Origin of the sequence: Foliimonas ilicis (assembly GCF_039939195.1) — a bacterium.
In the GTDB taxonomy this organism is placed as follows: domain Bacteria; phylum Pseudomonadota; class Alphaproteobacteria; order Rhizobiales; family Rhizobiaceae; genus Foliimonas; species Foliimonas ilicis.
The window spans coordinates 1-461,373 of the sequence record NZ_JBDUUH010000003.1; the positions used below are offsets into that span (position 1 = coordinate 1).

414 protein-coding genes, 1 pseudogene and 2 riboswitches (1 of these 417 only partly in view) are annotated in these 461,373 nt (G+C 58.4%); of the genes and pseudogenes, 204 read left to right on the plus strand and 211 right to left on the minus strand.

The window, feature by feature from the left end; genetic code table 11:
• A partial coding sequence (locus tag ABFT80_RS08180) for a TRAP transporter substrate-binding protein (RefSeq protein WP_347971400.1) occupies positions 1-533 on the minus strand: 533 nt, incomplete at its 3' end.
• Between the two features lie 305 nt (positions 534-838).
• On the opposite strand from ABFT80_RS08180, the gene ABFT80_RS08185 reads away from it, so the two are divergent.
• From ABFT80_RS08185 to ABFT80_RS08245, 13 genes are all read left to right on the plus strand, one after another.
• Positions 839-1,693 carry a transketolase gene (locus ABFT80_RS08185; RefSeq protein WP_347971401.1) on the plus strand — a complete coding sequence of 285 codons (855 nt, stop codon included), beginning with the start codon at positions 839-841 and terminating at the stop codon, positions 1,691-1,693.
• Positions 1,694-1,706: 13 nt separating this feature from the next.
• Positions 1,707-2,753: a transketolase family protein gene (locus ABFT80_RS08190; RefSeq protein ID WP_347971402.1), complete on the plus strand. Its 1,047-nt coding sequence runs from the start codon at positions 1,707-1,709 to the stop codon at positions 2,751-2,753.
• Positions 2,754-2,820: 67 nt separating this feature from the next.
• Positions 2,821-3,579 (plus strand): SDR family NAD(P)-dependent oxidoreductase, encoded by a 759-nt coding sequence (locus tag ABFT80_RS08195; protein ID WP_347971403.1) that lies wholly within the window; start codon positions 2,821-2,823, stop codon positions 3,577-3,579.
• 53 nt (positions 3,580-3,632) lie between these two features.
• Positions 3,633-4,454: a sugar phosphate isomerase/epimerase family protein gene (locus ABFT80_RS08200; protein WP_347971404.1), complete on the plus strand. Its 822-nt coding sequence runs from the start codon at positions 3,633-3,635 to the stop codon at positions 4,452-4,454.
• A gap of 75 nt (positions 4,455-4,529) precedes the next feature.
• On the plus strand, positions 4,530-6,299 hold the full coding sequence (gene dhaL / locus ABFT80_RS08205) for a dihydroxyacetone kinase subunit DhaL (RefSeq protein WP_347971405.1): 1,770 nt from the start codon (positions 4,530-4,532) through the stop codon (positions 6,297-6,299).
• A 199-nt stretch (positions 6,300-6,498) separates the two neighbouring features.
• Positions 6,499-7,206: a FadR/GntR family transcriptional regulator gene (locus ABFT80_RS08210; RefSeq protein WP_455189914.1), complete on the plus strand. Its 708-nt coding sequence runs from the start codon at positions 6,499-6,501 to the stop codon at positions 7,204-7,206.
• Between the two features lie 62 nt (positions 7,207-7,268).
• Positions 7,269-8,171: a 5-dehydro-4-deoxyglucarate dehydratase gene (gene kdgD / locus ABFT80_RS08215; RefSeq protein WP_347971407.1), complete on the plus strand. Its 903-nt coding sequence runs from the start codon at positions 7,269-7,271 to the stop codon at positions 8,169-8,171.
• Between the two features lie 93 nt (positions 8,172-8,264).
• Positions 8,265-9,773 (plus strand): ABC transporter substrate-binding protein, encoded by a 1,509-nt coding sequence (locus ABFT80_RS08220; protein WP_347971408.1) that lies wholly within the window; start codon positions 8,265-8,267, stop codon positions 9,771-9,773.
• Positions 9,774-9,849: 76 nt separating this feature from the next.
• Positions 9,850-10,764, plus strand: a complete 915-nt coding sequence (locus tag ABFT80_RS08225; protein WP_347971409.1) for an ABC transporter permease — start codon at positions 9,850-9,852, stop codon at positions 10,762-10,764.
• Between the two features lie 4 nt (positions 10,765-10,768).
• Positions 10,769-11,692, plus strand: a complete 924-nt coding sequence (locus tag ABFT80_RS08230) for an ABC transporter permease (protein WP_455189903.1) — start codon at positions 10,769-10,771, stop codon at positions 11,690-11,692.
• On the plus strand, positions 11,689-13,353 hold the full coding sequence (locus tag ABFT80_RS08235) for an ABC transporter ATP-binding protein (protein ID WP_347971411.1): 1,665 nt from the start codon (positions 11,689-11,691) through the stop codon (positions 13,351-13,353). Before ABFT80_RS08230 ends, ABFT80_RS08235 begins: the two co-directional genes overlap by 4 nt.
• A 3-nt stretch (positions 13,354-13,356) precedes the next feature.
• A complete protein-coding gene (locus ABFT80_RS08240) occupies positions 13,357-14,436 on the plus strand; it encodes an Ldh family oxidoreductase (RefSeq protein ID WP_347971412.1) in 1,080 nt (359 codons plus the stop codon).
• Positions 14,433-15,446, plus strand: coding sequence for a 2-hydroxyacid dehydrogenase (locus tag ABFT80_RS08245; RefSeq protein WP_347971413.1), 1,014 nt, complete (start codon positions 14,433-14,435; stop codon positions 15,444-15,446). The genes ABFT80_RS08240 and ABFT80_RS08245 overlap by 4 nt, the downstream gene beginning before the upstream one ends.
• A 13-nt stretch (positions 15,447-15,459) precedes the next feature.
• On the opposite strand, the gene ABFT80_RS08250 is transcribed toward ABFT80_RS08245, so the two are convergent.
• The 13 genes from ABFT80_RS08250 to chvE form a co-directional block, all read right to left on the minus strand.
• On the minus strand, positions 15,460-16,143 hold the full coding sequence (locus ABFT80_RS08250) for a hypothetical protein (protein ID WP_347971414.1): 684 nt from the start codon (positions 16,141-16,143) through the stop codon (positions 15,460-15,462).
• 270 nt (positions 16,144-16,413) lie between these two features.
• Positions 16,414-18,813, minus strand: coding sequence for an aldehyde dehydrogenase family protein (locus tag ABFT80_RS08255; protein WP_347971415.1), 2,400 nt, complete (start codon positions 18,811-18,813; stop codon positions 16,414-16,416).
• A 14-nt stretch (positions 18,814-18,827) separates the two neighbouring features.
• Complete coding sequence (gene deoC, locus ABFT80_RS08260) at positions 18,828-19,784, minus strand: deoxyribose-phosphate aldolase (protein WP_347971416.1); 957 nt, start codon at positions 19,782-19,784, stop codon at positions 18,828-18,830.
• A 41-nt stretch (positions 19,785-19,825) separates the two neighbouring features.
• Positions 19,826-20,833 carry an ABC transporter permease gene (locus ABFT80_RS08265; RefSeq protein WP_347971417.1) on the minus strand — a complete coding sequence of 336 codons (1,008 nt, stop codon included), beginning with the start codon at positions 20,831-20,833 and terminating at the stop codon, positions 19,826-19,828.
• Positions 20,820-22,346 (minus strand): sugar ABC transporter ATP-binding protein, encoded by a 1,527-nt coding sequence (locus ABFT80_RS08270; RefSeq protein ID WP_347971418.1) that lies wholly within the window; start codon positions 22,344-22,346, stop codon positions 20,820-20,822. Before ABFT80_RS08270 ends, ABFT80_RS08265 begins: the two co-directional genes overlap by 14 nt.
• Positions 22,336-23,343 (minus strand): sugar-binding transcriptional regulator, encoded by a 1,008-nt coding sequence (locus tag ABFT80_RS08275; RefSeq protein WP_347971419.1) that lies wholly within the window; start codon positions 23,341-23,343, stop codon positions 22,336-22,338. The genes ABFT80_RS08270 and ABFT80_RS08275 overlap by 11 nt, the downstream gene beginning before the upstream one ends.
• A complete protein-coding gene (locus ABFT80_RS08280; RefSeq protein WP_347971420.1) occupies positions 23,340-24,854 on the minus strand; it encodes an FGGY-family carbohydrate kinase in 1,515 nt (504 codons plus the stop codon). The genes ABFT80_RS08275 and ABFT80_RS08280 overlap by 4 nt, the downstream gene beginning before the upstream one ends.
• Before the next feature lie 53 nt (positions 24,855-24,907).
• Positions 24,908-25,930, minus strand: coding sequence for a galactitol-1-phosphate 5-dehydrogenase (locus tag ABFT80_RS08285; protein ID WP_347971421.1), 1,023 nt, complete (start codon positions 25,928-25,930; stop codon positions 24,908-24,910).
• 114 nt (positions 25,931-26,044) lie between these two features.
• Complete coding sequence (locus ABFT80_RS08290) at positions 26,045-27,040, minus strand: substrate-binding domain-containing protein (RefSeq protein ID WP_347971422.1); 996 nt, start codon at positions 27,038-27,040, stop codon at positions 26,045-26,047.
• Positions 27,041-27,424: 384 nt separating this feature from the next.
• Positions 27,425-28,429: an AraD1 family protein gene (gene araD1, locus ABFT80_RS08295; protein ID WP_347971423.1), complete on the minus strand. Its 1,005-nt coding sequence runs from the start codon at positions 28,427-28,429 to the stop codon at positions 27,425-27,427.
• 13 nt (positions 28,430-28,442) lie between these two features.
• Positions 28,443-29,648: a multiple monosaccharide ABC transporter permease gene (gene mmsB / locus ABFT80_RS08300; protein WP_347971424.1), complete on the minus strand. Its 1,206-nt coding sequence runs from the start codon at positions 29,646-29,648 to the stop codon at positions 28,443-28,445.
• A gap of 4 nt (positions 29,649-29,652) precedes the next feature.
• On the minus strand, positions 29,653-31,179 hold the full coding sequence (gene mmsA, locus ABFT80_RS08305; protein ID WP_347971821.1) for a multiple monosaccharide ABC transporter ATP-binding protein: 1,527 nt from the start codon (positions 31,177-31,179) through the stop codon (positions 29,653-29,655).
• Positions 31,180-31,286: 107 nt separating this feature from the next.
• Entirely contained in the window at positions 31,287-32,354 is a 1,068-nt protein-coding gene (gene chvE, locus ABFT80_RS08310) for a multiple monosaccharide ABC transporter substrate-binding protein (RefSeq protein ID WP_455189904.1), read from the minus strand.
• Positions 32,355-32,537: 183 nt separating this feature from the next.
• Between chvE and ABFT80_RS08315 the strand changes: the two genes are divergently transcribed.
• Positions 32,538-33,515 (plus strand): LysR family transcriptional regulator, encoded by a 978-nt coding sequence (locus ABFT80_RS08315; RefSeq protein WP_347971425.1) that lies wholly within the window; start codon positions 32,538-32,540, stop codon positions 33,513-33,515.
• Here ABFT80_RS08315 and ABFT80_RS08320 read toward each other — a convergent pair.
• A complete protein-coding gene (locus ABFT80_RS08320; protein ID WP_347971426.1) occupies positions 33,504-34,538 on the minus strand; it encodes a LacI family transcriptional regulator in 1,035 nt (344 codons plus the stop codon). The genes ABFT80_RS08315 and ABFT80_RS08320 overlap by 12 nt on opposite strands.
• A gap of 160 nt (positions 34,539-34,698) precedes the next feature.
• Between ABFT80_RS08320 and ABFT80_RS08325 the strand changes: the two genes are divergently transcribed.
• From ABFT80_RS08325 to ABFT80_RS08350, 6 genes are all read left to right on the plus strand, one after another.
• The gene (locus ABFT80_RS08325) at positions 34,699-35,940 is read left to right on the plus strand and encodes an ABC transporter substrate-binding protein (RefSeq protein WP_347971427.1); all 1,242 of its coding nucleotides are present in this window, start codon (positions 34,699-34,701) and stop codon (positions 35,938-35,940) included.
• A gap of 76 nt (positions 35,941-36,016) precedes the next feature.
• Positions 36,017-36,904: a carbohydrate ABC transporter permease gene (locus tag ABFT80_RS08330; RefSeq protein WP_347971428.1), complete on the plus strand. Its 888-nt coding sequence runs from the start codon at positions 36,017-36,019 to the stop codon at positions 36,902-36,904.
• 5 nt (positions 36,905-36,909) lie between these two features.
• Positions 36,910-37,797, plus strand: coding sequence for a carbohydrate ABC transporter permease (locus tag ABFT80_RS08335; RefSeq protein WP_455189915.1), 888 nt, complete (start codon positions 36,910-36,912; stop codon positions 37,795-37,797).
• A 2-nt stretch (positions 37,798-37,799) separates the two neighbouring features.
• On the plus strand, positions 37,800-38,915 hold the full coding sequence (locus tag ABFT80_RS08340; protein WP_347971430.1) for an ABC transporter ATP-binding protein: 1,116 nt from the start codon (positions 37,800-37,802) through the stop codon (positions 38,913-38,915).
• Positions 38,916-38,946: 31 nt separating this feature from the next.
• The gene (locus tag ABFT80_RS08345) at positions 38,947-39,705 is read left to right on the plus strand and encodes a sugar phosphate isomerase/epimerase family protein (protein WP_347971431.1); all 759 of its coding nucleotides are present in this window, start codon (positions 38,947-38,949) and stop codon (positions 39,703-39,705) included.
• A complete protein-coding gene (locus tag ABFT80_RS08350) occupies positions 39,705-40,871 on the plus strand; it encodes a Gfo/Idh/MocA family protein (RefSeq protein ID WP_347971432.1) in 1,167 nt (388 codons plus the stop codon). Before ABFT80_RS08345 ends, ABFT80_RS08350 begins: the two co-directional genes overlap by 1 nt.
• 10 nt (positions 40,872-40,881) lie before the next feature.
• Here ABFT80_RS08350 and ABFT80_RS08355 read toward each other — a convergent pair whose 3' ends face one another.
• The 7 genes from ABFT80_RS08355 to ABFT80_RS08385 all read right to left on the minus strand — a co-directional run bounded on the left by ABFT80_RS08355 (position 40,882) and on the right by ABFT80_RS08385 (position 48,627).
• Positions 40,882-42,576, minus strand: coding sequence for a GMC family oxidoreductase (locus tag ABFT80_RS08355; protein WP_347971433.1), 1,695 nt, complete (start codon positions 42,574-42,576; stop codon positions 40,882-40,884).
• Positions 42,573-43,370, minus strand: a complete 798-nt coding sequence (locus ABFT80_RS08360) for an ABC transporter permease (RefSeq protein WP_347971434.1) — start codon at positions 43,368-43,370, stop codon at positions 42,573-42,575. The genes ABFT80_RS08355 and ABFT80_RS08360 overlap by 4 nt, the downstream gene beginning before the upstream one ends.
• Positions 43,371-43,373: 3 nt before the next feature.
• A complete protein-coding gene (locus tag ABFT80_RS08365; protein WP_347971435.1) occupies positions 43,374-44,246 on the minus strand; it encodes an ABC transporter permease in 873 nt (290 codons plus the stop codon).
• Positions 44,247-44,357: 111 nt separating this feature from the next.
• Positions 44,358-45,398, minus strand: coding sequence for an ABC transporter substrate-binding protein (locus ABFT80_RS08370; protein ID WP_347971436.1), 1,041 nt, complete (start codon positions 45,396-45,398; stop codon positions 44,358-44,360).
• 59 nt (positions 45,399-45,457) lie between these two features.
• Positions 45,458-46,753, minus strand: coding sequence for an NAD(P)/FAD-dependent oxidoreductase (locus ABFT80_RS08375; protein ID WP_347971437.1), 1,296 nt, complete (start codon positions 46,751-46,753; stop codon positions 45,458-45,460).
• A gap of 12 nt (positions 46,754-46,765) precedes the next feature.
• The gene (locus ABFT80_RS08380) at positions 46,766-47,497 is read right to left on the minus strand and encodes an HAD-IA family hydrolase (protein WP_347971438.1); all 732 of its coding nucleotides are present in this window, start codon (positions 47,495-47,497) and stop codon (positions 46,766-46,768) included.
• 38 nt (positions 47,498-47,535) lie between these two features.
• Positions 47,536-48,627 (minus strand): ABC transporter ATP-binding protein, encoded by a 1,092-nt coding sequence (locus ABFT80_RS08385; RefSeq protein ID WP_347971439.1) that lies wholly within the window; start codon positions 48,625-48,627, stop codon positions 47,536-47,538.
• 224 nt (positions 48,628-48,851) lie between these two features.
• Here ABFT80_RS08385 and ABFT80_RS08390 point away from each other — a divergent pair, with 224 nt between their 5' ends.
• Positions 48,852-49,811, plus strand: a complete 960-nt coding sequence (locus ABFT80_RS08390) for a LysR family transcriptional regulator (RefSeq protein WP_347971440.1) — start codon at positions 48,852-48,854, stop codon at positions 49,809-49,811.
• 577 nt (positions 49,812-50,388) lie between these two features.
• Here the strand turns inward: ABFT80_RS08390 and ABFT80_RS08395 are convergent.
• The 3 genes from ABFT80_RS08395 to ABFT80_RS08405 all read right to left on the minus strand — a co-directional run bounded on the left by ABFT80_RS08395 (position 50,389) and on the right by ABFT80_RS08405 (position 53,524).
• Positions 50,389-51,213 carry a phosphogluconate dehydrogenase C-terminal domain-containing protein gene (locus ABFT80_RS08395; RefSeq protein WP_455189905.1) on the minus strand — a complete coding sequence of 275 codons (825 nt, stop codon included), beginning with the start codon at positions 51,211-51,213 and terminating at the stop codon, positions 50,389-50,391.
• A gap of 99 nt (positions 51,214-51,312) precedes the next feature.
• Entirely contained in the window at positions 51,313-52,773 is a 1,461-nt protein-coding gene (locus ABFT80_RS08400) for an aldehyde dehydrogenase family protein (protein ID WP_347971442.1), read from the minus strand.
• Positions 52,774-52,840: 67 nt separating this feature from the next.
• Complete coding sequence (locus ABFT80_RS08405) at positions 52,841-53,524, minus strand: GntR family transcriptional regulator (RefSeq protein ID WP_347971443.1); 684 nt, start codon at positions 53,522-53,524, stop codon at positions 52,841-52,843.
• 200 nt (positions 53,525-53,724) lie between these two features.
• Here ABFT80_RS08405 and ABFT80_RS08410 point away from each other — a divergent pair, with 200 nt between their 5' ends.
• From ABFT80_RS08410 to ABFT80_RS08450, 9 genes are all read left to right on the plus strand, one after another.
• Complete coding sequence (locus ABFT80_RS08410; RefSeq protein ID WP_347971444.1) at positions 53,725-54,705, plus strand: TRAP transporter substrate-binding protein; 981 nt, start codon at positions 53,725-53,727, stop codon at positions 54,703-54,705.
• Positions 54,706-54,774: 69 nt separating this feature from the next.
• On the plus strand, positions 54,775-55,266 hold the full coding sequence (locus tag ABFT80_RS08415; RefSeq protein WP_347971445.1) for a TRAP transporter small permease: 492 nt from the start codon (positions 54,775-54,777) through the stop codon (positions 55,264-55,266).
• On the plus strand, positions 55,263-56,543 hold the full coding sequence (locus tag ABFT80_RS08420) for a TRAP transporter large permease (RefSeq protein ID WP_347971446.1): 1,281 nt from the start codon (positions 55,263-55,265) through the stop codon (positions 56,541-56,543). Before ABFT80_RS08415 ends, ABFT80_RS08420 begins: the two co-directional genes overlap by 4 nt.
• A gap of 72 nt (positions 56,544-56,615) precedes the next feature.
• Positions 56,616-57,650 (plus strand): Ldh family oxidoreductase, encoded by a 1,035-nt coding sequence (locus tag ABFT80_RS08425; protein ID WP_455189906.1) that lies wholly within the window; start codon positions 56,616-56,618, stop codon positions 57,648-57,650.
• Complete coding sequence (locus ABFT80_RS08430) at positions 57,640-58,851, plus strand: iron-containing alcohol dehydrogenase (RefSeq protein ID WP_347971448.1); 1,212 nt, start codon at positions 57,640-57,642, stop codon at positions 58,849-58,851. Before ABFT80_RS08425 ends, ABFT80_RS08430 begins: the two co-directional genes overlap by 11 nt.
• A gap of 29 nt (positions 58,852-58,880) precedes the next feature.
• Entirely contained in the window at positions 58,881-60,323 is a 1,443-nt protein-coding gene (locus ABFT80_RS08435; protein WP_347971449.1) for an NAD-dependent succinate-semialdehyde dehydrogenase, read from the plus strand.
• A 35-nt stretch (positions 60,324-60,358) separates the two neighbouring features.
• Positions 60,359-61,444: an isocitrate/isopropylmalate dehydrogenase family protein gene (locus ABFT80_RS08440; RefSeq protein WP_347971450.1), complete on the plus strand. Its 1,086-nt coding sequence runs from the start codon at positions 60,359-60,361 to the stop codon at positions 61,442-61,444.
• A gap of 13 nt (positions 61,445-61,457) precedes the next feature.
• Entirely contained in the window at positions 61,458-62,333 is an 876-nt protein-coding gene (locus ABFT80_RS08445) for an NAD(P)-dependent oxidoreductase (protein ID WP_347971451.1), read from the plus strand.
• Between the two features lie 88 nt (positions 62,334-62,421).
• A complete protein-coding gene (locus ABFT80_RS08450) occupies positions 62,422-63,069 on the plus strand; it encodes a hypothetical protein (protein WP_347971452.1) in 648 nt (215 codons plus the stop codon).
• 25 nt (positions 63,070-63,094) lie between these two features.
• Here the strand turns inward: ABFT80_RS08450 and ABFT80_RS08455 are convergent, their stop codons facing one another.
• From ABFT80_RS08455 to ABFT80_RS08465, 3 genes are all read right to left on the minus strand, one after another.
• Positions 63,095-63,526 (minus strand): GFA family protein, encoded by a 432-nt coding sequence (locus ABFT80_RS08455; protein WP_347971453.1) that lies wholly within the window; start codon positions 63,524-63,526, stop codon positions 63,095-63,097.
• Positions 63,527-63,620: 94 nt separating this feature from the next.
• Entirely contained in the window at positions 63,621-64,238 is a 618-nt protein-coding gene (locus ABFT80_RS08460) for a glutathione S-transferase (protein ID WP_347971454.1), read from the minus strand.
• Positions 64,235-65,002, minus strand: a complete 768-nt coding sequence (locus ABFT80_RS08465) for a GntR family transcriptional regulator (RefSeq protein WP_347971455.1) — start codon at positions 65,000-65,002, stop codon at positions 64,235-64,237. Before ABFT80_RS08465 ends, ABFT80_RS08460 begins: the two co-directional genes overlap by 4 nt.
• A 158-nt stretch (positions 65,003-65,160) precedes the next feature.
• Here ABFT80_RS08465 and ABFT80_RS08470 point away from each other — a divergent pair, with 158 nt between their 5' ends.
• The 7 genes from ABFT80_RS08470 to ABFT80_RS08500 all read left to right on the plus strand — a co-directional run bounded on the left by ABFT80_RS08470 (position 65,161) and on the right by ABFT80_RS08500 (position 72,295).
• The gene (locus ABFT80_RS08470; RefSeq protein WP_347971456.1) at positions 65,161-65,913 is read left to right on the plus strand and encodes an SDR family NAD(P)-dependent oxidoreductase; all 753 of its coding nucleotides are present in this window, start codon (positions 65,161-65,163) and stop codon (positions 65,911-65,913) included.
• A 28-nt stretch (positions 65,914-65,941) separates the two neighbouring features.
• Entirely contained in the window at positions 65,942-66,451 is a 510-nt protein-coding gene (locus tag ABFT80_RS08475; RefSeq protein WP_347971457.1) for a TRAP transporter small permease, read from the plus strand.
• A gap of 9 nt (positions 66,452-66,460) precedes the next feature.
• Positions 66,461-67,765, plus strand: a complete 1,305-nt coding sequence (locus tag ABFT80_RS08480; RefSeq protein ID WP_347971458.1) for a TRAP transporter large permease — start codon at positions 66,461-66,463, stop codon at positions 67,763-67,765.
• A gap of 80 nt (positions 67,766-67,845) precedes the next feature.
• Positions 67,846-68,967: a C4-dicarboxylate TRAP transporter substrate-binding protein gene (locus tag ABFT80_RS08485; RefSeq protein ID WP_347971459.1), complete on the plus strand. Its 1,122-nt coding sequence runs from the start codon at positions 67,846-67,848 to the stop codon at positions 68,965-68,967.
• Positions 68,968-69,053: 86 nt separating this feature from the next.
• Complete coding sequence (locus ABFT80_RS08490) at positions 69,054-69,788, plus strand: SDR family NAD(P)-dependent oxidoreductase (protein ID WP_347971460.1); 735 nt, start codon at positions 69,054-69,056, stop codon at positions 69,786-69,788.
• Positions 69,789-69,797: 9 nt separating this feature from the next.
• Positions 69,798-70,580, plus strand: coding sequence for an SDR family NAD(P)-dependent oxidoreductase (locus ABFT80_RS08495; protein WP_347971461.1), 783 nt, complete (start codon positions 69,798-69,800; stop codon positions 70,578-70,580).
• The gene (locus ABFT80_RS08500) at positions 70,577-72,295 is read left to right on the plus strand and encodes an FAD-dependent oxidoreductase (RefSeq protein ID WP_347971462.1); all 1,719 of its coding nucleotides are present in this window, start codon (positions 70,577-70,579) and stop codon (positions 72,293-72,295) included. Before ABFT80_RS08495 ends, ABFT80_RS08500 begins: the two co-directional genes overlap by 4 nt.
• 13 nt (positions 72,296-72,308) lie before the next feature.
• On the opposite strand, the gene ABFT80_RS08505 is transcribed toward ABFT80_RS08500, so the two are convergent.
• Positions 72,309-72,908, minus strand: coding sequence for an undecaprenyl-diphosphatase (locus ABFT80_RS08505; protein WP_347971463.1), 600 nt, complete (start codon positions 72,906-72,908; stop codon positions 72,309-72,311).
• Between the two features lie 178 nt (positions 72,909-73,086).
• Between ABFT80_RS08505 and ABFT80_RS08510 the strand changes: the two genes are divergently transcribed.
• A complete protein-coding gene (locus ABFT80_RS08510; protein WP_347971464.1) occupies positions 73,087-73,536 on the plus strand; it encodes a hypothetical protein in 450 nt (149 codons plus the stop codon).
• Positions 73,537-73,538: 2 nt separating this feature from the next.
• Here the strand turns inward: ABFT80_RS08510 and ABFT80_RS08515 are convergent, their stop codons facing one another.
• The 7 genes from ABFT80_RS08515 to ABFT80_RS08545 all read right to left on the minus strand — a co-directional run bounded on the left by ABFT80_RS08515 (position 73,539) and on the right by ABFT80_RS08545 (position 80,031).
• The gene (locus ABFT80_RS08515) at positions 73,539-74,255 is read right to left on the minus strand and encodes an NAD(P)H-dependent oxidoreductase (RefSeq protein WP_347971465.1); all 717 of its coding nucleotides are present in this window, start codon (positions 74,253-74,255) and stop codon (positions 73,539-73,541) included.
• Positions 74,256-74,285: 30 nt separating this feature from the next.
• On the minus strand, positions 74,286-75,215 hold the full coding sequence (locus tag ABFT80_RS08520; protein WP_347971466.1) for a BKACE family enzyme: 930 nt from the start codon (positions 75,213-75,215) through the stop codon (positions 74,286-74,288).
• Positions 75,216-75,238: 23 nt separating this feature from the next.
• The gene (locus ABFT80_RS08525; protein WP_347971467.1) at positions 75,239-76,180 is read right to left on the minus strand and encodes a DUF6282 family protein; all 942 of its coding nucleotides are present in this window, start codon (positions 76,178-76,180) and stop codon (positions 75,239-75,241) included.
• A 35-nt stretch (positions 76,181-76,215) separates the two neighbouring features.
• Entirely contained in the window at positions 76,216-77,001 is a 786-nt protein-coding gene (locus tag ABFT80_RS08530; RefSeq protein ID WP_347971468.1) for an HpcH/HpaI aldolase family protein, read from the minus strand.
• Between the two features lie 35 nt (positions 77,002-77,036).
• Positions 77,037-78,317 carry a TRAP transporter large permease gene (locus ABFT80_RS08535; protein ID WP_347971469.1) on the minus strand — a complete coding sequence of 427 codons (1,281 nt, stop codon included), beginning with the start codon at positions 78,315-78,317 and terminating at the stop codon, positions 77,037-77,039.
• A 4-nt stretch (positions 78,318-78,321) separates the two neighbouring features.
• On the minus strand, positions 78,322-78,891 hold the full coding sequence (locus ABFT80_RS08540) for a TRAP transporter small permease (RefSeq protein WP_347971470.1): 570 nt from the start codon (positions 78,889-78,891) through the stop codon (positions 78,322-78,324).
• A 147-nt stretch (positions 78,892-79,038) separates the two neighbouring features.
• Positions 79,039-80,031, minus strand: a complete 993-nt coding sequence (locus tag ABFT80_RS08545; RefSeq protein ID WP_347971471.1) for a TRAP transporter substrate-binding protein — start codon at positions 80,029-80,031, stop codon at positions 79,039-79,041.
• Positions 80,032-80,216: 185 nt separating this feature from the next.
• On the opposite strand from ABFT80_RS08545, the gene ABFT80_RS08550 reads away from it, so the two are divergent.
• Together ABFT80_RS08550 and ABFT80_RS08555 are read left to right on the plus strand one after the other, a co-directional pair.
• On the plus strand, positions 80,217-81,122 hold the full coding sequence (locus ABFT80_RS08550; RefSeq protein ID WP_347971472.1) for a cupin domain-containing protein: 906 nt from the start codon (positions 80,217-80,219) through the stop codon (positions 81,120-81,122).
• A 67-nt stretch (positions 81,123-81,189) separates the two neighbouring features.
• Entirely contained in the window at positions 81,190-81,978 is a 789-nt protein-coding gene (locus ABFT80_RS08555) for an IclR family transcriptional regulator (protein ID WP_347971473.1), read from the plus strand.
• 8 nt (positions 81,979-81,986) lie between these two features.
• Here the strand turns inward: ABFT80_RS08555 and ABFT80_RS08560 are convergent, their stop codons facing one another.
• The 4 genes from ABFT80_RS08560 to ABFT80_RS08575 are packed head-to-tail and all read right to left on the minus strand — an operon-like array spanning position 81,987 to position 85,685.
• A complete protein-coding gene (locus ABFT80_RS08560; RefSeq protein ID WP_347971474.1) occupies positions 81,987-82,679 on the minus strand; it encodes a GntR family transcriptional regulator in 693 nt (230 codons plus the stop codon).
• A complete protein-coding gene (locus ABFT80_RS08565; protein ID WP_347971475.1) occupies positions 82,676-84,178 on the minus strand; it encodes a tripartite tricarboxylate transporter permease in 1,503 nt (500 codons plus the stop codon). Before ABFT80_RS08565 ends, ABFT80_RS08560 begins: the two co-directional genes overlap by 4 nt.
• Before the next feature lie 13 nt (positions 84,179-84,191).
• Positions 84,192-84,650 carry a tripartite tricarboxylate transporter TctB family protein gene (locus ABFT80_RS08570; RefSeq protein ID WP_347971476.1) on the minus strand — a complete coding sequence of 153 codons (459 nt, stop codon included), beginning with the start codon at positions 84,648-84,650 and terminating at the stop codon, positions 84,192-84,194.
• A 51-nt stretch (positions 84,651-84,701) separates the two neighbouring features.
• Positions 84,702-85,685 carry a Bug family tripartite tricarboxylate transporter substrate binding protein gene (locus ABFT80_RS08575; RefSeq protein WP_347971477.1) on the minus strand — a complete coding sequence of 328 codons (984 nt, stop codon included), beginning with the start codon at positions 85,683-85,685 and terminating at the stop codon, positions 84,702-84,704.
• A gap of 410 nt (positions 85,686-86,095) precedes the next feature.
• On the opposite strand from ABFT80_RS08575, the gene ABFT80_RS08580 reads away from it, so the two are divergent.
• The 4 genes from ABFT80_RS08580 to ABFT80_RS08595 all read left to right on the plus strand — a co-directional run bounded on the left by ABFT80_RS08580 (position 86,096) and on the right by ABFT80_RS08595 (position 91,533).
• The gene (locus tag ABFT80_RS08580) at positions 86,096-87,190 is read left to right on the plus strand and encodes a Bug family tripartite tricarboxylate transporter substrate binding protein (RefSeq protein WP_347971478.1); all 1,095 of its coding nucleotides are present in this window, start codon (positions 86,096-86,098) and stop codon (positions 87,188-87,190) included.
• A gap of 136 nt (positions 87,191-87,326) precedes the next feature.
• Positions 87,327-89,324: a tripartite tricarboxylate transporter permease gene (locus ABFT80_RS08585; RefSeq protein WP_347971479.1), complete on the plus strand. Its 1,998-nt coding sequence runs from the start codon at positions 87,327-87,329 to the stop codon at positions 89,322-89,324.
• 49 nt (positions 89,325-89,373) lie between these two features.
• Positions 89,374-90,465, plus strand: a complete 1,092-nt coding sequence (locus tag ABFT80_RS08590; RefSeq protein ID WP_347971480.1) for a 4-oxalomesaconate tautomerase — start codon at positions 89,374-89,376, stop codon at positions 90,463-90,465.
• Between the two features lie 9 nt (positions 90,466-90,474).
• A complete protein-coding gene (locus ABFT80_RS08595) occupies positions 90,475-91,533 on the plus strand; it encodes an isocitrate/isopropylmalate dehydrogenase family protein (protein ID WP_347971481.1) in 1,059 nt (352 codons plus the stop codon).
• A gap of 36 nt (positions 91,534-91,569) precedes the next feature.
• On the opposite strand, the gene rraA is transcribed toward ABFT80_RS08595, so the two are convergent.
• From rraA to ABFT80_RS08620, 5 genes are all read right to left on the minus strand, one after another.
• Positions 91,570-92,055 carry a ribonuclease E activity regulator RraA gene (gene rraA / locus ABFT80_RS08600; protein WP_347971482.1) on the minus strand — a complete coding sequence of 162 codons (486 nt, stop codon included), beginning with the start codon at positions 92,053-92,055 and terminating at the stop codon, positions 91,570-91,572.
• A gap of 21 nt (positions 92,056-92,076) precedes the next feature.
• On the minus strand, positions 92,077-93,027 hold the full coding sequence (locus ABFT80_RS08605) for a D-2-hydroxyacid dehydrogenase family protein (protein WP_347971483.1): 951 nt from the start codon (positions 93,025-93,027) through the stop codon (positions 92,077-92,079).
• Between the two features lie 2 nt (positions 93,028-93,029).
• The gene (locus ABFT80_RS08610) at positions 93,030-94,097 is read right to left on the minus strand and encodes an Ldh family oxidoreductase (protein WP_347971484.1); all 1,068 of its coding nucleotides are present in this window, start codon (positions 94,095-94,097) and stop codon (positions 93,030-93,032) included.
• Positions 94,098-94,188: 91 nt separating this feature from the next.
• Positions 94,189-95,100: a LysR family transcriptional regulator gene (locus ABFT80_RS08615; RefSeq protein ID WP_347971485.1), complete on the minus strand. Its 912-nt coding sequence runs from the start codon at positions 95,098-95,100 to the stop codon at positions 94,189-94,191.
• A gap of 71 nt (positions 95,101-95,171) precedes the next feature.
• The gene (locus tag ABFT80_RS08620; RefSeq protein ID WP_347971486.1) at positions 95,172-96,236 is read right to left on the minus strand and encodes an AbrB family transcriptional regulator; all 1,065 of its coding nucleotides are present in this window, start codon (positions 96,234-96,236) and stop codon (positions 95,172-95,174) included.
• 190 nt (positions 96,237-96,426) lie between these two features.
• Between ABFT80_RS08620 and ABFT80_RS08625 the strand changes: the two genes are divergently transcribed.
• From ABFT80_RS08625 to ABFT80_RS08640, 4 genes are all read left to right on the plus strand, one after another.
• A complete protein-coding gene (locus ABFT80_RS08625; protein WP_347971487.1) occupies positions 96,427-97,080 on the plus strand; it encodes a GntR family transcriptional regulator in 654 nt (217 codons plus the stop codon).
• Positions 97,081-97,206: 126 nt separating this feature from the next.
• Positions 97,207-98,706 (plus strand): FAD-dependent tricarballylate dehydrogenase TcuA, encoded by a 1,500-nt coding sequence (gene tcuA / locus ABFT80_RS08630; RefSeq protein ID WP_347971488.1) that lies wholly within the window; start codon positions 97,207-97,209, stop codon positions 98,704-98,706.
• Positions 98,707-98,737: 31 nt separating this feature from the next.
• The gene (locus tag ABFT80_RS08635) at positions 98,738-99,880 is read left to right on the plus strand and encodes a 2-methylaconitate cis-trans isomerase PrpF family protein (protein WP_347971489.1); all 1,143 of its coding nucleotides are present in this window, start codon (positions 98,738-98,740) and stop codon (positions 99,878-99,880) included.
• Positions 99,880-101,253 (plus strand): CoA transferase, encoded by a 1,374-nt coding sequence (locus tag ABFT80_RS08640; RefSeq protein ID WP_347971490.1) that lies wholly within the window; start codon positions 99,880-99,882, stop codon positions 101,251-101,253. The genes ABFT80_RS08635 and ABFT80_RS08640 overlap by 1 nt, the downstream gene beginning before the upstream one ends.
• Here ABFT80_RS08640 and ABFT80_RS08645 read toward each other — a convergent pair whose 3' ends face one another.
• From ABFT80_RS08645 to ABFT80_RS08655, 3 genes are read right to left on the minus strand one after another with little or no spacing between them, the layout of a single operon-like run.
• The gene (locus tag ABFT80_RS08645) at positions 101,254-101,661 is read right to left on the minus strand and encodes a cupin domain-containing protein (RefSeq protein WP_347971491.1); all 408 of its coding nucleotides are present in this window, start codon (positions 101,659-101,661) and stop codon (positions 101,254-101,256) included.
• A 32-nt stretch (positions 101,662-101,693) separates the two neighbouring features.
• Complete coding sequence (locus tag ABFT80_RS08650) at positions 101,694-102,503, minus strand: hydroxypyruvate isomerase family protein (protein WP_347971492.1); 810 nt, start codon at positions 102,501-102,503, stop codon at positions 101,694-101,696.
• Positions 102,503-103,588: an Ldh family oxidoreductase gene (locus ABFT80_RS08655; RefSeq protein ID WP_347971493.1), complete on the minus strand. Its 1,086-nt coding sequence runs from the start codon at positions 103,586-103,588 to the stop codon at positions 102,503-102,505. Before ABFT80_RS08655 ends, ABFT80_RS08650 begins: the two co-directional genes overlap by 1 nt.
• A gap of 122 nt (positions 103,589-103,710) precedes the next feature.
• On the opposite strand from ABFT80_RS08655, the gene ABFT80_RS08660 reads away from it, so the two are divergent.
• A complete protein-coding gene (locus ABFT80_RS08660) occupies positions 103,711-104,592 on the plus strand; it encodes a GntR family transcriptional regulator (RefSeq protein ID WP_347971494.1) in 882 nt (293 codons plus the stop codon).
• Here ABFT80_RS08660 and ABFT80_RS08665 read toward each other — a convergent pair.
• Entirely contained in the window at positions 104,589-105,521 is a 933-nt protein-coding gene (locus tag ABFT80_RS08665) for a LysR family transcriptional regulator (RefSeq protein ID WP_347971823.1), read from the minus strand. The genes ABFT80_RS08660 and ABFT80_RS08665 overlap by 4 nt on opposite strands.
• Positions 105,522-105,783: 262 nt before the next feature.
• Between ABFT80_RS08665 and dctA the strand changes: the two genes are divergently transcribed.
• The 6 genes from dctA (at position 105,784) to bhcD (ending at position 112,580) form a co-directional block, all read left to right on the plus strand.
• On the plus strand, positions 105,784-107,106 hold the full coding sequence (gene dctA / locus ABFT80_RS08670; RefSeq protein ID WP_347971495.1) for a C4-dicarboxylate transporter DctA: 1,323 nt from the start codon (positions 105,784-105,786) through the stop codon (positions 107,104-107,106).
• Between the two features lie 99 nt (positions 107,107-107,205).
• Positions 107,206-108,060, plus strand: a complete 855-nt coding sequence (locus ABFT80_RS08675; protein WP_347971496.1) for a bifunctional allantoicase/(S)-ureidoglycine aminohydrolase — start codon at positions 107,206-107,208, stop codon at positions 108,058-108,060.
• Between the two features lie 207 nt (positions 108,061-108,267).
• A complete protein-coding gene (gene bhcA, locus ABFT80_RS08680) occupies positions 108,268-109,458 on the plus strand; it encodes an L-aspartate--glyoxylate aminotransferase BhcA (RefSeq protein ID WP_347971497.1) in 1,191 nt (396 codons plus the stop codon).
• 14 nt (positions 109,459-109,472) lie between these two features.
• Complete coding sequence (gene bhcB / locus ABFT80_RS08685) at positions 109,473-110,438, plus strand: beta-hydroxyaspartate dehydratase BhcB (protein WP_347971498.1); 966 nt, start codon at positions 109,473-109,475, stop codon at positions 110,436-110,438.
• 13 nt (positions 110,439-110,451) lie between these two features.
• The gene (gene bhcC, locus ABFT80_RS08690) at positions 110,452-111,615 is read left to right on the plus strand and encodes a 3-hydroxy-D-aspartate aldolase BhcC (protein ID WP_347971499.1); all 1,164 of its coding nucleotides are present in this window, start codon (positions 110,452-110,454) and stop codon (positions 111,613-111,615) included.
• Positions 111,615-112,580: an iminosuccinate reductase BhcD gene (bhcD, locus tag ABFT80_RS08695; protein ID WP_347971500.1), complete on the plus strand. Its 966-nt coding sequence runs from the start codon at positions 111,615-111,617 to the stop codon at positions 112,578-112,580. Before bhcC ends, bhcD begins: the two co-directional genes overlap by 1 nt.
• Positions 112,581-112,582: 2 nt before the next feature.
• Here bhcD and ABFT80_RS08700 read toward each other — a convergent pair whose 3' ends face one another.
• From ABFT80_RS08700 to ABFT80_RS08745, 10 genes are all read right to left on the minus strand, one after another.
• Complete coding sequence (locus ABFT80_RS08700) at positions 112,583-113,200, minus strand: glutathione S-transferase family protein (RefSeq protein ID WP_347971501.1); 618 nt, start codon at positions 113,198-113,200, stop codon at positions 112,583-112,585.
• A 1-nt stretch (position 113,201) separates the two neighbouring features.
• Positions 113,202-114,185 (minus strand): NAD(P)H-quinone oxidoreductase, encoded by a 984-nt coding sequence (locus ABFT80_RS08705; RefSeq protein ID WP_347971502.1) that lies wholly within the window; start codon positions 114,183-114,185, stop codon positions 113,202-113,204.
• Entirely contained in the window at positions 114,185-114,607 is a 423-nt protein-coding gene (locus tag ABFT80_RS08710; RefSeq protein WP_347971503.1) for a GlcG/HbpS family heme-binding protein, read from the minus strand. The genes ABFT80_RS08705 and ABFT80_RS08710 overlap by 1 nt, the downstream gene beginning before the upstream one ends.
• Positions 114,608-114,631: 24 nt before the next feature.
• Entirely contained in the window at positions 114,632-115,780 is a 1,149-nt protein-coding gene (locus tag ABFT80_RS08715; RefSeq protein ID WP_347971504.1) for an ABC transporter ATP-binding protein, read from the minus strand.
• Positions 115,764-116,579: an ABC transporter permease gene (locus ABFT80_RS08720; RefSeq protein WP_347971505.1), complete on the minus strand. Its 816-nt coding sequence runs from the start codon at positions 116,577-116,579 to the stop codon at positions 115,764-115,766. Before ABFT80_RS08720 ends, ABFT80_RS08715 begins: the two co-directional genes overlap by 17 nt.
• A gap of 1 nt (position 116,580) precedes the next feature.
• The gene (locus tag ABFT80_RS08725; protein WP_347971506.1) at positions 116,581-117,432 is read right to left on the minus strand and encodes an ABC transporter permease; all 852 of its coding nucleotides are present in this window, start codon (positions 117,430-117,432) and stop codon (positions 116,581-116,583) included.
• 66 nt (positions 117,433-117,498) lie between these two features.
• Positions 117,499-118,539 carry an ABC transporter substrate-binding protein gene (locus ABFT80_RS08730; protein WP_347971507.1) on the minus strand — a complete coding sequence of 347 codons (1,041 nt, stop codon included), beginning with the start codon at positions 118,537-118,539 and terminating at the stop codon, positions 117,499-117,501.
• Positions 118,540-118,704: 165 nt separating this feature from the next.
• Positions 118,705-119,121, minus strand: a complete 417-nt coding sequence (locus ABFT80_RS08735; RefSeq protein WP_347971508.1) for a RidA family protein — start codon at positions 119,119-119,121, stop codon at positions 118,705-118,707.
• Between the two features lie 9 nt (positions 119,122-119,130).
• Complete coding sequence (locus ABFT80_RS08740; RefSeq protein WP_347971509.1) at positions 119,131-119,640, minus strand: flavin reductase family protein; 510 nt, start codon at positions 119,638-119,640, stop codon at positions 119,131-119,133.
• Positions 119,637-121,091 carry a 4-hydroxyphenylacetate 3-hydroxylase family protein gene (locus ABFT80_RS08745; protein WP_347971510.1) on the minus strand — a complete coding sequence of 485 codons (1,455 nt, stop codon included), beginning with the start codon at positions 121,089-121,091 and terminating at the stop codon, positions 119,637-119,639. The genes ABFT80_RS08740 and ABFT80_RS08745 overlap by 4 nt, the downstream gene beginning before the upstream one ends.
• Before the next feature lie 92 nt (positions 121,092-121,183).
• Between ABFT80_RS08745 and ABFT80_RS08750 the strand changes: the two genes are divergently transcribed.
• The gene (locus ABFT80_RS08750) at positions 121,184-122,095 is read left to right on the plus strand and encodes a LysR substrate-binding domain-containing protein (protein WP_347971511.1); all 912 of its coding nucleotides are present in this window, start codon (positions 121,184-121,186) and stop codon (positions 122,093-122,095) included.
• A gap of 233 nt (positions 122,096-122,328) precedes the next feature.
• Here the strand turns inward: ABFT80_RS08750 and ABFT80_RS08755 are convergent, their stop codons facing one another.
• Entirely contained in the window at positions 122,329-123,258 is a 930-nt protein-coding gene (locus ABFT80_RS08755; protein WP_347971512.1) for a 2-hydroxyacid dehydrogenase, read from the minus strand.
• Entirely contained in the window at positions 123,255-123,713 is a 459-nt protein-coding gene (locus tag ABFT80_RS08760; protein WP_347971513.1) for a type II 3-dehydroquinate dehydratase, read from the minus strand. Before ABFT80_RS08760 ends, ABFT80_RS08755 begins: the two co-directional genes overlap by 4 nt.
• Positions 123,714-123,998: 285 nt before the next feature.
• On the opposite strand from ABFT80_RS08760, the gene ABFT80_RS08765 reads away from it, so the two are divergent.
• The 4 genes from ABFT80_RS08765 to ABFT80_RS08780 are packed head-to-tail and all read left to right on the plus strand — an operon-like array spanning position 123,999 to position 127,580.
• On the plus strand, positions 123,999-124,982 hold the full coding sequence (locus tag ABFT80_RS08765; protein ID WP_347971514.1) for a TRAP transporter substrate-binding protein: 984 nt from the start codon (positions 123,999-124,001) through the stop codon (positions 124,980-124,982).
• The gene (locus ABFT80_RS08770; RefSeq protein WP_347971515.1) at positions 124,979-125,785 is read left to right on the plus strand and encodes a maleate cis-trans isomerase family protein; all 807 of its coding nucleotides are present in this window, start codon (positions 124,979-124,981) and stop codon (positions 125,783-125,785) included. The genes ABFT80_RS08765 and ABFT80_RS08770 overlap by 4 nt, the downstream gene beginning before the upstream one ends.
• Positions 125,782-126,297 carry a TRAP transporter small permease gene (locus ABFT80_RS08775; protein ID WP_347971516.1) on the plus strand — a complete coding sequence of 172 codons (516 nt, stop codon included), beginning with the start codon at positions 125,782-125,784 and terminating at the stop codon, positions 126,295-126,297. The genes ABFT80_RS08770 and ABFT80_RS08775 overlap by 4 nt, the downstream gene beginning before the upstream one ends.
• 2 nt (positions 126,298-126,299) lie before the next feature.
• A complete protein-coding gene (locus ABFT80_RS08780) occupies positions 126,300-127,580 on the plus strand; it encodes a TRAP transporter large permease (protein WP_347971517.1) in 1,281 nt (426 codons plus the stop codon).
• Between the two features lie 42 nt (positions 127,581-127,622).
• Here the strand turns inward: ABFT80_RS08780 and ABFT80_RS08785 are convergent, their stop codons facing one another.
• Positions 127,623-128,333, minus strand: a complete 711-nt coding sequence (locus tag ABFT80_RS08785; RefSeq protein ID WP_347971518.1) for a FadR/GntR family transcriptional regulator — start codon at positions 128,331-128,333, stop codon at positions 127,623-127,625.
• Positions 128,334-128,537: 204 nt separating this feature from the next.
• Here ABFT80_RS08785 and ABFT80_RS08790 point away from each other — a divergent pair, with 204 nt between their 5' ends.
• Together ABFT80_RS08790 and ABFT80_RS08795 are read left to right on the plus strand one after the other, a co-directional pair.
• The gene (locus tag ABFT80_RS08790) at positions 128,538-129,557 is read left to right on the plus strand and encodes a Gfo/Idh/MocA family protein (protein WP_347971519.1); all 1,020 of its coding nucleotides are present in this window, start codon (positions 128,538-128,540) and stop codon (positions 129,555-129,557) included.
• A gap of 67 nt (positions 129,558-129,624) precedes the next feature.
• Complete coding sequence (locus ABFT80_RS08795; protein WP_347971520.1) at positions 129,625-131,166, plus strand: aldehyde dehydrogenase (NADP(+)); 1,542 nt, start codon at positions 129,625-129,627, stop codon at positions 131,164-131,166.
• On the opposite strand, the gene ABFT80_RS08800 is transcribed toward ABFT80_RS08795, so the two are convergent.
• Positions 131,136-133,826: a DUF2339 domain-containing protein gene (locus tag ABFT80_RS08800; protein ID WP_347971521.1), complete on the minus strand. Its 2,691-nt coding sequence runs from the start codon at positions 133,824-133,826 to the stop codon at positions 131,136-131,138. The two genes, ABFT80_RS08795 and ABFT80_RS08800, sit on opposite strands and share 31 nt — an antisense overlap.
• A gap of 185 nt (positions 133,827-134,011) precedes the next feature.
• A complete protein-coding gene (locus tag ABFT80_RS08805) occupies positions 134,012-134,902 on the minus strand; it encodes a GntR family transcriptional regulator (protein ID WP_347971522.1) in 891 nt (296 codons plus the stop codon).
• 298 nt (positions 134,903-135,200) lie between these two features.
• On the opposite strand from ABFT80_RS08805, the gene ABFT80_RS08810 reads away from it, so the two are divergent.
• The 7 genes from ABFT80_RS08810 to ABFT80_RS08840 are packed head-to-tail and all read left to right on the plus strand — an operon-like array spanning position 135,201 to position 141,905.
• Positions 135,201-136,010, plus strand: coding sequence for an ABC transporter substrate-binding protein (locus ABFT80_RS08810; RefSeq protein WP_347971523.1), 810 nt, complete (start codon positions 135,201-135,203; stop codon positions 136,008-136,010).
• 31 nt (positions 136,011-136,041) lie between these two features.
• The gene (locus ABFT80_RS08815; protein WP_347971524.1) at positions 136,042-136,770 is read left to right on the plus strand and encodes an amino acid ABC transporter permease; all 729 of its coding nucleotides are present in this window, start codon (positions 136,042-136,044) and stop codon (positions 136,768-136,770) included.
• A gap of 11 nt (positions 136,771-136,781) precedes the next feature.
• On the plus strand, positions 136,782-137,531 hold the full coding sequence (locus tag ABFT80_RS08820; protein ID WP_347971525.1) for an amino acid ABC transporter ATP-binding protein: 750 nt from the start codon (positions 136,782-136,784) through the stop codon (positions 137,529-137,531).
• A gap of 14 nt (positions 137,532-137,545) precedes the next feature.
• The gene (locus tag ABFT80_RS08825; protein WP_347971526.1) at positions 137,546-138,703 is read left to right on the plus strand and encodes a M20 family metallopeptidase; all 1,158 of its coding nucleotides are present in this window, start codon (positions 137,546-137,548) and stop codon (positions 138,701-138,703) included.
• A 2-nt stretch (positions 138,704-138,705) separates the two neighbouring features.
• On the plus strand, positions 138,706-139,794 hold the full coding sequence (locus ABFT80_RS08830) for a mandelate racemase/muconate lactonizing enzyme family protein (protein ID WP_347971527.1): 1,089 nt from the start codon (positions 138,706-138,708) through the stop codon (positions 139,792-139,794).
• Positions 139,791-140,957 carry a M24 family metallopeptidase gene (locus ABFT80_RS08835; protein ID WP_347971528.1) on the plus strand — a complete coding sequence of 389 codons (1,167 nt, stop codon included), beginning with the start codon at positions 139,791-139,793 and terminating at the stop codon, positions 140,955-140,957. The genes ABFT80_RS08830 and ABFT80_RS08835 overlap by 4 nt, the downstream gene beginning before the upstream one ends.
• Before the next feature lie 24 nt (positions 140,958-140,981).
• Positions 140,982-141,905 carry a dihydrodipicolinate synthase family protein gene (locus ABFT80_RS08840; protein WP_347971529.1) on the plus strand — a complete coding sequence of 308 codons (924 nt, stop codon included), beginning with the start codon at positions 140,982-140,984 and terminating at the stop codon, positions 141,903-141,905.
• Positions 141,906-141,970: 65 nt separating this feature from the next.
• On the opposite strand, the gene ABFT80_RS08845 is transcribed toward ABFT80_RS08840, so the two are convergent.
• Complete coding sequence (locus ABFT80_RS08845; RefSeq protein ID WP_455189916.1) at positions 141,971-143,164, minus strand: pyridoxal phosphate-dependent aminotransferase; 1,194 nt, start codon at positions 143,162-143,164, stop codon at positions 141,971-141,973.
• Positions 143,165-143,365: 201 nt separating this feature from the next.
• Here ABFT80_RS08845 and ABFT80_RS08850 point away from each other — a divergent pair, with 201 nt between their 5' ends.
• From ABFT80_RS08850 to ABFT80_RS08865, 4 genes are all read left to right on the plus strand, one after another.
• Positions 143,366-144,580, plus strand: coding sequence for a glutamine amidotransferase-related protein (locus tag ABFT80_RS08850; RefSeq protein ID WP_347971531.1), 1,215 nt, complete (start codon positions 143,366-143,368; stop codon positions 144,578-144,580).
• Positions 144,581-144,597: 17 nt separating this feature from the next.
• The gene (locus ABFT80_RS08855; RefSeq protein ID WP_347971532.1) at positions 144,598-145,383 is read left to right on the plus strand and encodes an SDR family oxidoreductase; all 786 of its coding nucleotides are present in this window, start codon (positions 144,598-144,600) and stop codon (positions 145,381-145,383) included.
• A 262-nt stretch (positions 145,384-145,645) separates the two neighbouring features.
• Positions 145,646-146,842 carry an efflux RND transporter periplasmic adaptor subunit gene (locus ABFT80_RS08860; protein WP_347971533.1) on the plus strand — a complete coding sequence of 399 codons (1,197 nt, stop codon included), beginning with the start codon at positions 145,646-145,648 and terminating at the stop codon, positions 146,840-146,842.
• Complete coding sequence (locus ABFT80_RS08865) at positions 146,839-149,934, plus strand: efflux RND transporter permease subunit (protein ID WP_347971534.1); 3,096 nt, start codon at positions 146,839-146,841, stop codon at positions 149,932-149,934. The genes ABFT80_RS08860 and ABFT80_RS08865 overlap by 4 nt, the downstream gene beginning before the upstream one ends.
• A 9-nt stretch (positions 149,935-149,943) precedes the next feature.
• Here ABFT80_RS08865 and ABFT80_RS08870 read toward each other — a convergent pair whose 3' ends face one another.
• The 11 genes from ABFT80_RS08870 to ABFT80_RS08920 form a co-directional block, all read right to left on the minus strand.
• Positions 149,944-150,339, minus strand: coding sequence for a RidA family protein (locus ABFT80_RS08870; RefSeq protein WP_347971535.1), 396 nt, complete (start codon positions 150,337-150,339; stop codon positions 149,944-149,946).
• Positions 150,340-150,358: 19 nt separating this feature from the next.
• Complete coding sequence (locus tag ABFT80_RS08875; RefSeq protein WP_347971536.1) at positions 150,359-151,342, minus strand: ABC transporter ATP-binding protein; 984 nt, start codon at positions 151,340-151,342, stop codon at positions 150,359-150,361.
• Complete coding sequence (locus ABFT80_RS08880; RefSeq protein ID WP_347971537.1) at positions 151,339-152,313, minus strand: ABC transporter ATP-binding protein; 975 nt, start codon at positions 152,311-152,313, stop codon at positions 151,339-151,341. Before ABFT80_RS08880 ends, ABFT80_RS08875 begins: the two co-directional genes overlap by 4 nt.
• Positions 152,310-153,851: a gamma-glutamyltransferase family protein gene (locus ABFT80_RS08885; RefSeq protein ID WP_347971538.1), complete on the minus strand. Its 1,542-nt coding sequence runs from the start codon at positions 153,849-153,851 to the stop codon at positions 152,310-152,312. The genes ABFT80_RS08880 and ABFT80_RS08885 overlap by 4 nt, the downstream gene beginning before the upstream one ends.
• Positions 153,844-154,752 (minus strand): polysaccharide deacetylase family protein, encoded by a 909-nt coding sequence (locus tag ABFT80_RS08890; protein WP_347971539.1) that lies wholly within the window; start codon positions 154,750-154,752, stop codon positions 153,844-153,846. Before ABFT80_RS08890 ends, ABFT80_RS08885 begins: the two co-directional genes overlap by 8 nt.
• A complete protein-coding gene (locus ABFT80_RS08895) occupies positions 154,752-155,540 on the minus strand; it encodes an SDR family NAD(P)-dependent oxidoreductase (RefSeq protein WP_347971540.1) in 789 nt (262 codons plus the stop codon). The genes ABFT80_RS08890 and ABFT80_RS08895 overlap by 1 nt, the downstream gene beginning before the upstream one ends.
• Before the next feature lie 9 nt (positions 155,541-155,549).
• Positions 155,550-156,416: an ABC transporter permease gene (locus tag ABFT80_RS08900; protein WP_347971541.1), complete on the minus strand. Its 867-nt coding sequence runs from the start codon at positions 156,414-156,416 to the stop codon at positions 155,550-155,552.
• Positions 156,413-157,339, minus strand: a complete 927-nt coding sequence (locus ABFT80_RS08905; RefSeq protein ID WP_347971542.1) for an ABC transporter permease — start codon at positions 157,337-157,339, stop codon at positions 156,413-156,415. Before ABFT80_RS08905 ends, ABFT80_RS08900 begins: the two co-directional genes overlap by 4 nt.
• Positions 157,340-157,418: 79 nt before the next feature.
• Entirely contained in the window at positions 157,419-158,927 is a 1,509-nt protein-coding gene (locus ABFT80_RS08910) for an ABC transporter substrate-binding protein (RefSeq protein WP_347971543.1), read from the minus strand.
• Positions 158,928-158,929: 2 nt separating this feature from the next.
• Positions 158,930-159,709, minus strand: a complete 780-nt coding sequence (locus ABFT80_RS08915; protein ID WP_347971544.1) for a GntR family transcriptional regulator — start codon at positions 159,707-159,709, stop codon at positions 158,930-158,932.
• Positions 159,710-159,848: 139 nt separating this feature from the next.
• Positions 159,849-160,658 (minus strand): nitroreductase family protein, encoded by an 810-nt coding sequence (locus tag ABFT80_RS08920; RefSeq protein ID WP_347971545.1) that lies wholly within the window; start codon positions 160,656-160,658, stop codon positions 159,849-159,851.
• A gap of 296 nt (positions 160,659-160,954) precedes the next feature.
• Between ABFT80_RS08920 and ABFT80_RS08925 the strand changes: the two genes are divergently transcribed.
• The 3 genes from ABFT80_RS08925 to ABFT80_RS08935 all read left to right on the plus strand — a co-directional run bounded on the left by ABFT80_RS08925 (position 160,955) and on the right by ABFT80_RS08935 (position 165,762).
• Positions 160,955-162,454: an ABC transporter substrate-binding protein gene (locus ABFT80_RS08925; RefSeq protein ID WP_347971546.1), complete on the plus strand. Its 1,500-nt coding sequence runs from the start codon at positions 160,955-160,957 to the stop codon at positions 162,452-162,454.
• Between the two features lie 512 nt (positions 162,455-162,966).
• Complete coding sequence (locus ABFT80_RS08930) at positions 162,967-164,472, plus strand: ABC transporter substrate-binding protein (protein WP_347971547.1); 1,506 nt, start codon at positions 162,967-162,969, stop codon at positions 164,470-164,472.
• 75 nt (positions 164,473-164,547) lie between these two features.
• Positions 164,548-165,762 (plus strand): metal-dependent hydrolase family protein, encoded by a 1,215-nt coding sequence (locus ABFT80_RS08935; protein WP_347971548.1) that lies wholly within the window; start codon positions 164,548-164,550, stop codon positions 165,760-165,762.
• 220 nt (positions 165,763-165,982) lie between these two features.
• On the opposite strand, the gene ABFT80_RS08940 is transcribed toward ABFT80_RS08935, so the two are convergent.
• Together ABFT80_RS08940 and ABFT80_RS08945 are read right to left on the minus strand one after the other, a co-directional pair.
• Complete coding sequence (locus ABFT80_RS08940; RefSeq protein WP_347971549.1) at positions 165,983-167,512, minus strand: M81 family metallopeptidase; 1,530 nt, start codon at positions 167,510-167,512, stop codon at positions 165,983-165,985.
• Positions 167,513-167,671: 159 nt separating this feature from the next.
• Entirely contained in the window at positions 167,672-168,133 is a 462-nt protein-coding gene (locus ABFT80_RS08945; protein ID WP_347971550.1) for an Lrp/AsnC family transcriptional regulator, read from the minus strand.
• Between the two features lie 105 nt (positions 168,134-168,238).
• On the opposite strand from ABFT80_RS08945, the gene ABFT80_RS08950 reads away from it, so the two are divergent.
• A complete protein-coding gene (locus tag ABFT80_RS08950) occupies positions 168,239-169,693 on the plus strand; it encodes an aminotransferase class V-fold PLP-dependent enzyme (RefSeq protein ID WP_347971551.1) in 1,455 nt (484 codons plus the stop codon).
• Position 169,694: 1 nt separating this feature from the next.
• Here ABFT80_RS08950 and ABFT80_RS08955 read toward each other — a convergent pair whose 3' ends face one another.
• From ABFT80_RS08955 to ABFT80_RS08970, 4 genes are read right to left on the minus strand one after another with little or no spacing between them, the layout of a single operon-like run.
• On the minus strand, positions 169,695-170,972 hold the full coding sequence (locus ABFT80_RS08955) for an NAD(P)/FAD-dependent oxidoreductase (protein ID WP_347971552.1): 1,278 nt from the start codon (positions 170,970-170,972) through the stop codon (positions 169,695-169,697).
• On the minus strand, positions 170,969-171,637 hold the full coding sequence (locus ABFT80_RS08960) for a VOC family protein (RefSeq protein ID WP_347971553.1): 669 nt from the start codon (positions 171,635-171,637) through the stop codon (positions 170,969-170,971). The genes ABFT80_RS08955 and ABFT80_RS08960 overlap by 4 nt, the downstream gene beginning before the upstream one ends.
• A complete protein-coding gene (locus ABFT80_RS08965; protein WP_347971554.1) occupies positions 171,634-173,619 on the minus strand; it encodes a hydantoinase B/oxoprolinase family protein in 1,986 nt (661 codons plus the stop codon). The genes ABFT80_RS08960 and ABFT80_RS08965 overlap by 4 nt, the downstream gene beginning before the upstream one ends.
• The gene (locus ABFT80_RS08970) at positions 173,616-175,685 is read right to left on the minus strand and encodes a hydantoinase/oxoprolinase family protein (protein WP_347971555.1); all 2,070 of its coding nucleotides are present in this window, start codon (positions 175,683-175,685) and stop codon (positions 173,616-173,618) included. Before ABFT80_RS08970 ends, ABFT80_RS08965 begins: the two co-directional genes overlap by 4 nt.
• Positions 175,686-175,887: 202 nt before the next feature.
• Between ABFT80_RS08970 and ABFT80_RS08975 the strand changes: the two genes are divergently transcribed.
• A complete protein-coding gene (locus ABFT80_RS08975) occupies positions 175,888-176,907 on the plus strand; it encodes a LacI family DNA-binding transcriptional regulator (protein WP_347971556.1) in 1,020 nt (339 codons plus the stop codon).
• A gap of 3 nt (positions 176,908-176,910) precedes the next feature.
• Here ABFT80_RS08975 and cysG read toward each other — a convergent pair whose 3' ends face one another.
• The 7 genes from cysG to ABFT80_RS09010 form a co-directional block, all read right to left on the minus strand.
• Positions 176,911-178,356 (minus strand): siroheme synthase CysG, encoded by a 1,446-nt coding sequence (gene cysG / locus ABFT80_RS08980; protein WP_347971557.1) that lies wholly within the window; start codon positions 178,354-178,356, stop codon positions 176,911-176,913.
• Positions 178,328-181,015, minus strand: a complete 2,688-nt coding sequence (locus tag ABFT80_RS08985) for a nitrate reductase (RefSeq protein ID WP_347971558.1) — start codon at positions 181,013-181,015, stop codon at positions 178,328-178,330. Before ABFT80_RS08985 ends, cysG begins: the two co-directional genes overlap by 29 nt.
• Entirely contained in the window at positions 181,012-181,341 is a 330-nt protein-coding gene (gene nirD, locus ABFT80_RS08990) for a nitrite reductase small subunit NirD (protein WP_347971559.1), read from the minus strand. The genes ABFT80_RS08985 and nirD overlap by 4 nt, the downstream gene beginning before the upstream one ends.
• Positions 181,342-181,345: 4 nt before the next feature.
• Complete coding sequence (gene nirB, locus ABFT80_RS08995) at positions 181,346-183,796, minus strand: nitrite reductase large subunit NirB (RefSeq protein WP_347971560.1); 2,451 nt, start codon at positions 183,794-183,796, stop codon at positions 181,346-181,348.
• Positions 183,797-183,810: 14 nt separating this feature from the next.
• Complete coding sequence (locus ABFT80_RS09000) at positions 183,811-185,109, minus strand: MFS transporter (protein WP_347971561.1); 1,299 nt, start codon at positions 185,107-185,109, stop codon at positions 183,811-183,813.
• 335 nt (positions 185,110-185,444) lie between these two features.
• Entirely contained in the window at positions 185,445-186,677 is a 1,233-nt protein-coding gene (locus ABFT80_RS09005) for a CmpA/NrtA family ABC transporter substrate-binding protein (protein WP_347971562.1), read from the minus strand.
• Between the two features lie 2 nt (positions 186,678-186,679).
• Positions 186,680-187,279 (minus strand): ANTAR domain-containing response regulator, encoded by a 600-nt coding sequence (locus ABFT80_RS09010; RefSeq protein ID WP_347971563.1) that lies wholly within the window; start codon positions 187,277-187,279, stop codon positions 186,680-186,682.
• Positions 187,280-188,083: 804 nt separating this feature from the next.
• On the opposite strand from ABFT80_RS09010, the gene ABFT80_RS09015 reads away from it, so the two are divergent.
• Positions 188,084-188,839, plus strand: a complete 756-nt coding sequence (locus ABFT80_RS09015) for a HugZ family pyridoxamine 5'-phosphate oxidase (protein WP_347971564.1) — start codon at positions 188,084-188,086, stop codon at positions 188,837-188,839.
• 17 nt (positions 188,840-188,856) lie between these two features.
• Here ABFT80_RS09015 and ABFT80_RS09020 read toward each other — a convergent pair whose 3' ends face one another.
• The 10 genes from ABFT80_RS09020 to ABFT80_RS09065 all read right to left on the minus strand — a co-directional run bounded on the left by ABFT80_RS09020 (position 188,857) and on the right by ABFT80_RS09065 (position 201,033).
• On the minus strand, positions 188,857-189,708 hold the full coding sequence (locus ABFT80_RS09020; protein WP_347971565.1) for a PCC domain-containing protein: 852 nt from the start codon (positions 189,706-189,708) through the stop codon (positions 188,857-188,859).
• A 2-nt stretch (positions 189,709-189,710) separates the two neighbouring features.
• A complete protein-coding gene (locus tag ABFT80_RS09025) occupies positions 189,711-190,469 on the minus strand; it encodes an SDR family NAD(P)-dependent oxidoreductase (RefSeq protein WP_347971566.1) in 759 nt (252 codons plus the stop codon).
• Positions 190,470-190,482: 13 nt separating this feature from the next.
• A complete protein-coding gene (locus ABFT80_RS09030; RefSeq protein ID WP_347971567.1) occupies positions 190,483-192,114 on the minus strand; it encodes an acyl-CoA synthetase in 1,632 nt (543 codons plus the stop codon).
• Positions 192,111-193,280 carry an acetyl-CoA acetyltransferase gene (locus tag ABFT80_RS09035; RefSeq protein WP_347971568.1) on the minus strand — a complete coding sequence of 390 codons (1,170 nt, stop codon included), beginning with the start codon at positions 193,278-193,280 and terminating at the stop codon, positions 192,111-192,113. The genes ABFT80_RS09030 and ABFT80_RS09035 overlap by 4 nt, the downstream gene beginning before the upstream one ends.
• On the minus strand, positions 193,277-194,134 hold the full coding sequence (locus ABFT80_RS09040) for an IclR family transcriptional regulator (RefSeq protein ID WP_347971569.1): 858 nt from the start codon (positions 194,132-194,134) through the stop codon (positions 193,277-193,279). Before ABFT80_RS09040 ends, ABFT80_RS09035 begins: the two co-directional genes overlap by 4 nt.
• A complete protein-coding gene (locus ABFT80_RS09045; protein ID WP_347971824.1) occupies positions 194,134-194,937 on the minus strand; it encodes an SDR family NAD(P)-dependent oxidoreductase in 804 nt (267 codons plus the stop codon). Before ABFT80_RS09045 ends, ABFT80_RS09040 begins: the two co-directional genes overlap by 1 nt.
• A gap of 69 nt (positions 194,938-195,006) precedes the next feature.
• Entirely contained in the window at positions 195,007-196,017 is a 1,011-nt protein-coding gene (locus ABFT80_RS09050) for a TRAP transporter substrate-binding protein (RefSeq protein WP_347971570.1), read from the minus strand.
• Between the two features lie 46 nt (positions 196,018-196,063).
• Positions 196,064-197,932, minus strand: coding sequence for a TRAP transporter large permease subunit (locus tag ABFT80_RS09055; protein WP_347971571.1), 1,869 nt, complete (start codon positions 197,930-197,932; stop codon positions 196,064-196,066).
• Between the two features lie 333 nt (positions 197,933-198,265).
• Positions 198,266-198,910 (minus strand): dihydroxyacetone kinase subunit DhaL, encoded by a 645-nt coding sequence (gene dhaL / locus ABFT80_RS09060; RefSeq protein ID WP_347971572.1) that lies wholly within the window; start codon positions 198,908-198,910, stop codon positions 198,266-198,268.
• 38 nt (positions 198,911-198,948) lie between these two features.
• Positions 198,949-201,033 (minus strand): bifunctional sugar-binding transcriptional regulator/dihydroxyacetone kinase subunit DhaK, encoded by a 2,085-nt coding sequence (locus ABFT80_RS09065; protein ID WP_347971573.1) that lies wholly within the window; start codon positions 201,031-201,033, stop codon positions 198,949-198,951.
• A 162-nt stretch (positions 201,034-201,195) separates the two neighbouring features.
• On the opposite strand from ABFT80_RS09065, the gene ABFT80_RS09070 reads away from it, so the two are divergent.
• From ABFT80_RS09070 to ABFT80_RS09100, 7 genes are all read left to right on the plus strand, one after another.
• Positions 201,196-202,686, plus strand: a complete 1,491-nt coding sequence (locus ABFT80_RS09070; protein ID WP_347971574.1) for an ABC transporter substrate-binding protein — start codon at positions 201,196-201,198, stop codon at positions 202,684-202,686.
• A 95-nt stretch (positions 202,687-202,781) separates the two neighbouring features.
• Positions 202,782-203,714, plus strand: a complete 933-nt coding sequence (locus tag ABFT80_RS09075) for a carbohydrate ABC transporter permease (RefSeq protein WP_347971575.1) — start codon at positions 202,782-202,784, stop codon at positions 203,712-203,714.
• Positions 203,711-204,538 (plus strand): carbohydrate ABC transporter permease, encoded by an 828-nt coding sequence (locus ABFT80_RS09080; protein WP_347971576.1) that lies wholly within the window; start codon positions 203,711-203,713, stop codon positions 204,536-204,538. Before ABFT80_RS09075 ends, ABFT80_RS09080 begins: the two co-directional genes overlap by 4 nt.
• A gap of 2 nt (positions 204,539-204,540) precedes the next feature.
• Positions 204,541-204,825, plus strand: a complete 285-nt coding sequence (locus ABFT80_RS09085) for a hypothetical protein (protein WP_347971577.1) — start codon at positions 204,541-204,543, stop codon at positions 204,823-204,825.
• Between the two features lie 8 nt (positions 204,826-204,833).
• A complete protein-coding gene (locus tag ABFT80_RS09090) occupies positions 204,834-205,925 on the plus strand; it encodes an ABC transporter ATP-binding protein (RefSeq protein WP_347971578.1) in 1,092 nt (363 codons plus the stop codon).
• The gene (locus tag ABFT80_RS09095; protein ID WP_347971579.1) at positions 205,925-206,989 is read left to right on the plus strand and encodes an ABC transporter ATP-binding protein; all 1,065 of its coding nucleotides are present in this window, start codon (positions 205,925-205,927) and stop codon (positions 206,987-206,989) included. Before ABFT80_RS09090 ends, ABFT80_RS09095 begins: the two co-directional genes overlap by 1 nt.
• A 24-nt stretch (positions 206,990-207,013) precedes the next feature.
• Positions 207,014-207,952, plus strand: coding sequence for a carbohydrate kinase family protein (locus ABFT80_RS09100; RefSeq protein WP_347971580.1), 939 nt, complete (start codon positions 207,014-207,016; stop codon positions 207,950-207,952).
• 42 nt (positions 207,953-207,994) lie between these two features.
• On the opposite strand, the gene ABFT80_RS09105 is transcribed toward ABFT80_RS09100, so the two are convergent.
• Entirely contained in the window at positions 207,995-209,863 is a 1,869-nt protein-coding gene (locus tag ABFT80_RS09105) for a TRAP transporter large permease subunit (protein ID WP_455189907.1), read from the minus strand.
• Between the two features lie 66 nt (positions 209,864-209,929).
• Entirely contained in the window at positions 209,930-210,982 is a 1,053-nt protein-coding gene (locus ABFT80_RS09110; protein ID WP_347971581.1) for a LacI family DNA-binding transcriptional regulator, read from the minus strand.
• Positions 210,983-211,086: 104 nt separating this feature from the next.
• On the opposite strand from ABFT80_RS09110, the gene ABFT80_RS09115 reads away from it, so the two are divergent.
• The 4 genes from ABFT80_RS09115 (at position 211,087) to ABFT80_RS09130 (ending at position 215,264) form a co-directional block, all read left to right on the plus strand.
• Positions 211,087-212,103, plus strand: a complete 1,017-nt coding sequence (locus tag ABFT80_RS09115; RefSeq protein WP_347971582.1) for a TRAP transporter substrate-binding protein — start codon at positions 211,087-211,089, stop codon at positions 212,101-212,103.
• A gap of 76 nt (positions 212,104-212,179) precedes the next feature.
• Positions 212,180-212,719 carry a VOC family protein gene (locus ABFT80_RS09120; protein ID WP_347971583.1) on the plus strand — a complete coding sequence of 180 codons (540 nt, stop codon included), beginning with the start codon at positions 212,180-212,182 and terminating at the stop codon, positions 212,717-212,719.
• 2 nt (positions 212,720-212,721) lie between these two features.
• Positions 212,722-213,993, plus strand: a complete 1,272-nt coding sequence (locus tag ABFT80_RS09125; RefSeq protein WP_347971584.1) for a ribulose-bisphosphate carboxylase large subunit family protein — start codon at positions 212,722-212,724, stop codon at positions 213,991-213,993.
• Complete coding sequence (locus tag ABFT80_RS09130; protein WP_347971585.1) at positions 213,990-215,264, plus strand: four-carbon acid sugar kinase family protein; 1,275 nt, start codon at positions 213,990-213,992, stop codon at positions 215,262-215,264. The genes ABFT80_RS09125 and ABFT80_RS09130 overlap by 4 nt, the downstream gene beginning before the upstream one ends.
• Here ABFT80_RS09130 and ABFT80_RS09135 read toward each other — a convergent pair.
• Complete coding sequence (locus tag ABFT80_RS09135) at positions 215,248-215,895, minus strand: glutathione S-transferase N-terminal domain-containing protein (RefSeq protein ID WP_347971826.1); 648 nt, start codon at positions 215,893-215,895, stop codon at positions 215,248-215,250. The genes ABFT80_RS09130 and ABFT80_RS09135 overlap by 17 nt on opposite strands.
• On the minus strand, positions 215,895-216,263 hold the full coding sequence (locus ABFT80_RS09140) for an ArsR/SmtB family transcription factor (protein WP_347971586.1): 369 nt from the start codon (positions 216,261-216,263) through the stop codon (positions 215,895-215,897). Before ABFT80_RS09140 ends, ABFT80_RS09135 begins: the two co-directional genes overlap by 1 nt.
• A gap of 219 nt (positions 216,264-216,482) precedes the next feature.
• Here ABFT80_RS09140 and ABFT80_RS09145 point away from each other — a divergent pair, with 219 nt between their 5' ends.
• The 10 genes from ABFT80_RS09145 to ABFT80_RS09190 all read left to right on the plus strand — a co-directional run bounded on the left by ABFT80_RS09145 (position 216,483) and on the right by ABFT80_RS09190 (position 226,335).
• Complete coding sequence (locus ABFT80_RS09145) at positions 216,483-217,325, plus strand: ABC transporter substrate-binding protein (protein ID WP_347971587.1); 843 nt, start codon at positions 216,483-216,485, stop codon at positions 217,323-217,325.
• Between the two features lie 11 nt (positions 217,326-217,336).
• The gene (locus ABFT80_RS09150; RefSeq protein ID WP_347971588.1) at positions 217,337-218,482 is read left to right on the plus strand and encodes an LLM class flavin-dependent oxidoreductase; all 1,146 of its coding nucleotides are present in this window, start codon (positions 217,337-217,339) and stop codon (positions 218,480-218,482) included.
• Between the two features lie 19 nt (positions 218,483-218,501).
• Positions 218,502-220,325, plus strand: coding sequence for a TRAP transporter large permease (locus ABFT80_RS09155; protein ID WP_347971589.1), 1,824 nt, complete (start codon positions 218,502-218,504; stop codon positions 220,323-220,325).
• 26 nt (positions 220,326-220,351) lie between these two features.
• Positions 220,352-221,353: a TRAP transporter substrate-binding protein gene (locus tag ABFT80_RS09160; RefSeq protein WP_347971590.1), complete on the plus strand. Its 1,002-nt coding sequence runs from the start codon at positions 220,352-220,354 to the stop codon at positions 221,351-221,353.
• 72 nt (positions 221,354-221,425) lie between these two features.
• Positions 221,426-221,528, plus strand: a riboswitch (TPP riboswitch).
• A gap of 129 nt (positions 221,529-221,657) precedes the next feature.
• On the plus strand, positions 221,658-222,401 hold the full coding sequence (locus tag ABFT80_RS09165; RefSeq protein ID WP_347971591.1) for an ABC transporter permease: 744 nt from the start codon (positions 221,658-221,660) through the stop codon (positions 222,399-222,401).
• Between the two features lie 30 nt (positions 222,402-222,431).
• Entirely contained in the window at positions 222,432-223,385 is a 954-nt protein-coding gene (locus ABFT80_RS09170) for an ABC transporter substrate-binding protein (protein WP_455189908.1), read from the plus strand.
• A complete protein-coding gene (locus ABFT80_RS09175) occupies positions 223,382-224,119 on the plus strand; it encodes a hydroxyethylthiazole kinase (protein ID WP_347971592.1) in 738 nt (245 codons plus the stop codon). Before ABFT80_RS09170 ends, ABFT80_RS09175 begins: the two co-directional genes overlap by 4 nt.
• Positions 224,106-224,768 (plus strand): thiamine phosphate synthase, encoded by a 663-nt coding sequence (thiE, locus tag ABFT80_RS09180; protein WP_347971593.1) that lies wholly within the window; start codon positions 224,106-224,108, stop codon positions 224,766-224,768. The genes ABFT80_RS09175 and thiE overlap by 14 nt, the downstream gene beginning before the upstream one ends.
• The gene (gene thiD, locus ABFT80_RS09185; RefSeq protein ID WP_347971594.1) at positions 224,765-225,568 is read left to right on the plus strand and encodes a bifunctional hydroxymethylpyrimidine kinase/phosphomethylpyrimidine kinase; all 804 of its coding nucleotides are present in this window, start codon (positions 224,765-224,767) and stop codon (positions 225,566-225,568) included. The genes thiE and thiD overlap by 4 nt, the downstream gene beginning before the upstream one ends.
• Positions 225,569-225,669: 101 nt before the next feature.
• The gene (locus ABFT80_RS09190; protein WP_347971595.1) at positions 225,670-226,335 is read left to right on the plus strand and encodes a GntR family transcriptional regulator; all 666 of its coding nucleotides are present in this window, start codon (positions 225,670-225,672) and stop codon (positions 226,333-226,335) included.
• A 20-nt stretch (positions 226,336-226,355) separates the two neighbouring features.
• On the opposite strand, the gene ABFT80_RS09195 is transcribed toward ABFT80_RS09190, so the two are convergent.
• Positions 226,356-227,738: an aspartate aminotransferase family protein gene (locus ABFT80_RS09195; RefSeq protein WP_347971596.1), complete on the minus strand. Its 1,383-nt coding sequence runs from the start codon at positions 227,736-227,738 to the stop codon at positions 226,356-226,358.
• A 130-nt stretch (positions 227,739-227,868) separates the two neighbouring features.
• On the opposite strand from ABFT80_RS09195, the gene ABFT80_RS09200 reads away from it, so the two are divergent.
• Positions 227,869-228,408, plus strand: a complete 540-nt coding sequence (locus tag ABFT80_RS09200) for a gluconokinase (protein ID WP_347971597.1) — start codon at positions 227,869-227,871, stop codon at positions 228,406-228,408.
• On the opposite strand, the gene ABFT80_RS09205 is transcribed toward ABFT80_RS09200, so the two are convergent.
• The 15 genes from ABFT80_RS09205 to ABFT80_RS09275 form a co-directional block, all read right to left on the minus strand.
• A complete protein-coding gene (locus ABFT80_RS09205) occupies positions 228,393-229,280 on the minus strand; it encodes an amidohydrolase family protein (RefSeq protein ID WP_347971598.1) in 888 nt (295 codons plus the stop codon). The two genes, ABFT80_RS09200 and ABFT80_RS09205, sit on opposite strands and share 16 nt — an antisense overlap.
• Positions 229,280-230,422, minus strand: a complete 1,143-nt coding sequence (locus ABFT80_RS09210) for a vWA domain-containing protein (protein WP_347971599.1) — start codon at positions 230,420-230,422, stop codon at positions 229,280-229,282. Before ABFT80_RS09210 ends, ABFT80_RS09205 begins: the two co-directional genes overlap by 1 nt.
• Positions 230,419-231,300: an AAA family ATPase gene (locus tag ABFT80_RS09215; RefSeq protein WP_347971600.1), complete on the minus strand. Its 882-nt coding sequence runs from the start codon at positions 231,298-231,300 to the stop codon at positions 230,419-230,421. The genes ABFT80_RS09210 and ABFT80_RS09215 overlap by 4 nt, the downstream gene beginning before the upstream one ends.
• 9 nt (positions 231,301-231,309) lie before the next feature.
• Positions 231,310-232,320 (minus strand): xanthine dehydrogenase family protein molybdopterin-binding subunit, encoded by a 1,011-nt coding sequence (locus tag ABFT80_RS09220; RefSeq protein WP_347971601.1) that lies wholly within the window; start codon positions 232,318-232,320, stop codon positions 231,310-231,312.
• A gap of 1 nt (position 232,321) precedes the next feature.
• A complete protein-coding gene (locus ABFT80_RS09225) occupies positions 232,322-233,689 on the minus strand; it encodes a xanthine dehydrogenase family protein molybdopterin-binding subunit (RefSeq protein ID WP_347971602.1) in 1,368 nt (455 codons plus the stop codon).
• A gap of 12 nt (positions 233,690-233,701) precedes the next feature.
• Complete coding sequence (locus ABFT80_RS09230) at positions 233,702-234,184, minus strand: (2Fe-2S)-binding protein (protein WP_347971603.1); 483 nt, start codon at positions 234,182-234,184, stop codon at positions 233,702-233,704.
• 40 nt (positions 234,185-234,224) lie between these two features.
• Positions 234,225-235,019: an FAD binding domain-containing protein gene (locus tag ABFT80_RS09235; protein ID WP_347971604.1), complete on the minus strand. Its 795-nt coding sequence runs from the start codon at positions 235,017-235,019 to the stop codon at positions 234,225-234,227.
• 22 nt (positions 235,020-235,041) lie between these two features.
• Positions 235,042-235,485, minus strand: a complete 444-nt coding sequence (locus ABFT80_RS09240) for an SRPBCC family protein (RefSeq protein ID WP_347971605.1) — start codon at positions 235,483-235,485, stop codon at positions 235,042-235,044.
• Between the two features lie 101 nt (positions 235,486-235,586).
• A complete protein-coding gene (locus tag ABFT80_RS09245; RefSeq protein WP_347971606.1) occupies positions 235,587-236,414 on the minus strand; it encodes a helix-turn-helix domain-containing protein in 828 nt (275 codons plus the stop codon).
• 125 nt (positions 236,415-236,539) lie between these two features.
• Complete coding sequence (locus ABFT80_RS09250; RefSeq protein WP_347971607.1) at positions 236,540-238,147, minus strand: GMC family oxidoreductase; 1,608 nt, start codon at positions 238,145-238,147, stop codon at positions 236,540-236,542.
• Positions 238,148-238,208: 61 nt separating this feature from the next.
• Positions 238,209-239,246 (minus strand): extracellular solute-binding protein, encoded by a 1,038-nt coding sequence (locus ABFT80_RS09255; protein ID WP_347971608.1) that lies wholly within the window; start codon positions 239,244-239,246, stop codon positions 238,209-238,211.
• A 107-nt stretch (positions 239,247-239,353) separates the two neighbouring features.
• On the minus strand, positions 239,354-240,142 hold the full coding sequence (locus ABFT80_RS09260) for an ABC transporter permease (protein ID WP_347971609.1): 789 nt from the start codon (positions 240,140-240,142) through the stop codon (positions 239,354-239,356).
• Complete coding sequence (locus ABFT80_RS09265) at positions 240,139-241,038, minus strand: ABC transporter permease (protein ID WP_347971610.1); 900 nt, start codon at positions 241,036-241,038, stop codon at positions 240,139-240,141. The genes ABFT80_RS09260 and ABFT80_RS09265 overlap by 4 nt, the downstream gene beginning before the upstream one ends.
• On the minus strand, positions 241,035-242,123 hold the full coding sequence (locus ABFT80_RS09270; protein ID WP_347971611.1) for an ABC transporter ATP-binding protein: 1,089 nt from the start codon (positions 242,121-242,123) through the stop codon (positions 241,035-241,037). Before ABFT80_RS09270 ends, ABFT80_RS09265 begins: the two co-directional genes overlap by 4 nt.
• A 90-nt stretch (positions 242,124-242,213) precedes the next feature.
• Positions 242,214-243,344 (minus strand): branched-chain amino acid ABC transporter substrate-binding protein, encoded by a 1,131-nt coding sequence (locus ABFT80_RS09275; protein ID WP_347971612.1) that lies wholly within the window; start codon positions 243,342-243,344, stop codon positions 242,214-242,216.
• Between the two features lie 195 nt (positions 243,345-243,539).
• On the opposite strand from ABFT80_RS09275, the gene ABFT80_RS09280 reads away from it, so the two are divergent.
• The 9 genes from ABFT80_RS09280 to ABFT80_RS09320 all read left to right on the plus strand — a co-directional run bounded on the left by ABFT80_RS09280 (position 243,540) and on the right by ABFT80_RS09320 (position 252,487).
• Positions 243,540-244,457: a branched-chain amino acid ABC transporter permease gene (locus tag ABFT80_RS09280; protein ID WP_347971613.1), complete on the plus strand. Its 918-nt coding sequence runs from the start codon at positions 243,540-243,542 to the stop codon at positions 244,455-244,457.
• Position 244,458: 1 nt separating this feature from the next.
• Positions 244,459-245,634, plus strand: coding sequence for a branched-chain amino acid ABC transporter permease (locus tag ABFT80_RS09285; RefSeq protein ID WP_347971614.1), 1,176 nt, complete (start codon positions 244,459-244,461; stop codon positions 245,632-245,634).
• The gene (locus ABFT80_RS09290) at positions 245,634-246,419 is read left to right on the plus strand and encodes an ABC transporter ATP-binding protein (RefSeq protein WP_347971615.1); all 786 of its coding nucleotides are present in this window, start codon (positions 245,634-245,636) and stop codon (positions 246,417-246,419) included. The genes ABFT80_RS09285 and ABFT80_RS09290 overlap by 1 nt, the downstream gene beginning before the upstream one ends.
• On the plus strand, positions 246,412-247,113 hold the full coding sequence (locus ABFT80_RS09295; RefSeq protein ID WP_347971616.1) for an ABC transporter ATP-binding protein: 702 nt from the start codon (positions 246,412-246,414) through the stop codon (positions 247,111-247,113). The genes ABFT80_RS09290 and ABFT80_RS09295 overlap by 8 nt, the downstream gene beginning before the upstream one ends.
• A 322-nt stretch (positions 247,114-247,435) precedes the next feature.
• A complete protein-coding gene (locus ABFT80_RS09300) occupies positions 247,436-248,710 on the plus strand; it encodes a flavin-containing monooxygenase (RefSeq protein ID WP_347971617.1) in 1,275 nt (424 codons plus the stop codon).
• A gap of 192 nt (positions 248,711-248,902) precedes the next feature.
• Complete coding sequence (locus tag ABFT80_RS09305) at positions 248,903-249,319, plus strand: RidA family protein (protein ID WP_347971618.1); 417 nt, start codon at positions 248,903-248,905, stop codon at positions 249,317-249,319.
• Between the two features lie 5 nt (positions 249,320-249,324).
• Positions 249,325-249,996: a DUF1028 domain-containing protein gene (locus tag ABFT80_RS09310; protein ID WP_347971619.1), complete on the plus strand. Its 672-nt coding sequence runs from the start codon at positions 249,325-249,327 to the stop codon at positions 249,994-249,996.
• 14 nt (positions 249,997-250,010) lie between these two features.
• A complete protein-coding gene (locus tag ABFT80_RS09315) occupies positions 250,011-251,501 on the plus strand; it encodes an aldehyde dehydrogenase (RefSeq protein WP_347971620.1) in 1,491 nt (496 codons plus the stop codon).
• A gap of 50 nt (positions 251,502-251,551) precedes the next feature.
• A complete protein-coding gene (locus ABFT80_RS09320; RefSeq protein ID WP_347971621.1) occupies positions 251,552-252,487 on the plus strand; it encodes a LysR family transcriptional regulator in 936 nt (311 codons plus the stop codon).
• 6 nt (positions 252,488-252,493) lie between these two features.
• Here the strand turns inward: ABFT80_RS09320 and argE are convergent, their stop codons facing one another.
• Positions 252,494-253,651 (minus strand): acetylornithine deacetylase, encoded by a 1,158-nt coding sequence (gene argE, locus ABFT80_RS09325; RefSeq protein ID WP_347971622.1) that lies wholly within the window; start codon positions 253,649-253,651, stop codon positions 252,494-252,496.
• Positions 253,652-253,889: 238 nt separating this feature from the next.
• Between argE and ABFT80_RS09330 the strand changes: the two genes are divergently transcribed.
• From ABFT80_RS09330 to ABFT80_RS09340, 3 genes are all read left to right on the plus strand, one after another.
• Positions 253,890-255,959 (plus strand): oxidoreductase, encoded by a 2,070-nt coding sequence (locus ABFT80_RS09330; RefSeq protein ID WP_347971623.1) that lies wholly within the window; start codon positions 253,890-253,892, stop codon positions 255,957-255,959.
• A 100-nt stretch (positions 255,960-256,059) separates the two neighbouring features.
• Positions 256,060-256,962 carry a DMT family transporter gene (locus ABFT80_RS09335; RefSeq protein ID WP_347971624.1) on the plus strand — a complete coding sequence of 301 codons (903 nt, stop codon included), beginning with the start codon at positions 256,060-256,062 and terminating at the stop codon, positions 256,960-256,962.
• A 77-nt stretch (positions 256,963-257,039) separates the two neighbouring features.
• Positions 257,040-257,636, plus strand: a complete 597-nt coding sequence (locus tag ABFT80_RS09340) for a DUF922 domain-containing Zn-dependent protease (RefSeq protein ID WP_347971625.1) — start codon at positions 257,040-257,042, stop codon at positions 257,634-257,636.
• Position 257,637: 1 nt separating this feature from the next.
• On the opposite strand, the gene ABFT80_RS09345 is transcribed toward ABFT80_RS09340, so the two are convergent.
• The 5 genes from ABFT80_RS09345 to ABFT80_RS09365 are packed head-to-tail and all read right to left on the minus strand — an operon-like array spanning position 257,638 to position 262,883.
• The gene (locus ABFT80_RS09345; protein WP_347971626.1) at positions 257,638-258,891 is read right to left on the minus strand and encodes an MFS transporter; all 1,254 of its coding nucleotides are present in this window, start codon (positions 258,889-258,891) and stop codon (positions 257,638-257,640) included.
• 1 nt (position 258,892) lies between these two features.
• Positions 258,893-259,345: a MaoC family dehydratase gene (locus ABFT80_RS09350; protein WP_347971627.1), complete on the minus strand. Its 453-nt coding sequence runs from the start codon at positions 259,343-259,345 to the stop codon at positions 258,893-258,895.
• A 15-nt stretch (positions 259,346-259,360) separates the two neighbouring features.
• Positions 259,361-259,777, minus strand: a complete 417-nt coding sequence (locus ABFT80_RS09355; RefSeq protein WP_347971628.1) for a Zn-ribbon domain-containing OB-fold protein — start codon at positions 259,775-259,777, stop codon at positions 259,361-259,363.
• Positions 259,777-260,934 (minus strand): thiolase family protein, encoded by a 1,158-nt coding sequence (locus ABFT80_RS09360; protein WP_347971629.1) that lies wholly within the window; start codon positions 260,932-260,934, stop codon positions 259,777-259,779. The genes ABFT80_RS09355 and ABFT80_RS09360 overlap by 1 nt, the downstream gene beginning before the upstream one ends.
• Complete coding sequence (locus ABFT80_RS09365) at positions 260,931-262,883, minus strand: acetoacetate--CoA ligase (RefSeq protein WP_347971630.1); 1,953 nt, start codon at positions 262,881-262,883, stop codon at positions 260,931-260,933. Before ABFT80_RS09365 ends, ABFT80_RS09360 begins: the two co-directional genes overlap by 4 nt.
• A gap of 162 nt (positions 262,884-263,045) precedes the next feature.
• On the opposite strand from ABFT80_RS09365, the gene ABFT80_RS09370 reads away from it, so the two are divergent.
• From ABFT80_RS09370 to ABFT80_RS09445, 16 genes are all read left to right on the plus strand, one after another.
• Positions 263,046-263,651, plus strand: a complete 606-nt coding sequence (locus ABFT80_RS09370) for a TetR/AcrR family transcriptional regulator (protein WP_347971631.1) — start codon at positions 263,046-263,048, stop codon at positions 263,649-263,651.
• Between the two features lie 23 nt (positions 263,652-263,674).
• A complete protein-coding gene (locus ABFT80_RS09375; RefSeq protein ID WP_347971632.1) occupies positions 263,675-264,853 on the plus strand; it encodes an acetyl-CoA C-acetyltransferase in 1,179 nt (392 codons plus the stop codon).
• Positions 264,854-265,045: 192 nt separating this feature from the next.
• Positions 265,046-266,368 carry an MFS transporter gene (locus ABFT80_RS09380; RefSeq protein ID WP_347971633.1) on the plus strand — a complete coding sequence of 441 codons (1,323 nt, stop codon included), beginning with the start codon at positions 265,046-265,048 and terminating at the stop codon, positions 266,366-266,368.
• 118 nt (positions 266,369-266,486) lie between these two features.
• Entirely contained in the window at positions 266,487-267,311 is an 825-nt protein-coding gene (locus ABFT80_RS09385) for a GntR family transcriptional regulator (protein WP_347971634.1), read from the plus strand.
• Positions 267,312-267,507: 196 nt separating this feature from the next.
• On the plus strand, positions 267,508-268,281 hold the full coding sequence (locus ABFT80_RS09390) for an SDR family NAD(P)-dependent oxidoreductase (protein ID WP_347971635.1): 774 nt from the start codon (positions 267,508-267,510) through the stop codon (positions 268,279-268,281).
• 7 nt (positions 268,282-268,288) lie between these two features.
• Entirely contained in the window at positions 268,289-268,948 is a 660-nt protein-coding gene (locus tag ABFT80_RS09395; RefSeq protein WP_347971636.1) for a class II aldolase/adducin family protein, read from the plus strand.
• Positions 268,949-269,014: 66 nt separating this feature from the next.
• Positions 269,015-270,028 carry a sugar ABC transporter substrate-binding protein gene (locus ABFT80_RS09400; RefSeq protein WP_347971637.1) on the plus strand — a complete coding sequence of 338 codons (1,014 nt, stop codon included), beginning with the start codon at positions 269,015-269,017 and terminating at the stop codon, positions 270,026-270,028.
• A 68-nt stretch (positions 270,029-270,096) separates the two neighbouring features.
• Positions 270,097-271,620, plus strand: a complete 1,524-nt coding sequence (locus tag ABFT80_RS09405) for a sugar ABC transporter ATP-binding protein (RefSeq protein WP_347971638.1) — start codon at positions 270,097-270,099, stop codon at positions 271,618-271,620.
• 2 nt (positions 271,621-271,622) lie between these two features.
• Complete coding sequence (locus tag ABFT80_RS09410; RefSeq protein ID WP_347971639.1) at positions 271,623-272,648, plus strand: ABC transporter permease; 1,026 nt, start codon at positions 271,623-271,625, stop codon at positions 272,646-272,648.
• A 2-nt stretch (positions 272,649-272,650) separates the two neighbouring features.
• A complete protein-coding gene (locus ABFT80_RS09415) occupies positions 272,651-273,637 on the plus strand; it encodes an ABC transporter permease (RefSeq protein ID WP_347971640.1) in 987 nt (328 codons plus the stop codon).
• Between the two features lie 18 nt (positions 273,638-273,655).
• Positions 273,656-274,615, plus strand: a complete 960-nt coding sequence (locus ABFT80_RS09420; protein WP_347971641.1) for a carbohydrate kinase family protein — start codon at positions 273,656-273,658, stop codon at positions 274,613-274,615.
• Between the two features lie 27 nt (positions 274,616-274,642).
• Entirely contained in the window at positions 274,643-275,404 is a 762-nt protein-coding gene (locus ABFT80_RS09425; protein WP_347971642.1) for an SDR family NAD(P)-dependent oxidoreductase, read from the plus strand.
• 64 nt (positions 275,405-275,468) lie between these two features.
• The gene (locus tag ABFT80_RS09430; protein ID WP_347971643.1) at positions 275,469-276,902 is read left to right on the plus strand and encodes an aldehyde dehydrogenase family protein; all 1,434 of its coding nucleotides are present in this window, start codon (positions 275,469-275,471) and stop codon (positions 276,900-276,902) included.
• 123 nt (positions 276,903-277,025) lie between these two features.
• Positions 277,026-277,790, plus strand: coding sequence for a LamB/YcsF family protein (locus ABFT80_RS09435; protein WP_347971644.1), 765 nt, complete (start codon positions 277,026-277,028; stop codon positions 277,788-277,790).
• 19 nt (positions 277,791-277,809) lie between these two features.
• Entirely contained in the window at positions 277,810-278,514 is a 705-nt protein-coding gene (locus tag ABFT80_RS09440) for a 5-oxoprolinase subunit B family protein (protein WP_347971828.1), read from the plus strand.
• Positions 278,507-279,463 (plus strand): 5-oxoprolinase subunit C family protein, encoded by a 957-nt coding sequence (locus ABFT80_RS09445; protein ID WP_347971645.1) that lies wholly within the window; start codon positions 278,507-278,509, stop codon positions 279,461-279,463. Before ABFT80_RS09440 ends, ABFT80_RS09445 begins: the two co-directional genes overlap by 8 nt.
• Here ABFT80_RS09445 and ABFT80_RS09450 read toward each other — a convergent pair.
• Genes ABFT80_RS09450 through ABFT80_RS09470 form a run of 5 tightly spaced genes read right to left on the minus strand, consistent with a single transcriptional unit; the run spans position 279,456 to position 285,538 of the window.
• Complete coding sequence (locus tag ABFT80_RS09450) at positions 279,456-280,316, minus strand: sulfite exporter TauE/SafE family protein (RefSeq protein ID WP_347971646.1); 861 nt, start codon at positions 280,314-280,316, stop codon at positions 279,456-279,458. The genes ABFT80_RS09445 and ABFT80_RS09450 overlap by 8 nt on opposite strands.
• Before the next feature lie 10 nt (positions 280,317-280,326).
• The gene (locus tag ABFT80_RS09455) at positions 280,327-281,934 is read right to left on the minus strand and encodes an ABC transporter ATP-binding protein (RefSeq protein ID WP_347971647.1); all 1,608 of its coding nucleotides are present in this window, start codon (positions 281,932-281,934) and stop codon (positions 280,327-280,329) included.
• A 22-nt stretch (positions 281,935-281,956) separates the two neighbouring features.
• Complete coding sequence (ggt, locus tag ABFT80_RS09460) at positions 281,957-283,546, minus strand: gamma-glutamyltransferase (protein ID WP_347971648.1); 1,590 nt, start codon at positions 283,544-283,546, stop codon at positions 281,957-281,959.
• A gap of 13 nt (positions 283,547-283,559) precedes the next feature.
• A complete protein-coding gene (nagB, locus tag ABFT80_RS09465) occupies positions 283,560-284,333 on the minus strand; it encodes a glucosamine-6-phosphate deaminase (RefSeq protein WP_347971649.1) in 774 nt (257 codons plus the stop codon).
• Entirely contained in the window at positions 284,330-285,538 is a 1,209-nt protein-coding gene (locus ABFT80_RS09470) for an ROK family transcriptional regulator (RefSeq protein WP_347971650.1), read from the minus strand. Before ABFT80_RS09470 ends, nagB begins: the two co-directional genes overlap by 4 nt.
• A gap of 209 nt (positions 285,539-285,747) precedes the next feature.
• Here ABFT80_RS09470 and ABFT80_RS09475 point away from each other — a divergent pair, with 209 nt between their 5' ends.
• The 3 genes from ABFT80_RS09475 (at position 285,748) to ABFT80_RS09485 (ending at position 289,138) form a co-directional block, all read left to right on the plus strand.
• Positions 285,748-287,250 (plus strand): ABC transporter substrate-binding protein, encoded by a 1,503-nt coding sequence (locus ABFT80_RS09475; protein ID WP_347971651.1) that lies wholly within the window; start codon positions 285,748-285,750, stop codon positions 287,248-287,250.
• A 74-nt stretch (positions 287,251-287,324) separates the two neighbouring features.
• Positions 287,325-288,266: an ABC transporter permease gene (locus tag ABFT80_RS09480; RefSeq protein WP_347971652.1), complete on the plus strand. Its 942-nt coding sequence runs from the start codon at positions 287,325-287,327 to the stop codon at positions 288,264-288,266.
• On the plus strand, positions 288,263-289,138 hold the full coding sequence (locus tag ABFT80_RS09485; RefSeq protein WP_347971653.1) for an ABC transporter permease: 876 nt from the start codon (positions 288,263-288,265) through the stop codon (positions 289,136-289,138). Before ABFT80_RS09480 ends, ABFT80_RS09485 begins: the two co-directional genes overlap by 4 nt.
• Before the next feature lie 159 nt (positions 289,139-289,297).
• Here ABFT80_RS09485 and ABFT80_RS09490 read toward each other — a convergent pair whose 3' ends face one another.
• The 7 genes from ABFT80_RS09490 to ABFT80_RS09520 all read right to left on the minus strand — a co-directional run bounded on the left by ABFT80_RS09490 (position 289,298) and on the right by ABFT80_RS09520 (position 296,511).
• Positions 289,298-289,435 carry a hypothetical protein gene (locus ABFT80_RS09490; RefSeq protein WP_347971654.1) on the minus strand — a complete coding sequence of 46 codons (138 nt, stop codon included), beginning with the start codon at positions 289,433-289,435 and terminating at the stop codon, positions 289,298-289,300.
• Positions 289,436-289,502: 67 nt separating this feature from the next.
• Entirely contained in the window at positions 289,503-290,291 is a 789-nt protein-coding gene (locus ABFT80_RS09495) for an inositol monophosphatase family protein (protein ID WP_347971655.1), read from the minus strand.
• Positions 290,292-290,323: 32 nt separating this feature from the next.
• Positions 290,324-291,217, minus strand: coding sequence for an ROK family protein (locus ABFT80_RS09500; RefSeq protein ID WP_347971656.1), 894 nt, complete (start codon positions 291,215-291,217; stop codon positions 290,324-290,326).
• Between the two features lie 47 nt (positions 291,218-291,264).
• On the minus strand, positions 291,265-293,274 hold the full coding sequence (locus ABFT80_RS09505) for a CocE/NonD family hydrolase (protein WP_347971657.1): 2,010 nt from the start codon (positions 293,272-293,274) through the stop codon (positions 291,265-291,267).
• Between the two features lie 65 nt (positions 293,275-293,339).
• A complete protein-coding gene (locus ABFT80_RS09510; protein ID WP_347971658.1) occupies positions 293,340-294,170 on the minus strand; it encodes a TIGR01459 family HAD-type hydrolase in 831 nt (276 codons plus the stop codon).
• Positions 294,167-295,426 (minus strand): FGGY-family carbohydrate kinase, encoded by a 1,260-nt coding sequence (locus ABFT80_RS09515; RefSeq protein WP_347971659.1) that lies wholly within the window; start codon positions 295,424-295,426, stop codon positions 294,167-294,169. Before ABFT80_RS09515 ends, ABFT80_RS09510 begins: the two co-directional genes overlap by 4 nt.
• A gap of 2 nt (positions 295,427-295,428) precedes the next feature.
• Positions 295,429-296,511, minus strand: a complete 1,083-nt coding sequence (locus tag ABFT80_RS09520) for a class II aldolase/adducin family protein (protein WP_347971660.1) — start codon at positions 296,509-296,511, stop codon at positions 295,429-295,431.
• Between the two features lie 164 nt (positions 296,512-296,675).
• Between ABFT80_RS09520 and ABFT80_RS09525 the strand changes: the two genes are divergently transcribed.
• The 6 genes from ABFT80_RS09525 (at position 296,676) to ABFT80_RS09550 (ending at position 303,423) form a co-directional block, all read left to right on the plus strand.
• Positions 296,676-297,455 (plus strand): DeoR/GlpR family DNA-binding transcription regulator, encoded by a 780-nt coding sequence (locus ABFT80_RS09525; protein ID WP_347971661.1) that lies wholly within the window; start codon positions 296,676-296,678, stop codon positions 297,453-297,455.
• A 62-nt stretch (positions 297,456-297,517) separates the two neighbouring features.
• The gene (locus ABFT80_RS09530; RefSeq protein ID WP_347971829.1) at positions 297,518-298,876 is read left to right on the plus strand and encodes an FGGY-family carbohydrate kinase; all 1,359 of its coding nucleotides are present in this window, start codon (positions 297,518-297,520) and stop codon (positions 298,874-298,876) included.
• Positions 298,873-300,423, plus strand: a complete 1,551-nt coding sequence (locus tag ABFT80_RS09535) for a sugar ABC transporter ATP-binding protein (RefSeq protein ID WP_347971662.1) — start codon at positions 298,873-298,875, stop codon at positions 300,421-300,423. The genes ABFT80_RS09530 and ABFT80_RS09535 overlap by 4 nt, the downstream gene beginning before the upstream one ends.
• 34 nt (positions 300,424-300,457) lie before the next feature.
• Positions 300,458-301,441: an ABC transporter permease subunit gene (locus ABFT80_RS09540; RefSeq protein ID WP_347971663.1), complete on the plus strand. Its 984-nt coding sequence runs from the start codon at positions 300,458-300,460 to the stop codon at positions 301,439-301,441.
• 72 nt (positions 301,442-301,513) lie between these two features.
• The gene (locus ABFT80_RS09545) at positions 301,514-302,452 is read left to right on the plus strand and encodes an ABC transporter substrate-binding protein (protein ID WP_347971664.1); all 939 of its coding nucleotides are present in this window, start codon (positions 301,514-301,516) and stop codon (positions 302,450-302,452) included.
• Positions 302,453-302,526: 74 nt separating this feature from the next.
• A complete protein-coding gene (locus ABFT80_RS09550; protein ID WP_347971665.1) occupies positions 302,527-303,423 on the plus strand; it encodes a sugar phosphate isomerase/epimerase family protein in 897 nt (298 codons plus the stop codon).
• A 1-nt stretch (position 303,424) separates the two neighbouring features.
• Here the strand turns inward: ABFT80_RS09550 and ABFT80_RS09555 are convergent, their stop codons facing one another.
• The 9 genes from ABFT80_RS09555 to ABFT80_RS09595 form a co-directional block, all read right to left on the minus strand.
• Positions 303,425-305,293 carry a bifunctional sugar phosphate isomerase/epimerase/4-hydroxyphenylpyruvate dioxygenase family protein gene (locus ABFT80_RS09555; protein ID WP_347971666.1) on the minus strand — a complete coding sequence of 623 codons (1,869 nt, stop codon included), beginning with the start codon at positions 305,291-305,293 and terminating at the stop codon, positions 303,425-303,427.
• 37 nt (positions 305,294-305,330) lie between these two features.
• Positions 305,331-306,152 carry an HpcH/HpaI aldolase family protein gene (locus ABFT80_RS09560; RefSeq protein ID WP_347971667.1) on the minus strand — a complete coding sequence of 274 codons (822 nt, stop codon included), beginning with the start codon at positions 306,150-306,152 and terminating at the stop codon, positions 305,331-305,333.
• Positions 306,149-307,579, minus strand: coding sequence for an FAD-binding oxidoreductase (locus ABFT80_RS09565; protein ID WP_347971668.1), 1,431 nt, complete (start codon positions 307,577-307,579; stop codon positions 306,149-306,151). Before ABFT80_RS09565 ends, ABFT80_RS09560 begins: the two co-directional genes overlap by 4 nt.
• Before the next feature lie 64 nt (positions 307,580-307,643).
• A complete protein-coding gene (locus ABFT80_RS09570; protein WP_347971669.1) occupies positions 307,644-308,648 on the minus strand; it encodes a DctP family TRAP transporter solute-binding subunit in 1,005 nt (334 codons plus the stop codon).
• A 55-nt stretch (positions 308,649-308,703) separates the two neighbouring features.
• Positions 308,704-309,981: a TRAP transporter large permease gene (locus ABFT80_RS09575; RefSeq protein ID WP_347971670.1), complete on the minus strand. Its 1,278-nt coding sequence runs from the start codon at positions 309,979-309,981 to the stop codon at positions 308,704-308,706.
• Entirely contained in the window at positions 309,978-310,493 is a 516-nt protein-coding gene (locus tag ABFT80_RS09580) for a TRAP transporter small permease (protein WP_347971671.1), read from the minus strand. Before ABFT80_RS09580 ends, ABFT80_RS09575 begins: the two co-directional genes overlap by 4 nt.
• Positions 310,490-311,218, minus strand: a complete 729-nt coding sequence (locus ABFT80_RS09585; protein ID WP_347971672.1) for an SDR family NAD(P)-dependent oxidoreductase — start codon at positions 311,216-311,218, stop codon at positions 310,490-310,492. The genes ABFT80_RS09580 and ABFT80_RS09585 overlap by 4 nt, the downstream gene beginning before the upstream one ends.
• Complete coding sequence (locus ABFT80_RS09590; RefSeq protein WP_347971673.1) at positions 311,215-312,075, minus strand: isocitrate lyase/PEP mutase family protein; 861 nt, start codon at positions 312,073-312,075, stop codon at positions 311,215-311,217. The genes ABFT80_RS09585 and ABFT80_RS09590 overlap by 4 nt, the downstream gene beginning before the upstream one ends.
• 3 nt (positions 312,076-312,078) lie before the next feature.
• Positions 312,079-312,762, minus strand: coding sequence for a GntR family transcriptional regulator (locus ABFT80_RS09595; protein ID WP_347971830.1), 684 nt, complete (start codon positions 312,760-312,762; stop codon positions 312,079-312,081).
• Positions 312,763-313,185: 423 nt separating this feature from the next.
• Between ABFT80_RS09595 and ABFT80_RS09600 the strand changes: the two genes are divergently transcribed.
• Entirely contained in the window at positions 313,186-314,361 is a 1,176-nt protein-coding gene (locus ABFT80_RS09600) for an MFS transporter (RefSeq protein WP_347971674.1), read from the plus strand.
• 119 nt (positions 314,362-314,480) lie between these two features.
• On the opposite strand, the gene ABFT80_RS09605 is transcribed toward ABFT80_RS09600, so the two are convergent.
• From ABFT80_RS09605 to ABFT80_RS09640, 8 genes are all read right to left on the minus strand, one after another.
• A complete protein-coding gene (locus ABFT80_RS09605) occupies positions 314,481-315,587 on the minus strand; it encodes a siderophore-interacting protein (protein WP_347971675.1) in 1,107 nt (368 codons plus the stop codon).
• Positions 315,588-315,600: 13 nt separating this feature from the next.
• The gene (gene fhuB / locus ABFT80_RS09610) at positions 315,601-317,580 is read right to left on the minus strand and encodes a Fe(3+)-hydroxamate ABC transporter permease FhuB (RefSeq protein WP_347971676.1); all 1,980 of its coding nucleotides are present in this window, start codon (positions 317,578-317,580) and stop codon (positions 315,601-315,603) included.
• On the minus strand, positions 317,573-318,451 hold the full coding sequence (locus tag ABFT80_RS09615) for an iron-siderophore ABC transporter substrate-binding protein (protein WP_347971677.1): 879 nt from the start codon (positions 318,449-318,451) through the stop codon (positions 317,573-317,575). The genes fhuB and ABFT80_RS09615 overlap by 8 nt, the downstream gene beginning before the upstream one ends.
• 5 nt (positions 318,452-318,456) lie before the next feature.
• Positions 318,457-319,263 carry an ATP-binding cassette domain-containing protein gene (locus tag ABFT80_RS09620; RefSeq protein ID WP_347971678.1) on the minus strand — a complete coding sequence of 269 codons (807 nt, stop codon included), beginning with the start codon at positions 319,261-319,263 and terminating at the stop codon, positions 318,457-318,459.
• A gap of 70 nt (positions 319,264-319,333) precedes the next feature.
• A complete protein-coding gene (locus tag ABFT80_RS09625) occupies positions 319,334-321,508 on the minus strand; it encodes a TonB-dependent siderophore receptor (protein ID WP_347971679.1) in 2,175 nt (724 codons plus the stop codon).
• Positions 321,509-321,641: 133 nt separating this feature from the next.
• The gene (locus tag ABFT80_RS09630) at positions 321,642-322,526 is read right to left on the minus strand and encodes a helix-turn-helix domain-containing protein (RefSeq protein ID WP_347971680.1); all 885 of its coding nucleotides are present in this window, start codon (positions 322,524-322,526) and stop codon (positions 321,642-321,644) included.
• Positions 322,527-322,627: 101 nt separating this feature from the next.
• Positions 322,628-323,290, minus strand: a complete 663-nt coding sequence (locus tag ABFT80_RS09635) for a response regulator transcription factor (RefSeq protein WP_347971681.1) — start codon at positions 323,288-323,290, stop codon at positions 322,628-322,630.
• Positions 323,283-324,713, minus strand: a complete 1,431-nt coding sequence (locus ABFT80_RS09640) for a sensor histidine kinase (RefSeq protein WP_347971682.1) — start codon at positions 324,711-324,713, stop codon at positions 323,283-323,285. The genes ABFT80_RS09635 and ABFT80_RS09640 overlap by 8 nt, the downstream gene beginning before the upstream one ends.
• Positions 324,714-325,191: 478 nt before the next feature.
• Between ABFT80_RS09640 and ABFT80_RS09645 the strand changes: the two genes are divergently transcribed.
• From ABFT80_RS09645 to ABFT80_RS09665, 5 genes are all read left to right on the plus strand, one after another.
• Complete coding sequence (locus ABFT80_RS09645; RefSeq protein WP_347971683.1) at positions 325,192-332,883, plus strand: peroxidase family protein; 7,692 nt, start codon at positions 325,192-325,194, stop codon at positions 332,881-332,883.
• Positions 332,884-332,957: 74 nt separating this feature from the next.
• Positions 332,958-334,718: a type I secretion system permease/ATPase gene (locus tag ABFT80_RS09650; protein WP_455189909.1), complete on the plus strand. Its 1,761-nt coding sequence runs from the start codon at positions 332,958-332,960 to the stop codon at positions 334,716-334,718.
• Positions 334,715-337,075: a calcium-binding protein gene (locus ABFT80_RS09655; protein WP_347971685.1), complete on the plus strand. Its 2,361-nt coding sequence runs from the start codon at positions 334,715-334,717 to the stop codon at positions 337,073-337,075. The genes ABFT80_RS09650 and ABFT80_RS09655 overlap by 4 nt, the downstream gene beginning before the upstream one ends.
• A gap of 23 nt (positions 337,076-337,098) precedes the next feature.
• Positions 337,099-338,388, plus strand: coding sequence for an HlyD family type I secretion periplasmic adaptor subunit (locus ABFT80_RS09660; RefSeq protein ID WP_347971686.1), 1,290 nt, complete (start codon positions 337,099-337,101; stop codon positions 338,386-338,388).
• Between the two features lie 220 nt (positions 338,389-338,608).
• Positions 338,609-339,274 (plus strand): response regulator transcription factor, encoded by a 666-nt coding sequence (locus ABFT80_RS09665; RefSeq protein ID WP_347971687.1) that lies wholly within the window; start codon positions 338,609-338,611, stop codon positions 339,272-339,274.
• A 7-nt stretch (positions 339,275-339,281) separates the two neighbouring features.
• On the opposite strand, the gene ABFT80_RS09670 is transcribed toward ABFT80_RS09665, so the two are convergent.
• The 9 genes from ABFT80_RS09670 to ABFT80_RS09710 all read right to left on the minus strand — a co-directional run bounded on the left by ABFT80_RS09670 (position 339,282) and on the right by ABFT80_RS09710 (position 349,794).
• On the minus strand, positions 339,282-340,082 hold the full coding sequence (locus ABFT80_RS09670) for an ATP-binding cassette domain-containing protein (protein WP_347971688.1): 801 nt from the start codon (positions 340,080-340,082) through the stop codon (positions 339,282-339,284).
• Complete coding sequence (locus ABFT80_RS09675; protein WP_347971689.1) at positions 340,082-341,872, minus strand: dipeptide/oligopeptide/nickel ABC transporter permease/ATP-binding protein; 1,791 nt, start codon at positions 341,870-341,872, stop codon at positions 340,082-340,084. The genes ABFT80_RS09670 and ABFT80_RS09675 overlap by 1 nt, the downstream gene beginning before the upstream one ends.
• Positions 341,869-342,816, minus strand: a complete 948-nt coding sequence (locus tag ABFT80_RS09680) for an ABC transporter permease (protein WP_347971690.1) — start codon at positions 342,814-342,816, stop codon at positions 341,869-341,871. Before ABFT80_RS09680 ends, ABFT80_RS09675 begins: the two co-directional genes overlap by 4 nt.
• 18 nt (positions 342,817-342,834) lie before the next feature.
• Positions 342,835-344,394: an ABC transporter substrate-binding protein gene (locus ABFT80_RS09685; protein WP_347971691.1), complete on the minus strand. Its 1,560-nt coding sequence runs from the start codon at positions 344,392-344,394 to the stop codon at positions 342,835-342,837.
• Positions 344,395-344,545: 151 nt separating this feature from the next.
• The gene (locus tag ABFT80_RS09690) at positions 344,546-345,442 is read right to left on the minus strand and encodes a carbohydrate ABC transporter permease (protein ID WP_455189910.1); all 897 of its coding nucleotides are present in this window, start codon (positions 345,440-345,442) and stop codon (positions 344,546-344,548) included.
• 10 nt (positions 345,443-345,452) lie between these two features.
• Positions 345,453-346,352: a carbohydrate ABC transporter permease gene (locus ABFT80_RS09695; protein WP_347971832.1), complete on the minus strand. Its 900-nt coding sequence runs from the start codon at positions 346,350-346,352 to the stop codon at positions 345,453-345,455.
• Positions 346,353-346,486: 134 nt separating this feature from the next.
• A complete protein-coding gene (locus ABFT80_RS09700; protein WP_347971692.1) occupies positions 346,487-347,806 on the minus strand; it encodes an ABC transporter substrate-binding protein in 1,320 nt (439 codons plus the stop codon).
• Between the two features lie 85 nt (positions 347,807-347,891).
• Complete coding sequence (locus tag ABFT80_RS09705) at positions 347,892-348,956, minus strand: ABC transporter ATP-binding protein (protein WP_347971693.1); 1,065 nt, start codon at positions 348,954-348,956, stop codon at positions 347,892-347,894.
• Between the two features lie 67 nt (positions 348,957-349,023).
• Positions 349,024-349,794 carry an SDR family oxidoreductase gene (locus ABFT80_RS09710; RefSeq protein ID WP_347971694.1) on the minus strand — a complete coding sequence of 257 codons (771 nt, stop codon included), beginning with the start codon at positions 349,792-349,794 and terminating at the stop codon, positions 349,024-349,026.
• A 215-nt stretch (positions 349,795-350,009) separates the two neighbouring features.
• Between ABFT80_RS09710 and ABFT80_RS09715 the strand changes: the two genes are divergently transcribed.
• Positions 350,010-351,023: a LacI family DNA-binding transcriptional regulator gene (locus tag ABFT80_RS09715; protein WP_347971695.1), complete on the plus strand. Its 1,014-nt coding sequence runs from the start codon at positions 350,010-350,012 to the stop codon at positions 351,021-351,023.
• Positions 351,024-351,028: 5 nt separating this feature from the next.
• On the opposite strand, the gene ABFT80_RS09720 is transcribed toward ABFT80_RS09715, so the two are convergent.
• The 4 genes from ABFT80_RS09720 to ABFT80_RS09735 all read right to left on the minus strand — a co-directional run bounded on the left by ABFT80_RS09720 (position 351,029) and on the right by ABFT80_RS09735 (position 355,520).
• Positions 351,029-351,772 carry an SDR family oxidoreductase gene (locus ABFT80_RS09720; RefSeq protein ID WP_347971696.1) on the minus strand — a complete coding sequence of 248 codons (744 nt, stop codon included), beginning with the start codon at positions 351,770-351,772 and terminating at the stop codon, positions 351,029-351,031.
• Positions 351,769-352,674, minus strand: a complete 906-nt coding sequence (locus tag ABFT80_RS09725) for an NAD(P)-dependent oxidoreductase (RefSeq protein ID WP_347971697.1) — start codon at positions 352,672-352,674, stop codon at positions 351,769-351,771. The genes ABFT80_RS09720 and ABFT80_RS09725 overlap by 4 nt, the downstream gene beginning before the upstream one ends.
• Positions 352,671-353,636: a D-erythronate dehydrogenase gene (gene denD / locus ABFT80_RS09730; RefSeq protein ID WP_347971698.1), complete on the minus strand. Its 966-nt coding sequence runs from the start codon at positions 353,634-353,636 to the stop codon at positions 352,671-352,673. The genes ABFT80_RS09725 and denD overlap by 4 nt, the downstream gene beginning before the upstream one ends.
• 66 nt (positions 353,637-353,702) lie before the next feature.
• The gene (locus ABFT80_RS09735) at positions 353,703-355,520 is read right to left on the minus strand and encodes an IlvD/Edd family dehydratase (RefSeq protein ID WP_347971699.1); all 1,818 of its coding nucleotides are present in this window, start codon (positions 355,518-355,520) and stop codon (positions 353,703-353,705) included.
• 207 nt (positions 355,521-355,727) lie between these two features.
• Between ABFT80_RS09735 and maiA the strand changes: the two genes are divergently transcribed.
• The 6 genes from maiA to ABFT80_RS09765 all read left to right on the plus strand — a co-directional run bounded on the left by maiA (position 355,728) and on the right by ABFT80_RS09765 (position 362,866).
• On the plus strand, positions 355,728-356,369 hold the full coding sequence (maiA, locus tag ABFT80_RS09740) for a maleylacetoacetate isomerase (protein WP_347971700.1): 642 nt from the start codon (positions 355,728-355,730) through the stop codon (positions 356,367-356,369).
• Positions 356,370-356,407: 38 nt separating this feature from the next.
• A riboswitch (cobalamin riboswitch) is annotated at positions 356,408-356,611 on the plus strand.
• Positions 356,612-356,713: 102 nt separating this feature from the next.
• Positions 356,714-357,826, plus strand: a complete 1,113-nt coding sequence (locus tag ABFT80_RS09745) for an ABC transporter substrate-binding protein (RefSeq protein WP_347971701.1) — start codon at positions 356,714-356,716, stop codon at positions 357,824-357,826.
• Positions 357,827-357,833: 7 nt separating this feature from the next.
• Positions 357,834-358,874: a FecCD family ABC transporter permease gene (locus ABFT80_RS09750; RefSeq protein WP_347971702.1), complete on the plus strand. Its 1,041-nt coding sequence runs from the start codon at positions 357,834-357,836 to the stop codon at positions 358,872-358,874.
• A gap of 1 nt (position 358,875) precedes the next feature.
• Positions 358,876-359,661 (plus strand): ABC transporter ATP-binding protein, encoded by a 786-nt coding sequence (locus tag ABFT80_RS09755; RefSeq protein WP_347971703.1) that lies wholly within the window; start codon positions 358,876-358,878, stop codon positions 359,659-359,661.
• Positions 359,651-360,307 carry a class I SAM-dependent methyltransferase gene (locus tag ABFT80_RS09760; RefSeq protein ID WP_347971704.1) on the plus strand — a complete coding sequence of 219 codons (657 nt, stop codon included), beginning with the start codon at positions 359,651-359,653 and terminating at the stop codon, positions 360,305-360,307. The genes ABFT80_RS09755 and ABFT80_RS09760 overlap by 11 nt, the downstream gene beginning before the upstream one ends.
• Positions 360,308-360,565: 258 nt before the next feature.
• Positions 360,566-362,866: a TonB-dependent receptor gene (locus ABFT80_RS09765; protein ID WP_347971705.1), complete on the plus strand. Its 2,301-nt coding sequence runs from the start codon at positions 360,566-360,568 to the stop codon at positions 362,864-362,866.
• Between the two features lie 91 nt (positions 362,867-362,957).
• Here ABFT80_RS09765 and ABFT80_RS09770 read toward each other — a convergent pair whose 3' ends face one another.
• From ABFT80_RS09770 to ABFT80_RS09785, 4 genes are read right to left on the minus strand one after another with little or no spacing between them, the layout of a single operon-like run.
• On the minus strand, positions 362,958-363,716 hold the full coding sequence (locus tag ABFT80_RS09770) for an iron ABC transporter ATP-binding protein (RefSeq protein WP_347971706.1): 759 nt from the start codon (positions 363,714-363,716) through the stop codon (positions 362,958-362,960).
• The gene (locus ABFT80_RS09775) at positions 363,713-364,654 is read right to left on the minus strand and encodes an iron chelate uptake ABC transporter family permease subunit (RefSeq protein WP_347971707.1); all 942 of its coding nucleotides are present in this window, start codon (positions 364,652-364,654) and stop codon (positions 363,713-363,715) included. The genes ABFT80_RS09770 and ABFT80_RS09775 overlap by 4 nt, the downstream gene beginning before the upstream one ends.
• Complete coding sequence (locus tag ABFT80_RS09780) at positions 364,647-365,624, minus strand: ABC transporter permease (protein ID WP_347971708.1); 978 nt, start codon at positions 365,622-365,624, stop codon at positions 364,647-364,649. The genes ABFT80_RS09775 and ABFT80_RS09780 overlap by 8 nt, the downstream gene beginning before the upstream one ends.
• Entirely contained in the window at positions 365,621-366,523 is a 903-nt protein-coding gene (locus tag ABFT80_RS09785) for a siderophore ABC transporter substrate-binding protein (protein WP_347971709.1), read from the minus strand. The genes ABFT80_RS09780 and ABFT80_RS09785 overlap by 4 nt, the downstream gene beginning before the upstream one ends.
• Positions 366,524-366,728: 205 nt before the next feature.
• Between ABFT80_RS09785 and ABFT80_RS09790 the strand changes: the two genes are divergently transcribed.
• Together ABFT80_RS09790 and ABFT80_RS09795 are read left to right on the plus strand one after the other, a co-directional pair.
• A complete protein-coding gene (locus tag ABFT80_RS09790) occupies positions 366,729-366,962 on the plus strand; it encodes a DUF6894 family protein (protein WP_347971710.1) in 234 nt (77 codons plus the stop codon).
• A gap of 52 nt (positions 366,963-367,014) precedes the next feature.
• A complete protein-coding gene (locus tag ABFT80_RS09795) occupies positions 367,015-367,746 on the plus strand; it encodes a Crp/Fnr family transcriptional regulator (protein ID WP_347971711.1) in 732 nt (243 codons plus the stop codon).
• Here the strand turns inward: ABFT80_RS09795 and pcaQ are convergent.
• On the minus strand, positions 367,727-368,665 hold the full coding sequence (pcaQ, locus tag ABFT80_RS09800; protein ID WP_455189911.1) for a pca operon transcription factor PcaQ: 939 nt from the start codon (positions 368,663-368,665) through the stop codon (positions 367,727-367,729). The two genes, ABFT80_RS09795 and pcaQ, sit on opposite strands and share 20 nt — an antisense overlap.
• A 158-nt stretch (positions 368,666-368,823) precedes the next feature.
• On the opposite strand from pcaQ, the gene pcaD reads away from it, so the two are divergent.
• The 11 genes from pcaD (at position 368,824) to ABFT80_RS09855 (ending at position 378,117) form a co-directional block, all read left to right on the plus strand.
• Complete coding sequence (pcaD, locus tag ABFT80_RS09805) at positions 368,824-369,618, plus strand: 3-oxoadipate enol-lactonase (protein WP_347971712.1); 795 nt, start codon at positions 368,824-368,826, stop codon at positions 369,616-369,618.
• Complete coding sequence (gene pcaC, locus ABFT80_RS09810; RefSeq protein ID WP_347971713.1) at positions 369,611-370,009, plus strand: 4-carboxymuconolactone decarboxylase; 399 nt, start codon at positions 369,611-369,613, stop codon at positions 370,007-370,009. The genes pcaD and pcaC overlap by 8 nt, the downstream gene beginning before the upstream one ends.
• Complete coding sequence (gene pcaH / locus ABFT80_RS09815; protein WP_347971714.1) at positions 370,009-370,746, plus strand: protocatechuate 3,4-dioxygenase subunit beta; 738 nt, start codon at positions 370,009-370,011, stop codon at positions 370,744-370,746. The genes pcaC and pcaH overlap by 1 nt, the downstream gene beginning before the upstream one ends.
• Positions 370,746-371,363, plus strand: coding sequence for a protocatechuate 3,4-dioxygenase subunit alpha (pcaG, locus tag ABFT80_RS09820; protein WP_347971715.1), 618 nt, complete (start codon positions 370,746-370,748; stop codon positions 371,361-371,363). Before pcaH ends, pcaG begins: the two co-directional genes overlap by 1 nt.
• A gap of 8 nt (positions 371,364-371,371) precedes the next feature.
• Positions 371,372-372,217, plus strand: coding sequence for a CoA transferase subunit A (locus ABFT80_RS09825; protein WP_347971716.1), 846 nt, complete (start codon positions 371,372-371,374; stop codon positions 372,215-372,217).
• A 1-nt stretch (position 372,218) separates the two neighbouring features.
• Positions 372,219-373,001 (plus strand): CoA-transferase subunit beta, encoded by a 783-nt coding sequence (locus ABFT80_RS09830; protein WP_347971717.1) that lies wholly within the window; start codon positions 372,219-372,221, stop codon positions 372,999-373,001.
• Positions 373,002-373,003: 2 nt separating this feature from the next.
• Complete coding sequence (pcaF, locus tag ABFT80_RS09835; RefSeq protein ID WP_347971718.1) at positions 373,004-374,212, plus strand: 3-oxoadipyl-CoA thiolase; 1,209 nt, start codon at positions 373,004-373,006, stop codon at positions 374,210-374,212.
• Position 374,213: 1 nt separating this feature from the next.
• A complete protein-coding gene (locus ABFT80_RS09840; protein ID WP_347971719.1) occupies positions 374,214-375,266 on the plus strand; it encodes a 3-carboxy-cis,cis-muconate cycloisomerase in 1,053 nt (350 codons plus the stop codon).
• Positions 375,267-375,348: 82 nt separating this feature from the next.
• Positions 375,349-376,152 (plus strand): DUF1295 domain-containing protein, encoded by an 804-nt coding sequence (locus ABFT80_RS09845; protein WP_347971720.1) that lies wholly within the window; start codon positions 375,349-375,351, stop codon positions 376,150-376,152.
• Positions 376,149-376,706 carry a hypothetical protein gene (locus ABFT80_RS09850; RefSeq protein WP_347971721.1) on the plus strand — a complete coding sequence of 186 codons (558 nt, stop codon included), beginning with the start codon at positions 376,149-376,151 and terminating at the stop codon, positions 376,704-376,706. The genes ABFT80_RS09845 and ABFT80_RS09850 overlap by 4 nt, the downstream gene beginning before the upstream one ends.
• On the plus strand, positions 376,696-378,117 hold the full coding sequence (locus ABFT80_RS09855; protein WP_347971722.1) for a cryptochrome/photolyase family protein: 1,422 nt from the start codon (positions 376,696-376,698) through the stop codon (positions 378,115-378,117). Before ABFT80_RS09850 ends, ABFT80_RS09855 begins: the two co-directional genes overlap by 11 nt.
• Here the strand turns inward: ABFT80_RS09855 and ABFT80_RS09860 are convergent, their stop codons facing one another.
• Positions 378,118-378,408 (minus strand): hypothetical protein, encoded by a 291-nt coding sequence (locus tag ABFT80_RS09860; protein ID WP_347971723.1) that lies wholly within the window; start codon positions 378,406-378,408, stop codon positions 378,118-378,120. It lies immediately after the preceding gene.
• A 361-nt stretch (positions 378,409-378,769) separates the two neighbouring features.
• Here ABFT80_RS09860 and scpB point away from each other — a divergent pair, with 361 nt between their 5' ends.
• Both scpB and ABFT80_RS09870 read left to right on the plus strand, forming a co-directional pair.
• Positions 378,770-379,468: an SMC-Scp complex subunit ScpB gene (gene scpB, locus ABFT80_RS09865; protein ID WP_455189912.1), complete on the plus strand. Its 699-nt coding sequence runs from the start codon at positions 378,770-378,772 to the stop codon at positions 379,466-379,468.
• Position 379,469: 1 nt separating this feature from the next.
• The gene (locus ABFT80_RS09870; RefSeq protein WP_347971724.1) at positions 379,470-380,738 is read left to right on the plus strand and encodes a glucoamylase family protein; all 1,269 of its coding nucleotides are present in this window, start codon (positions 379,470-379,472) and stop codon (positions 380,736-380,738) included.
• Here the strand turns inward: ABFT80_RS09870 and ABFT80_RS09875 are convergent.
• Together ABFT80_RS09875 and ABFT80_RS09880 are read right to left on the minus strand one after the other, a co-directional pair.
• Positions 380,704-381,450, minus strand: a complete 747-nt coding sequence (locus ABFT80_RS09875) for an anti-sigma factor (protein WP_347971725.1) — start codon at positions 381,448-381,450, stop codon at positions 380,704-380,706. The genes ABFT80_RS09870 and ABFT80_RS09875 overlap by 35 nt on opposite strands.
• The gene (locus ABFT80_RS09880; protein WP_347971726.1) at positions 381,447-382,184 is read right to left on the minus strand and encodes a sigma-70 family RNA polymerase sigma factor; all 738 of its coding nucleotides are present in this window, start codon (positions 382,182-382,184) and stop codon (positions 381,447-381,449) included. Before ABFT80_RS09880 ends, ABFT80_RS09875 begins: the two co-directional genes overlap by 4 nt.
• A 15-nt stretch (positions 382,185-382,199) precedes the next feature.
• On the opposite strand from ABFT80_RS09880, the gene ABFT80_RS09885 reads away from it, so the two are divergent.
• Positions 382,200-382,994, plus strand: a complete 795-nt coding sequence (locus ABFT80_RS09885; RefSeq protein WP_347971727.1) for a DUF4394 domain-containing protein — start codon at positions 382,200-382,202, stop codon at positions 382,992-382,994.
• A 63-nt stretch (positions 382,995-383,057) separates the two neighbouring features.
• Here ABFT80_RS09885 and ABFT80_RS09890 read toward each other — a convergent pair whose 3' ends face one another.
• Both ABFT80_RS09890 and ABFT80_RS09895 read right to left on the minus strand, forming a co-directional pair.
• Entirely contained in the window at positions 383,058-384,065 is a 1,008-nt protein-coding gene (locus tag ABFT80_RS09890; RefSeq protein WP_347971728.1) for a sensor domain-containing diguanylate cyclase, read from the minus strand.
• Between the two features lie 99 nt (positions 384,066-384,164).
• Entirely contained in the window at positions 384,165-386,891 is a 2,727-nt protein-coding gene (locus tag ABFT80_RS09895; RefSeq protein ID WP_347971729.1) for an autotransporter family protein, read from the minus strand.
• Positions 386,892-387,289: 398 nt separating this feature from the next.
• Between ABFT80_RS09895 and ABFT80_RS09900 the strand changes: the two genes are divergently transcribed.
• The 7 genes from ABFT80_RS09900 (at position 387,290) to ABFT80_RS09930 (ending at position 393,351) form a co-directional block, all read left to right on the plus strand.
• Positions 387,290-388,231: a sugar ABC transporter substrate-binding protein gene (locus ABFT80_RS09900; RefSeq protein ID WP_347971730.1), complete on the plus strand. Its 942-nt coding sequence runs from the start codon at positions 387,290-387,292 to the stop codon at positions 388,229-388,231.
• 79 nt (positions 388,232-388,310) lie between these two features.
• Entirely contained in the window at positions 388,311-389,849 is a 1,539-nt protein-coding gene (locus ABFT80_RS09905; RefSeq protein ID WP_347971731.1) for a sugar ABC transporter ATP-binding protein, read from the plus strand.
• An 18-nt stretch (positions 389,850-389,867) separates the two neighbouring features.
• Positions 389,868-390,896 carry an ABC transporter permease gene (locus tag ABFT80_RS09910; protein ID WP_347971732.1) on the plus strand — a complete coding sequence of 343 codons (1,029 nt, stop codon included), beginning with the start codon at positions 389,868-389,870 and terminating at the stop codon, positions 390,894-390,896.
• Between the two features lie 58 nt (positions 390,897-390,954).
• Positions 390,955-391,956, plus strand: a complete 1,002-nt coding sequence (iolG, locus tag ABFT80_RS09915) for an inositol 2-dehydrogenase (protein WP_347971733.1) — start codon at positions 390,955-390,957, stop codon at positions 391,954-391,956.
• Positions 391,953-392,747, plus strand: a complete 795-nt coding sequence (locus ABFT80_RS09920; protein ID WP_347971734.1) for an SDR family oxidoreductase — start codon at positions 391,953-391,955, stop codon at positions 392,745-392,747. The genes iolG and ABFT80_RS09920 overlap by 4 nt, the downstream gene beginning before the upstream one ends.
• A gap of 62 nt (positions 392,748-392,809) precedes the next feature.
• Positions 392,810-393,031 (plus strand): antitoxin MazE family protein, encoded by a 222-nt coding sequence (locus ABFT80_RS09925; RefSeq protein WP_347971735.1) that lies wholly within the window; start codon positions 392,810-392,812, stop codon positions 393,029-393,031.
• Positions 393,028-393,351: a type II toxin-antitoxin system PemK/MazF family toxin gene (locus ABFT80_RS09930; protein WP_347971736.1), complete on the plus strand. Its 324-nt coding sequence runs from the start codon at positions 393,028-393,030 to the stop codon at positions 393,349-393,351. The genes ABFT80_RS09925 and ABFT80_RS09930 overlap by 4 nt, the downstream gene beginning before the upstream one ends.
• Here ABFT80_RS09930 and ABFT80_RS09935 read toward each other — a convergent pair whose 3' ends face one another.
• Complete coding sequence (locus tag ABFT80_RS09935; protein ID WP_347971737.1) at positions 393,352-394,461, minus strand: Gfo/Idh/MocA family protein; 1,110 nt, start codon at positions 394,459-394,461, stop codon at positions 393,352-393,354.
• 139 nt (positions 394,462-394,600) lie between these two features.
• On the opposite strand from ABFT80_RS09935, the gene ABFT80_RS09940 reads away from it, so the two are divergent.
• The 16 genes from ABFT80_RS09940 (at position 394,601) to ABFT80_RS10015 (ending at position 413,062) form a co-directional block, all read left to right on the plus strand.
• Positions 394,601-395,428, plus strand: a complete 828-nt coding sequence (locus ABFT80_RS09940; protein WP_347971738.1) for a MurR/RpiR family transcriptional regulator — start codon at positions 394,601-394,603, stop codon at positions 395,426-395,428.
• Between the two features lie 98 nt (positions 395,429-395,526).
• Positions 395,527-397,473: a bifunctional 5-dehydro-2-deoxygluconokinase/5-dehydro-2-deoxyphosphogluconate aldolase gene (locus tag ABFT80_RS09945; RefSeq protein WP_347971739.1), complete on the plus strand. Its 1,947-nt coding sequence runs from the start codon at positions 395,527-395,529 to the stop codon at positions 397,471-397,473.
• 27 nt (positions 397,474-397,500) lie between these two features.
• The gene (gene iolD, locus ABFT80_RS09950; protein ID WP_347971740.1) at positions 397,501-399,348 is read left to right on the plus strand and encodes a 3D-(3,5/4)-trihydroxycyclohexane-1,2-dione acylhydrolase (decyclizing); all 1,848 of its coding nucleotides are present in this window, start codon (positions 397,501-397,503) and stop codon (positions 399,346-399,348) included.
• Position 399,349: 1 nt separating this feature from the next.
• Positions 399,350-400,267 carry a myo-inosose-2 dehydratase gene (gene iolE / locus ABFT80_RS09955; RefSeq protein WP_347971741.1) on the plus strand — a complete coding sequence of 306 codons (918 nt, stop codon included), beginning with the start codon at positions 399,350-399,352 and terminating at the stop codon, positions 400,265-400,267.
• A gap of 18 nt (positions 400,268-400,285) precedes the next feature.
• On the plus strand, positions 400,286-401,083 hold the full coding sequence (gene iolB, locus ABFT80_RS09960) for a 5-deoxy-glucuronate isomerase (protein ID WP_347971742.1): 798 nt from the start codon (positions 400,286-400,288) through the stop codon (positions 401,081-401,083).
• A 504-nt stretch (positions 401,084-401,587) separates the two neighbouring features.
• Entirely contained in the window at positions 401,588-402,115 is a 528-nt protein-coding gene (locus ABFT80_RS09965; RefSeq protein ID WP_347971743.1) for a sigma-70 family RNA polymerase sigma factor, read from the plus strand.
• The gene (locus ABFT80_RS09970; RefSeq protein ID WP_347971744.1) at positions 402,112-402,885 is read left to right on the plus strand and encodes an anti-sigma factor family protein; all 774 of its coding nucleotides are present in this window, start codon (positions 402,112-402,114) and stop codon (positions 402,883-402,885) included. The genes ABFT80_RS09965 and ABFT80_RS09970 overlap by 4 nt, the downstream gene beginning before the upstream one ends.
• A 23-nt stretch (positions 402,886-402,908) precedes the next feature.
• A complete protein-coding gene (locus ABFT80_RS09975; RefSeq protein ID WP_347971745.1) occupies positions 402,909-403,628 on the plus strand; it encodes a Bax inhibitor-1/YccA family protein in 720 nt (239 codons plus the stop codon).
• 20 nt (positions 403,629-403,648) lie between these two features.
• On the plus strand, positions 403,649-404,194 hold the full coding sequence (locus ABFT80_RS09980; protein WP_347971746.1) for a DUF2076 domain-containing protein: 546 nt from the start codon (positions 403,649-403,651) through the stop codon (positions 404,192-404,194).
• A 311-nt stretch (positions 404,195-404,505) separates the two neighbouring features.
• Complete coding sequence (locus ABFT80_RS09985) at positions 404,506-406,074, plus strand: TerC family protein (protein WP_347971747.1); 1,569 nt, start codon at positions 404,506-404,508, stop codon at positions 406,072-406,074.
• Positions 406,075-406,202: 128 nt separating this feature from the next.
• Positions 406,203-407,225: a substrate-binding domain-containing protein gene (locus ABFT80_RS09990; RefSeq protein ID WP_455189913.1), complete on the plus strand. Its 1,023-nt coding sequence runs from the start codon at positions 406,203-406,205 to the stop codon at positions 407,223-407,225.
• Positions 407,226-407,296: 71 nt separating this feature from the next.
• Positions 407,297-408,805 carry a sugar ABC transporter ATP-binding protein gene (locus ABFT80_RS09995; protein ID WP_347971748.1) on the plus strand — a complete coding sequence of 503 codons (1,509 nt, stop codon included), beginning with the start codon at positions 407,297-407,299 and terminating at the stop codon, positions 408,803-408,805.
• Complete coding sequence (locus ABFT80_RS10000) at positions 408,805-409,794, plus strand: ABC transporter permease (RefSeq protein ID WP_347971749.1); 990 nt, start codon at positions 408,805-408,807, stop codon at positions 409,792-409,794. Before ABFT80_RS09995 ends, ABFT80_RS10000 begins: the two co-directional genes overlap by 1 nt.
• Positions 409,795-409,823: 29 nt before the next feature.
• Positions 409,824-410,780, plus strand: coding sequence for an ABC transporter permease (locus ABFT80_RS10005; RefSeq protein WP_347971836.1), 957 nt, complete (start codon positions 409,824-409,826; stop codon positions 410,778-410,780).
• Complete coding sequence (locus ABFT80_RS10010) at positions 410,777-411,796, plus strand: LacI family DNA-binding transcriptional regulator (RefSeq protein WP_347971750.1); 1,020 nt, start codon at positions 410,777-410,779, stop codon at positions 411,794-411,796. The genes ABFT80_RS10005 and ABFT80_RS10010 overlap by 4 nt, the downstream gene beginning before the upstream one ends.
• 21 nt (positions 411,797-411,817) lie before the next feature.
• Entirely contained in the window at positions 411,818-413,062 is a 1,245-nt protein-coding gene (locus ABFT80_RS10015; protein WP_347971751.1) for a Gfo/Idh/MocA family protein, read from the plus strand.
• Between the two features lie 44 nt (positions 413,063-413,106).
• Here the strand turns inward: ABFT80_RS10015 and ABFT80_RS10020 are convergent, their stop codons facing one another.
• Positions 413,107-414,030 (minus strand): 2-hydroxyacid dehydrogenase, encoded by a 924-nt coding sequence (locus ABFT80_RS10020; RefSeq protein ID WP_347971752.1) that lies wholly within the window; start codon positions 414,028-414,030, stop codon positions 413,107-413,109.
• A gap of 120 nt (positions 414,031-414,150) precedes the next feature.
• On the opposite strand from ABFT80_RS10020, the gene mgrA reads away from it, so the two are divergent.
• A complete protein-coding gene (gene mgrA, locus ABFT80_RS10025) occupies positions 414,151-415,194 on the plus strand; it encodes an L-glyceraldehyde 3-phosphate reductase (protein WP_347971753.1) in 1,044 nt (347 codons plus the stop codon).
• 45 nt (positions 415,195-415,239) lie between these two features.
• Here mgrA and ABFT80_RS10030 read toward each other — a convergent pair whose 3' ends face one another.
• From ABFT80_RS10030 to ABFT80_RS10045, 4 genes are all read right to left on the minus strand, one after another.
• Positions 415,240-415,605, minus strand: a complete 366-nt coding sequence (locus ABFT80_RS10030; RefSeq protein ID WP_347971754.1) for a c-type cytochrome — start codon at positions 415,603-415,605, stop codon at positions 415,240-415,242.
• Positions 415,606-415,685: 80 nt separating this feature from the next.
• On the minus strand, positions 415,686-417,257 hold the full coding sequence (locus ABFT80_RS10035) for a GMC family oxidoreductase (protein WP_347971755.1): 1,572 nt from the start codon (positions 417,255-417,257) through the stop codon (positions 415,686-415,688).
• A gap of 72 nt (positions 417,258-417,329) precedes the next feature.
• Entirely contained in the window at positions 417,330-417,860 is a 531-nt protein-coding gene (locus ABFT80_RS10040; RefSeq protein WP_347971756.1) for a gluconate 2-dehydrogenase subunit 3 family protein, read from the minus strand.
• Positions 417,861-417,935: 75 nt separating this feature from the next.
• A complete protein-coding gene (locus tag ABFT80_RS10045) occupies positions 417,936-418,331 on the minus strand; it encodes a VOC family protein (protein WP_347971757.1) in 396 nt (131 codons plus the stop codon).
• 194 nt (positions 418,332-418,525) lie between these two features.
• On the opposite strand from ABFT80_RS10045, the gene ABFT80_RS10050 reads away from it, so the two are divergent.
• Together ABFT80_RS10050 and ABFT80_RS10055 are read left to right on the plus strand one after the other, a co-directional pair.
• Positions 418,526-418,828, plus strand: coding sequence for a ribbon-helix-helix domain-containing protein (locus ABFT80_RS10050; protein WP_347971758.1), 303 nt, complete (start codon positions 418,526-418,528; stop codon positions 418,826-418,828).
• Positions 418,829-418,830: 2 nt separating this feature from the next.
• Entirely contained in the window at positions 418,831-419,223 is a 393-nt protein-coding gene (locus ABFT80_RS10055) for a GFA family protein (RefSeq protein WP_347971759.1), read from the plus strand.
• A 59-nt stretch (positions 419,224-419,282) separates the two neighbouring features.
• On the opposite strand, the pseudogene ABFT80_RS10060 reads toward ABFT80_RS10055, so the two are convergent.
• From ABFT80_RS10060 to ABFT80_RS10090, 7 genes and pseudogenes are all read right to left on the minus strand, one after another.
• A pseudogene (locus tag ABFT80_RS10060) lies at positions 419,283-419,903 on the minus strand (IS30 family transposase); the annotation flags it as partial.
• A gap of 276 nt (positions 419,904-420,179) precedes the next feature.
• On the minus strand, positions 420,180-421,775 hold the full coding sequence (locus tag ABFT80_RS10065; RefSeq protein WP_347971761.1) for a GMC family oxidoreductase: 1,596 nt from the start codon (positions 421,773-421,775) through the stop codon (positions 420,180-420,182).
• Positions 421,776-421,782: 7 nt separating this feature from the next.
• The gene (locus tag ABFT80_RS10070) at positions 421,783-422,766 is read right to left on the minus strand and encodes a branched-chain amino acid ABC transporter permease (protein ID WP_347971762.1); all 984 of its coding nucleotides are present in this window, start codon (positions 422,764-422,766) and stop codon (positions 421,783-421,785) included.
• A 1-nt stretch (position 422,767) separates the two neighbouring features.
• Complete coding sequence (locus ABFT80_RS10075; protein ID WP_347971763.1) at positions 422,768-423,655, minus strand: branched-chain amino acid ABC transporter permease; 888 nt, start codon at positions 423,653-423,655, stop codon at positions 422,768-422,770.
• Positions 423,656-423,658: 3 nt separating this feature from the next.
• Positions 423,659-424,369: an ABC transporter ATP-binding protein gene (locus ABFT80_RS10080; RefSeq protein WP_347971764.1), complete on the minus strand. Its 711-nt coding sequence runs from the start codon at positions 424,367-424,369 to the stop codon at positions 423,659-423,661.
• Positions 424,362-425,138, minus strand: coding sequence for an ABC transporter ATP-binding protein (locus ABFT80_RS10085; RefSeq protein ID WP_347971837.1), 777 nt, complete (start codon positions 425,136-425,138; stop codon positions 424,362-424,364). Before ABFT80_RS10085 ends, ABFT80_RS10080 begins: the two co-directional genes overlap by 8 nt.
• A gap of 29 nt (positions 425,139-425,167) precedes the next feature.
• On the minus strand, positions 425,168-426,376 hold the full coding sequence (locus ABFT80_RS10090) for an ABC transporter substrate-binding protein (RefSeq protein ID WP_347971765.1): 1,209 nt from the start codon (positions 426,374-426,376) through the stop codon (positions 425,168-425,170).
• Between the two features lie 274 nt (positions 426,377-426,650).
• Between ABFT80_RS10090 and ABFT80_RS10095 the strand changes: the two genes are divergently transcribed.
• Together ABFT80_RS10095 and ABFT80_RS10100 are read left to right on the plus strand one after the other, a co-directional pair.
• Positions 426,651-427,559 carry a LysR family transcriptional regulator gene (locus tag ABFT80_RS10095; protein WP_347971766.1) on the plus strand — a complete coding sequence of 303 codons (909 nt, stop codon included), beginning with the start codon at positions 426,651-426,653 and terminating at the stop codon, positions 427,557-427,559.
• Positions 427,560-427,616: 57 nt separating this feature from the next.
• Entirely contained in the window at positions 427,617-428,378 is a 762-nt protein-coding gene (locus ABFT80_RS10100; protein WP_347971767.1) for an SDR family NAD(P)-dependent oxidoreductase, read from the plus strand.
• A 2-nt stretch (positions 428,379-428,380) separates the two neighbouring features.
• On the opposite strand, the gene ABFT80_RS10105 is transcribed toward ABFT80_RS10100, so the two are convergent.
• The 3 genes from ABFT80_RS10105 to coxB are packed head-to-tail and all read right to left on the minus strand — an operon-like array spanning position 428,381 to position 431,920.
• Positions 428,381-428,746 (minus strand): hypothetical protein, encoded by a 366-nt coding sequence (locus tag ABFT80_RS10105; RefSeq protein ID WP_347971768.1) that lies wholly within the window; start codon positions 428,744-428,746, stop codon positions 428,381-428,383.
• Positions 428,743-431,271: a cytochrome c oxidase subunit I gene (gene ctaD, locus ABFT80_RS10110; protein WP_347971769.1), complete on the minus strand. Its 2,529-nt coding sequence runs from the start codon at positions 431,269-431,271 to the stop codon at positions 428,743-428,745. The genes ABFT80_RS10105 and ctaD overlap by 4 nt, the downstream gene beginning before the upstream one ends.
• A complete protein-coding gene (coxB, locus tag ABFT80_RS10115) occupies positions 431,264-431,920 on the minus strand; it encodes a cytochrome c oxidase subunit II (protein ID WP_347971770.1) in 657 nt (218 codons plus the stop codon). The genes ctaD and coxB overlap by 8 nt, the downstream gene beginning before the upstream one ends.
• A 129-nt stretch (positions 431,921-432,049) precedes the next feature.
• Between coxB and ABFT80_RS10120 the strand changes: the two genes are divergently transcribed.
• Positions 432,050-432,550 (plus strand): DUF2231 domain-containing protein, encoded by a 501-nt coding sequence (locus ABFT80_RS10120; protein WP_347971771.1) that lies wholly within the window; start codon positions 432,050-432,052, stop codon positions 432,548-432,550.
• Here ABFT80_RS10120 and ABFT80_RS10125 read toward each other — a convergent pair.
• The 9 genes from ABFT80_RS10125 to ABFT80_RS10165 all read right to left on the minus strand — a co-directional run bounded on the left by ABFT80_RS10125 (position 432,531) and on the right by ABFT80_RS10165 (position 440,439).
• Complete coding sequence (locus ABFT80_RS10125; RefSeq protein WP_347971772.1) at positions 432,531-433,025, minus strand: CopD family protein; 495 nt, start codon at positions 433,023-433,025, stop codon at positions 432,531-432,533. The two genes, ABFT80_RS10120 and ABFT80_RS10125, sit on opposite strands and share 20 nt — an antisense overlap.
• On the minus strand, positions 433,025-433,774 hold the full coding sequence (locus ABFT80_RS10130) for a cytochrome c oxidase assembly protein (RefSeq protein WP_347971773.1): 750 nt from the start codon (positions 433,772-433,774) through the stop codon (positions 433,025-433,027). Before ABFT80_RS10130 ends, ABFT80_RS10125 begins: the two co-directional genes overlap by 1 nt.
• Before the next feature lie 85 nt (positions 433,775-433,859).
• A complete protein-coding gene (locus ABFT80_RS10135; protein WP_347971774.1) occupies positions 433,860-434,804 on the minus strand; it encodes a phosphatidate cytidylyltransferase in 945 nt (314 codons plus the stop codon).
• Position 434,805: 1 nt separating this feature from the next.
• Complete coding sequence (locus tag ABFT80_RS10140; RefSeq protein ID WP_347971775.1) at positions 434,806-435,402, minus strand: lysophospholipid acyltransferase family protein; 597 nt, start codon at positions 435,400-435,402, stop codon at positions 434,806-434,808.
• Positions 435,399-436,046, minus strand: coding sequence for a CDP-alcohol phosphatidyltransferase family protein (locus ABFT80_RS10145; RefSeq protein ID WP_347971776.1), 648 nt, complete (start codon positions 436,044-436,046; stop codon positions 435,399-435,401). The genes ABFT80_RS10140 and ABFT80_RS10145 overlap by 4 nt, the downstream gene beginning before the upstream one ends.
• A 205-nt stretch (positions 436,047-436,251) precedes the next feature.
• Positions 436,252-436,983, minus strand: a complete 732-nt coding sequence (locus ABFT80_RS10150; RefSeq protein WP_347971777.1) for an EAL domain-containing protein — start codon at positions 436,981-436,983, stop codon at positions 436,252-436,254.
• A 188-nt stretch (positions 436,984-437,171) separates the two neighbouring features.
• Positions 437,172-438,254, minus strand: a complete 1,083-nt coding sequence (locus ABFT80_RS10155) for a response regulator (RefSeq protein WP_347971778.1) — start codon at positions 438,252-438,254, stop codon at positions 437,172-437,174.
• Positions 438,251-440,029 carry a sensor histidine kinase gene (locus ABFT80_RS10160; RefSeq protein ID WP_347971779.1) on the minus strand — a complete coding sequence of 593 codons (1,779 nt, stop codon included), beginning with the start codon at positions 440,027-440,029 and terminating at the stop codon, positions 438,251-438,253. Before ABFT80_RS10160 ends, ABFT80_RS10155 begins: the two co-directional genes overlap by 4 nt.
• Positions 440,026-440,439 (minus strand): molybdopterin-dependent oxidoreductase, encoded by a 414-nt coding sequence (locus ABFT80_RS10165; protein ID WP_347971780.1) that lies wholly within the window; start codon positions 440,437-440,439, stop codon positions 440,026-440,028. The genes ABFT80_RS10160 and ABFT80_RS10165 overlap by 4 nt, the downstream gene beginning before the upstream one ends.
• A 297-nt stretch (positions 440,440-440,736) precedes the next feature.
• Here ABFT80_RS10165 and ABFT80_RS10170 point away from each other — a divergent pair, with 297 nt between their 5' ends.
• From ABFT80_RS10170 to ABFT80_RS10185, 4 genes are all read left to right on the plus strand, one after another.
• A complete protein-coding gene (locus ABFT80_RS10170; protein ID WP_347971781.1) occupies positions 440,737-441,078 on the plus strand; it encodes a hypothetical protein in 342 nt (113 codons plus the stop codon).
• Positions 441,069-441,626 (plus strand): hypothetical protein, encoded by a 558-nt coding sequence (locus ABFT80_RS10175; protein WP_347971782.1) that lies wholly within the window; start codon positions 441,069-441,071, stop codon positions 441,624-441,626. The genes ABFT80_RS10170 and ABFT80_RS10175 overlap by 10 nt, the downstream gene beginning before the upstream one ends.
• Before the next feature lie 288 nt (positions 441,627-441,914).
• On the plus strand, positions 441,915-446,318 hold the full coding sequence (locus ABFT80_RS10180; RefSeq protein ID WP_347971783.1) for an autotransporter family protein: 4,404 nt from the start codon (positions 441,915-441,917) through the stop codon (positions 446,316-446,318).
• A gap of 131 nt (positions 446,319-446,449) precedes the next feature.
• Positions 446,450-447,091, plus strand: a complete 642-nt coding sequence (locus tag ABFT80_RS10185; protein ID WP_347971784.1) for an invasion associated locus B family protein — start codon at positions 446,450-446,452, stop codon at positions 447,089-447,091.
• A gap of 61 nt (positions 447,092-447,152) precedes the next feature.
• On the opposite strand, the gene ABFT80_RS10190 is transcribed toward ABFT80_RS10185, so the two are convergent.
• The 8 genes from ABFT80_RS10190 to ABFT80_RS10225 all read right to left on the minus strand — a co-directional run bounded on the left by ABFT80_RS10190 (position 447,153) and on the right by ABFT80_RS10225 (position 454,978).
• Positions 447,153-447,572 carry a carboxymuconolactone decarboxylase family protein gene (locus ABFT80_RS10190; protein ID WP_347971785.1) on the minus strand — a complete coding sequence of 140 codons (420 nt, stop codon included), beginning with the start codon at positions 447,570-447,572 and terminating at the stop codon, positions 447,153-447,155.
• Positions 447,508-447,936 carry a MerR family transcriptional regulator gene (locus ABFT80_RS10195; protein WP_347971786.1) on the minus strand — a complete coding sequence of 143 codons (429 nt, stop codon included), beginning with the start codon at positions 447,934-447,936 and terminating at the stop codon, positions 447,508-447,510. The genes ABFT80_RS10190 and ABFT80_RS10195 overlap by 65 nt, the downstream gene beginning before the upstream one ends.
• A 107-nt stretch (positions 447,937-448,043) precedes the next feature.
• Positions 448,044-449,609 carry a rhodanese-like domain-containing protein gene (locus ABFT80_RS10200; RefSeq protein WP_347971787.1) on the minus strand — a complete coding sequence of 522 codons (1,566 nt, stop codon included), beginning with the start codon at positions 449,607-449,609 and terminating at the stop codon, positions 448,044-448,046.
• Positions 449,610-449,636: 27 nt separating this feature from the next.
• Positions 449,637-450,887, minus strand: coding sequence for an acyl-CoA dehydrogenase family protein (locus ABFT80_RS10205; protein WP_347971788.1), 1,251 nt, complete (start codon positions 450,885-450,887; stop codon positions 449,637-449,639).
• Positions 450,888-450,898: 11 nt separating this feature from the next.
• On the minus strand, positions 450,899-452,263 hold the full coding sequence (locus ABFT80_RS10210) for an NtaA/DmoA family FMN-dependent monooxygenase (RefSeq protein ID WP_347971789.1): 1,365 nt from the start codon (positions 452,261-452,263) through the stop codon (positions 450,899-450,901).
• 65 nt (positions 452,264-452,328) lie between these two features.
• Positions 452,329-453,336, minus strand: a complete 1,008-nt coding sequence (locus tag ABFT80_RS10215) for an NrtA/SsuA/CpmA family ABC transporter substrate-binding protein (protein WP_347971790.1) — start codon at positions 453,334-453,336, stop codon at positions 452,329-452,331.
• An 80-nt stretch (positions 453,337-453,416) separates the two neighbouring features.
• Positions 453,417-454,124: an ABC transporter ATP-binding protein gene (locus ABFT80_RS10220; protein WP_347971791.1), complete on the minus strand. Its 708-nt coding sequence runs from the start codon at positions 454,122-454,124 to the stop codon at positions 453,417-453,419.
• Entirely contained in the window at positions 454,121-454,978 is an 858-nt protein-coding gene (locus ABFT80_RS10225; RefSeq protein ID WP_347971792.1) for an ABC transporter permease subunit, read from the minus strand. The genes ABFT80_RS10220 and ABFT80_RS10225 overlap by 4 nt, the downstream gene beginning before the upstream one ends.
• Positions 454,979-455,305: 327 nt before the next feature.
• Here ABFT80_RS10225 and ABFT80_RS10230 point away from each other — a divergent pair, with 327 nt between their 5' ends.
• Both ABFT80_RS10230 and ABFT80_RS10235 read left to right on the plus strand, forming a co-directional pair.
• A complete protein-coding gene (locus ABFT80_RS10230; protein WP_347971793.1) occupies positions 455,306-456,217 on the plus strand; it encodes a DUF930 domain-containing protein in 912 nt (303 codons plus the stop codon).
• A 155-nt stretch (positions 456,218-456,372) separates the two neighbouring features.
• On the plus strand, positions 456,373-457,266 hold the full coding sequence (locus tag ABFT80_RS10235; protein ID WP_347971838.1) for a helix-turn-helix domain-containing protein: 894 nt from the start codon (positions 456,373-456,375) through the stop codon (positions 457,264-457,266).
• Between the two features lie 40 nt (positions 457,267-457,306).
• Here ABFT80_RS10235 and ABFT80_RS10240 read toward each other — a convergent pair whose 3' ends face one another.
• The gene (locus ABFT80_RS10240; protein WP_347971794.1) at positions 457,307-459,448 is read right to left on the minus strand and encodes a TonB-dependent siderophore receptor; all 2,142 of its coding nucleotides are present in this window, start codon (positions 459,446-459,448) and stop codon (positions 457,307-457,309) included.
• Between the two features lie 261 nt (positions 459,449-459,709).
• Here ABFT80_RS10240 and ABFT80_RS10245 point away from each other — a divergent pair, with 261 nt between their 5' ends.
• The gene (locus ABFT80_RS10245; RefSeq protein WP_347971795.1) at positions 459,710-460,708 is read left to right on the plus strand and encodes an iron-siderophore ABC transporter substrate-binding protein; all 999 of its coding nucleotides are present in this window, start codon (positions 459,710-459,712) and stop codon (positions 460,706-460,708) included.
• Positions 460,705-461,373: the 5' portion of a FecCD family ABC transporter permease gene (locus ABFT80_RS10250; RefSeq protein WP_347971796.1), read on the plus strand. It continues 372 nt past the right edge of the window; the window shows 669 of its 1,041 coding nt (coding positions 1-669); the start codon lies at positions 460,705-460,707; its stop codon lies beyond the right edge, outside the window. The genes ABFT80_RS10245 and ABFT80_RS10250 overlap by 4 nt, the downstream gene beginning before the upstream one ends.

Here is a 461,373-nt window from a genome sequence, read left to right on the forward strand (position 1 = left end):
TCGAAGATGTCGATGGTCATCGGGTCCGGCGGTGTGCGGATCTTCATGCCAGCAAGATCGCCAGGAACCACAATCGGCTTCTTCGAGTTCGACGTCTCGCGAATGCCGTTGTTCCACCAGGAAAGGACGATGAGGCCCTGTGCTTCCGCTGCGACGGCGATCTTGTCGCCAGCCGGACCGTCCATAACGGCTTCAGCCTGCTTTAGATCCTGAAAGAGGAACGGAAGCCCGAGCAGACTGATTTCCGGGACCACCGAAGATGTGGTGCCCTGCGAATTCGCAGAGAAAGCGATGGTGCCGAGCCGCATGTTGGTGATGGTTTCGGCATCGTCGCCAAACTGCGCGCTGCCGCCGACATCGACCTTGAGGCGGCCATCGGATTTCTGTGCGACAAGCTCCGCGAATTTCAGCGATGCCACGTCTTTGGGGTTTCCGGTAGCCGCATTATGCGAAAGCTGAAAGGTCTGTGCACTGACCGGACTGGCGCAAAGCGACAACAGCGCGGCAGCGGCCAGCAAATGACGAAATTTCATTGGGTTCCTCCCTGAGAGCGTAAATTCAATTCCGGTTTACGGGAAATCGTCTGCTGCTGTGCCAAACCGGATCGATTGTCCGGTGTTTTTCGAGATGGCGATAAATGGCCGATCCCAAAGCGATGCACTGCATGCAGGTGAGCGTCCTCCCCGACCTCCTCGATTTGACCCTCGCTGATCTGGGTCGGGGCGTCATCTAAGTTTTACTTAACAACTCGTTCGATTTTCTTAATTGCCGTCAGCCTACGACCAAGTCCAGTAGTTGCGGTGTTGGCATTTTGTGTCGATACCGGAAGGGAGGAGCCATGACCATTCAGAGTCAGGCAGTTCATCTGTCAAACACGAGTCTTTTACGCCGAGCCTGGGAAATCCGGCGCAAGGCGGTACGAATGGGCGAGGTGCAGGGGCAGGGCTATGTGGGCCAGGCGCTCGGCATCGCCGATGTCCTTGCCGTGTCTTATTTCCATGCGCTTGGATATCGACCGGAAGAACCGGAATGGGAAGGTCGCGACCGCTTCCTGCTGTCGATCGGCCATTACGCCATCGCGCTCTACTCCGCTTTGATCGAGGCGGGCATCCTGCCGGAACAGGAGCTCGAAACCTATGGTACGGACGATAGCCGTCTGCCGATGTCCGGCATGGCAGCTTATACGCCGGGCATGGAGATCACCGGCGGCTCGCTCGGTCAGGGTCTCGGCATCGGCGTCGGCATGGCGCTCGGCCTCAAAGCCAAGCAGAACCCGGCATTCGTCTACAATCTGATGTCTGACGGCGAACTTGGCGAGGGGTCGACGTGGGAAGCGGCGATGTCGGCGGCCCACCACAAGCTCGACAATCTGATCTGTATCGTTGATTTCAACGACCAGCAGGCGGACGGAAAATCGACCGAAATGCTTTGCTCCGAGCCGCTCGGCGACAAGTGGGCGTCCTTCGGATGGCACACCCAGCGCGTCGATGGCAACGACATTTCCGCGCTCGTCGCCGCGTTCGATGCGGCCCGCAATCTCGCCGAACCCAAGCCGCGCGTCATTATCTGCGACACAGTCATGTGCAAGGGCGTGCCCTTCCTTGAAGAGCGCGAGATCACGCATTTCGTGCGGGTTGAGGCCGATGAATGGCAGAAGGCACTCGCCGTGCTCGACGCAAACCGGCCAGAATGAGGGAGGAACAGAGATGAGCGTCAAGCGCAATTACGATCCGCACCGCAAGTGGGAACCGCGCACGCCGCCAAAACCGGGCGAAGGCGGACGCACCTCGGCGATGATCGCCTCGCTGGCCGCGGAAGGCTATGAGACAGTTTCCGCGCCGTTCGGTCATGCGTTGGTGGCGGAGGCCAAGAAGAACGACCGCATCGTCGGCCTCACTGCCGACCTCGCGAAATACACGGATTTGCATATTTTCGCAGAAGCGTTTCCGGAGCGCTTCTACCAGATGGGCATGGCGGAGCAGGTCATGATCTCTGCGGCTGCCGGCATGGCGCGTGAAGGCTTCATTCCCTTTGCGACCACCTATGCCGTCTTCGCCTCGCGCCGCGCCTATGACTTTATCGCCATGGCGATCGCGGAAGAGTATCTGCCGGTCAAAATCGTCTGCGCGCTTCCCGGCCTGAGCACCGGTTATGGCCCGAGCCATCAGGCGACGGAGGATCTTGCGATCTTCCGCGGCCTGCCGAACATGACAATCGTCGATCCGTGCGACGCGATCGACGTGATGGAGGCCGTGCCTGCCATTACGGCTCATGACGGTCCGGTTTACATGCGCCTGCCGCGCGGCAAAGTGGCGTCCGTCATCCGTAAGCATTGCCCGGACTACAAGTTCGAGCTTGGCAAAGCCAAGCTGGTGCGCGAAGGCACGGATGCGCTCGTCATTGCCTCGGGTTTCATGACCATGCGTGCGCTCGACGCCGCGGTCGAGCTGGAAGCGCAGGGCATTTCGGTCGCAGTGCTTCATTGCCCGACGATCAAGCCGCTCGATACGGAAACGATTCTCGCAGAAGCGGGCAAGGGCGGACGCCTCGTCGTTACCGCCGAAAACCACACCAAGGTTGGTGGCCTCGGCGAAGCCGTCGCGTCCACCTTGCTGACAAATGGTGTGACGCCTTCCTTCCGGATGATAGGTCTTCCGGATCAGTTCCTCGACGCCGGTGCTCTGCCGTCGCTGCATGACCGCTACGGCATTTCGACGACCGCCATCATAAATCAGGTTCGCGGCTGGCTCTGAAAGCCGGTTCCAGCAGACAAACGACCCGCGACACGCTTCCGGGTTTGAAAATCAAGGGAGAATATTTATGGCTACAGCTCTTCTTCAGGGCAAGTTCGCAGTCGTCACTGGCGCCGCTTCCAAGCGCGGTCTCGGCAAGGCAACGGCGAAGCTTTTTGCCGAGCACGGTGCAACCGTGGCGATTCTCGATCTCGACGAGTCAGCCGCCAAGGAGGCAGCCGCAGATCTCGGTGCGCAGCATATCGGTCTTGCCTGCAACGTCACCGACCTCGAAGGTGTGCAGAAGGCGGTGGATGCCTTGATCGCGCAATGGGGTCAGATCGACATCCTGGTCAACAATGCGGGGATCACACAGCCGCTGAAGATCATGGACATCGCTCCGAAGAACTACGAAGCGGTGCTCGACGTGAACCTGCGCGGCACGCTTTATTGCAGTCAGGCCGTCATTCCGCATATGCGCTCGCGCAAGCAGGGCAAAATCGTCAACCTCTCGTCGGTTTCGGCTCAAAGAGGCGGCGGCATTTTTGGCGGACCGCATTATTCCGCGGCCAAGGCTGGCGTGCTCGGACTGACCAAGGCGATGGCGCGCGAATTGGCACCGGACAATGTGCGCGTCAATGCGATCTGCCCCGGCTTCATCGCGACCGACATCACGGCCGGGCTGCTGACGCCTGAAAAACTCGCGGAAATCAATGCGGGAATCCCGATGGGCCGTCCCGGTACTGCCGATGATGTGGCCGGGTGCGCGCTGTTTCTTGCCTCCGACCTGTCGGCCTATGTGACCGGTTCCGAAGTGGATGTGAATGGCGGTTCTCTGATCCACTAATGCGAAATGGCTCCATCCCCCTGTGGGGTGGAGCCTGAACTGGGGAGGAGCACATGAAAATCGGATTGGGAAGCTATGCCTTCCGCTGGTCGATCGGCATCAAGGATTTGCAGCCTGCACAGCCGATGACGGCTATGGAGGTTCTGGAGGCAGCTCATGCTCATGGCTTGAAGCTTGTCCAATATGCCGACAATCTTCCGCTAGACCGATTGAGCCCGGACGAGCATATCGCGCTGAAGCAGCGTGCCGACAGCTACGGCATGGCGCTTGAACTCGGCACGCAGTCTTTCGATGCGGATGAGCTTGCGCGCTACATCCCGATTGGAGAGCGGATTGGCGCCAAAATCCTGCGTGTCGCGCTCGATGCGGAGGATGCGGTGATCCCGGTATCCGAACTTGCTGCGCAAATTCGCGAGCTTCTGCCTGATGGAAAAAGGGCTGGGCTGCGCTTCGCTATCGAGAACCATTTCAACTACCCATCGCCTCGCATGGTGGAGTTGCTCGACGCAGTGGACGATGAGGCGCTTGGGGTCTGTCTCGATGTGGCAAATTCCATATGCGCCGGTGAATGGCCGATGACTACGGTGCGCATGCTGGCTCCTTATACGATCAATTTGCACCTCAAGGATTACCAGATCACGCCCGATCCTTATGGTGTCGGGTTCCGAATTCACGGCACGCCGTTGGGCGAGGGAAGAGCAGAGATCGAAGAAATCCTCGCCTGCCTCTCGCATTGCCCCGACGATATGAGCGTCATTCTGGAGCATTGGTTACCTCAGTCGGATGACATCGAGGCAAGCTGCCGGATGGAACACGAATGGTTGAGCCGCACCGTCGCGGCAGCGAAACGGCTGGTTCCCAACGCCGCTGTGTGAGGCGTTTCCGCCGCAACCTTCTTCCACAACAAAAGTCGTTCGCAGCAATGCTGCCCATGAAGATTGGACGAGGCCATGACCGCCAGAACCAAGAAACTCATCAACGCGCCCGAAAATATCATTCCCGAGTTCATCGAAGGGTTCGTTGCGGCCTATTCTGACATTCTGACCGTTGAAGGACCGACCGGCCGCGCCGTGGTTGCGCGTCACGGGCCGCGTGACGGAAAGGTCGGTGTCGTCATAGGCGGCGGTTCAGGTCATGAGCCAGCTTTTGCCGGTTATGTCGGACGCGGGCTTGCCGATGCGGCTGCGGTCGGAAACATATTCGCGTCTCCTTCTCCTGAGCAGATCCTTGATGCGGGACGTGCCGCCGATGGCGGTGCCGGCGTCGTTTTCCTATATGGGAACTACACGGGCGATGTCCTGAACTTCACCATGGCTGCCGAGGAGCTTGAGGCAGAGGGCACGTCTGTTCTGAGTGTTGCTGTGACTGATGATATCGCGTCGGCGCCGTTCGAGCGCTGCGGGGAGCGCCGTGGCGTTGCCGGTGATTTTTTCGTCTTCAAATGCGCCGGGGCCGCGGCCGATCTTGGCGAGCCGCTGGAACGCGTCGAGGCGTTGGCGCGCCTGGCAAACGACAATTGCCGTTCGATGGGTGTCGCACTGGGCGCATGTTCGCTGCCGCAGACGGGTACACCGAATTTCGAAATCGGCGCCGAAGACATGGAAATCGGCATGGGTCTTCACGGTGAGCCCGGTATGCGCCGCGAGAAGCTGGCGAAAGCTGACACCGTTACCGATATGCTTATGGATCCGATCCTGAATGAATTGGCATTAGTCCGCGGCGATCGTGTTGCGGTGCTGGTCAACGGTCTTGGTGCGACAACGCAGCTCGAACTGTTCCTGGTGTTTCGAAGAGTTCAGCAAATCCTCGACGAGCGCGGCATCCCCATTCACGCAAACTGGGTCGGTGAATATGCAACGTCTCTAGAGATGGCTGGCGCGTCGGTGACGGTGCTGAAGCTGGACGATACTTTGACGGCGTTGCTCGATCATCCCTGCAGCACACCGGCGCTGACCGTTGGTGCGCCGTCCGCGCCGCTCGCGGATGCGCGCCGCAGTCCCCGGCAGGTTCGCGCGGTCAAGGAATCTGTGACGGTGGATAGGGCGTCACTGGACTCGACGGGCCGGGTCACGCCGGACATCTTCGTTTCGATGATGAGGGCGACCGCCTTTGCAATCCACACCGAAAAGGATTGGCTTTCGCAGCTCGACGGTGTGATCGGTGACGGCGACCATGGCGTCACCATGGACATCGGCTGGACGGCGGTGGGACCTGTTCTGAACGCACGTCCGGACGATGAATTGATCGCGCAGACCTGTGAGAATATCGCACAGGCTTTCCTCACTGCCGTTGGCGCTTCGTCTGGTCCGCTCTACGCCGGAGCTTTCCGCGGTGCGGCAGCTTTTGTCGCAGACCGCCTCAATCTTGACGGTGCTGCACTGGCGGCATGGGTAAAAGGCATAAACGACGGCATTGTTGCGCGCGGTGGTGCGCAGCCGGGCGACAAGACGATGATAGATGCCTGGATGCCTGCCGCAGAGGCAGCGGTCAAAGCTGCGGAAGATGGCGGCGATGAACTTGCGGTACTTAATGCGGCGCGCGATGCGGCGAAGGCCGGGATGGAACACACCGCCCGGATAGAGAGCAGGCGAGGGCGCTCGGCCAAACTCGGTCTGCGTTCGATAGGGCACATCGATCCCGGAGCCGCATCGGCCTATGTGACACTTCGCGCGATGGCTGCGAGTCTGCACGATGAACTTGAGAGACCTGAAACGCACTAGGTCAGTGCTTCATCCCGGTTCTTGTGTGAGGACGGCATCTTTCCACCGTTCGCCTATTCGTGTCGTGCAATCGAACACATAATATGAATTTTGACGAATATTCGGTTTCAACATATCAATTCGATGATTAGGGTATCTCCGGTGAGTTGGAGGTATCAACGATATGAGCGAGCCCGTCGCGATACGAAAAACGTTTTCCATGCGTGTCGCAGATGAATTGCGCACGCGCATAGAGGCAGGCGAATACGCTCCCGGCGATAAGATACCCACGGAGCCTTTACTCGTTGAAAAATTCGGGTTCAGCCGGACCGTGATCCGCGAGGCCATCGCGGCTTTGCGTGCCGACGGGCTTCTGGAATCGCGACAGGGTGCGGGGGTCTTCGTGCGCGCGCCCAGTCAGGTATCGCAAAGCTTTCAGCTCTTCACGCATGCGACTGACAAAATCTCCGACATCATTGAAGAGCTGGAGTTGCGCATCGGCGTCGAAGTCGAAGCAGCAGGCTTGGCCGCGGCGCGCAGCTCGCCGGCACAAGAGGCCGAAATTCAGGCTGAAATCGAGAATTTCGCGGCACTCATGAAGGAAGGCAAGCCAACTGACGATGCCGACTTCCGGTTTCACATGGCGATCGCCGCTGCCACCAACAACATACGCTTCAGGACATTCCTCGAGCATATGGGACGCCGCATCATTCCGCGGGTGAAGTTCCGCACTGCCATGGGCGGTGTTGATCCTCTTCCGAACCGGGACAACATCATTTTGCTTGAACACACCGCCATCGGCGAAGCGATTTTTGCGCGCGACCCGGAATTGGCGCGCAACGCCATGCGCCATCACCTTCTCACCGGCATCAAGCGCTACCGGTCGCTGCCGACGAAACAATCGACGGGCGGGACGAAAGAGCGTTGACTCTCTTCACAAAGTCATATTATGAATTTTACACAATACATAATATGACTTAGGGAGTGAGAATGTCACCGGAGGAAATCAAGGCGCAACTGTCCAGCGGGCTTCTGTCGTTCCCAGTTACGCATTTCAATGATGATTTGAGCCTCAATCTCGATAGCTATAAATCGCATGTCGAGTGGTTGTCCGGCTTCGATGCCGCCGCTTTGTTCGCCGCAGGCGGCACAGGGGAGTTCTTCTCGCTGGCGCCGGACGAGGTTGCCGAAGTCACCCGCGCCGCGAAAGACGTCTCAGGTGATGTTCCGATTATCGCTGGATGCGGCTACGGCGGCGCTTTGGCAAAGGACATTGCGCGCAAGGCCGAAAAGGCGGGCGCGGATGGGTTGCTGCTGCTGCCTCATTATCTGATGCATGTGCCGCAGGAAGGGCTTTACCAGCATATCAAGGCCGTATGCGACGCGACCGGGCTTGGCGTCATCGTCTACAATCGTGACAATGCGGTTTCGAGCGTCGATACAATGGCGCGGCTGGCGGATGCGTGTCCGAACCTGATCGGCTTCAAGGACGGAACGGGGCAGATGGGTCTTGTCCGGCATATCACCGCAAAGCTTGGTGATCGTCTCTGCTACATCGGCGGCATGCCAACCCATGAGCTCTTTGCCGAAGGCTACAACGCCCTTGGCGTCACGACTTACTCGTCGGCTGTGTTCAATTTCATACCGGCTCTTGCGCAGCGCTTTTACAAGGCGATGCGCGGCGATGATCGCGCAACCATGACCGCAATCCTTGAGGAGTTCTTCTTTCCGTTCGCCGCTATCCGTGACCGGGAGGCCGGTTATCCGGTGTCGATCATCAAGGCTGGTGTTGAACTCATCGGCCGGACGCCCGGCGCTGTCCGTCCGCCGCTGACGAACCTCAAGCCGGAGGAGAAGACGATGCTGGCTGCGCTTATCGAGCGCGCTGCCTGATATTCGCGTCCCTCGGGAGGAGGTGCGCGCGATACGGTGAAGGGTTCTGTAAATCCGCTCGCCGCAAATTCGTACATCAATGGGAGGAACAGTATGAAACGCATCAGCCTATTTGCATTGTCGACGATTTTTCTGGCGTCGGTTGCGCCTGCAGCGTTCGCGCAGGCCAGCGGACATGAAATCAAGATCGTGCTGCCTGAGCAGCCAGCCAATCTGGAACCCTGTGGCACGATCATCACAACGGTCGGCCAGATTCTCAACCAGAACGTCACTGAGCCGCTGACCGTAATCGACGCAAAGACCGGGCAACCGATGCCCAAGCTGGCTACCGAATGGACGCAGACCGACGACAAGACATGGCGGATCAAGCTGCGTCCCGGCGTCAAATTTCACGATGGAAAGGATATGAACGCGGAAGCGGTCGCATTCTCCATCGAACGGATGACCGGCGGCGCGATCACATGCAACAACATCGCCAAGTTCGGCGATGCCAAGCTGACAGTGACCCCCGTAGACGATTTGACCGTAGACATCGCGTCGGACAAGCCGGAGCCGATCCTGCCGACATTGCTGAGTGTCGTGATGATTGTCTCGCCAGACACGCCGGCCGACAAGCCGGTCAACGATCCGATCGGCACTGGACCTTTCAAGCTCACCACCTTCGATCCGCAGGCAGTGGTTCTGGATCAATTCGACGGCTATTGGGGCGATGATCCGGAAATTTCGAAAGCGACCTATGTCTGGCGTTCGGAGTCCTCCATCCGGGCAGCGATGGTCGAGACGGGCGAGGCGGACCTGACGCCGTCGATCGCCCTCCAGGATGTAACCAACGAGGAGACCGACTTCGCGTATCTCAACTCCGAAACGACGGCAGTTCGCATCGATACGACAAAGGCGCCGCTTGACGATGTGCGTATACGCAAAGCGCTGAATCTCGCGATCGACTGGGACGGAATGAAAACTCTATTCGGTGACGACGTTGAGCGCGCCGCCCAAATGGTCGTCAGTGGCGTCAACGGCCACGATGATGCCTTGGAACCATGGGCCTACGACCCGGAACAGGCCGCGGCATTGGTTGCCGAGGCAAAGAGCGCAGGGGTTCCAGTCGATACAGAGGTCAGGCTGATTGGCCGCAATGGCATCTATCCGAACGGCACCGAAGCTATGGAAGCCATGATGACGATGTGGCAGGCGGCTGGCCTCAACGTAAAGCTGACCATGCTCGATGTCGCAGACTGGGTGCGCTATCTGCAAAAGCCGTTCCCGGAGGAACGCGGCCCTAACATGGTGCAGATGATGCACGACAACAACAAGGGTGATGCCGCATTCACCGTGCCGATATTCTACCGCTCGTCCGGCCAGTATTCGACCATGGCGGATGCGAAGATCGACGGTGAAATCGATGCCGCTCTTGCTGCCGTGGGTGAAGAGCGGACGAAGGAGTTCAAGGCGATCTTCAATCAGATGCACAATGATGTCGTTGCCGACATCCCGATGTTCCACATGATCGGCTACACCCGCGTCGGCAAGCGTCTGGACTGGCAGCCCGACATCACAACCAACAGCGAAATACCGCTGGCGAATATCCGCCTGAAGAAATGAACGACTTGGCGCGCGGGCGAATGCCGCCCGCGCGTTTCCATCTGTCGCCGTCGATCGAGATCGAAGGGTCATCTTCATGCTGAGTTATATCGGGCGACGTGCGTCGCACAGTATTATCGCCGTCATCGGACTGCTGGCTCTGGTGTTTTTCCTCACCAGGCTGACAGGCGATCCGTCCTATCTGTTCCTGCCGCCCGACTCGACGCAGGAGGCCCGCGCTGCTTTCTCCAAGCTGCATGGTTTCGATCAGCCTATCTATTGGCAGTTCCTCGACTATCTGCGCAATCTTCTCAGCCTCGATTTCGGCCAGTCCATCCGCCAGAACCGCTCGGCTATGGCTGTTGCGCTGGAGGCTTTCCCGCAAACGCTCAAGCTCGCCTTCGTGGCAATGAGCCTGTCGTTCGTCCTTGCTCTGGTAATCGGCTGCGTCGCTGCCGCACGGCCCGGCGGTCTGTTCGACCGGATCGCCAGTCAGGTCTCGCTTGCCGGTGCCAGCGCGCCTGATTTCTGGATCGCGATCGTCTGCATCCTGATTTTCGCCGTTGGCCTCGACCTGCTGCCGACATCCGGGACCGGAGGCATCCTTTACTGGATCATGCCGGTCTTCGTCTTGATGCTGCGCCCGTTCGGGCTGCTGGTGCAGGTGGTGCGCGGAACGATGCTCAGCGCCTTGTCTTCGCCCTACATAAAAACCGCACGCGCCAAGGGGCTGAAGCGGCACAAAATCGTCTTCAGCCATGCGCTTCGCAATTCGCTGCTTCCGGTCGTCACCGTTGCCGGAGACCTGGCAACGGGGCTGGTGAATGGTGCTGTCGTGGTCGAAACCATCTTCGGCTGGCCGGGCATCGGCAAGTTGATGATCGACGCCATCGTTCAGCGCGACTTTGCCGTCGTTCAATCGACCATTCTGGTCACGGCCATCGCGATTTTCATCATGAATATCGTAATCGACCTCCTCTACGCGGTTCTCGATCCGCGCATCAGGTACTGACCCTATGACGGCAATTCCCACAGAAACCGGCATGGACGCACCGCGCGGCCGGCTGCGCACGCTGTTCGCCTATCTCACCCGTGACAAGCTCGCATTCGCCGCTACGATCTATCTTGTCATACTGCTGTTCGCCGTGATCTTCGGGCCGTTGCTGATCGGCGACGCCGCACTGCGCCTTGGATTGCGGCAGCGCAATCTGGCACCCTTTCAGTTCCAGCACGACTGGATCTATTTCCTTGGCGCGGACACGCTTGGACGTTCAATCCTGGCGCGGCTGATCGTCGGCGCGCAGAACACACTCGGCATCGCCGCCGCCGCTGTCTTCTGCTCGATGCTTGTTGGCGGCGTGCTTGGTTTGATCGCCGGTTATTCGGAGCGCTGGTACAGCCAGGTGATCCTTCGCATGGCCGATATCATCATGAGCTTCCCGTCGCTGCTGCTGGCGTTGATCGTGCTCTACACGCTGGGTCCGAGTGTCACCAACGTAATCATCGTACTGGCAATAACCCGCATTCCGATCTACCTGCGCACGACGCGGGCCGAAGTGTTGGAACTGCGAGAGCGCATGTTCGTCAGCGCGGCGATATCGATGGGCGCCAAGCCTCTGCGGATCGTGTTGCGCCACATCGCTCCGCTGGTTTTGCCGACACTGATCACCATTGGCGCCATTGATTTTGCAACCGTCATTCTGGCAGAATCGTCGCTGAGTTTCCTCGGGCTCGGAATTCAACCGCCAGCCTTCACCTGGGGTGCTATGGTTGCCAATGGTCGCGGCTATCTCGCCAGTGCATGGTGGATCGCCTTTTGGCCCGGCCTTGCGATCATGCTTACCACGCTCTCCCTCAATATCCTTTCCAGTTGGGCGCGCACGATTGCCGATCCGCAGCAACGCTGGCGTCTTCAGAAACTGAGAAAGGCGCCGCGATGAAACAGGCTCCTATCCTGAATGTCGAAGACCTGACGATCGACTTCCTTTCCGATGACGCCCCTCTGCGTGCTGTCGATCGTGTCTCCTTCCGGGTGGATCGCGGTGAAACGCTGGTTATTCTTGGCGAAAGCGGTTCGGGCAAAAGCGTGAGCACGAGCGCGGTCATGAATCTCATCGACCGGCCACCAGCCGACCTCGTGGCAGGCCGGATCGTCTTCGAGGGCACGGAGATAGAGAGTCTGGACGCCGAAAGCCGTCGTGACATCAACGGCCGCAGGATGGCGATGATCTTTCAGGATCCGCTTGCGTCGCTCAACCCTGTGTTCACGGTCGGCCGCCAGATTTGCGAAGTGTTCGAAAGTCACGATGTAGTGTCGGGCAAGGCAGCGCGCGAACGTACGATCGAACTGCTGCACCGGGTCGGCATCCCCGAGCCGGAAACCCGGATCGACCAGTATCCGCATCAATTCTCCGGCGGCCAGCGGCAACGCGTGATGATCGCGATGGCGATCGCGTTGAAGCCGGACCTGCTGATTGCGGATGAACCGACCACGGCGCTCGATGTCAGCGTGCAGGCGCAGATTTTGGACCTGCTCCGCGATCTTCAGCGCGAAACCGGCATGGCATTGATCCTGATCACCCATGATCTGGAGGTGGCGGCATCTATGGCCGACCGCGTGATGGTGATGAATGGAGGCAGGGTCGTCGAGGAAGGCATTGCGCGTGATGTTTTCACCCGGCCCCAGCACGCCTACACGCGCAAGCTTCTGGCCGCTCTCCCGCATGCCGACGCCGCCGAAAGCTCAAATCGCAGATCTACCGGGACCAGTGATGAGGTGCTGATGCGAGTCGCGGGATTGACCAAGGAATACCGGCTTTCCCGCGGGATTTTCGGCTCCGGCAAAGCATTTCGTGCTGTCGATGATGTCAGCTTCGAAGTAATGCGGGGCGAGACTTTGGGGATCGTCGGAGAGTCCGGTTCAGGCAAATCCAGTGTCGCTCGGATGCTGATGCGTCTCAACGAGCCGACCGCAGGCAACGCGCTGTACCGCGGCGCCGACATATTCACCATGGATGAGCGTGCATTGCTCGGTTATCGCCGCAGGGTGCAGATGGTGTTTCAGGACCCTTATGGCTCGATGAACCCGCGAATGGATATCCGGTCGATCATTTCCGAACCGTGGGCGATTCATGGCGATATTCTGCCGAAACCGCGCTGGCGCGAGCGGGTAGGCGAGTTGCTCGATCTTGTCGGGCTGAAGCCTGAGCACTCCGAACGCTATCCGCATCAATTTTCCGGCGGCCAACGCCAGCGGATCGCCATTGCGCGCGCTCTGGCCAGCGATCCGGAGCTGATCGTCTGTGACGAGGCGGTATCCGCCCTCGACGTCTCGATACAGGCCCAGATTATCGATCTTCTGGCAGAGCTTAGATCACGTCTTGGACTTTCCTACATTTTCATCACCCACGACCTACCTATCGTGCGGCATTTTGCAGATCGCATACTGGTCATGAAACAGGGGGCAGTGGTGGAAGCAGGCCCGACTTCTGCGATCTTCAATGAACCACGCCACGACTATACACGCAGCCTTCTCAGCGCTACGCCGAAGCCGAAATGGCTCAAAATGGATGTGAGCCTTGGCGAACGAGTGGAAAACTAGAGAATGCGCAATCATCAACTTTATCTTCACGCCGATCTCATTGATTTTGCTTTCAAATGCCTGACGGCGGCGGGGCTGAAATCCGAAATGGCGTCCGTGGTGGCGCGTCGCATCTTGGATGCCGATCTTTCGGGCCATGATACGCATGGACTGGCTCTGCTGCCGCGCTATCTGACGGAACTCGAAGAAGGCAAGACTGCAAAGGATGGCACCATCGAAACCGTCTCGTCACGCGGCGCGTGCCTGACCTGGGACGCTGGTATGCTTCCGGGGCATTGGGTTCTCGAACGGGCGTTTGAAACGGCAATCGGACTTGTGCCGGAGCATGGTCTGGTCAGCATCGCGGTTCGACGCAGCCAGCATGTGGGCGCCTTGCAGGTCTATCTCAACATGGCGACCGACCGGGGTTACATGTGCCTGTTGTGGGTTACGGATTCGAAAGTTCGTTCGGTGGCGCCTCCCGGCGGTCTGGATGCCGTACTGACCAGTGAACCAATTGCCGCCGGCATACCGACGCGCGGCGTCCCGATCCTTGTCGATACGACCACGTCCCTCACCAGTAACAATTATGTCAAACAGGTGCAGATGCGCGGCGAGCGTCTGCCATGGCCGGCGCTCCTGTCTGCCGAAGGCAAGGCGAGCGACGATCCTGCCGTCCTTTCCGGCGAGCACCCCGGAACGATTCTGCCGCTTGGCGGCATCACGCACGGCCACAAGGGATATGCCATTGCGATGATCGTAAGCGCCCTGTCGCTTGGCCTTCCCGGACTTGGCCGTGTTTCCGGTGAAAAAGCGCAAGGTTTTTTCCTGCAAATCATAGATCCTGATGCTTTTGGCGGCCGGGATGTTTTTCTGGACGAAGCGGACTGGATGGCGAATGCGACCCGCGCCGCACGGCCGATCGATCCCGCCCGGCCGGTCAGGGTGCCGGGCGATGGAGCGAGGGCGCGAACTGCCAGCCAGATGGCACAAGGGGTTGCAGTCAGCGACGAGATACGCAAGGCGACGAAACCGTGGGCGGCGCGCTACGGCATCACTTTCCCCAACGAAATCGAGCGGGAAGTAGAGGCCGCACAGGAATGATCAATATCGTGTTCCACGGACAGAATGCGGCGACATATCACGATGATTTTCGCGCTGTTTTGATGTCGCCAGCCAATATTTCCATACTGCCCGCCGAGCTTTCCGATGCCGCCGATATTTCCGCCTTCCAGAAGGCTGACGTCATTATCGGCAATCGCTTCGCCGCTACAATGCCTCATCCAGCCAATGTCAAACTCTATCATGTGGCAGCGGCGGGTTATGACGGTGTCGATTTCTCGGCCTTGCCGGATAGTATCATCGCCTGCAATTGCTTTGGCCATGAGCAGGCAATCGCGGAATACGTCATGGCTGCAATACTCGCCAGCCGAGTACCGCTGGCGCAAGCGGATACGGCATTGCGAAAAGGCGAATGGCCATTCCGTTCCGGCTCAGCTTCGGCGGCCCATCGCGAGATCGGCGGCTCGACGCTTGGCTTGCTCGGATACGGCCATATCGGCAAGGCGATTGCCCATCGCGCAAAGGCGTTCGGAATGCGGATCCACGCTGCAAACCGCAGCCCGGTAGCCCCATCGCACCAGGTCGATGCCTATTTCGGTTTCGAGAATCTCGATGCTTTTTACCGATCCGCAGATTTCATCGTCGTGTCTCTGCCTTTACTTGCGGAAACTAAAGGTTTCGTCGGTGCAGATGCTTTTGCCGCCATGCGCCCGGATGCGACGATCCTCAATGTCGGGCGCGGCCCGGTTATCGATGAAAAAGCCCTGTACGACGCGCTTGCTTCGCGCCGGATAGGCGGCGCCGTTATAGACACCTGGTATCAATATCCGGCAAAGGAGGGCGATACAGCGGCCCCCTCGTCATTGCCGTTTCACAAGCTCGACAATATCGTCATGACGCCGCACATGTCCGGCTGGACGGACGGCACTATCCGCAGGCGCGGTACGGAAATCGCCGCGAATGTGGATGCCTTCTTCGGCGGCGGGCGCTGCACCAATGTCATCCGCGGGTCGCAAGACGCGCCAAAACAAGCGGCAGCCGGGCTGGGCTGAGAGTGTCCCGCGGCTATTGCCTTGGCGAGCGCCTGTTGGAAGAATAGGAGAAAGCCGCGATTGCGAGAAACACCGGGATGCCCAGCTCAAGGACCTCTTCCGGGACAGTTGTGAGCAGATCGAGACTGGAGGAACCAGCATAGCCAAACGCCGCGAGCTTGTTCACCGCTCCGTCGAGGGTTTTCGATAGAACGACGCTCATTGCCGCTGCAAAAATGGCGACCGCTGTCGCATCGAGGCTACGCAGGCCGCGGATAAACGCTTTGCCGTGACGATGGATCATCAAGACGAAGGCCACGCCAAGCACAACGAATACAGAGACGCCGAACAGCTTCTCGATGAGCGGTACGTCGCCCGATAGATAGAATTTTATCTTGGTTATGCTCATCGTTGTGAAATGAGCGTGAAAATCCATCTCACGAAAGCACATCGCAATCGGTATCAGAACGAAATACCAGCGTTCCCGCAATTGCTCGTAAGTGAATTCGTGAATGAGTGTCGCGGCAACGACCAGATAGCCAGCGGCAGAGAAAACCTGAATAGGGCCGCCTTCGCTGAGATAGAATGCCCGCATCCCGTTGCTGAGAAAAAAGGGCAGGATCACCAGAAGAATGAGCACCAGCAGCGCAATGCCAATTCGCGGGAACGGATTGATGCGACTATCCTCTCGTGAGGCAGATACACAAACTTGCGACATGCGCGCTCTTTCCGCATCAAAGTGTCGGCTACCGTATAGGACGCGACTGTGGTTGGTATTATCTACTTCAAAAGGCCTAGCATTACTACGCCAAGAAGCTTGTGATGCAAACCAAACGGATGACCAAATCCACAGCTAGGGCCAAGAGCTGCTAATGTGGTCAAATCCCTTTATGACGAGCTGTCGTCGGCCCGCTTCGTAGCCGCTGCAGACGACAGACCCCTTTCACACAAACCGCGGCACCGCCCTGAAAACCGGCGGCAAGCGCGTTTATTCGCCGTAAGGCACCCAGATATTCTTCACCTGCGTTGCGCGGCGAAGGTAGTCGCGGCCCTGACCCTGAGCGGCGTTCAGCCAGTCTCGCTGGCGGCCATTATTGACCCATGTGGTCTTCAGATTGCCGCATGAGGCATTCTCGACCATGGTGCTGCCATCTTTCGATCCCGAATACCAGATCGCCGCCACCTCGTCGTGTTCTGCAAGCGTCTTCGCCAGCAGATCACGCTCTCCGGTGACGATGTTGATGACGCCGCCGGGCACGTCCGACGTATCCAGCACCTGATAGAGGTTGGTGGCGATAAGCGGATGGCGCTGTGAGGGGATCGCGATGACGCGGTTGCCCATGGCGATGGCCGGAAGGACCAGTGAAATCAGCGACAGGAGCGGCATCTCGTTGGGGCAGACAATGCCCATGACGCCGAATGGCTCGTTCATCGCCAGCGTGACATGCCGCGATTTCGTGCCATGCACCGCGCCGTCATATTTGTCGGCTTGAGCGGCATAGTAGAAGATACGGCGAATGCTCGCCGCGAACTCTTCCGCCGCAGCCTTTGCCGAAACGCCTGTACTTTCGACCAGAAGCGCCTCGAATTCGGCGCGGCGGGCCTCCAGGTTTTCGCCGAAATAGTAGAGCACCTGCGCCCGGTTATGGGCAGTAACGCCGCTCCATGAACCGGCTTTGGCGGCAGCCTCTACGGCGTTGCGAATGTCTTTGCGGCTGCCAATACCGGCTTCCCCGATGATTGCGCCACCCTTGCCGGTGACTGAATAGCTATATCCGCCGTCAGGCCGTGCCTGCTTGCCGCCGACATAGTTCTTCGCCGTGCGGTCGATGCCGCCGATATGTGCGATCTTGCCCGAAATTTCCGGCGTGGCAGCAGGTTTGAACGGCGCTTCCGCCTTGGCGACTGGCAGGCGCTTTTCCCAGTCTGCCGACAGATATTCGTAGAGGCCCTCGCGGCCGCCTTCACGGCCAAAACCGCTTTCGCGATAACCGCCGAAGCCCGCTGCCGCGTCGAACATGTTGGTGGAGTTGATCCAGACGACGCCTGCCTTGACGCGGGCGGCCATATCGAGAGCCAGATTGATGTTTTCCGACCAGACCGAAGCAGCCAGCCCATAGCGCGTATTGTTGGCAAGCGCGATTGCCTCGTCGGGTGTGCGGAAGGTGGTCGCGACCGCGACTGGGCCGAAAATCTCGACCTCGCAGACCGTCGATGCAGGCTCGACATCGGTGAAAAAGCCCGGCGCGAAGAAGCTGCCCTTGGCTGGCAGTTTCACCGGCGCCTGCCAAAGCGTGCCGCCTTCGGCCTTGCCCTGTTCGACAAGGCCGGTAACCCGTTTCAACTGCTTGGCGGATACGATTGCGCCGATATCCATAGTCTTGTCGAGCGGATCGCCGATGCGCAGCGTTTCCATGCGCTTCTTCAGCTTGCCGAAGAATGTCTCGGCAACGCCTTCCTGCACGAGAATGCGGGAGCCTGCGCAGCAAACTTCGCCCTGATTGAACCAGATCGCATCGACGACGCCTTCGACGGCACCATCCAGATCGGCATCCTCGAAGACGATGAAGGGCGACTTGCCGCCAAGCTCCAGCGACAGCTTCTTCTCGGATCCGGCAATCTGCTCGCGAATGACCCGTCCAACCTCTGTCGAGCCGGTGAAGGCCACCTTGTCGATATCGGCATGGCCGCAGATGGCTGCGCCCGTCGCTCCATCGCCATGGACGATGTTGAGCACGCCTGCTGGCAAGCCGATTTCCACGCACACTTCCGCAAAAGCGATTGCCGTCAGCGGCGTCAAATCGGCAGGCTTCAGGACGACAGTGTTGCCTGCGGCCAGCGCGGGCGCGACCTTCCAGGCAAGCATCAGCAGCGGGAAATTCCACGGAATGACCTGACCGCAAACGCCGACCGGCGAAAAACCTTCGAATTCGCTGTCGATCATCTCGGCCCAGCCCGCATGATGATAGAAGTGGCGGGCGACGAGCGGAATGTCGATGTCGCGCGTTTCGCGGATCGTCTTGCCGTTGTCCATGGTCTCGAGAATCGAGAAGAAGCGCTCGCGCTTCTGGATATGGCGGGCAATCGCGTAGAGATATTTCGCGCGCTCATGGCCCGAAAGCTTCGACCATTTTCCGAAGGCGGCGCGGGCGGCCTTGACGGCGGCGTCCACGTCAGCAGCCGTTCCCTGAGGGATTTTGGCCAGTGTTTCTTCGGTGGCGGGGTTTATGACGGGGAGCATATCGCGGCCGTCCGTGCCGGTGAACTTGCCGTTGATGAAGTGGCCGAAGCCGCTTTTATTGGCTGTCAGCCACTGCTGCACGTCCGAGTTCGATTCCGGTGCGGGACCATATTCCATGGTGCGAAGGATATCCTTGATCTTGGCCATTGTTCTCTCAGTCCTCACGCAAGCGGGTGACGGTTCGATGCCGCATAGCGGCCCGTCACATAATGTTCGAGCTGGCGCTCTATGTCGGCGAGCATGGAACTGGCGCCGAGGCGGAAAAGGTCGGGCTGTAGCCAGGGCAGGCCAAGTTCCTCCTTCATCAGGATCAGCCAGAGCATGGCATCCTTGGCGGTTTTCATGCCACCGGCAGGCTTGAACCCTACGATTTGCCCGGAAAACTCGCGGAAATCGCGAAGCGCTCGCACCATTGTCAGGCTGACCGGGATAGTCGCGTTGACATCTTCCTTGCCCGTCGAAGTCTTGATGAAATCGGAACCCGCCTGCATTGCCACCATCGATGCGCGGTAGACATTTCGCAGCGTGTTCAAATCGCCCGTGGCAAGGATCGCCTTCATATGCGCGTCGCCGCAGGCCTCGCGCATCGCGGAAATCTCGTCGAACAACGCCTGCCAGTTCTGTGTCAGTACGTGCTCGCGGGTGATGACGATGTCGATTTCCTTGGCACCCTGGTCGACCGCATAGCGGATTTCCGCAAGCTTTTGCGGCAGCGGCGTCAGGCCTGCCGGAAAGCCGGTGGCGACGGAGGCGACCGGAATATTCGACCCCCGAAGCGCCTTAACCGCGTACGGCACCATTGTCGGATAGACGCAGACTGCGCCCGTCGTGATGCCTTCGTCAGCGAGACCCAGCGCTTCGAGAATGTCGTCGCGGATCGGGCGCTTGGCTTTGGCGCAAAGACGCTTCACGCGGCCTTCCGTGTCGTCGCCAGCCAGCGTTGTCAGGTCGATGCAGGTGATAGCCTTCACCAGCCAGGCTGCCTGGTATTCCTTCTTCACCGTTCTGCGGGTGCCGAGTGAGGCGGCACGGCGCTCGGAGGCGCTGCGGTTGACGGCAATGTCCTCGAACCACTCGGTCCTCAGCCCGGTTCCGGTGTTGCGTGGATGTGCACTCATGGTTGTATCCGCTATCTGCGTTGGAATGGGCTTGTTCATGGTTATCCGCGCCCCTTTCTATGGTCGATGAAGCGGTTTAGCAAAATGGCGGCGACAATGATGATGCCGGTAACCGTCATCTGATAGAACGAGCCAAGGCCGAGAAGGTTGAAGATGTTGCGCAAAACCTGCAGCAGCATCACTGCGAAGAATGTGCCAAGCACGCCGCCGCGCCCGCCAAACAGGCTGGTGCCGCCGAGAACGACCGCTGCGATGGCGTCGAGTTCCAGCCCTTGTGCGGCTGTCGGCTGGCCGATACGCAACCGCGAGGTGAGCAATATGCCGCCAAGTGCCGCCATAAGCCCCGAAACCGCAAACACGGAAGTCACGATCAGGCGTGTCGGCAGGCCGGAGAGGCGGGCAGCTTCCGGGTTGCCGCCGGTCGCATAGACATACTCGCCGAACACGGTGAACCGCAGCACCAACCCGGCGACGATGCAAAGCACGATGAAGATCAGGCCCATCGACGACAGCGAGAAGCCGGGCAATAGCGGGATCATCGTCGAGCTGATGCTGGCAAAGCCTGTCGGCAAGCCGCTGACCGGCACGCCGTCCGTCATCAGATAGGTGAGGCCGCGAAAGGAGACGAGCCCGGCCAGTGTAACGATGAAGCTCGGCACTTGCGCAAGCGCTGCCGTCGCCCCCATCACCGCGCCGCAACCGGCCCCGACGAAAGCGGTGATCAGAACTGCCGTGGCCGGACTATAGCCATTGGCCAGAAGCACTGCCACGATCATTCCCGAAAGCGCCACGATGCTGCCAACGGACAGATCGATATTGCCTGTCAGGATGACGAAGGTCATGCCGATTGCCACGACGCCGACAACCGCTGCCTGCTGAAACAGATTGGCAATGTTGGTCGGTGTCAGGAAATTGTCGGACAGCGTTGCGGCAATGCCAACGACCACCAGAAAGATGACGATGAAATTGTATTCGATGGCGAGATCGATAATGCGCCTCGATGGTGAGGCTGCGGGTGCCGGGGCACGCATTGTATCAATGTTGGACATGATGATCCTTCGCGGTATGGGCGCCGACATCGGCGTCGCCGAGAATGGTGGCTTTGAGGATTGTGTCGCGATCCGTCACTGACGGATTGTAGCGCGCGATGTTGCGGCCTTCGTGGAAAACCCAGATCGTATCGCAGGCGGCATAGAGCTCTTCGAGCTCGCTGCTGGCGACGATCACGGCGGCACCTTCAAGGGCAAGGCGATCTACCAGATTGTAGAGGTCGGCCTTGGCGCCGATATCGAGGCCACGGCTCGGTTCATCGAGCAGCAGGATACGCGCGCCGTTGATGATCCATTTGGCCAGCACTACTTTTTGCTGATTGCCGCCCGAAAGCTGCACGACTGCCTGTTCGGGTCGTCCGTATTTGGTCGACAAGCTTTTCAGAACTGGCAGCGTGCGTTCTTTCTGCCGATTGTGCCGGGTCAGCCAGCTTTCGCGCATCGAAGGCAGCGTGGCGTTCTTGTAGATCGGCGCATGCAGGATCAGGCCCTCGGTCTTGCGGCTTTCCGGCACAAGTCCGAGGCCGTTTTTGATCGCATGGGCGGGATGGCGCGGATGAAAGCGCTTGTTTTCGATGCGAACATCACCCTCGAAGGGCAGCGCACCGAATAGCGATTTCAGGAAGCTTGTGCGCCCGGAGCCGTTCAGGCCCGTCAACCCGCAAACCTCGCCCCAGCGCACTTCGAAATCACTTATGTCGAGGCCTTGCGATCCCTTGAGTTGCTGCACATGCATTGCGACAGCGCCGGTTACAGGCTTTCGCTCCTGCCGTTCGATAAGCGATCGCTCCTTGCCGATGATCGCCTCGACCAGTACCTCATCGCCTGTTTCGTTGACATTGAAAGTGTCTATCGTGCAGCCACCGCGCAGCACCGTCACCCGGTCGCCGATTTCGCGCAATTCACCAAGCCTGTGGCTCACATAAAGAATAGCGACGCCTTGGCTGACGAGGTCGCGGATCACTTCGAAAACGCTTTTCAGCTCGGTCTCGTTGAGAGACGCCGAGGGCTCATCCATGATGATGATCTTGGCGTCCATGGTTAGCGATCGGGCGATTGCCGTTAGCTGCTGGTTGGCCACAGAAAGTGTTTCGACGCGGGTTTGAGGGTCGAAATTCGCCCCGACGCGGCGCAGGGCTTCGATCGACCTGTTGCGCCGTTCGCGTTTGTGAATAAAGCCGAAAGTGCGCGGTACATGGCCGAGAAAAAGGTTTTCCTCGACCGTCAATTGCGGGACGAGGTCGAGTTCCTGATAGATCATCGAGATGCCGAGCCTTGCAGCCTCTGCCGGAGACGAGACATCGACAGGTTTTCCGTCGAGCATCAACTCGCCGGTACTTGGACGCAGCGCACCCGCAATGATCTTCAGCAGCGTGGATTTGCCAGCGCCATTGGCACCCAGCAGGCAATGCACTTCGCCCTTGCGTACGTTCAGCGATGCCTTTTCCAGCGCGATGATATTCGGCGGGAATTTCTTGGAGACGTTGCTTACCGTCAGGACATCATATGTCATGCTTCACCTTCAGCGCATGGCGTGCGGTTGCCTCGTCGGTGATGAGCACGGAAACGTAGCCTGCCTTGAGGGCAGCCACCGCAACATCGAGTTTTTCTTCGCCCGAAACGACACCGATCGAGCGCTGCTTGCGCTTTAGACTTTCAAGCCGCAGGCCGACCGTGCGGTCGTCGATCGTCTGATCGACGATATTGCCATCCCGGTCGATGAAGCGGCCGAGTATATCGCCCACCGCCCCGGCGTCGCGCATACGGTCTATGTCATCTTCGCTGAGATAGCCGGAGCTCAGCAAAACCGACTGGTGCGAAACACCACCCATGCCGAAGCAGACGACGTCGGCCTGCTCAGCAAGCGTCAGCACGCGATCGATGATCGGATCTTCTTCGAGCGCATCGCGGGTGGTCTTTTTGCCGACGATTGCCGGTACTGGCAAAAGCGTCGCCGTGCCCCCTCCGGCTTGCGCGAATTCTTCCGCCACAGCGCTCGTATGCGTCGAAGTCGAGCGGATATTGGTCGATCCGTTGAGGAGAACCACATGGACGCCGGGGTTCCAATTGCTCGGAAGGAACTTTGCGACAGCCGACATGGTGCGGCCCCATGAAACGCCGATAAGGTCGGTTTTCGGATTCAGGCCAGCCAGATATTTTGCCGCTGCCTGTGCGACGCTCTCCATCAACAAAGCTGAATCCTGCGTGCCGCCGGAAGGCACGACGACTGCGTCGCGCAGGCCGTATTCCTGCTGCAACTGCACTTCGAGTTCAGTCTTGCGGTGGGCGCGCGGCGTGATTTCGATGCGCACTACGCCGAGTTCCTTGGCTTCGGTCAGCAACCGTCCAACCTGCCAGCGGGTAAGGCCGAGTTCGGTGGCGATTTCGCTCTGGGTCCGCTCCAGATCGTAATAAAGCTTGGCGACCCGCACCATCAGATGTTCGCGCTGCTCATTCGAAGGCAGGCGTACCGATGATGTCAGGCGATTGTCGATTGGCTCGCTGCTCATCGCCGTCCTCCCTGTCTTTCCGACAATGTGTGGAAGGCTGGTGTCAGCACCTCCGTCGTGTCGCGGTAGAGTTCGAGCGCCTCGTCATAGCGGCGGCTTCGAGCGGCATCGGGCAGAACTTCCTTGGTGGGCGCGGCGCAGGCATTCGACGCCGTGATCAGATCGGGGAACAGGCCGAGTGCATGCGCAGAGCAGATGGCAGCGCCGATCAGGGAAAGATTGTCCTCGCGGGCGACTTCGACAGGCCTGCCGATGGCATCTACCGTCGCCTGCAGCCAGAGGGGGTTCTTGCAGATGCCGCCTGCCATGACGATCTTGCCGACCTCGACGCCGCGTTCCTGAAGGACGGCCAGCACATTGGCAGAGCCGAGCGCGATGGCATCGACCGCCGAGGCATAAATATCCGCGCGGCCATGCCCAAGCGACAGACCGATAATTGCGCCGCGCAGATCGGCGTCGCGATAGGGCGTGCGATTGCCCATCCAATAATCGAGCGTCAGCAGGCCGGAGCTTCTGTCCGTGACAGTCATGGCCTCGCGAATGAGGGCCTGATGACCGGCCTCATCGAGACCGAAGATGCGGTCGCTCAACCAGTTGAGGATCGATCCTGCCGAAACCTGTCCTGCCTCCACCAGCCAATGATCATCGACCAGCGCATGTGGGTAGGGACCCCAGAAACCGGTGACATCGCCTTGCCCGGCGAGATGGGTCAGGTGAACGACTGACGTACCACCGATAATCAGCATGCCGCCTACCGCGACGGTTCCCGCGCCGAGCACGCCGATATGGGCATCGATGCCGCCCTGCGCCACCAGAACCTCGGATGTTATGCCGAGCGCCTGTGCCACGTCGCGCTTCAGCGGTGCGACCGGATCGCCGACCGGAATGATCCGTTGCGGCAGCTTTTCGATCAGGTCGGGAATGCCGAGTTGCTCGTAAATTTCCGGTACGAATTCGGCCTTGGCGGAATCGTAATTCCACTTGCAGGCGGCGTTCATGCGCGAGCCGACCCACTCCCCTGTCAGCCGATGATTTATGAAATCGAGCGCCTCGCAGATGATGTCGGCTTGCGCGTAGACTTCAGGCTTGTTCCGGGCGAGCCACATGGCTTTCGGCACCAGCCATTCGACGGCATCGCTGCCGCCGCTATAGGCCATCACCGGATGCTTGACGGCTTGCGTGGCATTGGCTTCCTCGGTCGCGCGGCAATCCATCCAGAGAATTGCCGGGTGGATCGGTTCGCCGTCCTTCTTGCATATGGCAACCGTGGATGCAGTCGTCGCGACGCAAATCGCGGCAATCTCGGATGAGTTCGATTGAGAAACTGCGCGCGCACCTGCCGACAGCAATGCCGCCCACCATTGGTCCGGTTGCTGTTCGGCCCATCCGGCGCGCGGAAAATCCGTTGCATAGGCTGCTTCCGCCGATGCAACCATGGCTTTTCTCTCAACGTCATAGACGCCGGCCCGGACACCGCCTGTGCCGAAATCGAAACTGAGGACGCGTGTCATCCTGTCGAACTCCTCCCTGAGCCGATCCTCCGCGGCTCCACCGATTGGACCGCCTAGGGGCGGAACATGACCTTCGAAAAGAACATGCTTCTATCGGTGCGGAACTTTTCGAACATAGCGGGCAGTTCCGCAAGATCGAGATCATGAGTGATCATGAATTCCCACTTCAGTTCACCGGAGCCGAGCTTGTCCAAAGTGACGGTCCATTGCGGGCCGGGGTAGGGTGCGCCGAAAGAATTCCATGATCCGTGCAGCGAGACTTCCTGACGGAGAAAGTGCTGGAAGGTCTTGTTGTCAAAGGAAACATCGCCGACCGGAATGCCGATGAAAACCACATGTCCGCCAGGGGCTGCCATCCTGGTCGCCATGTTGATGGAAGACGGGTGTCCGGCGGCCTCCACGATGGTATCGCAGAGAAGCGTCGCGGGCACATCAGCGCCCGATAGTAGCGTATGGGTGGCTCCGGCTTCGCGGGCCATTGCAAGCTTTTCTTCGGAAACATCGACGGCAACGACTTCCGTCGCGCCCATCAGCTTCATCCACTGGATGGCGAACAGCCCGATCGGGCCGCAGCCGATGACGCCGCCGCGCTGGCCCATTCCGATGCTGCCTGCCTTCCAGATCGCATGAAGGGCAATCGAGGCAGGATCGGTCATGGCGACGGCGCGAGGGTCGATGCCCTTGGGTGTCTTCAGGAGGTTTGAGACGGGGATGGCGACGAATTCGGCATAGGCACCATCGCGGCGCGACCCGAAATAATCATAATCGCGGCAGCGCGAAAACTGGCCGCGCTGGCACTGATCGCACTTATAGCAAGGCAGCATCGGCGGAACGGCAACCAACTCGCCAACTTCGAAGCCTTCGACATCGGAAGCGATCTCGGTGATATGCCCGGAAAATTCATGGCCGCAAATCAGCGGCATCTTGTGCGCACCCTTGATCAGCATGCGCGGCAGGTCGGATCCGCAAACACCGACCGAGGCAACGCGGACGATGACGTGTCCTGCCTTGAGTGTCGGACAAGGAACCTCTTCCAGACGAATGTCGCCGGGAGAATAGAGAACGGCTGCGCGCATTACGAAATCCTGTGATGCTGGGATGGAAAAGAAGCGGGCAGGGCAAAGCCTTGACTGCCCGCTGAGTTTTAGCTGCAGGGCGCATGGGTGCCCCGCAGTCTTGGGAGAAGAGTTTTACTCGCCCAGAACCTTGGGGCGATATTCGGCAAACAGACCCTCGCGCGGGAAGTCCTTGACGTTATCCTTGGTCACCAGCGCTGTACCGGCGTCAACGAACTTGGAGACTTCTTTCTTGGCGGCAGCTTCGCGCGCGACCTGAATGGTCACATCGCCGAGATACTTCGGATCGTTGAGGGCGGTAGCTATATAGTTTCCGCCATCGGCCATCACGCCGAGTGCTTCCGACAGGCCATCGACACCGGCAACCAGCACGTCGTCGCGGTTGTTTTCCTGCAGAACCTGCATCGCTCCGAGCGCCATATCGTCGTTGTGGGCGTATATGACCTTCACGTCTGCATTAGCCTGCAGCAGATCCTGCATGGCGGTCACTGCGTTCGAGCGAATATATTCCGCATAAGGCCCTGCAACGATCGTATGGCCGGAGCCTTCGACAGCGCTGTGGAAGCCGTCGCGGCGATCCATCATGACTGCGCCACCGGCATCGCCCTGGATCTCGATGATCTTGGCTTTCTCGATGCCGTCAGTCTTCAGACGTGCAACAACCGCTTCACCAACCAGCTTGCCCATCGCCTTGTTGTCACGGCCGATATGGGCGGTGACGCCTTCGCCGTTGATGCTGCGGTCGACGGTGATCACCGGAATACCGGCAGCGACAGCCGCTTCGAGCGAAGGCACGACGGCATCGGGATTGACCGGATTGATGATGATCGCGCTTACACCCTGCGTGATCAGATCCTGAATATCATTGTTCTGCTTGGAAACGTCGCCATTGGCGTCGAGAAACACCAGCGTATCGCCGCCTGCTTTTGCAGCAGCTTCGGCGCCATCCTTCAACTGAACGTAAAAGGGCGACTGCAACGTCACCTGGCTGAAGCCGATCTTGAGACCTTCGGCATTGGCTGTGGTTGCATAAAAGCCGAGACCGGCAGCCAGCGAGATCGCCGAAATGGCAATCGAAAATTTGGACATGAATGTACGGCGGCTGAGCATTGTTTTCCTCCCAATGAACTCGATTTCCTCACCAAAACAACAAATGTGCAAATAATGCTCATCTGCTGATCAAAGGTAACCAGACATTCGTCGAACTGTCAACGCGACCACCGGGCGAGGGTAAGGAAAAAGGCCGGAGGTTAAAATAATCATTCAGAATCAAACGGATAACATTCATCCGCAATGTTTTCTGGGTTTGAAAGTCGTGCAATGTCCATTTCACACCGGGCGACTCGATTTGGGCGCAGGCTGCAAATGAGCAAAGGAAAGCCGGAGAAAAATGTGACGGACGCCCTACGGGGACTTCAGGATCCCTTGAGTGAGATCAGTTATTGAGCGACGTGAAATTCTTTGAAATCGATGAAGGGTTGGCGTTCTCGCGTCTTAAAGCGCGCGAACTTGAAGCAGTTTTTCATTGCCGCCGGTCGTCTCTACCGAGAGATGATTGCGCAGCGGCAGGCCGAAACCGGCAGCTTCGATCTCGAATTCGTCGCCGGGCTGCGTGTGCACGCCTTCGGCGAAAGACAGCGTGGCCGTGCCAAACATATGAACATGCACGTCGCCCGGCTGGCGGAAGATACCGTATTTGAAATGGTGATGTTCGAGATTGGCGATCGAGTGAGACATGTTCGCTTCGCCGGAGAGGAACGGCTTTTCGAAGATCACCTTGCCACCGCGTCTGATGCGCGACGTTCCGCGAATATCGTCGGGCAGCGCTCCGATGAGAATTTCGGGGCCGAAGGATGCCGGGCGCAATTTGGAATGCGCGAGATAGAGATAGTTCACGCGCTCCATGACATGATCGGAGAACTCGTTCGAAAGCGCAAAACCGATCCGAAATGGCGTTCCGTCGCGCCCGATCACGTAGATACCGGCGATTTCGGGTTCTTCACCCGCATCATCGGCGAAGGCGGGGGAGGAAAGTGCTGCCCCCGGCGCGACGACCGCAGCGCCCGTGCCCTTGTAAAACCATTCCGGCTGAACGCCCGCCGTTCCGTTTGCAGGTTTTCCCTTTTCCAGCCCCATGCGGAACATCTTCATGGAATCGGTTAGCTGATCGGCATCCTGCACTGCCTTCTGGTGCATCTGGTCACGCGTGGCGGCTGACCCGAGATGGGTCAGCCCGGTTCCCGTCAGATGCAGATGTGCAGGATCGGGATGGTGGATCGGCGAGAGCAGCCGCCCCTGGTCGTAGGCCTGATCGAGATCGACCGCCGCTCCGAAGCCCAGCCTGCCCACGTGGGAGGCAAGCCCCACGCCGTTTTCTTCCGCGCAGGCCATCGCCATATCGTAGATGCTTTTTGCGCCGCGCACCTCATAGGCTTCCGTCCCTTCACGCGCGACGACCGCGACCGTGCCATCCGGCTTCCTGATTTGCGACAACAACATCACGTCGCTCCACTCAAACCTTGTTTTTGTTGTAGACGTCGAAGATCACGGCAGCGAGCAGCACCAGCCCTTTAATGACCTGCTGATAGTCGATGCCGATGCCAAGGATCGACATGCCGTTGTTCATCACACCCATGATGAAGGCGCCGACCACGGCGCCGACGATCGTGCCGACGCCGCCCGACATCGACGCACCGCCGATGAAGACGGCTGCGATGACGTCAAGCTCGAAACCCAAACCGGCCTTGGGTGTTGCCGTGTTGAGGCGTGCGGCGAACACCAGCCCGGCAAGGGCTGCCAGCATGCCCATGTTGGCGAAGGTCAGGAAAACGAGACGCTCGGTACGGATGCCGGAAAGCTTTGCTGCCTTCTCATTGCCTCCGACCGCATAGATGCGCCGCCCGATTGTCGTGCGCCCGGTGATGAAGCTGTAAACCGCGATCAGCAGCGCCATAAGGATGAAGACATTCGGCAGGCCGCGGAATGTCGCCATCAAATAGCTCATATAGACGAGCGCCAGGAAGATAAGCGCATTCTTGGCTGCGAAGAAGGCGAAAGGCTCTTCTACCATGCCGCTCTTCTGCTGGTTGCGGCGGGCGCGGACGCTGAGCCAGATCAACAGGCAGGCCACTCCTATGCCGACGGCCATCGAGAAGAGATTGATGCCGTCGCCGCCGAAAAAGTCCGGCACGAAGCCCGAAGACATCAACTGGAATTGCGGCGGGAAGGGCCCGACGGATTGTCCTGCGAGAAGCCAAAGCGTCAGCCCCTTGAACACGAGCATGCCCGCCAACGTCACGATGAAGGAGGGTATTCGGTAATAGGCGATCCAGAATCCTTGCGCGGCCCCGATGGCCGCCCCCACCGCCAGGCAGATGACGCCTGTCAGCACGAAATTCATGTCGTATTTGACGATCATCACGGCGGCCAGCGCGCCCACGAAACCAAGCACGGAGCCTACCGAAAGATCGATATGGCCGCTGACGATCACCAGCAGCATGCCGACAGCCATGATGACGATGTAGCTGTTCTGCAGGATGATGTTGGTCAGGTTCACCGGCCGCAGAAGAATGCCGCCTGTCGCGAACTGGAAGAAGAGTATGATCGCCACAAGCGCAAACAGAATACCGTATTCGCGCATATGGTTTCGGATGAAGCTGAAAGCGGAATCGCGCTCGGCCTGCCGTGTCCCCGCATGTCCCGTTGTCTGGTCCACCATATCGCTATCCCCCCGACTTGATGATCATGGACATGATCTTTTCCTGTGTGGCCGTGGCTGACGGCAACTCGCCTACAAGCCTGCCCTTGTTCATGACGTAGAGCCGATCGGTTATGCCGAGTAGCTCGGGCATTTCGGACGAGATCACGATGATCGACTTTCCTGCCGCCGCGAGATCCCGGATGATCGTATAGATTTCGAATTTCGCGCCGACATCGATGCCGCGCGTCGGTTCGTCCAGAATGAGAATGTCCGGATTGGCGAACAGCCACTTCGACAGAACCACCTTCTGCTGGTTGCCGCCTGAAAGGTTCACGGTCTGCTGTTCGATCGAGGAACTTCTGATGTTGACGCGCTTGCGATATTCCTCGGCGACGGCACCTTCGCGCCGCTTGTCGATAACCATGTTCTTGGCGACCGCTTCGAGGTCCGCGAGGGGTATGTTGCGGCGGATCGTCTGGTCGAGAACCAGCCCGTAGGTCTTGCGGTCCTCGGTTACATAGGCGATCCCTGCATCGATCGCTTGGGGAATGGTCGATACGTTCACCTGGCGTCCGTCGATCCACACCTCGCCGGAAATGTTGCGCCCGTAGGCACGGCCGAACAGGCTCATCGCGAGTTCGGTGCGGCCTGCGCCCATCAGTCCGGCGATGCCCAGAACCTCACCCTTGCGCAGCGTGAAACTGGCATCGTCGACGACCTTGCGCGCCGTATCGATGGGATGGTGCACGGTCCAGTTGCGCACCTCCATGACCGTGTCGCCGATTTTCGGATCACGCGGGGGATAGCGGTCGGAGAGGGGACGCCCGACCATGCCGCGAATGATCTCGTCTTCGCTTACGTCTCCAGTCGAGCAATCCAGTGTTCCCACCGTCGCACCATCACGCAGGACCGTTATCGAATCCGCGACCTTGGAAACTTCGTTCAGCTTGTGGGAGATAAGGATTGAGGAAATGCCGCGCTCGCGGAACTCGACCAGAAGTTCGAGCAGGGCATCGCTGTCCCTCTCGTTGAGCGAGGAGGTAGGCTCGTCGAGAATGAGCAGCTTTACTTCCTTCGAGAGCGCCTTTGCTATTTCGACGAGTTGCTGCTTGCCGAGGCCGAGATGAACAACCTTTGTTTCCGGCTTTTCCGAAAGACCGACGCGTGCAAGCAGCGTCGCCGTTCGCCGGCTGGTCTCGCGCCAGTCGATGATGCCGTGCTTAGCGCATTCATTGCCGAGAAAGATATTCTCGGCGATCGAGAGCAGCGGCACCAGCGCCAGTTCCTGATGGATGATGATGATCCCGTCGCGCTCGCTGTCATTGATGCCGGAAAAGGATTTGACCTCGTCATTGTAGACGATCTCTCCGTCATAGTGCCCGTGAGGATAGACACCGGAAAGCACTTTCATCAGCGTCGATTTGCCGGCCCCGTTCTCGCCCACCAGAGCGTGAATCTCGCCGCGTTTGACCTTGAAGCTGACATTGTCCAGCGCCCGCACACCAGGAAATTCCTTGGTGATGCCGCGCATTTCGAGAATCGTGTCCATATGGATCGCCGTCTTCTTCGCCGGAGTGACGCATATCGCGTCATCGCCGTTCGAAACCGGATTGGTGCAACCCGGACGCATGCAATGCGCCCGGGTTGCGGCAATTTTTACTCGACCTCGTTGGCTTTGTAGTAGCCGCTATCGACCAGAACCTCGCGCCAGTTGGCCTTGGTCACCGGTACGGGTTCGAGAAGGTAGGACGGCACAACCTTGACGCCGTTATTGTAGGTTTCGGTGTCGTTGATCTCAGGCTTGGAGTCGGTCAGAACGGCATTGACCATGCCGACCGTGACGCGGGCGAGTTCGCGCGTGTCCTTGAAGATCGTGGAATACTGATCGCCGCGCAGGATAGCCTTTACCGACGGGACCTCGGCATCCTGACCGGATACGATCGGCATTTTCATGTCGCCCGTGCCGTAGCTCACGCCCTTGAGCGAAGAGATGATGCCGATCGAGAGACCGTCATAGGGCGAAAGTACGCCATGCACCCGCTCGCTGGTGTAGTTTGCCGAAAGAAGGTTATCCATACGCGCCTGGGCAACGGAACCGTCCCAGCGCAGCGTGCCGACCTTGTCCATGCCTGTCTGGCCGGACACGATCTTGATGTCTCCCGCATCGATCAGAGGCTGCAGAACCGACATGCCGCCGTTGTAGAAGAAGAAGGCATTGTTGTCGTCCGGCGAACCGCCGAAAAGCTCCACATTCCAGGGCTTCTCGTCGCCGAAGCGTTCTTTCAGGCCTTCAACCAGCGTATTGGCCTGCTGCACGCCAACCTTGAAATTGTCGAAAGTCGCGTAGTAGTCGACATTGGGGGTGTCGCGGATCAGGCGGTCATAGGCGATTACCGAAATGCCCGCGGCTTCCGCATTGGCGAGCGCGTTGGAGAGCGTGGTGCCGTCGATCGCAGCGATGACCAGCACGTTGACGCCCTTCGTAATCATGTTCTCGATCTGCGAAAGCTGATTGGGAATGTCGTCCTCGGCATATTGCAGATCGGTCTGGTAACCGGCTTTCTTGAACTGCTCGACCATGTTGTTGCCGTCCGAAATCCAGCGGGCGGAAGACTGCGTCGGCATTGCAATGCCCACGAATCCTTTTTCCTGCGCATAGGCCGGAGCGGACAGAAGCATGGCCGTCAGGGCGGTCGCCGCGAGGGCGTATTTCATAAGGGTCATTATTTCCTCCCAGAAACTTTACGCACGGCCGACGACCGCACGCTCGGGCACACAGCGCCCACAACCGATCTCCTCCATCGGCACGCTATCGGTAGGACCCGAATGATATGCGCGTCAAATTTATATTGCGCAGCCCGATATACCAGTATTGATATATCGGATTTATGATTGCGAAGGTGTCCGATGAATGATCGTTCCGAGTCCCGCATGGTTCCAAGCCGCGACAGGCTGCTGCGGCGCGGTCTGAAGCTTACGCATCTTCGGCTGCTGGCGACCTTGGCCGAAACGGGGAAGATCAGCGCGTCGGCTGCGCATCTTGCTATGTCACAGCCTGCCGCGTCACGTCTTCTGGCGGAACTGGATACGATTGTCGGGGCCGGGCTTTATCAGCGTCATCCGCGCGGGGTGGTGTTGACCGAGTTCGGCGAACGTTTCGCGTCCTGGGCACAGAAGGTGCTGCGGGATCTCGATGCCGCCGACCGCGAAATCATCGAAATGGGCGCGGGCGATCGCGGTCTCGTCACGATCGGATCGGTGACTGGTCCGGCATTGGAGCTGGTGCTGCCGGTGTTGAGGCAAATCCGCGTCACGCATCCCGGCATCTCGGCAGACATCGTTGTCGATACGAGCGACCGCCTGGCCGAAATGCTGCTGATAGAACGTGCTGACTTCTACATCGGCCGCATACCGCAGGATGTCGACCCGCGCGCTTTCCATGCCAACCTCATAGGTGAGGAACCGGTCAGCCTGATCGTGCGCGAAAATCACCCGCTGATCCGCTCAGGCAGCACCGCGCTGGTCGATTGCGTAATCTATGACTGGGTGCTTCAGGCGCCGAGCGGTTTGCTGCGGCATACGGTGGAAACCTATCTGCTGGAGCGCGGTTTCAATCTGCCGAACAGGGTGATCTCGACATCTTCGATGCTGATGACTCTGGCGCTGATTTCTCAGTCCAATGCGATCGCGCCGATCTCGCGCGCCGTGGCGGAGTTCTTCGGCGGCAGTGAAGGCATAGGCGGACGCATCGCGACCTTGCCGGTAGCCGCCGATCTCGTCGTCTCGCCATACTCTATCCTGCGTCCGGCCGGGCGCCCGCTTTCACCCGCATCGCAGATCGTCCACGATCTGATCCACGACCGGGCGATGGCGTCAGCCGGATAATGCGGCTTCGGCGGGGCCGACAATGTGCTGCAGGCTTGCCGGGTCGCCGCCTGCCACCACGCCCATCACCGCGCGGGCCAGTTCGCGGCCTGCCAGCCGGAAATCTTCCTGCACGAGATAGAGCTCCGGCCTGAACCAGCGCAGGAGCTTGGACGATTGCTTGGTGATCACATCGGCGTCGTCGCCCAGCCGCTGCCCGGCTGCTTCGAGCCCGGCGACAAGTGCGAAGGCGGCGGTGCCGCTGGCGCAGACATATCCGTCCGGCCTGTCCGGACGACCCGCGATAGAGGCAATGCGTTCGCGGATCAGCTCGATCGGTTCATCGATCGTAAGATCGCCGAGAGGAAATTCGGCGAGACCGGCTTCCCCAAGCGCCTCGATGAACCCATTTCGCATATGTGTGTGGTAGGTCAGCATGCGCGGTGGCGGCAGCAACGCGATCTTGCGCCGCCCCTTCTGCAACAATTCGCGAACCGCCATGCGGCCATAGGCTTCATTGTCGAAATCGTGAAATGCATAGGACAGCCCGGCTGCGGTTCGCCCATGGGTGGCGAAGGGGAAGCCATGATCGACCAGATAGCGCACGCGGGGATCGTTGGGTTCTATGCGAGAGATGATGATGCCGTCCGCCGAACCTGTTTCCACGACATAGCGCACCGGGTCCATCGGGTCGTTGCGGCTTGAATAGGGCGTCACCACGAGATGGAAAGGCGTGTCGGCAATCTCGTCCGAAATGCCATAGATCATATCCGACACGAAGCCGGCCATATCGTCTTCCGTGTTGAGAATGAGGCTGATGACGTTGGTCCTGCCCGTTCGCAGTCGTATCCCGGCACGGTTTGGCCTGTAGCCCACCTGGCGCGCGACGAGCTGGACACGCTTGCACGTTTCCTTGCTGATTTCTGGCGCGTCTTTCAATGCTCGCGAAACCGTCGTCACGCCCAAGCCTGTCATAAAGGCAATGGTTTTGAGGGTGGGGCGGTCGCCTCGTGTGTCGGGGCCGTCTGAAAGCGCGTCGCGCATTTTCGAATCCGTTCAAACTGAAACGATGCGATATATAGCTCCAAGCCGGTTTGAGAGCAAATAAGTCATTGTTCAAAAAGCGATAAATTTTATCCTTGCGTATCGTTGCAAAGCTATGCAACTCTGTAATCTGTAACGTTACAGATTTGGGAGGATATGCATGCGTTACCCCCTTACTGCCGCTTTGGCGGCTTCAATAGCCTTCTCTGGCATAGGCGCAGCAGCGGCTGCGGATATCGAAGTGATCCACTGGTGGACAGCCGGCGGTGAACAAGCCGCGGTAAAAGTCTTTGCCGAGGAATTCGACAAGCTTGGCGACGACAAATGGGTCGATACCGCCATCGCGCTTGGTGAAAATGCACGGGCTGCGACCATGCAGCGTATCCTCGGCAATGATGCGCCGGAGGCCGCCCAGTTCAATACGTCACGGCAGTTCGAGGAGCTTATCGAGGCCGGTCTCTTGCTGGATCTGACGGATTTGGCCGAGAAGGAGGGCTGGAAGGATTTTATCCGTCCCTCGGAAATTCTGGATCCCTGCACCAAGGACGGGCGCATCTACTGCGTGCCGGTCAATATCCATTCGAACCAGTGGATCTGGACCAACAAGAAGGTCTACGAGAAAGCTGGCGTCTCTGAACCAGCCACCTGGCAGGACATCGTCGATTCCGGGCCGAAACTGCGCGAAAGCGGTGCCATTCCGCTCGCTTTTGGCGGGCAGGGCTGGCAGGAATCGTTGGTTTTCGATGCGGTGCTAATCGGCACGCAAGGTAAGGATCTTTGGATGAAGGTCTTTTCCGATAAGGATGTCGGTGCGGCCAGCAGTCCTGAAATGCTTCAAGTTTTCGAAACTTTCGGCAAACTGCGCGATCTGACCGATGACGGCGCTGCAAACCGCAACTGGAACGACACGACCAATCTCGTCATCACGGGCAAGGCTGGAGCGCAAGTCATGGGCGATTGGGCGCGCGGTGAATTTGCTCTGGCCGGAATGAAGGCCGATGTCGATTATGGTTGTATTCCCGGTCCGTCCAGTCAGCCATATCTGACACTTGGCGGCGACATTTTTCTGTTCCCCAAGCAATCCGATCCTGAAGTCGAGGCCGCACAGCTCAAAATGGCGTCGATGATGGTCAATCCGAGCGTCCAGGCAAAGTTCAACAATGCCAAGGGTTCGCTGCCGGTGCGTGACGATGTGGACATGGCGCTTGCCGATGACTGCATGAAGAAGGGTCTCGAGCTTCTCAAAAACCCGGAAGCGCCGATCAAGCCGCGCAACGCACTGTTGTCGGCGGATGGCGACGGGCAGGTCCAGGATGTGATCAGCCAGTTCTGGAACAATGCCGGCATGTCGGCTGCCGATGCACAGGCGCAGTTCGTCAAGATCATCGAGAACGCCGACTGATCCTCCCCCGGCTGCGGTCGGCTGCGGACCATCGGCAGTCGACCGCCTCTTTTTCTTCATGAGGGATGATTTTTCGATGAAACGAAGGCGCGCCTTTACCAATAATCTATCGGCCAAGATTGCCAGCCTGCCCATGGCCGCAACTGCAATCGGTGTGTTCGTCGTCTGCGTGCTTTATTCCTTCGTCTTGTCGCTGACGCGGTCGCGTACATTCCCGAATTTCAACATTGTCGGCTTCGAACAATATGTGCGCCTTTGGTCGACCGATCGCTGGAACGTTTCGGTCTACAACCTCGTCATATTCGGTGTTTTGTTCATCGTCTCATGCCTGCTGATCGGTTATCTGCTGGCGGTGCTGATCGACCAGAATATCCGCGCTGAAGATACGTTCAGAACGATCTTCCTCTATCCCTTTGCGCTTTCCTTCGTCGTTACCGGCCTTGTCTGGCAGTGGATGATGGACCCGTCGCTCGGCATCCAGAACGAGGTCCGAAAACTAGGCTGGGAAAGTTTTACCTTCGCGCCGCTGATCGACCAGACCTGGGCCATATACGGGGTCGTCATTGCCGCCGTCTGGCAAAGCGCGGGACTTATCGTCGTCCTGATGCTGGCCGGACTTCGCGGGATTGACGACGAGATATGGAAGGCCACGCGCGTCGATGGCATTCCGACCTGGCGCACATACATCTTCATCGTCCTGCCGATGATCAGGCCGGTAATCGTGACGGCGGTGGTCCTGCTCGGTGTGTCGGTCGTGCGTGTCTATGATCTCGTCGTTGCCCAGACCGGCGGCGGGCCGGGAAATGCGACGGAAGTGCCCGGCAAATTCGTCGTCGATCATTTCACAACGCGCATGAACGTCTCGATCGCCATGGCAGCGGCGACCATGATGGTTCTGCCCGTGCTGCTCTTCGTCGGTCCGTGGGTCTGGAACGAATATGTCCGGCGCGGGGGAAGTCGCTGATGACGATGGCTGCACAAGCCCAGCCGCGAGGCCGCAGGCCGAAGTCCGTTTCCCTGGCGCGGGTCGGCATTTACGCCTTTCTCATCATCGCGGCACTTTTCTTTCTGATGCCGCTCTACGTCATGATCGTCACGTCCCTGAAGGATATGGACGAGATCAGGCAGGGGAACTTGTTCGCACTGCCGCAGAGCGTCACATTCGAGCCTTGGATCAAGGCATGGACGTCAGCCTGCACCGGCGTTGCGTGCGAAGGCATCCGTCCCGGATTCTGGAATTCGGTCAAGATCACCGTGATTTCGACGGCCATCTCCGTCACCATCGGAGCGATCAATGGCTACGCGCTTTCCTTCTGGCAATATCGCGGCGCGAATGTGCTGTTCGGCATTCTGGTCTTCGGAGCCTTCGTGCCGTTCCAGGGCGTCATCTACCCTCTGATCGTCTTTCAGCGCGACCTCGGCATTTTCGGATCGCTTTCCGGCATCGTGATGGTCCACACCATTTTCGGAATGCCGATCATAACGCTGCTCTTCCGCAATTATTTTTCGTCACTGCCGCAGGAATTGTTCAAGGCGGCGCGTGTCGATGGTGCGGGGTTCTGGCAGATATTTTTCCGCATCATGCTGCCTATGGCGGTGCCGATCACCGTCGTCGCAATCATCCTTCAGATAACGGGAATCTGGAATGATTTTCTGCTCGGGCTCATTTTCGGCGGGCGTGCGAACCTGCCCATGACCGTCCAGCTCAACAATGTCGTCACGACCACGACCGGCGTGCGCGAATACAATGTCAACATGGCCGCGACCATCCTGACGGCGGCGGTTCCCCTGGCGGTCTATTTCCTCTCGGGCCGCTTCTTCGTGCGCGGCATCGCTGCCGGCGCGGTGAAAGGCTAGGCATGCACAAAAGCGTAAATCTGAAAACCGAAAGCCCCAGCGTCTCGATCCGCGAGCTCGCGCTGTCCTTCGGCAGTGTCGAGGTCCTGCATTCGCTCAATCTCGACATCGAGGATGGCGAGTTCCTCGTTTTGCTCGGCCCTTCCGGTTGCGGCAAGTCCACACTTCTCAACTGCATCGCCGGATTGCTCGAAATTTCCGATGGCGAAATCTGGATAGGCGGTCGCAATGTCACCTGGGAGGAGCCGAAGGATAGGGGCATCGGCATGGTGTTCCAGTCCTACGCGCTCTACCCGCGCATGACAGTGGAGAAGAACCTCTCCTTCGGCTTGCGCGTCGCAGGCATGCCGAAACCCGAAGTGCAGAAACGCGTCGCGCGCGCTGCCGATATTCTGCAAATCGAGCCATTGCTCGCGCGCAGGCCGTCCGAACTTTCCGGCGGGCAACGTCAGCGCGTGGCTATCGGGCGCGCGCTGGTGCGCGACGTGGATGTCTTCCTGTTCGACGAACCGCTCTCCAATCTTGATGCCAAGCTGCGCGCCGAGCTGCGCGTCGAGATCAAGCGGCTGCATCAGCAGCTTGCCAATACGATGATCTATGTCACCCACGACCAGATCGAGGCCATGACGCTGGCAGACCGCATCGCGGTTATGCGCGGCGGTGTCATTCAGCAGCTCGACACGCCGCAGACGATCTACAACCGCCCGGTCAATCGCTTCGTCGCGGGCTTCATCGGTTCACCCGGCATGAACTTTCTCGAAGGCCGTATCGAGCAGGCGGCGGATGGCCCCGTCTTCCAATCCGGCCCGGTTTCTATCCCGCTCTCGCGTTACGGCTTCATCGATGCTCCGGTATCGCAAGCGGGAGCCGCTTTCGGCATCCGCCCTGAGCATGTGGCGGTTAATAGCGGGATGGACTGGCCCTTCTCCGCTGATCTGCCGGTCGAGGTGGTCGAGCCCATGGGGTCCGACACGCTCGTCTGGACGCGGCTCGGCGAAAAGCCTTTCGCGGTTCGCGTGCCCTCCGAACGCGCGCCCGAAAGCGGCGACACGATCGCGGTCGGTTTCGATCCGATGCGCGCCTCCCTCTTTGCCGAAGATGATGGGCGCCGTCTTTGAATATTTTCATTCAACCCGACAGGACAGTGACATGAACTGGTCTTTTCAGCTTTACAGTGCCCGAAACCATTTGCCGTGGAGCGACGTGCTCGCGCTGCTTGCGCATCTTGGCTACACGCAGGTCGAAGGCTTTGGAGGCGTCTATGACGATCCGGCTGGGCTGCGTCGTGAAATGAACCACAATGGCCTCACCATGCCGTCCGGCCATTTCTCGATCGAGGCTCTGGAAGGCGATTTCGATGGCGTGCGCCGTATCGCCGATACGCTCGGCATCCGGCTTCTGATCTGCCCGTTTCTCATGCCGGAGAGCAGGCCTGCCGATGCCGCAGGCTGGCGCGATTTCGGCGCGCGGCTGGCCGCGATCGGAGAAAAGGCGAAATCGGGCGGCTATCATTTCGCCTGGCACAACCACGATTTCGAGTTCAAAGCGCTCGACGACGGCTCGATTCCGCAACGGCTCATTCTCGATGCGGCACCCTCGATATGCATGGAACTCGACGTTGCATGGATCATACGCGGCGGTGACGATCCGTTGCGCTGGATCACCGATTATGCGGACCGTATCCGGGCCGTGCATGTCAAAGACATCGCGCCCGAAGGTCAGAACACGGATGAGGACGGCTGGGCGGATGTCGGCCACGGAACGGTAGGCTGGCAGACGCTGCTCAAGGAACTTCGACTGAAAACCCCGGCAACCGTCTATGCCATGGAGCACGACAATCCGTCCGATCTGGAGCGTTTCGCGCGCCGCTCGATCGAGGCCGTGCAGGCATATCAAGAGGTGCGCTGATGGCAAACGCGAAGCATTTACGGGTCGGCGTCATCGGATGCGGAAACATTTCGACGGCCTATTTTCGCCTGGCTCCTCTTTTTCGGGGCATTGAGATCGTCGCCTGTGCCGATCTGAAGCCTGCACTGGCAGAGGCGCAGGCGAAGAAATTCGGCCTCAAATCTATGTCTGTCGAGGCGCTGATCGCCGCGCCCGACATCGACATCGTCGTCAACCTCACCATTCCCTCAGCCCATCATGGCGTGTCGAAGGCCGTGCTCGATGCTGGCAAGCATGTCTACTCGGAAAAGCCCTTCGTTCTTTCGCTGAAGGACGGTCTCGACCTGAAGAGGCGCGCTGAAAAGAAGGGGCTTCGGATTGGCTCCGCGCCGGACACGTTCCTCGGCGGCGCCCATCAATTGGCGCGCCATCTGGTCGATGCCGGAGCGGTTGGCCGGATTACCAGCGGATCATGCCATGTCATGAATCACGGCATGGAACACTGGCATCCCGATCCGACATTCTTCTACGCGTTAGGGGGCGGGCCGGTTCTCGACCTCGGACCTTACTACATCGCCAATCTTGTCCAGTTGATCGGGCCTGTCCGTCGCGTGGCCGCGCTTGCGGCGACACCGCAGAGCGAGCGCAAGATCATATCCAAGCCCCGCGCTGGCCAGACGGTGAAGGTCGATACGCCGACGACGCTTCTGGCATTGCTCGAATTCGGGAGCGGAGCAGCGATCACATTCAGCGCAAGCTGGGACGTCTGGAGCCACGGCCACGCCCCGATCGAACTTTATGGTGAAAAGGGCAGCCTCTTCGTCCCGGATCCGAATTTCTTCGGCGGCGAGGTGCGTTATACCGCGGCTGAAAAACCGGTGAAGCGCATGCCTGCGTGGAAGCATCCTTTCGCGGTGGCGAACGAGGAATCGCCGCATGGACCGCTGGCCAACTACCGCGCCTCCGGTCTTGCGGATATGGCGCAGGCCATCATCGAGGATCGGCCCCACCGCTGCTCGCTGGAACTCGCGATCCATGTGATCGAAGTGATGACAGCGATCCTCAAATCCGGCGAAACCGGGCGCTTCGTGACAATGACGACCAGTTGCGAAAGGCCCGCAGCACTTGACCCGTCTTCCGCAAAACAATTGCTAGTCAAGGCGGGGAGCTCCCGAAAGGCCGCGTAGCCGTTCCCGCCTACTGGCCGCAACGAATGAAATCGGCGATCCGTTCGGCGATCATGATTGTCGGTATGTTGGTGTTGGCGCAGGGAATCGATGGCATCAGCGATGCATCGCAAACACGCAGGCCTTCTACGCCGTAAACCCGGCCTGTCGGCGATGTGACCGCCATCGGATCGTCAGGTGATCCCATGCGGCATGTGCCCGATGGATGCCAGGTGCCGCCGACATGTTTTCGAACGAATTCAGTCAGCGCCACATCGTCGTTGAGCAAGCCGTCCATAGTCGTGCCAAGCGTCACAGCGGAATGGATGAGGGCGCTACGCAATGGTCCTGCGAGATCGAGCATCGCTGATAAAGCGCCTCGCTGGAGCGCGTTCCACTTGCCGGGAACGGCGACTTTCGCCACACGCGGCGAATAGCTCGATGGAAAGACCGTGCCGCGATGGCTGTCCATATGCGGATCGAGCAGCGCTTGCGCGCCCATACGCAATGCGAGTTTCAGCCTTTCCAGATCACGCTCGTCCGTCAGCATCCGAAAATCGACTTCCGGTTCGGCCAGCGGATTGGCCGAACCGAGTTTCAGAAAGCCGCGCGAGTAGGATTTGTTGATCCAGAAAAACAGCCCGCCCATGCGATGTCCGACCGAATGCCAGCCGTAGCGCGACAGGATCGCCGCGTGCATATCGCCCTGTGGCGTATCCGGCAGGGCTGACGAAAATCGCCAGATCGCCTGTTCATGGTGTTCCGCCTGATTTTTCTCTCGCATCGATGTAGGCAGGTAGGCAGCGACTGCGATGGATGGGTGTTCCATGAGGTTGCGGCCGATCCCGGCGCGGGATGCGATGACAGGAATGCCAAGTGCGGCCAGCTCTGCTCCGGGGCCTATTCCTGAGCGCAGAAGCAGCGCCGGTGAATGAATTGCGCCCGATGCGACGATAATCTCGCGCGCATTGATCGTTTGCGGGTTTTTCCCGGTGATTTCGGCCCCGATCGCCCGGATCCCGTCGAAAAGAATGTGCGTTGCCGTGCTGTCAGTAATGATTTTCAGGTTCGCCCGGCCACGGACTTCAGGTGTCAGATAGGCGATGGAAGTCGGAAGCCGTTCACCTTTGTCGCTGACAGCAACCGCGCCGCGAAACGTACCGTCTTCCCAAGGGCCGTTCTGGTCGGGACGTATAGGATGCCCGCGCGTCTCCAGCGTTTTCATAACCTGAATGACAAAGGGGGATATCCTGTCGTCGCTGATCCGCCGGATCGATAGCGGGCCATCCTTGCCATGCAGCGGGCCGTCGAAATCCCGATCCGCCTCGATTTTGCGGAAATGGGGCAGGCAAGATTCCCAGCCCCAGCCTCTAGCACCAAGTTCTTCCCATTCGGCATAGTCGGCAGGCGCGCCGCGATTGGCCATAAGTGCGTTGATTGCCGAGCCGCCGCCCAGAAGTTTCGCCTGCTCGTAACGGCGCGATGAGCGCGGGGCGCTGTTCGACCGCGTATAGCCCATCAATGCGCTGAGCGAAGCCCAGATATTGCGTGTGTCGAGATAGGCGCGGCCGGGATAGCGGCTTCGCACCTCGTCGGGAATATCACCGGCCGAGATGTCGCGACCCGCCTCGACAAGCACCACCGTTCGCTTCGGGTCTTCGGAAAGCCGTGCCGCCAGAACACATCCGGCCGAGCCGCCGCCGAGGATCAGATGGTCTGTGATCATGCAGTCTTGCCCTGGCGACGTTCCGTGCTACGCGCGTTGAGCGCCACCAGCATTACCAGAATGAAGGATATCGCAGTCAGCAGTGAACTGATCGCGGCGATCGTCGGGTCGATTTCGTCTCGCAATGCGGTGAACATGCGCTTGGTCAGCGTCTGATACTGGCCGCCGGAGATGAACAGTGCCACGACTGTTTCATCGATGGCCGAGATGAAAGCGAACAGCAGGCCGGAGATGACGCTTGGGCGGATTTGCGGCAGCGTGACCACGAAGAAGGTCCGCAGCCGGTTCATGCCGAGGCTGCGCGACACCATTTCCTGGGTGTGGTCGAACTTCCGCAGGCCGACCAGAACCGAAGTGATGACATAGGGCAGGCCAAGCATGATGTTAGCGAGGATCAGGCCCGTCATGCTGGCGAGAAGGCCAACCTGCGCATAGACCAGAAAGACGCCGACGGCGGTGATGACGATCGGCACGATCAGCGGCAATAGCAGCAGCATTTGCAAGCTGCGCACCAGTCGTGACGAGGTCATGTTGAGCGCATAGGCGGCGGCTGTGCCGAATATCGTCGCGAGCACGGCGCTTGATACGGACACGATCAGGCTGACTTTTGTCGCCTGCATCCACGCGGTGCTGCCAAGATAGGACTCATACCAGCGAAGCGACCATGATGGCGGCGGGAAGGTCAGGAATCGCGCACCCGAAAACGACATCGGCACGATGATGAGGATCGGGATGATCAGCCATGCGAGGATCAGGATGACCGCGCCGTAAAGCAGGAAATTGGGTCTACGCATGCGTCACCTCGTTCCCATGATGCGTTCGAATGGAATGAGCATGCTGGCCAGTTTGAAGATCAGGAAAACGCAGATCATGAGAACGACGCTGATCGACGAGGCCGCGCCCCATTCGTTGTAAACCTCGATGTTGCGGGAGACAAGCATGGAAACCATGTAGGTGCGCCCGCCGCCAAGCAGCTCCGGCGTGATGTAGAAGCCAAGCGTCAGAACGAAAACCAGAACCATACCGGCAATCATGCCCGGCATGGAAAGCGGCAGGAAGATGCGCGTGAAGACATAGGAAGGCGATCCGCCAAGGCTCGACCCTGCCATTGTGAGTTCCGGCGGGATTTTCTTCATCGTCGCATAGAGCGGCAGCACCATGAATGGCAGCAGGATGTGGATTGTCGCGATCACGGTGCCGAATTCATTGTTGACGAGCAGCAGTGGCGTGTCGATCAGCCCGGCGCTTTTAAGCGCCGAATTGACGATGCCTGTGCGCTGCAACAGGATCAGCCACGCATAGGCCCGCACCAGAACGCTGGTCCAGAATGGCAGCAGCACCAAAGCGAGAACGATCACGCTCCAGCGCTGCGGAAGTGCCGCCGCCACATAAGCGACGGGATAGCCGAGCAGCAGCGTCGCCAATGTGACGACGATTGCGATGCGAAAAGTTTGCAGGAAGGTCATCCAATAAACGGAATCGGTCAGGAATCGCTCGTAATTGACGAGCGTGAAGCCGCCATCCTGCCAGATCGATTGCCAGGCCAGCCACAGCAGCGGCACGACCAGCAGCGAAAAAACCACCAGCAGCGCCGGGGCAAGCAGCATCAACATCAGGCGCTGCTCGCGACGGTCGTGAAGTTGCGAAGGATTGGTTGTCGACATCGTCATCAATGACCCTCCTTGGAGCGGCGGCGGCCTATCGGGCACACAAGGAGCGCTCCAAGTTTTTCAATCCATGCATCGGCCCGGAATTTCGGGCCGATGCTATTGGCTTGGTGTTTACTGCTGGATGAAAGAAGCCCAGCGCTTCTGCGCTTCTTCACCAGCAGGCGAACTCCACCATTCATCCGAAACCAGAAGCTGCTTGGCGGCATTTTCCGGCGAACTCGGCATTTCGGCCGCACGCTCCGGAGAAATCTTACCGGTCTTGTAAGCTTCCGGATTGCCCGGACCGTAATCGATGTAAGCCGGGAAGTTCGCCTGAATGTCGGGCGCCATCGCCGCGTTGATGAATTTCACCGCCGTTTCCAGATTTGGTGCACCCTTGAGAATGCAAAGCGATGTGTATTGCAAAAAGCCCTCATTGAAGGTGTAGCCGATCGGCAGGCCTTCCTTGGCAACTGCCGTCACACGACCATTCCAGGCCATTTCCATATCGACTTCGCCATCGGCCAGAAGCTGTGCGGATTGCGCGCCCGATGTCCACCAGACCGTTACATGCGGCTTGATTTCCTCGAGCTTCTTGAAAGCCCGATCGACATCCAGCGGATACATCTTGTCCGGGGTTACGCCATCGGCGAGAAGCGCTGCTTCAAGTGTCGCAAGCGGATGATTTCGCAACGCGCGCGTACCCGGGAATTTCTTGACGTCCCAGAAATCGGCCCAGCTCTGCGGCGGGTTCTCGCCGAACTTGTCCGTGTTGTAGGCAAGGACGCTCGAATAGAATTCATACGCGACAGAATAGGGGCTCTTATATTCCGCAGGCATGTTGGTGACATTCGGCAGCTTCGAGAAATCGAGCGGCTCGATCATGCCCTGCTCGCCGCCGCGAATGCAGTCCTTGGCGGGTGTGTCGATGACGTCCCAGACAGGCTTGCCCGTCTCGGTCTGCGTCTTGATGACCGGCCATGCGTCGGGCGAACTGTCCTGATTGATGGTGATGCCGAGCAATTCGGCAACCGGGTCGAGAATTGCCTTGGTCTGCGCCTCCTGGTAGGCGCCGCCTTGCGAAACGAAGGTGATTTGTTCAGCCGATGCCAGCCCGGCGGAAAGTGTGACGATGGACGCGGAGAGTATCGCAGTTGAAAGTTTGAGTCTCATTTCCGTTCTCCTCTTTTGGCAGGATTTCACGCCCTGCTTTGATGTTTGAATTCAGGGTCTTAGCGCCCAATTGCATCCAGGAACTGGTACCAGCCGGCGACAAGCCGGACGGCGGGTTCGCGAATGGGATAAAAGGGAACGGGTTTCAGCCGCTCCGAAGTCAGAAGACCGAGATCCGGCTTTTCGCCAGCGACAATCGCAGCAACGTGCTTGCCCATCGTGGAAGCCAGCGCCACGCTCGTACCATTGTAGCCGACCGCATAGACGACACGCTCGTCGAGCCGCCCGGCATGCGGGATGCTGTCCATGGTCATCGCGACCAGACCCGACCATTTATGAGTAACCGCAACGTTCGACAGTTCGGGAAATTGGCGCACCATCGCCTTGTGGAGCGCTGAAAAAGCGCTTGTCGAATCCGTCTTGCCGAATGCACCCCGGCCGCCATAGAGCAGACGATCACCGGCCTTGCGAAACCAGCGCATCATGCGCCTTGTTTCCGTATAGCTGCGGCCATTGGTGAGCAGATTGCTGCCGGAAAGCGGTTCCGTCGCGATCATTGCCGAGCGGAATGGGATGATTGCCTTGCGAACGCTTGCGGTCGCTTTCGTCAGGTCGGAATATGAGTTGGTAGCGATCACGGCCTGCCTGGCATTGATCGTGCCGCCCGGCGTTTCCAGAAGCACCCCGGCTCCGTCACGACGCATTCCGGTAACCGGCGTATTTTCGAAAACCGGTATCCCGGCGGACTTTAGGCCTCTCGCAATGCCAAGCACGAAATTGAGCGGATGAATGATGCCGCCATGGGTGTTGAGCATCCCGCCGGTAAAATCCCGCGAGCCGGTTTCCGCCGCCATTTCTTCCGCTGAAAGAATGCGACAGGCCTTGTCACCGAGCGCCTGTCTCAGCCACTCTGTCTCCTTTTTCAGAGCGGCGAGCGAGACGGCATTATGCGCGCAGCGCAGCGATCCCGTCGGCTGATAATCGGCAGCCGAAATGCCGTAATCCTCGACCAGTTCGCCGACATGATCGATCGCCTCGATACCGAGATCGTGCATGCGCCGGGCCGTGTCGATGCCGAAGCGCGCAGCGATTTCGGAAAAGGAAATGCGGAACTTGCCGGAAACGACGCCGCCATTGCGGCCGCTGGCGCCCCATCCGATGCGGCTTGCTTCAAGTACCACCGCCGAGATGCCGCGTGCGGCGAGGTAGCGGGCAGTGCTCAGGCCCGTGTAACCGCCGCCAATTATTGCGACGTCATATTGATGACCGCCCGACAGCTCGCCGAAGACCGGGCGGTCGACGGCTGTCTCCTGCCAGAGCGAGGCAATATCGGGGAAGGGCGGCTGGGCGGTCATCTCCTGTCTTTCTCAGGCAGCGCTTGCGGTCTGAAACCGTGCAACCAGTTCCGCATCGACGGCGTCTGCAAGCTGCTTGAGCGAGGAGAAGTGATAGTCGGGCTTGGTCAGCACCTTGGGTTCGGGCGTGCCGCCGAAACCTTTCTGGCCCTGGCGCCGCTCTATCCAGCATGTCGTGTAGGAAAGTTCTTTCGCGACACCGATGTCGTGATGCTGGCTCTGCGCGACATGCAGGATTTCCGACTGCTTGTATCCGGCCACGGATTGGCGGCCCTTGTTGAAGGCAAAGAATTGCGGGTTCGGCTTGGCGCAACCGGCCTCGTCGCAAGTGACGCTGTCATGGAACGGATTGCCTAGCGCGTCCGAATAGGCCGAGAAGGCGGTACGGTCCGCATTCGTCATCGCGACGAGACGGAAATTCTTGCGCAGACGCGCCAGCGTCTCGACGGAGTCCGAAAAAGCCGGCCAGCGCAGAACCGAAAGCTGAAAGGCTTCCGCAGTCGCCACATCATTTTTAAAGCCGAGTTCCTCTGCCAGCGACAGATAGACGTCCTTCATGGCGACCGACGAACGACCATAGAATTTGTCGCGTCCGCGCTTGTAGGGTTCGAAAATGTCGTCGTCCGACAGTCCCGCCGTCTTTTCACCGCCAAGAGCCCGCACGGCATCCAGAACGCCCTTTTCGAAGTCGATCAGGGTGCCGACGACGTCGAATGTCATGACCTTGAATTGAGTAAGTTTCATAGTTTCTTTCCTTCTTGAATACAGAACGACCGTGCGTTTCAGGGTGCTTGCGGAACGACGATCGTGTCTTCGGGATGTAGTGCGACGATAATCGGATCGCCGGGCTTCTTGAGTTGCGATCGGCCCGCATAATTGCCGGGCAACCGCAGGCTGAGATCGCCGCCGGACGATAGTTTGAGGAAAAGCCGTATGCTTTCGCCTTGATAGAGTGTTTCCGTGACGGTTCCCGTCAGCAGGTTCGAGCCGGTCGGTTCGCTGCCGTCCGCAACCACGAGTTTTTCGGAATGAACCGCAAGATAAAGCTGATCGCCCTGTGGGACGCGATGCGAACTACGCAAAATTGCATCACCCAGCCGCACCGTGTCGTCATTCTCGCGCTGGACGGGAAGAAGCGTCGCTTCGCCGATAAAGCGGGCGACGAAAGAATCTGCCGGATTGTCGTGAAGCTGTTCCGGCGTATCGACCTGTACAAACCTGCCCTTGTTCATGATGGCGACGCGATCGCTCATCGTCAGCGCTTCGCGCTGGTCGTGGGTAACGTAGATGATCGTCGCGCCGAGCCTCTTGTGCAATTGCCGTAGCTCGATCTGCATGGATTCCCGCAACTGCTTGTCGAGTGCCGACAGGGGCTCGTCCATCAGGATCAGCCGCGGCTCGAAAATCATGGCGCGCGCAAGCGCCACGCGCTGCCGCTGACCGCCGGACAATTCGTGGATGCGCCGATCCGCGTAACCATTGAGCTCGACCATATCCAGCGCGCTTTGGAGCTTCTCCGGCCAGCTCGATTTCGGCAGCCGGCGCGCGCGCAGTGGAAATGTGATGTTCTCGGCAACGCTCATATGAGGAAAGAGCGCGTAATTCTGGAAAACGATACCGATATCGCGCTTGTGAGGCGGCTCGAATGTAATATCCCGATCGCCCAACCAGATTGAACCTGACGTCGGCTGCACGAAGCCGCCGAGAATACCCAGAAAAGTGGTCTTTCCCGATCCCGAAGGTCCGAGGATGGAAACGAATTCGCCGGGAGCGACCTCCAGACTGACATTGTCCAAAGCGCGGAACTGGCCGTAGCTCTTTTGCGCGTTTCGGATGGAAACGCCCACACGCCCTGAATTTTTTATATCAACCATCTGATTCCACTGAAAAATTTATGTGCGCTGATGCTTGGGTGGCAGGCGCGACATTCCTTGTTGAGTAGAAAACCTGAACAGGTGAGTCTGTCTGGGCAATCATCGCCCTGCACAATCACATGTTCTGTTCCCCGAAGGTCTTGTGCCTTCCTTGATCAGCAACAGACCAAAGAAGCAGGCCATCGGCAATTGAAAAAAAGTTCAGGGAGGTGTTACATTATGTAATGAACAAATTGAGACGATCTCTGCCGTCCATGAATGGGCTGTTTACGTTCGAAGCAGCATCGCGATGCGGTAATTTTTCCAAAGCCGCCGATGAACTGAACGTCACGCCCGCCGCAGTCAGCCGTATGATCACCCGTCTGGAGCAGAATCTCGGGACAGCTTTGTTCATGCGTCAGGCGGGTGGAGTGAGCCTCACCGAATCAGGCCAGCTTCTTTTCGATGCTATTTCCAGAGGGTTTTCCGGAATAGAAAGCGCCTTGGGCGAAATCGAAGACCGCCGCATCGGTGTTCAAACTGTCTCCCTGTCGGTTTCCACTGGATTTACGACGCATTGGATGATGCCTCGCATGGCGGAATTCAAGCGCCAGTTTCCTGCCGTCGATTTGAGATTCCAGCTTGTGATGGGCGCCGTTTCCGGCCCGGTCAACGATGTGGATATCGGAATGAGATTTGTGAACGGCCCCGATGAGCGCCATGAGGCCGTCTTCGTGATGCCGGAAATACTGGTCCCGATCTGCAGCCCGTCCTACCGGGAAAGTCACAGCGTCAACGGCAGTGATGTGAGGCGGATACCGGACACCACGATCAATCTCAGCGATGCACAGCCGAACTGGTCGAGCCTGTTTTCACCATTGAATGAGGGTGACACCGGAAATTCGATGATCTTTTCCGATTACGCCATCGTGGTGCAAGCCGTGTTGCTCGGGCAGGGCGTCGGACTGGGCTGGCTGAATGTCGTTGCGCATTGGCTTCGAACCAAAGCCCTGGTACCGGCAAGCGAACATCTCATGAAGACAGGCCGCCAGTGCCATCTCGTGCGCCTGAAAGACAAGCCCCTGCGTCCCATCGTGGCAGACGTCCAGGATTGGCTGATCGCCGAACTCAACAGCGACGTCCTCGCCGTCGATGCCCTCTATCCGCATCTTGGTCTAAGGCAGTCGGTTCAGCCGAAGAACTGATGCAACTCGTCGGTCTCCGGTGATCATGCTGTGCCTGCCGAAACAAGCACAGCGATGCCACCGCATGTGAATAAAAACTCCAATTTCATGTTTTTTATTCACCCCTCACACCCCGCCCCTATCATTCCCCCACTGTCTTAGCGGGAAGCCGGTGCGCACCGGGTATCGGTTCAGACAGCGGTGACTTCCCATTTGCGACTGCGGTAGTCGTGAGTTCCGAGGGCATCCGACAGGTCGGCGCGTCGAAGATGCGTTCATGGCGGGAAGTGACAAACCCCGCCGATGAAACATCCCAAAGCGTGCGGAGAAACCGCGATGTTTGCCTGCACTATTGAATGCAGGAGACATTGTGCCCGACCGACTGGGTAGCAGGTGAGGAGCGGTCCGCGCAGCGGACGAGAAGCCAACAACTTGGCTTCTCAAGCTCCGAACGGCGGGGTGCGGACGTCGCGCCACATAATTACTTACACTAGGAAGGCACGGCCAAGCGCCCCGCTTCCCGGTTCTTTGACAATGGCCAGACGCAGAATGCGGGCGTGGCGATGAGAGAATATGTCCTGCGTGCTTCCCCAGGCGATCACGTAATGCGGCGGATGCTCTCGGCCAGTTCGGCCGGTTCGAAGATTCCCTTCCAGTCATCGCGCATCAGGCGTGGCTTGCCGTTTTCGACTGCCTTGTTGCATGCATCCGAGAAAACACCGGGAATATGCCCGAAAGTGACGGCCGCAAGAATATTGAGATGGCCGAGCAGAAAATCGCGTGCCGCGATTTCAGGAACGCCACGCCTTACGACTTCTTCGACACCCTCCCGCATGACTTCAAGCAGGGACGCGGCCAGGGTTTCAGACAGTGCGGGCTCAAGAAGGGCCAATTGCTCGACTGTCAGACGGTGCGATCTGAGGACCGGCCCCCAGATGATCTGCGCGACTTCTTCGCCGCGCGCATAGAGCGCTTCCGGGCCATGCATCAATGCATTTACGATCGACTGTTTGGCAGCTATTCCGCCGAAGCGGTCATCACGAGCCTGCTTGCTTTCTTCGTCGCTGAAGATGGACGGGTGGCATGGGTGGGTGACGAAATAGCCGATATCTTCGCGTTCCGGCAGATGTCCCGCATAAGGTGCTGCCGGATCGAGGATGATGACCAAAGTGCCGGAATCGAGTGTCGGAACGATCTTTTCGGCAACAGTGCCGATTACGGTGTCGGGAACGGCAAGCACGACTACATCCGCCGCCTTCAGTGCGTCCGCCTGATCGCTCGGCGAAACATTCAGTTCGGTCTTTAGCCTTTCGCGGCCAGCTTCGCTGATCTCGACATAATGCACGTCATGGGACGTTTTGGACAAATTGCGGCCAAGGCGTATGCCCATTTTCCCGCCTGCGCCTAAAAGTGCGATCTTCATTTTCTCTCTCCCGGATTTTGGACAAACAAGTCTCTCTGGCGGCATGATTGCTCATGCCGCCTTGTCGATTTTGAACAGGGTTTGGGTGCCGCGTGGCGTTTAGCCGTGTGACGCCGCTACCGTCTTGACGCGGGTGAATCCGAAAAGAGCCTCGAAGCCCTTTTCGCGGCCGTGCCCGGATTTGCCGACCCCGCCAAAAGGCAGTTCGATACCGCCGCCAGCACCGTAATTGTTGATGAAAACCTGACCGACTTGCAGCTTGCGCGCCATGCGCATCTGCCTGCCGCCATCCCGCGTCCAGACGCCGGCCACCAATCCGAATTCGGTGCCGTTGGCGATCCGGAGTGCATCAGCTTCGTCATCGAACGGGATGAGAACCTGAACCGGGCCGAAAATTTCTTCCTGCGCCAGCTTGTGGTCGGGAGAAACATCGGCAAACAGGACAGGCGCTACATAATTGCCTTCAGCCGAAGCGTCGTCGCGGATTTTTCCTTCGGCGGCGACCACGAGTTCGGCCTTGCCGATCTCGATGAACGAGCTGACGATCTGCTTCTGCTTTCGTGAGACGAGCGGTCCGAGATTATGGCTGCCGATGGCCGGACCGGCCTCCAGACCGCGGTAGATTTCGGCCATGCGGCGCTTGACCTCTTCGTAGACGCCGCGCTGAACCAGAACGCGCGAGGCGGCGGAGCAAGTCTGTCCGGCATTCTGCATGCATGCGCCGACAAGTGTCGGCATCGCTTTGTCGAGGTCGCAATCGTCGAACACAATGTGAGGCGACTTGCCGCCAAGCTCAAGCGTTACCGGAACGACGTTGCGGGCTGCTGCGGCCTGAATGCGCTCGCCGGTTCCCACCGAACCGGTAAACGACAGATGGTGCACACCGGAATGGCCCGAAAGTGCAGCGCCGACATCCGACCCGAGCCCGGTCACGATGTTGAGCGCACCAGCCGGAAGACCGGCTTCTTCGGCGATTGCGGCAAAGGCGAGTGAAGACAAGGATGCGTCTTCCGCAGGTTTCAGCACGCAGGCATTGCCCGCAGCCAGCGCTGCGCCAACACCGCGTCCGAGGATTTGCATCGGATAGTTCCAGGGGATGATGATCCCCGCAACGCCGTGTGGCTCGCGCAACGTGTAGACGGTGAACCCATCCTGATAGGGGATCGTGGTGCCGAAGAGTTTGTCGGCCGCACCTGCATAGAATTCGAGATAGCGTGCCAGAGCGATGGAATCGTTGCGCGACTGATGCAGCGGCTTGCCGACATCCAGGGCCTCGATCATCGCGAGATCTTCGGCGCGTTCAAGAACCAGCGACGACATTTTCATGAGGATGCGGCCGCGCTCCGTTGCGGTGAGGCGTCCCCATTCACCATCCATTGCTGCCTGTGCTGCATCGACGGCCGCATTCACATCTTCAGGCGTTCCGCGCCCGATGGTTCCAATCACTTGGCCGGTTGACGGGTTCTCGACATCGATCGTCGCCGCGCCTTCGGGTTTGCGCCATGCGCCGCCAATGAAAATCTGGTTCGGGTCAAACCAAAGAACGTCTTTCAAATTCATTATTATCTCCCCGGGCGCATGCCCGTCATTCACCCGCGAAAGCGGGCCGTTAAGCGCATTGCGCAGTTCAGTCGATGATCTGGTAGAAGGGTTCCATGCGCTCGCGCGATGAAAGAATGTGCTCGGCCATCGCTTTTCGCGCGGCGTCTGCGTCGCCGCGTTCCATGGCTTGCACGATCAGCAGATGTTCTTTTACGGCTTCTTCGGCCACAGCCGAATGATAGCGCAAGCGGAACAGATGCATGTGAGCGTAGAGCCGATCCAGTGTCTCGGCGATCACCTCATTGCCGCATAGATGCACGATCAATGCGTGAAACTGGCCGTCGAGCAGGGCAAAGCGCCCGTAGTTCGCGCGTGTGTCAGCCGCGACGAGTTGCTTCATCTCCTTGCAGAGACCCTGAAGCTGCCGAATCGTCTCATCATTGGCGTTCGTTGTTGCAAGAAACGTCGCTTCCGGCTCGATCAACAGGCGCATGGCATAGACATCGCGAAACCGTGCACTGGAAGGCATGGGCGCTGCGCTGTAGCCGGAATTGAACTTCTTTACGACGAGCCCTTCCGATTCAAGACGGATGAGCGCCGCACGCACCGGCGTCTGCGAAACGCCGAAGTCCCGCGCCAGGGCATCGACCGACATGCGCTCTCCCGGAGGTATGCGCAGGGCGATCAGATCGGAGACGATCGCATGGTAGACGTCGTCGCCGATTGAGTGCCGCTGGGCGAGCTTTGCCCTTGCTGTTTCTAACTCCATGGGTGGGAAACTCATGTCCTGCCTGATTGTTGCCGAATGCATTCTGCCACGAGAACTGGAAGCTTGCATCGCGGATTTCTATCGTATATGGGATTAAATATCGTATCGGATATACGATGTAAAGGGCATCGTCTCGATAGGAGCGATCGCTTTGAGAGGAAGTTGAACTCGACAAGGTTGAACCTCGGGAGGAGGCACGAATGACTTATTTTTCAAGGATTGCGCAGGGAATTTTGCTCGGAGGAATGGTGGCGTTTTCCGCGCCGCTCTATGCAAAAGATTTCAATATCGCCATGACCCCGCCTGAAGAATCGCACTACGGCGCTGCTGCAAAAGCATTCAAGGCGAAGATCGAGGAACTGTCCGGCGGCGATATCAAGGTCAATATCAAGTCCAACGGCGTCCTTGGCGGCGAGCGCGAGATTCTCGAAGGCATGCAGATCGGCTCGATCGAGATGGGTGTCACATCCACCGGGCCTGTCGGCGGCTTTGTGCCTGAAACCTACGTTCTGGATCTTCCATTCCTGTTCAAGTCCTATGACTCGGCACGTGCAATTCTGGACGGCCCGATAGGTCAGGAGTTGCTCGACAAGTTCGAACCGCAAGGCATCATGGCGCTTGGCTGGGGTGAGAACGGCTTCCGCCACATCACCAATTCGCGCAAGCCGATTGTCTTGCCGTCCGACCTGCAGGACATGAAAATCCGCACCATGGAAAACGACATCCATCTGAAGTCGTTTCAGGCTGCGGGCTCTGCGCCCACGCCTATGAGCTGGACCGAGGTCATCACCGCTCTTCAGCAGGGCACCATTGACGGCCAGGAAACGCCGATGTCGATCTTCATCGCAAACCGCATATGGGAAGTGCAGAAATACGCGACCCTGACCGGACATTTCTACTCGCCGGCAATCATCATGATGTCGAAGATCCATTGGGACGGGCTGAGCGAGGAAGAGCAGGGCTGGGTCCGCGAAGCGGCAAAAGCCGGTGTTGAAGCCAACCGCGCATATGTTTCCAAGAATGAAGTCGAAGGCCTGGCAACGCTCCGCGAGAATGGCATGGAAGTTGTCGATAGCGTCGATCAGGAAGCTTTCGCCGAAGTTGTAGCCCCGGTGTATGAAGACTTTTCCAAGCAGTACGGCACTGAAATGCTCGATCGCATCCGCGACGCGCAGAAGTAAGCATGCCGGCGCGGCAGAATGACTGCCGCGCCATAGCTTCCAAATCACAGAATTGAGGGAGGAGACGTGATGCGCTCAAGGCTCGCATCCGCCAGCGAACGGCTAATTTCGCTGACGCATAATATTTCTGCCGTTTTGCTGGCCGTCGCGACCGCGCTCGTGTCCATACAAGTCATCACGCGCTTCGGCATTGGTCATGCTGCCGCGTGGACGGAAATCGTAGCGCGCGGGGTCGTGGTCTGGATGGTGTTCATGGTCTCCGGCGCTGGTTTTCGCTACGGCGCGATGATCCCGCTGGAATTCATTCGTGACATCGTCCCGGCGCCTATCAAGCGCGTGGTCATGATCGCGGTGACGACGCTGGTGCTTGTGTTTCTCGGCGTTCTGGCCTGGTACGGCACGATGATGGCGCTGCGGGTCAGCGGCCAGAAGATCGCTATGCTTCATATTTCGATGGCCTGGTTTTACGCGGCCATTCCGGTCGGTGCGGCACTTGCTGTCCCAGGCATCCTTCTCGCCCACTTCTCCCCCCGCGAACTTTCGAAGGACATGCACGAATGAACGTCGCTCTCGTCACCGCGCTGATCTTTCTGTTCGCGCTTTCAGTTCCAGTCGCAGTCGCCATCGCGCTGTCTGCAATCTTCGGCATTACCTTCTTCAGCAATCTGCCTTTGCTTGTTGTTCCTCAAAAGATGTTCAACGCGCTGGACAGCTTCCCGCTTCTGGCCATTCCTTTCTTCATTCTGGCCGGAAACCTGATGACACATGGCGGCGTTTCGCGCCGTCTGGTGGATTTTGCCAAGGGTCTTGTCGGCGGCATTCAGGGCGGTCTGGCAAGCTCATGCGTCATCACATGCATGATTTTTGCGGCAATCTCCGGCTCGTCCGTCGCCACGACATTCGCGGTCGGTGCGATCCTTATTCCGGCAATGGTCCGGCATGGTTATCCAGTTCGCGTGGCTGCGACCGTCCAGGCCGCTTCTGCCGAACTGGGCGTCATCATACCTCCATCGATTCCGATGATCCTTTATGCGGTCGCGACGGAGACTTCAGTCACGCAGCTTTTCATTGCGGGTATCGGACCAGGCCTGCTCATCGCGACAGCACTTCTCATCATGGTGCAGATCTGGTGCAGGCTGAAAGGATACGGAAAGGAAGACGGTGCAAATCGCGAGCCCTTCCTTAAGGTGACGTTCAATGCCGTCTGGGCGTTGATGCTTCCTGTCATCATCATCGGCGGAATTTATGGTGGTATTTTCACGCCTACCGAAGCTGCAGCTATAGCTGCTGTGTATGCGCTGGTGGTCGGGCTCTTTATATACAAGGAACTGAAACTTTCGGACCTGCCGCAAATCTTCCGCGCTTCCGCTATCTCTACCGGCGCAGTTATGCTGATCATTTCGGCGGCTGGACTCTTCTCGTTCCTGATCAGCCTCTCGGGCATCCCGGCGACGATCGGCGAATGGTCGCGTGGCAGCTTCGACAGCTTTGTCACCTTCCTGCTGTTCGTGAACATTCTGTTGTTCGTAGTCGGAATGTTCGTCGAAACGTCAGCAGCAATTCTTGTGCTGGCACCGATCCTTGCGCCGGTGGCTATCGCCTACGGTGTTGATCCGGTTCATTTCGGCATCATCATGATCGTCAATCTCGCCATGGGAATGATCACGCCACCGCTTGGGGTGAATCTTTTCGCCGCTGCAACGGTTGCCCGAATACCCGTGCAGACGATGTTCCGACCGCTGATCTTCCCCGTGACCACCGTGATCGCAGCTTTGATGCTGATTACATATGTACCGGCGATCACCTTGTGGCTGCGCGATCTGTCGCTTGGCAATTGATGAAGTGGCATCGCGCGTCGATTTTCACCGACGCGCGATCCTCCCGAAAGCAGAAGAACGACAAGGACTGCAATGCCACGCTTGAACGAAATCAGATCTGCCGGACTTGCCGCATTGAAGGCGGCTGGCGTCGCGGACGTAGACGCAGAGACGCAACTGTCCCTGCTGCTCGAAGCGGAGTTGCGGGGCACGGCGTCACATGGCCTTCTGCGGCTTCCACGCATCGTTGAGCGGATTGCGAGCGGGGCAACCAATCCCGCAAGTCGCGGAAAACATAGCTGGCGGGGCCATGCACTTCTCGACGTCGATGGTGAGCATGGACTAGGTCCGGTTGTCGCTATGGCCGCGTTGGAAGAGGTATCCGCCCGTGCCAGGGAAACCGGTATCGCAGCAGCGGCAATCCGCAACTGCGACCATCTCGGAATGCTTGCCTGGTATGCCGAACACGTCGCGAAACAGGGGCAAATCCTGATCGGCATGACGATCAGCGAGGCATTGGTCCATCCATGGGGCGGCAGGCGCGCAATGCTTGGCACCAATCCGATCGCGATTGGCATTCCCGCAGACCCGGAACCTTTCGTTCTGGATATGGCGACCAGCCTCGTTTCCATGGGCAAGATTCACGATTACGCCAATCGCGGCGAGCCCGTCCCCGACGATTGGGCGCTTGATGCGGATGGCAATCCGACGACTGATGCCGAAGCCGCCAAGAAAGGCTCGATCGCCCCGTTCGGCGGAGCCAAGGGTTATGCTTTAGGCCTCGCATTCGAGCTCCTCGTTACAAGCCTCACCGGTGCCGCTATCGGCACGGACGTCAAAGGCACGCTGGATTCGCACAACGCCTGCAACAAGGGCGATGTCTTTATCGTGCTGGAACCGGCGAGCGGCATGGCGTCCGTCATTGCCCGTTTCATGGATCAGGTGCGCGCTACCGATCCGGCTGACGTAAATTTTCCAGTTCGCATACCCGGCGACAGGGCGCTGCAGACGCGTGATACGCTGTTGGACGACGACATCCGTTTGGCTCCTGAAATCTGGGAGCGTATTCAAATACTTGCCAAGAAAGAGCGCCTGACGGGCGAAGAGGAGAATAACCATGCGGCTTGATTATGGTGTGACGCGCGCACCTGCACGGCTTCTGTTCGGACCCGGCCAGCGTCGCGCGATAGGACGTGCCGCTGCCGATCTTGGGAAGCGCGTGCTGATTTGCACTGACAAGCGTTTTGCGCAATTGCCGGTGATGAGCGAAATCCTCGACGATCTGAAGGCGCATGAACTGGACGCGATCGTTTTCGATGCGACCGAAGCGGAATTGCCGCTCGCCGGCATTCTGGAATGCGTCGAAACCTTTCGCGATTTCGACCCGGAAGTGGTGATCGGGCTTGGCGGCGGCAGCTGCCTGGATCTCGCGAAACTGGTGAGCTTGCTGCTGTCTTATCCTGGCCCGCTCTCTCAGTATTACGGAGAGTTCAAGGTGCCCGGCCCGATCCGCCCGCTGATCGCTGTTCCAACGACGTCCGGCACCGGTTCGGAAGTAACGCCGGTTGCAGTACTTGCCGATCCTGAGCGGACGATGAAGGTCGGCATTTCAAGCCCGGCGCTCATTCCGCATACGGCAATCTGCGATCCTGAATTGACGCTGTCCTGCCCCAAGGCGTTGACGGCAATTTCAGGTGCCGATGCCTTGGCGCATGCCATTGAGGCGTTTGCTGCGGTCGCGCGCCCGGCCGATCCGCAAATGGCGATGGAGCGGGTTTTCGTCGGCAAGAATACGCTGAGCGACCAATATGCGCTCAGCGCAATCAAGCTCATATTTTCCAACCTCGAACGCGCCGTGGAAAATGGTGAAGACATCGAGGCGCGCTCGGCGGTCATGCTGGCGTCAACCTATGCTGGTCTTGCATTCGGCAGCGGCGGCACAGCCGCGGCGCACGCCATACAATATCCGGTAGGTGCGGAAACACATACCGCGCACGGGCTGGGTGTGGGCATATTGCTGCCCTACACGATGGACTTCAATGCCTCCGCTGCCGCTGCTGATTATGCAGAGATTGGGCGTGCGATAGGGGTGGCCACAGCAGCAGATTCCGATGAAAAGGCTGCAACGGTGGCAATTGCAAGCGTGCGGGAATTGTTTGCCCGCATCGGAATTCCGGCGACTCTAAGAGAAATCAAAATCGCGGATGATAGGCTCGATGCGCTTGCCGAATTGTCGATGAACGCAGCGCGTCTCGTCGAGAACAATCCGATGCCGCTGAACCCCGGTGCAATCAAATCCATACTGACGCGTGCCCTGAGCGGGATTTAAGCCGCGCACGAGAACTGAAAGAGGAAATTATGACTGAGATGAATTACCCAACGGACCTCTTCATCGGCGGCAAATGGCGGAAGGGCAGCCGGGACAACCGTATTGCCGTGATAAATCCTTCAGATGGTGCTGTGCTCGATCGCGTTGCCGACGCGGATGCAGGCGATGCGATCGCCGCCGTTGATGCTGCAGCCAATGCCGCATCGGCATGGGCCGCAACGCCTGCGCGCAAGCGGTCTGAAATCCTGCGCAAATGCTTTGAGCTGATGACGCGCGATGCGGAAGCTTTGGCCCGTTTAATCTCCCTCGAAAACGGCAAGGCGCTCAAAGATGCGCGTGGTGAAGTCGCATATGCGGCAGAGTTTTTCCGCTGGTTTGCGGAAGAGGCGGTGCGCATAAATGGCGATCTTTCCGTTGCACCATCCGGCGCGAACCGCATTCTCGTGCAGTATCAGCCGATCGGTGTTTCACTGATGATCACGCCGTGGAATTTCCCGGCTGCAATGGCAACGCGCAAGATCGCACCGGCATTGGCAGCGGGTTGCACATGCGTCTTGAAACCCGCCACGGAAACCCCGTTGACGGCCTATGCCGTAGCGAAAATATTGAGCGAAGCGGGCGTTCCCGATGGTGTCGTCAATGTCATCACTTCTTCCACGACCTCGGAAGTTGTGAATGCGATGCTCGACGATCCGCGTGTCAGGAAGCTGTCCTTCACGGGTTCGACCGAGGTTGGACGCATCCTTCTCCGCAAGGCGGCAGATCAGGTCATTCATTGCTCGATGGAACTGGGCGGAAACGCGCCATTTGTCGTTTTCGACGACGCCGATATGGACAAGGCCATCGAGGGCGCGATGGTCGCAAAAATGCGCAATGGCGGTGAGGCATGCACCGCAGCCAACAGGCTCTATGTTCAGCGCGGCGTGGCTGACGAATTCGCCCGCCGTCTGGCGGCGCGCATGGCGGCGATGAAGGTGGGTGCCGGTGCGGATGCCGACACCGATTGCGGACCGCTGGTGAATGCCGCTGCCGTCAACAAGGTTGCAGAACTGGTGGATGACGCGGTTTCGCGTGGAGCCAAAATTCTTTGCGGTGGAAAGAAAAGCGGTGGGCAGGGATATTTCTATCCGCCGACAGTTCTGGTCGATGTGCCGGAAGACGCGGCATTGGCGCGGGAAGAAATTTTCGGCCCCGTTGCTCCGGTATACGTCTTCGATACGGAAGAAGAGGCGATAAGGCTCGCCAACGATACCGAATATGGACTGGTCGCTTATGTCTATACGACCGATCTTTCGCGCGGCCTGCGAGTCTGCGAACGGATCGAAGCCGGGATGCTGGCGCTTAATCGCGGTCTGGTATCAGATCCTGCCGCGCCGTTTGGCGGGGTCAAGCAGAGTGGCCTTGGTCGCGAAGGTGCGCATCACGGCATGCTTGAATTCATGGAAGCAAAGTACATCGCGACCGATTGGTAAGTCGGCATTTACATTTATTTTGAGGGAGTGCCGACATGGCGAAATACCGAATTGCAACGATCGAGGGCGATGGCATCGGCCCGGAGGTCGCACAGGCCACGATGCAGGTTCTCAAGACTGCGTGCGGCTCCAGCACGCTCGATTTTCAGATGTTCGATGGCGGGGCAGGGCATTATGTAAAAACCGGCCACGTGCTGCCGGATGATACGTTCGCGGCCTGCCGTGATCTGGATGCCATTCTGCACGGAGCCGCAGGACTGCCGGGCGTTGTTTATCCTGATGGAACGGAGGTCGGAAACGACCTTCATTTGCGCCTGAGATTCAAGCTCGATCTTTACGCCAATGTCCGCCCGGTAAAGCTCTTGCCGGGTGTGCTTTCGCCGCTCCGGGCTTTCGACAATGGCGGCATCGATTATGTCATCATCCGTGAAAACACCGAAGGGCTTTATGCGAGCCGTGGCGCCGGCGTGCTTCTGCGTGACGAGTTCGCTTCCGACAGTCTTGTCATCACCCGCAAGGGGACCGAGCGCGTTGCGAAATTCGCATTCGAGCTGTCGAAAAAGCGAAATGGCGCGCTGCGCGATGGAAAGCGTCGCGTAACCGTCTGCGACAAGGCCAATATTCTTCGCTCCTACGCATTCTTTCGCGCGGTTTGCGACGATGTTCATGTCAATTATCCCGAGGTCGACATCGACTACGCTTACGCCGATGCCATTACCGTCCACATGGTCAAGCGCCCCGATTTCTATGACGTTATCGTCGCGGAAAATATGTTCGGCGACATCATTTCGGACCTTGGTGCCGCCACTGTCGGCGGCATGGGAATTTCACCTTCTGGCGAAATCGGCGATGGTCACGCGCTTTTCCAGGGCGCACACGGTTCCGCGCCGGATATTGCGGGACAAAATCTTGCAAGTCCGGTCGCTACCGTTCTTTCCGGCGTTATGATGCTGCGCTGGCTTGCGGATAAGCATAGTGATGACGAACTCGCGCAGGCGGCGGATCGGATCGAGACGGCCGTTGGCAAGGTGCTTCTGGAAGGTCACGCCGTACCGCATGATCTTGGCGGCAAGGCCACCTGCACCGACGTTACCGATGCGATCTGCCGTGCGATGAATTGATAGGGACGATAAAATGACAAAGCCCAAAGTTGGAATGATCGGCGTCGGCCTTATGGGGCACGGCATTGCGCTCAACGTCGCGAAAAAAGGCTGGCCTCTGGCCTATCTCGACCATCCCGGCAACCAGCCGGCGGACGATCTCAACGAATTGGGTGCGAAATCGATCAGCGACAAGAACGAACTCGCCCGCCAGAGCGATGTCATCATTCTGTGCGTCAGCGGAACGCCTCAAGTCGAAAGCATTTTGCTTGGGGATGAGGGCATATTGAAGTCCATTCGTCCCGGAACGGTCATCATCGATTGCTCGACTGCAATTCCGAGCTCTACCGAAAGCATCGCCGCAGCAACCGCGGCAGCAGGCGGGCGCTTTCTGGATTCGCCCATGACGCGTACGCCGCTTGAAGCCGCACAGGGACGGCTCAACCTTCTCATCGGCGGTGACAAGGCCCTGTTTGAGGAAATGCTGCCGCTATTGCAGAGCTTTTCGGAAAACACCTTCTACGCCGGGCCTGCCGGATCGGGGCACAAGCTGAAGCTTTTGCATAATTTCGTATCTCTCGGCTTTGTGACGCTGTTGGGAGAGGCTGCGGCCTGCGCGAAAAAGGGCGGAATTTCGCCCGAAGTCTTCGTCGATGTGCTGACCAAGGGCGGCGGATATGGCGCGGCCCTTGATCGTGTCGGCCCCTTCGTTCTTTCGGGCGATAATTCCAAGATGAAATTCGCGGTGTCGAACGCGCAGAAAGATCTGTCCTATTACGTCAGGATGGCAACCGACCTGGATACGCAAAACGGCGCGGCCTCAGGCGTTCTCTCGTCGTTGAACGACCTCGTTGAAGCTGGCCATGGAGACGCGTATCTCTCCGAAATTTCTGCGAAGTTGCAAAAGTAATTTCGGGGTGTCCTCAACCAATGGGAATAATTTAATAGAATAGAGGTGAAAGAATCCGCATATTTGATGCTTGCAGGGGGGTATTTGCATGAAAAGTGCAGCGACAATCTCCAATTCGGCAATTTTAGGCCACAGCTTTAGTCGCGTTTTGTCCGTTGCTTGCGTGGTATTTGCGGTTTCGGCTCTGCCCGCAATTGCGCAAACCGAGGTGATCGATCGGCTGGATATGCCGGATCCGATCACGCTGGATGGAACGGCACATCAATTGGCGTGGAGCTCTCAGCCCAATCCGAATTACATCAAGCAGGAATATGTGCCGGCGGGACAGGCAGTGGAGACCTACAGCAGCATGTTGTTGCTGGAAGTTCTGACTGGCGATCTCGCGCCAATCGATGCGGCCACTGTCCAGATGAATACCTTGATTGAGCGCAAAAGCAAAGACCCGCTTGTAAATATGGATTTGATGCAAAACGACAAAAGCGGTGAAGTTTTTCTGGACTTCATCGTCTCCTCAAAAGACGCAAACGGTGAGTATATCGTGGAGTGGAATGCGTATCGCTACGTCCGCCATGTGGATAGAAGCGGCGACAAGGGCCTTTTGTTTTTCGCTGTCAGCCGTCGTGCTTATGGCGATGACAATTCGCGCAGTTTCCTCCAGAATCTGAAGACATTGAGGCCTGCTCTGCGCAATGCGCTTGTGAGTTCACCGCTGCCGGATATCGACTGGAATCCGTGACAGTCGCTTTCTTTCAACTACACAATCACTCAGCCGGAATGTATTTGAGGGTTCCGGCAAGTCGCGGACCGGTTGAACCCTTTATGTCCATCGGATGGTTGATGCCATCGTTTACAGGCACTTCTTCAAAGTCAAAGGGGCTTACGCCTTCGAGGCAGGCTGCATTGACGCCGTAGAAATCCGGGTTCGAGCGTGGCTTGTGGAATGTATAAATTCCGCATTTCGAGCAGAAATAGTGCTCGGCTGCATTCGTGTTGAACTGATATTTCGTAAGAGCGTCATCGCCGGAAAATACGGTTATGCCATCTTTCGCAGCCGAGATTACGACGGCGCCTTTCAACTGGCAGTATGAGCAGGTGCAGCGCCGTGCCGTATGAAGTCCGTTCTTCAGTTTGACGTTGAAGCGAACAGTTCCGCAGTGGCACGATCCATCAATCTCCTGAACGTCGAAATTCATGGAATCATCCTTTTTGAACGGCACACAGTTGACGTTCTTTCATAGAGAATGGGCTGCCGATGCTCAAGCAGTCCACTCTCTAAAGTGTGCGGGATCAGCCGGATGGAAACGTTGCCTGCATGGATGGGCGCTTCGATATTTTCTCGAACCATGCCGACAGGTTCGGATGCCTTGTGCGCCAATCCTTGTTGGCGAAACGGAAATCGAGATAGCCGAGCGTGCATGCAATGGCGATTGCGCCGGCATGGAAATCGCCCGACATCAGGGGCAGCCAGCGTGTCTCGAGATCGTCCAGACCAGAATCGATCTTCTCCATCTGACCGTCGTACCAATCATCCCACTGCAACTCACCCGGCCGCATGATGCGCTCGTAACGGCATAGCAGCGCTGCATCGAGCATCGAGTCACCCAGCGCTTCCAGGGTCAGAACGCTGAACCGCTGCTCATCCTGAGGATAGAGCGTAGGTTTTTCGCCGATGCTATCGACGTAAAGGCATATGACGCGTGAATCGAAAAGCGGTGTGTCGTCTTCGAGAAAGGCGCTTGGGACCTTTCCCGACGGATTGTGCACAACGATGCGCTGGTCGCGCTTTACCGGTCCTGCGGCTGAATCGAGCAGTTCGATCTGGCCTTCAATCCCATGTTCGCGCGCTACGACGAGCACCTTGCGAACAAAGGGAGAGGCTGGCGAATAGAAAAGTTTGAGCGTCATACGGACTTCCTTTTTCGTGATCTTTTTCGACTTTCGGTGACATCCTCGTCGACAACGGGAACCCGCAGAAAATCGTCAGGATGGGATTTCAATCTTCCGAGCAGGTGTTGCGCTGCGAACGCGATGTGTTCGTACATGATGCCTCCGGCACGTTGAGCGTCGCGCTGCCTGAAGGCTGCGACCAGCCGGTGGTGGTCGTCGTGGGACCGCTCGATGATCGCATGATTGTCCCACATGATAATTCGATCGGAAGCCAGAGGAACGCTGTGCAATTGCTGCGTGAATGTGACGATCCAGCGGTTGGCCGCGGCATTCATGATCCCGGTATGGAAATCCACATTCATCTGACGATAGGGCGGCAGAGCTTCTGCCGTGAGGACGCCGCCCGATATCAGCCTGTCGCCTTCATCAACCAGTGCCTGCAAATGGCTGATTTCCGCTTCGGTTATGCGAGGGGCGGCGAGGCGGCAGGCGAGCGCTTCCATCTCGGCACGAATGCGGAACGCGTCCATCATCTCGGTGATCGAGAATTCGCGCACCCTGAACCCGCGATTGGATTCGTAGCTGACCAGACCAGTCTGCGACAGTGTCGTGAGTGCAGTGCGCAGAGGCGTGCGCGATACGCCCAGCATGTCGGCCAGACGGTCCTGATGCAGCCGCTCTCCCGGCGCCACCTTGCCGGACAAGATGTGTTCGCGCAGCAGAGTAAGTACCTGCTCGGAACTCGTGACGACTGCGTGGTCGTCTTCCGTAACCCATTCCATCCGATCCTCCTTTTGGTTCGCGCCGGATGGTGAACCAACATTTTGGATTGAGCTACCGATTTAATAATGTATTCAAAAATGCGCAATAGTGATGTTTAGGATTTACATATTGCGCCTTTTGTGTTCATTTTCGCCTCATTCAAGTGGAGGAGCGTTTAGTGAGTGAAGTTTGTCTCGTGACCGGTGCGGCCGGCGGGATCGGCAAGGCGATCGTTCGTCGCCTGGCTTCCGATGGATTTCAAATCCTGGCAACGGACCTTCATGTCGATGATGCGCGTGCAGCAATTCGCGACTTGCCGGGGAGCGGCCATAGTGCTGCAGCGCTGGACGTTACATCCGAAAAAGCAGTGGCGGATCTCTTCGCCGAACGAGCTGAGCACTCCATAGGATCGGTTGTCGCAGCCGCCGGAATCCTGTTGTTCGCACCTGGTGGCGATCGGCCTGCCATTACGGAAATTGAAGTTTCGGACTGGGAGCTGACGCATCGCGTAAACAGCACCGGGACCTTTTTGCTTATGCGAGAATATCTGCGCCGATGCGCGCGTCAGCCGGTTAAGGCAGGGCGCTTTATCGGGTTCTCATCGGTTGCCGCGCAACTGGGCGGCTACCGGTCGAGCGCCGCTTATATTGCCAGCAAGAGCGCGGTCATGGGTCTTATAAAGGTTGGTGCGCGCGAGGCGGCCCATATGGGCGTGACCATCAATGCGATCGCGCCCGGCCTTATCGATGCACCGATGCTTCGCCAATCCCTGTCGCCGGATCAGGACCAGCAGGCGACAGCGAACATTCCCCTGCAGCGCATAGGTACGCCAGAGGATGTTGCAGGATCGGTCTCGTTCCTGATGGGGCCGGACGGGGCGTACATCACCGGCGCGGTAATCGATGTGAATGGCGGTTATCGGATGCAATAGCAGCCGGATTTTCTGGGAGGAAAAACAAATGGCTAGGCTCTCAAGCCTGTTGACCAGCGCACTCGCGCTGATTGCCGGTATCGCGATGGCGCTGATGATGCTCCACGTGATGGCCGATGTTGTCGGAAAATATGTATTCCACAAACCGGTTCCCGGCACTGCCGAGGTGGTTGCCAATTACTACATGATCGCCGGTGTGTTTTTGCCGCTTGCATGGGTCGAGGCGAAGAACGGCTCGATCGTCGTCGAGCTTGTTTTCGACCTAGTGTCGGCGCGCGCGCAAAAGGCGATGGTCTTTATCGCGCATCTTTGCACGACGATTTTTTATGCCGGTCTGGCGTGGTTTTCGTGGGATGTCGCGATGCGCGCTTACCGCATCAACGAGACGCTCGACGGCATCTGGCGCGTCGTCATCTGGCCCGCGAAATTCATGCTCCCATTGGGTTTGGCCATTGCAGTCGTCGTTCTGATCCTACGCATGATCAACGGTCCACAATCCCAGGATGCCGAAAATCATTCGGCGTCAGAAACCTACTGAGGCGAGACAATGGAACGTATTGAAATCGGCTTCATGGGTCTGGCGGCGGTTCTCGCACTCATCGGTCTTAGGGTTCCGATCGGTGTTGCGATGGGCGGCACCGCATTCTTCGGAATTTACTTCATGATGGGCTGGCGGCCAGCCGTCGGCATTGCCAAGGGTGTGCCCTACAATCTCATCGGCGACTGGAATCTATCCGCCGTCCCGATGTTCCTGCTCATGGGGTACATCGCTGTCGAGGCAGGTCTGACACGAGGCCTTTTCGGAGCGGCCAGAATATTCCTGGCGCGTATACCTGGAGGCTTGGCATCTTCGACGGTTGTTGCAAGCGCTCTCTTCGCCTCGGCGAGCGGATCGAGCGTGGCGACGGCTGCCGCATTTTCGAGGATTGCCGTACCGGAGATGCTGCGCGCCAACTATCAGCCCGGCCTTGCGACCGCTTCCGTCGCCGCTGCCGGAACACTCGGCTCGATGATCCCGCCAAGCGTTCTCATGATTGTCTTCGGCCTTCTTATGGACGTGTCGATCAGCACGCTCTTTGTTGCCGGCATCATTCCGGGGGTCCTGACCGCGGTCATGTTCATTGTGATGATCACTATCAGATGCTGGGTAAACCCGGAGCTGGCGCCTGCAACGAAGGTGGAAATCTCGGCCGAGGAAAAGCGTGCGCTTCTTCTCGATGCCTGGCCGCTTCCAGTCCTTATTGCGGGTGTGATGGGAGGTATCTTCACAGGTATATTCACCGCTACCGAAGCAGGTGCAGTCGGTGCATTCCTTGCTTTTGCGATTGCGCTGCTGCGCGGGCGGCTGACCATGCCGGTGATACGCAAGGCGCTTGTCGATACGGCGTCCGGCACGTCTTCGATCTTCATTATCGTTGTGGGTGCAGCACTTTTCGCCCGCTTCGTTGCGCTTGCAACCCTCCCGACATGGATAATGGGCTTCTTCGAGGGCTTCGACACGATCACGGTCATCCTGATGATCTGCGTCCTGTTCCTCATTCTGGGTGCGGTACTTGAGAGCATATCCATCATGCTTCTGACCTTGCCGGTGCTTGCGCCTCTGCTGGCATCGCACAACATCGACATGATCTGGTTCGGCATATTGACGATCAAGCTTCTCGAGATCGGCCTCGTCACGCCGCCTGTCGGCATGAATGTCTTTGTCATCAAATCGGCGATGGGATCACGCGTCTCGCTCGGCACGATTTTCAAGGGCGTGTCGTGGTTCATTGCGGTCGATTTTATCACTCTGGGACTTTTGATCGCATTCCCGATCATCACGCTTTGGCTTCCGGGAATGATGTCCTGGTGAAACCCTCCGGCAACCGCGGAAACAGTCGGCGGAACGGAGTTCTACGCGCCTCTTGGGGACGCACAATAAGGGAGAGAGAAATGAAAAATCTATTTGCATCGGTTGCGGCGCTTGCGCTGCTTTCCGTGACCACTGCTCAGGCAGAAACTTACCAAGCAACCAACTGGATGACGCCCGTTCATATCTTGAACGAGTTTCCCTATCAGAAATTCTCCGAAGACGTGAAAGCAGCCACCAATGGCGGCATCGAATTCGAGATTTACTCGAGCGGATCGCTGGTGCCTGCGCCAACCACGATGCAGGGCGTCTCCGACGGTGTCGCGGCGCTCGGTATCGTCTATCCGGCTTATACGCCTTCCGAACTTCCGTTGAACAATGTCGTAAACGATCTCGTCTTCGTCTCGGATGATGATTTCGCGGCAGCCTTTGCCTGGACCGAGCTGGGTCTGACAAACGAGCGGTTGATCGCCGAGTGGAAAGAGAATGGCGGTCTTTTCGCGGGGGGTTATTCGACACCGGTCTACAACTTCATGTGCATCAAGGAGATCACGTCTCCGCAAAGTGCCGCAGGCCTGAAAATCCGTACTGCCGGTGGTGCGCAGACGGCCTGGGTTCAGGCGCTTGGTGCCGTTCCGGTCTCCGTCCCGATCGGCGACGTCTATTCCGGTCTGGAACGCGGATCGATCGACTGCACGATGTCCGATCCAACCAATCTTGATAAGGGTAACAAATTCTGGGAGGTCGCCAAGACCGTAAATCTCGCCCCGATGGGCGTCGTGCTCGGTGCGACTTATGTCTACAATATCGATTTCTGGCAGGGCTTGCAGCCGGAGCAGCGCCGCGTGCTCCTGGACGAAATGGCAGTGGGCCTGGCGCGTTCGCAGGTCGCTTATCATGTCGGCGTAACTGCTGCGCTCGACGGTTCCCGCGAACGGGGACTCAACGTAACGGAACCAAGCCCCGAACTTCTGACGAAGCTGGATGAGTTCAAGAAAAGCCTCGTCGCGGACCTGCCAAAGCAGGCCGTCTCCGTGCGCAATGTCGAGGACCCGACAGACATTATCCAGGCGTATCTCGAGCTCGAAACCAAGTGGAAGGCGCTGTTTGCAGACGTCGATCGCACCGACCCTGATGCGGTTGCCGCAATCGTTCGCGAGAATCTCTACAAGGGCATCGACGAGAACACTTTCGGAATGAACTGACATCATCCGGCGACGCGCTGATGGCGCGTCGCCGGTTCCCGTTTTGGCCAAGAGCCTGCGGTATTTATGGAAAGCCAGGAATGAAAATGACAGGAAGCCCAATCGCGATCGTAACGGGAGCGGGGGCAGGTATCGGCCGGGCTATCGCAAGACAGTTGGCCAATGATGGATATCACGTGCTCGCACTCGACAGAGATGCGGCGGCGGCTGAGCAGACAGGTGAAATCATCCTCGGCGATGGCGGCAGCGCAAGTGCCGTCGCGATCGACATCACCGATGAGGCTGCAATTGCCGGTCTGCTGGAAAACGTCACCGGTTTGGAGGTTCTCGTCAACAATGCGGGGATATTCAGTGTTATTCCTTTCGAGGATCTGACATCGGAAGATTTTCGCCGCAGCTATGAGGTCAATCTGGTGGCGATGTTTGCGCTTTCCCAGAAGGCTGCAGCACGGATGTCTGCAGGCGGAAGGATCGTAAATCTGTGTTCGCGGGCAGCCTTCGGCTCAAGGCATTATGCGCATTATGTAGCATCAAAGGCGGCCGTCGCGGGTCTCACCAAGGCAATGGCGCTCGACCTTTCGTCCCGCGACATCAAAGTCAACGCGGTTGCTCCGGGTGTCATCGAGACGGACATGTTGCTTGCCCGCTCGGATACCAATCTCGATGCATTGCGCGCGCAGCAGCCAATGGGCCGGCTTGGCACACCCGAAGACATCGCCCATGCGGTTTCCTTTCTCGCCTCACCAAATGCCGGGTTCATTACGGGCCAGGTTCTGATCGTCGATGGCGGTCGTTCAATCGGCGGGACGGCTGCCTTCTGAGGAAAGACGATGACAATTTTACAAAGCGATTTCGCAGGAAAAACCGTTGTGATAACCGGCGCGGCGCAAGGCATCGGCAGGTCGACACTCGACGCCTTCCTTGCGGCAAACGTTCATCGTGTAATCGCGGTCGATCGTGATTTCAGCACCGCTGACGACGCGCTTCATTCCGAAGCCCGGGTCATTACGCTCGAAGCGGATGTGACTGATCCCAAGCTTCCGCAGATGCTGGACGAAGTGCTGGCGGCCAATGAACTGAAGCTGGATGTGCTTGTAAACAACGCTGGTATTGCGCGCGGCAAACGCGCCGATGAAACGACGGATGACGAGTTACAGGCTTATTTCGACGTGAATGTTGCGGGTCTTTTCCGGCTGTCTCGATTTGCAGTCGAACGCATGCAGAAATCGGGGGGCGGCTCGATCGTCAATACAGCGTCGATTTTCGCCCAGATCGGCGCGACGGCGAGCGCCGGGTATTCTGCCAGCAAGGCAGCCGTTGCCGGTCTCACCCGGCAGATGGCGACCGATTACGGGTTTGCGAATATACGGGTCAATGCCGTTGCGCCCGGCCTCATTGAAACACCGCTTACCGCTGAGCGTATTCGCACGGAAAAGTGGCGGCGTCAGATCATGATCGAACAGGCGCCGCTGCGCCGCGTCGGCAAGCCGGAAGATGTGGCACGGGTCATACGCTTCCTTGCAAGCGAGGAAGCCGCCTTCATCACCGGCCAGGTGATCGCGGTCGATGGCGGCTGGGCGATGGGACGGTATCCAAGACCGGACGAAGCATGATGCCTGCATCGAATTCGGTCGAGGAGTGCGATCTTCTGGTCGTCGGATCCGGTGCCGCGGGCATGGCTGCTGCCATTGCTGCGGCGCATGAGGGTCTGAAGCCTGTCATCATAGAAAAGACCGCGTTCTTCGGTGGATCGACCGCGGTTTCAGGCGGTGCCATTTGGATTCCGGACAATCCGCTGATGCGCACAGCAGGCATGAGCGACGATATCGAAGACGCCCGTTCTTACATTACAAGCGAGACGGGTAATCGCGGCAACGCGGCGCTGATCGATGCGTTTTTGCGCAAAGGCCCTGAGGCGATCGGCTTTTTCCACGACAACACCGCATTGCGTTTCACGCACCGCGCTTACTCGCCGGATTATCACCCGGATACGCCCGGCGCTGCACTTGGGGGACGGGTTATAGATGCCGAGGATTATGATGGCCGCCGATTAGGCGCAAACCTAGACAGATTGCGACCGCCGATCGGCGATTTCACGCTGTTTGGCGGCATGATGCTGAATCGCTTCGATATCGGTCATTTCCTCAAGATGACGCGCTCTGTCCGTTCGGCTTTTCATGCGGCCTCGGTCATAGCGCGATATGCGCGTGACCGTCTTTCATACAAGCGCGGCACGCGTCTCGTTCTGGGGGCGGCGATCGCCGGGCGAATGGCCGAAACGGCTTTCGATCTGGGAATACCGATCCGGTACGAGACGGCTGTCGTTGCCTTGGAGCGAGAACCCAGCGGACGAGTTACCGGCGCGCGCATACGCGGCCCCGAAGGTGAAACGCTCTTAAAGGCGCGGCACGGCGTGGTTCTCGCGACGGGAGGTTTCCCGCATAGCAATGAACGCCGAGAAGAGACATTCGATCACGTATCGAGAGGAATACCGCATTTCAGCATGTCTCCGGTGGCAGGAACTGGCGATGCGATCAGTGCGGCGGAAAAAATTGGTGCCTCTTTCATCACTTCCAACAGCAATGCCGCGTTCTGGACGCCGGTCTCGCTCTTGCCGAACGGTGACGGTACGTCGCGTCCTTTTCCGCATCTTTTCCTCGACCGTGCGAAACCCGGCGTCATTTCGGTCGCGCGGGACGGTCGCCGCTTTGTCAACGAAGCAAGCTCGTATCATGACTTCGTTCAGGGGCTGATTTCAAAGCTTCTGGAACGGGGAGATCGATCGGCATGGCTCATTTGCGATCATCGCGCGCTGCGCCGTTACGGGTTGGGTGCAGCCCCTGCCTTTCCTGGACGTATTGGCGCGCATCTCAAATCCGGCTACCTGAAGCGCGGGAAGGATATTTTAGAGCTCGCGCAAGTTACGGGAATTGATGCGCAGGCGCTGAGTGAGACACTAAATGCGTTCAACAACGACGCGGTTGCGGGCGTTGACCAACAATTCTCCAAGGGCGGGACTGCGTATCAGACATATCTCGGCGATGCTGAGAACAAGCCCAACCCGTGTCTCAGGGCGCTGGAGCATGGGCCGTTTTATGCCGTTGAAATCTTCGCTGGTGACATAGGAACATCGATGGGTCTTGCCATCGATGAAAATGCCAGAGTTCTCGATGATAGTGGACAGGCAATACCCGGACTTTTTGCCTGCGGAAACGATGCCAATTCGATCATGGCGGGAGCATATCCGGGAGCGGGGATCACTTTAGGGCCAGCGCTGACATTCGGTTACATAGCGGGCAGGGCAGCAGCTTCGGCTGATAATAGCTGACTATGCGGCTCACTCATTTCCGAAATCGCTCTGCAAGACGGCTGGCGGGCTCTACTGCCAAAAGCCGATAAACTGCGTCGGCCAGATCGATGGCAGGGCGCCCGGCAATTTTGTCGAGCCGCATTGCGAGATACGACGCACCGGCCGCGATGATCGCGCCGCCGATCATATCAAGCGGGAAGTGCACTCCCATATAGATTCTGGACCATGCGACCAGAATCCCGGCCAGACCTATTGCCAACGCGTGTTTCCAGTGCGCCAAGAGCGCCATCGTTATCGCATAGGTGAACATCACGAGACCGTGGTTGCTCGGAAATGACGGGCTCGACCGGTGCTCGATAAGGGTGTTCCCGATGGGTATCAGGAATGGCCTCGGTGAATCATAAATCGCTCCAATCAGATAACTGGTGCCGATTGCGATTATGAGTGCGCTTAAAAGGATCAGTGCCTGCCGGCGAACCGAGCGATTGCCGACAAACCAAAGAACAGCAAGGTGGACCGGGATCAGGAAGATGACATATTTCGCAAAAAAATATGCGATATAGGCGGTTAGCCCCCAGGTTTCACTTCCTGCGTTCAGAAGCAGAAAAACTGCTTGGTCGGCCTGATTCATACTGTCCCCTCATACTGACAAGGGTGAGTTTTCTTACTCACGTAAGGCGACAGTGAGGCATTTTCCGAATTTGAGGATTATTAGTCGACGATCCATTGATCTGAGGCGGTGACGCGATCCGGCGATGGACAGGAACCTTGTCTGCTGCGGGCACGTTCGTAGTGGAAGGAGATCAAATATGGCAATCATTTCACTCAGTGATCATGAAGAAATCCGTGATTGGGCGGCAGCGCGAGCTGGCTTTCCAGCTATCGTCGATGTTTCGACTGAAGGCGGGACTCAGCCGATGCTGCGCATCGTCTTTGGACAGCACGCATATCAGGACCAGGATCGGGCTGAGCGTCCGCAAAATGCTGGTGGTGTAGAATTGGTAGAGTGGAGCGACTGGTTCGAAATTCTGGACCAGAAGAACCTTGCGCTTTCGGTTTCGGACGACTTCGAAGCCAGGGACAGTTCGTATGAACTCGTCAGTGCGGGTTCCAGCGCCGGTATGGATGATCTCGACGTAAAGTTTCTCGCCGAGAACACCGATTTATCGCCCAATCAGGCAAAAGAGCTGATCGGGCGTCATGGGCGTGATCGAGACAAGCTTCTTGAGATAGCCAAAACCATGAAAGCCGAAAGCTGATTCTAACCTGCTTTGGACCAGGCGCTTTCGGCAACTAGGTCGAGTGGATTGTCGGATCTTTTGCTACGATCGACCGGCTTTGCAGCGGTCTCTACGGCGCGCCTGGCGAATTCGTCGAGATAGGCGGCGCGTCCTTCATCACTGATCCGCGGAGTGCCGTAAGCGATGAACGGCTCTTCGACCGTGTAGCCCATATATTGAAGTGTAAGCCGCTGGACCTGCCACAGAACTTTTTCAATCTCACCATAGACGCCGTCTGGCCCGAAACGCGCGGTCGTGCCGCCGGTCGTTACCGATAAAAGTGCGCGCCGCCCCTGGAAGAGGCCACTGTCGAAGCGTCGCCCATCGACATAGCCGAAGCCGTAGGCAAGCACGCGTTCGAACCAGCCTTTCAGGATTGCGGGCGGTCCGCCCCACCAGAGGGGATATTGCAGGATGAGTAGATCGGCTGCCGCTACTTTCTCCTGCTCGCGAACAAGATCGGGCGCGAATGTCCCATTCTTTGCAGCGGCTGCCTGCTCCCCCTGATAGTGAAAGCGTTGCGGATCATCTTCGCTCAGGAAATCGTGACGCCCGGCAACCGGATTGAAATTGTCGGCGTAGAGATCAGAAATCGTCACTGTGTGGCCTGCGGCCTTCAGCGCGTTGGCTGCGCTATCGCGCAGTGCCGCGGAAAAGGATGCCGGTTCGGGGTGAGCGTAGACGATCAGGACATTCATTCCTGGCCTCCTTGTAAATGAGGATGGGTTCTAGAAGTTGACGCGATCGGCGCCTTTGAGGTCGAGAATTGCGCGCGCTTCGCTGGGCGAGGCGATTTCCAATCCCAGCCCCTCGATGATCTGGCGAACCTTCGTGACCTGTTCGGCATTCGATGTGGCCAGTTTGCCCGGTCCGATCCAGAGCGAATCCTCCAATCCGACACGCACATTGCCGCCATTTGCTGCGGCGATGGCTGCGATAGCCATCTGATTGCGACCGGCGCCCAGTACCGACCAGCGATAGTCTTCACCAAAAAGCCGGTCGGCCGTCCGCTTCATGTGCATCACGTCTTCGGGATGATTGCCGATGCCGCCGAGAATCCCGAACACGCTTTGAACGAAGAAGGGCGGCTTCACCAATCCACGATCGACAAAATGCGCAAGCGTGTAGAGATGCCCGATGTCGTAGCATTCGATCTCGAAGCGCGTGTCGTTTTCGGCGCAGGCGGTGAGGATGTTTTCTATATCCGAAAAGGTGTTCTTGAATACACGGTCGCGCGATCCCTCCAGATAGGGGCGCTCCCATTCATGTTTCAAATCATTGAAGCGATTGAGCATCGGGAACAGACCGAAATTCATCGACCCCATATTGAGTGACGCGACTTCAGGCTTGAAATGCGCCACCGGACGCATGCGCTCCTCGACCGTCATCGTCGGAGCGCCGCCTGTCGTGATGTTCACGACGCAATCGGAGCGTTGCTTGATGACGCGCAAGAATGGTTCGAATCCTTCCAGCGTCTGGTCGGGCTTGCCGTCAACCGGATTGCGCGCATGCAGATGCACGATGGCAGCGCCTGCCTCGGCAGCACCGATTGCGGCATCGGCGATTTCTTCTGCCGTCACCGGAAGATGCGGCGACATGGATGGTGTGTGGATGGAACCCGTAACCGCACAGGTGATGATGACTTTGCGTGCTGCCATGCGCCCGCTCCCTTTCAAATTGTCTAGGCCAGATCGAGCAGATGCGAGGCGTTTTTCGAGGTGATCTGCCTGATCACATCCGGCGAGACATTCTTGTCCAGAAGGTCCGAGACGATCATCCGAAAACCATCGACCGGCTTTGGAGCCTGGGTAAGGCCGAGGTCAGAGCCGAGAATGGTTCGGTCGGCACCTGCAACTTCGATCAGGTGCACGAGGTCCGCCGGCTCATGCTGCTTGGCACGGCTTGGCACAAACATGCAGATCGAATGTTCCATATAAGCGCCAAGCGAGACGAGCCCGCGAATGTCATCGTCCGAACAGCCGATGATGTAGGTGGGGTGGTTGACCATCATCTTCTTGACGCCACGCTTCTTGCCTTCCTCAAATAGCTTGAAGAGTTCGCTGACATGCAGATGTCCGCCAGCGAGAATGATGTCGGCTTCCGCAATCAGGTCGAGGACTTGCAGTGTATCGTCGGTCAGCTTTCCATTGGCATCCAGTGCTGTCAGCGGTATTGGCGGCAGCATCGGCTTTGCGGTCTTCGGGAAGCTCTTGGCGGCATAGGCCTCGATGTGATTCTTGGCCGCGAAGGTCGGCATCCAGACGATCTTGCCGCCAAGCTTGATCGAATGATCGACGGCGTGCGGGTTGATGCCGCCGGAGGCGTTGTTGAGCGCCACGCCGGAGTAGAGCTTGATGTCGAGATCGGGATGGAATTCCTCGATGACTGCGCAATGCGGCATCCCGACGTAGTAATGATCCTTATAGAGAAGGGCTTTGAAGCCTGCATCCTGCGCGTCCTGGAAAGCCTGATAGTGACCCAGGATGCGGGGCATGGCGGCTGGACCTGAGTGGCAATGCAGATCGACTGCGCCGACGAGAAGGTCCGCTACTTCTTTCGCGCGCGCTTCGGACATTTCCGGCAGCGGTACGATATTGGGGTATTGCGTGCTTGTATCGGCCATGATGAGCCCTTTCCTTGTGAATGTTGTGTCCGGCGTCACGCGCCAACGGCAGCGATTTCCTGAAGCGCCTTCGATGCGGCCTGACGCATGAAGCCGTGATCGGAGGCCGTGATGAATGCGGTTGCCCCGGCTTGGCGAAAGCGCTTTGCCTCCTCGCCATTGGCGACCATGACGGCCACCGGTTTGCCGACTTTCTTCGCAGCAGCGATGATGCGGGTGCAGGCATCGACGATTTCAGGCGCGTCCATGCCGGAAGCACCGAAAGCAACCGTCAGGTCGCCGCGGCCGATGAAGATGCCATCGAGGCCGTCGACAGCAAGGATGTCGTCGATCTCGTCCAGTGCTTCCGGGTCTTCGATCATCGCAATGAACGTTGCGCTCCGGTCTCCGGCATCCACATGATCCCAGAGGCCGACCGCACCGAATGCACCGGCGCGCGTCGTGTTCGAAAAGCCGCGCTTTCCGCCGCGATAGCGAAAGGCCGAGGCAAGTTCCTGTGCCTTCACTTTTGAGGAAACGTGCGGCACGAGAGCACCTGCTGCACCATCATCGAGGATGGCAAGTATCTTTGCAGCTGTCGGCTCGGACACCCGCACAATGCCCGCCGTGCCTGAAGCGCGCGCGGCCAGAAGTGCGGAATCGATTGCGACGCGATCCCATGGCGCATGCTCTTCATCGATGACGACGAAGTCGAAACCGACATGTCCCAGAATTTCGATTGGATGCGTTGCGGGCGTCTTGATAAAGGTGCCGACCAGATGCTCCCCAGCCATGAAACGCTGACGAAACGCAGCCATTTTCTCGAATTTTCCAGACGTCATTTCGATATTCCTTTGAACGTTTTGCACGGCCATGCTCACCGCATCGGCATCATGTAATGGGGCATGAAAAGCGAGATCGCAGGGACCAACGCCACGAGCACCAGAACGAGAATGCAGATACCGATGAGCGGCGCAGCCTCCTTAGCCACCTTGGTCAAGGGTTGGCCTGAGACCGCGCAGACGATGAACAGGAGGATGCCGACCGGCGGTGTTGCCATGCCGATCACGGCATTCAGGATGACCATGATGCCGAACTGCACCGGATCCATGCCGATGATGCCCAGGAACTGCAGCAGGATCGGCATCGTCAGGATCAGGATCGAGATAGGCTCCAGAAACATGCCGAGCACGAGCAGGACCAGGTTCAGCATCAGCAGTACCACGTAAGGATTGTCGCTGATCGAAAGCACGCCGGCTGCAATCGCGTTTGGCACACCCTCAAGTGTGAAAACAAAGGCGACGATGTTGGCCATGGCCGTGATGAACAGAATGGCGGAACTGACGACCGCGGACGCAACCGCAGCATTCCAGATGCGGGTCATGGTCAGGTCGCGATAGATCATTCCGATCATGATCGCGTAGGCGACTGCGACTGCGGCGGCCTCCGTGGCGGTAAAGATACCTGCGCGGATGCCGACCAGAATGATAACGGGCAGGAACAGGGCAGGCAGCGTGCGCAGCGTTGCTCGTCCACGCTCGCCCCATGATGTCCGCTCGGTTACGGGAAAGCCGTCGCGTTTTGCGCGCCAAGATGCATAGACCAGCAGTCCGACGGCGAGGAGAATGCCAGGAAACACACCGGCAATGAAAAGCTGGCCGATAGAGGTTCCCGACAACACGCCGTAGATGATGATGGTGATGCTCGGCGGAATAATGCCGCCCATGATGGCACTTACGCCGACAAGGGCTGCGGCATAGGCTGCGGGAACGCCTTGTTTGGCCATGGATGGGATCAGGATCGAACCCAGCGCCGATGCTTCGGCGGTGGCACTTCCGGCAATGCCGGCGAAGAAGCCCGACGACAGAACGGTCACCGATGACATGCCGCCGCGGCGGTGGCCTATCAATGCTCGTGCAAAGACCACGATGCGGTCTGTCACGCCGCCCATGTTCATGAGCATTCCGGCCAGCACGAAGAGGGGGATGGTCAACAGGATGAACTGATCGACGCCAGCCATCATGCGTTGCGGCAGGGCCAGGATCAGCATTCCGTTCCCGGAGAAGTAGAGATAGGCGACGCCGCCAAGTCCGAGCGCCAGGGCAATCGGAACGCCGGTTACGAGCATGATTATGAAAGTGCCGAAGAAACTAGCCATCGTGTCAGGCCTCGGGAATGTTCTGGTGAATGGGCTCTTCGCCGGGTTTTCCAAAAGCAAGGAAGTCCGCGATGAGTGCGCCAATGATGTGCAGGCCAAGAAGCGCGCAGCCGATCGAAACTGAAATGTAGACGAGACTGATGGGAACCGCGGCGCGATTGCCGGTCAGCGAGTTCCAGATGAAGTCGAAAGCCGGAATGATCTGGTTCGAAAAGCGCTGCGAATAGCTGTAGCCGCTCTGCGCGAGCAACCAGAGAAAGACCAGAATCGGGATGGCCAGAACGAGTTTGAGCGCGAACTGTCCCTTGGGGCCGAGCAGGTTCGGGACGAAATCGACATTGACCATCTCGCCGCGCTGATAGGCATAGCCGATGACGAAGAAGGTCTGCCACAACAAGAGATAGCGGCAGAGCTCCTCGGCCCATATCAGCGAGGTGTGGAATGCGTAACGTGCCAGAACCTGCGCAAGAACAATGCCGACGATCGCCAGCATGGTCGCGCCGGCAACGAACCGGACCAGCCGGATATACCAGCCGATCGGTCCCGCGATTGCACTTGTTTGAGCTGCACTCATGATGGGCCTTCTTCGAAATATCGATGCCATGACAGAAGCTGGCGGTTTTGGACGCGACCGTGCGGAAAGGACGATGGACCGTGCCCGCCCGGCAGAAGACGCGTATCAACGCGCTTTCACCGGACGCCAGAGGTTTGTTTGGATAGATCAGGCCTGAGCAGCGGCCACGAAGTTGGCGATGATCGGCGACTTCGCCTTCCACTCTTCAACAATGGGTGCAACGCGTTCGCGCATGGCATCAAGGTCTTCGAGTTCGTGAATCTGGACGCCCTTCGCCTTGAGTTCCTCGCGGCCGGTTATTTCCTGATCTTTGGTGTAGGCCAGGGTCGGCGCGATCGTGTCGCGTCCCGCCTGACGCAGCCCCTGCTGGACTTCCGCCGGAAGCCCATCAAAGAACGTTTTGTTGGCGGCGATGACCGTCTGCCACGGATAGTGGCCGGTCAGTGTGAGGTTCTTGCCGACCTCCCAGAGGTTTTCTCCGATGATCGACGAAACATTGATTTCGACAGCATCCAGAACGCCGGTTTCGAGCGCGCCGTAGATTTCACCATAAGGCAGACCAACGGGGGAGGTTCCAACCTTCTCCCAGATTGCCTGATGCAGCGGAACGGGGACGATGCGTGTTTTCAAGCCTGCGAAGTCAGGAATCGTTTTCACGGACTTCGAACCGGATAGGAAGTTCCTCTGGCCGATGTCGACCGTTGAAAGGCCGACCAGCCCGGCCTCATCCAGATCGTCAAGAATGGCCTGACCGGCTTCACTGGTCGCGAGTTGCTGAAAATGATCGTAGTCGCGGATCAGGAACGGCAATTGATAGGCATCAAGTGCGGTGCGACCGGTGACAAGGGGAAACAGAACGCCGCTCGCCAAGGCCAGCGGGATCGTGCCTGCGACGATCGATTCCAGGATTTGCTTGTCGTCACCCAACTGACGGTTTGGAAATATCTGGATATCCACTGCACCCGGAATTAGGGCCTCTACGGCCTTCTTGAATTCCACCGCTGCAATGTGGGCAGGATGACTTTCGGCAGTGGCGTGCGCGAAGATAATCTTCGTGGTTTGGGCGCGGGCAATATAGGGGGCAGCAAGCGTTGCTGCGGCAGCTCCGGACAATGCCAGAACAGTGCGGCGCGTTAGCATAAAACGTCTCCTCCGTTTCGTTATGCAGAACGATGTTCCGTCCTATAAGTTTTCATAAATTTGATTTCTGTCAAGGAACATTTCATATCCACTCACAAAGAGCGTTCTTGACAGACGGGACATTTCCATATCGTTCTATAATAAGATGCTGTGTTCTGACTGGAAGAACGATCTGGGAGCGAGATATGTACGACAAAACCGACCCCCGTGCCATATTGGCCGCAACTGCGAAGGCGCCGGTGCCGAGCAATTTTGCTGGTGTCGATTTCGGCCTCTTTTACGAGAACGATGCACAGATTGACGATGCGAGCGGCAAGACGTGGCTTACGCGTGGCCAGAACTTTCTGGTCGCCTTTAGCGATGGTGCAGCAAACGGCGTCTTCGAGCGAAAAAGCCATCCTGACGAGTACATGTTGGTCTTCCCTGACAGCAAATCAGGCGGTCGCGTAGAAGCAAATGGCGAGAATGTTGACGTCGCGGGCTACAGTCTGGTCATCGTGCCGCCGGGCGACAGCAAGGTCACATTGAGCGAAGGCGGCCGTTTCTTTCGGATATTTTCCACGCAGGCGAAAGACCTGAGCGCTCTCTGCTCCAATGCGGATTCTTACGCAGAGCCGCACCCGAATCTGCCGCCATTCGCGGCATGGCCGGAGCCGGTTGGCGGCTACAAGATACGTTCCTACAGCCTCGATGTGCCGGCGCAGCCGGGCCGCTTTGGCCGTATCTTCCGCTGCACGACGCTGATGGTGAATTTCCTCGACCCGCAAATGGGGCCTCGCGACATCACAAAACTATCGCCGCATCACCATGATGATTTCGAGCAAGGCTCACTGTCGATCGACGGTTCCTTCACCCATCATTTGCGCTGGCCGTGGACGACTGACCTCAACACATGGCTGCCGGACGAGCACGCGCTTGTCCAATCGCCTTCGCTGACAATCATCCCGCCGCCTGCGATCCATACCTCGCGCGGGATGGATGCCGGTCTCAATCAACTCATCGATATTTTCTCCCCGCCGAGGGTGGATTTTTCCAGGCAGGCGAACTGGGTGCTAAACGGGGACGAATATCCTATACCGGATCAGAATTAGGCTTCGCTTGATACCCGCTGCTTGCGGGTATCACGGCCAGCACAGAACCGAATGACGGACTTCGCGCATGGAAGAAAAGACCAAGGCAGGCAGCATTCAAGCCGTTGAGTTTGCGCTGAATATTCTCGAATACGTAGCCCAGCATCAGGCTTCGGTCGGGATTTCGGAGCTTTCACGCGTGTTCGGCACGACGAAGAGCCGAATTCACAGGCATATCCAGACGCTTGTCAGCGCCGGTTATCTCGTTCGCGACGAGGATACGGAACGCTACAATGTCAGTGCCCGGCTTATGGCGCTTGGTCAGGCGGTCAGCGAGAGTTTCGAACTGGCTTCGGCAGCCCGCCACACCGCGCGCGAGCTGCGCGACAGTCTCGGTCATGCCGTAGCGATCAGCCAGCCGGAACGGGAAGGCATGCGCATTCTTTTGCTGATGCCGAGCCGTTCGAATATCGAAATCGCGGTGAAGCCGGGATCGATCCTCCAGTATCATTCCAGCGCGCAGGGCAAGATTACGCTGGCCTTTGGCGACCCGATGCTTTTGCCGCAAATCCTGTCGGCGGGGCTGGCGATGACGACGCCCTACACGATCACCGAGGCACATGCCTTGCGCGAAGAGGTTGAAATCACGCGCAAGCGGCGCTGGGCGGTGGCTCCCAACGAAGCGATGGTCGGGCTCAACGCACTCTCGGCACCCATATTCGATGCGCTCGGCGGCTATGTCGGCGCAATCGCAATGACGGACTCAGTGCAGTTCATAGGCAGCATGCCCTCGACCGAACAGGTCAGCCAATTGCTTGCCGCTGCCGAGAAGATTTCTTCTCATCTCGGATTCAGGGCGCAGTCAGCGCGCGGTTGACCAAGCTCTTATGCTGAAATCCTGTCATTCTCACCGACGCCCTTGGTGAGCGCGGTGACGTAGATTTCCGCGGTCCGATCGACATGGCCGTTCAAAAGATTGCGGAAGCCGCTGTAATCTTCCGCGCGAACCAGATCGACGAGCGTCTTGTGTTCCATGAAAGAAAGCTCTCGCAGCCTCTCGATCGGTTTTGTCAGATGGGTACGAAGTGCCGCGATCTGGCCGGAAACAAGCTGATAAGCCTCCACGACATACGGGTTGCCTGAGCAGTCGACAAATGCCTGATGAAAATCGGCGTCGAGCTGCCCATAGGCAACCGTATCGGAAGATTGCATCGCAATATCCATGGCTGCGATTACCGCGCGCAAACGGTTCAAAAGAACGTCCTTGTTGCGACGGATGGCAAACTCAACCGCGTTGACCTCCAGCATTTTGCGGTATTCGCAGATGAGGGCCACGTCCTGAGCGGTCGGTGTGAAGACGAAGCTGCCCTTCTTGGACTGGATGACGACCAGACCCTGTTGCTCAAGCTGGATCAGTGCATCGCGAACAGGTGTACGGCTGACGCCGAAGCTCTCGGCCAGCTTTTCCTCGGATATGTTTTCTCCCAGGCCGATCTCGCCATCGATGATCGCCTTGCGCAAGCGGACAGCAACCATCTCTGCCAGTGATTTCGGCTGTTCGATCTTCATGTCTTTCATACAGAGGCCTCCTTCCGGCGTGACTTTCTGTAAAGCTTTATCAATGGAGGTATGAACCACAGAGCAAGCGTCATGACACCCAGCGTGCCTGCGATCGGACGCTCGAAAAAGGCAAGCGGGTTGTTGTCGACCTTGATGAGCGAGGTGATCAGGTTTCGCTCTACGAGCGTACCCATCACCAGCCCCAAAACTGCCGGTGCCACCGGGATTTCGCTCTCCTCCATAAGGTAGGCAAAGACACCGACCACGATCATGATGACGATGCTGGAGATGGAAAGATCGATCGAGAACGAACCGACAATCGCAAAGCCCAGGATCAACGGTGCCAATGCGGTCTTGGGGATTTTCAGGACAGGTGCTGCAACGATGATGGCAAGAATGCCGAGCGGCACCATGAGCAGATTGGCCAGCATGAACACCATGAAAATGGCGTTCACTTCCACGGCATTGTTGATGAACACCATAGGGCCGGGGTTCAGGCCCTTAACGTAAAGCACGCCGATGACGATGGCGGTGATCGAGTCACCGGGAATGCCGAAAACCATTGCCGGGACATACGCCCCGCTCAGCGCGGAGTTGTTGGCAGCCCCTGAATCGACCAGACCTTCCTCATAGCCCGTTCCGAATTTTTCGGGCGTTTTGGAGAATTTCTTCGAAACCGCATAGGTTATCCACGCTGCGATATCGGACCCGGCACCCGGCAGAATGCCGATAAGAGTGCCGAGCACAGAGCCGCGGCCCAGATTGAACTTATATTTCCACAGCGTTTTGCCCAGACCGTTGAACAGGTCCGACACTTTGGCGATCGATTTGGCTGTCTCCGTCTTGTCGCGATGGACGATGGCGCGGATGATTTCGGGTACGGCAAAAAAGCCGATGAGCGCAGGCACGAAAGAGACGCCGCTTAGCAGCGACTCCTGGCCGTAGGTAAAGCGCGGATAGCCTGAACTTGTGTCGAGGCCGACGCAGGCGATAAGCAGTCCAAGGCACAGGGACATAACGCTTTTGACGATCGAGCCGGTGCCCAGCATGATCGCTGCACTGAGGCCAAGAAGCGCCAGCCAGAAATACTCGAATGAGGTGAAGTTGAGCGACACCTCTGCGAGTTGAGGCGCGGCGACCATCAGCACAAGCGTACCGAATACCCCGCCGATGGCGGAGGTGACGACACACAGGCCGAGGCCAAGTCCGGCCTTGCCCTTTTGGGACATTTTGTAGAGGTCATCGACATAGGCTGCCGACGCGGCAGTACCGGGAATGCGGATCAGTGCCGTGGGAATGTCGGAGGCGAAAATGGCCATGGCCGACATGGTGACGATGGCGCCGATTGCCGGAACCGGGTCCATGTAGAAGGTGATGGGCACGAGCATGGCGGTCGCCATGGTGGCCGACAGGCCCGGAACCGCGCCGATGAAAAGACCGAACAGCGCGCATAGCAGCATGACGGTCAGATTAAAGGGATCGAAAACCAGGGGCAGTGCAGCGATGACATTATCCATGATGCACGCCTCCTTACGACAATGGGCCAAGAGGCAGCGGGACCAAAAGCAGCTTGGCCATGCCGTAATAGACGACGCCGACAAAGATGATCGAGACTGCCACCCATATCGGTGAGCGGTGTCCGAGCAGCATGTAAAGCGCGATCATCAACACTGCGCAGCCGATCACAAAGCCGATTTCCTCGAAGAAAAAAGCGAGGACCAAAGTGCCAACCACGGCGATGAGTGCCGCGATTGCGCGTTCCGGATGCTTCCAGCCTTCGTTGAGTTCCAGCAGGCGACCGGACGCTGCAACCAGACCGCTCCGCCCGATTATCAACCCTCCAACGATGAACAACACGCCGAAGATCGTGGGGAACGTACCTGGACCTATTGCCTGGCCCGGCATTGATGGAAAGGTGGATGACTGCCAGATGACGAATCCGCCAAGCAGCAGAAAGAACAGGCCAAGCAGCCCGTCGTGAATACGCATCGATTTTCCTCCCGGTTGAAGGGGCCGCGTTCAGGCAGCCCCTTCAATTTTTTACTTTGCCAGACCGACGGCTTTGAGCGTCGTGCCCATCTGCGCGTCCGAATTGGCCATGAAGGCTTCGAAATCAGCGCCGGGGGTCCACTGCATGGCATAGCCGCGAGCGGTCATGAACGAGGTGTATTGCGGGTCCTGAACCACTTTGCCGATTGCGGTCTGAAGCTTTTCGACGATGGCGGGATCAAGATCTTTCGGTGCCACGATACCGCGCCAGGAACCCATGACGAAGTCCACACCGGCTGCTTCCGAGAAGGTCGGCAGATCGGACATGGCTTCGCTGCGTGTAGCGCCGAAGATAGCGATCGGCTTGACGCGACCGGCATCCATCAAGGCCTGGCCTTCGGGGAGCGATGCGGTCACGAAGTCCACGCCGCCCGCAGCCAGATCCTGCACTCCAGGAGCAGCCCCCTCGGAGGGCACCCAGGCAACCCGCGTAACAGGAATATCCAGCGCGTTGAGCATGCCCGCAACCGCGAGATGGTTCACACCGCCCTGCGCCGAGCCGGACGCTTTCAGTTCACGATCCGAGCTGGATTTGATTGCCTCGATCAGCCCCGCCAAGTCTGCATATGGGCCGTCGGCCCGCACGAAGATGGCGGCCGGATCAGCGTTGTAAAGGCCGATAGGCGTGAAGGCCTTGTAGTCGATTTCAGTCAGGCCCTGATAATGCATGCCGCCGATTTCGAGGGTCGCGATACCAAGCGTGTAGCCATCAGCCTTGGCACGGGCGATGGCCGAATGTCCGACAACGCCGGAGCCGCCGGTACGGTTTTCCACGGGAACCGGAACGCCGAGTTCCTTCTCCAGCAAAGTGGCGATTATCCGCGCGGTTGCATCGGTGCCGCCACCGGCTCCCCACGGCACGATGAGCGTTACCGGCTTTGCCGGATACTCTTGAGCCATAGCAGGAACGGGTGCAGCGAAGGCGGTTGCGGCCAGCATGGCCAGCACAATGCGCCGTTTGATAGTGACGTTCATTAAGTCCTCCCGAAAGTTACGCAACAATCAGGCAACTTGCCGTCCCTCGAATACGGCACCTGATCTGCATGTAAGATACAGTATACAACAGTGGTTGATGTCAATGCCAGCCCCGCGCAATTTGCATGACAAACGGCAGTTTTCAGTGATTTGGCGCGAGCGCAGCTCGCCGGGCGCCGAACGAAATTCGCGGAATCACTTCATTTTAGAACATGCAAAAGATGTGCTGCTGAAGAGCGGTTCGCGGCATAAATCGACATAAATGTCCTGAAACGACCGCGGAAATGGTCGAATTAGGCATCGCTTTACAACGCGGAGATTGATGATTAGGGTGGCCTTAATTTCGTACACCTTTGTATACGGTGTTAAACGAAGCCAACTAAAGCATAGTGGGAGGAGGCCACATCACAATGAGACTCAATCGTCGCACCTTTTTGGCAGGCACTGCTGTTGCCGCCGCCAGTTCGCTTCCGGTTGCAAAGGCCTTTGCGCAAACACCCGTAGATTTCTCCGGTAAAACCATCGAATTCGTGATTCCATTTTCGGAAGGCGGCGGTTCGGACGTTTGGGGGCGATTCTTTGCTCCTTATCTGGCGCGCCATTTGCCAGGTTCTCCAAATGTCATCGTCCGCAACGTTCCGGGCGGCGGCTCGATCACGGGTACCAATGAATTTGTCGCACGCGCCCGGCCCGATGGGCTGAGCCTGCTTGGAACGTCGGGGTCGACCCAGTTTCCGTTCCTATTGGGCGATCGGCGCGCGCGCTACGACTACGCCGATCTCATTCCCGTCATCGTTTCGCCCACGGGTGGCGTTGCCTATCTGCCGGCCCGTTTCGACGTCAAGGACGCGTCCGAACTTGGAAAGCTGACCGATCAGGAGCTTGTCTATGCAAGCCAGGGTGCGACATCGCTCGATCTGGTGCCGCTGCTCGCCTTCAGGCTGTTGGGATTGAACGTACGCCATGTGTTCGGCATGACCGGACGCGGCGACGGCCGTCTTGCTTTCGAACGCGGCGAAGCGACAATCGATTATCAGACATCCTCGGCCTATCTGACCAACGTACAGCCTCTGGTCGATGCGGGCAGCGCGGTGCCGATGTTCTCCTGGGGAGTTATCGACGCGGAAGGCAACGTCCAGCGCGATCCGACTTTCCCCGACATTCCACATTTCGTCGAAGCCTATGAAATGATGCATGGCGAAGCGCCATCGGGTTTGGAGTACGATGCCTACAAAGCCTTCTTCGGTTCAGGCTTCGCGGCTCAAAAGCCTGCCATGCTGCCTAAGGGTACGTCGCCGGAAATCGTCGCAGCCTATCGTCAGGCATTCATTGATGCGGTGAACGATCCTGATCTGCAGGCCAGCAAGGGCGAGATCCTCGGTGAGTATGATCAGGCCGTGGGCGATAATGTTCAGGGGCTTTACGAGGTCGCCACCACCATTGCGCCGGAAGCGCGTGAGTGGGTTCGCGAGCTGCTGACCAAGGAATACAACGCCCGGCTTTAAAGCCCCGTAACGAAACGGATGGGTGCGTCGGCAGGAATGCCGCCACCTTCAAATCCCGGCCGACGATACAAGCGCCGCCATGCCCTTAGGGCTGGCGGCTTCCCCGTCATTTTTGCCATAAGGACGAGGTTTTCCCATGGTTATCGACGCAATTTACGAAGCACTTGCAAATGTGTTGACGCTCAACCATTTCGCCTACCTGATGGTGGGTGTGGTGGTGGGGCTGGTTGTCGGCATCCTGCCTGGGCTTGGCGGCATTGTCGGCATGTCGCTGCTGCTTCCATTCGTTTACGGTATGGAGCCGACTGCGGCGCTGGCGATGCTCGTCGGCATGCTGCCAGTACTTGCCATTGCGGATACGTTCGCTTCGGTTCTCATGGGAATACCGGGGTCGAGCGCATCGCAGGCGACGATCCTCGACGGCTTTCCGCTGGCCAAGAAAGGGCAGGCTGCGCGTGCGCTTAGTGCGGCCTTCGGCGCGTCTCTTTTCGGCGGCATCTTCGGTGCAGTCGTCTTGACCTTCTGTGTGCTGCTGGCGCGGCCGCTGATCCTTTCGTTCGGTTCAGCCGAGCTTTTCATGCTAACGATTTTCGGTCTCTCGATGGTCGGCGTGCTTTCAGGCAGCAGTCTTGCAAAGGGCGTTGCGGCATGTGCCGCCGGCCTGGCCCTTGGCTCGGTCGGTGCAGCACCTGCGACGGGGGAGTATCGAATGGATTTCGGCTCGCTCTATCTTATGGACGGCGTGCCGCTCGTCATTGTCGGCCTCGGCATCTTCGCCATTCCTGAAATCGGCGATCTTCTGCGCAAAAACCAGACGATTGCCGACAAGACATCAGCCCTCGGCAGTGGCTGGCTTCAGGGCCTCAAAGATACGTGGATGTATCGTTGGCTCACCATTCGCTGCGCGGGTTTGGGTGCAATTCTCGGTATGATTCCCGGCCTCGGCGGCAGCGTTGTCGACTGGATTGCCTATGGTCACGTCGTCCAGACATCGAAGGACGGCTCGCAATTCGGCAAGGGCGATATTCGCGGTGTCATCGCACCGGAATCGACCACGAGCGCCAAGGAAGGCGGCGGCCTTGTGCCGACGCTGCTGTTCGGCATTCCAGGTTCCGGCTCGATGGCTATTTTCCTGGCGGGCATGGTGCTGATCGGGCTTCAGCCCGGCCCGGCGATGGTTGGTCAAAACCTTGGCATGACCTACACGATCGTATGGTCGCTGGCCGTTGCAAATGTCATCGGAACGATCCTCTGCATCGTGCTTGCGCCAGGCATTGCACGCATCACGACGGTCAAATATGCGCTGGTCGCGCCGTTCATGATTCTCGTGATTTCGTTTGCGGCATTCCAGCCAAGCCGTTCGTTCTACGATCTCGTCGCCCTGCTGGTGATTGGCCTGTTCGGCATCCTGCTCCGCCGTTTCGGTTGGCCGCGTCCTGCCTTCCTGATCGGCTTCGTCCTGGCGACGCAGAGTGAGCGTTATCTTTATCAGGCCGTGCAGTTTGCAGGCTGGGAATTCTTCCTGCGCCCGATCGTTCTGATCATCGCGGCAATCATCGTGATCTCGGTCTGGCTTGGCGTTCGCGCCGGCAAGAAAGAGGGCGGCAAGATCGAGACTGAGGGCGGCGGGCGTGTTTCGGATACGACCGAGCTTTGGCCGCAGATCGCTTTCACTTTGCTAATCGTCGGCATCTTCCTTTTCGCTGGTTATGAGAGCATCGGCCTCTCCTTCCTCGGACAGGTATTCCCGGCGGGCATCGCTATCGTAGGCCTGATCGCGGCGGCGACCGTGCTCATTCCGCAGCTTCGGGGCAATCGCGAAAACCCCGCGGTTTTCGACGGCGAGGAGGAGCGAAAGCAGGGCGATGACGGCCCGGTCGGGCCGCTGCGCTACATGCTTTGGCTCGGTTGCTTCGTCGGGTTGATCGGCCTGTTCGGCTACTTCCTCGCGCTGCTGCTCTTCTTCGTCTCGTTCATCCGTTTCGTGGCGAAGGCCAACTGGCTGATGACGATCCTTCTGACGGGTGCAGCCGTGTCGTTGGTCCTCGTCCTCGCCTCCGCACTCAACATGCAAATGCCGGGCGGTCTGCTTCAGGAATATTTCTATCAATATCTGAGCTGGCCGCTGCGCTGACGCCTACGCCTCATGCTGCTGAGCGCGGGGCCAACACAAGGGTTTTTAGATGAGTACACAGACTGCCATTTCCTGCATTCTGATGCGGGGAGGAACGTCCAAAGGTCCTTACTTCAACATGGCGGATTTGCCGTCCGAGATCGAAAAACGGGACCGGGTATTGCTTGCCGCGATGGGCTCGCCAGATGAACGTCAAGTCGACGGATTGGGCGGCGCGGACACGCTGACATCAAAGGTCGCCATGGTCGGTCCATCCGAGCGTGAAGGGGTGGACGTCGATTTTCTGTTCGCTCAGGTCTCCGTTGCCGACGCGATCGTCGACACCGCACCTTCCTGCGGCAACATACTTGCGGGTGTCGGGCCATATGCCCTCGAAACGGGAATGGTGCAGCGACAGGACGGAACGACGCCGGTTGTCATCTACAACATCAATACCAAAAGCCGCATCGAAGCCGTCGTGCAAACGACGCGCGACGCGGTGATCTATGAAGGCGATGAAGCAATTGCCGGTGTGCCGGGGACGGCTGCGCCGATCCGGCTCAACTTCATGGATATTGTCGGCTCCAAGACCGGAGCTCTGCTGCCGACCGGCCATGCGACCGAGCAGATCGACGGCGTCGATGTCACGCTTATAGATGTGTCTGTGCCTATGATGATACTGAGGGCATCGGATGTCGGTAAGACCGGCTATGAAAGCCCTGATGAGCTCGATGCCGACACGGCATTTTTCGCTCGCATCGAAGCAATGCGTAAAATTGCCGGTGAACGCATGGGCCTGGGCGATGTGACCGGAAAAGTGGTGCCGAAAGTTGCGATACTCGCGACACCTCAAAATGGCGGCAACATCGCTTCTCGCTACTTAGTGCCACACAAGGCACATGCCGCCTTTGCCGTGACGGGTGCGCTTTGTGTTTCGACATGCGCCATGCTGGAAGAATCGGTTGCCGACGGCCTTGCCGTTCGCGAAGCGGGCGACGACCGTAATGTCGTCATCGAGCATCCCGCTGGTGTCATCGAGATTGCTTTGCGTACGAAGGGCAGCGGTTCGCAGATGGAAGTTCTCAGCGGCGGCGTGATCCGAACGGCCCGCAAGCTGATGAGCGGCGAAGTCTTTGTGCCGTCCGAAATTTTCACCGACTAAGGATAATTGATGAAACTTCTTGTATTGCCCGGAGACGGAATTGGCCCGGAAATCGTCGCTTCCGCACTCGATGTTCTGAAGGCCGTCGATGCCAAATACGATCTCGGTCTAGATTACACGCATAGGGAAGTTGGGCTTGCGGCGCTCAAAACGCATGGCACCAGCCTGCCTGATGATATTCTGCCTCTAGCGCGCGAGATGGACGGTATACTGCTTGGGCCGATGTCCAATCTGGATTATCCCCCGCGCGACAAGGGCGGCATCAATTTCTCGGCCGCGTTTCGCACGAAGCTGGATCTCTACGCCAATATCCGCCCGGCGCGCACGCGCACGAATCTGCCGCATCGCGGCACGGACATGGATCTGGTGATCGTGCGCGAGGGCACCGAGGGCATGTACCCGGATCGCAACATGGTTTCCGGTCCGGGCGAATTCATGCCCGTGGAAGGCGTTGCAATATCCATGCGCAAGGTAACTGCAGCCGCAAGCGAGCGGATTGCAAGGCGCGCTTTCGAACTGGCGCGAACGCGCAACAAGAAGGTCACGGCGGTTCATAAGGTGAACGCCTTCGTCGTGACGGACGGCCTGTTCATGGAGTGCGTGCGCAAGGTGGCCACGGAGTTCCCGGACGTCGAACTCAACGACGTACTGGTCGATGCAATGGCCGCGTTGCTGGTGCGCGATGCAAGCAAGTACGACGTGATCTGCTCGACCAATTTTTACTCGGACATTCTTTCGGATTTGGCATCCGAGCTCTCAGGAAGTCTTGGACTGGCAGGCTCGATCAATGCTGGAGACGATCTCGCTGCTGCGCAGGCGCAGCACGGTTCGGCACCCGACATCGCAGGCTTGGACAAGGCAAATCCCTGCTCGATGATCCTGTCGGCTGCGATGTTGCTGGAGTGGTATGGTGCACGCACCGGCAAGGAGAATTTCCGGCAAGCCGGGAAAGCTATCGAGGATGCGATCGACGCGGTTCTCGCCAAGCCCGAAACGCGCACGAAGGATCTGGGCGGTACGCTCGGCACCAAGGCCTTTACGAAAGTGGCAGTCGCCGCTTTGGCATAAAGAAAGAGGCGGGCATCGATGCCCGCCTTTTTCATATCAGCCGATGAGGTTTTTCTCTGAAACGAGAACGCCGTCGCTGTCGGCGTAGAGATAGTGACCCGGCACGAAATCGACATTGCCGAAGGAGACCGTGACGCCTTTCACGCCGGTCCCCAGCTTGCTGCTTTTCTTCGGCGAGGTTCCCTGTGCGAGCACGGAAAAATCCATCTGATCGATATCGTCCGCGTCGCGGATAGCGCCATTGATGACGATGCCTGCCCATCCGCTTTTCTGGCCGATCAGCGCGATCATGTCGCCGACGAGTGCCGTTCGCAAAGACCCCGCGCCATCGACGACGAGCACGCGTCCTTCGCCGGGCGTTTCCAGCACACTGCGCAAAATCACATTGTCTTCGAAACACCGAACCGTCTCGATGGGACCGTGAAAGCTCGGCTTCTTTCCGAGCTTTTTCCATTGCATCTGGCAGAACCGAAGCTCCGCATCATGTGCATCGACGAGGTCGGCCGTTTTCATATGATTCATTTTTACTTCCACTGCAGTTGATCAGAGAACGCGTATCGGCGCGCCGTCGCGCCATGCGATGATGTTGTCGATAATGTCGCTGTAAAACCGGCCGTATGCCTCCTCGACGACATAGCCGAGATGCGGCGTAAGCACAGTGTTGGGAGCATTGCGAAGCGGATGATCTGCCGGTAGAGGCTCGACGTCGAACACATCCAGTCCAGCCTTGATCCGGCCAGCTTCGAGTGCTTCGAGCAACGCGGATTCATCGACCAATGGGCCGCGCGAAGTATTGATCAGCGTGGTGCCGGGTTTCATCGCATCGATTTCGGCTTTGCCGATGGTGTTTCGCGAGCGATCCGAAAGTACCAGATGAATTGAGACGACATCGGCTTGCTCGAACAGTTCTGCTTTGCTTACGCGGCGAACGCCGATCTCGGCTGCACGCTCATCGGTGAGGTTCTGGCTCCAGGCGATGACATCCATCTCGAAGGCGCGCGCGACTGGCACCATGCGGCTGCCCAATTTACCAAGCCCGACCAACCCCAACGTCTTGCCGCCAACCGTCGTGCCGATGGTCTGCTGCCAGCCGCCGGCGCGAACTCTTGCATCCTCGGATGGGATATTGCGGGCGCAGGCGAGTATGAGACCCCAGGCCATTTCAGGTGTCGCGAAGCGGGATTCGCCGGGGTAGGTATGGCAAACAACAATGCCTTTCGAACGCGCGAACTCGGTATCGATTACACGTACGCGTGCGCCGGTCACATTGACCAGTTTGAGCCTGGGCAGTCGCTCGATCAGTGTCGCGGGAAGCGGCATGCGTTCGCGCATAAGGCAGAGAACATCGAAATCCGCCAATGCTGCAGCCGCGTCGTCCTCGCTGCCGAGATTTTCGGTGAAAACCTTGATTTCTACTTCGTTGTCCAATCGCGACCAGTCCGCCAGTGAGAGGGCAACATTTTGGTAGTCGTCCAATATCGCTATGCGAAGCACGTCTAGAATTCCTTCTTTGAATTGAGCCAGTCCGCCTTGATACCTGCTTTATCAGCGAGAGCTGCAAGCATCATGATGTCTTCTTCCTCGAGCGGGATTCCGGTCCGCCTACGCTCCGCCTCACGCAGAGCTTCCGGTTCGCCGGGAGCCAGAACAGGTTGCGCGGGGTCGATAGGACGCGAAGCCTTCGCGCGCGTCATCAATGTCTGCATCCGCTCCGCATAATCATCTCCCATGAAGATTTTGGGATTGATTGCGATAAAGCAGTGACCGACATCTTGCGGGCGATCCATATCCTCATACTGATTGCCGACATCGCCCGCGAAGGCTGCGCCAGTCATGACCCCAGCCATCACCTCCATCATCAACGAAAGCGCCGAGCCTTTCGGTCCGCCAAGGGGCAGGATGATCCCGTCGTAAGCTTTTTTCGCATCGGTGGTCGGGTTGCCGTCCTTGTCGAGCGCCCAGCCTTCGGGGACCGGCTCTCCAAGTGCTGCCGCTCGCCGGATCTTGCCGCGCGCGACGACGGAGGTCGCCATGTCGAGAATCATCGGCAGCCCTCCCTTTCCACCGGGTGCACCGAACGCGAAAGGACTGGTTCCGAGAAACGGCTCGCTTGCGCCCCATACCGGCATTGTCGGCGACGCATTGGTGAACACGAAGCTGGCATAACCCTTGTCAATCGCTTGCAAGAGGTAGCAGGCAGCCATGCCGAAATGCGCCGAATGCTTGACGCCGACCATGCCGATGCCGAACTTTTCGGCCCGTTTGATCGCGGCTTCCATCGCACGTGTCGCAACGACGAATCCAAATCCATTGTCGCCGTCGAGCAGTGCGCAGACGGGTGTAGGCTCTTCCAGCGCAAGCGACGGATTGGGATTGACCAACCCGCTGCGCAGCCTTTCCAGATAGATGGGCAGGCGGGAGATGCCGTGTGAGGAAACCCCGCGTAAATCAGCCAGAACCAGACATTCCGCGACACGATCGGCATCGCGCTGCGGTAATCCGTTAGCCTTGAAAAGCGCGGTTGTGAGACACGTCAATTCCTCATGAGAAATATGCGTTTTCAACCGTTTTTCTCCTCCCATTCCTATTTCTATATTTAGTGTACAATAGTATGCAATAATTTCGGACGCGATTTTATCTCGTGCTGGCGCAACTTCAGGGCAGGGGCGTGTAGCTCGATTTCGCCTGCCTGAGAAACGCCTTCATGGGTGCCGCCATTCCGGCTTTCTTCCGGGTTGCTGCAACCAACTGCCGCAACGCCCATGCATCGGTCAGGCGGGCGCCGACGAGGTCCGTTCCGGCCAGAAGATGCAGGCACGAATGGCGCAGAAAGCCGATGCCGAATCCGGCCTCGACCATCCTCACAAGCGATGCGAAGCTCTCGACATTGACCCGCGATGCAAGCGTGCGCCCGAATGTCTTTGCGGCTTCATTCAACAATCTGTCGAGCGCGCCCATATGGTGTATGCCGACGATTTCGTGCCCCATGACATCCGAGAATGCCAATCGCTTCTCTTTCGCGATCCGTTCTCCCAAGGGATGTTCGCGCGGCGCGATGACCCAGACGTGATCGTCCTCGAAGGGGAAGGTATCGAAACGCGTGAAATCATAGTTGTCGGCGATGACAGCCATATCCACCTGCGCATCCTCAAGTACGGAAAGGGCCTTTCCCGCGCCCATTTCGCGAATATCGAGCCGGATTCCTTTATGGCCGCGGGCGAAATCGGCCAGAAGTTCGGGAAGCCGCCCGGATAAGGCCGAACTGGAAGCAGCAATGCGCAGCTCGCCCTGTTCTCCGCTCACATAATGCGTCATCTCACTGTCGAGATCGGCTATTTCGCGAAAAATACGTCGACAATGGCTGGTATAGGCTTCGCCCGCCTTGGTCAGTTTTACACCGCTGGCCGAACGGTCCAGCAGCACGGTGTCGAGCCGTGATTCAAGATCAGCGATGCGCCGGCTGACAGCCGATGGTGCGATGTTCTCATGCTCAGCCGTCTTGGCGATGGACCCGTAACGTTCAAGTGCGAGAATGAGGCGTGCTGTGATCGGGTCGAAATGCGGCATTGGCAACTCTGCGAGAGGGAAAACGGTATTCCTATCAAACCATCATTGGGATGAAAGGCGAACCAGAACCTTCACGGTGGCGGGGTCGGCGCTGCTTTCCCGGCCCATAGGGGAATGAGAATAGGGCAGAGTGTCAGCAGCAGCACGACACGAAACAGATGGTGCATGCTCACAAAAGCCGGATCGATACCGAGTGAAATCGAGATCAGGCTCATTTCCGGCAGGCCGCCGGGTACGAGAGCGATGAAACCCATTGAAAATGGAATGTCGAGATAAGCTTCGAACGCCAAGGCGAACAAGGCTGCCAGCGAAAGCGACATGGCAGTCAGCCCGCCTCCGATGGCCAATCCGCTCAGCATTTGCCTGCCGGTGATACCAACAAAAAACTGTGCGATGGATACCCCGATGGTGATCTGCGCAATGATGACTATGAGTTGGGGCGGGTGAAACGATGTTAGCCCGCTGAAATGGGCGAGTGCGCTCAGCAGCAGCGGGCCGGTTAGATTGGCTGCCGGAAATCTCAACTTTCTGGCCATCAGCATGCCAATGAAAAGACATGCGAGAAGGATTGCTGCGTCCTGCAATGGCATGGAAATGCCTAGATTTACGGATCTGTCGATAACCGCCGTGCCGCCAAGTGAGGCCAGGCCGATCGTCGCTACGATAACAGGCACGGTAAGCAGGATCACCACCAGCCGCATGCCGTGGACCAGGCTGAGCGTGCGGACATCGGCGCCAAGTGCAGGACCTAGGATCAAAAGTTCGCTGAGGCCGCCGGGTGCCGCGGAAAATGCAGCAGTCAGCCGGTCCATCTTACCGATGTAAATGCAGGTGAATACGCCGACGATCGTCATGATCAGCACGTAAATTCCCACCGCCGCCAGGGAAAACGGCCATTGCATCGCATTCTCGACGACATCTGGCCGGAACGAGCCGCCGACCATCACGCCGATAACCCCGACCATAATCTGTCGCAAACGCCATGACGACGGCATATTCATGCCTGCAATGGCGAACGGAATTGTCGCGATCATCGCGCCCATCAGCCAGCCGAGCGGCAAACCCAACAGGAAGCCGACAACCCCGCCGAGGGTGCCGATGATAAAGGTGCGGATGCGTAGAATGAAAGTTGACATAAATCAGAACAGGGATAAGCGTGTCAGGAATGGAGCTAATGATTAGCGGTGTTGGGAGGGCACGCCCCCCATCTCGGTAACCGTGTTCTTGTAATATCGATTTTCGTGCACACTTGCATACTGCTTCTTCGCGATGGGGGGGCTCACAATACGTAATCATGCGTGATTTTACGCTCGTTTTGGATTTCGAATGTCGACCGGAATAGTGCAGGTAACCCGCGGCCAGAACACCTATCAGGCCATCCTGAATGCGATTCATGAGGGAATTTACGGTCCAGGCGACCGGTTGCGGGAGGAAGAAGTCGCGCATCGGCTTGGTGTCAGCCGCACCCCTGTTCGTGAAGCGCTGGGGCGATTGCAGGAGAAAGGCCTTCTCGAAGCCGCATCCGGCAGGGGTTTGGCTGTAACTGTCCTCAGTATGCAGCAGATTTTCGAGCTTTACGCCATGCGCAAGGAGCTTGAGAGCCTTGTCGCGCGCTTTGCCGCCCAGCATGCGACAGATGTCGAAATCTCCAATCTCGAGCGCGTAAACGAGCAGTTCGGGGCGGCAGAAACATCACAGGAAGCAGCGCGGCTGAACCGTGTTTTCCACGCTCGCCTCTATGATGCGGCCCGCAATCGATATCTCCGGGTTGCCGTCGAGGAATTACAGGAAACCATCGCGCTTTTGCCGCAGACGACTTTCGTTCATCCTGGACGCATAGCGAGCGGCAAGCTCGAACACGACGCGATTGTCGCCGCGATCAAGGGACGTGACATCGATGCTGCGGCGAAAGCCGGGCTCAACCACATAACATCTGCCCTCGAAACCCGTCTCGCCATTCTGGAAAGCGAACAGTCCTAGCCAGCAAGCCTTTGTGGAGCTTGGCTAGTGGCAAGGCCGCATGTCAAAATTTTCTGTATACAATTGCATGCGAAATTGAGTTGATGTAATTAGCGGTAAATATCAGGTCCGATTTGGAGAAGATTTATGGGTCAGCCTTGGGACGTTGTGGTGGTCGGATCGGGCAATGCAGCGCTTTGTGCTGCCATTGCCGCGCAGGAAAAGGGCAAGTCCGTTCTTGTCGTTGAAAAGGCTGAGACCGATCTTGCCGGCGGCAATTCGAAATATACGGCAGGTGCGATGCGCTTTGCCTATACCTCCAATGAAGAATTGCTCCCGCTGCTGCTCGATCCCGAAGACGAGCGTATTCCGAACACCGAATTCGGCACATACACGCAGGAAAAATTCGCCGCCGATCTCTTGCATTTCAATGATGGCCGCCCATTGAGTGTCGAGCAGAAAGCGTTGATCGAAAAGAGCTATGACACGATGCTCTGGCTCGCATCTCACGACGTCAAATTCGAACCGATCTACTCGCGCCAGTCCTTCCTTAAAGACGGCAAGCATGTTTTCTGGGGCGGCTTGACCTTGGCTGCCGAGGAAGAAGGCGTCGGGCTTGTGGAATCGGAAATGGAAGCCTTTACGAAAAAGGGCGGCCAAATACGCTTCGGGTGCGAAGTCGTCGATCTAATCGTCGAGAACGGAAAAGTCGTCGGTGTCAAAACGCGTTCGTCCGATGGCAAGGCAGAGGATATTTCCGCCAAGGCCGTCGTACTTGGTTGCGGTGGTTTTGAGGCCAGCGCTGAACTGCGCGAAAAATATCTGGGCAAGAACTGGATCGGTGCCAAAGTGCGCGGCACGCCTCACAATACGGGCCGCGGCCTGGAGATGGCAGTAGCGCTCGGTGCGCAGGAGTATGGCTTTTTCGAAGGCTGCCACGCGACGCCGATGGATCTGTTCATGGCCGACTATGGCAATCTTGAACTGCCGCATATGGAGCGCAAGAACTACCGCAAGATTTGCTATTTCCTGGGCGTGATGCTCAACGCCAATGGCGACCGCTTTGTCGATGAGGGCAAGGATTTCCGCAATTACACCTACGCGCAGTTTGGTCGCGCGGTGCTGGAACAGCCCGGCCATTTCGCCTGGCAGATTTTCGATTCCAAGGTCTTCGATCTCTTCTACGGAGAATATCTGTTCCACGACGCCCATTTCGTGGAAGCCGATACTCTCGACGCGCTGATCGAAAAGCTCGATGGCATCGAGGACAAGGCGAAGGTTCGCGAAACATTAGCCGCCTACAACGCGGCAGTGGATTCGCAAACGCCATTCGACCCGACCATCAAGGACGGCAAGGGCACCAAGGGTCTCGACCTGCCGAAGTCCAACTGGGCGCAGACCATCGAAAAGGGTCCGTTTCGCGCTTACCCCGTTACCGGTGGCATCACCTTCACCTATGGCGGGCTGAAAGTCGGCGAGGACGGCGCGGTTCAGCGCGCTGACGGCTCGGCAATCGATGGATTGTTCGCATGCGGCGAGCTTGTCGGCGGCGTGTTCTTCAATGGCTATCCCGGCGGGTCCGGCCTGACATCAGGTGCGGTCTTCGGACGACGCGCCGGTTACGGAGCTGCCGAACACGCGGCCTGAGCCGCGAAAACATTGCAGAGGAGGAGCTGTAATGACCCAAAGCTGGATAAACGCCGCCTTTTATCGAGGTGGAAGCAGCAAAGGCGTATTCTTCAATGCCGCTGACCTGCCCGAAACACGCGATGATATAGCCAATATCTATCTCTCGGTTTTGGGCAGCCCGGACCCTTATGGCCGTCAGCTCAACGGTATGGGCGGAGGCCTTTCGTCACTTTCCAAGGCCGTAATGATCGGTCCTTCGGCGCGTGCGGACGCCGATGTCGATTATACTTTTGCGCAAGTTGCCGTGGATCGGCCAATCGTCGACTGGGGCGCCAATTGCGGCAACCTCTCTTCGGCCGTCGGGCCGTTCGCAGTCGATGAGGGCTTGGTGGACGCCAAAGATGGCGAGGCTCTTGTCCGCATCCATCAGGTCAACACGTCTAAGATCATTCACGCGCGCTTTCCGGTCATCGATGGAAAAGCCGAAACGCAAGGCGACTTCGCCATCGCAGGTGTTGCCGGAACAGGCGCGAAGATCGCGCTCGATTTTCTCGATCCGGGCGGCACGGTGACCAACGGGTTGCTCCCGACGGGCAATGTCATCGACCGCATCAAAATCTCAGACGGAACCGAGATCGAGGTTTCGCTGATCGATGCGACAAATCCGGTCGTCTTCGTCTCAGCGTCCGCGCTCGGTATGACTGGCGCGGAAGGGCCTGACGAAATCGAGGCGCGGCCCGGATTAATGGCGAGGCTCGATGAAATCCGCCGCTTGGGCGGGGTGCTGATGGGATTGGGTGCAACGCCTGAAGCTGTCGGCCTCTCCAACCCCAAGGTGGCGCTTGTCGGAGCGCCCGCGCGTTTCCAGCGTCTGGACAAGGTTGAAGTCGAGGCCGGGGCCTACGACGTCTCAATCCGCATGGTGTCGATGGAGCGCGCGCATCGCGCCGTCACGCTCACTGCCGCGATGTGTCTTGGTGCAGCTTGCCGCATTGAAGGAACGATCGCCCAGCGCCTCTGCCGCCCGAATGTCTGGCAGGAAATTCGAATTGGCAATCCATCCGGTGTTCTGCCGGTCGGTGCGGATGTCAGCGATAGGGGCGGCTGGAACGTTAAGCGCACCACCGCATTCCGAACTGCACGCTGTCTGATGCGCGGCACAGTCTCGGTGCCGAACCTCGGAAGGTTGTGATGTATCAGGACAGGATGGCGCCGATACTTGCGGAACTCCTCGCAACGGTCGGATGGGAGGATGCTCCGCTCGACCGTCTTGAGATCGTTGACGATGGGCTGTCTCTACCGACCCCCTGGCCTGTCACGGCAAACGCGGTCGCGTCGCTTGCTGCAGTGGGGCTTGCCGCTTCGCGCATTCATGAAATCAGAACCGGTAAGAAACGCGCCGTTCGCGTCAGCACGCGTCATTCCGGTTTATCCATGGCGAGCTCAAGCTATCTCCTGGTCGATGGGAAGGCTGTCAAATTCCGTGATCCGTTCACCGGATTTTACGAAGCAGCGAATGATCGTTGGGTGTTTCTGCACGGAAATTTCCCGCATCTGCGCGATGGCGTTCTTGAGATGCTGGGTGTTCGGCATGTCGATGACGTCGCGCAGGCGGTAAAAAAGCGTGATCCATTTGAGCTGGAAGCGGAAGGTATCGCAAAAGGCCTGTGCATCGCGGCTGTCCGAACTCGCGAGGAATGGTTGGCCGAGCCGCAGGCCGACGCTGTACTTAGTCAGAAGATGCTCAGCGTGAACCGTATCGGCGACGCGCCTCTGCGCAGCATTTCAAGCGGTGCTGAACCACTTTCGGGCATTCGTATGCTCGACCTTTCGCGCGTGATCGCCGGCCCGATGTCGGCTCGTACTGTCGCGGAATTCGGCGGGGAGGTTCTGCTCGTCTCCGGGCCGGGCCTACCTTCTATCGAATCTCTCGTCATCGATACGGGTTTCGGCAAGCGGGCCGCATTTGTCGATCTGCGCAAGGACAGCGAGAGGCTCAAACGATTGCTTTGCGAGGCGGACATCTTTCTCGATTCATATCGTCCTGGCGCGCTCGCAGCCAAAGGGTTTGACGCGCAAAGCCTATCCAAAAAGCATCCCGGCATAATTCATATCGACCTCGACGCGTTCTCCGAAATGGGGCCGTGGTCTGGTCGCCGGGGCTATGACAGTCTCGTTCAGGCGACCACTGGCATGTGCTGGGATGGTAAGTCCAAGCCGCGCAATTTGCCTTGCCAGCCGCTGGATTATCTCAGCGGATATTTGGCGGCCTTCGGCGCGATGATCGCGCTTATTCGACAATATGAAGAGGGCGGAAGCTGGAGCGTGCGTCTTTCGCTGGCGCAAACATCGGAATGGATGTGGTCGACTTACTCCAGCCTTGGCGTGGAAACCGCAATGCCGGATGCCAGCATGACGTTCGAGCAGGCGACGCCTTTTCTGGCTGAATATCAAACCGATTTCGGTCTGGTTACGGCGCTGAAATCGCCGCTGCAAGACGCTGCATGGCGCTGGCCTTCGGTGCCGGTTCCGTTAGGCACGCACGCTCCCGCATGGATCGCCTGACTAGCCCTTCGCGTGCTCGTCATCGATCGAGCGTGTATCGCCCGTCTCAACGATGGTACGGGTCGCATCGACTGACGCGTATATCCATAAGATCTTCATTGGCGCATTTTCCGACGCGTTGATGAAGCGGTGGGGCAGGTTTGCCGGAATGTAGGTCGTGTCATGGGGCTTTAGCCGATGCTGCTTGCCGTCGATTTCTGCAATGGCGTCACCTTCGAGCAGCATGACGCTTTCTTCGCAATTGTGGCTGTGAACGGGGATCGCGGCGCCCGGCTGAAACTCTGTTATGCCATTGATGAAACTGGTCGTGCCCGAAGCACGGCTGACCAGGGGAATTGTCCTTGCCCCGCCGCCACGTTCGCGCGGGCGAATGTCGTCGGGACGGAAGATTTCTGCTCGCTGGTTCATTTGATGTCCTCGATTTGTGAAAATTGAGCGGCTCAGGCAAGTGCTGCGGGTCGGTGATTGGCCAGTCTGGCTTTCCATTCCGGAAGCCAGCCCAGTGAAGCTAGCGTTTCGCCTTCGGGGATGTATTCGAAGCCGATGGCCCTGCTGAAACCGGCGGCGGAAAGTCCTGAGAGAAATTTGGCAAAGTCGATATTGCCGGTACCCGGCTGATGGCGTCCGGGATGGTCGGCGATGTGGATGTGACCGAGACGGCCTCCGTGAGCGGCAATGAATGCTCCTGCATCAATGCCTTCGGCCGCAGCGTGATATGTGTCCAACAGTATGGAGATTTCGCCGGGCTCAAAATCATTGGAAATCGCTACAGCATCGTCCAATTTGCCCATGAAATAGTCCGGTACAACTGTCCGGCTGATCGCCTCAATGAGAACGGATGGGCCGCGCCCGCGGCATGCTTCGACGGCAAATGCGATGTTGTCGCGATAGACTGACCCGGCAATCACGCGATCGCTCGCGACGCCCGCCATGGGATGAATAAACGGGCAGTCTATTTCCTCGGCATAATCGAGTGCTTTGAGAAAGCTGGCGCGAAAGTCCTGCGCGCGTCCCGCAAGTGCTGCCAGTCCCTTTTCGCCGCGACTGGCATCACCCGCACCGCCTGCAAGTTGGGAAAAAGACATGCCTTCGTCGTTCAATTGCTTGCGCAATTCTTTTGCAGACAACGCGAATGGGGAGGGATGTTCGACGGCGTCGAACCCGGCTTTGCGTGCCGCCGGCACGCGCTTTTCCAATGGCAGTTTGGAAAAGAGGTATCCGATATGGGCTGATAATGCGTTGCCTTTCATCAGGAAACGCCCGCCAGCGACGTGTTCAAGCCTTCTGGAAATTCGATGCCCGCAGCATCACCTTCCTGCTTGAGATCGGCGATGACATTGGCAGTTATTGGAATGCCCGTTCGCAATCGTTCAGCCTCGCAACGCGCTTCTGGCTCGCCCGGCATCAGAATCTCATCGACCCCTGCTGCCCTGGGCAAGGCTCGCGCCGTTTCGACGAAGTCGTCCATACGCTGGTCGAAGTCTTCAAACGTCATGAAGAGATCGGGCTTGATTGCGAAAAACAGGTGCCCGACATTTTGCGGCTCGGAGTGATCGAAATAGAGGCTTTTCACCCGTCCGGCATAATTGGCGCCGGTGAAAACGCCCGACATCAAATCCATCAATGTCGCAAGCACTGAGCCTTTCACGCCGCCAAATGGCAGGCAAACGCCTTCAAAGGCTTTTGCCGCGTCGGTGGTCGGGTTGCCTTCATTGTCCAAAGCAAGGCCAGTCGGAATTTTCTCGCCCTTCATGGCGGCCAGCCGGATTTTGCCGCGCGCGACGACTGTCATGGCCATGTCCATCACATAGGGCGGATGCTTGCCGCCGGGTACGCCCGCCGCAATCGGGCTGGCACCGAGAAATGTGCTCCGGCCGCCCCACATCGGAATGGCGGGGGAGGAGTTGGTGAAAATCATCGAGATATAGCCGGCCTCGATTGCCTGAAGCGCATAGAGCGCTCCCATTCCGAAATGGGTCGAGCGTTTCACACCGACCAGTCCGATGCCGTTTTCGCGGGCCATGTTGATGGCTTCATCCATAGCGCGGTGAGCGGCCAGAAAACCCATGCCATTGTCCCCATCGACAGAGGCAACGGCATTCGCCGCTTTCACGACCGTTATGTTTGGACGTGCTTTTACCAGCCCCTGCCGCAAGCGGTTCAGATACATCGGAATACGCGAGACGCCGTGAGAATCGATGCCCCGGAGATTGGCCTTGACCAGATCGCTTGCAACGATCTCAGCATCGCTCTCGGAAAGACCTGCCTGCCGGAACAAGGCTGCTGCGAAAATCTCGAGCTCAGAGGCTGAAAAATAACGGGAATGATCGTCCAATTTGCGCTGTCTCACACTTCACATTATTGCCGATTAAATTGTATTAAATCCTACATTGAAACAATTCCGGAGTCTGCGCAATACGTGCTATCGCAAAGTTTAGACACAGGGGCGAAACGCTGATGGCCAATCCTCTCCATGAACAATTGGCAGAACGCATTCTCATCGATTTGCGTGTGGAAGGGCTTGAGGCCGGTCATCATCTGACTGAAGCAAAGCTTGAAAAGCTTTTGAGCACTTCGCGGTCGCCCATTCGCGCCGCGCTGGCATTGCTTGCAGAACGCGGCATTGTCGAACAGATCGCCAACAAGGGCTTTTTCGTAAAAAATCTTCAGGCAGCACCGGACAGTCAATCGTCCGGGGAGGATCGCATCTATCTTGCAATTGCCGACGACAGGCTGACCGGAAAGCTGCCTCAGGACGTCACCGAAAGCGAGTTATCACGGCGCTACGACATGCCGCGCAATGCCATACATCGCATTCTCACCCGGATTGCTCGTGAGGGCTGGATAGAACCGCGCGAAGGCAGAGGTTATCGCTTCGCACCGCTTATCGATTCCATGTCTGCATATCGCGAAAATTATCAGCTTCGCCGCATGCTTGAGCCTCAAGGCCTGCTTTGCGAGACGTTTCGCATCGATGCTGACATGCTCGCCCGCTTGCGGCGGCAGCAAGAGATCGTGCGTGATGGCGGCTGGCAGTCGCTGGGCCAGATCGAGCTGTTCGAGACCAACTCGCAGTTTCATGAAGGCTTGGCGGTGCTTTCCGGCAATCGTTTTCTGCCGCAAATCATCGCTCGTCAGAACCAGCTTCGCCGGCTTGTCGAATACAGGCAGACCTTGAATCGGGAGCAGGTGCGCCAGCAGAATGAAGAGCATCTCGCAATCCTTGATGCGTTGGAGACGAACGAGATTAGTCGTGCCGCCGATCTTCTCGCGGCACATCTGGAAAACGCCATGGTTCGAAAGGCGCGTCCTGCGATTTTTGACGGAGTGACGATCTAAGTCTGGTCAGGACCAGTTTGTGCGCCATTAAAACTGGGTGTGTTGTGCAATAGCTCTTCGCGCATCGTAGAGAGAAAGTTCTCGATGATTGCGTCATCATGGGAGAGGCGAACGGCAAAGACATCCGCGATGAGAGAGGGCTCTTCAAGCGACCGGTAGACGACGTTCGGATGAGAAAGCTGGCTGACGGATTCGGGCGCAAGCGCGATGCCGAACTCAGCGGCGACAAGACTAAGCAGAGAATAGGATTCAACCACCTGCTGTGTGATGCGCGGTACGAAACCTTGCGCAATACAGGCATTCATAAGCTCGTTCGCGAAGCGGGAATCCTTCAAGCGCAGCGAGACGTATCGTTCGTCCTTCAACCAGCGAAGTTTGATAATCCTGTGCCGGGCGAGAGGATGGTCTTTCGGCAGAACCACCACGACTTTTTCGCGCCATCCCAGTTCCAGTGTGAGATCGAGATCGTCAGGCGGACTTCTTAAAAAGCTGAGGTCGGTGCGCCGCGCCTTGAGGGCGACGATCTGCTCTCCCGGCGACATTTCATGGGTGCGCACATCGACATTGGGATAACGGGTGCTGAATGCCTTCATTATATGCGCCAGCGGGCCGATCAGCACCGAACCCGTCAGGCCGATATTCAATATACCCGAACTTCCGCTGCCGATGGATCGAGCATGTTCGGAAGCGCCGTGTACCTGTTCAAGGATCGACCGTGCTCGCTCGAGGAAAGCCGATCCGGCACGCGTGAGGCCGACTTGCCGGCTCGAACGTTTGAAGAGATCGACGCCGAGTTCCGCTTCCAGGGATTTTATCTGCTGACTCAAGGGCGGCTGAGAAACACCCAGTTTTTCAGCGGCCACCGTGAAGCTGAGCGCGTCGGCCACGGCGACAAAATAGCGAAGGTGCCGGAGTTCCAGAAGCCTGATCCATCTATATCAAAAACATATAGATAGTAACTAAAGAAATATTTGACGTCTAGATCGTATGGCCGGATTGTGCAGCCGACATCGCTCGACGGAATATCGGCAGGGAAAAGGTTGCCGATCCTGTATGTGCATCATTGTCTCGCTCGCAATGCCAGACCGCGCCTTTTAGGTGTTGGATTCTGCCCGCAGGGGCTGAATGGGCCAAGCGCTTCAAGCTCATATATTTGGTGTTGTGAAGAAAACGGTTGATCGGGAGGATCATTTGAAACGTTTTGCCAAGTCGCTTTTCGGACAAGTTGTAATCGCTCTTTTTCTGGGCATTACACTCGGTATTTTCTGGCCCGATTTCGCGGTAGCGTTGAAGCCGCTGGGGGATGGCTTCATCAAGCTCATCAAAATGATAATCGCGCCATTGGTGTTCGGCGTCGTGGTGCACGGCATCGTGGGCGCAGGCGATCTCAAGAAAGTCGGCCGCGTCGGTCTGAAATCCCTCATCTATTTCGAGGTGGTCACGACCATTGCGCTAATCCTGGGCATTATCATTGCCTACACGTTCTCACCCGGCCAGGGCATGAACGTCGATGTTAACTCGCTGGATGCGAATGCCCTTTCATCCTACACGGCAAATGCCGAGCAAGTGACCGACTCCGTCGGCTTCTTCATGAAGATCATTCCAACAACGATCTTCAATGCCTTCACCACGGGTGACATCCTTCAGGTGCTTCTGATCGCCATCCTGTTTGGTTCCGGACTGGCGCTGATGGGTGACAAGGGGCGGCCTCTTGCCAACACGATCGAACAGGTGACTGCGGTTCTGTTCAAGATCATCGGCTTCATCGTTCGTCTCGCGCCGCTCGGCGTTCTCGGTGCGGTTGCTTTCACGGTGGGAAAGTACGGCGTCGCGTCGCTCCAGCAACTGGGCGTTCTGGTGCTCCTGTTTTACGGCGGCGTATTCTTCTTCGTATTCGTCGTGCTCGGTACGATCCTGAAGATGGCAGGCTTCAGCATCGTCAGCCTTATCCGTTACTTCCGTGAGGAATTGGTGGTGGTTGCAGGAACGGCGTCATCCGACAGTGTGCTGCCGCAGATAATGCGCAAGCTCGAAGGGCTGGGCATCAAGGACTCGACCGTCGGCCTCGTCATACCGACTGGCTATTCCTTCAACCTGGATGCGTTCTCGCTTTACCTCACGCTTGTCGTGGTCTTCATCGCACAGGCGACGAATACCGACCTGTCGTTCGGTCACATGCTGCTGATCCTTGGTGTCGCTTTGCTGACGTCGAAAGGCGCACACGGAATTCCCGGATCAGCAATCGTCGTTCTGGCGGCAACACTCTCGGCTATTCCTGACATTCCTATGATCGGGCTGGTCCTTGTCCTGTCCGTGGATTGGTTCGTGGGTATCGTGCGGGCGCTTGGCAATCTCATCGGCAACTGCGTGGCGACCGTCGTTATCGCAACATGGGAAGGCGACATAGACAAAGACAAAGCCCGTCGCGTTCTCGCCGGCGAGAAGGTCGCCACAACGCCTGAGATTCTCGACGAAACAACGCCAGCACTCGTCGTCAGCCCGGCCAGAAGCTAGGCAGCGATCCGGCGGCGGTAAAACTACCGCCGCCGAACTGCCGCCAGGCAGCACGCTTTGACGATCGATGATCGTCGTCTGCATTCATTTCAAAGTTTTATGGAGAAGAAAGTGTCGAATCCTACCTATTTCGCGCCTATCGGCGGTCATCCCTGTCAAACGGAACTGCTGACGGGCCGTGCGGTGTTCACCGATGCCTATGCCGTGATCCCCAAGGGTACGATGCGTGACATCGTGACAAGTTTTCTGCCCTTCTGGACAAAGACACGCCTCTGGGTGCTGGCCCGTCCTCTCTCCGGTTTTGCCGAGACTTTTTCTCAATACATCATGGAAGTCGCGCCGGGTGGCGGCAGTGATCGTCCCGAACCGGACAGTGGAGTTCAGGGTGTGCTCTTTGTTCTCGATGGTGCGTTGACTCTGACCATCGAGGGAAAAACGCATGAGATGCAAGGCGGCGGCTATGCCTACATCCCGGCAGGCTCGAACTGGACGCTGAAAAACTCCAGCGGTGCTTTGACACGCTTCCATTGGGTTCGAAAAGCCTACGAAGCGGTCGAGGGCCTCGACTTTCCCGAACCGATCGTCGCCAATGAGCGAGATGTTGCGCCAACACCAATGCCGGACACTGACGGCAAATGGGCGACTACCCGCTTCGTTGATCCGGAAGACATGCGCCACGACATGCATGTGACGATTGTAACCCTTGAGCCCGGAGCGGCGATTCCGTTCTGCGAAACCCATGTCATGGAGCATGGGCTTTACGTGCTTGAGGGAAAGGCGGTCTATCGACTGAACAAGGACTGGGTCGAGGTTGAAGCTGGCGACTATATGTGGCTTCGCGCCTTCTGCCCGCAGGCCTGCTACGCGGGCGGTCCGGGCAAGTTTCGCTACCTTCTCTACAAGGATGTGAACCGCCATGCAGCATTTCCGTTTCGGACCGGCGCGCGTCGTTAGATGACGCGGCGCGGGTTCGCTCGGATCGAAGCTGCGCCCGGTATTTAATTTGCGCGACGGCAAGAGTCGTTGCGGTTTGAAAAATAACAACCATTTGAAATTAATACATAAAAACATTTTTCTAATAAAAAGAAAAAGTTTTTCAGAAAAATGGATTATTTCATTTTGAGCGCTTAAACTGAGTTGAATAATCCGATGGAGCGTCCAATGAGCTTTCAGAATCCGGTTTTCATACCTGGCCCGACGAATATGCCGGAAGAAATCCGCAACGCCTGTTCAATGCCAACCATCGACCATCGTTCGCCAGTATTTGGAAACATCCTCGCGCCTTGTCTCGAAGGGGTACGAACGGTTCTGAAATCGCGCGATGCGCATATCTTTATCTTCCCGTCCACGGGAACTGGCGGCTGGGAAACTGCGATCACAAACACGCTTTCGTCCGGGGATAAAATTCTCGCGGCACGTAACGGCATGTTCTCGCATCGCTGGATCGATATGTGCCAGCGTCACGGTCTCGACGTTGAAGTGGTTCCGGCCATCTGGGGCGAGGGCATCCCCACAGGGCGCTATGAAGAGATATTGCGGGCAGACCGCGATCATCGGATCAAAGCGGTGCTTGCCACCCACAATGAAACGGCAACCGGTGTCAAATCCGACATCGCAGCGGTGCGACGCGCCCTCGATGCGACAGGCCATCCGGCGCTTCTATTGGTCGATGGCGTCAGCTCGATAGCCTCGATGGATTTCCGGTTTGACGAATGGGGCGTCGATATTGCCGTCACCGGTTCGCAAAAAGGCTTCATGCTGCCGCCGGGCCTGGCGATTGTCGGCTTTTCTCAAAAGGCGATGAAAGCGGTCGAAACCGCAGGATTGCCGCGGACCTTTTTCGATGTTCGCGACATGGCCAAGAGCTACGCGAACAACGCGTTTCCCTATACGCCGCCGGTCGGCCTGATGAACGGTCTGCGGCTGTCGATCTCCATGCTGCTCGATGAGGGGTTGGAGAATGTTTTTGCCCGTCATACGCGGATAGCTGAAGGTGTTCGCGCCGCGGCTCGTGCATGGAACATGCCGCTTTGTGCTGTCTCGCCGGATCTTTATTCCGATACGGTCAGCGCCATCCGCACGCCAGACGGCTTCAACGCCACTGAAATCGTCACGCGCGCAGCCAGCCAGTATGGCATGGCTTTCGGTGTCGGGCTCGGCGATGTTGCAGGTAAAGTCTTCCGGATTGGCCATCTCGGCAGCCTGACTGACGCGATGATGCTTTCGGGTCTGGCGACGGTCGAGATGGTGATGGTCGATCTCGGCCTGCCGATCAAACTTGGCTCGGGCGTCGCCGCGGCGCAGAATGTCTACCGGCTGGGCGGCAAGATGAGCGAGAAGGCGGCAGCGTAATGGATGCAGGCACCATGTATATTCCGACTTTTGATGATGTCAAAACGGCGCATGAGCGGGTGAAACCGTACATCCACCGCACGCCGGTCTTGCGGTCGAGCTATCTCGATAGCCTTGCCGGCGCTGAACTTTTCTTCAAATGTGAGAACTTCCAGAAGGCCGGTGCCTTCAAGGCGCGCGGCGCTTCCAATGCCGTGTTCGGTCTGAGCGATGAAGTGGCGCGCAAAGGCGTTGCCACGCATTCGTCCGGCAATCATGCTCTGTCGCTTGCCTATGCGGCCGGACGACGCGGCATTCCGTGCCATGTGGTCATGCCGCGTACTGCGCCGCAGGCGAAGAAAGATGCGGTCAAAGGATATGGCGGCATCATCACTGAATGCGAGCCGTCCACATCGAGCCGCGAGGAATTTTTCGCGCGCGTCCACGCTGAAACCGGCGCTGATTTCGTCCATCCCTATAACGATCCAAGAGTGATTGCCGGGCAGGGCACATGCAGCCTGGAACTGGTCGACCAGATGAAGGATTTCGGTGGCGGGCTGGATATGGTCGTGGCGCCGATCGGCGGTGGCGGCATGATTTCAGGCACATGCCTGACGCTGGCTGCAATTGCTCCCGACGTGAAAGTTATTGCCGCAGAACCGGAACAGGCAGACGATGCGGCGCGCAGTTTCCGCGCCGGGCATATCATTGCAGACGACGCGCCGGAAACGGTGGCTGACGGGTTGAAAGTGCCTTTGAAGGAACTGACCTGGCATTTCGTTTCGACCGACGTCTCCGATATTTTGACGGCCAGCGAAACCGAGATTGTCGATGCGATGAAGCTGATTTGGCAGCGCATGAAGATCGTGATGGAGCCGAGCTCCGCCGTGCCGCTGGCTACCATTTTGAAGAACCCCGACACATTCCGCGGTAAGCGGGTTGGTGTCATTCTCACCGGCGGCAATGTCGATCTGGCGAAGCTGCCCTGGATGCAGGCCTGAAGGAGAAAATCTGATGAACGACATGACGAAGATCGAAAACCTCGATGTCGGTTTCGACGTTCCAGCCATTCCCGGCATGAAAGAAGCCGATATCCAGACGCCCTGCCTTGTACTCGACCTCGATGCACTGGAGCGCAATATCAAGAAGATGGGCGACATTGCCAAGAAGATGGGCGTGCGCCACCGCATTCACGGCAAGATGCATAAATCGGTCGATGTCGCCAAACTTCAGGAAGAACTTGGCGGATCGTGCGGCGTCTGCTGCCAGAAGGTTTCTGAGGCGGAAGTATTCGCGCGCGGCGGCATCAAGGACATTCTGGTGTCCAATCAGGTACGTGACCCAGCCAAGATTGACCGGCTGGCGCGACTGCCGAAATTGGGCGCGCGCACCATCGTCTGCGTCGACGATGTCGCCAATGTCGCCGATCTTTCGAAGGCTGCACAGAAGCACGGCACAGAGATCGAATGCCTTGTCGAGATCGATTGCGGCGCAGGCCGTTGCGGTGTCGTGACTACTGAGGCGGTTGTTGAGATTGCCAAGGCAATCGATGCCGCGAAGGGTCTGAAATTCTCCGGCATTCAAGCCTATCAGGGCGCCATGCAGCATCTCGACAAATTCGAGGACCGCAAGGCGAAGATCGACATCGCGGTTGCTCAGGTTAGTGATGCGGTCGAAGCATTGAAGGCAGAGGGTCTGACTTGCGACATCGTCGGCGGCGGCGGCACCGGGTCCTATTATTTCGAGGGCACATCCGGCGTCTACAACGAGTTGCAATGCGGTTCCTATGCATTCATGGATGCCGACTATGGTCGCATCCACGACAAGGACGGTAAGCGCATCGACGATGGCGAGTGGGAGAACGCGCTGTTCATTCTGACCTCGGTCATGTCCCATGCAAAAACCGACAAGGCGATCTGCGATGCGGGTTTGAAGGCCCAGTCCGTCGATAGTGGTCTGCCATTCATCTATGGCCGCGACGACGTGGAATACGTCAAATGCTCCGATGAGCACGGCGTCATCTCCGACCCAAACGGCGTCTTGAAGGTCAATGACAAGCTGAAGCTCGTTCCGGGGCATTGTGACCCAACCTGCAATGTTCACGATTGGTATGTCGGCGTTCGCAACGGCAAGGTCGAGACGCTCTGGCCGGTTTCTGCGCGCGGCAAGGCGTACTGATGCTGATCGTTCCGGAGAACGAAATCGCGAATTTGATGACGCGCGAGGCTGCTTTCGAGGCTGTCGAAAAAGTCTTCGCTTCAATGGCGGCCGGGAAAGCAAGGAACTTTCCGGTTGTCCGTGAAGCGATCGGGCATGCGGATGCGCTTTACGGGTTCAAATCCGGTTTCGACAAGGCGACGCTCGATCTCGGCCTGAAATCCGGCGGCTACTGGCCGGGCAATGCCGCGAAGGGTCTGACCAATCATCAATCGACGATTTTTCTGTTCGATGCGGATACCGGAAAATGCCGCGCCATTGTTGGCGGAAATCTGTTGACGGCATTGCGCACCGCCGCTGCCGCCGCTGTTTCGGTCGCCCATCTTGCACGACAGGATTCGAAGGTGCTGGGGATTGTCGGTGCGGGTCACCAGGCTGCGTTCCAACTGCGCGCTGTCGTGGAGCAGCGCAATTTCGAACGCGTCGTTGCGTGGAACCGCTCGCCAGAAAAGCTCGAAGGGTTGGCTAAAGTAGCTGATGAGCTAGGCCTGCCATTCGAAAGTGTTTCGCTGAAGGATCTGGCCGTGCAGGCAGATGTCATCGTGACGATCACGTCCAGCTTTAAGCCGATTTTGATGTCGGATGGAGTGAAGCCGGGAACGCACATTGCCTGTATGGGTACGGACACCAAGGGCAAGCAGGAAGTCGATGCGGCTCTGGTTGCACGCGCGCGGCTTTTCACAGATGAAATCGCGCAGTCCGTGACGATTGGCGAATTTCAGCACGCGATTGCAGCGGGAACTATCGCGCAAACGGATATTCGCGAACTCGGTGCAGTTGTTAACGGCACGGATGCAGGTCGCAATTCCAGTGATGAAATAACCATTTTCGATGGCACCGGCGTCGGCCTTCAGGACCTTGCGGTTGCGTCTTCCGTGGTCAAACTCGCGGTCGAAAAAGGCATCGCAACCGAGGTGGATTTCTGAGCCTATTCGTGCGGGGCCGTCCGGCTCATGGATGGCCGCAGAATGAAATCCGCGTACCATGAGGCGAGTTTTGGCCGCGGCGAACGCCAATCCACTCCGCTGAAGCGGAAATCGAGATAGCCGAGCGAAGATGCAATCGTCAGGCTACCGATCGTGACTTCTGTGCCGAAAATTTCGACGGTTTCTTCCATATGGTCGAGCGCCGCATCGATCTTGGTCATCTGCGACTCCCTCCAGACTTCCGATCTTTGGTCCGGCGTTCGGGACGTCTCTTCGTAACGGGCAAGCAGCGCGGCATCGAGAAGACCGTCGCCAAGCGCTTGCTCCGTGAGGACACGCCACCGTGCGGATCCGGATGTGAACAGCGACCCACCGGCTGCGTCGTTCAGATATTCGCAGATAACACGGCTGTCGAAGAGAAATGTTCCATCCTCGAGCCGCGCCGCAGGCACTTTCGCAAGCGGGTTGAAAGTGGCGATACGCGTATCACGCTTGATCGGATTTGCAGCACTTGGCAGGCAGATGATCTTGTCTTCGACGCCAAGCTCGATGGCACATGCCATGACCTTGCGCACATAGGGCGAGGTCGGGGCGAAGAAGAGTTCCATGGGCTGCATCATCTCAAGCTCTTTCCGGAACAAGCACGACCTTGCCGATATTTTCATTGGCTTCGAGCAGACGATGCGCCTCAGCGGCCTGACCGAGAACGAACTGTTTGTGGATCAGGGGGCGAATGCGTCCTGCATCGACTAGTGGCATGATCTCATTCAAAAGTGCGGAAGCGATACCGGATTTCTCAGCGTCCGACTTAGGGCGCAGTGTAGAAGAGGTGAGGTAAAGCCCCTTGCGCATAACTATGCCGAGGTCGATTGGCACGACAGCACCCTCCATGAATGACAGGCTGACATGCCGCCCGCCCGGCGCGAGTGCATCGAGATTGCGCGCGACATATGAACCGCCGACAATATCCAGAACGACATCTACCCCGCGCGCATCCGTGGCTGCTTTTGCGGCTTTGACGAAATCGTCCGTTTTGTAGTTGATGCCAATTGCGCCGAGCTTTTCGACGGCGGCTTTCTTCGCATCGCTGCCGACCGTGGCAATCGCATGCGCGCCACGTGCGATCGCCATCTGGATCGCCATCGTGCCGATGCCGCTCGCGCCGCCATGGATCAGCACGGTTTCGCCTTTCGCGAGACGGCCGCGCTCGAACAGTTTGTGCCATACGGTGAAAAGCGATTCCGGCAGTGCAGCCGCTTCCACCATCGACAAGCCGTCTGGGCATGGCAGACAATGCTCCGCTTTGGCGATGCAATATTGAGCATAACCGCCGCCCTTCACCAGAGCCATCACCCGCTTGCCGATGAGCGCGTCGCTGCCTCCCACCACACGCCCTGCGACTTCCAGCCCAAAAATGTCGGTGACGCCTTGCGGCAGTGGAATGGCGCCGGTCCGCTGCATCAGATCAGGGCGGTTGACGCCAGCGGCTTCAACCTCGATCAGAACTTCGTCCGATCCCGGATTCGGGATCGGTCTTTGGACGAGCTCAAGGACTTCGGGTCCGCCCGTATTGCGCGCTACGATGGCTTGCATGCTTGCTGTCATTAAAAGTCAGCCTTTGCGCCGATGGCTGCCAGTCCGGCCAGTGCGACTTCGATGTCCTGCGCGCCGCTGCCGGAGCCGACGCCGATTGCGCCGATGCAGGCACCGTCGACAACGATGGGAAAGCCACCCTCAAGATTGGTCAACCGTCCACCGGAAGCGATGGCAAGTTTGACTTCGAGCGCGGGGTCGAGACGCGACGTCGGCTGACGGTGCGAGGCTGCCGACATTGCCTTCGATTTCGAGGTTTCGCCAGACAGCAGCTTTGCGCCGTCCATTCTAACGAAAACCAGCATGTTTCCGCCGTCATCGACGATCGAAACGTTCTGCGGAACGCCGATCTTTTCCGCGTGAGAGATTGCGGCTCTGGCGATTGCAAGTGCGCCTTCGTGAGTCAGTTTCAGGCTAGGGATCGTGTGGGTCATGTCAGTCTCCATTTTGGCTGCAGGTCACGTAGCGCCTTCCTTCGGGAAGGCGACGATGTCGGACGAGACGACGGATAGGCCGACCTCGCTGCCGACGGACCAATCCGAAATTGCCGATATTCCCGGTGAACGCACAAGCACGCGTTCATTTGAAACTCTTGGCATCTCCACGTAGAGATCGACATGATCCCCCTGAAAAACCTGTGCTGCGATAATACCGGGTAGTGAGCCGGGAACGGTGCGCTTGCCGATGGCAAAATGCTCGGGTCGAATGAAAACGTCGATTTCGTCGTTGACTGTCGATCCGGCGAAGGGCGCACCGGGAACCACCCATTTCGCGTCGCCGATGGCTACTTCGGCGGCATCGCCACGCTTTGCCGTCAGCGTACCTTTGAGAATGTTCGCATCGCCGACGAAGGATGCGACGAAGCGATCCGCCGGGCGGCGATAAATCTCGTCTGGTCCTGCGATCTGGCGGATATGGCCTGCGGACATCACTGCGATCCGGTCCGACATCGACAGGGCTTCGCCCTGATCATGGGTTACGAAGATCGTCGTCACGCCGAGGCTGCGCTGGATCTCTTTGAGCTCGACCTGCATCGAACCGCGAAGGTTCTTGTCGAGTGCCGAAAAAGGCTCATCGAGCAGCAGAACCTTTGGACGGATGACAAGGGCACGCGCCAGCGCGACACGCTGCTGTTGGCCGCCTGAAAGTTGCTTTGGCTTACGGTCGCCGAAACCGGAGAGCTTTACGAGCGACAGCGCTTCATCGACCCGGCGCGATATTTCGGCAGAAGGCACACCACGCGTCTTCAGCCCGTAGGCAATGTTCTTGGCGACCGTCATATGCGGAAACAGCGCGTAATTCTGAAATACGATGCCGATTTCGCGCTTATGTGCAGGCGTTTCCGTAACCAAAGCGCCGTCGATGAAGATTTCGCCGCCATCGCTTTCAAGAAAACCAGCGACGAGATTGAGAAGGGTCGTCTTGCCGCAGCCAGACGGGCCGAGCAGCGTCATGAATTCGCCTGGCGCGATCTTCAGCCACGCTTCATGGAGCGCGGTGGAATCCCCGAAACGCTTGGTAACGCCGTCGAGTTGAACGGCCGCCTTGGGTTTCGGCCGAATGAACGCTGCTTTTGCGTGGCCGCGCGGATTAGTGTGAATCGACATTAAGCACCTTTCCAAGGCCGAAGAATGTGTTGGCGAGCGTCAGAAGCAGTGCTGTGACGACAATGTAGATCACCGACAGCGCTGCCAGCGTCGGATCGGCATATTCCCGAACGTAATTGTACATGGCGACCGGCAGCGTCTGCGTTGCCTGGTTCGAGACGAAAAGCGTCGCCGTAAACTCGTTGAAGGAGAGGATTGCCGCGAACAGCCAGCCGCTTACGAGGCCGGGCACGAGCAGCGGCAGCGTGACCGTAAAGAGCACGCGGCGTGGTGTGGCGCCGAGGCTGGTGGCGGCCTTTTCCAACCGTTCATCCAAATTCTTCAGCGAGATCAAAACGCTTCGCATGACGAACGGCAAAACGAGAATGACATGAGCGAACACGACCAGCGGGAACCCGCGCGCCGTGCTTGTCTGTGCCGCCAGCATCAACAGGCCGAGGCCGATCGTGAAATGCGGGATGACCAATGGAGAAAGCAGCACGCCTTCCAGCGTGCGCTTCAGCGCGAAATCGTAGCGATGGATAGCCAATGCAAATCCCGCTCCCACAGCCAGCGCGATGGTGGACGCCCATGCGGTGACGGTCAGGCCGTTCCAGAAGCCTTTTTGAAAATCGCTGTAATCGAGCGCCCGCTCAAACCAGCGCAGGGAATAGGATTGCGGCGGAAAGGCGAGGATGGCCTTGTCGTTGAAGGCGGTGATGGTCACGACGACCGCTGGCAGGATGATGAAGGCAAGGATCGCTCCTACCAGCACAATGCCGGATATGCGAAGAATCCTGTTTTGTCTGGATGCTGGCATGTCAGTGTTCTCCCAGACGTTCCAGAGGGCGGGTGGCCTGTTTCATCAAGGCAATTACCGCGAATGTCAGCGCCAGACCGACGATCGAAAGACTGGCGGCGAAGGGGAAATTGAAGGATGAAAAGCCGAGCTGATAGACCAGCGTCGAAACCGTATTGACCCGGCCGCCGCCGATAAGCTGCGGTGTCGCAAATGCGCTGAAGGTCCATGCGAATGCAGTCGAGAAACCCGCGATGATGCCGGGCATGGAGAGCGGCAGTGTGACGGTCAGAAAACTGCGCACCGGACCTGCGCCGAGACTTTCGGCGGCCTTCTCGTAGTTGCGGTCGATGTGTGAAAGGCCCGCTGCCAGCATGATGACCATGATGGGCATCGTTACGTGAACGAGAGCCGCCACCACGCCGCCAGTGGTAAACATCATCTGGATCGGCCGTTCGATGAAGCCGAGCTTTAGCAGAACCGTGTTTATGAAACCATTATTGCCGAGCACGATCATCCACGAATAGGTGCGCACGACTTCGCCCAGAAAAAGCGGCGTGACGGAAGCAATCAGAATGAAGGATTTCAGCGCCTTGCTGCGCACGCGCACCAGCGCATAGGCAACGGGATAGGCGAGAAATAGGGTGAACACTGCCGTCAGCAGGCACAGCAGGATCGTTGCCCAAAACGCCCATGCATAAAGCGGGCGCACGAGTGCCGAAAAGTTCTCCAGCGTAAAGCCGCCGACATCGAGCGAGCCCGGAATATAGGCGCGAACGCTGTACTGAAACACCGCGGCCATAGCCGCCGCCAGCCCGAATGCCACGAAGGCTGCTGGCGAAACGAACCATCCAAGAAAAGGCCGCTCGTTCATCGTAACTCCCTTCACGTGAACAGGCCCGGCAACGGCACGCGCCGCCGGGCCTATCATTGTTTTCGCTTACTGCGCGATCATGCTTTCAGCGAACCACTTGCGCCATTCGGCAGTCTTTTCCGCACGCAGCTTGTGGTCGATGATCAGCGTCTGGCTGGCCCACTGGTCAGCGGTCGTGAAGATGCCGGGCAGCTTTGCCGTTTCGGGGTCGAGCGTCGCATTGTCGACGACGGGACTGCCTTTTTTCAGCTCTGCGATTTCAGCCTGCACGGCCGGATCGAGCGCGTAATTCATGAACTTGTAGGCGAGCTCCGCCTTGGTCGAGCCTTTCATGATGCCCATCGTATCGACACCGAGTATGCCACCTTCCTTGGGTATGACGATCTCGACCGGCACGCCCTGATCCTGCATGTAGTAGGCGTTCATGGAGAGGATGATTTGAACCGGCGTTTCGCCCGTTGCGAAGAGCTGCTGGCTGTTGGCGTCGTTCGTGTAGAACGCCTTGTAGTTCGGCTTCAGCGCGGCCAGCTTTTCCTGACCGACTTCCCAGTTGGAAGCGTCGCCGCCGGAAAGTTTTGCCGACACTGCGATGACGTGGCTCGGATCGAAATCGGGCGAGGCGATCATGCCCTTGAGCGCCGGGTTCCAAAGCCCTTCCCAGCTATCGAAGCTGACGCCTTCCGGAAGCTGATCGGGCAGATAACCGATCGTGTAGACATAGGCCCATGCGCCGATGTGATAGGGGCTGATCTTGGCCTGCTCCACGAGATGCGCGGCGTTCGGGATTTTCGTCAGATCCAGTTCGTCGAAGAGGCCGTCATTGGCATAGAGCCAACCCACATGGGCGGTGGTGAAGGTGATGTCGCTTTCGGGTGTGCCGCCAGCGAGCTTGGCCTGGTTCAGCCGGTCCATCGTACCGCCCGTCACATACTCGACTTCGATGCCTGTCTCTTCGGTGAATTTCTTTCCGATCGTTTGGTCGATCAGGTCGCGAAAGCTGCCGCCCCAGGTGCTGACGACCAGCTTTTCCTGCGCGACGGCGAGCGAAGATGTGAACAATGACAGGGCGGAAACTACACTAGCTGCGAGCAATTTTCTGGAAAGCATCTGGGTAACTGCCTTTCGTTGATATTGTTGATGTGATCTCAAAAGCAACATCCGTGCCAGTATTTATAAATGTTATTTAATAGTATAATTAAATACAGACGATCAGATATGGCTTCCCGCCCGGACCGGATCGAAGTATTTTTTGTCGAGTTACTTTAGTAAAATTCAGTTATCCGCGGGAATTTCCGCAATAATGTCGATTTCCATCATGTATTCGGGTTTCGCCAGGCCTTGGACGATGATTCCGGTCGAAACCGGATAGACGCCTTTCAGCCATTTTCCGACAATTTGGTAGACCGGTTCGCGATATGCCCGATCGGTGATGTAGATGACGATCTTGACCACATCGTCGAGGCATGAACCTGCCTCTTCAAGAAGCACTTTGGCGCATTGCATAGCATTTTCGGTTTGAGCGGCGGCGTCTCCGATGCCGACGATCTTGCCCTCCAAATCCATTGCAGTCTGGCCGCGTACATAGACCGTGTTGCCCGCCCGAACGACCATGCAGACATCATTGTCGAGGGTTTGTTCGGGATAGGCTTCGCGGGTGTTGAATTTTCTGAAGCGTTGATGAGTGGTCATGCTGTCTCCTCAAGCCGCTGCCAGACGGCGAAAAGCGCGGTCGGAGAAAACCAGTGGATTTGCGGCCTGCGTTCTCACGCCGATCACTTCCCCCGTCAGAATTCGGTGTGAGCCGAAATCGAAGACACTGGCGACCCGGCAATCGAAATTGCAGAGCGCTTCATCGAGGGCAGGTGCGCCAGTGGTAAGGTTCGTCCAGGCGCCTGCAGCAAAGCGGTCGTCGCGCAATTCGGGGATGAGGCCAGCGAAGCTGTTTGCGACCCGCTCCTGAGCCTCACTCAATATGTTCGCAACGAACACGCCGTTTTCGAGCAAAGTCGCAAGGCTGCGGCTTTCGCGATGCACGCAAAACACGACGGATGGCGGCTCCATCGAAAGCGAGCAGAGAGAAGACACAGTTACGCCGGTGCGTCCGGCGGCTCCATCCGATGTGACGACTGCGACGCCGGAGGCCGTCAGGCGCATGGCGTCGCGGAATGTCTCTACCGCGACCGCCGGGTGATTGGCTGTATCGATCATTGAACCGGTCCATTGATGCGATCCGACAAATCTGCCGATTTCTTGACGAAATCGAGCGGGCCGGAGAAATCGAAGGAATTGTAGACGGCAGCAAGATGATTGAAGTGCGGAGCCTGTGCGAACTGCACGAAGGTCAGGCGGTGACCGGCATAGTCCGAGTTCAGGAGGTCGCGGGCGAAGGCCAGCAGCTTGCGCCTGTCTTCGGCCTGCCATGACTGGTTCAGCGAATAGAACTTGTTCAGCCATTCTCCGCTGCCATCAGCCTTGAACGCAGCGGAATTCGGCGTGATGCAGATCTGGCCGCCGCAAAGTTCGCGGGCGATATGCATCATTGCCGGAAGCTGCGAGCAGGCGAAAACGCGTCCGGCATAAAGCATGGATTGCTGCGGCATGAGTAATCCGCCGGGGCTCTTTTCCGCCATGGCGATCGATGCGGTCAAATGCGCATTGATGCCTTCACGGTAGCAGACAAGATCAGCCAGCTTTTCGCGAACCGACTGGATCTTGTCGAGGCCGGTCTGCTTGGCATTCCACATCGCCGCGCCGATCATCATGTCGGCGGTGTAGAGAAGGCGAAGCACGTAGGGGAATGCGGAATAGCGATGCAGCGTCGAGCGAACGAACTGCGCGGCGCGGGTATGACGATAGAAGAACACGTCTTCCCATGGGATCAGTACGTCATCGAACACGACCAGCGCTTCAACTTCGTCGAAGCGGTTGGCCAAAGGATAATCGAGCGGGCTGGACTTGCCGGCAAAGCCTGAGCGGCAAATGTGCTTTACGCCCGGCGCGCCCATCTTGACGATGCAGCCAACAGCATAATCCGACAGCTTTTCGGTGGACCATGCACCGACGGTTGGCTTCAGATACGCCTGATCCGCATAGGCCGCAGCCGTTTCATATTTCGCACCGCGAATGATGATGCCGGCATCCGTTTCGCGAGTGACGTGCACCATCAAATCCGGGTCCTGCTCCTGTGGCGGCAGCGAGCGGTCGCCCTTAGGATCGGTATTGGCGGAGACGTGGAAGATGTCTTTTTCGATGACTTCCTGAATGTGGCGATCGATATTGTCGGCAAAGCGCGGATCGATTTCGGCAAGAACATCGCGGCCATCGGTCAGCGACCACATTTCGCCGATGGTTTCGTCGCCGACCCGCGTTACGACGCCGCCAATGTCTTTCATGACATGATCGACGGCAGTCAGCTTGTCGCTCCAGTCCTTCTGCTCACGGGGAGGGCGATAGAAGATCGAATGACGCTCATTGTTATCGACATAGGTCAGGTCGCTGGAATAGCGTTCTTCGTGAGCCATGTCATACATGCGAGCCTTGATGTCGATGATGGGCTTCAGCGCCGCATGGGTGGTGACATCCTTTACGCGTTCGCCGTCGAGCCAAACCTCGCGACCGTCGCGAATGCCTTCTTTATAATCATCGCCAGTTCTAATCATCAATCTGCTCCAAAATTAGGCTAGACGGATGATGCCGTAAGGCCTAGCATCAAGAAAATATTTTTATCTTCTGGATAGCATAAGGAAAGATGATGAACTTATCGCTCCGTGCTCTTCGTTATGTTGTCGAAACCGCCGATTGCGGGAGCGTCACGGAAGCTGCTAAGAGGCTGAACGTCTCCCAGCCTTCCGTGTCCATGGCGCTATCGCAGGTCGAGACGGAACTTGGCGTGCAGATTTTCGTGCGCCACCATGCAAGAGGCGTGACGCTTTCGGCGGCCGGGCAGAGGCTGGTCAACGACGCACGGCTTCTTCTCAATCACGCGCGCGATTTTGCGCAGAGCGCGCATTCTCTTGGAGATGCGTTGCGCGGCGAGATCGTCGTCGGTTGTTTTCCGACACTCGCGATCCGTTTCATGCCGGGCCTGCTGTCGGGTTTCTCGAAGCGTTATCCGGGCATTTCGGTAAAGTTGGAGGAGGGCGATCAGCAGGAAATGATCGGTCATCTCGTGTCAGGCCGAACCGAGCTCGCGCTATCCTACAATTTTGCCGTCCCTGAAGAAATTACGGGAGAGAAGCTCGCGGACTTTCCGCCGCTCGTTCTCGTGTCGGCGGACCACCGGCTGGCGGACAGAGAGGAAGTCAGTCTTGTCGAGTTGGAGGAAGAGCCTTTTATCCTTCTCGATCTCCCGCACTCACGCGATTACTTTTTCAATATATTCTCAGCTTGCGGGCTGGAGCCGCGAATCGCGTTTCGAACCCGCTCGTCGGAGCTGATCCGCGGTCTTGTCGGCCACGGCCACGGATACTCGTTGCACAATGTCGCGCCGCAAACGACGATCGGCTATGACGGCAGCCGCATCGCGGTGTTGAAACTCGCCGAAACTCTACCGCCAGCCACCGTCACGTTCCTGCGCCTTACCCGTCATGATCTGCGGCCTGCGGTGCAGGCCTTTGCCGATTACATGAGAGAGTCCTTCGCGAGAGGCGGAATATTCGGTTAGAGCCTTTCATTTTTAGATAGAAACGCTTGCGGGACAGCACCCCCCTCTGCCCTGCCGGGCATCTCCCCCTCAAGGGTGGAGATTACTCTGTCATAAAAGTGCGGCACCAATCGCTAACGTTGCAGAATGAAAGCGGATGGCTATGTCAGCCAATCTCCACCCTTGAGGGGGAGATGCCCGGCACAGCAGAGGGGTTGCCTTCCGATTCCATCAAAATGGGAGTCGTTCTAACGTCAATAGCCGCGTTTCGGGTCGACCCTGCTCAAAACATCCAGTCCGGCTTCCAGCCTTCGGACGTTTTCGCCAATCTGTTTGGCAGCTGACGCCGGTAAGGCGATGGAGGCCAGATGCGGGGTGATGAGCACATTGTCCATGTCCCACAGGGGGCTGTCCGTCGGCAGCGGCTCCTTGGCGAAGACGTCGAGCGTTGCATTGGCAATTCGTCCCGACTGCAGCGCTGCCACCAGTGCTGGCTCATCCACGACGCTGCCGCGCGAGACATTGATGAAACTCGCGCCTGGCTTCATGCAGCCAAGTGTGGCCGCATCGAGCATATTGTCGGTCTCGTGCGTCTGCGGAAGCATGCAGACGACGATATCGCTGCTCGAAAGAACTTCGGCCAAAGTGTCGCTTCCGTGAAAGCACTTTACGCCCTCTATCGTCTTGGCCGTGCGTGACCAGCCGAGCACGCGATAGTCCTGTCGTGCACATTCTTTTGAGGCTTCGCGCCCAAGCTCGCCAAGGCCCAAAATGGCAACGGTGATTTCTGACGGGTCTTTTGGATGGATGTAATGCCAGCGGCGCTCTTTCTGCGCCTTCTCAAAATGCTGAACATCGCGGGCGTAGCGTGTGACGGCAAAGAGCACGAAGCCTGCCATCATCCGTGCCATGCGCGGGTCCGAAAGCCGCGTGATCGGCAGATCGGGCAAATCAGTACGGCCGACGAGCGCATCGACGCCAGCACCGAGATTGACGAGCAGCTTCAGATTTTCAAACCGCGCGAAGAAATTGTGCGGCGGCTTCCACGCCAGCGCGTAATCCACCTTCAAAGGGTCGTCGATCTCGTCGGCCCGCGCAAGAACAATGCCTTCCGGTTCCAGAGCCGCGCGCCAAGCTTCGAAGTCATCCATCTGGCTATAAAAGACCATCACGCCAGCGCTCATTTCGCTGCGCGCTCCTTGATGTGACTGGCTACTGCCGTCAGGGCGAGTTCGTAACCCAGCGCGCCGAGCCCCGCGATAACGCCTGTTGCAGCTTTGGATATGTAAGAGTGGTGGCGGAAGGGTTCGCGTTTCCAGATATTGCTCATATGGGCTTCGATGATCGGGCCGTCGAAAGCGAGCAGAGCGTCCAGAATCGGAACCGAGCTATAGGTCAATCCGGCGGCGTTGATGACGATGCCTTCGGCCTTCTCGCGGGCTTCCTGAATCCAGTCCACCAGCACGCCTTCATGATTCGACTGGCGAAAATCCAGATCGAGGCCGAGCGAGGCGGCATGTTCTTCGCAACGCTTGCCGATCGAGACGAAACTCTCCGTTCCATAAGTGCCGCTTTTGTCGAGGCCGTAGAGATTGGCGTTCGGGCCATTGAGAAAGAACACTTTAGGCGGCGTCTGCATCGTCGATTCCCTTATTTATGGAGGTCGGACAATAACGATGCGATTGCGATTATCGAAATAAAATTAAACTATTCATTGGAGAAGTATTTCGTATGTAAATGCCAATTCGAGATAAATCAGCACTATGCCTAATATTGCATATCCGTATACGCATCGAGATATCGGCACTTGCTAAATAAATAATCATAATTAAGTCGATTTATGCCTAAAAATTAGACAGATTCATACTTGCGCAAGCACCCCGATCTGAACAAGACTTGATAAAACAACAAGAGAGGGTAACCAATGTTCAGATTCAAGAAGACCAGCATTGTTTTGGGAGTTTTGGCCGGTGTCCTATGCGCAGGCAGCGCCTGGGCTGAAACCAAGATGCGCCTTGCCGTCGAAACGACGGGCGGCGATCCGACAAATGTCATGCTTTCCGCATTCCGCGACGAACTCAAGGCCTCGGCAGGCGACGAACTTGCAATCGAGTTTTTCGACGGCGGATCGCTCGGCGATGAAAACGCGTTGGCGGAACTCATCCGCGCAGGCGCCGTCGAAGTCATTCCTCTGGGTTCGGACGGCGTTGCCGCACTGGACGAAAAATATTCGATTTTCGACACGCCTTTCCTGTTCTCCGGCAAGGAGCAGGCCCGCGCGGTGCTGGACGGTGAACTCGGCGACCTGATGGCTGCTTCGCTGCGCGAAAAGGCCAATCTCGAAGTTCTGGCTTTTGGTGAGCTCGGCGTCCGCGTCATCAGCAATTCGAAGAAGGCGATCATGACGCCTGCCGATCTTTCCGGCATGAAGATCCGCACGCCGAACAGCCCGACCCGCATCATGGCCTTCCAGACGCTGGGTGCCGCGCCAACGACGCTTGCCCTCGGCGAAGTCTATATGGGTCTCAAGCAGGGCGTCATCGACGGTCAGGAAAACCCGCTGTCGGTCATCAAGGAATTCTCCCTCTTCGAGACCCAGCCGCATATATCGCTGACCAACCATATCTACACGCCGATCACGCTGGTTATGAACGGCCAGGCATTCGATGCGCTTTCGGACGATCTGAAGGCCAAGGTGAAGGCGGCGGCGGAAGCGAGTGTTCAGAAGACGCGCGATCTTTCCGATGAAAGCGACTCCAAGCTGGTGGCTGAATTCGAAAAGAGCGGCGTCACGGTCACGCGTCCCGACATTGCATCGTTCCAGACGGCTGCTGCCCCGGTTCGTGAAAAGATCGCCGAGATCGTCACACCGGAATTTATGGCAAAGGTCGAGGGAGCGATCCGTTGAGCGTTCTCGCAACAAAGGCCCCGGCATCAGCCGGGGCATATCCCCGCTTTCGCTACGATGGTTCGGGCGATCTCGCGCGCATCGGCCTGATCTACATCGCTTCCAGCGTCGTGATGGAAGAGGAAATGTGGGCGATGTCCGCCGAAGGCGTCTCCACGCACACGGCCCGCATCCGCTTGCCCAAGGTCACGGTCGAAGGCATCGAGGAAATGATGAACGCGCCGGAGCTGGAACAGGCTGCGCGCATGGCGGCAGCGGCTCCCATCGACGTTCTTCTTTTCGGCGGCACCAGCGCATCCTTTTTGCACGGCACGGCCTATGACCGCGCGCTGATTTCGAAAATCGAGCAATGGGTGCCCGGTCCAAAGGTGACGACCGCATCTACCGCAACGCTTGCGGCTTTGAAAAAAGTGAAAGCAGGCAAGATCGCATTGGCGACGCCTTACCTGTCCGAAATCCATCAGCGCGCGATCCGTTTTCTCGAAGAAAACGGCCATGAAGTCGTCAAAAGTGCGCATCTGGACATTTCCGACGACCACGCGCTGGCTGAAGTGCCGCTCGAGAAAGTCTATGATCATGTGCTTTCGGTCGATCACCCGGATGCCACGGCCATATTCGTTTCCTGCACGAATTTCCGCACCGTCGGCGCTATCGAGGCGCTCGAAGATCGCCTTGGCAAGCCGGTGATATCGGCCATTCAGGCGTCGTTCTGGCATTGCCTTGAACTCACCGGAACAGTCGGTGCGCGGCCAGGCTACGGGCGGCTTTTCGATGGTCGCATTGCTGAAGGGAGTGAACGATGAGCGATGCTATCGCGCCTTTACCCAGCGAAATTCTTGCCGACCCCAAGCCGGATCGTCGTTCTGCCAAGGCTTGGGCAATATGGGGTGTCGAGACAGCAGCTATCACGCTACTCGTCTTCCTCGTCGGCCTCGTTCTCGCAAATTCGCTCGGACGTTATTTCCTGTCAAAGCCGCTGCCTTGGACGGAGGAAGTCGTCACTGCACTTCTTATGTGGTTGGGCGCGCTTGGCATCACGATCGGTGCGCTCAAGAACGAGCTGATCCGCTGCGAAATCTGGACGCATCGCATTACGGGCATGCCAAAGCGGCTTCTGGGAATATTCCACACGGTTTTCGGCATCGCCGTTCTCGTCGCCCTCGCGATCCTCGCCTGGCAGTACCTCGCCATCTTCGGAAACGACAAAACACCCATTCTCGGTATCCGCAAATCGGTGGCGATCAGCGGGATTCTGGCAACGTCCGCAGGTCTCATCCTTGCCTTTGTCGTCAATTTTTTTGAGCAGGAGAAATAGCCGTGCTCGGTCTTGCCGCATTCACACTCCTTGCTCTATGCGCCTTCGTTCTGATCGGTCTGCCGATCGTCATTTCGCTCGTGGCATCCGTGCTGCTTTTCCTCGCCTTTAGCGGCGGTTGGGCGCTCGCCCTGCCGCAGCAGACGCTTGGCGGCGTCGGCGATTATATTCTCATCACGCTGCCGCTTTTCATCCTTGCTGGCGGCATCATGAACGCCACTGGCATTGCCGACCGCCTGTTCGATTTCGGCGTCGCACTCGTCGGCTGGCTGAGAGGCGGCCTTGCCCATGTGGATGTGGCCGCAAGCGTGATGTTCGGCGGCATGATCGGCACTTCGGTGGCCGACCTTGCTGGCACCGGTTCGGTGACGATCCCCAAGCTGAAAGCCCATGGTTATCCGGGGCCTTTTGCGGCGGCGGTTACGGCCACGTCTTCGGGCATCGGTATTCTCATTCCGCCCAGTTCCCCGATGATCCTTTACTCCGCAGTCACTGGAACGTCGCTTGGAGCACTGTTTCTCGCAGGCGTCATTCCCGGCCTTCTGATGGCGCTGGCCATGATGATCACCATTTCGATCCTCGCGCGACGCAACGGCTGGCAAGCAGTCGGAACGTTTCAGTGGAAAGAGGTGCTGCGCACCGGCGTCCACGCAATACTTCCGCTTGGCATGCCCGGCATGATCCTTTGCGGATTGGTGTTCGGCATCTTCACGCCGACGGAAGCGGGCGCGTTTGCAGTCGCCTATGCGCTGATCCTTGCAGGGCTTGTCTACCGCACGCTGACGCTCGCCAATATGCGCCGGGCGCTGGTGGATTCGTCCATTCTGACCGGTGAAGTCCTTATGGTCGTCGGGTTTTCAACGGCTCTCGGCTGGGCACTTTCACAGGCAGGCGTGCCAGCCGCACTTGCACATGGGCTGGACGTCATCTTCCCGTTCGAGAACACGACGATGCGCATCTTTGCATTGCTGTTCCTGGCGCTCATCGCCGGAATGGTACTCGATCCGCTCATCCCCATGATCATGCCGGTGCTGCTTCCGTCATTGACCATGATGGATGTCGATCTCGTCCATTTCGGGGTTCTGATGGTGACGACCGTGGTGATCGGCCAGGTAACGCCGCCTGTCGCAATCGCTCTGCTTGTCGCAGCCAAGATCGGCAATGAGGATGTGCTGAAGGTCACGAAGGCGAATACGCCGTTCCTGATCACTCTGGTCCTATTCCTTATCCTGCTGACGATGGTGCCTTCGCTGTCGACCTTCCTTCCTGCCTTGTTGAAGTAGGCCGCAGCGCCCGCAGCCGTTAATGGTTGCGGGCAGCCTCGGCTAAAGCCCGTCGAACATACGCTTTCGTGCGCTGGAAATATGCAGCGCCATCAGTTCGCCAGCCTCTTCGGGCCGCCGCTGTTCGATAGCGTTGAAGATTTCGATATGCTCCTGCTGCACGAGTTGAAGGCGCGCCACTGGCCGCAGCAGGGAAAGGTTGCGGGCAAGGTTCATCCCAACCCGGACATTCTGCTCCAGCGAGTTGTGAACCATGATGTGGTAGGGATTGCGGGTGGCAAGCGCCACTGCGCGATGGAACCGCGCATCGGCATCCACGCCCAGCTTTTTGGTCGCAATGCATTCCTCAAGTTCAGACAAGGATGCCTGCAGTTCCTGCAGTTCATCCTGTTCCCATGACCGCGCGGCGAGACTGGCGGATGCGGCCTCGAAGCCGATCCGAAAATCGTAGCAGCGCTGGATGTCGCTGACCGACCCGATTTCGACGAAACGCAGGACATTGGCATCCGGGCGGCGAAGCACGAAGCTTCCCGACCCCTGCCTTGATTGAATAAGCCCGTCTTCACGAAGGCGTGCCAGTGCTTCCCGTATGATTGGTCGCGACGCGCCGAAACGCTGGCCAAGCTCGGACTCGCTCGGAAGACGGGAGAGTTCGGCAAACTCGCCTGAAGTAATCAGCTTGAAGATGCCATCATAGATGTAATCACCGAGCTTGCGTTCAGGTCCTGTCCGATTGTTGTCCGCTCTCGTCATTTCGCCGCCCGGTTCCTTATGCGCGTACTGTCCATCGGTATCCTTGAGTACAAATTCTTACAAGTTGACGATGGGAGTTTCATACCATAAACCGAGCTGAAATAGCATATTATAATTGGATAGTTCGGCATTACATTAGGTAGCTATATGGTTGTAAGACAAATCATATCCGTGACGCTGCAAGCCACGGGAAAAAATTGAAGTATGTCCTTCAAAACCAATGAGACACTTCGCGTTGGGTTGGCGGGCGCTGGTGCCATCAGCTTGTTTCACATGCGCGGCTGGGAAGCTGTGGAGGGCGCCGAGATCGTCGCTATTGCCGACCCGGATTTGAGCAAAGCGCGCGCTCGGGCGGAAGAGTTCGGCATCTCTGCGGTCTATGCCGACGTTGCGGAAATGATCAGCCGCGAGCGGCTCGATGCGATCGACATCGCTGCCCCGGTAGGTCTTCATGCGCCGCTGGTCCGCTTGTCGGCCGATGCCGGTGTGCACGTCATGTGCCAGAAACCGTTGACGCCCTCCGTTGCCGAGGCCGAAGAACTGATTGCCTATGTGGGCGATCGTGTCCGCTTCTGCGTGCATGAGAATTATCGTTTCCGGCCTCACTATGAGGATGTCCGGCGCATGATCGCGGAAGGCCGCATCGGCGAAGTTCAGCATGCGCGCCTCACCATGCGTTCCGCCTCGATGGTGGCACCCGAAGGCGAAACGCCTTTTCTGCTTGGACGCCAGCCTTATCTGGCCGAGTTTCCCCGCCTGCTGATTTTCGAAATGCTGATCCATCAACTGGACGCCTTGCGGGCAACGCTTGGCGAGCTTGATGTCGTCTCTGCGCATACGGCCAAAACCAACAGGGCGCTGGCTGGCGAAGATGTGGGCGTTATCGTCATGACCGGAAGGTCGAGCGGATGCAGCGTCGTGCTGGACGGTAACATCTCCGCAATGGGCTACCCGCCGCTGCCGACGGACAGGCTGGAAATCGTCGGTTCGAAAGACACGCTGATCCTTGACCGTGACGTTATCTATTGCGTGAGCAACCCATCGGAAATCGTCAAACACGATCTGACAGCCAATTATCAAGCCTGCTTCAGCGGTTTGATCAGGAACTTTGTCGAGTGCCTGAAAACCGGCGAAAAGTTCGCGACGGATCGCCTTGATAATCTCGAAACGTTGCGGTTGATGGAAAATACCTACAGCGCTGCGGATCGTTCGCGGCGCTACTGATTTTATCCTACAGTGACTGGCCAGTGGATTCCGCTGCCAATAAAGAACATGAATCGGGAGAAGAGCGATGGATTTGACAGGCGAACTGCTGATCGGCGGCACGGCCGTACGTGGCCAATCGGGCGAGATATTCGGTTTCGAAGCCGCTACCGGCAGTAAACTGCCTGTCTCTTTCGGCGGTGCGACGAAACAGGATCTCGAAAATGCCGCCTGCCTGGCATGGCAGGCATTTTCGACCTATCGCGAGACCGGCCTGGAAGAACGCGCCGCTTTTCTTGAGAAAATAGCCGAAAACATTCTGAATATCGGCGACGCCCTGGTCGAACGCGCAATGGCGGAAACAGGCTTGCCTAAAGGCCGCATCGAAGGCGAGCGCATGCGCACGGTGATCCAGTTACGCATGTTCGCGACGGAAGTGCGTTCGGGCAAGTTTCTGGAATTGCGTTTCGATCCGGCAGATCCTGAGCGCAAACCTGTGCCGAAGCCCGATCTGAAGCTTCGCAATGTCGCACTTGGCCCCGTTGCCGTGTTCGGAGCCTCGAATTTCCCATTGGCCTTTTCGGTCGCGGGAGGCGACACGGCCTCGGCGCTGGCGGCCGGTTGCCCGGTCATCGTCAAGGCTCATTCGGCGCATCCCGGCACGTCCGAACTCGTTGGCCGGGCCGTTCAGAAGGCGGTCGCCGATTGCAAACTCCCCGTTGGCACGTTTGCGCTCCTGTTCGATTCCGGTCGCGAGATCGGCCAGGGGCTTGTGGCCGACAAGCGTATACGCGCGGTCGGTTTCACCGGCTCTCGCGGTGGTGGCACGGCATTGATGAAGATCGCAGCCGAACGCCGCCAGCCTATCCCGGTCTATGCGGAAATGAGCAGCATCAATCCCGTTATTCTTTTTCCGAATGCGCTGGAAAAGCGCGGTGCCGAGATTGGCAAAGCCTTCGTCGGCTCGCTGATACTCGGTGCGGGGCAATTCTGCACCAATCCGGGTCTTATTCTCGCAGTGGATGGCAAGGGCCTGGATGCATTTATCGATGCTGCGAGCCAGGCGCTGCTACAGGCCCCGGCCCAGACAATGCTTACAGGCGGCATCTGCAAGGCATACGCCTCCGGCGTCGCGAAGCTGGCCGGGCATGGCGAGGTAAAGTCGCTTTCGCAGGGCTTGGAAGGCACAGAGGCGCAAGGCCGCGCCGCCTTGTTTGAAACCACTGGCCGCGCGTTTTTGAAGCATCACGATTTGCAGGATGAAGTGTTCGGCGCGGCAGGCCTTATCGTGCGCTGCAAGGATGAAACGGAACTTATGGAAATAATCGATACGCTTGAGGGGCAGTTAACCGCAGCGCTTCATATCGATGAAGCCGACCACCCTGCGGCTGCGAAAATCCTACCGAAGCTCGAACTTCTCGCTGGCCGTCTTCTGGTGAACGGCTTCGGAACCGGTGTCGAAGTCTCACCGGCGATGGTTCATGGCGGTCCTTATCCATCGACATCCGACGGCCGTTCGACTTCGGTCGGCACGATGGCGATTTACCGTTTTCTGCGGCCGGTCTGCTATCAGGATATTCCGGCGTCCCTCCTGCCGGATCACTTCGCCGCTGTCGCAAGCATACGCTGATAAAACATGCCGATGCCGATAAGGACGGCGCCGAGCCCGATGAAGGAAAGCGCGCGCAACACGCCGTCCAGTTCGCTCATGTCGTAAAGGAAGGCTTTGGCTACCGCCAGCACAACCAGTGCGGCGGAACCGAGCCGGAGGTAGCGGGACTGGAAACGTATACCTGTGGCGAGCATGGCAACGCCGAGCGCCAGCCATACTGCCGAATAGGTGTAATTTTCCAACCCGCTCATGCCTTTCCAGCCGCCTATGAATTCGCCTTGGAACAGCCGCCGCACCGACAGCGACACATAGACGAAGGCAAGGGCTGCGGAGCATATGGCAAGCATTATCACGTACCAGCGCGGCCGCTTTTCGCGCGCATACCAGGCAAGTGCGGCCATTGCGATTGCGGGCAGGAGATAGGCCAGCAGGATCAGATTGACGATCGGGATCGTGCCGGTGGATTCGTTGGTTTTGAGCGGGTTCAGGTCGATGAAATGCGAAACCGCGATAAAGTAGACCGATAGTACGCCCACAATCATCGAGCCGTAACGGAAGACCGGGCTCGGTGAACGCTGATCCAGCGACAGCATGATGCCGCCGGCTCCAATTGCGATGAGCGTGTAGATGGCCTGTTCTGCGAGAAGCGGTGCACCAGCGCTGATGACGCCGCCATGCATTGCGTGACGCACCAGCATGCCGATGCCGACCAGAGCAAAAAGCGCGCAGAACGCTTCCATGACGAAACGCGGACGTTTGCCAGTCGTCTGCGCCAATTGCCATGCGGCATAGCCGAAGGCGAGGGCGGGCAGCAGATAGCCCGGCAGAAGCGCGTTGAGGAAGGGCGTCGTGCCAAGTGCATCCCAACCGGCAATGGTCGGATCGACGATAACCCGGCCGAGCGTGATCACTGCGAGGCCGACCGACAACCAGCCGAGACAAGGATAACGTCGAAAGCGCGTTGGTGCGGCAGGCAATGCCGCAGCAAGCCCCGTCAGGATCGTCGTCCAGATGGGTCCAAACCCGGCCAGAAGGGCATAAGCGAATGACAGCGCAGCGCCGCCGAGCAGAAAGCTTATTGCCCATCCGCCTGTGAATGGGGGCTGTTCGGTGCGGGCGATCCATTCGCTGGCTGCGACCAAAATAGCGGTCAATGCAAAACCGCAGGCAGCATAGCGCCAGTCGATGTTCAGGTTACCGTAGTTGAGCCAGGCGGCGACAAGCACGACGATTGGAACGCATGCCGCCCAGAAGGCCCAAAGAGCAGCGCGCCTTGGGAGCACGGCGACCGTTCTTTGCGCGAATACGATACCTGCCGCCAGAAAGATGAAAGCGAGTGCGACGGAATAGTTGAAGTAACTCTGGCCAGGCACGACCAGCCATGCGCTTCGCGTTGCGCCGAAAACCCATTCGAGCAGGAAGCCGCCCGCGAGGAGATCGCGCAACTGGATTATCAGAACGGAAGCCCCGGCAGCGCTTATCAGCGCGGCCGCGTTCGGCCTCCAGGAAGCAGCGGCCAGAAGAGCGACGATCAGCACAAAGCCCCAGAACTGACCGCTGGTCGCCGCAGCATCGGGGTGAAGGACGAGCGCAATCGCGGTCAAGCCTGCAAAAACGCCAGCGGCAATCGATGCGGGGTCGCCAACAGGGCTGACTTCCGGGCGGGTTTTTGCAAGCCAGACCGCGGACAGAACCGCCAGCCCGACGAGATGCAGCATGGCGATGGGTGCTGTGACGATGTCAGTCGAAGCGCTGAGATAGACCATCGACCAGAGACCAGCGCCGACGAAAGCGGCGGCGGCGAGAAAGCGCCAATGCCGGGTCGATGCGATGATGGTTGCCGCTGTCAGCACGATCGCCAGATAGATGAACAGCGACCATGAGCTGGGCGCGTCCGACGATACGAGGATCGGTGTTGCATAGGAGCCGAGCAGGCCAAGACCGGCCAACGCCTGACCATGAATGAGCGCGGCGGCGATCGTGCCTATACCGATTATGCCGAGCAGGCCGAATGCGAATACCGGGCCTATGAATCCATAGACGCTATGGGCGGCAAACACCGCGCCGAACAGTACGAAAGACCCGGCCGCGGTGAGGATTGCCGGAATATATGCGCCATTAATGCCGCCAATGGGGGATTTGAAGCCACGGCGGCGTGCGAATTCGCCACCGGCAGCCAGCGCAAGGCCAAAAAATGCTGCGAAAGTGAGCCGGACGCTCGGGCCGAAAATCCCGGCCTCGATCGAATAGCGCACAAGGAATATTCCGCCCAGCGCCAGCGCCAGACCACCGACCCAAACCGCCCATCGCGTGCCGAGCGCCGTTTCGATGTCGGGTCGTGGCTTCGCGGGGGCGGGCGTTTCTGCTTTGACTTCACCCTCCGGCGCCCCATCGATTGTCTGATCGCTTTGTCGGGCGGCTTGTGCCCACGGACCAACAGCCACCTCCGTATCCTCGTTTGCAGGCAGTTCCGCGCCTTCAGCGGTCTTGGCTTGCTCTGCCGACGCTGTATCAACGGCAATCGCTTCAGCAGATTTAGAAATCTGAGGAAGAGCGGAAGGGGCCACCCTTTGCGCGCGCAATGTGCGAATTTCTGTCTCGAGCGCTGTCAGCTTTTTGCTGTGGCGATACAGAATGACGATCATCGCAACGACTGCGATCAGGACGAATTCGGACATTCCACCCTCATTGCCGGACGTAAGCCCTACCTCAAGTTGAGAGCAGGAGAACTCCACGCGTCTCCATCTTTTGGCTTAAAATGTCCGTCGAGGAAAGCCGTGAATGCTCTGCTGAAGCCAACCGATGCGCCTTATCCCGGCTTGTATCAGGCCAAATTTGCCGGAGATCGGGAAAATATCTCGTTCTAGCCGCTATACTTGGGCGCGGACGCCAATGCCGCATCGAGATGCTCGTTCATCAGCGCCGCCGCTTTTGAACGATCGCCGGAGGCGATTGCGTCGATAATCATCACATGCTCGTGGCACCAGTCGCGAACACGCCGCCGATTGGTATAGCCGCCGAATTCCAACAGGCGGCGCAGCCGGTTTTGTTGCTGGATTGCCTGCTGAAAGAAGACATTACCGCTGAATTCCGCGATCATTTCGTGAAATTGCGCGTCCGTTTCGAACAATTGGCGCGGATCGAGCGATTTGATGTCCGGATGCGCTTCCAGGTAAAGATGATGCATGCGCGAGCGCTCCAGCGCTGTCGCATCCGAGCGGAAGGTTTCGAGCATGATGCCTGCCGGTTCGATCGTCCGCCGGAAATTGTAGCTATTGCGCAGCGCCATCTGCGTGTCGAGTGTAGGCTGAAATGTCCAGCCCCTGCCGCTGCTTCTTGCCAGCAAGCCGTCGCTGACAAGATGGGTCAAAGTTCTGAGAAGCAGGGTCCTGTCGACATCGTAACGCTGCAGGATTTGCGTCTGCGTGAATGTTTCCGCCAAACGACCGGACAGCCGGTCTTCGACGATCCGCGTGTAAAGATCCTGATCGGCTGTCGCGGGAACCTCGACCTCAAGCCGGTGCAATTCTTCCGGGCGAGCGAGCAGAAGAAAGCCGTGGTTCTTTTTGGCTTCAACGATGCCGCGCTCTTCCAGCAGGGAAAGTGCTGCTCTGACCGGCGTGCGCGAAACACCCAGCATATCGCCAAGCTGCTGCTCGCGAAGCCGATGTCCGGGTTCGAAACGGGCGTCCCGCGCAATTTCCAGAATCTGATTTGCCAGGCGGTAGCGATTCTGGCGCGGGCTGCTGACCATGCGTGCTCACTTTCGTATTTTTTATATCCTATTCATACAATGAATTTCGTCAATCGTACAAGAAGGCGCAATAGGAAAGCCATTTGATTTGCCGAAAAAACAACCAGCTTTAGCCAATAAGGTTTTGGATTCGGCGCATTTTGCCTCTGATTTTTGCAGTTAATGAGCCTTTAGCCCGTTTTTCAGGCAGATTTTGTCCCCAATCCGGGCCGCTGATTTCCGCTTGACTTCCGATTTTTTCAGATTGTATGTTTGTTCTCAAAAAGAGCAATAATTTCTCCAGAGAAAGGGATCAGACATGTTTAGGCATTTTCTAGCAGCAGCAATCCTGCCGCTTTTCGTTGCTACCCCGATCATCGCCGCCGAGCTTCCAAAGGAAGGCCTCGTAGAAGCCGGAGCCATCAACTACGGCGTCGCAGCAACCTTCGCTCCGTTCGAATTTCAGAAAGACGGCCAGCTCACAGGCTTCGATATTGATTTTATCGCTGCGCTCGCCAAAAAGCTCGGCGCTGAAGCCAAGGCTTCGAACATGGAGTTCAAGGGCCTGATACCGGCGCTCAGCGGTGGCCGCATCGATATCATCAACTCCGCAATGTATATCAACCCGCAGCGCTCCGAGCAGGTCGACTTCGTTCCCTATATGAAGATCGGCAATCAGGTGATCGTCCAGAAGGGCAATCCGTCAAAGATCACGGGCCGCGATGACAGCCTGTGCGGCAAGACCATTTCGGTGACGCTGGGCGGCATTCAGGAAAGCCAGGCGCGCGCCGACGACAAGCGCTGCACCGACAAGGGCCTCGACGGCATCAAGGTTTTGACGATGCCGACGGCGCAGGATTCCGCACTTACCCTTCGCCAGGGCCGCGCCGATGCGACCTTCGATTCCACGCCGGGCGCAGTTGTCCTGCTGGATGCCCTGCCTGACGTCTACGAGACGGTCGGTGAGGAATTCGAGTCCGACACCAATATCGGCCTCGCCACCCGCAAAGGCGACACGGCGATACAGGAATCGTTGAAGGCAGCACTCGCGGAAATCGTTGCTGACGGCACCTATAAGAGCCTGATCGAAAAGTGGAAGCTGCCCGCAACGGTTTCCATCTTCAACTGATCTGACCTCGAATAAAGAAAAAGGAGCGCGAATGTCTCTCGAACTCGTCTTCGACTATCTGTTTTCGCGCACCTTCTTCGATGGGGCGGTACTCACGCTTTTGATCACCGTTACCTCGTTGTTTTTCGGCATATTGGCCGGTCTTGTCGTCGCGCTCTTGCAGGAAACGAAAATCCGTACCCTGCAAGGGGTGACACTGGTCTATCTCTGGCTGTTTCGCGGAACGCCGGTGCTGTTCCAGATCATCTTCATCTACAATGTGTTGCCCACATTCGGCATTCGCCTTTCGGCATTCCTGAGTGCGGTCATCGCCCTGTCGTTGAACGAGGGCGCCTATATGGCTGAAATTTTGCGCTCAGGTCTTCAGGCCGTGAAAACCGGCCAGCGCACTGCCGGTCTGGCGCTCGGCATGACGAAGGCGAAAGTCATGCGCTACATCGTGATACCGCAGGCAGCCCGTATCGTGCTTCCGCCTATGGGCAACCAGATGATCGGCATGCTCAAGACCAGCGCGCTTGTATCGGTCATCGCCGTTGAAGAACTGCTGCTCGTTGCAAACCAGACTGCAAGCGCCAGTTTCCGCTATTTCGAGGCGCTCACCGCCGCCGGTATCTACTATCTGGCGCTGACGACAATCTTCATGGCCGGGCAATTTCTTCTGGAGCGTTCACTCGACCCGAAGCGCGGACGCCGCAAAAGCGCTCCCGCGCCGCTCATCGAGCGCCTGACCCAGATGACCGAAACCGCAGAGACCCGGTGAAGGATTAAGACATGCGTTCGCAAGATCACCAGCCGCTTCTCGACATCGTCAACATCGACAAGAGCTTCGGCACTTTGAAAATTCTCAAAGGCTGCAGCCTGAAGGTCAACCGCAAGGAAACCGTTGTCGTCATCGGTCCGTCCGGTTCGGGCAAGTCGACATTGCTGCGCTGCCTCAATCTTCTTGAGCCTGCCGATAGCGGTGCCATCGTTTTCGACGGCAAGGATATTGCCGGAAATCTTCGAAATGCACCGGCGGTGCGCCGCGAAATCGGCATGGTTTTCCAGAATTTCGAGCTGTTTCAGCATTTGTCGGCGGCCGAAAACATCATGCTGGCGCCTATGAAGGTTTCGGGGCTCAGTAAGTCGGATGCGCATGATCTGGCGACGGATCTTCTGCGCAAGGTTCATATTCCTGAAAAGGCGGACTTCTTCCCCGACGAGCTTTCCGGCGGTCAGCAACAGCGTGTCGCGATTGCCCGCGCCCTGGCGATGAAGCCGAAGCTGATGCTCTACGATGAGCCGACCTCTGCACTCGATCCCGAGATGATCCGCGAGGTTCTCGACGTAATGGCCGAACTCAGCAGCGACGGTATGACCAGCATCGTCGTGACGCACGAAATGGGTTTCGCCAAACGCGCGGCCGACCAGATCGTTTTCATGGAAAGCGGTCAGATCATCGAGAACGCCACCAGCGAGAATTTCTTCAGCGGCACCGTCAATGAGCGCGCGCAGCGTTTTCTCGACCAGATATTGCATTAGCCCGGAACCCAGACATGCCCATCGCACCAGACGCCGAACGGATGAAGCGCGAGCTCGCCGAACTGATCGCAATTCGCACTGAAAATCCTCCGGGCAATGAGGCCGAGGCGGCAGAATACGTACGCAAGCTGCTGGAGGCCGAAGGTTTCACAACCGTATCGACCGAATACAAGCCGGGCCGTTTCAATGTCGAAGCCAAGCTTGAAAACGGTCCGGGTCCGGTTTTCGCATTCAACACGCATATGGACACTGTGCCTGCGGGCGAGGGTTGGTCATCCGATGCTTTCGTTCTGCGCGAAGAAGACGGCAAGCTGTTCGGTCGCGGCGCTTGCGACTGCAAAGGCCCGCTGATTTCCATGATCGAGGCAATGCGCATGCTGGCGCAGGACCGTTCGTCATGGTCGGGCACTTTGCTTGGCATTTTCGTCGGCGATGAGGAAATCGCCAGTGAGGGCGCGAAATTTTACGCGGCTTCAAAGCCGAAAATCGATTTCGCTGTCGTCGGCGAACCTACTTCCAACGCGACGTTTTCGGCGCATAAGGGAAGCCTTCGCCCCGTCGTGCGGATACATGGTGTGACAGCTCATTCGGGCACGCCGCATCTCGGCGAAAACGCCATTTACAGGGCTGGCCAGTTTCTGACGCTTCTCGAGGAACACCACGAAAATTACGTCAGGCATCAGTCTCATCCGCTGGTCGGCAATGCCAGTCTGACGGTAACGCGCATCAATGGCGGCCATGCCGACAATGTGCTTCCTGGCGCATGCGACGTGCTTCTCGATCGCCGCATGGTTCCCGGCGAGGAAGAAGAAGCGGTACACAAAGAGTTCGCGCAACTGCTGCAGCGCGCACATGAAAAATTCGGCATCCGCGCCGACATCATCGATTACAAGGCGACCACCGGCCCGGCAACGCAGACAGACGAAAGCAGCGCCATCGTGCAGGCAAGCCTTGCCGCCTGCCGCGCGCACGGCACGGCAGAACCCGGCCCGTTCGGGTTTCAGGGCGGCTGCGATCTCGTGCATTTCCGCTCGATCGGGGCGGAGGGCACCGTTATTGGACCCGGAAGCCTTTCCGTTGCGCACAAGCCCGACGAATTCGTTCCCACGGATGAGTTCATCACCTCCAGCCTGATTTACAGGGACGTCGCAAAAGCGATGCTCAAGGCATAAAAATGCGCGCCTCGCTTCATCGCGCGATGCTGCATTATGGCGGTGGCCTGATGCTTCATACGGCATCGTCTGGCCCGGTCTCCGGTCTGGATGCGCTGTATCTGCATCTGGATGATGGTGCGATCGCCGGAACCGGGGAGGTACGCATCAACATCGCGTATCTCAATGGTCTGTCCGCTGAAACGGTGGAGCAGGAAGCTATTGCGGTTTTTGAAGCGATAGACTGGTCGCGCAAGGCAGACGCTTTGCTTTCCGATACGTCGACTGCGAGTGCGCCTGTGCGCATGCTGCTGGACGGTGCGCTGCACGATCTAGTTTCGCGTCGCTGCGGATTGTCCTTGGCGCATTGGCTGGGCGGCGATCCGGGCAGTCCGATAAGCCACGCGACCAACCAGACGCTTTTCATCTCGTCTTCGGAGCGGTTCTTGGAGCAGGCCGAGGCGTATGTTTCGCGCGGCTTTCGCGACCTGAAAGTCAGAGTTGGGTCAGGCGGTTTTTCTGAAGATATGGCGCGGCTGGAAAGCCTGCGAAGTCGCTTCGGATCGGACATCAAGCTGGCTATCGACACGAATGGCGCATGGAGCTTCGACGAGGCACTGGAGAATCTTTCGGCGCTTGAACCGATCGGTCTTGCCTATGTCGAACAGCCTATCGCCGCCGGTGATTGGGAAGCACTTTCGGAGCTTGCAGAGAAAAGCCCGATACCTCTGATGCTCGATGAAAGCGTTGCCGGGCAATCCGATGTCGATGCGATCATCGCCGCCGACGGAAAGCTCTGGGCGCACCTCAAGCTGGTGAAGATGGGCGGCATTGCGCCGACGATGAAAGCAGCACTTCGACTGCGCAAGGCAGGCATTCCTTTCATGATCGGCCAGATGAACGAAGGCGGTCTGGCAACGGCTGCCGCCTTGCATGTCGCCTGTGCGGTCCAGCCGCAATTCGCCGAGCTTTATGGCGCGGACGGCATCGAGAACGACCCGGCACCGGGTCTGATTTACGAAAACGGACGTGTCAGCGGCACGCGGTCCGCGGGTCTCGGTTTGGAATTCGACGCGTCGAAAACGCGTCTCATCAGGGAGTTTGAGCATTGAAGAACATCGGCGTTCAGCAGGGGCAGGAATCCGCTTTTCCCAAGGAGGAGTACGAAGCGCGTCAGGCGCGTGCCCGCCAGAATCTGGTTGAGGCAGGGATCGATGCGCTGGTCGTGACCGGCCCTGAAAACATCTTCTATCTGACCGGCCAGCAGACGCCCGGTTACTATACGTTTCAGGCGCTGGTTTTGCCCGCCGAGGGCGACCCGGTTTTCGTTATCCGCCAGCTCGAATATTTCAATTTCATCGCCAACACGTTCATTTCGGACGCCGAAGTCTATCAGGACGGCGAAGAGCCTGTCGGCTTCCTCGTTGCGATCATCGAAAAGCGCGGGCTGGCCTCCAAGCGGGTAGCAATCGACAAACGCGGTTGGTTCCTGCCAATCGCGGTTTACGAGACGCTTCAGGCGCGGCTTGGCACGATCCACGATGGCGCGGGCGTCGTCGAAAAGCTTCGCGCCGTCAAATCTCCTCTGGAAGTCGAGAAGCTCGAAAAGGCCGCGTCCTATGTCGATGCAGGCATGAAGGCGGGCTTGGCGACGGTTCGCACCGGCGCGACGGAAAACGATCTGGTTGCCGCGATGATGCAGGCGGCGATTGCCGCAGGCTCTGAATATATGGGCATGGAGCCGCTAGTGTCGTCGGGTGCGCGCACCGGCGTTCCGCATGGAACTTGGCGTCGCCGCAAGATCGAGGATGGCGATCCGGCCTTTCTCGAAATGGCTGCCTGCCATGACCGTTATCACGCTGCTCTCATGCGCTCGGCATGGGTGGGCAAGCCGCCGCGCGAAGCAGTCGATATGATGAAGACGTGTCAGGAAGCGTTGCAGGCAGCACTCGATACCATTCGTCCGGGCGTAGCCTGTGAAGTTCCCCACATCGCCTGCCAGAAGGTCATCGATGCCGCTGGCTATACGGAAAATTTCCGCAAGCGGCTCGGTTACAGCGTCGGCATCTCGTTCGCACCCGATTGGGGCGAGGGTGCAATTCTCAGCCTCAATGCAGGTGTCAAAACCGAATTGCAGCCGGGCATGACATTCCACCTGCCGCCAGCGCTGCGCATTTACGGCCGCTTCACGGTCGGGGTCAGCGAAACCATCGTCGTTACCGAAACCGGATACCGCGCACTCGGCACGATCGGGCGCGAGCTTCTGGAAGTCTAGGGTCAAGGAAACAGGAATAAGAAAATGAAAGACATCAGCGAAACACGCGCCCGGCTGAAGGGCATATTCAACATCACGGTCACACCTTTCACCGCGAATGGCGAAGTCGACAAAGCGGGTTTTGCACGCAGCATCGAGCGCGTCATCGGGCTCGGCTATGACGGCATCCTGATCGGCGGCACCTATGGCGAGTTCCCGACAATGTCGACCGAGGAGCGGGCCGACATGTTTCGCCATGCCATGGACGTCGCAGGCGATCGCGTGCCCGTCATGCTGTGCAGCGCGCATTCCGATGTCCGCGTCGTGGAAGATCTGACGCGTCTTGCGGGCGACCTCGGCGGCCTGCCGATGGTAACGCCGCCTTATGTTTCGGAAGTCACTGACGGCCAGATCGTATCGTTCTTTCGCGATATGGCGCCCCTCTCGAAGACGGGCATCCTCGTTTACAACGCGCCCGGCATCGGCATCACACTGTCGCCTTCCATCCTCGAACAGCTTGCGGATATCGACAATGTCGCTGGCGTAAAGCAGGGCGATTTGACGCCCACTGCAATCGACCAGATCGCAAATCGCATCGGTGGACGCATCCGCCTTTTCTGCGCATCCGATCTCGCTTTCCTCGGACCGATGATGGCCGGTTTCGATGGCATCAGCTCGACCAATAGCTGCGCGCTGCCGGAGCTTATTCTCGATACCTATCGCGCTTTGGAAAACGGCGACGCGACGACTGCACGCGAGTTGCATCGCATCTGGTATTCTTTCCGCGCACTCGCGCGCAAGCATGGCCAGCCGCAGACGACGAAGGCCGCGATGAATCTGCGTGGCTTCGACGGTGGTTCGGTGCGTGCACCTCTGCGCAATCTTGAAAAGCCGGTGATCGAAGAGATCGCCAAGGTTCTGGAGACGCTGCTCGGCGATACGCGAACGCAGGTCACGCTTGCTACCTAAGGCGAAGTTCAGCCAATAAAAAACCCGGCTACAGCGATGTAGCCGGGTTTTTTGTTGATCTGGTTTCAGGCGGCGTTGCGGCCACGCAGCTTGGCGCATGCATCGACAATCCGCGCGCAGGCGGTGCGCAAAGTTTCCGTATCAACGGCGTAGGCAATGCGAACATGCCCCGGCGCGCCGAAGGCCGAGCCGTGAACGACGCCGACATGCGCGGTGTCAAGCAGATAGGACGCAAATTCCAGATCGGACCCGATCATGCGCCCGTCGGGAGCAGCGGTGCCGATCATGCCGGAGCAGTCGGCGAACACATAGAATGCGCCTTCCGGAACATCCGCCTTCAACCCGTCCACCTTGCTCAGCGCTTCGAACACGATGTCGCGACGCACGCGCAAGGTTTCGAGCCATTCACTCATGAAGCCGATGCCGCCATCGAGCGCTGCAATCGCCGCACGCTGGCTGATCGAACTTGGGTTGGACGTGCTTTGCGATTGCAGAACCTGCATCGCATCGATCAACCAAGCCGGTCCTGCTGCATAACCCAGACGCCAGCCTGTCATCGAATATCCCTTGGAAAGTCCGTTGACGGTCAGCACGCGAGATTTGATCTCAGGCTCGATTGCGGCGGGTGTCGCGAACTCGCCTTGGAAGCGCACATGCTCATAAATGTCGTCAGCCAGAACGAGCACGCCTTCATGTCCGATCAGAACATCGGTCAGCGCCTTCATTTCTTCGTTGCTGTAAACCGCGCCGGTTGGGTTGTTCGGCGAGTTGAGAACGACCCATTTGGTTTTCGAGGTCAGTGCAGCCGAAAGCGCTGCCGGGGTCAGCTTCCAGCCTTCTGCAGCCGAGCTCTGAACGATGATCGGTTCGCCCCCGGCAAGACGGATCATGTCCGGGTACGACACCCAGTAAGGGGCAGGAACAATCACCTCGTCGCCGGACGAAAGCGTCGCGAGAAACGCGTTGAAGATAAGCTGTTTGGCGCCTGCGCCCGCGATTATTTCTGAAGGCTCATAAGAAAGCGCGTTTTCGCGTGCGAATTTGCGCAGAATTGCAGCCTTCAGTTCTGCCGTTCCGGCAACGGCGGTGTATTTCGTGTCGCCATCGCGGATCGCTGCAATACCTGCTTCGCAAATCGCATCGGGAGTCGCGAAATCGAGCTCTCCTTCGCCCAGATTGATGACCGAATGGCCTGCCGCAGTCAGCGCGCGAACCTTGTTGGAAATTTCAGCCGTCGGTGAAGCGCCGACCAGTTTCATGCGAGGAGCAAGCGATGGATGCACGATCGAATTCCTTGTGGTGAATTCTTTACATTGTACATTTGTTTTTATAATGTGCAATCTTGGATCGCTGAATTATGCCTTGAAATCAGCGCATACACGTCATATTCGCCTTGTCGCGGTAATATCAAAAGTGCATATATTTATTTATTGTATGCGATTGCCATTCGAGGGTTCCTGATGGGTTTGCTGCTTGTCGTGCATGAGATTGACGAGCCCGCACTATACGGTGCGGCAGCAGCGGTGATTGCCGCGCAGCACGGCGGTCGTGTTCTCTACCCTGAATTCCGTTTCGATACCGATTTGCATGCGGATGCTGTTCAGCATGTCCTCGCAAATGGCGGCCTCGGGCCAAGCGGCATCTACTGGTCGGATCGCTTGACGCAACAGTCCGCCGGGGCAGCTTCAAGCATCGATGAGATCGTTGCGGCATCGCGCGACGAGAAAATCGTCGTGCCGATCCATATCGAATTTCTTCGCAATCCGACCTTGCCGGGAGCGCTTGTTCAGGCCGCTCGCAATGCAGGCGTCGAAACGACGATTGTCTCGATAGATACCGTTGGAAACAGCTTCGTCGAAGGTGATCAGAGGATTGCCGAACGGGATAGCTTTGGCCGGATTGTGACAGGCGCACACGGTGCGGAAAACCGTCAGCCGCTGGAGATCGGCTTTATCGCCGCCGAAAGTGACCAGCGCAATGTCTACCCCGCTATACTCGCCAGTCTGGCAGACGCTGCGGACAGTTTGAACATCGATCTCAATATACGCTTCATCGATCCGGTTGCGTTGCGCGAGGCTGGAAATTTCGAAATTCCTGCATCGCTTGCAGGCGTACTTCTGCCGGGTGGTGCGGATATGAAGAATGTTCCGGGGCAGATCGAAGCTGCGGCGGCAACCCTTTCTTCAAACGTTCCGACGGTTGGCCTTTGTCTCGGCATGCAGACGATGGCAACGGCGATTGCATGGCGTCGTTTCGGGCGCGGAACGGCAAATCTTGGCGAGGCCGATCCGCAGGCGCCGATCAAAACCTTTGTGCCGATGGCTGGTGAGAACGGTCTGGACGGCCAATCTTTGCCGGAGCATCGGACAGGCGTTAATTCCAGCGCAGTCACAGCCGAAACACGTCTGGCTGAAATCCTGCCGACCTCGACACAAGTACATTATAATCACCGTTACCGGCTCGATCCGAGACTTCTGGATACGCTTGAAGAAGCTGGCCTGCGTGTCGCAGCGACCGGTTTCGACGGTGCAATCGTCGATGCTATCGAGCATCGCGACCACCCATTCTTCATCGGCATGCAAGGGCATCCCGAACTCGGATCGCGCGAAGAAAATCCACACCCGCTGCTGGTCGCATTCCTCTCCGCAGCGCTAGAATATTCTCACTCGCATTGAAACTGGGACTTTAAAACATGGATTTGAATATAAAGGGCCGCACCGCGCTCGTTCTCGGCTCGAGCCAGGGGCTCGGCTTTGCCATCGCCCGCAATCTCGCACTCGAAGGCGTCTCGGTTACGCTGGTCGGCCGTTCGGCAGAGAGGCTGAACGCGGCGGCTGAAACGATCCGCGCAGAGAGCAAGGCGGAAGTCAGCACCGAAGTCTTTGATCTTTCCGATGCGCAAGCGCTTGAAAATTGGATCCCGGTCATCAGCACACGCCCGATCGACATTCTGGTCAACAATGGAGGCGGTCCTCCGCCCGGCGCAATTGCCGGTGTCGCGGCTGACGTGTGGCGCGCCCAGTTCGAAACGATGGTCAACGTGCCCTTCCGCGTGACTGCCGGTCTGCTGCCTGGCATGCGCAGCCGCAAATGGGGCCGCGTTGTCAATGTCGTTTCCTCAGGCGTCGTTCAGCCAATTCCAAATCTCGGAATTTCCAACACGCTGCGTCTTTCGATACTCGGCTGGGCAAAAACGCTTGCGGCCGAGGTTGCGGCAGACGGGATCACGGTGAACTCGGTCATTCCGGGCCGCATCCATACTTCGCGCGTCGATCAGCTCGACAAGGCCGCCGCAGATCGTACCGGCAGCACGCCGGAAGCAGTGGCCGAGGCGTCACGCGCAGGCATCCCGATGGGACGCTATGGCAAACCGGAAGAGTTCGCCGACGCCGTCGCATTCCTGGCGAGCGAGCGGGCGAGCTTCATAACCGGCACCACGCTTCGGGTGGACGGCGGAATGCTGCGGAGCGTGTTTTAAGCGCTGAATCCTATATTCCATGGCGCCAAGATAATTCCCTAGCGACTTGAAATCGCTGGGGTTTTCTGTTTGGAAATCACGTTAAACATAAGTAATGTTTCTCCCTCTCGTCAAAGTCCGATTTCGGGCCTAAGTAATTACGACGAACAACTTGAACGACTGCCCGTTCGGAAAATATTCCGCTTTCGAACAGGCTTTAAGCCGGTTCATTTGTGCGCATGGTCAAACGTTCGCTGAACTATGGCGGGCAGGAGCAGCGGACGTGAAAAGGGTTACAGTCTCCTCGGTGGTTGTCGCGGTCGCCTCGCTGGGCATCCTCGTTCTTGCTCTGCAAACACCGCTTTTTTCTCAGGCAAAATCCTATTTTTCGGCATCGGGGGACACTGCCGAAGCAGGCAGAAATTCGAACGAAAAGGCACTGACTTCGGTCAAGGTAGAGCCAGCGGTCGCAGGTTCGCTGCCGGTCCTTCGCAACACGATTGGTGTCGTCGTCGCTTCCTCTTCGACGGCAGTCAGCAGTTCCGTTGCGGGGCTCGTGGCCTCGGTCGAGGTAAAAGACGGCGCCGAGGTCACGGCTGGCGATCTGCTCGTGCAACTGGACGATCGCGAAATCCGCGCGACGATCGAAAAAGACAAGGCCGCTATCGCCAAGGATCAGGCGACGCTGGACAATGCCAACGCCTCCCTGAAGCGCATCAACAATCTGGTGAGGACCGGGGTGGATACGACGCAGGCCGGAGACGATGCGCTTGCCGCTGTTCAGGTCGCCGCCGCGCAGCTCGGCGTCGATCAGGCGCAGATGGCAGCCGATGAAGTGAGCCTTGCCGATATGAGGATCGTCGCGCCATTCGATGGCCGGCTTGGCGTATTGGCCGTTTCGCGCGGTGCCTATCTGGCACCCGGAACACCGGTTACGACCATCACGCAGATAAAGCCGATCTTTGCCGAGTTTACACTGTCGGAATCCGATCTGGCCATGGCGCGGACATCGCTTTCCGCCGGTACATTGGTGGCCGACATCAAGCCCGTTGACGCAGATGAAGCGAGCAAGGTGACCGGGCCGATCGTGTTTATCGACAATGGTGTTGATCAGGCGTCGGGAACGTTCAAACTCCGGGCAGTGCTGGCCAATGAGGACGAAAAATTCCTGCCTGGACAGGCACTCGACGTTCAGGTCAAGGCAGGCGACCAGATCGGGCTTGTCATCGTTTCGGGCGTTGCGATCCAGCCTCGCGAAAACGGTTTCGGCTGTTACGTGGTCAAGGCGGATGGCACGGTCGAAACCCGCAATGTGACGTTGGCGCTGCGGGTGGGCGCCAAGGCAGGCGTTAGCTCCGGCCTTCAACCCGGCGAAAAGGTCGTGGTCGAAGGGCAGGGCACACTGGCGGATGGCATGCGTGTCAGCATCGCCGCAGATAAGCCCGCGACCGAAGCCGCAGCTTCGGAGGCAGACCAGTGAACATCTCCGAAATCTTCATTCGGCGGCCTGTGGCAACGCTGCTGCTGGTGTTCGGGCTTTTGGCAGGCGGTGTCGCTGCTTACGCGCAATTGCCGGTTTCAGCGCTACCGCAGGCGGATTTTCCGACGATCAATGTCTCCGCGCAGCTTGCGGGCGCCTCGCCGGACACGATGGCGTCTTCCGTCGCGACACCCTTGATCAAGCAGTTCGAAACGATTGCAGGCATCGACGCCATCACCTCCAGTTCGTCGCTCGGCAATACGTCGATTACGATCCAGTTCGAGCTATCGCGCGACATCGATGCCGCCGCCGCTGACGTGCAGGCTGCAATCACCCGTGCGCAGCGGCAATTGCCCGACAATCTCACCACGCCTCCAAGTTATCGCAAGGCGAATCCTGCCGACGCACCGATCGTGATTCTCGCTCTGACAAGCGAAGGCGCGCCGCTGACGCAGATGGACGACATTGCCCAGAATGTGATTTCGCCTGCGCTCTCGACCATTCCCGGCGTCGCGCAGGCGCAGGTCTTTGGCTCCAAGACCTACGCCGTTCGCATCGAAGCCGGCCCCCAAAAGCTCGATAGTCGTGGGCTTTCGCTGAACGGGCTTGCCGATACGATTGCGGCTGCGAACAACCAGACACCGGTCGGTACGCTTCAAAATCCCTCGCAGGCGTTGACGGTCGATCTGAATACGCAGCGAACCAATGCCGAGCAGTTCAAGACATTGATCATCGCGACGCCTGGCGGAAGGCTGGTGCGGCTGGGCGATGTGGCCGAGGTCAAGGATTCCGTCGAAAATCTCAATCAGGGCGGATGGCTCGACGGCAAGCCCGTCATCGCGCTCGCAGTCCAGCGTCAGCCCGGCTCGAATACGGTTGCCGTCGTCGATGCGATCCGCGCCAAGATCCCGCAAATCGAATCTGCTCTGCCCGCGTCGATGCACATTCAAACCGTCAATGACGCGTCCGTCTCTATCAGAGCGGCCGTGTCGGACGTTAAACGCACACTGACGATCACTATCTGCCTCGTCGTTCTGGTGATTTTTCTGTTCCTGAGGCGGTTCTGGGCGACAATGATCCCCGCTCTCGCTGTTCCCCTGTCGCTATTGGCCACCTTCGCAGCGATGTACGCGTTGGGGTTTTCCATCGACAATATTTCTTTGCTTGGCCTGACGCTTGCTGTCGGGCTCGTGGTCGATGACGCGATCGTCATGCTCGAGAATATCGTGCGCCGGACCGAGGAGGGTATGGCGCCATTCGATGCTGCGATTGAGGGTAGTCGTGAAGTCGCTGGCACCATTATCTCGATGTCGCTTTCTCTCGTTGCCGTCTTTCTGCCGATCCTCCTGATGGGCGGCATTGTCGGTCACGTGCTCAACGAATTCGGCGTGGTCGTCACGCTCGCTATTCTGGCCTCCGCCGTTGTCTCACTGACGGTCACGCCCATGCTGGCGGCACGGCTTCCGGCATCGCACAAACAACAAGATATGCGTCCCGGCATGTTCGACAGGCTCACCGCAGCCTATGGCCGTTCGGTCGGCTGGTGCCTCGAGCATCGCCCGATCATATTGGTGCTGTTCGCTCTCGCCTTCGTGGCGTCAGGCTGGATTTTCTCTGGGCTTCCGCGCAGTTTCTTCCCGACCGAAGACACTGGAAACCTCTCCGTCTCCACGCAGGCGCGGCAGGATATCTCCTATGAGGCCATGTCTGGCCTTCAGCGGCAGGCGGCCGATATTCTTTCGCAAAACCAGTCTGTTGCGCATGTCATTTCCACACTTGGTGGAGGCCTAGGCGGTGCGGCCTTCAATGCAGGCTCGCTGACGGTCCAGCTAAAACCGCGCACCGAGCGCGGGCCGCTTGCTGAAACCTTGAACGAATTGCGCACCTCTCTCGCTTCCATCGCCGGGCTTCGAACTTTCATAACGCCGGTGCAGAGTCTGCGTTTCGGGGGACGCAGCACGCAAAGCCAGTTTCAGGTCGTTCTTCAGTCGCTTGATGCGAATGCCGCGCGCGAATGGTCGCAAAAGCTGGGCGATGCGATGCGGGCGGATAGGGCGAATTTTGTCGATGTCGCATCCGATCTTCAGAACAACGCGCTGCAGGCTCACATCGCGATCGACAATGATCGGGCAAACGCTCTTGGCATATCTTCGGCGGCGCTGCGTAATACGCTTGAAGCTGCCTTTGGCACTCTTGTCGCGACGCAGATTCAATCGACCGGAAACAGCTACAACGTCATACTGGAATACGACCAATCCCGCGGCTGGAACGAAACCGATCTTGCCTCGGTTCGTGTTCCCGCATCATCCGGCACGCTTGTTCCGCTGGCCAGCTTTGCCACGGTCAGCCGCACATCTGGACCTGTGACCGTGAACCAGACCGGCCAGCTTGCTTCAGTCACGCTGTCGTTCAACCTGCCTGCCGGCGTTTCGCTCGGTTCCGCCACGGAAAAGATCGATGCCTTGCAGTCACAAATCGGTTTGCCGTCATCGGTAACGGCGAACCTTGCGGGAGAGGCGCAACTGTTCGCCCAGTCCTCCAGTAACACAGCGATTCTAATTGGTGCGGCGATCCTGACGATCTACATCGTCCTCGGCGTACTGTACGAAAGCTTCGTCCATCCATTGACCATTCTGTCGGGCCTGCCGTCCGCTGTCTTCGGCGCGTTGCTGGCGCTGCGCCTGTTCGGGTTCGATCTGTCGATCATCGCGTTGATTGGGCTTCTGATGCTCATCGGCATCGTCAAGAAAAATGCGATCATGATGGTGGACGTCGCCCTGCAATTGCGCCGCAATGAGGGAATGGCTGCGGTTGATGCAGTTCACGCTGCCGCCATTCGCCGGTTCAGGCCGATCATGATGACGACCTTCTGCGCTTTGCTGGCGGCGGTGCCTGTCGCGGTAGGCTCCGGGGCGGGGTCTGAACTGCGCCAGCCGCTCGGCGTCGCAGTCGTCGGCGGCCTGCTGGTCAGTCAGGTGCTGACCCTCTTCATCACCCCAGTCATCTTCGTCGAAATCGAACGCTTGTCGCAGCGTTTCTGGAAGTTCAGATCCAACAACAAAAGCTCGCCTGAACACGTTCCTGCTGAGTAGCAGACCTGGCTACGCGACGGCGATGGCTTCGATTTCGATCAGCCATGCATCGTCGTAGGGCCCGGCGATCACGGTCGATAGTGCCGTCATGCGGTCGCCCATGATCTCCCAACGGACTTTCGCATTGATGTCGCGGTGCTCGTATCCGGCGAGGAAAACCGTCACCTTGACCAGATTGTCGAGGCTCATGCCCGCGGCCTGCAACTGCCGTTCGACATTGCCCCATGCAAGGCGCGCCTGCGTTTCGAAATCGTCGGGCGCCTTGCCGTCCGCATCGGTCGGGATTTGGCCGCTGATGTAAAGCGTTCGGCTTGCGCCGGACACTTCCATCGCCTGCGAATAGCGACGGTGCAGCGTTTGAGGAGCATCGGGCGCGTTGACGGCGCGGGCGGTGAAAGACGACATAACTATCTCCAAACTCGGTTCAGGACGCTGGCGCGCGTATATGGCACGCCGCTTGCCGTCCGCCTTCCAGCGTCACCAATGGCGGCGGAACTTCGCGGCAGATGTCTTCTGCCAGCGGGCAACGCGTGACGAATTTGCAGCCCTTGGGCGGATTGGCCGGGCTCGGCAGATCGCCCTTCAACACGATGCGCTTACGGCTTCGCTGCGCAACCGGATCGGGAAGCGGCACAGCAGAAAGCAGCGCCTCAGTGTAAGGGTGAACCGGGTTGGCGAAAACCTCGCCGGTGCGCCCGGTCTCGACCAGATGGCCGAGATACATCACTGCGACACGGTCGGCGAAGTGGCGCACGACCGAAAGATCGTGGCTGATGAACAGGTAGGAAAGCTGAAAACGCTTCTGCAGATCGAGCAGCAGATTGAGGATTTGCGAGCGGATCGACACATCGAGCGCCGAAACAGGCTCGTCGAGAATGAGCAGTTTCGGGTTGAGCGCCAATGCCCTTGCGATGACAATGCGCTGACGCTGACCGCCCGAAAACGCATTTGGCTGTCTCTCGGCATGCTGCGCATGAAGCCCGACCAGACCCAGCAATTCTCTAACGCGTTCGCGCCGTTCCTTGGGAGTGCCGATACCGTGAATCGCCAGCGGTTCTGCGATGCTGTCGCCGACGGTCATTTTAGGGTTCAGCGCCGAAACCGGGTCCTGAAAGACGATCTGAACGTCGCGCGAGAATGCCCGCCGCGTTGCGGCTTCGCCATGAACGATAGGCTTGCCTTCGAAGCTGATAGCGCCGCTGGTCGGGCGCTGCATGCCGAGTATCGCAGCACCGAGCGTGGACTTGCCGCAGCCGGATTCGCCGACAAGCGCAACACTTTCGCCGCGCCCGATGTCGAGGTCGACCCCATCGACGGCCTTGACCCAGCCGACCGGCTTGCCGAGCAATCCGCCGCGAATGGGAAAATGAACCTTGAGGCCTTTGACCGAAAGAAGCGTTTCGCTCACAGCATCGCTCCCACTTTTTCGCTGTGCCAGCAGGCAGCGTTGCCCGTGTCGTTGCGCGGTGTCAGCGGCGGCTGCTTCTCGACACAGATTTCGTCGGCAAGCGGGCATCTGGGGTTGAACCGGCAGCCTACCGGCCATTGCCCGATATCGGGAACCATGCCTTCGATGGTCGGCAGAAGTGTTTTCGGCTGACCATCGAGGCGCGGGATCGTCGATAAAAGCAGGCGCGTGTAAGGATGTTCCTGACGCGCGAAAATGGCATCAACCGGCGCTTCTTCGATCACGCGTCCGGCATACATGACAGCCACGCGGTCAGCCATGTCGGCAACAACGCCCATATCGTGCGTGATGAGCAGAATTGCAGTTCCCGTTTCGTCACGCAGGCGCTTCATCAGGTCCAGGATTTGCGCCTGAATGGTCACGTCCAGCGCCGTCGTCGGCTCGTCGGCAATCAGCAGCTTCGGCCGGCAGATCAGCGCCATGGCGATCATCGCACGCTGGCACATGCCGCCTGAAAGCTCGAACGGATACTGCCCGAAGCGCATTTCCGGTTCCGGTATGCCGACTTCCTCCAGCATGGCGATTGCGGCGCGGCGCGTGTCTTTCTGGTCGGTCTTGCGGTGAACGATCAGGCTTTCCTCTATCTGCCGCCCGATTTTCATCAGCGGATTGAGCGAGGCGACCGGTTCCTGAAAGATCATGGCCAGATCGTCGCCGCGCAGCTTTCGCCTGCTGTTTTCCGAAATTTTTCGCAGATCGGTATCGCCAAGCAGGATTTCTCCCGCTTCCATATTTGCCACTTTCGGCAAAAGCCCCATCACCGAAAAAGCGGTCATGGATTTGCCGCAGCCGGATTCGCCGACGACCGACAGGATTTCGCTTTCCTGCACATGAAAGCTGACGCCATCCACGACCGGCTGGCCACCGATGGTCACTTTCAGATCATTGACCTTGAGGACGGTTTTCGTCATGCGACCTCCACGCCGACCGCAGCCCAGGGATGATTGGGATGAGCCATGCCGACATTTTCCGCATCGTCGCGCAGCACGATCGAGGGGATCGCGAAGTTCACCGGGTAAAGCGTGTCGTCGACGATTTCGACGGGGAATTCCTCGCTCAATCGCGTTGCGACGCCCGGCTTCGCCTTCTGGTTCACGCGCAGTTTCACGCCACTCGCATCGACGCGCGGTGCGTGCATGGCGTCCTCCAGAGACATGCCAAACGCGGCGACGTAAGAAAGGATTTGCGTAACCGCAGGCATGATCTGCCGCCCGCCCGCTGCACCCAGCGCCAGCTTTGGTCCCTGCTCGTCGGTGGCGATGATTGGGCACATATTGGCCAGTGGCCGCACACCCGGCGCGATGGAATTTGGCTGGCCGAGGCGCGGGTCGAACCACATCATGCCATTGTTCATGAGCATATCGCTTGAAGGCAGAACGACCTTCGAACCGAAGCGTGACAGCAATGTGTTGGTGAGCGAAACCATCGTGCCGTCGCGGTCAACGACGCTCAGATGCGTCGTGCAGCTATCGCCGCTGGCATGGCCGAGCGTGCGCAGCCTGTGTTCGGATGCGCGGCGAATGGCGCGCGCAAAGGCAAGCGCGGTCTGTCCGGAAAGCGCACCTTCGGCCGGAAGCTTGTCGTTCAGCTCGCTCAGCGCCTCGACCATCGTCGGCCCGCCGGAAAGGCCCGGCATGGCATGGACGGTCAACCCGCGATAATCGATCTGAAGAGGTTTGCCCCATTCCGGCGCATAGTCGCGCATTTCGCCAGCATCGATGGGCGAGCCGCCCGCATTGAGGTCTGCGACGATGCCTGCTGCGACTTCGCCCTCGTAGAAGTCCCGAGCACCGGCCTTGGCGAGCCGCTCAAGCATCGCTGCCTTTTTCGGCATGGGTATCGTTTTGCCTGCACCGATTTCGGCAACGCGCGGCGCGCGTCCATCTTTCAGGAACAGGCTGGATGATGCAGGGAAGCGGCCCAGCCCCTCGGCGTCGATAGCAAGGCACAGCACAGCGAACCAGTCCAGAACCAGCCCGCGCCGTGCATGTTCGATTGCAGGCTGCAAGGCTTCCGCGAAGCTGATCGTGCCGAAACGCTCCAGAGCTTCTGCAAGCCCAGCAATCGCGCCCGGCACGCAGATCGAGCTGTAGCCGCTCAGATTTCGGTCGTCCTTCACCGAAGGCCAGTCGAACCAGTCGCCGTCGCGGCCAGCCACGACCGGATAGTCGGCAGGGTCGATATTGCGGGAAGAATTGACGTTGAAGTCGAGCGTATCGACCGCGCCAGTTTTTCCGTCCGCGTGCAGCAAAAACCCGCCACCGCCGATGCCGGAAAGCCAAGGCTCGACGACGCTCAACGTCAGAGCGGTGGTGACTGCTGCGTCCATCGCATTGCCGCCGCGCGACAGGACCGCAACGCCCGCATCCGCGGCCAGCCAATTCTGGCAGGCGACAAGGCCGCTTTTGCTACGCACCTCACGCTTGCGCACCGTCCAGTGCTCACCCATCGTGGCGTCCAAATCTGCGCGGGCCGATTGCTTCCGGCACCTCGCCCTCGACAGAGAAACGGCCGCTATTGGCCGATGCTGCATGATGTGCTGCGATCTCGGCTGCCGTTGCGACCCAGACGCTGCTTTCGGATTTGATTTCGTCGAACAGTTTTTCGAGAAGCGCGATGCGCTGCGCGCGGCCGGAAATCCAGTCATGCACCGTCAGCGTGAACAGGCCGCCGAAGCGATGCAGTGTGCGCCATTCCGAAATCCAGTCTTCGAGAACCGCGCGGCCCGATTGCAATGGCCATTTGTCACGACCACCGCCCTCGAATTTGAAGAAAATAGCGTCGTCGATCGGCCATTGAACCGGAATTTCGAGAATTCCGTCGATGTCATAGGGGTGGTCGAAACCGGATAGCGAGGAATCGTAGGCGAGGCCGAAGCGTTTGACCTCGCGCAGCATATGCGGCGTCATTTCCCAAGCGGGCGAACGGAAGCCGACCGGCTTTTGTCCGGTCTGCTTCTCGAAAAGCTCGAGACTGGCTTCCAGCGCGCCGGTGAATTCGTCGTCAGAGACTTCCGCCACGATCTCGTGGAAAAAGCCGTGCAGGCCGATCTCGTGCCCGCCTTCCAGAATTGCAGGCAGGATTTCAGGATTGGTTTCGGCGACATAGCCGGGCACATAAAAGCTCGCCTTGAAATCATATCGCGCAAAAAGATCGAGCAGGCGATAAAGCCCGGTTCGTGGCCCGAAACGACGAATCTCAAGCGTTCCCAACCGTTCTGGAACGTCCTCACGCTGCGCCCACATGAAGGGCGACGTCGCGTCGACATCGACGGACAAGAGAGCCGCCGACTGTTTGCCTTCGGGCCATTCATAGGCCGGCCATGGCGAGGGGATGTTAAGTGCCGGCATCACAATGCCTTCTTTTTTGCCTGGAACACGACCTGCGAGCCGATTGAATTGCCGCCATCGACCGTCATCGTCGCGCCGGTCATATAGGACCCTGCGTCCGAGCAGACGTAGAGTACCGCATTTGCGACATCCTTCGGCGAGGACGAGCGTCCAAGCGGTATCGTCGACGTCACGGTCTTCACATGTTCGTCCGGCAACTCGCTGACATCGCTGCCCGCAATAAAGCCCGGTTCGACCGCGTTGACGCGAATGCCGTATTCGGCGAGTTCGATCGCGAAGCCCTTGGTCAGCCGGTCGAGAGCGGTTTTGGACGTGCAGTAAGGCACGACGGTCGTGCGCATCTTGCGTGCCGCACCCGATGATATGTTGACGATGGAGCCGCCTTTGCCCGCATCGATCATCTGCTTGGCAAAGAGTTTTGAGATAAGGAACGGCGCGCGCAGATTGACTCCCATGATCGCGTCCCAATCGGCAATGTCTATGTCGAGCAGAAAGCCGGATGGATAGATGCCTGCATTGTTGACGATGACGTCCGGCGCGTCCCAGCGCTTCGCGACCTCGGCAGCGAATACCGTCATTGCCTCGGCATCCATCAGATCGGCTGCCAGGGCGAAATGACCTTCCCCGCCGAACTCTGCGAGCTTTGCATCAAGCGCCTCGGCATTGCGGTCGGTCAGGCACAGTTGAGCGCCCGCATCGCGGAATGCTTCCGCGATCCATCCGCCGATGATCCCGCATGCGCCGGTGACGACGACTTTCTTGCCTTTGAATTCGTCTGCGAAATGCATGGAAACTCCTTACCGGGAACGCGGATCGAGACGGTCACGGGTGTGATCGCCAATCAGATTAATGGACAGAATGAGCATGAAGAGAGTGAGGCCGGGGAAGGTGGCGATCCACCAGGCGTTGCCGACGTAATTGCGCCCCGTCGAGAGCATCGCGCCCCAGCTTGATGTGGGCGGCTGGACACCAAGGCCGAGGAAGGAAAGGCCTGCCTCGAACAGTACCATAAGCCCGAATTCGAGCGTTGCGACGACGATCAGCGCGCCCGCAATGTTCGGCAGAATGTGCCGCCACAAAAGCCGGAACCACCCCGCACCCATGAAGCGCGCCAGCTTCACATATGGCATGTTTGCAACGGAAAGCGTTTGGCCATAAGCGACGCGCGCATAACGGGGCCAGCGCGTAAACGCCAGAACGATGACGACATTGTAGAGGCTCGGCCCGAGCACCGCGACGGTGATGATGGCCAGAAGAATGGCTGGGACCGACAGAACGATGTCGACCAGCCGCATGATGATCGTCTCCACCCAGCCGCGATAGAAGGCGGCCACCATGCCGAGAACGCTGCCGAAAATGCCGGACAGGATGACGGATGCGAAAGCAACCAGAAGCGACACGCGTGCACCGTAGATCGTACGGCTGAGCACGTCACGGCCCAGCTCGTCCGAGCCGAGATAATAGGTGAGACCACGCGCTTCGAAGCCCGGTGCCTTCAGTCGTGCCAGAAGGTTTTGCGCATTGGGGTCCATAGGAGCGATCAACGGCGCAAAGATCGCGATAAGAACCAGTGCCAGAAGGATCGCGGCAAAGGGAATGACCGTCCACGGAATGGCGCGGCGCCTCGTCGGGGCACGAACGGGCGTTGCGGCGGCAGCCATCATGCGCCTCCTTCGAGACGAATGCGCGGGTCGATCATGCTGTAGAGTAGATCGGCGATCAGATTGAGCATGATCGCAGTCACCGCACCGAGCAGCACCACGCCCTGCACAACCATGAAGTCGCGCGCATTGATCGATTGCACCGTAAGCTGACCGAGGCCCGGCCACGCGAAGACAGTTTCGACGATCACCGCGCCCGCCAGCAGATTGGCGATTTCGAGCGCGGCAACCGTCACCACAGGGATAGCGGCATTGCGCAGAAGATGGCGAACCACGATGCGCCGCATCGGCAGGCCCTTGGCGTGTCCGGTGCGCACATAGTCCTTTTCGAGTTCATCGAGAACGGCAGTCCGTGCCACGCGGGCAAAGGTCGCCATCGAAAGCAGGCCAAGAGCGATGGACGGCATGATCAGGCTTACATTGTCGCGTGCACCGGAAGGCGGCAGCCAGCCCAGCCAGACGGCGAACACCATGATCATCAAAATGGCGCTCCAGAATGTCGGCATGGATTGCCCGGCAAGCACGAAGCCCATCATGACTTTGGCTTCGGTCTTGCCGCGACGAATGGCCATCAGCACGCCAAGCGGAATCCCGATGCCGAACGCCACGACCAGCGCGCCGCCGGCCAGCATCAAAGTGTAGGGAAGGCGGCTCCAGATCAGCGTCCAGACCGAGACGTTTTGCACATAGGAACGGCCGAGATCGAAGGACAGCAGGCCGCCCATGAACTCCAGATATTGGACGATCAGCGGCCGGTCGAAGCCGAGCGAGGTGCGCATCGTGTTGATGTCGGCCTGCGTCGCGTTTTGCGGCACGAGCAGCAATACGGGATCGCCCGCGAGACGCTGCAGGAAGAATATCAACGTCATCACACCGATAACGGCGATCAGCGCTTGCAGGCTTCGTTTTAGAAAAAACGCCGACACCTGATGCGACACCTTTCAGGTTGCTATGCGATCCGCCTTATGAGGCGGATCTGCGGCTGCCGTCTTGATCCTTGGCCGATCAATCGGTCCAGTTCATCCGGTTCAGGAACATGCTTTCATTCGCGGTCGGCTTCCAATCGAGGCCATTGGCCGCGCCATAGATGATCGCGGCTTGATAGAGCGGCACGAGCGGAACATCCTCGGCAACGAAAGTGCTGACCTTCTTGTAGGCTTCGAGGCGCTTGTCCTCATCCAGCGTGTTGCGGGCATCTTCCAGCAATCCGTCGATTTCCGGATTGGAGATCGAAGACCACGAGCTTGAAGAGTGCAGCAGCGGGAAGAGCACGCCGTCCGCATCCTGACATGCGCAGGACCATCTGCCGAACGAAACGAATGGCTGGTTGGCCGGTTCGCTCTGAACGCGCTGCAGATAGGCGGCCATATCGGTCAGCTCGATCTCGACCGAAAGGCCCGTATCGTTCAGCATCTGCGCGATTGCCTGAACGACGCGCTGGTCGAAGGTGGGTGATGTCGCAAAGGACAGTTTTTTGCCGGTCGCGCCTGCTTCCTCGACAAGACGTTTCGCCTCGGCTGGGTCGTATTTATAGCTCGTAATGCCATCGACATATCCGAAATGCGAGGACGTCGCCATCTGGTCGAGCGGCTTGTCGAACCCGCCGAGCAGACCCTGCACGATGCCTTCCTTGTCGATTGCATGAGCTATCGCCTGGCGCACGCGCTTGTCGTCCAGCGGCGGGCGGTTCGGGTTCAGCTTCACATAGCCGATGCGCTCGGTCAGAACCGACAGCGCCTTGGCGGTGCCCGATCCCTCCAACTGCGCTGCAAGATCGGAATCGAGGCTCACCGCAAGATCGGTCGTGCGCGATTGCAGATTGGCGATGCGGGTCGCCGCATCCGGCACGGCGCGGAATTCGGCGGCCGGGAACGGACCCTTGTCGCCCCAATATTCATCGTTGCGCTCCAGCGAAACCTGAACGCCGCGCTGCCACTGCTTGATCTTGTAAGGACCGGAGCCGACAGGCGCTTCGTTGAATTTGTCGTCGCCCAATTCCTCGACCGCGTGCTGCGGAACGATGGAAAGCTTTACGAGCTGCGCCAGCAGCACCGGGTAAGCGCCATCGGTTTTCACCGTGACTTCATTATCGCCCGTCGCCTCTGCCGAAACGATCTTGTTGAACTGGCCAAGCTGCGGGCTGGCGAATTTCGGATCGATGATGCGGTCGATGCTGAAGGCGACATCCTTGGCGGTTAATGGCTTGCCATCGTGGAATTTCACATCGTTGCGAATCTTGAAGACGATCTCGCTATCGGAAACGTAATTCCACTCCGTCGCGATCTGCGGGACGATCTTGCCCTCATCGTCGCGGGTCAGCATGTTGTCGAAAATGTTGCGGTAGACGTAGTAGCTGTCCGGATTCCACTGCTTGTGCGGATCGAGCGAGGAGGGTTCGTTGACCAGATCGACCACCAGCAGATCCTTGGCCATGGCCGGCGTGAGGGCCAGCGGCGAGCAGGCAAGTGCAAGCCCGGCGAGTGCGTAGGCGAATTTACGGCTCAAGGCGGTCATCGTCACAATGTCCTTATTTTTGCGGTGATTTTGGCACGATCGGGAGACCGCACAGCCTTGTCTTTTTCGGCGACGCGGCGGGCGGACTTGCCGCCAACCATCGCCTCGGATTCCAGAAAACGATCGAGAAGATATGTTTCGAGACCGGTGTTCGCGGCGGCAAGATGATCGAGCGCATCGGCCTTGCGGCCTTCGATCAGCGCATCCACCAGCCGCCAGCGGTTCGCCGGAACGTATTTCACAGGCCCGGTCATTTCGAAGAAATTCACCAGCCGGATCGAGCGATCCCAAAGGTCCGTCATCCAGCCAGAGATCGTAGGCATGGCCAGCCTGCCGACCAGACAATCCAGAATATCGCGCTCGCAGCGGCGGATCGTCGGAATGACGTCGCCGCCGAGCTCCTGCCTCTGCGTCAGTGCCATATGCATTTCGGCAAGACTCTGAAGACGGGCGCGGGTGTTTTCGTCCAGCGTTATCGAACAGAGAAGCGGTTCCAAGTGTCGACGCGCTGCACTTAATTCGCGAATCTCGCCGGCGGAAACGGGCGTAACAGACCAGCCGCTGCGCGCGCTGGAAGATACGAAACCACTTGCCTGCAAACGGGCAAGTGCAGCCCTTACAGCGCCACGTCCCAGCCCGAATTCTTCCGCCAGCGCGACCTCGGAAAGCCGCTCGCCGGGCGAAAGCACGCACTGCACGATAGCGCTTCGCAAAGCGCGCTCGGCGGATTCGCCCTTACCGGAGGGAGGGGTGGGAGACTGATAAGGGCTTTGATCCAACATGCGAAACTGCCAATCTGTGATCTCAGTTTTACAAAGTGGCATTTCTTTCGCGCGGCGTGAAGGGTGTTTTATCTCCCGATTGCCTGTCAGTTGGAAATTTATTCCTAAGGCGGCGTCGCGGACGTTGCCATTGCTCCGCTTACTTCAGCGGGAAGCCAAGGCGCTTGAGCACGTTTGCGAGATCGGCACGTCCGTCGAGTATCTCCGCATTCACGATTCGGCCTGAAGAGCGCAAGCCCCAGCGCGGCTGTCCGTTGCGCTCATTCGCGTTGAACGCGCCTAGCAAGGTCTCGTAATCGCCGACCGGCGCTACCGCGTCTTCAAGATTGTACGTCTCTCTGTGCAGAATGGATTTCTGCGCCAGCCGAGGCTTGATGCGGGCGGAGCGGGAGGTGTCGGGATAACCGATCGAAAGGCCGAAAACGACCACGGCCTTCGGCGGCAGGTTCAGGAATTTCGCCAGTCTTTCAGGTTCGTTGCGCAGCACGCCGAGATAACAGGTGCCAAGGCCCAACGCTTCCGCGGCGATGCAAATGTTTTGTGCGGCAAGAGCCGCATCGATTGCACCGACGACGAAATGTTCAAGATGATCAAGCGCTTCGCGAGGCTGCTCATTGTCGTCAGCGATTCGCGCCAGTCGCGCCAGATCGGCTACGAAGCAAAGCGTGGCAGGAGCTTCGCCGATCTGCGGCTGGCCCGCGCCGATCTCCATAAGTTCCTTGCGTCGCGCCGGATCTTCGATCGTGACGACGCTCCAGCTCTGCAGGTTTGAAGACGAGGCCGCCGACTGACCGGCTGCTACAAGCGTTTCGATTGTCTTTGGCGGCAGCGGACGATCCTCGAAGCGCCTCCAGGTCCGGTGAGAGAGCAGCAGGTCAAAAACCGGACCTGCAATTACCTCGGGAACCTCGTTGCCGTAGCGCGCTCGCAAATTGTCTTCAATGGTCATTATTCGGTCCGATGTCTCTCTTGATAGAAGGTTGTCCCACATAGATGAGGCAGAGGATATGCGACCAGCGCAGCGTGTCTTGGAATGGTCTTTCGTCTTTCTACGGCAGACTGGAGGAAAATGTCCTTTGACGCTTTCAAAAGGAAATATTTGCAATTGCCGGAGGGTAAACTGCGTGTCACACTCATAAAGTGGAAAGTCAATATTGGCATCTGAGATGTCAGGCGAGCGTGAAAAGAAGCTCCGCAGGAGCCGCACCGCTCGATTGTGCAGATGGGTCGTTAGGAGAGCGAACTATGAAAAAACTGAATGTACTATTCGCGGCGCTGTTAATGGCAACCGCCGTGCCTGTCGGTGCCGTCTACGCCAAAGATCTGCTCGTAGTGGATTTCGTTGGCGAGCCGAACTCGCTGGACCCGCACGTCCAGTGGAACCCGGACAGTTTCAACGTGTACCGCAACATCTTCGACAATCTCGTGACACGCGATGATGCTGGCGAAATCGCGCCGCAGATCGCCACGAAGTGGGAGCAAGTGTCGGATACAGAGGTGCGGTTCACCATCCGCGACGACGTGAAGTTCCACCACGGCAAGCCTTTGACAGCCGAGGACGTGGCGTTCAGCATCAAGCGCATCATTGATCCGGCATTCGCCAGCCCGCAGCTCGGCCAGTTCAACCAGATCAAGGATGCCGTCGCCTCCGACGCTACGACCGTGTCGGTGACCACCGACGGCCCATTCCCGGTGTTGATCGCCCAGTTGACCAAGCTTTCGATCGTCCCGAAGCATGTCGTCGAGGCAGTTTCCAAGGAGGAGTTCAACCTCAAGCCAGTCGGCAGCGGTCCTTACAAGTTTGAAAACTGGGCGCGCGGCGTCGAAGTCACTCTGGCTCGCAACGATGATTACTGGGGCGACAAGGGCGCATTCCCGAAGGTGGCGTTCCGTGCCGTTCCTGATGCTGCAACGCGCGTTGCAAATCTTCAGGCCGGCGTGACCGATATCGCAACCAATATCGACAGCGATCTGGCAGCGCAGGTCGAGGCATCCGGCCGAGGCAGCGTGGTTTCCGCCCGCACCGAGCGCGTCGCCTACTTTGCGATGAACGTGCAGAAGGCACCGCTCGATGATGCACGTGTCCGCAAGGCGGTCGCACATGCGATCGACAAGGAGGGCATTGTCCAGGGTATTCTCGGAGGTTACGAGCAGGCAGTTCCTGAATTCGCATCGCCAACGCACTTCGGCTGGATCGAGGGCGTCGAGGCAGCACCCTACGATATCGAGAAAGCCAAGGAGATCATCGCCGAGGTCGGTGATGCGGCCAAGACGCCGTTCTCGATCCTGACAGCCCCGGTCTACGACCAGCGCGTCGTGCAGGCTATCCAGCAGATGCTGGCGGAAGCGGGCTTCAATGTCGAGATCGAGATGACCGACATGGGCAACTGGCTGACCCGCATGCAGTCGGGGCCTGAGTCCATCCCGCAGAGCGCATTCAGCCGTTGGAACTGCGGCTGCCAGGACGTCGACGGTCTGCTCTATCCGACCTTTCATTCGTCCAGCGCCTGGGCGAACATCAAGGATGAGTCTCTCGACAAGGCGCTTGATGAAGCGCGTGCCACTCTTGATAGCGACAAGCGCCTCGAGCTCTACAAGACCATTCACGAGACGGTTGCTCGCGAAAATTACATCATCCCGCTCTATCAGGCATCGGTGATTTACGGTGTCGCGGAAGGTGTGGAATTTACCCCGCTACCGAACGAGAACCTCTTCCTGAACCGTATCGGCTGGAAGGGCGAATAGTCCGGATATCGAATAAACAAACCGGGCGTACAAGCGCCCGGTTTTTTTACGACGGTGCGCGATACGGGCACGGCAGGGCGTACACATTGCAGAAGCGCTTCGCAAAGCGCGCTCAGCCGGTTCGCCTTCATCCGACGGGTGGGCAGGGTCGGCGCCTCATCCGTGAGAAATCTGACCTCTCAGATCGTTAAGATGACATCCTTTAGCAGCGACAAGACGGACATATTTTTTGTTCATGAAACGATGATTCTATCGATGTCCGCGTGGCAGAATGATCCATCACTCCCAGTAGAGGCGCTTCAGGACAAGACATTTCCTTTGCTGGCCGACTTGCGAAATGACGTTCCATAGTGCCTCGCACATTTAGAACAGTTTGCAATTGCGAAGTCGTCAGCCGAATGTCAGGATCAGAAATTGATGTTGCAAAATCAAAAACTGAGATGTCAGTTTTCTCAAAGATTTCACCTGCCGGTCATGCCCGAACCGACACGCTGTTGGAGAAAGATAAACCAATGCGCCTGAAAAACCTGCTGATCGCTGCGATGTTTGCGGCGACCTCACTAACAGCTTCGGCAGATTTCGTTTCCGCCAAGGATTTGCTTGTCGTCGATTTCATTGCCGAGCCGAACTCGCTGGATCCCCACGTTCAGTGGAATACAGACAGCTTCAACGTCTATCGCAATATCTTCGACAATCTGCTGACCCGCGACGACGCTGGCGAACTCGCCCCGCAGATCGCGACGGAGTGGAAATATCTCTCCGACGCGGAAGTCGAATTCAAGATTCGCGACGATGTGAAGTTTCACGACGGTAAGCCGCTGACAGCCGAAGATGTCGCCTTCAGCATCAAGCGTATGATCGATCCGGCCTTCGCCAGCCCGCAGATTGGCCAGTTCAACCAGATCAGCGATGCGGTGGCGAAAGATCCGACCACGGTGGTCGTCACCACCAAGGGGCCATATCCGGTTCTGCTTGCGCAGCTGACCAAGCTTTCGATCGTGCCGAAGCACGTCGTGGAAGCCGTCACCAAGGAAGAATTCAACATCAACCCGGTCGGCAGCGGTCCTTACAAATTCGAGTCATGGAAACGCGGCGTTGAAGTTCTGGTCGCTCGAAACGACGAATATTGGGGCAAAAAAGGTGAGTTTCCTAAGGTTGCTTTCCGCGCCGTTCCGGATGGCTCGACCCGCATCGCCAATCTTCAGTCCGGCACGACAGATCTCGCCAGCAATCTCGACAACGATCTGGCAGCCCAGCTCGAAGGCTCCGGCGTCGGCAAGGTTCTTCCGGTTCGCGGCGAGCGCATCGCCTATTTCTCGCTGAACTCGCAGAAGGCACCGCTTAACGATCCGCGCGTTCGTCTGGCGGTCGCCCACGCCATCGACAAGCAGGGCATTGTCGACGGCATTCTCGGCGGTTTCGACAAACCTCTGTCGGAACTGACGTCGCCGGTGTCGTTCGGCTATGTCGAGGGCATCGAGGCACCTGCCTACGACCCTGAAAAGGCCAAGGAAATTCTGGCCGAGGTCGGCGATGCGGCAAAAACCGAGTTTTCGATCCTGACCACGCCGGTTTACGACCAGCGCGTCGTGCAGGCTATCCAGCAGATGCTTTCCGAGGTCGGTCTGAACGTGAAGATCGAGATGGCCGATATGGGCAACTGGATGCAGCGCATGCAGTCCGGCCCGGCAAACATTCCGGCCGCTTCCTACGGTCGCTGGAGCTGTGGCTGCCAGGACGCAGATGGCATCCTTTATCCGCTGCTTCATTCGTCCAGCAGTTGGGCGAACATCAAGGATGAGAAGATCGACAAGGCTTTGGAAGAAGCGCGTTCGACCATCGATTCCGACAGGCGTCTCGAACTCTACAAGTCGGTTCACGAGATCGTCGCGGAACAGAACTACATCATCCCGCTCTATCAATCGTCGGTGATTTACGGCGCGGCCAAGGGTGTCGAGTTCTCGCCTCTGCCGAACGAAAACCTGTTCTTGAACCGCGTTGGCTGGACGGATCAGTAAGTCGATTTGAACGACAAAAGGACTGGGCGCTTCGGCGCCCGGTCCTTCATTGCATTAAAACCGGGAGGCCAGACCATGATAACAATTCTCGAAAACGCCAATGTCGTTGACGTTGCGAGCGGAGAGATACTGGCCGACCGGCACCTGGTTCTCGAAGACGGCTTCATCCGCGAGATCAGCGAAACCGCGGTATCCGGTCTTTCCGACGCCCGGCGCGTAAAGGTCGATGGCGGCTTCGTCATTCCCGGTCTGATCGACGCGCATGTGCATGTCACGGCCTACACCGCCAATCTCGGCGAACTGCCCCGCCAGTCGCCCATGTATGTCGCTGCCCGCGCCGCACAGGTGATGAAGGCGATGCTGCGGCGCGGTTTCACCACCGTTCGCGATGTCGGCGGCGGCGAATTCGGCCTTGCCCGTGCCGTCGAAGAAGGCCTGATCGAAGGCCCGCGCCTGCTCTATGGCGGCAAGGCGCTGTCGCCCACCGGCGGCCACGGCGATCATCGCGGCATGGGCACCGACACCGAAGACACCGCCTATTCGCTGGTCAGCCTTGGCCGGCGCTGCGACGGGCTGGACGAAGTGCGCCGTGCGGCGCGCGACGAAATCCGGCGCGGCGCGCATCACATCAAGATCATGGCCAATGGCGGCATCTCTTCGCCGACCGACCGCATCACCTCCGACCAGTTCTCCGAACCCGAGATCGCGGCAATTGTCGATGAGGCTCAGATGGCCGATCTCTACGTCGTCTCGCATACTTATACGGCGCGTTCGGTCGCCCGCGCGGTACGCAACGGCGTGCGCTCGATCGAGCATGGAAATCTGCTGGACGAAGAAACCGCAAAACTGATGAAAGAGCACGGCACGTTTTTGACGCCAACGCTTTCAATTTTGCGCGCAATCGCCGATGTCGGCGCGCAAAGCGGCTTCCCGACCGACCGCATCAACAAGATCAATCACGTGCTGGATTCTGGCATCCGCGCGGTCGAACTCGCCCAGCGCACCGGCATTCCGATGGCCTATGGCACAGACCTTATCGGCCCGATGCATGACCGCCAGCTCGACGAGTTCCAACTGCGCGCCGAAATCGTCTCGCCGCTCGACATGCTGCGCTCGGCAACATCGGTCGCCGCCGAGCTGGTGCGGCTTGAACAAGAGATCGGCCATGTCCGCGAGGGCTTCCGCGCCGACTTGAATATTCTCGACGCAAATCCACTGGATAAAGGCGTGCTCGTGGATTTCGCACGGTATCATCGGCAGGTGATCAAAGGTGGAGTGGTGATGGTATAGGCTATTTCGGCCAAGGTCGCACTCTGTCCAACACCCCTCATCCGACTTCGCTTCGCTCAGCCACCTTCTCCCACAAGGGGAGAAGGGAAAGTGCTGCAATATCTTTTCCGCCAATTGCGGACGGTGGCGATTTGCAGAAGCGTCGATGCCAAACTCCTCCCTTCTCCCCTTGTGGGAGAAGGTGGCCCGAAGGGACGGATGAGGGGTGTTGGACGGAGCGCTATTTCGAGGGCGTTTTCTGGAAAGCGATCCCGCACTCGTCCTCAACCTGCCTATCCCATTCCACCTTGTCGATATTCGCCAGCGGCAGGATTCTTGTCGCGCGCTTCGTGAATGGAAAACGGCGGGCATCCGTTGATGCATAACCACCGCTATCAACAACATAGACGCCGTTTTGCGCCAGCGGCGTGAACGATGTGCGGAAGTGGTTGCTCGATTTGGTGTGGATGATCGCCTTGCTTTCCAGATCGATGCCCTGGCTTCGGAAGGCCTGCGTGTCATAGGCCTGAATGCGCTCGGTCACGACAACGATATGCCCTGCATCGCCAACGCGCAGCACGGCGCTTAGGCCGCCTTCCAGCAATTCGCCGAACATGTTTCCGCCTTCGTTGCGGTACTTCAGGTCCGCGATGCGCTCGACGGTTACATCTGCTTCAAAAGGTTTGCCGTCCTTCATCATGCCCATCGGCACGACGCCGCGATTGCCGACACCGATTGCCTGCGCGGCAAGGACTGCATCACCATCGACCATAAAGCCCGCGACGAAAGGCAGTTTCTGCGCCGCGAGTGCAGCGAAAATATCGGCGACATTCGCCACGCCGCCGGAGCCGGGATTGTCGCCCGCATCGCCTATGACGACGCGGCCCTTGGCAGCCAGCGCAAAGATTTCCGGCGCGGCCTCCTCGAAAGAAGGCGCCGATTTCAACATGGAGTCGCGTCGTTCCCAGATTTCCTCCGCCATGTCGCGGAAGGCCTGGCGCATGGCGTCATCATCGGTTCCTGTAACCAGCACGGAGCTGCCGACTTCATCGGAGTCGACATAGGGAAAGCCGCCCATCACGACGACATCGGCAAGTCCTTCGCGCTTTTCGATTTCGTTCGAAAGCGCGACCAGTTCGGAAAATGGCGCCGTGTCGCTGGTCTGCGCACTCATGGGTGCTGCCAGCGGCAATCGGAAACGTCGCGTGTGCAACGGTCGTTTGTCGAGCACGAGCTGCATCAGCTTCTTGCCGCGCGCATGCGTATCGGCATGCGGGTAAAGCTTTCCGCCGATGATGACGTCCACTGTATGCGGCAATTCCGGCTCGACATTGGCGTGAAAATCGAGCGGCACGGCAATGCGGACATCGGGCCCGACTATTTCGCGGACCTTTTTTGCCAGATCGGTTTCCGGCGTTTTGACACCTTCGACCACAAGCGCGCCATGCAGCAAAAGTGCCACCACATCAACCGGCCCGCTGGCAGCAATATCGCGCAGCGACTGGATGATTTCAGCGACAAGGCGATGATAGCTTTCACCGTCCAAAGTGCCGCCCGGAAGGCAGCCCGTGCAGACGCCATAGGCGATTTCGTAGCCTGCTTCGTCCAGCGATTCCGTGACGCCGCCAAGCCAGTTGCTGGTCGATCCGAATTCGCGCCGCACATCCTCACCGGTAAAATATTGCGCCGAGACGAAACCCTCGTAAGAGGCCTTGGTCGGGGTGAAAGCATTGGCTTCGTGGAAAAGCTGGATGACTGCTGCGCGGGGCATGAAAAATCCTTTGAGGGATCGAGTTTTTCGACCGGATGGAGGGTCGAATTTCAGAACTATCCGCTGTTCACCTGAATGGCGGGGACCAGTTCTTCGAGCCTCTCTTTTCTACAGGATTTTGGCCCCGAATGTCATTACAAAACAGGCCGTAAAACACTGTTAAAGCGGCAGATTTCTTTGATCCGCAATCGCTTCCATAGTCATGTAGGAGGTGACCGTATGGAGCTCGACCTGCTCAATCAGCGTTTGATAGACGCGGTCATAAGCGTTCATGTCCTCGGCGACGATTTTCAGCATGTAATCATAGTCGCCGGCGATGCGATAAAAGTCGATCACATTGGGGATTTTGGTCACCACGGAGCGGAAATGCTGCAGCCATTCGCGCGAGTGATGGCGGGTGCGCAGCATGACGAAAACGGTCAGGCCAAGCCCCAATTTCTCAGCATCAAGGCGCACCGTCTGGCCCTTGATGATGCCAAGTTCCCGAAGATTGCGTAGCCGCCGCCAGCAGGCATTTTGTGAAAGCCCCACCTGATCCGCCAGATCGCGTTGCGACAGGCTCGCATCCTTTTGTAAGGCGCGCAGAAGAGATCTATCAATTGCATCCAATTCAAGTGCCATAGACGATCATTTGACCACTAAAAAGATAAAATCAATCATTAAATGAGTGAGTTATTTGGTCGAATCACGATTATCCTGTGGGTGTATCAATCGGGGGCCATTGCAATGACGCAAAACATCATGCTTTCCAGCTTCGGCCAGTCGCTGCGCAGTGGCGATGTTCTGGCTGATCTGACCGCCGGTTTGATCGGCGAAGGTGCGAATTTTGATGGGCCTTTCGGACCCAAAAAATTGGTCTACGCCGATTACGTTGCGTCTGGTCGCGCCTTGCGCCAGATCGAGGAGTTCGTGCTCGGCTCGATCCTGCCTTTCTACGCCAACAGCCACACGGAGGCGTCGTTCTGCGGTGGTTTCATGACGCGTCTGCGCCGTGAGGCGCGCGCCATCGTAGCGGCGCATTGCAAAGCCGATGATACATTCGCCACTGTCTTCACCGGGGCGGGCGCGACGGCAGGGCTTAACCGCATTGCCAGCCTTTTCGGCTTGCCGGAAGCTGTGAGCGAAGGCGGGCAGCCCGTTGTTTTCATAGGGCCTTACGAGCATCACTCCAACATTTTGCCATGGCGCGAAAGCGGTGCCGAAATCATTGAGATCGCGGAAGCCGAAACGGGCGGGCCGGACCTCGCCATGTTGGAAGATGCGCTCATTGCTGCCGGTCCAGATCGTCTCAAGCTCGGCACGTTCTCGGCCGCGTCGAATGTTACCGGCATCGTCACAGACCCAGACCCGGTCACGGCACTTCTGAAGCGTCATGGCGCGCTGGCCGTTTGGGATTATGCGGGCGGCGGACCTTATCTGCCCATTGACATGCGCGTAGGCACGCCATTCGAAAAGGATGCCGTTGTCCTGTCTCCCCATAAATTCATCGGCGGGCCGGGTGCGTCGGGTATCATGATCGTGAGAAAGGCTGCGGTCAGCCGTGAGCGCCCGGTGTTTTCCGGTGGTGGAACCGTGCGTTTTGTTTCGCCTTGGGGCCATAATTATTCAGAAGATATTGCGACCCGTGAGGAAGCCGGTACGCCTAACGTCATAGGCGATCTGCGCGCGGCCCTGGCCATACTCGTCAAGGAAGCCATCGGTCAGGATTTCATGGATGCGCGTCATGAGGCACTGCGCGAGCGCGCGCTTCGCGTATGGCGGAAAAATCCGAATATCGAGATTTTAGGCAATGATCGGGTAGAGCGTTGTTTGCCCATATTCTCCATGCGCATACGCGACAGCGCGCGGGGCGGACATCTCCATCAGCAGCTTTTCACGCGGCTTCTATCGGATTGCCATGGCGTTCAGGCGCGGGGCGGATGCGCTTGCGCAGGCCCTTATGCGCACCGGCTTCTGGGCATCGAGCGCGAGGAATCTGACGCCATGCGCGCCGCGATCATGTCGGGGCAGGAACTGGAAAAGCCCGGCTGGACGCGGTTGAATTTCAGCGCGCTGATGAGCGATGAAAAGGCCGACATGGTCATCGGCGCCGTCGATGCGCTGGCGCTCAATCCCTATCCGATGGCCAATGCCTATCAATGCGATGCATCGACCGCGCGGTTCAGGCCGATAGCTGCTTAGCTCAGATTTCCTGCGCGTCCTGCCAGCGCAGATAAGGCAATATGAAACGGGCAGTGCGCTTGACGAACGTATGAAACGGGATCGGCGAAAGCGGCGTCGGCTTTAGTGCGAGCCGTTCGTCCGGTACGTCGCAGACGGCATCTGCCAGCACTTCGGCCATCGCGCAGGCAAGCGCCAACCCGCGCCCGTTGCAGCCGACCCATGTCGACAGGCCGTCATCGGTGCGGTGCAGATGCGGCACACGATCCACCGTCATGGCGATCCTGCCGCCCCAGAATTCCTCGATCTTCACGCCCTTGAGATCAGGACGGAAGGCTGCGAGCTTGCGTCCGATCAGGCGCGGCAGGCGGCTGCTTGCGCCCATTTGGATGGCAAGCGCCCCGCCTGAAACAATGCGGCCATCCCGATCCTTGCGCATGTAGCGCAGATCCTGTCGCGTATCGGAAAACGCCTCGTCGCCCGGCAGAATCTTGCCTGCAAGCCCGCCCAGCGGCGCAGTCGCAGCTTGGTAGGATGTGACGGGAACGATGGTGTTTGACAGGCCGGGCCAGAGCTTGCCTGTATGCGCGGCTGTCGTCAGCGCGACACGTTCCGCCCGCACTCTGCCGGTCGGTGTGGAAATGACCCAGCCGCCGCCATCGCGTGTCAGCGCTGTCGCCGGGCTGTTCTCGTAAATATCGATGCCTTCGCTTTCGGCTGCGCGCGCCAGCCCGACGGTGAAGGCGTAAGGATTGATGTGGCCGCCGCCGCGATGCTCCCAGCCGCCAAAATATGCATCGCTGCCAATACGCGCTGCCATCGATTGCTGATCGAGCGATGCGGTGGGTGCGCCTATCGCGGCCCATTGCGTGGCCATTGCGCGGGTCCGCGCGACACGGCCCGGCGTATGCGCAGGCTGGAGCCAGCCGGTACGGCGCGCATCGCAATCGATGCCATAATGTTCGACCAGCCCGAAAAGCTTGTCGGCGGCACCGGCCAGAAGCTCAAGGAATGGTTCGCCAAGCGTTTTGCGAATGGCGTCCGGTCCGTGTCTCGTTAGTGCCGCGATCACCTGGCCGTTCGCCCTGCCGGAAGCTCCGGCACCTATCGTTGCCGCTTCCAGAACGATCACGTCGCGGCCGCGTTTCTTGAGTTCGAGCGCAGTCGTCAGACCGGATATGCCGCCGCCGATGATTGCGATCTCGGCATGAACGTCACCGGTCAGCGGCGGCGCCGAAAAACGCTCGCGCGAAAGACGCCGCCAGAGCGGCGAAGGCGGATTTGTGGGCAAGGAATTCATGAAACCGGTGTTTTCTCGATGAGTATTCCGGTTTCCCGGTGAATTGCATCATGATCTGCGGTGGATAGCGCAGTGGGCAGATCGATTTCGATGCGGCCTTCTGGCTGGTCAGCGATTGGCAAACCATCGCCTGCATCCAGCATTGAAAGCGCCGCACTTCCCGCAACGGACGCAGCCGTGATGCGTGTTGCGCCATTGGCATGTTGCATCGCCTGCGGCGTCCACAAAAGCTGCGGCGTATGGTGCTGGCAATAGAGACATTGCAGGCCCGGCGTCATGGTGCGAGGCAATCGGATGACCGAAAAGCGCAATTCGCCTTCCGGCATCTGCCGTGAAAAATCGCGGACAGGTTCTGCCGCGATGTCTTTGTTCGCCAGCATGGTGGCGGTCCCGGCTATGTCGGTGCTGCGCAGTGCAATGCCGCGAAGTCCGGGCCCGGCTTCAAGCAGCGTCCGCCAGCCTTCGTTTGCTGGGGTCTCTGCCACGATCCCCATCAGCTCGATATAGATACCGCGCAGCATGATGCAGGCGTTTGCCGTTCCCATCGCTTCGCTGTGACGTGCAATCGGAGTCACCGTGAACCCGGCATTGGCTAAGGCAATGCGCGCTTTTTCAAGGTCGGAAACAACCGCGACGAGATGATCGACGGGAAGATGGATCGTCATGTTGCCACCTTCGCGATGGCAGATTCAAAGACACTGCGCGCGGATTGTGTCTTCTCGCTCGCCGCCGGATTGCGCGGGAAACCTTCCGGCAGATGACCAAGCGTTTCTTCCATGATGTCGCGGCGTATCCGCTGGCGTCGGGCGAGCGGAAGCGACAGAAGCTTTGCGTTGAAGGCGTCCATGAGGCCCGGCGTGAACACCGCGTCCCAAGCATCGCGCTCCGGGCCGAACGCGATTGTCCCCGTGCCCGGTTGATGATTGTCGCGCGCGGCCTTGGTCGCTGCCGCATCCACCGCGCCGTTTGAAATCACCACGCCGTAGTCGGAAAAAGCGCCTTCGCTTGTCACAAAGCCGTTTTCGACATCGGCGAGAACGGAGACGGGATCTCGCTCGAAGGGATCCCTCCAGCCACCGGCTCCCGGTGTTCGGAAAGAGACGATGTCGCCTGCATTGACATCAAGCACGTCAATCTTGCCGACATGGCGTTCACCGTCCGTGCCTTCGTTGATAGTCAGGCTTCCGGGCTTTCCCGGTTGCCCGAGATTGCGGCCCCAGGGGCGGAACAGAAGCCGCTCCATGCCACGACCAAGGACATTGGTGCCGTCGGTCAAAACGCGGAAGGTCAATTCCATGCCGCAACCGCCGCGCCATTTGCCCGCGCCGCCGGAATCCGGTCGCAACGCATAGCGCAGGATTTCAATGCCGAGTTCGGCTTCAACCGTTTCGACCGGGTTGTTCGCAAGGTTCGATATACCGGAATCGCGGCCATCCACCCCGTCGCAGCCTTCGCGCGCGCCGGTGCCGCCGATCATCGGCTCCACGACCTGAACATTGCGCCCGCCCTTCGCGTTCGGCTCGGCCATGACGACGGGGATAACCGTGCCGGAGGAAGCCGCAGGCATGATTGAGGGTAAGGCAAGACCGAATGCGCCGTTGAGCACATCGTTGACACGGATTGCAGCGGCATGGCGAACGCCAGTCGCTGCCGGTTCTTCCGGATTGACGATGGTGCCGAGCGGCGCAGTGATCGATACAGGGCCAAGCAGCCCGGCATTCAGCGGCACAGTCGGGTCCAGCGTATGGACAAGCGCCAGCACGCGCAGCGTCAGCCAGGCATGCGGCCGTCCACGCGAGGGTATGTTCATGGCTGCTGCGACCTGCGGGTCCGAGCCGGTGAAATCCAGATGAACCGTACCGTCGCGAATGGTCAGGGTCAGCGCGATGCGCACCGGCAGGCGGCTCACTGCATCATCGTCGAGATAGTCGGTGAATTTGTAGGTGCCTTCGGGAATGCTGGCGATCACCGCCCGCGCTTTCCGGTTGGCATAGGCGATGAGGTCGCGCTGCGCATCGACGAGAGTGGCCGCGCCATGCTGCGCAATGATTTGTTCCACCCGTCGCTTACCGGCTGAAAGTGCTGCGAGCATTGCGCGGATGTCGCCCATATTGGCGTCCGGCGTGCGGCTGTTCGCATCGAGAAACAGTTTGACGTCGCCGTTCATCTCGCCGCCCCGCATCAGCTTTACGGGCGGTATGCGCAAGCCTTCCTGAAAGATCTCGACATTGGTCGGCGAGATGGAGGAGGGGACGCGGCCACCCACATCGGAGCAATGGACGAAACACCAGCCATAGGCGACGATCTCGCCCTCATGGAAATAAGGTGCGATCATGTGGAGATCGGGCAGATGCGTTGCCAGCCCCTCCGAGCGGTACGGATCGTTGGTCAGGATCACGTCGCCGGGCTCCAGCGGGCCGACTGCCTCGATAGAGGGCGCGCATTCGAGCCCGACGAAGCCGGAGACGCCGATGGAGCGTGGATAGGCGAAGAAGCGCCCGTCCAGCCCGGCCAGCGCACAGGCGAAATCGGCGGTTTCCTTTACGTAGAGCGTGCGGCCCGTGCGTTGCAGAGTAAGGCACATTTCCTCGGTTATCGCCGCTGCCTTGTTGTTAAGGATTTCGAGCGTGACGGAATCGAGCTTCATGAGCCTGTGCTTTCCAGATGCAGATTGCCCGCCTGATCGACCCGCGCCGTCCAGCCGGGCAGAACGACTATTGTCGTGTCCTCCTGTTCGACGATTGCCGGTCCCGATAGGCTTTGACCCGCGACAAGGGCAGGGCGGGTGTAGACGGCAGCATCGATCCACGCACCCCGATGGAAAATCGGCCGCACGCCTTTTTGGGCTGCGGCTGTGCCGCCTTCCGGCAGGTTTGGAATTGGTAAATCCGGCGTGATGCCGATTGCGGCAAGTCGCGCCGTGCCAAGCTCGACGATGGCCTCGGTATCCCGGAACCCATAGATGCGTTCATGTTCGAGGTGGAAAGCCTCGGCCACGGCCTGCGCGGTGCTGTCCGTGTCACAAAGTTTTATGCGCAACTCATAGGCCTGTCCGGCGTAACGCATATCCACGCCGCGCTCACTGCGTATTTCGCCGCGCGACCCGCCTTCGGCGTTCAGCCATTTAAGACCCTCGGTCGAGAGAGCATCGAATGTTTCGATAAGCGCCGCGGCGGTAGCCTCGTCCAGCGGCAGGCGCAGGCTGCGCACGAAATCGCGGCGAAGATCGGCACCTGCCGCACCCATTGCGCAGAAAGTTCCGGCGGCGGGCGGCACGATGATGTGCGGAATGCCGACCTCTTCGGCCAGAAGATTGGCATGTGTCGGCCCCGCGCCGCCGAACGGAACAAGTGCGAAGCCGCGCGGGTCCAGTCCGCGCTCGGCAAGCGTCTTGTAAAGCGCGCTGGCCATGCCGGCGGTCGTGACGGCCAAAGCGCCTTGCGCGGTTTGCGCCGCAATGGCCCTGTCGTCGCCGGTCAGTCCTATTTTTTTCCCGACTGTCGCGAGAGCGTCTCTCGCCGCGTTGGCATCTAACTGCATGCGTCCACCGAGAAATCCGGCAGGATCGATATAGCCGAGCGTCAGGTAGCAATCGGTGACGGCAGGCTGTTCGCCGCCCTGGCCGTAGGAGACCGGGCCGGGTTTTGCCCCTGCACTTTGCGGGCCGACCTTCATAATGCCGTGCGGATCGACCCAGACGATGGAGCCGCCGCCCGCGCCGATTGCGCTTACATTGACCACCGGCAGCACGAGCGGTAGCCCGCCAATGTCCGTGCGTGTCGCGAGTTCCGGCATGCCGCCGGAAGCAATCGCGATGTCGGACGACGTGCCGCCCATGTCGAACGTAATAATGCCCGGCGTGCCGGTCGCCTGTGCCAACCGAACGGCAGCCATGACGCCGGATGCCGGGCCGGAAAGGATCGTCTCGACAGGCCGCTCGACTGCGGACGCGGCACTCAGCGACCCGCCGTTCGAGGCGGTGACGATGATGGGCGCGATGACGCCGCGCTCGGCAAGGCCGCGCTGCAAACCGTCGAAATAGCGTTGGAGAAGCGGCTGGATATAGGCGTTTAGACAAGCGACCAACGTACGCTCATATTCGCGGATTTCCGGCCAGATTGCAGCCGCAGAGGTGATGTCGAGCCCGCCTGCGGCGTTCGAAATCCGCGATGCCAGATCGGCCTCGAACGCAGGATCGGTGTAGCCGTTAATTAGAACGAGCGCCGCTGCGTCAAGCTCAAGCGCTGCAAGCTGCGTTGCCACGCGGTTTATTTCTTCATCGTCAGGCCGCATCGTGACTTCGCCGGATGCGGAAAGCCTTGCGCCGATTTCGATAATGCGCCCGCGCGGAACCAGAGGCACTTCCTTTGCAGCATGAAAGTCGAAGGACGACGGCATACGGCAGCGTGCGATTTCCATAATGTCGCGATAACCGCTGGTGACAATCAGACCGATGCGCGCGCCTTTGCGCTGGATGATCGCGTTGAGCCCGATCGTCGTGCCATGCATGAGAACGGAAACGTCTTTCGGCTGCAACCCGACCTGATCGAGAAGAGATTGAAGGCCGACGATGAGGGCACGCGATGGGTCGTCCGGCGTCGACGGTTCCTTGTAGAATGCAAGGCTTCCATCTCGCGGGTCCGATAAAACGAAATCGGTGAAGGTTCCGCCGACATCGATGCCGATCCGGGCACCTGGTTCTGCGACGCTCATGCTTTGCACTTCCTTATTTGCCCGCGAAGAGAACGCTGCCCGCGTCTTACAGCAAGCTTGCTATAGCCGCTTTTGCCCTATTATTTTAGCGCTAAAATACGGTTGCGATTTTAAGTGTCAATGGTTGTGCCGCGACAGAATGCGAATTGCGGAAAGTGTCGATTTGGTAGAAAAATAAGGCTGGGTGTTTGGGGATCACAGCATGAAATCACATCACGCGAATATTCCAGTCAGCCGGATGGCGACGATGCAGGATGTTGCGGAAGCGGCAAGAGTTTCTGCGATGACCGTCTCCAATACGTTCAAATATCCAGGCAGGGTTCAGGAGAGCACGCGGCTGCGCGTGCTCGAAGTCGCGATGGAGCTTGGCTACGTCCCCAATATGTCGGCGGGGCATCTGGCGGCAGGCAAAAGCCGCATCATCGGGGGCACGATTCCATCCGTAAAGAATTCGAGCTTCTATCAATATATCAGTGGCTTGCAGGACGGCGTTGCAGCCCATGATCATAAGCTCATTCTGATGCTGGCCGACACGCCGGAGCAGGAGCTGGAAGCGGTGCAGGCCTTTGTCGGCCTCCGTGTGGCGGGCATCGTCCTTATCGGCAATGAGCATGAAAAAGCGACGATGGATCTCCTGACCAAGGCGCATATTCCACTGGTCGAAACTTGGCTGCTGCATGACGCACTCGACATGGCGATCGGCTTCCGCATCGCCGATGCCGTGCGTGCGGCCTGCCATCATCATATTCAGGCTGGCCGAAAGCGGATCGGTCTGATCGGCAATGACAGTAAGGCGTCACGCCGGTTTCGGGAGCGCCCGCCGGTGTTTCAAGATGAGATGCGCAAGGCAGGTCTGCGTGACGATCTGATTGTCGGGGTGGAAGAGCCACATAGTTTTGTGAGCGGGCCGCAGGCGCTCGATACGCTGCTTGGAATGGATGCCGATCTCGACGCCGTGATCTGCCCGACGGACATCGTTGCCGCCAGCATGATTTTCGAATGCGGGCGTCGCGGGATTTCAGTACCCGAGCGCCTGGCCGTAATCGGCTGGGGCGATTACGAAATCGCCTCTGCCATGTCGCCGGCGTTGACGACCGTAAAGCCGCAGCCATGGGAAATGGGATCCGGTGCAATCAAGATGCTGATGGACTCGCATGTCCCGGAGAAGCGGGCAAAATGCGTCGATACCGGCTTTATGCTCATAGCGCGCGAAAGTGCTTGATGTTCAGACGGCCCGAGAAATCGATGGGGCTTCCGCGGCGGATGATTTCAAAAAGACCTCGCCCACGCCGATAAGCAGCGGCATTGAAACGCCGATCTCGGCAACTTCAAACGCAAGTCTGTCGAGGCGCGTCGTGCGCAGGATTTGCTCCTTGCGCCCGAGCGAGACGGCAATCGCTACCGGGGTCGATGCGACAAGTCCTCGTGCGATCAGTCGGTTTGCAATTTCTGCCGCATTGCGTCCGCCCATATAGAAGATCGTCGTTGCCGATGGATCGGCGATTGCATTCCAGTCGATATCTTCCGGCAAGCCGCCTTTCCTGGAGTGGCCGGTAACGAACCGCACCGATTTTGCGTGGTCGCGATGGGTGAGAGATACGCCAAGTGCCGCGGCCATTGCGATGCCAGCTGAAATTCCGGGCACGACGTCAAAGTCGATGCCTTCTTTTTGGAGTACTTCGATCTCTTCGCCGGCGCGCCCGAATATCATCGGGTCGCCGGATTTGAGGCGAACGACGCGACGGCCAGCCCTTGCGAGCTTCACCATCATTTCGTTGATTTCGTGCTGCTTGCAGCTCGGCCGGCCGGCACGTTTGCCGACCAGAATGCGCTTGGCTTCCCGCCGTGCCAATTCCAAAACTTCATCCGAAACGAGATCGTCGAACAGGATGACATCGGCCGCTTGCAGGGCGCGGACGGCTTTCAGCGTGAGGAGTTCAGCGTCGCCCGGACCGGCGCCGACGAATGTGACGTGACCTGTGTTCGATGGTTGCGCAGCCATCGCATTGTCGAGCGCTGCACGGTCCTTTTCGTTCGGTGCAGGACCGAATGCCCTATCGACGAAGCGTTCCCAGAAGGCGCGTCGTTGAAAGCCTGCGGGGAGGCGGTTGATCACCGCGCCGCGCATATCACGCGCCAGTGCAGCCCAGTCTGCAAGGGATGCTGGCAGCAGCGTTTCAATGCGTCGCCGGACAGCCTGTCCGAGGATTGGAGCCGCACCGCATGTCGAGATGCCGACGATAACGGGCGACCGATTGACGATGGAGCCGAACTGGAAATGACAGTAGGCGGGTTTGTCGATGACATTGCAGGCAGCACCTGCCGCGCGGCAGGCGGCCTCGAAGCGCTCCGCCTCGGCAGCGTCTTCCGCGTCGCAAATGGCTACTGCCGCACCGCTCAGGCAGTCGGGTTTCCACTCGCGGTCATGATGAACGATGTTCGCATCGCGCGCGATCAACGTTTTCATTTCGTCCGAAAGCGCGCGTGCGGGGCTAATGACATGAAGCCTTGCAGCCGTTGCAGCCAGAAGCTCGGCCTTCCAAGCTGCTGCTTCGGTTCCATTTGCAATGATTGTCTTCTTGCCTGTCAGGTCGAAGAAAACCGGAAGAACACCGAGCGGTTTAATGCGCGGCGTGGCGGCTTCACTCGGCTGCCTGGATATGATCTGCATCGATGATGCTCCTTATCTCGGCGCGGCATGAGCCGCAGTTGGTTCCGGCGCGCAGCTTCGCCCCGATGGCATCGAGGCTATTGCAGCCATTGGCGACAGCCGTTGCCAGTTGATTGACCCCGACATTGAAGCAGGAGCAGACGATGCGCCCGATGGCGGGCATGGGCACCGGTGCACGGCCCGAAAGCAACGCGCGACGATCCTGCATCGAAAGCGGTTCATTGCTTGCCAGAAGCGACAACAGCCATTCGCGGTTCGGCAGCATTCCCGGCGGCCCGACGAGCAGAGCTTCAGCCATGCTGCCCTCCGCATCGATCGCCGCTGCACGGAATGTCGAGCCGCTTCGGTCAGTGTATTCGAGAAGCTGGTCGCGCGCATAAGCATCGAGGAAACGCCTGGTCAGCAACACGCCTTGATCCGGCTTTTCCGTGCCGCAGAAATGATAGGCCCAGCCGCCATCGACAGCGGTGCGGCTCCAGTGGACGAACCCGGTTGGGCGGAGGTCGCGCCTTGTAATCAATACGCCTTCCCACGCGATTTCCTCGGCGGTGATGCGTATCGGCACATGCTTCAATTCAGGCTGGCCCGAATAGGCGTCGTTTATCGGTGAGGAGAGGGAGCCTGCGGTCGCATTGGCGGCGAACATGCCGCTCCAGTGCATCGGCATGAAAGCCTGACCTTTGCGCTGGTTGGTGCTGATCCGAACCTTCGCCCGCGCCCATCCGTAACGCGACGATATATGCGCGAGATCGCCATCCTTGAGTTTCAGTGCTGCGGCGTCGACGGGGTGGAGATCGACCGCCGGTTCAGGCGTGTTCGACATGAGGCGCGGCACCTGGCCCGTACGGGTCATGGTATGCCACTGGTCGCGCAGGCGTCCCGTGTTGAGGACAAGCGGATAGGCCGCATCGGCGGCGAGTGCTGGTCCTTCCTGACGGACAGGCACAAAACGAGCACGGCCATCGGGCGTTGGAAACCGGCCGTCGCCTAGCAGCCTGTCAGCGCCTTCAGTCTGGCCAGATTTTACGGGCCAACGCCGCGCTGCAAAACTGTTGTAATCCGCATCGCTGATGTCGGCCAAGCCGCCAATGTCGAACAGCCGTTCTCCGTCATTTTCGAATGCGGAAAGCGCTGCATGTTCGCGGAAGATCGCCGCCTGCGATGGATAATCGAATGCCTCGGTGAAGCCCATTCGTTGCGCGACATCGCAGACGATGTGCCAGTCGGCGCGTGCCTTGCCCGGCATCGGCGCAAAGGCTTTCTGGCGCGAAATGTTGCGCTCGGAATTGGTGACTGTCCCGTCCTTTTCGCCCCATGCGGCGGCAGGCAGAATTACATCCGCATAGCGCGTCGTGTCGGTGCGGGTCACATCGGATACGACCACGAAGTCGCAGCGCTTCAGGGCGTCGCGAACCCGTGAAGCGTTCGGCATGCTGACGGCAGGGTTGGTGCCCATTATCCAAAGCGCCTTGATGCGTCCGTCTGCGGTCGCGTCGAAAAGATCGACGGCTTTCAGCCCGCCGCGCCGCGCCATATTCGGTGCGCGCCAGAAACGCTCGACGCGCTCGACATCGGCGGGGTTTTCAAAGCCCATATGCGCGGCGAGCTGGTTTGCGAGCCCGCCGACTTCGCGCCCGCCCATCGCATTGGGCTGGCCCGTCACCGAAAACGGGCCCATGCCGGGCTTGCCGATGCGCCCGGTCGCCAGATGGCAATTGATGACCGCATTGACCTTGTCGGTTCCGTGCGCGGACTGGTTCACGCCCTGGCTGTAGACTGTGACGGCTCGCTCTGTTTTGGCGAAGATTTCAAAGAAATTCTGAACATTGGCAGTGTCCAGACCGCAGCCAGCAGCAACGCGCGAAGCATTTGGCGCATCGGCCATCGCGACGGCGATTGCGGTGTCAAAACCGGATGTGCTCGCCTTAATGAACTCTTTGTCCAGCGCGCCACTATTGGCCAGATGTGCCAGCAATCCGTTGAAAAGCAGAACGTCAGTGCCCGGATCGACGGCCAGATGCAGATCGCATTCATCCGTCGTTGCTGTCTTGCGGGGATCGATGACGACGATCTTCGTACCGTGTTTTGCCCGCGCTGCGAGCAGCCGCTGGTAGATGATCGGGTGGCACCATGCGGTGTTGGAACCCACCAGCACGACGAGATCGGCCAGTTCCAGATCCTCATAGATACCCGGCACCAGATCTTCGCCGAAGGCACGTTTATGTCCTGCGACCGAAGATGCCATGCACAGCCGCGAATTCGTGTCGATATTGCCCGAACCGATGAAGCCTTTCATCAGCTTGTTGGCGACGTAATAGTCTTCGGTCAGCAATTGGCCGGAGATGTAGAAGCCAACCGAATCTGGTCCGTGTTTTGAAATCGTTTCGGAGAACCGATCTGCGACGAGGTCCAGAGCTATTTCCCATTTAGCGCGTTTGCCGCCAATCTGCGGATGGAGAATGCGCGCGCCCAGACCCATCGTCTCACCAAGCGCTGATCCTTTCGAGCAAAGTTTGCCGAAATTCGCGGGATGGCCTGGGTCGCCGCGAACGGTAACATCACCATTCGCGGCGACCTTCGCCAGCACGCCGCAACCCACCCCGCAATAGGGGCAGGCGGTCCTCACCTCATGTGCTTCAAAGTCCGCTCTTGCGTTCATGCGGCCTTGACCAGCAGGGCCTCAAGTCCGAGCGCAACCATTCCATGCTCGACCCTGACGGGTATCGTCTTGACCGAACCCTCATCGGTGCCGAGGGCCAGTCCGGTCTCAAGCGAAAAGACCCAATTGTGCAGCGGGCAGGTGACAGCCGTGCCATGCACGATGCCTTCGGTCAGCGGCCCGCCCTTGTGTGGGCATCGGTTTTCGATTGCGAAAACGCGGTCGTCCGAGGTACGGAAAACACCGATCTTGCCGTGCGGTGTGTTCACGCAACGCGCGCCGCGCAGCGGTATGTCGTTGATTGAGCCGATCGCAGTCCAGTTCATGGTATCACTCCGCCGCCTGCGCAAAGCCCGCCATCGCCATTGGCTGAAACTCGTGCTTGTCCTTGCCGGAAACGCGCTCGGACCACGGGTCGATCTGCGCGAAGCGCTGCGAGAAAACGAAGCGGTCGTACAGCGACTTGCGCCGCTCCCGATCATCGAGGATCTGCCGCTTGATTTCCGGCACGCCGATGCGCTTTGCCCATTTGTAGATGCGTTCCAGATAGCGCCCTTGCTCGCGGTACATCTGCGTCAGCGCCACGATCACTTCGAGCGCTTCGTCTTCGGTGGGAACGAGGCCGAGAACTTCCGTGCCCTTGATGTCCAACCCGGCTGCACCAGCGAAATGGATTTCGAAACCGGAATCCACGCAGATCACGCCGATATCCTTGCAGGTCGCCTCCGCGCAATTACGCGGACAGCCGGAGACCGCCATCTTCAGCTTGGCAGGCGTCCACGAACCCCACATGAACTTTTCGATGCGTATGCCGAGCCCGGTCGAATCCTGCGTGCCGAAGCGGCACCAGTCTGTGCCGACGCAGGTTTTCACGGTGCGGAGCCCCTTGGCGTAGGCTTGGCCCGAAACGAACCCAGCCTTGCCAAGATCGGCCCACACGGCGGGCAAATCCTCCTTGCGGATGCCCAGCATGTCGATACGCTGGCCGCCGGTGACTTTCACCGCCGGTATCTCGAATTTATCGACGACATCGGCAATCGCGCGCAATTCCTTGGACGAGGTCATGCCGCCCCACATGCGCGGCACGACGGAGTAGGTGCCGTCCTTCTGGATGTTGGCGTGGACGCGTTCATTGATGAAACGCGACTGGTAATCGTCGGCATATTCGTCGGGCCAATCGGCCACGAGATAGTAGTTGAGCGCCGGACGGCATTTCGCGCAGCCGCAGGATGTTTTCCATTCCAGTTCCTGCATGACGGCAGGAATGGTCTTCATCCCCTTGGCCTTTATCAGCCTGCGCACATCGTCATGGCCGAGCGTCGTGCATCCGCACATCGGCTGAACGGCAGCGGGGTTGTAAGCGTCGCCGAGCGTCAGTTTCAGAAGCTGTTCGACGAGGCCGGTGCACGATCCGCAGGAGGCGGACGCTTTAGTGTGGGCGCGCACGTCTTCGAGGCTGGCGAGCCCTTTTCCGGTGATCGCGCCGGTGACTTTTCCTTTGCAAATGCCGTTGCAGCCGCAGATTTCCGCATCATCCGCCAGTGCTGCAACGGCCGCCAAAGGGTCCGATGAGGCGCCTCCCTGAAATGCCTGTCCGAAGATCAGCGTGTCGCGCATTTCCGAAATATCGGTCTGCTTTTTCTTCAGATCGTTGAACCATGCACCGTCACCCGTCTCGCCGAACAAAACCGTTCCGACGATGCGGTTTTCCTTGAGCACGATGCGCTTGTAGACCCCGGCGGAGGCGTCGCGCAGGATGATTTCCTCGCGGTCGTCGCCATCGGCAAAATCGCCCAGCGAGTAAAGATCGATGCCGGTGACTTTCAGTTTTGTCGGCGTGTCGGAATGGACGAAGCGGCTCGTCGTGTCGTCGCAGAGTGCGGCTGCCGCGACGCGCGCCATTTCATAGAGCGGTGCGACCAGACCGTAGATATTGCCGCCGACTTCCGCGCATTCGCCAAGCGCCAGGATCGACGGGTCGGACGTGTGCATCCGGTCATCAACGACGATGCCGCGATTGGTTTCGATGCCCGCATCTTTCGCAAGACCCGTATTCGGCCGGATGCCGACAGCCATGACGACCAGTGTCGCCGGGATGATCGTGCCGTCGGCAAGCTCGACGCCCTCGACCTTGCCATTGCCGATGATTGCCTTGGTATTGGCCTTGGTCAGCACCTTGATGCCGCGTTCCTCGACTGCCTTTTGCAAGAGATAACCGGCGGCAGGATCGAGCTGGCGCTCCATCAGCGTCGGCATGACGTGCAGCACGGTAACGTCCATGCCTTGCATCTGAAGCCCGGCTGCGGCTTCCAGGCCGAGCAGGCCACCGCCGATGACGACGGCCTTGGCGCGTGACTGGGCGGCGAGCAGCATCGCGTGCACATCGTCGAGATCGCGATAGCTGAGCACGCCCGGCATGTCGCTGCCGGGCACCGGAATGATGAACGGCACGGAACCGGTTGCGATGACCAGCCTGTCATAGGCTTCGGTGACGCCATGATCGGACGTCACGGTTTTTGCCGCACGGTCGATCGAGACGATCTTGTGACCCTTGTAGAGCGTTATGCCGTTTTCGATGTACCAGCCATCGCCATGGATGATGATCTGCTCATAATCCTTTTCGCCCGAAAGCACCGGCGAAAGCATGATGCGGTCGTAATTGACGCGCGGCTCGGCGTTGAAGATCGTGACCTGATAGCGGCCGGGTGAATTTTCCAGCAGGTGCTCGAGCATTCGCCCCGGCGCCATGCCATTTCCGATGATGACGAGTTTTTCGGTCATTTGCGGGGTTCCGGTTATTTTGCAGCGAGGGCGAGCGAGCGGTCGTTATCGACTGTCTCGCGCGACATCTTGCGAATGGAGAGATGCATCCAGAGTAGGCTGGCGGTGACGAGTGCAAAGAGCAGCATGAAACAGCTCGACCACAGGCCGGTAAGATCGTTCAGAGCGCCGAATGCGATGGGAAGAATGAACCCGCCGAGCCCGCCGATCATGCCGACGAGCCCGCCGACTGCACCCACGTTTTGCGGATAATAGACGGGAATGTGCTTGTAGACGGCCGCTTTGCCGAGGCTCATGAAAAAGCCGAGCACGAACGTAATTCCGATAAAAGCAAAGGGTGCGATCTCGAAATGCGAGGAGATCGGCCCGTATATGCCTCGCACCACATAGTCGATAGGAGGGATAGACAGAACGAGCGCGGCAACCGCCGAAACCGCAAAGGTCCAGTAAAGGACGGTACGTGCGCCGATGCGGTCTGAAAGAACGCCGCCATAGGCACGAAAGATGCTGGCGGGGATCGAATATGCTGCGCCGATCATGCCTGCCGTGGCGAGATCGAAGCCGTAGACGCCGATCAGGTAACGCGGAAGCCAGAGCGCCAGCGCTACGAATGCGCCGAAGGAAAAGAAATAGTAGAGAGCGAAGCGCCATACCTGAACGTTTTTCAGCGGCTCGAATTCGCTCCAGAAGTCGCGGGGCTTTCCATGGCCTGTGCGGCGCTCGCGGATGACCGGATCGTCGCCGGTGGTGAACCAGAACACAACGGCGATGAGAGCAAGCACACCTGCCCAGATAAGGGCGACAGACTGCCAGCCCCAAGCGATGAGCACGAAGGGCGCCGCAAATTTTGTGACAGCGGCGCCGACATTCCCGACGCCAAAAATGCCGAGCGCGGTGCCCTGCTTGTTCGCCGGATAAAATCGCGAGACATAAGAAACGCCGACCGCAAAGGAACCGCCTGCGATGCCGACGCCAAGTGCCGCGATCAGCATTTGCGGGTAGGTCTGAGCAAAGGCGAGCAGGAAGGTTGCGGCGGCGGCGGCGAGCATGGTTGCCGTGTATACTAGGCGACCGCCGAACCGGTCGGTCCATATGCCGAGCAGCATACGGACAAGACTTCCGGTAAGGATAGGCGTACCGACGAGAAGGCCGAACTCGGTCTCGGTCAGCCCAAGCTCCTGCTTGATGCGCACGCCAATGATCGAAAAAATGGTCCACACCGCGAAACAGACGGTGAAGGCTATCGTCGACATGGAAAGCGCTCGGGATGGAGACGTTTCCTGGCTTCCTTTGGCTGGGTACGGGTCGGTCATTGTGGGCTCCATGATCGCCGGACAGGCAACGGGTTGAGCTGAAAATAAAAAAGCTGCCGGCCAGACCTCGATGCTCCCCTTTGGGAAACACCAGAATCTGAGCGGCAGCTTTGCCTTGGAAGCGCCCGTCATTGGACGCGAATGTCTTGACCCGTCAGTGGGCCTGAAAATTAATAAGCATGAACCGTGCCAGTTTCGATGATTTCGGAAATTCTATTTTGAATCAGCGTATTACGGTACGGTTTAGTTTTTCATGTGCAAATGCCATGCTGCACTGTTACGCGGCAGTCAGGCTTAAAAGGCACAAAAATTGTGCACTGCAGAAAAAAGATAGATCAATTCTTTCGCGCAATCTGACCGGCGATATAGGCGGATAAATGGTCGGGATCGAACACCGTGCCGTCGAAAAAACCGTCCGGGCCAAGAACGAGGCTGGCGCCGGCCGAACCGACCGGCGTGGCGGTCGTCAGTGCGCCTTCGACTTTGGCATTCGCACCCGGCAGGGCGACGCCGAGCGGTTTGAGAGCTGCGCGATAGAGATCGGGCCGGTAACAGTCGCGGGCAATCGCAACATTTCGGGGCGTGTGCACCACGTTCCCCCAGCGCACCATCTGCGTGTAAAACCACAGCGCGTGGCTCTTCCAGGGAAAACTCGCCGCCTTGTCGAAGGGAACGAAGAAGTCGGCGACGGTCAATTCCGTCCCGCCGCCAAGTGCGAGCTTTCCGGTCAGGGCAGGCATCTGCAATTCGGCGGAAGCGCCGAGAAACTCCGGCTGCGCCATCAGGGCGGCAAGTTCGGCGTGGTTTGCCGGATCCTGACACCAGCGCGCCGCGTGATGCAGCGCGCGCAACAGAGCCGAAAGCGCTTCCGGGTGCTTTTCCGCCCAAGCCTTGCGCACGCCAAGCACTTTCTCCGGGCTGTTCTTCCAGATCCTTGCCTTGACCGTTGCGATATGGCCGGTTCCGGCGACGACCGAGACGCTGTTCCAGGGTTCGCCGACGCAATAGCCGTCGATCCGGCCTGCAGCCAATGCGTCGGCCATGAAAGGCGGCGGCACGATGACGATTTCGATTTCGTGCGATGGATCGATGCCGCATGCCGCGAGCCAATAGCGCAACTCGTAACTGTGCCCTGAATGCGGATGGACGACCGCGAAGCGCAGCGGGTCACGCCCGGCCTGCGCTTGCTCGCGGATCAAGGCGCCCAAGGCCTTGCCCGTTTGCGCCGGGTCCAGATCGGGCAGGGCGCCATGTGCCGCCATGCCCGCCCACACTTCATTCGAAACCGTCACGCAATTGCCTCCGAGACCGAGCGCGAAGGGCACGATTGTATCGGAGGCCAGCGGCGACAGGCCCAGATTGCAGGCAATCGGCATCGGTCCCAGCATATGCGCCAGGTCGAAATGCCCGATGGCGATCCGGTCGCGGATATTGGCCCATGAGGTTTCGCGGTTCAGCGTCAGATCCACACTCTCACGCGCGGCAAAGCCCATCTCTTTGGTCGCGATAAGAACGGCGCTGTCAAAGAGCGGCATGAACCCGGCATTGATCTGGTGTTCGGCTTTCATGCTCAATTCTCCCCCGGACCCAAAAGATCTGCGGCAGTTACAAGGCTCTGCGCAATTTCGCTGATCTTGCGGTTCTGGTTCATCGCGGTCGTGCGCAAAAGCGTATAGGCGGCGTCTTCCGACAGACCGCGCGACTTCATCAGGATGCCCTTGGCGCGATCGATCACCTTGCGGTTCTCAAGCTCGCTTCTGGCTTCTTCCAGTTCTCTTGCCATGCGCGAAAAGGCGTTGAAACGGCTGATTGCCATATCAAGAATGGGTTTGACGCGCTCCTGACGTAGCCCGTCTATGATGTAGGCCGAAACGCCCGCTTCGACGGCAGCCTCGATGGATGCCCGGTCCGACCTGTCGACGAACATGGCGATCGGTCGCTTCACGGCGCGGGTGAGCTGGAACATGTTTTCCAGCATGTCGCGGTTCGGGTTTTCGAGATCGATGAAGATGACGTCCGGTTCGATTTCCGCGATGCGCCGCGCGATGCCCGATACGTCGTGGACGATCGTCACGCGATCATGGCCCGCCTCGCGCAGACCCGCTTCTATGATGGAAGCGCGGATGCGGTTTTCGTCGATGACCAATATTGTGAGCGAAGTGGTGGGCATAGGCCATTCTGCCGTACGAACCGCATTGTGCAATGCGGCAAGATCTCTCTATGGCATGGTCGAAATTTCCCGACAATGCCGGTGGTCAAGTTTCCTCATCGCCACGCTCGCAATTGCGTCTGGCCATTGTCAAAGAACAGGGAAGCGGGGCGCCTGGCCGTGCCTTCCTAATAGTTTGTATACGTGGCGCGACGTCCGCACCCCGCCGGTGTCTGCTATCCGGTCGGTCGGGCACAATGTCTCCTGCATTCAATAGTGCAGGCAAACATCGCGGTTTCTCCGCACGCTTTGGGATGTTTCATCGGCGGGGTTTGTCACTTCCCACCACGAACGCATCTTCGGCGCGCCGACCTGTCGGATGCCCTCGGGTCCACCAGCTATCGCTGTTGGCGGGAGGTCATCGCTGTCTGAACCGATACCCCGTGCGCACAGGCTTCCCGCCCAGACAGTGGGGGAATGATAGGAGCGTGGAAAAGGGGATGAATAAAAAACATGAAATTGAAGGCTTTTATCCACGTGGTCAGCGTGATTGCTGTGCCTCCTTCGAGGCTCACTGCGTTTCGGCCCTTCGCTATCGCTCCGGGCGTTCGTTATTCGAAAAGCCAAATCGTTGGCTTTTCGTCCGCTGCGCGGATCACTCCTCACTCTCAGGATGAGGGAGGTGGAGCTGATGACTGATTATAGAATAGCGACTCCCGGGCGTTTGGCAAGTAGGGTAGATGCAAAGCACCCATCCAAAAAAACACATATATTCCAATCTGATAGGTCGATAATCCTCAAGCGGAATGTTGGAGGGTTACAGACATGTTGAACGACTTGAACCGCGCAATCACACCGAGGGGTCTGCCTATAGATGAAGAGGCAGGAATACCGTTCGCTGCGCTGAAAGTCGCGCGAGAGCTGCTGCACACGGCATCGATCGTTTCGCTTTCGACGCTGGACCCGGTGAGCGCGTATCCCTATGGCACGCTTACGAATCTTGCCCTGGAGCCGGACGGTTCGCCGTTTTTCTTTGTGGCAAGACTTGCATTGCATGCACGAAATATCGAGGCAGACAATCGCATCTCATTGACGCTAACCGGTCGGGAGCACGGAGATGTTCTTGTGCGTCCGCGGCTGACGCTGGTTGGAAAAGCAATCCTCGCGACGCGGGATGAATGGGAAAGAATGGAGCGCCGCTATTTGGCCCGTTATCCAAAGGCGAAGATCTACCTCAGTCTTCCAGACGCACAGTTCTATAGACTTGAGACCGAGGATTTGCAGCTTAATGGCGGACCGGCCCGCAATGTCACAACCGATGTGACATCGGAAACATTGAAGATCGATCTAACCGGCGCCGACGCTTTGCTGGCGGCCGAACAGGACGAGATCGAGAGGATAAACTCTATTCCCGATGAAGCATCGCGCATCGCCGCTGTTGCGGGCGCGAAGCAGGATCGCTGGAGAGTGACGGGCATCGACCCCGAAGGCATTCATTTTTCCGGCCCCAAAGCGTCCGCCCGCCTTTGGTTTCCTTCACGTGTCCTGACCGTGGATGCGCTTAGAGAAAGGCTGAGTTAGAAACGGGTGTGTTCACCCTAGTCGCTTTCGACGATCACGATCTCGCAGGTGACGCAGACGGTGTTTACGCCGCAGGTGATTTGGCCTTCGAAGATTTTTTCGTGCTTGTCGACAATGGCGATATCCAGACGGCTGACGGGCGCGCCGTCTGTTGTTTCCAGGGTTCCGTTTCGGATGAACAGTTCCGAGGCGGTTGAGGCCATGTATTGACCGTCGACGAAATCGCAGCCGACGAGGCTGCCAATGCCGTGAATCGTCGCCTTCTCGATGCCGTGTTCGGCAGCGGTGCGTTCAAGTGCTGAGTGGATTTCCTCATTGGGTTTCACACGGCAGAGAACGGCGCGGCGTCCTTCGGCAGGGGTACCGGCCAGAGGTACGGGCGTGAAAAGCCGGAAATTCGTTTCGCTGTCTTCGAGCTGGTCGAGGATTGCGCCTGAAAGCGCGATGACTTCACCTTCGACCGTTTCCGCGAATTGCGCGTCATGCGGCATGATGTGTCCGGCGCCGCGGAAGCCATCGGCATGGCGCCAGATTCCGTGGCAGTGCAGGAAGGTCTCGCCGTCGCGGCGGCCAAAAGAAAGGGTTATGCCTTCGATTTCGGCGCGGCCTTCAGGGGCATGCGTGTCGCTGTACCAGGCGGCGTGAACGCCGTCGTCGCTATCTGCCGGGATGACATAGACCAGTGGCTCCAAAGCACCGCGCGGGATTTCAACGACCGCGCTTTCGATGCCGTGTTCGGCGAAAACTTCGGTGATCGACGCCAACACGCTTACGCCGGGGCGGAAGGACAGCCGCAGCTTGCGGGCGGTGCAGGGCAGGGCCAGAACGCGCGGTTCAAGAGCCTCGCCAAGATGCTGAATGGATCTCATCGTCAGACCCGCGCGGACAGGCCGGAGGTGACGAAACCGCCATCGACGGCGATGACCTGGCCGTTGATGTAGCTGGCTTCGTCCGACACCAGAAATGCGACCGTCGATGCGATTTCGCGCGCCGTGCCATAGCGCCGTTGCGGGATGCGTTCATGCCATTGGGCGCGCACGTCATCCGTGTGGACGGCGCGCGACAATGGCGTATCGACAGCGCCGGGTGCTACCGCGTTGACGCGGATGTTCTGCTGGCCAAGCTCCGTCGCGAGAATCGCGGTCAGCATATTGACCGCGCCCTTGGATGAGCCATAGGCGCTGCGGCCCTTGTTGCCGATCATACCCGAAACGGAGGAAATGTTGACGATTGCGCCGGGCGTTTTTGTGGCGATCCAGTGGCGGGCCGCAGCGCGCGCAACGATGAACGTGCCGGTGAGATTGATGTCCACGATGCGGCGGAATTCTTCGACGCTGGTATCGACCGCAGGCTTGTCCATGCCGATACCGGCCGAGTTGACGATCGCGGCCAGATTGCCGCTTGCTGCAATGTCGGCAATTGCCGCATCGATTTCAGCTTCGTCCGTGACGCTGCAGGCAATGCCGTGGGTTCCGTCAATGCCAACCTCCTTGCAGGCGTCGGCCAGCGCATCGGTGTTGCGGTCCAGCAGATACACAGTCCAGCCTTGCTCTTTGAGAACGACAGCCGTTTCCAGACCTATGCCAGAAGCGCCGCCGGTGATGACGGCGCATTTGTTCTTATCACTCATGGGGCACTCCAGTTCAGGCGCTGATTTTTTCGGAAGCGTCGGTGAGTTCGCCGCGCCGTTCGAGTTCCTCGCGGATCAGCTTCTTGGCGATCTTGCCGTAGGCAGATTTCGGCATCTCGTTCCAGAAGACGAATTTCTTGGGCAGCTTGTAGCGGGAGACTTTCCCGTCGAGCCATGCGCGCAACTCGTTGCCATCGGCTTTCGCGCCGGGGCGCAGCACGCAGACGGCGATGCCGATCTCGCCCCAGACAGGATCCGGCACGCCGACGATGGCGACTTCGCTGACATCCGAATGGGTCAGAAGCTTTTCCTCGATCTCACGGGGATAGACGTTCGAGCCGCCGGAAATATACATGTCGGAGGCGCGCCCGGTGATGTAGAGGAAGCCCTGTTCATCGACATGGCCAAGGTCGCCTGTGCGGAACCATCCGTTGCGGAACGATTTCGCATTGGCCTCCGGGTTTTTGTAGTAGCCGGCAAAAACTGCCGGTCCTATCGCGCAGATTTCGCCGGTTTCGCCTGTGCCGAGCTCCTCGCCATTGTCGTTTTGAATCTGCACCTGCATGCCGGTGCGCTCGAAGCCGCATGTGCCGATGCGCGCTTCCGGGCCGTCTTCGAGGCTGTGATAGACGGGCGGCAGAACGGTGATCGCGCCGGTGACTTCGCCAAGCCCGAAATACTGCACCAGCACGGCACCGAGTTTTTGCAGCGCATTCTTCTGGTCCGCACGATACATCGGCGCGCCAGCATAGATGACGTAGCGGAGCGAGGAATGGTCGTAACGATCTACCGCCGGGTCTTCGACCAGCATCTTCACGATGGTCGGAACGGTGAACAGGTTCGTCACCTTCCACTCCTCGACCAGCGACCAGAGCTTGTTTATGTCGAGCTTGTCGGACGGCATCAGTATGGTGGTTACGCCATGCGCGACCTGACAGAGCTGGTGAACGCCCGCGCCATGCGACAGCGGCGCGACGACGATGGAGCGGTCCTTCTGCGTCGTGCTTGGGAAGAGGTCGCAATGGTGATTGTTGATGACGAAGGCCATCTGGCCGTGGGTGAGAACGGCGGCCTTGGGACGGCCGGTCGTGCCCGATGTGTAGAAGTACCAGCACGGATCGTCGCGATCGACGGGTTCGGATTTGACGATTTTGCCAAGATTGCGCGCGACGATCTGGTCGTAATCTTCGCCGATTTCGGACACGCCGATCGAGATGCAATTGGCGATGGACGGATTGGCGGCCCTGGACGTATCCGCATGGCCGGGGAACGCTGCCTGGCAAATCATCAGCGTCGCGCCGCTGGAGGCGGCCAGGTATGAAACCTCGTCCGGTGTCTGGCGGAAATTGGTCGGGACCCAGACAGCGCCGACGCGGAAAGCGGCGAACATGGATTCGAACATCTGGTTGCAGTTTGACGACTGGACCAGAATGCGGTCGCCTTTCCTGACGCCGAATTCGTGGATCAGCGCATATGCCATGGCATTGACGCGGGCTTCCATCTCGCTCCAGCGCCATTGACGGTCGCCCCATACGAGCGCGGCTTCATCGGCGTTGCGGCGGGCGGCCTGCGTCAGAAAATTGGAAAGGTTCATGACGCGCGTGGAGCAGGGCGCTACACCGCCATCAGGATCGGCCTGGTTCATTTCACGCGCTCCATGATCGAAACGTAGTTGGCGACGGCAGCGCCGCCCATGTTGAAGACGCCGGCCAGATTGGGGTTTGAAAGCTGCATGTCGCCCGCTTCGCCCATGAGCTGCATGGCCGAGATGACGTGCATGGAAACGCCCGTCGCGCCGATGGGATGGCCCTTGGATTTGAGGCCACCGGACGGATTGACCGGAAGACGTCCGGTCTTCGCCGTGGTGCCGTCGCGCACGACGCGGTAGCCTTCGCCCTGCGCGGCCAGACCCATTGCCTCGTATTCGATCATTTCGGCGATGGTGAAGCAGTCATGGGTTTCGACGAATGAGAGATCGTCGAGCGTGACACCGGCGTCCGCCAGAGCGCCCTGCCATGCGCGGCGCGGGCCGTCGAAGGCGATCATATCGCGGCGGCTCAGCGCAAATACGTCGTTGACGTGCTTGCGGGCGCGAAAGCCGATGGCGCGCTGGAGGGTGGCTGCCGTTTCCTCACCGGCCAGAACGAGCGCGGCTGCGCCATCGGAAACGAGCGAGCAATCCGTGCGGCGCAACGGTGGCGCGACGAGCGGGTTTTTCTCTGAAACCGTGTTGCAAAAATCGAAGCCGAAATCCTTGCGCATATGGGCGAAAGGATTTGCCATGCCGTTCGAATGGTTCTTCGCTGCGATCATGGCGAGTTCCTCGGAACGGTCGCCATAGCGCTGGAAATAATGCTGGGCGATGCGGCCGAACACGCCTGCGAAACCGCCTTCGACTTCCGCTTCTTCCTTGCGGTAGCTGCCGCCCAGAAGAATGTCGCTGACCTGAGCGGTCGAGACGGCCGTCATCTTTTCGGCACCGACCACAAGCGCGATCTTGCCGCGACCGGACTCGATGAAATCCATTGCCGTGTAGATGGCGGCGGAGCCGGTGGAGCAGGCGTTTTCCAGTCGAACCGACGGGACGTTGGCCAGATCGGGATTGCCCATGCCGACGAGTGCTGCCTGGAATTCCTGCTTGGAAAAGCCGCCATTCATGACGCCGACGAACACGCCATCGACATCGCTTGCCTCGACGCCCGCATGGGTCAGCGCCGGGCCGCTGACTGCGGCCATCAGTGCTTCGGTATCGGGATATTCGGTCTTGCCGAACTGGGAGTGCGCCCAACCAACAATCTGTGCTTTCGTCATTTTGGAAGTCTCCTTGTATTCGATCGCGACGGGGTGGCCGTGTCGGTCGTTTTCTGGGCGAACATGTCTGCGAGCTTGGCTTCCACTTTGACGGCTTCTTCGCGTAGGATCGCTGCGAGTTCGGCCTGTCGCGGCTCCTGCATGCGGCTGTCGATGGCGGCGATGCTAAGCGCGCCTGCAAGGGTTCCATCGGCGTGTTTCACGACGATGCCCATGCCCCAGGAATTGGCGTAGATCAGGCCGGGATTGAAGGAGTAGCCGCGTGCGCGGGTTTCAGCGACTTCGCGGCGAAGCTGGTCGGGGAGGAGCCGGGGGAAGTGCTCTTTGAGGATCGGTGCATTGCGCTCCAGCACGATTTCGATCTCATCGTCGGGGAGCGAAGCCAGCATGGCAAGCGAACCGGCCCCGACGCCGAGCGGATGCTCAAAACCCGCCTGAAGTGCATGGGTGCGGATCGGATAGGTGCCCTCCTCGCGATGCAGGCAGATCGAATGCGTGTCGCGGCGAATGGAAAGAAAGCTCGAATCTTCCGTCTTGCGGGAGATGCGGATCAGGCTTTCCATCGACATCTGGAGAAGGCCGAAACGCGACGAGGCGAGCGAACCCAGCACATAGGCTTCTTCGCCGATATAGTAGCGGCGCTCGACCGGGTCCTGCTCGACAAAGCCCGCCCGTATCAGCGCCAGCAGAAGACGCCTCGTCGTCGGCTTGTTGAAGCCGCCTTCCTCGACGATTTCGTTCAGCGGCATACCGCGTGCGGCCTGACGTCCAACCAGCGACAGAAGCTTCAGCGCGCGGTCGACGCTTTGCGAACCGGTCAAGTCTTTCTCGGGAGGAGGCGCCTTGGCGACCATCAGCGCGGACCCATGACCGTGCAGCTTTGACCGCCATCGACGGGCAGGCAGACGCCGGTGATGAATTTCGCCTCGTCGGACGCCAGAAAGAGCGCGGCATAGGCGATGTCCCATGCGTCGCCCATCTTGCCGCCGGGAATGGCGGAGTTGCGTGCTGCGACCATCTCATCGACAGAGGCGTATTGCGAGGAAATCTGCTTGTAGATCAAGGGCGTGTCGATCATGCCGGGCACCACGCAATTGGCGCGAATGCCCTGTTTTGCGTACTGAACCGCAATTGCGACAGTTGCCTGATTGACCGCTGCCTTGGTCGCGTAATAGGCGAAATAGGGATAGCCGGTCCAGCGAATGCCTGCCAGCGAGGAAATGTTGACGATTGCGCCGCCGCCGGCCTCGATCATATGCGGGATGACGGCCTTCGACGTGCGGTAGACGGAGCCGAGATTGAGATCGACGGAGAGCTGGAACTGCTCTTCGCTCAGCTCCGTCGGGCCGCCCATATGGGTCACGCCGACATTGTTATGAAGGATCGAAATCGCGCCGAATTCATCGATGGATCGGGCAACGGCAGCCTCGATGGAGGCAAAGTTGGTGGCATCGGCGGCAATTGAAATTGCGCTTCCGCCTTCACTGGAAATGATTTCCGCAGTTTCATTGGCGGCATCTTCGCTAAGGTCGATGCAGACCACGGAAGCGCCTTCGCGGGCGTAAAGCACCGCAGCCGCCTTGCCATTGCCCCAGCCCGGACCTGACGATCCGGCTCCGAAGACAATCGCTGATTTTCCTTTTAGACGGTCGGGCACTTTCACCTCGAAAAATTCAGGAAGCGCCGCCGCGCCCTGGCGCGACGGCATGTGTTCAAGGAAAAGCGATCAGGTCAGGCTGGTGCCGACTGCCTTTTCGAGGATCGACCAGGCTTCCTCGCCGAACTTGTCTTTCCATTCGCTGTAGAAGCCTGCTGTCTTCAGCGTTTCGCGGAACGCGGCCTTGTCCGGATCGGTGAACGCCATGCCGGATTCGGTAAGTTCCTGACGCACGGTTTCGTTCAGCTTTTCCGTGTCTTCGCGCTGTGTGAGGGCAGATGCGTTGAGGTTCTTCGCGACGATCTCGCGGATGTCTTCCGGCAGAGTTTCCCATGCACGCTTGTTGGCCAGCATCCAGAAACCATCCCACATGTGGTTGGTCATGGCGCAATGCTTCTGCACTTCGTAGAGCTTTGCGGTAGAGGCGATTGCCAGCGGGTTTTCCTGACCATCGACCGTGCCGGTCGAGAGCGCAGTATAGACTTCGGCGAAGTTGATCGTGGTCGGGGCCGAGCCGAAAGCGCTGAACATGGACTGCCAGAGCGGGCTTGGCGGGACGCGGATCTTGAAGCCCTGCAAATCCTCTGGCGTGTTGATCGGCTTGGTCGAGCTGGTGATCTGGCGGAAGCCGTTGTCCCAGATGTTTTCCATGGGCACGAGGCCCTTCTTTTCGATCTCGGCGCGGGCATAAGCGCCAAGCTCGCCATCCATTGCCTTCCAGACGGAATCGTAATCGGGGAAGGCAAACCCGATGCCGCTGATCGCCGCGTTCGGCACGAGCGTCGAAAGGATCAATGGCGACAGCGAGAAGAATTCGGTCGCGCCGCTGCGAAGCTGCGACAGGGTTTCCGTGTCATTTCCGAGCTGGCTGCTTGGGAAGATGTTGATCTGCAGCCGGCCGCCGCTCTCTTCGAGAATCTTGCTTGCTGCTTCCTGAAGCCGGATGTTCAACGGATGTGTGGTCTGCAGATTGTTTGCAAACTTGTAGGTGAAATCGGCTGCGTGAGCTTTCGTGCGGATGGTGGCGCCGAGAGCGAGCGCTCCCGTGCCAAGCATCATGGTGCGACGTGTGATGTTCATTCTTTCAGGTCTCCTCCAGGTTTCTATTTATCGAGTGTGGGTGCGTTCAAAGGAATGCGAGCGAGAACCACGGCACGGCGGCGATCAACAGAAGGCCGACGAGCATTGCGCCGATGTAGGGCCAGATCGCGCCCATCGCTTCGTCCGGCGAAACATTGCCGATCTTGCAGGCGATGTAGAAGCCGACGCCGATGGGCGGGGCCATGAGGCCGATATTCATGGCGGTGACGACAACCATCGAATAGTGGATGTCGTTGATGCCGATGGCGCGCGCGATCGGGAACATGATCGGCGCGAGCAGTACGATTGCGGGCAAGCCTTCGAGCACGCAGCCAAGCAGCAGGAACAGCGCGATCGACACGAGCATGAAGGTGAACCAGCCGCCCGGCAGATCGGTCAGCATATCGCGCAACTGGAAGGCAAAGCCCGTCTGGGTCAGCGCCCATGCCATCGCGGCAGCGGTGCCGAGGATAAGCAGGATCGCGCCGCTCATGGCCGCCGTTTCGACCAGCATGCTGTAGAGCTTGCGCATGCCGATGCCGCCATAAAGCACCACGCCGATGATGAAGGCGTAGAGGACGGCAATTGTCGAGACTTCGGTCGCCGTTGCCGCGCCGCTGGCCACCGCACTGCGGATGATGAAGGGAAGCACGAGAGCGGGTGCCGCAATAAGCGCCGTCTTGCCGATCATTTTCAGCGACGGGCGGCGCAGGCCTTCGACGTTTTCGCGAATGGCCTTGATGCGGGCCAGAATTGCAAGGACGACGAGCAGCACCATGGCGATGGCAAAGCCGCTGGTGAACAGTGCCGCGATGGAAACGCCAGCTACCGAACCTAGCACGATCAGCACGATGCTTGGCGGAACGGTGTCGGCCATGGCCGCGCCGGTTGCGAGAAGCGCGATCATCTCCTTGGGCTTGTGGCCACGCCGCTTCATTTCGGGGAAGAGGGCAGGCGCGACGGTTGCCATGTCGGAAACCTTGGAGCCGGAAATGCCCGAGACGAGGAAGAGTGAGCCGAGCAGCACGTAGGACATGCCAGCCTTCACATGGCCCAGCATGGAGGCGAGGAAATCGACGATCGCCTTGCCCATTCCGGTCGCGTCCAGAATACAGCCGAGAAGCACGAAGACCGGCACCGACAACAGGATAAGGCTCGACATGCCTTCATCCATGCGGCTGATCATGACGACAAGCGGCATCGAGGTCGTGAAGCCCAAAAACAGCAGCGTCGCGATGCCGAAGCAGAAGGCGATAGGCACGCCGAATGCGAGGCAGACGGCCGCGCCGCCAATGAGGAAGATGATGATGTTGGCGTTGCCGAAGGATTTCAGCACAGGCGCCATGAGCCAGAGCAGCACGGCAACAGCCAGCACAATCGCGACAGCCGTCAGGAAGTCCGTCAGCTTTGCCGATTTCAAGAGCTGTACGGCGACCAGAGCGCACATCAAAAGCATGCCGACGGCGATCGCCGAGACACGGTAGCCGACAGGAATGTTCAGCGCGGACGAGGTGATGTCCATTTCGCCGATCGTGTATTCGTAAGCCGCGGGAAGCAGGGCAAGCAAGAAAGTGCCCATCAGCACGAGGCCAAAAGTCTCGACGAATTGCCGCCTGCGCTCGCTGAACATATTCAGGAACAGGGTCAGACGCAGATGTTCGTTGCGGTCGATGGCGATTGCCGTGCCGAGCATGGCAAGCCAGAGAAAGGCGATGGAGGATGCCTCGTCGATCCATGTGATCGGGCGCGAGAACAGATAGCGCGAGATGACGCCGGTCAAAAGCATGCCGATGATGGAAAGCAGCAGCACCGCCGCAACTGCCTCGACCGGCCTCATGAAGCTCGAGCCGGGCCGCGCATCAAGCGTCTCCGACGGTACCGCGAACTCCTGGACTTCGTCCGTCGCAACGTTCATCTGTATTCCTCCCTTTGGCACTTGTTATTCGCCGTGCCCGCGTGCGCTCTGCCTGTGCGGCAGCCGCATATGCTCCTCCAATCGTCGCCCACTGCGCCCTCCAGCGCAGCACTCCCCACGGCGTCGATTGCCAGTCCATAATACAGATCAAACTTTTTATATGTGCAACAAGAATTTCTATCTATCTGAAAATAAACAGATAATAGGATTTTTATAGGTCCATATTATGGATCATGCGGGGGATTGTATGAATCCGAATCGTGCGCATGCAAAGCGCCCCAGCCGAGGCCGGGGCGCTTTGATTCAGGTTGCGCGTTTGCTTTTAAGTGCGGGTCAGCGCCCGGCGAAATGGTCGGCCATCGTCCGCACGATCATTGCGGTCGATGCAGCGCCGGGGTCCATGTGGCCGAGCGACCGGTCGCCAAGACGTGCGGCACGGCCCTTGGAAGCGCGCATCGCCTTGGTTGCCTCGGCACCTTTTTCGGCAGCAATTGCTGCGGCCTCGAAGGATTTGCCAATGCCCGCATTGCGCTCGGCACTTTCCGTCATTGCCTCAGCGGCAGGCAGCCAGGCATCCACCATAGTCTTGTCGCCGCGCTCCGCTTTGCCGCGGTCCTGAATGCCTTTTGCCATCGCAACGAAAGCCTCCGCCATCGCTTTTTCATCAAGCTCCGGCTTGCCCTTCACGGCAGCGCCAGCGCGCATGAATGCGGTTGCGTAGAGCGGGCCGGACGATGCGCCGACTGCATTCAGGAAGGATTTTGCGGCCGTGTTGAAGACGGCTGAAGGCTCGCTGGTTTGCAGGTCGAGCTTGGAAAGCGCGTCTTTTACGGCGGTGAAGCCGATGCCCATTGTGACGCCGTGGTCGGCATCGCCGATCACCCCGTCGAGTTCCGAAAGATGGTCCTTGTTCGCGTCGATCGTGTCTGCGATCGCCATGAACATGGCGAGTATGTCCTGTGTGGTGATGGTGCTCATGATGCGGTCCTGAATTGTCAAACGGTCGCGTTTATCCGTCAGCCTGCGCGGAACATTGCGCAGTCGCACGGGTGGTCGAGCAGTTCAGTCAGTTCATCGTCGAGATGGATCAGGGTGATGGACATGCCGGCCATTTCGAGCGAGGAGCAATAGGTGCCGACCCATGTCGCGTGAACTTCGACGCCCTTGCGGTCGAGCCGTTCGCGCACGCGCCTGTTGATGACATAGAGCTCCATCAGCGGCGTGGAGCCGAGCGAATTGACCAGCACGGCAACTTTCGAGCCTTTCTCGACATGCATTTCCGCGAAAATGCGTTCGAGAATGTCGTCGGTCACTTCGTCGGCGGTCCTCAGCGGCTCGCGGGCGACGCCCGGTTCGCCGTGAATGCCCATGCCGATTTCCATCTCGTCCGGGCCGATTTCGAAGTTGTGCCGCCGCGTCTGCGGCAGGGAGCAGGGAGAAAGCGCGACGCCGACGGTGAAGGTGCGTTCGTTGGCCTTGCGGGCAACACGCTCGCATTCGTCGATCGACCACATCTTGTCTGCCGCTGCACCCGCCATCTTGAAGATGAAGAAGTTACCGGCAACACCGCGCCGCTTTTCTTTCTGGTCGACTGGAGCCGAGGCCACGTCATCCGTGGAAAGCACGGTGCGGACTTCAATGTCCTCCATTGCTGCCATTTCAGCGGCCATGTCGAAGTTCATCACGTCGCCGGCATAATTGCCATACATGTAGAGCACGCCCGCGCCGCCATCGACGGCCTTGGTGCATTCCAGGATGGGGTCCGGCGGAGGCGAGGCGAATACGTTTCCGATAGCGCAGGCGTCGGCGATCCCCTTGCCGACGAAGCCGACGAAGGACGGTTCGTGGCCCGATCCGCCGCCGATGACGAGGCCGACCTTGCCCTTGCGCGGGCCATTGACCGCGATGACCGATCGCGGGCTTTCTTCCAATTGGCGCACATGTTTGGGATGCGCCTTGATGATCCCGTCGAGCATCTCCTCGATGATGTTCTTCGGGTCGTTTATGAGTTTCTTGGTTTTCATCGGTACTCCTCCCTGTACTTGCGCGCGCCGTGTTCCTCCCAGAGCGCCAATCGATTCAGGCACGCCTTCCGCGCGTAAAATGTCATGTCCCGTCGCCGCATCGGTTATCAGGATATTGGCATAGCGACCGCGCAGTGTCGCCAGTATGGCGGGCACCTTTTCGGCGCCTCCGGCAACCGCGATGCGCGTCTTGATGTGCGAAATCTCGTCGAGATCGAGGCCGATCGTGCGGCTGTCGAGATCGCCTCGAACCGGCACACCCTGAGCATCGATGAAGCGACCGGCAACCACTGCGGTCGCGCGCTGGAACATGGGATGCGAGCAGTCCTCGATAGGAACGATGCCGCTCAGATGCACGGTGCTTCCGGGCCTTGTCGAGCAGATGCCGAAGACGATCTTGTCGGCCTTGCGGGCGAGTTCAAACTGACCGCGCAAGACGGGCTCGTCCATCAGAAGATCGCGGATTGCAGGGCTGGAAACCACGGCGGGCGCAGTGATGTTCACCGAGCGCGCGGACAGGGCCATCGCAAGGCGCGAGACGCAGAGTTCCGGCGTGTAATCGACGGACGCCGTGCTGCCGCCAGTGACTTGTATAACCGACGCGTCAGCGAGTTTTCGAGAGGCAACGCCGCGCGCCAGCGCGATCATGGTCTGTCCCCAGGATATGCCGATCGTATCGCCGGGTCTTAGCAGCCGATCCAGAACACGTGCGCCGGTTTCACCCAGACGTTCGGCCAAGGGTCTGCCCGTATCGCCGCTTGGAATGACGATGCAATCGCTGAGGTGAAACCGCTCCTTGAGAGCCTGCGCGACCATGAATTCGCTGAGGCGCGAGGTCTCCATGGTCAGCGAAACGATGCCGCGCGAACGCGCTTCGGAGAGGTATCCGTTCACCGTCGCCCGCGAGATGCCCATGGTCTTGGCGATCTCGTTTTGCGTCATTCCGTCCTGCGCGTAGAGCCATCCGGCCCACAGCAAAGGGTCGTCGCGAAAGCGCAGCGGAACGGGTTTCGATTTCGTCGATGCACTGCCCGGCGAGCGATTTTTCGGAGCGGTTGAGGTGTCCAATATAGCCATCTTGACATTTGTCTTACAGCATTTGAATATTGTCGCCAATAGCCATTGCGCGACCCTTGGAGGAGGGCCCGGAGAGGATGGAGGCACGCGCCACCAGCCGGGGAAACGAGCGCTGCGGCTTAGGCGTTTTTGTTAAAATTTGCCGCAATGGGAGGAATACGCATGTCAAATTTCGATCGATCAGGCGCGGGCTCGCGCTTTGTTATGCCGCGTCGCACTCTGCTCAAGGGCGGGTCGGCGCTGGGACTTTCATCACTCATCAGCGCACCATTCATCAACCGCCTGAGCGCGCAGGAAAGCCACCCGCTCGCGGGGCAGTCCATCGATATGAACATTCTCGGTATTGCCGGCTGGGTGCCGTCTTCGCTGGGCGTGCAAATGTCGCCGCTCTTCGCCGACTATGTGAAAGAGAAGTATGGCTACGGCGTCAGCTTCAATTTCCAGGAAGCGCCTTTCGCCGATCTGTTCCAGAAGGCGGCGACCTCGCTTGCCACGCGCAGCCAGGAATTCAACATCATCATTTCCGACAGCCAGTGGCTCGGCGCTCTGGCCAAGCCGGGCTGGATTCTGAAGCTCAACGACATCATCGCGCAGAACAAGAACCTTCAGCTCGAATGGTACTCGCAGACGGTCGTCGACACCTACATGACCTATCCTGACGGCACGAAGGAAATCTGGGGCCTGCCGCAGGAAGGCGACGTCGAGGCGCTTTATATCCGGAAGGATTGGCTCGAAGATCCGAAGGAAGTCGAGGCATTTCAGGCGAAATACGGCAAGCCGCTGCCCAAGACCTTCGAGGATTTCGAAGAGCTCACGATGGACGAATTCGAAAAGATCGCCGAATTCTTCACGCGTCCCGACGAGCAGGTTTGGGGCTTTGCCCAGCAGTATAGCCGCGTCTACGATTTCGCGACCTGCGCCTTCAACAACTTCCTGTGGAGCCGTGGCGGCGAAACTTGGGACCCCAAGGACGGTCGTATCGAAGGCGTGCTCAACACGCCGGAAAATGCCAAGTCGCTTGAAGAATTCAAGCGCTGGATCAAATATTGCCCGCCGGGCGCGACCAATGTCGGCATTGCCGAAGGCATCGACGTGTTCACGCAGGGCAAGGTCTTCTCGACGATCCAGTGGGCCGCAGTCGGCTCCGCGATGATCACCAAGGAACTGGAAGGCAAGGTTCTCGTCGTTCCGCCGCCGAAACATGGCACGGGCGAAAGCGCCAAGCGCATTTACTCGATGGGCGGTCAGCCTTGGGTGATCAACGCCTTCAACGACGAAAAGAAGATGCGCGTCGCCATCGACTTCATGAACTGGTGGTATCTGCCTGAAACGGCTGTCGAATTCGCCAAGCGCGGTGGCAATCCTTGCGACAAGGTCACGCTTTCGCGGGACGATTTCAACGATATCAATCCCTGGAACCGTACCTACAAGTTCATGCTCGAAGACGGACGTTCACGCGACTTTTGGCATGACCCGAAATATTCGGAAATGCTGTCGGTACAGCAGGAAGGCTATTCTTCCTTCGTGACAGGGCAGTCGACGGATGCCCAGGCGGTGATGGATTATATCGCCTGCCAGCAGCAGCAAATCCTGAGCGACTCCGGCACATCGACGATCGCACCGTCGGACATGTGTGCCACCACCTCTCTTTGAGGTGAAGCGACAAACCGGATGCGGCGGCATACCTGCCGCATCCAGTCTTATCAGCAGTGGGGAGCAAGCCTCCCGGTTCAGATCGAGGCAAGGGCATGTCCTTTATAGCCCGGAAGCGTGGGTTCTCACGGCTTCTAGATAATCGCAGCACGCTGATCCTCACACTTCTTGCGCCTGTGATGATTTTCTTCGTGGTGTTCAACACCATTCCGACTTTGTGGCTGCTCGGCCTGTCTTTCTACAATTTCTCGCTGACCAGCGGGATGCCGCCGGAATTCATCGGCTTCCGCAATTTCTGGGCAATTCTCGCCAGCAAGAATTCGATCTGGTTCGATCTTTCGCGCACCTTCACTTTCGTCATTTGCGGGGTGACATTCCAGACGATCGTCGGCGCCATTCTCGGCTTCCTGTTCTGGGGCTCAAAAGATATGCCCGGAAGGAGGCTTGCGCTGACATTACTCTTTGCGCCGATGGTTCTGACGCCGGTCGCTTCAGGCACCTTCTTCCGCTTCATTTTCGATCCGACTTTCGGTGTCCTGAATTACATCTGGCGCACGCTGTTCGGCGGCGGGCCGATCGATTTTCTGGGCGATCCCAATCTGGCTTTCTGGTCGGTTCTGGCGGTCGATTGCTGGATGTGGACGCCGTTCATGACCCTGATGACGCTGGCCGCACTTGGCTCCGTCCCGAAAGCCGAGCTTGAGGCCGCCGAAATCGACCGCGTGCCGTTCTACCGGCGGCTATCGCTGGTGATCTGGCACCATGGCAAATTCATCATCATGCTTGGAATTCTGTTGCGGACGATCGACAGTTTCAAGACGCTGGATCTGATCATCCCAATGACCAAGGGCGGGCCGGGGCAGAATACGCGAACCGTCGCGCTCGAACTCAACAAGCAGGCGTTCGAAAGCTTCAACATGGGCTGGTCGTCGGCCTACGCCGTCCTGCTTCTGCTGATTTCGATCGCCATGACCAGCGTTTTCATATTCGTGTTGAATTTGCGCAGACGCCGGGAGGGTGAAGGATGAGCCGTCTGGTTTCAGCACTCTATTACGGGCTTCTCTGGCTCGTCTCGCTGATCTTCTTCGCGCCGATCGCCTGGATCGTCATGTCGTCCTTCAAGACGCGCGATCAAATCCTGGCCGTGCCGCCGAAGATCATTTTCACGCCGACGCTCGACAATTACCGGGCGCTGTTCGGGCGAAACGAAATCTTCCTGCAAATCACCAACTCGATCCTGCTGTCGCTCGGCGCGGTGATCATCGCGGTGGTCGTGTCCTTCCTCGCGGCATTCTGCTTCTCGCGGTTCAAGCCGAAGGGAACGGATTTCCTGATGTTCCTGCTGCTTTCCATCCGCATGCTGCCGGGGCCTGCCGTCATCCTGCCGGTATTCCTGATGTATGTCGCATTCGGCTGGAAAGACTCGCATCTCTGGTTGATGCTGTTCTACGCGATGTTCTCGATCCCGTTCTCCGTGTGGATCCTGAAAGGCTTTCTCGACGGCGTGTCCACGCGCTTCGATGAGACGGGCATCGTCAATGGCGGTTCGTGGCCGCATATCATCTTCAAGGTGGTGATGCCGCAGGTGAGGCCCGGCCTGATTGCCGCTTTCATCTTCAATTTGATTTTCGTCTGGAACGAATATCTCTTCAATTTCATCATCGGCGGCGTGAAAACGCAGAACATTCCCTATGCATTGTCGGTCGGCACCTATGCGGATGGCGGGGTGAACTGGACGTTCATTTCCTCGATGACATCGATCTACATTATCGTTCCGATCGTCTTCATCTATCTCTTCCAGAAATATCTGCTCGTCGGAATGACCTTCGGCACGGTTCGGGGCGAGGTGTGACCATGAAGCATGTTCGCACTTTTCCCGAACGTCTCGAAACCATCCTTATTGCGGGCATGCTGATAGGTATCGCGCTGATCGCGCAGCGCTACAACCTGATGCTCTACAAGATCGGGCTGTCGGTGCTGGTCGTTTCCACGCTTCTGCAGATAGCCGTCGGCAACCTGCGCAAGGATGCGTCTGCTCCGGCCAGTATCTTCTTTATCGTCAAGGTGCTGCTCGTCATTGCGGCCGTCTTCACCGCGGGAATCCTGCTGGTTCCCACGTTCTCGCAACTCGGCCGATAGCAGAAATCATGACACTTGAATTCCGCAACATCACCAAGCGATACAAGGGCAAGACGGCGCTCGACGAACTTTCGCTGACCGTCGAACGGGAAAGTTTCACAGTTCTATGCGGCCCGCCGCAATCCGGGAAATCCACTCTGTTCCGCATTTTCGTCGGGCTGGAAAAGGCGGATTCCGGCGAGATGCTTCTTTCCGGTCGCGACATAAGCAAGGATACGCCTGCGGATCGGCCCATCGGTTATATCCCGCAAAATTTCGCCCTCTATCCACATCAAACGGTCGCGCAGAACATTGCCTACCCACTGACGCTGGCGGGCTTCCCGAAGGATGAGATCGCCAAGCGCGTGGATCGCACGGCAGGCATTCTTTCGATCACTCATCTTATGAAGAAAACGCCGGACCAATTGTCGGGCGGCGAGAAGCAGCGTGTCGCGGTCGCGCGCGGCCTTTTGAAGGATGCCGAAATCTTCGTGCTGGACGATCCGCTGGTCGGTCTCGACTACAAGCTGCGCGAGCGGCTTATGGACGAGTTGAAGTCGCTTAGGCAGGAGCTGAAGGCGACGTTTCTTTACGCGACGTCGGACTCACTCGAAGCGCTGACGATGGCGCAGCGTCTTGCGGTGATCGATGCGGGCCGGATCGTGCAGGTCGACAGCGTCGATACGGTTTATCACAATCCGTCGCATGCGCGGTCCCTCGATCTTGTCGGTTTCCCGCATGCGAACCTCATCGCTGGCCGCGTTGCGGGCGGTTTCGTTCAGGCTGGACCGTGGCGTCTTCCAGTCCAGGGGCTGGCTGACGGAAGCGAAGTCATTGTCGGTTTGCGACCGGAGCATATTCGCCTGCTGGAACCGGGTGATGCGAGCGCGGCATCGAACGAGGTGAAAATCCCGGCACGCGTGTCTCTCGTCGAAAATCAGGGCGGAGAGATCGTCGTCAATCTTGACGCCGATGGGCAACCCCTGACGCTGGCATTGCTTGCCATGGGCGCCTGGATACCGGAACTCGACAGTTCGGTGACGATTGCGGTCGATCCGAAAAACGCCCTGTTCTTCGATGGGAAATCGCGTGAGCGGCTGATGACCGGAGGGCATGCCTGATGGCCGATATTTTCATCGAAAAAGTCACCAAGCGTTTCGGCGATTTCACGGCGGTCGACAATATCGATATGACGTTTGCCGATGGCGAGGTTGCCTGTCTGCTCGGGCCTTCCGGCTGCGGGAAGACAACGCTGATGCGCATTCTCGCCGGGCTGGAACGGCCGACGAGCGGGCGCGTCATATTCGGCGGCAAGGACGTGACCAAGCTGCCGCCGCGCAAGCGCAATGTCGGCATGGTGTTTCAATATCCGGTTATGTATCCGACGCTTTCGGTGCTCGAAAATCTGGAACTGCCGATGCGTTACGACCGCAACGTCAGCGAGGCGGAGCGGCGGCGGCGCGTGGACGAAGTGCTGGACGTTCTCGATATTCGCCCGCTGGCTGGCGCGTTCATCGAAAGCCTCGATGCCGGAAGCCGCCAGAAAGTGGCGGTTGGGCGCGCGGTCGCGCGGCAGTCCGAGATCGTGCTGTTCGACGAGCCGACGACCAATGTCGAGGTCAATGCGAAGCTGCAGCTCATCCGCGCCTTCAAGCAGGTCACGCATCGCCTCAAGCAGACCATTGTCTATGTCACGCACGACCAGACGGAGGCGATGACGCTTGCCGACCGCATCGCGCTGATGAAGGACGGGCGTATCCTGCAATATGACCGGCCCGACATTCTCTATCGCGAGCCGACCAGCGAATTTGGTGGCTGGTTTCTCGGCAATCCGGGCATGAATTTTATTCCGGCAAGCGTCGAAGAAGATGGAATCCACTCGGCGATCCTGACGCGCCCGCTGGAAGCACCGGGGCGATTGCCTGCCGGAGAAACACGCATCGGCATCCGCCCGGAACTGGTGCGGATGAGAGCGGAGCCTTCCGACGACAGCGTGGCGGCAATTCTTGTCGATCAGGCGATTGGCGTTGCAGGCCGATACCTCACAAAAGCACGGATTGGCGATGTGGCGATCAAGATCAACACGCAAGGCAGACCGCCGGTCGAGCTGGGCGGCACCGTCCATCTTTCGGTTCCGCGCGAGCGGCTCGCGGTATTTGTCGATGGCGTTCGGGTAGCCGCCTGAGCATCACATCATCAGGAGAAATGCATGCGTTACGACGTTTCCGTTGTCGGTCTTTACATCCTCGACATTCTAGGGCGTCCGGTGACGCGCATTCCCGATCGCGGCAATGTCGAGTTCATCGATGAGATCAAGCTGACAGTCGCGGGCACGGCGGGCGGCGTTGTCGTAAACACGGCCAAGCTCGGACTGAAAAGCCTTGCGGTCGGCGCTGTCGGCAATGACGAGAAAGCCGACTTCGTCATCAATGCGATGAACAAGCTCGATATCGACACGTCAGCGATGAAGCGACTGGACGGCGTGCCGACTTCCGCGACCATTCTGAACATTCGCCCCAATGGCGAGCGCCCGGCATTGCATATGCGCGGCGCGTCGGACCATTTCGATGTGCCGGATGCGCTTTACGATCAGGTGTTCGACACGCCCATCGTCCATCTCGGCGGAACGGGCCTGCTCAAGCGTCTCGATGGCGAACGCAGCGTCGTGCTTCTGAAAGAAGCGAAAAGGCGCGGTTGCACGGTCACATTCGACCTGATCGCAGCGACCGCAGAAACCGCATCTATCGTGCTGCCGCTTCTGCCGCATATAGATTATTTCATGCCGTCGATCGAGGAAGCGCGCGATATGTCGGGCCGCTCGACGCCTGCCGACTGCGCATCCTTCTATCTCGACAAGGGCGCGCAGACCTGCGTGTTCACGCTGGGCGGCGAGGGCGCTTATTACGCATCTTCAGACGGCACACGTCTTCACATTCCGGCCTATGAAATCGAAGTGGTCGATACGACCGGCTGCGGCGATGCTTTCGATGCAGGCTTCATCTGTGCGCTGAACCACGGGATGGACCCGGAAGAGCGCCTCCGCTTCGCGCAAGCCGTCGCTGCCATGGTTGCAAGCGGCTTGGGTTCGGATGCAGGCGTTGAATCCTTCGAACAGGTTCATCGAAAGATGAAGGAATGGATCGGCTGACAGGAAGGCTCCCGAAACCGGGAGCCTTCTTTATTTCGATTATCAGAGATATGCGATGGAAAATGCGGGTACGGCTGCGATAAGCAGCAGGCCGACGAACAGTGCGGCGATGTAAGGCCATATCGCGCCCATCGCTTCATCCGGCGAGACGTTGCCGATCTTGCACGCAATGTAAAAGCCGACGCCGATTGGTGGCGCCATCAGGCCGATATTCATCGCTGTCACGACGACCATCGAATAATGGATGTCGTGGATTCCCAGCGTTTTCGCGATGGGAAACATGATCGGCGCCATGAGCACGAGTGCGGGAAGGCCTTCGAGCACGCAGCCGAGGATCAGAAACACCGCAATTGTCACCAGCATGTAGGTGAACCATCCGCCTGGAAGATCAGTGATCAGGTTTGCCATGTGGAAGGCGAAACCTGTCTGCGTCAGCGTCCAGGCCATTGCCGATGCTGTGCCCAGAATGATCAGGATGGCACCTGAGAGTGCGGCGGTTTCGACCAGCATCGAATACATTTTCGCAGGCTTTATACCACCATAGAGCACCATGCCGATGATCATCGCGTAGAGCACGGCAATGGTCGAAACTTCCGTTGCCGTCGCGATGCCGCCGCCGACGACCGCGCGGATCAGGAACGGGAGAACGAGTGCCGGAGCGGCGATGAGCGCGACCTTGCCGACAGTCTTCATCGGTGCGCGGCGGATGCCGTCCATCGCTTCATGCCGCGCCTTCCAGCGGGCAAGTATCGCAAGCGCGAGCAGAAGCACCATGGCGATGATGAAGCCGGAGGTAAACAGGCCCGCGATGGACACACCCGCGACAGAGCCAAGCACGATGAGCACGATCGACGGCGGAACGGTATCGGCCATGGCCGCACCGGTCGCCAGAAGCGCGATCATTTCCTTCGGCTTATGTCCGCGCCGCTTCATCTCCGGGAAAAGCGCCGGTGCTACAGTCGCCATATCCGATACTTTCGAACCCGATATGCCGGAGACGAGGAAGAGCGAACCGAGCAGAACATAGGACATGCCGGCCTTCACATGGCCGAGCAGCGAGGCAAGGAATTCGACGATTGCCTTGCCCATGCCGGTCGCATCCAGAATGCAGCCGAGAAGCACGAAGATCGGCACCGAAAGCAGGATCATCGATGACATGCCTTCATCCATGCGCCCGATGAGAACCATCGTCGGCATGCTGGTTGTGAAGGTCAGGAATGCGAGTGCACCAATGCCGAAGCAGAACGCAATCGGCACACCGATAACCAGACAGAATGCGACGAAACCAACGAGAAAGATCAGGATATTCGCGTAGCCGAGAGAGGTCAGGGAGGGTGAAAGCATCCATAACAGCGTCGTGACTGCGCCGATAAAGGCAACGCCTGCTGCAAACTCCGCCAGAGTGGCCGAACGGAAAGCGTCGCGCAGGACAAGCAGCAGCATCAGTCCGATGCCGACCGGCAAGGCTGCGACGCGCCAGCTCATCGGGATGTTGAGTGCTGCCGAGGTGATGTAGGCTTCTTCGACCACGTAATGGCTTGCCGGAACGAACATTGCGAGCAGGAACGTCGCGACGAGCAGCAGGCCAAGCGTGTTGGCAAAACGCGTCAGACGCTCAGGCATCAGCCCGACGAAAATCGTGAGGCGCAGATGCTCGGCCCGGTCGATGGCGATCACGCTTCCGAGCATCGCAAGCCAGAGGAAGCAGATGGAAGCTGCTTCATCCACCCAGACGATAGGCATGGAAAACACGTATCGGGACGTGACGCCTGCCAGTAAAAGGCAGACGATAACAAGCAGCAAAGCCGCCGCTATGAATTCGACCGGCCGCAGCAGCGCAGAGCCAGCCCGCAGGCCGGGCGCCGGCAAATCCTCCAAATTGATTTGCATCGTGTCAGTTGCTGATGTCATTTTTTCCTCCCGATCCCCCATCCAAGGACCTACTCCCAAACTTCAGAATTCTGATTTTCTGCCCGGCTAGGGCAGGTTCTCCCGGAACGCCACTTCGATCCTCATCGGCGCTATGTTCGTGTCGACCGGGCGACCGGCCCGAAAATCGGCGAACATGGCCGCGCAACGCCTGATCGTGTCGTCGGCGCTTTGCGTGATGACTGCGTCCATCGTCCCGTCCATCAGATATTCGCGCGTATCGGCCGTCAGGCCGTGGCCGACGAAAACGACGTCCTGTTCGCGGCGTGCGTCTTTCAGCGCCTTGCCGACGCCGGATGCGCCGCCGCCGATATTGTAAATGCCGTGCAGATCCGGGTGCTGCGCCAGGAAGGCGCGCATCTGACGGTAATTTACCGCCTCGTCATCGTGGCCTTCGCGCAGGCCCACGACCTCGATGTCCGGGTAAAGCTCCTGCAAAATATCGAGAAAGCCGATCTCGCGCTCGCCATGGGTACGATAGCTGAGGCTGCCTGCGATCATCGCGACCTTGGCCGGACGTTTTGGAATGAACCGGGCCAGCAAGTACCCTGCCATCCGCCCGGCAGCACGATTGTCCAAGCCGAAATAGGCGGTGCGTCCCGAATTCGCGACATCGGAAATAAGTGTCGCGACCGGCACGCCCTTTTCCACAAGACGCGCCACCGCTTCGCGCACAAGCGGGTGCTCCAGCGCCATGAAAGCTATGCCATCCGCCGTCTTACCGTGGCGCTGAAGCGCCTTGGCCAGAAGCTCGGGGTTGAAGGAGCGGATGTATTCGACGGTCGGGCGCAGGCGAAGGCGCTCGAACTGCGGCGTCATCGACACGATCATGCGGCCGAGCATGGTGATGTAGCGGTTGTTGCCTTCCGGGAGAATGAAAACGATCTGCCCCTTGGGCGCGACGTCGATGGCACGCTCGTCGGCCTCATCGACATAGCCGAGTTCGGCAGCGGCCTTGAGGACGCGCTTCGTTGTCAGCGTGCGAACGCCCGCCCGCCCGTTCAGAACGCGATCGACTGTCGCCGTCGATACATCGGCCAGCCTGGCGACATCGACGATCGTTATGCGCTTTCGAAGGGCGTCGTCAGTGGAGCTTTCCATAAGAATCCATCAAAAAACATCAAAAACTAGATTTGACTACATCATTACTATGATCGATTTTGCTTTTCGAAAAGAGGAAATCGCATTCGGGAGGAATTTTTGAAATGAGCTTGGATCGACGCAAATTTCTGAAGGGCGCGGCAATCGTTCCCTTCGCAGCCACTACATTCTCGATTCCGCGTTTTGCGCATGCAGCGGAAATCACACTGCGCTACGGCAACAATCTGCCATTGAGCCATCCGCTGAACATCCGCGCCAAGGAAGCGGCGGATCGCATCAAGGAAGAGAGCAATGGCCGTGTTGAAATGCTTATCTTCCCCGCCAACCAGCTTGGCGGCGACACGGATATGCTCTCGCAGGTCCGCAATGGCGCGATCACTTTCTTCACGCCTTCGGCCCTCGTCGTCGCAACGCTTGTGCCGGTCGCGGCAATCAATGCGGTAGGCTTCGCGTTCAAGGATTACGACCAGGTCTGGGCTGCAATGGATGGCGGCGTCGGCGCCCATGTCCGCAAGGCGCTGGAAGGTTCTCGCCTGCATGCGCTGGAAACCATGTGGGACAATGGCTTCCGCCAGACCACGACCAGCGGCAATCCGATCGAAAATGCGGCAGGCATGGCGGGCCTGAAAATCCGTGTGCCGGTCAGCCCGATCAGCATTTCGATGTTCTCGGCACTGGGGGCTGCACCTGCAAGCCTTCAGTTCAGCGAAGTCTACACCGCGCTCCAGACCAAGGTCGTCGATGCGCAGGAGAACCCGCTTCCCATCATTCAGGTGGCGAAACTCTTCGAGGTTCAGGAATCCTGCGCGCTGACCAACCACATCTGGGACGGCTACTGGTTCGTTGCCAATGGCAGCCAGTGGTCAGGCTTCCCGGACGATGTGAAGGAAATCGTTTCCCGCGCGATCAACGAGGCAGGCCTGCAGCAGCGCGAAGACATCAAGGCGCTCAATGCCTCGGTTCAGGCCGACCTTTCTGCCAATGGGCTAACCTTCAACAGCCCGGATACGGAAAGCTTCCGTGAGAAATTGCGTGAAGCCGGCTTCTACAAGGACTGGAAGCAGAAATTCGGCGAGGAAGCGTGGGAAACGCTGGAAAGCGCCGTCGGCACGCTGGCCTGATCACAATCACATTCAAAAAGTTCAAAGGGCGCGGGACGTTTCCGCGCCCGAATTTCCAGGGAGTTCAGAACGCATCATGAGCCGGTTTTTCGGTGAAATCAGACAGGCCGGTTACGTCGTGGACGATATCGAGGCTGCAATGGATTATTGGTCGCGCGAGCTCGGCGTCGGCCCGTTCTTTTACAAGGAGCGCGTTCCGATCGAGAATTACACCTATCGCGGTGAAAAGCACAAGCCTCACAATTCGGTGGCGCTGGCCAATTCCGGGCCATTGCAGGTCGAGTTGATCCAGACACGCAACGATGCGCCGTCGATGTATCGCGATTTCAAGCTCGCCGGGCATCGCGGTTTGCAGCATGTTGCCTATTGGACGGAAGATTACGATGCCGATCTTGAGCGTTTGACGAAGGAAGGCTTTGTTTCGGTGATGAGCGGCGAGGTCGGGCAGAACGGCCGGTTTGTTTATTTCGATACGGAATTCCACCCCGGAACCGTCATCGAACTTTCAGAAGTCGCAGGCCCAAAGGGACGCATGTTCGATCTGATCCGCAAAGCTTCCGAGGGATGGGACGGCAGCGATCCCGTCCGACCTTTCCCGGATTTGACGAAGATCTGAGCATGAGCACAGATTCCCGTTACGAAGCGCGCTATCTCGTCGAGAGCCCGTTTCCGCTCGAAAAAGTCGCCGAGATCATGGCCGGAGAGCAATCCTGCGGCACCTTCACGCGTGTCGAAGGCGAAACGGACGCGCTGCGCGAAAGGGCGCGTGCTTCCGTTGTTGAAGTGCGCGATCTTGGCGAAGTCGAGCGTCCATCGCTTCCGAATGCGTGGTTGGACCGGCGTGGCGATACGCGACCGGTAAGGCGCGGCGAAGTCACGATCAGCTTTCCGATTGCCAATGTCGGCGTAAATCTTTCTACGCTTGCGGCAACGGTTGCCGGAAATCTTTTCGATCTTGGCGAAGTCACCGGCCTTCGGCTGGAATCCGTCAGCGTTCCAGAGGCCTATCGCAGTCAATATCTGTTTCCAACCCACGGCGTGGAAGGAACGCGAAAGCTGACCGACGTAAGCGAGGGGCCGATGATCGGCTCGATCATAAAGCCGAATGTCGGCCTGACATCTGCCGATACGGCCGCTCTGGTCGGGCGGCTTTGCGAAAGCGGTCTGGATTTCATCAAGGACGACGAGATTTCGGCCAATCCTGCACATGCCCCGCTGGCGGAGCGCGTGCCTGCGGTGATGGCTGCCGTCCGCAAATATGAGGACCGCACGGGCAAACATGTGATGGTTGCCTTCAACATTACGGACGAGACGGATGCCATGCGCCGCCACGCCGATCTGATCGAGGTCGAAGGCGGCACCTGCGCCATGGTCAGCCTGAACTGGTGCGGGTTTTCGGCGGTCGAAACGCTGCGCAGGCACAGCGGTCTGGTGATCCACGGACACCGCAATGGCTACGGTGCGTTCTCGCGTCATCCAGCACTTGGCATCGGTTTCGATGCGTATCAGCTTTTGTGGCGGCTGGCTGGCGTCGACCATATGCATGTCCATGGCCTCGCGGGAAAATTCGCGCAAGAAGATGACGAGGTTGTCGCTAGTGCGAAGGCCTGTCTGACGCCACTGGCAAGCACGGACGATCGCGTTCTGCCGGCGTTTTCGTCCGGCCAATGGGCAGGCACGGTGCCGCAGACTTTCGAGGCGGTCGCAACGACCGATCTGCTTTTCATGGCGGGCGGCGGCATCATGGCGCATCCGGGCGGACCGGCTGAGGGCGTGTCCAGCATTCGCGAAGCATGGCGGGCGGTTGCGGCGGGTGAAGCGCTGTCCGATGCGCGTCATTCGAACAAGGCTCTGGCCGACGCGCTGGATTTCTTTGGCGTGAAAGCATGAGCACGCCGATTTACGGCTGGTACGGCGATGATTTCACCGGTGCCACCGACACGCTGGCAACGATTGCGCGTCGGGGACGGCGCGCTTTCCTTTTCCTGGCACCGCCTGAGAACCGCCATCTGGAGGCCGTTGGCGATCTGGACGCGATCGGCATAGCCGGGGCTGCGCGCGCGATGAACCCGCAGGAGATGGCGGCAGAGTTGGAACCGGTCGGACGGTTCTTTCGCGACGCCGGTGTCTCTCTTCTGCATTACAAATGCTGCTCGACCTTCGACAGCGCGCCTCATGTCGGCAATATCGCTACCGCGATTGAGACGCTGCGCCCGTTCGTCGATCAGGCGCTGGTTCCCATCGTCGGCGGCCAGCCTTCGCTGCGGCGCTATTGTGCGTTCTCCAATCTGTTTGCATCGGGCAATGGCGGAATGCACCGGCTCGACCGGCATCCGACAATGAGCCGTCACCCCTCGACCCCGATGGGCGACGCCGATCTCGCCCGGCATCTGCGGCGGCTCGGTCTGGATGACATTGCGTGCATCGACTGGACGAGTATCGATAACGGCTCGCTGGACCGCGAGTGGTCGCGTTTGCAACGCGGGGCCGTTCTTTTCGATGCTTTGACGGAGACGCATATTGCGGAGATCGGCAGGCTGATCCGTATCGCCGCCGCTAAAAGTTCGATGTTGACCATAGGTGCGAGCAGCGTCGCGGAAGCGTTCTTTCCTTCGGTCGATGCTGCCGACGCGGTTTCACAAATCGACAGTGCTGGGCCGGTTCTGGCCTTCGCCGGAAGCCTGTCGCCATTGACGCGTACGCAAATCGAAGCGGCGCAATCGTTTCATCTCATCCCGATTCAAGCCGGTGAGTTGATAAGCAGCCCAACCGCTTTTGAGAGGGTGGTTGCGCAAGCAGTCGCGAAATTGCGGCAAGCTCAAAATGTCCTGATATCGACCGCACCCGCAGACGAAATATCAGCTTCAGGCCGTCACCTGGCTGAAAGAAGCGCCGAGCTTGTTGACGCTATTCTCAAAATTGCGCCGGTCGGCAGGCTGGCAATTGCCGGTGGCGATACGTCGAGCGTCATCACGAATTCACTAGGCCTTTGGGGGCTAGGTTATGCCGGGCGCATTTCTGATGGCGTTGCGCTTTGCCGCACAAGAAGCGACAACCCATCACGCGACGGCATGTTGCTGATGCTCAAGGGCGGGCAAATGGGCGATGTCGATTTGTTCGACCGTTTTGCCGGTTTCCAGACTGTCAGGGAATATGCGTAACTTCGGGTAGCGGTATCTCGCCTGTAAAATGCGGCAGGCGATAGCCGCGCTGGACTGCCGGACGCGCTGCGATTGCGAGATACCAGCGATGCACATTGGGGTAGGTGTTGAGGTCGGTTTTGTGGCGTTCGCAGCGCGAGATCCACGGCCAGATTGCGATATCGGCAATCGTATAGTCGCCCGCTATGAACTCCCGATCTTTCAGCCGCGCATCAAGCGTCTCGTATAAGCGCTTTACGTCATTGCGGAATATGTCTTCTGCGTAGGGCGCGCGGCCTTCATTGTAGGTCAGGAAATTATGCGCGTGGCCGAGCGTCGGCCCGAGACTGCCCGTCTGCCACATCAGCCATTCGATCACCTCAAGCCGTGCTTTGCCCTCGGCCGGAATGAATCTGCGGTACTTGTCGGCGAGATAGAGCAGGATCGCGCTGGACTCGATTACGGTCGTGCCGCTCTCGCGGTCGAAGATCGCGGGGATTTTGTTGGTCGGGCTTATTCTATTATACGCGCCAGAAAACTGTTCGCCCTTCGTGATGTCGATGGAATGGCATTCGAAGGGAATGCCAAGTTCTTCCAGCATGATGGAAATCTTGAAGCCGTTGGGCGTGATCCAACTGTAAAGATCAATCATCAATCGAACATGATTTCTGTGATCGGCAGATTTGCCATGCTCGTGCGCTTGCTGGTGACATCGTCCAACCCGGCGAACATGCCGCGCAGGAGCTTTACCAGTCCGGTGCTTTTATCATCGACGACGCGGTAGATGACATTCTTGCCATCGCGCCTGCCTTCGATGATACCTGCGTCGCGCAGTTCGGTGAGTTGTTGCGAGAGTGTGGGCTGGCGGATGCCGAGTTCGTCTTCCAACTGTGAAACCATCGATTCCTGTTCCATCAGGAAGCAGACGATTGCCAGCCGATTGGCGTTTCCGAGCGTCCGCAAAAGGTCGCTAGCATCGCCTACGCTTCGGCAGAGTTTTGGGGAGATCGGCTTGACCATCAGGCTCCACGCAGCATCACTTCATAAAAAAGTATATTCGCCGCGTTCCGTCTGCAACCGGGAAATGACCTGTTCCGTGCATACGCAAAAACGGACCTGACACTGATAGAAATACGGGTATTTCAATTCGGTATGACGCTCCAAATTGGAATGAAGCCGTCCAGACAGACAATCTATAAAAAAATAGATTATCAGCAGGTTCGGCATACAGGCACTTTTATGAAAATCGGCGTTCACCCCAGCAATCTCCACCTGCGCCTTGCGCAGGTCTGGCCAAAAGCATTCGAAGCGCTCGACCCGGTATTCGTAGAATACGGGGAAGGGCGCGACACGGCTGACTTGATCGCGCGCAAATCCATCGATTTCGGCGGTACGGGTTCCACGCCGCCGATCGTTGCCGAAGCCAGTGGCAGGCCCGTTTCCTACATCGCGGCCTCTGCCGCGCGCCCCGGAAATGGAGCGATTGTCGTTACGCGTGGCGGCGCGGTGAAGGATGCATCTGACCTGAAGGGCAAGCGCATCGCTTTGGTAGATGGTTCGTTCCAGACCTATCTTCTCGCCAAGATTCTCGAAGAGGCGGGGCTTGGTCTGCCAGATGTCATTCGCATCGAAACGGGCGGACCCGCAGGTTTCAAGGCGCTCGAAAATGGTGCGGTGGATGCGTGGCTTTCGATGGCGCCGCAACTCGAGAAAGCCGAAAGGCACGAGGGTTTTCAGATACTTGCACGCTGCGGCTCGACCATCCCCAACAGGTCGGTGTTCTGGACATTGGCGGAGCAGCCAGTCGCGCAGGAAGCATCCGATTACATTGTAAACGAACTCTCGCGGATCGGGCGCGAGGTCATGGCCGATCCTGCAAAGGCGGCAAAGCTGCTGGTGAAAACCGGCGCAGGTGACGCGGAGCTTGCCGACTGGGAAGCGATCGTGCGGTCGCGCGATTTCACGATAGTCGCGGCAGACGAGACGATTCTGGCCGAGCAACAGGCAGAGGCCGACACATTGACACGGCATGGATTTTTCGATGCGCCGGTATCCGCCAGTCGTGTAGCAGAGCGGGCATAAGGTTTAGGTAGATGAATATATTCTGGTACATGTGTGCGCCCGACGGTGCCTATCCCTGGCAGCCGGAAGGCTCGCGAACAGTCGATTACGGCTATTACAAACAACTTGCGCAGGCTTACGATCACCTCGGCTACACCGGCGCGCTTTTCGCGACTGGCGCACATGATGTCTGGGCGCTTGCCGGTGCCCTGCTACCCTACACCGAGCGTCTGAAGTTCCTCGTCGCGATCCATCCCGGCCTGATTTCTCCGACCCTGCTTGCTAAAATGGCGGCAAGCTTTCAGGAGTTTTCGCAAGGACGGTTGCTAATCAACGTCGTGTCCGGCGATGCAAAAACGCTGGCAGCCTACGGCATGACGCTGGACCATGACCAGCGCTACGACATGGCCGACGAATATCTTGGCCTTTGGCATCGGCTGATGGCGGGCGAAACGGTTGATCACAAGGGCAAGTTCTTTTCCCTGGAGGGCGCGAAGCTCGCGCTGCCGGTCGGCTCATCCATCAAGGCGCCGCCGCTCTGGTTCGGCGGATCGTCGGAAAAGGCAATCGACGTCGCCGCAAAACATGTCGATTCCTATTTGTCATGGGGCGAAACGCCGGAGCAGATTGGGGGCAAGGTCGAGGCCGTGAAACGCCGGGCAGACGAACTTGGCCGCACGCTGGAATACGGCATTCGCCTCTATGTCATTACCCGCGAAACAGACGCCAAGGCGTGGGAAGCCGCCAGCGATCTTTACGACCGGATGGACGATGCATCCATCGCGGCGAACCAGCGTTTCGTCGGCAAGACGGATTCGGTCGGGCAGCAGCGGATGACCGCGCTGCATGGCGGCCTAAAGCCCGAAAATCTGCGCGATCTCGAAATTGCGCCGGACCTTTGGGCTGGTATTGGGCTGGTAAGGCCCGGTCCGGGAACGGCCATCGTGGGTTCGCCGGATACGGTCATCCGCACGCTGGAAGCCTACAAAAAGGTCGGCGTCGAAACATTCATCCTGTCCGGCATGCCGCTGCTCGAAGAGGCTTATCGTTTCGGCGAAACAATATTGCCGCGTCTTGATGTTCAGCGCGAAACCGCTGAAGTTCGCCCTGCTGCACCCAAAAGCTATACGTGGACGACGCTGTTCGACCGCGATCCAGAGACGATAAAGCAAAGCTGATGCCGATGAGATTTACCCGATGACCATGGAACTTGCGCAAACAAGCATCGGTACTGCACCGTCCCGTATTGCCGCACGTACGCTCTTGATCGTCGAGACCGTGCTTGAGACGATATGCGGTGCGCTGCTGGCAGTTTTGCTCGCCGTCGTGCTTGTGACCGTGGTTCTGCGTTATGCCTTCGGAACCGGCCTTCTCGGATCGGAAGATCTGTCGGTCTGGCTGCATCTGGCCCTGATCGCGCTCGGCGCCCCGCTTGCGATCAACAGTGCGCTTGCCATGCGGCTTGATGTTTTCGTGCGCCTCATGCCGAAGTCTTTACAGGCGGTTGCATCTGTCATCGCCGATGTCTTCGTGGTTCTGACCGGCCTGATCTTCCTGTTCGGAAGCGCAAAGATCGTGTCGATGCTGGGCGGGATTTCACCGACTCTGGGCCTGCCCGAATGGGTGCGTTTCAGCGTGTTCGGCGTCGGCGGCGGGCTAATCCTGCTCGTCGTTGCCTTGCAATTCATCGCGGAGCGGCGCATCGCCAATCTGGCTGCAGCCTTTATCATCGGCGGGGCGCTTTATTTCGCCATTCCTTTCGTCCATTTCCCTGCAGGCTGGCCGCCAAGCTTCGTGCTGGGCCTGATCAGCTTTGTCGGACTGGTCGTAGCCGCACCCCTGCCGCACGCGTTTTTCGCAGCCGCCTATATCGCAATGGCCTTCGGCAGTACGATGCCCGAACAGGCAATCGTCTCGACAACCGTCACCGGCATGTCGAAATTCCTGCTGCTGGCGATCCCTTTCTTCCTGCTGGCAGGCGGGCTGCTGACGGCATCGGGCGTGGCGGGACACCTCGTTCGGTTCGCCGCCTCGCTGGTTGGGCATAAGCGTGGCGGGCTGGCGCAGACGACGCTTCTGACCAGCGTTCTGTTTTCAGGCGCGTCGGGATCATCGGTGGCGAATGCGGCATTTGGCGCAAGCACGTTTCAGCCGCCCTTGGTCGAGCGCGGATATTCACCGGCGAAGGCCGGGGCGATCATTGCCTCAACCTCGGTGCTCGACAATGTGATCCCGCCTTCCATCGCGTTTCTCATTCTGGCCGCCGCCACAAACCTTTCGGTCGGCTCGCTTCTGGTCGGCGGCTTCGTCGCGGGCGGCATCATGGCGGTCTGCCTTGGCGTGAGCTTTTATCTGACGGCGCATGACAATGGCTTGCAGGAGCGAGCGACCGGGCGCGACAGATTGCGGTTTGCGGTGGCTGCAATTCCGGCTTTTGGCCTGGGCGTCATCGTCGTCGTCGGCATACGCATGGGTGTCGTGACGACGACCGAGGCCGCAGCCTTGGCAGCCGTCTACACGCTGGCGCTCGGACTGACACGTATTGACCGCAAATCGCTGTTTTCAGCCTTCGGCCAGGCAGCGCGCGAGGCATCGGCGATCGGCCTGCTGATAGGCACGGCAGCGCCGTTCGCTTTCCTGCTTGCCGTAGACGGCGTGTCGAACATGGTCGCGAACCTTGCATCTTCACTCGGCAGCGGGCCGGTTGGCGTCCTGCTCCTGTCGAATCTCATCCTGCTGGTGGCCGGTCTTTTTCTTGACATAGGCGCAGCGATTTTGCTGCTCAGCCCGATCCTGATGCCGGTGGCTGTAGCCGCCGGAATAGACCCGATCCATTTTGGCGTGATCATCGTCGTCAATCTGATGATCGGTGGGCTGACGCCGCCCGTCGGCATGCTGGTCTATGTCGTGAGCGGTGTGACGCGCGTGCCTGTAACGGCCTTGTTCCGCGCAATATTGCCTTACCTCTTCGCGCTGCTGGTGGCTCTTGCCATCCTCTGCGCCGGTGCACTCGTCCTTTGATTTCCTCCCAAGAAAGAGCCCTGGAAATGCATAGATTGAATAGACGTGCTTTCATCAAATCCACCGCCGCAGTTGGAGCGGCTGGCCTCTTCACACCGGCTTTGATCGGTCGCGCCCAGGCGCAGGCACAGACGCTGACCGTTGCCTCGCTGTTTGGCGACGATAAGCCGGAAACCAAGATCTGGTTCAAAATCCGCGATCTCGTGGAAGAGAAACTGCCCGGCCAGTTCAATTTCAACATCGTGAAGAACGGCGCTCTCGGCGGTGAAAAAGAAGTCGCCGAAGGCGTACAGCTCGGTTCGATCCAGGCCAGCCAGTCAACGGTTTCATGGCTGTCCGGCTGGGTACCGGAGCTGCAAATTCTCGACCTGCCATTCCTGTTTCGCGATGCCGATCACGTCAAGAGCGTCGTCGATGGACCGCTTGGCGACGAGTTGAAAGCCAAGCTCGATGCGCAGAATTTCCATGTCGGTGGCTTCATCAATTATGGTGCTCGCCACCTTCTGACGAAGGAAGAGGTCACACGCCCTGAACAGCTCAAGGGCAAGCGCATCCGCGTCATCCAGAGCCCGTTGCACACGCAATTGTGGAGCGCGTTCGGCACGACGCCTGTCGGCATTTCGATCACCGAAACCTACAATGCACTGGAAACGGGCGTCGCTGACGCGATGGATTTGACGAAATCGGCCTATGCCGGGTTCAAACTCTACGAAGTCGTGCCGTATTTGACGGAAACCAGCCACATCTGGGCATCCGGCGTCGTCTATTACTCGAACAGCTTCTGGAACGGATTGAGCGACGAGCAGAAAGTCGCGTTCGATGAAGCGTCCAGCGAAGGCGCGGACTATTTCACGAAGCTGATTTTCGAAGACGAAGACGCGTCGATCAAGATCGCTGCCGAACATGGCGGCCATGTCGTGCAGCCGGAAAATCGTGCCGATTGGGAAGCGCATGCACGCGGTGTCTGGGAATCCTTTGCCGGTACTGTCGGCGGCATCGACAAGATCGAGGCGATCCAGAGCGCCTGAGTTCGAAACCAGCGCGGCGTGTGGATTATGCCACGCGCCGCGTTGACACCCGCCCCGCATTGGGGCAAGCCTTACCTATCCGAGGGGTGCGCTGTACGGCGCTGAGATGGCAATGAGCCGGACCCTTGAACCTGATCCGGGTTATACCGGCGTAGGAACGGAAATAGGGCCACACCGGCAATCCTAAACCTGCTCTTCGCTTCGCCTGGGTCTCCAAGATGTTTATCGGGAGATCGCGCCATGCCATTCGAATTTTCCTACGCCCCGCCGGATTTTCAGCGAGCTTTTTCGGGCTGTTAGCGCCATGCGCCGTATTCTCTGGGCCGGGCAAACCATCGGCGTGCTGCTGATTGCTTGGCAGAGTATAATCCTGCTGCTCTCGCCGCCGCGCTACATGCTGCCGTCGCCGCTTGCGGTGTTGGCAGCATTCGAGCGCCAGCCGGGCTTTTTCCTGAGACATGGTCTGGTCACGCTGACAGAAATCCTGCTCGGCTTCGTGCTTGGTGTATTGTTCGGCGCGCTGACCGCGATTGCGATCGCGGCATTTCCACGGCTTGGCCGGCTGGTCTGGCCGATGCTTCTGGTCTTGCAGGCATTTCCCGTCTTCGTGATCGCTCCATTGCTGGTGCTGTGGTTCGGGTTCGGCATGGCCTCGAAGGTCATCATGGCGATGATCATCATCTTTTTCCCCGTTGCCTCTGCCTTCGGCGACGGGATGCGTCGCATCGACCGAGACATTCTGGATGCCGCTTCCGAAAGCGTTCCGACGCATTGGCATATGCTGCGACGAATTCGGATTCCGCTGGCGCTCCCAAGCCTGCTTTCGGGTCTGCGCGTGGCGGCGCCTTTGGCACCGCTGGGTGCGGTCATCGGCGAATGGGTCGGTGCTTCGGCGGGGCTCGGCTTCGTCATGGTTCAGGCCAATGCGCGCATGCAGACCGACACCGTCTTCGCCGCGATGACGTTGATCGCAATTCTAAGTCTCGCCCTGCGGCACCTCGTGGACGAGGCCGCACCATTCATCGCGCCATGGGCGCAAGAACGATGATCCTTTCTCTGACAAATCACGGATAAGAGCATGATAAAACGCACAATAATTGCAGCAAGTATCGCTTTTCTCGCCCTGTCTTCGCCGCTTGTCGCGGAGGAGCAGGCGAAGGAAAAGCTGACTGTTCTTCTCGAATGGTTTGTCAACCCTGACCATGCGCCGCTGGTTGTCGCAGACCGCTTGGGCCTGTTCGATGAGGCAGGGCTGGATGTCGAATTGATCCCGCCGTCCGACCCGTCGGCAGTGCCGCGCTTGGTTGCCGCCGGGCAAAGCGACATCGGCATTCACTATCAGCCGAACCTCTATCTCGATCACAAGGCAGGTGTGCCGATCGTTCGCTTTGCGACCCTTGTCGAAACGCCGTTGAGCAGCGTCATCGTGCGGGCGGACGGTCCGATCAAAAGCATCGCCGATCTCAAGGGCAAGACAGTCGGATACTCGGTCGCAGGCTTTGAAGATGCCATCCTCGGCAAGATGCTTGAAAGCGAGGGCGTCAAGCTCAGCGATGTCGAACTGATCAACGTGAATTTCGCGCTTTCGCCTTCGCTGCTTTCGGGGAAAGTCGACGCGATAATCGGCGGTTTCCGCAATTTCGAGCTGACCCAAATCAAACTGGAAGGTCATGAAGGGCTTGCCTTCTTCCCGGAGGAGCACGGTGTTCCGCCATATGATGAGCTGGTTTTTGTAACGCGACAGGAGCTTGCCGATGACAAACGCCTGCCACGCTTCCTTGAGGCAGTCGAAAAGGCGACGCTCTACCTGACCAATCACCCGGACGAGGCGTGGAAGATGTTCATCGACGCTTATCCCGATCTCGACGATGCGCTGAACAAGCAGGCATGGATCGACACGCTGCCGCGTTTTGCGAAACGCCCTGCAGCACTCGACAAGGGCCGTTATGAACGCTTCGGCGCATTCCTTGCCGAGCGCGGCCTGATCGAAAAAGCACCTGCCATTGAAGATATCGCGGTGGAAATCCGATGAGCACAGCACCTTTCGTAGAACACACGGCAGGCCTGCTTGAAACGGTGCGGACACGGCGTCCGCGCGTGCATTGCCTGATGAATGGGGTCGTTCCGAAATTCGTCGCGGACGGTCTGACCGTCATAGGTGCCGTGCCTTCGATGACGTCTTCCGCAGATGAAATCGAGGCATTTGCCGGGCGAGCTGACGCGCTGCTCGTCAATCTTGGCACGCTCGACGCCGGGCGGCGCAATGTTATCGCCCTTGCGCTCGATGTCGTCAGGCCAAAGGGAACGCCGTGGATTGTCGACCCGGCGCATTGCGATGCATCGCCCGACCGAAGCCGCTATGCGCAAAGCCTCGTCGCGCAAGGTGCATTCGTGCTGCGGGCCAACGCTGCGGAAATGGCGGCGATTGGTGAAATCGATGGGCCGGTTGTTGTCGAGACAGGCGCAACCGACAAGGTAAGGGGCGGCGCTAACGCCGTCTCGATTTCGAACGGCCATCCCTGGCTTGCCGAGGTGACGGGCACTGGATGCGTTTCAGGGGCAATCATCGCAGCCTTCCTCGCCGTCGAGCCGGATCCTTTCAAGGCGTCGGTGGCCGCGACTTTGACGGTTGCGATTGCGGCGGAAATCGCCGCCCCGCTTGTGCGCGGTCCCGGCAGTTTCGAACCGGCCTGGCTCGACGCGCTTTTCAACCTCACGCCAGCCGACATCGTGGAACACAGCAGGATTTCATATGACCGGACTTGATTATCGTTTGAACGCAATTGTCGATGGACGGCTGGCGGACAAGGGCGACCTGGCCGCTATGGCGGGGTTGGCTGCGCGCAATGGCGCAACGCTGATCCAGTACCGCGACAAGCAGGCGGATACGCGAACCATGATCGAACGTGCAACCGCGATCCTCACTGCTTTGGCTGAAACCGGCGTTAAGCTGGTCATCAATGATCGTGTCGATGTCGCGCTTGCGGCCAAGGCGCATGGCGTCCATCTCGGGCGCGATGACATGGATGCGCTGACCGCGCGGAGCCTGCTTGGCCCGAATGCCATCATAGGGCTGACGGTCAAGAACGAGGCCGACGCGGATACCGCGATTGCCGCGCCCATCGATTATGCCTGCATAGGCGGGGTGTTCGAAACCCTCTCCAAAGTGAACCCGGATCGGCCGATTGGATTGGACGGCCTTTTCGAGCTTCGCAATCGGATAAGAGAGGTGCGTCCCGACCTTCCAGTCGGCGCAATTGCAGGCATCGATCTGGCGCGCGTGCCAAGCGTCATTGCAGCCGGGGCGGACGGCGTTGCGGCGATTTCGGTTATCTTCGACGCGCCGGATATTGCCAAGGCAACGAGTGACTTGTGTAGTGCAGTTGATGCCGCACTTTCGGAGCGGAAATCATGACCGCCATTGCCGTAACGATAGCAGGCTCGGACAGCGGCGGCGGCGCGGGTATTCAGGCAGACCTCAAGACGTTTTCGGCGCTCGGTGTTTACGGTGCGAGTGTTTTGACGGCCATCACGGCGCAGAATACGAAGGGTGTTACCGCAGTCGAAGATGTTTCGGCGTCATTGGTCACCGCACAGATCGAAGCGGTTTTCTCCGACCTTTCGGTGGGCGCGGTGAAGATCGGCATGGTTTCGCGCGACGAAACCATCGCGGCAATCGCCGATGCGCTTGAAAGGCTGAATATCAAGGCGGTGCTCGATCCGGTGATGGTCGCGACTTCCGGCGACCGTCTTTTGCGCCCGAAGGCTATCGAAATCTTGAAAGCGCGGCTTTTGCCGCAGGCTCTGATCGTGACACCGAACCTGCCTGAAGCCGCGCTTCTGACCGGGCGTCCGATTGCCGAAGACGAGCGCGAAATGGCGCGGCAGGCAGAGATCATCCTGTCCGGTGGCGCTGCTTCCGTTCTCATCAAGGGCGGACATGCTTCCGGCAGCGAAAGCGTCGATCTGTTCTTCGATGGCCAGACACTCCATCGGCTGGCTGCACCCCGGATCGAAACGAAAAACGATCACGGCACGGGTTGCACCTTGTCCGCAGCGATAGCGGCAAAGCTGGCTCTGGGCGAGACGCTTGCCGATGCGGTGAGCGCCGCAAAGAATTATCTGCACGCCGCACTCGCCGCCTCGCACAAAATCCGTATCGGCCACGGGCGAGGTCCGGTTCATCATTTCCATGAATTATGGAAGGAGCTGTGACCAGCGGCCAACTTGTTCGCCGGATTTGAAAGTCTATACTTGCCCATCGATGCCGGCGGATTTTCTGTCTTCCGGGATCGGGAAACAGAAGGGCAGCCAGAATGAATATCCAGCAAGGCAGCGATGCGACCGATCCTGTCTTTGCGCCCGTCCATCAGCAGGTCTATCAGACATTGCGCGAGCATCTGATCACCGGCCGTCTCTCGCCGGGGGAGGCGATCAGCCTGCGCAGCATCAGCGAAATGCTGGGCGTTGGCATGATGCCGGCGCGCGAGGCCATCCGTCGGCTGGCCGCCGAGAACGCGCTGGAGATTCAGCAGAACCGCCGTGTCTGCGTGCCGCGGCTGACATTGGCTCGCTTCGAGGAGTTGATGCAGGCGCGCGTGGCGCTGGAGCCGCTCTGCGCCAGCCGCGCGCTCGCCCATGTCGATGCCGCCCGTCTGGAACGGATGATCGCTTATGACGATGAGATAAATGGCAGTTACGATTCGGGCAGCGCGGATGCGTATATGCTCAGCAATTACCGTTTTCACTTCGAGCTTTACCGGGCGGGCGGCTCTGAGGTTCTGGTGCCTTTGCTCGAAAGCATATGGGTGCAGTTCGGCCCCTTCATGCGCACCGTCTACGATCTGGTCGAGAAGACGGATGTCATCGACAAGCACAGAATGGCCATCGATGCGATCCGGCGAAAGGATGCGGAGGCGCTAAAGCTCGCCATCCACGCCGACATTCTCGACGGGGTCTATTTGCTGCGTCAAACATTGTAGCAAGACAACGGCTGAACGCCTTACTCCTTCACCAGTTCGGCAAGCACCTCGCGATAGGCGCTGACGAGTTCATGCGCCTCGCTTTCCTCCAATGGAGGTCCGACGAGAATCATGTTGTGGAACGGTGTAACAAGGAAGCCCCGGTTGAGCAGGCCCAGATGCAAAGCCGCTTCGAGCGTTGAGGATGCCGCCGCACGCGCCTCCGTGGCGTTGCGCACCGGAGACTGCGAGAAGACCACTTCCAGCCGCGCGCCGACCCTTACCACCGTCCATGGCAGGCCGAACTCACCGATGGCAGCGCGCAAACCATCCTCGATCAGATCCGCGCGGCTGGCCATGCGCTCGTAGGTTTCGGGTATGATGATCTCTTCAAGACTGGCGCGCAGGCAGGCGAGCTGAAGCGCGCTGCCGGAAAGCGTCGTGCCTATGCCGGAATGGCCGGAGGTGTCGCGCGCGCGCCGCGCCTGATCCAGACGCGCTGCGACATCGTCGGTCATGCCCCAGACGCTGACCGGAATGCCGCCGCCGATCGGCTTGCCCATCACCAAAATATCCGGCTCCAGCCCATGCACGGTTGTATAGCCGCCAAGGCCGGTCGAGATCGTGTGTGTCTCATCGATCAGAAGCAGCGTGCCGCTGTCGCGGGTGAGTTGGCGCAGGGTTTCGTGATAGTTCTCGACCGGCAGGATCATGCCGCAATTCGTCATAACCGGCTCGGCCAATACGCAGGCGATTTCGCCGGAAGCGAGCGCCGCGCGCAATGCTTCTTCGTCGTTGAACGGTATCGAAACCGTGTTCTCGCCGAGATCGATGACCTGTCCGAGCAGGCTTGCCCGCGATCGGGTTTTGCCGTCCACAAGATCGACGAGCGTATCGTCGACCGACCCATGATAGCAGCCGTCGAAAACGAGAATCTTGCGGCGTCCCGTAACTGCGCGCGCGGCACGGATTGCAAAACGGTTCGCGTCGCTGGCAGTCGCGGCTATCTGCCAATGCGGAAGCTTGAAGCGCTCGACCAGCAGCGAGCCGACGATGTCTGCATCGGTAGACGGCAGCATGGTCGTCAATCCGCGATGGGCGGCGCCCTCCAGCGCGCGCAGGATCGGCCCCGGACCATGGCCGAACATCGCCCCGGTGTCGCCGAGACACAGATCGACCATCTTGTTGCCATCGATATCGACCAGCCTTACACCGCTGGCTTTTTCGATTATCATCGGGAAGGGCATCGGCCAATCAAGCATCCAGTGCATCGGCACGCCGTCGAAAAAGCCATTGCCCGTCTGCATGGATGCCGCCGCCTTCGGGCGCCTGTCGGTGTAGATTTGACGCTCGGCGGGCAATATCGCACTGGCACGCGCTTCGATTTCACCAAAAGTAAGATTTTGCAGGCTCAATGATGCCATTCCCAATTATCGTGATCACGATCGTTAAGATCGGCATGCTTTTATGTCAATAAATAGCGGATTCATGATCATTATAATTGGCTGTGCAGTGTGATGGCCATCAGGATGATGGTCGATCTATATTGATGTCATGATTCCCGATGAAAACAGCCGTCCTGGCAGCGCAGATTTCCTCGTCGTCATGGGTATCGCGGGCACCGGCAAGACGGAGATCGCCAGCCGTCTCGCAACAGCTCTCGGCTGCACATGGATCGAGGCGGACAGGCTGCACAGTGCAGAAAATGTCGAGCTCATGCGGCAGGGCATTGGCCTGACCGACGAACAGCGCTGGCCATGGCTTGGCGAGGTTTGCGAAGCTGCTCTTGCAGAGAGAAGACGGCCGGTGGTTATCGCCTGTTCGGCGCTGAGACGACGCTACCGCGATTTCATGCGCGAAAGGCTGGGCGTGGTACGTTTCCTGTTTCTCGATGGACCGACGGAGTTGATCGAGCAAAGACTGCAGGCCCGGAAAAGTCATTTCGCGACCACTTCACTGCTCGCAAGCCAGCTTGCAACATTGGAGCGGCCGGAAGATGACGAGCAGCCGATCCGCCTCGATATAGCTTTGACGCCGGAAGAAATCGTCTCAAGCGCGGTCCGCGCTCTGAGTGCTGTTCATTCTACCCGATAAACGCGCGCTGCCGTGTTCCAGAAAATATCGGCTTCGGCATCGTCGCCGTGTCGGGCGACTGCCTTCCGGTGCGCAGCGACAAGCGAAGCGTGATCGGTCCAGAGCTTTTCGATCGGGAAATTCGAGCCGAACATCAGGCGATCGCTGCCTAGAATCTCGATGGCATTATCGATGATCACGGTGATCAAATCCGGGTCGTTGCGGTGGACGAATGTACCCAGGCCGGAGAGCTTTGCAGACAGGTTCTGCAAGCGCGAAAGCTCGCGCAATCCGGCTTTCCACTCCTCTAAAGTCTGCGAAGATGCGTCCGTCAGCATGCCGGTATGGGTCAGGATGAAATCCGTCTCCGGGTTTTCCTCGACCAGATCAGCGCCGTCGCGCATCTGTTGCGGGAAGAGTTGGAGGTCGAAGGAAAGGCCATAATCCTTTAAACGAGCAACGTTTTTCCGCACGGCGGGATCGACAACCTGACGGGCATCGGAAGCAAAGCGGTATTCCGGCGTCTCGTGCCAATGAAGCTGCATACGCACGCCGCGCAAGAGCGGATAGCGCGCGAGCCGATCCAGTTGCGGCCTCACATCGTCGACACTCATGTCTGCATAGCCGACAATGGCATGGGGCCAGCCGGTTTCTTCTGCGGTTTTCTGGACCCAGGCGACTTCCTTCTCGAAATCCTGCTTGGCCCAGTTGGTCTGGACGTAGACGGCTTTCTCGACGCCGGAGCCTTCATTGTCGGCGAGGAATTCCTCTATCGGATAGTCGCGGCGGATGGGTTCGTAGGGACCGAAAATGCGCGGCACCATATCTCCGACCAGCCACGGCAAATCCTGCTGCCGCCAGATGTGGAAATGCGAGTCGATGATTTTCTGCATCAGGAAACCTCCCGCCAGATTGCTTGTGCCGTCGCCGCAGGGCGCGCGAGCGACAGGATGAAATCGGTAAGCGTTGCGATGGACGAGCCGTCCACCAGATCGTCGAGCATGGGCAGGACCGCGCGCAAGGCTGTCGTCTGCGGACGAAATCGCGGATCGCCTGCAAGCGGTGTGCAGAGCGAAAGCCGAAAGGCGCGGGCGCTCAGACGGCGCATCGCAAGCTCCATCTCGGAATGATCGCCGCGCTCCAACGCGTCGGACAGGATCACGACCGCCGCGCCACGCGCGAAGGCGGCAAAGCGCGGCACCGAGAGGAGAGCGAGCAGGGTAGGCCCGATCCGTGTGCCGCCATCCCAATCATCCACTTGAGCAGCGACGCGGGAAAGCGCCTGATCGCATGTGCGGACGCGCAGTGACGGCGTAATGCGGGTTAGACGCGTTCCAAGCGTGAACACTTCGGCAGTATCCGCACTCTGCACCGCCGCATGGGCCACCGCCAGATAGTCCGCCGTATGCAGCTTCATCGATCCTGAAACATCGATCAGCAGCATCAACCGGCGCGGGATATTTTGGCGTCGACGCAGCAAGGGTGCGGGGACATCGCCATCTGCGCGAACGATCGATCTCAGCGAACGACGCAAATCCAGCGTTCCGCGCGATGCGGTTCTGATCGTGCGGAACGAGCGGCGGAGGGGTAGGGCGTTTTTCAGATCGCGGCGAAACCGTTTCAGGAGGTCGTCGTCGCGTTCGAAAAGGCGCGCGCTCAGCCTTTCCTTGCCCGATGCGAGCTCGCCGGAGCTGTCTTCCACAATGGCTTCGGCCTGTTCCTTTTGCGGGCCGCCATCATCCTTGACCTGCGTTTCTTTCTCATCGGCATCGCCCTCTATAAAGGCCGCGGTCTCGCCGAAAAAATAGCTGCGGAAATGTGCGTCGAATTCGGCCCGGCGGTCCGGCGGCGGCGAAAGCGTTGCAAGTGCTGCCTCGCGTATGTCGGCCATGGATCGCGGACCTAGCAGCGTAACCGCCGCCATGAAATCGCTCGTCTGTTCCGGCGCGACAGCAAAACCGAAGCGCCGCAGCACGCGCCCGAAACCCATCAAGACTTTCGCGGCCTGCGGCAGAACGGTGAGAACGCCATTCACGCCAACGCCTCCTCGATGATCTTTCCAAAATCCGGCGCGAGATAGGTGGAATCCTCTTCGTCCTTGATGAGAACGCCGACTGCCCGGCGAAACGCTTCAGGCCACGGGCTGCCGCCCTTTTCGAGGATGGTCGCGGCATTTGCCCATTCGACCGCCTCCGCAATGCCCGGCGGTTTCGCCAACGGTCGCGCGCGGATGTTCTGCACGGCATTGGCGACGGCCCGCGCAGTTGCCTCTGCAACGCCGCCTGCGCGCAGCATGATGATGGCAGCTTCGCGCTCCGCATCCGGATAGCCGATCCAGTGATAGACGCAGCGGCGACGCAACGCCTCTGCCAGTTCGCGGGTGCGGTTGGATGTCAGGATGACGACGGGTTGCGAGGCTGCGCTTAATGTGCCGCGTTCGGGAATGCTGATCTGGAAATCCGAGAGAAATTCGAGAAGCAGCGCCTCGAATTCGTGGTCGGACCGGTCGATTTCGTCGACCAGAAGCACGAGCCGCTCCGGCGCTTTCAGGACTTGCAGCAAAGGTCGCGCAATCAGAAACCGATCATCGTAAATGTCGATTTCGTTTTCGCCAGCATGGCGAATGGCGAGCAATTGCCGCTGATAATTCCACTCATAAAGCGCGTGCGCTGCATCGATGCCCTCATAGCATTGCAGGCGTACGAGCGACCGGCCAAGCACTTCTGCAATCGCCTTGGCGGCTTCGGTCTTTCCGACGCCAGGTGCGCCCTCAAGCAGCAACGGTTTGCCGAGCCGAATAGCGAGAAAGATTGCTGTGGCGAGGCTTTCATCAGCCAAATAGCGACTCTTCGCCAGAAGAGTCGCTATTGCTTCGGGCGAAGTGGCAATCGTTTCTGGCGCTGTGCCTGTCATTGCTTTACGTCAGGCCGTAGCGTTGGATTGCGCTTTAAGCGCGCGCAATATGCGCTCCGGCGTTATCGGCAGGGTGTCGATGCGAACGCCGACGGCGTCGAATACGGCATTTGCGACTGCCGGTATCTGCGGATTGGCGCACATTTCGCCAGGGCCTTTCGCGCCGAACGGCCCGTCTGCCGCCGGGCGTTCCAGCACGATGATCTGCGTCTCTGCGAGGTCACCGGGGCCGGGCATCAGATATTCGTTGAAGTCGCGCCCGCCATGTTCACGGCTCGGATAATAGGGCTCGGTCGTCTCGTAGAGCGCATGGCTGATGCCCATCCACGAACCGCCGACAAGCTGCTGCTCGACCATTTTCGGATTGAGCGCGCGGCCGATCTCGAAGACATTCTTGACCGAGACGACGGTGACTTCGCCCGTCTCGTCATCCACATCCACTTCCGCGACCGAGCATGCATGCGCATAGCAGGTCGAGGGTTTCATCGCGCCCGTTTCCTTTTCAGGATATGAGCGCGGGACGAGGAACATGCCCCGCCCGGAGATCGAACGGCCGCGCTTGAAATGCGCCGACAGCGCCACGTCGAAGATCGAAATCGACTTCTGCGGCGCGCCCTTGACCAGAATATTGCCTTCGCCGTCTGTCTCCAGATCGGAGGCGTTTACCTCCAGTTCTTCGGCGGCGACTTCCAGCATGACCTGCCGCGCTTCCTGTGCGGCCCGGATCACGGCATTGCCTGCCCGGTGCGTGCCGCGCGAGGCGAATGTGCCCATGCAATGCGGGCCGGTGTCGGTGTCCGCCGTATCCACAACAACACGGTCGGTCGGCACGCCGATTGTCTCGGCGCAAATCTGCGCCATGATCTGCTTCATGCCTTGGCCGAGATCGACGCTCGACAGCGTGACCATGAAATTGCCGGTAGGTGTGGAATGCACCAGCGCCTGCGTCGGGTCGCCGCCGAGATTCATACCGGTGGGATAGTTGATTGCGGCAACGCCGCGTCCGCGCTTTATCGCCATCTCAATTCTCCCTCGCATGCGAAGACATAGCGAAAAACTTCTCGTCAATCGGCCAGTTGGAGGCGCGCGAAGCCTCCTGCATGCATTCGATTAAAGCTGCGCCCTCAGTGGGTTGGCGATGCGCCTTCATGTCACCGTCGCGATAGGCATTGATAAAGCGGAACTCCAGTGGGTCCATTCCGATCAATCGCGCCAGCTTGTCCATCTGCACTTCCAGAGCAAAGTCGCCAATGGTCACGCCAAAGCCGCGCATGGCGCTCGACGGCGTGCGGTTCGTGTAGACACAATAAGTGTCTATCGAAACATTCGGAATTGTGTACGGACCAGGATAATGGGCAGCGCCCTTTTGTGCACCATAAGGCGAGTGGCGCGAATAGGCACCCGCATCCGTGTAGCCGGTGACCTGGCGCGCGATGATGCGGCCATCCTTCATCACGCCATCCTTGAGAATGATTTTTTCGGCAGCGCGCGGCGAGGAAATCTGCATTTCTTCTTCCCGGCTATAGATGAAACTCACCGGTTTCCCGGTAAGCTTCGCGCCCAGAATTGCAATCGGCTCGACGATCACATCGACCTTCCCGCCAAACCCGCCGCCGACCGTGCCGCCGACCATATGCAGCTTGTTTCCGGGCATCTGCAGAATGATGGACGTGTTGTCGAGCGTGAAGAACATCGCTTGCGTGTTGGTGTAGCAGGTGAAACGGTCATTGCCTTCCGGGGCCACGATGCAGCCGGTCGTCTCGGTCGGCGCGTGCTCGATAGGGCCGGACGAATAGCTCTGTTCCAGAATGTGATCGGCCTCTGCAAAGCCTTTTTCGACGTCGCCGAAACGCACTTTCCGGCAGGGGCCGCTGTCGTAAAGATAGTAATTGTGGCCGTGATATTCGTTGACCAGCGGCGCATCGGGTTTCAGCGCTTCTTCCATGTCGAAGACAGCCGGGAGAACCTCGTAATCGACCTTCACCTTGGCGGCTGCTTCCTGCGCGGCGCGCTCGCTGTCTGCCAGCACGGCCACCACAGCCTCGCCCTTCCAGCGAACCTTGTCGGATGCGAGAACCGTCTCGTCTTCGGGGCCGACCTGAATAAGAATCAGGATCGTATAGACATTGTGCGGCACGTCTTTCGAGGTCAAAACGCGCGCTACGCCTGGATGCTTTTCAGCCTCGGAAACATCGATGCTCTTGATGCGCGCATGATGATGCGGGCTGCGTACCATCTTCAGATGCAGCATGCCGGGAAATGTCCGGTCGCCGAAAAAGGATGTCTTGCCGGTCACATGGCCCGGCGAATCCGAACGCGGGCGGCCCTGGCCGATTTCGTGAAGATCGTCCTTGCGTTCGTCTGCGAAGTAGCTCTTGCGGAGTTCCATGAATGTCTCTCCTCAAGCCGCGTTTTGCGAGTTGGAACGCGCAGCCATCATCACCGCCTGAATGATCGGCTCATAGCCGGTGCAGCGGCAGATGTTGCCTGCAAGCGCTTCGACCACGTCTTCGCGCGTCGGGTTCGGCGTGTGGTCGAGAAGCGTCTTGGCTGCCATGATCATGCCGGGTGTGCAGAAGCCGCATTGCGTGGCGAAGGTTTCGAGAAAGGCGATCTGCAACGGATGCATCACGCCTTTGTCTGAAAGTCCGGCGGTGGTCTGGATCACGGCGCCATTGCAGGTTTCGGCGAGCGTCAGGCAGGAAAGCCGCAATTCACCATCGATGATGACCGAGCAGGCGCCACAGGCGCCCTGATGACAGCCGCCCTTCGGCGACGTGTCACCCATCTTGTCGCGCAGCGCTTTCAAAAGCGTCGCGCCGCTATCGACGAACTCGGCTTTTTCTTCACCGTTGAGGGTGAACTGGACGGGTACTTTAGCCATTCTTCGTTCTCCTCCGGCTGCCGTCAGGTGGCTGGGAAATTCAGGCCAGAAGCAACCTGCCAAGATGCACGGGCAGGACTTCGCTTCGATACCAGGCGCTCGCAATCGCATCGGTGGGCGGCGACATGCGTTCGCCTGCAATTGCCAACGCCGCGGCGATTCCGTCCTTGGTCAGCGCTTTTCCGATGAGTGCCTTTTCCGCAGCCTTCGCGCGGATCGGACGGTTCGCCATGCAGCCGAGCGCGATGCGTGCATTCGCGACGGTGCCGTTGTCTTCTTCCAGAACGGCGGCGATGCTCAGAACCGAGACGCCCTTGGGCTTGATGCGGGATACTTTGAGGAATCGGAACGAGTCATGCGCAGGCAGGTCGAAACTTACCGCGCTGACGATTGGCCCGCCTTTCTTGTCGCGCTGATCGAGGAACGCCCCGATCTCTTGTGTCTCGCCGCCAACATGGACCATCGCATCGAGTGCCAGCAGCGCCACGGCAAAGTCGCCATAGGGCGAGGGCGCGAACAGATTGCCCCCGACGGTCGCCATGTTGCGCACTGCCGGTCCGCCGATGACCCGTGCGACCTTGGCAAGGAAAGTCAGGTCCGGGTGGCGCACGATCGCTTCCATCGTCACCGATGCGCCGATTTTCACCTGGCCGCCGCTCACTTCGATGATCGAAAGGGAAGGGTCCGTCGAGCGCACCAGAGTCGTCAGGGACAAATCGCCTTCGTTCGCCGCGCGCACGACCAGCGTGCCGCCGCCCATATAGCGCGCGCCTTCCGCCTTCAGAGCCGCTGTCGTGTCTTGAACTGTGTTGCAGGTCTGGAGAACGAGCGGCATCGGCGGCACTCCGTATTGGCGATTATTTCTGCTCTGCGAAATGGCTTTTCAGCGCATTGAAGCCACCCTGAAAAACGTTTTCGCCCATGCCCTTGGCGACGCCATCGGCTTCGCCTTCAGGTGCGTCGAAATCGGCAGACCATTCCGCATAGGTGCGGTTGCCATCGGTTACGCGCCGAAGCTGAAGCACCGCTTTATGGTTGGTGATCGGCTGTGGTGTCTCAATGATGGAATAGCTGACGAGGAATTTTTCGTCCGAAAAATCGAGGAGCTTTTCGCGGATCGTGGCACCGCTGGCGACCGTGAAATTTCGCACGCTGCCTACCTTGTCGGCCGTGCCCCCATCCTCGATACGGCTCTGGATCATGCGCGGATGCCAGCTTGGCAGGCCGTTGAAATCGCGAATACGCGCCCAGACTTTTTCAATCGGCGCGTCGATGACGCTGGATATTGTAACGCTCGCCATTGGTCATCATCTCCAAAACTTCTGCTGACTGGATGCTATGCGAACGCTTCGTCACCCGCTTATCAATGCGTCTCGAAGATTTATCGATAAGTCTGAAATCGCTATGCCGCGAAATGGGCGGCCTCCCGATAGAGCGTTGGCGGCACGCCCACATGGTCGCGGAAGAAGCGTGTGAAATTGCCCTGATTGGTGAAGCCGAGCTTCCAGGCCAGCGAGGTGAGCGGTTCGCGCGACCAACTCAATTGTTTCAGCGCCTCCTGCATGCGCAGCGTGTTCCAGTAGACATTCGGGGTCAGGTTCGTCTGCTGTTTGAAAAGCGCGAAGAAATGCGGACGCGACAAGCCCACGCTGCGCGCCACTTCATCGAAACATATGCGTTCGCAAACCCTTGCCTGCATCAGCTCGATCGCCTTGCGAACGCGGCAATCATACTGGATGTGGCTTGAAAGGCCTCTGGATTTGCGGGTGCGGGAAGCGTCGGCCGCTTCGAGCAATCCGTCGATCAGCCGCTCGACTTCATAGTCGATAATGTCTTCGGCACCGCTGTCGTCGGTCATGCCGTCGAAAATCGCTGCGGCTGTCGCATGAAGCCATTTGTCGATCGGAATGCTGGCACGGCCAAAAAGCGGCTCGCTGTAAGGCCGGTTCCGGCGCGCATTCGCCCATTCGGGATCGATGTAGAAGGCCAGGAAGCGCCCGGTGCGCCCGTCATGCGAAAGAGCATGGCTGTGCGGTTGGAACGAGTTGATCGCGGCGGCCACCCTTGGGCCGGGCGCCACTTTCTCATTGCCGATGGTCATCACACCGCCGGCACCGTCCAGCCAGAGGATGACATGCGCCTCGCGATGGGCATGCGTGACGAAATCTCCCGCCACGTTCAAAACGGAAACATGCCCGAAACTGCCCCTGAAGAGCTTGATCGACGACATCGAATTTCCTCCCAGGACGTCTTTTTATGCGTCCTTTCGTCAATTCTCGCCGTCTGATGCGCCCGCGTCAAGAGAATGAAGCGGGCGCATCGAAATGAGCAAACGAAAGCCGGGGAGGTTTTCGTTTAGCGTGGTGCAGTCAGGATCATTCCGGCGGCGCGCTCGCCGATCATCATGCTAGGTGCATTCGTGTTGCCGCCGATGAGCTTCGGCATGACCGAGGCATCGGCCACACGCAAGCCTTCCACGCCCTTGACCTTCAGCGTTGCCGGATCGACGACGGCCATGTCATCCGTTCCCATCTTGCAGGTTCCGACGGGGTGATAGACTGTCAGTGCTTCCACCCGCAGATAGGCGAGGATTTCGTCGTCGCTGCGAACGTCCTTTCCGGGCAGCATTTCCTTGCCGCGAACGCCGTCGAACTCCGGCGAGGCAAAGATGCTGCGGGCAATCTTGATGCCTTCGACCAGAACGGCAGCATCCCGCTCGTCGGAGAAGAAGCGATGATCGATCAAGACGTCGCGCCGCGCACCATTGGTCGTCAGCTTGATTTCGCCGACGCTTTTCGGCCGCAGAACGCAGGTGTGGATCGCGTAGCCGTGGCCGTATTCGACCAATCTGCCCCGGTGGCTGCGATAGCCTGGAACGAAATGAAACTGGATGTCCGGCAATTCATCTGCGTATTTCGTGCGGGCAAACCCACCAGCCTCGACATAATTGGTCGTCAGCATGCCCTTGCGTTGAGCGAAGTATTGATAGGGCGCCATGAGCATGCGCGGCAGGTTCCCGACCGAAAGCCCAAGCGTCTTTGTACTGGACGAGCGGACGGTGATCATACCGTCGATGTGGTCCTGCAAATTCTTGCCGACACCAGGAAGATCGACGACCGGCTCGATCCCCTGCTGGCGAAGCTCTTGCGCATTGCCAATGCCGGATTCCATCAAAATCTTGGGCGAATTGATCGCGCCTGCCGATAGCACGACCTCGCGATTGACGTTGATCGTCTTTCGCTGACCATTCTGAATGGTGCGGATTCCAGTCACGCGGCCTTCGGAAATGACCAGATCGAGCACTTCGCACTCGGCCAGAACAGTCAGATTCTTGCGGTTGAGCACAGGCCGGATAAAGGCTGTGTAGCTGCTGAAGCGCTGCCCGCGATCCTGCGTGACATTGTAGATGCCGAGGCCGAGCTGGCTTGCTGCATTGAAGTCGTCATTTGCCGGAAGGTCTGCATTCTGGCCTGCCTTCACGAACATTTTCGACAGAATGTTCGGATCGCGCGGCTTATCGACGAGCAATTCGCCTTCCGTGCCGTGATAATGCTGGTTTTGCCCGATCAGATTGCGCTCGAATTTCTTGAAGACCGGGAGAACATCTTCGTAGCCCCAGCCGGCGCAGCCGAGACTTTCCCACTCATCATAGTCGCGGGCGGCACCGCGGATGTAGAGCATCGAGTTGATCGACGTCGAACCGCCGAGCGCCTTACCCCGGTTGACCGGGAGGCTGCGGTTGTTGAGATGCGGTTGCGGCACGCCGACATAGCAATAGTCGTAATTCGGATTGCCATAGAGCGAGAGAATTCCCGCAGGCACTTTCACGCGCGGGCTCGTGTCGCTTCCGCCGCCTTCGATGAGGCAAACGCGCGTGGACGGATTGGCGCTCAGGCGATTGGCAACGACGCAGCCAGCGGAACCGGCGCCAACGACGACGTAATCATAAGTATCAGCCGACATTCACAAAACTTTCGAAGAAGAAGGAAGGGGCCGGAACCCCGAAGATTCCGGCCCGCCGATATTACTGGAGGAGCTGCGTCCAGACTTTCGTCGCGAGTTCCTGTGCCGCAGGCGAACAGGCTTCGCCCATCTTCACGGGAACGGTCGGGAATAATTCCGGCGCGTTTTCCTTCGTGTAGATTGCTTCCTTTTCATCGATCTTCACCGGCGAGGAATGGCCGTAATAATTGTACTGCGCCGTCGCGTTTTCGAGCTGGGTCATGAAGTCGATGAATTTCTTCGCATTTTCGAGGTTCGGTGCACCCTTCGGCACTGCATAAGAATCCAGCCAGCCGACCAGACCTTCCTTCGGCATTGCGTATTCGACATTCGCCTTGTCGTTGCGGCGAACGCGCATCGTGTTGCCGTCCCACCAGAAATGGGCCGCCACTTCGCCGCTGCCGATGCGGTTTTCGATGTTATCGCTGGAATAGGCCGCGACATAAGGCTTCTGCGCAACCAGAAGGTCGAGCACGCGCTTCATTTCCGCCGGGTCTTCGCTGCAATATTTGATGCCGAGATAGTTTTGTGCGGCGGGAATGACTTCGTCCGCCTGTGCGAGGCTGGCGATCTTGCCCTGCAATTCTTCGGATGGTTCGAAGTAGATTTTCCAGCTATCGACCGGACCTTTGTAGACGTCGCGGTTGACGGTGAAACCGGCATTGCCGAACGCCATCGGCACGGAGTAGTTGCCCGTCGGATCCCACCACTGCTTCTGCCATTCGGGCAGAACCTGCTCATAGGCAGGCATGCTGCTGGCGCCGAAATCTTCGAGCAGGCCGCTGTCGGTCATGATCTTCACGAAATGCTGCGACGGCGTGACGATGTCGTAGCCCGCGGACCCGGCCTGAAGCTTGGTCAGCAAATCTTCGTTCGAGGAAAATGCATCGACGGTGACTTTGATGCCGGTTTCTTTCTCGAACTTCGCGACGACTTCAGGTGCGATGGAATCGGCCCAGGCATAAACGGAAAGCTTGCCCTCGGCATGGGCCGAGACGCTGAAAACCAAACTTAGCGCGGTGGCCGCGATCAGTGCTGTGAAACGTGGATTTGTGGACATGGTATTCCCCTTGATCTTTTGTTCTCCCAAGGGTGACGATAGCCAACATCCGCCAGCGATAAATTTGAATTCCCTGATGCGGTGATTAGGTAAAAACTGACTTGGGCCTACTTCTTGCGCTGTACGAGAAAAGCGAGCGTTGCGAGCACCACGGAAGCCAGCATTATCAGCGTCGATATGGCGTTCAACTGCGGCGACACACCCTGCTTTATCAGCGAGAAAATGTAGACGGGCAGGGTGGTTGCGCCTCCCGAATTCAGAAGGTTGCTGGTGATGAAATCGTCCATCGAAATGACGAAGGCCAGCATCGCACCGCTGAAGACGCCGGGCAGGATGAGCGGCAGGGTCACCCGCCGGAATGCCACCCAGCTCGACGCGTAAAGGTCGCGCGCGGCCTCTTCAAGATCGGCATCCATGCCCTGCAATCGCGCCCTTATCGGCAGGAATGCAAAGGGAATGCAGAAGGTCGTATGCGCGATAATCAGCTTCAAAATGCCGTTCGAAAGGCCGATCTGCGAAAACAGGATCAGCGTGGCAACGGCAACGACGATTTCCGGCAAAAGCAGCGGCAGATTGACGATCGTTTCGGAAACGCGGCGGAAGCGGACATCCCTGCCGCGCACGATGACGAGTGCTGCCATCAGCGCGACGATCGTCGCGATCGTGGTGGCGATGGTGGCAACGATCAATGATGTCTTCACTGCCGAAACCAGCGCCGAATTCGACAACGCCGCCGTATACCAATGCAGCGAAAAACCGCCCCAGTTGGAGACGATGCGATTGGCATTGAACGAATAGAACACCACCACCGAAATGGGCAGATAGAGATAGACGAAGAAAAGAATGCTGAAGAGGCCAAAGCCCGGATAACGCCTGACGTCGGAACCGCTGTTCATACCGCAAGCTCCCTCGTTTCACGGCGCACCGCGCGCAGGCCTCTGGCAATCAGAAAGAGCAGAACGGCAGCCATCAGCACGATAGATATGGCAGCACCCAGCGGCCAGTTGCGCGCCGCACCAAACTGAAGCTGGATCAGATTGCCCATCATCATCGTCTTGCCGCCGCCGAGCAGCGTCGGCTCCAGCACCGCGCCCAGGCAAGGAACGAAGACCAGAATGGCACCAGCCAGCATACCCGGCTGGCAAAGAGGCAGGATAACGCGCCGCAGCGTGGTGAGGCGGCTGCCGTAAAGGTCGTGCGATGCCTCGACAAGTGCCGGATCGAGTTTTTCGATGGACGCGAAGATCGGCAGGATCATCAGTGGGATATAGCTGTAGACGAGGCCTATCAGCATAGCCGTGTCGCCGAACAGCATACTGTCTATGTCGTCGACGATGCCCAGCGCGCGCAGCGTCTTTTCAATCACGCCTTCATTGCCGAGAATGATGATCCAAGAATAGACGCGCACGATCATCGAGACCCAGAATGGCAAGGTCACGAGATAGATCAACAGAACTTTCAGCGACGGCTTCTGCAACGAGATGAAATAGGCGACGGGGAAGCTGAGTATCAGGCATATCAGCGTCGTCGCGGCCGCGAGCACGAGCGTCCTGGCGACGACGATCAGATATTGCGGATTGAATTCAAGCTCGCCCGTCCAGCCTTCATTGAACAGGATCTGCTTATAAGGCGCGGTGGTGAAGACATAGTCGAAACCGCCATAAGGACCGCGTGTCGAAAACGATACGAGAATGATGATGCCGACAGGGATGATCAGCGTCAGAAGCATGATCAGATGCGTCGGCAAAAGCCCCAGCACGTTCCAGCCCGGACTCTTGATACGCCGCGTCATGCGCCGAGAATCCTTGCCGATTCAGCCGCGAAGCTAACCTTGATCGGCCGCCCGACTTCGAAAACGCTGCCTCGTGAGACGCTGTTGCGCTTGGAAATGCGCAGCTTTGCGACGCCTGTTTCGACCAGATAATAGGTGTATCCGCCGAGATAATTTGTGCCGACGATGGTTCCCTCGATCGGAACCTGGCCGGATTGCGCGGGAAGGCTGATCTTTTCGGGCCGGATCGACATGGTCGCTTTTTGACCGACGAGCGCCTGCTTTTGCGGCGCGGTGAACTGCATTCCCTGCGGGATAGAAACGGTGGCGTGCTCGCCGTGCACCGAAATGACATCGACGTCGAAGAAATTGGTTTCACCGATAAAGTCGGCGACGAAGCGATTGGACGGTTCCTCGTAGATCGCGGCAGGCGTTCCCAATTGCTGGATTTCGCCATCGCCCAGAACACAGATGCGATCCGACATATCGAGCGCTTCTTCCTGATCGTGGGTGACGAACACGAAGGTAATGCCGGTCTGGCGCTGCAAAGTGCGAAGCTCGTCGCGCATCGCCTGCCGGAGCTTGAGATCGAGCGCCGAAAGCGGCTCGTCCAGCAGAAGCACTTCAGGTTCCGGCGCAAGCGCCCGTGCCAGCGCAATGCGCTGTCGCTGGCCGCCGGACAATTGCTGCGGCTTGCGCGCGGCGAATTTGTCCATATGTACGAGACGCAGCATATCGGCGACGCGCGCTTCGCGGCGATCTTTCGCCCAGCCGAGGTTTTCGAGCCCGAAAGCGATGTTCTGCTCAAGCGTCATATGCGGGAAAAGCGCGTAGCTCTGGAAGACGGTGTTGACTCGCCTTTTATGCGGTGGAAGACGCTGGATATTGGCACCGCGCAGCGAAATCTCGCCGGTCGTCGGCTGCTCGAAGCCTGCGATCATGCGCAGGAGCGTGGTCTTGCCACAGCCGCTCGGTCCGAGCAGCGTGAAGAATTCATTCTCGTAAATTTCGAAAGTGACAGGCTTCAGCGCCTGATAATTGCCGAAGATCTTGGAGACGCCTTTGATCTCCACGGCCTTACCGGGCTTGGTTGAACTGTCAGTCATGGGCGATGCTCCGGCGCGGGACTATTCGGCATCTTGCCAAAAACGATGCCGCGCCACCTGAAAGGCGGCGCGGCACGCGATGTTTTTTGATTACATCTTTTCCCATTTGCCGTCGCGCGCGACGTAGGTGTCGATTTCGACGGGCATTGTGGTTTGGCCGTCTTCATCAAAGGAAACTTCACCGAGGATGCCGTCATGCTTGATCGCGCGGATCGCGGCGCTCAGGGCTTCCTTGTCCTCGATGCCCTTTTCCTTGATGACTTCCAGCAGGATCTGCGCTGCGTCATAGGCATATTTTGCATAGGAGCCGGCAGGTTCGGTATAACCCTTCGCCTCATATGCCTTGTAGAATTCTTCGAGCTTCGGGTTGGTCTGCACCGCCGGTGTACCAACGATCGTGCCTTCGGCTGCAGCGCCCGCAATTTCGAGGAATTTCGGATCGTAGATGCCGGAAATCCCGTACATCGGCAGGGAACTCATGCCGAGATCGGCCATCTGGCTGCGCACGAGTGCTGCCTCGGTGACAACGCCGCCGAAGTAAATTGCGTCCGGACCGGCAGCTTTCGCCGTCGTCAGCATTGCACGGAAATCGGTCGTGCCAACCGCTGCTGCATCGGAAGCGACAATTTCACCGCCAGCTTCCTTGAAGAAATCGCCGAACCATTTCGTGTTGGCCACACCGTAGTCGGTCGTGTCCGAAATGATCGCGATCTTCTTGACCTTGCCTTCCTTGATGATTGCTTCGGCAAGCGGCTTGTTCTCGTTGACGAGCGTCGGTGTGACGCGCGTTACGTTTGGAAAGTTCTGCTCGGTGATCTTCGGGCTGACAGCGCCCCAAACGATGAATGGCATCTGCGAGCGGTTGAAAATTGGAATGGTTGCAAGTGCAACTGGACTGTTCCAGTGTCCAGTCGCCGCGATGACGGCGGGATCATTGACCAGCTTCTGGGCGGCCGATACGCCGACTGCCGGATCGGAAGCATCGTCCAGAACGACGCCTTCTACTTCATGCGGGTAGCCATTGGCGTTTGCTTCTTCGATTGCGAGAAGGAAGCCGTTGCGGGCGCCAAGGCCCTGCTGTGCATTGCCACCGGAGAGCGGTCCGATGAAGCCGAGCTTGATCTGGTCTGCCTGAGCCTGGGCGGCGCCCAGCGCCATGACGAACAGAGATCCGGCAATAATTGATGATACGCGGACAATCGCGCTGCGCCTGTTTTCCATAGTCCCACCTCAAAGGTCTTGTCTTGCCGCCAACGTAGCGGCCCGGCCGATCGTGATCGTCGGCTGATCATCAGCCTATTTCCGAGTATGTGCTCTGGAAATTCGGAAATTGCTATGCGTGACTTCGGAGATTCATTATGTGCGCTCGGAAAACGCACTGATAGTCGTTCCGGCTTCAAATGAGAGATTGATCGGATGGCGGAACTGCTTGTCCAGCAGATGGTGAACTGGATAACTCTTGGCTGCATCTATGCGTTGCTGGCCATCGGATTCAGTCTGATTTTCGGCGTTCTGAACGTCATACATTTTTCGCATGGTGATGTGGCGATGACCGCTCCCTTTATTACTCTGGCGCTTGTTCAGGGTATGATGGCGGTCGTTGGCGCAACTAGTCCGGCATGGCTGCTGCTCGCGGTCGTGCTTTCGGTTCTTGCTGTCGGTGTCATCGGTATTGCGCTCGACAAGATCGTGATCCGGCGTTTTCGCGATGCGCCCGCGATGATGGCGCTGGTCGCGACCGTCGCGCTCGGCATCGTCATTCGCGAGCTGATCCGTCACCTCTATCCACAAGGCTCAAATCCGCATGCATTCCCGCGTCTCGTTTCAGGCATGGCGTTCGAAGTCGCCGGCGTTTCGGTAAGCTGGTTTGCGCTGTTGGTGGTGGGGATCACCGTGGCGCTGGTCACGCTGCTCTTCGTCTTCCTGCGCAAGACTGCACTTGGCCTGCGCATTCGCGCCGCCTCCGAAGACCGTGTCGTCGCACGGATGATGGGCATTCGTGACTCGCGCGTTTTCCGCGCGACCTTCTTTATAGCATCGGCCATCGGCGCGATCGCCGGTATGCTTTTCGCAAGCTATGCAGGCGTTACCCGCTTCGACTTCGGCGTCATGGCAGGCCTTCTCGGCTTTTCCGCAGCGGTTATCGGCGGGCTAGGTTCCATGCCCGGCGCGATCCTCGGCGGCTTGATCATCGCGGGCATCGAAGTATTGGCGCAGACCTTCGTGCCGGACGGCGCGTCTTACAGGCTGGTCTTCGTCTTCCTGCTTGTCATCGCTGTTTTGATCTTCCGCCCAGCCGGCCTGCTCGGCCGCACCGTGATGGAGAAAGTCTGACATGCAGCAGGACATCGCTTCATCCGCATCGCCAAGCAAATCCACGGCGGTCGCATTCACCATCGGCGCGCAGCTTGTCGGCGCGGTTTTCCTCTATCTCATATTGAAGGCTGAAGGCGGATTGCAGATCGTCGGTCTGCTTGCGCTGCTCGGGCTAGGCTTCTTCGTTCTTGAAAAGCAGCCGTGGATTGCCGAGCAGGCGATGGCGAGCTTTGCCCGCGTCCCGCTGGTTTCAATAATCACCGCAGGCATCATCGTCATCGGATTTCCGTTTGTCGTCGGGTCCAACACCTACGTTCTGCATCTCCTGATCGTGGCGCAGCTTTATGCTGTTCTGGCGCTGGCGCTGAACTTCCAACTTGGCAGCGCCAACATCCCGAACTTCGCGACGGGTGCTTCCTATGGCATCGGCGCTTATGTCTCGGCGCTGCTGGCGGTCAATTTCGGCGTCAGCTTCTGGCTTACCCTGCCGATAGCAGCGCTTGCAGCAACGCTGTTCGGTTTCATCATCGGTATTCCGTCGATGCGAACTCGCGACACTTATCTGGCGCTGGTCACCATCGCCTTCGGTGTCGTGGTCCATCAATTGCTGAATAATTTCGAATGGACCGGCGGTCCGAATGGCCTTGTCGGCATTCCCGCGCCAAGCCTTTTCGGTCATTCTTTTGCTGATCCGCTCGTTATTTTCGGCTGGAAACTGCCGAGCCAGGCGAATTTCTACTACCTTTCCGCCGTACTGGTGGTCATTGCGATCGTCACCGCGCATCGTCTCCACTCTTCGCGGATCGGCCTTGCGTGGAATGCGTTGCGTGCCGATGAAATTGCGGCCAAGGCGCAAGGCATCAACGTTTCCTGGTACAAGGTTCTGGCCTTCGCGGTCGATGCGTTTCTCGCGGCATTCGCCGGTACGATCTACGCCTTCTATGTGTCCTACATTTCGCCCGACAATTTCACCTTCCTCGTCTCCGTCACGATCATGACGATGGTCATCGTCGGCGGCATGGACAATATTTTCGGCGTCATCGTCGGCGCGTTCCTGCTGACGATTCTGCCTGAAAAGCTGCGCGCCTTCTCCGATTACCGCCTGCTGTTCTTCGGCGTGGTGATCATCGGCTTCCTCATGATCCGCCCGCAGGGATTGTTCCCGCAGCGCATGCGCCGTTATGGAGGCGAATAGTGACTACGCTTCTGAAAGTTGAAAATGTAACTATGCGCTTCGGCGGCTTGGTTGCATTGAACGATGTGAGCTTTTCGATCGACAAAGGCGCGGTTCTGGCCGTCATTGGCCCGAACGGAGCAGGCAAATCGACGCTCTTCAACGTCGTGACCGGCGTCTACAAGCCGACATCGGGGCGCGTGACGTTTGATGGCACGGAAATCACCGGACGTCCATCCTACGAGGTGGTCGAGCGCGGTATTGCCCGGACGTTCCAGTCGTCGCGCCTGTTTTCCGATCTGAGCGTGCTCGACAACGTCATCATCGGAATGCACACGCGCACGAAAACCGGCGTTCTGACCGCACTGTTCTGCCCCGGCGCTTCGCGCCGCGAGATGAATGAATGCGTTCAGAAAGCCGAGTCCTTGCTGAAGCTTGGTTCCGGAGATCTCTACGAGCAGCGTTATCGCCCTGCCGGAACGCTGGCGCAGGCCGATCGCCGCAGGCTCGAAATCGCACGTGCGCTTGCCTCGCAGCCGAAATTGCTCCTGCTCGACGAACCATCCGTCGGCATGGATGAAACGGAAACCGATGCGCTCATCTCCGACATCCAGCGTCTCAAGGCAGAAAACCCCGATCTGTCGGTCATTCTCATCGAGCACGATATGCGCGTCGTCGATGCGTTTCCGCAGCATGTAATGTGCATCGACTATGGAAGTCGTATCGCCGAGGGCGATTACGCCGCTGTGCGCGCCGATCCGCGCGTGCAGGAAGCCTATCTCGGAAAGGCCGCAGCCCATGCTTGAGCTGAAGGATGTCGATACCGCCTATGGCGCGGTGCCCATGCTGCGCAATGTGGTGATGAACGTTCAGGCAGGCGAACTCGTCTGCCTGCTCGGGCCCAATGGCGCGGGCAAGACGACGACCTTCATGACCGTGTGCGGCGTCGTGCGCGCGCAACGCGGCAAGGTCAGCGTCATGGGCAAGGACATAGGCGTATTAGGTACGGAAAATCTCGCCTCACTCGGCGTCGGCCTTGTGCCGGAAGGGCGACGTCTGTTTCCCGGGCTGACCGTTCTGGAGAATCTTCGCCTTGGCTATGATGCAGTATCGGGCCGCGGCCCGAATTTCGAGCCGCAACTCGACAAGATGTGCAATCTTTTTCCGCGCATCCGCGAGCGTTTGCGTCAGGTGGCGGGAACGCTGTCGGGCGGCGAGCAGGCGATGGTCGCACTGGCGCGTGCCCTGATAGGCGAGCCGAAACTGGTGGTTATGGACGAACCTTCGCTTGGTTTGTCACCGAAACTCATCGGCGAATATTTCGAGATCACGCAGGAAATCCACCGCCGCGGAACGACGATCCTGTTGATCGAGCAGAACGCCGAAATGGGTCTCAGCATCGCTGATCGCGGTTACGTGCTGGTCAAGGGCAAGGTCGCGCAGGAAGGTCCGGCGAAGGAACTTTTGTCCTCGAAAGTGGCGAAGAGCCTTTATCTGTAGCGTTGCGATCCTGCGCGGGCAATCACATACGGCACGGCCACTCCGCCTCGATTTGCTCGGCACCTCTCCCCCTCAGAAGGGGAGAGGAAAGGCCATCCGCAAGGTTGGCACCCTTCCTCTCCCCCGTCGATCGGGGGAGAGGTGGCTCGGCGAATCCGAGACGGAGTGGGGGTCGAATTCCCAATACCCCCCGGCATTTAGGGACAAGCTAACCGTTGCCACAAAAAATCGTAATTTTCGCGGCCCAACCCCTCCATTACATCAATAATCAGGCCGAAAATGCATCCGCAGACCTCTCGGATGGCCAGAAAGGGACGCAGAAATGTCAGTTGAGAAGATAGACACGCTTGTAGTTGGCGCTGGCCAGGCAGGGGTGGCTATGAGTGAGCATCTGGGCAAAAGCGGCGTTCCTTATCTCGTGCTCGAGCGGGACCGGATTGCCGAACGCTGGCGTTCGGGACGCTGGGACTCGCTGGTCGCGAATGGCCCCGCATGGCATGATCGTTTCCCGGGAATGGAGTTTCCGGGCGCTGCTCCAGACGCCTTTGTAGGCAAGGAGAGCGTTGCGGATTATTTCGTTGCCTATGCAGATAAGATTTCTGCCCCCATCCGCTGTGGCGTGGATGTAAAGGAAGTGCGCAGGAATGTCGGCCGTCCCGGCTTCCGTGTCGAAACCTCGGAAGGCGTGATCGAAGCCAGCAACATCGTTGCTGCCACCGGACCTTTCCAAAGCCCTATCATCCCACCCGTCGTGCCTGAAGATGCGGGCCTGATGCAGATCCATTCAAGCTCCTATCGCAATCCCGGTCAGTTGCCGGAAGGCGCGGTTCTGGTGGTCGGTGCGGGGTCTTCGGGCGTTCAGATCGCCGACGAACTTCTGCGCTCGGGCAAACGCGTTTACCTCTCGGTCGGCCCGCATGACCGTCCTCCGCGCGCCTATCGTGGCCGTGATTTCTGCTGGTGGCTGGGGGTTCTCGGCAAGTGGGATGCCGCGACGCCGGGGCCTGGTACGGAGCATGTAACGATCGCGGTGAGCGGTGCGCGCGGCGGTGAGACGATCGATTTCCGTCGCCTTGCCGGGCAGGGGATGATCCTTCTTGGCCGGACGGAAGATTATAAGAACGGTGTGTTGAATTTCGCACCCGATCTCATCGAGAATCTTGCGCGCGGCGATGCCAATTACATGTCGCTGCTGGATGAGGCCGATGCCTATGTTGTTCGCAACGGCATCGATCTTCCAGAGGAGCCCGATGCGCGCAAGATCGAACCGGACGCGCAATGCGTGAGCGATCCCATTCGTGATCTGAACCTGGCAGACGCTGGCATAAACTCCATCATCTGGGCGACGGGCTTCACGGTGGATTATAGCTGGCTGAAGGTTGACGTGTTCGACGAAAAGGGCCGCCCAAAACATCAGCGCGGCGTGTCGGCCGAGCCCGGAATTTATTTCCTTGGATTGCCGTGGCAGTCGCGGCGTGGGTCCGCCTTTATCTGGGGCGTCTGGCACGACGCCAAATATCTGGCGGACCATATCTCCACGCAGCGCAAATATCTTGAATATCATGAGTCCGCGAAGCAGCAGCTTCAGGAGGCTTGAGGGTTAGGGGCGCGTCTGATTAGGCGCGTCCTTAGCAAGGCAAAGAAATACTATTCTTCAAAGTTTTTGAGCGCTGTGAAAACATTGCCGCAACATGCGGAGTGTGATTGCAGCGCTTTTTGCAGATGGACCCGTTGGGCAGCTATTGGCACAACGGATCCTAGATTTCGAGCCGACCCGATGGAGACCAGAATGGCGCACGACCGAATTCGCAAATTCAATACGAAAGAGACGTATCCCGAGCAGAAGCTGGACAACGATCTTTGCCAAGCGGTCGTGACGCGGGGCGGCAAGACTGTCTATCTGCGCGGCCAGTGCCCGCAGGATCTGGATACGGCCAAGAACATCGAAAGCCACGACCCGGTCGAGCAGACCCACAAGGTCATGCAGAACATCAAGCAACTCATCGAAGAGTGCGGCGGCACCATGGAGCATCTCGTCAAGGTCGTCGTCTACATCACCGATGTACGCCACCGCGAGGCCGTCTATCGCACCATGGGCGAGTACATCAAGGGTGTGCATCCGGTATCGACGGGCCTCGTCGTTCAGGCGCTGGCCCGGCCCGATTGGCTGGTCGAAATCGACGGCACCGCCGTCATCCCGGACTGAGTCGCATGACATTCTCCATCGTAGCACGCTGCAGCCAGACAGGTATGTTTGGCGTCGCAGTCTCGTCGTCATCGCCAGCCGTTGCAGCACGCTGCGCTTATGCGCAGGCTGGTGTCGGTGCCGTGGCAAGCCAGAACATCACCGACCCGACTTTGGGCACGCGGGGGCTGGAGCTTCTGGCGCGAGGCGCGTCTGCCGCGGAAGCCGTCGCGATCCTGAAACGTGCCGATTACAGCGAATATCGTCAGGTTCTGGCGGTTGATGCGACAGGAATGAGCGCGATCCATTCGGGGCCGAAAGCGCTCGGTATCTGGTCCGAAGCGCGCGCGGAGAACGTTGCATGCGGCGGCAATCTTCTGGCCAATGACGGCATTCCGCAGGCCATGGTCGACGCGTTTCTGGCATCCGAAGGCCATCTCGGCGACCGCCTGATTGCAGTGATGCGCGCGGCTCTCAAGGCTGGCGGCGAGGCCGGTCCGGTTCGGTCCGCCGGTATGAAGCTGGTTCGTGACGTTTCATGGCCGGTCGCGGATTTGCGGTGCGACTGGACCGAGGAATGCCCGATCGAGCAGGTCGCGATGTTGTGGGAACTCTACAAGCCGCAGCTCGACGCCTATGTGACTCGCGCAATCAATCCATCGGATGCTCCGAGCTACGGCGTACCCGGCGACGAATAAGGACAGGGACCGTCATGAGCGAACTCAGCCACAAGGACTGGATCAGCAAGGCGGCCGCGATCCGCTTTCGCGACAAGGCTTTCATCGACGGAAAATACGTGCCGGCACGGTCTGGCCGGACCTTTGCCAGCATCAATCCGGCAACGGGCGAGACGCTGGCAGAGGTTGCTTCATGCAGCGAAGAAGATATCGAACTGGCAGTCGCGGCGGCGCGGCGCAGCTTCGATTCCGGCGTATGGTCCCGCGCCAAGCCCGCGCATCGCAAGGAAGTGCTGCTGCGCTTAGCGCAATTGCTGCGCGAAAATCTGCATGAGCTTGCCCTGCTGGAATCGCTCGACATGGGCAAGCTGGTCAATGACGCATCGACCGTCGATGTGCCCGGTTCAGCGGCAATCTTCCAGTGGTACGGCGAGGCGATCGACAAGATTTATGACGAAGTGGCTCCGACAGGCGAGGGCGATCTCGTGCTCGTTCGGCGTGAACCGCTGGGCGTCGTCGGCGCGGTCGTGCCGTGGAATTTCCCGCTCGACATGGCGACGTGGAAATGCGCGCCGGCACTTGCTGCGGGCAATTCCATCGTGCTGAAGCCCGCCGAGCAATCACCTTTCTCCGCACTTCGTCTGGCAGAGCTTGCGATGGAGGCGGGACTCCCCGCCGGTGTTCTCAACGTCGTGCCTGGCCTTGGCGAGACTGCCGGGCAGGCGCTCGGCCGCCACATGGAAGTGGATTGCCTTGCCTTCACCGGTTCGACCGCTGTCGGCAAGCTGTTTCTGCAGTATTCCGGCCAGTCGAATATGAAGCAGGTCTGGCTGGAAACCGGCGGCAAAAGCCCGAACCTCGTCTTTGCCGATTGCAACAATCTCGATGCCGCTGCCGACATGGCCGCCTTCGGCATCTTCTTCAATCAGGGCGAGGTTTGCTCGGCCAATTCACGGCTGCTGGTTCAGCGCAGCATCAAGGATGCGCTGGTCGAAAAGCTGGTGGAACGCGCCGCTTCCATGCAACCCGGCGATCCGCTCGATCCGGGTTCCAAGATGGGCGCGATGGTCGATTCCGGCCATACGGCAAATGTCATGCGCTTCATCGAAGCGGGTAAAAAGACCGCGCGGCTTGTCGCGGGCGGCGAGCAGGTGACGGTGAACGGTCGCGGAAGCTTCGTGCAGCCGACGATCTTTGACGATGTGACGCATCAGGATGTGTTGGCGCGCGACGAGATATTCGGGCCGGTTCTGTCGATCATCGCCTTCGATGACGAAGAAGAAGCAATCCGCATGGCCAATGACAGCCCCTATGGGCTGGCTGCGTCGCTGTGGACGGACAGCCTTTCGCGCGCCCATCGCGTGGCGGCAAGGCTGCATGCTGGCACAGTTTCGGTGAACACCGTCGATGCGCTGAGCCCGATGACGCCATTCGGCGGTTTCAAGCAGTCCGGCTTCGGTCGCGACCTGTCGCTTCATGCGCTCGATAAATATACCGCATTGAAAACCACCTGGATCAAGTATTGATAGGGCGCGTGGGCTTGATCGTTCCTCGCAAACGAGCAACATAGAGGCCCATGCCCCTACGCTTTACGCTCAGACAATTGGAATATTTCGTCGCCGTGGGCGAAGCTGGCAGCATTGCCAAGGCGGCCGAGCAGGTGAATGTCTCGCCGCCGTCGATTTCGGCCTCCATCGCGCAGCTCGAAGCCGAGTTCGGCATCCAGCTTTTCGTGCGCAAACACTCGCACGGCCTGTCGTTGACGGCAGGCGGACGGGTGTTTTTGAAGGAAGCGGCACGCCTGCTGGTCGACGCGGATGCGCTGCACGACATTGCGGGCGATATTGCCGAGCGCGTTCGTGGGCCACTGGCGGTCGGTTGCCTGCTGACTTTCGCACAGATCGTGCTTCCGGCACTTCGAACAAAATTCGAAACCGTCTATCCCGATGTCCGTGTCAGGCAATTCGAGCGCAATCAGGGGCAGTTGCTGGAAATGCTCCAGCGCGGCGAAGTCGATCTGGCGCTCACATACGACCTCGAACTCTCGCAGGATTTGACTTTCGAGCCACTCATATTGGTGCCCGCCTATGTCATGCTGCCGGCACTACACCGTTTCGCGACCAAAACCTCGATCACCCCGGAAGAGCTTGCAGACGAGCCTATGGTGCTTCTCGATCTGCCCTTCAGCCGGGAATATTTCCTATCCGCCTTTCAGCAAAGGGGATTGCGCCCGAACATTGCCGAGCGCACGGGCGACATAGCGGTCATGCGCTCAATGGTGGCAAACGGATTTGGGTACGGCATTGCGAATATGCGGCCGCTGAACACGCTGGCGCCCGATGGAAAACCGCTGGTCTTTGTGCCGCTCGCGGGTGACCTTCGGCCGCTGACAATGGGCATTGCACTGCCTAACGCAGAACACCGTACCCAGACGGTGCAGGCGTTCATCGAGCACTGCCGGCGCTTCGTCGTGGAACAGGGCGTTTTCGGCAGCGAACGGGTTGTCGAATAGGGCTTCTTACAGCCCGCCTTCGACGAGTCTCTCCAGAAGCTTGTCCAGCATCTCGTCGCACCGCCCCATCTGCTCGATGCTGACGAATTCGTCCGGCTTGTGACCCTGCGCCATAGAGCCCGGTCCGCACACCACGGTCGGCGTTCCGAGATCGCGGCTGAACAAGCCGCCTTCCGTGCCGAATGCCACCTTGATCGTGCCATTCGCGCCGGTCAGCGATTTCACGAAGGCGACAGCCTTTGAATCGGTCGGCGTATCGAGGCCGGGGTAGGTGTTGAAGATGTTGATGTCGATTGCTGCCTCGGGCGCGATTTGCGATGCCTCGGACACGATGCGTTCCGCGCCGCCCTTGATGCGATCCATGATCTCTTTTGGATCGTCAGCGGCGACGTTGCGGATTTCGAAATCGATCTGGCAGTGATTGGGAACGATGTTCAGCGCAACGCCTGCATTCATCTTGCCTACGTGCACCGTGGAATAAGAGATGTCGTAGTCGCCGTCACGCGCGCCTTCTTCGACAAGCCGCGCCTGCTCATCGCGCAGGAAATTGACGAAATCGCATCCGAGATGAATGGCGTTCAGCGCAAGCGGGGCCAGCGCCGAATGGCCTTCGCGGCCCGTACAGATCGCGCGCGCGCCGACTTTTCCCTTGTGGCCGGTGGCGACCTGCATGTTGGTCGGCTCGCCGATGATGCACAAAAGCGGCTTTTGGGGTGCCGCTTTCAGCATGTCGATCAGGCTATGCACGCCGAGGCAACCAAGTTCCTCATCGTAGGAAAGTGCCAGATGCAGCGGCGTCGCCAGCTTCATCTTCGACGCCTTGATGCAGGCGGCGATGGCCGCGGCGACGAAACCCTTCATGTCGGCAGTGCCGCGCCCATAGAGAAGCCCGTCGCTTTCGGTCATTTCGAAAGGGGGCTTCGTCCAGTTCTGACCGTCGATCGGCACGACGTCAGTGTGACCGGAAAGCATGATGCCGGAAACATCGTCCGGTCCGACAGTCGCGTAGAGATTGGCCTTCGTGCCTTCGTCGTTTGCGATGATGGTGGAAGGTATGCCATGCGTTTCCAGCAATTTCGCAACGAAATTGATGAGATCCAGATTGGAATCCCGGCTGACAGTCGGAAAACCGATCAGTTTCTCTAGAATTTGAATGCTGTTCATGCGTGGAAATCTCACTTTCTAATCATGCCTGTCTAACACGATGCGCGCGTTTTTCTAAAGGCGCATTGCCGCATTTCGGGCAGTTTTCGACGATTAGGCGGTTCCTAAGCGGTGCGGAAGAAATCTCTAGTTTCTCGCCGCGCGCCTCACCATAAGAGTAGGCTAAATTGATCCAACCCAACGGCCTCCGTGCCGAACCGCATGTCGTTCGAACAGCGGTTCCAGGAAGGGAAAATGCATGCGTGACTCCAGGTACGACATTCTGTTCGAACCCATGAAGATCGGACCGGTCACCGCGAAGAACCGCTTCTATCAGGTGCCGCATTGCAATGGCGGCGGCTATCGCGACCCATCGGCTGCGGCAGAAATGCGACGCATGAAATCGGAAGGCGGCTGGGGCGTCATCTTCACCGAACAGACCGAGATGCACCATACGTCCGAGATCACGCCGTTCATCGAGTTGCGGCTCTGGGACGATGCGGACATCCCCATGCTGGCGAAAATGTCCAAGGCGATGAAGCAATATGGCGCGCTGGCCGGTATCCAGCTCGCCTATTCTGGCATCAACGGACCGAACCTCTATACGAAAGAAGTGCCACGCGGACCGAGCGCCTTGCCGATCCGCACTTTCACGAACGATCCGGTTCAGGCGCGCGCCATGGACAAGCAGGACATCAAGGATCTGCGCCGCTGGCACCGAAATGCGTTTATTCGCGCCAAGCAGGCAGGGTTCGATCTGGTTTGCCTTTACGGCGCGCATGGCTTCGGCATTATCCAGCACTTCCTGTCCACGGCGACGAACCAGCGCACTGACGAATATGGCGGCTCGCTGGAAAACCGCTCGCGGCTGATGCGCGAACTCATCGAGGAGGGGCGCGACGCCATCGGTGATACATGCGGCCTGACTCTGCGGCTTTCGCTGGACGAGATGATTGGGGAGCTCGGTTTTGCGAATTCCGAAGTGCGCGACATGATCGAAATGCATGCCGATCTGCCGGACCTTTGGGATCTGGCGCATGGCGCGTGGGAAGACTGCTCCGGCCCGTCGCGGTTCAAGGAGGAGGGCGCGCAGGAAGACCTCGTTTCCGGCATCAGGAAACTGACGTCCAAGCCGGTCGTCGGCGTTGGTCGCTTCACGTCGCCGGATGTGATGGTCAAGATGATCAAGTCCGGCACACTGGACTTCATCGGCTGCGCACGGCCTTCGATTGCCGATCCTTTCCTGCCGAAAAAGGTGGAAGAGGGCCGCATCGAAGACATTCGCGAATGCATCGGCTGCAATATCTGCATTACCGGCGACATGACGATGTCGATCTCGCGCTGCACGCAGAACCCGACCTTCATGGAAGAATGGCGCAAAGGCTGGCACCCGGAGCGCATGCAGCCCAAGGGCGATAGCGAAAGCGTTCTCATCGTCGGTGCCGGTCCAGCCGGACTGGAAGCCGGACGTGCACTGGGCTTGCGCGGCTATCAGTTGGCGATTGCCGAGGCAGGAACTGAACTAGGTGGGCGCGTTGCGCGCGAATGCCGTTTGCCGGGGCTTTCGGCCTGGGGCCGCGTTCGCGATTATCGCCAATACCAGCTCAGCCAGATGTCGAATGTCGATATCTATTTTGAAAGCCGTCTTTCGGCGGAAGACATTCTGGCCTTCGGTTTCGAAAACATCGCGATTGCAACCGGGTCCGCATGGCGGCGCGACGGCGTTGCGCGCGCTCACGTCATTCCGATGCCGATGGATCAGGAGATGCCGATCTACACGCCGGACGATCTGATGGATGGTGATGTGCCAACCGGCAACATCGTGCTTTTCGACGATGATCACTACTATATGGGCGGCGTTCTGGCGGAACTCATGGCCAGAAAAGGCGCGAAGGTAACGCTCATCACGCCATCGGCTTACGTTTCCGACTGGACGCGAAATACGCTGGAGCAGGGCGCTATCCATCGCAGGCTGGCCGATCTGGGCGTCGAAATCGTGCTGAACCGCACCGTGACGCGTGTCGTTTCCGGCGGTGTCGAGACGGCATGTGCTTATACCGGTGCCGGGCGCGCATATGGTGCCGATGCCGTGATTCTGGTGACGTCCCGTCAACAGGACGACAGCGTTTGGCGTGAACTTCAAGCTCGGCGCGAGGAGTGGGTCGACAACGGTATCCGCTCGATCAAGGTGATCGGCGACGCCGAGGCGCCCGGCCCGATTGCCTGGGCGACCTATGCGGGTCATCGTTATGCGCGCGAACTGGACGAGGCCGATATTGGCGATGCGCTGCCATTCCGCCGCGAGATAACGGCACTAGCAGCAGATTAAGGGCGCTCGGAACCTTGTAGTCCAGAGGATATGATGGGTGGCGCAAAGCCTGGCTTTGTGCGACGAGCACCCAACATATTCTCAAGCGCGAATTACACCAATGTCCGACAATTCATCGTCTTCGGTCACGCCGAATGTTCGTCTCGGCATCGTACTCATGCTGCTCAGTATGCTGATGTTCGCGTTGAACGACACGATGGGCAAGTGGCTGGTCTCGACTTACACAGTCGGCCAGCTCGTGCTTATCCGAAGCCTAGCCGCGCTTGTCGTTCTGTCTCCGCTTTTCTGGAAAACCGGCACCAAGAAGCTGTTTCTGGTGGAGCGACCGGGCCTGCATCTTCTTCGCGCATTCCTTTTCGCCTTCGAGGCTTGTGCTTTCTATTTCGCGGTCATCTACATGCCGCTTGCCGACGCAATGACCTATTGGCTGGCGGCTCCGATCTATGTCGCGGCCGTCTCGCCGCTGTTTCTGGGCGAAAAGGTCGGCTGGCGTCGATGGACGGCGATCATTCTGGGTTTCGTCGGTGTAATCGTCGCGCTTGAGCCCTCCGCGCAGACATTTTCATTGCCGGCGCTGCTTTCGTTGGCAGGCAGCCTCGCCTTTGCAATGGCAATGGTGCTCGGCCGTTCATTGCGGGCGGCATCCGACGCTACGCTCGTGTTCTGGCAGGCGGCGGGAGCGGTGGTGTTTGCGGGATTGATGCTTTTGTTCGGCGTTTCCGAGTGGGTTCCCGTTGGGCCGCTCGATCTGAGTTTCCTCTGTATGCTCGGTGTCGTATCGATGTTGGCGCATCTACTGGTCAACCGTTCGCTGAAGCTTGCAGACACGTCTACGGTCGTGCCTTTGCAGTACACGCTGCTCATCTGGGGCATCATTTTCGGCTGGGCAATCTTCGATGATCGTCCACGCTTCGCAATGCTCGTCGGGGCATTGATCATCGTTGCCTCCGGCCTTTTCATCTTCTTCCGCGAGCAAAAACTCAGACGCGACGGCAAGCTCTGAAAACCGTAGTTGCATTGAAAGAAGCGTCTCTTGTCCGTAAGTCTGTGTGCAATGGCTTATCGGACGACAGGATTCGTATGAAAACGGGCGTTGGAATTTTGGTGCTTGCGGCGTGTTTCGTCTTGTCGCCGATGGCCGCATGGGCCAACTGGAAAGCGGTCGAAAAGGTCGAGACTTACTCGATAACCGGCAAATCCGGTCCCGAACTCTACGCCTCGATCGGCGAGCGCGGGCCGAAAGCCAGCGTTGGCCGGGCGATTGCGCATACGAATTTCAAGCTGACATGGATACGCGATTACCAGCCGCAAGGCGATGGCTGCACGCTGGTTACAGCGCGGCCAAAGCTCACCATCACATATATGCTTCCCAAGCCGTCGCAAAAACTGCCCGCGCCGATCAAGCGAAACTGGGACACTTTCATCGCGGGCGTCGAGGCGCATGAGATTGTGCATGGCGACCAGATCAAAGACATGGTGAAGGCAATCGAGGCGACCAGCGTCGGCCTTTCGGTTCCAAACGACCCCAACTGCACCAAGGTCAGGGAGGAGCTACAGCAGCGGCTGGGCAAGCTTTCCATGGAGCAAAGGCAGCGCAGCCGTGACTTCGATCGCGTTGAACTCAGCAATGGCGGCAACATCCACCAGCTTATCCTGAACCTCGTAAATGGCGGGTAGTTCAGCGCTTCCCGTTCGCGAGGCGAAGCGATGCGGGGCTCTTGCGCAGTTTGAGCATGGCTATCGTGCCGATGATCGGGCCGGGCGCGAGAAACAGGAACGTCCAGCGCCATCCGCCGAGCAGATCGGCCAGATGCGGCATCAGCCAGATGACGAATATGGTGAGCGCGAAGCCGAGTCCCAATTGCAATGATAGGGCAGTACCCACGAATTCGCGCTGACCGAGTTCGGTGACCGCTGCTGAGAATTGCGCTGAATCGCCGATTATCGTTATGCCCCAGACGATGGCGACTGTAGCGATCAGCCATATCGGCCCGCCATAGACGAAGCACATCGCGATTGCGCATGCGCCGGAGATCATCATGAAACCGGCGGTGGTGGCTGTGCGCCCGTAACGGTCGGACAGGAGCCCGCCAGCAATACATCCGACGACGCCGGACGCGATTGCGGCAAAGGTTACGAGTGATGCGAGGGCGGCGGATGGACCGGAAAACAGTTCGATGGAGCTGCGGAGATAAACGAGAAGCCACGCCCACATCGCGTAAAGCTCCCACATGTGGCCGAGATAGCCGACATTGACCAGAAACAGGTTTCTGTCTCGAAAGACGATGCCGATCTGTGCAGGATTGAAGATCGCCCGCCCGAATGGATGCGGACCTTCCTTGGCGAAAAGCAGAAAGCAGAGCGCGCCGATAAGTGCGGCGACACTTGAAAGGCTGATGACCAGCGTCCAGTCGAGCGACTGCGCCAGGCTTCGAAAGAGATGCGGCAGCGACGAGCCAAGTGTCAGCGCGGCAATCACCGCGCCGAGCGCCAGACCGCGATTGCGCACGAACCATGTCGAGACGAGTTTGAGGGCAGGCGGATAGACCCCGGCCAGCGCTACGCCGGTCGCGATGCGGCATGCGACGGCACCGGCAGGGCCGGGCTCGAGCAGCAGCATGGCGTTTGCAAGTGCGGCAATCGCCGCCGAAGCGGCCATCAGCCGGTTCAGCCTGACGATGTCGGGGAGGTTGACGAAACTAGCCAGCAGCGCACCGGTAACGAAGCCGATTTGCACACCGTTCGTCAGCCAGCCAACTGCCGTATCCGACAGCGACCATGCGACTTTCAGTTCGGGTGTGACGGCAGTCGCGGAAAACCATGTCGTCAGAGAAAAGACTACCGCAACGCATAAAACGCCAAGCACGATCCAGGGATTTTCACCCCGGACCGCGGTTGAAACTTCAGCTTTTATGGGCCGCGACGCGGACATTTCAGTTCTTTGCGAGCGCAACGGTGAAAACGGTAGCAGTACCAGTCAGGCAGACTTCACCGGCTTCATTGCGAACGCTGGTTTCGATCTTGCAGATAGGCTTGTCGTCGCGAACGTCCTTGATTTCGACACGCCCGGTGATTTCTTCATCGACGCCGACGGCCTTCACGAATTTCCATTCAACACCGAGAAATACGGTGCCGGGGCCGGGCAAATCTTCTGCCACGAGCGCGTTGAGAATGCCGGATGTAACGCCGCCCTGCACGATGAGTTTGCCGAATACAGAGGCTTCCGCCAGCGCGCGATCATAATGAAGCGGGTTGTGGTCTCCGGTCATCTCGGAAAAGGCTTCGATGTCTTTCATGCTCGTGCGGCGCGAGCGCTCGGCGAAATCACCGACTTTCGGCTTGCCCTTGATCACGCCGGCCCAGCCGTCTTTCACAGTCTCATTCATTCAAATTGCCTTTCTTCAGATTTTGGTTCGTTCGAATGCGGGGAGAGTTCGCCCGCCGATTTTTGTGGGTTTCAATTTCACAGGATCACCGACGGTGAGGTTTCCTTCTGCCGGTTCATGAATGAAGCTGAGCATGGTCGGCCCCTCGGCCAGTTCCACCAGCCCGACCGTGAAGGGCGCGATTGGCTGCCAGCCGGGATGTCCGGGCTTGTGAATTACGGAGAATGATTTGAGGCGGCCGGAGCCGGAGGCATCTTTCCAGCGCAGCCAGTCGCTCCAGCAATGCGGGCAGACCGGGCGAGGGTAGAACACGGACTCTCCGCAATCGTCGCAATGCTGGATGATCAGGCGGCCCTGCGAGGCGGCTTCCCAGAAGGGAGCAGTCAAGGCCGTAATCGTCGGGCCGGGCGTTTTCAGAAGATCGAAATCCATCAATCCGCTCCCAATATCAAAGCTGTGGCTTCGCTCATCGTCGCGCCGTTTCCGGTGATCAGAGCGGTGCTCGCGTTTGCGATCTGGCGACCGGCTGCGTCGCCGCGAAGCTGGCGAACCGCCTCGACGATGTGGGTCATGCCGCCGGCAAGGTCGGGCTGGCCGAAGCCGATCTGGCCGCCATGCGTGTTGAGCGGGGCATCGCCGGAATAGCCGAGATGGTGATCACGGACCCATTTGCCGAAATCGCCGGGTGCGCAAAGTCCGGCATCCTCGATCGTCGTGGCGACCATGATCGTGTAGCAATCGTAGAGCGACAAAAGGCTCATTTCCTTTGCCTTCGTGCCGGACTGCGCAAATGCGCGCGCCATCGCATCTTTCAGCGGGCCGGATGTCAGGCTGGGTGCCTGCGACACGGCGCGATGCGTGACCTTTTCGCCCGCACCCAGGAGATGCACCGGCGGTTTTTTAAGTTGGCGCGCCCGTTCGGACGAAACGACGATGATCGCCTCGCCACCTGCAACCGGCATTACGATCTCATAAAGATGGAGCGGTGAGGCAACCATTGGCGATGCGAGCACATCGGCGATCGTCGCTGGCTTGCCGTAGAAAATCGCATCCGGGTTCGATTGCGCATTGTGGCGGGCAGCCGCTGCGATGGCTGCGAAATCTTCCGCAGTCGAGCCGTATTGCGCCATGTGCGCCTGCATAAGAAGCGCATAGGACGTGTTGGCGCCGGAGGCCCCGAAAGGCACGTCGAATTCGCGGATCGGATTGCGATTGGGCGAGCGCGGCGGGTTGTCGTCGCGCGCATTGGCAAGCACACAGAGCACCGTATCGCACATGCCGGACTGGATAGCGGCGGCGGCGCGCCAGACCATGCCGGCGCCCGAGGCACCGCCAAGATCTACGACGTTTGCCATGGTCGGTTTGAGGCCGAGATATTCCGCGATCGTCGCCGGTACATGCTGAGGCGTCTCGCCCACCTGCGGGCCGACGAGCAGGCCGTCGATCTCACCTGGATGAATGCCTGCATCGATTGCGGCAAGCTTTGAAACCTGTGCGATAAGCTCCAGCGTGGTGACGCCTTCGGTGCGGCGCACAGGCTTCAACTCGCCGATGCCGGCAATCGATGCGTTCCAATGCGACCGCCTCATGCCGCGTGGCTCCTGTCGAGCGCGCCATATTCGGTGAGGCATTCGGGGTTGGCCAGCGAGCCGAGATTCTTGACCACGCCGCCTTCCAGAACGGTGCGGGCGGCACCTTCGACGCGTTTGCCGTTCAACGTGTAGGGCACGGCATGGACTGCATGAATGCGATGCGGAACATGGCGGGGCGATGCCTGTTCGCGAATTCGGCTGCGAATATTTTTCGCGAGTTCTGGGGACAGAGCGACGTCATCCTTGAGCTTGATGCAGAGCACAATTTCCTCATCGCCGGAGATCGGCGCGCCGAAGACAAGGCAGTCTTCGATCTCTTTGAAATATTCGCAGGCTGCGTAGATTTCTGCCGTACCGATGCGAACGCCGCCCGGCTTCAGGGTGGTATCGGAGCGTCCGTAGATGACGGCGGAGCCGTTCGGGGTGAGTTCGGCAACGTCGCCATGTGTCCATATTTCGCGACGCGCGTCGAAATAGGTGTTCATGTAGCGCTCGTAGCCGCCATCGCCCCAGAATGTGATCGGCATTGACGGGAAGGGCTCCGTGCAGACCAGATCGCCCTGACTGCCGATGACCGGCGCATTACGGTCGTCCATCACTGCGACGGCCAGGCCGAGACCCTTGACGGTCAACTCGCCGCGCCGGACGGGGTGCAGTGGCGAGCCCAGCATAAAGCATCCGATGATTTCCGTGCCGCCCGAAATCGACGCGAAAATCATGTCCTTTTTAATCGCGTCGTAGACCCAATCGAACTGATGCGGGGAGACGGGCGCACCTGCCGACAGGACGGATTTCAAGGCGGAAAGATCGTGCCATTCACCTGGCTTGTAGCCCTCATCGGCGAGCACTGCGAGGTATTTGGGGCTTGTGCCGAAATGCGTGATCCGCGCCTTTTCAGCGACGCTCCAGAGAGGCGTTACGTCGAGACCGAGTGGTGTCTTGAGGATCGGCGCGCCGTCGTAGAGAACGACAGTTGCACCGCAGGAGAGGCCGGAGATTACCCAATGGTACATCATCCAGGCGGTGTTCGTGTACCAGCTCAGCACGTCGCCTTGCTGCACATCCCCATGCAACACATGCTCCTTCATATGCTGGAGGATGACCCCGCCGACGGAGTGAACGATGGCTTTTGGCGCACCGGTCGTGCCGGACGTGTAGAGAACATAGACGGGATGCGAAAAAGGCACGCGCTCGAATTCGAGCGGTGCGTCGCTGCCGAAAGCCTCATTGTTGTGGAGCGAAATGCCGGTCGGGAGGCTGAGTTCGGCATCGCCGGTAGTGACAACATGCTGTAATCCGGGCATGCCGGAGGCGATCTCGACAATACGTGACCCGATGTCGTGAACCTTGCCGCCATAGAGATAGGTCGGGCTGGCAAACATCACTTTGGGTTTGATCTGACCGAGACGGTCCAGAATGGCGATGACGCCGAAATCGGGCGAACAGGACGACCATGTTGCGCCAATCGCGGCGGTTGCCAGAAGGGCGACGAGCGCTTCGACGCGGTTCGGCAAAATCCCGGCGACGCAATCGTCTTTCGTGACGCCGGATTGCCTGAGGCCGTTTGCGACACGCGCGACCATCGCCCGCAATTCGCCGCGCGTGATCGTGCGATAGGAGCCTGCTTCATCCGCTTCGATCAATGCCGTGTCGGCATCCTCGCCGCGCATAAGAAGGTTTTCCGCCATATTGAGTCGGGCTTCGGGGAAAAATTTCGAACCGGTCATCGGCCGCTCGGCATCGTAGACGAAATCGATGCTGCCGCGCTCGCCAATGACTTTCGTGAAGTCCCAAAGCTTGCGCCAGAACGTGCCCTTGTCGGCAATCGACCAACTATGCAGCGCATTGTAGTCGTGCGGATCGAAGCCGCATTCTTTCGAAAAGCGCGCGAGATTGCTGGATTCGAAGCGCGAAGGATCGGGCTTCCAAAGGATTTCTGATGACAATTCGACCTCCCACAGCCACAACGGAAATATATGTTGCAAAGTACTGACCGATCGGTACAATTTATAAAACCGTCCATTCTGTCAATCGAAAATCGTTCACTTGCTGTCAGACGAGGCGTTGGGTTAGGCAAGGTTGTGGAAAATTAAGCGAGCGGGAATCCGATGACGAAAAATGCGGCTGGCAAACTTCGCACTGAAGACGTTTCAGACACGAAGCGATTGATCATGTCTGTGGCGGCCAAGCTCTTTGCGGAAAAGGGCTATGGAGGCGCTGGCATCAGCGAAGTGGGCGATGCGGCAGGATTCGGAAAAGGCGCGCTCTACTATCACATCAAGTCGAAAGAAGACCTGCTCTTCGACATCATGACGGTCTACATGATCGACCTGATCGAGGCGGCGCGGTCCATAGAAGAAGCGGAAGGCACGCCCCAGGATCAGGTTTTTGCACTCAGCCGCAGCTTCATGGAAATCATGTTCGCAAGCCGTCCGGAGATGACGGTCTGTTTCCGCGAAGTGCATGCGCTGAGCGAAGGCAGGCGCAAGGACGTGCTTTCGCTGCATTCCGAATATCAGGAAATCTGGGTGCACGTTCTGGCGCGCGGCACTGAGATTGGAACGTTCAGGCAAATGACCAAGATCGAAATCAAGGCGCTGCTCGGCATGTATTTCTACAGCTTCCTGTGGGTGCGCGCCGATGGGCCGATCACCATCGAATCCATTGCCGACAGTTTTACAGGCATCGTGCTGCGTGCTGCCGGGAGCGCCTGACACAATCTCATGCGGAGGAAATAATGCGGGAAGAAATCGTCATCGTTGCTGCCAAGCGCACGCCGATCGGCAAGCTGAATGGCAGCCTGTCCGGGCTTTCCGCAGCCGAACTCGGTGCGATGGTGATTTCCGCGCTGCTTGAAGAAACCGGTCTGGAAGGCGGCCAGATCGATGAAGTCATAATGGGGCAGGTTTTGACCGGGGGAGCAGGGCAGAACCCGGCCCGTCAGGCAGCCCTTCGTGCCGGAATTCCCGTCAACGTGCCTGCAATGACCGTCAACAAGGTTTGCGGCGCGGGGCAGAAATCGATCCATCTTGCGGCTCAGGCCATTCAGTGCGGCGATGCCGATATTGTCGTGGCTGGCGGTCAGGACAGCATGTCCACCGCTCCCCATCTTCTTTACGGCCTGCGGGGCGGCGCGCGCATGGGCGATCAGACGGTCAAGGATTCCATGATCGTCGACGGTCTTTGGGATGCATTTCACGATGTCCATATGGGCACGACCGCAGAGCACCTCGCGCGTCGCTATCAGATCACACGGCGCATGCAGGATGAGTTTGCGGCGGCATCGCAGCGCAAGGCGCGGGATGCCGTTTCGCGCGATAGTTTCCGGGACGAAAAGATCGTCGTTCCGATCGAGACGCGAAAGGGGAAGATTTCCGTCGAGGCTGATGAGCATCCGAATGCTGGAACGACAGTCGAACAGTTGGGCGGCTTGCGGCCGGTTTTCGCCAGCGAGGGTACGGTAACGGCCGGCAATTCTTCAGGGCTGAATGACGGCGCGGCGGCACTGGTGGTCATGTCGGCCAAGCGCGCCGACCAACTCGGACTTTCACCTCTGGCGCGCATCGCGTCTTACGCTTCCGCCGGTGTCGAGCCGATGGATATGGGGCTTGGCCCGGTCGCCGCATCCCGCAAGGCGCTTGAACGCGCGGGATGGGCCTCGAGCGATCTCGACCTGATGGAAATCAACGAGGCGTTTGCCGCTCAGGCCATTGCCGTAAATCGCGAAATGGGTTGGGACACCGGCGCGATCAACGTCAATGGCGGCGCGATTGCGCTCGGCCATCCCCTGGCTGCTTCAGGTTGCCGGATCGTCGTGACCTTGTTGCATGAAATGATGAAGCGCGATGCGAAAAAGGGCTTGGCTTCATTGTGCATCGGAGGCGGTTTAGGCGTCGCGCTATGTCTTGAACGCTGATCCGCAGGGCAGTTCATCCGCCGATCCATTTATTTCAGTTGACACTGACACGCATATTACCCATCGTCTGTACCGATCGGTCGGTACGAAAACTATCTGACAAGCTGCGGTCACATCATGCCTTGAGGAGGAGGGATGTGGACGAGTTGGATAACCGATTGGGTATCGCGAAAATTAGCATTATGGGAGGACATGATGACTGAACAAACACTCTCCATCGCGGATGATGGCAAGGCCATGACGCCGCAACATAAAAAGGTTGCGGCGGCGAGTTTCATAGGCACTGCCATCGAGTGGTATGATTATTACCTTTACGGCACGTGCGCCGCGTTGGTGTTCCCAGCCGTTTTCTTCCCATCTTTCGATCCGCTCGTCGGCACGCTCGTTGCCTTCGCAACTTACGCCGTCGGCTTCGTCGCCCGCCCCATCGGCGGCATCGTCGCCGGACATTATGGCGACCGCATCGGACGCAAATCAATGTTGATGCTCAGCCTGCTCATCATGGGCATAAGCACCGTGCTTATCGGCTTCATTCCAAGCTATGAAACCATTGGTATCTGGGCCGCGGTCATTCTCTGCACGTTGCGCGTGGCGCAGGGGTTTGCCGTAGGCGGCGAATGGGGTGCGGCCGTTGTCATGGCCGTCGAGCATGCGCCAGAGGGCAAGCGCGGACTTTATGGAAGCTTTCCGCAATTGGGCGTGCCTGCCGGTCTTCTCCTCTCGACCATTGCCATCGCAGTCGCTTCTGGCATGATGACGAACGAGGCGTTCCTGTCCTGGGGTTGGCGCGTGCCGTTCCTGCTTAGTGCCGCACTTATCATCGTTGGTGTTTATATTCGTGCGAGTGTCGATGAATCCCCAGCGTTTGAGGCCATAAAGCAGAGCAATCAGCAGGCCGAAAGCCCAGTCATCGAAGTGGTTCGTGATCAGTGGCGTATTTTGCTTATCACCATCGGCATGAAGTTTCTGCAGAACGCGGTATTCTATCTCTACAGCGTGTTCGTTCTGTCCTACATCGTCAACACTCTTGGACTGGACCGTCAGGTCGGGCTGAATGCGGTGGTGATTTCGTCTATCGTCGGTTTCGCAACTTTGCCGCTGTGGTCGTATCTATCGGACCGCATTGGCCGCAAGCCGGTGTATCTCTTCGGCTGCATCGCCTCGACTTTCTTCATCATCCCGTTCTTCTGGATGGCGAATAGCGGGTCGATCATACTTCTGACGCTCGCTGTGGTGATCGGTCTGAACGTGTTGCATGACTCGCTCTACGGACCTCAGGCCGTCTACTTCTCCGAGCTTTACGGCACCAAGGTTCGGCTTAGCGGTGCGTCGATCGGATATCAGGTTGGTGCGGTTCTTTCCGGCGGTCTTGCGCCACTGATCGCCGTCTCGCTGCTTGTAGCCTTTGATGGCGAGCCGACAGGCATCATCATCTATGTGTTCATACTCGGTATTATCAGTACCGGCTGTACGCTGCTTGCGAGAGAGACCTTCAAGGACAAGTGGGAGCAATAGCAAACGATAGATCGAGGTCGATGCCGGTAATCCGGCATCGACCTTGTTTGCTGACAATGCTTGACGTGGCGTCGAAACACCGAGACGTTCTGAAAACTAGAATTCACCGGGCGGTTATATGACCCCAATGCTGAAGACCAAACTTCGCGGGCGTCCGCGATATGACGATGAAGACAGCAGCGCGACCATCAGTTTTCGCCGCATCGCCGCGGGCAATCTGGATCGTGGCGAGATGGCGCCCCTTTGGGTGCAGTTGAAAAACCGCATTCAAACGGCAATCGAAAACAAGGTGATCGAGGCACAATCCCGAATCCCGTCCGAGCAGGCTCTCTGCGAAATTTTCGATGTTTCCCGTCCGGTGATCCGCGCTGCGTTGAGTGCACTCGCTGCGGAAGGCTTCGTCATCAAGATCCCGCGAAAGGGGATGTTCGTCGCCGGTCAGCGGCGTGAGGTCGACTTCATGACCTCCAACCTTGGCGTGTTCGGAGATCTGACCGCAAAAGGTCATACCGTTACGGCAAAGACATTCGAATTCTACCGGGACCGGCCCAACGAAACAGAGAAGCGCGTATTCGGCATTCCCGATGAAGGAAGCGTCATCCGTATTACGCGTGTGTATTCCTCCGACGGCAATCCGATCACGCTTACGCATATATCGCTTCCCGGTCACAAAGTGCCGGGGATGGAAAAGCTGGATATTGAAAACCGGTCGGTCTTCCAGACCATCAAGGAGCAGTACGGGCTGACCGTGAAGCGCGCCGAGCGCTGGTTTACCACCCAGATGCCGACCGAGGAAGCAATGGTGCGGATGGGTGTTCCATCGAACATGCCGCTGATCGCGATCGAGTCCATCGCCTACGATCATGACGGGGCAGCGCTCGAATATTACAACGCCTTCTACAATTCAGCCGTCGCGCGCATTCATCTCAAAATCGAAGCTTAAAAATAAATCGACCGGTCGGTACAAAATTTAGCTATTTCTGGTAATAACCAGATTGACAGCAAAGCATGATGTCCGTAACGTCATGATGTCGGCGTGAGGACGTTGACGGAGGAAATCGAACATCGCGACACGCCGCTGGCCCTGCCGGCGAACGCTTGAGGCTTGCCCTCTGCGCAGATGTTCGGCTGGAGGTTGAATGAATTATCGGGATCAATTCGATCTGACTGGAAAAGTTGCTGCCGTTACCGGCGGTGCTGGCGGTATCGGTCTGGAAACGGCGAAGGCGCTGGCAAGCTGCGGCGCGAAGATCGCGCTTCTGGATCTCGATCTCGATGCGCTCGACAAGGCGGCTTCAAGCCTGAAAGACGAAGGTTTCGAAGCTTCGGTTCATGTCGCCAACGTAACCGTTCCATCGGAAGTGAATGCCGCTGCCAAGGCCGTGATCGACACATATGGGCGGATCGATATTCTCGTGAACAGCGCAGGCATTGCGAGGCTTCACACGGCACTTGATGTAACCGATGACGAATGGCGTCTCGTGATGGACATCAACGTCAACGGCACGTTCTGGGCGTCGCGCGCTTTCGGCAAATATATGGTCGAGAACAAGCAAGGGAGCATCGTCAATCTCGGCTCCATGTCCGGCATCATCATCAACCGGCCGCAATATGCGGCGTCCTATATGGCCAGCAAAGGCGCGGTGCACATGCTCACCAAGGCCCTGGCTGTCGAGTGGGTCGATCACGGCGTTCGGGTCAACGCGGTCGCGCCCGGTTATGTCGGCACCGACATGACGCTGTCCATGCGCGCGCGCCCTGAGCTTTTCGATGTCTGGATGGACATGACGCCGATGAAGCGCTGCGGCGAGCCATCCGAGATCGCGTCGACCATTCTGTTTCTGGCGTCCCCCGCATCCTCCTATGTCACCGGATCGATCCTGTCGGTCGACGGCGGCTACACAGCTTACTGAGACCGATATGAGCAAGATCATGTTTAGTGACGAAGAACTGGCCAAGCGGCAGTCGATTATCGACACCTGCCTTGAGATGAACCGGTTGGGTATCAACCAGGGAACCTCCGGCAATGTCAGCCTTCGCAATGGCGATCATATTCTGATCACGCCGACCAGCGTTCCCTATGGAAGTCTGCGCCCGCAGGACATCGTGCGTCTCAATATGGATGGAACGACTGAAGGCCCGTTGCAGGCTTCCAGCGAATGGCGCTTTCATCGCGACATCATGATCGCCCGTCCCGATGTCGGAGCAATCGTGCATGCCCATCCGATCTATTCGACGATCATCGCGATTATAGGTCTCGATATTCCGGCTATTCATTACATGGTCGCCGTTGCCGGGGGCGACGATATTCGCTGCGCACCCTACGCCACATTCGGCTCGGAAGAATTGTCGCAAAACGCAGTCAAGGCATTGGAAGGCCGCAAGGCGTGCCTGCTCGAACATCACGGCATCATCGCCGTTGGAACGACGCTTGCCAAAGCACTTTGGCTTTCCGTCGAGGTCGAAACGCTGGCCCGCCAGCTTCACGGCGCGATGCAGTTTGGCGAGCCGCGCCTGCTGCCCAAGGAAGAGATCGCGAATGTACTCGCGAAAATGGGCAGCTACGGACACAAGGATTAGAGGTTTGCCCGATGGGCAATCAGGCCGGATCTTCGGCATCACTGGACCAGGGAGGAGACTACGTCCATGTCAGTTAAAACAAGTCAGAACCGGCGCACCCTTTTGAAGGCGACCGTCGCCGCATTCGCACTAACGATGACACTCTCGGCCGCGACCGCGCAGGAAGCAGCCGACGATTCCAAGCTGTCGCTTGCTGGAAAGCGCATCGGCATTTCCGCGATCGGCACCGATCACCATTGGGATCTGATGGCCTATCAGGGCATCATCGATGAAGTGAAGGCGCTCGGCGGCGAGCCAATCGCGCTCGATGCGAAGCGCAGCGACCAGACGCATGTGTCGCAGTTGCAGACGCTGATCGCCCAGAAGCCCGATGCGATCATCGAGCAGCTCGGCAATCTCGATGTCATCAACCCTTGGCTGAAGCGCATCAAGGACGCCGGTATTCCGCTTTTCACGGTGGATACGGCAACCCCGCACGCGCTTAACGTCACCGCTTCGAACAATTTCAGCATCGGCGCCGAAATCGCCCTGCAGATGGTGTCCGATATGGGCGGCAAGGGAAATGTGCTGGTCTTCAACGGCTTCTACAGCGTGCCGGTCTGCAAGATCCGCTACGACCAGATGAAGTATGTTCTGGGCTTCTACCCGGACGTGAAAGTCATCGAGCCTGAACTTCGCGACGTGATCCCGAATACGGTGCAGAGTGCCTATTCGAACGTCACCGACATGCTGACAAAATATCCGAACGAAGGCGATGTTTCGGCCATCTGGGCGTGCTGGGACATTCCGCAGATCGGCGCCACTCAGGCGATCGAGGCTGCCGGACGCAAGGGCATCATGACCTACGCAGTCGACGGCAGCCCGGAAGTTGTAGAAATGGTTGCGAATCCGGAATCGGCCGCAGGTGCGGTTGCAGCGCAGCAGCCATATGAAATCGGCAAGACGGCAGCTCGCAATGCGGCCCGTTACCTCGCAGGCGAGAAGGTCGAGCCTTTCACCTTCGTTCCTTCCGTGTTGGTCACGAAGGCCAATGCTTCAGAAACTGCAGCACAGTTTCTGGAAAAGAAAGACGCCAAGTAAGCGAGCCTTTAAGGTTCGTGGGCCGCGCTATTTAGGCGCGGCCCATATTTTCTGATGTGGAGGAAGCCATGACCGTTGAGGAAAATCTCGCCATCGATATGCGTGGCGTTTCCAAGAGCTTTGGTCCCGTGAAAGCGCTTGTCGATGCAAATCTCAAAGTGGCGAAGGGGTCGATTCACGGCTTGGTCGGGCAGAACGGCGCCGGCAAATCCACCATCATCAAAGTGCTCGCCGGTATTTTGAAGCCGGAAGCGGGCGAGATCGTCATCAACGGCAAAACTGTCTCGAAACTTACGCCTGCCAGCGTCGAACAGCACGGCGTTCACTTCATCCATCAGGACCGGCTGCTCGTCCCGACTTCGACGGTTGCGGAAGCGATTTTCCTCAATCACGAGCCGCGTATCGGTCCGTTTATCAATCATGGCGCCATGAAAAGAAGCGCGGCCGAACTGCTCAAGCAGTATTTCGACCTCGAAATCCCATCCAGCACGCTCATTCAGGATTTGACAACAGCGCAACAGAAGATTGTTCAGATCACGCGGGCGCTGGCGCAGAAGGCGTCCGTTCTGGTTTTGGACGAACCGACCGCCGCCTTGGTGAAGAAGGAGGTCGATAGCCTTTTCAAAGTGCTGCGCCGCCTCAAGAAGGATGGCATCGCGGTCATTTTCATCTCGCATTACATGCAGGAAATCGAAGACCTTTGCGACACCGTCACGGTGATGCGCAACGGCACCGATGTCGGCGTCGTGACCCCTAAGGAAACGACGATCGACGAGATCGTCTCGATGATGATTAACCGCGATGTCGGCGAGATGTTTCCAAAGCGCAGTGCGGCGATCGGCGAAACCGTGCTGGACGTTTCGAACCTCGCGCTCGCCGGACATTTCCGCGACGTGTCCTTCTCCGTTAAACGAGGCGAAGTCGTTGGCCTGACCGGCCTTCTGGGCTCCGGCGTCAAGGAACTGGTGCAATGCCTGTTCGGTCTCGATAGGCCCGACAGCGGCGTCATCACACTCGACGACAAGACTATGAAATTTCCTTCCCCCGTTCGAGCCGTTGCCAATGAAGTGGCGTTGGTGCCGGAAGACCGTCGCGCTCACGGCGTCGCTTCGGGGCTGTCCGTCTGTGAGAATATTTCGCTGGCCAGCCTCGAACGCTACAGCTCAAGGGGCTTCGTATCGAAGAGCCGCGAGAATGAAGCTATCGATGGATTGATCAAGGAATTGTCGATCAAGACACCGCATCGCAATGCGCTGGTAAAAACATTGTCCGGCGGCAACCAGCAGAAAGTCGCACTCGCGAAATGGCTGAGCTGCCAGTCGAAAGTCTATCTGCTGGATGAACCGACCGTCGCGGTCGATGTCGGCGCGAAGGTCGAGATTTACAATCTGCTGAACCGTCTGGCTTCCGAAGGCGCGGCTATTCTTTTCATGTCGTCGGACCTCCTGGAACTGATCGGCGTCTGCGACCGCGTGCTCGTCGTCTATCGCGGCGAACTCACACACGAATATGATGCGAAAGACGTGGACAGCGACACATTGCTTGCCGCTGCGTCCGGCGCGCGCAGCCGCACACCGAGAGCGGCGGCATGACGATGACGGCTGAAAAAGAGGATTTTGCGATGGGGGATCGGGCCCGTACTCCGGTGGCATCCGCAAGGAGCGGGAAAGCCCTTGGCACGATGCTGGTGCGTTTGGGTGCAATCGGAATTTTTGCGATCATCCTGCTGTATTTCGCTCTCATGGCGCCCGGCTTTCTGAATTTCTACAATGTTTTGAACGTCGTGGAGCAGTCCGCGATTCTCGGTGTTCTCGCATTCGGCATGTCGGTCGTGATCATCGGCGGCGGAAGCGATGTGCAGACCGGCGGCATCGATCTTTCGCTTGCTGCCAATACGGGGCTGTGCGCAGCGGTATTCGCCGTCTCCACAAACGCAGGTTTTGCCTTTCCAACGGCATTCGCCCTGACATTGGCCACCGGACTTGCGGTCGGCCTTTTGAACGCGGTCGCTGTTGTGGTGCTCAACATTTTGCCATTGCTGGCGACGCTCGCAGTGATGAACGTCATAGCAGGTGGCGAACTCATACTGACTCAGAATACCGTCGTTCCCATGTCATCCGACATCGTGATGACGATCGCGACCGGCTCGTTTGCAGGCATTTCGGTGCTGGCATGGTGCCTCATCATCTTCACGATCATCATGCTGCTTTTCCTGCGCTTCACAGGCATGGGCTTGCGCCTCTACGCTGTCGGCGGACACCCCGAAGCAGCACGCGCCGCGGGCTTGAACGTCGGAGCCTATGTCGGTGGGACGTATGTTTTTTCCGGCCTTTGCGCGGCTCTGGCGAGCGTCCTTCTGGTTTCGCGTCTCAGCGCCAGCAGCCCCGGAACGGGTGAACTTCTGCTGTCGATCCTGGCGGCAGCGTTGCTTGGAACTGTGTTCTCGCGCCGCTTCGTGCCGACCGCTGGCGGCACGATATTGAGCACGCTTTTCATCGGCTTCCTCGCCAATGGCTTCCAGCTTCTGAACGTTTCCAGCTATTGGGTGAACGGAGTTCAGGGCACGCTCATCCTCCTTGTCGTGGCTGCCACGTCGTTTGCAAAACCATCGGAGCGCTGATCATGTCCGCTCAAACGAAATCCGACGCTTACAGCCCGCTTAACCCTGAGAATCTGTCGCGCTACGCGGTGGTTCTCGCTTTCATCGGGCTGCTGATCTTCTTCTCGATTGCCAGCCCGACCTTCTTCACAACGGGCAATCTTTTCAACGTTCTGGTCAACAACATCGTGCTGCTCGCCATCGTGTCGCTGGGCATGACCATCGTCATCTCGGCGGGCGGCATCGATCTGTCGGTGGGCGTTTCTGTCGATATGGCCAGCCTAGTTTTCATAAGTCTGCTGGCCGCCGGGTTTGCTGCACCGCTCGGCATCGTCGCTGGTCTTGGGGCGGCGCTGATGGTCGGCTTGGTCAACGCCATATTGATCACCCGCCTGAAAATCAGCCCGTTTCTGGCGACGCTCGGCGTTCTCTTCATCGGCCAGAGCGTCCAGCAGATCGCGACGGGCGGCGGGCAGCCAACCTATCTGGTCACCGGCGGTTTTGCTGCCGTTTTCAACGCCATCGTGCGCACCGAAATTCTGGGTGTGCCGATGTCAGTCATCGTGCTCATTTTGTGCGCGGCTGCGGTTTATCTCACGCTGCACCGCTCCGTTTTCGGGCGCTATGTTCGTGCATTCGGTTCGCAGCCGGGGGTCGCGTGGTATTCGGGCATCCGCGTGCCGTTCAACATGTCGATGGTCTACATCGCATGCGCTCTGCTTTGCGGCATTGCGGGCATTCTTCTGTCGTCCACGGTTCGCTCCTACGTCCCGCTTTCCGGAAACGCGTTCCTTCTCGACGCAATCGGCGCGACCTTTATCGGCACCACGATCAGTGCGGAGCGCAGGCCAAGCGTGATCGGAACGCTTCTCGGCGTCGCCTTGCTTGCGATCGTGAAAAACGGCCTGCTTCTCATCGGCTGGAATTTCTATTGGCAGCAGGTGGGCATTGGCGCGCTGGTCTTCCTGGTTCTGGCGCTGAGCTTCGGCTTGCGCGGCCGTTCGCATTAATTCTTGAAAGTTGGAAATATGACAAATTTTGATGTGAGCTCGGTCGGCTTCTACGTGCTCGATATCCTTGGACGTCCGGTAACGCGTATTCCCGAAGGCGGTCGCGCCGACTACATCGAGGAAATCCGCATGACGGTGGCAGGCACCGCCGGTGCGACCGCCGTCGATTGCGCGATACTCGGCCTGAAGACGCGCGCCGTAACCACGGTGGGTGAAGACGAGATGGGGGATTTCCTCCAGTCGAAGATGGAAAAATTCGGCGTCGAATGCTCGCTCGTCAAGCGCAGCGGTGAGACCCAGACTTCGGCGACGATGCTGCCCGTGCGCCCGAACGGAGAGCGCCCGGCGCTGCATGTGCCCGGCACGGCGGCGATATTCAACGTTGCAGACGAGGATATGGAAGCGGCACTTGACGCGCGCGTCGTGCATGTCGGTGGCACCGGACTGCTGAAGGCTTTCGACGGCGAGCCGACCGTTCGCCTTTTGAAGAGAGCCAAAGAGCTTGGCCGCATCACCACATTCGATCTCATTCAGGCGAATCCAGAGACCTTTGCTCTGGTCGAGCCTTGCCTTCCTTACATCGACTATTTTGTGCCGAGCATCGAAGAGGCGAGCGAGATGGCGGGTGTCAGCGATCCTGCTTCAGTTGCTCGGTTTTTCAAGAAGCGCGGCGTGAAGAATGCGATCCTCACACTGGGTGCGGATGGCGTTTATGTTTCGCCGGAGAATGGCGAGGATTTTCGCCTCCCGGCCTTCGACATCAAGGTTTCCGACACCACCGGCTGCGGCGACAGTTTCACTGCGGGCATCATCGTCGGCATCGTTAAGGGATGGGATTTGAAGCAGTCGGCGCGCTTCGCATCCGCCGTCGCGGCAAAGGTTGCGATGGGCCTTGGCTCGGATGGCAAGCTCGTTTCCTTCGACGACACGATCGAGGCGATGAACAGCCTGCCCGTAAAAACCTATGCGACTGCCTGAAAAAATAGTGATACCGGAGTGAGCGAAATGAACTTCAAACCAGTTGGAAAAGTCGCAATCGTAACCGGAGCTGGCCGGGGCATCGGTCGCGCCCTGGCCGTGGGCCTCGCCGAATTCGGCTACGATGTCGCCGTGCTCGATCTGTCGTCACAGAGCGAAGCGCTCGCCGAGACAGCGGCGGAAATCAAAGCCGCCGGTCGGCAAGCTTATGTCTATGGCATGGACGTGACGTCCAGCGCCGAAATCCGCGCCACGATTGACGACATTCTCGCGAAAGCTGGTGGCATCGACGTTCTCGTCAACAATGCCGGAATTCTCAAGCCATCCACGCTTGAGGCGCTTTCCGAAAAGGACTGGGACGCGCATTTCGACGTGAACGCCAAGGGCGTGCTGCTGATGTGCCAGGCCGTTCTTCCGCATATGCGCGAGAAAAAGAGCGGTCGCATCATCAATATCGCATCGATTGCCGGTCGTCAGGGGGTTGCCACGCAGGGCCATTATGCGGCGACGAAATCGACAGTCATTACGCTGACGCGCGTTCTCGCTCAGGAAGTCGGAATGGACGGCATCACTGTAAACGCGATCTGCCCCGGCATCATTCTGACGGAAATGGGCAAGAACAATCTAGGCAGTGACGAGGCCATTCGCCATTGGGAAAATGTTGCCTCGCTGAAGCGCCTCGGCAGCCCGGAAGACATCGTCGGGCCGGTGCGTTTCTTCGCCTCGAACCAATCGGATTTTGTTACCGGGCAGGCGCTGAATGTCTGCGGCGGTATCTATTTCCACTAATCAGTTCTGCTGATTGCATCCACGATGACGAGGGTTGCGGCGACGTATCCCCGAAGGAGAACCCATGTCTAAAAATGCCCTGAAATTTCTCATCGACGGCAAGTGGGTAGATCCTGTGGGGCAGTCCCGTCACACACTCATCAATCCCGCAACAGAGGAGCCCGTTTGCGAAATCGCGATGGGCAATGCGGAGGATGTGAACCGCGCGGTTGCCGCCGCAAAAGCTGCGTTTCCATCATACTCGATGACCAGGCCAGAAGAGCGCCGCGATCTGCTGCGTGCGCTTCTCGATCTCTACAATCGCAATTATGACGATCTCGCCGTGATGATGACGGAAGAGATGGGTACGGCGAAAACCTTCTCGCATGGCGCGCAAGCCTGGGTTGGGCGCGCCCATCTGGAAACGATCATCGAGGTTCTTGGAACTTACAGCTTTGAGGAATTGCGCGGCGACGTTCTGATCTCGAAAGAGCCTGTCGGCGTCTGCGGCCTCATCACGCCTTGGAACTGGCCGATGAACCAGCTCGTCGTGAAAGTCGTGCCGGCCTTGGCGGCGGGCTGCACCATGGTTGTAAAACCCAGCGAATTTTCGCCGCTAAGCTCGATCCGCTTCAGCGAGTTGGTCAATGAGGCCGGTTTTCCGGCGGGCGTCTACAATTACATCAACGGCGAGGGACATATCGTCGGCGAAGCCATGTCGCGCCACCCCGATATCGACATGATGTCGATCACCGGCTCGGCGCGCGCAGGCATTGCCGTCGCCAAGGCTTCTGCCGACACGGTGAAGCGTGTGCATCAGGAACTCGGCGGAAAGTCCGCGAACATTCTGCTGGGTGATGCCGACTTTGAGGAAGCTGTGACGCGCGGCGTCCATGGCTGCTACACGAATAGCGGCCAATCCTGCAAAGCGCCGACACGCATGCTCGTGCCGCATGATCGTATGGATGAGGCCGCGACGATCGCGGCGCGCGTGGCTGATGCTGTCCGCGTCGGCCCGCCAAGCGACGAGGGGACAGAGCAGGGACCAGTCGTAAACCGCCAGCAATATGAACGAATTCAAAAGCTTATCGAAATCGGCGTGAGTGAAGGTGCAAGACTTGTCGCTGGCGGAACAGGTCGGCCTCAAGGACTCAATCGGGGCTACTATGTTCGCCCGACTGTGTTTTCACATGTGACCCCGGAAATGACGATCGCTCGCGAAGAAATCTTTGGCACCGTGCTCGCGATCATAGGCTACAGCGATGAAGAAGACGCTGTTCGCATCGCCAATGACAGCGTGTACGGACTTGCCGGTTACATCCAGACTAGGGATGTCACGAAGGCACGGCAAATTGCGCGTCGGCTACGCGTCGGCATGGTCTATATCAACGAAGCCGATTGGGATGCCGCATCGCCCTTCGGCGGCTTCAAACAATCCGGCAACGGCCGCGAACATGGCGAATTCGGCCTCGCGGACTTTCTGGAAATCAAGGCGACTGGCGGCTACGGGGCCGCGTGATAGCCAGATAAAGTTCTTGCCGTCGTCTGCGATGTCGGCAAGAAAGATGAGTGGACATGCTGATTGTGCCCACCGCGTCGTTTTCCCGACGCGTGCAACGCCCAAAGCCGCAGGTGGGGATCCATGAATTTGGCAATCGATCTCAACTCCGATCTGGGCGAAGGGTTCGGCCCCTGGCGCATGGGCGACGACGATGCGATCCTCAATGTTGTCACCAGCGCCAACATTGCCTGTGGCGGTCATGCCGGCGATCCGGCGACTATGGTCGAGACATTGCGCATCGCCCGCGAGAAGGGCGTCATTGCCGGAGCGCATCCGGGCTTTGCCGACCGGGAAGGTTTTGGCCGACGCCTCATTCCGCTGACGGTCACAGAAGTCGAGCAACTCGTTGCAACACAGGTAGGCGCGCTGATGGGAGCTGCCGCGCTGGCTGGCACGACAATACGCTATGTGAAACCGCACGGAGCGCTTGGCAATTGGGCCGCAGATAACCGCGCGGTTGCGGATGGGATCGTAAAAGCGGTCAAAGCGATATCGGCCGATCTCGCCATGCTGGCGATTTCAGGTACAGAGCTGGAACATTCGGCACGCGCCGCCGACCTGACCGTGTTCAGTGAGATATTTGCAGACCGTGGCTATCTGTCGAGTGGCCTCCTTGTTCCACGCAGCCGGGAAGGCGCGATGATCCACGATCCGAAGATCGCCGCAGAAAGGCTTATCGGGTTTTTGTCATCCGGCCTCATGCCGACCATTGATGGCGATCCGGTGCGGCTCGAGGCGCATTCGATTTGCGTTCACGGCGACAGCAGCGGCGCGGTCGCCATGGCGGTTCACATACGCCGCGAACTGGAAGCGGCAGGCATCGCCGTTCGTCCGTTCTCGAAATAGGACTTTATGTGATTTGAGCATCGCAAGCCGTTCAAACTCGAAATTTCCTCGATACCGACCGGTTGCCGACCGGGCGCTGCTTGTCGAGTTCGGCGAAGAAATCGACAAGACCATCCACGATCAGGTGCTCAAGCTCGATGCTGCTTTGAAAGCTTCGCCATTCGAGGGATTCACCGAAGCCATCCCCGCCTATGCGAACCTGCTCATCTGTTTCGATCCGGTCGTGACCGATCACATTTTGGTAGAGGCCAATGCCGCAAAGCTCATTGCCAGCGGCATCAAAATTTCGAAAACCGACGCCGTGCGGGACGTCGAGGTTTGCTATGAAGCCGACCTCTCGCCCGATCTGCAACCCTTGGCAGAGGTGAGCGGACTTTCCACCGAACAGGTCATTGAAGCGCATCTAAGCGGCGACTACAGCGTCTTCATGTATGGTTTTGCGCCCGGCTACGCCTATCTTGCGGGCGTTCCCAGGGAAATTCAGCAGCCTCGCAAAAAGACGGCAGTGCGCGGGATTCCGGCAGGAAGTGTTATGATCGCTGGTCCGCAATGCCTTGTCACGACGCTTGTTATGCCTACCGGCTGGTGGATCATCGGCCGGTCACCGACCAGGATTCTCGATAGCGAAAACGCAACGCAACCCTTCCTTTTCGACATTGGCGACAAGGTCCGCTTTCGCCGCATCTCGCGCGCTCAGTTCGATGCAGGAGGAAGCCATGAGTGAGGCTGTGCTGGCGGTGAGCTTTACTGGTCCGCACGTCGCTGTTCAAGATGCTGGCCGGCCCGGATACATGCGGTTCGGCGTGCCTGCTTCCGGTCCGATGGACCGGTTATCCTATCTCGCCGCGAATGCCGCATTGGGCAATCTGGGAAACCAGCCGGCGATCGAGATTTCGATGGGCGGATTGGCGCTGGAATGCGTTTCGGGCGCGGTAACCTTTGCCGTCGCAGGTGGTGGGTTCATCGTCGAGCATGCGGGTGAAAGTGTCGGATCATGGGTCGTAAAGACGCTGCGCGCGGGTGAGCGCCTGACCATTCGGCCGGGGCATTGGGGAAGCTGGACGTATCTGGCCTTTGCCGGTGATCTGATCACCGATCGCTGGCTCGACAGTGCTTCGACGCACGCGCTTTCAGGGTTTGGCGGCGGCCGGCTCAAGCAAGGTCAGCATCTGACGGTAACGGACGCCCGCTCCGAAACTGACCGTGTCGGCACAATTCCATGCCCCGTTACCGCGCGGCCGAGGGCTGCAATAAATGTCGTTCTCGGTCCGCAGGACCGCTTTTTCTCACGCGAAACGATCGAGGCGTTTCTGGCCACGCCATATCGGCTGACCGATTCCTACGACCGGATGGGCGTGCGGCTGCATGGGCCTGCGCTCTCGCCTAGCGCGCCGCTGGATATGCCTTCGGAACCGGTCATGAAGGGATCGGTGCAAGTGGCCGGAGACGGCGTTCCGACGCTGTTGCTGGCCGACCACCAGACGACAGGCGGATATCCGAAAATCGCCACCGTTCTGGATAGTGATCTCGATGCGCTTGTCCAGCATCGTCCGCGCGATCTCATCGTCTTCAGGGAGGTGATGCCAGCGCAAGCCATCGAGCGTGCGCGGATGCGCGCGCAAAACTCGACCCGCTATCTGGCGATGGTTACCGAGCGAACTATTCTTAGCTGAACAGCGAAAAGCCCCACAGATGCTGCGCTGAATCGTAGAACATGCGCAGCGATGTCACGATCAGGAATGCGGCAAACGAGTAGGCGAGCGTCTTCCGGTCGATGTGGTGAGCCACCTTCGCGCCGACTGGCGCCATGAGTGCGGTGAGTGGCGCCAAGGCTGCAAGCGCATAGAGGTTGAGGTAGCCGACCGAGCCGGGAGGCAGGCCTTCGACGCCAAGCCCAGTCAGCACATAGCCGATAGTCCCGGGTATCGCGATGATGAAGCCGATGGCGGATGCAGTGCCGACGGCCTTGCGGATATCGAAATTGAATGCCGTTAGAATAGGCACGCTGAGCGTGCCGCCGCCAATACCCATCATTGCGGAGAAGAGGCCGACGCCGAGACCTGAAATCGCTTTGACGAATTTGTTCGGAAAGCCGTCGGTAATCGCGGCCTTGTTTCCGCGAACGAGCATGTTGATTGCAACGAGCATTGCGACCGTCGCGAACACCAAAGTCAGCACCATGCCATTGGCATAGCCGCCGATTATCGTGCCTGCGACGACGCCGAAGAAAATCGGAATGCCCCAGGATTTCAGCAGCGATTTGTCTACCGCGTTGCGCTTGTTGTGGCTTCGCGCGGATGATGCCGAGGTTATGATGATCGTCGTCAGCGAGGTCGCGACCGCGATTTTCATGCGCACCGCATCGTCCACGCCCATCGAGCCGAGTACGAAATAAAGCACCGGCACGATGATGATGCCGCCGCCAACGCCTAGAAGACCAGCGACGAAACCACCCAGCAGACCGGCGAATGCCATGGCGATGAGCCAGGATCCATATTCGAGGAAAAATGCGTAAAGTTGGTCCATGATCGAACTTTCAGTGCAGAGCGTGGCCCGGAATAGCCGATAGAAGCTGGCGCGTATATTCGTGCTGCGGATCGGCGAACAATTGCGCCGTCGGACGAATCTCGACGATTTCACCATGCCGCATCACGGCCATCCGGTCGCATATTTGGGCCGCGACGTGAAGGTCGTGGGTGATGAAAAGCATCGCCAAATTCAGTTTGGATTTCAGCTCTTCAAGCAGTTCCAGCACCTGCGCCTGTATCGTAACGTCGAGCGCCGAAACGGCCTCATCGGCGACAAGCACGTCCGGCTTCAAGGCCAAGGCACGTGCGATGCCGATGCGCTGGCGCTGTCCGCCGGAAAATTCGTGGGGCAGGCGGTCGGCGGCGCGTGCGTCCAGGCCGACCAGTTCCAGCAGCCGTTCGGCCTCTTTCAGCGCCTGCGCCTGCGACATGCCATGCGCCATCGGCCCATCTGCGATGCTGAGGCCGATCTTGCGGCGCGGGTTAAGCGAGGCGAAGGGGTCCTGAAACACCATCTGAATGCGGCTGCGCTGACGGCGCAACGTCTCGCCATTCAGTTTGGTGAAATCATGCCCGCCGAGATCGACGGAGCCGCCATCCGGCTCGATTATGCGGGTGACGAGGCGCGCAATCGTGGACTTTCCCGACCCGGATTCGCCGACAAGACCGAGCGTTTCGCCACGTCGGATCGAGAAGCTTACATTTTTGACGGCGTGGACCATGCGAGCAGGACGAAACAGGCCGCCTTTTGAGGAATACGTCTTGCTGAGCCCGGTGACGGCGCAGGCAATCGGCTCCTGATCGAGCGCTGCGCGTTCCGGTGGTATTTCGGAGGGGACGGCGGCTAGCAGAGCCTTCGTGTAAGGATGCGTCGGGTTGCGAAGAACTTCTTCCGCCGTGCCTTGCTCGACAAGCACGCCTTTTTGCAAAACAAGAACACGGTCCGCTATGTCTGCGACCACACCGAAATCATGGGTGATGAACACGACCGACATGCCGCGTCGCTGCTGGATTTCGCGGATAAGCCGCAGGATCTGCGCTTGCGTTGTCACGTCGAGCGCTGTCGTCGGTTCGTCGGCGATGAGCAGCGTCGGTTCGAGCGCCAGTGCCATGGCAATCATGGCGCGCTGACGCTGCCCGCCGGAAAGCTGATGCGGATAGGAGCGCACGATGCGCGCCGGGTCCGGCAGGCCGACTTCCGCGGCAAGCGAGATTGCCTTTGCGGTGCGTTCGGTCGGCGTCAGCAAGCCATGCGCTTCGAAGACTTCCGAGATTTGCTCGCCGATCCGCATGGACGGGTTGAGGGCGGTCATCGGCTCCTGAAAGATCATCGCGATGCGCTGACCGCGCAGGGTCCGCATGGTCTTCTTGTCGACCTTCGTCAGGTCGATGCCGTCAAAGAGAATTTCGCCGCCCTCGACGCCGATGGCCTTCGGCAGCAGGCCCATCAGAGCCTGCGCGCATAGCGATTTTCCGGAGCCGGATTCCCCGACGACACACAGGATTTCCTTCGCAGGCAGGTCGAAGCTCAGATCGGCGAGCGCGTATTTGCGGTCGCCTCCATCCGGTAGGGTCAGCTTGAGGTTTCGAACCGAAACGACCTGTGTGCCTGTCATGGAAAATCCCCGATGGCCGCGCTCAATAGCCGAGCGCTATGCCGTCCTTGCGGTGGTCGGACGCGCCGAAAAGCACGCCCCGTTCATAGTCGATCCAGATGGCCTGACAGCCGCCAAGCGGCTCGTCCACCCATTCGGCAACGTGGCCGCGCCGCTCCAGATCCTGCTTCACATCGGCAGTGATGGTCGGCTCCAGACCGAGCTTGCCGTCGGACCAGAAGCTGCGCGGCTGGTCGGATGCCATCTGCACATCGTAGTCGCGGTCCAGAACCTGCGAGAGCAGATGCGCATGGCCAGTCGCCTGATACTGCCCGCCCATCACGCCGAAGGACATGACCGTCTTGCCGTCCTTCTCGAGCATCGCCGGAATGATGGTGTGGAACGGCAACTTGCCGGGACCGATTGCGTTTGGATGGCCTTTTTTTACCGAGAAACCGGCGCCGCGATTTTGCAAAAGCACACCGGAACGTGGCGCATAAATGCCGCTACCGAAGGCGAAAAAGATGGAATTGATCAGCGATATTGCGTTTCCGTCGCGGTCCACCACAGTCACGTAGACAGTGTCCTTGTGCGTCGGGCCATCCCAGGTGCCAGCGGGCAGGGCGCACTCAAGGCTGATCTGATTTCTGATGGATGAGATCGACGCTTCCGATAGCAAATCGTCGATGTCGGTCGTCATATGTTCAGGATCGGCGATCAACTGGTTGCGAAGGGAATAGGCAGCTTTCGTCGCTTCGGCGAGAAGGTGAATGCGGTCGGCATCCGTGAGGCTTTGCGCCTTCAGATCGAAACCGTCGAGAATGCGCGCGATGACGAGCGCAGCCAGGCCCTGACCGTTTGGCGGACATTCGAGCAGATCGTGGCCGCGGTAAGCGGCTTTGATCGGCGCGGTGTCGAATGCGCTATAGCCGGTGAAATCTTCTTCCGCGTGCAGGCCGCCAAGCGCGCCCAGCGTCTCGACGATCTCGGCAGCCACATCGCCGTGATAGAACGCCTTGCGTCCGTCTTTTGCGATGTTGCGAAGGGTCGCCGCTAGTGCGCTATTGCTGATGCGCTCGCCTGTGACCGGCGCGCGGCCTTTCGGGAGGAATTGCGCGGCTGATGCCGGATATTTCGCGACGCGCTCGCCATAGCGCGCCCAATCGAGCGCCACGCGCGGTGTGATGCAGAAGCCTTCTTCAGCGGCCTTGATGGCAGGGCGCAACACCTGCTCCATATCGAGCGCGCCATGTGTTTCGATCAGCTTGCACCATGCATCGACGGCGCCGGGAACCGTCACGGCATGTACGGAATCGTCGGAAATGGTCTCAAGACCAGCATCAAGGAAATAATCGAGATTGGCCGCTTTCGGCGCGCGACCCGAGCCGTTGAGCGAGACAGGCGTGCCGCCTGCGGGCGAGTACATCGCGAAGCAATCGCCGCCGATGCCGGTCATATGCGGGTCGATCACGCATTGCAGTGCGACCGCGGCAACGGCAGCATCCACCGCATTTCCGCCCGCCCGTAAAATGTCGATGGCAACCAATGTCGCCTGCGGGTGAGACGTCGCCGCCATGCCCTTGTCGGAGATGGAGACGGAGCGTCCGGGCTTCATAAAGTCGCGTTCGATCATTCTTGAACCTCTGTCAGGACTGTTGATGACTCGCCGCGATAGAGAATGCGGCTGTGTCGCAAACGATGATCACATTCGGATGGAGTTGCAAGAATGAGGCGGGACATTCTTCTGAAATCGGCCCATTGATCGCTTGGTCCAGGGCGATGGCCTTGCCCGTTCCGGTGGCCAGCAGAACGATTTTGTGCGCTTCGAGTATCGTGCCGATGCCCATGGTGATCGCGCGTTGCGGCACGGATTCCCCTGCCGGAAAATCCGCGGCATTGCTGGCAATGGTGGAAGCGGAAAGCTCGACGACCCGCGTACGCGATTTGTAGGACGAACCGGGCTCATTGAAGGCGATATGTCCGTTGGTGCCTATGCCGAGAAGCTGAATGTCTATGCCGCCAGCCTTTGCGATTGCCGCCTCGTAGGCCGCAGCCATGACGTCGAGATCGTCTGCCTTCCCGTTCGGTACGTGCGTTCTATCGGGTTCAACATCGACTTTCGAAAATAACCGCTCGCGCATATAGGCGGCGAAAGACGCCGGATGATCGGCGGCAAGGCCTGCATATTCGTCTAGATTGAAGCTTTGGACATCGGCGAATGACAGGTCTTCATTCAGGTACGCCTCGACCAGATGATCGTAAACACGCTTCGGTGAATTGCCGGTTGCAAGGCCGAGCACCAGATCAGGCTTTTCCGAAATCGCAGTCTGGAAATGGCGCGCGACCTCTTTCGAGGCACTCTCGGCATTTGCACAGCTTATGATTTTCGGGTGATGCAACACCCGCGACATCACGCTCATAGTTCCGGCTCCAGCTCCATTGACGAGGCTTTTTCGGGAGCGGTGGCGGGTACTTCGAAAAGAATTTCGCGCAGATGCTCAAGCGCAATCGCGATCGTGCCAGAGAGGCCCGCGCTGCTGCCGAGCCTGCTGATCGTGCAATCGACTGGATCGGGCATGCAGCGCGCCAGATGGTGCGCCACGCGCTCGACGAGTTCGGACCGTGCGCCGACGCTACCGCCGAAAATCACCTTCTGGGGATCGAGCACTGCCGAAACGGCAAGAACCGAAACCGCCAATGTTCTGGCGACTTCATCGATGGTTGCGATTGCAGCGCTGTCACCTTCGCCGAGACGGTCGAAAATCTCGCGTACGCTGAGATCGGGCAAGCCGCCAAGCGCGGTGTAGCGCGAGCAGATCGCCGCGCTGCCGATGGCCGATTCCAATGCGCCCGACTTGAAGGTACGCGCATCATATGGGTCTGCGCCGATGGGCAGCGTGGAGATTTCACCAGCGGCACCGCGCGCGCCGCTGACGATGCGACGCTCATTGATGATGCCCATGCCGATGCCGGTGCCGACCGCGATGAAAACGAAACTGTCAGTGCTCTTGCCTTCGCCCAGCCACTGCTCGCCTTTGGCGGCCATGTTCACATCGTTTCCGGCAACGATGCGGAAGCCCAGCCGCGCACCGAGTTCTTCCTCAAAGGCAAGCTGCTCGAAGCCGGAAATGTTGGGCACCATGATCAGCCGCTTGGTGCGCGGATTGAAGGCGCCGGGAATGCCGACGACGCCAACGCGGATCGTGCGGGCGTCCACGTTGGCGCTTTGCGCGAGGTTATCGCTCAATCGCGCGATCTGTTCGATGACGTGAAGACCACCGCGGGGATCGGTTTTTTCGACCGTTTCGCTGACGATGCTGCCTTCCATGTCGGCGAGTGCGGCATGAATCTTGGTGCCGCCGAGATCGACGCCGAGAATAAGCGCCCGCTTAGCCTGAATTTCATAGGTGACGGCGCTGCGGCCGACATTTCCCTGCGTGCGGCCAGTGACGCGAAGCCAGTCGCCTTCCTCAAGCTCGCGAACGACCTCGGACATGGTCTGTTTGGAAAGGCCGGTGATGCGGGCCAGCTCGGCCCGCGAGATCGGGCCCTGATCCCAGACGGCGTGCATAACCGTGCGCAGTGTTGCCTGCCTTACGGTCTGCGTGGATGGAGATTCGATCATGTTTCAACGCCGCATTAGTCAATTTGAGGAACAAATTATAGGGAAAGAGCTTTTCGTCAAGTCGTGAATTTTGCAATCAGCGCGAAAACAGGGCCGTATCTTCAATAATTAGTGCGCCAGCTTTACAAACTGGAAATGCTGTGATTGGATCGATTCCGTTGGGAATTATGTCAGGCGCTCAAGCGCCGAATGAGAGGCAAATTATGAGAATGTCGAAAGGGCTCTTGGCAGCCGTCTGCATGCTGGCAGTGGGAATGGGTTCGGCGAGTGCTACGACTTTGCGCGTGGGCATGCAGGACGATCCTGATGCGCTGGACCCTGCAACCGGCGGAACTTATGCAGGCCGTATCGTTTTCGCCGCTCTCTGCGACAAGCTTGTCGATATCGACGCAAATCTGCAGATCGTGCCGCAGCTCGCCACCGAATGGAACTGGAGCGACGACAACACGGTTCTGAACCTGACCTTGCGCGAAGGCGTCACCTTCCATGACGGCACGCCATTCAACGCGGAAGCCGTAAAATTCAATATCGAGCGTATGCAGACGATGCAGGATTCGCGCCGCAAGGGCGAATTGTCCCCGGTCAAGTCGGTCGAAGTCGTCGATGCAACGCATGTCAAATTGCAGCTCAGCGAGCCTTATGCCCCGCTTCTTTCCGTGCTGACGGATCGTGCGGGCATGATGGTTTCGCCGGCCGCTGCGGGCGAGGGCGTTGAATTCGCTGCCAATCCCGTCTGCTCCGGCCCATACAAGCTGACCGAGCGCCGTGCACGCGACGTCATTCGTCTTGAAAAATATGATGACTACTGGAATGCCGAAAACATCGGCTACGATGCGGTGGATTATCTCTACATCCCGGATTCCACAGTGCGCCTTTCGCGCCTGCAGGCTGGCGATCTCGAAGTCGCCGAACGCGTTGCGCCGACTGATCTTCCGGCCGTTCGTTCAGATGCATCGCTGGCGCTCCACACAGCACCGGGCCTGGCCGTTTCGCATCTGATGGTCAATGTCGGCAAGGGTGATCAGGCAAGCACGCCGATCGGCAAAGAGCCGAAATTGCGCAAGGCGCTTGAGCTCGCGCTCGACCGCAACGTCATCAATCAGGTCGCCTTCAGCGGTGAGTTCCTTGCTGACAACCAGATGATCCCGCCCTCAAGCGCGTTCTACAGCAAGGACAATCCAGTTCCTGCGCGCGACATCGATGCCGCAAAGGCGTTGATCGCGGAAGTCGGCGGCGATGCTCCGAAGATCGAAATCACCTATGAAAATTCGCTCTCGGATGGTCGCGTCGCGCAGATCGTACAGTCGCTGGCAGGCGAGGCGGGCTTTCATGTGACGTTGCTTCCGCTCGAAACTGCGTCGGCCATCGAGCGCTACCTTGCCGGTAACTTCCAGCTCTATATCGGCAATTGGAGCGGCCGCCCCGATCCGGACCCGACGCTGTTTGCCTTCTATGGCAGCACCGGCGGCCAGAACGTCAACGGATACAACAATCCTGAAATGGATGAGATCCTGATGGCCGCCCGCAAGGCTTCGGATGAAGAAGCGCGCAAGGAGCTCTACAAGCAGGCGACGGCCCTTTACCTGACCGATTTGCCGACGATCCCGCTCTATCATCCGAACTGGTTCTATGCCGCGCGCGCGAATGTCGAAGGCATCGAGATATATCCCGACGGCATCCTGCGTCTGGCAGGCATCAAACCAGCTCAATAACGCTGCTCTGAACAAGGCGTCCGGGAGTTTTTCGGGCGCCCGACCCTTCACTGCCAATTCTGTTCGAGACCCTTATGATCGCTTTTGTGCTTAGACGCTTCGCCGTCGCCATACCGACATTGCTGCTGGTCTCGATACTGGTTTTCGGCCTGCTCAAGCTTTTGCCGGGCGATCCGGCGCTGGCGCTTGCAGGCGAGGAACGCGATCCCGCTGTTATCGAATTCCTGCGCACGAAATACAGTCTCGATAAGCCGGTTCCGGTCCAGTACATCCATTGGCTGGGCGGCATCCTGCAAGGCGATTTTGGCCTGTCGATCAGGACGCGTCTGCCGATTGGCGAAATGATCCTGCAGAAGCTGCCGGTGACGATCCAGCTATCGGTCATGGCGATGATTATCGCCTTGGTGATCGGAATTCCGGCAGGTGTTGTGGCCGCGATCAAGCGCGGTACGCCGATCGATTACGGCATCAGCATATTGGGGCTGGCGGGGCTTTCCGTGCCGAGTTTCTGGCTGGGCATCATGCTCATCCTGTTCTTTGCAGTAAACCTTGGCTGGTTGCCCTCTGGCGGCTATGTCAGCTTCCTCGAATCTCCCATCGACAATCTGCGCTACACGATTCTTCCCAGCCTGGTTCTCGGCACTGCCGCCGCTGGCATCGTGATGCGCCATACGCGCAGTTCCATGCTGACCGCACTGAAGCAGGATTACATCCGCACGGCGCGCGCAAAGGGCCTTCGCGAATATGTCGTGGTGACGCGCCATGCATTGCGCAACGGCCTCATTCCGGTCGTCACGACGAGTACGCTTCATCTTGGCGAACTTCTTTCCGGTGCGGTGCTGACCGAGCAGGTGTTCGGCATTCCGGGCTTCGGCAAGATGATCGTCGATGGTGTCTTCAGCCGCGACTACGCCGTGGTGCAGGCAGTGGTTCTTTGCGCTGCCGCGATGTTCCTGCTGATGAGCCTGATCGCCGACATTGCGTATTTCATCCTGAGCCCGAGGTTGCGGTCATGAGCACGGTGGAAACGACCATGGACGCGCCGCGCCCGCGCCGCAGGAAATCGGCGCTTCAACGCTGCCTTAGCCAGCCGAGCGCGATAATCGGCGGCTCGATGGTCCTATTCTTCATCGCTGTCGCGATTTTTGCGCCAATTCTCGCGCCTTTCGATCCCAATCAGTCGGACTGGATGGCGATACGGCAGGCGCCGTCGGCGCTGCATTGGTTTGGCACCGACGATCTTGGCCGAGACATTCTCTCGCGTGTTATCTTCGGTGCGCGCGCATCGTTGATGGCTGGCGTCATTTCCGTGGCAATTGCGATTGCAATCGGTGTTCCGCTTGGCCTGATCGCGGGTTACTTCGGCGGCATCCTCGACGCGATCATTTCGCGCCTGACGGACGCATTGCTTGCCTGTCCATTTCTGGTCCTGGCAATCGCACTCGCCGCTTTCCTTGGACCGAGCCTCGAAAACGCGATGATCGCCATCGGCATTTCGGCAACGCCGATCTTCATCCGGCTGACGCGTGGGCAGGTGCTGACCGTGAAGGTCGAGGATTACATTACGGCGGTTAAATCGCTCGGCGTACGCAATTACAATGTGATTGTTTCCCACATTTTGCCGAATGTTCTGGCCCCGATCGTCGTACAGGGCACCATCACTATGGCAACGGCTGTGCTCGCAGAAGCAAGCCTCGCATTTCTTGGATTGGGCCAGCGTCCGCCTGCACCTTCATGGGGTAGCATGCTGGATATTGCGCGTCAGTTCCTGACGCAGGCGCCTTGGATGGCTGTCTGGCCGGGGCTGGCAATCGTAGCAATCGTGCTTGGTTTCAACCTGCTCGGCGACGGTTTGAATGACGCGCTCGAACCGCAGCAGGACTCATAGGGCAGGCGGCTGACACTCGAATACTGAATTGCCTGAACTATGCCAGCCGCCGGCGGGGAGAGCATCCTCGCAGCCGTAATGTATGCGGACCGGCATCCATTTTGACCCCGCCAACATGGATAGTGAGAATGTCCAATGTGATGGGTTTGGCGGGTAGACTCAGATCCAGGTTTTGACGATTGGCCAGAACGCCATGCAGTAAATGAGGAAGACCAGAATGTAGCCGACAATATCGGCGAAGCGTGCTGCCCCTGTGCCGAGAAGCTCTTCGTGTTTCATGGGTGCAGAATTCGTCATGATAGCCTCCCTTTATGCCTTGCACAGCCTGCCACATGCAGGCTGTGCAAGGCTACCACAATAACCATCAGTCGACGTAAAGCGCTTCCAATTCGGCATAGACGCTCTCATTTCCTGCAATGACACGATTGCCTTTTCGCAGGCCGTCATTTGCCAGAAAGTCATTTGTCTTAAGACCGGCAGCGCGGATGACCGCGATTGCGCCTAGGCAATCCCATGAGTTGATGTGCGGCTCGATATAGCCGAGCAGCCGGCCGCATGCGACGTAGCAGAGCGACAATGCGCCGGAACCATCGCGGTAGAACATGCCGCCCGCTTTCAGGAAGCGTTCGAAGGATGGCAGGAATTGATCCAGCGTTATACGCGTTGAATAGCCTATGCCGACAATGCCGTCCTTGATCGAGCGCCCCGCATGGCGCTCGACTGCAGCGCCGTTCAGTGTCGCCGGGAAATTGATGCCGCCCGCGAACAGCTCGTTGCGTTCAGGCGCGTAAACCATGCCGAACTGCAACTCATTGTTCTTTACGAATGCGATGGAAACGCACCAGCTCGACATGCCGGATACGAAGGGCTGCGTTCCATCAATGGGATCGACCACCCAGATACCCTGATCGGTGCTGAATTCCGAAAGCCCTGTTTCCTCACCCAGAAAGGCATCTTCAGGGAAATTCTTTTCGAGGCGTTCGCGGATCAAAAGCTCGGTGTTCAGATCAGCCTCGCTGACCACATCCTGCAAACCCTTGCTTTTAATCGTCAACGCACCGCGATCACGGAAATAACCATGCGCGAGGTCGCCCGCTTCGCGGATGAGGGAGATCGCAAAATCATAGCGCGCGGCGATGGCAGTATCGGTCATTACTTTTCTTTCAATCGCATGAATTAATTGGGTTATTTCCAGAGCCAGGCAGCACCCCGGACCCCGCTTGAATCGCCGTGGACAGCTTTGCGGATTGGCGTGTGAAATACGGTCGAGAACGTTCTCTTTGCGAGTTCGACCGGCAAATCTTCATAAAGCTCTTCGATATTGGACATGCCGCCGCCCATCACCAGCACTTCGGGGTCGAGCGTGTTTATCACAGTGGCGAGGCCGCGGGCGACACGATCGACATACCGCTCCCACAACATATCCGCCAGCCGGTCGCCATTGCGTTTCTTTTCCAGAATCTCGCGCGCCTTGAGTTCGACATTCGTGTGCTTGGTATATTCGGCCTCGAAAGCGCGTCCCGAAACCCATGTTTCCATGCAGCCATGCCGTCCGCAATAACATGGCCGTCCGGGTATTTCGGTCGTATCGGGGAAGGGCAGCGGGTTGTGACCCCATTCGCCGCCGCTATTGTTGGGACCGTGATGTGCCTTGCCGTTGATCGCGATGCCCGCACCAGAGCCCGAACCCAGAATGACGGCGAAAACGACATTGTAGCCGACGCCCGCACCATCGACCGCTTCGGAGGCCGCGAAACAGTCGGCATCGTTTTCAACGCGTAACTCGCGCTGGATCGCGGCATGCAAATCCTTTTCGACGGGCTGGCCGAGCAGCCATGTTGAGCTTGCACCTTTGCCAAGACGACTGACCGGCTCAAGCGAACCCGGAATGCCGATGCCGATTGAACCCTGCTGCCCGGTCTGCCTCTCCAGCCCGTCGATCATCTCTTTGATGAGTTTTATGCAGCCGAAATAATCATGGCGCGGAGTCGGCTCGCGAAGCCTCAGCAACTCGCGACCGTCGCTTTCCATGGCGACGCCCTCGATCTTGGTGCCGCCCCAATCAATCCCAATCAGCATCTCGCACAATCCTCATGACAGCCGCACGACGCGGCCGAATCTCCGGTTCAGATCAGATCGCGCTTTGTCGTCTCCGACCAGCTTTTTTCGAAGAAAAGCGTGTCGTCTTCATACGCTTCGAGCTTTGCGGTCAGATAGAAATTTTCAAAGTCGCAGGTCATTTCCGTTACCAGATCGACGGTCGTCATCCAGCCTTCGCGCCCTGTGCGATAGCGTTGGATGATCTTGCCTTTGGCCGAGAGCGGATCATTGTCGTTGATGGTCATCTCGCGCTTCAGACTGTGTTCAACCAGCGTGTCGATCTCGTCGAAACGGTAGATACCCTCGCCGAAAACCCCGCCTTCGCCATCCGTCACATAGAGCGTGTCGCCGGTCAGATGATCCTGCATCGTGTAGCGAAGGAGGCTTCCTTCGGAGAGCGTGGTAATGGGTGTGAGTGCTGCCTGCTCCGGTTCGGAAAGCACGACTTCGCCTTCGTCTTGCAACACGGCGCGGCGCACCGGCAGGTTGACGCTGCTCTCACCGGCGACCAGCGAGATCGTGGCCGCTGTCGGCGCTGGCCAGACCATTGGCCAATACGCACTCGAAATCGCGATACGGACTTTGTGACCCGCATTGAACCGATGTCCGCAGTCGCAAAGTTTGACCTTCACATCGTAGAATTTTCCGGGTTCCAGAGGTTCGGGATTTTCGTGGCTGTCGCGATGCGTGAGATTCATCACCTGATAGCTGACACGCGTCACCTGTCCGTCCGGGAGGACGTCGGATAGCCGCACCGCAATCTGCGCAACCGGCGCATCTGCCGAGAGCCGCAGGCTGAGTTCCGGGGCGCCGAGTATTTCAAAATCCTGCTCGATCAGATCGCTGTCGAACACCAGCGCATTGCCGTCGTCCAGTCGCTGATCTGTGGGCGCTTCGCCGGGGCAACCGGCACCCATCCATTCACCGCCTGCTTTACCCGTGCTCTGCGGCGAGCGGATTTTCAGCGTTGCTACAGGCTTCGCATCAGTGGAAAGCTTGCCGCCATCGTTCAGCCAAAGCGTCCGGCCTTCAATGCCGGGGGAGGGCCATGATGGTTCCGCAACCCAGCGGCCCGGCGCATGCATACGCGTTCCGGTTGGCGGCACTGGCGCCTCGACATAGGCGCGCACCATCGGCTCATCCATGATGCCGGTGTCGATGCCTTTCAGCCATTGATCCCACCAGCGAACCGCTTCCTGAAGAAAGCCGATTGCAGGCGTCGGCGTGCCGTCATGCGGATAGACATGCGCCCAAGGGCCGACGATTGCGCGGCGCGGCACTGAAAGATGCTCCATCACGCGAAAGACGGCATTCGTATAGCTGTCCGCCCATCCGCTCCACGCAAGAACCGGCACTTCAATGCTGGAAAAATCCTCGCAGATCGATCCGTGCTTCCAATAGTCGTCGTAACGCTGATGCTCCAGCCAGAGATGCTGAAAATGCGGCAGGGTTTCGAGCCGTTCGCGCCAGCGCTCACGCCATTCTTCGCCAACGATGACCGGATCGAGCGCGCGCGACTGATAGGCCATCATGATCGCGCCCCACCAGAGATTATCGTTCAGCAGGCAGCCGCCCATATAATGCACGTCGTCAGTGAAGCGATCATCGGTAAAGCAGACCGGGATAATCGCCTTGAGCGCCGGGGGACGAAGTGCGGCGACCTGCAGGCAGTTGAAGCCGCCCCAGGATTTCCCCATCATGCCGACATTGCCGGAGCACCATGGCTGACGCGACAGCCAGTCTATGACCTCCAGCGCGTCGTCCTGTTCCTGCTGCACATATTCGTCGGCCATATGCCCGTCGGATTCGCCTGACCCGCGCATATCGACCCGGATCGCGGCATAGCCCTTGCTCGCAAAATAGCCGTGCATCGGCTCGTCGCGCGTGCGGGTGCCGTCGCGCTTGCGATAAGGAATATATTCGAGGATCGCAGGAACCGGATTTTGCTCGGCATCATCCGGCAGCCAGAGACGCGCAGCTAAGCGGCAGCCGTCGCTCATTTCGATCCAGATGTTTTCCTCGACGCGTACCGGCAAAGCCTGCTCCCTCTTGAATGCTATTTCGTGACAGGCGAGCACGCGGCAGACTGTCTTTCAAGAGGTCAGGCGCGAAATTGTTTCATGATGAAAGTTGGCCAGACGTCGATCTCGGCCATCAGAGCGTTACGCTCCTCGGCGTTCTTGTCGGAAAGAATTCCGGTTTCGACCAAAACCGATTGCAAGCCCGCATTGGCGGCTCCCGCAATATCGTGGTCGATGCTGTCGCCGATGCAAATGACGCTCGCCTTGTCGGCTATGCCGCAAAGTTGCAGCGCGTATTCGTAGATTCCGGCGAATGGCTTTCCGATCCGTGTGACCGAACCGCCAAGCTCCTCATAGAGATCGGCAATCGCACCTGCACCGGGCGCGACAGTGCCTTTGGACAGCTTCAGCAGATCCGGGTTCGTGCAGAAACAAGGTCGGTTATTTTCGGCGGCGGGTCTTAGCATTTCGCGATAGTCGTCCATTGCAATCCGCTCGGATTCGCTACCGGAAATGATGACGATGTCGGCATCCACTGAGGATTCCACGCTTTCCATTCCAAGTCGGTCAGCCAGATCGGTGTCTCCACCGCTCGAAATCGTAAAGCATTTGCCGCTTGTGGCTGATCCGGCAAGCATCGCGTAAGCGACATCGCCGGACGTCACGAAATGATCGAAACTGGAAGGCGCAAAACCCAAGGGTGCCAGACGTTTGACATTATGTTCGCCACTGCGACCCGAATTCGACAGAATTACGATGGTTTTTCCGGCTTTTTTCAAGGTTTCAAGGGCGTCGACGGCACCTTCATAGGCTTTTTCGTCGTCGCGAAGCACGCCGAACTGGTCGATGAAAAACACTTCGTAGCGGTCGATCAGTCCGGCAAGATCGATGGAGGCAGGATCGTTTTTCAAGACGCGGCTCCGTTTCGCAAGACAAGCATCGCGGTTCCTGCTGCCGCATCGACCGAGCGCGCCTCAAGAAAAGGCACCCCAAGCTTTCGCTGCCTGATCTGCTGCCACGCCGCATTGCGCGCGCCGCCGCCCACGGTTCTAACCGAGCGCAAATCTGGCGCGCCAAGGGATTTCAGGCGCTCGAAACCGAGTCTTTCGACTTCGGCAATGCCTTCAAGAATGCCTTGAAAAAACACGGCGTCATTGTCAGGTCTTGGTGTGAGGCGGGGTTGATGGTTTGCATCGTTGATCGGAAAGCGCTCGCCGGGTTTCACGAGCGGATAATAATCCAGCCCTGTCGGGGTGGCCGGGTCCAGCTCTGCGGTCAGCGCTTCAAGTCTGTCATCACCGAGCAGCGCGCGGATGACGTTGCCGCCAGTGTTCGACGCGCCGCCGACCAGCCACATCGTGCCGACGCGGTGGCTGTAGATGCCGAATTCCGGAGCGTCGATCTGGCGATCGGAGGCAAGTTTCAGGACCAGCGTCGAGCCGAGTGCCGTCACCGCATCACCGATCTCGGACGCGCCCGTTGCCAAAAATGATGCGCATCCATCGGTGGTCCCGGCAAAAATCTGGCAAGTGGAGGGCAGGCCAAGTTCGCGGCCAAGCGCGCCCACAGGTCCGATCACAGAGCCTGCGCGTTGGACTTTCGGCAGCAAAGCGCGATCCATGCCAGCGCTTTCCAGCCAGTCCGGCCAGCTTTCCGAAGCCAGTTCATAACCGGTTTTCAAGGCGTTGTTTTCGTCCGATGCGACGATGCCTTCGCCAAGCTGCATCGCGATCCAGTCGGCCTGATGCACGACGCGTTTTGCGCCTGCTTTTCGCGACAGAAATATCGCCTTGCCAAGGGCGCTGCTTGCACCGCGTGCGGGGCTGGAAGAGGGGGCGGCATTGGCGATCGCTGCGACGACATCGGCATCGGGGCAGACATCGTTGTAGAGCAGGGAGTCACCGATTGGCGCATTGCCGCCGTCCAGGGCAAGCACTGTTCCGGACGTGCCATCGACTGCCAGACCGCGTATCGAATCCAGCGGGATTTTCCGGGCAAGCTCGTTCAGGCAGAACTCGACGCCGGACCACCAGGCCGATGGTTTCCGGGTCTCTTCAGCCGATGCGAAAGGCGATGAACTCGCCGCTACCTGTTCGCCGCTTGCGTCGAGCGCGACGGCGCGAACGCCGGATGTGCCAATGTCGATGCCAAGCGCGACCGCCGCCATGTTCACTGTCCCGCCGTCTGGCGGTCGAGAGACTGGCGGTATTGTTCGGCCTCCCAATTGCCGAGCTCGTATTCCTCGGCATCGGTCAGAAAGCGGATGCGCTCGCCTTCCGGTACACGGATAACGACCTCCGCCAGACAACGCGCCATGGCTTCGCCACCCGGCGTCAGATCATTCGACAGAAGAACGCCTTTTCCTGCCGCGACGAGCATTTTGGGTGCAGGTGCGCCGCGTGCTGCAAACTCCGAAAGCAGATCGTTGACCGACTTTCCGTCACCCAAGACACCGATCTCGGTACCCAGAAAAATGACGTGATCGGGATAGAGCGAACCGCCGAGCGCGACTTTCAAGCCGGCTGGATCGAGTGCCGTCGCATGGGTCGCTTCATCGGCTGCAACGCGATAAGTGGAGTTCTTTGCGGCGGCTTCCAGCCATTGACTATCTGCCTTCGCGACCGGCCGCGGCTCGATTGCAAGCGCGGCCGTCACGCGCTCGATGCGCTCGACCGCTTCTTGCACCGTATCGGCAGTGATGATGATGCCGTGATTGGCGAGGACGAGAATGTCCGGTCGATCGCCAGCAACTTTCAGGATTTCCAGCGCGACCGGCACGCCCGGCCGTTTGTAGGGGGCGAAACGACAGATAAGGTCGGGCACGTTTGCCGCCAATCTCTGCTCGATAAGCGTCCGGCCATTGTCGAGAACAGCCAATGCAAGCGTGTTGACGCAATGGAAATGCGCAACGACAGCCTGCGGAAGTGCTGCATGAAAGCTGGTTTCGATGGAGGGACGCAAGCCGCTCTCATTGATCGAATCGACGACGAAATCGGTTGCCTTTTCGGCACGGGGATCGCCTTGTTTCAACGCTTCAATCAGCGGTGCGACTTCCACCGGAACCATGATTTCGCGATCTTCGGCCTGAGACAGCCAGGTGCCGGAGGCTTTGACCCACATAATGCCGTTTTCTTTGATCGACGTATTCCCGCCTGCACCCTGAGTACGCGTGATGTCGGAGCCCAGCCGGGCCGAAAGCTGCAGGAAATCCGAATAGTCTTGCGGGCGGGACCGCGCAGCTACTTGCGACATGAGGCGTTTCTCCAGCAGATGTATGAGCGAATTTTTTCAAAAATGATACGGCTGTGATTAACTGCCGTCAAGATTGAGAATCTTTACGCCCTCCTTCTTGCGTCACGCATTGTGCTATGATTATATTCAATCATCAATGAATGAGGATCATTGGGGAGGACTGGTTGAGCGATCTGGACCGCCAGAGGATAATCACGGATGTTTTGCGTGAGCGCCCGTTCGCATCGGTGCGCGATCTGCAAGAGCATCTGGGTGTGTCCGCAGCGACGATCCGGCGCGACATCGATAAACTCCACAACATCGGTAAGGCGCGCAAAGTTTATGGCGGCATTTCGCTGGCGGAAGGCACGATAGTCGATCGGCTATCCGCCCGTCCTTACGACGAGAATCGCGACATCGCCGTCGAGGCAAAACAGGCGATCGCCGGGAAGGCCGAAGGACTTGTCCATGACGGCGATTCCATCATCGTTCATGCCGGATCGACCTGCTACAATCTTGGCGTGTTGCTGGCGCGGCGCAATGTGAGCATCTACACGAACTCCATGCCGCTTGCCGCCTATCTCGGTGAACACGGCACCTGTCATCTCAAGCTCGCTGGCGGCGAATTTTACCGCGAACCGCGCCTGATCCATGATCTTTCGAATGAACAAATTCCATTTTTTGCCTCACGTTTCTTCCTTGGAACGCAGGGCATCAGCCAGGATGGTCTGCTCGAATCCCATCCCCTTCTGCTTCGTGCAATCGATCAGTTGAGCCAATGCGCCGACGAGATTGTCGTGCTTGCGGACAGCCGCAAATTCGGTATCCGCCCGCGCAATGTCGTCCTGCCGCTGACGCGCGTCGGCACGATCGTCACCGATGACGGCATTTCCGACAAGGATGCCAAGATGCTGGAAGACGCTGGCGTCAACATTTTGATTGCAGGCAATGGAGGTCTGAATTGACCACCATTTCTTCCGCATCCGGCGCCATTGCCGTTTTCGACCTTGGCAAAACGAACTCGAAAATGTTCGTCTTCGACCGCGCCGGCGCGGTAATCGAAGAGCGCCGCACCAAGCCGATCTGGCGCGAAGAAAACGGCCTGCGTGTTCTGGCCGATGACGAACTTTACGCATGGATGCGCGGCGAATTGGCAAATGCTGTGGCTAATTACGGTGTCGAGGGCGTCATGTTCTCAGGCCATGGCTGCACCTTCGCGCTTGCCTCAGGCGATGTGCTTGCGCATCCAATTTTGGACTACGAGCAGGAGCCTCCGGCAAACATCGCAAGCCGGATCGATGCGCTTGTGCCGGATTTCGAAGAGACATTTTCTCCTCACCTTCCACTCGGCTTCAATTTCGGCAGGCATATGCTGTGGTTGCAGGAACTGAAACCAGAAGCGTTCGCCGCCACCGACGCGATCCTTTGCTATCCGCAATTCTGGACGTGGAAGTTTTCCGGTCAGGCCGTGTCGGAAGTGTCCTATCTCGGCTGCCACTCGCATCTTTGGGCGCCTTTGAAGAACGATTTTTCGAGCCTTGTCGACAAGCAGGGCTGGCGCGAAAAAATGCCTGCTTTCGCTAGGGCAGGCGCGCCAGTCGGCACGCACACAGTCACGCTTGATGATGGCACTTCGCGAGAAATCACCGTCCACAATGGCGTGCATGACAGCAATGCCTCGCTGCATTTTTACAGATCGTTCGGGCTGGACGATTTCACGCTGATTTCGACTGGCACATGGGTCGTAATTTTCAACTCTGCATGCCCGCTGAACGCGCTGGATCGCGAACGCGACATGCTGGCAAATGTCACTGTCGATGGCAGGCCTGCGCCGACGATCCGTTTCATGGGCGGGCGCGAATATGATCTGGCGAGCGATGGCTGGACGAAGCCCATATCGCGCGAAAGCATCGTCGCGGTCATAAAGAAAGGGATTTTCGCGCTGCCGTCTTTCGCGCAGGGTGGGCCGGTTCCCAATGTCGTAGGGGGCTTTAGAGGACCGCAGCCGACACCGGAGGAAAGAGCTGCCGCCGCGTTGCTTTATGTTGTTCTGATGACGGATCTTTCCCTCGATTTGATACGTTCGGAAAACACGGTCGTCATCGATGGGGGGCTCGTAAAAACGGGATTCTACCCCGAACTTCTGGCGCAGCTTCGCCCGGATCAGCCTTTCATGACGAGTGCGACATCGGAGGGCAGCGCGTTTGGCGCAGCAGCACTGGCCTTCGAGTCCAAAGGCCGATCGCCGTTTGAAAATTCTTGCGAGACGGTCGAACCTTCTGCCGTCTCAGGCCTTGAAGCCTATCGGGATCGCTGGCGCGATCAGGTCGAGGCGGCTCGTCTCGGGTTGATCGGTGAAAACACCTTGAATTGGAGAGCGTCATGAGTGCTGCCGCCGAACTGCCGAGGGAAACCGCGCCCGTTCTCGAGATGCGCAATATCTCAAAAACGTTCGGCGCAGTTCGCGCGCTTTCGGACGTTTCATTTTCGGTGCGTGCAGGCGAAGTTCACGCTTTGATGGGCGAGAATGGCGCGGGCAAATCCACGCTGATGAAAGTGCTTTCCGGTGCCTATGTCGCCGATGCGGGCGGCGAGATACTGGTCGACGGAAGACCGATCCAGGCTGGCGATCCGATCAAGGCCAAGGCGAACGGCATTTCCGTCATCTATCAGGAATTGTCACTCGCGCCGAACCTCACTGTTGCGCAGAACATGTTTCTGGGTGCTGAGCCTTCGCGCTTCGGCATTGTCGATCGCAGCGCCAATGTCCGTCTGGCAAAGCCGATACTGGAGCGTCTCGGCGTCGGTTTCCGGCCAGGCACCATCGTCTCGACGCTTTCGCTGGGCGAGCGGCAGATGGTCGAGATTGCGCGCGCCATGACCACCAATTCCCGCATCATCGTCATGGATGAGCCGACGACATCGCTGACGACGCGTGAGACGGATCGCCTATTCGAGGTCATCGCCGGACTGAAGGCGGATGGCATTGCCGTGATCTATATCAGCCACCGCATGGAAGAGGTCTATCAACTGGCCGACCGCGTCAGCGTGCTTCGTGACAGCGCATTCGTTGGCACGCTCGACCGCTCCGAATTGTCTGCTTCGAAGCTCGTTTCCATGATGGTCGGCCGCGACCTTTCATCCTTCTACAAGAAGGAGCATCGTGCACCGTCGAGCGGTCGCAAGATCGTGCTCTCAGTGCGTGATATTGGCGATGGACGGCGCGTTCACGGCTGCTCGCTCGATGTGTTTGCCGGTGAGGTTCTGGCGATTGCCGGTCTGGTTGGCTCTGGTCGTACCGAGCTTGCCCGCCTGATTTTCGGTGCCGATGCGTTGAAGACCGGAACCGTCGAACTCGACGGCAAGAAGCTCTCTATCCGCACGCCGCGCGATGCGATGGATGCAGGCATTGCCTATCTGACCGAGGACCGCAAAGGCCTTGGCCTGTTCCTCGATATGTCGATTAACGAGAACATCAATATCGGCGTTATCGGCGAGGATGCGAAGGGCGGCAGCGTTCTCGATTTCCGCGCCGCGAAAAAGCGTGCCGACCAAGCGGTCAAGGATTTGTCGATCCGCACCAGCAGCACCAGCATCAATGTCGGTGCGCTGTCGGGTGGCAATCAGCAGAAGGTGCTTCTGGCACGGCTCTTGGAAACCAAGCCCCGGCTTATCATTCTGGACGAGCCGACACGCGGCGTCGATGTCGGCGCGAAATCTGAAATCTACCGCATCATCGACAAGCTTGCCGAAAGTGGCATCGCCATATTGGTGATCTCCAGCGATCTTCCCGAAGTGATCGGCATTGCCGACCGCGTGCTTGTCATGCGCGAAGGCCGCATTGCGGGTGAGGTAGGCGCCAGCGCCGACAAGCCGATCGAGCAGGAGGCCATAATGGCCTTGTCCACCGGTGGCGTGGAAAAACCCGAATGATCGACCGCACAGACGTCAACGAGAGACCGAAATCATGACGGCAATCCCGACCGAACAGACGAAGGAAGACAAGCGCCGGTTGCGCGCCACGCTGACGGCGCTCGGCATGCTTCCCGTGCTCATCATTCTGGCCATCGGCTTCGAACTGTTGAGCGGCCGCTTCATGACGGTCAACAATCTCTCCATCGTCATGCAGCAGGCATCGATCAACATCGTGCTGGCGGCGGGCATGACCTTTGTCATCCTGACCGGCGGCATCGATCTTTCGGTCGGCTCCATTCTCGCCACGGCGGCGATGGTGGCAGTGATGATCTCGTTGATACCCGACTATGGAATGCTCGGCATTCCTGCCGCCATTCTGGCCGGCCTTGCCTGCGGCCTCGCGAATGGAGGGCTGATAGCGTTTTTAAAATTACCCCCCTTCATCGTCACACTAGGATCGCTGACGGCGGTGCGCGGCATTGCGCGACTATTGGGTAAAGATACGACGGTCTTCAACCCGAACCTCCCGTTCGAATTCATCGGCAACGGTACGATCCTTGGCATTCCGTGGCTTGCCGTCATCGCACTGGCCACCGTTGCAGTGTCATGGTTCATCCTGCGCCGCACGGTTCTCGGCACATGGATTTACGCGGTCGGCGGCAATGCCGAGGCAGCGCGCCTGACGGGCATCAAGGTGCCGCTGGTGCTGCTTTTCGTCTACGGCATGTCGGGTCTTCTGGCCGGCCTTGGCGGCGTCATGTCGGCTGCGCGTCTTTACGCGGCCAATGGCCTGCAGCTCGGTCAGGCCTATGAGCTCGATGCGATCGCTGCTGTCATTCTAGGCGGCACAAGCTTCGTCGGCGGCGTTGGCTCCATCTGGGGCACGCTGATCGGCGCACTGATCATCGCCATCCTGTCCAACGGCCTCATTCTCGTCGGCGTCTCGGACATCTGGCAATACATCATCAAGGGATTGGTCATCATCGCGGCAGTCGCACTCGACCGCTACCGCCTCTCAGGCCTCAGCAGAACGTGATGATCGGCTGAAAGAAACCGGATCAGACCGGAAACCACGGCGCGAGAAGCGCCATCCAACAGGAGGAAAGTAATGTCGACATTCAAGAAACTGCTGCTGGGAACGGCGCTTGCCGCGACCCTCGCATTCCCCGCTTCGGCAAAAGACTTAAACAAGATCGGCATCTCGGTCGGTCTGCTCGGTAACCCGTTCTTCGTCGCCACCATCAAGGGCATCGAAGACAAGGCCAAGGAAATCAACCCGAATGTGGAAGTCATCTCGGTTTCGGCCGATTACGACCTCAACAAGCAGGTTTCGCAGATCGACAGCTTCATTGCTGCGGGCGTCGACATCATCATGCTGAACGCCGTCGATGCGAACGCGATCGCACCAGCCGTCAAGAAGGCACAGGCAGCAGGCGTTGTGGTTGCAGCGTTTGACGTGTCGGCTCCGGGCGCAGACGTCACCGTCATGACCAACAACGTCAAGGCCGGTGAAGAAGCCTGCAAATACATCGTCGATCAGCTCAAGGGCGAAGGCAATGTCATCATCATCAACGGTCCGCAGTCCTCGTCGATCATCGATCGGGTAAAGGGCTGCCAGGATGTGTTCGCCCAGAATTCCGGCATCAAGGTTCTGTCGGACGACCAGAACGGCCAGGGTTCGCGCGAAGGCGGTCTTGCCGTCATGCAAGGTCTGCTGACCCGCTTCGACGACATCGACGCCGTGTTCGCGATCAACGATCCGACAGCAATCGGTGCCGAGCTTGCAGCCAAGCAGCTCAACCGCAGCGGTTTCATCATCACCGCAGTCGATGGTGCACCGGACATCGAGCAGGCGCTTTCGACCGGCAATTCCATGATCAAGGCATCTGCGTCGCAGGACCCGTATGTCATGGCCGGTCAGGCGCTTGAAATGGGCGTTGCCGTGCTCAAGGGCGAAAAGCCTGCGGAATCGACCGTGCTCCTCGATCCTCAGTTGATCACTGCCGAAAACGTCAAGGATTTCAAGGGCTGGACAGCCGCTCGCTGATCCAACTTTAGATCCACGTCCGTCCCGGTTTTGCCGGGGCGGATATCACAAAATCGGTTCGGGAAACACAGATCATGACAAAGCTCGGCATACATTCTTTCGTCTGGAGTGCAGGATCGTCAAAGAGCGAGCTTGAGAACGCTCTCAAGAATAGCGCCGAGCTTGGCTATAATCTGATCGAGTTTTCCTATCTCGACCCCAAGCAGGTCGATGTGAAATGGCTTTCAGGGCGCATCCGCGAACTGGGTCTCGATGTTGCTGTCAGCATGGGACTACCCACGGATGGCGACATTTCGAGCCCGGATGCGGCTGTAGTCAAGAATGGCGTAAGCATTCTTGAAGGCGCAATCGCGCTGACGCGCGACCTCGGCGGCACGAAACTCGCAGGCATCCTTAGTTCGTCACATGGCAAGCAGGAAAAGGCGCTGACCCGTCAGGCATGGGACACAAGCGTCAACACGCTATCGAAGGTCGCGGACCACGCGAAAGAGGCGGGCGTCACGCTTAACCTCGAAATCGTGAACCGCTTTGAGAGCAACATGCTGAATACGGCTGCGCAGGGCATGGCCTATATCAAGGATACAGGCTCGTCGAACGTCTTCCTGCATCTCGACACATTCCACATGAATATCGAGGAAACCGATGTCGGCCTCGCGATCCGGCATGCGGCTGACAAGATCGGCTATGTCCATATCGGCGAAAGCCATCGCGGCTATTTGGGCACTGGCAACATCGATTTCGCGGGCATTTTCGATGCTCTGGTCGCGATCGGCTGGGACGATTACGTCACCTTCGAATCCTTCTCGGCGGCAATCGTCGATGAAGATCTTTCGCTGAAGACTGCGATCTGGCGCGATTTGTGGACGGACAATGTCGAGCTTGCCCGTCACGCGCACAAATTCATCACGCTTGGCCTCGAAACCGCAGTGCTCAAGGCGGATTTGGTCAAGGCAGCGCATTTGCCTTCGTAAATCAGGCGGCGGTTTTTTCCCGCCGTGCGAGACGAGTCTGCGCCGCCAGACGAATAGGTGCATTTGCAGCGCCCAGGCCTGAATAGGCCCGGCGCTGCACGATCTCGACAAAGAACCCGCCCGCGACCGGCGGCAGATAGATCTGGAAATACTCGCCGCTTTCGTCGCGGTCGTAGAGAATATGCGCCGCTCGCATCCGGTCGAGTAGCGCCGGGTCTATGTCGAACTTGGCTTCCAGATCGTCATAATAATTGCCCGGAATGGGCAAAATGCGCGTACCGGCAGCGACCAGTTTTTCCATCGTCGCGAACATGTCGTCAGTCGAAAATGCGATGTGATGGACGCCCGGCCCGACGAATTGCGAAATGAACTGGCTGGAAAGCGTACGGTCGCTTTGTGACGCGTTGAGCACGAGACGCAGCGCCGCGTCGTTCGACTTTAGAACTTGGCTACGAACCAACCCGCCCGGATCGGCTACATCGACCGCTGGCTCTTTCTTCAGGTCGAGGATCGAGGTGTAGAACAGCGTCCAGGAAAGCATGTCTTCGTAACGCATAGTCTGTGCGATGTGGTCGACGGCAGTCAGGCCGAAATCCGGCCATTCGTCCCAACCGGCCTCAAGGTCGAAATCCGCTTCCCATCGATTTTTGAGCGCCTCGTCCTCATCGACGATGTAGATGAGGCTGTCGCCGACGCCGCGTATCGCGGGCAGGTCGAGTTCGCCGGTGGCGCGCGGTTCGCGAAAGGATGGGGCCGAAAGCCCCTCGGCGCGTTCAAGCGCGGCCCTCGCATCATCGACCTTCAGCGCGATAGCGCAAAGGTTTGTGCCTCTGAGTATATAGGTCGAATGCGCAAAGCCGGTGTCTTCGCTGTTGACGACGATGCGCAACGTGCCTTGCGTATAGAGCTCGACATTCTTCGTTCGATGGCGGCCCGCAAGACGGAAGCCAATGCTTTTCAGGAACTCCACCATACCGGGCGCGGAGCTTTCATCCGTCGCAAATTCTACGAATGCGACGCCGGAGGTTTTCGCGCGCGCAGGCAATGTAGTCTCTTTGCGAAGATCGAGACGGTCGAACAGGTAAGTCAGCGACCGGTAGCCATCTATCGCGACCTGCTTTGTCGAGCCTGCCCGGAACTGATCGTTGAAGATTTCCAGCGAGTAGTAGCCATCGAACCCAGTCGCCTCGATTGCCTTGACGAAGGCGTCCACCGGCAGATCGCCCTGTCCGGGCATGTTGCGATAGTGGCGGCTCCAGGAAAGCAGGTCGAGATCGAGCTTCGGCGCATCGGCCATCTGCACGAGGAACAGCTTGTCCTTGGGAACGGAACGGATCGAATTGCTGTCTATGCCGCGCGAAAGCGAATGAAAACTGTCGAGAATAATGCCGACATTCGGGTGATCGGCGCGCCGCACGATCTCCCACGCGTCGCGGTGATCGGACACGAACCGGCCCCATGCAAGCGCTTCATAGCCGATGCGAATGCCGCGTTCGGCAGCCATTTCGCCAAGCTGCCGCAGATCGTCCGCCGCGCGGTCGATGCCGCCGAGCGCCAGCGGCGATACGCTTGAGCAGATCAGGATAAGATCGGTGCCGAGCGCCGCCATCGTATCGAATTTGTGCTTGGCCCGTTCGAAAGCGCGGGTACGCTGCGGCTCCGGCAGTCCTTCGAAATCGCGAAATGGCTGGAAAAGCGAAATCTCCAGCCCGGCGTCGCGAACCATACGGCCCACTTCTTCAGGCCCATGATCGAATGCCAGAAAGTCATTCTCGAAGATTTCAACCGCGTCGAACCCTGCTGCGGCTGCGGCGGCAAGCTTTTCGGAGAGGTCGCCGGAAAGCGAGACCGTTGCGATGGACGTCTTCATCGAATGCCCTTTCTGCGTCATTGCGAGATCGTGACGATCAGTATTTCGAAGAAATGCCTTTCCATGCGGGCTTGGCGCTTACTGTCACGCCCAATTCGGCAAGCATGGCGTCGCGTTCAGCAGCGGCGGCACGCGCCGAGTTGACGATGAATGAGACGTCGTTCGGACCGATGATGAAGCGATAGCCCAGCCGCGCCAGATCGGCCATGTTGCGCCCCGCGCCGACGATGGTGCCGAGCGGCTTTCCGATCTCTGCCGCTTCCGTCTCGATGCGCTTCATCAGCGCCTGCGGCTCCGGCTCTTCCATACGCTCCATATGATCGATGGACGCGGCAAGATCGTTCGGACCGACGAACAGCATGTCGATGCCCGGCACGGCCGCGATCTCTTTCAGGCTTTCGACCGCTTCGACATGCTCGATCTGCACCATCAAAAGCAGTTCTTCATGAGCGGTGGCTGCGTAGTCCAGCCTGGCGCCATAGCGCGAAGCCCGCAGGATCGGCGCGGCATAGCCTCTGCGCCCGCGACTCGGATATCGGCAGAAGTCAGCGATGGATTTGGCCTGTTCGGCAGTGTTGACCTGCGGGACGATGATCGACCTGATGCCACGGTCGAGCACGCGCTTCAGCGTCGTTTCCGAGCCATCGGGAACGCGCATGACGACTTCACCACCCGCAGCTTCAACGGCGCGTGCGATATGAACGGCTTCCTCGATGCCGCCAATGCCGTGCTCGCCATCGATGACGATGACCGGCCAGCCATTCATGGCCATCGCCTCGGCATTGTCCGGGTTGCCCATTTCCGCCCATGCGGCGGTGACGAGCTCGCCCGCCGCGAGCTGGTTCTTCACCCAGTTCATACGAAATTCTCCGGCTTGGGCAGGTCGATGACCTTGCCCGGATTGAGGATGCCCTTCGGATCGAGAGCGAGTTTGATGCGCGCCATCAAGGCAAGCTCTTCGGCGCTGCGCGTGAAGGGAAGGTAGGCCTTCTTGACCGTGCCGATGCCATGCTCGGCCGAAACCGTGCCGCCAAAACCGCGAACCGTTTCATAGACGATGCGGTTGATTTCCTTCGACGGTTGCTCGGCAGCGCCTTCGACCAGTGCCACTATGTGCAGATTTCCGTCGCCAATATGACCGTAATAAACTGAGTAGCAGCCTGCGACTTCGTCTTCGAGCCGCTTGCGGCAGGCAATCGCGAAATTGTCCATCTCGGCGACCGGCAGGCCGATGTCGAAGGCGCAATGCGGCCCAAGCACAGTCTGGAATTCACCGGCAGCGTCTCTGGTGCGCCAGAATGCGAGAATGTCGGCCTTGCTCTGTGCGATTGCCGCGTCACCGATCAGGCCTGCTTCGAACTGGGCTTCCATCCAATGCTGGAAGCGCTCGCCGTCAATTGCTTCGTCCAGTCCCTGTGCTTCGATCAGAACGTAAAATGCGTGTTTTCCCTCGACAGGCTTGCGAATGCCGGGAACGCGCTCGGTTGCGGCATGCCAGTAATCCGGCCACATCACCTCGAATGCCGAGAGAAGGGGGCCAAGTCCTTTGCGCGCAGCACTTAGCAACTTCACCACGTCGGCATAATCATCGACGCCGCAAAGTGCTGCCATCGTGCAGCCGGGCTGCGGCTGCAAGCGCAGGACAGCACGCGTGATGACACCGAGCGTGCCTTCCGAGCCGATGAATAGCTGTTTCAGATCATAGCCCGCATTGTTCTTGATCATCTTGTTGAGGCTGGTGATGAGCGTGCCATCGGCGAGCGCCACCTCGATGCCGAGAACCATTTCACGCGCCATGCCATAGCGGATCACGCGATTGCCGCCAGCATTGGTGCCGAGATTGCCGCCAATTGTGCAGCTTCCGCGTGCACCGAGGTCAAGCGGAATGAAGAACCCTGCCTCGTCCGCTGCCCTCTGGATCACTTCCAGCGGCGTGCCCGCCTTGACTGTAATCGTGGCCGCAGCCGCGTCGATTTCCTCGATCCCCTGGAGGCGTTCGAGCGAAAGCGCAATCGCCCCATCGATCGGGTGGGCGCCACCGGCAAGACCGGTCAATCCGCCCTGCGGAACGACAGCGATGTCATGTGCAGCGCAAATTTTCAGCGCTGCCGCCACTTCTTCCGGTGTTCCGGGGCGCAGCACGGCCAAAGGCGTAATAGGTGGGAGAAAGCTCGTATCGGCACGGTTTCGCGCCGGGATGTTGTCGCCTGTAAGAAGAGCGTTGGAATCGAACAGTCCGGCAAGGGCCTCGATGCAGGCGGTTGCGCGGGGGGAGGCGACACTCATTGCTTTATCCTTTGTGGAGAGAAGTAACCCGACGGCACTCATGCCGCCGGGAGCCTTGGGAGGCTTATTCGCCGCGCAGCGTGGCAAGCTGGCCCTGGACCATGTCCAGCGCTTCCTTGCCGATCGATGCAGTATTGGCTTCGTAGACGGGGATCACCGCTTCGCGCAGACGTGCCATTTCGTCTTCGGAAAGTTCGCCGGCCGTCATACCGCCTTCAGTCAAAACGGTGAGTGCTTCGATGGCCGCCTCGCGGCTACGCTCGACCTGCGCTGCGCGTCCTTCGTCAGCACATGTCTGCAAAAGCTCCTGCTCCTGCGGCGTGTAGCTGTCCCATACCGTCTTGGAGAACATTACCGGGGTCGGCGAATAGGCGTGACGCGTCAGCGTCAGATATTTCTGGACCTCGTAGAATTTCGAAGCCTCGATGAGCGTCAGCGGATTTTCCTGACCATCGACCGCACCTGTTTCCAGCGCCGTGAACACTTCGCCAAACGCCATCGGGACCGGGTTTGCACCCAGGCGACGGAACGTGTCGAGGAAGATGTTGTTCTGCATGACACGGAAGTTCAGGCCTTTGAAGTCTTCCATTTTCTCGATGGCATGCTTCGAATTCGTCGAATTGCGGAAGCCGTTTTCCCACATCGAAAGAAGGACAAGGCCGTGTGCAGGCATCTTTTCTGCGAGATAGTCGTAAAACGGGCCGGTCATGACCGCATCGACTTCTTCATCCGACCCGAACAGGAAAGGCAGGCCGAAAACATTCATCGCAGGCTCGATGCCGCCAAGCGCATCGGCTCCAGCTATGACCATCTCGATCGAGCCGGAACGCACGGATTGCGTCGCGTCCAGATCGTCGCCCAGCGCGCCGGAATAGAAGCCGCGCAGCTTGATATTGTTGTCCGAACCGGCCTGCAGGCAGGCCGACATTGCATCTACGCCAGCCGAAACCGGATGGTCTTTCGATGCACCATTGGACACTTTGATGGTGCGGCTGTTGAACTCGGCGGAAGCGGTGCCGGTGAACATGGAAGCAGCAAGCAATGCGGCTGCGAAGGTTTTGAGTTTCATTGAGTTTCCTCCAAAAAAAATTAAACGGGGGCGAGACGCCGCGTCCCCAATCGGCTCAGCGCAGATATTCCAGCGGGACGAGAACAAGCTGCGGAAACAGGACAAGCAGGAACAGCACGACAATCTGCGCGGCGATGAAGGGGAGAGACCCCTTGATCACCTTGTGCAGCGGTATTCGCGCCACCCCGCTCGCCACGCTCATGACGATACCTACCGGCGGAGTGACGAGGCCGATTGCGGTATTGATGACGAACAGCACGCCGAAATAGACCGGATCGATGCCCGCGGCCGTCACGACCGGCAAAAGAACCGGAGCGAGGATCAGGATCGTCGGCCCCATGTCGAGCGCCATGCCGATCACCAGAATAATCAGCATAATGACGATGAGGAGTATCGTCGGATTGCCGGCCAGCGGTTCGACCATATCCATGACCACGCCGGAAAGGTCGGCGATCGAGATGAACCATGCGGTTGTGAGAGCCGCTGCTGCGAGCATCATGACGACTGCCGTCGTGACCGCCGCATTGCGCAGAACGCCGAACATGTGACTGAATTTCAGTTCGCGGTGAATGACCGTACCGACGAAGATCGCATAGACGGCAGCGACAACTGCGGCTTCCGTCGGCGTAACGATGCCGAAACGGATGCCGCCCAGGATGATGACGGGCATGCCAAGCGACCAGCCTGCGGCACCGAATGCCTGAAGACGCACTTTCCAATCCTGCCGTTCCATCGTCTGGACATTGTCGGTCCGTGAGACGATTGCCCAGGCGATGGCCAGGCCGACACCCATCATCAATCCCGGCACGATGCCCGCGAGGAAAAGCTGGGTAATGGAAATGTTCGTCGCAACGCCGAAGATGATGTAGGCGATGGAAGGCGGCATGATCGGCGCGATGGTGCCACCAGTTGCCATCAGGCCGACGGAGCGACCCTCGTCATAGCCGGCTGCGCGCATCATCGGCAAAAGCATGGCGATGAGTGCTGCCGTGTCGGCGGCTGCCGAACCGGAAAGGCTGGCCATGATGACGGCTGCGAAGATCGCGACGAAGCCGAGACCGCCGCGCCTGTGTCCGAGGAAGGCCATGGCGAAGGCGATGATGCGCTTCGACATGCCGCCTGCATTCATCAATTCGCCTGCCAGAAGAAAGAACGGGATTGCAAGTAGCGGAAAGCTGTTTGCGCCGACGACCATGCGCTGCGCGATGATCTGCGGATCGAACATGTCGAGATAGATGCCCATGGTGAGCGCACAGAGTATGAGCGCGAAGGCGACAGGCACGCCGACGATCAGCGCGCCACCAAGCGTGCCGACGAAAATTGCGAGGGTCATACCGTGATTTCCTCTTCCACCGGACGCGGGGCTTCATAAGGATCGTAAGTGCCGCGAACAGCGCCGATCATCCGGAGAATGCTGATTGTGCCGATGCATATTGCAGTCGGGATGACGATGCCGAACACCCAGATCATCGACATGCCGGTGACAGGCGCGCGGTTTGTCGAGGTGATGCCGGATTGCTGCCAGGCACCCGAAAGGAGCAGCCAGCATGCGTAAAGGATCAGTCCGTTGGCGACGAACAGCAGCACCCGGCGTATCGATGGGCGCACCGAGGCAACGACCAGATCAAAGCCCATATGCTGGTGGTTCCGCATGGCGACGATTGCGCCGATGAAGATGAGCCAGACGAAGAAGAAGCGTGAAAGCTCTTCCGAAATGTCGATACCGGAACTGAACAGATAGCGCAGGACGACATTGCCGAAGACCATCGCCGTCATGCCGGCCAGCAGCAGAACGAGCACAAGCTCCAGAAATTTGAAAAACAGGTCGATCGTTTTCTCGATCATTTCCTTCCTCCCGAAACGGTAATCACTTCCCCGGTGGTGTAAGGCGCGGAAAACAGCAGCCAGATGACGGCTTCCGCGACTTCATCAGCCGTTCCGAGGCGGCGAAGGGGTATGCTTGCGACACGGCTTTCCATTTCCGAACGGTCGGCGAAAACGTCTTTTTGAATGTCCGTATCGATGATGCCGGGGGCCAGAGCATTGACCCGGATCGCCGGTGCCAACTCACGCGCCATGGCAAGCGTCAGCGATTGAATCGCGCCCTTGCTGGCAGCGTAGGCGGCGTTCCCGGCAGCCCCGCCATTGTTGGCGGCAATCGACGACAGGTTGACGATGGCAGCCTTCGGGTGGTCGGCACGCCGGTTGAGAAAGGCGCTGGAAACGACGAAGGCGCTGCGCACATTGACCGCGAGCACGCGGTCGATTTCGGCAGGATCAATCGCGTCGAGCGCCATGCGGCGGCCAATGATTCCCGCATTGTTGACTAGATGCGTCGGCACCCAGCCTGATTCTGCGAGATCTGCCGCGGCGCGATCTACCGCTGCCGAGTCCGAAACATCCACTTTTGCAGTGATTGCCTGGTCGCCAAATTTCGTCTGCGCTGTTTCGAGACGGGCTTCATCCAAATCCCAAAGCACGACGCGTGCGCCGCCTGCCACTGCCGCATCGGCAATAGCGCGGCCGATACCGGCTGCACCGCCGGTTATCAAAACGACTGCGTCTTTCATCGACCGAATTTCTCGTCCAGATTCTGATGAAACCGCAGATCGACGATGTCGCAGAAATCCGCATAGCTATGCTTGGCAGGCCCACCCTCTGGCGCGCCCGTGTCGCGCAGATTGGCCAGCGCATCGGCCATAGCGCGCGTGGCGCTGAGTAGCGTGGTCAGCGCGTAGAAGACGACGGTGAAGCCCATTTCCTGAAGGTCCGAAGCCTTCAGCGCGACAGTCTCATTACCGTCCACGATGGACACGACCTTAGGTCCGGTCACAGCTTTTGCGACGGCCTCGACTTCGGAAATCTTCTTGATGCCGTCGACGAAAACCAGATCGACGCCCGCGTCCTGATAATATTTCGCGCGGGTAATTGCTTCGTCTGCACCCATGGCTTGCAGTGCGTCCGTACGGCCGATCACGACCAGATCGTCATTGCCGCGCGCTTCCAGCGCCACTTTCAGCCGCAAGAACGCTTCATCGCGCTCCATCAGCTTCACGCCAGCCATCTGGCCGCATCTCTTCGGCGCGACCTGGTCCTCGAGATGGATCGCGGCAACGCCCGCCTGGATATATTCGCGAACGGTGCGGTGAATGTTCGATGGACCGCCATAGCCGGTGTCGGCATCGGCAATGACGGGGATCGAGACGGCACGCGTCATGTTGCGTGCATGCTCGGTCATCTCGGTCTGGGTAAGGAGGCCGATATCGGGTGTGCCGAGCCGTGCTGCCGTTGCGCCAAAGCCGGTCATGTAGACGGCCTCGAAGCCTGCCTGCTCGACAAGCCGCGCGCTCAAACTGTCAGGCGCGCCGGGCGCAGCCAAAATCTTGGGGCCTCGCAGCAGGCTGCGAAGTTTTTCGGTCTGGTTCATCGATTAAGCTTTCTTTGCGCTCTGGGCGACAGGCAGCGCGTCTTGGGCGACGCGCAATGTTCTGCCGATATGCTCTTCAAGAATGCGATGCAGCGCACTGACATCCCTGGCTTTTATCATTTCAACGATCTGCCGGTGTTCGTCGTAGCTCGCGTCACGGCGCTGACGGTAGGGAACAGTCAGCACAGTACGCAACGTGGCCAGCCGCCCCTCGGCAAGCTGGAATGCCTCCTGAACAAAACGATTGCCGCAATGGTCGAAGAAGGAGCGGTGGAATGCGGTATCTGCGCGTGCATAACCGCGCTGATCTCCGCTGTCCTGCGCCTCTGACATAGCGCCCACCTGCATTTGTGCGGCGCGGATCAAGCCAGCGAGATCGCGATCCATCGAAAGCTTCAAAGCCTGGGTTTCGAGCATCAGCCGGTATTCGCAGAGCTCTTCGACATCGGCGAGGGTGGGCGAGAATACGAAACTGCCGCGCTTGGGACGCACGATCACAAGGCCCGTCTGCTGCAATTGCATGAGCGCATCGCGAACCGGAGTACGGCTTACGCCGAACGCTTCCGCCAGCTTGTCTTCGGAAATGTTTTCACCCAGCGCGAACTGACCCTCGATGATCGCTTCGCGCAAACGCTCGACGACCAGCTCGGTCAGCGAACGTGGCTGCTTTATCCGAAGATTTTTCACTTCGCCCAATTTCGATTGTCCTCCCGAAACGACCATAGACTCGGCTCGTTCTGTTATATGTAACATACTGAGCGTAACACTTATGTCAATCAACCGAAGTTTGAGCCTTGTTGACAAGTGTCAATTCGAGACCCGCCCATGCGCCGAAAAGCATGCCGGAATTCATTCAGTTGAGTTGTGGGAAGCGCTGACCGGGTGCTACAAAACAGGGGCTTGTGTCGCGTAAACCAGAATCGGGCTGCTCCGCGTATAAGCAAGCTCGCCGAATCGACGGCGGGAATCTTCAAGGCGGCAAACACCTGACCTAAGGACGGCTTTTTACGTGACCGGTTTATCCCACTCGACGGCGCTCAGTGCCAAGTCGTATCGCGGCCTGTTTGCCTTCATGGGCTGCGGCCTGGTTGTAGCGGGGTAAGGCCGTTCATGGGATATCAAAGGCGCGGCCTCGTCCTGCGGCTCGCCGTACCGATCCTGATTTCCGCCTGTCTGGCGCAGACCATCGTGCCAGTTGTGCGCATCGCTGCCAGCTATCGCGCGGTCGGCGCAGGGATGACAGCCACAGAAATCCTGGCACTTTCCTCCGCCTTCGCGATTTTGCCTGTATTCGTTGCCACCAGCATGGGTCGTTACAACGACCGGCATGGCGCGGGCCGCGCGGCGCTGGCAGGAGCCATCGCCATGGTCGTCGCATGCATCATGTTTGCAATTCCCATTGTCTCTCTGCCCTGGCTGCTGATTGCATCTGCAGTCCTTGGCTTGGGCCAGACATTGCAGATTACTGCCATTCAAGGTGAGATATCGACGTTTCGATCGCCTCAGCAACGCGACCGGATGGTCGGCAATCTGATGGTCTGGCAGGCTGTAGGACAGGTGGTGGCTCCACTCGTGCTGAGTGTCGTTTCCCTGGCCGGAACGGACATGCTGGTCGAGAACATGATCGCCGTCTCGCTGGCGCTCTCAGTGTTATCCATATTGCTTGGAATAGTGCTGTTCCTCAATTGCGCTCGACCTGTGAAGACGGACGCAGCTCCGCTGCCTATGCGGCAGATCCTTTCAAGCCCTGGACTGATTTGGGTCATGGTCACAGGTGCCCTTTGCGTGGCGGTGCAGGATCTGACGCTGGTCTATATGCCGGTCGTTGGCGTCGAGCGTGAAATTTCGCCGTCGGTCATCGGCCTCGTGCTGACCCTGTTTGCGCTTGGGCAGATGACCGCTCGCGTTTTCTACGGCACAGCGATGCGCAAAATCGGAAAGGTGCGACTGATGGTGATTTCGGTGATCGTCACCGGACTGGCCATCTGCCTCCTCGCAACGCCGGTGTCAGCCATAGGCCTGGGGCTTGGCCTCTCTATTTCGGGAATCGCACTCGGTTTCGCCGTCACGTCGTCTGTTTCATTGACGATGCAACTTGCGCCTGCAACGGCTCGCGCGACGAGCCTTGGCCTTCGCCTCGCAATTAATCGTGCCGGACAGTTTGCAATGCCTCTGGCCGCGGGCATGGCTGCAAGCTTGATGGGGGCAGGAGCCGTCTTTTTGGTGACAGGCGCGCTGGTGACCGCTAGCGGAATGCTACGCCCGAAAAAGCTAAAAATGTCATAGGCGGCACTCAGATAGACCCTTTCGAACCTCAGTCGATTTCGTCGCCTTCATCGTCGGACGTAACCCATCCAAAGTTAGGTCAGTCCGTCCCGGATGAACGCGAAAACGACGATTATCTGCTAATCGGCGGTCAATTTACGAGCGTCGTCGCCTTCCACCCCGCGCCGCCAATAGGCAACGACCAAATGCTCTTCGCGCGAAAGCTTTCTTTCGTTGCGCAGATATTTCCTGATCGTGCGGAACGACGCATGCTCGCAGCCGACCCATGCAAATACGCGTTCGGTTTCTGGCCACTCGATTTTGGAAATCGCCTTGTACAGCAGATCTGTGGTTCCGGGCTCCGCGCCATTGCGGTTAAGCCAGCGAAGATCGAGTTGCGCATTTGAAACCAAGTCCTGCTCTTCGGCCTCGCTGTCGATCTCGATCAAAGCTTTGACTTTGGCCGTTGCAGGCAATCGCTCAAGAAGCTTGCCGATTGCGGGCAGGGCGGTTTCGTCGCCTGCAAGCAGATACCAGTCCGCCTCGCCTGCCGATCCGCCGCCTGGGCCTGTCATGCCGACAATGTCGCCTGGTTTTGCGTTGCTGGCAAAGTTGGAGCCGGGGCTGTTCGACCCTTCATGCAGGACCATATCGATGTCGAGCATGTCGTTTTCCGGGTCGAGATTGCGGATCGTGTAGACCCGCGCCTGAGGCCGGTCGGAACCTTCGGGCCAAACGGGACGTCCATCCTCACCCATCAACGGCCATTTTGGTGCGGTTGAATTTTCAGCCGGAAACAGAAGCCGCACATGCAGTCCGCCGACTGCAAAACGGGCGAGATTTTCACCCCTTAGCGTAACCCGGCGCATATGCGGTGTGATATTTTCAGATTTCACGACCCGCATTTCGCGAAAATAGGGCAGCAGGCTGCCAGCGGCGCCATGTCCGGTCCAAACGATTTTCGGCTTTTCATCGCCTGCAAACGCCAGCAGATGTTCTGCCATGGCGAGCTTGATAAAGGTCAGGTAGGTTTCGTCCGATCCTTGAGCTGCGATTGTCAGTGCATCCGCGCCGGCATGCAATTTCGCGCGGCCGAAGTCGGTTTCGATATCGGCTCTGTCCTCCATCTGCGTGACCCGTCCATGTTCCTCGAAATGGCTGCACAGCTTCGCCATAAGGTCGCGAGAATCCGGGAAAACGACCCGTGTTTCGGCGGAAAAAGCGAATTTCTCAGGGATTTTCTTCATAATCGACGCATTTCTAACTGTTTCGAACGCGTCCGCGCCCAAGAAGCCATACGAGATACGGGCCTCCGAGAAGCGATGCGAACAGGCCCAGTGGAAGTTGATATGGAAAGGCCACCATGCGGGCAAGCCAGTCCGAAAGCACCATGAGACCGCTTCCAATGAGAATTGCGCCGAAAAGATGCGGTAGAACGCGGCCAAAACCGACGAGACGGGAAAGATGCGGCGCAATCAAGCCGATAAAGCTGAGCGGACCGACGAAAAGCGCTGCCGTGGCGGTGAGCAGCCCGGCAAGCAGGACGAGCGCTGTCCGGCTCGCATTGAGCGGCACGCCTAGTGAACGTGCAGTGCCTTCGCCCAGCGGCAGCACTTCCAGCCAGCGCGCCATCGGCATCAGCGGCAATAGAAGGACGATCGCTGCGGCAATGCCGTACCAGGCATATTCGGGCGTGACGTCGTTCGTCGAGCCGCTCAGCCAGCGCAATATGCCGAATGCTTCCGGTTTTCCGGTAGCGATGATGGCAGTCAGCACTGCGCTGCATAGCGCGCCCATTGCCACGCCTGCGAGCAAGAGCCGTTCCGGCCCGAGCCGTCCACGACGCGAAATGATCAACATCGCAAGCAGCACGAGCGTTGCGCCGATTGCCGACGCGACCAATTGAACGGGAAGGCTGGGCGCGGCAAAAAGGAAGAGCGCTGCGGCAAGCCCGACGCCTGCACCCGATCCGACACCAAGGATTTCCGGGCTGGCGAGCGGGTTTGCGGTGATGCGCTGTAACACGGCGCCAGCCGCTGCAAGCATCGCACCGGCTGTTGCGGCGACGATGACACGCGGCAGCCGCCACGGCATGAGATCGCTGAACAGATCGCCGGTTGCGAAATTCCAGCCATCGGTTCCTCTGCCCAATGACAGGGCTACGAAGCCGATGAGCAAAACGGCGACGCCTATCAGTGCAGAAAGAAGAACCGGATTTCGTGCCCGCCCCCCTGCAGCGCCGCCCATATTGAGCGTCGGCCATTCGAACATGCGAAGGCGCGGTAGCAGCCAGAGAAGCAGCGGACCGCCGAGCAGGGCAGTGGCCGCGCCGGTGGGAATGCGTTCACCGCCGCTTCCGGCGAAGAGTTGCACCAGCCCATCGGTAAGCCAGAGCAGGATCGCGCCGATCAGCGGAGCCGCAACCAGTCTTTGCTTCAACGATCGCGCGCCGCTGAGCTGAGCAAGAGCAGGGGCCGCCAGTCCGACAAAGCCAATGACACCGACATGCGCCGTAACGGTCGTCGCAAGCCAGATCGCAATGGCGATAACCATGAAGCGCGTTGTTTGCGACCCGATGCCGAGGCTGCGCGCAGATGCGTCGTCCAGCGCCAATATCGCCAGCGGCCGCAAAAGAAGCACTGCTGCGAAAAGCGCTGGCAGGAAACGCCAGGCAATCGCGATCGATGAATCCCAGCTTTGCTGCGTGAGAGAACCGCCACCCCAGATGAACAGCGAGAACATGTATTCGCCATTGGCGAGAATAAGTGCAGCGCTTGCGGCAGTCGCGGTAAGCGCTGTCATCATACCGGCCAGAACCACAGACACCGGCTCCAGCCCACGCCGCCATGTCAGCGACAGAATGAGCGCGACGGCCAGAACGCCGCCGACGAGTGCTACGCCTTCGCGCGCATTTTCCATGAGGAACGGCGCGTAGATGGTGGATGCCGCCATTGCGAGTTGCGCGCCTGCCGCAACGCCAAGCGTTGATGGTTCCGCGAGCGGATTACGCAAAACCCTTTGCAGCAAAAGACCGGAAAGCCCGAGCGCCGCACCAGAAATCAGAGCTATCGCCGCGCGCGGAAGCACGCTGTTGAAGAAAATAACCGAATCCAGATCAGCGGGCAGGGCCGGGCCGCGTCCGAGCACAAAGCTCGACACCTGAAATGCGAAAAGCATCGCTGCCAGCAAAGCCAGCCCAAACCAGAGAAGCACGCCGCGGCGAAGCATGGTCTTAGCCATTGGCAGATGCCTGCGCTGAAAGCATGGATTGTGCGGCAAGCCTGGCGAAACGCCGGGCTACGGGCAGCGCGCCAAAATGATTGACCGGATCGATAATGGAGACGCGGTTTTGCGCGACCATCGGCAAGGCTTTCCACAAGGCGCTGGTGGAGAGCGTCCAGCGTGCTTCCGGCGGAATCGGCGCAATGATGATGACCCGCGCTTGCGGATTGTTTGCCAATGCTTCCAGCCCGACGGGCGCTGCTGCCGAGTAACTCGTATCTTCCTGCCAGGCATTTTCGAGGCCCAGCCTGCTCAGCACATCGCCGAACATGCTGTCGCGTCCGAATGCCCGGAAATGCCGCGGATCGCCTATGCTGATAATGTAGACCCGCCGTTTCTCCAGTCCGGAAAGCGATATGCGCAAGGCGTTGATCTCTTTGTTGCTTTCATCGATCAGAGTGACGGCTTTTGCTTCAAGACCGAGTGCTTTTCCAAGCAGCAACGTCGCGTCTTCGGCAAGTGCATAGGGTGGGCTTCCGGGCAGATAGACCGGCGCGGAGAAGACCGGCGCGATGCGTTCCAGACTACCCCTTTGGCCTTCATAGAAATTGGAACTGAGGATCAGGTCGGGCCCCGCGCTGCGCAGCAATTCGTAGTTTGGTGTGCCGCGCAGGCCAAGATCGGCGACGCTTTCAGGCACTGCCGGTTCGATGGCTATCTCACGGAACTGCTTGAGTTCGGTCGCGGCAATCGGCACGACGCCAAGCGCAAGCGCGGTTTCGAACATTGCCCAGTCGATAGCCGCAACACGCGAAGGCGTCGCGCGCGCCAGCGTCGGTGACAACGCCGCGCCCGCGAGAACCCCGATTGCCTGTCTGCGTGTCAGCATCGCGTCTACTGCACGTAGCTTATCGGGCCACCCGTGACAGGGTGAGGCAGGATGCCCATGGGGATGCCGTAGATGTTGCCCAGGACTTCCCCGCTCATGATCTCCGCCGGCGCACCGCGCGCGACAAGCTTGCCTTCGCGAATGGCAAGAATCTCGTCGCAGAAACGAGCCGCCATATTCACGTCGTGCAGAACGATAACGGCACTGATCGAACGTGCGCGGCTGAGGCGGCGAACAAGGTCGAGCATGTCGACCTGGTGAGCGATGTCGAGCGCCGATGTCGGCTCGTCCAGAAGCAGGCAGCGCGTATCCTGCGCGATCATCATGGCAAGCCAGACGCGCTGGCGTTCGCCGCCTGAAAGCGTATCGACCAGCCGGTCGCGAAATTGTTCGAGATCCGTATCGTGAAGCGCTTCCGCGACCTTGGCTCGATCCTCTTCACTGAAACGGCCGAGCGCGCCATGCCACGGAAAACGACCGAGTGCGACGAGTTCGCGAACGGTCATGCCTTCCGCAGGCGGCGTGAATTGCGGCATGTAGGCGACCGAGCGGGCATAGTCGAGGTCGCGCCATGTGGAAATCTGCTGTCCGAGAAAGCGGGCACTGCCATTGCTGGCAGATTGCTGCCGGGCCAGCATTTTGATCAGCGTGCTTTTGCCGGAACCGTTCGGGCCGACCAGACCGTAAATTTTCGATTGTGAAAGCTGGAGTGTGAGGGGCTGCAGGATGACGCGGCCTTCAGCCGAAAAACTCAAACCGTCCAGCTCGTAAAGGGGCTGACTGGTTGTGGTTTCAGGCTCTTTACCGATCATCGTCCATGGCCTTCTCATATGCGGACGGGGATGCATGAAGCATCCCCGCGTTTGAATTTCTGCTGTTTCCTTACCAGGTGGTGTGGACTTTCAGCTTTAACGTTCTGCCTTCAGCGTAAGCACAGCCGGTCGCGTCCTGACAACTTGCAACATAGGCCTTGTCGAAAATGTTGTTCACGTTGAGGTCCACGCCCCAATTGTCTTTCTTGTAGCCGAGTTTGGCGTCGAAAACCGTTGCTGACGGAACCTTCAAAGTGTTGGCATTGTCGACCCATGAAGAGCCGACATAGCGCACACCGCCGCCAAGTGTCAGGCCTTCGAGCGAACCTTCGTCGAAGGTGTAATCGAGACCGAGCGACGCCTGCTGCTCGGGGACGATGAAGGGTGTTTTTCCAACAAAGTTCGGGTTGTTGTCTTTCTTGATTTTCAGGTCGAGCGCCGTGAAAGCTGCCGTAACCTTTATATTGTCGGTAACGTTGGCCTTAGCTTCAAGTTCTATGCCGCGCGAACGCACCTCGCCGGTCTGGACCTGGGCAAAGATGTTTGTCGGATCGACGGTAAGAACATTTTGACGGGTCAGATCGAACAATGCTGCCGTGAAAATACCGTCAAAGAAAGTGGGCACATATTTGATGCCGACTTCATACTGCGTGCCTGTCTCAGGCCGGAAAAGATCGCCTGCACCGGTTGTGCCTATGACCGGGTTGAAGAAAGTCGCGATGCTGGCGTAGGGCGTAATGCCATTGTCGAATTCATAAGCCACACCAGCGCGGCCAGAGAATTCGCCGTCTGTGCTCGTGGTTTTGATGTTCTGTGTCGGTGCATAAAATGTCGGACGATCCCTGGCCCCGGTCCACACGCGATCGTAGCGCCCGTTGAGCGTGACCAGCCAACCATCAGCAAAGCGCAACTGGTCTTGAACATAGAGACCGAGTTGATGCAGCGAGAGATCCTGATTCAGATAGCTCACGCGGGGCGTCTGAGGGACCCCGTACACCGGATCGGCAGGATCGATAGGTGTTGTCGTTCCAAACAGCGCTGAGGACTGAATCTGATCGATGTTGTAGTATTTATAATCGAGGCCCGCCAGAAGCGTGTGCTCGACAGCACCGGTCTGCACTTTGCCTTCAATCTGATTGTCGATCAGGAATGTTTTGGCAGTGGTTTCGTGGCCAAAATTGATGCGGTCCAACAAGTTAGGGGATGCATATCCGTTTCCGTAGATGCTGACCTCTTCAAGCTTTGAAATACCGAAGCGCGCGTTCTGGCGAACCGTCCAGTCATTGTCGAATGTGTGTTCGAATTCGTAGCTGAGCGAAGCCTGCTTGCGCAGATATTTGTCGAGATCCGGCTCTGTGAAATTTGCATCACGGTCGATCTTGCCAAAGGGCGCATCGACCACCGTGCCGATATAAGGCAGGAAAGCTCCGCCGCCATGGGTCTGATCCATGTAGGTGACATTGCCGAGAAGCGTGAAGCTCGTCTGCGCATCAGGGGTCCAGCTTATGCTGGGTGAAATTGAACCGCGGAATCCATCAGCGAAATCCGTGTAGTCATTACCGCCCGCGAGAATGCCGCTGACACGGTAATCCACGACTTCGTTGAGTTTGTCGCCTATGTCGAAGCCGAGATAGACGTTTCCAGCATCATTCACACCGGTTTCCACGTAGCGCTTGCGCTCGCCCGTGGGACGTTTGCTGACATAGTTGACGAGACCACCCGGATTGCTGCCGCCGTAAAGCACCGAGGCGGCACCACGCAGAACCTCGATACGCTCGAGGTTGAAGCTGTCGACGAAGAAGCCGCCGAAGCCGTAGCTGTATTGCTGCAACCCGTCCTGATAGATGCCGGTTGCCGTGGCCTGAAAGCCGCGGATGAAAAGCCAGTTCGTGTCGCTATCCGGGCCGAAGGGCTGCGCGAAAACACCGGCGGTGTAGCGCAGGGCCTCGTCGGTCTTCTGTGCGCCGCGATCGTCGATTTCTTCACGACCGACAACGGAAACGGATTGCGGGATTTCTGTGATCGGCGTTGCGGATTTCGACCCCGCCGTGGTGCTTTTGGCGACGTAGCCTGTGACTGGTCCGGTCCCGCTGCCGCCAGTGCCCTGGCCCTCGATCACCACCTGTTCGAGTTGGATCGTTTCGCCATTGTCCTGTGCGGATGCCGCGTCGCAGGCGATGAATGTCAGTGCGGAAGTTCCTGCCAGAAGGAGCCCGCTCAATGTACGCCGAGAAAAAGTGATCATGTCCACCCACCTAACACCCGAGCCGTTCATTACGGCATTTTAATATGAGCTTTTAACTCGACTTATCAGGTTCGGGATTGAAGGGTTTTGCTTTGAATTGAACGTTATTGTGCAATTTTCGAAGGACTCGCGATCAAGCCGCCATGTTTCGTTTCCATGAGGCAGGAGTCGTGCCGACGACGCGCCTGAAAACGCGCGTCAGGTGGGCCTGGTCGGAAAAGCCGCTGGCCGCTGCCACATTGGTCAGCGATATGTCTTTCCTGCGCAGCATGTCCTGAACGCGAGCGATCCGCGCCCTCATCTGCCACTGGTGCGCGGGCATGCCGGTAGAAGCCTTGAACGCATGGCAGAAGTAGGATTCGGAAAGGCCGGTAAGAGCCGCCAGTTCGCCGAGCCTGATCGTTCTCAGGCAATGTTCTTCGATAAATTCTTTCGCGCGGCGCAACTGCCATGGCGGCATCTGGCTGCGCCTGCGACTGCTGGCCGGGCCGATCTGCAGGAGGGCCGTCAGCAAAGCGTCCAGAAGGCTCTCGCCGTAAAGATCGTTCAACGTATCCGATGTGGCGCATTCGAGCGCGATAAGCCTCGCTATGCCCATGATGCGCTCATCTTCGAACATCAGACGAGGCGTGTCGAATTTACCGGATATGCGTTTGCGCTCGAAACGGTCTGCAAGGGCTGCCATATCGAAGTGCAAATCCAGATGACGCAGGGAGCGCACATCGTCGATGCGTGACCAGAGGCGCAAGCCCGCAGGAACATAGCTGATCGGACTGCGCGCCTTGCTATCAGCCGGCCGTTTGTTTCTGGGCGATGCCCCTATGTCGATGCCACCTGCGCCATCCTTATCGAGCACGACGAAAAGGCGGGGGTATGGAGACACATATTCGCCGCCAGCCCCCTCGGCACATTCAACCTGCCAGACGTCGGCAATCGCTCCGTTCCATGAACGGCATTGGAGATCGCTTACGACTGAAATGCCGTCAATGCGGCTTTCCATGCTCGGAAGAAATGTCATGCCTGTCTCTCGTTGAGCGATATGCAGCGCTAAATCTTGATAATCACAATCAACTTATAGCGCCTTTATCGACAAAAATCGAGAGGCGGAATCTTTGCCACTCAATCACTGGTATCCCAAGCGGGATCCCAGTGATTGCGGGCAACGATGGTGGCTTCGACGCGATTGCGGACCTGAAGCTTCCAGAGAATATTCGTCACATGGAATTTGGCGGTGCTTTCCTGCACGCCGATGGTTTTCGCAATGTCGCCATTGCTCCGGCCTTTGGCGAGCAACCGCAGGACGCGGTGCTCCTGCTGCGAAAGCAGCGCCAGCCGCTGTTGCTCGATGGAGGGCGTGGTTTTGGACTTCATGGAGAGCAGGCGAAGTCCAAGCTGCGGGGAGATGTAGGTATCACCCGCCGCAATGGCTTTAATCGCCGAGATAAGATGGGTAGCCTCGATGCCCTTCAAAAGGTAGCCGACGACGCCTGCATCCAACGCCTGCATGACATCCGCATCCGTCTCGGAAACGGTCAGCATGATGACGCGGACCGATGGTGATTGCTGCGTAATCGTCTTGGCGGCCTCTATGCCGCCTCCCGGCATGGAAATGTCGAGCAGAGCGATATCGGGCAGTCTTTGCGCAACTATTTCGATGGCGGCAGGCGCGGAAGCGGCTTCGCCGACGACGCGTATCGCCGGATCGAATGACAGGCTCTGGAGCAATCCGGCACGATAGATCGGGTGGTCATCGGCAACGACGACGGAAATAGGCTCACTCATCTATCGGATCTCCGCGCAGATGAAGCAGCATTTCCAGACAGGAACCGCCCGACGCGTTCTTCTCGAACCTGAACCTCCCGCCAAGGCTTTCGACGCGGTGTCGAAGGCCGGCAAGCCCCATTCCGTTTTGCGCGGTGTCAATGGCAATCGGCGACGCTCCTCTGTCACAAACGGTGATACGCAGAATGGTGCCGTCGATCTTGCAGCTTACCTGCTGTCCAACCCCGCTTCCGTGCCGGAACGCGTTGGTCAAACCTTCCTGAACGAAGCGATAGACGCAAATCTTGACCGGATGCGAGATCTGTTCGTCTGCGTCGTCGCAAAACGTCTCGACATACGTATCCGTCCGGTTTTGGTGCGCCAGAACCGCGCGTCCGACAACTGCGCACAGTGACAGGCGCTCGATCTCCGGCAGCATCAGGCCACGTGAGATTTCCCTGATTTCCTGAAGGGCGTCTGAAAGAACGCGTGCAACTCCGTGCAGTGCCGTTTCGCGGGTCGCAATGTCGGCAGCATGCCGCACCGCTTCCAGCTTTAGCGTCGCACCCGCAATGAGCTGAGACGGCCCATCATGAAGATCGGCGCCGATGCGTTTCAGATAATTCTCATTGAGTTCCGCTGCCTGCCCGGAGGCGCGCTGGACGCGTCTGCGCAATGCCTGATTGCGAAGCGAAGCCTTTTCAACCTCACTCATACGGGTCTGGAGATCTTTCTTCTGCATCGAGATCGTGCGGCTGCCGCGATAGACGATGCCGAACAGGCTGCCCATCATCACAAGGCTGATTGCGGCAACGATCGTCCAGCCCTGCAATTGCGCCTGCCGAACGCGGTCGTAAAGCGGCTCGGTCACTTCATGGATTTCGGCGACTGCGATGATCTTTCCCGAAATATCTTCGCGGATCGGCGTGTAAATTTCGAGATAACTGACTTCAAAACCACGCGTGACGTGCTCTTGTGCGGTCAAATCCGTGTATTGAGACGCGATATCGCCGGAAAGCGCGACTTTCATTGCCGCCGGTCTATCAAAGACATGGCCGATCAATTGCCGTGTGTTCGAATAGGCGATCGCGCCGTCGGGTTTCCATATTTCCAGATAGGGAAAGCGGTCGCGAAATTCGGGGTCACGCAGGATTTCATCCAGTCGGTTCGACGATGCGCTGCCAAGCGTATCGGAAGCGACCAGTCCCTGAGCCAGCGGCGAGACGACACTGTCGAGCAGCAAGGCCGTAACTGACGCTGTATCGTGTACTGCTTCGCGTGCAAGAACGGCGCTTAGAAACTGGCCGAGACACAGCATTCCAATCGACATGACGAGCCCGCCAGCAAGCGCGAACTGCCTTATCAGGCTCAACTCGCGAAAACGGGCAGGCACGTAATCAACCCATGCGAATGGGCGAAAGGGGCCGCTTAAAGCCCGTATCATGTAAGCCTCCCAGGCTGAAAATCATCTGCCTGCACGGCATCCCGCTGCCGCGCCAGAATATCTCCAAGAAACCATTATTTCCCCTCGGCCCTTGCAATTGGACAGTATTTGCAAAATCCGGTGTGCGAAAGCCGCCTTTATGAATGCTGCTTCCTCTCTTTGGCCTAACCTCGACAGTGTAGCAGGCAATGCCAAGTAGATAGGCGACCAAAGGCCAGTCGCGGCCTATCCGATAGTCTAGGTCTGGCCTCAACGATGGCCGCGGCGACCGTACACCTTTCGCAAGCAACTGCGTCAGACCTTGTGCCGTGGGCTTCTGGTCGCTTCCCGGCGATAGATGGGACGTTCGGAGCGGTGGGCTTCGGAGCAGATCAAAGCGCGGGCGAATTCACATTCTCCACGACGTGCCGAAAGAGCACGACGCGGGATGGAGAACCTTTGCCAAAGCGCGGGGAACAAAGGGCGGAAGGACGCGAAAATGGTAAAGCTGATCAAACACGATCTGCAATTCATTCTGGAGCAGATCAAGATCGCGGAAGCACATGCGGCGGGGGGCGATCTCGCCACTCTGGTCGGTGAGGCGGGGGGCTTCGATCCTGCGGCTCCCGGCACGCCAACACAGGCGGCACTTCTCCCTTATGGCCTGCGAACCGTCGATGGCAGCTACAACAACCTCATTCCCGGTCGTGAAATGTGGGGGGCGGCGAACCAGTCGTTTCCGGGCATCTTCGATGCAAACTATCTGAACGAAAATGACGGCGACAGCCTGACTTTCGGTCCGGGAATGACCTACACGAACAATGATTATGGAAATGCAGGCACTGCGTCGGGCATGACACCGGGGCCAGGCAGCGGAACCGTCATCGACGCCGATCCGCGTATCATTTCCAACCTCATCGTAGATCAGACACCCGGCAATCCGGCAGCCATCATGGTTGCTTTGCAGCATGCAGGTGTATCGGGTGCGGGGCTTATCGCAGGCGTGGCTGGTGTTAAGGCCGCTTATGCGACCTATCAGGCGTCTGCAAAAGCGGAAGCCGATTTGCAGACGCTGCATACGGCGGTCGAAGCATTCGGCATCGAAATGGAAGGCGTCAGCATCATTATTCCCAACGTTGCACCGGATGAAGGCCTGTCATCGCCATTCAATGGCTGGATGACGATCTTCGGCCAGTTCTTCGATCACGGCCTCGATCTCGTCGCCAAGGGTGGCAATGGCACAGTCTATGTTCCCTTGCAGCCGGACGATCCGCTTTACGTCGAAGGCAGCCACACGAACTTCATGGCGCTGACGCGCGTTACCGTAAATGCCGGACCAGACGGACGGCTTGGAACGGCCGATGATATTGCCAACCCGAAGAACCTGACGACACCTTGGGTCGATCAGAACCAGACTTATGGTTCAACGGCTTCCAAGCAAATCTTCATGCGCGAATTTACCGATGGACCGGATGGCAAGCCAATTGCAACTGGCCATCTGCTGGAAGGCAGCACCGGCGGGGCTGGCGGCACGACGGGCGGGCTGGCGACCTGGGCCGACATTAAAGCGCAGGCACGTGACGTGCTCGGCATCAACCTGACCGACGCCCATGTCGGCAACATCCCGCTGCTGGCCTCCGATCCCTACGGAAACTACATTCCCGGCGCCAATGGCTACCCGCAACTCGTAGTCGGGCTTGGGGCCGACGGACAGCTTGGTACTGCCGACGATGTTCTTCTGGAAGGCGACCCGACAGCCAATGGTGGGCTTGGTGTCAACATTCCGGCGACGGCCATCCTTACAGGTCATGCGTTCCTTGACGACATCGCGCACAATGCCGTTCCGGTAAGCATTGGCGGCGTGCTTCAGGCCGATAGTGACGATGCCGTGGGCTATTCCGGCGGTGTCGATACACGCGGCAACAACACGGCTTACGACAATGAAATGCTCGATGCGCATTACATCGCAGGCGATGGCCGCGTGAATGAAAATATCGCGCTGACGGCGGTGCATCATATTTTTCACTCGGAACATAATCGCGTCGTCGAGCACACGAAGGATGTTGTGCTCGGCTCCAACGATCTGGCTTTCCTGAACGAGTGGCTGCTGGTCGACGTCGCCGCCGTTCCGACGACACAAGCGGAAATCGCGGCCCTTGTATGGGATGGCGAGCGTCTTTTCCAGGCTGGCCGCTTCACCACGGAAATGGAATATCAGCATCTCGTCTTTGAGGAATTCGGCCGCATGATGCAGCCGGATATCGATGCGTTCGTCTTCGAGCCGTCGGTGGATATCAACCCGAACATCGCTGCCGAATTCGCGCATGTTGTCTATCGTTTCGGCCATTCCATGCTGCGCGAAGACATTGCCCGCATCTCGCTCGATGCGAATGGAAATCCCGTTCAGGACGATGTCGGCCTGATCGATGGCTTCTTGAACCCGGTCGAGTTTGCCTCCGCCGGTGATGCGGATGCGGCAGCCGGTGCGATCATTCGCGGCATGAGCCGTCAGGTCGGCAATGAGATCGACGAATTCGTGACCGGCGCGCTGCGCAACAATCTTCTTGGCCTGCCGCTCGATCTGGCGACCATCAATCTGGCACGCGGCCGCGATGTCGGCACACCATCGCTGAATGCGGCGCGCGAGAAGTTCTACGACGCAACGCTCGACACGCAGCTCAAGCCTTACGAGAGCTGGGCGGACTATGCGCTCAACCTCAAGAACCCGGCTTCGATCATCAATTTCATCGCGGCCTACGGCACGCATGCGCTGATCACCGCCGAAACGACGCTCGAAGGCAAGCGCGCAGCCGCAATGTCGATCGTCTTCGGAACGTCTGAGATCGTCTATGGCGATCCGAACACGGCAGCCGACAACAGGCTGATAAATCCGCCAGCGGATCGGTTCGATTTCCTGAACTCGACAGGCGGATGGGCGACGCAGGAATCCGGCCTGAACACGGTCGATTTCTGGATCGGCGGCCTCGCCGAAAAGAAAATGGCCTTTGGCGGTATGCTCGGCTCCACCTTCAGCTTCGTTTTCGAAATGACGATGGAAAATCTGCAGGATGCAGACCGTTTCTACTACCTCTCGCGCACCCAGGGTCTGAACCTGCTCAACGAGCTGGAAAACAACACCTTCGCCGAACTGGCGATGCGCAACACCGATCTTGGGAACCCCGGCTCGACCGCGCTGCCCGGCAATCTCTTCTCGGCATTCGAGACGCCGACGCTCGAAATGGACCCGACCAAGCAGATCGGGACCGATCCGGTTCACGAAGATCCGACCTTGCAGGCATTCTCTCGCCTTGTGGAACGGCGTGACGCCGCAGGCAATCTGATCGCTCCGAACGACACGACGACGGTCGCTGCGTATATCCGCGTCAACAGCCTTGAGCATTTCACCATTGGCGGCACGGAAGGCAACGACCGGATCATCTCCGGCGGCGGCGACGATGCCATATGGGGCCGGGGCGGCGATGACACGATCGAGGCCGGTTACGGCGTCGACAAGGTGTTCGGCGGCGCTGGCGACGACATCATCACCAACTCCGGCACGGATATTGGCGAAGTCGACTTCCTGCACGGCAATGAAGGCAATGACGTCATTCATGGCGGTTCGGGTCTGGCGCTGATCTTCGGCAACGAGGGCAACGACTTTCTCGTTACCGGACCGGACGGCAAGGAAGTGTTCGGCGGCACTGGCAACGACTTCATCCTTGGCGGCGAAGGTGGCGACAATCTTCTCGGCAATGAAGGCGACGACTGGATCGAAGGCGGTTTGCGTTTCGACGTGATCACCGGCGAAAACTCGGAGCTCATGTTCAACTCGCGCATCATCGGCCATGACGTGCTGAATGGCGGCAGCGGTGACACCGACTATGACGGTGAATCCGGCGACGACATCATGTTCCAGGGCGTCAGCATCCAGCGCAGCAACGGTATGGCCGGTTTTGACTGGGGTATCCACAAGGGCGACGACGTAGCCGCGAATTCCGATCTCGGCATTCCGATCTTCACCAATCAGGAAGCCTTTATCCTGCGCGACCGTTTCGATCTGGTGGAAGGTCTTTCGGGCTGGAAGTTCAATGACAGACTGACGGGCCGTGAAGAGCCGGTGAATACGAGAGCGGAAGCAACCGGCACGGCGGCAATTCCCGGTGCAGACGCGCCGCTGGACTCCTATTCGAACGCGCTGCTTCAGAAGAATGTCAGCCTGATCAACGGGTTGGATCAGCTTGTTGCACATATTACCCGTACACAGCAGACCGGTAATGATGGTGTTACCGAAACCGTTGTGATGGACACCGGCGACGCATCCGACATTCTGCTTGGCGGTGGCGGCAGCGACCGGATCACCGGCAAGGCGGGCAATGATGTCATCGACGGTGACAAATGGCTGAACGTCCGCATCAGTGTGCGCAATGCTCAAGGCGTCGAAATCGCGACGGCCGATGGCATGACGGGCAAGCTTTATCGAACCGCTGCTGGCCTTGCCGCCCAAGCTGCAGCCGATCTGTTCAACCCGAACGGAGTTGCAAGCTTCCAGGGCATGACGTTGCAGCAGGCGATGTTCAATCGCACGCTCAATCCGGGCCAGTTGCACATCGTTCGTGAAATCGTGAATGGCAATGTCGCAGGCGACATCGACACGGCAGTCTACCGGGATGTGCGGGCAAACTACACATTCGAACTTAATTCGGACAGCAGCCTCGTCGTCGACCACACGACTTTCGTCGAGCCGGATCAAGACGATGGTGAAGATGAAGGCGTTCCGCGTCTTCGTTCCGACGGTCGCGATACAGTTCGCAACATCGAGAAGCTTGAATTTACAGACGGTTCCCTGAACGTCATCACCGGCACTTCGGGCAATGAGACGCTTACAGGTACGGCACAGGACGATCTTCTCATCGGGCTTGCCGGAAACGACGTGATCAATGCGCTTGGCGGCAACGACATATTGATGGGTGGCACCGGTAACGACACCCTCAACGGCGGAACCGGCAACGATACCTATGTCTTCGGCCTGGCCGACGGCAACGACATCATTCAGGAGCTCGGCGGAACAGATCGGATAACCGTTGCAACCGGGGCGCTGACCGGGCTGTCATTCAACGAAACAACGGCAGGTGGGGGCAATGACGATCTGGTCATTCAGTTCAATGGCCAGCAAATTACAATCGTCGACCATTTCGATCAGGCAGGTGAGGCAGTGGAGTCCATCAACTTCGGTGACGGCACCTTCAACGGCTACGCTTTCGACGGCGATTATGCGCTTAGCACGGACGACAATAATACGCGCAGCGCAGCAGCAGGCGTTAACACCGTACTCGCCGGAACGACCGGTAATGACGATCTGGCCGGTGATACGGGCGACGACCTCCTGTTCGGCGGCAACGGTAATGACGATCTCGACGGCGGAGATGGAGACGACCTGCTCGTCGCCGGTTCCGGCAATGACGAACTTATCGGCGGGCTGGGTGCCGATACGATGGTCGGCGGAACCGGTGACGACACCTACAGCGTTGACGATGCCGACGATGTGGTTGTCGAAGATGCGAATGCGGGCACGGACACAGTAGAGACTACGCTGGGGGCTTATACGCTCGGCGCAAATGTCGAAAATCTGACCTTCACCGGGGCGGGGGCATTCGCGGGAACGGGCAATGCGCTGGCAAACCGCATAGAGGGCGGCGCAGGCATCGACACGCTCAGCGGCCTTGGCGGCAACGATACCTACATCGTCAACACGGCTGGCGATCAGGTGATCGAGGCAGCAGGCGGCGGAACCGATAATGTTCAGTCATCCGTCAGCTTTACGCTTGGCGCGAACGTCGAAAACCTGACGCTGACTGGCAATGCCGCGATCAACGGTACGGGCAATGGCGAGGCCAACACCATCAACGGCAATAATTCCGCCAACCAGATATTCGGCGGCGGCGGCAACGACGTCCTCAACGGCAATGGCGGTAACGACCTTATCGACGGCGGAACCGGCAACGATACGATCGACGGCGGAACCGGCGATGACACGATTATCGGCGGTGCGGGCGACGACACGATAAACGTCTCCAGCGGCAACGACATCATCAGCTACACGGCTTCCGGCTTCGGCAACGATACGATCAACAATTTCGATGCCAGCGCTCAGGGTGGCGGTCAGGATCGCATCGACCTGAGCGGACTTGGAATCACGGCAGCCAATTTCGCTACACGGGTGTTGGAATCCACGGTCGGCGGAAGCGGCAACACGCTTCTGACCATCCGCGATGCGAGCCTTGCCACAATCGGCACGATCCGCATCAACGGCGTGACGAATGCGAATATCGATGCCAGCGACTTCATACTGGCAGCACCGGCAGCCGCACCGATCAACGGTACGAACGGCAACAACACGCTGAATGGCGGCAACGGTAATGACGTCATCAACGGTCTTGCCGGGAACGACACGCTCAATGGCAATGCAGGTAACGATACGCTGACCGGTGGGCTGAACAACGACACGGTGAATGGCGGTACGGGCGACGATACGATTATCTGGAACGCTAACATTTCCGGCGCTACTGACGGTCGCGATCTGGTCAATGGCGGTACGGAAGGAACGGCGGGCGACACATTCGTCGTGAACGGTAATGCAAGCGCCGAAACCTATCGCATCTACACCCGCGCGGCATGGGATGCGGTTCCCGGCAACCAGATCCAGAGCCTGAATGCGGCGACCGAAATCGTCGTCACCCGAAACGGAACGGGTGTGACTTCAATCATCGCGGAACTCATCGAAATCGAGGAAATCCGCATAAGCGGTGCGGACCCTGCGGGTACCGGGACCGTGGCTGGCGACAGCTTCGAAATGTTCGGCGATTTCTCGACGACAAGCTTGCGTCTCAACACCATCACAATCGATGGATCGAGCGCCGACGATACGGTGGATATATCGGCTTTGACCTCCGCCCATCGTATCGTCTTCAAATCGAACGGCGGCAACGACACCATAATTGGCACGCTGCGGCCGCAGGATGTGATCGAATTGCCGGACGGCGCGAGCGCCGACGATTATGAGATCACGACCGACGAAAACGGCATGACCACCATGACGAATGGCGAGCACACAATTTGCTTCGTCAGCGAAGGCGGCCTGCCGCATATCGGCGACGATGACGACGAAGACGATGATGACCATCAGGGGGGCAATGATGACGATGATGATGACGACGATCATCACACCGGCGGCAATTGCGGCTCGGATGATGACGACGATGCACCGGCCCCTCAGCCTGGCTCATCGGTAGGGCGCAATGTCATAGGCACGGCAAATGCCGACGTCCTTCAGGGTACGGCGCAAGGCGACACGATCCTCGCACTTGACGGCGGCGACAGCGCTCTTGGTGGAGCTGGCGACGATGTCATCAATGGCGGCACCGGCTACGACTTCCTGAGCGGTCAGGAGGGTCGCGACATCATCTTCGGTGACGAGGGCGATGACATTATCCTCGGCGGTGCCGACAACGACATGCTCTATGGCGGCGATGGTGCGGACCGTCTGTTCGGCGATGCCGGAAATGACATGATCGATGCCGGTTCGGGTAACGACACGGTCTATGGCGGTACCGGAAACGACATCTTCATTGCCTCGAACGGTGACGGCAACGACGTCTACTATGGCGACGACATGGCGGGCGGATCGGGCAACGATACGCTGGATATGTCCGGTATCACTGCGGCGATAACCGCCGATCTCGGCACCGGCTTCCTTGGGAGGGGCAGTGTATCGAGCGGCCACACGGGCAGCGATACGATCTGGGGTGTCGAAAACATCGTGACCGGCTCGGGCAACGATACGATCACCGCAAGTGGCGCGGTAAACGTCATGGATGGCGGGGCAGGCAACGACACTTTCCGCTTCCTTTCGGCGGCGGATGCCAATGGCGATACGATCTACGGCTTCCAGCCGGGCGACCGGCTCGACCTGTCGGCCATCGATGCCAACAGCGGTGCCAGCGGAAACCAGAGCTTCACGCTTGTAAACGGACCGGCATTCAGTGGTCCCGCGCAGGTCGCGATCAGCTTCGAAACCCGCGAGGATGGCGACTATACCGTCGTCAGCGGCAATACGACGGGCGCTGATGCAGCCGAATTCCGCATCAGCATCAAAGGTACACACGACCTCCAGCAGTCCGACTTCAATCTTTAGTCCTGATAGAGCAGGCCGGCACGTCCGGCCTGCTTTTCTTACCGACGACAAGAACAAGATAACGGGTGGGGCAAATGCGCGCGAACGGTTCTCAATCGGCTATGAAACGCAAGGCGGCCGAAAAACTGACGAAAGGCCTCAAAAGCACTTTCGTATTCCTCTTTTCAATATCGGGCATCATCAACATTCTGGCGCTGACCGGCTCGTTCTACATGCTCCAGATTTATGATCGCGCATTGACCAGCGGCAGCGTGCCGACGCTTCTGGCGCTGTCCGGCCTGGCAATCGGCCTTTATCTGTTTCAGGGCTTTTTCGACATCATCCGTTCACAGGTTCTGGTGCGCGTCGGTGCGCGGCTCGACAAGCGCGTCGCACCACTTGCCCACCAGGTCGCCATCGACATGCCCCGCTTCGGCTTCTCCACCTCCGAGGCGCTGGAACGCGGGCGCGATGTCGACACGGTTCGCGGGTTCCTTGGCGGACAGGGGCCGATGGCTTTGTTCGATCTGCCCTGGATGCCGCTCTATCTCGTCTTCGTCTACATCCTTCATCCGGCTCTCGGCGCGCTGACGTTTGCGGGTGCGTTCGTCTTGAGTATTCTGGCAATCGCCACCGAAATCATGACGCGCAGGCTGAGCGGCGGCACGCATCAAGCAATGATCGCCCGCAACACGATTGCGGATTCGAATGCGCGCAATGCGGAAATTCTCAAGGCAATGGGTATGGCCGACCGCGCCGTTTCCAGATTCGACAAGGCCAATATCGAACATTTGAAGCTTCAGACCAGAACCAACGACATCAGCGGCACGTTTGGCGCGATTTCCCGCGTTCTGCGGATGATCCTCCAATCCGCAATCCTCGGTCTCGGTGCCTATCTCACCATTCTAGGAGAACTTTCAGCAGGCGCGATAATCGCGGCATCCGTCGCCTCTGCTCGCGCTCTGGCACCGGTTGATCTGGCCATTGGCAACTGGAAAGGCTTCGTTGCCGCCCGCACGGCCTTCAACCGGCTCAAGGAGACCATCCTTGCGCTTGCCGAACTCGACAAGCCGATGGAATTGCCCGAGCCCCGCAATTCGCTTCATGTCGAAAAGATAACGGTCGCCGCACCGGATTCCGGCCGCGTGCTTTTGAGCGAAGCCGAATTCCATCTCAATGCCGGACAGGCGCTGGGCATTATCGGCCCAAGCGGCGGCGGCAAGACGACGCTTGTGCGCGCGCTGACCGGCATCTGGCCGGTGCTGCGGGGAAGCGTGCGGCTCGACGGTGCCGAACTCACGCAATGGAAAGACGAGGATCTTGGCCGCCATGTCGGCTATCTGCCGCAGGACGTTTCGCTGCTGGACGCAACGGTTGAGGAAAATATCTCCCGGTTCGACCCGTCGAACGATGCACGCGCCACGGTCGCGGCAGCGCGCGCCGCAGGCATCCACGAGATGGTCGTTCGCCTTCCTGAAGGCTATCGCACGCGTCTCGGCGCTCAGGGCACCGCGCTTTCTGCCGGGCAACGTCAGCGTATCGGTCTCGCCCGCGCACTCTACAATAATCCATTTCTGGTGATCATGGATGAGCCGAACTCCAACCTCGATGGCGAGGGCGAAGCAGCACTCACCGATGCGATCAAATCCGTGCGTGAACGGGGCGGGATTGCAATCGTCATCGCACACCGTCCGAGCGCTCTGGCGGCAGTCGATCTTGTCGCTGTCGTACAGAACGGGCGTATCGCGTCGTTTGGTTCGAAGGACGAGATACTCGGTACGCGCCGTCAAGCCGTCAACTCGGCAGAGCCGGTCGAAAAACCGCAGCCGCGTGTAACAGCGAGGGTATCGGCATGATTATCGAGGTCAAATCCACGAAATCGGATAGCGACAGCCAAAACGTCGCTTCGCGCAGCCGCTATGAGCTGAAGGAGATAAAATCATCGAAGATGCCGCTGGCTTTCGGCGCATTTTTGATGGGCGTCGCCGTGTATCTGAAAAGCGCCTTTCCGGGCTGGAGCAGCCTCCCGCCACAGGAAGAACCCGACATTGACCCGGATGCCCCGGTTGAAGCTACGGGCAAACTCGCAAATGCCGATCACTCGGTTCCGCAACTCGACATGAACACGGAGACTGCCGCGGATGATAACTCCGTCGCCAATACCAGCGGAAGATTGCTGGATCTTCTCGACCCGGCACAGTTCATGTCGGTGGATTCACCTTCGATACCCCTTGCGGATTTATTGCCCGTTCTGTCCGACCAACGAAACATCGCGGCACTTGCCGTTGCGAACGACAATGGTTCGTCGCGTCCGGATTCGTCCGTCAACGTTCCCATTCCTCCAGTCGATACCGGCGGTAACACGCCGCAAATACCGGAGAAGCCGGATGACGACGACGATGATGAAGAGCCAACCGAGCAGGCCAACCGCGCGCCACGCACGAACGGGCCGGTGTTTCTCTACGACGTTTTCGGCTGCGCAGCCGTCATCATCGCACTCGGCGATCTCTTGCGAAATGCGACTGACCCGGACGGCGATACACTTTCGATCCGCGACCTGACGGTTTCATCCGGTACGTTGACGCAGTCGGGTCAGAACTGGCTTTACGACCCGGAAGGACTGGGTCCGGTGACGATCACCTATCGCATCAGCGATGGCCAATTCTCAATATTGCAGACTGCGCATTTCGATGTGCTGAAAAATCCGCCAATCATCGGTACGAACGGTGCGGACAATATCGTTGGCACAGAATGCGCCGACATGATCGACGGTCGCGACGGCGACGATAACATTGACGGTCGCGGCGGTAACGACACGATCGAGGGCGGGTGCGGAAACGACCACATTATCGGTGGCGCAGGCGACGATGTGCTGTTCGGCGGCGCCGGAAACGACATCATCCTCGGCGGACTCGGCAACGACCATATTTCAGGAGGGAGCGGCAACGATCGTCTGTTCGGTGAAAAGGGCAACGATACCGTCTTCGGTGATGCCGGAAACGACCAGATCAGCGGCGGCGAAGGCGACGACCTTCTCTTCGGTGGAACGGGTGCCGATAAAATCGGCGGCGATGAAGGTGCGGATCGCATTTTCGGCGAGGAAGGAAATGACAGGCTGGATGGCGGTGCAGGTGACGATTTCGTGTCCGGCGGCACCGGAAACGACAAGATCGCCGGCGGCGCTGGAAACGATATGCTACTCGACGATGCCGGTGCAGATGTGGTCGATGGCGGTGCGGGCAACGACCATATCGTCGTCGCTCTCGACAATGACCGTGACGCGTATCAGGGCGGTAAGGGCACCGATACGCTCGATATGAGCGCCACTGCGCGAGGCGTCGATGTGGATCTTGAGGATGGCACGGCGGAAGGCCAGGAGATCGGCACGAATACCGTCATGTCGTTCGAGATCGTAGAAGGCGGCAGCGGTTGCGACACGCTTTCAGGAACCGCCGCAGACGAAACCTTGATCGGCAATGCGGGCAATGATGTGCTTGCCGGACTTGGTGGTGATGACACGCTTGTTGGCGGTGAAGGCTGCGACAGTCTCGACGGCGGAACTGGTGACGATCTGCTGCAAGGCGGGCAGGGCGACGACATTCTGCGGGATGGTGCCGGATGCGACGTTGTTGAAGCCGGGGCTGGAAACGATACGCTTGTCGCTGCAGCCGATAGCGAAGACGACGTCTACGATGGCGGTACGGGCTGCGACACGCTCGATTATTCCGCCGCCAGCCTCGACATCGTGATCGATCTTGCCGCCGGAACGGCGACCGGTCAGGACATAGGCAGCGACACAGTCCGCAACTTCGAAAGCATAGTCGGCGGCTCCGGCGACGATCATTTCATCGTTGGCTCGCAAGCGGTCGTGTTGGCCGGCGGCATGGGCAACGACCTTTTCGAGTTCCAGGCACCACGAAACGACACGCTTGGAACGTTGCTGCACGAAATCATCGATTTTGCCGCAGGCGACCGCGTCAGACTGTCGAAATATGATCTCTTCGACAATGTCGTGCAGCAATTGGAGAACCGTTTCGAGACGGTTTACGGCCAGAACATCGACGCTGCGGAAGGCTCCATCCGCTACCGGCATGAGAAGTCGGACATGATGGATCGCACGATCATCGAAGCCGATCTCGACCGCGATTCGATTTACGAAACAACGATTAACATCAATGGCCTGCAGGCATTTATTATTGTCGAGAACGTCTGAAAAAGAGATTTGGGGAAACCGGTATGGGCAAGAAAATCGAGCAGGACGAGTTTCATCACAAGGGCAGAATGGTCGCTGGAATGGCGTTGGGCGTCCTGCTGCTTCTGGGGTGCGGCGGCTGGGCCGCTGTTGCGCAGATCAATGGTGCGGTCGTTGCCCAAGGGCAGATCAAGGTCGATCAGAATTTGAAATCGATCCAGCATCGAGACGGCGGCATCGTCAGTGAAATTGCAGTTCGCGAAGGCGACTTCGTAAAGGCCGGGCAGATCTTGATCAGGCTGGACGATATCCAGACGCGGCAGGAACTGTCGATCGTACGATCCCAGCTTTCCGAACTCGTCGCACGCAAGGCACGCCTGAAATCCGAGCGTGACGGACTTTCCGAGATCGTCATCGAGAAGGGCGCAAACCTTGAAGATCTGCAAGAATTCGGTGAGGTCAGGCTTTTCGACGGCAACAGGACAAACCGCGAGAGCCAGAAGGAGCAATTGCGTTTCGAGATCGAGCAGCTCGGCGAAGAGATAAAGGGATTGCAGGCTCAGCAATCCGCAAAACGCGACGAGGTCACGCTTGTCCAGGTCGAACACAAGAAGATGAAGCGCCTTTCCGACAAGAAACTCATCGAGAATTCGCGGGTCCACGTAACGGAAAGAGAGCTTGCGCGCCTGAAGGGCGAACTCGGCGAAACCGACGCGGGCATTGCGCGGGCGCGCGCCAGAATGAGCGGTATCAAGCTTCAGATCATCTCGGTTGATGAGACGGCGAAGACCGAAGCGCAGCGCGAATTGAGTACGGTCGACACGAAGATTTCCGAATTCAACGATCGCCGCATCGCGATCGAGGATCGTCTGTCGCGCACCGATATTCGCGCGCCGCTATCGGGAACAGTCAACGAGCTCGCGGTCCACACGGTTGGCGGTGTCATCACGCCCGCCGAAACGCTGGCGACGCTGGTGCCTGAAAAGGCCAAGTTGAAAATCGAGGCGCGCCTTTCGCCGGTCGATATCGATCAGGTTTATGTCGGACAGATTGCCAAGCTGCGCTTCTCGACCTTCAACCAGCGCACGACGCCGGAGTTGCAAGGGCATATCGGTTATGTCTCTGCCGCAACCACCCGCGACCCTGCGACAAACGATACCTACTATGTGGCTGACGTCATCGTTTCCCCCGACGAACTGGAAAAGCTTGGCAAGAATGAGTTAATGCCGGGCATGCCGGTCGAGGTCTTTGTCGCAACCGAACAACGCACGGCCTTGTCCTTCCTTTCAAAACCGCTTGTAGATCAGTTTTCGAGGGCTTTCCGGGAGCAGTAAGCGTTTGAGTTTCGTACTGCTTCTTGGCGAAGGCGTCGGGTCGAAAGGCTCGATGCCTTCTTTTTTGCCTGGCGACACAAGCGCGAAGAACTCTACGCCTTTCGGCCATTGAATAACCGCCGGCGCGTGCACGATGTGACTAAGTGTAAGTTAACATGCGTTAATTCTTCGACTCGGCGAGTGAAAGTACAATGCCTGGAATAATAATCCGGGGGCTTTCATGGGCACGATTTCGGTCGCATTGGTGGATGAGCATCCGATCGTATTGGAAGCTCTCGCTGCACTTTTTTCGTCGGAGCCGGGTTATTCGATCCTGCGCAAAGGCGCTTCGCTCGCAGGCTTGGCAGAACCACTCAACAACACGAAACCGGATATTCTCGTGGTCGACCCCGGCCAGGCCAGCAACGCATTAAGCGCGCTTCAGCAAATCTGCGCCACCAATCCAAATTTGAAGATCATCGTGTTTACCTCGGCAACGGGTGTGGATTACGCGGTGCGTTCTCTCGAAATCGGCGTGAAGGGTTATGTCAGCAAGGTAAGCCCGCCGGCCGAACTGCTTCATGCGACGCGCGCGGTGCTGGGCGGCGAAACCTACATCTCCCAGAACTTCGCCTGCAGCGTGGTCGCCGCACTCAGAAACGAATCCGTGCGCAAGGTGGCGGCGCAGGCTTTACGGTTCAGCGTCCGTGAAGACCAGATCGTTCACCTGTTGCTGCGCGGCAAGAAGAACAAGGAAATCGCCGCGCATCTGATGATCAGCGAAAAAACGGTTAAACACTATATGTCCGTGCTGATGCAGAAGCTGAATGCGCGCAACCGTCTGGAAGTGGTCATTGCTGCGCAAAGATTAAGCAGCGCTTCGGCTTCGCAGGGAGTGGCTCACTAAAGAGCTTTTACGCTGCTGCCGAAATATCCAGAGACGGCGCGCTGGCAAGCAATTGCCGCGTGTAATCATGCTGCGGTTCGGCAAAGAGCTTTTCCGTATCCGCCAATTCGACCAACTCGCCCTTGTAGAGAACGGCAACCCGGTCGGAGATCGCCTCGACCACTGCAAGGTCGTGGCTGATGAACAGATATGAGAGATTCAGCCGCTTTTTCAGATCGTCGAGCAAGACGAGCACACGCGCCTGCACGGAAACATCGAGCGCGCTCACTGGCTCATCCAGCACGATGATCCGGGCTTCTGCGGCCAAGGCTCTCGCAATCGCGATGCGTTGCGCCTGCCCGCCAGAGAATTCATGCGGATACCGTTCCAAAGCATCGGAAGGCATCTCCACGGCATCCATCAATTCACGCTTGCGCGTTTTACGCTTGGCTGAATCGTAGCCGCAAAGCTTGGAGAGGGGAGTATCCAGAATAGCGCCGATGGTTTTGCGCGGGTTCAGCGAAGCAATCGGGTCCTGAAAGACATACTGGATGACTTTGCCAAAGGCGGCGGCACGTTCGCTGGCAAGCTCGTCGCGCTTCCTTCCTTCGATTTCAATATTGCCGGATGTCGGCTTTTCCAGTCCGACAAGCATACGCGCAAGCGTACTTTTGCCCGACCCGCTCTCACCGACAACAGCAAGCGTCTCGCCCTGACGAACCTCCAGCGACATGTCGCGGACGGCTTTTACCTCATGCTTTCCGCGCCCGAAAAAGCTGCTTGCGCCACCGAACGTCTTGGTGAGATTTTCGACCCGAATAGCGCTCATTATGCGTTCTCCGTCTGCATCTTGCGCATCGTCTCAAGGAACGATTTGCCTTGGCCAAGCTGCGGAACACAGGCCATCAACCGTTTCGTGTAATCGTGTTGAGGATTGCGCAGCACTTCCGCCGTCTCGCCGGTTTCGACGATCCGCCCGTCTTTCATGACGGCGACACGGTCGCACATTTGCGCAACGACACCGAAATCATGTGTGATGAACAGCAGCGAAACACTGCGTTCGCGACGTAGCGTTTGCAGAAGATCGAGGATTTTCGCCTGAACTGTCACATCGAGTGCCGTAGTGGGCTCGTCCGCGATGATCAGGTCAGGATCGTTCGCAAGCGCCATGGCAATGCCGACGCGCTGGCGCTGACCGCCCGACAACTCGTGTGGATAGGCATCGGCACGCTGGGCCGGTTCGGGAATGCCGACAGTATCCAGCAATTCGATTGCCTTGGCGCGTGCGTCGCGTTTGCCGATCAGCTGATGTGCAGTAATCGCCTCCGCGACCTGTTCACCGATCGTGTAAAGCGGATGAAGTGTCGTCAGCGGGTCCTGGAAAATATAGGCGATGCGCCCGCCGCGATAGGACATCAACTCCTGATCCTTGAGCGTCAGAAGATCCTTGCCATCGAACCTGACAGACCCGTGCGTAATCACGCCGGGAGGCGAGGCGACAAGCCCGGCGAGAGAAAGCGCGGTCACGCTCTTGCCCGACCCGCTTTCGCCGATAAGGCCCAGGCATTCACCTTTGCCGACTTCGAACGAGATTTTCTTGACCGCCGGTTCAAGCGTGCTGCCGCGCGCGAAGCTAGTTTCGAGCTGATCGACGGCCAGCACAGCATTGCTGGCTGCCGCTTTTGCGGGCTGTTCGTTTCGTTTTATGCGCGTCACCGGCATTGGACGGTTCAGCGCGCCAGAGCGCAGGCGCGGGTCGAGCATATCGCGAATGCCGTCGCCGAGAAGGTTGATGCTCATGACAAGCGCAAAGATCATCAGGCCCGGCACGATGGAAACATGCGGCGCATTGAAAAGGAACTTGCGCCCGTCGCCCAGCATCGAGCCCAGATCAGCCTGCGGCGGCTGCGCGCCAAGACCGAGAAAGCTCAAACCCGCCGTTTCGAGGATCATCCAGCCCGCAGTCGTCGTCATGGTGATGACGATAACCGGCAGGACATTGGGCAGGATTTCCGTCGTCACGATGCTGAAATGGCTTTTGCCGGAAAGACGTGCCGCGTCGACGAATTCGCGTGTCGCAAGGCCTGCGCTGATGCCGCGAATGTTTCTGGCAAAGAACGGGATGTTGACGATGGCAATTGCGTAAAGCGCATTGATCAGTCCCGGCCCGAGAACCGCGACGATGGCCAGCGCCAGCAGAATATACGGAAACGCCATGAGTAGATCGATGAAGCGCATGAGCAGGCTGTCAGTGCGCCCGCCCGCATAGCCAGCAACAATGCCGATGGTCGAGCCAACGATTGCAGCAATCAGCGTCGCGGCAATGCCAACGGCAAGCGATACGCGCGTGCCCCACAAGAGCCTGCTCAGAATGTCGCGTCCGAGCTGGTCCGTTCCGAATAGATGACCTTCTGAGAATAGCGGGCGAAGACGCTCGGCGGGTGCCGTCGCATTCGGGTCCGGCAATGGCAGAAATGGCGAAACGGCTGCGAGGATTACGATTATCGAGAGAAGGATCAGGCCGAACGCCGCAAGCTTGTTGTTTGCCAAAAGCCGCCAGTTCGAAAGGCGCGGCGGCGACGCCTGCGCCTCGTTGGACACCATGCTCAGATCGCTCATGACCGCAACCTCGGATCGATTGTCGACTGCACGACATCGGCAGCGAGATTGAAAAGCACGTAGCTGGCAGCGACCACGAGCACACCGCCTTGTACGAGAAGCACGTCGCGGGTCGAAATCGCATTGACCAGCATCGCGCCGATGCCCGGCCACTGGAACACGGTCTCGATATAGACGGCACCGCCCAGCACGAAGCCCGCCTGAACGCCGATGACCGGAACGATGCTAACCATGGCGGCCTTCAGTGCGTGGCGATAAATCACCTTCCGCTCGCTGACGCCTTTCGCACGCGCGGTACGGATGAAATCCTGCCGAAGAACTTCAAGCATCGCCGCGCGCGTCAGCCGCGCGATCACGCTTGTCGCAACCACCGACAGGGTGAGAGCCGGCAGGATCAGATGATAGGCGATGTCCAGAAAGCCGCCGCCGCCATAGACGGCTGTCATGCCGCTAACCGGCAGAAGCCGCCACTGCGCGGCGAAAACGAGGATCAGCAAAAGGCCAAGCCAGAATGAGGGCAGGGAGATGCCGATAAGTACGAAGAATGTAAGCGTGCGATCCACCCAGCCGAACTGGCGCACCGCTGAAACGACACCGACAAGAACGCCGAAGATCGAACACAGGACAAGCGATACGCCCGCCAGAATGAGCGTTGCATTGAAACGCTCCAGCACCTCGTCGAGCACCGGGCGATTGAGCGCATAAGATCGCCCGAAATCGCCCTGCAGAAGATTGCCGATCCAGATCAGATATTGCTGATAGAGCGGCTTGTCCAAACCCAGATCGCTGTTTATGCGCTCGACATTTTCAGGCGTCGCATAGGAACCGAGAATGGCAGTCGCCGTATCACCTGGAATAGCCGCCATGATCATGAATACGATCACCGAAAGCCCGAAAAGGATCGGAATCGTTATCAGCAAACGCTTCAGAATGTAGCCTGCCATGCTCTCGCTCCTGCCGCGTTACGGCTTCTGCACGTCTTTCAGGAGAAGCAGGAATGAAGGCTGCAATTTCAGGCCTTCGACAAAGGTGGTCGAAACAACGCTCTGCTTCCAATTGGCGACGAACAGCCAAGGCGCATCGTCATGCACGATTGCCTGAACCTTTTTATAGAGTTCGCCACGCTCGGCCTGATCGGTCGAACGACGCGCCTTTTCGAGCAGATCGTCCACTTCCGGGTTCGAGTAATAGCCGGAATTGAAACCACCCTTGTCGGGCAGGGCATCGCTGCGCAGCGTGAGATAAGGCACAGTGTCGGGATCATTGGTCATCCATGCCATTTCGGCCATATCGGTCGTGCCTAGGCCCTTGTTGACGCGAGCAAGATAGGCATTCCATTCATAGGTCTCGATTTTCGTCTTGAACCCGACCTTGTCGAGATCGGCCTGAATGGCGGTGCCCATCGTCACCGGATCGAGCATTCCCGAACCGCCCTCGGTCACATAAAAGGTGATTTCGGGGTTCTCGTTTCCGGCTTCCTTGAGCAAGGCCTTGGCCTTTTCCGGGTCGTACGGATATGGCTCGACAGACGGATCGCTTGCCCATTCGAACGCTGGCGGGATGGGGCCTGCCGCAACCGTTGCAGTTCCCTGCAGAATATTATCGACAAGCCCCTGCTTGTTGACGGCATAGTTTGCCGCCTGCCGGACTTTCTTGTCGGCAAAGGCGCCTTCCTTCGTATTCAGAATGGTGAACCAGACGTGAGGTCCGGGCTGCTGCTCGACCTTGAAATTCGGATCGTTTCCGAAAACAGCAACATTATCCGGCGGCACCTCGACCATGACATCGAGTCCGCCCGCCATCATCTCGGCAACGCGGGTGTTGGCATCGGTGATTGGCCGGAACACGACCGCCTCAAGCGACGGCGCGCCGCCCCAATAATCAGCGTTTCGTTCAACAACGACGCGTTGTCTGGAAACCCACTCGGCGAATTTGAAAGGACCGGTGCCGGAGGGATGGCGCCCGAACTCCTTGCCGTGCTGCTCGACGGCCGCTGGCGAAACGATCAGCCCGGTCGGGTAGGCGAGGTTCGAAAGGAAGGGCGCAAACGGCTCGGAAAGCTTGAACTCGACAGTGTTTTCATCGATGGCGTTCACCGTGTCGACGGACGAGAAATTGAACGATAGCGGGAAGGGGCCTGTATTGTAAAACGGATGCTTTTCATCCAGCATCCGATCGAAGTTAAACTTCACAGCCTCGGCGTTGAAGTCCGAACCATCATGGAACTTTACGCCCTGACGCAGCTTGAAAGTGTAGGTCTTGCCGTCGTCCGAAACTGTCCAGCTTTCTGCAAGAGACGGCTCAACTTCGAGCGTTCCGTCCTTGAAGCGGACAAGGCCGTCATAGACATTTACAAGAATGCGGAAGTCATTTGTCGCGCTCACCGCGTGAGGATCGAGAGATTGCGGTTCCGCGATCTGGCCTACGATCAAGACATTGGGCGGAGTTTGCGCAGAAGCACTGAAGGTGGACACAAGTCCCAAAGCCGCAAAGGCCACGACTGCGGCGAGAAATTTCTTCATAAAAATACCTTCCCGGTGTCAATTTCGTCGTGCGGGATCACGGCCGAAATGGCCCCCTCCGTCGCAAGGACGGTGATGGGCTAACCCGAAACGCGCGGAAGGGTTCCGAAATTTCTGCCTTTTTTCAGACGCAATGGCAGTGCGGCGCCGCCTACTCCTTCACCGCGCCGGTCATCGACGAGACGTAATAGTCCACGAAGAACGAGTAGAGAATGACGACCGGAAGCGATCCGATCAGTGCGCCAGACATCAGCGCTCCCCATTCGTAGACGTCGCCGCGCACAAGCTCCGTCAACACGCCGACTGGCACTGTCTTGTTCTCCGAAGATGCAATGAACGTAAGCGCGTAGATGAATTCGTTCCATGACAGGGTGAACGCGAAAATACCTGCCGAAATGAGCCCCGGAACGGCCAGCGGCAGCACCACCTTGGTCAGAATCTGCCAGCGCGTCGCACCATCGACCAGCGCACTTTCCTCAAGCTCGAACGGGATCGAGCGGAAATAGCCCATCAGCAGCCATGTGCAGAAGGGTATCAGGAAAGTCGGATAGGTGAGGATGAGCGCCAGCCGTGAATCGTAGATGCCGACTTGAAAGACCAGGAATGCCAACGGAATGAACAGGATGGACGGCGGCACCAGATAGGCAAGGAAGATCATCAACCCGGTGACCCGCGCGCCGGTGAACCTCACACGTTCGATCGCATAGGCCGCAAAAACCGAAGCCGCGAGCGAGATGACGGTCGAGCAGACCGACACGATCATCGTGTTGAGAAGCCAGCCCGGATAGGACGTTTCGAACAGCAGATAGCGGATGTGCTGGAGCGTCGGCTCCACAACCCAGAACGGGCTGTAGGCTGAATAATTCGTAAGCTGCGCGTTCGGCTTGATCGCGGTTATTGCCATCCAGTAGAATGGGAAAAGCAGCACGAACAGAAAGACGGCAAGCGGCAGGTAAAGCACCACCAGCCTGCGCGGCAGCGTGTTGAATTGCTGCATTCCGACGATGTCGTCTTGCACGATTGCGGGCGTAGTCGTTTGCTGGCTCATATCGTCTTCCTCAATCGCTTCCGCCCTGTTGCCACTTCCGTCTTTGCAGACCGAAGAAGCTGAACAGGATGGCGGCCAACAGGAACGGGATCATGGCGACTGCAATGGCCGCACCTTCGCCGAGTTGTCCGCCGGGAATGGCGCGCTGGAATGAAAGCGTCGCCATAAGATGGGTGGCGTTGACCGGGCCACCGCGCGTCAGCACATAGATGAGCTGGAAATCGGTGAAGGTGAACAGCACCGAAAATGTCATCACGACCGCGATGATGGGGGTAAGCAATGGCAATGTGATCCTGCGAAAGCGCTGCCAGGATGTCGCGCCGTCGAGCGCTGCCGCCTCATGAAGCGATTGCGGAATGGTCTGTAGGCCTGCCAGCAGCGAGATCGCAACGAAAGGTATGCCGCGCCAGACATTGGCAGCAATAACGGATGCGCGCGCCAGATTCGGATCACCGAGGAAATTGATCGGCCGCGAGATGATGCCCCATTCCATGAGCACCCATGAGATGATGGAGAATTGGGAATCGAATATCCACCAGAAGGCGAGTGCGGAAAGAACCGTCGGCACCACCCATGGAAGCAGGATGATCGCCCGGAACAGGTTCTTGAACGGCATATGCTCGTTCAGGATCATCGCGAGCCAAAGGCCGAGTGCAAACTTCAGGATCGATGCCACGAATGTATAGAGCATCGTGTTGAAGACCGAGATCCAGAAAACGGAATCGTTCCAGAGCCAGATATAGTTTTCCAGCCCGATGAAGACGCCTGTCCGCCCGATGGACGTATCGGTGAAGCCCAGCCAGACGCCCAATCCCAGCGGATAGGTCAGAAAGCATAGCAAAAACACGCCAGCCGGCAGCATGAATAGAAAGCCGAGCCCGTTGCGGCTTTGCGACAGGCGTTCGAACATCGTTGGCGCGCGGGGTACTGATGCGGTGCGGGCAGTGTTTGGGCTGGGCATATTTTGCCGATCTCCGTTTCCGGTTCTGACCAAGGCCGATTGAACGCCGCCTGCCCGAATGAGGGCAGGCGGCGGCGATTGGTCTAAACGCGGTAGTAGCGGTTTGCCCGCCGTTCTGCGTTGGCGATCGCCTCTTCAGGCGAACGCTGGCCGGTCACTGCTTCTGCGAACATGTCGACCAGAACGTAGTCGGCCATCACGCCGGCAGATGCGTAGCCCAGAGGACCGGCATAGCCATTCGGGCGCAAGCTTGCGGAAGCGCGCGAATAGGGCTCGTGGATCGGTGTGGAGGTCCACACAGGATTGCTTTCGAACGCCTTGAGCGGCTGGCAGCAATAGGCGCTCGCGCCCTCGATCCACGCATTCATCTGGTCGGCCTGATACATGAAGGCGAGATAGGCCTTGGCCGCTTCAGGGAACTTCGTGTGATTGAAAATCGAGATCGTCGACGTCTGGTGAAGCTCGACCGATTGGCCAACCGGCCCGACCGGCAGATTGACCGTGCGAATATCCTCCGCAAGTTCCGCCATGGCCGGGTCGTTTTTAGCAGCGTAGTAAAGCGAAACGCCGTTGGCCGTCAGCGACACCTGACCTGCCATGAAGGCGCGGTTGTTGTTGATGTCGAGCCAGCTTTCAGTGCCCGGAATGTAGGTCGCATACAGCGCCTTGGCATATTCGATTGCTGCAAGCGTTTCAGGGCTGTTGATGGTAACGGCGCCCTGTTCATCGACCATCTTGCCGCCATGGCTCCACAGAAGCCAATGTGCATAGTTGTTGCCGTCGCCGACGGCCTTGCCGTGCGGGAAGCCTGCCGGTGTGCCTTTCGCCTGCAATGCCTTGCACAGTTCGAGAAAGCCTGCCGTGTCCTTCGGGAATTCCTTGAAACCGGCCGCTTCCATATGGCTGTTACGGTAGCAGATGGCGTTACCGATGGCGCAAAGGGGAAGGGCGATAAACTGGTCGCCGCGCCGCGCATAGCCTTCAAGGCCCTCATACCAGCCGCCATTGGCCGCGCCGATGGAAGTGCCAAGATCGGTAACGTCGATCAGCTTGTCGGGGTATTGATGCGCATCGTCGAACCAGCCCATCACCATGTCAGGACCGGAACCGATATTCGCGGCGACCGCGGCTTTCGGGCGAACGTCTTCCCAGCTTTCCTGATCGATCCGAACCTCGACGCCGGTTGCCTCGGTGAAGGCCTTCGTATTGGCATTCCAGGCTGCTTCCTCGGCCTTTACGAAAGGCACCCATCTGAGAAGTCGAAGGCTGGCGCCTTCCTCGGGCGTGAATGTCGGAATGCCGTTTTGAGCAAAAGCCTTGCCGATGCCCAGATTTCCTCCCAGCGCCGCCGTAACGGCGAGACCGGTCGTTCCTGCTAGAATCTGTCTGCGATTGATTGCCATGAGTCTTTCCTCCTTGGTTCGGAACGGTTCTCCTTGACGCGGCTCATGTTCCGTAGTGACCGCGCTTTTCTTCACCTCACACACTTTATGCCGCCAGCCGCGCCCCCGACTTTGCATCGAATAGATGCGCGGAATCAGGATTGATCGATACGTTGAGCATTTCGCCGGGCTTGGCGGTTACGCGCTCACGGAAAACGCAGGTGATTTCGCTCGTTCCGAGCTTGGCAACCACCTGACTTTCCGAGCCGGTTGGCTCAACCACGATGACCTGCATCTGAACCGACCCGCCAAGTACGATGCCTTCGGGCCGAATGCCGTAGACGAGTTCCTTGCCCTTAGCTTCCGCAGCACTGCGTGCAACAGGCAGGCCTACGCCATCACTGGTGATAAACCGGTTCGGATCGGAAGGGTCGAGCTTGCCATGCAGCATGTTCATCGCTGGTGAGCCGATAAAACCTGCCACGAAAAGATTGTTGGGCCGGTCATAAAGCTCTAGCGGCGCGCCGATCTGCTCCACTAAGCCGTCATGCATGACGACGATCTTGTCGGCCATGGTCATAGCCTCGATCTGATCGTGCGTGACATAGACCGTCGTGGTGGTCAGGCGCTGGTGAAGATTTTTGATCTCGGTGCGCATGGAAACGCGCAGCTTTGCGTCAAGATTGGAAAGCGGTTCGTCGAACAAAAACACCTGCGGATCGCGAACGATGGCGCGCCCCATGGCAACGCGCTGCCGCTGCCCGCCGGAAAGCTGGCGGGGGTAACGATCAAGAAGGTTTGAAAGTCCAAGGATCGAGGCTGCCGGTTTGACACGCTCCTCTATCTCGGCTTTCGATGCGCTCTTGAGAATCAGAGAAAACGCCATATTCTCGGCAACCGTCATATGCGGATAGAGCGCATAATTCTGGAACACCATCGCGATGTCGCGGTCTTTGGGCGGCAGATTGTTGACGACGCGGTCGCCGATCCGGATTTCCCCGGATGTTATGTGCTCAAGGCCTGCCAGCATTCTAAGTAGTGTCGATTTTCCGCAACCGGATGGACCGACCAGAATGACGAACTCGCCGTCTGCGATATCGACGCTCACACCCCTGATGACAGGATGCGATCCAAATGACTTGCGTACGTCGGCGATTTCGACTGACGCCATAAATTACTCCTCCCTAGAAATTCTGCCTCCGATGCCGACCGTGCTCCCCTCCGTTCGGCGGCGTCTTTCACCCCCTGCCGACGAAGGGCATTTCGTTTGCCATCACGGTCATTGTCAGAACGTTGGTACTGAGCGGCAGGCCGGTCATGTAGACGACGGCTTCACCGACATGCTTCGGGTCCATCGTCGCCTCCGGCGCGATGCGTCCGTCCGCCTGAAGCACGCCTTTGGCGATTGTCGTTGTCATCAAGCTTGCCGCATTGCCGATATCGATCTGCCCGCAGGCAATATTGAAGGCGCGGCCCTCCAGCGATGTCGCCTTGGTCAGGCCGGTTATCGCGTGTTTGGTTGCAGCGTAAGGTGCCGAATTAGGACGCGGCGTGGTGGCCGATACAGAGCCATTGTTGATGATGCGCCCGCCTTGCGGTCTCTGCTTTTTGAATATTCGGACAGCTTCCTGCGTACACAAAAACGCGCCTGTCAGATTTGACCCGACGACGGCATTCCAATCCTCATAGGAAACGTCTTCGAGAGGAACTGGCGGGGCGTTGATGCCTGCATTATTGACCAGAACATCAAGCCTGCCGAAGCGGCTTATCGTTTCGGCAAAAAGCGCTTTTACGGAAGAAGGGTCTGCGATATCGGCGACGATTGAGCTGACCGATTTTCCGCCGTTCGAAAGCTCGGCAGCCGTCTTTTCGAGCACCTCGGCGCGTCTGCCGGTTATAATCACCCTGTGTCCGGCTTCTGCCAATGCATGCGCTATTGCGCGGCCTACACCAGTTCCGCCACCTGTCACGATACTGACTGCACCGCCTCCCGCAGATGCATCACTCATGAAGGCTTTTTCCGTCTGATTGCATGTCCCATCCCTATGTCGGCTCGTTTTTTCGCCGGCTGCTTTTTATGCCGCCTGATGTGAATGGCAGCGCTGCCGTCAATCGGTAACGCATCGACGAGAGGCTGGCAAGACGAGAATTGGCAGCGCTGCCAAGTTAGGCTAGAAGAAGTTTGCAACACGGGTTCGAACCCAGAGAAGTGGAAGAAGAAAACATGGCGGAAACGCCCAGGGGGCCAAAGGCGGGCAGGGCGGTAACGCTCCAGGAAGTGAGCGAGGCAGCGGGGCTCGGAATGAGTACCGTGTCGCGGGTTTTGCGCAATCACGGTTCTTTTTCAGCCGATACGCGAGACCGGGTCATGCAGGTCGTCGAACGCCTCGGCTACGTTCCCAATCGTGTTGCAGGCACGCTTGCGTCCGCCGGGTCGAACCTTGTCGGCATCGTAATTCCATCTCTTCACAATATCGTTTTTCCCGATCTTCTGAGCGGCGTTGCACGCACGCTCGACCCGACTGGTTATCAATCGGTCATCGGCGTTACCGATTACGATCTCGCTCGGGAGGAAGCGCTCATCCAGTCCATGCTGGCGTGGCGCCCTGCCGGGTTCCTGATCGTCGGTCTGGAGCATACGGAAAAGACGCGGGCAATGTTGCGTGGCAGCGGCGTGCGCATCGCAGAAATGCTTGATACGGATGGCGAGGGCATGGACATGGTCGTCGGCTTTTCGCAGCGTCGAGCAGGTGCGTTGAGCGCGCGACATCTTCTGCAAAGAGGTTATCGATCCATCGCCTATATAGGCCCTGCATTCAGCGCCGATTCACGATCTTCAAAACGCTATGACGGTTTTCGCGCCGTGCTTGCTGAAAATGGGACGGACTTCATAGATATCGAGTTGATTGCAGGCACCTCGTCAACCGAAGCGGGTCGCGATGCCTTGGCCAAGCTTCTGTCGCGCCGCAAGAAGATCGACGCGGTCTATTTTTCCAACGACGATTTCGCAATGGGTGGCGTTTTTCACTGCATCGCGTCGGGCATTTCCGTGCCGTCAGACCTTGCGATCATGGGCTATAACGGCCTCGATATTGGACGCTTTGCGCCCCAGCCGCTGACCACGGTTCTAACGCCGCGTGCAGAAGTAGGCGAAATCGGCGCGCGGCTGGTGCTTGAAGGCGGACCATCCACCGTGGTCGAAACGGCCTTCGAACTGATCGAAGGCGCGACGACCTGAAACAATTAGTAGACTGCGCGGCCGCCCGATATGTCGAACACGGCACCAGTGGAAAACGAGCATTCCTCGGAGGCCAGCCAGACGATCATTGCTGCAACTTCCGAAGGCTCGACAAACCGATGCAGCGGAATTTTCGACAGCATGTAGTCGATATGGGACTGCTCCATCTGGTCGAAAATTGGCGTACGCGCGGCAGCGGGCGTGATGCAATTTACAAGCACGCCCGAACCGGCAAGCTCCTTGCCCAGAGATTTGGTGAGCGCGATGAGCCCGGCCTTCGACGCCGAATAATGCGAGGCGTTGGGGTTGCCTTCCTTACCGGCGATAGAGGCAATATTGACGATGCGGCCATAGCCGCTTTTCATCATATGCGGCACGACAGCCCTGCTGGTGAGATACGGCGCCACCAGGTTGACCTCGATGGTGCGGCGCCAGACATCCGGTTCGAGTTCCCAAGTCTTTGCATTGCCGCCCGTAATTCCGGCATTGTTCACGAGAATGTCGATATTGCCGGATGCCGCGACTTGATTGGCGGCATCGGCAACAGCAGATTCATCCGTCAGCTCGACTCTTCGCCCGCTGGCTTTAGCGCCAAGTTTTGATACTGCATCGCTGATCGCAGCTTCATCGATGTCCCAGATGATGGCCGAGCCGCCGCTCGCGATGATCCGCTCTGCAGTCGCAAAGCCGATGCCTCGCGCGCCGCCGGTGACGATTGCCGTGCGACCTTCAAGATCGATCCTGTTCAATTCTTCGGCCTTTCGGTTCGAACGATGCCGTTCAGTTCGGCCACGACATCGGAAAGCATCGGCAGATAATCGTCGCCATGGCCGGTTGCCTCGGCCGTCGCCAGAACATTTTTGACGCTCGAGGAAATATTCGACGCGATGCCATTTTCATTGGCCAGTGAAACGACGTAGCGCATGTCCTTATGCGCGTTGCGCAGCGTGAATTTATGTGCGTCACTGTCGCGCTCGACCACATATTTCATGAAGGTCTGGTAGAAACCGCAATCCATGCGCCCGCCACCGACGACACTGTGAAAAACCTCTGCCGTCACGCCGCTTTTCGCACCGATTGCTAAGGCTTCCGAATAAAGCGCGGCATAGCCGAGCGAAACGAAATTGTTGAGCAGCTTCATCGTGTGCCCCGCGCCGACTTCACCGACACGCACGATCTTTCCGGCCCAGGTTTCGAACAGCGGATGAAGGCGCTCGAAATCTTCCTGCGATGCGCCAACCATTGCGTCGAGCGTGCCCTCCCATGCCTCCTTAGGCGTGCGTGAAAGGGGCGCATCGACAAAGGCGATACCAACCTCCTTGCATGCTTTGGCAAGGCTCGCTGTCGAGACGGGGTTGCTCGTCGAGCAATCGACGATCGTCTTTCCCGAAGCGCTTGCATTGATGATTTCGCCGACCGCCGCCTCGACCTGCGGACTGCCGGGCAGGCACAGAAAGATCACATCGGAGTTTGCAGTGAGCGACGCAATATTTTCCGCAACCGCCGCGCCGCGCGACTTCAAATCGTCGATCGGCTTGGGGTTACGGTGCGGCAGCACGGTCAGCGGATAGCCAGCCTCGATTATGTTTTTGGCCATGCCGTGCCCCATCAGCCCGGCACCGATGAAACCTACACGTGATAGGCCGCTCATCGGGCCGCCTCGAGATCGGCGATATGCGCGCGGATGATGGCGCTGAAATCGCTGTCTGCCGTAAAGCCTGCCTCCAACGCCCGTTCGGGCGTGAAATCGCGCGGCCATCCGGCAACGATCTTTTCGATTGCCTCGTCGGGAACATGACGGATGCGCCCGGCAACCTCTTCGCCTGCGACCTCGCGCAAGGCTTCGATCATTTCTTTTACGGTGATCGACAGGCCGGGCATGGTCAGCGTTCGACGGGTACCGAGCGCTTCAGAATCCAGCGTTGCCGCGTGGATCAGAAAGCCAACTGCCGCCGATGGGCTGGCCACCCAATGGCGCACATCGTCACTGACCGGCAACACGGCATCCTGTCCGTTCAGCGGTTCGCGTATAATGCCTGAGAAGAAGCTGGAAGCCGCCTTGTTGGGCTTGCCCGGTCTCACGACGATCGTCGGCAGGCGAATGCCCACGCCGTCGACAAAACCTTTGCGCGAGTAGTCGGCCAGCAGCAATTCGCAGATCGCTTTTTGAGTGCCGTAGCTGGTTAGCGGCGCTTGCAGGAACGTGTCGCTGATCGCTTCTTCGAACGGCGAGCCGAATACGGCGATGGACGAGGTGAAGACGAGGCGAGGGCGGTAGCCGTCTCCCTGATTGCGGATGGCTTCGAGCAGATAGCGCGTGCCATCGAGATTGATGCGATAGCCTTTTTCGAATTCGACTTCCGCTTCGCCGGATACGATCGCTGCGAGATGGAAGATGACGTCAGGGCGCGCTTCGATCAATTTCTTGATCGTCGCCTCATCGGAAATATCGCCTGACTCCGAAGAAATCGTCGCACCACTCAGTCGTGGCTCGACGACGTCGAAAAGATGCATCGCACCAATCTTCTTGCCGCCAAGTTCGCCCGTCTCAACAAGCTTCTCGGCCAGCCTGTGCCCAACCATTCCGGCAGCGCCGATTATCAGAACTCGCATCAATATCCTCCCTTGCTGCCGGTCGAGATCCGACCGGCGTTTTGTCTCCAGCCCAAACTGCCCGTGTTAGTGATTGTCGCGTGGAATAACAGCGCTCTTCCCGTCGATCCCACCCTGCGCAAGGCGCTGATATGCGATGGCAGGCTCCAGAACTGCGCCGGTTTCAAGCTGCGAAACGATGCCGCGCTGTATCTCCTGCCACGGTGTCTGGTGAGCAGGATAGGCGAAGCCTCCAGCCTTCGCCAGCGCCTCACGACGCTCGGCCATGTCCTCCGGCGTTGTCAGAATGTCCGCCGTTCCGCGCTCCAGATCGATGCGTACACGGTCGCCTGTCCGCAACAGCGCCAACCCGCCGCCAACGGCTGCTTCCGGGGAAGCGTTGAGAATGGATGGAGAACCCGAAGTGCCGGATTGACGACCGTCACCTATGCAAGGAAGCGAGTGCACGCCACGCTTCAAAAGATAATCCGGAGCGCGCATGTTGACGACTTCGGCCGCACCCGGATAGCCGATAGGGCCAGCCCCGCGCATGAACAGTACGGACTTCTCATCGATACCGACGGACGGATCGTCGATGCGTGCATGATAATCTTCAGGCCCGTCGAACACGATCGCATTGCCTTCGAACGCCATCGGATCGTCCGGGTTCGCAAGATAGCGTTCGCGGAATTCCGGAGAGATCACCGAAAGCTTCATGATCGCGCTGTCGAACAGATTGCCGCGCAAGACCCGGAAACCGGCATGCGTTTTCAGCGGCTTGTCGAACGGACGGATGACGTTCTCGTCCATGATTTCCGCGCCACGGCAATTGTCACCGAGGGATCGGCCGTTCACCGTCAGCGCGTCTTCCGCAATCAGCCCCTGCAGCATCAACTGGTTGACGACCGCCGGCACACCGCCTGCGTGATAATAATCCTCACCGAGATATTCACCGGCTGGCTGCAGATTGACGAGCAGCGGAATTTCTTCGCCATAGGTCTGCCAATCGTCGATGGAAAGCTCGACGCCGACATGGCGCGCAAGACCGTTCAGATGGATCGGCGCATTGGTAGAGCCGCCGATAGCCGAGTTGACGCGGATTGCATTTATGAACGCATCGCGCGTCAGAATGTCGGTCGGCTTGAGATCCTCATAGGCCATGTCGACGATGCGCTTGCCGGTCAGATAAGCCACTTCCTGCCGGTCGCGGTAAGGCGCGGGGATCGCTGCCGAACCGGGCAATTGCATGCCGAGCGCTTCGGCAAGCGAGTTCATCGTCGTTGCCGTTCCCATCGTGTTGCAATAGCCGGTCGAGGGTGCCGACGAGGCTACGAGCTTGATGAAGCCCGCATAGTCGATTTCGCCCGCAGCCATCATTTCACGGGCCTTCCAGACGATGGTGCCGGAGCCGGTGCGTTCGCCCTTGAACCAGCCGTTCAGCATCGGGCCGACAGACAAGGCGATAGCCGGAATGTTCACAGTCGCCGCAGCCATCAGGCAAGCGGGCGTGGTCTTGTCGCAACCGATGGTCAGCACCACAGCGTCGAGCGGATAGCCATAGAGAATTTCGACAAGTCCTAGATAAGCGAGGTTGCGGTCCAGCCCCGCCGTCGGGCGCTTTCCCGTCTCCTGAATCGGGTGCACCGGAAATTCGATCGCGATGCCGCCCGCCTCGCGAATGCCGTCGCGCACGCGCTTGGCGAGTTCGAGATGGTGCCGGTTGCAGGGCGAAAGATCGGACCCCGTCTGCGCAATTCCGATGATCGGTTTGCCCGACTGTAGCTCGTCCAGCGTCAGGCCGTAATTCAGGTAGCGCTCCAGATAGAGCGCCGTCATGTCCGGGTTGGAAGGATTGTCGAACCACGCACGGGACCGCAAATTTCCTTGTTTGTGTTCTTTCGACATGACGACTCCGGACGGCTGTGCCGCAAAGGTATGATAATTTAATGGCAGCGCTGCCAATTCTCCTACACAATTAACCCGCTACGCTCAAATGTAAATTCGTCGCGGGATGAATCCGGTGAAGAATCGCGCGAAATATGCGGGTTTTCAGGCAATGTGCTTGGCCACAGCCGCCAGATTGTGATGAAAGAGCTTTTTGTGGAGGAATCGATGATGAACGAGATCGTATTGCACGAATATTGGCGCTCTTCGGCGAGCTACCGCGTCCGTATCGCGCTCAATCTGCTCGGCGAATCCTATTCCAGCAAATCAGTTGATCTCCTCGGCGCGCAGCACAGGCAGGCTGAACACATCGCGCGCAATCCGCAGGGCCTGGTTCCGACCATCGAAATCGATGGGCATCTTTTTTCGCAATCTCTGGCAATCATCGAATATCTGCAGGAAACGCGAAAGAACGCGGCATTCCTGACAGGAAATGCGGTCGACAGGCAACGGATTCGCGCGCTTTCCCATGCGATCGCAATGGACATTCACCCGGTTTGCAATCTTGCAGTCGTCGCAAAAGTCATGGCGCTCACGGATGGCGGTGACGCCGTGCGGCGCGAATGGATGCAGAGATTCATCGGCGAAGGGCTGGCCGCATTCGAAGTGATGCTTGCCTCCGCTGACACCGGCCGCTTTTGCCATGGCGATGAGCCGACCATGGCCGACATCTGTCTCATCCCGCAGCTTTACAATGCAATACGATGGGAGGTGGATATCGCGTCCTTCACCCGCATTCTTGAAATCGAGGCCGCGTGCAGCGAACTCCCGGCCTTCGCCGATGCACATCCCGACAAGGTTCGCCCCTGAAGAGCGGTTTTACCGTTTGACCGTGAACGGCTTTCGCTGCTAGTCACCTTGCCGACGGTTCCGCGTCCAACGCGGATGAAAAAGGGAACACGGTGAAAGCCTTCACAGGCCAAATCCGTGGCTGTCCCCGCAACTGTAAGCGGCGAGTTTTCGTCAACAGGCCACTGGAGTAACACCTCTGGGAAGGCGACGAGAAACCGAGACCCGCAAGCCAGGAAACCTGCCGTCAGCCGTGGTCACGCGCGAAGCCATAGGGCGGGGTGTCCTTTTGGAGCGAACATTTCATGCATGCGCATGGAATGCGTCCAATTCGCGGTGACGGAAGCCACAAAACAGGTCTTGCGATGCCGCTTTTTTACCGTTCTACCCTCAAAATCACACTTGCCGCCGCGTTCGCCGCATTTCTCGCGCAAGCAGCACATGCCGAATCCGTTGAGCTGACAGACGTCACCGGGCGCACTTTCGAAATGGAAGTGCCAGCCAAACGCGTCGTTCTCGGTCTTTACTTCGAAGATTACTGGGCGCTCGGCGGCGATGAAGCCATGGACAAGCTAGTCGGCATATCGAAGGCCGCCTGGAGCGACTGGCGTCCGGCAAACTGGCAGGCCTATCTCAAGGTTCGCCCATCGCTGGACGATATTCCGGATGTCGGTGAAGTCGAAGTAAGCACATTCTCGGTCGAAAAACTCATTTCGCTGAAGCCAGACGTCGCCATTCTTGCAGAGTGGCAGGTGCAGGGCATTGGTGCTGATTTCCAGCGCATCGTCGATGCGGGTATCCCGGTCGTCGTGGTGGATTACCATGCGCAGACCGAGGAACGTCACGTCGCCAGCACACGTTTGATCGGCAAGGTGATCGGTGCCGAGGAACAGGCCGAAAAGATCGCGCAGGAATATGAGAGCGCCGTTTCAGACGTGCGCGAGCGAATCGAGAAAGCCGGCAAGGAAAAACCATCGGTCTATATCGAACTCGGCAGCAAAGGTCCGCCGGAACAGGGGCCGAGCTATGGCGATTATATGTGGGGCAAGATTGCCGAAGTCGCTGGCGGCAAGAATATCACGCGCGAGATCGTGCGTAGCTGGGGGCCGGTCGCGCCCGAACAGGTGCTGGCTGCAAGGCCCGAAGTAATCGTCATGGCAGGCTCCGAATGGCGCCAGCACGCGACCGGTCAGTTGATGGGCGAGGGCGTTTCGAACGACGAGGCGCTAACCAGGCTGAAAGGTTTCACCGAACGTCCGGGCTGGTCGGCCCTGCCTGCCGTCGAAAACGGCCGCGTCCACGGCATCTATCAGGGCGCATCGCGCACCATCATGGATTATACCTCCGTCCAGTATTTCGCGAAGGCGCTCTATCCCGACCTGTTCGAAGATATCGATCCGCAGGCGAACTATCTTGCCTTTTACGAACGCTATCTGCCGATCAAGCCGGAAGGCACCTTCATGATCGGCCTGAAATAGCACCGCCATGAGCGAGGCCGTCAACGCCGCGCTTTCGCGGTATCGAGCAGCGGAACGGAAGAAGGCAGTCCTCATCGCGGGACTGCTGCTTCTTGCCGGTATTTCGCTCGTCTTCGATATCGCGACCGGACCTGCCTTGCTGCCGGTCTCCGAAGTGTTGTCGGCGCTCCTCAACCGTGCCGGGGCAGATGCAACGACAGAGATAATCGTCTGGACGTTGCGCCTGCCAATGGCCCTGATGGCGATCATCGTCGGCATGGCCCTTGGCTCCAGCGGCGCGACCATGCAGACTCTTCTCGATAACCCGCTTGCGAGCCCCTACACGCTTGGGCTCGCATCTGCGGCGGGTTTTGGCGCATCGCTCGCCATTCTGAACGGCGGCTGGGGGCTCAATCCGTTATTCGCGGTACCCGCCAGCGCCTTCGTCTTTGCCTGCATGGCATCCGCCCTGATCTACTCCGTCGGCAATATGCGCGGCATGATGGGCGATACGATGATCCTCGCCGGCATCGCCCTGATGTTCCTGTTTCACTCACTGCAATCGCTTTTGCAGTTCAATGCGACGCCCGAAGTCGGCCAGCAGATCGTCTTCTGGATGTTCGGCACGCTTGCCAAAGCCAACTGGACGAACCTGACCATCACGGCGATTGCCGTCGCATTCGCCTTGCCGTTCCTGATCCTCAATGCATGGAAACTTACCGCCCTTCGATTGGGCGAGGCGCGTGCGCGTTCGGTCGGCGTGTCTGTTTCCAATCTGCGGCTGGTCACGATTGCGCTGGTCTCGCTGATGACGGCAACCGCCATCAGCTTCGTCGGCACGATAGGTTTCATCGGCCTTGTCGCACCGCATATTGCGCGGATGCTGGTCGGCGAAGATCAGCGCTATCTGCTCGTTGCGTCGGGTTGCGTTGGTGCGGTGATGCTGTCCGCGGCTTCCGTCCTGTCGAAAATCATCATGCCCGGCGTGCTCTTGCCGGTCGGCATCGTCACGGCGATCATCGGCGTACCATTCTTCCTTCACCTGATACTTCGACGGTCGAGGCGATGACATGCTATCGGTAAGAAACCTCGATCTCGCTCATGGAAAAATTCCAGTCGTCAGCGACCTGAACATCGATTTCCTGCGCGGCGAAGTCACCGGGATAGTCGGCCCGAATGGAGCCGGAAAATCGACTTTCCTGCGCACGCTTTTCGGCGAGCACACCGCAAATCGCGGTGAACTCACGCTTGGCGATCAAAGCTTCAGCTTTACCAACCGCCGCAAATGGCAAAAACGCATCGGCTTCATGCCGCAGGATACCGGCTATCATGGAGGCCTGACCGCGCTGGAAGTCGTGCTCCTAGGCTCGACAGAGCACCTTTCGCTGCGGCTTTCCGACGACGCCTTGCGTCGCGCGGCGACGGCGCTCGATAGCCTGGGCATCGCCGATCTTTCGCAACGTGAAATCGCGACGTTGAGCGGCGGACAGCGCCAGCTCGTCTATTTCGCGCAGGCATTGATGCGTGAGCCTGACGTGCTCCTGCTGGACGAACCGGTAAGCGCGCTCGACCTCCGCCACCAGATGCTGCTCATGAAGCATGTGCGCGACGTCACGCGGCAGCGCGGCGTGATTACGATCATCGTGCTCCATGATCTCAATCTCGCGTCGAGCTTCGCCGACCGGCTCATCATGATCCATGATGGAAAGGCGGAGGTGGACGGCATTCCGCGCGATGTGCTTTCCAGCCAGCTTCTCGAGCGCGTCTACGGCGTGCAGACGCGTCTGCATTACGACCCGGACGGACGGCCCTGGGTGCATGTTCACGACGCGCACGAGGTGCACAATGCACGATGAACCGAGCGTCCGGCAAGGCGTCACCGACTACTGGAACAACCGTGCACCCTTGTTCGACGGGGCAGCGTCACACATTCGTCACGAGATGGAATGGCGAAATGTGCTGGAAGCGGCATTTGAGGTGGACGGCCCCAAGCGCGTCGTCGATCTGGGGTCCGGCACGGGCGCATGTGCGCTTCTGGCAGCCGGGCTTGGCCATAAGGTGACTGCCGTCGATGGGGCGGCTTCGATGCTGGATTGCGCACGCCAGTCCGCGGAAGAGCGTAACCTCGCCATCGATTTCGTCATCTCTTCTATCGAAGATTTTCAAGGACCCCCAGCGGCGTTCGACATCGTCACTTTGAGGAACGTCCTCTGGACGATGGAAAACCCGCTCATAGCTTTGCAGATGGCTGCGAAATTGCTCAAAGCACGCGGAAAAGTTGTAATTGCCGATGCGCTCTGGTCGAAAGATCCGGCAAACCGCTCGGCATATTCCAACGAATTGGCCAAGCGCCTGCCATTCCATGCCGGACTGACGCAGGACGATGCAGAATCACTTCTGGCACAGGCGGGATTCGGAAAGCCAAAATCGTGGCAACACTATTTCCCGGCTCCGCCCTATCCGGGCAACATTCCGTATTTCGTGATTTCAGCCGAAGTCTGAGCAGCTTTTGAGCCACAATCAGCGTGGCATATTTGTCACTTGGTGATAAATCTTTCCCTAAATTGTCAACTTATATTTGAACCGGCTCAACCCCGTTAATTCAATAAAATCAAATACTAAACATGATTAAAACGAGAAGCTTTTTCTTCTTGTCCCTCCTGTATGAAAAGATTCTCTAACCCATTGACCTTGCTCATTTATTGCAGCGCGATAAAGAGCAAGTATCGCTTTGGGCTATTGCAGTGAGGGGTCTGTTTAATGAATTTTTCAAATGAAATCGCGTTTCGAAATATGCGCAGCCGTCTGATGACGCGTCTGCTGCTCGGCACGGCTATTGGCGTCGGCGCTGTCATGGTGAGCGCGGCCTTTCAACCAGCGTTTGCGCAGACTGCCACGACTGCGGAAGCGGAGACGCAGGCGGCTTCGAACGGCTCTGTCAATCTCGGAACGGTCGAAGTGCGCGGCGCTGCGGGCAACACCACTGGCACCGTCGGCCAACCGCCAGCTCCCTATGCGGGTGGGCAGGTCGCGACCGGCGCTCGGCTCGGCATGCTTGGCAACAGCTCCATTCTCAAAGCGCCGTTCAGCATAACAGCGTTCACTGAAAAGCTGATCCGGGATCAACAAGCCAAATCCGTAGCTGATGTCACGTTGAACGACCCATCCGTACGTCAGGATGCACCTACATTCAGCGAGCGCGATTCTTTCTTCATTCGCGGCTTCTCGGTCACAAATCTCGATACACTTTATGACGGTCTACCCTACATCGCCAATCCGCGCCGCAGCTTCCTTGAGGGCATCGAACGGGTCGAAATACTGAAGGGACCGACCGCGCTGGCCAATGGCGGTATCGGCCGCGTGGGCGGCACGATCAATCTGGTTCCGAAGCGCGCCGAAGACGAACCGCTAACTCGCCTCACGACGACCTATCTTAGCGATTCGCAAGTTTGGACGCATGCCGATATCGGTCGCCGTTTCGGTCCTACCGGGGAATGGGGTGTTCGCGTGAACGGATCTTACCGGTTCGGTGACACGGCAATGGACCATAACGATGTCCAGGTCGGCGTGGCCACGCTTGGCCTCGACTATCGCGGCGAGCGCGTCCGCGCCTCACTCGACCTCGGCCACAACACGCAGAACATCGATGGACCCACATCGCTGTTCAACGCCGTCGCCCCCGGCGTCGAAATCCCTAAAGCTCCGAATGGCAAGATCAATACAGCCAATCCTTTCGAATACCACGACAGCACCCACAACATGGCCGCTGCTCGCGTTGAATTCGATGTCTTGGAAAACACGACGATATACGCGGCGGCCGGTGCCGGTCGCTACCGCGAGGACTTCCTGACCACGTCTTATACGATCGGCGATCCAAGGCTCGGCACCAGCCCCGGAATTGGCGACGCACAGGCCGATTTTGGCTATAATCCCCAGCAGATCACAGGGGTTTCCGGCGAAATAGGCCTCCGCTCGGAGTTCGACACCGGTCCTATCGGCCACCGATTGAACGTTTCTGTGTCGAGATCGCTCAACGAGAACAACCGCGGTTATTTTAACCCGCGAGCCTTAGGGTTCCCGGATTATCCAACCAACATCTACAATCCGATCTACCTGCCGGACGGTTCGGTGGATACGAGCGGACTTCCTCGTTCGAACGACTTGCACCCGTTTGCAAGTCTGCTTTCTACCAGCATCGCTGTTTCGGACACGCTTTCCTTTGCCGACGATCGCTTCCTCCTAACTCTTGGCGGACGCTATCAGGATATGCGGCAAGAAGGCTTTAATACAAATCCGGCTCGCGGTGTTTTGGGGGAGCGTAACTACTTTTACGAAGGAAACCGCTTCAGCCCTGCCATTGCCGCCGTTGCAAACGTCACCGACAAATTCTCAGTCTACGCCAACTATGTCGAGGCACTGACAGAAGGTGACATTGCACCCCTTTCTGCCAATAATGGCGGCGATGTATTCCAACCCTACGTGCAAGAGCAGAAAGAAATCGGCGTCAAATATGATTTCGGTTCGGTCATATTGACCGCAGCACTGTTCGAGATAAGACAGGAGAGCGGCTACACCGATCCGGCGACGAACGAATTTGGGGTAAACGGCCTTCAGGTCAATCGTGGGCTTGAGCTTTCCGTATATGGTGAACCATTCGATGGGGTTCGCCTACTCGGTGGCGTAACCTTTATGAATGCGAAACTGGATAACACTGCTGGCGGAACGTTTGACGGAAACCGCGTGACGGGCGTACCGAAAACGGCGATCAGCTTGTATGGCGAGTACGACACGCCTTGGGTCGATAATCTGACCCTGACAGGTCGCGTGCTCTACAACGGCAGCACTTTCTACGACCGGGCGAACACGCAGAAAGTGCCCGATTGGACACGCGTCGATGTCGGTGCGCGTTATGTCTATGAAAGACAGAACGGCAAGCCGGTCGAATTCAGGGCCAATGTCGAGAATGTTTTCAACGAGAATTACTGGGCTTCGTCGGCTCGCGGGTTCCTCGCAGCCGGAGCGCCACGGACATTCACGCTCTCCGCTTCGTTCGATTTCTAAGCGGATCAGCGCAACCATACGGTTTCGCTGCAGTATTACGTAAAACGGGCGCCGTCGGCGCCCGTTTTTATTTCGAAACTCATCCAAAAATCTAGTGGTGGTGAAGAACGGTAAGCTGCCCGTCGACTTCCGCGACACGCATCGAATATCCGAAAACGGCTTCCAGAATTTCCGTGTTCAATATGTCGGCGGGCGCGCCGTTCGCGACGATGCGCCCGTCCTTCATCGCGACGATCCTGTCAGCATAGGCGGCGGCGTGGTTGATGTCGTGCAGCACGATGACGATGGTGCGGTTCTGGCTGTCGGCAGCCGAGCGCAGGCACTGCATGAGATGACGCGCATAATACATGTCGAGATTGTTCAACGGCTCGTCAAGCAGCAGATAGTCGGTGCCCTGGCAGAATGTCATCGCAACCATTGCACGCTGCTGCTGGCCGCCGGAAAGCGTGTCGATGAACCTGTCGCCGAGATCGGTCAGGTCGAATTGCGAAAGAGCTGCCTCGATCAGATCACGGTCCTCAGTGTCGAGCCGCCCGCGATGATGCGGGAAGCGGCCGAACCCAACCAGCTCGCGCACTTTCAACCGGTTGGCCACGGCGGAATTCTGGCGCATCACGGCAAGTGTCTTTGCAAGCTGCCGGCCGGGCGTCGTATCGACCGGCAGACCATCTACCGTGATCGTCCCGCTTTGCAGTGGCTGTAGCCGCGCGACGAGCGATAGCAGGCTTGATTTGCCCGCACCATTCGGCCCGACCAGCGCCGTGATGCCGCCCTTCGGCAATTCCAGCGAAATGTCGTGCAGGATTTTCGCCTTGTTATACGCCAGCGATACGCCTTCGATGCGGATCATCTTTTTCTGGTCCCAAGAAGCAAAATAAGAAACACGGCACCGCCCACGAATTCGATCACGACGCCCAATGTCGATGCTCCGCCCAGCGCATGCTGAAGCAGCGTCTGGCCTCCGACAAGGACGATGATCGCGGTGAGTGCTGCAGCGGGCAGCATATAGCGGTGCCGTCGTGAATCGACCACGCGTTCGGCAAGGGCAACAACCAGCAGGCCGAAGAAGGCGACGGGGCCGACAAGCGCGGTCGAGACGGCAACGAGCACCGCCACCAGCATAATCAATCCGGCGACAGTCCTGCGCCATTCCACGCCGAGTCCCGTTGCCGTATCGCCGCCCAGCGCCAATATGTCGAGCACATGCCGCGAACGCCACGCGACGATGACCGCGACGATAGTGAGGATCGTCCCCAGAGCGACAAGCTCGCTATTTATGCTGTTGAAGCTCGCAAAACTTGCACCCTGAACCACCGCGAAATCATTCGGGTCGATCAGCCGCGCGAGAAGCGACGACAGGCTGCGAAACAGCACGCCCAGTATGACGCCGCCAAGCAGCATCAGGCCCATGTCCATGCGCGAGAAAAGCATCGGCAGAAAAAGCGCCAAAGCCAGCGCGATCATAATCGCGACTTCGCCGCCGAATTTGAGACTAGGATCCAGCGCGGCAAAGCCGAGGCCGCCAAAGACGAACACCAGCGCCGTCTGCACAAACAGATAAAGCGCATCTAGGCCCATGATCGACGGCGTGAGGATGCGATTGCCCGTCACCGTCTGGAACAGCACGGTCGAAATCGCGATTGCCACCGCCACCTGCACGAGCGCCACGAGGCGGACGGATCGAAGCTCCAACGCGAAGGCAATGTTGCCGCGCAGGCCGATCGTCATGAATGCGACGATCGAGAGAAGCGCCAGCAAAGCGAGGCCGATCAGTCTGCGCTCAGCCATTCGACTTCCGCCCGAACAGAAGCCAGAGGAAGATGATCGCACCGACGACGCCAAGTATCGTGCCGACCGGAATTTCATACGGAAAACGCAGAAGCCGGCCGATAATATCGCAGCCCAGCACCAGCGCCGCCCCGCAGCCCGCCACCCAAGGCAGCGCACCGCGAAGATTGTCCCCGGCAAAACGCGAAACAATGTTCGGCACGACCAGTCCTACAAAGGGGATGAGGCCGACAATGACCACAGTCAGCGCGGAAATCACCGAGATGATTACCAGCCCCAGTTGCATTATCCGTGCGTAGTTCAGTCCAAGCCCGATGCTGACATCCTTGCCGAGCGACGCGATTGTCAGTCTGTCGGCCACCCACCAGGCGAGCGCGACCATCACTGCGGAAATCCACAGCAGTTCGTAGCGCCCGCGCAGGACTCCTGAAAACTCTCCATTCGTCCACACATCGAGATACTGCAGGAGATCGGCCTGCCAGGCGACGAATGTCACGCCAGCTCCCACCACGCCGCCATAAACGAGACCGAAAAGCGGCACTAGAAATGGCTGCGTCGGCGGCAGACGATGCGCCAACATCAGAAACACGGACGTACCGCCAAGCGCTGCCAGGCTGGCGAGGATCGTTTTGACCGGCAAGGACGCCGAAGGCCAGAATATGGTGACGAGAAGAATGCCCAGCGCCGCACTTTGCCCGGTGCCTGCCGTTGTGGGCTCGACGAAACGATTGCGCACCAGCGTCTGCATGACCAGACCGGCGATTGCCAGACCCGCACCCGCCAGCAATGCGGCAAGCGTTCTCGGCAAACGGCTGATGAACAGGAGCTGCAACGCCTCGATGTCGGTGAACGCGCCGCGCGGCGAGAAATCCCCTACGCCGACACAAAGGCTCACGAGAAACAAAAGCAGGAGCGTTGCCATCCCCACCAGTTTTGCACAGTACGAGCTGCCGGTTACGATTTCTGTCATTCAGCCCGCGAAAACGCTTCTGAGATCGTGCCGAGCACACGTTTCGTCGCCTGCGCGCCACCGGCTGCAATGTAGAAATCGGCAGGCGGAAGATAGACGATTTGCTCGTTCTTCCAGGCCTTGGTCTGGCGCATCAATTCATTGTCGAGCGTGGCCAATGCACTCTGTTCGCCGGAGCCGATAGACGCCGCGCGATCAAGGACGATGATCCAGTCCGGGTCCGCCTTGCGGATGAATTCGAAGGAAACCGCCTCGCCATGCGTTGCGGAATCGACGTCCTCGACGGCGGCGGGCAGTTCCAGCGCATTGTGCACCCAGCCGAAGCGCGAGCCCGGACCATATGCAGAGACTTTTGGCCCATTGGTCATGATGATCAATGCCTTGCCCTTGCCTTTGACGGCGTTTTTCGCATCGGCAAGCGCCTCGTCCAGTTCGTCCTGCGCCTTCTTTGCTTCATCGGCCCTGTCAAAGATCGTGCCGTAAGCTGCCAGCCGCGCCTTGGCTTCGGCGAAGAGATCGTCGCCGGTAATCGTCATGTCGATTGTCGGGGCAACCCGGCGTGCTGCTTCGACCTGCGGGGAAGAGCGGCCGCCGACAATGATCAGGTCCGGCGCCAGCGCGTTCAGCGCTTCAAGATCGGGTTCGAACAGCGTGCCGACGACTTCAGCATTTTCCGTCAGCTTTGAAAGTTCGGGCAGATAAAGCTTATCCGGGATTCCGTTCGGGTGGATGCCAAGACGATCGAGCGTATCGACGGCTGCAATGTCGAAAACCGCGATGGTTTTCGGGTTTTCCGCCACGTCGACCTCGCCGATTGCCGTTTCGATCTCTGCAGCCCAAAGCGGCGAAACAGTCATTATGAGCGCAGCCAGTCCTGCGACCAGCGGGGATTTTCTCATCTCTGACTCCTTCGATCCGTTCGCGAAAACGCCCTCGGCGAATTCCTGATTAGCGCACTCCACTAATCGAATATTGCTCATGCTTGCAAGGGATTAACGAGGTTGTGATGTACAGCGCGTCCCGACGTCGCATTGAGACGACATGCATTTTAAGCGGAACCAATCGGAGCCACGATTATTCAAATCGGAGAAGTGGATCACACCTGTGCCCAAATATAGTTTCGAGTTTCAGAAAAAGTCCGGCGTGGAAGTCGTGGACGGTGTGGAACTCGCGGACCTGGGTGCCGTGCGGCAGGAAGCGGCGCAAACAGCACGTGAAATCATGGTCGATGGTATATTGACGGGAGCGGACCGCACCGAATGGGTCACCAATGTTCGCGATTCCAATGGAAAACTTGTTCTGACGTTTAGATTTTCAGATTTGCTAGACCGAGAATAGCCGTTAGACCTACGCGGGGCCGAGCTTATAGCGGTCTTCTGAAAGGACCGGCATGTCTACCGCGACCATCGAATATCTTCTCCGTTCACTTCAACTGAGAGACAAGGTTTCCGACGAAGAAAAAGTCGAACTCGTACGGATCATCTCACAGACCAAGATATTCGAGCCGGGCGCGTCCATCGTTCAGGAAGACGTTACGCCAACCCATAGCTGCCTGCTGACGGAAGGCCTCGCAGCGCGGTGTCACTATGTAGTTAATGGAAATCGTCAGATAAGTGCGGTGCACATTCCCGGCGACTTCATGGATTTGCACAATTTCCTGCTGAAGCGCCTGGACCACGGAATCGTTGCACTCACCAGATGCAAGGTCGCGCTCGTCGCGCACGAAAACCTCCACGCCGTTACCGAGAAATACCCGCATCTCACACGCCTGCTGTGGCTGAGTACTGCCATCGACGCCGCGATCCACCGCGCCTGGGTGGTGACGATGGGCAGGCATTCGGCCTTGAGCCAGCTTTCGCATTTCATCTGCGAAATGTATGCGCGGCATGAAGCGATCGGCCTTGCGACAAATGGAAAGTTCGATTTTGCGATGTCGCAGGCGCAGTTGAGCGACTGCCTCGGCCTTTCGCTGGTGCATGTGAACCGCAACCTTCAGGAGTTGCGCAAGCTCGGCCTTCTGGTCTGGCGCGACCAGACGATCGAAATCAAGAATTGGGAAAAGCTTCAGGAACTGGCCGATTTCGATCCGGCCTACCTGAGCTTCATGAAAGTCCCGCGCTGAACTGCAATTTGGAAACATCGCGGATCGCCTGAACCAGCAGCCCTGCGCTGAATGACAGCGGTGTGTCGGTGCGCATCGTCAGCCCGACAGGGCCGAGAGTTTCGGATGTGTCGAGCGGCAGGATTTCCAATATGCCTTCCGCCACATCATCTGCCACCACGCCCTCCGAAATGAACCAGACCGCGTCCGTTATGCGGGTAAAACTGCGTCCAAACGCGTTGGAAACCGTCTCTACCTCGCTGCGCGGGCTGCTGCCGCCATGCGTCGCAAGCAGGCGCTCGACAGTCGGGCGAATGACGGAACCGGGCGGCGGCATGAGGATCGGAAACTGCTCGACTTCTGCCAGATCGAGCGAGCCGTTGACGAGCAGCGGATGCATGGGCCGCACGACAGCAGCGATGCGCTCCGAATAAAGATGCTCGAAAGACAGGCCGGAAATCGCGTCCGGTTCAGCCATGCGGCCAAGAACGAGATCGACGTCGCCCTGCCGCAAAAGGGAGAGCAGATAGGCGTTCGGCCCGGTGACGATGCGCACCGACGCAGAAGCCCCGTTTTCGGTGAATGTCTTCACGGCGTGGGGGAGAACCGTTGCGGAAACAGTCGGCAGTGCACCAATTTTGATAACAGGGTCGCTCTGCTGCTGGTTGGCCGCCGCAACGCCTTGCCGCAGCGCCGAAACTGCATTGCTGGCATAGCGTTCGAACGCTTCGCCGAATGGTGTCAGATGCAGATTGCGGCGACTGCGGTCGAACAGTGAAACGCCGAGTATGCTTTCCAGCTCCGCAATGGTTTTCGACGCCGCGGGCTGGCTGATATTCAGCGCGGCGGCTGCCTTCACGACGCTCTTTTGCCGGGCGACTTCGAGAAAGCATATGATCTGGCGCAGCTTTATGCGCCCATCCAGCAGGGATGAACTCATATCTCTGTTCCAGTATGATTGCGCCACACATCGACGCTGAAAAGCTGAATATCCATGGTGCGGACGAATTTAGCATATTCTGCAGGTTATAGGTCAAGGCCAACTATTCATTTTACAATTGCGGCCGCCCGCGCTTAACAAGCTCAACGGAGTTGAAAATGGCATTTGCGAACTGCAATGGCGTCGTGTTGCACTACCGGGTAAGCGGCCCGGCGGACGGCTTGCCGCTCGTGCTTTCGAACTCGCTCGGCACCGATCATCGCATCTGGGACGATGTGGTTGCCATTCTCTCGAACCGCTACAAAATTCTCGCCTATGACAAGCGCGGCCACGGCCTATCTGACGCGCCCGAAGGGCCTTATTCGGTAGCCGACCACGCTGCCGATCTTCTGGCACTCACGAAAATCGTGGGCTTCGATCGCTTCGCGCTGTGCGGCGTATCGGTCGGCGGCATGATTGCGCAATATGTTGCGGCAAACCAGCCGGGGAAGGTCGCCGCGCTCATCCTTTGCGACACGGCGGTCAAGATCGGCAATGCCGAGACTTGGAACGCCCGCATCGAAGCCGTTCGGCGCGATGGCATTGCATCGATCAGCGAAGCAATTCTTGAACGCTGGCTATCGCCATCTTTCCGCACCGAGCGAAAAGACGATTACTCAGGCTGGCGCAATCTCCTCGAACGCACATCGCCTGTCGGGTATGCGGCGACCTGCGAAACCGTGCGCGATGCGGATTTGACCGACGATGCAGCCCGGATCGAAGCGCCAACGCTCGTTATCTGCGGTGAGAACGATCTCTCCACGCCGCCCGCTCTGGTTTCGGAAACGGCAAAGCTGATCCGAAGCGCGTCGTTCAAGACGATCGCCGGGGCGGGTCACATTCCATCCATCGAACAAGCTGAAATTCTGGCAGGCCTTATGCGCAGCCATTTCGAAGAGGCCAATTATGTCTGAGCAGCCCACCCGTTTTGACAAAGGCATGGAGACGCGACGCGCCGTTCTGGGCGATGCCCATGTCGATCGTGCCAATGCCGCCAAGACGCCTTTCGACGAGGATTTTCAGGCCTTCATCACCGAAGGCGCGTGGGGCAGCGTCTGGTCGCGCCCCGGTCTGACACGCCGCGAACGTTCGCTCATCACGCTGGCGCTGATTGCCGCTGGCGGGCATGACGAGGAAGTCGCTATGCATGTGCGCGCCACTGAAAACACCGGCGCCTCGCCGGAAGACATCAAGGAAGCGCTGCTGCATGTCGCCGTCTATGCAGGCGTGCCCGCCGCCAACCGCGCCTTCAAGATTGCCAAGGCAGAGCTTGCCAAGCGCGGCTCGACCGGGGAGGCTGGTTGATGGTCGAGCGCAACGACAATGGCGGCCTATTCGCCCGCGACCGGAACTGGCATCCGCCAGCGCTGACGCCTGCCTATAAGAGCTCGCTTCTGCGTTCGCCGCGCCATGCGCTGATTTCGCTGGATGCGACGGCCTCCGAACTCACCGGCCCGCGCTTCGGCCACTCCATGCTCGGCCCCCTCGATAATGATCTGATCCGCAATTACAGCCAGGATGGCACCGATGCCATCGGCCAGCGCATCGTGGTGTACGGTCAAGTTCTCGACGAGAATGCAAAGCCCGTCCCAGATGCACTCGTCGAGTTCTGGCAGGCCAATGCCGGTGGCCGATACCGCCACAAGAAAGAGGGCTATCAGGCCGCGCTGGATCCTAATTTCGGCGGCTGCGGACGTACGATCACGGATGAGAACGGCTTCTACTCATTCCGCACGGTCAAGCCCGGCGCATATCCGTGGCCGAACGGGCCGAACGACTGGCGCCCGGCGCACATTCATTTCTCGCTGTTTGGCCATGCCTTCGCGCAGCGTCTCATCACGCAGATGTATTTCGAAGGCGACCCCATGATCCGGCAATGCCCGATCGTCAAAGGCATTTCCGACGATGCGGCCATCGAGCAGCTCACGGCAAAGCTCGACCGTCACAATACATTGCCGATGGACGCGCTGGCCTACCGCTTCGACATCGTACTGCGCGGACGCCGCTCGACGCTGTTCGAAAACCGGCCGGAGGGCAATTGATGATCAACAAATTGCCTCTCCTGAAGGAAAGCCCGTCGCAGACCGCAGGTCCGTATGTTCACATCGGTCTGACTCCGAATTTCGCCGAGATCAACGGCGTCTATGAAGTCGATGCGGGCGCGCAGATGCTGACGCCTGACACGAAGGGCGAGCGCATCGTCGTCACCGGCCGCATTTTCGACGGATCCGGTGCCGTGCTCAGTGACGCCATCGTCGAAATCTGGCAGGCGGATGCAGACGGCAATTTTGTCTCGCCGCAGACACCGAATTCCAACACCAGCCCAAGCTTCACCGGCTGGGGCCGCAAAGCGACCGAAGCGAACGGCGCATTCCGTTTCGAGACGGTCAAGCCGGGCGTCGTTCCTGGTCCCGGCGGCAAGGATCAGGCACCGCATATCTCGCTCTGGATCGTCGCGCGCGGCGTCAATATCGGCCTGCAGACGCGCCTTTATTTCGAGGACGAGCAGGACGCCAACGCCGCTGATCCGGTGCTCAACCGCATCATGGATGCGCGCCGCCGCAAGACGCTGATCGCCGCCCGCAGCGATGACGGCGCAACCTACACGCTCGACATTCACCTTCAGGGTGATGACGAAACCGTCTTTTTCGATATCTGAGAGAATTGATGAGCAAATTTCTAAGTCTTGCCGATGCAGTTCGGCAAAACCTCAATGATGGCGACACCGTCGCTTTCGAGGGTTTTACGCATCTGATCCCGCATGCCGCCGCCCATGAGGCGATCCGTCAGGGCATCAAGGATTTGACGCTGCTGCGCATGACGCCCGACATCGTCTACGACCAGATCATCGGCATGGGCCTCGCGAAAAAAGTCATCTTCTCTTATGCGGGAAATCCAGGCGTTGGCCTTCTGCGCCGCATGCGCGATGCGATCGAAAACAAATATCCGCGCGCTATCGAGACTGTCGAACATTCCCACGCCGCCATGGCAAATGCCTATGAGGCTGGCGCATCCGGCCTGCCGGTCGCCGTGTTTCGGGGCTATAAGGGCGCCGGTCTCGCCAGGGTCAATCCAGACATCAAATCCGTGACCTGCCCATTCACCGGTGAAGTGCTGGCCGCAGTTCCGGCGCATCGGCCCGATGTCACCTTCATCCACGCCCAGAAAGCCACCGAGAAGGGCGACGTTCTCATCGAAGGCATCGTCGGCGTCCAGAAAGAGGCAGCCCTTGCCGCAAAGCGCGTGGTCGTGACGGTCGAGGAAATGGTGCCGGATTTCAAAGGCCTGCACCCCAATCTCTGCATTCTTCCGCATTGGACCGTTTCGGCGATTTCGGTGGTGCCGGGCGGCGCGCATCCATCCTACACGCATGGCTATTATGGCCGCGACAACGCCACCTATCTGCAATGGGACAAGATTTCCGCCGACCGCGAATTGTTCGCCGCATGGATGAAGGAAAACGTGCTCGATGCGACCCCTGAAGTGTTCGAAACCCGCGTGAAGGGGCTTTGAGATGACTGATTTCACCCCGACCGAAATGATGACCATCGCGGCTGCCCGCCAGCTCACCAGCAACGATGTTTGCTTTGTCGGCATCGGCGCGCCATCCGCTGCCTGCAATGTCGCGCGGCTTACCCACGCGCCGGACATCACGCTCATCTATGAAAGCGGCACGATAGGCACCGCACCTGATGTCCTGCCCTTGTCGATCGGCGACGGCGAATTGTGCGAAACTGCCTTGACCACGGTCGCAGTGCCGGAAATGTTCCGCTACTGGCTGCAGGGCGGGCGCATTTCCATCGGCTTTCTGGGTGCTGCCCAGCTCGACAAATTCGGCAACATCAACACCACCGTCATCGGCGACTACGACAATCCGAAAGTCCGCCTTCCGGGCGGCGGCGGTGCGCCTGAAATCGCCACGTCCTGCGGCGAAATCTATATCACGCTGAAGCAGGCGACCCGTTCGATGGTCGAAAAGATCGACTTCTACACCTCATTCGGTCACGGCGATGGCGGCGACCACCGCGAGCGTCTCGGTATTTCGACCAAGGGTCCGACGCAGCTCATCACCGATCTCGCGATCTGGCGGCCGGACCCGGTCACCAAGGAATTCACCGTCGTCTCGCTGCATCCAGGCGTCAGCCGCGAACAGGTTCAGGAAACCTGCGGCTGGACAGTCAAGTTTGCGGATGATTTAGAAGAAACTCCAGCACCAACCGCGCTGGAGCTTTCCACCTTGCGTGATCTGCACGCACGCACGACCGCCGCACATGGCGGGTCCAAGAAGGGCAATTGATCATGGCCGAGGCTTTCATCTGCGCTTATCTCCGCACGCCGATCGGCCGTTTCGGCGGCGCATTGTCTTCGGTGCGGCCGGACGATCTGGGTGCGGTGCCTTTGCGCGCGCTGGTCGAGCAAAATCCGGGCGTCGATTGGGAAGCCGTCGACGACGTGATTTTCGGCAATGCCAATCAGGCCGGTGAAGACAATCGCAACGTCGCGCGCATGAGCCTGCTTCTCGCCGGTCTGCCGGTCGGCATTGCGGGCACCACGATCAACCGCCTCTGCGGTTCGGGCATGGATGCCGTCATCACCGCAGCTCGCGCCATCAAATCGGGCGAGGCCGAGCTTTACATCGCAGGCGGCACGGAATCCATGAGCCGCGCGCCCTTCGTCATGCCGAAAGCCGATACGGCCTTTTCGCGCAACGCCGAGATTTACGACACGACAATCGGCTGGCGCTTCGTGAACCCGCTGATGAAGAAGCAATACGGCGTCGATTCCATGCCGGAAACCGGCGAGAATGTTGCTGAGGACTACAAGGTTTCACGCGAAGATCAGGATGCATTCGCGCTGCGCAGCCAGCAAAAGGCAGTCGCCGCGCAGGAAAACGGCCGTCTGGCCAAGGAAATCGTTCCGGTGTCGATCCCCAAGCGCAAGGGCGATCCGGTCATCGTCGACAAGGACGAGCATCCGCGCGGCGATACGACCATCGAGATCCTGTCGAAGCTAGGCACGCCTTTCAAGAAGGAAGGCGGCACGGTCACGGCGGGTAACGCTTCCGGGGTCAATGATGGTGCGGCGGCCCTGATCATCGCTTCCGAGGTGGCGGCCCGCAAATATGGCCTGACGCCGATTGCCCGCATCGTTGGCGGTGCGGTCGCAGGCGTTGCGCCGCGCATCATGGGCATCGGCCCGGCACCGGCAACCAAAAAGCTCTGCGCTCGGCTTGGCATTACGCCGCAGGATTTCGATTTGATCGAGCTTAACGAAGCATTCGCCTCCCAAGGCATAGCCGTGCTTCGCGAACTCGGAATTGCCGAGGATGCGGCGCATGTGAACCCGAATGGCGGCGCGATTGCGCTTGGCCATCCGCTCGGCATGTCGGGCGCGCGCATCACCGGCACGGCAGCGCTCGAACTCAGCCTCACCGGCAAAAAGCGCGCACTGGCCACGATGTGCATCGGCGTCGGGCAGGGCATCGCCATCGCGCTTGAAGCCGTCTGAGATGCTTACGCCGCAACCCTTGTTGAATGCGCTTGTCGGAGACGACGAGATTGCGGCGCTGCTTTCCGACGAGCGTCAAATGGCGGCAATGCTTGAGTTCGAGCTCGCGCTTGCGTGGGCGCAAGCCGACGCCGGTTTGATCGAAGACGATACAGCTTCTGCGATTGAGGCTGGTATCGATGGTTTCTCGCCAGACTGGCAGGCCCTTGCCGATGGGCTAGCGCGCGACGGCGTCGTCGTGCCCGCGCTGGTCAAACAATTGCGCAAGGTGATCGGCGAGCCGCATGGCAGTAACGTTCATCTTGGCGCGACCAGTCAGGATGTCATCGATACAGCGCTGATCCTGCAACTGGCCGAGATCATTCCGGTTTTCGAAGAGCGGTTGGAAAGCCTCCAAGCGTCATTCGCGGCCCTTTCGAAGGCGAATGGCAAGCAAGGCCTGATGGCGCATACGCGTATGCAACAGGCGTTGCCCTTCACTGTTGCGGATAAGATCAGGACTTGGGTCGAACCGCTCGAGCGCCATCGCAAGGCTCTTTCTTCGATCCGCTCCAGCCTGCTGGTCATTCAGCTTGGCGGGCCTATCGGCAATCGCGAAAGCTTCTCAGGCAAGGGCGATGCGATTGCGCGCGCGCTGGCCAAGCACCTCGATCTCGGTTTGGCCGAGCCTTGGCATTCCGGCCGCGATCCGCTTGTCGGCTTCGCGTCGCTGCTGTCGTTGATTTCGGGAAGCCTCGGCAAATTCGGTGCCGACATTGCGCTTATGGCGCAGAACGAAGTTCAGGAAGTGCGCCTTTCAGGTGGCGGCGGGTCGTCGGCCATGGCGCACAAATCCAACCCGGTGAATGCCGAAGTGCTGGTGAGCCTCGCCCGGTACAATGCCGGGCTGGTCGGCACGCTGCATCAGGCTCTGGTGCATGAAAACGAGCGTTCCGGCGCCGCGTGGACGCTTGAATGGCTGACCCTGCCGCAAATTCTTCTGACGACGGGTGCCAGCCTGCGCATTGCAAATTTGCTGGTCGAACAGGTGAGTTTCAAGTCAGATCTTTCCTAAATCGCTGATCCAAATGCCTGAAATCTGCGTAAACGGGTTTCAGATAGCGCTCTTGTGAGCCAAGCATTGTGAAAAGCCGTCGATGACCCTTCTTCTCCTTTTCTGCCTTCTCGTTGCGATGTCGCTGTTCATGACAGGCGCTTGGCTTATCGAGCGGCAGACGGGTCAATCCGGCTGGATCGATACGATCTGGTCGTTCTCCACCGGCATAGTCGGCGTGGCGGGCGCGCTGATTGTCGTCGGGAATGAAGGCCTCTTGCTGCGCAATTTCGTCGTGGCAGCAATGGTCGCGATCTGGTCGTTCAGGCTGGGCAGCCACATTGCACGGCGAACGCTGAAAAGCGGCGGTGTAGATCCACGCTACAGCAATCTGAAAAAGGAGTGGGGCGACAATGCAGCCATGCGCCTGTTCCTGTTTCTGCAAAGCCAGGCGATTGCAGGCTTCATTCTCGTGCTCGCGGTCTATGTGGCAGCGCATAATCCGGCACCTTTCCCGAACATTGCAGACTATATCGGTATAATCGTCTTTGCGGTCGCCGTGCTCGGCGAAGCGGTGGCAGACGGGCAGATGCGCGAATTCGGAGCCGATCCTGCCAATAAGGGCAAGGTCTGCGATGTCGGCCTGTGGAGCATATCGCGCCATCCGAATTACTTCTTCGAATGGCTTGGCTGGGTCGCTTATCCGATAATCGCGATCAGTCTCACTCCGGATTATCTGATTGGCTGGCTGGCCATACTTGCGCCGATCCAGATGTATTATCTGCTCGTCCATGTTTCGGGCATTCCGCCGCTGGAGGCGCATATGCTGAAATCGCGGGGCGACAAATTCCGGGATTATCAGCGTCGCGTCAGCGCCTTCTGGCCGATCCCGAAAGCCGCCAAATGAGCCTGATGCAAAGATATCGGCTCTACGTCGATAATGACGATCCACTTGCCGCCGCCAGCAATTTCATTGCCGTGATGGTCGCGGCGAGCCAGCCTTTTTATCCGCTTTATGTCTATTGGGTCATTGGCGGTGATTATTGGCCGACGCTTTTCACGTTTTTCTCGACGCCGTTCTTTCTGGCGGTCCCCGCTCTGGCGCGCTCCCACAGCATGGCCGGACGCGCGCTGCTTCCGATTGCTGGTACCGCGAACACAGCGCTGGCTTCGCTTCTTCTTGGCCCGCAATCCGGCGTGCTGCTGTTTTTGATGGCATGCGTACTGATTGCCGCCGTCCAGTTTCGCAAAAGCGAGCGCTGGTGCGCATTCGTGCTGGTCGCGGCATCAACTGCAGCCTATTTCCTGCTGAAAGGCACCACGCAATACGCATTGGTGAACTTGTCCGACAGCGCCGCGACCGGCCTTATCGCTCTCAATGCATTCAGCGTTGGAGCATTGCTGGTGATTGCGGGATTTTCCTTCGCAGATGCAATCAGAAACGACAGGCATGAACGATAAAAGCACTCCGGTTCTGGTTCTTTTCAGGCATGATCTGCGCATCGCGGATAACCGCGCGCTGAGCGCTGCAGCCGACAGCGGCAAGCCGGTAATCGCCGCTTTCATCCTCGACGAGGAAAGCAAAGGCATTCGCCCGATTGGCGGTGCGCGGCGCTGGTGGCTGCACCATTCACTGCTCGCTCTGTCGAAAAAACTCAAAAAACGCGGCGTGAAATTGCATTTTCTGCGCGGCATCATGTCGAAAACGGTCGAAACGCTTCAGGAATCCACAAAAGCCGACCTCGTTTTCTGGAACAAACGCTACGATCCGGCAGAAATCGACGCTGATCTGGCGACGGAAAAAGCGCTTCAAGCTCGGGGCGTCACGACCGATAGTTTCGACGGCCATCTGCTGCACGACCCCGACAAGGTGAAAACCGGAGCAGGCAGAGAATACCGCGTCTACACACCGTTCTGGCGCGAACTCGCAAAACATCACTACCGCGATCCGGTCGATGCGCCTGAAAAGATCAACGGTTTCGATGGCAAAATCCAATCCGAAAATCTGGACGATTGGAAATTGCTGCCAACCAAGCCGGATTGGAGCGGCGGCTTGGGCAAAACTTGGACCCCCGGCGAGGAAAGCGCGCATGAACGCTTGGCTGATTTTCTGGACGAGACCATCGACGGCTACGGCGAAAACCGCGAACTTCCCGGCATAGAGGGAACGTCCGGCCTTTCGCCGCATCTGGCGCATGGCGAGATTACGCCGTTTCAGATTTTCGCGGCGATGAGCCAAAAGCGCGTTCACGCGAAACCTGCCGACATCGAGACTTTCCGAAAGGAAATCTGCTGGCGTGAGTTCTGCTATCACCAGCTTTATCACAATCGCGATCTGGCGACGGTGAACTACAACCGCTCATTCGATGCGTTTCCGTGGAAAACGAACGAGCAATACCTTCAAAAATGGCAAAAAGGGCAGACCGGCTATTCGCTCGTCGATGCCGCAATGCGCCAGCTTTGGGAGATCGGCTGGATGCACAACCGCGTGCGGATGGTGACGGCGTCGTTCCTCATCAAGCATCTGCTGGTCGATTGGCGCGTGGGCGAACAATGGTTCTGGGACACGCTGGTCGATGCCGATCCGGCCAGCAATGCCGCGAATTGGCAGTGGGTCGCAGGCTCCGGCGCGGATGCCTCACCCTATTTCCGCATCTTCAACCCGATCCTTCAGGCCAGGAAATTCGATGCGAAGGGTGATTATATTCGCCGTTTCGTGCCCGAACTTGAAAACGTGTCGGACGATGCGGTGCACGAGCCGTCGGGTGGCAAGGGGAAGGGGCTGTTCGACACCTATCCCGAACCTGTTGTGGATCACAGGCAGGCGCGGGAAGATGCGTTGAGCGCCTACGAAAAGGCGCGGAAAGCCTGATCAGTTTCCGATGGTTGCAGTACCGGAAGTGCCATCATCGCGCAGCCATGAAATCTTGTTGTCCCCGGTCTTCTGGATGGTGAAGCAAAACTGCTTGCCCTTGTACCAGGTCGGCCATTGCTGGCACATGGAATTACCCTGGATCCACCATTTGCCGTCCTCCTTAGGCGCAAACATGCTTGCTGCCGAAATGCCCGAAACATCGCCCGACACAACACCACCCGCGCTATAGCTCAGCGGCAGGCTGACGCCGAACGGGGTGGAAAGATAAACCGTCTTGCCCTCGATCAATGCCTTAACCTCCGGCCCTGAAAGATCTTCGGAAAATGCAGGGGAAGATAATCCCCCGAGGACGATTGCTGCAAAAAGCGGAAGCGATTTCCTGAACAAAGGCATCAATGAAGTCCTCGGGGTTGATCTTAGGTTTGCTATATACGTGCTGTGGGCCCTTCCGGTTTCGTAGCGGCGCGAAAATGATTGCCGGTAGAGAACTGTCAACGGCGCGCACAATTCGGTGCAAAAGGGATGTCAGGTGGCGGTTTCTCAGAGAAATCATCGTCAAGCGCAGCATGCAGCGCTATTTTCGACGCCATGATTCGCACTTTTGAACCTTTGGCGATTTGCCTCCCGCACAATGGCGGGTGCTAGGTTCATGGCTGCCGAACAGAGTACGAAACCAAAGCCAGACCAGAGCAGGGCTGCCCGCTCGAAAGCCGCGCCTCTGTTCGACAGGGAGCTGGAGCATCTGCCGCCGCCCGCCCGCTGGCGCGAATGGATGGGGCGCGTGGAGGCAGTGATATTTGCGGCTTCTGCGCCTGTTTCGCGCGACGCGCTGAGCAAGGTCGTCGGGCAGCAATGCAATATCGACCTCATAATCGATGACATTCGCGAGGAATTGAACGGCCGTCCCTATGAACTCGTGTCAGTCGCCGGAGGCTGGCAGCATCGAACCCGTTCAGGCTTTTCCGATGCGATCAAAACCGCTTCGGGGGTCAGCGAGCGAACGGTCGATCTGAGCCAGTCGGAGGCGCTCGTCCTGATGACCATCGGCTATTTCCAGCCGCTGACCCGCTCCGAATTGTCGGGGTTTTTTGGACGCGAGATCAGCCGCGACCTGATTGCCAATCTGCGAAGCGCTGGTTTCATTGCTTCCGGTCCGCGCAGTCCGACACCCGGCGCGCCTTATACTTACGTGACCACGCCAGCCTTCCTCGCACATTTCGGGCTGAACACGTTGCGCGATCTACCCGATTTCGAGACGTTGGAAGATGCTGGCCTGCTCAGCAGAAAGCAATTGCTGGCCGATAGCCCGGAAGGACTGCCGCTCGCCGGCGGTGCCGACGAGGATTGATTTGGACAGTTTAAATCTCGGATTTTCCGCCGATGACGAAACGCTTCTCGAGCGTGTTCAGAGGCAGACATTCCGGTATTTCTGGGAGGGCGCGCATCCGGCAAGCGGCTGGGCTTACGACCGGCGTTTGACCGCGGGTGCTGCAAGGAACGATCTCGTTTCGACGGCGGGTGTAGGTTTCGGCATTATGGTGCTGATTGTTGCTGCCGAGCGGGAATGGCTTTCGCGCGCGACCGTGATCGAGCGTCTCGACCTGATCCTCACCGCACTTGAGAATGCGCCGCGCTTTCACGGCGCGTTTTCGCATTTTCTGAATGGCAAAACGGGTGAGGCGGTCTCATTCTCAAAGATGGACGATGGCGGCGACATCGTCGAGACGTCATTGCTCATGCAGGGCGTGTTATGCGCCCGGCAATATTTCACGCGCGATACACCTTCAGAATCGGCAATCCGCGACAAGTGCCAGAAGCTTTGGAATGCCGTTGAGTGGAATTGGTACACGAAATCCGGTCGAAAGACGCTCTACTGGCACTGGAGTCCCAAATACCAATTTAGAATAAACCTGCCGGTTCGCGGCTGGAATGAAGGGATCATCGCATATGTCATGGCTGCTGGCGCGGAGCGCCCGATAGAACCAACGGTTTTCCATAATGGCTTCGCGTTGAATGGCGGCTTTCGGAACGAAGAGCCTCGCTACGGCATGATCCTAACGCTTGGCCAGCCCGATGGCGGACCGCTGTTTCTGGTCCAGTCAGCGTTTTGCGGCCTCGATCCGCGTGCCATGAAGGATCGTTACGCCGATTATTGGGAGCAGGCGGTTACGCACACGCGCATCAACATTGAGCATGCAGTGCGAAATCCCAAGGGCCACAAGGGTTACGGAGCTGATTGCTGGGGCTTGTCGGCCAGTCATGGCCCGAAGAAATATCTTGTCGGCTCACCCGATCATGATCGGGGCATCGTCACGCCGACCGCAGCACTTTCCAGCATGCCTTATGCGCCCTTGGAAAGCCTGCGTGCGATGCGCCACTTTCTCGACTTCCAGAATGGAAAGCTTTGGGGACGATATGGTTTCGTCGATGCTTTCGCATCGGACGGAAGCTGGATTTCGAAAACCTGTCTGGCAATCAATCAGGGACCGATCATCGCGATGATCGAGAATTTCCGCTCCGGCTTGTTGTGGAAGCTGTTCATGAGCGCACCGGAAATCCAGACAGGTTTGGACCGCCTGGATTTTATGCCCCGATCATCTTTCGCGCAAAACCCTTGACCAGAATTGGCCCTGTCGGCTTGCCGGTTGGTGAACCGGTTTCAGGCTCAAGCGTGATTTCGTAAAGCTGGTCCGCTTTGGGCGGCGGCTGCGCCGGTCCTTTGAGACGCACTTCGTCAGACTGCGCGAATGTGCCCAGCGAAACCGGGCCGACGGATTGGTCGTAAAGCGTCCACGCCTGCAAGATCTTGCCCGCAGGCACCTCGAAATCATCAAGCGAAAGAATACGAACGCTGTTGTCCGCATAGGCCTCGAAAACCGCACCCGGCACATTGCTGTCGGTATTCAGCACGATCACCGCGAGAGGGGAGACCGGTTTGGACGTCGTCACGCCTGCAAAATATCCGGCTCCGCAAGCAACCAGAAGACTCGCAGCCGCAAGCGCGCCTTTCCAGCCGGAGCCGGAATTTATGCCGCGCGGCCTTGATGGCACCGTATCGTTTGCCGCCTCGGGAGCGGCCTTTGCATCGACAGGCGAATATTGCGGCATCGACGAAATACGAGCGGCAATCGTGTTCCACACTTCGGGATCGACGGATTCCGGCTTTGCGGTAAGGTCGAGCGCATGCATGCTGCCGGCGATTGTCATTACGGCGTCGCGGAAAGCCGGATCGCGCTCCATATCCCGCTCAGCGCGCTCGCGCTCGTCTTCGTCCATAACGCCGAGAACATAATCCCCGGCTCTTGCTTTCAGCGTTGCGTCGTCTGTCATGACAGACACTCCTGCAATGAAATCATTCCGCGCCTGATCCAGGCCTTCACGGTACCGACCGGCGCCTTCATCTCTGCCGCGATCTCGCCATGTGAGAATCCAACCACATAAGAAAGAAGAATGGATTCACGCCGGGGCGCATCGAGCTGTCCGAGGCAGCGCTTCAAGCTCTCGGTTTCAGGAAGCGCCATATAGGCTTGCTGCGCATCGCCGCTGCGTTCGCGGAAGGTGGCAAGCTGTTCTTCATCGACAAAATCGAGACGCGAACCATCGCGCAGCATGTTGAGGGCACGGTTGCGCACGATCGTTGTCAGCCAGGCACGTGCCGCACCTCGCTCGGTGTCGAAGGTCGGCGCACGCTGCCAGATGATGACAAATGCATCCTGCACGGCTTCCTCTGCCAGTTCGCTGCGCCGCAAAATCCGTCGCGCGATGGCAAGCAGGCGACCGGCTTCACTGGTGAACAGGTTGGCAAGCGCGCTTCTGTCGCCGCGAGCGACTTTCTTCAGCAACGCGTCACAGGCTCCGTCATGCAAGTCGATGATTGTCATGCCACCCTTTTTAAAAGCCGCGCCGTCAGACGCCTCTCTATCGTCTTTACACACGACGAAGGCCAATCGATGCAAGCGCCAAATTTTTTTCTGCACGCTGCATCCAAAGCGGGAGGGCCGCGGGTAATGACCATGTAACTCCCGGATATCCGCATTTTTGCGGGTGGGAACGAGAAAAAGCACGACAGGAGATAGAACATGACCATCATTTCGAAAATCCCGACGATCTGCCTCGCCGCCGGAGCAAGCCTGCTCGCGCTTTCGGTCGCTGGCCATGCCGCACCTGCTGTTGGTCTCACTGGCGAAAAGACACTCGTCTGGTTCGACACGGACAAGCCGGAAGTCAGCAAGACCGTTGAAGTCGAAGGCGTCGATACGCTTATTGGCATCGATCTGCGCCCAGCCGACAACAAGCTCTACGGCGTTGCCGGTGACGGCACGATCGTCACGATCGACTTGGAAACCGGCGCTGCAACGGCTGGTGCAAAGCTCGGCGAAACGCTGCCTGAAGGCGTGAAGGCCAGCGTCGACTTCAATCCGATGGCGGATCGTCTGCGCGTCATGGGTTCGGACGGCACCAATCTGCGGGCGCATCCCGACACGGGCGAAGTCACCGTCGATGGCAAGCTGAACTTCGAAGCAGGCGACGCAAACGCGGAGAAGACCCCCGAAATCGTGGCGACCGCTTATCTGAATTCGTTCGGCAAGCCTGAGAAGACCGCGATGTATGACATCGATGCTGCCGGAAACTTCATCCAGCAGACCGCGCCGAACGATGGCACGCTGAAGACCATCGGTTCGCTCGGCATCGAAAGCGCAACAACCTTCGCTTTTGACATCCAGACGACCGAAGACGGCACGAACACGCCGTGGGTCGCCGCGGGCGGGGCCCTCTATAAGGTCAATCTCGAAACCGGCGCAGCGGAAAAGACCGCGGATATCACCGGCGTCGAAGGCGATCTGCGCGACATCGCTATCCTGCCCGCGATGTAATTGCGAATACAGCCATGAATAGAAAACGGCGGGGTTTTGGCCCCGCCGTTTTTCGTTTCAAAATCACTCTTGAAAGTCAGGGGATTCGCAGCGGTTTCGGCCCCTGGCCTTGGCGCGGTAGAGCGCCTGATCGGCAAGCGCTAACCATTCTTCGACGGAATTTATGAGCGTCGAACAGTCTGCAACGCCGAAACTTGCGGTGAACCGCAGTTCGGGTTCCTGCTTTATGCTTGCGCCTTCGATGTTTGAACGAAAACGATCGGCCGCCTGTAACGCTGCGTCACCCGAAACATTGACCAAAAGCATGGCGAATTCCTCGCCGCCGATGCGGCCGAGAACTTCTTCGCCTCGCATGGCCTCATGGCATGATCGCACCGTTTCGCGAAGAACGGCATCGCCTACCCCATGGCCATGCGCATCGTTGATCGATTTAAAATGATCGAGGTCGAACAATGCCAGGGAAATGGTGTGGCCGTGGCGATGATAGCGTGCCAGCTCCTTCTTCGCCGCTTCCAGAAATGCGCGCCGCGTCCATACGCCGGTCAGCATATCGCGCGAGGCGATCTGCCGTAGTTCGAATTGCGAGATCACCACGTCCGAAAACTGCTTCAGCACGGCAATATCGTTTTGAGTGAATATGCGGGGCTTCGTATCGATGATGCAGATTGTACCGATATTATAACCGTCAGGCGAGGTGAGCGGCGCGCCGAGATAGCTGCGGATACCACCTTCCTGGGTGACGAAGGGATGATCCTTAAAACGCGGATCCTGCGTTGCATCCTCGATCACCATGACGTCCAGCGAACGTATTGTGTATTGGCAGAAGGTCTGGTCGCGCGGCAGTTCCTTTATGTCGAGCCCGATACTGGATTTGCACCATTGACGCCGGTCGTCGATCAGCGAAATCAGGACGATAGGGGCCGCGAATATTGATTTCAGCAGCACTGTAAGCTGCTCGAACTCCGGCTCGGGCGGTGTATCCAGAAGATCATAACGATGGACTGCTGCGAGGCGCGCGGCCTCGTCAGTCAGTTTCGGATCGTAGAGCATATAGTCTATGGATCTTTCCATCCGAATTCAAAGTTTCGGCTCATGTCCTTTTGGTAGGTTGCGAAAGACAACGCAACCTGTACCTGCCGGAAAAAGGTCACGAAACTCTTCAATTCGATGTCACCATTTGAAGTTGATGCCGATATTCCCTTCGACGATACGCTGCTTTTCGCTGCCTAGATTGGTTGTGTAGTCGGCTGTTGCAAACAGGCTGACACTTTCGTTCAGCTTGGTAATCAGGCCGCCGCCGAGCTCCAGAGACGTTCCGCCAATTTCGGTGACGATCGGAGTTCCGCCGAAATTGACTGTCTGGTCTGAATCGAAACCATGCCAGATATTTGCCTTCAGGTATGGCTGCAAATTCCACGCATCCATTTTGTAATCGCCCTGCAAACGGACACCCAGCCTGCCGGTAACGGTGCTGTCTGAATCGAACGACACGCTCGAGAATCTGTCCTGCTGATCGTCGAGCGAGATGCGCTGGTAGATAATTTGTGCCTGCGGCTCGAGCGTCCATTGCTGGCCGAGCGCGATCGGATAGCCGCCTTCCAGCGAAGCCGTGATGCCCGTACCATCGATGTCGATGCCGACATCGCCGCTGGAGGTTGCGTCACCACTGAACCATGTGCCCATCAGCACACCGTCGAGATACCAGCCGGTCGGCGCTATATGCGTCCAGTAGGCACCGAGGCTGGTGCCGTTGAGATTGAGCTCACCAACCGCGAGGTCGTTCCAGCCAAGGGCCTGACCTCTGATGTCGCCATCCATGCGGACATAGCTGCCGAACAGACCGGCGCGGTTGATGCCGCCGTTGGAGGATTCCCATCCAAGCAGATCCTGGCCGGCTTGGAAGCCGAAGAGATTGCCATCGAATGTCGGGGCAACCGTTCCCCCCCATTTCTGTTCGGAATCCTGCCCGAAGATGCGGCCCCAGCTCGTCGAGATGAACTGTCCGTCGCGCACGACTGCCTGCTCGCCCCGGCGTTCATGGAAAGTACCGAGCGAGGTCAACGCCAGATGATGAGCGACAGGCGGCACGACTGCGTAGGTCGGAACCTCAATCCTGTAGAGCGGCACGACATCTGCAACGACAGCGGTGGCACCCGGAGTCGGTGGCGCTACTCCAGGACCTGGCAGTGGCGGCGCGACATCCGATATTACCGGTGGTGGGGCAGGCGGCGTAGGAGCAGGCGTAGGTTCCGGGTCCGGCACGACTGGGGGCGGAGTGTCCGTAACGTCCACTGGAGGTGCCGGATCGATCGGATCAGGGTTTCCTGGCGTCGACTCCGGCGGCACGGGAATTGGAGGCTCGGTCGATGGCGGCGGCGGTGGTGCCTCCGCTTCGGGAGGAGTAGGCTCAGGCTCCGCTACCGGTGGTGAGAAAGGCGGAGGCGCGGGCGCCACTTCCGGCGGGGTCGGCGAAACTGGCGGAAGCGTCGAGCGCAGATACCAATTGTCAGCCGATCCAGCGGATGTGCCACCCTTGAACAGGAAATATTCATAAGCGCCCGCAGCGACGCGACCGGTCAGCGCGAAGGCGCCGCTATCCGTCGTGCCGCCATTGATCGCCTCAACGACCATAATGCCGTCCTGGACGGTTTCGGCACCGCTTCCGCCTGTGTGAACGATGCCAAGGCCGGTCTGGCCGGACGCATTGCCTTGCGAAATCACGAGACGATCCGAGGCGGCGGAATCGTCAGCCAATTCGGTGTTCAGGAAAACGAGCCCGCCATTGCCGACATAATTGCCGGTAATGGTGAAGCGGTCAGATGTACTGTCTCCGCCATTGGTAAGGTCGATGCGACCGGCATTCGTGACATTGGCGAGCTGGCCAGCAGTGAAAGCCGAAATCGCGCCATTCGCATTGCCGCCGAACATCGTGCTGCTAGCGTCGATCGAAAGAGAGCCGGTGCCCGTCCCCGTGTCGCCCAGCGTCAGCGTGCCGTCAAAAGTCAGCTCGGTATCGTTGGTGAGCGCGATGGTTTCCCAGTTCTGGAAGCGGGCCACGCCTGACGTGGTCACATTTTCAATGACCAGGCTGTCGGTTCCAAGCCCGCCGGTAATTTGCGGCGTCGCGCCGATATTGGCGTTGGTGAGATTGCGCAGCAGCGCCGTATCATTGTCGCCGCCAAGATCGACCGCACCGTAGATTATGCCGCCGTTCTCCCAGACAAACCTGTCATTGCCGACGCTGAGGAGAACGTCTCCTCCGACCGATCCGCCGCGGACCGTAACTATATCCGTACCGCCGCTGACGCTGATATTGCCGCCGATCGTGCCATCGGTAATGGTGATCGTATCATTGCCGAAACCGGCCACGAGGTTGCGGTCTATGATGCCGCCGGACATGTCGAAAATATTGTTGTCGAGCTTCATGTTGACGCGCCCGATGCGCCCGCCGGTCATGACGGCGACATCGCCGTCGTCGAAGGCGTCGATGATGCGTCCGCCGGACATGAAGAACGTATCGCGATTGTCGCCCTGGTTCAGCGTCTGGATGATGCCGCCGGTCATCTGGAAATCGTCGATGCCGCTGCCCTGCTGAACGTTACCGGTGATCGTGCCGGAATTGATAATGATCGTATCGACGCCACCGCCGAAGGTCACATTACCCTGAATTGTACCGGTGCCGCCTTCCGGCATCAGCAGCGTGTTGTTGCCGGCATTGTCATCCAGATTCCCGACAAAAGTACCGCTGCTGCATGTGTAAGTGTCATTGCCGGCACCGGGCGGACCGAAGGCGCATTGCGCGGAGGCTGGAGCGACCGGATACAGTGTCGCGTATGCGAATAGCGCGGTTCCGGACAGAAGAAATGATTTTAATAAACCGGTGCGTGCGTGATGCATCTACGCCCTCAATAATTCGTTGCGCGCCGCCCAAAGCACATACACTAAGCCCCCGCACAAATTAGCGCATAGATTCAGTGGCTTCACAATCAACAGGATGCTTCGCGCACCGCTTGGCCGGACCAGTGTTGCGAAATAGCCACGCCAGCGGGTGAGCATGGTTACCAACTGGTTTCGATCCGGCTTTCAGATGACACGCCATCTCGCCAAGAACGGGCTTGACGCCCCGTCTCATAAAATGGAATAAATGTTTCATATGGACTCTATAACGGTTCATATGTTCCGAATGACGGTGCGAAGGGAGAAGGGGTTTTCGGACCCGTTTATCGCATTTCGCCATTCGCAAAGAATTGGCGGGCGATGAAAATCGCCTGAAATCCAACGGGAGGAGAATGCAGATGAGAAAGCTAATACTCGGCACTGCCATGTCTGTGCTCATGGCGGGTTCGGCGCAGGCAGAAACGATCGGCGTATCGATGGCGCTTTTCGATGACAACTTCCTGACCGTCCTGCGCGGTGGCATGCAGGACTATGCCAAGACGCTCGATGGCGTGACATTGCAGGTTGAAGACGCCCAAAACGACGTCGCCAAGCAGCAAAGCCAGATTCAGAACTTCATTGCGGCAGGCGTCGATGCAATTATCGTCAACCCGGTCGATACGGATGCGACGGTTGCCCTTTCGAAGATTGCTGCCGATGCAAATATCCCGCTGGTCTATGTCAACCGCCAGCCGGTCAATCTGGACACACTTCCCGAAAAGCAGGCCTTCGTAGCCTCCGACGAGAAGGAATCCGGCACGTTGCAGACCAAGGAAATCTGCCGCCTGCTCAAGGAAGCCGGTAAGACTGAAGCGAATATCGTCGTTATGATGGGCGAGCTTTCCAATCAGGCCGCGCGCCAGCGCACCGAAGACATTCATGATGTGATCGCCACCCCGGAATGTTCCTTCATGAAGATTGCAGAAGAGCAGACGGCAAACTGGCAGCGTCAGCAGGGCGCGGATCTCATGACCAACTGGCTTTCTGCCGGTCTCAAGTTCGATGCTGTCATAGCCAATAATGACGAGATGGCGGTTGGTGCCATTCAGGCAATGAAGGCTTCCGGCATCGATATGAAAACGATGATTGTCGGCGGCATCGATGCAACGCAGGATGCGCTTGCCTCGATGGCGGCAGGCGATCTCGACGTTACCGTATTCCAGAATGCTGCCGGTCAGGGTCAGGGCTCGGTGGATGCGGCCTTGAAGCTCGCAAAGGGCGAAACGGTCGAACAGAAAGTGTTTGTACCGTTCGAACTGGTAACGCCCGCAAACCTCGCGGACTATCAGAGCAAGAACTGAGCTTGATGAGGACGCGGCGATTGCCGTCGCGTCCTTGTCTCTCTGGTCGCAGGCCATTTTCCGGGAGGAAAGCAGCGACATGATCAGCCCTTCGACCATGGCGGCAGTACGCACAAGCGGCGCTGTTCCCGCTTCGGAATATCTGCTGACCGTCGAGAATGTGCGCAAGGAATTCCCCGGCGTTCTCGCCCTTGACGACGTTTCGTTTCGCCTGAAACGCGGCACGGTGCACGCGCTGATGGGAGAGAATGGCGCGGGTAAATCGACGCTGATGAAAATCCTTGCCGGCATTTATACGCCCGACAATGGCGAGTTTCGTCTTAAAGGGCAGCCGATCCGGCTGAAATCTCCGCTGGACGCGCTGGAAAACGGCATTGCCATGATCCATCAGGAGCTGAACCTGATGTCCTTCATGACGGTGGCGGAAAACATCTGGATACGCCGCGAGCCGAAGAACGCGTTCGGCTTCATCGATCATGGCGCGATGCAGCGCATGACGGCCGATCTCTTCAAGCGGCTAAACATCAATATCGACCCCGAAATCCAGGTGCGCGACCTTTCGGTCGCCAGCCGCCAGATGGTCGAGATCGCCAAGGCGGTTTCCTACGAATCCGATGTGCTCATCATGGACGAGCCGACTTCGGCCCTGACCGAGCGCGAGGTCGAACACCTTTTCACGATCATCCGCAGCCTGCGCGAGCAGGGCATAGGCATCGTCTACATCACCCACAAGATGAACGAGCTGTTCGAAATCGCTGACGAAGTTTCAGTTTTCCGCGATGGACGCTACATCGGCACCCATGCTTCGTCGGACGTCACACGCGACCAGATCATCCACATGATGGTCGGGCGCGAGATAACGCAGATGTTTCCGAAGGAAGACGTGCCTATCGGCGACGTGGTGCTTTCGGTGAAAAACCTGTCACTGGACCGCGTCTTCCACGACATTTCGTTCGATGTCAGGGCCGGCGAAATTCTGGGCATTGCCGGGCTTGTCGGCTCAGGCCGCTCGAACGTCGCCGAAGCGATTTTTGGAGTGACGCCTGCTTCTTCCGGCACCATCGAGATCAGGGGCAAGCCCATCAATATCGATACCCCGAACAAGGCGATCCGGCACGGCATGGCTTTCCTGACCGAAGACCGGAAAGAAACCGGCTGCCTTCTCATTCTCGACGTTCTGGAGAATATGCAGATTGCAATTCTTCAAGAACGCTTCACGAAAGCCGGTTTCGTCAATGAGCGGGCAGTTTCCGCAGTCTGTCAGGACATGAGCGAGAAGCTGCGCATCAAGACGCCGACGCTCCAGGAGCGCGTCGAAAACTTGTCCGGCGGCAATCAGCAGAAGGTGCTGATCGGGCGCTGGCTGCTGACGAAGCCGAAAATACTGATACTCGATGAACCGACGCGCGGCATCGATGTCGGCGCGAAAGCGGAAATCCACCGCCTGATTTCGCAATTGGTGAAAGAGGGTGTCGCGGTCGTGATGATTTCCTCGGAAATGCCCGAAGTACTCGGCATGAGTGACCGCATCATGGTCATGCATGAAGGTCGCATAACTGGCTTTCTCGACCGCGCGGAAGCAAATCAGGTCAAGGTTATGGAATTGGCGGCGCAATAGCGCCGGGGAGACAGGATTATGGCGACACAGGACTCAGCCAAGACGCATCCGCTGGCCGCGACCACGGAAAAAAGGCGCCGCCGCCTGCCGCAGGAAGTGAATATCCTGCTGGTGCTGGTCGGCATTGCGTTGATCTACGAGATTCTGGGCTGGATGCTGATCGGCCAGAGCTTCCTGATGAACCCGCAGCGCCTGACGATCATGATCCTGCAAGTGTCGGTGATCGGCATCATTGCGGTCGGCGTCACGCAGGTCATCATCACAGGTGGCATCGACCTTTCATCGGGCTCGGTCGTCGGTATGACCGCGATGATTGCCGCGAGTTTCGCACAATCTTCGTCGTGGGCGCGGGCAGTCTATCCCTCGATGACCGATCTGCCCGCAATCGTGCCGATAGCGGTCGGCCTGTTCATCGGCCTTGCGGCAGGTTTCATCAATGGCTGCTTGATCGCCTATACCCGAATACCGCCCTTCATCGCGACGCTCGGCATGATGGTTTCAGCGCGCGGCGTTTCCAAATGGTACACGAAGGGCCAGCCGGTTTCGGGCTTGTCCGAGCAATTCACATTCATCGGAACGGGCATCTGGCCGGTTATCGTTTTCCTGCTCGTCGCGGCCATTTTCCACGTTGCGCTTCGCTACACACGCTACGGCAAATTCACCTATGCGATCGGCGCCAATGTTCAGGCGGCACGCGTTTCGGGCATCAATGTCGAGCGTCACCTGGTCAAGGTCTACGCCATTGCAGGCCTGCTTGCCGGGCTGGCCGGTATCGTGACCGCGGCACGCGCGCAGACGGCGCAGGCAGGCATGGGCGTGATGTACGAGCTGGACGCGATTGCTGCTGCCGTTATCGGCGGCACGTCGCTGGCCGGAGGTGTAGGGCGCATAACCGGCACCGTCATCGGCACGATCATTCTGGGGGTAATGACTTCGGGCTTCACCTTCCTGCGCATCGACGCCTATTATCAGGAAATCGTGAAAGGCATGATCATCGTGACCGCGGTCGTGGTCGATGTCTACCGCCACAACAAACGCAAAAAGTAATCGTCCCGATGGCATGAGCCGCAAGGCTTGTCCGCAATCATTCATAAGAGGTTCATACATGGTCGTTCGCTTTGGCTTGCTCGGTGCAGGCCGCATCGGAAAAGTTCACGCAAAGGCAGTCGCAGGCAATGGCGATGCCAAACTGGTCGCCGTGGCAGATGCATTCGATAAGGCCGCCCATGATCTGGCGAGCGCATATGGTACGGAAGTCCGCACCATCGACGAGATTGAGAAATCCGCCGACATCGACGCCGTAATCATCTGTACGCCCACCGACACGCATGCCGATTTGATCGAGCGCTTCGCCAAGGCTGGCAAGGCGATATTCTGCGAAAAGCCGATCGATCTCGATGCAAAGCGCGTCGAGGCCTGCCTAAAAGTCGTGGAAAAGGAAGGCGCAACGTTGATGGTCGGCTTCAACCGGCGTTTCGATCCGCATTTTGCCGCAGTCCGAAAGGCGATAGATGACGGCGCTATCGGTACGGTCGAAATGGTGACGATCACCTCGCGCGATCCCGGCCCGCCGCCGCATGACTACATTACGCGTTCGGGCGGCATTTTCCGTGACATGACGATCCATGATTTCGACATGGCGCGTTTTCTGCTGGGCGAAGAACCTGTTTCGGTCAGCGCGCATGCCTCGGTTCTGGTCGACAAGAAGATCGGCGAGCTTGGCGACTATGACAGCGTCAGCGTGATTTTGCAGACGGCGTCCGGCAAGCAGTGCATCATCTCCAACTCGCGCCGTGCGACCTATGGTTATGACCAGCGTATCGAGGTGCATGGCTCGAAAGGCGTGGTTTCCGCCGAAAACCAGAGGCCGGTTTCCATCGAGATCGCCAACGGGCAGGGCTACACGCGGCCGCCGCTGCACGACTTCTTTATGACCCGCTACACCGAAGCCTATGCCAATGAGATCGCCGCGTTCATCGCAGCCGCCACGACCGGCAAAAAGCCCGATCCGAGCGGGCGGGACGGGCTTGCGGCCTTGATACTGGCTGATGCCGCGTTGAAATCGGTGAAGGACGGTAAGGCAATCACCGTGAAAGCGATCTCATGAGCGACATGACGACACGAAATGCGAATACGCGCGCAATCATCACTGGTGGCGCGCAAGGCGTCGGCTTTGCGATTGCAAAGCAATTGGTGGCCGAGGGCTGCAAGGCACTGACGCTGGTCGGGCGCTCAGCCGAGAAAGGCGCAAAAGCCGTTGCCGAACTTGAAGGGCTGGGCGCAGAGGCGCTTTTCGTCAGTGCGGATTTGTCCGATCCCCAAGCTTGCCTTTCGGCGGTCGAACAATCGGTAAAGCGTTTCGGTGCGGCCAATGCGCTGGTAAATGCTGCTGCCACATCGGCGCGCGGCTCGCTGATCGATACGACGCCTGAGCTCTTCGATCAGCTTTTCGATACGAATGTGCGTGGGCCTTTCTTCATGATGCAAGGTGTCGTGCGCCATCTGCTCGCGGAGAAGAAGCCGGGCTCCATCGTCAACATCCTGTCGATGTCGGCGCATACCGGCCAATCTTTTCTGACGCCTTATGCCTCCAGCAAAGGCGCGCTGGCGATCCTTACGAAGAACGTCGCGAATTCCTATCGAACGAACAGAATCCGCTGCAATGCCGTGCTGCCGGGCTGGATGGACACGCCCGGTGAGGCTGTCGTGCAGAAGAACTTCCACGACGCACCGGACGACTGGCTGGAGAAAGCCGAAGCCTCGCAGCCGATGGGGCAGTTGGTCAAAACGCATGAACTTGCAGGGCTTGTGACCTACATGCTCAGCCCGCAATCAGGCGTGATGACTGGCGCTCTCGTCGACTACGATCAGAATGTCGCCGGTGCGATCGGGGAATAGCGGGTAATCTTGATTTTGTGCTCCTGAATTGTTACATGTAACGTGAATTCAGGAGGCAAATCATGCCGACACCAGTCAATGAACGCGTTCAGAAGCGCCGCGAAACGCTTCGCGCCGCAGGTCTTCGCCCATTGCAGATATGGGTGCCCGACACGCGACATCCGGGATTTGCGGAGGAATGCCGCCGGCAGGCCCGGATCGTCGCGCATGCGGATTTGCAAGACCGTGATCTACAGGATTTCATGGACGCGGCGCTGGATGATCTGGACAACACCGAAGAATGAAGCGCGGCGATCTCGTTACTGTCGCCATGCAGGGTGACTACGGCAAACCAAGGCCTGCACTCATCGTCCAGTCGGATCAATTCGACGCTATCGACACTCTAACAGTGCTGCTGCTTTCAAGTACGCTCGTTGATGCGCCTCTGATCCGCCTGACGGTAAATCCGACACCGGAAAATGGCCTTCGCAAGCAATCCCAGATCATGATCGACAAGTCGATGACCGTTAAGCGGGAGAGGTTTGGCGAGCCGTTTGGCCGTGTGGATGACGACACCATGATTTCCGTGAATCGTTCGCTGGCCCTGTTTTTAGGATTTGTTTGACTACCGAACGTCTACCCAGCTTCTTTCGTAATGCGAGCGGGCCATTGCGTGAACGGTGCGCTCGATTTCCAGACCGTCCGCGAACTCGATGAGATTGGCTTTTTCGCCGTTCATTCTGCGGATCAACTCCCGGCATTCGATGGCTTTGAGGTCGTTGAAGCCGAGGCCGTGTCCGGGGGCGGGAATGAATTTGTCGTATGGCGGGTGGTGCGGCGAGGCGAGGATCGTTCGGTAGCCTTGTTCGGTAGCGCGATCTGAAGTCGTGTAGATTCGAAGCTCGTTGAAGCGCTCCTGATCGAACAGGATTGAGCCTTTCGAGCCGAATATCTGGATTGCTATCCGGCCTTTTCGTCCCCATGCAGAACGGTTGACGAGCAACGTTCCCGAAATGCCGTTTTCGAGCTTAATCAAGGCGCTGGCGATATCGTAGGTCTCGACCTCTCGGCGCCCGCCGTCAGCAGTTTGTCTGTCCTTGTAGGGTTTCGCCATATCGCACATGACCTGTGCGACGCGACCGAACAGCATCTGGACAAGGGAGAGAGGATGAACAGCGAAATCGTCCAGCGCGCCATAGCCGGAAGCGGCATCGTGCTTCCAGTTGAAGGTTGCGGTCGGGTCGGCCATGAAATCCTCGTCCATCTCGATACGCAGATGGTTGATGTCGCCGATTGCAGCCTCGTCGAGCAGCAGCCTCATATGCCGAAGCATGGGGCTCTGGATGTAGTTGTAGCCCAATGCGGCGACCGTGCCGGATTTTCGCGCCGCCGCAAGCATAGCTTCCGCATCCGCAAAAGCGGGCGCCATTGGTTTTTCGCACCATAAGTGCTTTCCGGCCTGCAGCGCTGCGGTCGCCATTTCGGGATGGAATTGATTGGGTGTGGTCAGCGAAACCACATCGACTTCCGGATCGGCAATAACGGCGCGCCAATCCCCCGATGACTTGCGGAAACCAAACTCATTGGCGCGTTTTTCCGCCAATTCACCACTGGTTTCGCCTAGATGTACGAGTTGAATAGGAGGCACGTCTCCAAAGACGGTTCGCACCGCGTTCCAGGCAAGCGCATGGCACTTGCCCATGAAGCCAGTACCGATTAATCCAACACCGATCAAATCCAAACCCTCCACAATCACGTTGGAATTTTTTAATCCAAAAAATTCTAAAATGGAATATATAGTTCATTTCTGAAGTCTGTGCGGTGGTGCATGGGCAATCTTGCGAACATCTCGCGAAGCACGCAATGTGAAGCCCATGAACAGCAATGTCCCTCTTCCGCAGGATTTCGAGTCGCTCCGTATGCTGGTGCTCGAAAAACGCTCGGATTTGCCCAAACGCATTGCGCAAATCGCGGCTTATTCGCTGGACAACCCGGATGAAATCGCATTCGGCACGGCGGCCAGCATTGCCGCCTCGGCAGGTGTCCAGCCTTCAACGCTGATCCGCTTCGCGCAGCATCTTGGCTTCGATGGTTTCACCAGCCTGCAATCCGTCTTTCGCGAAAGACTGCGTGAACGGACGGGATCTTACGACGAGCGCCTGAATGCGTTGCGGGACGAGGCGTCGGAGGGGCGGCAGGGCAGGGCGATCCTTGACGGTTTTGTTGCTGCAGCCAGCAAATCCCTGGACGCCATGTCGCGTTCTGTGGACGATGAAAGCATCGAACATGCCGTGGATATTCTGGCGAAGGCCGAGACTGTCTATATCCTTGCGCGGCGGCGCTCATATCCGGTCGCAAGCTATATCGCATATGCGATGGGCAAGCTGCGCATTCGCAATACGCTAATCGAATCGGTGGCCGGGCTTGACCCGGAGGTGCTGGCATTCGCTACGCCGAGGGACGCGGTGATCGCCATAAGCTTTTCACCCTATGCGTCGACGACTGTGGAAAGCGCGCGCGCGCTGGCTGAGCAGGGCGTTCCGGTGGTCGCCATCACCGACAGCGCATTTTCGCCGCTGGCCCAGTCCGCAAAGATCTGGTTTGAGATCGCGGAAGCCGATTGCGCGGGCTTCCGCTCGCTTTCCGCGACTATGGCGCTTGCAATGGCGTTGACTGTTGCGCTGGCCGAGCGTCGGCGCTAAACCCATCAGGAACATGCATTCCATATTGACGTACAAATGGAATTAATATTTCATTCCTGATGGTGCTGAGCTGCTTGCCAGTGCCAGGTGGAGGAACTATGACCGATCCTTCTGGCGATGCGGCGACGCCGCTCGACGTCATAACCATTGGACGCGCTTCCGTTGACCTTTATGGCCAGCAGGTCGGCACTCGACTTGAGGACGTCGCGTCCTTCGCGAAATCGGTTGGCGGCTGTCCGGCGAACATTGCCATTGGCACGGCGCGGCTGGGGCTTAAATCAGCGCTTTTAAGCCGTGTCGGAAATGAACAGATGGGCCGCTTCATTCGCGAGCAGATGCTGCGCGAGGGCGTGAGTGTGGACGGTCTCGGAACCGATCCGTCGCGGCTGACAGCGCTGGCCATCCTTTCGGTCGAGAACGACCAGAGTTTCCCGCTTTTGTTCTACCGCGAAAACTGTGCCGACATGGCGCTGGACGAAGGCGATGTGGACGCAGCATTCGTTACATCAGCGCGCGCGGTCGTCATCACTGGAACGCATTTCTCACGCCCCAACACGGAAGCGGCGCAACGCAAGGCGATGCGTCTCATGCGCGGGGCGGGCGGCAAGGTCGTGCTCGACATCGACTATCGCCCAAACCTTTGGGGCCTTGCTGGGCATGCCGAAGGCGACAATCGATACATTGCCTCGGATATCGTCTCGGCCAAGATGAAATCCGTACTTGCCGATTGCGATTTGATCGTCGGCACGGAAGAAGAAGTGCTGATTGCGTCGGGCGAAAGCGACCTGTTGACGGCCCTCAAAACGATCCGGCATATGTCGTCTGCGACCATCGTTTTGAAACGCGGACCGATGGGCTGCATCGTCTATGACGGTCCGATTTCGGACGATCTGGAAGCAGGCATTATCGGCAAGGGGTTCCCGATAGAAGTCTATAATGTGCTGGGTGCGGGCGACGCTTTCATGTCGGGTTTCCTGCGCGGCTGGCTGGGCGGCGAGAGCCTCCAGACCGCTGCTACATGGGCCAATGCCTGCGGCGCATTCGCCGTTTCGCGTCTTCTTTGCTCGCCGGAAATCCCTACTTTCCAGGAGCTTCAGTTCTTCCTGAAAAATGGCAGCAAGGAACATGCGTTGCGCAAGGACGCGGCGATCAACCATGTCCATTGGGCAACGACACGGCGCAGCGAAATCCCGTCGATGATGGCCTTTGCGATCGATCATCGCGTCCAGCTCGAAGAGGTCGCAAATCGTGTTGGTGCGAATCCGGCCAGAATTGCCGACTTCAAGGTCCTTGCCGTGAAAGCAGCGGCGAAAGTCGCGGCAGGACGCCCAGGTTACGGCATGCTCATCGACGAAAAACACGGGCGAAAGGCGCTGTTCGAATTTGCGCGCCATCCGTTCTCATGGCTCGGGCGGCCCGTCGAACTGCCCGGCTCCCGCCCGTTGCGTTATGAATTCTCGCAGGACATCGGCTCGCAACTCATCGAATGGCCTGTCGATCACTGCATCAAATGTCTGAGCTTCTACCATCCTGACGACCCGTCGGAACTCAAGCTCGAACAACAGCAGAAATTGAAATCGCTGTTTGAGGCATCGCGCCGGGTCGGGCGCGAATTGCTGATCGAGATCATAGCAGGCAAGAATGGCAGGCTGGACAACAACACGATCGCACGCGCGCTCAATGAGCTTTATGCGCTTGGCATTAAGCCGGACTGGTGGAAGCTCGAACCGCAGGCCTCGCCAGAAGCCTGGCGGCGCATTGAGGTGGTTATCGATGCGAACGATCCGTGGTGCCGCGGCGTGGTCCTTTTGGGCCTCGAAGCCGAGCATGGCGAACTGGAGGCGGCCTTCGCTGCGACCACAGGTGTAACCATCGTAAAGGGTTTCGCAGTTGGACGTACGATCTTTGCTGGGCCGGCCGAACGCTGGCTTTCGGGCAAATTGACGGATGAAGCGGCAATCGATGAAATGGCCGAAAGTTTCGAAGCGCTGACAAAAGCTTGGCTTGCCACGCGAAGCCTCGAAGCCGACAAAAAGACCGCTTAATCGATTCTGGCCGGGGAGGAACTTGGCATGAGAAAAACGATCCGCCTGACGATGGCGCAGGCTCTGACGCGATTTCTGTCCCGGCAGATGACGGAAATCGATGGCGAAAAACTTCCGCTTTTTGGCGGCGTCTGGGCGATATTCGGCCATGGCAATGTGGCGGGCATGGGCGAGGCGCTGCATCACGACCGCGAACGCCTGCCGACCTTCCGCGCGCATAATGAGCAGGCGATGGCGCATTCGGCGATCGCTTATGCGAAGGCGAATTTTCGGCGGCGGATGATGGCTGTCACGACCTCCATCGGGCCGGGCGCGACGAACCTCGTGACGGCAGCGGGACTGGCATATGTAAACCGGTTGCCGGTGCTTTTTTTGCCGGGAGATGTATTCGCAAACCGGATTCCCGACCCGGTTTTGCAGCAGATAGAGGATTTTTCGGACGGAACGGCCACGGTAAATGACTGTTTTCGGCCTGTTTCACGCTATTTCGACCGCATAACGCGCCCGGAACAGATAATTCCGGCACTTGCGCGCACCATGCAGGTGCTGACCGATCCGGCAGAATGCGGGCCGGTGACGCTCGGTCTCTGCCAGGACGTGCAGGCCGAGGCCTATGATTATCCGGAGAGCTTTTTCGAGGAACGCCTCTGGACGCAGCGGCGTGCAAGGCCGGATCGTCAGGAACTTTCAGCGGCAGTCTCGGCCCTGAAGGCTTCGAAGAAACCGCTGATCGTTGCGGGTGGTGGCGTTTTGTATTCACAGGCCTCGGATGAGCTTGCAAAATTCGTCGCGGCGACGGGCATTCCGGTTTGCGAAACGCAGGGCGGGAAATCTTCGCTGCCGGACGACCACGCGCTGAACATGGCGGCAATCGGCGTAACCGGTACGTCCGCCGCCAATCGTCTCGCTCAAAATGCCGATCTCGTTCTCGCGATCGGAACGCGTCTGCAGGATTTCACGACGGGCTCATGGTCGCTGTTCAATGTCGACAAGAAAACAGTCGGGCTGAATGTGCAGGCGTTCGATGCCGGAAAGCATAGGGCGCTTCCGCTCGTAGCAGACGCGCTGGAGGGACTGACCGAACTCGGCGCCGCATTGGATGGCTGGAAGGCACCGACCGAATGGAGCGAAAACGCGAAAAACGGCAAGGCCGAATGGCAGAATGAAGCGGCAAAGGTGACTGCCGCGACGAACGTGAAATTCCCGTCGGATGCGCAGGTGATCGGGGCGGTTCAACGCGCGATTGGCTCACGCGCAACCGTGCTTCATGCGGCGGGCGGTCTACCCGGCGAAATGCACAAGCTCTGGCAGGCGGGTGCACCCGGCTCATACCATGCCGAATACGGCTATTCCTGCATGGGTTACGAGATTGCAGGCGGGCTTGGCGTGAAAATGGCAAAGCCTGAGCAAGAGGTCGTCGTGATGGTCGGCGACGGCTCCTATCTGATGCTCAATTCGGAAATCGCGACATCGGTTATGCTGGGCCTGAGGCTGACAATCGTGCTGCTCGACAATCGCGGCTACGGCTGCATCAACCGGCTGCAAATGGCGACCGGCGGCGCGAACTTCAACAATCTTTTGAAAGATACGCGCCACGAGCAAATGCCGGAAATCGACTTTGCTGCACACGCAAAAAGCCTCGGCGCAATTTCCCTGAAAGTGGATTCGATTGCCGATCTCGAAACCGCACTTCGCGACGCAACCGGCAATGACCGCACGACAGTCGTGGTTATCGAAACCGATCCGCTGATTTCAACAGATGCCGGTGGGCATTGGTGGGATGTGGCCGTGCCGGAGGTGAGCGAGCGATCGCAGGTAGTGGAAGCGCGCAAGGCTTACGAGAGAGCTGTAAAATTACAGAGCGTAGGAAACTAGAATGAAAGCCAAACTGGGCATGTCACCCATCGCATGGTGGAATGACGATCTTGTGGAACTGAGCGATGACGTGTCGCTGGAGGAATGTCTGCGCCAATCGCGCTCGGCAGGTTTTACCGGCATGGAAAAGGGCCGGCGCTTTCCCGACGATCCCGACATCATGCTGCCGATCCTGAAAAAGGCGGACGTGACCCTCTGCGGCGGCTGGTTTTCGGGCACGTTGGTTGATGAAGATTTGTCGGCAAACAAGGATCGCATCCAGCCGATGATCGATCTGTTCAAGGCCGTTTCCGCACCGTGCATCGTCTATGGCGAGGTCGGCCGGTCGATACAGGGTGATCGCTCAAAACCCTTGGCGACAAAGCCGAAACTTTCCGACGACGAGATGGAGGCTTATGCGAAAAAGCTGACCGAGTTTGGTGAATGGTGCGCGGAGCAGGGCATGCCGCTTTCCTACCACCATCACATGGCGGCTGTGGTCGAGACGGAGCCGGAGCTCGACGCTTTCATGCGCTATTCCGGCGAAGGCATACCGTTGCTGCTTGATGCCGGTCATCTGGCATTCGCTGGCGGCGATGTGCTACGCGCTATCGACAACCACCACACGCGCATCAATCATGTGCATGTAAAAGACATACGCATGACTGTCATCGACCAGCTCGATCGCACGAAACAATCCTTTCTTGACGCAGTGGCGCTCGGTGCCTTTACAGTGCCGGGGGACGGGTCGCTGGATTTCGCAGCCATTGTTCAGCGGCTTGCCGATTACGGTTATGAAGGCTGGTTCGTTGTCGAAGCCGAGCAGGACCCGAAAGCAAATCCGCCGCTGAAAATGGCGCAGGTCGGATATGCGGAGTTGATGCGGGTGATGAATGCTGCCGGTTACACGGTCGAGACTCAGGGTTTCCCGAATAGCTGATCAAGAAGGAACTGGCTCATGTCTAAATTGCGCATCAGGCCGAGACCAGGCAATGGCCGCATCGTCCATGTAACGCCGAAATCGGCGGGCTGGAGCTATGTCGGTTTCGAGCTTCATCGGTTGAAGGCTGGCGACAAGGTGGCGGCAAATACGAAGGATCAGGAAGCCTGTCTGGTGTTCGTGACCGGCAAGGGAAGCGCTTCTGCGGGCGGGAAGGATTTAGGCACTCTTGGCGAACGCATGTCGCCATTCGAGGGTGCGCCCTGGTCGGTCTATGTGCCTCAGGAAACCAATTGGTCGGTGACGGCAGAAACGGATCTCGAACTCGCAGTCTGCACAGCGCCCGGTCTTGAAGGCGGTTTGCCGGTGCGTGTGATCGGGCCTGATCAGGCCAAACAAGAGGTGCGTGGTCAAGGCACCAACACGCGTTACGTCACCAATATTTTGCCGGAAACGGAACCGGCGGACTCACTGCTTGTGGTCGAGGTGATAACACCCGGCGGCCACACATCGAGCTATCCGCCGCACAAGCATGATCGCGATGCGCTGCCCAAGGAATCCTATCTCGAGGAGACCTATTATCATCGGCTGAACCCGCCGCAGGGCTTTGCTTTCCAGCGCGTTTACACGGATGACCGCACTCTGGACGAGGCCATGGCCATCGAGGATGGAGACGTGGTTCTGGTACCGCGCGGTTATCACCCCTGCGCCGCCTGCCACGGCTATGACCTTTATTATCTCAACGTGATGGCCGGACCCAGCCGGACCTGGAAATTCTACAATGCGCCAGAGCATGAGTGGCTGCTGAGCAAATAAAAATCACGGAATTGCAGAAATTTATTGAGGCGGATGTTATCCGTCAGAGATGGCGCGCAGGCCTTTAGGCGTGATGTTGACTACGCAATCACCGATTTCATCCGGTATCGAGCGACGCACGTAGCCTCGCACTTCGAGGTCTATCGAAGGCCGATGATATTTCGGGAATGAGTGCTCCCGTTCGCGTATCAATTGCAGAATATGCTGTTGCTGTTTCGATAAATTCGCCACGTTTCACCTCCTTTCGTCAAGCCTTTGACAAAATACCGGGGCGATCACGGCCCCGCAATCATTCAAATGAATGAAGCCGCTATGCGCGGTTGCATTATTTTATAAAGACTCACCTCATTCGTGCAGCCGGAAACGAGTGATTGTTGGGGTGGGGCATGAATGTTCATGCTAGGCTTACGGGTCAATTCATGCGCCCTTCGAGGCTCGTTTTGCTCACACCAAAAAAACTTCAATAGACATGGAATAAAACCGCGCGAGAACCGTATATCGATCATGAAGCAATCAGGAACCCGGTTTGACGTGATCGGCCAGCTCGGCGCGTTGCGGCGCTATGCGCGGTCGCTGACGCGTGGCGGGTCGGATGCCGAAGACCTCGTTCATGATACGCTGATGCGCGCTTATGAAAGCCGCAGCACGTTCCGCGCAGATGGGAATATCCGCGCCTGGCTACTGACTATTTTGCACAATGTTTTTATTGACCGCACCCGCGCTCGAAAAAGCGAAACGGCTCGAAACGAGCAGGCGCTTTATCTTGCAGACGATAGCATAGAGGCGCCGCAGGAACATTCGGTGCGGCTTTCCGAAGTCCGCGAAGCGTTTCTTGGCTTACCGGAAGACCAGCGGGCGGCACTCCATCTGGTCGCCATCGAGGGGCTGTCCTACCAGCAGGCAGCGGATGCACTCGGCGTACCGGTCGGAACGCTGATGTCACGCATCGGGCGCGCGCGTTCGACGCTGCGCGATATGGAAAACGCACCGCCCAAACCCAGTCATCTGAGAATAGTAGGAGGGTCGCAATGACCGCTCTTCGCGATCCCGTGACGGATGCCGATCTGGACGCCTATGTCGACGAACAGCTCGACGTTGCGCGCCGCATTGAGGTCGAGGCACATCTTTCCGCAAACCCGGCGATTGCAGCGCGTATCATGGCCGATCTTAGAACCCGCGACGAGCTGCGGCTTGCGTTGGCAGGCCCCCCGGCCATTGCGCGTCCGTCAACGACCGAAGCGGCAAGACGGCTTGAGCGTGGTTTGGCAAGGGGCCGCGTGATCGGATTTTTTCAGCGTGCTGCTGCAGTTGTTATCTTCGTCGGGGCAGGATGGGTCGCCAATGAGATGGTCGGCCCGATGTCGGTGACGGAAGTCGTCGCCTCAACACAACCACCTGCCTATGTCGAAGCCGCAATGCGTGCGCACGGCACCAGCATCGTGCGTGCGTCCATGGTCTCGCAGCCAGAGGTGCCGGATTACGACGCGGACGAAATCCGCGCCGCGACTGCAATCGTCATGCCGACGCTGCCCAAAGACTGGATCGTCAAAGACGTGCAGATTTACCCGTCCCAATTCGGACCGAGCGTCGAAATGGCGGTCGAGACCGAGGATTTCGGGCTGGTTTCGTTGTTTGCCGTCCGGCCCGGAACGTTCGACGTGGTGAAACCGACCATATCCCCATCGGGCAATATCTCGTCAGCCTATTTCCAGATTGGCGATGTCGCCTACGCGCTTGTCGGCCAGGGCAATGTGCGTGACTTGGACCGGGCAGCCGAACGGCTCGCCGATACGCTTTACTGAATTTTCGCTCAGGAGATTTTGAGATGAACACGCCAAACTACGGCTATCGCTCCGGCTTCGGCTCGCGCGTGGATGCCAATTTCGATGCCGGTCTTCGCCAGCACATGCTGCGCGTCTACAATTATATGGGCCTCGGTCTTGTTGTTACCGGGCTGGTCGCATTCTTTATTTCATCAACACCGGCCCTTTATGTGCCGATCTTTTCCAGCCCGCTGAAATGGGTGGTGATGCTGGCGCCGCTGGCCTTCGTGCTGGTCTTTTCGTTTCGCATGCAGTCCATGTCGGCATCGGGTGCGCAGGCAATGTTCTGGGCGTTCTGCGCGGTCATGGGTCTGTCGCTGGCATCGGTGTTTCTGGTTTTTACCGGCACCAGCATTGCCCGCACATTCTTCATCGCCGCGACCATGTTCGGCGCGACCAGCCTCTACGGCTACACGACCAAGCGTGACCTGACGCAGTTCTCGTCTTTCCTCATCATGGGCTTGATCGGCGTCGTCATCGCCAGTGTCGTCAACATTTTCCTCGGTTCGACCGCGCTGCAATTTGCAGTTTCGGTGATCGGTATCTTCGTCTTCATCGGTCTGACGGCTTGGGATACGCAGACGATCAAGGAGCAGTATGCCGAGAATTTCGACGCGGAATCGCAGCAGAAACTCGCCGTCTTCGGAGCGTTTTCGCTCTACCTGAATTTCATCAACATCTTCCAGTTGCTGCTGACCTTCACCGGTCAGCGCGAAGAATAGTCGCGTCAGGAGTAGATTTTATGGACAGGAATGACCAGCAGGCAATCGAGGCGCTTTTCGGCAAGCTCGCAAATGTCGAGCAGCAGGCAGCGCCACGCGATGCAGAGGCCGAAACCTTCATTCGCGACCAGATTTCGCGTCAGCCCGGTGCGCCATATTACATGGCGCAGACGATCGTCGTGCAGGAGCAGGCACTGAACGCCGCGCAGGCACGCATCGAAGAGCTGGAACAGCAGACAGCACAAGGTTCGGGCGGCGGTCTTTTCTCCGGGCTGTTCGGCAGCGGCAACCAGCCGCGCCGCTCCGGCTCCGTCCCAAGCGTCGGCCGTTCCGCTGCTGCCGCGGGCAGACCCGACATTGCGCCAAGACAGGGCGGCGGGTTTCTCGCTGGTGCCGCACAGACGGCAATGGGTGTTGCGGGCGGCTTGCTGCTCGGCAACGCAATTGGCGGATTGCTTGGCGGAAACGAGGCGCAAGCCGCCGAAACGCAAGAGCCGCCTGCTGACGATGCCGCAGAAGACGATGGCGGCTTCTTCGGCGGGGGCGACGATTTCAGCGACTTTTAAAGCGCTGAATTTGCGAAAACTTGTCCCAAATCCCGTTTGCCGTTAAACAAACCGGCGAGCAAGATAGAAAGAGAAAATCTCCAGCGACGAAGAGCTTCTGAAAGCTGCGCTGGATAACTGCACAATGCCAGACGACGAACCTTCATGTATTTCCGTCCGCGCCCTGGCCTTCAATGGCTGGCGGCGCGGACGCCCGGTTCCAAGAAGCACCGCTTCTGAGTGCCGCCCTGCTTGCAGGCGCTATTCCCGTTTTCAATTCACATCTTCAGCAACGAAAGGACGGTCGCCGCAGGGCGCTCGGGGTTTGACATATGCTATTTGAATGGATGTCCGATCCGGCCGCATGGGCCGGTCTGGCGACGCTGATCGTTCTCGAAATCGTTCTCGGCATCGACAATCTCGTCTTCATTGCGATCCTTGCCGACAAGCTGCCGCCGCATCAACGCGAGAAGGCGCGTCTCATCGGCCTTTCGCTGGCACTCATCATGCGGCTTGCGCTGTTGGCATCCATCGCCTGGATCGTCACGCTGACCCAGCCGCTTTTCAGCGTCTTCGATTATGATTTCTCGGGGCGCGACCTGATCCTGATCTTCGGTGGCGTGTTCCTGCTGTTCAAGGGCACGATGGAATTACACGAACGCCTCGAGGGCCACTCGGCACGAAAGGAAGGCAAGGTCGCGCATGCCGTTTTCTGGCAGGTTCTGATCCAGATCGTCGTGCTGGACGCCGTATTTTCGCTGGATAGCGTCATCACGGCGGTCGGGATGGTCGAGCATCTTTCGGTCATGATGATCGCGGTTATCGTCGCAATCGGCGTCATGATGCTGTCGTCCAAGCCGCTGATGGCCTTCGTGTCGAAGCATCCGACGGTGGTCATTCTGTGCCTTGGCTTCCTCATGATGATCGGCTTCTCGCTGGTTATCGAAGGCTTCGGCTTTCATGTGCCGAAAGGGTATCTCTATGCCGCAATCGGCTTCTCGGTTCTCATCGAGGCGTTCAATCAGATCGGTCGCCGCAACCGTGAAAAGATGGTCACGACCGGCGATCTTCGCGACCGTACTGCGGATGCCGTTCTGCGGCTTCTGGGCGGTAAGCGGGGCGATGCCGGTCTTGGCGAAACGGCAGATGTAATCGCCGAACAGGTCGCCGAAAACGGTGTTTTCGGGCGCGAGGAAAAGGAGATGATCCAGGGCGTCCTGACGCTGGCCGACAGGCCGGTCATCTCGATCATGACGCCGCGCACCGACATCGACTGGCTCGATCTCGATGAAGATCAGGAAACGCTGCGTGCCAAGATCCTCGATCTCGGCCGTTCGCGCTTCCTGCTGGCGCGCGGCACGCTGGACAATTTCGTCGGCGTGGCTCTGGCCAAGGATTTGCTGCGTGATCTTCTTAAAGGCGGTGAAGTCGATCTGGAGCGCTCGCTGCGCCAGCCATTGGTCGTACATGAAAGCGCCAATGTGCTGCGGTTGATGGAGCAGCTTCGCAAATCGACAGTTCAGATGGCGGTGGTGGTTGACGAATATGGTTCGCTCGAAGGCATCGCAACACCGACTGATATTCTGGAGGCTATTGCCGGTGATTTCCCCGACGAAGGGGAGGAGCAGCTTGCCGCCGAACAGGCGGATGACGGCTCCTGGCTGGTGGATGGCTGGATCGACATCCGCAAGGCGTCCAATCTGCTCGACGTTGATCTTGTTGATGGGACCAACCGCTATTCCACGCTTGCGGGTTTCATCCTCTGGCGGCTTGGCCATCTGCCGGTGGAAGGCGAAATGGTGGAAGCTGATGGCTTGATCCTCGAAGTCGTGTCGATGAAGCGGCGCAACATTGCGAAAGTCCGCATCCGCAGCGTGAATGAAGAAATGCAGATCGCCTAGCCCATTTCGTGAGGGAGGGCTTTAAAAGCCCTTCCGGCTCGATTGTGGAAATTCCGAAGTTTCAGTATTGAAAACGATTTCATTTCTTCCTACAATCGATTTCATTGGTTCTTTATGGGAGGAAAATCATGAAAATCACCGCTCTAGCCGTGTCCGCAGCCGCGCTTATGGCCTTTTCCGTTTCGGCGTCTTACGCCGAAGATTTCAAGATCGGCCTGTCGAATGGCTGGGTAGGCAGCGAATGGCGCACCCAGATGATCGACGAGGCGCGCGCCGCGGCAGCAGCCTGGAAAGAAAAGGGCGTCAACGTCGAAGTCGTCGTGCAGAGCGCGAATGTCGATGTTCCCGGCCAGATCGCGCATGTGCGCAACTTCATCAATGAAGGCGTGAACGCCATCATCATCAACCCGAACAGCCCGACGGCTTTCGATCCGGTTTTCGCGCAGGCCAAGGAAGCAGGCATTCTGGTCATCTCGACCGATGCTGAAGTCTCCTCGCCGGATGCGACCTATGTCGGCATCGATCAGAAGGCATGGGGCGCTGCAGGCGCGAAGTGGCTTGCCGAAACGCTCGGCGGCAAGGGCAATGTCGTCGCCATCAACGGCGTCGCGGGCCATCCGGCCAATGAAATGCGCGTTGCAGGCTACAAGGAAGTCTTCGGCCAGTATCCCGACATCAAGATCGTCAACGAAGTGAATGCGAACTGGGATCAGGCGCAGGGCCAGCAGGCTATGCAGAACGTTCTGGCGACCTATCCGGACATCAACGGCGTCTGGGTGCAGGACGGCATGGCGGACGGCGCGTGGAAGTCGATCATCGCAGCCGGCAAGAAGGATGACATCGCGGCCACCGGCGAAATCCGCAAGGACTTCATCGACATCTGGACGGCTGACAAGCTTAACTCCGGCGCATCGGTGAACCCTCCCGGCGTCATGGCCAGCGCGCTCAACGTCGCTGTTCTCATGCTGCAGGGCAAGGAACTGAAGGAACCGGCGACCGCCGGGCAGTACAAGAACGCGATGTACCTGCCGATCCCGTTCATCGACTCGAATAATCTTGCCGAAGCGGCCACGGCTGTCGAAGGCAAGCCGGGATATTATTCCTACACGAACGAGCTCTCGATCGGCGACGCCGAAGCGCTCTTCAAGTAAGTTCTCTTAGAGACGAGGGAGTGCGGCGCTAAAGCCGCGCTCCTAAGACCGTCCGACACGGAGAGGCTGTCATGCCCAAGCTGAAACTGATCGGCGTAAGCAAGGCTTACGGCGCGACGCTCGCTTTACGTCGCGGAGACCTCGAAATCGAAAGTGGCGAAGTGCATGTGCTGATCGGCTCCAACGGGTCGGGCAAGAGCACGCTTTGCAAGATCGTCGCGGGCAGTGTGCGGCCAGATGGCGGCGAAGTCCTGCTCGACGGCAAGCCCGTGACCATCTCCGGTCCGCAGGCAGCGCGCCAACTCGGCATCGGTATTTTCTATCAGGAACTCAGCCTCGCAGCACATCGCAGCGTCGCGGAAAACATCTGCCTTTCAGATTTGCCCGCAAAGAACGGCCTGTTCGTCGATGAGCAAGCGTTAAGCGAGAAAGCCGCGCGCTACATCGCGCTGTTCGATGGCGTAACGGGCGACGATTTCTCCGCCGATGCGACGGTCGAGACGCTTCGCGCCGACCAGAGGCAGCTTGTCGAAATCATGAAGACGCTTTCGTCGGAAGCGCCTGTTCTGATCTTCGATGAACCGACGTCGGCGCTCGATCGCTCGCAGGTGGAGCGTTTCTTCGAAATTCTTCGCGACCTGAAAAGTCAGGGTCGCAGCATCGTTTTCATCTCGCATCGCATGGACGAGATTTTCGCACTCGGCGACCGCGTCACGGTCATTCGCGACGGCGAAACTGTCGGCACGGAGCGCATCGTCGATACAGACCCGGCAGCCGTCATCCGCATGATGGTCGGCGCGCAAGAAGAGCTGGCGCCACCATCCGCGCCGCCTGCGGAGGTTTCCGTGAAAGAGGGAGCGCAAGCCGTACTTTCCGTGCGAAATCTTTCGGGGCGCGGTTTCCACAACATCGATTTGAATGTGGCAAAGGGCGAGATCGTGGGTCTCGGCGGACTGCACGGGCAGGGGCAATCCGCACTGCTGCGCGCCATTTTCGGTGCCGCACCTCCGACATCCGGCGAGATAGAGCTTTCCGGCAAGGCGTTTCGCCCGACAAATCCGCGCGAGGCGATCCGCAAGGGCTGCGCCTATGTTTCGGGCGACCGGGGCAGAGACGGCATCGTCAATGGCCGCCCGATCCTTGAGAACGTCACGCCGATCCATTTCTTGCGCAAAGGCATGTGGCTGGCGCGTCCTTCCGAGCTGAAGGACAAGGTGCTGCAAGCCTTGAAGGCGATGAACACCAAATTCGCCGGGCTTTCCGCGCCGATCAATTCGCTGTCTGGCGGCAATCAGCAGAAGGTCGTCATCGCGCGCTGGTTGATCGAGCGGCCGGATGTGCTGCTGCTCGACGACCCCACAAAAGGCATCGACCTTTCCGCGAAGGCAGATCTGTTTGCGCTTATTCGCAAGCTTGCCGGGGAGGGCATGGGCATCGTTCTGTACTCCTCGGAAGACGTCGAGCTTCTGAACAATGCCGACCGCATTCTGGTCTTCAATGGCGGCTCGCTGCGGCGCGAGTTGACCGGTGAGGACCGAACCCGGTTCAATCTTTATCAAGCAGCCTATGAGGCCGCATAATGTCGATTACCGTTGCAACTCCTGTGAAGAAGGCCGGGCGCGTAAAGCAGCTCTTTGAGCGGTTTCCGTTCCTGCCAGCGCTTGTCATTCTTGTGGTTCTTTTTGCGCTGAACGGCATTTATCAGCCGCGAAGCATAAGCTTTGTGGGCATTACCGGCCTCACCAAGACCTATCTCGCCTTGATGATGCTGGCCGTCGCGCAAACCTATGTGGTCTTCGCGGGCGACATCGATCTGTCGGCTGGCGCGATCATCTCGCTGGTCAATGTCGTTATCATCGTCTTGATGGAGCAATGGGGCGGCAGCGGGCTTTCGGTGGTTGCCGCGCTCGGCGTCGGCCTGCTGGTCGGCCTGGCCTGCGGGGTCGTTAACGGTTTCGTCGTGGCGGGGCTGCGGCTTCAACCGATCGTTGCGACCTTTGCGACGGGCATCTTCTTTACCGGCCTTGCGCTTTATGTACTGCCGGTTGCTGGCACTCCGGCACCCGCCGCGTTCTGGCGCACTTATGGCGGGCGCATCCTTGAAATTCCGTTCGTATTTTACGCCGTGATCGTGTTCGCCATCGTGCTTTACGTGCTTGCCCGCACAAGGTTGGCCACGCAATTGCTGGCAGTCGGCGATGATGCGCAGGCGGCATTCCAGAGCGGCTTGCCGACGACCGCGATCCGCATTCGCGGCTATGCGCTTTGCGGTGTCTTTGCAGCGCTCGCGGCCTTCTGCATCACCGGCGACACCGCCAGCGGCGACCCGCTGGTCGGCGGCAAGATGACACTGTTCAGCGTCGCAGCCGTAGTGCTTGGCGGCAGCGCTTTGTCTGGCGGTTTCGGCACTGTCGTCGGCTCGGTGATCGGCGCGCTCATCATCGGCCTCATCAACTCGCTGGTCTATTTCGTCGGCACGCCTTCCGAATGGCAGAACCTCGTGCAGGGCATCGCAATTCTGGCGGCTCTCATGGCCGGAATTCTGGTTGGCAGGGGGGCACGGCGATGACGATGGAAAGCCAGGTGAAAGCTAGAACGGTGAGCCCCGTCGTGACATTTCTGAAGCATCCGCTCGTCATTGCGCTGATCCTGATCGTGCTGCTTTTGATGCTGGGCGAGGCGCTGTCGCCGGGCTTTGCCTCCGGGCAGCAAATCCTGCGGCTTTTGATCGTGGCGGCCTTCCTAGGCATCGTCGCGGCGGGTCAGAATCTCGTCATTCTCGGCGGTCGCGAAGGCATTGATCTCTCGGTCGGCGGTGTCGTGTCGCTTTCGGCAATCATCGCCGGAAACCTGATGAGCGGCGCTGACAGCGGCATCGTTCCGGCCATCATCGCCTGCATTGCGACGGGCGCATTGTTCGGCTTGATCAACGGGCTCGGCGTCACGCTTCTGCGCATTCCGCCGCTGGTGATGACGCTCGGCATGTTGGGCGTTCTGCAAGGCCTTCTGGTGGTGATCCGGCAGGGCATCCCATCGGGCAGGGCTGCTCCTGCTCTTTCCCAATTCGTGACGCAGCCTGTGCTGCTTGGGCTGCCGGGTATCATCTGGCTCTGGATCGCAATCGGCCTCGTCATGGCATTTATCCTGAACCGCACGGTATTTGGCTATCGCATCTATGCGGTGGGCTCGAACGAGCAGGCGGCGTTCATGGCAGGCGTTCCGGTGAAGATGGTGCGCATCGCGCTGTTCATGCTGTCGGGCGTGTTCGCGGCAATCGCCGGCATCTGCCTGCTCGGCTATTCGGGCTCGTCATTCTCGAATGTCGGCGAGCAATACATGCTGCCTTCCATTATCGCGGTCGTCTTTGGCGGAACGCCGCTTGCGGGCGGGAAGGGCGGCTATACCGGCACGATGGCGGGTGCTGTGCTACTCATCGTGCTGCAAAGCATCCTGACGACGGTCAATATCGACGAGTCCGGCAGGCAGATGGTGTTCGGCGCGACGCTGCTGCTCCTGATGCTGTTCTACGGTCGCGGACGGGCGATGCGGGCATGAACAACGAGCGTCCGCGCATCAAGGATATTGCCGAGCGGCTTGGTGTTTCGGCGGCAACGGTTTCGCGCGCACTGAGCGATAGCGGCCTTGTCGCCGAGCCGACGCTTTCGCGCATTCGCGAGGCGGCACGCGACCTGAAATATCGACCGAATGTGAGCGCCCGCAATCTGCGAACCCGCAAATCCATGGCGATCCTCATGGTCGTGCGCGACGTTGGAAACCCGTTCTATCTCGACGTCATGAAAGGCGTGGAAGCCGCTGCGCGCGAGGCGGGCTATTCTGTCCTGATGGGTAACACCGAAAGCAATTCGGATCGCGAAAGCGAGTATTTCGATATGCTGCGCGATGGCCATGCAGACGGCATGATCCTGATGACCGGCAAGCTGCCGGGCAAGCCCGGTTTCATGCAGGAACTGCCGGACGATCTGCCGGTTGTCGTCGCGCTGGAGATCATCGAGAACACCCATTTCTCGCATGTGCAGATCGACAATATCGAAGCCGCGCGGAAGGCGGTCGATCATCTGATCGGGCTCGGACATCGCCGCATCGCGCATATCTCCGGCCCGGTCCCGGAAGTCATGAGCATTCATCGCCGCGAAGGCTATCGCGTGGCAATGCGGGAATCCGGGCTGTCTATCCCTGACGGTTTCGAGCAGCGCGGCGATTATCTTTTGAACACTGGTCGTCTCGCCTGCCGGATGCTGTTTTCGCTGCCCGAACCGCCGACCGCGATTTTTGTCGCCAACGATGAAATGGCTTACGGCGTCATTCACGAATTGCGCAGTCTTGGGCGCGAAGTGCCGACGGAAGTTTCCGTCATCGGCTTCGACGATCTTTATCTCAGCGAGGCGTTTTTCCCGCCTCTTACAACGGTCAGTCAGCCGCGCGCCGATATCGGTCGCGAGGCGATGACCATGCTGCTCGGCATCATGTCGGGCAAGGCCGCGCCCGACCATCCGCTGATCATGCCGACTACGTTGGCGATCCGCGGCACGACCGCGCGCGCGCCTTCATAAAATTTCACAGGAGAGGATACTATGACGGGATTCCCGAAAGAAAAGCTGCGCATCGGCTTCATTGGCAGCGGCTTCATCGCCGAGTTTCATCTGAAATCGATGATAGCCGTTCGCAATGTCGAGGTTACGGGTGTTTACAGCCGCAAGCCGGAAAATCGGGAGCGTTTTTCCGCACTCGTTTCCAAGCTGGAACTGGGCAATTGCAAAAGCCACGACAGTCTGGAGTCGCTGTTGCAGGCCGACGACATCGATGCTGTCTGGGTCGTTTCGCCGAACTACACGCGCCTCGACATCATGCGCACGATCCATGCCGAAGTGACGGCAGGGCGCAGCGCTCTGGTCGCTGTAGCTTGCGAAAAGCCGCTGGCGCGTACGGTTTCCGAAGCGCGTGAAATGCTGCGGCTCGCCGAAGATGCAAAGCTCAACCACGGCTATCTGGAAAATCAGGTCTTTGCGACGCCCGTCATTCGCGGCAAGGAAATCATCTGGCGCCGCGCAGCGTCCGCCACCGGCAGGCCTTATCTGGCCCGCGCTGCGGAAGAGCACTCCGGGCCGCATGAGCCATGGTTCTGGCAGGGCGACAAGCAGGGTGGTGGCGTGCTTTCCGATATGATGTGCCACAGCGTCGAGGTTGCGCGCCATCTGCTGACCGCTCCCGATGCGCCGCGCAATTCGCTTAAAGTGAAGTCAGTCAACGGCACGGTCGCGAATTTGAAGTGGACGCGGCCTGCCTATGCCGACCAGCTCAAGGCCCGCTTCGGCGCAGATGTCGATTATCGCAATCGCCCATCCGAAGATTTTGCGCGCGGCACTGTCCAGTTGGAAGACGAGGAAGGCAACGAGCTGATGATCGAGGCGACGACCTCATGGGCCTATGTGGGCGCCGGCCTTCGCATCCAGCTCGAACTCCTCGGACCTGAATATGCGATGGAGTTCAATTCTCTAGGAACCGGTCTTAAAGTGTTTATGTCGCGCGCTGTCACAGGTGCCGAGGGCGAGGATCTTGTCGAAAAGCAGAATGCCGAACAGGGCCTGATGCCGGTGCTCGAAGACGAGGCGGGTGTCTATGGATATACGGACGAAAACCGCCACATGGTCGAATGCTTCCGAAAGGGCGAAACGCCGATCGAAACATTCCATGACGGTCTGGCCGTCGTCGAAATTCTAATGGGTCTCTATCTCTCGGCCGAAACCGGCGAGACTGTTCGTTTCCCGGCACCGGAGCTTGAAAACTATGTTCCGGTCGTCGCACGCCGCGGGGCCTGAAGAAAAAAGCCGATCCTGCAATCAGGATCGGCTTTTCCCTGCCATTATTTTGCGCCGAAATGTTTTTCCAGCGCGGTGATCATCGCTTCGCCCATGCGGCGGCGTGTTTCCAGCGTGGCGCTTCCGATGTGGGGAAGCAGAGCCACGCGGTCACTGTCGATAAGCGCTTGCGGTACGTTCGGCTCGTCGGCAAACACATCGAGGCCCGCGCCGCCCAATCCACCTGATTTCAGCGCTTCGACCATCGCTTCCTCGTCGATCACGCTTCCACGCGCGATGTTGACGATGTAGCCCTGAGGTCCAACGGCTGCGATGACCTCCTCATTGACGATGCGATACGTCTCGGCACCGCCGGGGCAGGCAACGACGAGCACGTCGCACCATGTCGCCATTTCCTTGAGGTCGGAGAAGTAGCGGTAATCAAATTGCGATTTGCGGCCCCGTCCGAAATAGCCGGTCTCGGCACCCATAATGTCGAGCCGTTGCGCGACTGCCTGACCGATATGGCCAAGTCCGAGAATGCCGATTTTCATCGACGCAATCGAGCGCGCCAGAGGGAAATTTCCGCTCTGCCATTTTCCTTCGCGCACATATTTGTCAGCGTTTAGGGCGTTCTTGGCAACCGTCAGCAACAGCCAGAGCGTCGTGTCGGCAACTTCCTGCGCCAGAATATGCGAGGTATTGGCGACCGCAATTCCCTTGGCCTCGGCAGCCGCGACATCGATCCCCTCCTGACCAGCCGTATAGGTCGAGATCATCTTCAAATTCGGCAGGCGCGAGAGCAGTTCTGCATCCACCTTGCCACTGCCCATGCCGGCAATGGCTTCGATTGCTTCGCCCTGGCTGTCGATCAATTGGTCAAGCTCGGCGGCGCTTTTTGGAAGACGTACTACGTCGAATTTGTCGGTCAGTGCTTTGGTGGTCTGCTCCGGAAGGTCGGTGATCTGGAGAACTTTGGTCTTTTTCATGCGGGGCCTTTCCGAATGCGTTTCATGTGCCAATATTCCGCGGCCATGGGTAAGCTGTCGCCATCCACCCATATCGGCTTTATAAAGAATGTTGACCCAGAAATTTTTAAGTGAGAGCGCATGACCTATCAAGCAGCCAATGATCGTTATGACAATGCCAGCTTTCGTCGCGTTGGCCGAAGCGGGCTGATGCTGCCGCCTATTTCGCTCGGGCTATGGCATAATTTCGGCGACACGACCCCGCTGGAGCGCCAGCGCGAGGTTCTGTTCAAGGCGTTCGATGTCGGCATCACCCATTTCGATCTCGCCAATAATTACGGACCGCCCGCAGGTAGCGCCGAATCCAATTTCGGGCGAATTCTCGCTCAGGATTTTTCCGCGTATCGCGATGAGTTGATCATCTCCTCCAAGGCCGGTTGGGATATGTGGCCGGGGCCATACGGGCAGGGCGGTGGCTCACGCAAGATGCTGCTGGCCAGCCTCGACCAGAGCCTGAAGCGCCTTGGCGTCGAATATGTCGACATCTTCTATTCGCATCGTTTCGACGCGCATACGCCGCTTGAAGAGACCGCAAGCGCGCTGGCGAGCGCGGTACAGCAGGGCAAGGCGCTTTACATCGGTATTTCTTCCTATTCGGGCGGTAAGACGCGGGAAATGGCGAAGCTTCTGGCAGACCGCAACGTGCCACTGCTCATCAACCAGCCATCGTACAATCTGTTCAATCGCTGGGTGGAATCCGATCTGCTGGCAGCTTCCGACGAAGTCGGCGCAGGCGTCATTGCCTTTACGCCGCTGGCGCAGGGTCTGCTGACCGGCAAATATCTGAATGGAATTCCGCAGGATGCGCGCATCAACAAGCCGGGCGGTGGCGCACTCCACATGGAGCATCTGAGTGCTGAAAACATCGAACGCGCGCGTTCATTGAACGAGATCGCGAAGCGCCGTGGCCAGAGCCTCGCGCAAATGGCCCTTGCCTGGGTTCTGCGCGACGAGCGTGTGACCTCGGCACTTATCGGTGCAAGCTCTGCCGCGCAGGTTGAGGAAAATGTGGCTGCGCTGAAGAACCTTTCATTCAGCCCGGAAGAACTAACTGAAATCGACCGCTATGCCGTCGAAGGCGGCGTGAACCTCTGGGAAAAGCCATCGACCGACGAAGCGGTTTGAAGCACTGATCGGGCGCGGAATTGCAACAGAGCGTTCCGCGCCGGCCTATTTTCCGGCATCGCGTAGATACTCGATGAGGCTCGCAATATCCTCTTTCGATTTGAGGCCGGAAAAGGCCATCTTCGTGCCGGGCACCCGCGCTTTCGGTGCGAGCAGATAGTCGGAAAGCGTTGCCTCGTCCCATACGAGGCCCGCTTCTCCGGCAGCTTTCATCGCCGCTGAGTATTTATAGTCTTCGAGACTGCCGGCCTTTCTACCGATGATCCTGACAAGATGCGGACCGACCTTGTTGACGGGTGCGTCGAGCGAATGACAGGCACTGCATTTCTTGAAAATCGTAGCGCCATCCTGCGCCACAACTCCTGTGCTGAACGCCATAACCACGCAAGCGGCCAATAAAATTCTCCGCATGGACGCGGTTCTCCATTTTGATCGGAGTTTTGAAAGCGCTCTTCCACCAGCCAGCAGGCCGATGGAAGAGCATTGCGATTTCAGATCGTACCCGCTGCCATCTCTGAAGCCATGTGCTCCGCCTGACGTATCGCGAGTGAAACGATCGTCAGCGTCGGGTTCTCCGCACCGCCTGTCGTGAACTGACTTCCGTCCGACACGAACAGGTTCTTGATGTCGTGGGTCTGGCCCCACTTGTTCACGACGCCATCCGCTGCATTTTCGCTCATTCGGTTTGTGCCGAGATTGTGTGTCGAAGGGTAGGGCGGCGTTGGAAACGAACGTGTCGCGCCGACCGCAGCATAAAGCGCCTGACCCTGCGCATAGGCGTGATTGCGCATCGCATCGTCGTTGGGATGATCGGTGAACCACACATCCGGGATGGGCATCCCGTAACTGTCCTTCAACTCCGCATGAAGCTTCACGGCATTTTGCTCCTGCGGCATGTCTTCGCCGACGATCCACATTCCGGCCATGTGATCATACTGATCGAGAGCTGAGGTGAAGGGTCGACCCCAGCCGCCCGGATCGAGGAACGCTGCCATGAAGGGCAGGCCGAGCGCCAGCGTTTCCAGCTCATAGCCGCCAACAAAACCGCGCGACGTATCGTGCCGCGCCTCGTCACGGATGATCCCGGCCATCGTTGTGCCGCGATAAAAATGAACCGGCTTTTCGAACACGCCATAGACCGAACCGGTCGTGTGACGCATGTAGTTTTTGCCGACCTGACCAGAGGAATTCGCCAGCCCATCCGGGAATTTGGACGAATGCGAGTTCAGCAGGAGGCGGGGACTTTCGATGGAGTTTCCGGCGACAGCGACGATACGTGCCTTCTGCTCGTGCAGTTTTCCTTCCTTGTCGGCATAGACCACGCTGGTGACTTTGCCCGACTGATCGTGCTCGATCTTCACGACGTGAGAATTGGGCCGAACCTCCAACTTGCCGGTGGCTTCGCCTTTCGGGATTTCAGTGTAGAGCGTCGACCATTTCGCACCCCATTTGCAGCCCTGAAAGCAAAACCCGGTCTGCTGGCAAGCCATGCGGTCGTCACGGTCGGCGGAATTGATCGCCATATTGCCGGTGTGGCATTCCTTGTAGCCAAGCTTGTCGGCTCCGGCCTTCAGGATCTTGAAGTTGTTGTTTCCGGGCAGACCCTCGATACCGTTGGTGCGGGTCACGCCCATCTTGTCTTCGGCCTTGGCGTAGTACGGCTCAAGCTCGGCAAGCGTAATTGGCCAGTCGAGCAGATTGGCCCCTTCGACCTTGCCGTAATGGGTAAGTGCCTTGAATTCATGGTCTTGCAGGCGCAAAGACGCTCCGGCCCAGTGCGTGGTCGTGCCGCCGACCGATTTGACGATCCATGCCGGCAAATTGGGGAAGTCTTTGGCTACGCGCCAGCCGCCACCTGTCGTGCGGTGATCCAACCACGCCAATTGGGAGAAGCTGTCCCACTCGTCATTGATGAAATCTTCGTATTCGTGTCGCGCGCCTGCCTCCAGCACGACGACATCGACACCTTTCTGCGCAAGTTCGTTTGCAAGCGTTCCACCGCCTGCACCGGAGCCTACGATTACGACGACTGAATCGTCGTTGAGATCATATGGAGCTGCCATTCTTTCCTCCCTCGAATAGCAAAATTAAAAATAGCGAGCCGCTTTTCCCGGAACTGGCCGAAAAAGCGTCGCCTAAAGCCACTCGATGTCATCAAAACCGCGCGCGATGTATCCGCCCTTGGAGTAGGATTCGCCTTCATATCCAAAGATCGGCCAGAGCTCTTTCTGGTTGTAGAGGCTGACGACGAGATCACTTCTCACAGCCTGAAAGAAGGGGGTGCTTTCGATGTCGCGCAAAATTGCGACGCGGTCGTCTTCCCATCCGAGTTTGCGATAGCCATCGCCACCCGCGCGCTTGTCGAGATCGGCCACGCCGTTTTCGATCAGCTCCTTGTGGGCGGCATCGCTTGCTGCCTTTGCATCATGGCCTTTGACCGCGATGGCGTAAAACCGGTCTGCAAGCTGATCATGCGGATAGATATCGCGGGCAAGCGCAATCAGCGTTGCCATCGTCTCGGGTTTAAGGCTGGTGACTTCCAGGCCCCAGGCATCTTTGGGGCTGAGCAATGCGCTGCCGCTGACGACGAGCAATGCGCCGATACTGCTGCGCTTCAGAAGCTCGCGGCGGGAAATGCCTCGATCTTTCTCATAGATTGTAACCACAGTTTCCTCCCTTGCTTGCTATTCACCTTCAAGAGGTGCTTTGGCTGGCTCTCCTCCCAGAGGCCGAGAAATCGTCTAAAGGTAGCGGCCCCTCCTTTGCAGAACTTCGATCTGGTAACCGTCCGGATCTGCGATGAAGAAGAAACGAGCGACATCTTTGCCCTCGTTTTTGAAATCGACGATGTTTCGAACATTCAGCCCGGCGGCCGTGAGCCGCTTATGCTCGGCGTCAAGATCATCCACCGAAACGGCCATATGCCCATAGCCGTCGCCAAGCTGATAGGGCTCGACCCTGTCCTTGTTGACGGTCAGCTCCAACTCGAACGAGCTTTCGGAATTGCTGAGATAAATCAGGGTGAATTTTTCAAAGTCGAGCCGGTCGGCAATTTCGAGGCCGAATGCTTGCCGGTAAAAATCGAGGGACCGCTGTTCATCCAGAACGCGGATCATTGAATGTATTGCTTTCGCCAATTAGGACCTCGTCTCGATTTGCATCAATATTTCCAAAGAATGCGCCCAGTTTGGAAAGCACGGGTAGCAACCGGCTACCGCAAGGATAATTTTTGCCTTGGGACGACGTTCAGGCGCGAGGGCAGGGCTGATGGCTTTTGAGTTGACCGTGCCGGTGCGCAGGCGCACAATCTCGCGAAGCAGGGAGAAGACTTATGTGTGAGGTTTTTGCCGGACAGGACCCCGAGCGCTACAAATCCGTCAACCGTTCCGTAAGAATAGCCGGCCATTCGACAAGCATCCAATTGGAAGCGGCATTCTGGATATTGATAGACGAGATCGCAGCCGGGCAGGGCATGTCGACATCGCGCTTCCTTTCCACGCTTTATGACGAAGCGCTTGAAATCAACGGCAGCGTTTCGAACTTCGCGTCGCTGCTTCGCACGAGTTGCCTGATCTACCTCATGAGCGACGCTTCGGTGCGCAAGGAAGGGCTTCACATCAAGACGGCGGCCTAAATATGGACCGTTTCACCGGCGGCTGCCTGTGCGGCAAAGTCCGGCTTGTAGCGTCTGGGCAACCTTACCGGGTCGGCATTTGCCACTGTCTTGACTGCCGAAAACATCACGGAGCTCTTTTTTACGCTGCCGCCGTTTTTCCTCAAGACGTTGTGGCAATAACCGGAAAAACACGTGACTACGCAGGACGTTTTTTCTGTCCCAATTGCGGCTCATCCGTTTTCGCTCGCACGGAAGACGAAATCGAAGTGCATTTGGGATCGCTGGATGAGCCTGACCAACTGATGCCTACCTATGAAAGCTGGACCATCCGCCGCGAGAACTGGTTGCCAGCGTTTCCGCTTAAAAAGCGATACGATAGGGATCGTGAGGCTTCGGGGCGTTCCGAGGAGTAGGTGGTCGCATCTCTAACTGGCCTGCTGGTTCCAGCTTGAATGCAACGCTGGCCGAAAATCTACATGTTTTGCCTTTCCATAGCCAATAGGTGCTGGCTGAACATCTCCTTTGGCGTCTGGAACCCAAGGCACTTGCGCGGCGTGTCGTTGAGCCGGTCACACAGGGTACGGATCTCCTGATTGGTCACACCCAGTACGACTGTCTCCGGTGGCAGGTAACGCCGGACGCGCTTGTTGGTGTTCTCGACCGTGCCTTTCTGCCATGGCGCTTGCGGGTCACAGAACCAGGTTGCCGTTCCCATACCATTCTCCAACTCACACCATGAGACGAACTCCAGTCCCCGATCGAATGTCAGGCTTTGCCGGGCTTGCACGGGAAGGGGTGCCAGATGACGGATCAACTGGCTCATGATCGGCTTCGAGCGCCTGTCGTTGTTGCGGAAAAGAACGGTGTATCGGCTCTTGCGCTCGACAACGGTGGCAATGTTGGCGGAGCCGTGCTCTTTCCTGAAGATCATCAGATCCGCCTCCCAGTGGCCGAATTCACTGCGCGAGTTGACCGCTTCAGGCCTGTTTCGAATGGCGCATTCTATTGGAAAGACGAGACTTCTGGGCTTGCGCGCATATCTCGGACGCCGTCTCCGTCGTCGTTCAGGCAGATGCCGGGCCAGTTGCTGATCAACGACGCGGCGTTCGTCCAAACTCAACTGCACAAAAGAGCGGGCCATTTCCATCCTCCTGAAATCATGGCCATTATTGTCTTCGTTGCATTTGAAAATGGAATCTGCCCCAGTCGGATACAAAAGTCACATAAGAAACATTATGGAACTTACGATCTAAATAACGTAATTTGCTTTTGAACCATTGCTGGGTCAAAAAAACAGCTTTATGCGGATATCACGGCTGAAGAACAAAAATGCGCCATCGCCGTGCTGGAAACCGTCTTGCGCAGCTGATCAGCCAGCGCGCAAGATCATGTCGGCTGCTTTTTCCGCGATCATCAAGGTCGGTGAATTGGTGTTGCCGGATGTGATGTTTGGCATGATCGACGCATCAGCCACACGCAGCCCTGCGATCCCGTTGATCCTCAATTGCGGGTCGACCACGGCATCCGGGTCGGTGCCCATCCGGCATGTACCGACGGGGTGAAATATCGTCGTTCCGATATCGCCCGCGGCCTGTTCCAGTTCCGCCTGCGACTGATAGCTGCACCCCGGCTTGAACTCCTCCGGCCGATATTTCTTCAGAGGCTCCTGGCTCACGATGTTACGCGTAAGGCGAATGGAGTCAGCGGCAACACGGCGGTCGCTTTCGGTCGAGAGATAGTTCGGGCGGATCGCCGGTTGTGCGCGATGATCGGCGCTTTTGGCATGGATCGATCCTCGGCTGTCCGGGCGCAGATTACAGACGCTGGCAGTGAAGGCCGGGAACGGATGAACATTCTCGCCGAACTTTTCGAGGCTGAGCGGCTGGACGTGATATTGCAGGTTTGCCGTCTCGAATGACGGGTCCGATTTGGTGAACACGCCAAGCTGACTCGGCGCCATCGACATCGGGCCGGATTGCTTCAGCAGATATTCAAGCGCGATCGCGGCCTTGCCGACAAGCCGGTTGGCCTGCTCGTTCAGCGTCCTGATGCCACTGACCTTGTAGGCGCAGCGAAGCTGCAAATGGTCCTGTAGATTTTCGCCGACCTGATTGCGCTCCAGCCGCACGGGAATTCCTGCCTGCTGCAACACGTCGCCGCGCCCGATGCCCGAAAGCTCGAGCACATGCGGTGAACCGACGGCACCTGCTGCCAGAATGACCTCGCGCCGCGCCTTGATGCTGCGTGTCGCGCCCAATTGATCGAAGGTCACGCCGGTGGCTTTCAGCCCTTCCAGATCGACACGGCGCACATGCGCACCCGTCTCGACGCGCAAGTTCGCGCGTCCTTTGGCGGGTTTCAAAAACGCCTTGGCAGTATTCCAGCGAATGCCGCGTTTCTGGTTCACCTTGAAGTAAGATGAGCCTTCATTGTCACCACGGTTGAAATCTTCGATAGGCGGAACGCCTGCGGCCTCCGCCGCGTCGCGGAAAGCGTCCAGAATGTCCCAATGCAGGCGCGCCCTCTCGACGCGCCATTCGCCGCCGGCGCCATGCATCTCATCTGCGCCGGCATAATAATCTTCTGACTTTTTGAAATAGGGCAGGACATCGTCCCAACTCCAGCCGGTGCAGCCTGCCTGCCGCCAGAGGTCGTAGTCCCTCGCCTGCCCGCGCATATAGATCATGCCGTTGATCGATGAGCAGCCGCCTAGCACCTTGCCGCGCGGATACCCCAGCGAGCGGCCATTCAGGCCGTCTTCTTTCTCCGTTGTAAAACACCAGTCGGCGCGTGGATTGCCGATGCAGTAGAGATAGCCGACGGGGATGTGAATCCAGGCGTAATTGTCTTTGCCGCCTGCCTCCAGCAGAAGAACCGAAACGTTCGGATCTGCCGAAAGGCGATTGGCGAGCGCGCAGCCGGCCGTGCCCGCCCCGACGATAATGTAGTCGTAGATGTCTGACATGATCTTCTTATTCAGGATTGCCGAAAAGCTTCTTGCCGAACCGTGAAGCGTAAAGCTCACCGATGATGCCGCGACGGAAAACCAGCACGCACAACATGAAGGTCAATCCGGTAATGACAGTGACCGGGAAGTCCGATGTTGCGAGATAGTTTTGCAGTGTAACCACCAGCCCCGCTCCAACTATCGGGCCGATCAGCGTGCCGATGCCGCCCAGCAGCGTCATGAGAATGACCTCGCCCGACATCTGCCATGCAACATCGGTCAGGGTCGCGAACTGGAACACCAGCGCTTTCGTAGCACCCGCCAGCCCGGTGATGGCTGCGGACATGACAAAGGCGGCAAGCTTGTAGGCATTCACCGAATAGCCCAGCGAGATTGCGCGGTTCTCATTTTCGCGCACGGATTTCAGGATCATGCCGAAAGGCGAGTTAATGATGCGCCATATGGCGAATACGCCGATCAGGAAGACCGCGAGCACGAGATAGTACATGTTGGTCGCAACATTCAGGTCGATTATCCCGAACAGATGGCCGCGCGGCACGCCCTGAATACCGTCCTCGCCTTTGGTAAACGATGCTTGCAGGCAGAAGAAGTAGAACATCTGCGAGAGTGCCAGCGTGATCATCGCAAAATAAATGCCCTGGCGGCGGATCGCGAAGAAGCCGATGACCAGCCCGAGAAGTGCAGCCCCTATGACACCGACCAAAATGCCGAGTTCCGGCGTAAGCCCCCATTCTTTCACAGCATGCGCCGTGAAATAGGCAGCCCCGCCAAAGAATGCGGCATGGCCGAAGGAGAGCAGACCGGTATAGCCAAGCAGAAGGTTGAAGGCGCAGGCGAACAGCGCAAAGCACAAAACCTTCATGATGAAAATCGGGTAGAAGAAGAAGGGCGCGGCAACAAGCGCCGTGATACAAATTACGACAAGTGCGGCGCGGATTGTTGCGGCATTGCCGGTCTTGGCGGTTGGCGTGAGCGTGGTGTCGGCCATCTCAAGCCTCCTTTCCGAACAGCCCGGCGGGCCGGATGAGAAGCACGAGCGCCATGATGACGAAGATCACAATATTGGACGCTTCGGGATAAAACACCTTGGTCAAACCCTCGGCGAGGCCGAGCATATAGCCGGTGACAATCGCACCGAGAATGGAGCCCATGCCACCGACCACGACCACCGCAAAAACGACGATGATAATGTTCGATCCCATCAGCGGACTGACCTGATAGATTGGTGCTGCAAGTATGCCCGCAAGCCCGGCAAGTGCCGCACCCAACCCGTAAGTAAAGGTCAAAAGCAGTGGCACATTGATGCCGAAGGCACGAACGAGCGTCGGGTTTTCGGTTGCGGCGCGAAGATAGGCACCGAGCCGCGTCTTTTCGATGAGAAGCCATGTTCCGAGACAGACGACCAACGAGAGAACGACGACCCATGCCCGATAATTCGGAAGGAACATGAAGCCCAGATTATGCCCGCCTGACAGCGATGGCGGTACCGCATAAGGCTGGCCTGCAGCGCCATAATAATAGCGGAAGGTGCCTTCGATCACGAGCGCCAGTCCGAATGTGAAAAGCAGACCATAAAGCGGATCGAGATTGTAGAGCCGGGACAAAGCCACCCTTTCGATTACCGCACCGGTTAGACCGATAATCAGCGGTGCAAGGATGAGCGCTGGCCAGTAACCAATGCCGAGCTGCGCGAGTAGAAGATAGCCAGCGAAAGCGCCGAGCATATATTGTGCGCCATGGGCGAAATTGATGACGCGCAGAAGGCCGAAGATAATTGCCAGCCCAAGGCTCAGCAGCGCGTAGAACGAGCCATTGATCAGCCCTACCAGCAATTGCCCGAGAAACGCCTGGATCGGAATTCCGAAGATCATTGTCATGGCTTAAACTCCCAACGCCTCGTTGAGCGCGTCCATGCGCTGCGGCAATTCCTCGACGTCGAAATCCTGCGAAACGCGCCCATGTTCCATGACGAAGAAGCGGTCAGCCACCTTCGCCGCAAAGCGGAAATTCTGTTCGACCAGAAGCACCGTGATGCCGCGTCGTTTCAGTTCGACCAGCACTTCACCGATGCGCTGCACGATGACGGGCGCAAGACCCTCTGTTGGTTCATCAAGCAGCAGAAGCTTGACGCCAGTGCGCAAGATGCGCGCAATGGACAGCATCTGCTGTTCGCCGCCGGAAAGCTTGGTTCCGGGGCTGTTGCGGCGTTCCTTCAAATTCGGGAACAGATCGAAGATTTCCTCGATCGTCATGCCGCCCTTTGCAACGACCGGCGGCAGAAGCAGGTTTTCATCCACGGTGAGCGTCGCGAAAATCCCGCGCTCTTCCGGCACGAAACCGATGCCCGTATGCGCCGTGCGATGCAGCGGCACCTTGATCATGTCACGGCCATCGAAAACGATCGTGCCGGTACGCTTGCGAATGATGCCCATAATAGCGCGCAAGGTTGTCGTCTTACCAACGCCGTTGCGTCCGATAAGCGTTACGGTCTGGCCTTTTTTGATGTCGAGATTGACGCCATGCAGCGAATGGCTTTCGCCATACCAGGCGTTGAGGTCGCGGACCTCGAGCAGGGATTTTTGCTCAGTCATGCTCGGTTCCCATATAGGCCGTGCGGACGCGTTCGTCCTGGCTGACGGTCTTGTAGTCGCCGGCTGCAAGTATCTCGCCACGCTGAAGCACGGTGACCCAGTCGCAAATATCCGACACGACGTTGAGATTGTGTTCGACCATCAGCACGGCGCGTTCCTTCGCGACACTGCTGATGAGTCGCGCAACGGTGCCGACATCCTCCTGCCCCATGCCTGCCATCGGCTCGTCGAGCAGCAGCACTTTGGGATCGAGCGCCAGCGTCGTGGCTATTTCGAGCGCGCGTTTGCGCCCGTATGACAGATCAGCGGCCTGCCGGTTTCTGGCATCCTGCAAACCGACCTTCTCGATCAGTTCGAGTGCTTTACCGTTCAAACTATTCAACGCGCTCATCGGCCGCCAGAACTGGACTGCCAGCCCGCTCGGACGCTGCAGCGCAACCCGCACATTTTCCAGCACTGTCAGATGCGGGAAGATCGCGGAAATCTGGAAGGAGCGAACAAGCCCAAGACGCGCGACCTTAGCCGGAGGCGTTTTGGTAATGTCTTCGCCAAGCAGCGTGATCGTGCCGCTGGTCGGTTGAAGGAACTTGGTCAAAAGGTTGAAAACAGTCGTCTTTCCAGCCCCGTTAGGCCCGATCAAGGCGTGCACCTTTGCGTGGTGCACGTCGAGATCGACGTTCTTAACCGCATTGAAACCGGCAAAATTCTTGCAGAGCCCGCGGGCGGAAAGAACCGCCTGCTGGCCTGCATGAGTAGGTTGCTCGACCATGCTCGAACCGTCGAGTTGCAAAGCTGTCATTATTTGCCGACCAGCTCGCAGCCGCTTTCCTCGGCCTTCAGATAGGCCTGATCGCCCGGGATGGTCGCCAGCACCTTGTAGTAATCCCAAGGCTCCTTGCTTTCGTCCGGCTTCTTCACTTCCATCAGGTACATGTCATAGACCATGCGGCCATTTTCCAGCACCTTGCCGCCGCGTGCGAATACGTCTTCGACGGGCATTTCGTGCAGCTTCTTGGAGACGGCTTCGCTCTCATCTGTGCCAGCTTCCTGAATTGCCTTCAGGTACTGTGTAACGGCGGAATATGTGCCTGCATGGATCATGTTCGGCATGCGGCCGGTGCGCTCGAAATACTTCTTGCCGAATGCGCGCGATTCATCGTCACGATCCCAATAGAAGCCTTCGGTCAGCGTCAGGCCCTGTGCCGCTTCAAGTCCAAGACCATGGATTTCTGCCAGCGTAAACAGAAGCGCCGCGAGGCGCTGTCCGCCCGCGACGATGCCGAATTCTGCGGCCTGCTTGATGGCGTTCGACGTATCGAGACCAGCATTGGCAAGACCGATGACCTTGGCACCCGAAGACTGCGCCTGCAGCAGGAACGAGGAATAATCGGTCGTCGCAAGAGGATGTCGAACGGAACCAAGAACCTTGCCGCCCTTCGATTCGACGAACTTGCTCGTCTGCTCTTCCAGCGAATAGCCAAACGCATAATCGGCGGTCAGGAAGTACCAGGTATCACCGCCCTGCTCGACCAGCGCACCGCCGGTGCCGACAGCAAGAGCATGTGTGTCATAAGCCCAATGGAACCCATATGGCGAGCATTGCTTGCCCGTCAGTTCGGCCGTTGCCGGACCGGTTGAGATCGTGATCTTCTTCTTTTCCTTGGAGAGGCCCTGAACGGCGAGCGCAACCGACGATGTCGTCAGTTCCATGATCGCATCGACCTGTTCGGTATCGTACCACTGGCGCGCAATATTGGATGCAACGTCCGGCTTGTTCTGGTGGTCGGCGGTGACGATTTCGATGGGCTTGTCGAGCACCTTGCCGCCAAAATCCTCAGCAGCCATTTTAGCCGCTTCGAACGACCATTTACCGCCGAAATCAGCATAGACGCCGGATTGATCGTTCAGAATTCCGATCTTGACCTTGTCGTCGGAAATTTCCTGTGCGTGCGCAGCAATTGCGGTACTTGCAAGCAGCGCCGCCGATATGAGTGAAACCAACTTCATTCCGTTTTCCTCCCGAATGATGAACGCCAATGCCGGAATGACCCGCCAAGCGTCCCGATTAAGCAATACAATTGAAGTCGGCCCGCCATGTTAGGCGCGCCGCAGTCCTCCCTCATCTGATCTTATTCCGGTTTCCTCTGCCCGGCGATCACGATTTCGAAAAACCTAGCATTGACAAATGCGTACAAGAACAAGAATTTTTGAACATGATCTGTACAATTTTGTACATCAAACTTTAGTCTCACGCCTTTAGTGGCAAGCTGAGTGAAAACAGATGCGGCAATTCACATGGGACGACCTCCGCTATTTTCTTGAAGTCGCCAGAACCGGCCAGCTTTCATCGGCGGCGCGACGTCTGCGAACCAACCACGTCACCGTATCGCGCCGCATCGATCGGCTCGAACATACGCTTGCGGCAAAGCTCTTCGAGCGTAATCCGCGCGGCTACATCCTCACACCGCTTGGCGAACGGCTTATCGCATCTGCCGAAACCATGGAGAGTGAAGCAGTCCGATTCCAGACTGGCGCGTCTGGCGGCACGGCATCGCTGTCCGGCGTTGTGCGCCTCAGCACGCTGGAGGGTTTCGGCAATTTCTTTCTGGGCGAAAGATTACCTGTCATGGCGCAGGCCTATCCTGGCCTGTCGGTGGAGGTCGTAACCATCCAGCAGATCGTCTCGCTGTCGCGGCGCGAGGCTGATATGTCGATCAGCCTGAACCCGCCGAAAACCGGCGCCTACACCTATGAGAAAATCACGCCCTATCGGCTGTTCATCTACGGTGCGCGCAGCTATCTCGCCCGGCATGCATCGATCCGCAATCGCAAGGATCTCTCGAACCACCCCTTCATTGGCTATATCGAGGACATGGTGTTCACGCCCGGTCTCGATTACATGAGTGAGATTCTTCCCGGCCTGCGCCCCGCTTATCAAAGCTCCAGCATTCATGCGCAATTGAGCGCCACGCTTTCCGGCTATGGCCTGTGTGTCCTGCCCTATTTCATCGCCAGCCCGCACCCCGAACTTGTACCTCTGCTTGCCAAGGAAATGCACCTGACACGCGACTATTGGCTGAGCTGTCACAACGACGTCGCCAACACGCCGCGTGTGCGTGTGCTCAGCGAGTTCATCAAAAGCGAAACACATAAGAACTCAGCCGAATTTCTGGGTAGCCCGATTCTGTGAGATTGCGTCTCGGGTGAAAGACATGCCACTTTCGCGGAAATTCTAAGAGGAAATTGCATGAAAATCGACGGACAGACCGCTTTTATCACGGGAGGAGCTTCGGGTCTCGGCGAAGCGACCGCGCGGGCATTGGCCAAGGCCGGCGCGAAAGTCGCGCTTATCGATTTCAATCTTGAGGGAGCCAAAAAGGTCGCGTCCGAAATCGGCGGAGCCGCCTACGCTTGCGATGTAACCGATGCCAAGGGCGCGGAAGCAGTCGTTGCGCAGGCTACGAAAGACCTCGGCGCGGCACGCATTCTTTTGAATTGTGCGGGTGTTGCTCCGGCCAAGAAAGTGCTTGGACGCGACGGTGTCATGCCGCTCGACGACTTTCGCCGCGCCGTCGAAATCAACCTTATCGGCACATTCAATTTCCTGCGCTTGTTCGCAGATGCGGCGTCAAAACTCGACCCGCTGGAAGGCGGCGAGCGAGGTGTCATCATCAACACGGCATCGGTTGCCGGTTTCGAAGGCCAGATCGGGCAGACGGCCTATGCAGCCTCGAAGGCGGGCGTGTTGGGCCTCACCTTGCCCGCGGCGCGCGAATTCGCACAATTCGGCATACGTGTCTGCACGATCGCGCCCGGCATATTCGAGACGCCGATGCTGAAAGGCCTGCCGGAAGCCGCGCAGCAAAGCCTTGGCCAGATGGTGCCCTTCCCGCCCCGCCTCGGCAAGCCGGACGAATATGCCAGCCTTGCGCTGCACATCATCGGCAACCAGATGCTGAACGGCGAAACGATCCGGCTGGACGGCGCAATCCGCATGGCGCCGAAATAATCTTAGATACAGGCAGACAGCGCAAACACCGGCAGGAAAGTCAGCGACGTTGCGGCAAGCGCGGCAATTGCTGACCAGAACGCCACGGAGTGCAGAAACCGTTTTGTGGTCGGGCTGTTGCTTGGCGTCGTCTGCGCAAGCCGTCTCGCGCCGATGGCGAAAATCAGATTTGCCAATAGGCTGAGCGCGAAGAGCAGAATGAGCACCGCGCGCTGAAGCGTGACGCCCGGCATGACAGTGACGGCCTCCCAGCCGAAACGGCAGCCGATGGAAAGCACGCTGTAGAGAGCGACGAAAGCGACCGCCCAGATCACAAATCCCCAGACGGTCAGAAGTACGCTTCGAGGGCGGATTGCGGCTGCGCTCATCCCGCCCCTCCCTGCATGGCGACAAGCATCGGCATAAGCAAAATCATGCCGATGCCGACCATGCCTGCAACAGCAGTATAATCATGCCAGAGCTTTCCGATGCGCAGATCGAGCGCGCGGCGCGCCGACAAATATCCGGCCCGACTGCGCCACACTCCATAAAGCGCAAAGACGATGCCAAGTGCGGCATGAAGCGCGCCATAGGCGAGCACCACGAAAGCCGTCGCCGCATAGGCATGTTCGGTCGGGTCCGGCACTGCGATGACGATCAAAACCACCGAAATACCCAGAGCCGCCGCGTGTGCTGCCGCGCATAGAACGAGCCACAAATCCGGAATTTTACCTACAAGCAACGTACTGAGCGCTTGCCTCCCGGCCAGCCCGGCAATGGCGAAGGCGAGAACGGCGAGTGCCGGCAGGATCAGCCCGGTCGAGATCAGTGCTGGCGGTGGCCAGTTCGGCGCGACCAGCCAGAGGAACAGCGCGCCGAACAGCAGGCTCGCATAAAGCGTGGCGTTGGCGGTCAGCGTAAAGGTCATCGCCCACCATGATGGCGGTCGAGCCGTTTCCCAATGCGGCGGTGCAAGCTGCCCTTTGCCCGCAGGTATCTCATCCATATCCTGCAGCGCGCCGGTCGTGCGCGTCCATGCAAGGCAAAGCACGAGAACCACGGCCAGCGGTATCAGCGACCAGATGTAGAATTTGAACAGCAGCGCCAGTACAAATGCGCCGGTCGCCAGTCCAGTCCAGAGCGGCAGATAGGTCGAGTTCGGCAGAACCACAATCTGCTCGATCTTGCCGGTCACCATGTCGACGCCGAGCGTTTCCATCCAGCCATTACGTGTGAAGCCGAGATAGCCATCGCCGCGCGCCAATGCGGGTCCGATCTGCGCGGGCTTCAACCTGTCGGCACGCTTGTCGACGTCGGGCAGAGAAGCAAAAGCATAGGCTGGCGGCGGCGTCGGCATCGCCCATTCGAGCGTGCCAGCTTTCCACGGGTTGCGCTGGAAATGGCTGCCGAACCGGAAATGCAGCACCACATCCATTACGAAAACGGCAAAACCGATCGCCATGACAAAACTGCCAACCGACGAGAGAAGGTTTAGCCATTCCCAATTGGCCTCTACCGGATAGGTCGAAACACGTCTCGGCATGCCGAGAAGCCCCGTGAGATGCATCATGAAGAAAGACATGTTGAAGCCAACGAAAATCAGCCAGAAGGCTGGTCCCGAAAGCCCGTGGTTTGGCACGCGACCGGTGATGTGCGGAAGCCAGTAATAGGCCGCAGCCAGCATCGGAAACACGAAGCCTCCTACCAGCACGTAATGAAGATGCGCGACGACGAAATGCGTGTCATGCGCCTGCCAGTCGAACGGCACCATCGCCAGCATCACGCCGGTCAGTCCCCCGCAGATGAAGACAGCGAAGAAGCCCAGAATATAGAGCATCGGCACGTCGAATTTCGGCCGCCCCTGCGCCAGCGTCGCCAACCACGCGAAGATTTGCACGCCGGTCGGTATGGCAACCAGTGCGCTCGCCGCCGAAAAGAACGCCAGTGCCAGATGCGGTATCCCCACCGTGAACATGTGGTGCACCCACAGCCCGAACGACAGGAACCCGACCGCGATGACCGCGACGATGATCGCGCGATAGCCGACGAGCTCGTGCCGCGCGAACACCGGCAGCATGGTCGAGATCATGCCCGCCGCAGGCAGAAAGATGATGTAGACTTCCGGGTGCCCGAACAGCCAGAAAAGATGCTGCCAGAGCAGGGCATCCCCGCCCCGCGTCGGGTCGAAAAACGGCAGATCGAAGGCGCGTTCGAGTTCGAGAAGGACCGATGCCAGTATCATCGGCGGAAAGCCCAAAAGCATCATGAAAGCGGTGACCAGCAGATACCAGGCAAGGATCGGCATCTTGTCGAGCGACATCCCCGGCGCGCGCAATTTCAGAATGGAAACTGAGATCTCCACCGCAGCAGAGATCGCGGAGATCTCGACAAATGTGATGCCGAGCAACCATATATCGGCGTTGATGCCGGGCGTATACGTGCTCGACGAAAGCGGCGTGTACATGAACCAGCCGCTGTCTGGCGCGACACCGAGCAGCAGCGCCACGATCAATATGCCGCCGCCGAAAACATAGCACCAGAACCCGTAGGCGCTGAGGCGCGGAAAGGCCAGATCGCGCGCGCCGAGCAGCTTCGGCAGCAGATAAATTGCAAAGCCCTCGAACATCGGGATCGCGAACAGGAACATCATCACCGTGCCATGCATGGTGAAAATCTGGTTGTAGATGGCAGGGCCGACAAATGCGCTATTCGGCGTCGCAAGCTGTACGCGGATCAGCATTGCCAGCAGACCGCCAATGGCAAAAAACACGAAGGCGGCGACAATAAAGCGCTTGCCGAGCACCGTGTGGTTGACGGCTGACAACCGGCCCCACCCGGCAGGCGTTTCCCATATTTCCGTCAGCGCCTTGTGCAGACGTATCGGCGACGTCTTTTTGCCGGGCTTTTTAGCCACCGTTCGCGCCCTCCGTCTCTATCGATTGCCGAAGTGCGGCGTCGTAATTTTCCGGCTCATGCGCGATTACGGTGAAGGGCATATTGCTGTGGCCCGTACCGCAAAACTCCGCACAAATGCCATGATATGTTCCGGGCCTGTCCGCCTGCAGACGGATCGTGTTGGTGTGGCCGGGTATGGCGTCGATCTTGCCGCCGAGCCTTGGAACCCAGAAACTGTGGATCACATCGCTGCTGGTCACCAGAATATCGACCGGCTGGCCTGCGGGTATGTGGAGGACCTTCGTGACACCGTTTAAGTCCGCATCGGGGTAAGAGAAATCCCACGCCCATTGCCGCGCATCCACCGTCACTTTCAGTGGTGCCGTCGCCAGCGGCTTTGCCAGCAGCCGTTCCCCCTGAAACAGCGCGAAGGTGACGAGTGCGGTCAGCACCACCGTCGGCATGACCAGCCCACCCCAGAGAATCCAGTTTTTGGCAGGAATGCTGCTGGCAAAACCCGGCCTGAAAACCGCCAGCAGGATCAGACCCAACACAGGCACAAAGATCGCCATCGCGCCCCACAGCATGACCCACCAGAGCGTTGCTATCGATTGCGCTGAAGGCCCTGCCGGATCGAGCGCTGAGAGATCGCCGCTGCATGCCGACAAAAATGCCAGCGAGGAGAATGATGCGAGTTTAATCGAAAGGGCTGTTCTCTTGCCCGCGCATGGCACTATCTTGCACGGGTGGAACCGGATGGCTTGCTTGAGGGTTCCACGCATCGAAAGCGAGGTTTTATGAACGAGACGCGTGACCGTGGAAATCCTGTTATCGAAGAGGTGATCGAGGAAGAAACGGAATCTGCCATTGCGGTCGCCGGTCACCCGATCCACGCGATGAGCGTTCACTTCCCGATTGCGCTGGTCATAGGCACGCTCGCCGTCGACGTCTTTTATTGGTGGAGCGGCGATCCATTCTGGGTACGCGTCGGCATCTGGTCGTCGGGCTTTGCGTTCGCAACCGGCGTCGGTGCCGGTCTCGTCGGCACTGCCGAACTTCTGCTGGTAAGGGGCATTCGTATCCGTGTCGCAAGCTGGACCCACGCCATCGCCGCAATCACACTCATTGCGATTGCCGGCACGAATTGGGGCCTGCGCCTCGTCGACCCCACGGCGATCCTGCCGCACGGGCTTCTGCTCTCCCTGCTTGCCAGCATTTTCACTGGTCTTGCAGGCTGGCACGGTGGCAAACTTGTTTTCGATCATGGGATTGGCCTCGTCATCTCACCCAAGGGATGAACTCCCCGACAAGGCGGCGAAGCGCACCCGGCTCGCTCATTGCATGTGGAAAGATGCTTTCCAGATCGGGCTTTGCCAGAACGACGATGAGAATTGCGGAGACAACGCCGACCGTCACGATCGTCACCGCGATGAAGCGCCAGACCGGATAGACGCTGCCCCTTTCGAACAGCCTGATGATGACCAGTCCGGTCAATATGTGCAGGGCAACAAGCAGGCCGACGAAGCCAAGCTTCAGTGAAAACCACGGCACGAACGTCCGCTGCAGGAAGATGAGTCCGGTACCGCTGGCGACTGCGACGAACGCCGCTGGGGATACGATCCCCACATAGGCGAAACGAACCAGCCCCTGCAGGCGGAATATCTGCTCCTTTTTGCGCGTATGTGCGCGCTGAACATATAGTCCCGGCAGGCAGATCAAGCCGCCGCACCAAATGCAGATCGCTGCGATATGGATGAATTTCAGCCAGACCATCAAGGCTTCGCTCGTTCCATCCCGGACCCATTTCCAAGAAAGCTGGCGAAGCGCAAAATGGCAAACAGAACATAGGGAAGTGCCGCGGGAACCCACATCAGCAGGCCCGCCAATTGCTGATCGGAAAGCGGCGACAGGCCGAACGCCATCGTGGTCGCGAAATGCTGTTCGAACAGCGGCTGCGTCGCGAATGTAAGCAGCGCGCCGAGCATGCCCATCTGAATGATACTGCCCAGTAGCAACGACATGACCGTTCCCATGCCGGTTTGCGAATTCAGGATCGCGCGCCACATCGCAATGCCCGAAAAGAGCAGCGACAATTCCATCAGCCAGTATGGCAAAGTGCCCGACAGCGCGAAGGCATAAGGCTCAGGTGTGTGCCACAGCCAGATCATCGCCGTGTGCAGAACGAACACCATCACCGGAAAGCGCGACGCACCCGATCGCGTTTCCGCAAATACGCTTGCAAGTAGAGGCGCTGCAACCCCCACCAGAAGCATGTGATGGAAAACGCGGGCGGAAAATAGTGCTGAACTCAATGCGCAGAGAGGAGAAATAAAAATCACGACGAGCAGGATAATCGCCGCCGAAAATCTCAGATTGGAGGCGCGGCCCTTCAACCCGTAAGCGGAATAAATTCCAATGAGCGCCAGAAGCGCTGCAATTACAAACGGGTCGAAATTCCAGCTCGTCCAGACGGTGTCCGGGGTCGGTGCGGGGCCACAATAAGGTATTGTCTCCCCTGCCATTATCGCTGCGCCCTCAATTCAAAACTCATAAATCAGAGTCTAGGACACGAGGCCAAAAAGACCATAGCGCGAAACGTGCTAATTCTCACACAAACGGCACGAAAAAATAGTTGGTCAGGTGGAAGAACAGTGGCGCGGCGTAAGTCACGCTGTCCATGCGATCGAGCGCCCCGCCATGGCCCTCGATCATGTGTCCCCAATCCTTCGCGCCCATCGAGCGTTTGACTGCCGACAGAACCAGCCCGCCGCAGAATCCCGCCAGCACGATTGCCGCCGCCATGCCTGCCGCCTGCAATGGCGTGAACGGCGTGATCCAGTAAAGCCCGGCACCGAGAAGCGTTGCCGCCGCGCCACCGCCGAGAAAACCTTCCCATGTTTTATTGGGGCTCACGACCGGCGCGATCTTGTGGCGGCCGAACAGCTTTCCGAAAATATACTGGAACACGTCGCTCGCCTGCACGATCGCGATGAGGAAGAACAGCAGAAGCACGTTGCGCCCTTCGAAACCCGGTATCTTTAACAGCAGCAGCGCAGGCGCATGGCTGATGCAATAGACCGTCAGCATCAAGGCCCATTGAACCTTGGCGGTGCGCGTCAGGAACTCTTCCGTTTCATGTTTCAGAACTGCGAGAACAGGCAGGAGCAGAAACGCGTAAACCGGGATCGTGACCGAAAAAAGCGCCTGCCAGTCGATGCCGATCAGCACATATTGCAGTGGCAGAAACACGTAGAATGCGAAGGCAAGTGCGGTGTGATCTGCCGGTCGCGTCGGCGTCAGCGATACAAATTCGCGCAGGCAGTAGAACGAGGTCAGCGCGAAAAGCACCAGCGTCACCACCTTGCCGAAGGTGAACGCGACCGCAAAAATCGCGACCATCATCCACCAGGCGCGAATGCGCTCGTTGAGATTTTCGACCGTCGCGCGGCCTTCCGGCGTTGTGGCGCGGCTTTGCAAATAATAGCCTACCAGCGATGCGGTGATGAGGATCGTCACCAATCCGGCAAAGAGAATGAGAAGCGTGCTGTCCACGTTACGCGAGCTCCACAAGCGCCGCACGCGCGCGTGTCAGAAACGCGTCCTTCTCCTCACCCGATTCCAGATGCAGCGGCTTGCCGAAGCGGACATGACACGAGATCGGGATCGGCAGGAATGCACCGCGCGGAAACGCTCGCGACAGATTTTGCAGATAGACCGGCACAAGCTCCGCATCTGGAAACTGCGATGCCAGCCAGTAAAGGCCGGATTTGAAAGGCCCCGGAAGCTTCTCGCTGCCGCGCGTGCCTTCCGGGAAAATGATCAGCGAATGCCCGCGCCGCAATTCTTCTTCGAGCGGCAAAAGCTTTTCCTTTGCCGAGGCACCGACGCTGCGATCGACCAGAACCGAATTCAGCAGGCCGATGGAAATCGCCCGGCGCAGACGGTCCTTGCCCCAATAATCGGCAGCCGCGACCGGATGCGTGGTCGCGCGAAGCTGTTTTGGCATCGCGGCCCAAAGCAGAACCGTATCGAGATGGCTGCCATGATTTGCGAAGTAAATCCGCTGTCTGCGCGACGGTTTGGTGCCGACCCATTCGGGCCGTCCGCCGACAAGAAACCGTGCAAGCCCGACAAGAATATCGTCGATCATCGCGCGCCTTCCTTCATCCGGTCCATCATGCGCGCAATGCGGCGAAAGACCGTTACGACAGTTCCGATGACCACAATGCCAAGGATTATTTGCGCGCTGAACAGCGATTGAAACAGGGTTACTTCGAGGAAGGCGATCACCGCGCCAATCGTCAGCGCCGCCATGCGCTGCGGCTTTGCCATCGGCCCGCGAAAATCCTGTCCTAGACCTAGCGCAGCGCCGAACGCGCGGAGATAGGCAGTGAGAACGGCAAGAAGAGCCGCTGTGAAACCCAGCTCCGGCAGCCCCGCTGCATAACCGAAGCCGATCAGCAGAAAGCTGTCTTCGAAGCGGTCTGGAATTTCGTTGTACAGCGCGCCGGTCGGCGATCCCTTGCCGCCCTCCACCGCAACCATGCCGTCCAGAAGATTGCACAGCAGACGCAACTGAACGAACAAGGCGCCAACCAGAAACAGCCACGGCATTTGCGGCGCATAGGCGAAAGCCAGCCCGCCGATTGCGGCAAAAACAACGCCTGTCAGCGAGATGCCGTTGGGTGTGGCTGAGCTGCGGGAGAGAAATTGCGCAAGACCTTGCGCCCAGCGCGTGCCGCGCGAAGCAAGCGGCCTGCGATCCTCGCTGGCCTTATCGAGACGATCGTCCATCGCTCTGCCCCACCCTACTAATATGAATACGCCGCACCGTGGTCCTCATTGCAAATGAAGCCTGAGCGATGTGCATAATGCAATCAATACAGCTAAAAAATCAAGATGTTGATTTTATTGTATTTTCCAGGCTTCGAGCTAAGAGAAATTCCGCAGAGAGTCAACGTCCATCGAACGCCAATACGATGGATTCAGACCTCGCAAATCAAAAGAAAAGGCCTGAAAACGGCAGGCGATTGATTTCGGGCCTGCCAAACAAATACCCTTGCATAAGATTGATGCCGATGTCGCGCAGCGTGGACATCTCCAACGAAGTTTCCACGCCTTCTGCAATAAGCGTGACAGAAAGTCGGCTGCAGACATCGATTGCGCTCGTAACAATCATCTGTCGGACCAAATCTGAATCGATGCCTCTTATCAGCCCCATGTCGAGTTTGAGGATATCGGGCTTTAATTCGATGAGAGTGTTGAGGCCATTGTAGCCGGACCCGAAATCATCAAAGGCAATCAAAGCACCGCGATCCCGGCACTCGGAAAACCAGCGGCGCGCGCCGCGAAAATTTATAATGGGCTCTTGTTCGGATATTTCAAAAATGAGCCGGTTTTCGGCAAGCCCCGCCATACGAGCGGCACCCGTAGTCGAATGCAATCCATAATGTTCATCACCAATCGCAGCGGATGTGACGTTGAGACTGAGGCGTGCGGGGATATCCAACGATTGTGCCACCTCCACAGCCCGGTTTCGGCAGGCGGCATCGAACGCGCTGAAATTTCCAGTTCGTGCATGCGCAATGACTGATGCAGCACTTTCGCCATTCGCGCCACGCACCAATGCCTCATGGGCATAGGGCCGGCCCCACCGTGTCACGTCAACGATGGGTTGGAAGGCGATGGCAAATTCGTAACTCTGCCATTCATTGTCGAGATTCACTTCCATGAACGATTGTCGCCTAGCAAATGTTGACCGCAGCTTCGGCAAACGGCCCTGCCCCGCACGATCTGTTCTCAGTTGGGCTGACTACCGGGATGGCGTTCCCATATTGCGAGGGACGGTGTTAGCGCCACCAGCCTGCTCCCACCCCCGACGAACATATGGGAGAGCATCTTTCATTCCACTCGGACAAATTATGCTTGCAGCGAGAGCGGGATTGTAGCGCGGATCAGCAAAGCAACGAGATCTGCTTGTCTGTGCGTGTGCGTCTTCTGAAACAAATTCTGAAGATGAAAGGTAATCGTCGTTTGTTTGACACCAAACTCCTCGCCTATTTCCTCCAGCCGTTTTCCCGCGACCAGCGCGGCAGCCAACCTTGCCTCCGCAGTGGTGCAGCCAAAAAGCGAAGCCAAGATTGTAGGGGAGATATCGGTTCGCATATCAGGATCAATCACGAGCGCGACGGCATGACGCGAATTGCTGCCCGGCAAGTTGAGCGAAGATAGTTGCAACACGAGCGGATGACCTTCATTCCGCTCAAGGGCCAGTGTCTGCGACGATCCGACGTCGCGAAGAACGGAGGCAAGCGCGGTTCTGATTGACTGCGCGGAATTTGGCGATCGGGCGAGCAAGCCTGTGGGTGTAACCGCCAATCCATCGGCCTGCTCGGCCAATCGGCGTCCGGCCTCGTTGGTCATGCGAACTTCACCAGTTTCAGCGAGCAGAAAGATGCCGATCGAAAGCCTGTCTAGCGCGGCAGCAAGAGCAGCGAGCGTCACTTCCCCTTCTCTGACCGCTTGTTCGATAATCCGATGTTGTTCGCGCTCCAGCCCCTTGAGCAGAGATTTGCGAACCCGATCGACCAGCCGCAGACGTGACTTGATCGTTGCCAGTAGATCATCGAAGTCTACCGGCTTGACGAGATAATCATCAGCACCTGAATTTTTCCCGTTAAGAACTTCCGAGCGGTCGGCCAGCGCGGTAAGAAAGATAAAGGGCACTTCCGCGAGATCGGGCATATCACTTCGCAATCTTGCCATAAGTTCATAGCCGCCGACCTCCGGCATTGTAATATCACACAGGATCAGGTCGGGCCGCACCGACGCGATCTTCTCGAGCGCCTCGCGGCCATTCCCTGCCTGGATGACGTCGTAGCCCGCCGCGGTCAGTTCTTCCGCGATATCTGCTCGAAGATCGATCTCGTCTTCAACGTAAAGGATGACCGCGGTGTGAGAAGGTATTTCATCCGACGCTTCGACCGGCTCCAACATCGTCATGCCGCTATCTCCTCTCTGGGAATGCTGAGTATGAAGGATGAGCCGCCGCCCTTGCGTGGCTGGACTTCGACGTCACCGCCATGCAGGCGCGCGATCGTGCGCGCGACGTGCAATCCGATGCCTGTCCCCTCCACGCCGGCCGATGTCGAGGCACGAAAGAACCTCTCGAACAGTTTCGGACGTTCTTCCTCAGGAATACCAACGCCGCGGTCACAAACCTTGAGGCGAATCCACTGTCGACCGACATAGGCTGATACGTCCACCGGGTCAGGTGCGGCCGAGTATTTGATGGCGTTTGAAAGAAGATTGGCGATCACTTGGTCGACCAGAAGCGGATCGCACGACACCAATGGGGGCAAGCCGTTGAGCTTTAGACGAAATTTGCGATCTGGTGCTGTTTCTTTCTGCCGTTCGCAAGCCTCGATCACCAGCTTGCCCAGATCGCAGCGGCGCATGGCGACATCGATCTGTCCCGCGTCCACTTTCGCAGCGTTCAAGGTGCTCGATACGAGGCGTGTCAACCGCAGAGCCGCTGCGCGGATCTTGCCCGCACGCTCATGTATTTCGCTCTCATCCATTTCCTTGCCGCGGCGGATCATCCGTTGAGCACTGGAATCGACAATGGAAAGCGGCGTCCGAAACTGATGCGATACCATTGAAACGAAGCCCTTATAGAGCTCACGCAGATCGGTTTCCCGCTTGAGGGACTCTTCCAGGTCTTTTGTCCGTTCCCGAACGATCGTTTCCAGTTGGTCACGATGCTGGACAATTTCCAACCGGGCCAAATGTGCATCGGTAACGTCGCGAAAAAAGAGAATCCCACCGATGATCGTATCGCCCGACATGATCGGATGGGTGAATTTCTCCACATAACGTTTGCCGCCAGGAATGGCATGGGCCGGCATATGCAGGCTTATGCCCTGAAGCGTCTCGCGCATCATTTTCATCATGATGTGATCGTCGGAAAGACGGTACGCTTCCGGTATCAGGCGGCCGACGGCGCCGGTGCCTTCAAGGACAGGAAACATCTTTCCCAAGGCCGGGTTCCAGTGCGTGCAGCGAAAGTCCCTGTCGAAGGCCACCACTCCGTCACCGCTCGATTCCAGCAAAAGTCGCGAGAAGTCGCGATCGCGCCTTAGCGCGTCCTCGGCCTTGGCCGCAGAACGCAAGCTCGTCATAAGGCGAACAACGATGAAGACACCACAGCCAAGAATGAGCAGAACTGCAACGATCGCTTCCAGGAGAAGGTATCTGTACTGATCGCGCCGCTCTGCGACGGTGTCGCGCTCCTTGATCATGATCTCATTGGAAGCGGATCTGAAAGCGGCCGCATCCAGCAGCAATCTTTCCAGCATTTCTTGCGGGATCGCAGATCGTGAAGCAATCAGTGTTTGCACCCCGCCTTCAAATGACTGAAGATTTTTATGTCCTGCCGCGACGACCTCGCTTCCAATGGCAGTCGTGAGCCCTCGGCCTAACGATCCTTCGGAGAGTATTGCGAGGCGGCTGAAGACGATGTCGAGTTGGTGGCGAAGTCTTTCTGAATCTTCAGCGGCTTTATTACTCTTGTTCCATGCATACGCTTCAAGCACGAGGCGCTGTTCTTCATATTGCGCCTGCGCAAGCGCCCAGAGAAGATTTTCGTTAACTCCACTGGACAAGTCTTTTTCCGTTTGAACAAGCCGCTGCAATGCGAACGCCAGAAGTAATGCAAAAGTCACCACGGCGATCAGAGTAAATGCATAGACAGCCCGCTTCCCCACCGTCCCGCTCATCGAACCTCAATTCTATTCAACTGCCAAACCCACCGATGATCGTAGCGCTCATCTTGAATTCTGGGAATAGAGTCGCGGGGATAGACGACCCAGATAGGTCCTTTGTCACGGGGCGATAGCCGCACGCCGTTCATTCGAATGGCCAGTAAAACACCGAATTCAGCTGCGTCTGACGCTGGAATTTCGACCTGATAGTCGTTCAGGGCCTTTACCAGAAGCGTCTTTGCATTCGCTGCGCCAACACGACGGAGCAGATCACTTAGCAAGATGCCTTCGAAGCGCATGCGCCCTTCGGTCCACGGGGTGGTTGTCTCGATCTGGTGTTGCGGCAGTGACATCAGCATCTTCTCATCGAAGACTGCCACGCCTTGGCAACTATCGATCCCCAAATTCCCGGTCAACGTCAGCAATACAGGCCCGAGTGGCTGGCAAGAACTTTGAGCGGTTGCACTTTGTGCCAGGAAGACTGTCAGCAATATAACCAACAGAGAATTGGCAAGTCGTCGGCAAATGCCGAATTCTTTCTGGCGTAGAACTCGCCTCATTTCAGCTTGTCTTTCGATTCTGGTGAATGGGATCAGTTGCGATCCAATCTAAATCCACGAATCTTTTCTCACCCCCTCTGAACGACGGGGGCAGCGGCTTGCATCGTGATTTATGGGCGCTTCGACAGATGCCAGATACTCACAACTTCTTTAGGAAAAATCATGAAAACCGCATTGATCGTAATGCTTTGCCTGGCCGTGGCCGGGTGTAGTCAAACAGCGGAAGGGACTGCCCCTTCCGCAACAAATACCGGAAAATCCGCTGTCGCCCGAGCCGGAACTCAGAAGACAGCAGCCAAGAAAGAAGACGCCTGCCGAGATGCAATACAGGCTCAGTCGAATGCCGCGATGCTTGGCGGAGCGCTTGGCATGGTCGGAAGCCTGGGCGGCTTTGGCGGCCGCGGCGGCATGGTTGCGAGCCACGTCGCCTCTACCGCTGGCAATGTCGTGGCTACCAGCCAATCGGCCAAGGCGCGGGCGGGAGTACAAAGCGAATGCTATTGATCAGAACAATCGGACAGAGAAGCGAACCTCACCGTATCGATAACAGGTCGCCACGCGGATGGCTGCTTACCTCGACCTTGACTGTTTTCATGGCAGCTTCCGGTTTTCTCGTAACACCGGCCGCCGCACTGAGTGTCAGGGAGGCCCAGGCAGTCGTCGTCGTTCTCGAAGAACTCACGTCGGAAACCGGAGACACGGTCTACTACGATGAGGAGGCCGCGGAAGAATGGTACCAGATCGACGATGAGACATCGCAGCGGATAGCCGCCGCCGGCTTTACCCGCGAGACATGGAAAGACGCGTTCGATCAGACCATGCTCGGTTTTTTGGCTTCTATCCCTTCATCTGAATTCGATCAGATGTTCGAGGAATTCGTTCAGAAAATCGACGCCTTGGTCGAGTTGACGGACGAGCAGAAGCAGGAAGCCACCAATGCTTGGCGCGATCAGACGAACTCGTTCGAACAGTTTCGAAAACGTGGCGCGAAGTATGCGGCTGTCGTCAGCCCCTATGAGTCGCGGCTTCGCAAACTCGCATTTCAACGCTGAATCCAACCCGATGCATTACTTTCCGCTACGCCCCCTATTTTCACATGGGGCGCAGTGGATGTCGCGTTGATAAAGCCGGTCGAAGTTTAACCGGGTTGTCGGCAAATGCGCGATTCACTGACTAGCTATAAATCGAAATCACCGATCCGTCGCGACGGTCCCATCCGCATCGCTTTCGAACGCGGCCCCCATCCGTCACCTGAAACCTATCCTGCACACCGAAGCGCCGGAAGCGGCTTTGACCGCGCCGCACCGCGCATCTGACTCATCTGCATTCGAGAGCAATTCATGACCGATATTTGCCGTCTTTATCGTTCCGCTTCATTCTCCAGAAAAAGCCGCCTGCTTTGTGCAACGGCGCTTGTCGGGGCGTTGGTGCCGCTGGCTTCCGCGCATGCGCAAAACTATCATCGATATACAACGACCAGCACATATAGCGGCGAAGTAGTCATCCCTAACTCTTCCGGCTTCTATCTGCAGGCTGCTCAGGGCGTTACCGGCACCTATACCGGCAACATGTCATTAGGACCTGGCAGCGGGCTCTATTTCGGGTCTCAGGCCGCGGGTAACGAGGGAACTGTCATATTCACTCCTGAAAGCATCATCTCACGAGGCGACGGGCAGAACCCGATAGGAACCGTATATATCAATAGCGGCACCGTGCGCTTTGGTAATGACATAGCACGCAATTATTTCAGTCAGTCAGGCACGCGTTTCTATGTCAACTATAACGGTATCCTCGATCTGGCCGGCGTTGATCAGCATATTTACTGGTTGGGTGCTCTTACGCCTCTCGCGGCAGGCGTTGTTCTCAACAATGTCGCCGGTTCTGTTGCTACCTTGTCCCTCACCGGAGGAAACATAAACGGCACACTACACGATGGTGCAGGCGTGCTCAAATTACGCAAAACGGGAAGTGACACCCTTCGTGCAGGCGGGTTAAGCACCTACTCAGGTGGTACGGAGATTAGTTACGGCATCATTGAGATGTCACACGCCGACGCGCTCGGGACCGGCGCGATTGAGTTCACGTCGAACGGGGCCTCCGCTGCAAGTTTGGCTTTCCGCCTGACCGACGAGAGCATTTCCGTCGCTAACGACATGATCATCACTGGCAATGCGGGCGCGATGTTCAATGTCGACGCTGGTCGCTCTGCAACGCTTAGCGGTAATATTTCCGGGGGGGAGCTGATCAAGTACGGCTATGGAACACTTACGTTGACCGGCCAGAACACCTACACAGGCGGAACGGGCATTCAGTACGGAACGCTCGTTGTTGACAGTGCCGGTGGTCAAGGTGCGATTGCCGACAACTCCACACTGACAGTCGGAGCATTTGGCACGCTTCGGCTCGCGCAAAGCGAGGTCATCGATCGTGTGGTCGCCAACGGTCGAACCGTCCTCGACAGTGGCACAAGGCTCACCGTGGGGCTATTTGGCGGTAATTCCGAGTTTCGCGACATAATTTCCGGCGATGGTATGTTGGTAAAGGAAGGCACCGGTTCACTCGAACTGATTACCGGTTCGAGTTTCACCGGCGGCACATTCATCAATGGCGGAAGAGTTCTTGCGGCTAGAAACCAATCATTCGGGACGGGATCGGTCAATTTCAACCGGCCGCCGAACGGCCACAACGTCCTCGAAATCTCGAACGGCGTAACCATTTCGAACGATATAAACGTTGCGTCTCAACTGACGCTCCAGAACAACGGCTTCAGCACGCTTGCCGGCACGATTAACGGCAATCGGGGCCTTGAGATCATCAAAGTCGGGCAAGGCACGATCAGCCTGTCGGGCATCAGCGAAAACGTCCCTCAGGCCGTCGTTCGCGAAGGCGCGCTGTCGTTCGACGGTCGCTACGGCGGCGATACCAGAGCGGAATTCGGCGGAACGATAACCGGATCGGGTACCATCGACGGCGATGTCGTGATCGCCGATGGCGGGCGTTTGCTTGGGCGCTACGACCAGACGCTGACAATGGGAAGTCTCACGCTTAGCGATGCTTCCGATATCGAGATACTGGTCGATGAACCAGGCGATCAGGCATTTTTCGAAGTTCTCGGCGATCTTACGCTGGATGGGCGTCTGCATCTCCGCGATGACGGCATTGGCCGGATGGGCGAAGGTGTCTACCGGCTGTTCAACTATGGGGGTCTGCTGACCGATAACGGCCTGGACGTTGCCTCCATGCCGGAAGGCAGCGAATTCGACATCGACGACGTCGAAATTCAGACGGCCATCGACAAGCAGGTCAATGTCGTCGTTGGCGGCAACGAGCCGGGGCCTGGTCCCGATCCGCGCCCGAATGTCCAGTTCTGGGACGGCGCCAACACCGTTGCGGACGGAGCCATTTCCGGCGGCAATGGTACTTGGCGCAGCGGTACGACCAACTGGACCCGCACCAATGGCGACATCAATGATAGCTGGGGCGGTCGCTTCGCCGTTTTCCAGGGCACCGCAGGCACTGTGACTGTGGATAATGGCAGCGGCGACATCTCGGTGACGGGAATGCAGTTCGCGGCAGACGGCTATCGCATTCAGGGCGGTGCGATCACACTCGGCGCGGAAGAGACAATCATCCGCGTTGGCGATGGATCGCGGGCAGGTGCAGACTATACAGCTACCATAGCTTCACAACTGCGTGGAGACGGTGCGCTCGTCAAAGACGATCTCGGTACGCTCATCCTGACCGGACAGAACAGCTATCGCGGCGACACGATCGTGCGGGCTGGCACGTTGGTGGGCAATACGAACAGCATCAAAAACAATATCGCGAGCAACGGGCATGTCGTGTTCGATCAGGCATCGAACGCTGTATTCGACGGTCAAATCGCAGGCCGCGGCACAATGGCGAAGCGAGGTGACGGAGAATTGACCCTTGCTGGCCGCAACGCGCTGGATTGGTCCATCGAAAGCGGCGGGCTGATTTCCCGCACCGACCTCTTCGGCGGTAATGTCTCGATAACAGACGATGCATTCATGCGCTTCGCGCAGAACGCAAGTGGAACCTATCGCGGCACCGTTGCGGGTTCAGGTTCGTTCCAGATCGCCACCGGCAACGACAATTTTCTGCGCCTAACCGAAGATAGTTCGGCATTCACCGGCCAGACCTCGGTGACAAGCGGCGGGCTGCTCGTGGAGGGTAAACTCGGCGGTTCTCTCTCGATGGGAACAGGAACCATTCTCGGCGGCAACGGTACGGTCGGCACGACCTATATCGGTTCCGGCGCGACCGTCTCCCCCGGTAATTCGATCGGCACGCTTACGGTCAATGGCAACTTTACCCAGGCAGCGGGCAGCACCTATCTTGTGGAGGTCAACCCGGAAGGCGAAGCGGACCTGATCGACGTTTCCGGTGAGGCCGTTCTTGAAGGCGGCACGGTGCGGGTGGAAAATCTCGGCGGCAGTTACGGAAGCGATGTTCGCTATACCATCCTGACCGCTGACGGCGGAGTAGCCGGCACATATGCCGAACTCGACCACGCCATGCCGTTCCTTACGCTCGGCCTCGACTATGACGCAATAAATGTCTACCTCGACGTAAGCCGCAACAATGTTGCCTTCTGCGACGTCGCGACCACCCGCAACCAATGCGCGACAGCCAAGAGCGCCGAAGGTCTCGGTGCGGGCAACAAGGTTTACGACGCGATCACCGGTCTTGGCAGCGAAGGCAGCGCCGCGCGCGCATTCGACCAGCTTTCGGGCGAACTCCACGCGTCGGCAAAGACGGCGTTGCTGTCTGACAGCCGTTTCATCCGTGACGCCGCAACCAACCGCATCCGTGCCGCCTTCGGCGATGCAACCCTCGCTGCTCCCCCAGTGATGGCATATGGCGCAGTCGGCACCGAGTTCGCTCTGGCAGACACCGATACTTTTGCACTCTGGACCCAGGCCTTTGGCTCCTGGGGCCATTGGGATGGCGATGGCAATGCTGCGCGCTTCTCCCGCGACACCGGTGGCCTGCTGATCGGCGGCGATGCTTTTCTAGCCGATTGGCGTGTCGGTCTCCTGACCGGATACAGCCATACGAGCTACTCGCTGCCCGATCGTTCCTCATCGGGATCGAGCGACAATTATCATCTCGGCCTCTATGGAGGCACGCAGTGGGGCAAAGTCGCCTTCCGTTCAGGTCTCGCCTATTCTTGGCATGATTTCGACACGTCCCGCTCGGTCGTTTTTCCGGGCTTCTCCGAGACCCTTAAAGGATCCTATCACGGGGGCACCTTCCAGGCCTTCAGTGAACTCGGCTATCGTTTCGATGTCGCAGCCGGCACAAGCCTCGAACCTTTCACCAATCTGGCTCATGTGAACCTGCGCACCGGAGGCTTCACCGAAACCGGCGGGTCGGCCGCCCTCACCAGCGCCAGCCAGGCGACAGACGCCACCTTCACCACGCTTGGGCTTCGCGCCGCTCATGGCTTTACACTCGGCACCACCCACGCAACTGCACGCGGCATGCTTGGCTGGCGGCATGTTTTTGGCGACACCAAGCCGACGGCGGTCCATGCCTTCAACGGAGGTGAAGCCTTCACCATCGCGGGCGTGCCGATCGGCAAGGATGTCGCCCTAGTTGAAGCGGGTTTCGATTTTGCAATTTCGCAGGCAGCGACCCTCGGTGTTTCCTACAACGGGCAATTTGCATCCGGAACGCAGGATCAAACCGTAAAGGCAAACCTCAATCTGAAGTTTTAGAAACGACAGCACCGGCCTCGCCCGCTGCGGGGCCGGTCAGGGCCGACAAGGCCATAGCAGAAGCACCCTTAACGGCGTTCAGAATCTGGTCCGCCCACTGCGCGGCAGCTACCAAACAACGAGGTTATTTAATGAAGCTTCCGAGCGTCAGAACGCTGCTCGCGATTGGCCCGATGGCAGTCGCAGCAATTGCACTGGCACACTCCGGCCTATCGTCGCCCCAAGCTTTCGCTTTTGCCCGCAGCGAACCTATATCGCCAGTCGATCCAAAGGCCGGGAAGCATCCCGTATTGTTGGCTCAGGCGGACATGGCACAGTCCAGCTTACCGGGAGGCGCCTCGTCGTTAAAGGAATCCTATCAAGATTGGCAGGTCTCCTGTGCGGCACAGGGCGTCGACAAACGATGCGTGATGTCACAGCAGCAGGCCGATCCGAAAACACGCCAACGCGTTTTAGCCATTGAGCTAAGCGCCGATGCTTCCGGAAAGGCAAATGGTGCAGTGGTTCTTCCATTCGGTCTGGCGCTGGACGCTGGCGTATCGATAACGGTAGACGAGGCTGCCGATGCAATCAGTTTGCGCTTTCGGACCTGCCTCCCTGTAGGATGCGTCGTCGCGCTCGAGCTGAAAGAAAATCTTGTTGCAGCCATGCGAAACGGTACCTCCCTGCAGATCACTGCAACGCCTTCAGAAAACGACCAGCCCGTCAGCTTCTCCGTTTCTCTGAAAGGCTTTTCGTCGGCGCTCGACCGCACCCTGGCTCTCAGTCAGTAGGTGGCGTTAGATCGCTCACAAGCAGAGCCGACACTCGCAACAACGGTGTAAAAAGCCCGGCTCATGCTGCCTGCTCCTTGTTCGCCACGGCCGGACTCTGGAAGACCTCCCTGGCCGCAAACAACCCGTTCAAAGCCGCAGGAAAACCGGCATAAACGGCCATCTGCATGATGATTTCGACGATTTCGTCGCATGTCAGGCCTACATTCAGTCCCGCCGCGATGTGAACCTTGAGTTGGGGGGCGGCATTTCCCATTGCGGTCAGCGCGGCTATCGTTGCGATCTCCCTCGACTTGAGATCAAGGCCAGGGCGGCTGTAGATATCACCAAAAGGAAATTCCAGGAGGTAGGTCGCGAAATCGGGGGCTATATCGGCCAGCGCGGAAACCACTTTCTCGCCAGCATGACCATCAATTTCAGCGAGCGCGCGCTTGCCGCGCTCCAATCGGCTTTCGCCGGTATTCGGGTAAATCTGCGTCATATTCCTTCATCCTCGTTTGAGAGCCGGAGTATCCGGCAATCTTGGTGTCGAGGACGACAAGTGAGGCTTGAAGTTCAGTGATGGTCGAACGCACGCGTTCGCGATGCCGTTCAAGCAGTTCCATACGCGCGGCTTCTGTGACCGGCCCCGCTTCCCTCAATGCTGCATAATGCAGCATTTCCCGGATTGGCATCCCGGTCGCCTTCAGGCGTCCGAGAAACGCGATCCAGGTGAGGATCGAAGCATCATAGTCACGCTGGCTCGAGCGATCGCGGTCAGCATAGGGAAGCAGCCCGATCCGCTCATAATAGCGAATTGTATGCGCAGACAATCCCGAGCGTTTCGCCAGTTCACCAATCTTCATAGCTACTCTCATTCGTCACGACGAAACGGAGGCTAGGTCTTTGAGTGCACTCTAAGTCAAGCGCCAAATATTATTGGCTCATCGCAAATTAAGCGCGTCGCGCAAATCTATCGTACCACTCGAAAGCTGGCGATGCCATCATTGGCGAGCTGTGCGACGAGTTGCAGCTCCCAGTCGATATAGCCTTGCATATTGGCGCGCGCATTATCAGTGCCTTCGTAAGGCCGCTTATAGACATCCGTCGGCTCGGACAGCCATTGCGGCTCTGTTTCCAGTGCAAGACCCGCTTCCGTCCATGCCGCTGTGCCGCCTGCAAGCAACAATATCTCTCTTGTAACTGCCGATTTTGCCTCGGATAAATTGGCGGCAGCAACCCGGCCGTCAGGCGAGGTCAAGACAATCGGACCCGCTCCCGGCAACTGCGCAAGGTCGCGCGCCAGTTCAGGCCCCGATACGAGCCATGCGCCAGGGATGTGGCCTTTGCCGTAGGCAGGACTGCGTGCAAGATCGACGACAGTCGCGTCAGCAAGTGCTTGCAGTTCCGAGACCGAGACGGAAGGTCCTTCGGGAAGATTCGATTGCGTGGACCGGGGTTGTGGAAAGGAGCCGGGCAGTTCCGCATCTTCGGAAAGAACCGACACATCCCATCCCATCTGAAGCAGCCATGATGCCGCCATACGAGCTCTCACCCCGTCATCGTCATAGAGCACGACCCGTGCACCGCGAACTCCCAGCCATTCGTCGGTGGCCTGAACCAACTGTCCGCCCGGCGCAGAAGCGAAACCGGCTGGATGATCTTGCGCAAACTCGACAGGATCACGCACGTCGAGCGTATAAAGCGTACGCTCTTCTGCTTCTGCGCGGAACCGGGCAAGCTCTGCCGCATCGATTGTTGGAACGCCGACATGCTGCGCCCATCGGCTGGCACGTTCGCGCGCACGAGCACGCGCCTCAGCTGTTGGAGTTGAAACACGCGCAGTTTGCCGTGTGTTCAATTCCAAGCCTTCAAGCGTCCAGCCGATCGTGCCGTTGCGCAATGCCACCACCCTGTTCGGAACGCCCGCGTTGAGAAGGCTTTGCGTGCCGATGATGCTGCGGGTGCGCCCCGCGCAATTCACGATGATCAGCGTGTCGGGAGATGGTGCAATATCGTGAATGCGATAGACAAGTTCCCCGCCCGGCAGACTTTGGCCACGCGGAATGCTCATCGTGTTAAATTCCTCGAAGCGGCGTGCATCCACCACAACGACGTCCTGCTCGGTATCGAGGATACGTTTCGCTTCACTTGCAGGAAGCGAAGGCGTGTGACGGATAGACTCGACCAGTTCGCCAAACGCCTTTGAAGGTACGTTGACGTCGCGGTAGACCTCACCAACCTTTGCATAGGCTGAAAGGCCGCCTTCAAGGATCGCGACATCACTATAGCCGAGAGCCGCTATTCGTTTTTCTGCCCGGATCGCAAAGCCTTCACCATTGTCATAAACGACGATCGGAGCCGACAGTCTCGGCACCAGAGGAGGTAGCTTGGACTCGATCTCACTGACCGGCAGGCTGACTGCGAAAAGCGGGTGAGCATCGGCGAAAGGTCCCTCCTCACGCACGTCAAATAGCGCAATCTCGCGCCCCTCGAGCCAGAAAGAACGCAGTTCACGCGCTGTGATTGTCTTGGTCATCGTGATCCTATGGTCATTTTTACGCAATTAGAAGAAGGCACCTGTCGGCGGCGGCGTACCATTCAGATAGTGGTCGCCGAGAACCCGCTCTTTGTAAATGCGCGGATTGTGGGCAGCGATCACCTTCAGGTTGCGCCAGTGACGATCCAGCGCCTTTTCTGTCGATACAGCGCTTCCGCTGGCAACGTCGAGCAGAAGCCCGGCAAGATTAGCCGCCACCTCATCGGTTACAACTTTCGCCTCCGCCGCAGCGATACTCGCTGCGATAGAAAGGGCCTCGGCATCGCTTGTCTGCGCATTCGCCCAGGCAAGATCGAGCGCCGCAATAGCGCGGTCAACGACAGCGAGGATTGCCGCGCGATAGGCGGCGATCCTCCCGATCACGGCCTGGATCTCAGGTTCGTCGGCGGGGCGCTCGGCAAGAGCGTGGTAGAAATTGCGCCCGCGAGCCCGCACAAGATCCAGCGCGTCCTGCAGAATTCGCGTGACGATGCCGGAAATGACTGTCGTGAGATAAATCTGATGGAAGGTGTAACCATAGAGATAGGGTTCATTCGCGCCGGGCTGCGGCTGCTCGAAAAGATCCTTCGGACGAACCTCCACCTCATCGAAGATAGTCGTTCCCGAACCGGTCAGCTTTTGTCCGAACCCGTCCCAGTCATCATCCAGCTTCACACCCGGCGCGGCAGTCGAAACGAAGAACTGCATTACCTTGCCGGTGCGACCGTCTACCGCCGAGGCAAAAAGATGGTCGGCGTACAAATTGCCGGTGCTGTAAATCTTCTTGCCGGACACGCGATAAACACCGTCTGCTTCCGACCAGTTCAGGGTAGCGCCCGGAATTTGTCCGCGGCCACCAGCAGGCCCCTTACCCGCCTCGGAAAAGGCAACGCCGAACATCCGTCCTTGTCCGGCAAGGTCGAGGATATCACTCGAAAAAGAGTCCGTCGGTGTCTTGAGATGCTGTTCTACCGCAAAGAAATGATTGCGGAACACATGAGCAATGTTCGGATCTGCATATGCAAGATCGCGTGCAAGTGCGAACAGCTCAGGCAGCGTTATGCCGCGACCACCGCTTTCCGGCGCAATTCGTACGGCCCCGAAACCGCGGGCCTTCAGGGCAGCGGTTTCTTCGAAGATCGGTTGCCTGGCCACATCGCGGGCGGCAGCCCCATCCGCGAATTCGGCAAAAAGCGTGTCGAGACCCAGACGGCGGACAACCGGGCTCCAATCCGGCCCTGTGACGGCGACAGCATCGAGAGGGGTAATCTGCAGCATGGCTGTCTCTCTCAACCCCTGGATCCTGTACGCAACAGCGGTTCACTATCGCGGGGGTCTACGTATTGGTCGAGGCCCAGATGATGCCGAAGCGTTTGGCCGGAGTAATCGAGGCGGAAGCGGCCCGCCTTTTGAAGAAGCGGGATGACGTGATCGACAATGTCTTCGAGGCCACTTGTCTGGACGTCGATGTTGAGGTTGAACCCATCGGCTGCCCCAGTGTCCACCCAATGAAGAATATCGCCGGCGATCCGCTCCGGCGTACCGACGATCATCCTGTGGCCCCCGATGATATTGCTGAGCGCAGCCTGCCGCACCGTCCACCCATACTGCGACGCTTCCGACAGTATCTGCTTGCGTGGCCAGCGCGACGCTATCGGCACCCGTGATTCAGCGGCTTCGATCCTGTCATATGGCAGTCCGGCATCGAGCGGCAGATCATCTGGATCAAGCGCGAAATGTCGCGCAAGCTCTGCATGAAGGAAGTCGATATCAAGTCCAGCATCGAGTTCTGCCTTGCGCCTGTTGGCTTCTTCTTCGGTAGCGCCAACTACCGGGAAAAGTCCCGGCATAACCAGAAGCTGGTCCGCATCACGACCGTTTGCGCGGGCGAGTGCCTTTACATCGGCGTAAGACTTGCGGGCGGCTTCAATGATACGCTGGCCGGTGAAGAGTGCATCGGCATAACGCGCGCCAAAAGCTTTGCTGTCTTCCGACTGCCCGGCCTGAAAGATGACAGGACGTCCCTGAGGGCCGACAGGCGCGGAGAGCGCACCTTTTACACGGAAATGCTGACCGTCCACATCGATCGGACGCACTGCTGTTTCATCGACATAGATGTTCCTGTCATGATCGGCCACGATCGCAGAGGCTGGGAGCGAATCCCATAAACCAGTGACGATATCGGCGAATTCGGCCGCACGCCGGTAGCGCTCTTCCTGATTGAAGCCATTCTGTAAGCCATAGGCGGCGAGCGCCACGGGCGTCTGGCTGGTAATGATGTTCCAGGCCGCACGCCCTTTGCTGATATGGTCGAGCGAGGCGATCTGGCGTGCCACGACGTAGGGGTGACCAAAAATCGTCGAGGTGGTCGCCACGAGACCGATATGGCTAGTCACCTGGCTTAGCGCCGACAGGAGAGCAATCGGGTCGAGCGCCCGCCACGGGCGATGCAGCGCTTCCTCCACCAATCCCCCCGGTCCATCGGCCAGAAAGAGAGCATCGATCTTGCCGCGTTCGGCTACTTTGGCGATGCGCACGAAAGCGTCGATGTCGGTCGATAGACCGGCAGCGTCAGGAAGGGTTTTCCAGGCGGCGTCGTGGCGTCCCGACGCGAGAACGTTCACACCGAGACGAACGGGTTTGGCAGCAGACATTGCGTAAACTCCGGATAACCTCAAGAAGGAGAGAAGCGGACGCCCATAGGCGTCCGTTCTCAGGATCAGACTCGTACGATGTGGTCTGCGACGGTGACGCGCTGTGGCAGAATCGAGCGCTCCGCAAGCCAGTCCGCCGCTTTCTGGAAGTCCGTAAGGAATGCAGCATCATCTGCTTCGTAGAACTTGTTTTTACGGCCGTAGCCAACGAGATGATCCCGAACAGGATCGCTATACTGCCCCTCGCGTTGCGCGATGGTCTCCGATTCGAGAGAGTTTTCGTCGATCCATTGGCCTTCCTGATGGTAGGCATCGATGACGGCGCGCACCAGGGCAGAGTTATCTGTCGCAAAACCGCGAAGCGTCACCAGCGACGAATAGTCGATCAGGAAATCGAGATCCGTGCCCTCGAAAAAGATGTCTTTTGCATCATACTGCTCGCGAGCAATATCGACAGCAGGTGTCCACATCGACCAAGCATCGACCCGGCCCTGCCCGAAAGCCGGAGAAGCATCCGGCGGATTCAGATAGACAAACTCCACGGCCTCGCGCTTGACACCGTTCTTTTCCAGCGCGGCGACCAAGAGAAACTCGCCAAGGCCCGAACGGTTGACCGCAACCCGCTTGCCGACGAGATCAGCCACCGAGTCGATGCCGGAATCCTTCTTCACGATGATGGCCGTGCTGCGCGGGCTATAGACATTGAAATTGGTGAAGACGAGCGACGAGCCGGCAATAATCCCGGCGAGTGCCGGAGTGGTGCTGCCCCAGAAGCCAAAATCCGCGCTGCCGCCGACAACCGCCTGCAAAGAGGGTGCGTGATTGGGGAATGGCCCAACCCATTCGACCTTGATGTCCTGGGTCGCGAGAGCTTTCTCGAATTCGCCTCGTTCGCGGGCGATCAGCGGCAGTCCGCCACGACCCCATCCAAGACGAACCGTATCGGTATTACGTGTGCCCTGGGCAAGAGCGCTACCCGGCCGGGAATTTGCCATGACAGCTCCACCAAGCGCGATCGCGGCACCCTGGATCAGTTTACGCCGGTTAAGCCGGAACGGGGATGGGATGGTCATTTTTCGTCTCCAGTCTCTCTAGTTTCGGATCGACTGCGTGCAAAATCTGCAAGCGGTCTGGATAGGGAATGGGCTTTGAGTCAGGCGGCGCGGTTCTGGGCCGCCACACCAAGCTCGCCCAATAGTTTCTTGCGCAGGGCCGGCGAGCTGTTTCTGCTCTTCTGTTTCACGTCGTAGGACGCAGCGATCGTGCCATCCCGCATGATGAGGATGCGGTCGGATATGGCTATCGCCTCGTCAACGTCATGGGTGACAAGCAGCACGCCAGGCCGATGAAGGCCGACAAGCTCCTTGACCAGCTCATGCATCTTAATTCTGGTCAGTGCATCGAGCGCAGCAAAGGGCTCGTCCAGAAGCAGAAGCTTGGGTTCGCGAACCAATGCCCTGGCGAGAGCGACCCGCTGCGCCTGCCCGCCGGAAAGATTGCGCGGCCAATCATTCTCGCGACCGCCAAGGCCAACTTCCTGAAGGGCGGCGCGTGCACGCGCCAAGCCTTCCTGGGTTTCCATACCGAGGGCAACATTGCGCCAAAGCGGCGCCCAGGGCAGCAGTCGATGCTCCTGAAAGACCACCGCAGGCTGCGCCGGACCGTCGATCCGACCGGCGTCGACAGTATCGAGACCTGCCAGGGCGCGAAGAAGGGTGGTCTTGCCGCAGCCGCTTTCGCCCAGCATTGCGACGAATTCTCCAATCTCGATCCGCAGATCGAGATTCTCGATCACCACCCGCTCGCCATATTGGCGACGAAGCCCGTGAACTGTGACGGCGGCAGCGCGATTGGTACTCATCGACGCGCTCCCTTTGCATAGTTCGGATGCCAGGAGAGCAGCCTGCGCTCCAATGCACGCGCAAGGCTGTCCGCCACAACACCAATCGCCGCGTAGATCAGAATGGTCAGCACGATGACGTTGGTCTGAAGAAACTCTCGTGCATCCATAGCCAGAAAGCCGATGCCCTTCGTGGTCGCGATGGTTTCGGCAACGACGAGCGCGAGCCAGGCCACCGCCAGCGCATAACGAACTCCGGTGAGAATTGATGGCATCGCGCCTGGCAAGATGATCTTTGTAATCCGCTCGCGGACACCCAAACCTGTCACTTTGGCAAGCTCCAGCAGCTTGGGATCCACCTGACGTATCCCAAGTACCGTATTGATATAAATCGGGAACATGACGCCGAGCGCTACCAGGAAAATCTTGCCTGCCTCATCAACGCCGAACCAGATGATCACGAGTGGCAAAAGCGCAAGAAAGGGGATCGCCCGGATCATCTGAATCGATCGATCAAGCACGGCTTCTGAAAGCCGCGAGAAGCCGACCAGAATACCGAGGCCAAAGCCGATGCTGCCACCGATCACGAAGCCGACGATGGCGCGCAGCAGGCTGTAACCCATATGTTCAAAGAGCGTACCATTGGCGATCAGCTTGGAGGCCGTTGCCAAGACAGTGCTCGGAGCCGGCATGATCTGCGGATTGATATAGCCGGCGCGCGAAAGCACCTCCCACACGAAGACCAATAGCGCGGGAGCCAGCCACGATATGGCGAGTAACTCCCAGTCCGACAGGGAGCCATTGCGGCCCCTTCCAGATCGCTTTTCCGATCTGGTTTTTGAGGAACCAACGTGTTCTAAAAGTTCAATTGTCATGCCTGCTATCTCTAATCGCGGCGGAAATTCCCGTCGGGGCGGTCGCCTGCCTTCCGACTGACGCCAGCCTGATATTCGATAGACTTTATAGACAAACTGATCTTTGTTCCGCCGCAAGCTGTTTTCAATTTCGCGAAGGAAAGGGAAGAAACTTGCGCTGAACCCAATGATCCGGGTACCTAAATCCAGCAGCGCCGCAGATGCGGTATCGTAGGAGTGATCATCCTACAGCCTCGATGCTGCCGTCCTGCCAATCCATTCGACCCAAACAGAAGAGCCGCATGCACATCATGGAAAGTTCATCGTTGTTGACGGCGTGGACGCTTGATGTCGCCACCAATTCATTCCACATCAGTTACCATGAGGGATGATATACGGGATCAGCATTGGATTTTCGGGTGGGCGCTACCAGCATCCCTGACCGCGCATTTGTTGATTGCGGCACTTCTGATATTCGGACTGCCGGTCCCATTTTCGCAGTCGCAGGAGGAACAGACGGTAACAGTTGATCTGGTGCCGCCGCCAAAACCACCGGAGGAGGCCAAAGTCGAACCTCCGCCACCTGCGAAAGATGCCAAGCCTGAGGAGCCGCAGGAAGCAAGTCCCGAGAAGCCCTCATCAACAGCCCAGCGCGACCCCTTACCCGCTCTGAGGCCGGTCGTCCAATTCGGCGAGAAGGACACCGGTCCCAGGGAATCTACAGATGGCAACAGTGCCGAGGACGGTTCACCTACGGCAAAGCATGATCCGGATAATCAGGACCTTGCGGAACCGCTAGCCGCGACGGCGCTCAATCCAACGAGCCAAACTTTACAGTCCGAAGCTCCAATTCCGACGCGCAGGCCAGCAGACGCAGCCGGGGTGCAACACGCCGTAAAGCTTGAGAAAGCAAAAACCTTATTCTCACGTGCCGTGACCGACAACCCGACAGCCGTAACAGCTATGCGGAACATCCCGCGCGATCAGCGCGCCAGCCAACTCTGCCTAACGGAACTGCGGCAGCAGTTGCTTAACGCGTCACCGCCTTATTTTCCGGAGCTTTTGCCGTCCGATCGACCGAAGGACGGCACTATTATTGAAATCCCCCAGGTGGCATTTCGAGCGAGCGGGCTATGGTACAATCTGAGTTATCGTTGTGAGATCGACGCCGACGCATTGAAGGTATTGTCTTTCGCATTCCATGTCGGAGGGCAGATTCCACGTAGCGACTGGAAGCGACGCGGGCTGCCCTCGCAATAGGGATAACAAAATTACTTTGTTATCATAAGCAAACATGATAATTATTATCATGTTAATGGGGATAGATCGGCCAATATAGAAGGGCGCAGTCTCCTCCCCGAACGCCAGCGGAGAAGTTGGCTACCCTTCACCTCAACCGCGGACGGCTAACGACATTGAGTTATCGGCATTCGATGACATGCTACACAGAGGGCATTCGGACGATAGCGCCGGTCAAATGGCGCGGTCTTGATGGCCTGATGAGCGTTTACTGGGATGCGGAGGGGCAATCCGGCGCCAAGGGTTACTATTTGTCACCCGATCCGCGCATTGTCTTCTTCTTCAACGACGTATCTTCCCAGATCCGCATGACCAATCGTGACGGAGGGCTGGAACAGCATTACCGCCCCATGACGCGCGCGATATATGTGCCTGCCGGGGTGCCGTTGTGGACCAATTTCACGTCCATGCATCGCTTCTCGCATCTGGATTTGCATATTCACAAGGACCGGCTGCTGAGATTTCTCTCGCCTTCGGTCGGAACATCAGTTGCGCTGGCCGCATTGCGGCGTCCGGTGGAAATCCAGGACGTCGGGACACTCGGAATTCTCGCAAATTTGCTTGTTGGAGAAGTCTCTAATCCGTCAAAACATGCCGTTTACGCCGAAAGTCTTGTGGGCAGTATCATAACCGGCCTTCTCGACATTCCCGAAGAAGGGCACGAACAAGCCAATGGCAGGCTTACTCAGGCCCAAATGAACAAACTCATCTCACGCGTCAATGCGCGCAGCGACCGCCGCCTGACCGTTGCCGAGATGGCCGAAACGGTTGGCCTGTCCGAAAGCTGGTTTGCCAATGTCTTCAAACAGACCACGGGCAAGACACCGCTGCAATGGCAGCTTGGAACACGCATCGACCTTGCGAAAAAGCTTTTGATGGAAAGCGATCTGACGCTGGTGGACGTAGCAGCCCAACTCGGATTTTCCGATCAGGCTCATTTGACGAAAGCATTCCGGCAGATTGCCGGTGAAACACCCGCCGCCTGGCGTCGCCTTCGCCAATTGCGCTAGAATTGTCCCACTCGCAAAGGATACGGGTGGGACAGTTTTCTTACCAGGTTTGACGCAGCGTTGCGTAGACCGCACGTCCGGGATTGTAGAAATCTGCGCCGAAGCCGCCATTCGCGACGTATTTCTCGTTAAACAGATTGCTCACATTGACCTCGAATGAGGTGTTTTCCTGAATTTTGTAATTAAAGGCGGCATCGAAGACGATATTGCCACTCGACCCGACCGTATTCGCATCATCAAAATAATATGAACCGATGTAACGGCCTCCAAGACCAAAGGTCATATCTCCACGGGGGCCATCCCCTTCCAGCGTGTAGTTGGCCCACAGCGAAGCCATATGCTTCGACACCATGGCAGGACTATTCCCTTCGTTCTGGCCGGCGTTTTCGATGATTTTGGGATCGAGATACGAATAGGCTGCTGTCAGGCTGATATTGTTCGTCAGCTCCGCTTTTGCTTCCAGATCAATACCCCGGACCCGGACTTTGCCAATCGTGGACGGAACCCCGGTTATCGGATCGTAAACGGTGATGTTCTTCTTGGTCAGATCGTAAATAGAGGCGCTAAATAAGGCGGGAAATGCGTCAGGCCGATACTTCACACCAACCTCGATCTGCTCGCCACGCTCAGCTTCGAGACCTACGGCTGGTGGAGCAACAGACTCGGCATAGCTCACATAGGTCGCGAACTCGTCGGTGAACTTGTAGGTCAGGCCTACGCGTTTGGTCATTTCACTGACGTCATCCTCGTCATCTATCAACACAGGCGATCCGGTCCAGTAAGAGGCTCCGTATCGCTTGGTATCGAGCCAATCGTTCCGCAATCCAACGGTCGCGATCAGTTTTTCCGAAAAGGTCAAATCTTGCTGAACGTAAACGGCATTGGTCTTCTGTTTGGTATTTACCCTTTCTCCCAGCGGAACTGATATTGGCGCCCCCGTATAGATCGGATTGGTCCAGTCGATCCCAGGCGCGCCGCCAAAATATGTAGCGTTGTCCGTCGAGCGATTATTGTACTCGACACCTACCAGGGTGCGGCTTTCAACATTCTCGAAACTAGCCTCGTATTGCAGACGCGCGTCGATGACGAAATTCTCTACCGTGTTCTCGTTACCGAAGAAGGCGCGATTGGCGATGGTCGATCCATCTGTCGGTGTACTGGCGACATAGGCATAGCCGAAATCGGTTTCAGAATTGCTGTAACGTGCATTGGCGTTAAAGCTCAGACCCGAACCGAAATCATGATCAAACATAACGCTGACCGTGTTCCTGTCCGTACCGCGATAGTTGAAGTCCGGCTCTCCGAAGAAGCGGCTTCTGTCAAAATTCATGCCGACCGGATGGCCGCCGCCGCCGGGAACGCCATTGCGGTGCAGATGATCGTAGACAATTGTCAGATTGGTCGCATCACTGGGGCGCCATGTCAGACCACCCATGAAAAATTTATCGTCGTCCCGAGAGTAATCGTATTCGGCGTCAGCGTCTTTCAACTTGCCAGTAAAGCGGTAGGACAAGGTATCGTCGCTGGTGATGTTGTCACCGAAGTCGAAACCAATCTCAGCGTGATTGTAAGAACCGCCGGTTACATACGCTTCGCCGAACCTCTCACTTTTGGGCCGCTTAGTCACAAAATTCACAGATCCGCCCGGATCCGAGACACCGAAAGTTGTGGAATTTGCGCCCTTCAGTACCTCTACGCGCTCATAGCCGTAAACTTCTTCTCTGATCCCGCCAAAAGGGCGTCCCAGTGTCAGGCCGTCACGGTAAATAGTGGCGTCAAAACCGCGAATTTTGAAGAAGTCGTATCTGTCATCCGAACCGTAGAAGTCCGCGTTGACACCAGCAGTATATTGCAGCACCTGCTCGACATTCTGCGCGCCGCGCTGCTGAATCTCCTTAGAAGTGATCACCGAAACTGAAGCTGGCGTATCTAGAATATCCGTCGCCATCTTGCTGCCGCTTGAGGTCGTCGTCGCGACGATCGACTTCGAGTCGTCATCAACACCACTACCAGCCCCAGCACCTTCAACTGTAATCGTTTCAAGCACGATACCGCCGTCAGCTTCCTGTGCGAGCAAATAGGTCGGCGTGAAGGCGACGAGCGCTGTGCAGCCCAGAAGCACCGCATTCAGATAGCGGATACGTGCCTGCCTGTTGGAGCCGCCGGTCGATTCTTTGTACATGCTCGAGTTCCAGAAGTTGATGTTGATATGCTGGCGTTCGGCGGGACAGCGTCCGAGGTTTGCTGACAGCAGAGAAAGCCTGATATCACCTTGCGCGGTGATAACTTGATCACTTTTGTCCGGTATTGTAAGTTTTCCCGGTTTTGTAGAAACCCACGGAAACTTCGTCGCTCTTTTGCAGGGTCGAGGGCATCAGCCTTGACGCCGGGGGATGAACCTGAAAGTGAAACTCCACTTTAACAGTTATGAAGGGTTCAGCCGATGCTGCGGTTCTTTCGTCTTTCCGTAATATTGGCCGCGATGTGCCTTTCAATAGCGGCCTTCGGCCGCGCATGGGCTGATGAAACCACCACCTACCCGGTCGTCATCAAGCATGCGCTGGGCACGACGACCCTCACCAAGAAGCCTAAACGCGTTGCGACTGTTGCCTGGGCAAACCATGAGGTTCCTCTGGCACTCGGCATCGTGCCTGTCGGCTTTGCAGCAGCAAATTTCGGTGATGACGATGGCGACGGGCTGTTGCCTTGGGTGGCCGAAAAACTGACCGAACTTAAAGCCGAGACGCCGGTGCTTTTCGATGAGGGCGACGGGATCGATTTCGAAGCGGTTGCCGCCACCAGTCCCGATGTGATCCTCGCATCCTATTCCGGTCTGAGCCAGGCCGACTACGACACGCTGAGCCGGATCGCTCCAGTCGTCGCCTATCCCGAATCCCCGTGGGCAACCGACTGGCGCGAGATGATCCGCTTCAACAGCGCGGGCCTTGGCATGACTGCCGAAGGTGATGCGCTGATCAAACGTATCGAGGGCGAGATCGCCGAAGTCGTCGCCGGGCATCCGCAGCTCAAGGGCAAGTCCGCGATGTTCGTTACCCATCTCGACACGACCAATCTGAGCATCGTCAATTTCTACACCGCCAATGATACGCGGGTGAAATTCTTTGCCGATCTCGGTCTGGCCTCACCCAAAAGCGTTGTGGAAGCAACGAAGCCGGGGCAATTTGCAGCGGGCGTCAGCGCTGAGCGCGTCGATGCGTTCGACGATGTCGACATCGTCGTGACCTATGGCAGCCAGCCGCTGCTTGATGCGGTGCGCGCCGATCCGCTGTTGTCCAGAATGCCTGCCGTTACCAATAATGCGATCGTCATGCTCGGTCACAATCCGCTTGGCACTGCGTCCAACCCGACGCCGCTGTCGATTTCGTGGGTTCTGAAGGACTACGCCGACCTGCTAGCCGAAGCCGCCAAAAAATCCGAATGACAGCCAGCGTCGATTCCTCCGACCGGCCCCACTTCTCCGGAAGGTCGAGCCGCACTCGGCTTCTATGGCTCGCCGCACTCGTCGCAGCACTTGCTGTTCTATGCGCGCTTTCCGTGGCGATCGGCACGCGCAACGTTGCATTCAGTGACATCATCGCGGCGCTCGGCGGTCAGGTTGAGAGCATCGGTCAGGCGGCGGTGGCCGTGCGTATTCCGCGCACACTGCTTGCCGTGCTTGCGGGAGCCGCACTTGGGCTCGCCGGAGCGATCATGCAGGGTGTGACGCGTAACCCATTGGCCGATCCGGGCATTCTGGGCGTCAATATGGGCGCATCGCTTGCCGTTGTCGTCGGGGTCGCGTGGTTCAATATCTCCTCCGCCAACGCTTACATCTTTGTCGCCATTTTCGGTGCGGGTGCGGCGGCAGTCTTTGTCTACACGATCGGCTCACTTGGCCGTGGCGGCGCGACCCCGCTTAAACTGGCGCTTGCAGGGGCTGCCACTTCGGTAGCGTTTTCCTCGCTCGTCATCGCCGTCGTGCTGCCGCGAAACGATATCGCAGGCGGCATTCGCGCATGGCAAATCGGCGGCGTGGGCGGCGCGACTTTCGACCGTATTTCCCATGTGCTGCCATTTCTCGCAGTCGGTTTCATCATCAGCCTCATG

What these genes read in the sequence shown, in the direction of transcription:
- ABFT80_RS08185 (WP_347971401.1), top strand. Translation starts at nt 839, where the DNA reads ATGACCATTCAGAGTCAGGCAGTTCATCTGTCAAACACGAGTCTTTTA.
- ABFT80_RS08190 (WP_347971402.1), top strand. Translation starts at nt 1,707, where the DNA reads ATGAGCGTCAAGCGCAATTACGATCCGCACCGCAAGTGGGAACCGCGC.
- ABFT80_RS08195 (WP_347971403.1), top strand. Translation starts at nt 2,821, where the DNA reads ATGGCTACAGCTCTTCTTCAGGGCAAGTTCGCAGTCGTCACTGGCGCC.
- ABFT80_RS08200 (WP_347971404.1), top strand. Translation starts at nt 3,633, where the DNA reads ATGAAAATCGGATTGGGAAGCTATGCCTTCCGCTGGTCGATCGGCATC.
- dhaL (WP_347971405.1), top strand. Translation starts at nt 4,530, where the DNA reads ATGACCGCCAGAACCAAGAAACTCATCAACGCGCCCGAAAATATCATT.
- ABFT80_RS08210 (WP_455189914.1), top strand. Translation starts at nt 6,499, where the DNA reads ATGCGTGTCGCAGATGAATTGCGCACGCGCATAGAGGCAGGCGAATAC.
- kdgD (WP_347971407.1), top strand. Translation starts at nt 7,269, where the DNA reads ATGTCACCGGAGGAAATCAAGGCGCAACTGTCCAGCGGGCTTCTGTCG.
- ABFT80_RS08220 (WP_347971408.1), top strand. Translation starts at nt 8,265, where the DNA reads ATGAAACGCATCAGCCTATTTGCATTGTCGACGATTTTTCTGGCGTCG.
- ABFT80_RS08225 (WP_347971409.1), top strand. Translation starts at nt 9,850, where the DNA reads ATGCTGAGTTATATCGGGCGACGTGCGTCGCACAGTATTATCGCCGTC.
- ABFT80_RS08230 (WP_455189903.1), top strand. Translation starts at nt 10,769, where the DNA reads ATGACGGCAATTCCCACAGAAACCGGCATGGACGCACCGCGCGGCCGG.
- ABFT80_RS08235 (WP_347971411.1), top strand. Translation starts at nt 11,689, where the DNA reads ATGAAACAGGCTCCTATCCTGAATGTCGAAGACCTGACGATCGACTTC.
- ABFT80_RS08240 (WP_347971412.1), top strand. Translation starts at nt 13,357, where the DNA reads ATGCGCAATCATCAACTTTATCTTCACGCCGATCTCATTGATTTTGCT.
- ABFT80_RS08245 (WP_347971413.1), top strand. Translation starts at nt 14,433, where the DNA reads ATGATCAATATCGTGTTCCACGGACAGAATGCGGCGACATATCACGAT.
- ABFT80_RS08250 (WP_347971414.1), bottom strand. Translation starts at nt 16,143, where the DNA reads ATGTCGCAAGTTTGTGTATCTGCCTCACGAGAGGATAGTCGCATCAAT.
- ABFT80_RS08255 (WP_347971415.1), bottom strand. Translation starts at nt 18,813, where the DNA reads ATGGCCAAGATCAAGGATATCCTTCGCACCATGGAATATGGTCCCGCA.
- deoC (WP_347971416.1), bottom strand. Translation starts at nt 19,784, where the DNA reads ATGAGTGCACATCCACGCAACACCGGAACCGGGCTGAGGACCGAGTGG.
- ABFT80_RS08265 (WP_347971417.1), bottom strand. Translation starts at nt 20,833, where the DNA reads ATGTCCAACATTGATACAATGCGTGCCCCGGCACCCGCAGCCTCACCA.
- ABFT80_RS08270 (WP_347971418.1), bottom strand. Translation starts at nt 22,346, where the DNA reads ATGACATATGATGTCCTGACGGTAAGCAACGTCTCCAAGAAATTCCCG.
- ABFT80_RS08275 (WP_347971419.1), bottom strand. Translation starts at nt 23,343, where the DNA reads ATGAGCAGCGAGCCAATCGACAATCGCCTGACATCATCGGTACGCCTG.
- ABFT80_RS08280 (WP_347971420.1), bottom strand. Translation starts at nt 24,854, where the DNA reads ATGACACGCGTCCTCAGTTTCGATTTCGGCACAGGCGGTGTCCGGGCC.
- ABFT80_RS08285 (WP_347971421.1), bottom strand. Translation starts at nt 25,930, where the DNA reads ATGCGCGCAGCCGTTCTCTATTCTCCCGGCGACATTCGTCTGGAAGAG.
- ABFT80_RS08290 (WP_347971422.1), bottom strand. Translation starts at nt 27,040, where the DNA reads ATGCTCAGCCGCCGTACATTCATGTCCAAATTTTCGATTGCCATTTCG.
- araD1 (WP_347971423.1), bottom strand. Translation starts at nt 28,429, where the DNA reads ATGTTGTTGTCGCAAATCAGGAAGCCGGATGGCACGGTCGCGGTCGTC.
- mmsB (WP_347971424.1), bottom strand. Translation starts at nt 29,648, where the DNA reads ATGGTGGACCAGACAACGGGACATGCGGGGACACGGCAGGCCGAGCGC.
- mmsA (WP_347971821.1), bottom strand. Translation starts at nt 31,179, where the DNA reads ATGGACACGATTCTCGAAATGCGCGGCATCACCAAGGAATTTCCTGGT.
- chvE (WP_455189904.1), bottom strand. Translation starts at nt 32,354, where the DNA reads ATGACCCTTATGAAATACGCCCTCGCGGCGACCGCCCTGACGGCCATG.
- ABFT80_RS08315 (WP_347971425.1), top strand. Translation starts at nt 32,538, where the DNA reads ATGAATGATCGTTCCGAGTCCCGCATGGTTCCAAGCCGCGACAGGCTG.
- ABFT80_RS08320 (WP_347971426.1), bottom strand. Translation starts at nt 34,538, where the DNA reads ATGCGCGACGCGCTTTCAGACGGCCCCGACACACGAGGCGACCGCCCC.
- ABFT80_RS08325 (WP_347971427.1), top strand. Translation starts at nt 34,699, where the DNA reads ATGCGTTACCCCCTTACTGCCGCTTTGGCGGCTTCAATAGCCTTCTCT.
- ABFT80_RS08330 (WP_347971428.1), top strand. Translation starts at nt 36,017, where the DNA reads ATGAAACGAAGGCGCGCCTTTACCAATAATCTATCGGCCAAGATTGCC.
- ABFT80_RS08335 (WP_455189915.1), top strand. Translation starts at nt 36,910, where the DNA reads ATGGCTGCACAAGCCCAGCCGCGAGGCCGCAGGCCGAAGTCCGTTTCC.
- ABFT80_RS08340 (WP_347971430.1), top strand. Translation starts at nt 37,800, where the DNA reads ATGCACAAAAGCGTAAATCTGAAAACCGAAAGCCCCAGCGTCTCGATC.
- ABFT80_RS08345 (WP_347971431.1), top strand. Translation starts at nt 38,947, where the DNA reads ATGAACTGGTCTTTTCAGCTTTACAGTGCCCGAAACCATTTGCCGTGG.
- ABFT80_RS08350 (WP_347971432.1), top strand. Translation starts at nt 39,705, where the DNA reads ATGGCAAACGCGAAGCATTTACGGGTCGGCGTCATCGGATGCGGAAAC.
- ABFT80_RS08355 (WP_347971433.1), bottom strand. Translation starts at nt 42,576, where the DNA reads ATGATCACAGACCATCTGATCCTCGGCGGCGGCTCGGCCGGATGTGTT.
- ABFT80_RS08360 (WP_347971434.1), bottom strand. Translation starts at nt 43,370, where the DNA reads ATGCGTAGACCCAATTTCCTGCTTTACGGCGCGGTCATCCTGATCCTC.
- ABFT80_RS08365 (WP_347971435.1), bottom strand. Translation starts at nt 44,246, where the DNA reads ATGACGATGTCGACAACCAATCCTTCGCAACTTCACGACCGTCGCGAG.
- ABFT80_RS08370 (WP_347971436.1), bottom strand. Translation starts at nt 45,398, where the DNA reads ATGAGACTCAAACTTTCAACTGCGATACTCTCCGCGTCCATCGTCACA.
- ABFT80_RS08375 (WP_347971437.1), bottom strand. Translation starts at nt 46,753, where the DNA reads ATGACCGCCCAGCCGCCCTTCCCCGATATTGCCTCGCTCTGGCAGGAG.
- ABFT80_RS08380 (WP_347971438.1), bottom strand. Translation starts at nt 47,497, where the DNA reads ATGAAACTTACTCAATTCAAGGTCATGACATTCGACGTCGTCGGCACC.
- ABFT80_RS08385 (WP_347971439.1), bottom strand. Translation starts at nt 48,627, where the DNA reads ATGGTTGATATAAAAAATTCAGGGCGTGTGGGCGTTTCCATCCGAAAC.
- ABFT80_RS08390 (WP_347971440.1), top strand. Translation starts at nt 48,852, where the DNA reads ATGAACAAATTGAGACGATCTCTGCCGTCCATGAATGGGCTGTTTACG.
- ABFT80_RS08395 (WP_455189905.1), bottom strand. Translation starts at nt 51,213, where the DNA reads ATGAAGATCGCACTTTTAGGCGCAGGCGGGAAAATGGGCATACGCCTT.
- ABFT80_RS08400 (WP_347971442.1), bottom strand. Translation starts at nt 52,773, where the DNA reads ATGAATTTGAAAGACGTTCTTTGGTTTGACCCGAACCAGATTTTCATT.
- ABFT80_RS08405 (WP_347971443.1), bottom strand. Translation starts at nt 53,524, where the DNA reads ATGGAGTTAGAAACAGCAAGGGCAAAGCTCGCCCAGCGGCACTCAATC.
- ABFT80_RS08410 (WP_347971444.1), top strand. Translation starts at nt 53,725, where the DNA reads ATGACTTATTTTTCAAGGATTGCGCAGGGAATTTTGCTCGGAGGAATG.
- ABFT80_RS08415 (WP_347971445.1), top strand. Translation starts at nt 54,775, where the DNA reads ATGCGCTCAAGGCTCGCATCCGCCAGCGAACGGCTAATTTCGCTGACG.
- ABFT80_RS08420 (WP_347971446.1), top strand. Translation starts at nt 55,263, where the DNA reads ATGAACGTCGCTCTCGTCACCGCGCTGATCTTTCTGTTCGCGCTTTCA.
- ABFT80_RS08425 (WP_455189906.1), top strand. Translation starts at nt 56,616, where the DNA reads ATGCCACGCTTGAACGAAATCAGATCTGCCGGACTTGCCGCATTGAAG.
- ABFT80_RS08430 (WP_347971448.1), top strand. Translation starts at nt 57,640, where the DNA reads ATGCGGCTTGATTATGGTGTGACGCGCGCACCTGCACGGCTTCTGTTC.
- ABFT80_RS08435 (WP_347971449.1), top strand. Translation starts at nt 58,881, where the DNA reads ATGACTGAGATGAATTACCCAACGGACCTCTTCATCGGCGGCAAATGG.
- ABFT80_RS08440 (WP_347971450.1), top strand. Translation starts at nt 60,359, where the DNA reads ATGGCGAAATACCGAATTGCAACGATCGAGGGCGATGGCATCGGCCCG.
- ABFT80_RS08445 (WP_347971451.1), top strand. Translation starts at nt 61,458, where the DNA reads ATGACAAAGCCCAAAGTTGGAATGATCGGCGTCGGCCTTATGGGGCAC.
- ABFT80_RS08450 (WP_347971452.1), top strand. Translation starts at nt 62,422, where the DNA reads ATGAAAAGTGCAGCGACAATCTCCAATTCGGCAATTTTAGGCCACAGC.
- ABFT80_RS08455 (WP_347971453.1), bottom strand. Translation starts at nt 63,526, where the DNA reads ATGAATTTCGACGTTCAGGAGATTGATGGATCGTGCCACTGCGGAACT.
- ABFT80_RS08460 (WP_347971454.1), bottom strand. Translation starts at nt 64,238, where the DNA reads ATGACGCTCAAACTTTTCTATTCGCCAGCCTCTCCCTTTGTTCGCAAG.
- ABFT80_RS08465 (WP_347971455.1), bottom strand. Translation starts at nt 65,002, where the DNA reads ATGGAATGGGTTACGGAAGACGACCACGCAGTCGTCACGAGTTCCGAG.
- ABFT80_RS08475 (WP_347971457.1), top strand. Translation starts at nt 65,942, where the DNA reads ATGGCTAGGCTCTCAAGCCTGTTGACCAGCGCACTCGCGCTGATTGCC.
- ABFT80_RS08480 (WP_347971458.1), top strand. Translation starts at nt 66,461, where the DNA reads ATGGAACGTATTGAAATCGGCTTCATGGGTCTGGCGGCGGTTCTCGCA.
- ABFT80_RS08485 (WP_347971459.1), top strand. Translation starts at nt 67,846, where the DNA reads ATGAAAAATCTATTTGCATCGGTTGCGGCGCTTGCGCTGCTTTCCGTG.
- ABFT80_RS08490 (WP_347971460.1), top strand. Translation starts at nt 69,054, where the DNA reads ATGACAGGAAGCCCAATCGCGATCGTAACGGGAGCGGGGGCAGGTATC.
- ABFT80_RS08495 (WP_347971461.1), top strand. Translation starts at nt 69,798, where the DNA reads ATGACAATTTTACAAAGCGATTTCGCAGGAAAAACCGTTGTGATAACC.
- ABFT80_RS08500 (WP_347971462.1), top strand. Translation starts at nt 70,577, where the DNA reads ATGATGCCTGCATCGAATTCGGTCGAGGAGTGCGATCTTCTGGTCGTC.
- ABFT80_RS08505 (WP_347971463.1), bottom strand. Translation starts at nt 72,908, where the DNA reads ATGAATCAGGCCGACCAAGCAGTTTTTCTGCTTCTGAACGCAGGAAGT.
- ABFT80_RS08510 (WP_347971464.1), top strand. Translation starts at nt 73,087, where the DNA reads ATGGCAATCATTTCACTCAGTGATCATGAAGAAATCCGTGATTGGGCG.
- ABFT80_RS08515 (WP_347971465.1), bottom strand. Translation starts at nt 74,255, where the DNA reads ATGAATGTCCTGATCGTCTACGCTCACCCCGAACCGGCATCCTTTTCC.
- ABFT80_RS08520 (WP_347971466.1), bottom strand. Translation starts at nt 75,215, where the DNA reads ATGGCAGCACGCAAAGTCATCATCACCTGTGCGGTTACGGGTTCCATC.
- ABFT80_RS08525 (WP_347971467.1), bottom strand. Translation starts at nt 76,180, where the DNA reads ATGGCCGATACAAGCACGCAATACCCCAATATCGTACCGCTGCCGGAA.
- ABFT80_RS08530 (WP_347971468.1), bottom strand. Translation starts at nt 77,001, where the DNA reads ATGACGTCTGGAAAATTCGAGAAAATGGCTGCGTTTCGTCAGCGTTTC.
- ABFT80_RS08535 (WP_347971469.1), bottom strand. Translation starts at nt 78,317, where the DNA reads ATGGCTAGTTTCTTCGGCACTTTCATAATCATGCTCGTAACCGGCGTT.
- ABFT80_RS08540 (WP_347971470.1), bottom strand. Translation starts at nt 78,891, where the DNA reads ATGAGTGCAGCTCAAACAAGTGCAATCGCGGGACCGATCGGCTGGTAT.
- ABFT80_RS08545 (WP_347971471.1), bottom strand. Translation starts at nt 80,031, where the DNA reads ATGCTAACGCGCCGCACTGTTCTGGCATTGTCCGGAGCTGCCGCAGCA.
- ABFT80_RS08550 (WP_347971472.1), top strand. Translation starts at nt 80,217, where the DNA reads ATGTACGACAAAACCGACCCCCGTGCCATATTGGCCGCAACTGCGAAG.
- ABFT80_RS08555 (WP_347971473.1), top strand. Translation starts at nt 81,190, where the DNA reads ATGGAAGAAAAGACCAAGGCAGGCAGCATTCAAGCCGTTGAGTTTGCG.
- ABFT80_RS08560 (WP_347971474.1), bottom strand. Translation starts at nt 82,679, where the DNA reads ATGAAAGACATGAAGATCGAACAGCCGAAATCACTGGCAGAGATGGTT.
- ABFT80_RS08565 (WP_347971475.1), bottom strand. Translation starts at nt 84,178, where the DNA reads ATGGATAATGTCATCGCTGCACTGCCCCTGGTTTTCGATCCCTTTAAT.
- ABFT80_RS08570 (WP_347971476.1), bottom strand. Translation starts at nt 84,650, where the DNA reads ATGCGTATTCACGACGGGCTGCTTGGCCTGTTCTTTCTGCTGCTTGGC.
- ABFT80_RS08575 (WP_347971477.1), bottom strand. Translation starts at nt 85,685, where the DNA reads ATGAACGTCACTATCAAACGGCGCATTGTGCTGGCCATGCTGGCCGCA.
- ABFT80_RS08580 (WP_347971478.1), top strand. Translation starts at nt 86,096, where the DNA reads ATGAGACTCAATCGTCGCACCTTTTTGGCAGGCACTGCTGTTGCCGCC.
- ABFT80_RS08585 (WP_347971479.1), top strand. Translation starts at nt 87,327, where the DNA reads ATGGTTATCGACGCAATTTACGAAGCACTTGCAAATGTGTTGACGCTC.
- ABFT80_RS08590 (WP_347971480.1), top strand. Translation starts at nt 89,374, where the DNA reads ATGAGTACACAGACTGCCATTTCCTGCATTCTGATGCGGGGAGGAACG.
- ABFT80_RS08595 (WP_347971481.1), top strand. Translation starts at nt 90,475, where the DNA reads ATGAAACTTCTTGTATTGCCCGGAGACGGAATTGGCCCGGAAATCGTC.
- rraA (WP_347971482.1), bottom strand. Translation starts at nt 92,055, where the DNA reads ATGAATCATATGAAAACGGCCGACCTCGTCGATGCACATGATGCGGAG.
- ABFT80_RS08615 (WP_347971485.1), bottom strand. Translation starts at nt 95,100, where the DNA reads ATGCCGCATTTCGACCCGATCACAGCACGCCTCATTCTCGCACTTGAA.
- ABFT80_RS08620 (WP_347971486.1), bottom strand. Translation starts at nt 96,236, where the DNA reads ATGTCAACTTTCATTCTACGCATCCGCACCTTTATCATCGGCACCCTC.
- ABFT80_RS08625 (WP_347971487.1), top strand. Translation starts at nt 96,427, where the DNA reads ATGTCGACCGGAATAGTGCAGGTAACCCGCGGCCAGAACACCTATCAG.
- tcuA (WP_347971488.1), top strand. Translation starts at nt 97,207, where the DNA reads ATGGGTCAGCCTTGGGACGTTGTGGTGGTCGGATCGGGCAATGCAGCG.
- ABFT80_RS08635 (WP_347971489.1), top strand. Translation starts at nt 98,738, where the DNA reads ATGACCCAAAGCTGGATAAACGCCGCCTTTTATCGAGGTGGAAGCAGC.
- ABFT80_RS08640 (WP_347971490.1), top strand. Translation starts at nt 99,880, where the DNA reads ATGTATCAGGACAGGATGGCGCCGATACTTGCGGAACTCCTCGCAACG.
- ABFT80_RS08645 (WP_347971491.1), bottom strand. Translation starts at nt 101,661, where the DNA reads ATGAACCAGCGAGCAGAAATCTTCCGTCCCGACGACATTCGCCCGCGC.
- ABFT80_RS08650 (WP_347971492.1), bottom strand. Translation starts at nt 102,503, where the DNA reads ATGAAAGGCAACGCATTATCAGCCCATATCGGATACCTCTTTTCCAAA.
- ABFT80_RS08660 (WP_347971494.1), top strand. Translation starts at nt 103,711, where the DNA reads ATGGCCAATCCTCTCCATGAACAATTGGCAGAACGCATTCTCATCGAT.
- ABFT80_RS08675 (WP_347971496.1), top strand. Translation starts at nt 107,206, where the DNA reads ATGGAGAAGAAAGTGTCGAATCCTACCTATTTCGCGCCTATCGGCGGT.
- bhcA (WP_347971497.1), top strand. Translation starts at nt 108,268, where the DNA reads ATGAGCTTTCAGAATCCGGTTTTCATACCTGGCCCGACGAATATGCCG.
- bhcB (WP_347971498.1), top strand. Translation starts at nt 109,473, where the DNA reads ATGTATATTCCGACTTTTGATGATGTCAAAACGGCGCATGAGCGGGTG.
- bhcC (WP_347971499.1), top strand. Translation starts at nt 110,452, where the DNA reads ATGAACGACATGACGAAGATCGAAAACCTCGATGTCGGTTTCGACGTT.
- bhcD (WP_347971500.1), top strand. Translation starts at nt 111,615, where the DNA reads ATGCTGATCGTTCCGGAGAACGAAATCGCGAATTTGATGACGCGCGAG.
- ABFT80_RS08700 (WP_347971501.1), bottom strand. Translation starts at nt 113,200, where the DNA reads ATGATGCAGCCCATGGAACTCTTCTTCGCCCCGACCTCGCCCTATGTG.
- ABFT80_RS08705 (WP_347971502.1), bottom strand. Translation starts at nt 114,185, where the DNA reads ATGACAGCAAGCATGCAAGCCATCGTAGCGCGCAATACGGGCGGACCC.
- ABFT80_RS08710 (WP_347971503.1), bottom strand. Translation starts at nt 114,607, where the DNA reads ATGACCCACACGATCCCTAGCCTGAAACTGACTCACGAAGGCGCACTT.
- ABFT80_RS08715 (WP_347971504.1), bottom strand. Translation starts at nt 115,780, where the DNA reads ATGTCGATTCACACTAATCCGCGCGGCCACGCAAAAGCAGCGTTCATT.
- ABFT80_RS08720 (WP_347971505.1), bottom strand. Translation starts at nt 116,579, where the DNA reads ATGCCAGCATCCAGACAAAACAGGATTCTTCGCATATCCGGCATTGTG.
- ABFT80_RS08725 (WP_347971506.1), bottom strand. Translation starts at nt 117,432, where the DNA reads ATGAACGAGCGGCCTTTTCTTGGATGGTTCGTTTCGCCAGCAGCCTTC.
- ABFT80_RS08730 (WP_347971507.1), bottom strand. Translation starts at nt 118,539, where the DNA reads ATGCTTTCCAGAAAATTGCTCGCAGCTAGTGTAGTTTCCGCCCTGTCA.
- ABFT80_RS08735 (WP_347971508.1), bottom strand. Translation starts at nt 119,121, where the DNA reads ATGACCACTCATCAACGCTTCAGAAAATTCAACACCCGCGAAGCCTAT.
- ABFT80_RS08740 (WP_347971509.1), bottom strand. Translation starts at nt 119,640, where the DNA reads ATGATCGATACAGCCAATCACCCGGCGGTCGCGGTAGAGACATTCCGC.
- ABFT80_RS08745 (WP_347971510.1), bottom strand. Translation starts at nt 121,091, where the DNA reads ATGATTAGAACTGGCGATGATTATAAAGAAGGCATTCGCGACGGTCGC.
- ABFT80_RS08750 (WP_347971511.1), top strand. Translation starts at nt 121,184, where the DNA reads ATGAACTTATCGCTCCGTGCTCTTCGTTATGTTGTCGAAACCGCCGAT.
- ABFT80_RS08755 (WP_347971512.1), bottom strand. Translation starts at nt 123,258, where the DNA reads ATGAGCGCTGGCGTGATGGTCTTTTATAGCCAGATGGATGACTTCGAA.
- ABFT80_RS08760 (WP_347971513.1), bottom strand. Translation starts at nt 123,713, where the DNA reads ATGCAGACGCCGCCTAAAGTGTTCTTTCTCAATGGCCCGAACGCCAAT.
- ABFT80_RS08765 (WP_347971514.1), top strand. Translation starts at nt 123,999, where the DNA reads ATGTTCAGATTCAAGAAGACCAGCATTGTTTTGGGAGTTTTGGCCGGT.
- ABFT80_RS08775 (WP_347971516.1), top strand. Translation starts at nt 125,782, where the DNA reads ATGAGCGATGCTATCGCGCCTTTACCCAGCGAAATTCTTGCCGACCCC.
- ABFT80_RS08785 (WP_347971518.1), bottom strand. Translation starts at nt 128,333, where the DNA reads ATGACGAGAGCGGACAACAATCGGACAGGACCTGAACGCAAGCTCGGT.
- ABFT80_RS08790 (WP_347971519.1), top strand. Translation starts at nt 128,538, where the DNA reads ATGTCCTTCAAAACCAATGAGACACTTCGCGTTGGGTTGGCGGGCGCT.
- ABFT80_RS08795 (WP_347971520.1), top strand. Translation starts at nt 129,625, where the DNA reads ATGGATTTGACAGGCGAACTGCTGATCGGCGGCACGGCCGTACGTGGC.
- ABFT80_RS08800 (WP_347971521.1), bottom strand. Translation starts at nt 133,826, where the DNA reads ATGTCCGAATTCGTCCTGATCGCAGTCGTTGCGATGATCGTCATTCTG.
- ABFT80_RS08805 (WP_347971522.1), bottom strand. Translation starts at nt 134,902, where the DNA reads ATGGTCAGCAGCCCGCGCCAGAATCGCTACCGCCTGGCAAATCAGATT.
- ABFT80_RS08810 (WP_347971523.1), top strand. Translation starts at nt 135,201, where the DNA reads ATGTTTAGGCATTTTCTAGCAGCAGCAATCCTGCCGCTTTTCGTTGCT.
- ABFT80_RS08815 (WP_347971524.1), top strand. Translation starts at nt 136,042, where the DNA reads ATGTCTCTCGAACTCGTCTTCGACTATCTGTTTTCGCGCACCTTCTTC.
- ABFT80_RS08820 (WP_347971525.1), top strand. Translation starts at nt 136,782, where the DNA reads ATGCGTTCGCAAGATCACCAGCCGCTTCTCGACATCGTCAACATCGAC.
- ABFT80_RS08825 (WP_347971526.1), top strand. Translation starts at nt 137,546, where the DNA reads ATGCCCATCGCACCAGACGCCGAACGGATGAAGCGCGAGCTCGCCGAA.
- ABFT80_RS08830 (WP_347971527.1), top strand. Translation starts at nt 138,706, where the DNA reads ATGCGCGCCTCGCTTCATCGCGCGATGCTGCATTATGGCGGTGGCCTG.
- ABFT80_RS08840 (WP_347971529.1), top strand. Translation starts at nt 140,982, where the DNA reads ATGAAAGACATCAGCGAAACACGCGCCCGGCTGAAGGGCATATTCAAC.
- ABFT80_RS08845 (WP_455189916.1), bottom strand. Translation starts at nt 143,164, where the DNA reads ATGAAACTGGTCGGCGCTTCACCGACGGCTGAAATTTCCAACAAGGTT.
- ABFT80_RS08850 (WP_347971531.1), top strand. Translation starts at nt 143,366, where the DNA reads ATGGGTTTGCTGCTTGTCGTGCATGAGATTGACGAGCCCGCACTATAC.
- ABFT80_RS08855 (WP_347971532.1), top strand. Translation starts at nt 144,598, where the DNA reads ATGGATTTGAATATAAAGGGCCGCACCGCGCTCGTTCTCGGCTCGAGC.
- ABFT80_RS08870 (WP_347971535.1), bottom strand. Translation starts at nt 150,339, where the DNA reads ATGTCGTCTTTCACCGCCCGCGCCGTCAACGCGCCCGATGCTCCTCAA.
- ABFT80_RS08880 (WP_347971537.1), bottom strand. Translation starts at nt 152,313, where the DNA reads ATGACGAAAACCGTCCTCAAGGTCAATGATCTGAAAGTGACCATCGGT.
- ABFT80_RS08885 (WP_347971538.1), bottom strand. Translation starts at nt 153,851, where the DNA reads ATGGGTGAGCACTGGACGGTGCGCAAGCGTGAGGTGCGTAGCAAAAGC.
- ABFT80_RS08890 (WP_347971539.1), bottom strand. Translation starts at nt 154,752, where the DNA reads ATGCCGGCACTTAACATCCCCTCGCCATGGCCGGCCTATGAATGGCCC.
- ABFT80_RS08895 (WP_347971540.1), bottom strand. Translation starts at nt 155,540, where the DNA reads ATGCATTTCGCAGACGAATTCAAAGGCAAGAAAGTCGTCGTCACCGGC.
- ABFT80_RS08900 (WP_347971541.1), bottom strand. Translation starts at nt 156,416, where the DNA reads ATGATGGCTGCCGCCGCAACGCCCGTTCGTGCCCCGACGAGGCGCCGC.
- ABFT80_RS08910 (WP_347971543.1), bottom strand. Translation starts at nt 158,927, where the DNA reads ATGACCGCCTTGAGCCGTAAATTCGCCTACGCACTCGCCGGGCTTGCA.
- ABFT80_RS08915 (WP_347971544.1), bottom strand. Translation starts at nt 159,709, where the DNA reads ATGTTGGATCAAAGCCCTTATCAGTCTCCCACCCCTCCCTCCGGTAAG.
- ABFT80_RS08920 (WP_347971545.1), bottom strand. Translation starts at nt 160,658, where the DNA reads ATGACCATTGAAGACAATTTGCGAGCGCGCTACGGCAACGAGGTTCCC.
- ABFT80_RS08925 (WP_347971546.1), top strand. Translation starts at nt 160,955, where the DNA reads ATGAAAAAACTGAATGTACTATTCGCGGCGCTGTTAATGGCAACCGCC.
- ABFT80_RS08930 (WP_347971547.1), top strand. Translation starts at nt 162,967, where the DNA reads ATGCGCCTGAAAAACCTGCTGATCGCTGCGATGTTTGCGGCGACCTCA.
- ABFT80_RS08935 (WP_347971548.1), top strand. Translation starts at nt 164,548, where the DNA reads ATGATAACAATTCTCGAAAACGCCAATGTCGTTGACGTTGCGAGCGGA.
- ABFT80_RS08940 (WP_347971549.1), bottom strand. Translation starts at nt 167,512, where the DNA reads ATGCCCCGCGCAGCAGTCATCCAGCTTTTCCACGAAGCCAATGCTTTC.
- ABFT80_RS08945 (WP_347971550.1), bottom strand. Translation starts at nt 168,133, where the DNA reads ATGGCACTTGAATTGGATGCAATTGATAGATCTCTTCTGCGCGCCTTA.
- ABFT80_RS08950 (WP_347971551.1), top strand. Translation starts at nt 168,239, where the DNA reads ATGACGCAAAACATCATGCTTTCCAGCTTCGGCCAGTCGCTGCGCAGT.
- ABFT80_RS08955 (WP_347971552.1), bottom strand. Translation starts at nt 170,972, where the DNA reads ATGAATTCCTTGCCCACAAATCCGCCTTCGCCGCTCTGGCGGCGTCTT.
- ABFT80_RS08960 (WP_347971553.1), bottom strand. Translation starts at nt 171,637, where the DNA reads ATGACGATCCATCTTCCCGTCGATCATCTCGTCGCGGTTGTTTCCGAC.
- ABFT80_RS08965 (WP_347971554.1), bottom strand. Translation starts at nt 173,619, where the DNA reads ATGAAGCTCGATTCCGTCACGCTCGAAATCCTTAACAACAAGGCAGCG.
- ABFT80_RS08970 (WP_347971555.1), bottom strand. Translation starts at nt 175,685, where the DNA reads ATGAGCGTCGCAGAACCAGGTGCCCGGATCGGCATCGATGTCGGCGGA.
- ABFT80_RS08975 (WP_347971556.1), top strand. Translation starts at nt 175,888, where the DNA reads ATGAAATCACATCACGCGAATATTCCAGTCAGCCGGATGGCGACGATG.
- cysG (WP_347971557.1), bottom strand. Translation starts at nt 178,356, where the DNA reads ATGCAGATCATATCCAGGCAGCCGAGTGAAGCCGCCACGCCGCGCATT.
- ABFT80_RS08985 (WP_347971558.1), bottom strand. Translation starts at nt 181,015, where the DNA reads ATGAACGCAAGAGCGGACTTTGAAGCACATGAGGTGAGGACCGCCTGC.
- nirD (WP_347971559.1), bottom strand. Translation starts at nt 181,341, where the DNA reads ATGAACTGGACTGCGATCGGCTCAATCAACGACATACCGCTGCGCGGC.
- nirB (WP_347971560.1), bottom strand. Translation starts at nt 183,796, where the DNA reads ATGACCGAAAAACTCGTCATCATCGGAAATGGCATGGCGCCGGGGCGA.
- ABFT80_RS09000 (WP_347971561.1), bottom strand. Translation starts at nt 185,109, where the DNA reads ATGACCGACCCGTACCCAGCCAAAGGAAGCCAGGAAACGTCTCCATCC.
- ABFT80_RS09005 (WP_347971562.1), bottom strand. Translation starts at nt 186,677, where the DNA reads ATGAAAGCCGAACACCAGATCAATGCCGGGTTCATGCCGCTCTTTGAC.
- ABFT80_RS09010 (WP_347971563.1), bottom strand. Translation starts at nt 187,279, where the DNA reads ATGCCCACCACTTCGCTCACAATATTGGTCATCGACGAAAACCGCATC.
- ABFT80_RS09015 (WP_347971564.1), top strand. Translation starts at nt 188,084, where the DNA reads ATGTTGAACGACTTGAACCGCGCAATCACACCGAGGGGTCTGCCTATA.
- ABFT80_RS09020 (WP_347971565.1), bottom strand. Translation starts at nt 189,708, where the DNA reads ATGAGATCCATTCAGCATCTTGGCGAGGCTCTTGAACCGCGCGTTCTG.
- ABFT80_RS09025 (WP_347971566.1), bottom strand. Translation starts at nt 190,469, where the DNA reads ATGAGTGATAAGAACAAATGCGCCGTCATCACCGGCGGCGCTTCTGGC.
- ABFT80_RS09030 (WP_347971567.1), bottom strand. Translation starts at nt 192,114, where the DNA reads ATGAACCAGGCCGATCCTGATGGCGGTGTAGCGCCCTGCTCCACGCGC.
- ABFT80_RS09035 (WP_347971568.1), bottom strand. Translation starts at nt 193,280, where the DNA reads ATGACGAAAGCACAGATTGTTGGTTGGGCGCACTCCCAGTTCGGCAAG.
- ABFT80_RS09040 (WP_347971569.1), bottom strand. Translation starts at nt 194,134, where the DNA reads ATGGTCGCCAAGGCGCCTCCTCCCGAGAAAGACTTGACCGGTTCGCAA.
- ABFT80_RS09050 (WP_347971570.1), bottom strand. Translation starts at nt 196,017, where the DNA reads ATGAACATCACACGTCGCACCATGATGCTTGGCACGGGAGCGCTCGCT.
- ABFT80_RS09055 (WP_347971571.1), bottom strand. Translation starts at nt 197,932, where the DNA reads ATGAACGTTGCGACGGACGAAGTCCAGGAGTTCGCGGTACCGTCGGAG.
- dhaL (WP_347971572.1), bottom strand. Translation starts at nt 198,910, where the DNA reads ATGAGCACCATCACCACACAGGACATACTCGCCATGTTCATGGCGATC.
- ABFT80_RS09065 (WP_347971573.1), bottom strand. Translation starts at nt 201,033, where the DNA reads ATGGCTATATTGGACACCTCAACCGCTCCGAAAAATCGCTCGCCGGGC.
- ABFT80_RS09070 (WP_347971574.1), top strand. Translation starts at nt 201,196, where the DNA reads ATGTCAAATTTCGATCGATCAGGCGCGGGCTCGCGCTTTGTTATGCCG.
- ABFT80_RS09075 (WP_347971575.1), top strand. Translation starts at nt 202,782, where the DNA reads ATGTCCTTTATAGCCCGGAAGCGTGGGTTCTCACGGCTTCTAGATAAT.
- ABFT80_RS09080 (WP_347971576.1), top strand. Translation starts at nt 203,711, where the DNA reads ATGAGCCGTCTGGTTTCAGCACTCTATTACGGGCTTCTCTGGCTCGTC.
- ABFT80_RS09085 (WP_347971577.1), top strand. Translation starts at nt 204,541, where the DNA reads ATGAAGCATGTTCGCACTTTTCCCGAACGTCTCGAAACCATCCTTATT.
- ABFT80_RS09090 (WP_347971578.1), top strand. Translation starts at nt 204,834, where the DNA reads ATGACACTTGAATTCCGCAACATCACCAAGCGATACAAGGGCAAGACG.
- ABFT80_RS09095 (WP_347971579.1), top strand. Translation starts at nt 205,925, where the DNA reads ATGGCCGATATTTTCATCGAAAAAGTCACCAAGCGTTTCGGCGATTTC.
- ABFT80_RS09100 (WP_347971580.1), top strand. Translation starts at nt 207,014, where the DNA reads ATGCGTTACGACGTTTCCGTTGTCGGTCTTTACATCCTCGACATTCTA.
- ABFT80_RS09105 (WP_455189907.1), bottom strand. Translation starts at nt 209,863, where the DNA reads ATGACATCAGCAACTGACACGATGCAAATCAATTTGGAGGATTTGCCG.
- ABFT80_RS09110 (WP_347971581.1), bottom strand. Translation starts at nt 210,982, where the DNA reads ATGGAAAGCTCCACTGACGACGCCCTTCGAAAGCGCATAACGATCGTC.
- ABFT80_RS09115 (WP_347971582.1), top strand. Translation starts at nt 211,087, where the DNA reads ATGAGCTTGGATCGACGCAAATTTCTGAAGGGCGCGGCAATCGTTCCC.
- ABFT80_RS09120 (WP_347971583.1), top strand. Translation starts at nt 212,180, where the DNA reads ATGAGCCGGTTTTTCGGTGAAATCAGACAGGCCGGTTACGTCGTGGAC.
- ABFT80_RS09125 (WP_347971584.1), top strand. Translation starts at nt 212,722, where the DNA reads ATGAGCACAGATTCCCGTTACGAAGCGCGCTATCTCGTCGAGAGCCCG.
- ABFT80_RS09130 (WP_347971585.1), top strand. Translation starts at nt 213,990, where the DNA reads ATGAGCACGCCGATTTACGGCTGGTACGGCGATGATTTCACCGGTGCC.
- ABFT80_RS09135 (WP_347971826.1), bottom strand. Translation starts at nt 215,895, where the DNA reads ATGATTGATCTTTACAGTTGGATCACGCCCAACGGCTTCAAGATTTCC.
- ABFT80_RS09140 (WP_347971586.1), bottom strand. Translation starts at nt 216,263, where the DNA reads ATGGTCAAGCCGATCTCCCCAAAACTCTGCCGAAGCGTAGGCGATGCT.
- ABFT80_RS09145 (WP_347971587.1), top strand. Translation starts at nt 216,483, where the DNA reads ATGAAAATCGGCGTTCACCCCAGCAATCTCCACCTGCGCCTTGCGCAG.
- ABFT80_RS09150 (WP_347971588.1), top strand. Translation starts at nt 217,337, where the DNA reads ATGAATATATTCTGGTACATGTGTGCGCCCGACGGTGCCTATCCCTGG.
- ABFT80_RS09155 (WP_347971589.1), top strand. Translation starts at nt 218,502, where the DNA reads ATGACCATGGAACTTGCGCAAACAAGCATCGGTACTGCACCGTCCCGT.
- ABFT80_RS09160 (WP_347971590.1), top strand. Translation starts at nt 220,352, where the DNA reads ATGCATAGATTGAATAGACGTGCTTTCATCAAATCCACCGCCGCAGTT.
- ABFT80_RS09165 (WP_347971591.1), top strand. Translation starts at nt 221,658, where the DNA reads ATGCGCCGTATTCTCTGGGCCGGGCAAACCATCGGCGTGCTGCTGATT.
- ABFT80_RS09170 (WP_455189908.1), top strand. Translation starts at nt 222,432, where the DNA reads ATGATAAAACGCACAATAATTGCAGCAAGTATCGCTTTTCTCGCCCTG.
- ABFT80_RS09175 (WP_347971592.1), top strand. Translation starts at nt 223,382, where the DNA reads ATGAGCACAGCACCTTTCGTAGAACACACGGCAGGCCTGCTTGAAACG.
- thiE (WP_347971593.1), top strand. Translation starts at nt 224,106, where the DNA reads ATGACCGGACTTGATTATCGTTTGAACGCAATTGTCGATGGACGGCTG.
- thiD (WP_347971594.1), top strand. Translation starts at nt 224,765, where the DNA reads ATGACCGCCATTGCCGTAACGATAGCAGGCTCGGACAGCGGCGGCGGC.
- ABFT80_RS09190 (WP_347971595.1), top strand. Translation starts at nt 225,670, where the DNA reads ATGAATATCCAGCAAGGCAGCGATGCGACCGATCCTGTCTTTGCGCCC.
- ABFT80_RS09195 (WP_347971596.1), bottom strand. Translation starts at nt 227,738, where the DNA reads ATGGCATCATTGAGCCTGCAAAATCTTACTTTTGGTGAAATCGAAGCG.
- ABFT80_RS09200 (WP_347971597.1), top strand. Translation starts at nt 227,869, where the DNA reads ATGATTCCCGATGAAAACAGCCGTCCTGGCAGCGCAGATTTCCTCGTC.
- ABFT80_RS09205 (WP_347971598.1), bottom strand. Translation starts at nt 229,280, where the DNA reads ATGCAGAAAATCATCGACTCGCATTTCCACATCTGGCGGCAGCAGGAT.
- ABFT80_RS09215 (WP_347971600.1), bottom strand. Translation starts at nt 231,300, where the DNA reads ATGACAGGCACAGCGCCAGAAACGATTGCCACTTCGCCCGAAGCAATA.
- ABFT80_RS09220 (WP_347971601.1), bottom strand. Translation starts at nt 232,320, where the DNA reads ATGGCGATAAAGCGCGGACGCGGCGTTGCCGCAATCAACTATCCCACC.
- ABFT80_RS09225 (WP_347971602.1), bottom strand. Translation starts at nt 233,689, where the DNA reads ATGGAACTCCGCAAGAGCTACTTCGCAGACGAACGCAAGGACGATCTT.
- ABFT80_RS09230 (WP_347971603.1), bottom strand. Translation starts at nt 234,184, where the DNA reads ATGGCTAAAGTACCCGTCCAGTTCACCCTCAACGGTGAAGAAAAAGCC.
- ABFT80_RS09235 (WP_347971604.1), bottom strand. Translation starts at nt 235,019, where the DNA reads ATGCCGCTCGTTCTCCAGACCTGCAACACAGTTCAAGACACGACAGCG.
- ABFT80_RS09240 (WP_347971605.1), bottom strand. Translation starts at nt 235,485, where the DNA reads ATGGCGAGCGTTACAATATCCAGCGTCATCGACGCGCCGATTGAAAAA.
- ABFT80_RS09245 (WP_347971606.1), bottom strand. Translation starts at nt 236,414, where the DNA reads ATGTCGTCGATCAAGCTCTTCAGGGGCAGTTTCGGGCATGTTTCCGTT.
- ABFT80_RS09250 (WP_347971607.1), bottom strand. Translation starts at nt 238,147, where the DNA reads ATGTCGGCTGATACTTATGATTACGTCGTCGTTGGCGCCGGTTCCGCT.
- ABFT80_RS09255 (WP_347971608.1), bottom strand. Translation starts at nt 239,246, where the DNA reads ATGTCCACAAATCCACGTTTCACAGCACTGATCGCGGCCACCGCGCTA.
- ABFT80_RS09260 (WP_347971609.1), bottom strand. Translation starts at nt 240,142, where the DNA reads ATGAACAGCGGTTCCGACGTCAGGCGTTATCCGGGCTTTGGCCTCTTC.
- ABFT80_RS09265 (WP_347971610.1), bottom strand. Translation starts at nt 241,038, where the DNA reads ATGACGCGGCGTATCAAGAGTCCGGGCTGGAACGTGCTGGGGCTTTTG.
- ABFT80_RS09270 (WP_347971611.1), bottom strand. Translation starts at nt 242,123, where the DNA reads ATGACTGACAGTTCAACCAAGCCCGGTAAGGCCGTGGAGATCAAAGGC.
- ABFT80_RS09275 (WP_347971612.1), bottom strand. Translation starts at nt 243,344, where the DNA reads ATGGAAAACAGGCGCAGCGCGATTGTCCGCGTATCATCAATTATTGCC.
- ABFT80_RS09280 (WP_347971613.1), top strand. Translation starts at nt 243,540, where the DNA reads ATGGCGGAACTGCTTGTCCAGCAGATGGTGAACTGGATAACTCTTGGC.
- ABFT80_RS09285 (WP_347971614.1), top strand. Translation starts at nt 244,459, where the DNA reads ATGCAGCAGGACATCGCTTCATCCGCATCGCCAAGCAAATCCACGGCG.
- ABFT80_RS09295 (WP_347971616.1), top strand. Translation starts at nt 246,412, where the DNA reads ATGCTTGAGCTGAAGGATGTCGATACCGCCTATGGCGCGGTGCCCATG.
- ABFT80_RS09300 (WP_347971617.1), top strand. Translation starts at nt 247,436, where the DNA reads ATGTCAGTTGAGAAGATAGACACGCTTGTAGTTGGCGCTGGCCAGGCA.
- ABFT80_RS09305 (WP_347971618.1), top strand. Translation starts at nt 248,903, where the DNA reads ATGGCGCACGACCGAATTCGCAAATTCAATACGAAAGAGACGTATCCC.
- ABFT80_RS09310 (WP_347971619.1), top strand. Translation starts at nt 249,325, where the DNA reads ATGACATTCTCCATCGTAGCACGCTGCAGCCAGACAGGTATGTTTGGC.
- ABFT80_RS09315 (WP_347971620.1), top strand. Translation starts at nt 250,011, where the DNA reads ATGAGCGAACTCAGCCACAAGGACTGGATCAGCAAGGCGGCCGCGATC.
- ABFT80_RS09320 (WP_347971621.1), top strand. Translation starts at nt 251,552, where the DNA reads ATGCCCCTACGCTTTACGCTCAGACAATTGGAATATTTCGTCGCCGTG.
- argE (WP_347971622.1), bottom strand. Translation starts at nt 253,651, where the DNA reads ATGAACAGCATTCAAATTCTAGAGAAACTGATCGGTTTTCCGACTGTC.
- ABFT80_RS09330 (WP_347971623.1), top strand. Translation starts at nt 253,890, where the DNA reads ATGCGTGACTCCAGGTACGACATTCTGTTCGAACCCATGAAGATCGGA.
- ABFT80_RS09335 (WP_347971624.1), top strand. Translation starts at nt 256,060, where the DNA reads ATGTCCGACAATTCATCGTCTTCGGTCACGCCGAATGTTCGTCTCGGC.
- ABFT80_RS09340 (WP_347971625.1), top strand. Translation starts at nt 257,040, where the DNA reads ATGAAAACGGGCGTTGGAATTTTGGTGCTTGCGGCGTGTTTCGTCTTG.
- ABFT80_RS09345 (WP_347971626.1), bottom strand. Translation starts at nt 258,891, where the DNA reads ATGTCCGCGTCGCGGCCCATAAAAGCTGAAGTTTCAACCGCGGTCCGG.
- ABFT80_RS09350 (WP_347971627.1), bottom strand. Translation starts at nt 259,345, where the DNA reads ATGAATGAGACTGTGAAAGACGGCTGGGCCGGCGTGATCAAGGGCAAG.
- ABFT80_RS09355 (WP_347971628.1), bottom strand. Translation starts at nt 259,777, where the DNA reads ATGGATTTCGATCTTCTGAAAACGCCCGGCCCGACGATTACGGCCTTG.
- ABFT80_RS09360 (WP_347971629.1), bottom strand. Translation starts at nt 260,934, where the DNA reads ATGAGGCGGTCGCATTGGAACGCATCGATTGCCGGCATCGGCGAGTTG.
- ABFT80_RS09370 (WP_347971631.1), top strand. Translation starts at nt 263,046, where the DNA reads ATGACGAAAAATGCGGCTGGCAAACTTCGCACTGAAGACGTTTCAGAC.
- ABFT80_RS09375 (WP_347971632.1), top strand. Translation starts at nt 263,675, where the DNA reads ATGCGGGAAGAAATCGTCATCGTTGCTGCCAAGCGCACGCCGATCGGC.
- ABFT80_RS09380 (WP_347971633.1), top strand. Translation starts at nt 265,046, where the DNA reads ATGATGACTGAACAAACACTCTCCATCGCGGATGATGGCAAGGCCATG.
- ABFT80_RS09385 (WP_347971634.1), top strand. Translation starts at nt 266,487, where the DNA reads ATGACCCCAATGCTGAAGACCAAACTTCGCGGGCGTCCGCGATATGAC.
- ABFT80_RS09390 (WP_347971635.1), top strand. Translation starts at nt 267,508, where the DNA reads ATGAATTATCGGGATCAATTCGATCTGACTGGAAAAGTTGCTGCCGTT.
- ABFT80_RS09395 (WP_347971636.1), top strand. Translation starts at nt 268,289, where the DNA reads ATGAGCAAGATCATGTTTAGTGACGAAGAACTGGCCAAGCGGCAGTCG.
- ABFT80_RS09400 (WP_347971637.1), top strand. Translation starts at nt 269,015, where the DNA reads ATGTCAGTTAAAACAAGTCAGAACCGGCGCACCCTTTTGAAGGCGACC.
- ABFT80_RS09405 (WP_347971638.1), top strand. Translation starts at nt 270,097, where the DNA reads ATGACCGTTGAGGAAAATCTCGCCATCGATATGCGTGGCGTTTCCAAG.
- ABFT80_RS09410 (WP_347971639.1), top strand. Translation starts at nt 271,623, where the DNA reads ATGACGGCTGAAAAAGAGGATTTTGCGATGGGGGATCGGGCCCGTACT.
- ABFT80_RS09415 (WP_347971640.1), top strand. Translation starts at nt 272,651, where the DNA reads ATGTCCGCTCAAACGAAATCCGACGCTTACAGCCCGCTTAACCCTGAG.
- ABFT80_RS09420 (WP_347971641.1), top strand. Translation starts at nt 273,656, where the DNA reads ATGACAAATTTTGATGTGAGCTCGGTCGGCTTCTACGTGCTCGATATC.
- ABFT80_RS09425 (WP_347971642.1), top strand. Translation starts at nt 274,643, where the DNA reads ATGAACTTCAAACCAGTTGGAAAAGTCGCAATCGTAACCGGAGCTGGC.
- ABFT80_RS09430 (WP_347971643.1), top strand. Translation starts at nt 275,469, where the DNA reads ATGTCTAAAAATGCCCTGAAATTTCTCATCGACGGCAAGTGGGTAGAT.
- ABFT80_RS09435 (WP_347971644.1), top strand. Translation starts at nt 277,026, where the DNA reads ATGAATTTGGCAATCGATCTCAACTCCGATCTGGGCGAAGGGTTCGGC.
- ABFT80_RS09445 (WP_347971645.1), top strand. Translation starts at nt 278,507, where the DNA reads ATGAGTGAGGCTGTGCTGGCGGTGAGCTTTACTGGTCCGCACGTCGCT.
- ABFT80_RS09450 (WP_347971646.1), bottom strand. Translation starts at nt 280,316, where the DNA reads ATGGACCAACTTTACGCATTTTTCCTCGAATATGGATCCTGGCTCATC.
- ABFT80_RS09455 (WP_347971647.1), bottom strand. Translation starts at nt 281,934, where the DNA reads ATGACAGGCACACAGGTCGTTTCGGTTCGAAACCTCAAGCTGACCCTA.
- ggt (WP_347971648.1), bottom strand. Translation starts at nt 283,546, where the DNA reads ATGATCGAACGCGACTTTATGAAGCCCGGACGCTCCGTCTCCATCTCC.
- nagB (WP_347971649.1), bottom strand. Translation starts at nt 284,333, where the DNA reads ATGAGCGTGATGTCGCGGGTGTTGCATCACCCGAAAATCATAAGCTGT.
- ABFT80_RS09470 (WP_347971650.1), bottom strand. Translation starts at nt 285,538, where the DNA reads ATGATCGAATCTCCATCCACGCAGACCGTAAGGCAGGCAACACTGCGC.
- ABFT80_RS09475 (WP_347971651.1), top strand. Translation starts at nt 285,748, where the DNA reads ATGTCGAAAGGGCTCTTGGCAGCCGTCTGCATGCTGGCAGTGGGAATG.
- ABFT80_RS09480 (WP_347971652.1), top strand. Translation starts at nt 287,325, where the DNA reads ATGATCGCTTTTGTGCTTAGACGCTTCGCCGTCGCCATACCGACATTG.
- ABFT80_RS09485 (WP_347971653.1), top strand. Translation starts at nt 288,263, where the DNA reads ATGAGCACGGTGGAAACGACCATGGACGCGCCGCGCCCGCGCCGCAGG.
- ABFT80_RS09490 (WP_347971654.1), bottom strand. Translation starts at nt 289,435, where the DNA reads ATGACGAATTCTGCACCCATGAAACACGAAGAGCTTCTCGGCACAGGG.
- ABFT80_RS09495 (WP_347971655.1), bottom strand. Translation starts at nt 290,291, where the DNA reads ATGACCGATACTGCCATCGCCGCGCGCTATGATTTTGCGATCTCCCTC.
- ABFT80_RS09500 (WP_347971656.1), bottom strand. Translation starts at nt 291,217, where the DNA reads ATGCTGATTGGGATTGATTGGGGCGGCACCAAGATCGAGGGCGTCGCC.
- ABFT80_RS09515 (WP_347971659.1), bottom strand. Translation starts at nt 295,426, where the DNA reads ATGGCGGCGGTCGCGCTTGGCATCGACATTGGCACATCCGGCGTTCGC.
- ABFT80_RS09520 (WP_347971660.1), bottom strand. Translation starts at nt 296,511, where the DNA reads ATGTCGCAAGTAGCTGCGCGGTCCCGCCCGCAAGACTATTCGGATTTC.
- ABFT80_RS09530 (WP_347971829.1), top strand. Translation starts at nt 297,518, where the DNA reads ATGTTCGTCTTCGACCGCGCCGGCGCGGTAATCGAAGAGCGCCGCACC.
- ABFT80_RS09535 (WP_347971662.1), top strand. Translation starts at nt 298,873, where the DNA reads ATGAGTGCTGCCGCCGAACTGCCGAGGGAAACCGCGCCCGTTCTCGAG.
- ABFT80_RS09540 (WP_347971663.1), top strand. Translation starts at nt 300,458, where the DNA reads ATGACGGCAATCCCGACCGAACAGACGAAGGAAGACAAGCGCCGGTTG.
- ABFT80_RS09545 (WP_347971664.1), top strand. Translation starts at nt 301,514, where the DNA reads ATGTCGACATTCAAGAAACTGCTGCTGGGAACGGCGCTTGCCGCGACC.
- ABFT80_RS09550 (WP_347971665.1), top strand. Translation starts at nt 302,527, where the DNA reads ATGACAAAGCTCGGCATACATTCTTTCGTCTGGAGTGCAGGATCGTCA.
- ABFT80_RS09555 (WP_347971666.1), bottom strand. Translation starts at nt 305,293, where the DNA reads ATGAAGACGTCCATCGCAACGGTCTCGCTTTCCGGCGACCTCTCCGAA.
- ABFT80_RS09560 (WP_347971667.1), bottom strand. Translation starts at nt 306,152, where the DNA reads ATGAACTGGGTGAAGAACCAGCTCGCGGCGGGCGAGCTCGTCACCGCC.
- ABFT80_RS09565 (WP_347971668.1), bottom strand. Translation starts at nt 307,579, where the DNA reads ATGAGTGTCGCCTCCCCCCGCGCAACCGCCTGCATCGAGGCCCTTGCC.
- ABFT80_RS09570 (WP_347971669.1), bottom strand. Translation starts at nt 308,648, where the DNA reads ATGAAACTCAAAACCTTCGCAGCCGCATTGCTTGCTGCTTCCATGTTC.
- ABFT80_RS09575 (WP_347971670.1), bottom strand. Translation starts at nt 309,981, where the DNA reads ATGACCCTCGCAATTTTCGTCGGCACGCTTGGTGGCGCGCTGATCGTC.
- ABFT80_RS09580 (WP_347971671.1), bottom strand. Translation starts at nt 310,493, where the DNA reads ATGATCGAGAAAACGATCGACCTGTTTTTCAAATTTCTGGAGCTTGTG.
- ABFT80_RS09585 (WP_347971672.1), bottom strand. Translation starts at nt 311,218, where the DNA reads ATGAAAGACGCAGTCGTTTTGATAACCGGCGGTGCAGCCGGTATCGGC.
- ABFT80_RS09590 (WP_347971673.1), bottom strand. Translation starts at nt 312,075, where the DNA reads ATGAACCAGACCGAAAAACTTCGCAGCCTGCTGCGAGGCCCCAAGATT.
- ABFT80_RS09600 (WP_347971674.1), top strand. Translation starts at nt 313,186, where the DNA reads ATGGGATATCAAAGGCGCGGCCTCGTCCTGCGGCTCGCCGTACCGATC.
- ABFT80_RS09605 (WP_347971675.1), bottom strand. Translation starts at nt 315,587, where the DNA reads ATGAAGAAAATCCCTGAGAAATTCGCTTTTTCCGCCGAAACACGGGTC.
- fhuB (WP_347971676.1), bottom strand. Translation starts at nt 317,580, where the DNA reads ATGGCTAAGACCATGCTTCGCCGCGGCGTGCTTCTCTGGTTTGGGCTG.
- ABFT80_RS09615 (WP_347971677.1), bottom strand. Translation starts at nt 318,451, where the DNA reads ATGCTGACACGCAGACAGGCAATCGGGGTTCTCGCGGGCGCGGCGTTG.
- ABFT80_RS09620 (WP_347971678.1), bottom strand. Translation starts at nt 319,263, where the DNA reads ATGATCGGTAAAGAGCCTGAAACCACAACCAGTCAGCCCCTTTACGAG.
- ABFT80_RS09625 (WP_347971679.1), bottom strand. Translation starts at nt 321,508, where the DNA reads ATGATCACTTTTTCTCGGCGTACATTGAGCGGGCTCCTTCTGGCAGGA.
- ABFT80_RS09630 (WP_347971680.1), bottom strand. Translation starts at nt 322,526, where the DNA reads ATGACATTTCTTCCGAGCATGGAAAGCCGCATTGACGGCATTTCAGTC.
- ABFT80_RS09635 (WP_347971681.1), bottom strand. Translation starts at nt 323,290, where the DNA reads ATGAGTGAGCCTATTTCCGTCGTCGTTGCCGATGACCACCCGATCTAT.
- ABFT80_RS09640 (WP_347971682.1), bottom strand. Translation starts at nt 324,713, where the DNA reads ATGATACGGGCTTTAAGCGGCCCCTTTCGCCCATTCGCATGGGTTGAT.
- ABFT80_RS09645 (WP_347971683.1), top strand. Translation starts at nt 325,192, where the DNA reads ATGGTAAAGCTGATCAAACACGATCTGCAATTCATTCTGGAGCAGATC.
- ABFT80_RS09650 (WP_455189909.1), top strand. Translation starts at nt 332,958, where the DNA reads ATGCGCGCGAACGGTTCTCAATCGGCTATGAAACGCAAGGCGGCCGAA.
- ABFT80_RS09655 (WP_347971685.1), top strand. Translation starts at nt 334,715, where the DNA reads ATGATTATCGAGGTCAAATCCACGAAATCGGATAGCGACAGCCAAAAC.
- ABFT80_RS09660 (WP_347971686.1), top strand. Translation starts at nt 337,099, where the DNA reads ATGGGCAAGAAAATCGAGCAGGACGAGTTTCATCACAAGGGCAGAATG.
- ABFT80_RS09665 (WP_347971687.1), top strand. Translation starts at nt 338,609, where the DNA reads ATGGGCACGATTTCGGTCGCATTGGTGGATGAGCATCCGATCGTATTG.
- ABFT80_RS09670 (WP_347971688.1), bottom strand. Translation starts at nt 340,082, where the DNA reads ATGAGCGCTATTCGGGTCGAAAATCTCACCAAGACGTTCGGTGGCGCA.
- ABFT80_RS09675 (WP_347971689.1), bottom strand. Translation starts at nt 341,872, where the DNA reads ATGAGCGATCTGAGCATGGTGTCCAACGAGGCGCAGGCGTCGCCGCCG.
- ABFT80_RS09680 (WP_347971690.1), bottom strand. Translation starts at nt 342,816, where the DNA reads ATGGCAGGCTACATTCTGAAGCGTTTGCTGATAACGATTCCGATCCTT.
- ABFT80_RS09685 (WP_347971691.1), bottom strand. Translation starts at nt 344,394, where the DNA reads ATGAAGAAATTTCTCGCCGCAGTCGTGGCCTTTGCGGCTTTGGGACTT.
- ABFT80_RS09690 (WP_455189910.1), bottom strand. Translation starts at nt 345,442, where the DNA reads ATGAGCCAGCAAACGACTACGCCCGCAATCGTGCAAGACGACATCGTC.
- ABFT80_RS09695 (WP_347971832.1), bottom strand. Translation starts at nt 346,352, where the DNA reads ATGTTCGAACGCCTGTCGCAAAGCCGCAACGGGCTCGGCTTTCTATTC.
- ABFT80_RS09700 (WP_347971692.1), bottom strand. Translation starts at nt 347,806, where the DNA reads ATGGCAATCAATCGCAGACAGATTCTAGCAGGAACGACCGGTCTCGCC.
- ABFT80_RS09705 (WP_347971693.1), bottom strand. Translation starts at nt 348,956, where the DNA reads ATGGCGTCAGTCGAAATCGCCGACGTACGCAAGTCATTTGGATCGCAT.
- ABFT80_RS09710 (WP_347971694.1), bottom strand. Translation starts at nt 349,794, where the DNA reads ATGAGTGATGCATCTGCGGGAGGCGGTGCAGTCAGTATCGTGACAGGT.
- ABFT80_RS09715 (WP_347971695.1), top strand. Translation starts at nt 350,010, where the DNA reads ATGGCGGAAACGCCCAGGGGGCCAAAGGCGGGCAGGGCGGTAACGCTC.
- ABFT80_RS09725 (WP_347971697.1), bottom strand. Translation starts at nt 352,674, where the DNA reads ATGAGCGGCCTATCACGTGTAGGTTTCATCGGTGCCGGGCTGATGGGG.
- denD (WP_347971698.1), bottom strand. Translation starts at nt 353,636, where the DNA reads ATGCGAGTTCTGATAATCGGCGCTGCCGGAATGGTTGGGCACAGGCTG.
- ABFT80_RS09735 (WP_347971699.1), bottom strand. Translation starts at nt 355,520, where the DNA reads ATGTCGAAAGAACACAAACAAGGAAATTTGCGGTCCCGTGCGTGGTTC.
- maiA (WP_347971700.1), top strand. Translation starts at nt 355,728, where the DNA reads ATGATGAACGAGATCGTATTGCACGAATATTGGCGCTCTTCGGCGAGC.
- ABFT80_RS09745 (WP_347971701.1), top strand. Translation starts at nt 356,714, where the DNA reads ATGCCGCTTTTTTACCGTTCTACCCTCAAAATCACACTTGCCGCCGCG.
- ABFT80_RS09750 (WP_347971702.1), top strand. Translation starts at nt 357,834, where the DNA reads ATGAGCGAGGCCGTCAACGCCGCGCTTTCGCGGTATCGAGCAGCGGAA.
- ABFT80_RS09755 (WP_347971703.1), top strand. Translation starts at nt 358,876, where the DNA reads ATGCTATCGGTAAGAAACCTCGATCTCGCTCATGGAAAAATTCCAGTC.
- ABFT80_RS09760 (WP_347971704.1), top strand. Translation starts at nt 359,651, where the DNA reads ATGCACGATGAACCGAGCGTCCGGCAAGGCGTCACCGACTACTGGAAC.
- ABFT80_RS09765 (WP_347971705.1), top strand. Translation starts at nt 360,566, where the DNA reads ATGAATTTTTCAAATGAAATCGCGTTTCGAAATATGCGCAGCCGTCTG.
- ABFT80_RS09770 (WP_347971706.1), bottom strand. Translation starts at nt 363,716, where the DNA reads ATGATCCGCATCGAAGGCGTATCGCTGGCGTATAACAAGGCGAAAATC.
- ABFT80_RS09775 (WP_347971707.1), bottom strand. Translation starts at nt 364,654, where the DNA reads ATGGCTGAGCGCAGACTGATCGGCCTCGCTTTGCTGGCGCTTCTCTCG.
- ABFT80_RS09780 (WP_347971708.1), bottom strand. Translation starts at nt 365,624, where the DNA reads ATGACAGAAATCGTAACCGGCAGCTCGTACTGTGCAAAACTGGTGGGG.
- ABFT80_RS09785 (WP_347971709.1), bottom strand. Translation starts at nt 366,523, where the DNA reads ATGAGAAAATCCCCGCTGGTCGCAGGACTGGCTGCGCTCATAATGACT.
- ABFT80_RS09795 (WP_347971711.1), top strand. Translation starts at nt 367,015, where the DNA reads ATGTCTACCGCGACCATCGAATATCTTCTCCGTTCACTTCAACTGAGA.
- pcaQ (WP_455189911.1), bottom strand. Translation starts at nt 368,665, where the DNA reads ATGAGTTCATCCCTGCTGGATGGGCGCATAAAGCTGCGCCAGATCATA.
- pcaD (WP_347971712.1), top strand. Translation starts at nt 368,824, where the DNA reads ATGGCATTTGCGAACTGCAATGGCGTCGTGTTGCACTACCGGGTAAGC.
- pcaC (WP_347971713.1), top strand. Translation starts at nt 369,611, where the DNA reads ATGTCTGAGCAGCCCACCCGTTTTGACAAAGGCATGGAGACGCGACGC.
- pcaH (WP_347971714.1), top strand. Translation starts at nt 370,009, where the DNA reads ATGGTCGAGCGCAACGACAATGGCGGCCTATTCGCCCGCGACCGGAAC.
- pcaG (WP_347971715.1), top strand. Translation starts at nt 370,746, where the DNA reads ATGATCAACAAATTGCCTCTCCTGAAGGAAAGCCCGTCGCAGACCGCA.
- ABFT80_RS09825 (WP_347971716.1), top strand. Translation starts at nt 371,372, where the DNA reads ATGAGCAAATTTCTAAGTCTTGCCGATGCAGTTCGGCAAAACCTCAAT.
- ABFT80_RS09830 (WP_347971717.1), top strand. Translation starts at nt 372,219, where the DNA reads ATGACTGATTTCACCCCGACCGAAATGATGACCATCGCGGCTGCCCGC.
- pcaF (WP_347971718.1), top strand. Translation starts at nt 373,004, where the DNA reads ATGGCCGAGGCTTTCATCTGCGCTTATCTCCGCACGCCGATCGGCCGT.
- ABFT80_RS09840 (WP_347971719.1), top strand. Translation starts at nt 374,214, where the DNA reads ATGCTTACGCCGCAACCCTTGTTGAATGCGCTTGTCGGAGACGACGAG.
- ABFT80_RS09845 (WP_347971720.1), top strand. Translation starts at nt 375,349, where the DNA reads ATGACCCTTCTTCTCCTTTTCTGCCTTCTCGTTGCGATGTCGCTGTTC.
- ABFT80_RS09850 (WP_347971721.1), top strand. Translation starts at nt 376,149, where the DNA reads ATGAGCCTGATGCAAAGATATCGGCTCTACGTCGATAATGACGATCCA.
- ABFT80_RS09855 (WP_347971722.1), top strand. Translation starts at nt 376,696, where the DNA reads ATGAACGATAAAAGCACTCCGGTTCTGGTTCTTTTCAGGCATGATCTG.
- scpB (WP_455189912.1), top strand. Translation starts at nt 378,770, where the DNA reads ATGGCTGCCGAACAGAGTACGAAACCAAAGCCAGACCAGAGCAGGGCT.
- ABFT80_RS09875 (WP_347971725.1), bottom strand. Translation starts at nt 381,450, where the DNA reads ATGACAGACGACGCAACGCTGAAAGCAAGAGCCGGGGATTATGTTCTC.
- ABFT80_RS09885 (WP_347971727.1), top strand. Translation starts at nt 382,200, where the DNA reads ATGACCATCATTTCGAAAATCCCGACGATCTGCCTCGCCGCCGGAGCA.
- ABFT80_RS09890 (WP_347971728.1), bottom strand. Translation starts at nt 384,065, where the DNA reads ATGGAAAGATCCATAGACTATATGCTCTACGATCCGAAACTGACTGAC.
- ABFT80_RS09895 (WP_347971729.1), bottom strand. Translation starts at nt 386,891, where the DNA reads ATGCATCACGCACGCACCGGTTTATTAAAATCATTTCTTCTGTCCGGA.
- ABFT80_RS09900 (WP_347971730.1), top strand. Translation starts at nt 387,290, where the DNA reads ATGAGAAAGCTAATACTCGGCACTGCCATGTCTGTGCTCATGGCGGGT.
- ABFT80_RS09905 (WP_347971731.1), top strand. Translation starts at nt 388,311, where the DNA reads ATGATCAGCCCTTCGACCATGGCGGCAGTACGCACAAGCGGCGCTGTT.
- ABFT80_RS09910 (WP_347971732.1), top strand. Translation starts at nt 389,868, where the DNA reads ATGGCGACACAGGACTCAGCCAAGACGCATCCGCTGGCCGCGACCACG.
- iolG (WP_347971733.1), top strand. Translation starts at nt 390,955, where the DNA reads ATGGTCGTTCGCTTTGGCTTGCTCGGTGCAGGCCGCATCGGAAAAGTT.
- ABFT80_RS09920 (WP_347971734.1), top strand. Translation starts at nt 391,953, where the DNA reads ATGAGCGACATGACGACACGAAATGCGAATACGCGCGCAATCATCACT.
- ABFT80_RS09925 (WP_347971735.1), top strand. Translation starts at nt 392,810, where the DNA reads ATGCCGACACCAGTCAATGAACGCGTTCAGAAGCGCCGCGAAACGCTT.
- ABFT80_RS09930 (WP_347971736.1), top strand. Translation starts at nt 393,028, where the DNA reads ATGAAGCGCGGCGATCTCGTTACTGTCGCCATGCAGGGTGACTACGGC.
- ABFT80_RS09940 (WP_347971738.1), top strand. Translation starts at nt 394,601, where the DNA reads ATGAACAGCAATGTCCCTCTTCCGCAGGATTTCGAGTCGCTCCGTATG.
- ABFT80_RS09945 (WP_347971739.1), top strand. Translation starts at nt 395,527, where the DNA reads ATGACCGATCCTTCTGGCGATGCGGCGACGCCGCTCGACGTCATAACC.
- iolD (WP_347971740.1), top strand. Translation starts at nt 397,501, where the DNA reads ATGAGAAAAACGATCCGCCTGACGATGGCGCAGGCTCTGACGCGATTT.
- iolE (WP_347971741.1), top strand. Translation starts at nt 399,350, where the DNA reads ATGAAAGCCAAACTGGGCATGTCACCCATCGCATGGTGGAATGACGAT.
- iolB (WP_347971742.1), top strand. Translation starts at nt 400,286, where the DNA reads ATGTCTAAATTGCGCATCAGGCCGAGACCAGGCAATGGCCGCATCGTC.
- ABFT80_RS09965 (WP_347971743.1), top strand. Translation starts at nt 401,588, where the DNA reads ATGAAGCAATCAGGAACCCGGTTTGACGTGATCGGCCAGCTCGGCGCG.
- ABFT80_RS09970 (WP_347971744.1), top strand. Translation starts at nt 402,112, where the DNA reads ATGACCGCTCTTCGCGATCCCGTGACGGATGCCGATCTGGACGCCTAT.
- ABFT80_RS09975 (WP_347971745.1), top strand. Translation starts at nt 402,909, where the DNA reads ATGAACACGCCAAACTACGGCTATCGCTCCGGCTTCGGCTCGCGCGTG.
- ABFT80_RS09980 (WP_347971746.1), top strand. Translation starts at nt 403,649, where the DNA reads ATGGACAGGAATGACCAGCAGGCAATCGAGGCGCTTTTCGGCAAGCTC.
- ABFT80_RS09985 (WP_347971747.1), top strand. Translation starts at nt 404,506, where the DNA reads ATGCTATTTGAATGGATGTCCGATCCGGCCGCATGGGCCGGTCTGGCG.
- ABFT80_RS09990 (WP_455189913.1), top strand. Translation starts at nt 406,203, where the DNA reads ATGAAAATCACCGCTCTAGCCGTGTCCGCAGCCGCGCTTATGGCCTTT.
- ABFT80_RS09995 (WP_347971748.1), top strand. Translation starts at nt 407,297, where the DNA reads ATGCCCAAGCTGAAACTGATCGGCGTAAGCAAGGCTTACGGCGCGACG.
- ABFT80_RS10000 (WP_347971749.1), top strand. Translation starts at nt 408,805, where the DNA reads ATGTCGATTACCGTTGCAACTCCTGTGAAGAAGGCCGGGCGCGTAAAG.
- ABFT80_RS10010 (WP_347971750.1), top strand. Translation starts at nt 410,777, where the DNA reads ATGAACAACGAGCGTCCGCGCATCAAGGATATTGCCGAGCGGCTTGGT.
- ABFT80_RS10015 (WP_347971751.1), top strand. Translation starts at nt 411,818, where the DNA reads ATGACGGGATTCCCGAAAGAAAAGCTGCGCATCGGCTTCATTGGCAGC.
- ABFT80_RS10020 (WP_347971752.1), bottom strand. Translation starts at nt 414,030, where the DNA reads ATGAAAAAGACCAAAGTTCTCCAGATCACCGACCTTCCGGAGCAGACC.
- mgrA (WP_347971753.1), top strand. Translation starts at nt 414,151, where the DNA reads ATGACCTATCAAGCAGCCAATGATCGTTATGACAATGCCAGCTTTCGT.
- ABFT80_RS10030 (WP_347971754.1), bottom strand. Translation starts at nt 415,605, where the DNA reads ATGCGGAGAATTTTATTGGCCGCTTGCGTGGTTATGGCGTTCAGCACA.
- ABFT80_RS10035 (WP_347971755.1), bottom strand. Translation starts at nt 417,257, where the DNA reads ATGGCAGCTCCATATGATCTCAACGACGATTCAGTCGTCGTAATCGTA.
- ABFT80_RS10050 (WP_347971758.1), top strand. Translation starts at nt 418,526, where the DNA reads ATGTGTGAGGTTTTTGCCGGACAGGACCCCGAGCGCTACAAATCCGTC.
- ABFT80_RS10055 (WP_347971759.1), top strand. Translation starts at nt 418,831, where the DNA reads ATGGACCGTTTCACCGGCGGCTGCCTGTGCGGCAAAGTCCGGCTTGTA.
- ABFT80_RS10065 (WP_347971761.1), bottom strand. Translation starts at nt 421,775, where the DNA reads ATGTCAGACATCTACGACTACATTATCGTCGGGGCGGGCACGGCCGGC.
- ABFT80_RS10070 (WP_347971762.1), bottom strand. Translation starts at nt 422,766, where the DNA reads ATGGCCGACACCACGCTCACGCCAACCGCCAAGACCGGCAATGCCGCA.
- ABFT80_RS10075 (WP_347971763.1), bottom strand. Translation starts at nt 423,655, where the DNA reads ATGACAATGATCTTCGGAATTCCGATCCAGGCGTTTCTCGGGCAATTG.
- ABFT80_RS10080 (WP_347971764.1), bottom strand. Translation starts at nt 424,369, where the DNA reads ATGACTGAGCAAAAATCCCTGCTCGAGGTCCGCGACCTCAACGCCTGG.
- ABFT80_RS10085 (WP_347971837.1), bottom strand. Translation starts at nt 425,138, where the DNA reads ATGGTCGAGCAACCTACTCATGCAGGCCAGCAGGCGGTTCTTTCCGCC.
- ABFT80_RS10090 (WP_347971765.1), bottom strand. Translation starts at nt 426,376, where the DNA reads ATGAAGTTGGTTTCACTCATATCGGCGGCGCTGCTTGCAAGTACCGCA.
- ABFT80_RS10095 (WP_347971766.1), top strand. Translation starts at nt 426,651, where the DNA reads ATGCGGCAATTCACATGGGACGACCTCCGCTATTTTCTTGAAGTCGCC.
- ABFT80_RS10100 (WP_347971767.1), top strand. Translation starts at nt 427,617, where the DNA reads ATGAAAATCGACGGACAGACCGCTTTTATCACGGGAGGAGCTTCGGGT.
- ABFT80_RS10105 (WP_347971768.1), bottom strand. Translation starts at nt 428,746, where the DNA reads ATGAGCGCAGCCGCAATCCGCCCTCGAAGCGTACTTCTGACCGTCTGG.
- ABFT80_RS10120 (WP_347971771.1), top strand. Translation starts at nt 432,050, where the DNA reads ATGAACGAGACGCGTGACCGTGGAAATCCTGTTATCGAAGAGGTGATC.
- ABFT80_RS10125 (WP_347971772.1), bottom strand. Translation starts at nt 433,025, where the DNA reads ATGGTCTGGCTGAAATTCATCCATATCGCAGCGATCTGCATTTGGTGC.
- ABFT80_RS10130 (WP_347971773.1), bottom strand. Translation starts at nt 433,774, where the DNA reads ATGGCAGGGGAGACAATACCTTATTGTGGCCCCGCACCGACCCCGGAC.
- ABFT80_RS10140 (WP_347971775.1), bottom strand. Translation starts at nt 435,402, where the DNA reads ATGATCGACGATATTCTTGTCGGGCTTGCACGGTTTCTTGTCGGCGGA.
- ABFT80_RS10145 (WP_347971776.1), bottom strand. Translation starts at nt 436,046, where the DNA reads ATGGACGATCGTCTCGATAAGGCCAGCGAGGATCGCAGGCCGCTTGCT.
- ABFT80_RS10150 (WP_347971777.1), bottom strand. Translation starts at nt 436,983, where the DNA reads ATGGAAGTGAATCTCGACAATGAATGGCAGAGTTACGAATTTGCCATC.
- ABFT80_RS10155 (WP_347971778.1), bottom strand. Translation starts at nt 438,254, where the DNA reads ATGACGATGTTGGAGCCGGTCGAAGCGTCGGATGAAATACCTTCTCAC.
- ABFT80_RS10160 (WP_347971779.1), bottom strand. Translation starts at nt 440,029, where the DNA reads ATGAGCGGGACGGTGGGGAAGCGGGCTGTCTATGCATTTACTCTGATC.
- ABFT80_RS10170 (WP_347971781.1), top strand. Translation starts at nt 440,737, where the DNA reads ATGAAAACCGCATTGATCGTAATGCTTTGCCTGGCCGTGGCCGGGTGT.
- ABFT80_RS10175 (WP_347971782.1), top strand. Translation starts at nt 441,069, where the DNA reads ATGCTATTGATCAGAACAATCGGACAGAGAAGCGAACCTCACCGTATC.
- ABFT80_RS10180 (WP_347971783.1), top strand. Translation starts at nt 441,915, where the DNA reads ATGACCGATATTTGCCGTCTTTATCGTTCCGCTTCATTCTCCAGAAAA.
- ABFT80_RS10185 (WP_347971784.1), top strand. Translation starts at nt 446,450, where the DNA reads ATGAAGCTTCCGAGCGTCAGAACGCTGCTCGCGATTGGCCCGATGGCA.
- ABFT80_RS10190 (WP_347971785.1), bottom strand. Translation starts at nt 447,572, where the DNA reads ATGACGCAGATTTACCCGAATACCGGCGAAAGCCGATTGGAGCGCGGC.
- ABFT80_RS10195 (WP_347971786.1), bottom strand. Translation starts at nt 447,936, where the DNA reads ATGAAGATTGGTGAACTGGCGAAACGCTCGGGATTGTCTGCGCATACA.
- ABFT80_RS10200 (WP_347971787.1), bottom strand. Translation starts at nt 449,609, where the DNA reads ATGACCAAGACAATCACAGCGCGTGAACTGCGTTCTTTCTGGCTCGAG.
- ABFT80_RS10205 (WP_347971788.1), bottom strand. Translation starts at nt 450,887, where the DNA reads ATGCTGCAGATTACCCCTCTCGATGCTGTCGCCGTCACAGGGCCGGAT.
- ABFT80_RS10210 (WP_347971789.1), bottom strand. Translation starts at nt 452,263, where the DNA reads ATGTCTGCTGCCAAACCCGTTCGTCTCGGTGTGAACGTTCTCGCGTCG.
- ABFT80_RS10215 (WP_347971790.1), bottom strand. Translation starts at nt 453,336, where the DNA reads ATGACCATCCCATCCCCGTTCCGGCTTAACCGGCGTAAACTGATCCAG.
- ABFT80_RS10220 (WP_347971791.1), bottom strand. Translation starts at nt 454,124, where the DNA reads ATGAGTACCAATCGCGCTGCCGCCGTCACAGTTCACGGGCTTCGTCGC.
- ABFT80_RS10225 (WP_347971792.1), bottom strand. Translation starts at nt 454,978, where the DNA reads ATGACAATTGAACTTTTAGAACACGTTGGTTCCTCAAAAACCAGATCG.
- ABFT80_RS10230 (WP_347971793.1), top strand. Translation starts at nt 455,306, where the DNA reads ATGTCGCCACCAATTCATTCCACATCAGTTACCATGAGGGATGATATA.
- ABFT80_RS10240 (WP_347971794.1), bottom strand. Translation starts at nt 459,448, where the DNA reads ATGTACAAAGAATCGACCGGCGGCTCCAACAGGCAGGCACGTATCCGC.
- ABFT80_RS10245 (WP_347971795.1), top strand. Translation starts at nt 459,710, where the DNA reads ATGCTGCGGTTCTTTCGTCTTTCCGTAATATTGGCCGCGATGTGCCTT.